Origin of the sequence: Halpernia humi, from assembly GCF_900108025.1 — a bacterium.
GTDB classification, from domain to species: Bacteria; Bacteroidota; Bacteroidia; order Flavobacteriales; family Weeksellaceae; genus Halpernia; species Halpernia humi.
On sequence record NZ_FNUS01000001.1, the window covers coordinates 115,071 to 576,443 of the forward strand.

The following is a 461,373-nucleotide window of genomic DNA, read 5'->3' on the forward strand; positions in this document are numbered from 1 at the left end:
ATCACAATACCGTGAAGCTTGTAGCCAAGTTACGCCTACTACCGGATAATAATCATATTCTGGAGATCTAAAATAGGTTTCAGCGAAATCATTTCGCGAAAGTTTATTATTCCAAACCAAAGTATCTGGCAAAGCACCAGTATAAATGTCTTTATAATTGGGATCTGATGGTGGAAAAACAAATTTCAACCAAGTTACATATTCTCTGTATTCGTAATTTGTAATTTCAGTTTCACCCATAAAAAAGGAACTGACCTGCATTCTGTGCGGCGTATTATTCCAATCGTGCATTACGTCATCTTTTACCAATCCCATGGTAAAAGTTCCGCCTTCCACATAGACCATTCCTGGCCAGCCTTTTTGTTTTTGCTGTTTTCCGGTAAAAAACCAACCTTTTTGGTCGTTTGGTTTCCATCCTGTTTTACTGGTAAAACGCTTTGTTCCGCCTCCTTTTTTGGAATTGCCTCCGCCACAACTCGTGAGCATAAAGGCTGCGCTTAATGTTATTAGGAAAAACGACTTGAGTTTTTTCATACTGTCATAAATATTTTCAGGATACAAAGAAAAAATAAATAATCCGATTAATCAAATAATGATTTAGGTTTTTTGAAAAACGTCGCTAAATAAATTTTATTGTATGATAAGATTATTTTAAATTTTTCGTTTAATTTGCAGTTCATTTACAATCTATGAAACGCAATTTACTTTTAATTATTTTTCTATCACTTTATTCCTTGGCATTTTCGCAGAATATTGCAATAAAATGGGATGGTGCTAAAACTATGGATTTTGGTGCAGAAAGCAAAAATTTGCCTTTTTTTTCAAATGCGGGGTATAATTTTGAGCAAGGAAATGTTTATATTCGAGTAGAAACAAAAACTTCAGACAATTTAACTGCGGATAATTTAAAATGGGAACCAATTGCAGAGAAAGATCTTTTTGATATTACTAAATATGATTTATTACCATATAATGATATAAGTTCTGGTTCATACGTAAAGGAGGGAGAAAGTTACTCTTCAGTTCGCATTGCTACTTTTAAAATAGAAAATAACCAAATCTTTAGGCTTTCGAGTTTTAATTTGGTTAAAGAAAAAGTTTCGCAAAGAAGTAATTCTTCGAAAAACCTTGGCACCACAGATAATCCTTTAAAAACAGGAACTTTTTATAAAATAAAAGTTGATAAATCGGGTATTTTTAAAATTACAACTCAATTTTTGCGCGCTAATGGCATTAACCCTTCTGATATAAATCCAAAGAATTTTAGAATTTATGGAAATGGCGGTACAATGTTGCCAGAATATAACCAAGATAACTACTACAAATCTTTGCAAGAAGATGCAATAGAAGTTAAAGGTGAAGATGATGGTGTGTGGAATGATGAGGACTATGCACTTTTTTATGCGCAAGGTCCTAACGGTTTCAATTTATATAAAGGTGCGCTTGGCTCTGCAACAAATAGATTGACGGAAACGCGAACTGATCGCAGCCTTAATGTAAAAAACATCTATGAAGATTTTTCTTATTATTTCATCAATTTTGACACAGGACCAGGAAAAAGAGTTCAAAACCAAGATGCTAATTTACCTTCACAATTACTAACGAATTATGATGATTACCAAGTCTTAAATGAAGATAAAACCAACTTATTGAATATAGGCCGTGTATTCTTAGGCGATTTTTTTAATACCAATAAAACCGTTTCGTTTACAACACGTTTGCCATTAAAGGCAACAGATAGGGTGACTTATAAGGCGCAACTGGCACCTTACCAATTTCAAGGGAATTCTATTAAAATTGATATCAATGGATTGGCTGAAACTAATTATAGTTTTAGTTCAACTACACAAGATTATGTCTTAACCGATTATCTTGGTACTGTAAGCAATATTACAGGAAACCAAATAAACTTTAATTTTAACCCCACTTTTGGAACAAATCCAAATGGTATCGTTTACCTTAATTACGCTGAAGTAAGTTATAAGCAAGATTTAATTTTTAATGGTACACAAATGAATTTTCGGAGTTATGATATTTCCGAGAATAGCAATACACTTTACGGTTTTAGCCTTTCTGATACTTCTTCTTTGGAGGAGGTTTGGGATGTTTCTGATGTTACAAATGCAAGCAGAAAAGTAAATAAATCCACAGCTGGTAATTTTGATTTTGGCTATTTAGCAAATACAAACTTTAATAATGAATTTGTCGCTTTTAATAATTCGGCTGCTTATGACCCAATTTTTGTGGGTAAAATAGATAATCAAGATTTGTCTTCACTTTCAAACATCGATTACCTTGTAATCACCGTGCCAGAAATGATGGGGCAAGCGCAACGCTTGGCTGATTATCATAAAATTAATGATAATTTTAATGTTGCAGTAGTTGATATTAATAAAATTTATAATGAATTCTCTAGCGGTAGTCAAGATATTACAGCCATCAGAAATTTCGTAACAAGATTGAATACTACAAATGGCAATTTGAAATATTTAATGATTTTGGGTGATACATCTTTTGATTACAAAGGAATTGAATACCCAAATTCACAAGTCGTACCAAGTTATGAAAGTGAGTATAGCCAAAGTTTTGTATCATCTTTTGTAACTGATGATTATTATGTGATGACTTCTCCCCAAACTTATACTAATGTGCAAAGTCTTTTGCCCGATCTACCAGTAGGAAGATTGCCAGCAGCTAATGTGGCCGAAGCAAAATTATTGGTAGATAAAACACTGGCTTATTATAATGCTTTGCCTGGCCAATCTACACCATTTGGCGAATGGCGTATGAAATTAGATTTCGCTGCAGATGATGATAATGATGGCGGAACACCTTTCCATACCGTGATGAACAATGCTATTGTAGCAAATTTTGAAACCGCAGCCACGGATAAACCAGAATATAATATTCGTAAATTATACCTAGACTCTTTTCCTGCAGTAAATACAGCAGGTGGGCAAAGATATCCACAAGTAAATCAAGCCATTAGTAGTGATATTAGCAATAGTTTATTTTTGTTTTATTTCGGGCATGGCGGCATAAACGGTTGGGCACAAGAGCGCGTACTCACAAGCGCAGAAGTAGATAATTTTAATAATTATAATAATGTTTATAGCAGGTTTCCATTGGTTTCTACCATCACCTGCGAATTTACACTTTGGGATGATCCGGCTACATTTTCCACAGGAGAGCAAACAATAAAATCTAAAACTGGCGGTGCAACTACGATGATTACTTCTAGCAGAGCCATCGGTGTAGGTTATGGTGTAGAACTTACGCGCTTATTTATCGACCAAATATTTAAACTTGATAATGATGATTTTAGAAGTTTAGGAGACGCCTTCTTGCAAACTAAATTATTAAAAGGTCCAAATTCTAACCATTTTAAAGTTAATTTTTTAGGAGATCCTGCCATGAAACTAAGCAGACCACAAAAATTAATTACAATTGATAATATAGAATCGCCAGTTCCAGGGCAATTGCGGGCACTAGATTTCGTTACTATTACTGGAGAAGTGAAGAAAAAAGACGGCACCTTGGATACTAATTTTACAGGGAGAGTGTCAATTAATATTTTTGATAAAAGAATAGATAAAAAAACGCTAAATAATGACGGTAATCTCACACCAATTTTAAATTACACAGAAGAAGGAAGCCCAATAGTAAAGACATCTGGCGTAGTAACTAATGGTAAATTTGCCGTTAAATTTTACGTTCCAAAGGATATTAATTATACCATCGGAACGGGCAGAATCTTGGCTTATGCAGATAATAAGCAACGTGATGTATTTGTAAATCAGCCTTACCAAATCGGAGATATTAATCCAGATGGCCTTAATGATAATACGCCGCCTGTCGTTCATCTTTTTATGAACAATACCAATTTTGCAGATGGTGGAATTACCGATCAAAACCCCACACTTCTGGCTTGTGTGAGTGATAATACGGGCATTAATTCTACAGGTTCAGGTATCGGGCACGACATTACTGTAATTCTTGATGGGCAAGTTATCAACACAACTGTTTTAAATGATTTTTATTTTTCAGGAGAGGGAAATGGCTGCGTGAATCCTACTTTAGAAGATTATCAAAAAGGAAATGTGTCTTATCCGTTCAGAAATTTAGCAGTAGGTCCACATCAATTGGTATTTAAAATTTGGGATATCAACAATAATTCTACCACCGCAACGTTAAACTTTATAGTAAAGGATGAAAGCAATCAGCAATTAATTGTTAAAAAATTACTAAATTGGCCAAATCCTTTTACAGATAAAACTTATATTCAATTTGAGCATAACTGCGCAGATATTTTAGATGTAAATGCACAAATTTTCACCATCACCGGAAAACTAGTGAGAACAATTTCCACACAAGTTACGGCAGAACCTTTTTTCCAAGGATTTAGAACGCCAAGAACTGCAATAGAATGGGATGGAAAAGATGATTTTGGCGATACTGTTGCAAAAGGCGTCTATATTTTTAAAATATTTGCTCGCAGCCAAAACCAAGATAAATGCAAAGGAAGCGCTACTGCAGTTGAAAAAATGGTGCTGTTAAAATAAAACAAAACGAAAAAAAATATTTATGATGTTAAATAAAAAACTATTATTAACTCTTGGTCTTGGCTTAAGCGTCACCGCTTTTGCCCAAAATTTAGAAGACATTAGGCCAGTTCTTACGGGTGCTCCATTTTTAAGAATTTCTCCAGATGCACGTGCCGGAGGGATGGGCGACCAAGGTGTGGCCACTTCTTCAGACGCATTTTCGCAATTTTGGAATGCGGCTAAATATCCGTTTAGCAAAACAACTTCCGCAGTTGGGATTAATTATACACCGTATCTTGGTAAATTAACCAACGATGTATTTTTACTTTACGGCGCTTATCACCAGTTTTTGGGAGATGAAGAGCGTTCCACCATTTCTGCCAGTTTATATTATTTTAATTTAGGCTCTGTAGATTTAACGAAATTAGTAGGTAGCGAAGTCGTTTCAGAAGGTACCGCAAAACCAAACGAATTTTCAATAGATGTTGCGTATGGTTTAAAATTAACCGATAATTATTCCATGGCGGTTACAGGTCGTTTTATTAGATCAGATTTATCTGGCGGCTTTAATTCTGATAATACTTTAAAACCCGCAAACTCTTTTGCTGTAGATGTTTCTGGTTATTTTTTAAGCAATAGAGGACAAAGTTTTGGCGATTATGAAGGACAAGCGAGAGCAGGTTTCGCCATTCAAAATTTAGGGCCGCGTTTAGATTATACCGGTAATGATGAATCTAAATCTTATCTGCCTACCACTGCAAGAATTGGTGCAGGTTATGATCTTTATATTGATGATTTAAACAAAGTAGGCATTAGTGTAGAAGCCTCAAAACTTTTGGTTCCTGGCCCAGAAATTACTGGTACAGACTTAAACGGAAGCCCAATCTATAACGTGCCAAATGTAGGCGTAATCGAAGGAATTAGTAAATCTTTCAATAATCCAAAAAGTACCATGATAAGTGGAGCGTTAGAATATTCTTACGACAATGCTTTTTCTTTAAGAACAGGCTATTTCCACGAGAGTGCAGAGCAAGGCGGCAGACAATATGCCACAGTTGGTCTAGGCTTAAAATACCAATCTTTCGGTTTAGATCTGTCTTATTTAATTAATACTTCAAAAATAAACTCAGCATTAGACAATACTTTACGATTCGGCCTTACTTGGACGATTGGTGAAGAATCCTCAAACGCACAAGATTATTAAAAATTATTTTTTTTAAACTAAATTTTAAAGGAGTCTCCATGGTGAGGCTCTTTTTGTTTAAAGAAGTTTAATTTTGCTAAAAGTTTTCAAACTAATGTCTTATACTTCAGATTTAAAACGTTTCATTACCAGCCAGTATATTTATGCTGCCGTGCGCGTTACTTTGGCCGTTGTAGTTCCTAGTATTATTTTGGCTTATTTTGGCTTGCTAAAAGAGTTTTTTTTATTTCCACTTGCTACTACTTTTATTGGGCTTACCGATCAACCTGGCCCTGTAATTAGACGTAGAAATGCAATGTTACTCGCCGTTTTTTGCTTTATTATTACGGCTACAATTGCAAGTTTAGCCAAAGAAATACCTCTTCTAATTTTTTTAGAACTTTTAGTTTTTGGCTTTTTTTATAGTATGATTGGCGTTTATGGGCAGCGCTTATCGTCAGTTGGATCTATAACATTAATCGTGCTCGCTATTTTTATAGACGGCCATCTTACTGGTAATAATACTTTAAAAAGTTTGATTACTTTTCTGGCTGGAAGCCTATGGTTTGTCTTAGTTTTTTTAATTTTAACACGGCTTCAACCTTACAAATTAGCCAGTCAGCAAATAGGTGAAAACTATATTTTATTGGGCGAGTATCTTAAAATTAGAGCGCAACTATATCTTCCAAACCCCAATTATGAATCTATTTCCCATGAAATTATTTCGCATCAAATTAAAATAAAAAACCTGCAAGAAGACACACGCGAAACCGTTTTCCGAACACGCGAAATAGTGCGAGAATCTACAACCACAAGCCGTTTGCTGATGTTGATGTTTCTCAATTCTATAGATTTACACGAAAAATTAATGACTTCCGAAAGCGACTACAAAGCGCTGCATCAAGATGCAAGGAACCAAGATGTTCTTTCTGCAATGAATGTTTTTCTCTTAAATTTGGCCACAGAAATCACGAATATTGGGATAGATTTGCAATCTGGCACCAAAGCAAAGCCTTTAGCCAATTTAGATAGTGAACTCGAAAAACTTTATACCGTTTACTACAACTACAGAAACACTAAAATGGGTAGCGAAAATTTGGAGAACTTTATGATTTTGCGCCAGATTCTGATGCGAATCACCGACCTTAATTCGGAAATAAAAAAAATCTACACCATTTTTTCACAAGATGTAAAATTAGCAAAAAGTCTCTCTTCTGGTTTAGATGTACGAAAATTTTTGAGTACAGAAGAAAAATTAAACTTTAAAGTTTTTCGAAATAATTTAAGCCTAGATTCAAAACAATTTCGCCACGCCATTCGCGTCACTTCCGCCTTAATAATAGGTTATGGCATCACAAGGTTTTCATTTTTTCCTGTTGGCCATGCTTATTGGGTTTTAATTACAATTGTAGCCATTATTCGCCCCAATTATAGCATCACAAAACATCGAAATTATGTTCGATTATTCGGCACTATTTCGGGCGCCATCATCGCTTATTTGTTATTATGGCAAATTTCTAACAATACAATTCTGCTGTTTTTCTTGTTGGCGAGTATGATTTTAGCATTCACTTTTTTAAAAAGCAAATATTTTTGGTCGGTTTTGTTTATTACGCTTTACGTTTTTTTAGCCTTTAATTTTTTGAAACCAGGCAACATCAATGTTATATTTAGAGATAGAATTTTTGACACTTTTGTGGGCGGTTTTGTGGTTTTTTTAGTTTCCTATTTCATTTTGCCAGTTTGGGAGCATACCCAAAATATAGATTTAATGAAGGTTGCAACGCAAGATAATATCAATTATTTTAAAGTTGTGATGCAAAATTTTGAGGTTGAAAAGTCTGAACAAAACGTTCAAGATTATAAAATGAAAAGAAAGGCCGCTTTGGTTTCTCTGGCCAATTTATCAGATAATTTCCAACGGATGCTTTCCGATCCCAAAAATCAACAAAAAAAATTAGAAAAAGTGCACCAATTTGTAACCACTGCGCATCTTTTTACCGCTTATTGTGCATCTCTTTCCCAATATTTTAATGGCAAAAATTTCAAAAAATATCCTGAAATAGATGCCAAAAATTGGACTGCAATTATAACTGCAGAACTTCAAAAATCTTTAGCTATTTTAAATAATGTGAAGCAAGATTTTCCCACAGAAGATTTAAAAATTCCTGAAAATGAATTAGAATTTTTATTAAATAAAAGAAAAGCCGAATTGGATGAAAATGAACCGACCGACCGCCGAGATCCTACAAAAATTTCACATTTAGCAGAATTGAAAAACATGACTGAACTTTTAGAATTAATGTCTGACGTAGCCCGCGAACAAAGAAAAGCACTGAAAGATTTTCAAAATTTTGTTGAAGTTTAACCATTGAAAATAAGAGTTTTCTACAAAGAATAAATAGATTTGCAAGCATTTCAAAGAAGTCAAAAAAAATTTATCTGCTCTAAATAAAGACCAATATTTAAAATCTCTAATGTGACTTACGTGTTAAAAAAAACTTCGAGGTTATAACCTCAATCCACAATCGTAAAACAAAAATCCTCAAAAAACTTCACCCGCGCTGAAAAATGGTCGCAATTGTTGTCATCATAAACAGAGCAATTTATTTTGTTTAAATTTTTCAAATCAAACGGCTCCACTTTATAATTTCGTTTTAAAGACCAATAATTAGAATGGTGAATTTTGTATAAACTTTCCTTCACAGACCAAATTACCGTTAAATATTCCATTTTATCTTGTTCAGAAAAAAAAGTGGCTTCATCTGGATAGATAAATTTATGCTCGATTCTTAAAATTTTTGGGTTGAATTTTTCCATATCAATTCCTATTTTTTCTTTAGAAACTGCAACAGCGGCGAAGGGAAACGAATGCGTAATAGAAATACAATAATCTTTCGGCACGAGGAAAGGCTCTCTCTCTTTGTATAAAATTTTATGAGAAGGTAAAATACTTTTCAAGGCTTTTCTTACCAAAAGTGCTTCTGTTATTTTAGTAGGATGGTAATTTTTTATTTTTTCTAGATTTTCTGTTTCAATTAAATTTTCAAAATCTAACTCTTCGTCTTCATCAAACTTCCAGAGCAAAATAGTGGCTTTTTCATCGGAAAAATCTTTATAAAGTGGCATAGTATAAAATAGTTTCGAGCAAAAATAAGCATTCTTACAAAAGAGAAAGAATTATATGTGTTTTTTTTAAAATGCTGAAATATAGTGATTTGCGAGTTTTAAGATTAATTATTATATTTGGTTTTAACTATAAAAACAGCGATTATGAACAGGAAAAAATTTTTGAAACGAGCGTCTTCTGGCGTTTTTGCAGCGGCTTTGCTCCCTATTTTATCATTCAAGAAAAGTAAAGGTGTAACTCTTGATAAATTTATTAGCGAACATTCTTACAGAGTTAAAAATATTAAAATCTATCTCACTTTTACAATTACAAAGTATTTTTTCGAAAATTATGAAAACGCGCGGAAATATATAGTTTTATCTGCTAAAGATAACAATGAGATAAGCGGAGAGTACGATTTTGTCTCTAAAATCACAAAAAAAAGAGATGGTAAAGATGTCTTTATTATTGATTGTAAATTTTCTTCTTACAAAAAAACTTTTAAAAATGAAGATATAATTTATGGATTTTTTGGTAATAGAATCACGCTAGAAATTCAAGACAAAAAATATGCAATTATTACAGATTCAAATGGGAAAAAGAATTATTTCAAATTTTTATCAACTATAGTTGATAATACTGATGATGGATATTATGACGATTGTTTTTTAACTTCTGCATGTGTTGCTCACAAGGGTTTTGCAGACGATTGCAAGGAATTAACAACTTTAAGAAATTTGCGCGAAAATATTATGAAGCCCGATATTAATTACAAAAATTTAATTTCAGAATATGAAGAAATCGCCCCGAAAATGCTTTTAAATATTAATCGCGCGTCGAACAAAGGGGAAATTCTAGATAGCATTTATGAAAATTTAGTTTTGCCCTCAGTGTCAATGGTAGAAGCGGGTGATAATATCAAAGCCATCGAACATTACAGAGATTTTGTGGAAGAAATGAAAACGCTTTATTTATAATTATAAGCAAATTAAAGGGTTCCACTTTATCTTATTAGGATAGATGAATATTAAGATTATTTTTTAAATTTGAAATAACCAAAAATTACATCTATGAACAGAAAAAAATTTTTAAAACAAGCCTCTTCTGGTGTTTTGGCAGCGGCTTTGCTCCCGATGTTATCATTCAAGAAAAGTAAAGGCACCTCACTTGATAAGTTTAGTACGGATGATTTTTACAAGGTTGGTGAATTTACCCAAGCAAAATTTATTTTTGAAGTGGATTCGGAATTATTTAATCCTAATATTTCATCCCGAGATTGGGTTTTCGTATCATTAACACTTACCAATCCGCCAGATTCTACCTATGAATTCATTTCGAAAACTTCAAAAAACAAAGGTGGAAAAAAAATGCTTGTGATTGATTGTAAATTTTCAACAGACCAAGCAAGTCACGATCCTGATGATATAATTATCAATCGGTTTGGGAGAAATTTCACATTAGAAATTTTAGAAAAAAAATATGCTACTATTAAAACAATATATGGAAAAAAATATCGATTCAGTTACACAGAAACCGTAGAAGATAATCCTATGGGTTGTTTTTTAACTTCTGCATGTGTTTCGCACAAAGGTCTTCCAGATGATTGTGATGAATTGACGAAACTAAGAAATCTAAGAGAAACCGTGATGAATCCAAATCCGGAATATTCAAAATTAATTAATGAATACAAAATCATTGCACCAAAAATGCTTTTAAACATCAATAAATCTTCAAATAAAGATGAAATTTTTAATGTTATTTATGATCAATTAGTTACGCCGTCAATTGCACTTATCGATTCGGGCAAAAACAAAGAAGCCATCGAACATTACAGAGATTTTGTGGAAGAAATGAAAACGCTTTACTTGTAATTTTTCAAATCAAAACTTTTATGATTTGCATAAGATAAGTTTAATTTTTAAATGTTAAAAAGTATTACTAATTAAAAATAAATAGTAAGATTTTGTAATAATGTACGACTAATTTTGGCTGTGAAATTATTAGTTCGTAAATTTGCACTTAATTATAAATAAAATATTTTAATGAATACACAAACCACTTATTTGCCTTATAAAGTTAAGGACATTAGTTTAGCAGATTGGGGACGAAAAGAAATTACTTTAGCAGAAGCAGAAATGCCAGGTTTAATGGCAATTCGAAAAGAATATGGTCCATCTCAACCTTTGAAAGGGGCGAGAATAGCAGGTTGTCTTCACATGACGATTCAAACCGCAGTTTTAATTGAAACCTTGGTTGCTTTGGGAGCAGAAGTTACTTGGAGTTCTTGTAATATTTTTTCTACGCAAGACCATGCTGCTGCTGCAATTGCCGCTGCTGGAATCCCAGTTTACGCTTGGAAAGGTCTTTCAGAAGAGGAATTTAATTGGTGTATAGAGCAAACTGTATTTTTTGGTGAAGACAGAAAACCATTAAATATGATTCTTGATGATGGTGGTGATTTAACCAATTTGGTTTTTGATCATTATCCAGAGTTAACAGCAGGAATAAAAGGACTTTCTGAAGAAACCACAACTGGAGTTCACAGATTGTACGAAAGAATGGCAAACGGAACTTTGGTTATGCCTGCGATTAATGTAAATGATTCCGTTACTAAATCTAAATTTGATAACAAATATGGTTGTAGAGAATCTGCAGTAGATGCAATCAGAAGAGCAACAGATTTAATGTTGGCTGGGAAAAGAGTAGTAGTTTGCGGATATGGCGACGTTGGTAAAGGAACTGCCGCTTCTTTCAAAGGTGCAGGTTCAATTGTGACGGTTACAGAAATCGACCCAATTTGCGCGCTGCAAGCAGCAATGGACGGTTTTGAAGTAAAAAAATTAGACAGCGTTGTTGGTAATGCTGATATTGTAATTACTACTACAGGAAATTACAACATCGTGCAAGGCAAACATTTCGAAAAAATGAAAGATAAAACGGTTGTTTGTAACATCGGGCATTTTGATAATGAATTGGATATGGCATGGTTAAACGGAAATTTCGGTGACACAAAAACTGAAATCAAACCACAAGTTGATCTTTATAATGTGAACGGAAACGATATTATTATTCTTGCAGAAGGCAGATTGGTGAATTTAGGTTGCGCAACAGGTCACCCAAGTTTTGTGATGAGTAACTCATTCGCTAACCAAACTTTAGCACAAATAGAACTTTGGACTAATTCTGAAGCCTACGGAAATGAAGTGTATATGTTACCAAAACATTTAGATGAAAAAGTGGCTCAACTTCACCTTGAGAAATTAGGTATCGAGTTAGAAACTTTAACAGAAGAACAAGCAAAATATATTGGTGTTGAAGTTTCGGGACCATTCAAACCAGATTATTACAGATATTAATTTTGTTAGAAATTCAGCTTATGGCTCATTAAAATTCGCGTGAGCGTGATTTTAATAGTTCAAGTAAAGCCGTCTCCTTTAAGAGACGGTTTTTTTTTACTAATTCTTAATTTTTTCTTTAAAATTTTATTATTACCTTATAATCTGAATTCGATTACTAAATTTTTTTAAAATTAATAAAAAGCGTCTCAAATTAGAATTAATAAAATTTTGAAGATTTGATTCTTTTTAAAATAAAAAATAGACGGACTTTAAATAAATTAATATTAAAACATGAGCATCAATGAAAGACATTGCGCATTTCTACGCGGTGTAAACGTTAACGGAAATCGAATGAAAATGCAAGAAGTCTGCAATGTTTTTAAAAGTTGTGGTGCTTCAGATGTAACTTCAGTTCTGGCGACGGGAAATATTATTTTTAAATCTCAAGAAGAAACCGAAATTTTGAAGATAAAACTTGAAAGTGCTTTATCGAAATATTTTAATTATAAAGCCCATATTTTTATTAAAACTATATCAGAAATCGAAAATATTTACGCCAATAATCCGTTTATAAAAGAGGAAAATCACCATATTTATTGTTTTATAACGTTGCCATTTTTAGAAGTAGAATTATTAGAAAAATTTAAAAAATCTAAAAAATTACGGTTTGAAAAAGCAGAAATTGTGAAGCAGAATTTTTATTGGAAAGTGCCGAAAGGCGAAACTTTAAATTCAGATTTTGGTAAAATATTGGGAAACCAATCTTTGAAAACTTCCTTAACTTCTAGAAATATTAACACGATTGAGAAAATTATAGCAAAAATAAACTGAAATTTTTGCGAACTTTCACTAAAGTTATGTCGTTAGTTATGCGCTGTTTTTTGCATTTTCTTTCATCAGTTTTATAAAGACGCTAGGTTTCATTTCAAATTTCCGCTGAAAATTTTTACTAAAACTCTCCGTGCTATTGAAACCCGAAAGTACGGCTAATTGGTTTACGTCTTTATTCAAATATTTTCTTTTAGTTTTGAGTTGTGTTAAGAGATAATCCATCCGCAAATCATTGATGTAATGGTTGAAATTTTTGTTTTTATAAACATTGATGATTTTAGAAAGGTAGGTAGAATTCGTTCCGATAGACTCGCTCAAAGACTTTTGTGAAAGTTGTGGATCTAAATATAATTTTTCTTTCTCTAAATTTTCTAATTGCATCACGATATGCTCTACAATCTGCGGATTGATGCCGGGGACATTATCATAATAAATTTCTTCTGCATCAGCAGGTGGCAAAGGAGAATAAAACTTTAAATTTTCACTTTTATTAGTTTGATGTAGCTCGGGATGTATAATGTTTTCAAATTTCTCGCGGTACTGTTTTTTTAATTTTAAATAGCGGTAAACAAAAAATAACCCGCCAAAAAGCGCGATTAAGAAAAAAGCAGCATAAAAAATCCGTTGTTTTTGCAAAGAATTTTCAAGTTGGCTTTTCTCTTGTTGAAGTTTCTTTGTATCGTATTCTTTATTAATTGTGGTATAAAGGTATTTGTAATTTTTTTCGTAATTACGATCTAATTCCATCAATTTATTTACATAAACCAATTGTAAATCTTTGGAGCCGGCCGCTTTATAATATTTTATAAGATACTCATAAGTAGGTCGAAAATGGGGATCTAACTTGCCATTTTTAGTGTATTGCGCGTCTATTAATTTAAAATAGCGAACTGCTTTTTCTTTATTACCCAATTGCCAATTAGACATTCCTAAATAGAATGTTTCTGTGTAATGAAAACGCTTATCATTATAAAGAGCAAGGGCTTTGTTTAATTTTTCAATTGCAATTTTATAGTTTTTTGCATAGAAAGAATTTATTCCGTCAGACGCTACAAAATAGGGTAGATACTGCGGAAGATTATTTTTTTTAATATAATCAAACGCTTCGGCAAGCAAAGGTTTATTTTCTTTTTGATGGTAAATTTTTGAATTCGTATCAATATAACTCATCAAAGAATACATATAAAACATCTCATAATCTTTTCCTAAACTATTATTATTGATGTTATTCTTAAAAAATATTATGCAAGGTTTTAGTTCTTCTATCGCTTCATCGTACAAACCCAAATATATTTTGTTTTGTGCTATAAAGTATCTTGTTTTGTAGGTCGTATAATTATCTCCTATTTTATTTGAATATTTAATGGCTTGCAACATATCATCTAAAGATTTTTGATACCTTTTTTCATCCATCCAAGTTTTCCCTCTGTTTATGTAAGCACTACTGAGAAGGTCATCTTTGCCACTTTTTTTTGCTACTTCTAAAGCACTATCTGCAAAAGCGATATTTCTGGGATATTTGGAGTAAGTGGTAGAATACCGATACGCATATATTTGTGCTTCATAGTTGCGATCTTTCTTTGATTTTTTAATATAAAAATCTATCATCTTCCACATTTTTATGGAATCTGAATGTAATTGATCTATTTTTTCTTCGATTTTCTTATAAGAAAGACTTTCCGGCCTGCGGTTTTGCGCCGCAACATTACTAAAAAGGCAGAAAAATAATAATGAAAAATATAAAAATATAAATTTTTTCATAAAATGTTGCTAATCAATCCTTTGAGATTTAAGCCAAATAGAAATGTTAATTATTTTTTGCAATATTAGTGCTTTTTTTTGAAAAATTTACGTGATTTTTTTTGATTTTCGTGTAATTTTTTAAGATTTCCGTGTTACAAACGGGTAGGCAAGTTGTAGAGGATTATTAAAGTTTATACATTTGACTTGTCATTAAAACAAAATTTACACACACAATTAAAAATCTTTATTATGAAAAACTTTTTTTACTTCAGCATCGCACTAGTTACTTTATCTTTAACTGTTAGTATTTCTCAATCTGAAAATACTGCGCACAACAATTTAAAATCCAATACTTCAACAGCATTTAATCATACACCAAATTATGTATCATTTAATTCATCTGCAGTTGATGGAGATCCAACAAAACCACCAAGAGACTAAATTTACAAATTAAAAGTGTTATTTTACAATTAATCACTTTTAAATCCAAATATTTATTTTCATCAATTGTGTTGATCTCTTCCGTTCTTATAACGGTTCGGAAGAGGTTTTTTACCAAAAAAAATCTTTATTATGAAAAACTTTTTTTACTTCAGCATCGCACTAGTTACTTTATCTTTAACTGTTAGTATTTCTCAATCTGATAATACTGCACACAACAATTTAAAATCCAATACTTCAACAGCATTTAATCATACACCAAATTATGTATCATTTAATTCATCTGCAGTTGATGGAGATCCAACAAAACCACCAAGAGACTAAATTTAGAAATTAAAAGTGTTATTTTAAAATTAATCACTTTTAAGTCAAAATATTTTTTTTCATCAATTGTGTTGATCTCTTCCGTTCTTTTAACGGTTCGGAAGAGGTTTTTTAAAAGATGGGAAAGTTTAGGTTTATCCTAAAATCAAGTTATTTTTTTTCATCAATTGTGTTGATCTCTTCCGTTCTTTTAACGGTTCGGAAGAGGTTTTTTTAAAGGATGGAAATATTTAGGTTTATCCTAAATCAAGTTATTTTTTTTCATCAATTGTGTTGATCTCTTCCGTTCTTTTAACGGTTCGGAAGAGGTTTTTTAAAAGATGGAAAAGTTTAGGTTCATCCTAAATCAAGTTATTTTTTTTCATCAATTGTGTTGACCTCTTCCGTTCTTTTAACGGTTCGGAAGAGGTTTTTTAAAAGATGGAAAAGTTTAGGTTCATCCTAAATCAAGTTATTTTTTTTCATCAATTGTGTTGACCTCTTCCGTTCTTTTAACGGTTCGGAAGAGGTTTTTTAAAAGATGAAAAAGTTTAGGTTCATCCTAAATCAAGTTATTTTTTTTCATCAATTGTGTTGACCTCTTCCGTTCTTTTAACGGTTCGGAAGAGGTTTTTTAAAAGATGGAAAAGTTTAGGTTCATCCTAAATCAAGTTATTTTTTTTTCATCAATTGTGTTTGATCTCTTGTGCATTTCGCACAAGAGATTTTTTTATTATTTAGGAATCGTGTTTGGAAATAATTTTAGAAATAACATACTTACTGCCAAAAAAATACATATTAATGCACCGAAAAAAAGAAAATCGGCAATTGTTTCATATATAATCTTAAATCTACTATTCTTGGTTCTAATCGACATAAAAGAAAAAATACAACTCAACGTAAAACATAATGCAGCAACGCCTGCAAATTCATCTAAATAAGTTGTATTATCAGTTTTTGTAATTTTTAGGGAAGTAATAATCAATAAGCAGAATCCCAATAGATTAGAAGATGCATTAAGAATATGTGGTGATTTTTCTCTCATCGTTAAAAAATATTTACAAATTAAATACTATCTATGCGCAGATAAAAATTTGCAAATATAAATTTCTGTTAAATGTTAAATTTTAATATTGTTTGGCAATTAATTATCTTTGTAAAAATCGCCCATCAAAATGCAAAATACCTATATTGAAACACAGCAAATTTCTTTTGAAGATTTTAAAAATAATATTCTAGAAGATTATAAACTGGGAAGAATTTCCCGAGAAATGTCATTATTAGGCAGAAGAGAAGTCTTAACTGGAAAAGCAAAATTTGGCATTTTTGGCGATGGCAAAGAATTGCCGCAACTTGCAATGGCGAAAGTGTTTAAAAATGGAGACTTTCGATCTGGGTATTACAGAGATCAAACATTTGCATTAGCAATTAATTCGGTTTCTGTAGAAAGTTTCTTTGCGCAACTTTACGCAGATACTAATTTTGAGAGAGAACCTGCTTCCGCTGGACGGCAGATGAATGGCCATTATGCAACAAGAAGTTTGAACGAAGATGGAAGTTGGAAAAATTTAACAGAAATGAAAAATATTTCCGCTGATATATCTCCTACAGCAGGGCAAATGCCACGATTATTAGGCCTGGCTCTTGCTTCTAAAATTTATAATAATATAAAATTTGAAGGTTCGGATAAATTTTCTAAAAATGGGCAAGAAGTCGCCTTCGGGACAATTGGCGATGCTTCTACTGCGGAAGGACATTTTTTTGAAACCTTAAATGCCGCCTGTGCTTTGCAAGTGCCGATGGTAATTTCTATTTGGGACGATGGTTATGGCATTTCTGTTCCCACAGAATACCAAAGGGCAAAAGCGGATATTTCTGAAATGCTTGCTGGTTTCCAAAGAAAAGAAGGGGAAAAACAAGGGTGCGAAATTATTCAGGTAAAAGCGTGGGATTATCCCGCACTTCTAGATGCTTATGCAAAGGCAGAACATTTTGCTCGCACAGAATCTGTTCCGGTTTTGGTTCATGTGATTGAAGTAACGCAGCCGCAAGGTCATTCAACTTCTGGTTCGCACGAGCGTTACAAAAATGAAACGCGCTTGAAATGGGAAACAGATTACGACTGTTTATTAAAATTTAAAGAATGGATTCTTAATTATTCCATAGAAATTGAAAACGAAGATGTGCTTTTAGTAACGAGTGAAGAATTAGATTTAATTGACAAAGAATGTAAAAAAATAGTAAAAGATGGCCAAAAAAAGGCTTGGGAAAATTATCAGAAAACGCTTTCAGATATTGAAAATAAAATCATTCCTTTAATAAAAAATTTGAGTCTGGAAAATTCTGAAATCGCGATATTACTCCAGAATTATGATAAAAAAATTGGTAAAGCCAAAAAAGATATTTTCCATTTGGTTCGTCAGGTTTTGTTGGTAACTAGAAATTCTAATAGTGAAATTCGAAATAATTTATTAGCAAAATATTCTGAAATTAGGGAAATAGAGCAAGATAATTACTCCTCACATTTATATTCACAATCAAAATGGAAAGCCGCCAACGTGAAAGAAATTTCACCTATATATTCAGATTCTTCTGAAACTGTAGATGGCAGAGTAGTGGTAAGAAATAATTTTGATAAAATTTTTGAAAAATACCCAGAAACAATAGTTTTTGGTGAAGATGCCGGAAATATTGGCGATGTAAACCAAGGATTAGAAGGTTTACAAGAAAAATATGGCGAGATAAGAATTGCCGATACCGGAATTCGTGAAGCCACAATTCTTGGACAAGGAATTGGTTTGGCAATGCGCGGTTTACGGCCAATTGCAGAAATACAATATTTAGATTATGTTTTGTACTGTTTGCAAGGCATGAGCGATGATTTAGCAACCGTTCAATATAGAACAAGAGGCGGACAAAAAGCACCGGTTATTATCAGAACGCGCGGTCACAGATTAGAAGGAATTTGGCATTCTGGTTCGCCAATGGCCGGAATTTTAAATCTTTGCAAAGGAATTTTAGTTTTAACGCCAAGAAATTTAACAAAAGCAGCCGGTTTTTACAACACGATGTTGCAAAGTGATGAACCTTGTATCATAATAGAACCTTTAAACGGTTACAGATTAAAAGAAAAACAACCAGACAATATTGGTGAATTTACTTTGCCTGTCGGGAAAGTAGAAATTACAAAAGAAGGAAAAGACGTTACTTTAGTCACTTACGGTTCCACTTGGCGATTGGTGATGGAAGCCGCAGAACAATTAGAAAAATTAGGAATTTCTGCCGAAGTAATTGATGCTCAGTCTCTAATTCCTTTTGATTTAAGCCAAGACATTAAAAAAAGTCTACAAAAAACAAATCGTTTGGTAATTATTGATGAAGATGTTGAAGGTGGCGCTTCGGCGTTTATTTTGCAACAAATTTTAGAAGTTCAAAAAGCCTTTAAATATTTAGATTCTGAACCTGTTACTTTAACGGCAAAAAATCACCGTCCGGCTTATGGAACCGATGGCGACTATTTCAGTAAACCTTCTGTTGATGACATGATAGAAACCGTTTACAATGTTTTTAATGAAGTAAATCCTGAAAAATTTCCAAAAATTTATTAAAAGTTTTATTTGGGCAGCTTAATCCGCCTTCCACTCCCAATCCCGCCGCGGCGGGGATTTCCGTTCAAGTCGGGCTGCGAAAGCGTGTATGTAATTCCGTTGTCATTAAAACAGGAAAAATTTAATATTTTCCAAACCTTAATAAACTTAATTCCTTCATAATTCTTAATGGTGAAATTTCAACGTTTCAATTTCGCCATTAATTTTTTTATTACCTTTAAAAGACTTAATTCATTTTAAGTCTTTTTTTATTTTTCCAACCTTTTTTAAACCTTTTGCATCTATATTATTAAAGAGCAAATTCTTATGGATGAACAATTATTATTAGAATGCAAACGTAAAAGCCGAAATGCGCAACGGCAGGTTTACGAAGAAATGGCGCATCAACTGAATTCGGTTTGCAAGCGCTATTTGAAGAATTCCGAAGATATAGAAGAAGTTTTGGCCGATACTTTTTATATTATTTTCACGAAAATGGACCAGGTAAAAGATCTGAAAACCTTTGAAGCCTGGGCAAGAAAAATCACTGTTAATGAATGTTTGCAGAAATTACGCAAAAAAGAACAATTCCATTATTCTTTAGATGAAGGAAATGCCGTAAAAATTTCTTCTGAAGAAAACCTGATTTTTTCTTTAGAAAAAGACATTCTAAAATTGCTGAATTTTCTACCAGAAGGTTGCAAAACAATTTTTAATCTTTTCGCTATTGAAGGTTATCCGCACAAAGAAATTGCATCAATGCTTTCTATAAGTGAAGGAACTTCAAAATCTCAACTCAATTTTGCCCGTAAGAAATTACAAGAAATGCTTCATCAACAAAATTTTTAAAAAAGGAAAAAAATGGAAAATAATTTCGAAAATATAGATAAAAAATTCAGTGAAGCAAGCGACGCTTCAGATGAAAAATTAAACACGCCAGAATTTGAAAATATCTGGAATAAAATAGAAGAAAAATTAGATCAAAAAGAAACTAAAAGAAGAATTTTGCCGATTTGGCTGCCTTATGGAATTGCGGCGAGTTTATTAATTGGTTCAGGAATTTTTTACTTTAATTCTAAAAATTCTGTGGAAACAGAAAAATTACAAATCGCCGTCAACAAAGATTTTCCAGTTGAAAAACCAATTGAAAATCCAGAAAATCGGAAAATTGACGAAACTATAAAATCAAATATTGCAAAAGAAAAAGCAGTGGAAAAAACCAATGTTATTGCTATGCAAGTTCCAACGGCGACGAAAAATCCTGAAATAATTCAACCTTCTGTTCCTCAAGAAAATGAAAATCTTGCTTACGAAGCAAAAAATAAAGAAATAGAAATAGCCGAAAAGTCTAAAATTGCCTATTCTGAAAGTAGAATAAAAGCAGAGAAAAATGCAAGTCGGAATAATATTGACGGAGTGATTGTTACTGCAATGGGAATAAAAAGAGAACAAAAATCTTTGGGTTACGCAACAACAAATCCGTCTTCGCAACTACAAAATGCGCCAAATTACAACGTCAAAAGTGCACTTCAAGGGAAAGTGGCAGGTTTAGAAATTAATCCTTCGGTTGGAAATCCTGGTTCTAATCCTAATTTAATTATTAGGGGCGTCAAGTCATTAAATGATTCCAGTAAACCTCTAATTGTTGTTGATGGTAATCTAATGTCTGAAAACGATCTAAATAATATAAATCCGAATAAAATAAAATACATTTCGGTTTTAAAAGATGCTTCGGCAACTGCTTTATACGGAAGTCGAGGTTTGAACGGCGTCATTTTAATTAAAACAAAAAATCTAACAAAAGAAGAAAAGCAAAAAATTAAAGAATTAAAAATTAATAAAAACATTCCTGTCCAAAACAACGAAGAATACGACGCGTTTATAGAAAATCCTTTCGAATCCGCGAAAAACGAACCGCTATCTACGTTTTCAATTGATGTTGATAATGCCGCTTATTCCAACATTAGAAGAATGATTAATAACGGACAAAAAGTAGATAAAAATGCCGTAAGAATTGAGGAAATGCTAAATTATTTTAAATATTATTATCCGCAACCGACCGATAATAAGCCATTTAGCGTCAATACAGAATACAGCGATGCCGCTTGGAATCCGCAACATAAATTATTGAAAATTGGTTTGCAAGGAAAAAATATTCCTTTAGAAAAATTGCCAAATTCTAATATTGTTTTTTTAATTGATGTTTCTGGTTCTATGAGTTCTGCCAATAAATTACCACTTTTAAAATCTTCTTTTAAAGTGTTATTAGATAAAATGAAACCTGAAGATAAAGTAGGAATCGTCGTTTACGCAGGAAATGCCGGAATGGTTTTAGAGCCAACTTCGGTAAAAAATAAAGAAAAAATTATTGCCGCTCTAGATAATTTGCAAGCGGGTGGAAGCACTGCAGGTGGCGCTGGAATAGAATTAGCCTACAAATTAGCCCAGGAAAATTTCATTAAAAATGGAAATAATCGTGTAATTATTGCAACAGATGGCGATTTTAATGTGGGAACTTCTTCCACCAAAGATCTAGGAACTTTAATTGAGGAAAAAAGAAAATCCGGCGTTTTCTTAACCTGTCTTGGTTTTGGAATGGGAAATTATAAAGACAATACTTTGGAAACACTTGCTGACAAAGGAAACGGAAGTTACGCCTACATTGATAATATGCAAGAAGCCAATAAATTTTTAGGAAAAGAATTTGCCGGAAGTATGTATGCGATTGCAAAAGATGTGAAAATCCAAATTGAATTTAACCCAAAGTACGTGAAATCTTACCGATTGATAGGCTACGAAAATAGAAAATTAAATAACGAAGATTTTATTGATGATAAAAAAGATGCGGGAGAATTGGGAAGCGGACACACCGTAACTGCTTTATATGAAATAATTCCAGTTGGTGTAAATTCTGAATTTGATGTAAAAGAAATTCCTTTAAAATATACAAACACAAAAGAAAATTCTCAAAATTTCGGTGATGAATTGGCAACCATAAAATTGCGCTACAAAAAACCAGATGAAGATAAAAGTGTTGAAATGCAACAAATTGTAAAGAATTCTGCAACAAATTTTGCAAAAACTTCAGAAGACTTCAAATTTGCAAGTGCAGTAAGTTGGTTTGGTTTGGTGCTTCGAGATTCAAAATACATTAAAGATAAAAACTTAGATGAAATTATAAATCTCGCAAAACAAGGCTTAAACAAAGATGAAGACGGCTATCGTGCGGAATTTGTCAGATTGGTTGAAAGTTATAACACAATAAAATAGCGCATTTAAAAGCAGACTTTTTTAGGTCTGCTTTTTTATTAAAATTTACAATTAAATTAAAATACTATTTTACATATTTTTCTAAAATATATTTTGTGACTTCTTTCAAAGATTTTCCGTTTTCGGGATTTTTTCCGTAATGTGTGAAAAATTCTACCTTATTACTTGTTTTGTCATACCAAACTTTTCCTAATGCATTTTTAGCGGTTAAAGTATCTGTTTGTGTGATTTTGATTAATTTTAATTTGTCTTGATCTAACTGTTCGATGTGAAATCCTGCTTTATTTTCATCGCAAAAAACAGGAATATATTTTTCGCCGTTCCAATACATACATTCTTTTTCTTTTTTTGTAATAAGTATTTTTTCTTTAGAAGTTTTATTATTAGAACTAGGCATATAGACGATAGTTTGCGGAATTGAAATCGTTGATTTATTTGCTTCATTTGTAGCATTTTTAATTTTGCTGCTATCTATAATTTTTTTCTGTTCAATGGCTTCATTGTCTTGAAAAAAATCGTATTTCTTTGCAAAAAAGCCCAAAATAAAAAGAATCCCAACAAGGCCAAAACTGTTTTTATGACGTGAAACAAATTCTGGAAATGTAAAAATCGGACTGTTTGTAATATTAATAATGATATCGGAAAAATTTTTAGATGTAGAACTTTCTTGCTTTCCGTCAATTGTTACTTTTACACTAGAAGATTGATTTGGAATCGGATTTTTTTCACAAAAATTTTTAAAATTTTCAAAGCCAAGAAATTCGCTTAAATCGTTTAAAATAAGTGGTTTTATATTATAATCTTCATCTTTTTCAATTAAAAATTTATAATAGGTTTCAAAACTTTTATAACTCAATTGGATATTAAAATCTTCCCGCAAAGTTAGTTCTAAATCCTTTAAAATGCCACTGAACGAAGTTTCAGCAGTGTTATTTTTGGCTTTTTCATAGACTTCAGAAATTAATTTTCTTTTTAGTTGTAGTAATTGTGACATCGGCTTGGGAATTTACCTTAAAAGTAGAAATTTTTTAGAAACTATTTTTAAAGTTTTACATATTTCTGGTTGTTTCAAATTTCCAAAAACTTTCCAAATTATTTCTAACACTCACTCTGGTTCTTGCTCTACATTTGTTCCAGAAATCAGTGATAAACAAACTATTACAAAAACAAAGTAAAAAAACTGATTTCAAAAATAACCCGATAAAGCGGAGGCAAAATCTCTGGTTTGGGAAGCAGATTTCTCGCTTCCGTTTTTGAAGGTTATTTCTTCCCAAAATTTTAAGAAGCGCTTCTTATTTCTTTTAACCGTAGCCCTACCTAAAGACCTGTGTTTTTGGGCAACTACAGAAATATTTAAACTTAAAATTTTACAAAAATGTTACAAATTATTTTAATATTATTAGGATTAGCAACACCTAATTCTGATGCAAATACACAAAACACAAACTCAGATCAAACGGTGATTACGCAAACAAATGATTCTCAAAACAGTGATGCACCAACTGACACCGGCGGAGAAACGGAGCAGCTACCTAAAAAATAGGAAAAAGAGGCTTATTTAAGCCTCTTTTTTTATCTTTGATAAAAAAAAGTGAATTACAATATTCGTTTTCTTCCTATAATTTGCATTATTTTATTTTCATGTGAAGAAAAAAATGTAACTTCTATTGTTTCATCTAATTTGAATTATGAAAAAGCATGGGACTTATTATCCTTTAAAAAAAATAATGATTCTGCTTTTTATTATTTCAATTTAGCAAAACTAGAATTTGATAAAATTAATGATAAAGTTGGAGCTGGAAAATCTTTAATGAATGCTGCAATTATTCAATCAAATGAAGGCGATTATTTTGGTAGTGATGAATCTTCTACTCAAGCATTAAAATATTTCAATGAAACAAAAGATAAAGATTATATTGTTTCGGTATATAATGCAATTGCGATTTCTAGAAATAATCTTGAAGATTATAAAACCGCATTAATTTGGTATGAAAAAGCCTTAAAAGTTTCAAAAGATTCTTTAGAAAAAATTAAAATTCAGAATAATATTGCTGTAGCCTATTCAAAATTAAAGGATTACAAAAAATCTATTGAAATTTTTGAAAGTCTTTTAAATTTGAAACTTACAAATCAAGATAAAAAAATTAAATCTAAAATAATAGACAATCTTGCTTTCACGAAATTTCTTCAAAATAAAAACTATAACGCCGAACCAGAACTTAACAAAGCATTAAAAATCCGTGAAAAAGAAAATGACTTATGGGGACAAAATGCAAGCCACGCCCATTTGGCGGATTATTTTAAAGAAAAAAATCCAGAAAAATCGCTTTTTCACGCGCATAAAATGTATGAGATTGCAGGCCAACTGAAAAGCCCGGATGATGAAATTGAAGCCTTGCAAAAATTGGTAAATTTAGAAAGTACAGCAAATTCTAAAAAATATTTCAGGATTTATCTAAAACTAAATGACAGTATGCAAACCGCCAGAAATAAAGCCAAGAATCAGTTTGCTTTGGTGCGTTATGAATCAGAAAAAAATCGTGCAGATTTATTGAAATCTCAGGCAGAAAACACAAAAAAAAATTATCAATTACTCGTAAGAAATGTTGCTTTAGGATTGGCTTTTCTAGCGATAATCATCAGTTTTATCTGGTTTGAAAAAAGACGAAAAAGGGTAAAACAAGAAAAAGAACTTCTTCTTCAAGAAAAAGAATTAGAAGTAAAAAATACTGAACTTAGATATTCTAAAAAAGTGCATGATGTAGTTTCTAACGGCGTTTATCAAGTAATGTCTGAAATAGAAAACACCAGAGAATTCAACAAGGAAAAAATCTTAAATAAATTAGAAAAACTCTACGAAAAATCTAGAGATATTTCCTACGAAAATGCAAGTGAAAACTTTAAACCTAAATATAAATCTAAAATTTCAAATTTAGTGGAAAGTTTTACTTCAAATGTTTTAAAATCTGTCATAATAGGAAATGAAGAAGAAATGTGGAAGCAAATTTCATCAAAAGTGAAATCGGAACTATTAGTGATTTTGCAAGAACTTTTGGTAAATATGAAAAAACACAGCCAAGCAAAAAAAATAAGATTAGAGTTTGAAAAAAATGAAAATCAGTTAGTTATAATTTATTCTGATGATGGAATTGGTTTCGGAGAAAGCATTCAGAAAAAAAATGGTTTAAAAAATATGGAAAACCGTATTGTTTCTTGCGATGGAAGTCTTACTTTTGACGAAACAATAGAAAAGGGAACAAAAATTATGATTTCTTTTCCTCAAAAATTTATATAAAATGTTTAAAAAAATATTAGTCGTAGAAGATTTTGAAAGTGCAAGTATTTCTGTGCAAAAAGCCTTAAAAGACCTAAAAATCAGCGAAGAAGACGCAGATTTTGTTTATTATTGTGATGCTGCTTTTGAACTTTTTAAAAAAAGCATGGCAGAAAATGATCCTTATGATTTGCTCATCACTGATCTTTCTTTCGTGCCAGATTACAAAATTCAAAACTTGAAATCGGGAAAACAATTAATTTCAGAAATTAGAAGTATTTCTCCAGATTTAAAAATTCTTGTCTTTTCGGGCGAGAAAAGAGCACAAAAAATTAGATTTCTATTTGACGATTTAAAAATTAATGGATTTGTGAGCAAAGGCCGAATGGATGTGAAAGATTTGAAAAAAGCAATCAACACAATTTATAAAGATCAAAAATATTTATCTCAAGAAAACCTTGTCCATATTAGGAAAAATCATGCTATAGAATTGACAACAGTTCAATATAATTTGCTAAAATTGCTTTCTGAAGGTGTTTTTCAAAAAGACGTTCCCCAATATCTAAAGCAAAAAAACATAAAACCCAATAGTTTGAGTTCAATAGAAAAAATAATTAGCCAGTTAAAAGTAACTTTTCAAGCAAAAAATAACGAGCAGCTCATTGCAATTTGCAAAGATTTGGGCGTGCTTTAAATCTCTTTTCAACTTTTTATCATCAACCCTTTCAGTGTTTCAAATACTGAAAGGGTTTTTGTTGTACGAAAAAAAAATATTTTGGCTTTACGGTTTATCGTAAGGTAGTAAAATTTTTGGGTTTTATATTTGGGGAATATTAACCAATTAAAAATTTATTTATGGCAGTAGAACATACACCAACAGGAATTGTTCATAAAGGACAAAAAGGCGGAACTACAGGATGTGGAACCGACACAAATGAGCACAAAGATCATTGGGAAGATACTTCTAAAAGTATTACTTGTGATAAAAAGGGTTGCAAAAATTAAGAATTATGGGAGTTATAAATAGGTCAGATCTTTATTACAAAGATTATTCATGGACAATTCTAAAAAATGATGATCCAAAAATTTCAGGTGAACCAGATCGTTCTTTATTGAGTAGAAAGGAAGGATATGAGATTCTATATTTTGTAAATAAACTTTCAGAAATATCGAATTTTAAAAATAAAAGTTCAGCAATAAAAATAGAAAAAATGATTAGAGAGGAAGTCCCTCACAATATTCATAGTCAAGAAAACATTAAAACTTGGATTAATGATAATTGGAACAAAAGCAAATTTTAAATAAATAACCATGGGAAAATTTGTAATCACAAAAAGAGTAAATGATGAATATCAGTTTAATCTAAAAGCAGGAAACGGGGAAATTATTTTGACCAGTCAAGGATATAAATCAAAATCAGGATGTACAAACGGAATTAGTTCAGTGAGGGTTAATTCACAAATTGATTCTCAATTTGAAAGAAAAATTGCAGTAAATAATTCTTATTACTTTTTATTAAAGGCAGGAAACGGAGAACCAATTGGGAAAAGCCAAATGTACTCTACAAAACAAAGCATGGAAAAAGGAATAGATTCCGTAAAAGAAAATGCGCCAAATGCTGAAACTATAGACGAAACCATTTAACTAAAAAACATGGAACTCAAAATAAAACTGGAACAACTTCACCAAAGAGTAAACGGACTGAAAGACCAAATACAAACGGAAGAAGCCACAAAAAACGCTTTCGTTTTGCCTTTTATTCAGATTTTGGGATATGATATTTTTAATCCTACAGAAGTAATTCCGGAATACATTGCAGATATTGGAACGAAAAAAGGCGAGAAAGTAGATTATCTAATTAAAAAAGATAATGAGCCGATTTTAATTATCGAATGTAAATCTTGGAAAGAAAATGCAACGGCTCACAATTCTCAACTTCATAGGTATTATCATGTTTCCAAGGCAAGGTTTGGAGTTCTTACTAATGGTATTGTCTATAATTTTTTCACCGATTTGGAGAAGCCCAATATTATGGATGATAAACCATTTCTTACCATAAATCTGGAAGATTTAAAAGACAGCGGCATAAAAATTCTGGAAAATTTCACCAAATCTGAATTTAATTTAGAAAGTATTTTAGATTCTGCGGAAGCCATGAAATATATAAAAGCCATTCGCAATGAATTTGAAAAAGAAATAGAAAATCCTTCGGATGAAATGGTAAAATTACTGGTAAATAAATTTTTCGACAAACCTTTAACCGCAAACCGAATGATTGCTTTTAAAGAATATGCAAAAAGAGCATTAAGTGTTTCTATTAATGAATCTATAAATTCTCGACTCAAATCTGCTTTAAGCATTAATGAAAATATAGCATCTGAAAAACAAGAGCTATCCATTGATGAAAAAACAGAACACAAAAACGTCACCACAGAAGAAGAAACCGAAGCATATTATGTTATAAAAGCAATTTTGAGGGAGAAAATTTCATTAGAAAGAATTGCAGATAGAGATACGCAATCTTATTTCGGGGTTCTTTTGGACAACAATAACCGAAAGCCAATTTGCAGATTTCACTTTAACACGTCCAATAAATACTTGGAAATATTTCACAACGGAAAAGATGCCGGAGAAAAATTCCTGCTCAACAGACTGGAAGAAATCTACAATTATAGAGAAGAACTACATAAAACTTTAGAAAATTATAAACCAGAATAATGGCAGTTTTTGCAATACCAAATCCAAAAAAATCACTTCAAGTTGATTTTCCAATTGAAAAAGTTAGAGAGAGTGTCAAAAATATTTCACTTCTTTATCCAAAATACAAATTGTTTTCTTCAAATGAAATCTTCAATCAATATACTTATGAATCATATGAGTTTTTAAGTTTAGGTGTTTACATAGATATTCATTTGAATTCCATCAATGAGAATAAAACTGAAATTTCTACAGAAATAAGAAGAAAAATGGGTTCTTTTAACGAATCTCACGAAGTTACAAACGCGAATAATCACTTAGTGAAAACTTATGATTGTATTGCAAAACTCATTTCTTTAACCTCTGAAGAAATTGATAATTTGAAAAATAGAAATAAAACTCAAGTTGTCATTAATTCTACAAAAAAAAATAAAATTACGGCGACTCTATTAGCATTATTCTTTGGTGGGTTTGGCTTTCATAAATTTTATTTAGGACTAACAAAATTGGGAGTTATTTATCTTTTATTTTGCTGGACATTCATCCCTGCAATTATTGCTTTTTTTGAATTTTTAATTTTGGCTTTTATGTCTGAAAGTAAATTTAATATGAAATATAATAATATGTAAGTATGAAAAACGTAATCTACTACCTCACACTCACATTAGGAATTATTTTCCTTAATTCCTGCGTAAAAGCAGAAACAACCTCGAACGATCATAACGGAAGATGCACGGGTTCAGCATATTGTTCGGCGTGTTCCAATTGTTCCAGATGCGCACATTGTTCTGCAGGTGGAACTTGTGGCGTTTGTGCAGGAAGTTCCAGAGGAAGGAGTTTTTACTCTGCACCAAAAAAAAGTAAAAAAACAAAACAAAAAAAATCTACCAATTCTTACGGCTTTTATTCGTCGGGGAATGTTGCAAAATCTAAGAAAAGCAACCCTGTCAAAACCTACTACACAAATGGTGAAAAAATGGCGGTGGTTGCAACAATTTCAGAAATTGCAAACATTAGAAATGCCCCTTCAATAAAAGCCAGAATTGTAGAGAAAGTGCACAAAAATGAGCGCCTGATTGTCATTCAAAACTTGGGAACTTGGTTGAAAATTAAAGTAGAAAAAACCGGAACAGTTGGTTTTGTGTTTCATAAAAACGTGAGATGAAATGAAAAACCTCTCCCTTATTTGTGCATTATCTTGCTTTATTGCGGTATTCAATCTACCGATCGAGTATTACACTTTTCTGCGGATTTTGGTTTCATTGGGAGCAGGAATTATGTTGTTGAAAAACTACGAAGAAAAAAACCTGTTTTTCTATCTTTTTTTATTCGTGCTTATTTTGTTCAATCCTATTATTCCCGTGTATTTATATGTAAAATCCTTCTGGATTCCCACAGATATTGCGGTCGGAATTTTATTTCTAGTGGTTTTTAATGAGAACAAAAATCCTGAAAGAGAAGATAAATTAAATACAAAAAATAAAAATTTAGAAAATATAAAACCCCACGATAAAATAATACCACCAAAACAATAAACTATGGAAAACACAATTTCAATTGAATTGAAAAGTCATTTTCTACGACTTTACCAAATTGCCTGTGCAGATGAAAATTTCGATGTCTTAGAAATGAAATTATTATACAAATTCGCCGAAGAGCGGGGCATAGATACAGCACAATTAAATGAAATTTTAACAAACCCGGTCCATCAAATGGGAATTCCAGATTCCGCAGAAAAGCGCATTGAATATCTTTATGATTTTGCGGTAATGATCTGGATTGATAAAGAAATAACTGAAGACGAATACAATACCTTGAAAAAATACTGCAAGAAATTTGAATTTTTAGACGAGAATATTACAGAAATCTGCGATTTCCTAATTGATTGTGCAAAAAAGGAATTACCAAAAGAAGAAGTCTTAAAACTAATAAACAATTAAAATGATGGGAAAACTCAACCAACTTTTTGCCGTTAAAAAAACACCTGAATTAAAAGTTTCTGAAGAAACAAATTCAGAAGAAAATGAAGTTCAATTGCGGGTAACTTATTATAAATCAGGATTTAATTCTTGTGTTAATTCTATGGGCAGTCCTATGAATTTCCTCGCGTCTCTTCAAAATGTATATCAAAGTTTTGAAGAGCAATGCAGGAAACAAAAGGAAGAGCAGGAAAATTTAAAAAAACCTTACGAAGAAGAGAAAATCCGCAGCCAAAATGAATTAAAAAATACTGAAACTGCAATTTTACTTGCACAAGAAAAACAAGAAAATATTGACGGAAAGATCAACGATGCAAAAAAAGAAATTGCTGATGTTAAAAATAATCCCGGAAATTATGGCATTGATATTTCCCGCCGCCCAAAAGCGCAGTTTTTTATAGGTTTAATTTTGTTACTTCCTATTACAATTTACTTATTCGTTTTTTACATTTCCGCATCTTACTCTGCGATGTTCAAAGTGTTTGATAATGACAGTCTTAGTGCCGCAATATTTGATGCCCAATCATTAAATAATGCAATGAAAGCAAGTTGGTTGGAAGGCGTTTTAGTCATCACAATTCCATTTGTATTTTTAGGATTGGGCTATATCATTCATATGATTACCAAAGGAAAAGGTTTTAAAAATTCTGCAAGATTGGTGGCGCTGTTTTTAGTTACTTTTTTGTTTGATGCCTTACTGGCTTATCAAATTGAGAAGAAAATTTATGATTTTAATAAAACAATTGATTCCGCGCCGTATAATTTAAAAATTGCATTGGGCGAAGCAGAATTTTGGATGATTATTTTTGCCGGATTTGTAGTTTATCTTATCTGGGGATTGGTTTTCGATTTGACGATGAAGGAATATGAAAACATCGATAAAATTAAAGGATTCATCAATGCAAAGCAGGATGAACTAAAACGTTTGATAGAAGATAAAACCAAAATCTCTGAAAAAATAGATGAACTCATACAAAAATCGTCAGAGATCAAAGGGAAAATTATAGAATTACAAAGTAAAATTGATGGATTTATTTTACCTATAAAAAAATATCTTCATTATCATACACAATATAAAGAAGGCTGGTTTCAAGCCATCTCAAGAGAAATCGCTTTGCCACATGACCAAAAACAAGAACTGCTTGAGAAATGTGAACAAGTCGCCAATAATCATTTGCAAAGACTTGGACTTCTAGATGGTGACTTTCAACAACTTGTTTATTCTAAAATCTCTTAAAAATGAAAAATATAGTAAAAAATATTTTGTTTTTGTCATTGATTTTTTCTCTGCTAAATTGCGGTAAAGATGAACCGCCAAAAACTAATGGTAAAACAGATTCCGAAATACAAAAGACTGAAATAGATTCTGAACAAATTTCTAAAAACTTAAACATCAGTATTTTAATTGACTTATCCGATAGAATAAGTCCGGAAAAATATCCAAATCCATCAATGGAATATTATCAAAGAGATTTAGGCTACATTGAAACAATTAGTAAAAGTTTTGAAACAGCGTTAAGCAAAAAACCAATTCGACAAACGAATGACCAAATGCAGGTGTTTTTCGAACCTGAACCCGAAGATACGGAAATTAATTCTTTAGCAAAAAGCCTAAAAGTTTCCTTTACTAAAGACAATACAACTAAGAAAACACTTGAAGAAATTGAACCCATTTTCAAGAAAAATTCTGAAAAAATCTATAATATTGCTGTGCAAAATAAACAGTTTGTAGGTTCTGATATTTGGAAATTTTTCAAAAATAAGGTAAAAGATTATTGTATTAAAGATAATCATAGAAATATTTTGGTAATTCTCACAGATGGCTATATTTATCACAAAGATTCTAAATTTATGGAAGGCAACAAAAGTTCGTATCTTACACCTGCACTTATTAAAAGTTTTGGTTTGGGAAGTGATTTTGAAAAAACTTTTGAAGAAAAGAAATTAGGACTAATTCCCGCAAACTCAAATTTGGAAAATCTGGAAGTGATTGTTTTAGGTATAAACCCGTCAAAAAACAACCCATTTGAAGGTGATATCATTAAATTATATTGGAAAGATTGGTTAAAAAGTATGGGTGTAAAAAAGTTTTATTTAAAAGAAGCAGACTTACCAAGCAATTTAGATCCGGTGATTCAAAAGATAATATCTGGCTGATAAATATTAAAGAAATAGCAAGATCTAAAAAATCTTGTTTTTCTTTAAAATAAACTTTCAAAAATTATTGAAAGTTTAGAAAATTTAATTATCTTTGTACAAGAAATTAAAAATTTACATAGATGAAACTTACAGAAGCCAAAGAAAAATACATCCAAACTTGGGGCACTTTTGCTACCAATTGGGGAATTAATCGAACCATGGCGCAAGTTCATGCTTTGCTTTTGTCAAGCCCAAATCCCTTGTCAACCGATGAAGTGGTGGAACATCTACAAATTTCCCGCGGAAACGCGAATATGAATTTGCGTGCGTTGATGGATTGGGGAATCGTGAAAAAAGAAATCATAAAAGGGGAGCGTAAGGAATTTTTTTCTGCGGACAAAGATGTTTGGTTTCTCTTCAAGCAAATCACAAAAGAACGCAGAAAAAGAGAAATAGAACCCATTATAAAATTTTTGGAAGATTTAAAGGAAATAGAAGAAAATGATTCTGACGAAGCCAAAGAGTTTATAAAACTAATGGAAGATTTTTCTAATGTGACCAATAAAATAAATAACATCATGGATTTAGCCATAAAAAGCGACGACCATTGGTTGGTGGGAAAAATCACCAATTTGCTGAAATAGTAAGAAAGGAAGAAATTCCTTTTTTATTTCAATTATACTTTCAAAAATTACTGAAACTTCAATATTTAAAATAATAAAAATGTTTCAAATTTCATCTTTAATCATTTATCTCACAATCAGTTTTTATATTACTGTTTTCGTCGGTTACAAATGCTACAAAATTGGAAGTATATTTCTTATAAATTTTGTTGAAAATGAACAGATTTGCCATTCTATTAATCAATTGCTTTTAGTTGGCTATTATTTGCTAAATCTCGGTTATATCGCTATTTCCGTTAATTCTTGGCCTCAAATTGAAAATTGGTCTCATTTATTTTACACCGTTTCAATTAAACTTTCAAACATCTTATTTATTCTCTGTTTTCTTCATTTTGTCAATATTTTAACCATTTATATTTCACGAAAAAAGCAAAAAATTAACCTTTAAAAATTATTATTATGAATGCAACTTACAATCTTTCAGCGTATTTTATTTATTTGCCAACTGTTATAATTTTAACGATTGTGATTTCTAATCTTTTATTCAAAAATGGAAAAATCTTTATGTTAGATATTTTTCATCAAAAACAAGACATCGCATTTGCTACAAATTCACTTTTTAAAATTGGTTTTTATCTCCTAAACATTGGTTTTGCATTAAAAATTGTAGAGTTTTATCCAATTGAAACGAGTGAAGATTTAATTGTCAGTTTAAGCGAAAAACTCGGTGGCTTCTCAATATATTTGGGAATTATGATGCTTTTAAATTTACTACTATTTATGAAAGGCAGAAAGCACGCTTTAAAACCAAATCTTAAAATTGAAACAAATGAAAACTCTAATATTTAATATAGTTATGTTCTTTATTTTCAAAAATAAAAAGCGAGACAAATCGCAATTTTTAAATCTTTAGTTATGAAACTTAAAATTCTGAAAGTGGAAATAGTCATTCAAATATTGATTCTAATTGCTTGTAGCATTTGGTACGCAATAAATTTTAATCATAATCCATTTTTTATATTACTTTATATTTTATTAATTCTTGCTTTTTCTAATTTTATAGGTTTTCTCGTTAGAGTATTTACTGTTAAAAGTAATTGGATGAAATACTATTTTTTTATTATCATTTTTTACTTGGCAAGTTTATATATTTTAGGAGCAATCTTCGATGTTGAAAATTATTTTTTCAAATTTTATCTTATTGTTTTTAGTTTGCTTATTAGTTTATATTATACTTTTTCTGGTTTCTACATTATTAAAGAATTAAAGTTAAGTTCCAATTCTAAAAAATGATAAAATTTCACTAAATTTGCCTAAAATTTTTACAAAACATGAATTACGATATTATTGTTATTGGAAGCGGTCCTGGAGGTTATGTTGCAGCAATTAGAGCGGCACAATTGGGTTTTAAAACTGCAATTATTGAACGCGAAAATTTAGGTGGAATTTGCCTTAATTGGGGCTGTATTCCTACAAAAGCACTATTAAAATCGGGGCAAGTTTTTCACTATATCAACCACGCCGAAGAATTTGGTTTAAATAAAGTGGAAGCCAGTTTTGAGTTTCCAAACATCATCAAAAGAAGTAGAGGCGTTGCCAATAAAATGAGCAAAGGCATCGAGTTTTTAATGAAAAAAAATAAAATCGACGTTATTTTTGGAACTGCAAAAATCGCAAAAGGCAAAAAAGTAAACGTAACAGATAAAGACGGAAAATCCACCGAATATTCTGCAAATAATATCATTTTAGCAACTGGCGCAAGATCCAGAGAATTACCGAATATTCCACAAGATGGCGTAAAAGTAATTGGCTATAGACAAGCAATGACACTTCCAGAGCAACCCAAATCTATGATTGTTGTGGGTTCTGGCGCAATTGGTGTCGAGTTTGCAGATTTTTATAATTCAATCGGAACTAAAGTGACTATTGTAGAATTTATGCCAAATGTAGTGCCTGTAGAAGATGAAGAGGTTTCAAAACAATTAGAAAAATCTTTAAAAAAATCTGGCATCGACATAATGCTAAACTCTTCCGTAGAATCAATCGATACTTCTGGAAATGGCGTTAAAGCTAATGTAAAAACTGAAAAAGGCAATATCACTTTAGAAGCAGATATTTTACTTTCTGCCGTCGGAATTGCTTCCAATCTTGAAGGCCAAGGTTTTGAAGAAGTTGGTATTAAAACTGAAAGAGGTAAAGTTTTGGTTAATGAATGGTATGAAACCTCAGTTCCTGGCTATTACGCGATCGGCGATTTGCTTCCAACGCAGGCTTTGGCGCACGTTGCAAGTGCAGAGGGAATTACTTGTGTAGAAAAAATTAAAGGTTTGCACGTTGAAGCGATTGATTATGGAAATATCCCAGGTTGTACGTACTGTCATCCAGAAGTGGCAAGTGTTGGTATGACTGAAAAACAAGCCAAAGAGAAAGGTTACGAATTAAAAGTAGGAAAATTTCCTTTTTCTGCTAATGGAAAAGCCACTGCAAACGGTGATACAGAAGGTTTTATAAAAGTAATTTTTGATGCCAAATATGGCGAATTTTTAGGTTGCCACATGATTGGAACTGGTGTTACAGAAATGATTGCAGAAGCGGTTGTTGCCAGAAAATTAGAAACAACTGGCCATGCATTATTAAAAGCCATTCATCCGCACCCAACTTTATCCGAGGCAATGACAGAAGCAGTTGCCGCCGCTTACGGTGAAGTTATACACATTTAAAATATTAAATAAACAAGTGGTTTTTCAACTGCTTTTTATAAAATTTTAATCTGCGTCAGTTATTAAATCTGCGAGTAAATTTTTCCCGCAAATTTAGTAAAGAGCGCAGATTTTTTTTCTTTATTGAAAGTAATCAGCACAATCTGTTTACAAAATTTAGGCAAAAATTATTAAGCCAAACTCTACAATTGCAAATCCCTTTTTATAAATTTACATCTTGAAAAACGTCATTAACAATTTTGAAAAAAATGAAGTTTTAGGCGATTGCATTTGCCATTAAAAAAATAAAAAACTAAAAATGAAATCGCCATTATTGAAAAACTCAAACACATACGAAGATTAAGCGATTGCATTTGACATTAAAATAAATAAAAAACTAAAAATGAAAGAAGAAATACAATTCGAAGATCATTTCATCAACCGAAGTAACTGGATTCGTGCGGCTGTATTGGGTGCAAATGATGGGATTTTATCTGTTGCAAGTATTGCAGTTGGCGTTGCAGCAGCAGGTTCATCTAGGGAAATTTTAGTTTTGGCCTCATTGGCTGGTTTGGTTGCTGGCGTTTTTGCAATGGCAGCGGGAGAATTCGTTTCAGTAAGTTCTCAAGCAGATATTGAAAACGCGGATTTAAAAAGAGAAGCCAAAGAGTTAGAAGAAATGCCAGAATTGGAAATGCGAGAATTGGCAAAAATTTACCAAAAAAGAGGGTTAACAGAAGATCTTTCTCTTCAAGTTGCACAACAATTACACGATCACGATGCTTTGGGTGCACACGCGCGAGATGAATTGGGCATTAATGAAATTATGAAAGCGCAGCCTTTTCAAGCAGCCTTTGCCAGTGGTGCCGCTTTTACCGCTGGTGGAATTTTACCACTTTTAGTAAGTATTTTTATTCCTTTAAATCACATGATGTATTACCAGTATGGTTTTGCTCTGTTATTTTTAGCAGTTTTGGGGTATTTGTCCGCTCGTGGCGGTGGTTCACATATATTAAATGCGGTATTAAGAATAGTTATTTGGGGTACTTTAGCCATGCTTGCTTCTGCATTTGCAGGTTATATTTTTGGAGTAAACGTTGGTTAATTAGATGGAAAATTTAGGCTTGGTTTTATCTGGAGGCGGCACAAAAGGTGTTGCGCATGCGGGAGTTCTAAAATTTTTTGAAGAGCAAAATATTAAGCCAGACATTATAGCGTGCTGCAGCGCTGGTGCAATTGTAGGAAGTATGTACGCGGCGGGTAAAAGTTCTGAAGAAATTTTAAATTTTTTTGAATCTGTTTATTTTTTTAATTGGCGACATTTTGCAATTAATAAACCTGGTTTGGTGTCTTCTTCCATTTTCAGAACCTATTTAGAGCCTATTTTTGAAAATCGAACTTTAGGAGATTTAGAAAAAGACGTCAGAATTGTGGCTACAGAACTGGTATCCGGAAATCAAAAAATTTTCGGAAAAGAGTATAAAATTGTCGATGCAGTGATTGCATCTTGCTCAATCCCAGGCATTACAACGCCGTATATTGTTGGCAATGAAATGTTTAGCGATGGTGGTGTTTTAAATAATTTTCCTGCCGATATTATTAAGGATGATTGCGATAAAATGATTGGTGTTTACGTTTCCATGCCAGAAGAAGTCACTATGGAAAATCTTTCCACCATAAAATCTGTAACGACAAGAGCCTACGAATTACTTTCGCACAGAACCGAGATTTACAAATTTGCATATTGTGATTGGTTTATATCTTCAAAAAAATTGGCGACTTACGGCACTTTTGAACGCAAATCAAATCGATTAGAAGAGATTTACGAAATAGGCTACAACGCAGCAAAAGACAGCTATAATGAAAGCAAATTTTCTAAGTAAGGCCAATAAATAAGAATGCCAATAATTACAGCAAATAGAGTTGCCAAAAGAACCGCGCTTGCAGAAATATCTTTGATAATACCAATTTTCGAATGAAAATTTGGTTCTGCAAAATCACATAATTTTTCTATGGCTGTGTTTAAAATTTCAGCAACCAAAACCAATCCGCAAGCTAAAATTATAAAACTAGCTTCAATGTAGTTAATTCTAAAAAATCCGATTAATCCGATGTTTACTAAAAAGGCAATTAATTCTATCTGAAAATTTCGCTCATTTTTTAGCATTAAAAATAAACCTTTGAAGGCAAAAGCGAGACTTTTATAAAATGGTGGTTTTTTCATTACCAGTTTTTATCAATCATGTAAATCAATTGTGTCATCGCGGAAGCACCAGAAAGTAATTCTCTACGGTTTACTTTTTCAAAAGTATCTTCATTCGTGTGATGAATATCAAAATAACGCGCAGAATCGGGTGCTAATTCACCAGTTGGTGTTCCCAAATCGCCTAAAGGTTCTACATCAGTTCCTGCATATTTTTTCGAGAAATCGTAAATGCCGTAAGGGAAAAATAAAGCCGACCAAGATTTCACTTCGTTTCTTTTTTCGTCATTCATTACCAAGCCAAAACCGCGCGGCGCAAAACCGCCAGAATCACTTTCTAAACCGAAAATATGTTTTTCGTTTTTTTCTTTTGCTACTTCTGCATATTTTGCGGCACCTCTCGCACCGTTTTCTTCATTGGCAAAACAAATAACGCGAATCGTGTGATTATTTGGAATATTTAATTTTTTAAAAGTTCTCAGCACTTCAATACTTTGCACAACGCCCGCTCCGTCGTCACTTGCGCCTTCACCCACATCCCAAGAATCCAAATGCCCGCCAACTGCGATTACAGATTGGTCTTTTTTGCCCGTCAATTCGCCGATTACAGAATGCGTAAGTTTTTCACCTTTCATGCCACAATTTGAATTTAATTTAGCAAAAACTTTTTGGGTTTTTAAAGTATTTTCTAGTTCATCGGCGCTTTTCACACCGATACAAACTGCCGGAATTTTTGCATATTTTGTGTCATAAGTTTGCGTTCCCGTGTGTGGAACATCATCAAAAGCGGAAGAAAGGGAACGAATAATCATTGCTTTTCCACCTTTTGCAGCAACGTGAGAAGCGGCAGAAAATCTATATTTTCCTGCATCGCCGTACGCTTGTCCGGTAGAAATAAATGTTTGGTTAAAAGGATAATTAAAAAAAACAATTTTTCCTTTTACATCTGCTTCATTCATTTTATCTAAATCTTCGAGGCTTTTTACATAAATAATTTCACCTTCTAAATCTTTTCCGCCCGTTCCTTCTGTATTCCCAATCGAAAGCATATTGAGAGATTTCCAAGAATTTTTCCCTGATTTTATTTGCAAAGATTCTTTGCCTCTTTCCCAAACTGGAACCATCACATCTTGGTACCAAACTTTGTCTGCGCCGGCTTCTTTTAATTTTTCATAGGCCCATTTTGTGGCTTTTTCGTAGGCTTCAGAACCGCTTAATCTGTGGCCGATGTCTTTGGTTAATTGGTGCAAATTGTTGTATGCTTGTCCGTTCGTTAAAATTTCGTCTGAGATTTTTTTAAATTCTAAAGAATCTGCTTTGGTTTGGGCAAAAAATAATCCGCCCAAAAAGAGCGGAAGAAGTATGGTGAATTTTTTCATAATTAATTTAATGTGTTTCAAAATTAATTATTATTTTTTGAAAATGGGGAATTTTAACTGACGTTATTTTTCTTTGTTGTTATTTTTAAAAAAATTAATTTCTACTTTATTTAAATGACGGATTAATCTTTTTTATATAAAATTTAAAAATATTATCATTTGTATTTAAAATTTTGTTCCACAATTTGGACAAATGTGTTCTTTGTTTTGCTCTTTTTCTTGTTGCATTTTTTTTATAAATGCAGAACTTATAATTCCGGTTGGTAATGCTACAAAACCAATTCCGATTAATGCAATTATTGAACTTAAGAATTTTCCTAAACCTGTAATTGGATAAATATCTCCATAACCAACCGTTGTTAATGTTGCAACCGACCACCAAAGTGATTGCCCAATATTTTCAAATTTATCTGGTTGTGCTTCGTTTTCTACAAAGAACATTAAGGTAGAGGATAAAATCATTAATATAAATGCAACAAAAAGTGTTATTGATAATTCCGATTTTGTTTCTTTTAATACACTTGTAATCGTTTGAAGTGATTTTGATAATCTTCCAAGTTTGAAAATTCTTAACAATCTAAAAAGCCGAAGAATTCTTAAAATTCTTAAATCGAAAGGAAAAATTAAAGGTAAATAAAATGGTAAAATCGCAAATAAATCAATTAATCCAAACGATGAAGTGCTAAATTTTAGTCGTTTTGAAAAAGATGTTCCATTTTCATAATCTAAATCTGCTGTCCAAAACCTTAAGATATATTCAATTGTAAAAACTGATACTGAAAATATTTCAAAGTAATCAAAGAATAATTCATATTTGATATAAATTTCTTTATATGATGCGAGAATTAAAGAAATTACATTTAAAATTATTAAAGTGTAAATGAGTTTTTGGAATGATGAATTTATGTTTATAAACTGGTAAATTTTCTTTTTTAACATATTGATAATTTTAATGATTGAAAATTATTTTTAAAAACAAATTTTAGATTCATTTTTCCTAAATCACAAATATAATTAAGTTTTTTTCAACAAAATGTTATTCCTTTGAGTATTAATATAAAAAAAGTACTCTCAATATTGAAAGTACCTTTCTTAAAAATGTTAATTGATTGTTTTTTTAAATTTTAGAAGCTCATAATCACTAGATTATTTCATATCATACATCACCAAAGCCGTTACTAATTTCGGTTCTACATAAGTGCATTTTGGAGGCATAATCTTTTTTTCGTCTGATGTTTTTATCATATCAGAAAAACTAACTGGATAAATACCAAAACCTACTTTAAACTCACCAGAATCTACTTTTTCTTTAATTTTAAGAATGCCATCAATGCTAGAATTTCCTTTTAAGTAAGTGATTTCATCGGAAATTTTTGGATCAGAAATACCAAAAATATCATTAAATATATATTTGCGCATTAACATGTGATCTAAATCGCTAGTTTCAACAGATTTTCTAATGTCGTGCTTTACGTGTAAACTATAGAATTTTCCCTCTAAGTACATACTAAAATGGAACTTTTGAGAAGGATAGTAAGGCTTTTCACCTTTTTCGTGTATTAAAAAACTGGTCTCTAATTTCTTTAATAATTCTTCAGCGGAAAGGCCGTTTAGATTTTTTAACAATCGGTTATAATCGTGAATTTTTATAGATTGGCTAGAAACTATATAGCTGAAAACATAATTGTAATGTTCTGTGCCATTGTGTTTTTTGTTTTTTTCTTTTTGTTTTTTGGCGTTTAAAGCAGCAGAACCAATTCTATGATGGCCATCTGCAATGTAGAAAGAATCTATTTGTTCAATAACATCTTTTAGTTCTTTCATTTTCAATCTGTTGTCTATTTTCCAGATTTTGTGTCTTGTGCCGAAGTCGTCTACATAATTTAAAATTGGAATATTTTTTTCCTCATAATTCATCAATAATTCTACTTTAGAATTTGATGGATAAGTAAGTAAAACGGGCTCTGCTTGGATGTTTACTTTCTCTAAATAATGCGCTAATTTTTCTTTTCTTGCTGTGATAGTAGATTCGTGCTTTTTGATTTTTCCTTCCCAAAATTCTTCTACACTTACTAAACCAAGCAGGCCTCGAAAAACGCTTTTATCTGCATATGTTTGTGAATAGAGATAATAAGCAGAAGAATCTTGCACCAACTTATGATCAGCTAAAAGTTCTTCGTAATTGCTGCGTATTTTCCGAAGATTTCGGTCGATATCTTTAGATTTACTTACTACGTAAGGTTTAATCATTTGAATATAGGAATAATCTATTGCAGATTTTTCATTAATTTCTTCCTGCGAAAAATTATCCAACGGATGCGTAGGGAAAATATCAACAAATTCTTTTGTTGGTCTTACGCCACGGAAAGGTTTAAAATTTGGCATTTATAAATCTTTTTTTAAAGCAATTAATTTTTTGGCAAGTTCAATTCCTATCTTGGTTTGCGCATCTACCGTGCTACCTGCAATGTGTGGCGATAATGAGAGTGCAGGATTCATCAATAAAGCGAGTTCTGGTTTCGGTTCACTTTCAAAAACATCTAGTGCAACGCCTGCAATTTTTTTATTTTCTATGAATTTGAGCATCGCTACTTCATCTAAAACGCCTCCTCTCGCAGTATTTACAATAAATACGCCAGTTTTCATTTGTTCAAATTCTGGTGTTGAAAGAATATATTCTGTGGTTTTCGGTGTATTTATACTTATAAAATCAGAATCTTTTAAAAATTCTTCCATGTTATTGGTGGAGGTAATTTCAAAATTCACTGTTTGACCATCAAAAAAATCTAATTGTAAATTTTCAGTTTTTGGCTTTCTGGTGCAAACTTTCACTTTCATACCTAGAGCAATGCCCATTTTTATCACTTCTTGCCCAATAGAGCCAAAACCAATAACACCTAAAGTTTTACCAGAAAGTTCAAAGGCGTTTTTAAAATCTTTCTTTAAATCTTTAAATCTCGTGTCGCCTTCTAGTGGCATCAGCCGATTAGATTCATGTAGAAATCTTGCCATTGTGAAAAAGTGGCCGAAAACCAATTCTGCCACAGATTTTGATGAAGCAGTGGGCGTGTTGATTACTTTTAAGCCTTTTTCTCTGGCGTAATCTACGGCAATATTGTCCATCCCAATTCCGCCGCGACCAATAATTTTTAATGAAGAACAGGCATCTACTAATTCTTTAGAAACTTTTGTGGCGCTTCTTACCAAAAGAACATCTACCTTATTTTCATTTATGAAATTTTCTAAATGTTCTGGTGAAACGCGTTGGTTTAAAAATTCAATTCCGTTTTCCTCTAACAGTCTTATTCCGGCTTCAGAAATGCCATCATTGGCTAAAACTTTCATTTAAATTATTTTAAATTTTTCATTACATCTACCAATAGTTGAACGCTTTCTAAAGGCAAAGCATTGTACATGCTTGCTCTGTAACCGCCTAAACTTCGGTGTCCGTTTAATCCATTAATTCCCGCCGCTTTACAGGCTGCATCAAATTCCTCTTTTTTAGATTCATCAATTAATTTAAAAGAGGCGTTCATAACAGAACGGTCTTCTTTTTTACAAAATGTTTCGAATAATGGATTTCTATCGATTTCATCGTAAAGTAAAGTTGCTTTTTGATTATTTATTTTTTCTACAGCTTCAATTCCGCCATTTTTTTCTAAATTTTGCAAGGTTAAAAGTGAAGTGTAAACTGCAAAAACGGGCGGCGTGTTAAACATAGATTCTTTTTTGATATGCAAATCATAATCCAAATAAGATGGAATATCTCGCCCAGTTTTCCCCAGAATATCTTTTTTTACAACCACCAAAGTAGTCCCTGCAGGCCCCATATTTTTTTGTGCTCCAGCATAGATAATATCAAAATAATTAAAATCTATCACACGGCTAAAAATATCAGAACTCATATCGCAAACTTTCAACGTATCAACATCTGGAAAGTGGTGAACTTGCGTTCCAAAAATGGTATTATTTGAAGTAAAATGAAAATAATCGTACTCCGGACCAACTTTAAAATCTTTTGGGATAAAAGAATAATTTTCTTCTTTTGAAGAACCTACAACATCTACTTTTCCCAGTTTTTTTGCTTCTTTTATTGCAGCAGCAGCCCAAGAACCAGTATCGAGATAAGCGGCTTTTCCACTTTCTAATTTCATCAGATTAAATGGCGCCATCAAAAACTGCAAACTTGCGCCGCCTTGCAAATAAAGCACTTCGTAATCGTCGCCTATTTTCATTAATCTTTTTACGATTGCTCTCGCCTCATCCATTACCGCAACAAAATCTTTACTTCTGTGCGAAATTTCTAAAATAGAAAGACCTGAATCATTAAATTCTAGAATTGCATCTGAAGCTTTTTGAAAAACTTCTTGTGGTAAAATACTTGGTCCTGCGCTGAAATTATGTTTTTTATTCATTTTATTTTTATTAAAGCAAGATTGAAATAAAATTTCAATCTTTTATAGTTTTCTAAGTTCGCAAAGTTGTGGTTGATCGCTTTATATTTTCTATGATTATTTAACAATAATCATTTATTCAGCATGTAAAAATGCCTTTTTTGCCAAAAGACTTTCAGCCGATTCTACATGATCTTCATCTGGAATACAGCAATCTACAGGGCAAACTGCAGCACATTGCGGCTCTTCATGAAAGCCCATACATTCTGTGCATTTATCTGCAACTATGAAATAAATATCGTCGCTCACTGGCTCTTGAGGTGCATCTGCATCTGCTGTAAGGCCAGATTTCAAAGTAACACGACCCTTCAAAGCCGTTCCATCAGACGCTTTCCAATCTACTGCGCCTTCATATATTGCATTATTTGGGCATTCTGGTTCGCAGGCGCCACAATTAATACATTCATCAGTTATTCTGATTGCCATTTCTAATTGTTTTAAATTTGCACAAAATTAGCAATTTTTTAGCACAACAAAAAGTATATGGCAACAAGATATATCATATTTGGACTTTCTAAATTAGGAACGTTCTTAACCGAATTTCTTTCTAAAAATCCTGAAAATTTCAATGATTTTGACAATGAATTAACCAATATCATCAGAATTTCAGAAAATGAAAATCCTTGGTTTACAGAATATTACCAAAGATTGGCTTTAAATGATTGGGCAAATTTATTAACTGAAGAAAACTTAGTAAACTGGCTTTCTAATTATCAATTTTCAGAAACTTGTAAAAAAGTGGGGCTAATTTTGGCAGGAAATATTCCTTTGGTTGGTTTTCATGATGTTATTTGCGTCATTTTAAGTGGCAACGTGCCTTTAATTAAATTATCTTCAAAAGATAAAAGAATGATTCCGTTTTTATTAAAATTATGGAATGATTTTTCCGAAATTGAAATTGAATATGAGTTTGTAGAAAAGCTAGAAAACTTTGATGCCGTGATTGCAACTGGAAGCAACAATACGGCGAGATATTTAGAATATTATTTTAAAGATTATGACAGAATTATTCGTAAAAATAGAACCTCAGTTGCTGTTTTAAAAGGAGATGAGACTGATGAAGAACTTCAACTTTTAGCGCAAGACATTTTCACTTATTTTGGTTTAGGTTGCAGAAATGTAACGCGACTTTTTATACCAAAAGATTTTAATTTAGAAAAGTTATTTAAAAATTTCTTGGAATATAGAAATATCATTAATCATCATAAATACGCAAATAATTATGATTATAATAAAGCGATTTATTTGCTAAATCAAGATTTATTTTGGGATAATAATTTTGTGATGTTAAAAGAAGATGATGCACTTTTTTCGCCGCTTTCTGTGGTTAATTTTTCTCGCTACGAAAATATTGATGAAGTGGAAGTTTTTATAAAAAATAAGGAATCAGAAATTCAATGTGTAGTTGGGAAAAGTGATTTTAATTTTAAAACTATTCCCTTTGGTGAAGCGCAACATCCAGATTTGAATACTTTTGCTGACAATGTAAATACTTTAAAATTTTTGAGTTTAATTTAAAAATTTTCTTAAATTCGTTCTTTTAAAAATAAAAAATAATGAATCAATCCGTTCAATTATCACACGCGCAAGAAGCCGAAAGAGCAGAATTTTACAAAAAAACTTATATGCATGTTGCACTCGCAATTTTAGCATTTATGATTGTAGAAGGGCTTTTATTAAAATACGTTCCAGATGAACTCATTATGAAAATGCTCAGTGGTAGATTCGTTTGGCTCGGAATTTTGGGTTTATTTTGGCTTGGTTCCTACGTTTCAGAAAAGTGGACTTTATCTCAAGATAAAAATGTGCAATATGCCGGTTTGGGTTTCTATGTTATTTTAGAATCCATCATATTTTTGCCTTTAATTTTCATAGCAACACGTTATGCAGGAATTGAAATTATTCAACAAGCAGGTTTAATTACTGTTGCACTTTTTGCAGGATTAACAGCGGTAGTTTTTATGACCAACACCGATTTTTCTTTTTTGCGAACTGCAATTACAGTGGGTGGTTTTGTGGCTTTAGGATTAATAGTTGCAGGCGCAATTTTCGGTTTTAACCTTGGACTTTGGTTTTCCGTTGGAATGGTAATTTTAGCGAGTGGTGCCATTTTATACCAAACAAGTAAATTAAAAGACACTTATGCAACCGACCAATATGTGGGTGCAGCTTTGCTTTTATTTTCTTCAATAATGTTGTTATTTTGGTATGTTTTAAGAATTTTGATGTCGAGAAGGAGTTAATAGAATTTATCATTTAAATAAAATCGAATTTTTTGAGCCGCATTAGGAGAATTGGTTATAAATTTCAAATCTATCTTATGACGATATTTTTGATATTTTGTCTTTTCTATTTTTTCCTACCTAATTTTAACGCGGATTTAAAAGATTTAAATCAAGAGAATAAAATTTTATCTTCAACTAAAATATTAACTGAAGAAAATCATAGTTTATCACTACCTCAAAAATATATTACCACACTTCATTTGATAATGATTGATGGTACTGATTTAAAAATTAATGATGAATATGAAAAATTTTGGGCGGAACTTCAAGATAAAAATTTAATTGGAAAAAATGTCAAATATTATACTGGAATCCACCAAACGATAGATAGTAATCCTACGCAACTTGAAGTAAATAATAAGATTATTTGGACTGAGAAAGACTCTTTAAAATGGGTTTATATTTTCTTTCTACTGACTTTATGTGGAACAGTTTATTCAGGAATAGATTTGTTCAAATATCTAAAGACTAAATACAAACAAACTTATCAATAAAGAATATAATCCAAATTCTACATCCTACTTTTCCTTTCGTTCAAATATGTTTTAAAAACCATCACATCTTCGCCAAATTCTTTTTCAATGTGATGTTGAAGATTTAGAAGTTCGCTATCCACAAATTCTTCTCGCAAATTTTCATCTTCAAAAATGAGAAGCAAATTGGTATTTTTTCCCTCGTGCAGCATTTCACTTTCAACATCAGATAGAATATAATTTTCCACTTGAATTAGGTTTTCAATTAAATTTTCTAAAGAATTTTCTTGGAATTTTTCCCAATCCGAAAGCAGATGTTCTGGTGTGTGAAAAGTGATGCTTAAAATACTCATTTTTATGATTTTTTTATGATTTTTGCTAAATTTATGTCTGCAAAAATCGTTAATTTTTCGTAAATTAGCGCGTTATTAAAATTAGAAATTTAGAAGAATCAAATTTAATTCATAAACGCTTGATTCTCATTTTATTAAAAAATATTTATGCACACAGAAGGAGAAAGGTTAATCCCGATCAACATTGTTGATGAAATGAAGTCGTCTTACATAGATTATTCTATGTCAGTTATTGTTTCCCGCGCACTTCCAGACGTAAGAGATGGCTTGAAACCCGTTCACAGAAGAGTTTTATACGGAATGTATGGTTTGAATGTTTTTTCTAATAGAAAACATTTAAAATCGGCCAGAATTGTAGGAGATGTTCTAGGTAAATACCATCCACACGGCGATACTTCGGTTTATGACGCGATGGTAAGAATGGCGCAACCGTGGAGTTTGCGTTATCCACAAGTGGACGGACAAGGGAATTTTGGTTCAATGGATGGTGATCCACCTGCAGCAATGCGTTACACCGAAGCGAGATTACAAAAAATTTCTGATGAAATATTATCAGATTTAGATAAAGATACCGTAGATTTTCAATTTAATTTTGATGATAGTTTAACGGAACCAAAGGTTTTACCAAGTAGAATTCCCAATCTTTTAGTGAATGGAACTTCCGGAATTGCGGTTGGTATGGCCACCAATATGGCACCACATAATTTAACGGAAAGTATTAATGCAATCGTTGCTTACATCGAAAATAATGAAATTACGATCGATGAATTAATGCAACACATCATCGCGCCAGATTTTCCAACAGGTGGAATTATTTACGGCTATGACGGTGTTCGCGATGCTTTTCATACAGGAAGAGGAAGAATAGTCTTACGTGCGAAAGTGGGTTTTGAAGAAATTGGCAACAGAAATGCAATTATCGTAACCGAAGTTCCTTACCAGGTGAACAAAGCGGATATGATTGCCCGAACCGCAGATTTAGTAAAAGAAGAAAAAATCCCAGGAATTTATGAAATTCGTGACGAATCCGACAGAAGCGGTTTGCGCGTGGTTTATGAACTTAAAAATGATGCGATTCCAAACGTAGTTTTAAATTTACTCTATAAATATACAGCGCTACAAACTTCATTTAGCTGTAATAATATTGCATTGGTTGCAGGACGTCCTGTTCAATTAAATGTAAAAGATATTATTCACCATTTTGTAGATCACCGTCATGAAATTGTAGTTAGAAGAACAGAGTACGAAATTAAAAAAGCCAAAGAAAGAGCACATATTCTCGAAGGTTTTATGAAAGTCATCGGTACGCAAGATGATTTAGATAAAGCCATAAAAATTATCAGAAACAGTTCTAATCCTGCCGATGCAAAACAAGGATTAATAACTGAATTTGAACTTTCCGACATCCAAGCACAAGCGATTTTAGATATGCGCTTGGCACGTTTGACGGGCATGGAATTGGATAAAATCCGTGCAGAATACGAGGAAATTATGCGATTAATTAATGATTTGCAAGATATTTTGGATAATGAACCAAGACGATACGAAATCATTAAAGAAGAACTTTTAGAAATAAAAGAAAAATATGGCGACGAACGCCGAACTGAAATAGATTACAGCGGTGGCGAAATGTCTATCGAAGATATTATTCCAAATGAGAAAGTTGTTTTAACTATTTCTCACGCAGGTTATGTAAAAAGAACTTTGCTTTCAGAGTATAAAGTGCAGAGTAGAGGTGGCGTTGGAAACCGCGCTGCAACCACTAGAGATGAAGATTTCTTAGAATATATCGTAACAGCAACCAACCATCAATATTTAATGTTCTTCACAGAGAAAGGAAAGTGCTATTGGTTGCGCGTTTTCGAAATACCTGAAGGTTCAAAAACATCAAAAGGAAGAGCTGTTCAAAATTTAATTAATATTGAGCCAGACGATAAAATAAAAGCCTATATCCGAACCAATGATTTGAAGGACAAAGAATACGTTCAACAAATGAATATCGTGATGATTACCAAAAACGGAACGGTGAAAAAAACGTCGTTGGAAGCCTATTCTCGACCAAGAGTAAATGGAATTAATGCCATCGAAATCCGTGAAGACGATATGCTTTTGGGCGCAAGATTAACAGACGGAAACTCTGAAATAATGATTGCCACGAAAAATGGAAAATGCATCCGTTTCCCTGAATCTAAAGCTAGAGCAGTTGGAAGAGGTTCAATTGGTGTGCGCGGAATTTCGCTTTCTGAAGGAGATGAGGTAATTGGTATGATTGTGGTAAATGATGTAGAAAATGATACTGTTTTGGTGGTTTCTGAAAAAGGTTACGGCAAACGAACCGCAGTTTTAGATTATCGCGAAACCAATCGTGGTGGAAAAGGTGTAATTACCCTAAATATTACCGAAAAAACTGGCAATTTAATTGCAATTCAAAGTGTTACAGATGATGATGGTTTGATGATTATCAATAAATCTGGCGTTGCAATCCGTATGAATATGGATAATATGCGCGTGATGGGTAGAAATACACAAGGTGTGAAAATGATAAATCTTCGTAAAGATGACGAAATTGCCGCCATTGCAAAAGTTGAGATGGATAAAGAAGTAGAAATTGATGAAGATCAGCCTGATGCTGTTTTGGGAGAAAACAATCTTCCAGAAACCTCAATTGCACAGCAAACAGATGATAATGTTTTAAATACTGAAGATCCAGAAGTTTTGAAAAATAATGAGGACGCAGAAAAGGAAAATGAATCGGATGATGAAAATTTAGATTAATTAAAATTAAATAAAAATTATAAAATTAAATAAAATGCGAAAAATAATTTTAAGTTTAGCTTTGGTCTCGATTACTTTTGCGACGGCACAGAAAAAAGAAATCGGAAGTGCCTACAAAGCCATAGAAAGTGGTGATAATGCAACTGCAGTTGCGCAACTTTCTGCAGCGGAAAGTATGATGGGCGATAAAACTTATCTTTTAGATCCTGAAGTTTTAGAACAATATTATTATACCAAAGGCTTAACCCTTCTTAATGCTGGTAAAACACAAGAAGGTGCCGCTTTTTTAGCCAAAATTAATGACCTTGGTAAAATGAAAATCTACACAGGTAAAAATGCCGATAGAGATCGTGTTTATTATGTAGGGGAAGAGGCTTATAAAAAATCTGGTTTAACTAATTTAAAACCAGAAACTTATGTCCCTACAACTTCTGCAAAATTAGGACAAAAAATTAATCCAATTCTGCAAAAAACCAATCAAGAAGCTGTGGATGCGTACAATTCCAAAAAATATGCTGAAGCGGGCGATAAGTTTAAAGAAACCTATTATTTGCTAAAGGCAGCCGGTACAGATGATAAATCAATTCTAATGAACGCCGCAATTTCCTATTCTACAGCCGGTAAATTAGACGAATCTGTTGATATTTATAATGATTTGATCGATAGTGGCTATACAGGTGTTGAAACCACTTACACGGCAAAAAATAAAAAAACAGGTGAAGTAGATAAATTAGATAAAACCACTTGGGATCTTTACAAAAAAATGGGCGCTTCAGGAGATTATACAGATTTTAAAACTGAAACTTCAAAAAGTGTAGAAAAAGATTTATATACCATTAATAGTAAAAATCTTTACAATGCAAAACGCTACGATGAAGCTATAAAAGTAGCAGACAAAGGTTTGGCTAAGTTTCCGGGCGATTCAGATTTGATGAATGTGAAAGGTCTATCTTTTTACGGAAGTGGAAAATCAGCCGAATTTATCGATATTCTTAAGAAACAAGTCGCAGCAAATCCTAATGATGCAGACAGTTGGTTTAATCTTGGTGTGATGGAAAGCAAAAACCCTGCAACAGTAAAAGAAGCAGAAGATGCTTTCAATAAAGCTTTACAAATAAAGCCAAATTATGTTGCAGCACTTCAAAATCTTACCCAAATGAAAATTGGTGATGATGATGATAAAGTGAGAGCAGACTATGAAGCGGCTAGAAAAGCAGGCAAAACTGAAGAAGCCAACAAAATTTTAGAGAATAGAAGAAATAGACTTCTCACCGCCTTGCCTTATGCTGAAAAGTGGTATGCAATTGCACCAGACGATTTAAGTGTCGTAAGTTTGTTAAAAAATCTTTATATGATGAATAAAAACGATGCAAAAGCAGCAGAAATGAAAGCCAAAGAAGCCGCTTTAAAAGCAAAACAAGGAAAATAAAATAGATTTATAGTATTAAAAACAGAGTTTCGGCTCTGTTTTTTTATGCTTTTACGAGAAGTTTATCGCAGATTATTTTGCTAAAAATTTCAGTTCTATTAAGAAATTCCACCGTCATAGAAGCGTCTATTTTCTCTATTTTAATAATTTGCATTTCTGTTTCTAAAGTCAAATTACGCTCATTAAGAAAACTCAAAAAATCTTCTGTATCTAAAGTAACTGCTTTTAAAATTATTTTTTCGCCCACTTTAGAATCGCTCAATTTTTTTAAATCTTGTGTAATAATATTGCCATCTTTATCAGGAATCGGTTCGCCGTGCGGATCTATTTTCGGAAAATTCAGCATTTCATCCATTTTTTCAAAAAATTCGTCGGAATGGATGTGTTCCAATTGTTCTGCAATATCATGCACGTTTTCCCAGCCAATATTCATTTTTTTTACCAAAAACATTTCTGTTAATCTGTGTTTTCTAACAATTAATGCGGCTTCTTTTTTACCAAATTCCGTCACTTCTAAAGGTTTATAACTTTCGTAGCGCACCCAATCTTTTTCCACAAACTTTTTCATCATACTATTTACACTCGGCATTTTTATATTTAAAAATTTGCTAAGATCTGTTACAGTTACAGTATTATCGGGCTTTATGAGATGAAATATTGCTTTTAAATAATTTTCTTCGGTTAAAGTTTTCATACTAAATGTTAGAATTAATATTTTACAAATCTAACATTTTTAGAATTATAAACGACGAGTTATTTATTTTCTAAAAAGTCAATATTTAAAATATAAATCTTTAATTTGAAATTTATTTCTTTAAATTAGTGCAATGAAATATTCCTTTAAAAACGACTATTCAGAAGGTTGTCATCCAAAAATTTTGGAAGCACTTTTAAATACAAATTTAGTTCAGCAAAACGGTTATGGTTTAGATGATTATTGCCAAAGCGCGACAGAAAAAATTTTAAAATTAACAAACTCGCCAAATTCCGCAGTTCATTTCGTTTCTGGCGGAACGCAAGCCAATTTAATTTTAATTTCAGCCTTTCTTCGTCCTCACGAAAGTGCAATTTCTGCCGCAACTGGTCATATTTTAACTAATGAAACTGGCGCAATAGAAGCAACAGGTCATAAAGTTCATAGTGTAGAAACTTCCGACGGAAAACTAAAACCGAAACATATTCAAGGTGTTATAGATTTACACCAAAATAAACCGCATCAACTCAAACAAAAACTGGTTTACATTTCAAATTCTACGGAAATTGGTACCAATTATTTTAAAGAAGAATTAATAAATTTATCTAAATTTTGCAAAGAGAATAATCTTTATTTAATGATGGACGGCGCAAGAATGGGCCACGCTTTAATGGCGGAAAATAATGATTTAACCTTAGCAGATATTGCAAAATATACGGATGCATTTTATTTGGGCGGCACAAAAAATGGCGCTTTATTGGGAGAAGCAATTGTGATAAATAATCCAGCATTGCAAGAAGAATTTGGCTTTCATATTAAGCAAAAAGGCGGAATGCTCGCAAAAGGAAGATTATTGGGAATTCAGTTTGATGTTTTAATGACGGATAATTTGTATTTTGATTTGGCAAAACACGCCAACTCTGAAGCCATGAAAATCAAAAAAACCTTTGTTGATAAAGGTTTTAAATTTCTTTCAGACACATTTAGCAACCAAATTTTTCCTATTTTAAATCAAAATAAAATTAATCAATTGTCAGAAAATTTTGATTTCTACACTTGGAGAAAAATCGATTCAGAAAATTCCGCAATTCGATTAATTACTTCTTGGGCGACACCAGAATCTGTTACAAATGAATTTTGTGACGCTATAAAAAATTTAAAAAATTAAAATGAATAAAGCGCTATTATTTTTATTTTTTGCAGGTACTTTATCCGCACAAACAATCATTAACAGAGACCCAGAAATTTCTAATTATGTTTCGCAAGTCAATTCAGATTCTCTAAAATCTAACGTTGAAAAATTAGTGAGTTTCGGCACGCGACATACAATGAGTTCAACTTCAGATAAAAAAAGAGGAATTGGTGCTGCAAGAAACTGGGTTTTAAGTCAATTTAAAAATGATGCAAAAAACGCTGGTGGAAGAATGTCTGTAGAATTACAAACGGAAGATTTGCAACCTGATGGAAAGAGAATTACGCAAGCAACAAATTTGGGCGATGCAATTGCGATTTTAAAAGGAACAAATCCTGCTGATAATCGTGTTTTCATTATCTCTGGTCACTTGGATTCTAGAGTGACAGATATTTTAAATTTTAAAGACGATGCGCCCGGCGCAAATGACGATGCAAGTGGAGTAGCCGCAGTTTTAGAATGTGCAAGAATTTTATCTAAATCTAATTTTCCCGCGACAGTGGTTTTTGTTGCAGTTTCTGGTGAAGAACAAGGTTTGTTTTGCTCAAAAATGCTTGCAGACCGCGCTGTGAAAGAAAAATGGAATGTCGTGGCAATGCTCAATAATGATATGATTGGGAATAATGAAGCAATCGACACACACAATATTTCAAATATGCAATTGCGTGTTTTTAGTGAAGGTTTGCCTTATTTTGATTTAGATAAAAAAGCGAAATATATTCGTGCTTTTGGTTTAGAAAATGATGGCGAAGCAAGACAATTAGCCAGATATTCTAAAGAAATTGGTGAAAGATATGTTGATAATTTAGAAGTAAAATTAATTTATAGAAACGATAGATTTTTACGCGGAGGCGATCATACACCTTTTGTAGAAGCAGGTTTTCCAGCGGTTCGTTTTACAGATATGGGCGAAAATTTTGACCACCAACACCAAGATTTGCGCACAGAAAATAAAACGGAATATGGCGATTTGGTAAAATTTATGGATTTTGTTTATTTGAGAAAAAATACATCGGTTAATTTGGCTGTGTTATCAAATTTAGCAAAAGCACCTTCAAAACCAGAAAATGTAAAAATGGAAGTAAAAGATTTAACCAATTTTACTTCTTTAAAATGGGAAAAACCTTTAACAGGAAACGTTTTTGGCTATTATATTTTAATAAGAGAAACGGATCAATCGATGTGGCAAAAAAAGATTTTCACTAAAGATTTATCGATTAAAATTCCTTATTCTAAAGATAATTATTTCTTCGCCGTGCAAAGTGTTTCGCCAGAAGGAAATGAAAGTTTGCCGGTTGTTCCAGGATTGGCGCGGTAAAAAGCGACTGTCGATTATTGAAAATTTTTTTTATTGTTTTAAAATTAATTAATAATCGAACTTAGGTTACAAGTTGAAAAATATTTTTTTTCGATTGAATTTATTTATAGGTATTATTTGCTGTTTTTAATCATTCTAAATTCAAATAAATATTCCGTAAATTTGTATTGCAAAATATTTACAAGTTTATGTTATCTAAAGACAAAGTTCAGGCATTTTTAAAAGAGATTGAAGTTGAAGATTTGGTTCATAATTTTCAAATTATGGGCGATCAAGTTTATATTGATATGACGGCGCATTCGCCTGCAATGCACGAAAAAAAGAAATTAGAAGTCGCAATGAAACAGGCTTTCGCTAGTGAGTTTGGCGAAAATATCGAAGTCAAATTAAAAATTGCCTCTCCTGAACCTTCAGAAGTTCAGAAAAACCAAATTAAAGGAAAAGAAATTCCGGGTATTCAAAATATAATTGCCGTCGCTTCCGGAAAGGGTGGCGTCGGAAAATCTACTGTTACTGCAAATTTGGCGGTTACTTTAGCGCAAATGGGTTTTAAAGTGGGTGTTTTAGATGCCGACATTTATGGCCCTTCAATCCCAACAATGCTTAATACAGAAGGTTCAAGACCACTTTCTGTTACCATTGATGGCAAAGAATTAATGAAACCTGTAGAAAATTATGGCGTAAAAATGCTTTCCATCGGTTATTTTTCAGGTGCAAACCAAGCCGTAGTTTGGCGTGGACCAATGGCGAGTAAAGCTTTGAACCAAATGATTCGCGATGCAGCATGGGGCGAATTAGATTTTCTTCTAATAGATTTACCACCAGGAACGGGCGATATTCATCTTTCCATTATTCAAGAAGTTCCTGTAACTGGCGCAGTAATCGTGAGTACGCCGCAGCATGTCGCTTTAGCAGATGTGAAAAAAGGAATTGGAATGTTTACTATGGAAAGCATCAATATTCCGGTTTTAGGTTTGATAGAAAATATGGCGTATTTTACACCAGAAGAACTTCCAGAAAATAAATATTATATTTTTGGCCGTCAAGGCGCACAATATTTAGCGGAAGACTTGGGTATTCCGGTACTTGGCGAAATTCCGTTGGTGCAAAGTTTAAGAGAATCTGGTGATATTGGCCGACCTGCTGCTTTGCAAGAAAATTCTATTTTATCTAATATTTTTCAAAAAACAGCCCAAAATATGGTGGAAAGTTTAGTTGAAAGAAACACCAATTTACCGCCGACAGAAGCGGTTAAAATTACTACAATGGCTGGTTGTTCCCCAAAAAAATAAAAAATGCCTCAAGATAAAATTTATACAGATTTAGTAACCAAAGTTTTGAATGCCCTCGAAAGCATTCGGCCATTTTTAAATAAAGATGGCGGTGATATTGAGTTGGTAGATGTGAAAAATAATGTAGTGACAGTCAAACTTTTAGGAAATTGTGTGCAATGTTCTATGAGTCTTTCTACGATGAAGTTTGGGGTAGAACAAAAAATAAAAGAGTTCGCGCCCGAAATTACGGAAGTCATTAGCGTTTCTTAAAATCCAAGTCCTTTTATTAATTTAAAAGGATTTTTTTTGGTATTTTTTAAATGAATTTCTGAAGTAAAAAAGATTAAATTTACGCTAAAAGTTCAAGCAATTCAGTGGAATTTATGCGCCAAATGTAGAAAATTAAATTTGTGGTTCTACAAAATCTTCGCTTTTTCAAAAATAAACCTCGAAACAATTTCTGCCCAAAGTTGGTAAGAAATTTTTGAAGGATGAATGCCATCGCTGAAAAGTTCTTCGAGTTCTAAATCGAGATTTAATTTGTCTTTCCAACTGCTAAATGTGATTATTTCAGGATCAAAATAAACATGGTTTTCTCTGGAAGCCACTTCTATCATTCGTTCTTGTAAACTTTTAACCCAAGTGATCATTAATTTTTTTAATTTCGGTGTCAAAGCAGGGAAATCTTCCACAGCAGGAAAATTAATAAAAACCAAGGGCGTTTTTGGAAATTTTTCTTTTAAATTTTTAATTAAATTTTTTAGGTTTTCCTGAAAAGTTTCGGGATGTGTCAATTCAAAAGCATCATTTCCACCGATGCCGATAAAAATGAAATCTGCTTTTTGCTTTGGAATTTTGGGAACGATTTCTGTTGCAATTTTTTTAACATTAAAACCACTTTTTGCAAAAACTTTCCACTTGATGCTTTTCTGCAATTTTTCCGCTAATATTTTTGAAAGTGCGCCGCTAAAACCTTCGGAATTTGTTCTCACGCCAACGCCAGAAATAGTGCTTTCACCAATAAATAAAACATTCAAAAAATCTTTATTTCCTATAAAAATTTCACCTTCTAAATCGGGTGCGTTTTTCATTTCTGGCAAAATTTTGCGAATATTTTTGCTTTCCAAATATAAACCAGGAAGTGATGGGATTATTGGGAAATAGTATTTTATTTTTTGAAAATTGAACATTTTAATTTAGAAGTAATGGCAGTATAGAATGTTTGATAGAAATTATAAAATAGAATTTTTGCTCGAAACTTCTGCATAAATATTTTTAATCAAACCATCTGCCACAGAAATTTTAGGCACATAAATTTTGTTAATTTTTGCCCAATGCATCACATTATTAAAAATTTTCAAAGCGGGGACAATCACATCGGCGCGGTCTTCTCGGAAATTAAATTTTCTCATTCTGGCTTGTACGCTTAAGTCAGAAAGTTCGGTATAATATTTTTTTAAATAAGAAGTGGCCATCGGTTTTCCCTCTTTAGTTTTGCTCATAGAGAAGATTTTATTGATGTTTCCGCCAGAGCCAATTGCGCTGATGTTTTTTTCACTTTTGATATTTTCACAAATTTCATCTTTCATTTCCTTCCACATTTCTTTGCTTACCAAACCGTTCAAAAGGCGAATAGTTCCGATATTAAAAGATTTTTCAAACACCATTTTTCCATCTTCAAAAAAGGTGATTTCCGTGGAACCGCCGCCAACATCGATATAAAGATAGGACGATTTTTCATCTAAATTTTCTGCAATATGATTTTCAAAAACCAAAGCCGCTTCTTCGTCACCAGAAATTATTTCTATATCAATGCCGCTTTGTTTTTTTACTTTTACCAAAATTTCTTTGCCGTTTTTCGCATCTCGCATCGCACTTGTAGCGCACGCACGATAATGTTCTACACCATACATTTTCATTAAATCGCTGAAAATTTTCATGGTTTTTAAAGTCATTTCTTCTCGTGCTTCCCCAATTTCCCCTGTCGAAAAAACATCCATTCCTAAGCGTAATGGGATGCGCAAGAGATTCATTTTTATGAATTCTGCGGGTTTCTTTTCGTCTTCAATCACATTGTTGATGAGCAATCTTGCGGCATTACTTCCAATATCTATTGCGGCAATTTTCATAATTTCTTATTTATTTTTTATTTGTCTTATAGCGTTTCGAAACTTAGAAATAAGTTTTTATTAAAGTTTGAAAAGAGCTATTTTATATATTTTTATTTTTTAAATAATGGTAAGTTTCAATTTGTGAACGGAAATTAGGTAAATCATTTTGCACATATTTGTTTTTTAATTTATTGTCTAAAATTCGCGCTTTTACATTGTCTTTCAATTGAATTTCCAAAATATCTTTCAGTTCTTTTTTAAGATTTTTTTGCTTAATTTTTACAGCTGCTTCAATTCTGTAATCCAAATTTCGGGTCATAAAATCTGCTGAAGAAATGTAAATATCTTCTGCGCCTTTGTTGTAAAAATAAATGACGCGAGCATGCTCCAAATACTCGTCAACAATAGAGATGCTGTTCATTTTTTCTTTGAAATTTTCTTGGTTGATGGCGCAATAAATCCCACGAACAATCATTTTTATAACTACACCCGCTGCTGCCGCATCATAGAGTTTTGTAATTAAATCGCGGTCGCTCAAAGAATTAACTTTAACGATGATTTCTGCTTTTCGGCCACTTTTGGCTTCATTAATTTCAAAATCTATTTTTTCTAAAAATTTCTTGCGCATAAAAGTCGGGCAAACCAATAATTCTTGGCAACTTTTCAAAGCAATTTCTGGGTTTAGTTTTGGTTTCTTCAATAGATTAAATACTTTATTGATATCGGCCATTATTTTTCTATCTGAAGTCATTAATAGATGGTCGCTGTAAATTTTTGCCGTTTTTTCGTTAAAATTTCCAGTTGACACGAAGCCAAATTGAATGGTTTTGTTTTGTACTCTTTTTTTAATAACGCATAATTTGGCGTGTACTTTTTTATCAGGAATTCCCAGTAGAACTTTTACACCTTCTAGTTCTAGTCTTTCTTTCCACATCAAATTGGCTTCTTCATCAAAGCGCGCGCGCAACTCAATCATCACGGTTACTTCTTTGCCATTGCGAACGGCATTAATTAATGCATTGATGATTTTTGAATTGCTGGCCAATCTGTAAGCCGTAATTGCGATAGATTTCACTTCCGGATCCATTGCTGCTTCTCGCAATAAATCGATCACCGGCACAAAACTGTGGTAGGGAAACGTGAGCAAAACATCTTCTTTCAAAAGCACATCCATCACACGATTTTTCTTAAATTTTGAGTGTAAAAAAGAAGTTCTTTCAATTGGTTTTTTTTCATTTTTAAAAACATCAGGAAAATCCATAAAATGCTTGAAATTGTGAATTTTATCGCCTGGAATAATACTGTCTTTTTTTGTCAGATTTAATTTTTTTATTAAAAATTCTAAAAAATCTTTGTCTATTTCACGGTCGAATACCAAGCGTGTTGGTTTGCCTTTTCTTCGGCTTTTGATGCCTTGTTCAATTTTTGCAGCAAGGGTAGTTTTGATGTCATTATCCAAATCAAATTCTGCATCTTTGGTAATTTTGAAGGCGTGCGCAGAAAAATCGTCGTAGCCAAAATAAGAAAATATATGCGGTAGATTATATATGATGACATCTTCCACAAGCATTACATTTTTTTCTTCACCTTCTGATGGCAAAATCACAAAGCGACCAAGCGCACGAGAAGGAACTTCAATTATGGCAAAATTTTTATGATTTTCAGTGGATTTTTTTTTCATGGTAACGCCCAAATACAAACTTTTATCTCGCAGATAGGGCATTTGTGTGTTTTCGTGAAGCAAAATTGGGATCACATTAGATTCTACATCTTCATCAAAATAACGCAAGATAAATTGTTCTTGAAGGGGGCTTAAATTTTTTGCGACTTTTATGAAAATTTTTTGTGCCGCCATTTCTTCTTGTATTTTTTCCCAAGTTTTACTGAAGTTTTGCTGCTGATCTAAAACAATTGTATTGATTTTAGATAAAATTTTTGAAGGTTCTTGGAAAAAGGATTCGGATATTATTTTTTGTTTAAAATCCATTGCCCGCTTTAATCCTGCTACTCGAACACGGAAAAACTCATCTAAATTATTAGAAAAAATACCTAAAAAGCGAATGCGAAGTTGTAATGGGACAGATTCATCCATCGCTTCTTGCAGAACGCGCTCGTTAAATGCAAGCCAAGTAACATCACGTGGATTAAAATGCTGAGACATAAATATTTTAATTTTATCTCAAAAATAGTGAATTTTAAAGGAATTATGGCTTTATGCCATGTTACAAATGCGTAATAATAGTATAAAATTTTAGAAAATTATTTTGCGCCGTCTATTTGCCTTAAATATTCTAGAATAGCGCGCACTTGTGTGGGATTTAGATTTTGGTTGGGCATTTTTATACCATAAGTTTCAACTTGTTGTTTTAATTCTGGGTCTAAATTTAGCATCTCGTTTGGATTGCTAATAAAATTCATAATCCAAGCGGCAGAATGTCTGGTTGTAATTCCTTTTAAACCTGGGCCTACTAATTTTTTATCACTTACATTGTGGCAAGAAATGCAGTTCATTTGGAATATTTTTTGTCCATTTTCAGCCATTTGTGCATCAAATTTAGAAACATCAATATTATCATATTGTCCCAAACCTTTGTTGATGTCATAATTTTTGTGCTCTACATTTTTGGTAGAATTGCTTACTGTTTCTGTATGCTTCGTTTCGCTTTTTTTATCACCACTGCAAGATAAAGTACTAATTAGCAGAAGCAGAGGGTATAGATTTTTATTTAAATGCATGAAATAAACTTATTTTAATTTTCAATATTTTTCCTTTTTCAAAGATAATTTTTTTCTTGAAGAGATTCATACTTTAGGCAGGTAAAAAATCCTCTAAATACCCATTTTTAAATTCAACAATTTTTAATTAAAATTCCTTTGTTTTTGGGATTTAATTTCATATTTATCAAAGAAACATGATTTAAAATAATGTCAAAATGTCATAAAAAAACGCTGTGGTACAAATATTGAGAAATCTGTTTTGTAAAAATAAAATATAACAAATAAAATATAAAATAATGAGTAAAATAATCGGAATTGATTTAGGTACTACGAATTCTTGCGTTGCAGTAATGGAAGGTAAAGATCCTGTAGTAATCCCTAACGCAGAAGGAAAACGAACAACACCATCTATTGTAGGTTTTGTAGAAGATGGAGAAAGAAAAGTGGGCGATCCGGCAAAAAGACAAGCTGTAACAAACCCTACCAATACAGTTTTTTCTATTAAAAGATTTATGGGTACGCATTTTTCAGATGATGCGACAGAAGTTTCAAGAGTGCCTTATGATGTGATGAAAGGGACAAATGATACGGTAAAAGTAAAAATAGGTGATAGAGAATATACACCGCAAGAAATCTCTGCAATGATTTTGCAAAAGATGAAAAAAACAGCGGAAGATTATTTAGGAACAGAAGTAACTAGAGCGGTAATTACGGTTCCTGCTTATTTCAATGACGCCCAAAGACAAGCTACAAAAGAAGCCGGTGAAATTGCAGGTTTAAAAGTAGAAAGAATTATCAATGAGCCGACTGCAGCAGCTTTGGCTTATGGTTTAGATAAATCTCATAAAGATCAAAAAATTGCTGTTTACGATTTGGGTGGAGGTACGTTTGATATTTCTATCCTAGATTTAGGTGATGGCGTTTTTGAAGTGTTATCTACAAATGGAGATACGCATTTAGGTGGTGATGATTTTGATGATGTAATTATCAACTGGATGGCAGACGAATTTAATAAAGAAGAAGGTGTAGATTTGAAAAAAGATCCAATCGCACTTCAAAGATTAAAAGAAGCGGCAGAAAAAGCGAAAATTGAATTGTCTTCTTCACCACAAACTGAAATTAATTTGCCATATATAACGGCAACTGCTTCTGGCCCAAAACACATGGTAAAAACTTTGACACGCGCGAAATTTGAGCAATTGTCTGCAGATTTAGTAAAACGTTCAATGGATCCTGTTGCAAAAGCATTAAAAGATGCAGGTTTATCTACTTCAGATATAGACGAAGTAATTTTAGTAGGTGGTTCTACAAGAATCCCAGTAATTCAAGAAGAAGTTGAGAAATTCTTCGGAAAAAAACCATCAAAAGGTGTAAACCCAGATGAAGTTGTAGCAATTGGTGCAGCTATCCAAGGTGGAGTTTTAACAGGAGATGTGAAAGACGTTCTTTTATTAGATGTAACGCCACTTTCATTAGGAATCGAAACCATGGGTTCAGTTTTTACTAAATTAATTGAAGCCAACACAACTATTCCAACTAAAAAATCTGAAATTTTCTCTACTGCAAGTGATAATCAACCAGCGGTTTCAATTAGAGTGGGGCAAGGTGAAAGACCAATGTTTAATGACAATAAAGAAATCGGAAGATTTGATTTATCAGATATTCCACCAGCACCAAGAGGCGTTCCACAAATTGAAGTTACATTTGATATTGATGCGAATGGTATCTTGAATGTTTCTGCCAAAGACAAAGGAACAGGTAAAGAACAAGCAATCAAAATCCAAGCTTCTTCAGGTTTATCCGAAGCAGAAATCGAAAGAATGAAAAAAGAAGCGCAAGAAAATTCTGCTGCTGATGCTAAGAAAAAAGAAGAAGTAGAAGTTTTAAACAAAGCCGATGGATTGATTTTCCAAACAGAAAAACAACTCAAAGAATTTGGCGAAAAACTTTCTGCAGACAAAAAAGCAGCCATAGAAAGCGCACACGCAGAACTAAAAACTGCTTACGAAGCCAAAGATGTGGAAACCATCAAAACCAAAACCGAAGCGTTAGACGCAGCGTGGATGGCGGCTTCAGAAGAAATGTATGCACAATCTGCACAGCAAGGTGCACCAGAAAATGGTGGCCAAGAATCTGCAAACGCAGGCACCGAAGATGTGCAAGATGCTGATTTTGAAGAAGTGAAATAAGACTTCAATTAAATATATTTAGAAATTCCCCGAGTGAAAACTTGGGGAATTTTTTGTTTAAAATATTTTCACTACGCCACGTTTCGGCGTAGTCATTTTTCATCTTTGTATCCTAAAACAGAAGAATATGGAAACAAAAGTGAATTTTAATGTGATGGAAGCAATTGAAAGTATTTATCAATAATTTAAAAAAAATCATTAAAAGTTTCTCAAAAAAGTCAGAAGATTCTATTTTAGAAATTGCAGAAGACTTGATTGAAGATATTTTGAAACCTCATTATGTAGCGCAACAGGAAGATGAGTGGTGGAAAAAAAAGAGGAAATTTAGGAGGTGAATTATCAAAAAAAATGATTAGTATTCTATATAATGTTTGTTATTTCAAACAAAAACAATATATTTGTATGAAATAACAGACGTTATGAATAAAAAAGAACAATTTATCCTTCCTAAATTTACTCAATTATTGGAAGAAATGGGAGAGAATATCAAACTTGCTAGAAAGCGGCGAAAATTAACAGCAGTTCAAGTAGCAGAAAGGGCAGGAATTGCTCGTTCAACCTTGTATTTAATAGAAAAAGGCGATTCCAGCGTTTCTTTTGGTGCGTATTTTAATGTTTTGCGAGTTTTGAGATTACAAGATGATGTTTTGAAATTGGCAGCAGATGATGAATTTGGCAGAAAACTTCAAGATTTGGAATTACTTAAATAGTAAGAAACATGAAAAAAGGAAAATTTAACATTTACGTATTTGCAGATTGGAAAGGAATATCTGTTCATAAACATATAGGTATTTTTTCAGCACATTATGGCAAAGGAAAAAAAGCATTGAGTTTTGAGTATGATAAAAATTGGTTGAAGACGGAAAATCAGTGGCTTATCGATCCAGATATTCAGTTTTTTTCCGGTGCACAATTTCCTGATAATAAAGAAAATTTTGGACTTTTTTTAGACAGTATGCCCGATACTTGGGGAAGAACTTTAATGAAAAGAAAAGCGGCACAGCAAGCAGGAGAAAATAATGAAAAACCACAAATTCTTTATGAAATTGATTACCTTCTTGGCGTATTTGACAAAACCAGAATGGGTGCTCTAAGGTTTAAAACTTCTCTTGATGGATCATTTCTAGATGATGATCAAAATAACTCAACTCCACCTTGGTCGTCCATTCGAGAACTTCAAGCAGCAGCAAAAAATCTTGAAGATGATGAAAATGCAGACGTCAAAAAATGGTTAGCAATTCTTTTGGCTCCCGGATCTTCTTTAGGTGGAGCAAGACCAAAAGCAAATATTGAGGATGAAAATGGAGATTTGTGGATTGCTAAATTTCCTTCTAAAAATGATACAATTGATAAAGCAGCATGGGAATTTTTAGCATACCAATTGGCATTGGATAGTGGAATTGAAATGTCTGAATGCAAAATTGAAAAAATTGCTGGTAAACATTATACTTTTTTCACGAAAAGATTCGATAGAGAAAGCAATCAGAGAATTCACTTTGCATCGGCAATGACTATGACTGGTAATAATGAAGAAGCACTGCGATTTTCAACAGCCAGTTATCTTGATATTGTAGAATTTATTTTAAATTTTGGCGCAAATATAAATGACAATCTTCATCAGTTGTGGCGAAGAATAGTTTTCAATATTTGTATTTCAAATACGGATGATCATTTAAGAAATCATGGTTTTATTCTAACACATAAAGGTTGGATTTTATCTCCTGCTTATGACTTAAATCCTTCTGTTGAAAAAAACGGATTGGCTTTAAATATAGATATGGACGATAATTCCTTGAATATAGAATTAGCAAAAAGTGTCGGTATTTATTTTAGATTAAATGAAACCGAAATGAATTCCATAATTTCTGAAGTAAAAAAAGCAGTCAGCAACTGGAAAAATATTGCCTCAGAAATCGGAATTTCACGAGGTGAACAGGAACTGATGAAAAGTGCTTTTCTATATTGAATCTGTAACGAATTCGATAATATTTTCCACAATTGAGTTTTTATTTTCACTACGCCACGTTTCGGCGTAGTCATTTTTCATCTTTGTATTCTAAAACAAAAGAGCATAGAAACAAAAGTGAATTTTAATGTGATGGAAGCAATTGAAACTATTTATCAATAATTTTAAAAAAATCATTAAAAGTTTCTCAAAAAAACCAGAAGATTCTATCTTAAAACTTACAGAATAATTAATTGATGATGTTTTGAAACCTCATTATGTAGCGCAACATGAGTACGAATGGTGGAAAATGAAGAGGAAATTTAGGACATAAATTTTCAAAATGAATGATTAACATTTTTTAGGAAAAATAAAATAGCAATTATTCTAATTTGCGGTAAATAACATTTCTATTCGTCGCAAATTTGCGGTAATTAATTCGTATATTTACCGCATTAAAAATAATGATAATGGCAAAGTACATCTATCAAAATAAAAATTGGACAAACTTTACTTGGCAAGATAAAGCCATCAATACCGTTTTTGGCGATGTGCGTCATCTGCAAGGAAAAATTGCTGGACAAATGATTTCTCTTGGTTTTTCTGCAAAAGAAGAAGCCAATCTTACTACACTAACTTTAGATGTGGTAAAATCTTCTGAAATAGAAGGCGAACAATTGAATTATGATCAAGTGCGATCTTCCATAGCAAGACGTTTAGGTTTAGATGTAGCAGGTCTAGTTCCAACCGATAGAAATGTTGAAGGAGTTGTAGAAATGATGTTAGATGCCACTCAAAATTATTTACAGCCTATAACCGATGACCGTTTATTTGGATGGCATTCAGCGTTATTTCCTACTGGACACAGCGGGATGTATAAAATTGAAGTAGGAAAATACCGAACTGGAGAAATGCAAATTGTTTCCGGAGCAATGGGTAAAGAAAAAATACAGTACAAAGCCATTGAACCAAAAATGGTACAGCAAGAAATGAATGAATTTATTAATTGGCTGAATAGTGAATCAAAGATAGATTTGGTGCTAAAATCTGCCATTGCTCATTTTTGGTTTATCATTATACATCCATTTGATGATGGAAACGGAAGAATTGCGAGAGCGATTTCAGATTTATTATTGGCGCGTGCAGATGGAAGTTCGGAACGATTTTATAGCATGTCAAGCCAAATTTTGGTGGAACGAAAACGCTATTACGAAATATTACAAAAAGTACAACACAGCAACGGCGATATTACTGAATGGCTTGAATGGTTTTTGCATTGTTTAAAAAACGCTCTGCAAGAAACTGAAATCAGTCTAAAAAAAGTAGTTTACAAAACTGAATTCTGGAAATTGCACGAACATACCTCTTTGAACGAAAGACAACGTTTGGTTTTGAATAAGGTATTAGATGGATTTGATGGAAAACTAAAATCATCAAAATGGGCAAAAATAGCGAAATGTTCTACCGATACAGCATTGCGAGACATTAAAGACTTATTGGAAAAGGGAATTTTAAAACAAGAAGAACAAGGCGGCCGCAGTACAAATTATGAATTAATGAAAATGGAATGAACTTAAAAACCTCTGAAATAAAAAACTATTAACAACTAATTAAATCGCAGGAGATCACATTCCTGCTTTTTCGTTTGCAGAAGACTTTGATAAATAAAATTTAAAAGAAGAAATCATCGATTTTTTTCTGTAACAAATGTCCAGTTTTTTGCATAATAAACTGGACATTTTTTTCTATTTTGTATAAAAAAAACGACGAAAATTACTTATTTTAGAGTAATTAATACAAATCGTCTCTAAAAAATTAAAGGTTTCACTACTATTATTTTTACTTTAATGTCATAATGAATTAAGCAAATTGCTTTTCTATATTGAATCTGTAACGAATTCGATAATATTTTCCACAATTAAGTTTTTATTTTCACTACGCCACGTTTCGGCGTAGTCATTTTTCATCTTTGTATTCTAAAACAAAAGGATATGGAAACAAAAGTGAATTTTAATGTGATGGAAGCAATTGAAACTATTTATCAATTTTCCAAAGATAGTCAACTGCGACAACCACTTTTTGAAGTGGTAGAAAATGAAATCAAACTGCTTTCGAATTATTTGCAACTCAATGACATTGAAACGGTTTTATTCGCAAACACCTTCGTTTTATGGTTTGAAAATAGCAGTTTTAATGCTGTTTTTGATCATTTTGGACTTTCCAATTTTCAGGTTTTGAAATATAGAGAATCTATCGAAATGTTGTACAATCGAAATCTTTTGATGAATAAAAACGCACACAAACAGCAAATTTCATCTTACGAACTTTCCCAAAATATCATCAATTCTATTTCTAGAAACCAACTCATTAAATATTCTAAAATTGAAGAATCTTCGTGCAAAAAAAACTTGGTAGATTTTCTAGAAGAATTTGATAAAATGAGCGACCAATTTGATAGAGAATTAATCAGTCACTATGATTTCACAGAATATATTGCAACCCTTTGCTTCGACAATTTAGAAATGCCCATTTTCCGGGAAATCAAAAATTATCAACTCGATCCGTTCGAAACTTATTTCTTTTTAGATACCATTTGGGATTGTATCACTTGCGGCGATAATGATTTTAACACTTTTGTTCAATCTACAGTCAATGATTATTTTCCAAAAAAAAGTCAAGCGATGAGATTTCATAAATTAATAATTAACAAAGAAACCAAACTTTCAAAACTCAATTTAATTGAAATTTCAAAAGAAAATTTTCAAAATAGAAATAAGGCGAAACTTTCCAAAAAAGTAACCGATTTTCTGCGAGATAATGAAGATTTAATGATTGATGAAACTTCAAATAACCATTCAAAACTTATTAAAGCAAAAGATATTTCGGCGAAAAAACTATTCTACAATTTTGAAGAAAACAACCAATTGCAGCAAATTTTAAATATTTTGGATGATGGTAAATTTAAAGAAATGCAACAAAGATTGAAAGAAAAATCATTGCCAATTGGACTTACAACAATTCTTCACGGCGTTCCCGGAACTGGGAAAACGGAAAGTGTTTATCAGTTGGCAAAAGAATCTGGCAGAAATATTTTTAAAGTAGATATTTCCGAAACCAAAAGCATGTGGTTTGGCGAAAGTCAGAAACTAGTAAAGAAAATTTTCACGGAATATCAAGAAATGAAAAAGACAGAAGAACTTTGCCCAATTCTTTTATTTAATGAAGCCGATGCCATTATTGGCAAACGCAAATCTGCAGGAATTTCCAATGTTGCGGACACCGAAAATTCAATTCAAAATGTTATTTTAGAAGAGATGGAAAAATTTGACGGAATCCTTTTCGCTACCACAAATTTGGTTGAAAATATGGATGCTGCTTTTGAACGCCGATTTTTATTTAAAGTAAAATTTGAGCAACCTTCCTTTGAAAATTCAGCAAAAATATGGCAAGAAAAACTTCCCCTTCTTTCGGAAAAAGAAAGCCAAATTCTTGCCGAGAAATTCAAATTTTCTGGTGGAGAAATGGAAAATATTGCCCGAAAATGGGCGATGCAGGAAATTCTGGAAAACAAAAAACTAAAATTTTCTGATATTGAAAATCTTTGCAAAAATGAAAAATGGAGTGAGAAATGTGAAAATAGGAAAATTGGGTTTTGAAAAACGTTCTTCACTTTGTCAAAATTTTGCACAGCATGAAAATAACTTTGACAAAGTTTTTTTTACCGCCTCATTTTGTCCGAATCCAAATCTAATTTTGTGCTACTAACTTTTTAAAAACAAAAATTATGTCACAAATTATTACACGCGGAAAAGAATTAATCCGCATTTCGCCAAAAGACAACAAAAAATTAGAAAAATCAACAAACGGAGGTGTAAGTTGGATCACTAGATTTAATGGTTCATCTTCAGTTGGTGAATTTCAAGATCTTACAGATATTGGAAAAGAAATTTTGGGAACGACTTCCAAAGGTCTTTTTAAGTCAACTAATGACGGTATTTCTTGGATAAGAAAATCTTAAATTTTCCATCTCAACTTTGCCAAAGTTCAAAATCTTTGGCAAAGGTTTTTTTAACCGCCATATTTTGTCGTTCTACTTTTCTATCTTTGAAATAAATTAAAACAAAATGGCAAAAAACGAACAAATGCTTCGCTTAAAATTCATAGAAGAATTGCTAAGAAGAAGAAAAGAAAAAGGAGCGTCTTACAAAGAAATTGAAGATTTTTTACAAGAAAAATTTAACGAAAAAGGTCTGACTCTCAAATTTACAGAACGCACTTTTTTGCGTGATAAAGTTGCAATTTCAGATGTTTTTGGGATCAGCATTTCTTACTCCCGACAAAGAAATATTTATTTCATTGAAGATGAAGAACTAGAACTTTTTCAAGAAAGTGTTTTTGATCAATTACTTCTCGTAGAAGCCTATAGACAAACAAAGGGCAATACCGATGTGATGTTTTTTGAACATAGAAGAGCCAGAGGTTTAGAACACCTTCATGGGATTATTCATGCCATTACCAATAAAAAAGTCATCAAATTTAATTACCAAAAATTTTGGGAAAACGAAAAATTCGAGAAGTTAGTAGAGCCTTATGCTTTGAAAGAATTTAAAAACCGATGGTACCTTTTAGCAGCCGATTTTAAACCTAAAAATGGAGAATTTTTTCTAAAAACTTTTGGTTTAGATCGAATTTCAGACCTGGAAATCACTAGTTCTACATTCAAAAGAAAAACGATAAATATAGAAGAAACTTACAAGTATTTTTTTGGAATCATCAACGCAACTGGCGACGAGCCACAAGAAATTTTACTTAAATTCGATAGCGAACAAGCCAATTATGTGAAAGCATTAAAGTTGCATAATTCCCAAACAATTGTTTCGGAAAACGCAGAAGAAACCGTTTTCAGAGTATTTTTAGTGCCAACTTACGATTTTCAGAGAGAAATTCTGTCTTACGGAAATCGCGTGAAAATCATCTCGCCCGAAAGTTTCAAAAACCAAATGAAAGCAGAAGTAGAAGATATGTTGAAAAATTTTGTTTAAGTATAAAATAATGAAAAACCTTTCCAAATCTAAATTTGTTTCCGGAATTCAATGTGAAAAAAAACTGTGGTTTGATTTCTACAGAAAAGATTTAAAACCAGAAACTGACGCCCAAACACAAGCGGTTTTTGATCTCGGGCATCGCATCGGAATATTGGCGCAAGAAATGTTCCCCAACGGAAAAGATGCGACACCAGAAGATTATTCCAACTTAAAACCTTCTATAGAAAATACAAAAAAATGGATTTCCGAAAAAGTAGAAACCATTTATGAAGCCACTTTTAGCGTGAAAAATGCTTTTTGCATGCTCGATATATTGCACAGAAATGATGATGAAGTTTGGGCAATTGAAGTGAAAAGCAGTACTTCTGTGAAAGAGTATCATTTAACAGATGCTTCGCTACAATATTTTGTGATGAAAAATGCGGGTTTTGTACCAGATCGATTTTTCATGATGTTCGTCAATAATCAATACATAAAACATGGTGAAATTACCTCTGAAATCTTCATATTAGAAGACATTACGGAAGAAGTTATCGCAAATCAAGATTGGGTTGCAGAAAATTTGGATCGATTATTGAAAATGTTGGAAATTGAACAAGAACCAGTGGTGGAAATTGGCGCACATTGTTCCAATCCTTTTGGTTGCGATTACGCCCATCATTGCTGGAAACATGTTCCACAATATTCTGTTTTTAATTTATATCGAGGTGGAAAAAAAGGTTGGAATCTTTACGAGCAAAATATTTTAAAAATTGACGAAATTCCAGATGATTTTACTTTGACGCATTTTCAAAATCTTCAACGAAACGGGTTGAAAAATGATGAAACTTATATGAATAAATTAGCCATTAAAAATCTGATTTCTAATTGGGAATTTCCGCTTTATTTCTTTGATTTTGAAACTATTTTTCCTGCAATTCCAGTTTTTGATGGAACACGACCTTACCAGCAAGTTCCGTTTCAATATTCGCTGCATATTTTGGATAAAGACGGAAATCTTTCGCATAAAGAGTTTCTCGCTAATCCCGAAGATTTCAGTAATGGTGAAAATCCTTTAAAACAAATGGTGGGACAATTGAAAAAAGATTTTGGCAGCAAAGGAAATATTGTGACATACAACCAAAGTTTTGAAAAAGGAAGATTAAACGAATTAGCACAATTTTTCCCTGAAGACGCGCATTTTCTACATCAATTAGTAGATCGAATTGTAGATTTACTTCCTGTTTTTCAAGGTGGATATTGCTATTTTCCTGCCATGAAAAATTCGGCTTCTATCAAATCTGTTTTACCTGCAATTGCACCGGATTTTACTTATGCAAATTTAGAAATTCAAGACGGCGGATCTGCAAGTTCTTTGTTTGAGAAATCCATAGAAAATGGAAATTTTATAGATGATAATCTTCGCGAAAACCTTTTGAAATATTGCGAAAGAGATACGCTTGCAATGGTGATTATCTACCAATTTTTAGTTGATTTATTTTAATTTTAAAATAAATAAAACGACATTTTAAACGCCATGTTTTGTCTGAATCCCTTGGTAATTTTACAGTATTAAAAAATCAATACTATTAAAAATTTTAATTATGAAATCGCCATGATCTGCTAATGCAAACACCTATGAAGATTCAGCGAGTGCAGATGACCTAAAAAAAACAATAAACATCTATATATGAAAGGCGAAAGAGACACCGTATTCCAAATGACAAATGAAAATAATCTCATCCAAATTATTTGTTTAAAAAAAGAAGAACAACAAGGATTCGACTATTTTGTGGAAGAACTCAATCATCAGAATTTAGATTTTGTAAAACCAAAAATTCACGAAAGTTTTTATAGCGCTTTTGATGAATTAAACGAGAGATTTCCGTGGCATACTTATCATTTGGAATATTCGGATGAAGATTTCAGAGATTACGTCGCAGATTGCTTGGTAGAAAAAGTAAATGACAGCAAGCGCATGTTTTTTGCGCCAAGAAAACGCCACTTCGAAGACATTTTAAAAATTCACTTAAAAACGAAAGACGTTAAAGTAAAAACTGGCGTATTTAGTATTGAAGTCTGCAACCTCAATAAGGAAACGCAATATTTTTACCAAGAATTTGTAGATTCTTACGCCCAAGAAATCGGTCAGAAATTTAAACTCGAGAGCACCACAGAAACTTGGGAAACTTACAGTTCAGATTCGTTTGATTTTATAGGTAATATAGAGGTCTTAGGAAATTCTGTTTTAAAAGACAGCGATGGCGATATTTGTTACGTTTTGGCAGCGGATAAATATAAGTTTACAGCAACGCCGCTCACTTATACCGCCCAGAAATGGGAGTGGAATTTTGTAAAAAGAAATTAAATGTAACAATCTAAAAATCAGTTTTTTAAAAAAGAAAACAAAAAATTTCACCATTATACGGTTTGCCTTTTTTTTACTTTAAATTCTTTGCTTAAATTACACTCTTTTTAAAAATTAAAACTTACAATGAATCAAAATTGCTTTTATAAGATCATTTTTTTCTTTTATTAGCGATTGAAATTTGTTGTTTTTCTTTCATTTATTTAATTAAAATCTGCTTTTATTTATTTATTTTAGTGCACCAAACAAAAAACTAAATGGCTTTCAACGAAGATTCTCGCGTAAAAATTCCTGCAATACTGCATTTGATGCGTTTGGGATATCAATATATTTCGAAAGGAGAGCAAAAGAGAATTGAAGAAAGCAACATATTTCCTGATATTTTTAAAGAAAGTCTGCAGAGAATAAATCCTGAAGTTAGCGATGCAGAACTGGATTTGTTATTGGATGAAATCAATTTGAAGTTGGATTTTGAAGATTTGGGAGAAGATTTCTACAAAAATTTGGTTTCTGGTTCGGGAATTAAATTAATAGATTTTGAAAATTTTAATAACAATTCTTTTCACGTTACTACAGAACTGACTTGTAAAAATGAAGACGAGGAGTTTCGTCCAGATATTACGATTTTAATTAATGGATTGCCTTTAGCGTTTATCGAAGTGAAAAAACCCAACAATAAAGAAGGTGTTTTGGATGAACGCAAAAGAATGAATGCGAGATTTAAAAATAAAAAATTCCGGAAGTTCGCCAATATTACGCAGTTGATGATCTTTTCCAATAATATGGAATATGAAGATGGCGTGATAGAGCCAATTCAAGGTGCGTATTATACCACTTCGGCTTATGCAGATTTAAGGTTTAATTATTTTCGTGAAGATGCAGATTTCCCAGTAATCACCAAATTTATTCCTGATTCTGAAGCACTGGAAAATTTTGTTTTGAAAGATAATAATTTGAGTGCGATAAAACATTCACCAGAATTTATCACCAATAAACATTACGATTCTCCAACCAATAGAATTCTCACTTCACTTTTAAGCAAACAAAGATTTGCATTCGTTTTAAAATATGCTTTGGCTTATGTGGAAGAAGAATCTGGTTTAGAAAAACACATAATGCGTTATCCGCAGATGTTTGCAACCATGGCCATTGCGAAAACGCTGGACGATGGCATCAAAAAGGGAATTATTTGGCATACACAAGGTTCCGGTAAAACGGCTTTAGCATATTACAACGTAAAATTTCTGACAGATTATTTTCAAAAGAAAAATATAATTCCAAAATTCTTTTTCATTGTTGATAGAATAGATTTATTGATACAATCTTCCACTGAATTTTCGAATCGTGGTTTGAAGGTCAATAAAGTCAATTCTCGTGCAGAATTTTTAAAAGAAATAAAGAAAGTAAGCGCGCTTCAAAATGATTCTGGTGAAATGGAAATCACCGTTGTCAATATTCAAAAATTTACGGAAGATTCTACCGTTACGGAAGAAATTGATTACGACATCAACACTCAAAATATTTATTTTTTAGACGAAGCGCACCGAAGTTACAACCCGAAAGGAAGTTATCTCGCCAATCTTTTAAATTCAGATAAAAATGCGGTAAAAATCGCTTTAACAGGAACGCCACTTTTAAAAGAAGTTACCCGGCTTTATGATTCTAAAGATTTGTTTGGCAATTACATTCACAAATATTATTACAACCGATCTATTGCTGATGGTTATACTTTACGCCTGATTCGGGAAGGAATTGATACCAAATTCAGAATGAAGATGAAGGAAATTTTGGATCAAATCGAAATTTTAAAAGGAGAAATTGGCAAAGAAAAAGTTTATGCGCACGATAAATATGTAGAACCTTTGCTGGAATACATTGTTGATGATTTAATAGAATTTAGAAAACAAGAAGACGACAGTTCTTTAGGTGGAATGGTCGTTTGTGATTCTTCTGCTCAAGCGCAAAATCTGTTTCGATATTTTGAGGAAACTTACGGCGAACAGGAGGTTTATGCAGCAAATTTAGTTGCAGAACCTTATAATCCTTACAAAACACCAAATCCAAAACTGAAAGCCGCGCTCATTCTTCACGATGAAAATGATAAGGAAATTCGCAAAGATTTAATAAAAGCCTACAAACACAGCAAAGTAGATTTACTTTTTGTTTACAATATGTTGCTCACAGGTTTTGATTCCAAAAGATTGAAAAAACTGTATTTGGCAAGAGTCATAAAAGATCACAATCTTTTGCAGACTTTAACGCGTGTCAACAGACCTTATAAGAGTTTTAGATACGGTTACGTTGTAGATTTTGCAGATATTTCTAAAGCATTTGATAAAACCAATGAATTGTATTTGGATGAACTAAATGCAGAATTGGGCGATGAAATGAAAAACTACAGCAATCTCTTTAAATCCAGAGAAGAGATTGAAAATGACCTGAAAGAACTGAAAGAAATTCTCTTTCAATTTGATACCAATAACAAAGAAAGATTTTCGCAACAAATCAGTGAATTAAGAGATAAACCGGATTTGCTAAAAATCATCAAAGCCTTGCGAAATGCGAAAGAATTGAAAAACATCATTCGTCTTGGTGAAGAAGATCTACAGGATCTTTTGCAGAAAATAGATTTTAATAAACTCAATATTTTTCTTGCCGAAGCGCAAAGACAATTAGATAAACTCAATCTTATAGATTCCATCAACAATGAGCAGAAAACGCAAAATCTGTTGAATGTGGCTTTAGAAGATATTTGGTTTTCTTTTGTGAAAGTTTCAGAGAACGAATTGATTTTAGCAGACGAGCAAAAAGGTCAGATGCGGAAAACCAGAGAAGCCTTGCAAAGAAATATCGACCAAACGGATCCGCAATTTATCACGCTTCGGGAAGAACTGGAAAACATTTTTAAGAAAAAAAATCTGGAAGAAATCACGCAGGAAGGAATGCGTGAAAATATTCAACTGCTGAAAACCATTTACGAAAGGGTTTTAAAACTGAACCAAGCCAATGAAAATTTGCAACACAAATATTTGGAAGATGAAAAATATGTTCGCATTCACAAAAGATTGATGGAAAAAGGAAATCTTAACTTGAAACAAACCCAACTTTACGATGCACTTCTGAAAGTAAAAGAACAAACCGACGAACAAATTCTACATAACAGCAATATCATAGATAACGACGCTTATTTTAAAAAATATTTGATGACTTTGGTGATCAATGAATTTAAAAACAACAGCGATGTGAAAGTAGATTTTGAAACCACAAAACAAATAAACCAACTCATTGTTGCAGAATACCAACAACAATACAACGGATACAGAATATGAGCGACCTGCAATTTATAACGCAAACCAAACATTTAATTGATGAATTAAAAAGCGTTTGCGCCAATTACGGACTGGGAAATGACGGCAACGAATTTAAAATTATTACTCAGGTTTTCCTCTACAAATTCATTAATGACAAATACATTGATGAAGCCAAAAAAGAAAATAAATCTTTAAAAAATGCCGAAAAGTTTCAAGAGGCGCTGGAAGAATTATCGGAAGAAGAACTTAATTTTTTGAATTATGGAATGAACCCAGATATTCCGAAACTGCAACCCAATCACACGATTTCTTATCTTTTTAACCGCCAAAACGAAGCGGATTTTGGAAAGTTGTTTGATGATACTCTGCGTGCAATCAGCATTGATAATTCTGATATATTTTCTGTAAAATCTGCGACTGGTGCGAAAGATAAACTCTTTGATGAATTGTCTAATTATATTTCTGATGCTTCACAACGAGATGCTTTTTGCCGTGCTTTAATCAATAAAGTAGCGACTTTCAGTTTTGGCAAAATGTTCAGCGAAAAATATGATTTCTTTGCCACAATTTTTGAATATTTAATTAAAGATTACAACTCGGATAGTGGAGGGAAATACGCCGAATATTACACGCCACACGCAGTTGCGAGAATTATGGCGCAAATTCTGGTGCAAGAACCGCAGCAAGGCGTGAAAGTCTATGATCCAAGTGCAGGTTCTGGAACATTGCTGATGAGTTTGGCGCATAAAATTGGCGAGAAAAATTGCAGCATTTATTCGGAAGATATTTCCCAGAAATCTTCTACGATGTTGAGGTTGAATTTAATTCTCAACCATTTATCCCAAAGTATTCCCAATATTATCCGAAGCAATACCATTGCAAATCCGTCTTATTTAGAAACTAAATTTGATTACATCGTTTCTAATCCGCCGTTTAAATTAGATTTTTCAGATTTTCGGGAAGATTTAGAAAAAGACAAATTCAAAGAGCGGTTTTTTGCCGGAATTCCAAATGTCCCGAAAGCCAAAAAAGAATCCATGGCCATTTATTTAATGTTCATTCAGCATATTATGTACAGTTTGAACGATACGGGAAAAGCGGCAATTGTAGTTCCCACAGGTTTCATCACCGCGCAATCTGGAATTGAAAAAAAGATAAGGGAAAAGTTGATCAATAATGGTTGGTTGAAAGGTGTGGTAAGTATGCCGAGTAATATTTTTGCGAGTACCGGAACCAATGTTTCTGTGTTGATTTTAGACAAATTAGCAGACAACGAACATATTGTATTAATGGATGCTTCTAAACTTGGCGAAACCGTGAAAGAAGGCAAAAACCAGCGAACCGTTCTCACAGCCGAAGAAGAAAATAAAATAATTGAAACTTTTAACAAGAAAGAAGCAGTAGAAGATTTATCTGTGGTAGTTTCTAAAGATGAAATTGCTGCCAAGAATTATTCTTTTTCAGCCGGACAATATTTTGAAGTAAAGATTGAATACATCGACATTACCGCAGAAGAATTTGCAGAAAAAATGATGGGGTTTGAAAATAATCTGACAGATATGTTTGCCGAAGGTGCAGAGTTGGAAAAGAAGATTCAGGAGAATTTGAAAAAATTGAGGTATGAATAAATTTTTAGAAAAATCTGCTAATGAAAATTTAGTTAATGAGCTTTCCACTTTAATTGAACATAGTAAAAAACAAGTACAAACTGTTGCTAATAGTGCGCTTACCTTGTTGTTTTGGCAAGTTGGCAAGCGGATTAATGAAGAAATCCTGAATAATGAGCGTGCTGAATATGCAAAAGCAATTGTTTCTACCGTCGCTACTCAATTAGAAAGTAAATATGGACGAAGTTTTACCGAAAGAAATGTAAGACGAATGATGCAATTCTCAAATGATTTTTCTGATTTATCAATTGTGTCGCCACTGGCTACACAATTGAGTTGGTCTCATTTTATAGAATTATTTCCCCTGAAATCAAAAGAATCTAAACTTTTTTATGCTCAAAAATCAATTGAGGAACAATGGGGGAAACGTGAACTACGCAATCAAATAAGCAGAAAAGCTTTTGAACGAAAAGAAATAGCGGATACGCATTTGTCAAAATTTCCATCAGATTTGCAAAACACCTTCAAAGATCCTTATTTATTAGATTTTTTAAACTTGAAAAATACTTATTTAGAAAATGATTTAGAACGTGCAATTTTACAAGAGCTAGAAAATTTTATATTAGAATTGGGCAAAGGTTTTGCCTTTATGGAGCGTCAAAAACGAATGATTATTGATGGCGAAGATTTTTATTTGGACCTTTTATTTTTTAACCGAAAATTAAAGAGGCTGGTTGCAATAGAATTAAAACTGGGGAAATTTGAAGCCTCGCACAAAGGTCAAATGGAATTGTACCTAAAATGGCTAAACAAATATGAAAAACAAGAAGGCGAAAACGAACCCATTGGTTTGATTTTATGTGCCGAAAGCAACAAGGAGCAAGTGGAATTATTAGAAATGCACAAAGACGGAATTATGGTAGCCGAATATTGGACAACTTTACCACCAAAAGCTGAACTAGAAGCGAAAATACACCAACTATTAATTGAGGCTAAAGAACGAATTGAGCGAAATAGAATTTATTAAATAATGAAAAATCTAGCATTTTTATCGAGAAATTATACGCAAAATACGCTTTCATTGGTGGTTGAGCTTGCCGAAACCACCATTCAAAAACAATTAAAAGGGTTGAAGTATGGATAATGTAATTTTAAATGATGTAATAAATGTTATTAGCGGTGGAACGCCAAAAACTAATAATTCTGAATATTGGGAAAATGGTACAATTGGCTGGTTATCAATTAATGACTTCAATAATGACTTAAGAAAAGTATATATTTCTGAAAAAAAAATTACAGAAAAAGGATTAAAAAATAGCAGTACCAAATTATTAAAAGTAGATGATTTGATAATTTCAGCAAGAGGAACTGTCGGTGTCCTTGCGCAAATTGGTTTTCCAATGGCTTTTAACCAGTCATGTTTTGGTTTAAGAGGTAAAGAAGATATAGTGGATAATACCTATTTATATTATTGTCTTAAAAACTATGTTTCCAATATTCAGAAACGAGGTCAAGGATCTGTATTTAATACTATCAATTTAGATAGTTTTAAATTAATGGAAATTAATATAGAAAATTTTATTAATCAGAAAAAAATCGCCGCTGTTCTTTCCGCATTAGATGATAAAATTGAGTTGAACAATCAACTCAATGCAGAATTAGAACAGATGGCAAAAACCATTTATGATTATTGGTTTGTGCAGTTTGATTTTCCAGATGAAAACGGTAATCCTTACAAATCTTCTGGCGGAAAAATGATTTATGATGAGGTTTTGAAAAGGGAAATTCCGGTTGGTTGGGAAGTGAAAATATTGAGTGAAGTCGCAAATATTACAATGGGACAATCGCCTTCTGGAGAATCATACAATGAACAAAATAAAGGAATGATATTTTTTCAAGGTTCTACGGATTTTGGGTGGCGTTTTCCTGAAAATAGGATTTACACAACTTCCCCAACAAGATTTGCAAAAGAAAATGACATTTTATTAAGCGTTCGTGCACCAATTGGAACTATGAATATTGCAATGTATGATTGTTGTATTGGTCGTGGACTTTCTGCTTTAAATAGTAAAGAAAATTTTAATTCATTTTTAATTTATCAAATGAATTATTTTAAGAAGAAATTCGATTATTTAAATTCAGTCGGAACTACTTTTGGCTCATTGACAAAAGATGATTTATACAATTTAGAATTTTGTTATCCAAGCGAAAATATCCTCAGAAAATTTGAAAAGACAGTTTCAACCTTCGATAGTAAAATAAAAATCAACTCGAAACAAAACCAAGAACTCGCACAATTGCGGGATTGGTTGTTGCCGATGTTGATGAATGGGCAGGTTAGGGTTGGTTCTGGCGAATATGAAAGGGAAGAAGGTGGTTTGGTAATGGTGGCGGAAGGGAAAGGGAAATATTAAAAAGACTAATTATGATTGAATCAAAAAAAGAAGATAATAGATTATGGGAACCCTTTGTAATTGTTATACTTGTTATTGCAGGTATTTTACTTTTATTTAGTTTATTTAGTCCATACATTTTTACGCGGATAACAAAAGATGTTAATTACCAATTTGATGCAAATAGTGGTGTAATTGGAGATACCTTTGGCATTATGAATCCGTTTATTGGATTGATTGGCATTTTACTAACTTTTCTCGCTTTCTATATGCAGATAAAAGCAAATGAAGAACAAATAAAACAATTTAATTTAACTAGGGACGACGATAAAAAAATGTTACTACAAACGCAGAAAATTGAAGCGTTTGACAATCTAGATCTTCTATCTGTGAATTTAGATTCTATAATTAAAGATTTAAATCATAAAGGCGAAAGGATTAAAGAATATGAAAATTCTTTAAGAAATGAACCTCTCAATTCTCATCTATTATTGCACACTTCTTCCAAAAATTATGGTACTATTTTAGATATTAATAGAGGTGCAATATACAAGGCTTATCGTTTTTTCAAAGTCTCTAATACCGAAGACTATATTAAATTATATAACATTTTAGATTTTCTACCAGAATTTTTTGACGATTTTTATCCTAAAATTTCTGCTTACATAAGTGATTCATTTAATACAAAAATGTCAATCAGAAATAAAATTATTGAGTTTTTAAACCAGAATGCTGAATTTCTAATCCATTTAAAATCAGAGTTAGGTGAAAATTATTTGCTTAATGAAAATGCATTTGCAGCAAACGATGCAATTAGAATAAATTATGAAATTATTAAAGAAAATTATGACGAAGATGGTAATCCTTTATCAGAAACAGATTGGATGGAAATAGATTCAAAACTATTAAAAACATTCATTGAAAGAACTTCTTCAATAAATAATCAAGGTAATTTGGATACTAGATTATTGCCAATAATAACAATGTCAAGTGATATTAGAAAAGATATTAAATTGATAACTCAAAGAGCAAAAGAATTTTCTGAACAAATTACTTTACAATGTAATGATTTATTTAATGATGAAATTGGTGAATTGAGCGTTGAAACTACGTTAATAAAAATTAATGAGAAAATTAAAAATTCTCTGGAAGTGGCGCAAATTGAGATTGATTTATTTTATATAACTAATTAAAAAAATTATGAATTATTTATTATTTGGCGGTCAACCAGACACTGGAAAAACTTCTACAATAACTAGATTGACAATTACTTTAATTTCTATTCCATTTGCATTTAGCATAGTTGATGGTGTTTTTTCGCCAATTAGTGGAAATGATTTTTTAATTTTAATTGAAAGGATAAATTTGGGTCAAAGCCAGTTTATCATTATTAATTCAGCCACTGATGATAAAGTATGTATTGACAATTTAGTAGAATTTATTAAAAAGCATAACGACAAAAATATTGATTTGGTCATTAGTAGTGTTCGAGATATTGGTTGGGAAAGAACTTATTTCTTTAGTTCATTAAAATTCAATGAGACTGATGCAAACGTTTTTGAAATTCCTTTGGCAAGAGTAACAAGAAGAAGTACATCGGGGCTATTTGCACCGGCAATAAATTGGTACGAAACAACTTTGGATAGACATATAAATTTTATCATAACAAATCCACCTTTTAATTTATAATATGTCAAGAAATTCTAAAAAAATTAGTTTGATTCAATTCATTGATTTCGAATTAATGTTGTTAAGAGATTATGTAAATTATGTAGAGGAATATTTTACTTCAAAAGCAAAAGAATTAGATGTCAAATTTAAAGAACTTCAGACGATCGCAGGAGATGATCCTAGTCGAGATCAGATGGAAAATTATGATCAAAGTTATTATGAAGTGATGTTGGATAACTTAATTGATGATAATTTCTACATTGAAGAATTTACTCAAAGATTTAGGTATTCTTTAATCATTCAAACCTATTCGTTTGCGGAGAAATATCTTTCAAAAATTGTAGATTATTTCACTAAAAAAAACAATACACAACCAGTAAATTCGAAATATTTAGAAAATCTTGAAAAATTGATAAGTCCCAATAGCATCAAAAAATGTGAACACTATAATTTTATCGTGTATTTCACAGATTTGCGAAATTGCATAGTTCATAGTGAAGGTGTGTTTTACTCAGATATGAAAAATACCAAAAGGCTTGGAGGATTAAATACATTGAAACAACTTAAATTAATTAACTTTAAAGAAACTAAAGGACTTAAAAGAATGAGGTATAAAATAATTATTGATGAAAAATTATTTATTGACAAGTCTATTGATAAAATTGAGAATTTTTTAAGAGAGATTGATGAACTTCTTCAAACACAATATTAAAAGCAATTATCGAATCTAAAAACGTAAAATATTAATACGAAATTAAAAATTGTTAAAACAATTTAAAGATGAATATTTTGTAAATTTGTTAAAGTAGTGTTATATATAACAAAACACTTGTATTTAATTAACCTATAGATTAACTTTGCACTTTGAAAAGAAAATGTAAAAAAATTATTTCAACTAAAGACGGCACTAGAGCAATCTATATAGATGATGAAAATTCTGCGGAAATTCTTGAATATATTAATCGAGACGATCGACACAAAAAGAAGTTTAAGTTTATCACAGATTTAATTTTGGGAAAATTTAAAAATACAGATTTATATGATAAAGAGGATATCGATGATTCTTGTAAAGATGTGACAGTAATGAAATTTTTTAAAGGGCAAGAAAATGATAGGATTTATTGCAAAGAAGTTAAAAGTGATAAAGGTGTATTTGTAGTTGTGGCGGGAATATTACACACTAGAAAAAAATCACAAAAGAACAGTAGTAAAGAAAAGAGTTTAATAACAAAATTAGGAAAATACGATTATGAAGTTTAACGAGAAATATAATATTGATAATGAATTCGAAGATTTATTCAACTTTAAAAGTGAAGAAGAAGAACTAGAACACGATGCAAAAATGATTATGTTCCGTTTCTTTAATGAACTGGCAAAATTAGAAGTTGATACACCAATTCGCAATAAAGATATTGCAGAAATTTTTGGTACTTCAAAGAGTTATGTTACCCAGTTAATGAGAGGAGATAAGTTAATCAATTTGTTGAAGATTGCAAAATTGCAAAATTCGTATGATGTTACTTTTGAAATAAAGGCAAAAAGGAATTCTGAAAATTATCGTTCAGAAATTGAGCATAATTTTCCACTTTCTGATAAGAAAAAATTACATAACGATTCTAATGGTTTCTGGGCATATCACAACACAAATCAAAAATATGGTAATTGTGAACCTTTCAAATATGATTCAAGTAAGAACACAACATTAAAGGTTGCATAATGAAACCATTACTTTCTCCACTAATATTATTGGATTTCTCTATTTTAAATTGTAATTTTCAATTTATCCCTCCAACTGAAAATCAAGAAATTAATCAAGATTTTTTTTCTGATTATGATATTGATTTAGATTTTGCTTTTTTTACGGAGGACGACACAAAAGTATTTGTAAAATTAAGTATTAACCAAGTTGAAGATCCGAAACCTGGTTATTCTATTTTTGCAGAAGGTGTAGCATTTTTTAAACTAAATGAAGGTGAAAAACTATCCGAGGATGATAAAAACTCTTTATTGCAATTTTCTGCATTTTCAATTACTTTAAATAGTTTAAGAGGTTTTATAACGGCTTTAACATCTGTTGCTCCCTTGGGAAAATATATCGTGCCTTCAATAGATGTTAATGATGTATTTCGACAAAAATCAGAAAAATCGAATAAAAAAGTTACAAAAATCAAATCTAAACCATAATTCGTTTTTCAATTGTTGAAATTTATTTTATCAAAAATTAAGGTTTAATTTATTTTTTAAATAGATTAGCATATTAGTTTAAGTCAAATTACAAAAAATGTCAAAGCAAGAAAGCAATACAAACGGATATATTGTAATTGTAGCAATTGTAATAATTGTTATTTACGTATTATATAAATTATTTTAACAAAATAAGGTTATAGTTGGTACAAATATTAAGCAAAATATTTTCAAAAATAGACTGACGAAAACATTTTGCGAATATGAAGTTTTTGGTGTTAATAGCAACGAAAATAAATTCTTAAAAAAAGTGTTTCAGTTTTGCATAAGTTACTTTCAAAACAACCAAATTTTTACAGTTGAAACAAAAGCTGGAATCAATAATATTATCAATTATTGCAGACCTGCTTTTGAATTAATAAAGGATGATTTAAAGCAAACTCAACTTCATCATTTAAAATATAATCCATTTTTTAAAGAATACAAAGAAGCCATAAAAATCGGCAATTATATTTTGAAGCAATTTGCTTATAATATTTCCGCAACTTCTGCAAACAAAATAGAAACACCACCTTTTTGGATTGATATGCCGCGATTATTTGAACTTTTTTTTTATCAAAAATTATTAAAAGCCAATAACTTTGATAGGAAAAAAATACAATATCAGTTCAGTACTTTCGGTAATTCACTGGATTTTCTAATAAATGATGGAGAGAATTCTATGGTGATTGACACCAAATATAAACTGCACTATAAACAAAGTCACATTCATTCCGACATTCGGCAAGTTGCAGGTTATGCGAGATTAAGAAAAGTAAGAAATGATTTGGGGTTAAATGTAGAAAGCGATGAAATTATTAAATGTTTAATTATTTATCCCGAAATTGCACTAGAAAAAGACTTTAATTATTCTTTAGAATTCTTGAGTAAAATTTGCGGAAATCCTGAAAACGAAATTAAAGCCTACCACAAAGTTTATAAATTAGGAATTAAATTACCGCTTATTTAAAATTGTTTTAAAAGAAAACCACAACATTTTAGTAAGGAATAGATTTGCACCATAATTGTTCCAACCTTTTGTACAGAATTCTATATTCTTCTGATTATAACTTTTTAATTCCTAAAAATATTGCCGAACTTTACAAATTCACAGTGCAATTACAACCGATGAAAACCGAAAACCAAATAGAAATCTACCAAGCCAATGATGGCTCAACTCAAATTAATGTACAACTAGAGCAGGATACAGTTTGGCTTACTCAAGCGCAAATGGCGGAACTATTCGAGACCACACCTCAGAATATAACTATGCACTTAAAAAGTATATTTAAAGAAGTGGAGCTTTTGGAAAGTGCAACTTGTAAGGATTTCTTACAAGTTCGACAAGAAGGTACTAGAACAGTGAAACGTAAGCAATTACACTATAATTTAGACGCAATTATTTCAGTAGGTTACCGTGTAAAATCAGCAAGAGCAACCCAATTCCGTATTTGGGCAAACAAAATCCTAAAAGAATATCTAGTAAATGGTTATGCTGTAAACGAAAAAAGATTAGCACAAAAAGAGCAGGAAGTTCAACTCCTGAAAAATGGAATTCAGATTTTAAGCAGAGCGATTGAAGAAAAAGCCAATGAAAATGAATGGCTATCTGTTTTTTCTAAAGGCTTGAAATTATTAGATGACTACGACCATGAAGAATTGGATTCCAAAGGTTTAACCAAAAAGCAGGCAATTTATCCGACCAGAGAAGATTATCAGGAACTCATTAATGAAATGGTGGTCGATTTTGATTCGCAAGTGTTTGGAAAAGAAAAAGATCAAAATTTTCAAAGTTCAATTGCGCAAATAGAAAAAGGTTTTGGAGAAAACGATTTTTATCCAACTTTGGAAGAAAAAGCCACCATGCTTTTGTATCTCGTGGTGAAAAATCATTCTTTCGTAGATGGCAATAAAAGAATTGCTGCAGCATGTTTTCTGAAGTTTTTACAATCAAATCAAATGCTTTTTAACGAGCAAAATAAGCTGATAATAGGTAATGACACTTTAGCAAGTTTAACTTTGCTGATTGCATCGAGTAAACCCGAAGAAATGCAGACTGTGAAAAGATTGGTGGTAAGTGTATTGAATAGAAATAAATAGACAACTATATTGCTCCATCTAAGATTAGCACATAGTAACATATTCTGTCGCATATATATCCTAAATTTGCGACAGAATTAATAGAAAATAGCGAAGTAAAGTTTTGATAATAAAATAGTTGAAAAATTTAAAAAAGCGAGCAGGGGTTCGCTATTTTACATTGAATATTTTATTAAAACTTGCTTAATTAATTTGAAGTGTTTTAAATCAAATGATAAGTATAAGTATGATTTAATCATAAAAAAAATGATAATTTTAATCTTAAATTCTTTTTTATCAACTGAAAACCTAGAAAAATATAAAGTAATGGTTATCAGTCGATTAGATATTTTTAGTTAAAAAATCATGTATAATCAATACCTTATTTGTACCATAAAATTATAAATAATTGATTATCAGTACCCGTTATTTTTGAAGAAGTCAAATAAATTTTCAAAAATATATTTAGAAATTCCCCGAGTGAAAACTTGGGGAATTTTTTTAGATAAACATTCATTGAGTTTCGAAATTAATTAAAAAAAACTAAATTTACATGATATAAAATTTATTAAAACATGAAATTCACAAAAATCCTTATTCTCGCTCTATTATTTGTTACTTTCCAAACGGCTTTCTCACAAGAAAAAGCAGAAATCGTTATTGCAAATGCTCAGAAAAAAGCCAAAGCAGAACACAAAAATGTGATGGTATTTTTCCATGCGTCTTGGTGCGGTTGGTGTAAGTTGATGGACAAAAAAATGAACTTGCCTTCTACCAAAAATCTGTTTGATGAGAATTATGTATTGGCATCTTTAGACGTTTTAGAAAATGGAGAAAAAGTGAAATTAGAAAACCCAAATGGAAGAGAATGGATGGCAAAATATGGCGGCAAAGACGCTGGTTTACCTTATTTCGTATTTATAAATAACAAAGGCGAAGTTTTAGAAAATTCTTTTAACGACAACAAAGAAAATCTCGGTTGCCCTTCTACGACAGAGGAAGTTGCAAGTTTTACGGCTAAATTGGCAAAAACTTCAAAGTTGAATAAAGAACAGTTAGAAACCATCAAATCTGTTTTCTTGCAAAAATAGTTGGGCTCAAAATACTTTGCTTTCCAAAAATTCCTCTTTCGAAAGTTTGAGGATTTTTTAGTTTAAAAAGTAGGGAAATAAAACTTTAAAATCATTATTTTCGCAAAATGATTTACCATGATGAAACGCAGTTGCAAAGAATCTGCATCAATTTTGTAGGAAACCAAACGCAGCAAGAAAGCCTCGTTACTTCTGAAACGGAAACTTTTTTAGATGATGAGATGAAAAATCTGCTGAAAGACTATTTTCTAAAATCCTTTAAACCAGAAATTTTATTTGAATTTTTTCACCAAAATAGTTTAGATCAAAATGAAGTTTTCACTTTGGTTTCTGAAATATTTGAGCAACCAGAATTGCTAGAAAATCAGTCGAAAAAATTAGCGAAATTGCTGTTTGATGTCTCCATAAATCCGCGCACAAAAGGCGGTGAATTTTATGTTTGCTATTTCACAGATTGCGTTTTAAAAGGAGAAAGATATGATGCGGTTGGCTTATTCAAATCTGAAAATAAAGATACTTTTATGCAAGTTTCGCCGTCAGATGCAAGTTTCAAATTAGAAACAGCAAAAGGTATAAATTTGAATAAAGTAGATAAAGGTTGTATCATTTTTAATTCGAAAAAAGAAGAAGGCTACATTATTTCTGTGATAGACGGAACGAGTAGAGCAGAAACCAGTTATTGGATGGACGATTTTCTTCAACTTAAACAAAAGCAAGACGATTATTTTGATACGCAAGAAACATTGACGGTTTATAAAGATTTCATCACCAAGCAATTGCCACAAGAATTTGAAATTAGCAAAGCCGACCAAGCAGAATTTCTAAACAATTCTATCAATTTTTTTAAAGAAAAAAAACAGTTTGATTTTGAAGAATTTAGCAAAGAAGTGTTGAAAGATAATGAAGTGATAGAAAGTTTTAGTAATTATAAAACCGATTATGAGCAAGAAATGCAAGTGTCTATTTCAGAAGATTTTGCCATCAATAATGCCGCGGTAAAAAAGCAAAATAGCAGTTATAAAAGTGTGATAAAATTAGATAAAAATTTTCATATTTATGTGCACGGCGATAGAAAACTCATCCAACAAGGGCAAGACGAAAACGGAAAATTTTATATGCTTTATTTCGAAGAAGAGAAATAATTAAGAATAAATACTTTAAACTAATAAATTCTTAGAAATGCCGGAAGGGCCAACTATAAAGTTTTTCGCTCAAAAATTACAGAAATTTGTGGGCAAAAAAGTCACCGAAGCGTCTGGCTATGGTGAAATGGACAAATCGAAAATAGAAGTTCTTAAATTAGAAAACATCGAGACTTTTGGTAAAAATCTAATTTTTGTGTTTAAAGATTTCTTTGTAACGGCACATTTTGGTCTTTTTGGAAGTATGCTCATTAATGAAAGAAAACAAGTAAACGCCAGTTTTGCGCTACATTTTGCAGACGAAGAAATAAATTTTTATGTAACCCGAACCAAATTGTATGAGGGAAAACCACGAGATATTTTCAATTTTAAAACCGATATTTTAAAACCAGAATTCGATCAGGAGTTGGTTTTAAAAACTTTGCAAAATACATTTTCAAACAAAGAAATTGGCGATGTTTTGATGGATCAAAGTATTTTTACCGGTGTCGGAAATATCATTAGAGTTGAGGTTTTGTATCGTTCAAAAATTCATCCTGAAAGTATAGTTGAAAAAATTCCTGTTAAAAAACTAAAAGAATTAATAGAAATTTGCGCCCTTTATGGCGAAGAATTTTTAAACCAAATGGCGACAAATACTGTAAAAAGTGATGCTTTAATTTATGGCAAAAAAATATGCCCAATTCATAAAACCGACTTGGAAATATACATTTTGGGAAAAGTGAAACGCAAAACGTATTGCTGCGAAATCTGCCAAAAATTATATAAATAAAAAATCCTGTCGCAAAACAGGATTTTTTTTGGTTTAATATTTAAAAACATTTTCTTCAAAAAGACCGTCAACCGACCAATATCGTTCGCCAGTGTCATAATTAAAAGTCAATATTTTGGAGCCTTTCGGTATTTCGCTTAGTTTTTTATTAATTGCAGCTAGTGAAGATCCTGTAGAAATTCCAGCCAAAATGCCTTCTTCGCTCGCTAATCTTCTCGTAAATTGAAATGCTTCATCTTTTTCAACTGAAATGGTGCCATCTAAAATATTTGTATGTAAATTTTTTGGAACAAAACCCGCCCCAATTCCTTGCAAAGGATGTGGCCCAGGATTACCACCAGAAATTACTGGCGAGTCTTTTGGTTCTACCGCAAAACTTTTAATATTTGGAAATTTTTCTTTCAAAACTTCGGTTACACCTGTTATATGGCCGCCAGTTCCTACACCTGTAATGTAATAATCAAAGCCTTCTGGGAAATCGTTTAGAATTTCTTGGGCTGTTGTTTTTGCGTGAATTTCGGGGTTTGCACTATTTTCAAACTGTTGCGGGATCCAAGAATTATCGATTTCTTTAGCCATTTCTAGTGCTTTTGCAATTGCGCCAGAAGTTCCTTTTTCTTTTGGAGTTAGTTCAAAAGCGGCGCCATAAGAACTCATTAGTTTTCGTCTTTCTACACTCATACTTTCTGGCATTACGAGGACTAATTTGTAGCCTTTCACGGCGCAAACCATTGCTAAACCAACGCCTGTATTTCCAGAAGTGGGCTCAATAATGAGTGTTTCTTTATTAATTTTTCCTTCTTTTTCGGCTTTTTCAATCATTGCCAAAGCAATTCTATCTTTAATGCTACCGCCAGGGTTTTGCTTTTCTAATTTCATCCAAACTTCGTGCTCGGGAAAGATTTTACTGAGTTTCACCATGGGCGTATTGCCAATGGCTTCTAATATATTATTCAGTTTCATGTGCTAAAATTTTTGTAGTTCTGCGCAGGTTTTCTACGTTTTTTATTTTTGAGACAAACTGTTTTTCAAAAATCGCGCCGTAAAATACTTTTTTTAAATACTGAAAATAATGGGTTCATTTTCAGGGAATTTATTTTTTACAGTCACTTGGCCTTTGTGGTAAACGATGGAATTTGCGGCGACACTATCGGTAATCCAAACATTTCCACCAATGATAGAATTTTCGCCTATGGTGGTTTCTCCACCAAGAATTGTGGCGTTTGCATAAATTACCACATTATCTTCGATTGTTGGATGTCGTTTAATATTTTGCAAATTTTTAGCAACATAAAGCGCTCCCAAAGTTACACCTTGATAAATTTTGACATTATTACCGATTTCAGCGGTTTCGCCAATAACAATTCCGGTGCCGTGATCTATGAAAAAATTTGCGGCAATTTTTGCTCCAGGATGAATATCAATGCCAGTTTTGCTGTGTGCAAATTCCGTCCAAATTCTTGGGATAAGAGGAATTTTATTTTTATAAAGTTCATGCGCAAATCTGTAAACAGCGATGGCAAAAAATCCTGGATAAGAAAACATAACCTCTTCTTCGCTTTGTGCGGCGGGATCATTTTTTGCGATTATTTTTGCATCATTTTCTAATGTTTCATAAATTTTTGGAAAGCTTTCAAAAAATTGTTCGGTTTTGAGGCTTTCGCTCTCTTCAGTTACAGAAAATAATATGGTTTGAAACTCATTTTTAAAATCATCTAAACGTGCTTTTATATTTTCATAATTAGAACATCTTTGGTATTCTAGAAAAAATATAAACCGGAATAATCGATCTATAAAACTTTCAATTTTTTGTTTGTCTATATCAAATTTCCTGTTAGAATAGCCTTTGTGCAAACGATCAGCAAAACTCATAGTGCTTTTTATTTAATACAAATTTAGTGAAGATTACGGAGGTTTTATCTTGATGTAAGTTAATAAATTGGTAAAAAAATTATAAATTTAAAAAAGCAGCCTTTTTTTTGAATATTTAATAAAACTTTAAGAATTACAAAATTGCTCAAAACTATTACATTTCGTAAATTTGAACATTGTTAAACAAAGTATTTTATTACATAAAATAATTAAAATCAGAAGTTAAAACAACAAAGAAACTTAGTTTTGAAAATATCCTTTTCATAGAATCAATAAATTATTAAAAATATAAATATGAAAGTTACCGTAGTTGGCGCAGGAGCAGTGGGCGCAAGTTGTGCAGAATATATTGCAATGAAAAACTTTTCTTCAGAAGTTGTTCTTGTGGATATCAAAGAAGGTTTTGCGGAAGGCAAAGCGATGGATTTGATGCAGACCGCATCTTTGAATGGCTTTGATACCAAAATTACTGGTACAACGGGCGATTATTCTAAAACGGCAGGTTCTAAAGTAGCAGTAATCACTTCTGGAATTCCGAGAAAACCAGGAATGACGCGCGAAGAACTAATCGGAATAAATGCAGGAATTGTAAAAGATGTGACTGAAAATTTGGTGAAACACTCGCCTGATGTTATCATTATAGTGGTTTCTAACCCGATGGATACGATGGCTTATTTGGTTCACAAAACTTCTGGTTTGCCAAAAGAACGCATAATCGGAATGGGAGGTGCGCTTGATTCTGCTCGTTTTAAATACAGATTAGCCGAAGCATTAGATTGCCCAATTTCTGACGTAGATGGAATGGTAATCGCGGCTCACAGTGATACGGGAATGTTGCCTTTGCTAAGTAAAGCAACGAGAAATGGTGTTTCTGTTTCTGAATTTTTAGATGAAGAAAAACAAAATACTTTAGCCGAAGCTACGAAAGTTGGTGGGGCTACTTTAACAAAATTATTAGGCACTTCTGCTTGGTATGCTCCTGGCGCAGCGGTTTCAATGTTGGTGCAATCCATCGTTTGCGACCAGAAAAAAATGGTGCCGTGTTCTGTAATGTTGGATGGCGAATATGGTGAAAGCGATATTTGTCTTGGCGTTCCATGTATCATCGGGAAAAATGGCGTTGAAAAAATTGTAAATATATCATTAACTGACGCAGAAAAGGAAAAATTTGCAACGGCTGCAAAAGCAGTGAGAGATGTGAATGGTGATCTAAAATTCTAGTTAGAATTCTTTTTTGACACAATAAAAAAAACGCATCTTTTTGAGATGCGTTTTTTTGTTTAAATCAATATTTTAAGTTTAGTATTAAATTTTTTTTACAATTTAAAGAATTTTTAAAATTATTTTAAGGCTGCTGCTTTTAAATAATTTGCCAGTTTTGTGATGGCTTTTGCATCCGCATAAATTTGATCTTGTGCTTCTTGCCATTTTCTTTGCTCTATTGCCTCGCGAATGCCGGGTAATGTTTTTACACCATAACCAGTGTAAAATCCTGGCGCATAAATGCTGTGTTTATACCAAGGACGACGCGGTAAACCTGTTTCTGTAAGCAATTGCTGTTCTGCTTGGTAAAGCAATTGGTTAAAAGCAATACTGTTGCCACCGTTTTTATTTATTTTGTCTTGAAAAATAACTTTTAAATGATCTGCGCTATTTTTTAAATCTTCCAAAGCATTTTGTAAAGGCGAAAAATCCAAATATGGCACTTCCGATTTTGCAGTTGGGCTTATTAAATTCTTTTTAGGATCTTCACCTACAGCAAAATAATTTAATTTTATCATTTTGTTTTTAATGTTTGTGCTTTCTCTTTCATTTTTTATTAGGCTTTGTAATTCTTCATTATAACCATTAATTGTACTGTATAAATGCGTGAAATCAAATGGTAAAATATCGGCTTGCGACATTCTTAAAACGGCTCTTCCTGCAGTTTTTGATAGTGCAACACCATAATGAAAACCGGGATCTTTAAAAGTGGAAAAATCATAAAAAGAATCATAAATAGAGTGGTACTCGCCACCACTTCCTTCACCGCCAAAGCCTAAATTTAGAGATGGAATTCCGGCGTGTTGTATAAACGAAGAATAATCAGATCCCGAACCCATTGCATCTAATTTAAAATTATTTTCATTGATAATTTTTTCTCGTCCGTCTGTGCTGTTTTCAGAAAGAGCATCTTTTGCTTTTCTTCTTTCAAAAATGCTGACATTGGTTTGCGGATCTATTACATTTTTTACGATTCCATCCATTAATGGTTCCAAAGCGTGTGAGCCTTCAGCATAAATAAATCCTCGTTCGTTGCCATCTGTATTAATATAAATGACTGCTTTTTCTTGCAATTCTTTCTGATGCGTTTCTACCCATTCCGTGGAACCTAGCAAACCTGGTTCTTCGCCATCCCACGAACAATAAACCAAAGTTCTGTCTGGTTTCCAACCTGTTTTCATTAGTTCTGTGATAGATTTTGCTTCTTCCAACATTGCTGCTTGACCGCTAATTGGGTCGGATGCGCCGTTTACCCAAGCATCTTGGTGATTTCCTCTTATGACCCATTCGTCTGGATATTTTGCACCTTTTATTTTTGCAATAACATCATAGCAAGGAACAATATCCCAGTTGAAAGCCAATTTTAAATGCACTTTTGTTTTTCCTGGTCCGATGTGATATGCAAATGGAAGTCCGCCTTGCCAATTGGCAGGAACATTTGGTCCGTCAAGTGCTTCTAGCAATGGTTTTGCATCGTGGTAACTTATTGGTAAAACTGGAATTTTTAAAATATTTAAGGCTTCCGATTTCTCTATTCTTTTTGCATCTTTAGTTGCGCCAATTCCTGGCGTTAACGGATCTCCCGGATTTATAACCATATCCATTATAGAACCTCTTTGCACGCCATATTCATTTTTAAAAGGGCCTTTTGGATAAACATCACCTGCAAAATATCCATCATCCATCGGGTCGCTGTAAATGATACAGCCAATTGCGCCGTGTTCTTGTGCCACTTTTGGTTTTGTGCCGCGCCAACTATGGCCATATTTTGCAATCACGATTTTTCCTTTGACAGAAATCCCCATTTGGTCTAAAATTTTGTAATCATCTGGTAAACCGTAATTTACGAAAACCAAATCGGCGGTTACATCTCCGTCTGCGCTATAAGCATTGTAAGTTGGTAATTGGCCAGATTGACCGCTTGTGGGATCTTCTTTCAGCGCGGGTTCTTTTAGAATTGCTTTGTAAGAAGTGGGCGAAACCATTTCTAAAACCCTGGTTTTTGGTGTTGGGAATAGCACATAAAAAGTTTCAATTTGGGCGTCCCAACCCCATTTTTTATAAAGTGAAAGAATGTATTCGGCGTTTTCTTTACTTCCGGGCGAACCGATGTGATGCGGTTTTGCGGAAAGTAATTTTACAGTAGCACCAACATTTTCGGCGCTTAAATTTTTATCAAAGGATGATTCTAAAGATAATTGGGTCGCAGCATCTTTTTCATTAAAACCAAATATATTCTTGGTTTGCGAATATGAAAAATTAAAGACAGAAAGCAGTAGGATTGGAAATAGTTTTTTTAGCATTTTTTAGTTTTTTTGCAGTTAAAAAAATAATTTAGAAATGTTTCTTTTTAATTATTAATAAATGTATAAAGAATTTATCAAAAAGTGATTAAGCAATAAGTATTTTAAACGAATATTTATTTCTAATGGCTTTATTATCAAAGTAATTCGCGCGCATTTTTAATAATTTCATCAGAATAATTATACATTTCTAAAATTTTGATGGCATTTGTTTTTTGGCTAATACCTTTATTTAAAATATAGGGAAATGAGATTTTATTTAAAGTAATATCTTCATCAAAATAATACAATTCAAAATTATTTGCCTCTAAAAATTGTGCAATTTCTAAATCGTGTGTGGTGATAACGACGAGGTTTTTTTCGTCTTTATTTAATGCAGAAAGCACGGCTTTGCTGATGGCGATTCTCTCTTTTGTGTTTGTTCCGCTGAAAATTTCATCAATTAAAATTAGAGCAAAAGTGTCTCTTTTTTCTAGAAAAGTTTTTATTCGCATTACTTCTTCTAAATAATAACTTTTATTTTCTTCAATATTATCTTGAATAGAAATAGACGTTAATATTTGCATTTTTGGGCACTCAAAAGAGTCGGCAAAACACAAGTTAAAATTTTGTGCAAAAAGAGAATTAATCGTCATACAACGCATAAATGTTGTTTTCCCCGACATATTAGAACCCGTTAAAACCAAACTTTTATCAGAAATCATCAAGTTATTTTTCACACAATTATCTATAAAAGGGTGGTAAATATTTTCGGTTTTTATTTCTTTTTTATTGATGAAAATGGGCTCGCAAGTTTTGTAATTTAATTTTATTTCAGAAATGGTTATTGCCGTGTCTATTTTGCCAATAAATTTTACCAATTTTAAAAGATCTTCTTTTGAATCTTTCAGGATTTTTACTTTTTTTCTGAAACCAAAGATTTCAGTATTAAATGAAATGCGGTAAAATTCTATAGCCGACCAAATTACAAGTAAATACTCATTTTTTACCAAGGCTTGTTCGACTTCGCTGAAACCGATAATTTTGCTTAGTTTATTAATATTAATAAAATTAAATTCTTCTGTAAATTGCGAAAATTTAGAAATATTATTAGCGGTTTTAATGCTTGCACTTAATCGCGAAATCACCAATTTATAATATTGTACGTAAGCTTTGTTGTTGTAGTGGTAATAAAAATTAATGAAAAATAAGGGTATTAAAAACACCAAAACTTTTGGAACAAAAAAACTAGAAATCACAATCATAGTCAAAGCAAGTGTTGCTAATCTTGCATAATTGTAATAGCGTTCATTCACAGAAATGTCTTCCGAAATAAGGTCTATTAAATGGTAATCTTTATCTTGGTTTAGTTTTGATAATTGCTTGGCAACCTGGTTTTTTTCAATGTCATTTTTTGCAAAATAATCTACATATTTAGTAAAATACTGATCGCTTTTATTTTCTAATAGTCTAAATTTTGAATAGAAATATTGCTGGCCAATTTTAGAAAAAGTTTGGTCTAGTTTAAAGAAAAGTAAATCCAGATTTAAGTCGTAAGCCGTTTTTTCGGAAAGAATTTGCAGATGATTTTCATCTTTTATGTAATTAAAATATTTTTCTACCGGACTTGTATCGTTTATCATTTTGGCGAAAATTATACTATTGAGAATTTAATTAAAAAAAAATAAAATTTATCCTTTTTTTACTCAAAATCTTTGTCGCTTATAAATTGGTTTACAATAAGTTCTTTCAAAATCGCAACTTGCTTAGAATCTCCTGAAATATAAGTTTGTTTGGTCTCATTGAGTAAATTTCCAAATTTTTTATAATCTTCATTTACAACTGTTTCAAAGGTGTTTTTGTTGGCATTCGCAACGGTTTCTTTTTTCGTTAAGAGATTGGTGCTTTTATCGTAGTACAAATAGGATATTTTACCATTGACGTAAGTGGCTTTTATTTTATTGTTTTTATCATCGGCACTTGTTTCTATATATTCTAGTTTATATAATTCTGGATCAATATATTCTAAATCGTTCATAATATATTTTCGGTATTTTTTGTCTTTATATTCATCTTGATCGGCCAATTTTTTTTCGCCTCTCACCATTTCGTAGCCTTTTTTACCGTCATAAAAAGATTTGTAAACTGTTCTTCCTTGGTATTCTATTTCGAAACTGCCTTTGTTGGGCGCCATCTCTTTTGTAATCCAAAATACATCTCTACCGTCCATCGTTGTTGCCATTTTGGTATAAAGCGTTTTTACATTCATTAGCGCTTCTTTGCCTCCTTTTGCGGCAATAGATTTTTCAATAATAGCGATTGCTTTCGGGTCGGTTTTTTGAGAAAAAATTTGCACAGAAGTTAATAAGAAAAGGCTGAAAAGTGTCATTTTTAATTTCATTTTGTGGGATATTTTAATTTTTAGTTAAACAAATATAAACAACTATTAATAATGCTTTTCTCAAATTTTGAATATTTTCTCTTAAATTTGAAGTTGAATTTTAATTAAATAAAAAAAATGTTTAAAAAATCCCTTATGGTGGCGCTTGCCATCTTTTCAACAGGTCTATTTGCCCAAAAAAATAATACATCCAATGTGCAAAGGCCGAAATTGGTCGTTGGTTTAGTTGTCGATCAGATGCGTTGGGATTATTTGTATCGTTATTATGATAAATTTCAAAATGATGGTTTTAAACGTTTATTAAACCAAGGTTTTGCTGTTAACAATGTGCATATTCCTTATATTCCAACTTATACAGCGGTTGGACATAGTTCTATTTATACAGGTTCAGTACCTGCAATAGACGGAATTCCGGGAAATGATTGGTATGAAAAATCGCTAGGGAAAAGCGTGTATTGCACCGAAGATGAAAGCGTGCAGCCAGTTGGTACGGCTAACGTAAAAGTGGGAAGCCAATCGCCAAAAAATTTATGGTCTACCACAATGACGGATCAATTGAGGCTTGCTACAAATTTTCAATCAAAAGTTGTGGGTGTTTCTTTGAAGGATCGCGCTTCTATTTTGCCTGCGGGTCACAATCCTACAGGTGCATACTGGTTTGATGATTCTTCTGGGAATTTTGTAACGAGTTCTTATTATATGAAACAGTTGCCGAAATGGGTCAATGATTTTAATGCAAAAAAAGTACCCGATGAATTGGTGAAAAATGGTTGGAATACTTTGCTCCCGATTTCAGAATATACAGAAAGTTCTCCCGATAATTCGCCTTGGGAAGGACTCCTTGGAAGTGCTAAAACGCCAACATTTCCGTACAATAATTTTGCAGCAGATTATCAAAAAGAAAAAGACAACATCAGAACGACGCCTTTTGGTAATACTTTAACTTTAAAAATGGCAGAAGCAGCCATTAATGGAGAAAGTTTAGGCGCAGATTCTGTTACGGATTTTCTAGCCATCAATTTGGCCTCAACTGATTATGCGGGGCATAAATTCGGGCCTAATTCTGTAGAAGTAGAAGATGTTTATTTGCGTTTAGACCGCGATTTGGGAGATTTTTTTAAATATTTAGATAAAACGGTGGGCGCTGGAAATTATACTGTTTTTCTTACAGCCGATCATGGTGGTGCGCATTCTGAAGGATTTATGGAAGCACATAAAATGCCAACAGGTTTCTATGGGGAAGGTGCAAAGAAAATGTATAATCAACTTTTGAAAGATAAATTTGGTGTAGATAAATTGGTGCTTTCTTATACAAATAGCCAAATTTATTTAGACAATAAATTAATGGCAGAAAATAAATTGAATGAAGATGAAGTTAAAGATTTTCTAATAAATCAATTAAACCAAGATAAGAGCATTCTGTTTGCCGTTGATATGAAAAAAGTAGCGCAATCTTCTATTCCAGAGCCTATTAAAACAAGAATTATGAATGGTTATAATTGGCAAAGAAGTGGTGATATTCAAATTATTTATCACGATTCTTGGTTGCCAAGTTATTCAAAACTTGGAACAACTCACGGCGCTTGGAATTCTTACGATTCTCATATTCCCTTAATTTTTATGGGATGGGGAATCACAAAAGGGGAAACGAATAAAGATTATAAAATGACGGATATTGCGCCAACGATTTCTGCACTTTTAAAAATTCAATTCCCAAGTGGAAATATAGGAAATCCGATTACTGAAGTTTTGGGAAAATAGTTTTTAACACAAATATTTTTGTAATATCTGTGAATTCTGTGCGCCAATAACACACACTGATTTCACAAATTTCTACAGATTTATTTAAAAAAAACAGAAGAAAAATTAAAAAAAAGACCGATTTTGTAATCGGTCTTTTTATTTTTTCAGGGAAAATTATTTCTTCATATTGGGCGGATAGTTGGCCATAATTTCACCTACGATTTCTGGGATTTGTTTTTGTTTTGCTCTAGGTGAATCTACAGAAATACCACTTCCAATGCCTTGCCATACTAATTTTTGCGAATTGGCATCTATTAAATCAATAACTAAAGCGCCTCTGTTATAATTGCTGGTAAAAGTTCTGTTAATACCAAAACCAAAACCACCATATCCGAAACCACCAAACATTCCAAAAGGACTCGTAGATTGGATGTCGCGTATTTGTTTGTGATTGGCTTTCAAATTCACAATTAAGTCTGGATTATTTGAAACTTTCAAACCTTTCATTTGAAGTTGTTTAGAAACCTCGTTCAGCACGCGATCTTTGTCGATATCATTAAGGTTCAAATCATCAATTCTTAATTTGTAAGTTTTGTAGTTGCTAAAATTAGCCGTTGCCGCATAATCTGATTTTACTTGAAATGGGCTGCATGAAGAAAGTCCTAAAGTGGCCGCCAATAAAATGACTAAATATTTTTTTTTCATGATGAAGTTACTTTTAAATTGAAAATTTATTTTAAAATTTTATCTGTTAAATTTATTTTTTTGAAAGAATCTGTTTTCTTATCATACCCAAAAGGGCAATGCTTACACCCGCTTTTGCAACAATAACCACGTTTTAAATGGTAATTTTCCGTAAAAACCCGATAGCCTTGCTCGTTGTAATAATAGTCTTCATTCTCTTTGATTTCTTTTTGCGTCATAAGTTAAATCCTAAAAATGATTTTTATATTTGTGATATGATAATAGTGTGCCATTTTTTACTCAAAAATACAAAAATAAACGGCATTGCGCTTTTTCCTTTTATATTACTTAAAAATGCGGCCGATAAAAATAATAAGTTTTTGATTAACCACGAAAAAATCCACTTGCGACAACAGATTGAATTATTAATTATTTTTTTTTACGCTTGGTATTTGCTCGAATATTATTTTTGGCTCATCAAGTTCAGAGATCCATTTCTCGCGTATCGCCGCATCAGTTTTGAGCGAGAAGCGTACGCAAATGAACAAGATATTAATTATTTGAAATCAAAGAAATTGTGGAGTTTTTTTAAATATTTAAAATAAAAAAAGAGACTTAAAAAAGTCTCTTAAATTTTAATTAAATAAATCTCTCACTTTATCAAAAAAAGTTTTTTCTTTTCCTGATGGTTCTGCCATCATTTCTCCATTTTCAATTTGAAGTTCAAAAAATTCTTTTTGTGATGGTGTTAAATTTTGTGGCGTCCAAACATTGATATGGATGAACATATCGCCTTTGCCATAAGATTCTAAACTCGGTAAACCTTTTCCTGCCAAACGCAAAATTTTGCCAGATTGTGTACCGCTATCTATTTTAATTTTTACTTTTCCACCAACGGTATTCACTTCTTTTGATGTTCCTAGAGCAGCTTCTGCAAAAGAAATGTATAATTCTTGGTGCAGATTATCGCCTTCGCGTTTTATATTTTTATCTGCTTCTTCTTCTACAACGACTAATAAATCGCCGGCAACACCACCAAATGGCGCATCATTTCCTTTGCCGCGAACACTCAACTGAACGCCTTCTCTGGCACCTGCTGGAATATTGATCGTTACTTCTTCGTCTTCTTTTATTAAACCTTGCGCATTTGCACCAGGCGGAATTTTATCTGCAACTTTACCAATTCCTTGGCAAGTGCTACATGTTTGTTGCGTTTGCATTTGCCCAAACATAGTGTTCATCACTTTTATTTGTGCGCCTTGTCCGTGGCAAGTAGGGCAGGTTTTAGAAGTTGCACCTTTCGCAAACTTCATTTTTTTTACCTTAATGGTTTTTTGAGTTCCGTTTAGAATTTCTTCTAAATTTAATTTTATTCTTACTCGAAGGTTAGAGCCACGCGCTTGCTGTGGTCTTCCGCCGCCACCTCCGCCGCCAAAATGACCGCCGAAAATATCTCCAAATTGGCTAAAAATATCTTCCATATTCATACCACCGCCAAAACCGCCGCCTCCGAAGCCGCCATTTCCGCTCATTCCAGCGTGACCGTATTGGTCGTAGCGTGCTTTTTTGTTGGGATCACTTAATACTTCATAAGCCTCGGCTGCTTCTTTAAATTTCTCTTCAGAAGTGGCATCTCCAGGGTTTTTATCCGGATGGTACTTTATAGCCATCTTTCGATAGGCTTTTTTTATTTCTTCTCCGGAAGCCGATTTTGTAATTTCTAAAACTTCGTAATAATCTCTTTTGGTCATAATTTTTAATAATAAATTATTGATTAATAATAATTGATAACTTTCTGTTCATAAAATTTCATCAATTATCACTTATCTTTTATCATTGATATTTAGCTTCCGGTTACTACTTTTGCGAATCGAATTACTTTGTCGTGCAATAAATAACCAGTTTCTACTACATCAACTATTTTTCCTTTTAAATCTTCTGAAGGTGCAGGAATACTTGTGATGGCTTCATGCAAGTCTACATTGAAAACGTCGCCTGCATTTACTTCTATTGGTTTTAAACCTTTTTCGGTTAATTTACTTTTGAATTTTTGGTAAATTAATTCTACACCTTTCAAATCTGCTTCGTTTCCATTTTTAGAAATTTCTTTTAAGGCGCGTTCAAAATCATCCAAAACACCGAGCATAGAAATCATCATTTCTTGATGCGCGTATTGAAAGAATTCATTGCGTTCTTTTACGGTTCTTTTTTTGTAATTTTCAAATTCTGCAAAAAGACGAATGTATCTGTCTTTTTCTTCTGCCAATAGTTCTTCTGTAGATTTTTCTTGTGTCAGATTTTCAGTTTCTTGCGCTTTGTTTTCTTCTGCAGCATCTTGCATGTTTTCTTCTGCAACAGAAAAATCTTCGTTTGTATCTTTATTGTCTTCCATTTTCATAATTTTATAAAACCTCTTTCGCAAAATTTTTGCCAAAGAACAGAGTAGGACATTTAGGCAGATTTATGGTTTGAGTTATCATATAATTTTCACTTACAAATATGATTTTATATTCATTGATTCGCTTTTAAATAGTACTTTTTTAGTAGTGTAAAATCAATAAAGCAAAATAATTTACCTTTTCACTTTTTATTGATTTACATTTAAACTTAGATTCAAATTAAAGTTTCATTAAATTAATTTGGAAAAAAAGTGGTGTACAATAGATAGAGGTTTAAAACGAGTATAATTCCCGTAATAATCCAAACGAAAAATTTTAAAATAGGTTTGTTAGCAAATTCACCCATTTTTGCTTTAGAATTGGTAAACATTACTAATGGAATGACAGCAAAACTCAATTGCATAGAAAGTATGACTTGGCTTAAAACCAATAATTGTGTAGTTCCTTTTTCCCCATAAAGAATGGCGACAATTAATGCCGGAACGATTGCGATTAATCTGGTAATCATCCTTCTAACCCAAGGTTTTAATTTAATATTTAAAAACCCTTCCATCACGATTTGTCCAGCTAAAGTTCCGGTTAATGTTGAGTTTTGACCAGATGCTAAAAGTGCGATTGCAAAGAAAATACTGGCCACGCTGGTTCCTAAAAGTGGATCTAATAGTTTGTGTGCATCAAAAATATCTGCCACATCTTGGTAACCTGTGTTGTGAAACGTTGCAGCGGCGACAATTAAAATTGCGGCATTTACAAAAAAGGCTAAAAACAAAGAGACACTGCTGTCTATTGTGGCGTATTTAATGGCCATTTTTTTTCCTTCCTTATCTCGTTTGTAGTTTCTCGTTTGTACGATTGAACTGTGAAGATAGAGATTATGCGGCATTACAGTTGCGCCTAGAATTCCAATTGCAATGTAGAGCATTTCAGGATTATAGACGATTTGCGTAGTTGGTAACAGGCCTTTTAGCAATGGAAATAGATCCGGTTTACTCGCAATAATTTCGTATCCGAAGCAGGCAAAAATGACGAAAATTAAACCCGCAACGAAGGCCTCTATCCAGCGGAAACCGCGAGATTGGAGGAGTAAAATTATAAAGACGTCGATACCTGTAATGGCGATTCCCCAAGTGAGTGGAATACCGAATAGTAAATTTAAGGCAATTGCGGAGCCTATAACTTCTGCTAAATCGCAGGCTGCAATTGCAATTTCACAAAGAACCCACAATATAAAATTGGTTGTCGGTTTGTAGTGATCTCTACAAGCTTGCGCTAAATCGCGTTCTGCAACAACACCTAATTTAAGTGCCAAATGTTGCAATACAATTGCGAAAATATTTGAAATTAATATTACAGAAAGTAGGGTATAGCCAAATTTTGCGCCACCAGCAATGTCTGTGGCCCAATTTCCTGGATCCATGTAACCGACCGCAACCATCAAACCAGGACCTGTAAATGCTAATAATTTTTTCCAAAATCCTGCATTTTTTGGAATATTTATGGATGAGAATACTTCTGATAAGGAATTTTGATGTTTTTCTTTTCTCCAAGCTCTACTCATATCATTATTGTTAGTATAGTCTAACAAAAGTAGTTTAAATATTCTTACTATTAAAATAAATTAAAAAAAACAATGTATTTACCTGAGTTCGTTTATTATTCAATTTTCAAAATATTAATTATCAATAACTTAAAAATATCAATTGCGTCGGGCTTTAGCCCGATGAAAGATGTAATGCGACATTTGGCTAAAGCCAATTTTTATTTAAAACCTTATAAAACGGGCTAAAGCCCGTTCCTATTGACGTTTTTCAAAAATATTATTATTCTAACTCAAGTTATTTAGAATTTTTGAGTTTATATTTAAACAAAAAAAATCCCAGAATTTTCTGGGATTTAAAAATTATGAGGCTGAAAATTATTTTGTAAATCTTACTGCCATTTTTCTATCTACTGCTCTGTCTGCAACAGATGCAGTTGCAGGAAGTTTTGCCTGCTCACTTCCATAGCCTTTTGCTACTATTACCTGTGAACCAACGCCTGCTTTCGTTAAAAGCGATTTTATTTCGTCGGCTCTTGCTTGGGAAAGTGCTAGGTTTTTGGCTTCGTCTCCAGATTTATCGGTATAGCCGCCCACATTTATTTTTGCGTCTGGGTATGCTTTTAAAATAGCAACTAAATTATCGATTTGTCTTTGTGAACCTTCTTCTAATTCGGTTGCGCTTCCTATTTTGAAGTTGACATGATCGAAATTAAACCAAGTCGTTTTCAATGCATCATCATTGGCTGCATTTTTATAATTTCCGCTTTTTAAGAAGGCAATCATTGATTCTTCCATTCCGTTGGCGTAACCTTTTAATTTTACCCCGTTCAAATCTATATCTGTTTCAATTTTTGCTGAAGTGTTCATATCAGTAGAATCTTTCATCATGGAAGTATTTGCACTGTCCGATTTCATCATGGTAGAATCTGTATCAGATTTTGTTGGGTTCATTTTGTTATGTTGGTATTGGTTCCAAATCCACCAACCTGCTGCTAATAATAAAATTAAAGGTAAAAGCCATTTCCAGATTGAACCAGCATCATCATTATTTTCGGGTGCTACATTTACATGCGCATCGCCACTTTTTGTAACATCTACTTTTGGCCCATCATGAGTAGTGACTGTTATATTTTCAGGCTCGGGAACTACTACTTTTTCTGAACTTCCCAAGTGGCCAAGTCCTAAAGAAGCCAAAGATAAACCTGCCGGTAATAATGAAGATAAACCATCTTTTTGATGTGAAAGTAAACTTGATAAACCTGATGTGCCCAAATTATTCTCAGTGGCATATTTTCCTATAGAACCGACGGCGGCAGCAGTTACCATATTTAATAAAGAACTAGAAGATGCATTGCTTACACCAGAAAAACTTGAAATTGAATTTGTAATTGCATCAATTTTATCGCCAAAAAGCGACGTTAGTAAATTTGTAATCATTGATGTGTGCGAATCTCCCATTAGGTTTCCCAATATGTTGCTAGATGATGCACTCATAATAGTATCTAAAACCCCAGATTTGTCTGCATTATTTGCTAAACCACCCACAATTGTTGGTAAAAGCGCCGTAATTGCTTTGCTTACAGAAGATTCACTTTCTCCCAAATGAGTTGATGCTTGTGAAATTACTGCTGGACCAATTTGTCCCTTAATAAGATCAATAATGTCTAATGCCATAATAGTTTTTTTAAATTAATTAGTAAATATAATTAAATCTATTTATAATTTTATGAATAATGCAAGTTTTATAATAAGATTAACATAAATTATTTAATTGATTAATTAATAAGCCTTTGCAAATAACACACGCTGTTTTGATGGCTTTTTTGAAATCATTGAAATACCTTCTTCTAACGTATTATTTAAAGGAATACATCTAATAGTTGCTTTCGTCTCCTCTTGGATTTGGGCTTCTTCTTCTTTTGTACCGTCCCAATGTGCATAAATAAAACCGCCTTTTTCTTCTAAAACTTTTTTAAATTCTTCATAAGAATCCACCGAAGTTGTATTTTCAGTTCTGTGCTTTTCTGCTTTTAAATAAATATCTTTTTGAATAGTTGCAAGTAAATTTTCAATATAAGTATCTAAGCCTTCAAGCGCTTTTGTTTCTTTTGTTAAATTATCCCTTCTGGCTAATTCTACAGATTTATTTTCTAAATCTTTCGGGCCAATTGCGATTCTTATCGGAACGCCTTTTAATTCGTATTCGGCAAATTTCCAACCGGGTTTATTTTCTGTTCGGTTATCATACTTTACAGAAATTCCTTTTAATTTTAATTTATTTTGAATGTATTCTGCTACTTTATTTATTTCTGCCAATTGCTCATCACTTCTAAAAATTGGTACAATCACAACCTGAATAGGGGCTAAAGTTGGTGGTAAAACCAAGCCAAAATCGTCTGAATGCGTCATAATTAACGCGCCCATTAATCGGGTAGAAGTTCCCCAAGATGTGGCCCAAGCGTATTCTATTTTTCCTTCTTTATTGGTAAATTTTACATCAAAAGCTTTCGCGAAATTTTGTCCTAAAAAGTGGGAAGTTCCTGCTTGTAATGCTTTCCCGTCTTGCATTAAAGCCTCAATGCAATAGGTTTCATCGGCGCCGGCAAATCTTTCAGATTCGGTTTTTATTCCTCTAATGACTGGCATTGCCATAAATTGCTCTGCGAAATCTGCATATACGTGAAGCATTTTTTCTGTTTCTTCTATGGCTTCAGTTTTTGTAGCGTGTGCGGTGTGGCCTTCTTGCCAAAGAAATTCGGCAGTTCTCAAAAATAATCGCGTGCGCATTTCCCAGCGTACTACATTTGCCCATTGGTTAATTAGAATAGGTAAATCTCGGTAAGACTGTATCCAGCCGCGGTAAGTATTCCAGATTATGGCTTCAGAAGTTGGCCTCACAATGAGTTCTTCTTCTAATTTTGCTTCCGGATCAACAATTAATTTTTTGGGATTATTTGGGTCGGTTTTTAATCGATAATGCGTTACAACTGCACATTCTTTTGCAAAACCTTCTGCGTTTTTTTCTTCTGCTTCAAAATAACTTTTCGGTATAAAAAGTGGGAAATAAGCATTTTGATGCCCTGTTTCTTTGAATTTTCTGTCCATTTCATCGCGCATTTTTTCCCAGATAGCGTAGCCATAGGGTTTTATAACCATACATCCTCGTACGCCAGAATTTTCTGCTAAATCTGCTTTTACCACAAGTTCATTGTACCATTTGCTGTAATCTTCACTTCTTGTTGTAAGTTTTGCCATATTTTTAAAAATTTGTTTTAACCTTTTTTAACTTTTAATATCTAATAATAAATGCTTATTTTTAACCAAAATTCTAACTTTTTAATTGGTACAATTTTGGTAGAAAGTGCAAATATAATTTTTAATTAAAATCTATACATCATCATGAGAAAAAATATATATAAAAATTGGGGTTTTAAACTCGCATTAAAAAGTCTTTTGGTTTTGCCATTAAGTTTAATGCTGACTTCTTGCGTTATGCAAACTGGTGCTTACACGGAAACAGACGGCGTTTATTATGACCCTAGTACAGACACACTTCCCGAAGGTTACGTTACAAATGATGGCAACCAAGTAGGAGATTATTACGATTACCAAGATCAATCTGTGATAGAAAAAAGTAATCAAAATCAAAATATGAAGGAAAATCGTTATGATTCTTGGAATAATGGTAGTTCAGATTCTGATTGGGGAAATTTTGCCGGCACCGAGGTTAATTATGATATTTATCCTGATTATGGATTTGGAAATTATTTTAATATAGGTTTTGGCGGATTTTATAATCCTTATGGTTTCGGCTATGGCTTTGGCTTCAACCCTTATTGGTCTTTTGGTTTTAATCCGTATTTTTCATATTATGGTTTTAGCCCTTTTGGTGGCTTTTATAATCCATATTTTGGTGGTTTTTACGGTAATTATTATGGTGGATTTTATAATAATTATTACGGCAACTTTTATCGTAATAATTATAATCGATTCCCATACAAAAGAAGTGGCGCCAATGGTGGTGGCTTAAATAACAGACAAATTAACCGACAAACTCTTAACAACCGACTTTATAACAATACAAATTATAATAGAAATAATGGTTTTAGAGAAGGAGCCAATAGTAGAAACAACATGCAAAACCCCGTAAGAACTAGAAATGACGGGTTTAGAAATGGCAGTCAAAATTCTCAACCTAGATATAGAAATAATGATAATTCTGGCACGAGAAATCAACAATATCAACCTCGAAGAGTGCAACCAAACCAAGCACCAAGAAATAGAAGCCAAGAATATCAACCACAAAGAACTCAGCCAACATACCAACCAAGACAAAATTCAAATGATGGCGGTGGTTTTAGAAGCGGATCTTCTGGTGGTTTTAGAAGTGGATCATCATCTTCAGGAAGATCAAGTGGTGGTTTTAGAAGATAATTAATAATAAATAATTTTAGAAATATAAAAAAATGATAAAAAATTCATTAGCAATTTTAACAATTGCAGGTAGTTTTTCTCTGATGAGTGCCCAAGATATTTCAACAATAAGAAATACGGTAGATGTATATTCAAATAATAATCCCACTGGTTCTGCAAAATATCAAGCAATGGCTGGTTCTATGGGTGCTTTGGGCGGAGATATTTCTACTTTGAATAATAATCCGGCAGGTTTAGGCGTGTTTATTGCAAGCGATTTACAACTTTCTTTAAATATAAATAGCAGTAAAAATACCACTCAATTTAATGGTACTTCTAAAGATTTTAAAATTAATAAAACGAATCTTTCCCAAACTGGTGGTGTAATGACCTTTCAATTGCCCGAAAATTCTGCATGGAAATTTGTAAATGTAGGTGCAAATTATTCCGAACAATCGCTTGAAGATTATTCTGAAACTGGCGGAAATAATAATATAAGTTTTGCGATTCCTGCCGCAACCACTTCTTTAAATTTTGATGGTCACGCTTACAACCGATACGGTACACTCTCAAATAGTAGCATTGGTTTAGGTGCGAATTATAACAATAATCTATATTTTGGGGCTGCGCTACATTTCAAAACCGCAGATATTGAACAGTACGATACCGCCGCTTTTATAGATACCGCTTTAAATTCTACCGAAATTTTTAATAAACAATATACCCCATTTTCAGAGAGGTCTAATGGTTTTGCTGCAAGTTTGGGTGTAATTGGTAAAGTAAATAAGCAGTTTAGATTAGGCGCAAGTTTAGAATCTCCAACATGGTGGCAAGTTACACGTATTTATGATTCTTACGACAACCCGACAGACGGTACTTATACTGAAGACCGTAAAATCGCATCACCTTTAAAAGCAACTTTAAGTGCGGCTTTTGTTGCCAATAAAGATTTTGCCATCAATGTAGATTATACTTTGGGAATTACAAAGCCAAAATATACAGTTTATGGTGCAGCAGAAACTGAACTTAATAATTATTTTGAAAATAATTATAAAAATTTATCAGAAGTAAAAGTTGGTGCTGAATATAGAATTATGGGTTTAAGATTGCGCGCAGGTTACGGCTTTACGAGTAGCCCGTTTGATTCGCAAAGCGTTTCTGCTTACAGAAGCGATGGTACTGCGGCAAACGCCAGTTTCAACAATTTTATTTTAGGTAAAAGAACCACTGTTGCCGGCGGAATTGGATACGATTTTGGCTCAATTTATTTAGACGCAGCGTACCAAAATGTGCAATCGACTTACAATAATCCATTTTTACAAGGTGATAATTCTGTAAATTCTAATTATTTCTCAAATAATTTTGTTTTACCAAGTAGTAATTATGCGGTTAGCAAAGTAGAAAATAATCAAAATAATATTTCCTTAACATTAGGATATAGATTTTAAGATTAAAGTAAAATTTAATTTAAAAAAAGACTTTCAATTTTGAAAGTCTTTTTTTGTCAAATTTTAATAGTGTTTAAAGAATTTAATGCGTTAATTTAAACCTTTCAAAAGTCGCTTTTTCCAACATTTCTCGATCGTCAGGATGCGAAATTTCTATTAAAGCCTTCGCGCGTTGCAATAGATTTTTGCCATAAAGATAGGCTACACCAAACTCTGTTACCACATAATGCACATGTCCTCGTGTTGTTACAACACCTGCGCCTGGTTTTAGAAAAGGCACAATTCTCGGCACACCTTTTTTTGTTCTTGAAGAAATGGCAATAATAGGTTTTCCACCTGGGCTTAATGCAGCACCACGCATAAAATCCATTTGCCCACCAATACCACTAAACTGAAAAGTACCAATAGAATCTGCACAAACTTGTCCGGTTAAATCGATTTCTATAGCAGAATTGATGGCAACCATTTTCTTATTTTTCATAATATTGATGGGATAGTTCACGTGCTCTACGTCCATAAATTCAAACGAAGGATTATCATCAATATAATCGTATAATTTTTTTGTTCCAAATGCAAAACTGGTGATTGTTCGGTTGAGATGTGTGCCTTTAAATTTATTATTAATAATGTCTTTTGCAACTAAATCTACAATTCCATCGCTGATCATTTCTGTATGAACGCCCAAATCTTTATGATTGTGAAGACAGCTTAAAACCGCATCAGGAATAGTTCCGATGCCCATTTGCAAAGTGCTTTTGTCATCTATTAATTCTGCAATATTTTTACCGATTATAAGTTCACAATCGGTTACTTTTGCACCATAATCTACGGTGAGTAGTTCTTCTTCGTGCCACACCATTTTGTAAATTCTAGATACGTGAATCATTCCTTCGCCGTGTGTTCTTGGCATTTTTGGGTTCACTTGCGCGATGATTAATTTTGCTGTGTCAATTGCGCCACGCGCCACATCTACAGAAGTTCCAAGCGTGCAATAGCCATGTCTATCAGGCGGCGAAACGGTAATCATGGCCACATCTATCGGCAAAATTCCACTTTTAAATAGAGTTGGTATTTCACTTAAAAAGACGGGTACAAAATCGCCACGCTCCGAGTTTACAGCATCACGAACCGGTGTTGAAACAAATAATGAATTTATAAAAAATGAATCTTTATATTGTGGTTTTGCAACTTCCACATTGCCTTGTTGCGTTATAGAAACGAATTCTACGTTTCTCAACCGAGAAGATTGTTTGGCTAATTCATTTATTAAAAAATTGGGTGTGCACGCGCTTCCGTGGGAAAAAACTCTGTCGCCGCTTTTAATAACTGATACTGCCTCTTCGACACTTACATAATTTTGCATCTTGATTAGTTTTGTTTCGTAAAGTTACAATTTTAATGAAAATTATTAAAAATTCTGAAGCGTGATATAAATCAATTCGAGCGTGAAGTCTTCATTTAATAGTTTAAAGTTTTGAATTATTTCTGTTTTAGGCTAAAGAATTTTGTTTTAGAAATACTGTCTTTATTTAAAATAATATAATTAAGAATAATGCATTAATTTTAAATAACACATTTATAATCATTTACGAAAAATATATCCGTATGTTAACCAAATGTTAACTAAAGATGAACGTAGTATTAAAAGTTTTTACTATCTTTGATTATCAATTACTTAGTATAATAATTAAATAAAATTCAAATGAAAAATTCTAATACACCTTTAAACTTTTTATCTTTTCCGAAATCTTGTGTTTTTATTGCTTTTTTCGCTTTGTTTAGTTTTAATACAATCTGCGCCCAATCTAATTCAATAGAAGAAGTAAGAATTAATAATGATGGATTTAATGAATTGCGCAGTTTGGTGATTAATAATTTTGATTTTACTACTCCAAATTTAGCGGTAGGCACAAATAATGCAAAAATTGAATTCGATGTTGCCGAAAATGGTAAAATTTCTAATATTAAAGTAAAAGGCGATTGCAAATATGTAGATTTAGAATTAGAAAATGTAATGAAAAACCTAGTTTACAAAATTGATAAAGACAACGTTACTACAAGAAATATGTTAGCGAATCATTACGTAATGCCAGTTACGGTATATATTGCTGAAAATTAAACTAAAAAAAGTATCCAAAAAAACCCCGAAATTATTTTATTTCGGGGTTTTATTTTATTAGTGATTAGCATCAAACCTAGAATAAATTGGTCAAAAAATTTATTATTGGCCTAACCAAGACGTTTTGTACGATGGATCTTCTACTTTTATTGCTTCTTCGGTGATTTTAAATGGTCTGAAAGGATCAACCATTACGGCAAATTCTTCCGTAAATTTTTTGCCAATACTGCGTTCCATTGCACCCGGATGCGGGCCGTGAACAATTCCGCCGGGATGCAAAGTAAAATCCATTAAATCAACGTGATTTCTGCTCATAAAATCGCCTTCAGTGTAAAATAAAACTTCGTCTGAATCAATATTTGAATGGTTATACGGCGCCGGAATACTTTCTGGATGATAATCATACATTCGCGCCACAAAAGAGCAAACCACAAAATTGTACGCTTCAAAAGTCTGATGAACAGGGGGCGGTTGATGAATTCTTCCCGTAATTGGCTCGAAATTTTTGATATTAAATTTATACGGATAAAAATAACCGTCCCAACCAACTACATCAAAAGGATGCGTTGCATAAATAAAATCTGTAATCTGATTTTCTTTTTTTACTTTAATTAAAAAATCACCTTTTTCATTGATTGGCTCTTGCAAAACTGGCGTTTCCAAATCTCTTTCACAAAATGGCGAATGTTCTAAAAGTTGCCCAAACTCATTTCTATACCGTTTCGGCGTGGTAATTGGCGAATGACTTTCTAAGAAAAATAAGACGTTTTCTTTGGTGTCAAAATGAATTTTATAAATCGTTCCGCGCGGAATAATTAAATAATCGCCTTTAGAAAAAGTAAGATTTCCTAAAAAAGTTTTTAAAATTCCCGTTCCTTCATGCACGAAAACAAGTTCGTCACATTCTGCATTTTTATAGAAATAATCGGTAGAATTTTGCGGTTTTGCTAAACCCATTTTTAGGTCATTATTTACCAAAAGCACTTTTCGACTGTCAAGAAAATCTGCTTCAGGCGAAACATTCATGCCTTTAAACATTCTTGGCGTTACGTTTTTTTCTACTGCAATTTTTGGTGAGACGTCTTTTGGTTCGCCGATGGATTTTATCTGCGTCGGTCTTTCTAAATGATATAGCAAAGACGAAATCCCGTGAAAACCTTCCGTTCCAAAGAGTTGTTCGTAGTAGAAATTACCTTCGTCGGATTTGAAAATGGTATGTCTTTTTGGTGGAATTTTGCCTTGATGAACGTAACTCATAACTTCGCTTTTTGATTTAGGTAAAGTTACGAAAAAAAAGAATTTTGATGGTTTAAAATATTTTAGCGATAATTTAAGAAATGCGTTATTTCTTCTTTTTAAGATGAATTTCTACCACACCATTTTTACCTTTTTCACCATATTTATCCGTGGCATTTTTATCTTTAAGTACTACTATTGATTCAACATCTTCAGGTTTGAGATTGTTTAATGCATCTTCTTCAACTTCTTTTCCTTCCAAAATTATTAAAGGTTTTATTTTCTTGGAATTTGTTTCGTAATAAGAATAACAATCTGAAATAATATCAATTCCTTCCACAAGTTGCTCATTGTAATATTTTTCATCAATAGGATATTGTGGTTGTTTTTCTTTATTAATTTTTACATAAAAATAAAGTTGTTTTTTATAATTTATTCCCCAATAATCGGAACATCCTCTTGAAGTCCACATTTTTAAACTGTCATATTTTTTTCGAATATCTTGCGCTGTTAATGTTTTTAAATCAACATAATTTCCGTCTGGCAAATAACCTTTGAAATCTTTTGTTAAATGTATTTTTCCAATTGTATTTAAGTCAGATTGATATTTTTGAAAAATTACGCCTGGATATAATTTGCTTTCATATCCAATTCTATTTTCAAATCTTCCATCTTGCACAAATCCATCAGAACATAAATTCATTTCTTCAACTTTTAGCTGTTTTAAATCTGGATCTTTTTGTTTTAGTTGATCAATTGTTAATTCACATAATTTGAATTCTGAAAGTTTAATAGTATCAGATTTTTGTGAAAATGCTTTAAAAGAGTAAATAAAAAGAAAAAATGTAAAGATGAATTTCATGTAGTAAAATATTTTAATTTTAAAAAGTTTTTTAAATACTTTCAGAAAACTTTTAATTCCGTATTTTTAAAACCTTGTCAAGGTTTTAAACCTTGACAAGGATAATTTAATTATTTTGATTTACTATATTCAGAATAAACGCCATTCCACATTGTTGCGATTTCTTTGGAAAGTTTTGAAAAAGATTCTTTTTCAGATTCAATTCTTAAATTATCAACCTCCTGATTTTCTTTCCAAATATTTGATTTTTTTGATTTTTCAGCCGTTGCTTCTGCAAGTCCGTAAAGATATTCTGTTTGAACGTCAAAAAGTGCAGCAGAAGAAGTGGTTCTAACTTTTAATTCTTTGTTTTTTAAATAACCGAGTGCAAAAACATTTTGAGGGCCATAATTTTTTGCATCAATTGAAAATTCAGTATCAAAAGTATAAATCAATAACATCTGGGCTTTCATTTTTGCTGCGGCAAGTCTTAAATCTTTGATAGTTTGATAATTATATGGTAACAAAAGTCTATTAAAAGGTGAAATTTGTTTTATTCCTTTTAATTTTGCCAAATTGCCAATCACTTCTTCTTCATTTGGCTCTCTCGTTAAAATCATTGTAAATCTTCCATTTGGATTTCCTTGCCTTTTACTATATAAGTAATTCGAGTAATTTGGCGCTTGAATTCTTGCTACTGCTATATTTACGGGGAATTCTGCACTTGGCTTGTTTTCTAATATTTTTGAAATATCTTCATCTGCTAGTGCAGAAATTTTAACGTCACTTCCAGGTGTAACGTATTTTGTAGCGCAAGAATTTAAAATAGTTACCAACGCAATAAAAATTAAAATTTTAGTTTTCATTATGTTTATTTAATTTAATTCCGAAAATCTCCCATATCCAATTTCAAAGAAAAGAAATTAGAATAGAAATTACTACCGCTAATTCCAGAGTTTGTGATGGCATAATCTAAAGTAAGACCGCGGTATTTGATGCCAATTCCGCCACTTGGTTGGAAGGAAACTTTGCGTTTTAAACTCTCAATATCGGTAATATTTTGAAACTGATTCACACCAAGTCGCACAAAAATCATATCCTGAAATTTTAATTCTGCTCCTGCATAAGGCGTGATACTCGCAAAATCTGTAGAAATTAATGCGGCAGTTTTTGCAAAATCTACATTTATACCTACTTCGGGCAGTAAGGATAAATCTCGGTTGAGGTCGAAGTTTTTGCTTGCACCGATGTTTAATTTCGGCATTGTAATTTCTAATTTATCTGTTGGCGCAGGATTAAATTCTTGCCCATTCACTATTGTTGAAAGTTCTTTTTGATTGACGGTCCAGAAATTAACAGTTGTAGTTGCATCGCGCAACATTCCGCCGAAATTTACGCCATTTTCTGCGTGGTAAATCGCACCCAAATCGAAGCCAAAACCATATCCAGACGCAAATTTACCAATATTTCGGTAAACAATCTTTGCATTTACGCCCAAATCTAAACGCTGATTTCCACCAGGATGAAAAGCGAAAGAAACCAATGCAGCGTAATCTGACGCCGAAAAACTGGTGATTTTATCATAATCTATATTACCTTCACTATCAATAAGTTGTGTTGTGTTTAAAATATTATCAACACCCAAACGAACAATTGAAACCGCGAAAACGGCATTTTTACTGTCTAAAGGTTTTGCAAAAGCGATATAATCGTATTTGGCGATACTTTCAAAATATTCTGCGTGCATTGCCGCTACTTGGTAATCTCTATCAATTCCCATCAAACCTGCGGGATTCCACATAGGCGAATACACATCATTTTGATTGGAAATTACCGCACCGCCCATTCCTAAACCTCTTGCGCCTGCACCGATATTTAGAAATTCATTAGAATATTTACGGATAATTTGCGCCTGCAAAATGCATCCATAAAAAATGAGTATAAAAAGTAAATTTTTCTTCATCAAAAATATTAAACCGTAATTTCTAATTTTTTCTTTTTGGCTTTAATAATACCATTTGCTATAATTGCTAAAATCATTATTAACGAAGCAATATAAAAAATAGGACTCATGTGCTCCGATTCTCCAAAGATAAAATAAGCAAAAATAATCCCATAAACTGGTTCTAAATTTACCGTTAAAATTAAGGTAAATGGCGAAATATACTTCATTAAATTTACAGATTCAAACATCGGAAATGCTGTAAATAAACTCGCTAATATTGTTAATAACGCTAAATCTCTATAACTTATTTCATTGAAAGAGAAAATACTTCCGGTGGCTAAAAATACTAAAGAAATTAGAAACCAACCGCCAAAAATTTCATAAAAAATAATGTTCCCGGATCTTGTTTTACCAAACATTTTGCCATTTAAAACTGAAAATAAAGTTCCGAAAAAAGCGCATAAAATGCCTGCAATTATTCCAATTTTATAATGCAATTCTGCCTGAAAAATTACAGAAATACAGATCACGATAATCACACCAATGATCACTTCTGTTAAGTCTATTTTCCGCTTAAAAATAATTGGTTCTAAAATAGACGCAAATAAGGTGGAAAGCGCAAGGCAAGAAAGCGCGATAGATACATTAGAAACTTTTATAGAGTAAAAGAAGCAAAGCCAGTGAAACGCCATCAAACCGCCAATTCCTATAAGTTGAAAGAAAATTTTCCGAGAAACGTGAATGCTTCTTTTTTTGATAATTCGGATATAAATAAATAAGAAAATTGCCGCAAAAAGCATTCTATAAAAAACCAAAGCCATCGCTTCGGCATGGATTAGTTTGCCTAAAATAGCCGTAAAACCCCACAAAAATACGATGAGATGCAGCCTAAAAAGCGAAGATTGGTAAAGTTGATTTTTCACCTTGCAAAACTATCTAAAATTTCTTTAGAATGAAAGATTTTTTAAACACAAGCAATCCCGATTTCAAAACGGGATAACAAATACTGTTACAAGTTTTGATTTTAAACAATATTAGTACACAATATTTTTCTGAAAATTAAAGATATTTTATTTTGTCTTCTAAAGTATGACAATATTTAACTAAATCTCATAACTTGAGTTCGATTATTATTCAATTTTCAAAGTATTAATTATCAATAACTTTAAAATATCAATTGCGTCGGGCTTTAGCCCGATGAAAGATGTAATCCGTCATTTGGCTTTAGCCAAAACCTAATATATGTTTTGGCTAAAGCCAATTCTTATTTAAAACTTTATAAAACGGGCTAAAGCCCGTTCCTATTTATGTTTTTCGAAAAATTAATATTCGAACTCAGGTTTATATGACTTATCTAGTGAATTAAACGCAAAAAAAAACATTTCAACTCGCATTGAAATGTTTAAATTTTTACTTCTAATTCCTACTAAGAAACGATTTCCGCATCGATTACTTTATTGCTCATTTTTTCAGTTTCCCAGGCTAAAAATCGTTCTGTTTCCTTAATCAAAAGTGGAATTGCGAGGGCAAGCATCGCCAAATCGTCCATTTGTCCTAAAACCGGAATAAAATCTGGAATAAAATCTAAAGGCGAAATGATATATAAAAGTATCGCGCCTGGTATTAAAAGATTTTTTATTTCTGGTTTATAAAATCCGTTTTTTATTGATTTCAACATTCGCCACATTGTAGGTAATTTTTTCACAAAACCTTTATGTTTGAACGCTTCGATTGCTAAGTTTATTTTTGAGGCCATATTTTATTAAATTTTCTTCATCTTTTGCAAAATCTATTCCAAATATTTTTGGCAATTATTTTGTGACATTATCTATGAAATCAAGCACGTTTTTAGAGTTCCAATCTTTAGAACCATCTTCTTTTTGCAATATTCTTCCGCCTTTTGCTAAAATATAAGTAGTGGGAAAAACGCTTGGCAACAATTTTTCGGTTAGCGGACTTTGCGCCACATATACTGGTACATTATAATTATTTTCTTTTAAAAATTTTCTAATATCTTCCTCTTTATCTTGCATCGCAATGAGAACGAATTTCATTTTCCCATTTTTTGCATCGTATAATTTCTGAATTGTTGGCCATTCTGCACGACATGGCGGGCACCAAGTTCCCCAAAAATTTAGAAAAACAGTTTCATTTTTAAAATCTTTTAAATTGGCATCAGGAACATTTATTCCTTTTAAAGCAATATTATAATCGCTATCTGAAAAAGTAATTTCACTTTCCACTTTGCTAATTGAGGGACTCATTAAAATCTGCCCACGTACAAAATCTCCAAATTTTGGAATGGCAAAAACCGCTATCATAAATGCGGTTAATATTAAATAAAAAATATTTTTCTTTAAAAAATTCATCTGAAATTATTTATTGTTTTCAAAATGTATATGCAATCGCCTAAATTATATTTGTTTTTTTAATTTTTTCAGTGCGATTTCATGTTAAAGCAAATTCACAATCTCCTCAATAATATCTTTCCCTCGGTTTTTTGCGTAGTAAACTTGCAAATCATTATGAAAGTCATCAATTGAATAAATTTCTGGATTTTGTTTAAATTTCTTCAATAACTCTGTGCCGTGTTTTGGTCTCGGTCCCCAAACGTTCTTAACGGTAAAATCTTCATTAAGCAAAAGTACAATCGGGATGGCTTGTCCACCATTTGTTAAATATTGATCAATTAATGAAGTATCAGAATCTCTCAAAAAAATTTTAACTTCATTTCCGGCAGTTTCGAAAAACTTTGCAACTGCGGGAACGGTTGCACTGGCATCGCCACACCACGGTTCTGAAATCATTAAAATTTTGCCATTGAAATTTCTATTCTTTAGTTCAGAAAGTAGGGTTTCATCCACTTTAAATGTTTTTAAAGTACGATTCATCCGTTGAAGCCCCAATTCATAATATTCTTGATGTTCATCATTTTTATTGGGATTTTGGTGAATTCTTTCCGCTGTAATACTCAAATATTCCTCAAAATTTACGGCGTTTTGCCAGTAATCTTTAATTGTTTTTTCGGACTTTAAAGTTTCGTTTTCTTGGATTGTTGATTTCATTTTTTAAATTTTGTACAAATTTCGGAAACGTTATGCTGAAACTTGGTGATGATAATTACATTGAATTTTCACATTGTATAAAACTTTTAAAAATAATTGGGAATTTGGAGTTATTTTTTCATTTTCTCTAATTCTTAATTAGTTTCTCAATTATAACTGTCTCAATTTATTTATCAAAAATAAATCTGCCAAAATATACGCCGCCAAATTTTCTACAATTGGCACTGCTCTTGGCAAAACGCAAGGATCGTGCCTTCCTTTTCCTTCCACAATTACTTTGTTTCCCTCTTTGTCTATGCTGTCTTGTGGTCGCAAAAGTGTTGCGATTGGTTTAAAAGCAACTCGGAAATAAATATCCATTCCGTTTGAGATTCCGCCTTGTATGCCACCTGAAAGATTGGTTTTTGTGCTACCATCTTCGTTAAAAATATCGTTGTGTTCTGCTCCCGTCATTTTTGCGCCACAAAATCCGCTTCCGTATTCAAATCCTTTTGCAGCATTGATGTTCATCATGCCTTTGGCTAATTCTGCTTGCAATTTGCCAAAAACCGGTTCGCCAATTCCGATTGGTACATTTTGCAAAACGCAAGTAATTGTGCCGCCAATTGTGTTGCCTTCTTTTTTAATTTCTTTAATTCTGGAAATCATTTTTTCAGCTGTTTCCATGTCCGGACATCGAACGTCATTAGATTCTATTTTAGAAAAATCTAAATCCTGATATGGTTTTTCGCAAAAAATATCGCCAACTGAAGAAACGTAAGCGTTTATTTTAATACCTTTTGGCAACAATTGCTTGGCAAGACTTCCTGCAATGACCCAATTTAAAGTTTCGCGAGCAGAAGATTTGCCGCCACCGCGATAATCTCTGATTCCGAATTTTTTATCGTAAGTAAAATCGGCGTGCGATGGTCTGTAATATTGCGAAATATGATCGTAATCTTTAGATTTTTGATTTTCATTCGGAACTATAAAACCAATTGGCGTTCCAGTCGATTTACCATCAAAAATACCAGATAAAAATTTTACAGTGTCGCTTTCTTTTCGTTGTGTGACAATCGAAGATTGCCCAGGTTTTCTGCGGTCCAATTGTTTCTGAATTTCTTCAAAATTAATTTCTAATCCTGCTGGAAAATTATTGATTATACCGCCATAAGCCTCGCCGTGACTTTCACCAAAGGTTGAAAGTGTGAGAAAATTTCCTAATGTGAACATTGTACAAATTTAAGATAATTTTAATGAAGGAAAATAATTTTTTGGTAATCACAAAGGCGCTATTTTTTTAATTATCGGAATATTTTATTTGTTTTAAAATTTCAGCGAGTTTTTGATGCTCCTCAACGTTTAATTTTTTCCAAACAAAACCATCTTTTAAATCATCTGAAATCATTTGTGGAAAAATACCAGCGTCATAATCTTCTTTTAAATATTCTGGTGAAATGGCAGGAATCGGCGTATCAAAACTAAAAGGATAATTTTTCACAACATTAAATTTTAAATTCCCAATTTGATAGGTTTTAAATTTATGGAGTTCAAAGCGAGCCGGTTTTAGCCACTGATTTTTAGTAATGCCCGACATAAAATGCCCTAATTTAAAACTAGGAATATAGTTCTGAAGGAGATTTGGAAAACTTAAACCTATAAAGGCAAAACTTGTTAAAATGGAAGTGACCATAAAAATTAAATTTTTACTAAAAGTTTCAAAAAACAAAATAAAAAAGATCACGAAAAATACATCAATAAAAAATCGGTATTGTGCTGAAAATAAGAGAATTAAAATAATTTTAATTAAAATAGAAATATATAGAAAAAAAAATATTCTTGATTTTTTATTAAATGCGAATACTGTAAAAATAAAAATTGAAATGATAAAAACCCAGTGAATCACCGATTTTATGCCCTTTAAAAACAACCAATTTTTAATGTATTCAATACTTGAAAAACTTTTGATTTGTGCTACCGAATATTGCATATCATAGGTTTTCTGAATGGCAATTTCAGATGATATTTTTAATAATTCTATATTCGGTTTCCAACTTAAATTAAAATCTAAAAGTGCAACAGGAAAGACTGGAAAACCAAATGCATAAAGGTTTTTAACAATAAAAAGTAGAAAAATAATTGAACCAAAAATGATGAATTTTAATTTAGATTTTAAAATAAAAATAGAGTAGAGCAGCGTGAAAATGGGCATCCAAATCATCGTTGGTTTTATAGCAAAAACAAATATTGAAAGGGCAAATAGTAGTTTTGTATTTTTATTGCCACTTAAAATTTCATTTAAAATAATTAAAGAAAAAACGATTGCCGGCAAATCTGGACTAGGAGATTGTGTGAAAAGCAGCAAAATCGGGAAAAATACTAAATGAAGCCAGGATTTTTTTTCTAAAATATAGATTAAATAAAACACCATTAAAACGGCATTTAAACGCAAATAAACATCCGAAAAATTTGAAAATCCGGCTTGTAGAAAATGCCAAAAAGACATTTGGCCGAGAAGCAAATCTAAATTAGAAATTCCTTTTACCAAACCGATTTCTGAAAGCCATTTTATCGTGGGAACATAATAGCCAAAATGGTCTAAAATAAAGGGATAAAAACTTCCGAATAGTAATATTATGACTGTAAATATTGAAAAAACTCTGTAATTAAATTTTAAAAAATGCAAAAATTCTTGGTATAATTTAAAATAGAAAAATAGACTAAAACCAATGAAAATCGTTGAAAGTTCTAGGTATAAATTTAAGGGAAAAATGAAAGTAAAGCCAACAAAAAAAGTTGATATAGAAAGAATTCCTGAAAATATTTTCCCAGAAAAGCCCTCAAAAAATTTGCCTAGAAATAGTTCTGATAAACGACCAAAACCCGCAAAAACAGGAAAAAGAATCAAAAGAGAAAATAAAATATAAAGCATTTTTTATTTTAAAACTTTAACAAAGTAACAAAAATCTTGCTTTGAAATATTTCAAATTAATTAAAAAAAAACAAGCTATTGAAAATCAATAACTTGTTTTGGAGGTTTCGAGCGGATTCGAACCGCTGTAGATGGTGTTGCAGACCACTGCCTAGCCACTCGGCCACGAAACCGTTTTTTAAAGGAGTGCAAATATAAGATAATATTGTTTTGAAAAAAAATTTTAAAATTTAAAAACTAAAAAATTTAATTTCTTTTCCCCAAATTATCTAAATCTGCTTGCTGTGCTTGCGCTTCTTCGTAGGCTTTTTTCTTCACGACTCTTGTGTCAGTAAAAGAATCATGCCATCCGTTATTGCCAAGAAAACTAAACGCATCAAAAGGAATTCCACGGCTAATATTTCTTAAAAAATAATCTTTAATTGTTAAATTTCTTCCGTCTGTTCTAACAACCATAGTACCTGTAATGAATTTTCCTAAACTTCTGCCTTTTGTAAAATATTCTAATAAAAACATTGAAAGCAGATAAGCAACGAAAGTAATAAAACGGTCTAAATATTCATTCACATTTGACAGTATGGAACCTATTTCTCTTAAATCTCTACCAGATAAAAATGAATATAAAAATGCAGAAATGCCTAAAATAATAATCAAAATTATATAACAAAATGCATAATCTATAATTAAATTTAAAAATCGCAGACCTTTTTCTGCCTTATTGTCGTGAACAATTTTTAAAAGTTTAGCCATAATTTTTTTTGCTAAAATATAAAAAAATTACATGCCTTGAACTTTTAATTGCAATGTGGCTTCTGTTAAAATGACGGCAGTAATTCCGTTTTGTGTGAGAAGTATTTGTGTTGGTTTTAGTTTATAAACTTGCCCACTAATTTTTAAACCTTTGTAATATTCTTTGTTAAAAGCATCTTCAATACTACTTTTAGAACTCAATTCTAAATGGGAAGTTGGAATACCGTATTCATCTTCAATCATTTTTGTGATTTTTTTCTGAAATAATAATGTCAAAGTTTTCTGAAAAATATTGCTGGTTTTGAGTTTAAATTTGGTGTCGCTTAAAACTATTTTATGCTTTACTTCATCATAAACTGGAATGCCAGAAATGTATGAAGTTCCATTAATAGTGCCCGAAGTTTCCGCTTCAATCATTAAGCGATCATCGTCGCCGTAAACTCTAATTCCGGTGATTGTAATTGATGATTTCCCTTCTCTAAAATCATATTTTTTATCTAAAAAAGTTTGTTCTGCAATTTTTGTGGCCGCTTCATACGGAATATTTGCTGTGGTATTTAAAGTGAAAGAATTTTGAAGTTGCGGCACAAAATTAAAATTAGCAATTGCGCCTACGTATGGCGAATTTTCAGGTTTTAAACCCGTAAAAGTTTCAGAATAAACATCTAAACCAATGTTGGTGTCAATTTCATTTCCGTAAAATTTTAAAGGTGTGAGATTTACATTTAATGGCGTTATTTTTAGCCAAGTTTGATAATCTTGAGACACTTCAAAAGGTTCCGAAAACAAGTTCCACGCGGTGATGGCGAGTTGCTGAAAGTTGAGTTGCGTCGCCATTTGAGAATCAATAATTGCACAAAATTTTGTTTGTTGTTCTTTCAAACTATTTTCTACCAAAGGCGTGATTGGGATTTTTATTCTACCATAATCTAAAACAGGTTTTGTTATCCATTGAAATCCATTTGCCGATGTCTTTGTAGAAATTGTCCAGTTATTATTAACCGTCAATTGCGTGTTAAAATACATCACAGTTTCAAAAGTGGTATTTTGATACGTGTAAACGCCCAAGGTTCCAATGCCTTTTTCTGCCCAAACTTTAAGCGGAACTGCAATCAATAAATTATCATGTGTTCCACCGACAATTCTGATGGGTTTTGTTTTCCAAACTTTTACTTTAAACTGGTCATTATCATTGTCTTCGTAAGAATTATCTTCATAAATTAAATCTTTTACAGAAGAATTTACCAGCGCACTTATTTCCCTTAATGGAATTTTTACCGGTAATGTAATGCTAGATTGTATTTTTGGAAAAGTATAAATTGGCGAAATTACCGGTGTTTCTTGCGCACAAATAGAGAAAAATACAAATAAAAAAAGGAATTTCAAGAATTTCAAAATAATCTATTTTTAAAATTAATAATAGTTTTTATTTTCAATAATACTTTCATAATTTACCTGTCCGAGTTTTCCTGCATCAACATATTTTTTTAAAACCAAAGTGTCTTTTAATCTATTGTCGCTGGTTTGTTCAAAATTATAATTAATGCTGTTTCCATTTAATAAATTTATAATTAATTCATTTTTAGTACCTTGCGATACAAAACCTTGAAAATCTCCTTTAATATCATTCCCTTTAATTCTAATTTTAGAAATACTTTCTAATGGATAGATTTTGTCTAAAACTTCTATCTCATTGTCTTTGAATATAAGATCACCAATAAATTTGCCTTTTTTTTGTTGAAAAAAAATATAATGTATCACTTTAACCAACACAAAAAATAGATAAAAACCACCAATCCATTGCGTAACAAAATCTTTTTGGTATTGATGAAATCGATGAAAAACCGAAGCAAGAGAAAATAATAAGATAAAAACGTTAAGAATAATAATTACAAATTTTAGTATTTTACCAATTGTAAATTTATTTTCGGGGGATTTTTCTAAAACTCTAAACATAAATAAGTTCAAATTAACTAAAATTACTTTCCATTTCCACACTTACACCGTCCATTTCACCTCTCATTGGCGGACTGGTTTTGGTTAATTTCACTTTTATAAACGCAATCTGTGGAAAATTATTTTTTATATTTTTAATAATCCTGCCACAAACATGTTCTAAAAGTTTTGAAGAAATTGCCATTTCTGCATGCAAAATATCATTTATTTCTGCGTAATTAATCGTGTCTTTTAAATCATCAGATTCTGCGGGTTTTTGTAAATCTGCATGAATTTCTACATTTAAAATATAGTAAGTCCCCAGAATTTTTTCTTCCGGCAATACGCCATGATAAGCGTAGATTTTTAGGTTTTCGAAGATTATTTTTGAAGTCATCTTTTTTGAAATTCAAAATTTTCTGAAATAAAATAATTATTTCCAATAAAAATTATTTTTAAATTTTTATTAATTTCTGAGTTTTTATAGTTGTTTGCAGTTTCTAAATAGTATGGGTTTTTATTTCCATTTTTCAGTAATTGAAAATATTCTTCCAAAATGGATATCGGACCCCTCGCAAAAAGAGCATTATTCGAGTTTAATAACTTAGTCAAATTTCTATTACAAATAAATTTGTCCATTGCAATAAAATCATCAAATGTGTATTTATGCAAATTATAAAACTCTACAAATAATTGGTTTACATTTTTATTTTCTCCATTAAAATAAAGTTCTTTCCACTTTTCTTTAAAATTAGACAATAAAATATGTTCAGAATAAACATAAATAAAAGATTCAAAGTCGCGAGAATCTTCTATTCTATATTCTCTACAATTATTTATTAATAAATTCCATGAATGATTTTCATTAAATCCAATTTCTGAATAATCTCCTTCAATATTAACAGTAAAATTAAAATGTATGTTGTCTTGATTATTAATTTCTATAGAATCAATTAATAACTTTCCAAAATCTTCATATTCGACACTTTCAAAAATATTTTTAAGTTCTAATGGAAGAAATTCGTCTGTAATTTCACTCACTATTTTAAAATTTTATTTAATACTTTTACTCATTTCCAACATCGCTTCAATTGGTTTCAAGGCTTTCAAACGTAATTCTTCATCCATCGTAATTTCCGGTAATTCATATTTCATGCAGAGGTAGAGTTTTTCTAAAGTGTTTCTTTTCATATAAAAACACTCGCTGCAATTACAACTTTCGTCAAAAACCAAAGCGGGAATTAATTCTTTTTGCGGCGCACGTTTTCTCATTTCGTGCAAAATTCCTTCTTCTGTTGCCACAATAAATTTCTGTGAGTCGTCTTTTTCCACATAATTTAAAAGGGCAGAAGTGGAACCGATAAAATGCGCCAAATCTAAAACCGCAGTTTCAGATTCTGGATGCGCAATTAGTTTTGCATCGGGATTTTCTGCCAATTGTTTTGCGATTCTTTCCATGGAAAATGCTTCGTGAACGATGCAACTTCCGTCCCACAAAATCATATTGCGGCCGGTTTTTTTCATTAAATATTTGCCTAAATTTTTATCCGGTGCAAAAATAATTGGTCGGTCTTTTGGCAAAGATTCTATGATGGTTTCCGCGTTTGAACTCGTTACAATTATGTCAGATTCTGCCTTTGTTTCTGCGTTACAATTGATGTAAGTTGCGATTAATGCGTTTGGATGTTTCGCGCGCATTTCGCGCAAACCTTCGCCGCTACAACCGTCTGCGAGTGAACAACCCGCTTGCAAATCGGGTAAAACAACTTTTTTTGTTGGATTTAAAATTTTTGCCGCTTCTGCCATAAAATGAACGCCACAAAAAACGATCATATCGGCGTCGGTTTTTTTTGCTTCTCGCGCCAATTGTAAGGAATCACCAAGAAAATCTGCAATATCTTGAATGTCTGCAGTTTGGTAATAGTGCGCCAAAATAATGGCATTTTTTTCCTTTTTTAAATCTAAAATCGCTTGTACCAATGCTTCACCTTGCGGAATTGCAAGATCTTTAAATTTTAAAAATCCATGAACGGGAAGCGTTGCTTTTGCTTTTTCTAAAGTCTTTTCCATTATCTGATTTTTAATTAAATCCTTCAATAATTTTTGAAAAATCTTCTATTTTTAAAGCGGCGCCACCAATTAAGCCACCGTCAACATCAGGCATTGAGAAAATTTCTTTGGCATTTTCTGGTTTTACAGAGCCGCCGTATAAAATTGAAATTTCATCGGCCACTTCTTTTCCGTATTGGTTTGCGATTAAATCTCTTATAAAAGCGTGAACTTCTTGCGCTTGTTCTGCCGTTGCCGTTTCTCCCGTTCCAATTGCCCAAACTGGTTCGTACGCAATTACTACTTTTTTAATTTCTTCTGCAGAAAGTGTAAATAAAGCCGTTTTTGTTTGGTTGCCAACAACTTCTAAGTAGTCACCGTTTTTTCTTTGGTCTAGATTTTCGCCGTTGCAATAAATGGGCGTCAAGTTTTTATCTAGTAAATTTTTTATTTTTCGATTCGCATGAGAATCGGTTTCACCGTGGTATAATCTGCGTTCTGAATGGGAAACCAAACTTCCGTTTATATTAATTGAACTCAACATATCAACAGAAAGTTCGCCGGTATAAGCGCCAGATTGGTATTCTGAAACGTCTTGCGCAAAAATACCAATTTCGCCATTTTCAAAAATGTCTTTCGCTTTTGTAAGATACAAACTTGGTGGCGCAATGTAAACTTCGCAGTTAGTTTGGTTATTTTTTTTGTATTCTAAAAGTTGATACATCAGACTTTGTGCGTCTGCATAATTCAAATTCATTTTCCAGTTTCCTGCTACAATATTTTTTCTCATAGTTTTAATTTAATTTCCAGATTTTTTTCATTAACATATAAAATTGGTGCTCTCTTTCGGTTACTTCATCATCAATTTTAATTAAATTTTTGACAAATTTCGCAAACGCTTTTCGTTCTTGTTCGGTAGAATCTTCATAAAAACAGCGCGCATGAAATTCGAAATGGTCTTTCCATTCTTCGGGTTGAAGCGTTGCAATGACGTCTAATTCATTGTCTAAATTCATTTTAAAGGGAAATTCTTCCGCCAAATATTCTTGAATTAAAAGTCCTTCTTCAGGAGAAAATTCGAAATCGACAGACGATAAAATCATCAATAAATGATAGCCTGCGATGGATTTATTAGATTTTTGCATAGTATAATTTTAATTTTTTAAATAATCTTCCGCTGAAGATTTCGCGGTAATTTTTCCGTTTTGTAAAGTTAAGATAAATGGATTACTTCTGGCAATTGTTTTAATGGCAGTTCCATCCATCAATCCGTTTTTGATGTTTTTAAAAGTATTTGGTGAAGTAGAAACGCCCAAAATAAATGCATTTTTATTGCTTTTCATTTTTGCTATTGCTGCTTCTAAATATTTGGTTTTCATTTCAGCAGGTTTGTAAGAAAAAATGAGAATGGCTTTTGGTGCATTTAAAATTTCATCTGTTACATTATTTCCAATTTCGTCTTCTATTTTAAATTTTGAAATTTCTGAAACGTAACCTTGTTTTACGATTTCAGATTTTGTTTTATCCGATTCAATTTCCAAATCTGGGTTTTGCCAATAATTTTTTGAAATATAATCGTCTTGATTGACTTTTAATTCTTCACCTGTTTTTTTATTTTTTAAAGTGTAAAAAGTTTTAAATTCTGAAGGATCTGCGGCAATTTTTGCTTGTTCTACTTTTAAATCTGTACCAATTTTATAATCGCGGAAATCGATTAATGGTTCATGTTTTATGCCATAGAAAATAAAAAAAGCAAAAAGTAAAAAAAGAAGACTGAAAATTGACCATTTTAAAGTTTCAAAAGATGACTTCTCATCATTTTTTCTAAACAAAAAATAGAGAACAAATAACGCAATTAGTAAAACAATATCTTTCCCGAAACTTTGCCAAGGTGTAAATTTTATCGCATCGCCAAAGCAACCACAATCTGTAACGACTTTAAAATAAGCAGAATAGAAAGTTAAAAAAGCGAAGAAAATGCAAAGCAAAATCAACAAATTAAGTGTCCATTTTAATTTAATTTTTAAGACCAACATCAAACCTAAAATTAGTTCTAAAAGCACCATAAAAATGGAAAGTGGCAAAGCCAATTTTTCTAAAAAAGGCATATTAAAAACATCTGCGGCGAAATATTCTTCCATTTTAAAGGAAAAACCAACAACATCAACCGCTTTTACAAAACCTGATGCAATAAAGACTAAACCGACAAAAATTCGTAAAATATTTTTCATTTTATTATAGATGGAAGTTGAAAGATGGAAGTTTAGAAAATTGCCCATATTTTAGTCTTTTAATTGATTTCTAAAACCGATTATTTGATTCATTAAGTGAAAGGATTCATTATACAATTCATTAAATTTTTCGTCTGAAATATAATTTCTATTTTTTGCTTTATACATACAAGTTACAACTTCAGCAAGAGAACGAATAGAATAACCTAAAAATTTTTTAAACTCCAATTTTGATTGTAAAATAGAGCCTTCTGAAATATTTAGTGCAATAGAATCTACCGCTCTTCTGATTTGAGAAACCAAATTAAACATTTCATCTTTTGGAAAATTTTTAGAAATTTCAAATATTTTTTCTCCAAAATCCATTGATTTTTGCCAAATAATCAGTTTTTCAAATTTAAAACTCATTCAATATTATATGAAAATTAATTTATTTTTTTTTAAATCTTCCAACTTCCAACTTCCAACTTCCAACTTCCATCTTCCAACTTCCATCTTCCATCTTCAATCTTCAATCTTCCATCTTCCATCTTCCATCTTCCATCAATTTTATTAAACAAAAAACGGCATAATTTAAAATATCAAAATAATTAGCATCTAAACCTTCAGAAACAAGCGTTTTACCGTTATTGTCTTCAATTTGTTTTGTTCTTAAAACTTTTTGATAAATTAAATCTGTAATTGAAGAAATCCGCATTTCTCGCCATGCTTCGCCGTAATCGTGGTTTTTTTTCTGCATGAGTTCTGTGGCTTCTTTCGCGTAGAAATCATATAATTTTAAAATTTCTGTAGGATTTTCATCCAAAACTTCGCTAAAACCTTTTTCCAATTGAATTAAACCAATTATCGAATAATTCACAATAGCAATAAATTCGCTTTCTTCACTTTCTTCAATCATTTGCACTTCGCTCATCTGCAAAGTTCTGATTCTGTTTACTTTAATGTAAATTTGATCGGTGATTGAACTTGGTCGCAAAACGCGCCACGCTGCGCCGTAATCGGAAAGTTTTTTTTCAAACAATGCTTTGCATTGCAGCAATATCTCCGAAAATTGAAATTTTGTATTGTGCATATTAAATCTTAACGCCTCAAATATAGTGAAAATTGGGATTTGATTATGAATTGAAACGGTCTTAATTGATTTCAAAAAGTATTAATTTTAAGTTAAAATACTTACTATGGAATTAATTTTGCATCGGTTTTTTTCGTAAGATTTTCTTCAATCCTTCTTAAATCTTATAATTTAATTTTTACTCAAAAAATTAAAAACTCCTTTAAAGAAGAAACTTAAGAAAATTTTACACTATGAAAACTAATAATCTAATTCAAAAAGGAATTGATACTGTCAGAATTTTAGCCGCAGATGCCGTTCAAAAAGCAAATTCCGGACATCCTGGAACCCCGATGGGTTTAGCGCCAATTGGCCACGTTTTGTGGGCGGAAGTAATGAATTATAATCCACAAAATCCGGAATGGGCGAACCGGGATCGTTTTATTTTATCTTGCGGCCACGCTTGCATGTTGCAATACAGTTTTTTGCACCTTACAGGCTACAATGTCTCGATGGGTGATTTAAAATATTTTCGACAACTGCACGGTATTGCAGCAGGTCATCCCGAATATGGATTAATGCCAGGAATTGAAGTTACAACAGGACCCCTTGGTCAAGGTTTTGCCAATGGAGTAGGCGTTGCAATTGCAGAAAAATATATGGCGGCACGTTATAATCAGCCAGATTTTGAAATTTTTAATTCTTACGTCTATGCTATTTGCAGTGATGGCGATTTAATGGAAGGCGTTTCCGCAGAAGCCGCGTCATTTGCAGGTCATTTAAAATTGGGAAATCTGATTTATTTATATGATGACAACCACATTACAATTGAAGGAAATACCGATATAAGCTTTAATGAAGATGTGGGCAAACGTTTCGAATCTTATGGATGGCAAGTTCAAACCGTGTCTGATGGTACTGATTTAGAAGCCATTTCGGAAGCCATTAAAAATGCAAAAAATGAAACAAATCGTCCTTCCTTAATTAAAGTAAGAACACAAATTGGCTACGGAAGCCCAAACAAACAAAATACTTCTGCTGCACATGGCTCGCCTTTGGGCGAAGAAGAAGTTCGATTGGTAAAAGAAAATTTTGGATTTGATCCGGATAAAAGTTTCGTAGTTCCAGATGAAGTTTTAGATTTTTATAGAAATGTAGGGAAAATTGGCGCAAAAAAAGAAGCCGAGTGGAACGAACTTTACAAAAAATACAAAGAAAGACATCCCAAACTTGCCGAAGAATATGAAACGATTCGCGATGGAAAAATGCCGAAAGATTGGGAGAAAAAGTTACCCGTTTTTCAAGCAGGTGAAAAAATGGCGACGCGCAAAGCTTCGGGCAAAACCTTAAATACTATTGCAGAATTTTTGCCTCAATTAATTGGCGGTTCAGCAGATTTGGCACCTTCCACAGATACTAATCTTAATGATTATGAATCTTTTTCACCAAAAAATTGGGACGGCAGAAATTTTCATTTCGGAATTCGCGAACACGCAATGGGCGCAGTTTTGAATGGAATGGCTTTAAGCAAATTTTTAATTCCTTATGGTGCTACTTTTTTAATTTTTTCAGATTATATGCGGCCACCATTGCGATTGGCAGCGATTATGAAAATTCGTCCAATTATGGTTTTCACGCACGATAGTATTGCTTTGGGCGAAGATGGAACAACACATCAGCCTGTGGAACAATTAATTGGGCTGCGTTCTGTGCCGAATATGACGGTCATTCGTCCTGCCGATGCGAATGAAACAACTCAAGCCTGGAAAGTTGCAATTGAAAAAAAAGATGGTCCCGTTTGCATTATTTTAACCCGACAAGGAATTCCAGTTTTAGATCAAAATAAATATACAAAAGCCAAAGAATTAGAAAAAGGTGCATACATTTTATCAGACTGTGAGGGAACTCCAGAAATTATTTTAATAGCAACAGGCTCTGAAGTTCAATTGATTTTAGCAGCCCAAGAAAAATTACAATTAGAAGGAATCAAAGCGCGAGTCGTTAGTTTTCCATCTTGGGAATTATTCGAAAAACAAAGTTCAGATTACAAAGAAAAAATATTTCCAAAAAACATAAGAAAAAGATTATCCGTTGAAGCGGGCTCCACAATTGGTTGGTTGAAATATGTAAGCGATGAAGGTTTTAGCATTGGAATAAGCCAATTCGGAGAATCTGCACCAGGCGATGAAGTGATGAAAGAATATGGCTTTACGGTAGAAAATGTCATTGAAAAAGCCAAAGCATTACATCAAAAAAAATAATTTTTATGCAGATAAAATCAAAGAAAAAAATAGGGATCTGCTCAGATCATGGTGGATTTGAATTAAAGGAAAAAATCGTTTCTTTTTTAATTAGAAACAATTATGATATCATTGATTTTGGTGCATTTTCTTTAGATAACACAGACGATTTCCCAGATTTCGTTATTCCTTTAGCAAAAGCCGTTTCTAATGCGGAAGTTTTTCGTGGAATTGCAATTTGTGGCAGCGGAGTAGGTGCTTGTATTGCAGCAAATAAAATTCCTGGCGTTCGCGCCGCTCTTATTAATGATTATTTTTCTGCGCATCAAGGTGTGGAAGATGATGATATGAATTTGATTTGCCTCGGTGGAAGAATTACCGGTTTTGCAAGTGCGGAAGAATATATTTTGGCATTTTTAAAAGCAGAATTCATCGGCGCAGAAAGGCATTTGCGACGTTTGAAAAAAATTCAGGATATCGAAAAATAGTAACGCCTTCATCATTTATCATATAATATTATCATTAATTAAAATTAAAAAAAATGAACCCATTAAATAAAATACGAGAACACGGCCAAAGCATTTGGCTAGACCTTCTAGACAGAGAAATAATGAATTCTGGCAAATTGAAAAAACTTATCGAGGAAGACGATTTACGTGGTCTAACTTCAAACCCTTCTATTTTTGAAAAAGCCATCACAGGAAGTTCGGATTACGATAAAGACATCGCCGAAAATTCAAAAAACGAGAACGATAATGCTGAAATTTTCTTCAATTTAGCCATTGCAGATATTCAACGAGCGGCTGATATTTTTAAGCCCGTTTTCGATAAAACCAATGGTGGCGATGGTTTTGTGAGTTTAGAAGTGTCGCCACTTTTAGCGCGCGATACGGAAGGAACAATTCAGCAAGCGCGCAATTTATGGAAAAGAGTGAATCGCGAAAATGTGATGATAAAAATCCCAGGAACCAAGGAAGGTTTGCCCGCCATTCGAAAATGTTTGAGCGAAGGAATAAATATAAATGTCACTTTACTTTTTGGTTTGCCACGTTATCGTGAAATTACCGAAGCCTTTATGAGTGGTTTGGAAGACCGTTTAGAAGCAGGAAAATCAATTGAAAATGTGGCTTCAGTAGCCAGTTTTTTCTTAAGCCGAATTGATGTCTTGGTCGATCCGATTTTAAAAGAAAAAAATGCAAATCAATTGGTGGGAAAAGTCGCCATTTCCTCTGCTAAAAAGGCCTATCAAATTTATTTGGAAATGATTGCAAGTGATCGTTTTAAAAAATTAATAGAAAATGGCGCGCAAAAGCAAAGAGTGCTTTGGGCAAGTACGAGCGCGAAAAATCCCGATTTTAGTGACGTGATTTATGTAGAAAATTTAATCGGTAAAGATACTGTGAATACGCTTCCGATGGAAACAATAGATGCTTTTCGCGATCACGGGAAAGTTGCTGATACTTTAACGCAAGGAATTTCTGAAGCCAATAAAGTGATGGAAGATCTAAAAAAGTTGGGAATAAATATAGATGAAATCACGCAAAAATTAGAAGACGAAGGAATTGGAAAATTTAATGATGCTTATGAAAAATTATTGAAAAGCATTGAAAATCAAATTAAAAAATAATGACAGATTTAGACGTTTCAAAAATAAAAGTTGTTTTTATGGATGTTGGTGGCATTTTGCTTTCCAATGGATGGGATCATGTGAGGCGACAAAAAGCCGCAAAATATTTTGATTTTGATTATGAAGAAATGAATAATTTGCACAACTTCATATACAATGTTTTTGAAATCGGAAGCATTTCTTTGGATGAATATTTAGAAACAGTGGTCTTTTATTGCCCAAGAAATTTCACTAAATTTGATTTCAAAGAATTTATGTTCGCACAATCTGAAGAGCAAGCAGAAATGTTAACTTGGCTAAAATCGTTTAAAAAGCAAATTAATTTGCCAGTTTTTGCCATCAATAATGAAAGTAAAGAACTAAATAATTACCGAATAAAAACCTTTGGTTTACATGAAATTTTTGATGGATTTTTCTCTTCCTGCAACTTGGGAATGAGAAAACCTGATCCCAGAATATTTCAAAAAGCCTTGGAAATTGCACAAGTAAAACCAGAAGAAAGCATTTATTTTGATGATCGCCCAATGCTCGTAAATGCAGCAAAAAAATTAGGAATGAATGCGATTTTACACGAAAAATTTCAAACCACGAAAAATATTTTAGAAAAACTAACATTAAAAGAATAAAATGGAAAATATACAATACGATTTCGGAATGATTGGCCTCGGAACAATGGGTTCCAACCTTTTACAAAATATCTCCGATCACGGCTATCGTTCCGCGGGTTACGATTTAGACAAAGCAAAAGTGGAAAATTTGAACCAATTAAACCAAGAAAATATCCACGGATTTTCAGATTTAAAAGAGTTTACAAGTAGCCTAAAATCGCCAAAAACTGTAATGCTCCTAGTTCCTGCAGGGAAAATTGTAGATTCTGTAATTAATGAATTACTTGAAGTTTTAGACAAAGGCGATATTATTATAGACGGTGGAAATTCACATTTTACAGACACGGAACGTCGCTTCGTAGATTTAGAAAAAAAAGGATATCATTTTATTGGAATGGGCGTTTCTGGCGGCGAAGAAGGCGCAAGAAGAGGGCCGAGTATGATGCCCGGAGGAGATAAACAAGCCTACGAAGTTGTTGCGCCAATTCTTAAAAAAATTGCCGCGCACGTAGATGGAGAACCGACTGTTGCTTACATGGGAGAACGTTCTGCTGGCCATTTTGTGAAAATGGTTCACAACGGTATTGAGTATGCAATTATGCAATTAATATCAGAAACTTATGAAATTTTGAAAAGAGGATTGCAACTTTCTGACGCCGAAATCTACGACGTTTTTAAGAAATGGAATGACGGTAGATTGCAATCTTATTTAATGGAAATTACGCGCGATATTTTTGCTTTTAAAAAACCGGGCGAAAATCATCTTTTGCTAAATGACATTAAAGACGAAGCAAAAGCCAAAGGAACAGGGAAATGGACGTCGCAAGCAGCAATGGATTTGGCGCTACCAATCCCAATTATTGATGTTGCCGTTTCCATGCGCGACCTTTCAAAATACAAAGATTTACGAACCAAAGCCGCAGAAATTTATCCTAATTCTCTAGATGAAAATAATTCAAGAAAACTTGAAATAAACACCGATCAATTAGAAAATGCCTTTTATTTTGCGATGGTTTCAGCGTATGCGCAAGGAATGCATTTGCTTTTTGCGGCAAATTTAGAGTATAAATATGGATTAAGTTTAGATACAATCGCAAAAATCTGGCGAGGCGGATGCATTATTCGTTCAGCATTTTTAGAAGATATTTTTGCGGCTTATGAGAAAAATCCAGAATTAAAGCATTTATTTTTAGATAAAAATATTCAAGAAAATATTTCAAAAAGTGTATCTAGCATTAGAAAAGTAATTTCAGAAGCAGCCTTAAAAGGAATTGCAATTCCGGCATTTTACGCTTCCATGGGCTATTTCGATAATTTTAGAAATGAAACTATGCCTGCAAATCTCATTCAGGCGCAACGTGATTTTTTCGGTTCGCATACTTATGAATTGATAGGGAAAGAGGGTGTTTTTCATACAGAATGGGAAGATTAAAACTAGAAATAGTTCAAAATTTCTTAAATATTTAATTTTAAATCAATTCAAATGCTAAAAATAAATGACAAAAATTCTAAGCCAACCATTTTTATTATTTTCGGTGGAACTGGCGATTTATGCAAAAGAAAAATTTTACCAGCGCTGTATAATTTATACATAGACAATCAGTTACCGAAAGATTTTGCGATTATTGGCACGGGAAGAACTGAGTTTACAGATAAGCAATATCAAAATATTTTGCACGATGCTGCCAATGCATTTTCTCGCCGCGGAAAAGTAAAAGACATAGTTTGGAAACAATTTGTTTCTAACATTTCTTATCAAATTGCAAATATTAAAGATGCCGCAGAATATGAAGAATTTCAGATAAAAATTGCAAAATTGCAAAATGCTTGGGGAAAAGAAGCCAACATTATTTATTACTGCGCAGTTGCACCACAATTTTTTTGCACCATTGCAGAAAATATCAATAAAAGCAGCTTAGGAAATAGTAAGAAAAATGCGCGGATTGTGATTGAAAAGCCTTTTGGTCGTGATTTAAAATCTGCAATGGACTTGAATGAAAAATTGCTTACTATTTTTGATGAGAATCAAATTTATAGAATTGATCATTATCTCGGCAAGGAAGTTGTGCAAAATGTAATGGCATTTCGTTTTGCAAATGCGATAATGGAACCGCTTTGGAATAGAAATCATATTGAACATGTTCAGATTTCTGTAACCGAAGATTTAGGTGTAGGAACGCGCGGCGATTATTTTGATAACGCAGGGATTTTAAGGGATATGATTCAAAATCATTTAACACAGTTGCTTTGCATTATTGCTATGGAACCGCCTACAAATCTAAATGCAGATGAGGTTCGCGATCGGCGAGTGGATGTTTTAAAAGCAATGCGAAAAATTAATCCTGAAAAAATTAATGAAATTGCTGTTCGTGGGCAATATGCCGCAGGAAAAATAGATAATGAAAATGTTCTTGCTTATCGAGAAGAAAAAAATGTAAATCCCAAATCAAACACCGAAACTTTTGCTGCTATGAAACTTTTTGTGGATAATTGGCGATGGCAAGGCGTTCCATTTTATTTAAGAACAGGCAAAAGACTGGCGAAATCTTCATCTATAATTACTATTCAGTTCAAAGAAGTGCCGCACAATATATTTGTGAGCGAAGAATCTGGCGTTCCAAAACAAAATCGTTTGGTAATTAGCATTCAGCCAGATATGGCCATTCGCTTTCAGTTAGAAAGCAAAGTTCCAGGTTTGGAAATGACTTTAAACACTGTAGATGTGGTTTTTGATTATATGGGAAGTAAAAAATCTGATTCGCCAGAAGCCTATGAAACTTTACTTTTAGATGCAATTATAGGAGACCAAACACTTTTTATGCGCGCCGATCAAGTGGAGGCCGCTTGGGAAATGATTATGCCGGTTTTAGATGATTGGGAGAAAGATAAAACAGCCGATTTTCCGAATTATGAGGCCGGTTCTTGGGGACCAGAATGCGCAAAAAAATTAATAGAAAATGATGGTTTTCATTGGTTTAATTTACCAGATAAAACTAAAGAAAATTAAAGATGAAAATAGAAATTTTTAATGAAATTGAGGCTTTAATTAATGCGCTTGCAAAACTAATTGTCATAATTTCAAAAGAAGCAATCGCAAAAAACGGACAATTTAATTTTGTGCTTTCGGGTGGAAGTTCGCCAAGAAAATTGTACGAATTATTGGCTTCGGATAAATTTAAAGATAAAATAGAATGGCAAAAAACCTATTTTTTCTTTGGCGATGAGCGTTTTGTACCCGCCGAAAATTCGCAAAGAAATTCTTTGATGGCAAACGAAAGTTTATTTGAGCCTTTAAAAATTCCAAACTCAAATATTTTTGCCCTCGATACTACAAAATCACCTGAAGAATCCGCGGAAATTTATGCAAAAAACATTGAAAATCATTTTAATGGAAATGAAATAAAATTTGATTTTGTGCTCTTGGGTTTAGGCGATAATTCCCACACAGCCTCACTTTTTCCATTTACTTCTGTCTTAAATGCAAGGGAATCTACGGTAAAATCGGTTTATGTGGAAGAAGTAAACGCTTACAGAATTACGATGACTGCGCCGCTTATAAACCAAGCCGAAAATATTGCGTTTTTGGTTTTTGGTGATAATAAATCAGAAGCGGTGCATCATATTTTAGCGGAAAAAAATAACGAAGTAGAAAAATATCCCGCGAAATTAATTGCTCCAAAAGATGGAAAATTGTTTTGGTTTTTAGATGAAAATGCAGCAGCATTATTGAAACCTAAATCCTAAATTAGCAATATGATTTCAGAAATGCAAAATACCTTTCATTCCATCAATTACAACGGAAAATTGATAAATTTAGATGAACCAAAATTAATGGGAATTTTAAATCTTACACCAGATTCTTTTTCTGATGGCGGCCAATTTTTTAATGAAAAATCTGCTTTGTTGCAAGTTGAAAAAATGATTTCCGAAGGCGCAAATTTTATTGATATTGGAGCGCAATCTACAAGGCCAAATGCAGAATTTTTAACTGCTGAAATTGAAATTGAAAGGCTCGGAAACATCATTTCATTAATTAAAAAAGAATTTCCGAACACTTTAATTTCGCTCGATACTTTTTACGCAGAAGTTGTAGAATTTGGTTTTAATGAAGGGATTGATTTGGTTAATGATATTTCTGCCGGACAATTTGATGCCCAACTTTTAGAAACGGTTGGGAAATTAAAATTGCCTTATGTTTTAATGCACAATCATGCAGAATATTCTAAAATGCATCAAAAAATCGAGCATCAAGATTTGGTTTTGACTTTAAATTATTTCTTTTCAGAGAAAATTTTAGAACTTCAATCTCACGGCATTTTCGATTATATATTGGATCCCGGTTTTGGTTTTGGAAAAACAATCGAGCAGCAATTTCAATTAATTGAAGAATTAAACTATTTGAATTTTGGTAAAAATCCTTTATTAATTGGTATTTCTAGGAAATCTTTTATTTATAAATCTTTAAATAAATCGCCTTTAGAAATTAATGAAGAAACGCAAAAATTGCATTTAAAATGCTTGCAAAATGGTGCGAAAATTTTGCGTGTTCATGATGTGGGAGAAGCGAGAAAAACGATTCAGGATTTTTTTAATTGATTAAAATCTCTCGCAGATTTAGCAAATGACGTAGATTTTTAATGCTCAAGAATCTGCAAAATCTGCTCAATCAGAGAGATTAAATATTTTTACAAAATCATACAAATCCAGCGATTTTTTCCGCATATTCTTTGGTAAATTCTTTTTGGATTTCTTTTAATGCTTCCAAAGTTTTAGGTAAAATAAAATGAAAAAGCACATTATTTTCTTCATCTAAGAAGAGCAATTCTTTTTCTTCTCCATCAATCATTTGTGCGAAAATTTCCCACATAGATTGCCCTTTTAGTTTAATTAATTCAAAAAACGGCTTGGCTTTTATTTCGATTTTTTTCATTAAGTAAGATTTCTGCGAAATTAATTTAAAATAGATTTTAAAGCAAATGAAACTTCTTCGGCTTTATTGAAAACCATCAAATGACTTCCATTTTCAATTTTAAAATGAGGTGTCGAAACTTTAATTGGCAAAAGATGATCGTTGTTTCCGTGGATTCTGTGTAAGTTTTCAGGAATAAATGTGTTGTTCCAGTTCACAATTTCGTTAATTGCCCAAACTGTAAAATCTAAATCAGCAGCTTTTAGAACCTCTTTTAGCAAAAGTTTATCTTCAATTGTTTTTGCACCAAAAAGCCAATAAAAGAAAGGATTTGGTTTTTTGAAAAATTGGCGCGGCACTAATTTATTTAATTTTAAAAATCCGGCAATTCTATATAAAATGGGCAATTCTTCTTTAGTTTTAATGGAAGAAATAAGAACTAATTTTTCAGTTTTTATCTGCTTTGAAATTTCTATAGCCATCATTCCACCGAGTGATAAACCAATAATTATAGGCTTTTCTTCTGTAATTTGAGATTTTAAACGAGATGCGTAATTGGAAATGCTTTCATTTTTTTTAGGCGAAATCCATTGCAAATAAACAGGTTCAAAATTATAAAAATTAAGCCGCTGAAACATTCTTTCATCTGCACCAAGCCCGCTGATTAAGTAGATTTTTTTTTGCAAAGTTTATATTAATTTTTTTTGAAGTATTAAACATTAATTTGTTAAAATATATTTTTTCTAAAAGCCCAGCGCTTTTAATTTTAACTGAATAGCAAAATTTTCATTAAAAACAGAAGTTTGATAATAGCCAATCCGGTAAAAAAGCCCCAAATTAAACTGTGTGGCGAAGAAATTATTCCATTCTAAACCAACTTCTTGGTAGAGATGATCTAATGGTTTAAAATTGAATTGATGGTATTCCGGATTGTTCATATTGCCAATCGTGCCTCTGTAAACAACATCAAAACTAGAAATATTTTTGCCAAAACTTTTAAAATACCAAGGAATTCTATGTGTAAAATAGTAGCCTAGAAATTTATTGCTATAATATTTGCCACCTTCCATCGTAGCAAAACCGAGATAAGAGGTTAAATTAAAATGAGAAAAAAGACCGGTAATTTCTTTTGGGCCAAGGCCGTTCATTTGAAATTGATGCCAAATTGGTGCGTCGCTAGAAGACATGCCACCGAATAATCGCACGCCAGTCACGCCTAAATTTGATTTAAAAGTATCAATAAAAAGTGCATCAAAGCGGCTATATTGCAGATCGCCACCAAAAGTTTTGAAACTTTGCTCATAATTTAGATAGAGTTCTGGGTAATTTTGCTCATAAGTATATTTTCCAGAAGGCGTCATTATATTTTTAGAGTTGGTTGAAAATTTTAGCGTAATCATAGTGCTGAAATTATCGAATTTATTACCTAAATTTCTAAAACTATAAGGAAATTTTGCTTCTTCTTTGTCTTTTTTTGCAGAGACATTTAAGGTGATTCCGTTGCTAATATCGTTTTCATAAGCAACTTTGAAGCCTTCGAAATGGTAGTAATTGTCGTTATGAAGGTTCACACCAGCATTCATGAGTTTCATTTTAAAATTCCATTGGTTTTCGTTAAATTTTCCTGCATTTTGCACATCATTGTGATATTCTGCGCGGAAAAAGGAATTTTTTTTAAGTGTGGTTTTGATATCAACGCCGAGACCGTACTTCCAAGTTTGGTCTTTAAAACCAAATGCTGCGTAGCCATCGGGCGAAATATAAGGGTTAAATTTTTCATTTAATTTCACGCCTAAACCTAGTCGTAAACCTTCATATTGGTTGTAGCCAATCACTTTTGCCGCGTCTATATCAATTTTTCCAAGGCGCAATTTGCCTTTCAACAAATTTGTGAAAACTCCTACTTTTTGGTCGATATTATATTTTTTACCAACGCTATCAATTTTTACATAAGTTTCTTTTTCTCTTTTTGTGAGGGGTTCCGTTCGGTATTTTGAAAGAGAAGTTCCATCTGCTTTTTCAACCGCCATGGTGTAACCGGTAAATTCTTTTGCTTTTACTTCTATGGGCGTTTTAAAATCGAAATAATCTGAATTCACATAGATGTAATTTCCAAATTTTTTCTCTTTTTTATCACTTTCATTTTTCTCGCTATTTTCTTTAAACGCAATATTTCCGGCTTTTAATTTTAGACTTTCTTTTTTTAAAAACCATTTGTTATCAAAGGGAATCCAAGTAGATGTTATGCTGCCATCGCTTTTTATTTTGCTGTTGCTCTCTATTTTTTTTAGTGCATAAGAAGCTTTGTCCACGTAGAGATAGCCGTTGTATTTTCGCTTCATTTTGGCTTCTTTAAAATTGATTTGCCGAAAGCGGATTACGTAGTTTTCACGTCCGTCAATTTCTATAGAATCTGTAAGAAAAAAACGGTATAAATCTCTGTTTTCTTTTCTAATTTCTTTGGGAATTTTTAGTCTATTCGATCGCAAAGTCATCAATTCGTAAATGGGATCGTTTAGTCCTGAAACCCGATTATCCAAAACATTGATTTTTTCGCCATATTTTTGGGAGTAAAGATGTTCTTGCACGCGCTCCCACAGGAAAAATTTACTATCTTTTATTAAATTTACAAACTGACTATTATCCAAAGAATCTTTCTTTTTCTTTTTTGATAAATTATTTTCAGGCAAATTTTTTAAAGAGTCGGATCTTTTAGTGACGAAATTTCTATATGTGGAAAGGCTGTCTTTGTCTATATCTAAAGAGATTTTGTCGTAAGAACGGTAACTGTAAGAATCTAAACTTTCCGGCGAATTTTGCTTGTATCTTGCATTCACTTCATCTAAAATTTTCAAAGCCCGCGGGTCACTTTTATCTGTTAAAACCACAGCTTCGATATCCTTTACATTGGCATCTACTTTCGTTAAAAGCAAGTCCATTTTTTTATCTACAAGCACTTCATTGTCATAAAATCCAACGGCTGAAACATTTACTTTTTTACATTTTGAATTAAAATTAATAATTCCATTTGTATTTGTAAACCCTAAAATTTTATTATTACAAGAGACTTTTGCATTTGATATAGGCGCTCTATCGCTTGCGCTTAAAACTTCTAATTGAGATTGTGAGAAACCGAGGCTAAATAAAAATAGGAAAAGAACTATAGAGAAATTTTTCATAAAATATTTTAAACAAATTTATACTAATAATTGATATTTCGTTAGTATTTCAACAAAAGAAAAAAGGGTAACAATTATTGCACCCTTCTTTATTTTTATTTTATTTCAATTTTTAAATATTTAATGCTTTTTGATAAGCATTTTCTAAACCTGCCAGATTTTTCCCGCCAGCTGTCGCAAAACCCGGATTTCCGCCGCCGCCACCTTGTATTTCTTTGGCTAAGTCTTTAATGATATTTCCCGCTTGAAATTTTCCCTCTAAATCTGCAGAAACGCCAACGGTAATCATCGGCTTTTCGTTTGCATCAGATAAAATTATGGTGATAGAATTTGGAATTTCTTTCTTCAATTGAAACACTAAATCTTTTACAGAACCTGCATCCAGCGAAGTTTTTTTCACTAAAAGCATTTTTCCGTCTTTTTCAACAAAACTATTTTTCCAGTCAGAAACTTCGTTATTTGCTTTTTCTTTATTTAGAGAATCAATTTCTGATTTCAAATGTGAGTTTTCTTCCAGTAATTTTTCAACCGATTTTTTTAAATCCTTCGATTTTAAAAGTTCCGATAATTCTTTAATTTCCTGTTCTAAATTTTTGAAATATTCCGCACTTTTATCACCAGAAATCGCTTCAATTCTTCTGATTCCCGCCGCTGCAGAAGTTTCCTGCTGAATTTTAAAATGACCGATTTCGCCGGTAAAATCTACGTGCGTTCCGCCACAAAGTTCTTTAGACGAACCGAACTGAATCATTCTCACATTATCGCCATATTTTTCGCCGAAAAGCGCCATCGCGCCTTTTTCCATCGCTTCAGAAATAGGAATATTTCTAAATTCTTGCAAAGCGATATTTTCTTTAATTTTTTGGTTGACTTTATTTTCTACCAAAGCCAGATCTTCTTCGCTGATTTTCCCAAAATGTGAGAAGTCAAAACGTAAATAATTTGGACCTACAAATGAACCTTTTTGTTCCACGTGTGTTCCTAAAACATCGCGCAAGGCTTCATGCAAAAGATGTGTCGCAGAATGATTGGCTTCAGAATTTTGTCTGTCCTCATTATTTATTTTGGCTAAAAATTTTCCATTTGGATTTTTTGGTAAATTTTTAATTAAAGAAATATTAAGATTGCTTTCTTTTTTTGTTTCGAGAATTTCAATGTTTTCATCGTCATTTGATAGAAAACCTTTATCGCCAATTTGTCCGCCACCTTCTGCGTAAAAAGGCGTTTTTTGTAAAACTATTTGATAAAATTCACCGTCTTTATTTTCAATTTTTCTAAATCTATTGATGGAAGTTTCCGTTTCATTTTCATCATAACCAACAAATTCTTGTGGCGTTTCATTTAAAATTTCCCAGTCGTAAACTTTTTGTGCGGAAGATTTTTTAGAACGTGTTTTTTGTTTTAGCATTTCTTCGTCAAATGCTTTTTCATCGATGCTTAAACCTTTTTCTTCGGCGATAATTCTGGACAAATCTGCGGGAAAACCGAAAGTATCATACAATTCAAAAACCTGATTTCCTGGTAGAATTTTTTCGTTTTTATTTAAAGTTTCCGTGATAATAAAATCCAAACGAACTAAACCTGTTTCAATGGTTTTTAAGAAAGAATTTTCTTCTTCTTTAATCACTTCTGTGATTAATTTTTCCTGTTTAATTAATTCAGGAAAAAAGTCGCCCATTTCATTTTTTAAAACGGCAACCAATTCAAAAAGAAAGGCTTCTTTCATATTTAAAAAACGGTAAGAATAGGAAATCGCACGTCTTAAAATTCGACGAATTACGTAACCTGCACCTGTATTTGAAGGCAATTGTCCATCTGCAATGGCAAAAGAAACCGCACGAATATGATCTACCAAAACGCGGATCGCGATGTCTTTTTCATTTTCTAAAATTCCTGTGTATTTTACTCCCGAAATTGCTTCCACTTTTGCAATTAAAGGCGTGAAAACATCGGTGTCATAATTGGAAGATTTTCCCTGTAAAGCCATACAAAGACGCTCAAAACCCATTCCTGTATCAACATGTTTGTTGGGTAATTTTTCTAAACTTCCGTCGGCTTTTCGGTTAAATTCCATGAAAACCAAGTTCCAGACTTCTACCACTTGCGGATGATCGTTATTAACCAGATCCAAGCCTGAAATTTTTGCTTTTTCTTCGGCTGTTCTTAAATCAATGTGTATTTCCGAACAAGGTCCGCAAGGTCCGGATTCTCCCATTTCCCAGAAATTATCTTTTTTATTTCCGTTGATAATTCGGTCTTCGGAAATGTGTTTTTTCCAGTAATCAAAGGCTTCGTTGTCTCTTTCTAAATTTTCTTTTTTATCGCCTTTAAAAATCGTTACATAAAGATTTTCTTTTGGAATTTTATAAACTTCGGTTAATAATTCCCAAGCAAAATCAATGGCTTCTTTTTTAAAATAGTCGCCGAAAGACCAGTTTCCAAGCATTTCGAACATCGTGTGGTGATACGTGTCGCGACCAACATCATCCAAATCATTGTGTTTCCCGGAAACACGCAAACATTTTTGAGTATCTGCAATTCTGGGCGAACTTGGCGTTTTGTAGCCTAAAAAATAATCTTTAAACTGCGTCATTCCAGAATTGGAAAACATCAAAGTAGGATCATCTTTTAAAACAATCGGCGCGGAAGGCACAATTTGGTGCTGTTTGCTTTTAAAATAATCTAAAAATTGCTGGCGAATTTCTTGTGAAGTCATTTGGTTGTCTGTTGTTGGTTGACAGTTGTTAGTTTTTGGCTATCATTTTTCGTTTGCAAATTTAAGAAAATTTTGAGTGTAAAAAGTCGGGAATTTTAGCAATTTGAGGGAATAATCCTTGTCAAGGTTTTAAACCTTGACAAGGTTAAATTTGTCTTTTTATCAAACTTAAAATGGAAATATTTAGTAAAATTAAATAGCCGAAAATGATATAGAAATATTGTTTTAATAAGTAAGATAAATTTAACTAATTTTTGTCATTCCGTAGGAATCTAGGCGTTTAGATTCCTACGGAATGACAAACACTATTTTGACCACATTCCCGAAAATTAAAGTTAATGAAATGTTTTTTATTTTTATTAAATCTCTGTGAAAATTGCGAAACTTTGCAGCCCGACTTGAGTGGAAATCCTTTTTGCTAGCGCAAAATTTTTTTTATAAAACCTATTTCGAAGCAAAAAGATTGATTCTATTTATATTGTTTTATTTGAATCATCGAAACTCGTTCCTCGTTTTGGGAACGGAAGGCGGAAATGCTGCCCGAAAAAAAATCCGCAAAATAACTTTACGGATTTATGAAATATAAATTTAAAATAAATTACCAATCTCTCTTTTTTAAAATAAAATAAGAACCTCCAATAAAAATTACACACCAAACCAAACAAGCCACCAAACTTTCTGTTGGGTATTGAAAATGATATTGCAAACCAATTTGTTGCGCCAATTTTGTTCTGGTAAAAGGCGCTTCTATTAATTTTGACATACTATTTAAGGGCAAGAAATCTGAAATAAAGGTGTGATTTGTCACCTCCAGCATTGCTTCTTTTCCTTTTAAACCACGCATCACGAAAAAACTTTCTGCGCCTTTTGCAATACCTTCTAAAAACCAAACTACAAAAAATGAGAGGAAAACAAAGATGGATTTTCTAAGTAAAATTGAGAGAAACATTAAGAATGAAAAGAAGGTAAAAAGTTTTAGAAAATAATTCCCGATAAAAAATACTTCTTTAAAAACGGCGGCTGCATCTTGGTTTTCAGAATAAGTTTTGCCTAAATAAAGCGTAATTAAAAAAACCAAAAACGTTGAAATAAGTGAAAAAAGAATAATGGTAGAAAGTTTCGAAATGATGAATTCTTTTCTGCTAAAACCATCGATTAGGTTTTGTTTAAACATTCTGTTTGAAAATTCCTGACAAATGGAAAATATAATGATGCAACCCAAAAATATTTTAAGTAAACCTACAATCCAAGTTGTGAAATTCCAGATTTCTGGGAAATTGTAAATGCCTTGTTCTTTTAAATTAATTTCTTTTCCAAATAAATTAAAATCTACCAAACCAATGAAAAGCAATACGCCTAAAATTAAAAAATATAATACTGTAAATACTTTGAAAGGGGCGTAATTATAATTTTTCAGCCATTCTATCTTTAATAATCTGTTCATATTATTTTTTTACAAGTTCTAAAAATTGGGTTTCAAGGCTTTCTTTTTTCTTAATCAAATGCGAAAGGTAAATGTCTTTTTTGACTAATAATTGGTTCAATTCTTTCGCGGAAATCTCTTCTGAAATCTGCGCAATTATTAAATGATCTTTTACTTTTATGGAAGAAAATAAATTTAATTCTGATAAATTTTTAATTAAATTTTCTGGGTTTTCTGCGTTTAGTTCGAAGAAACCTTTGCTGTTTGTCATGGCTTCTACGCTTCCAGAATATAATGCAGCACCATCTTTTAAGACAATTACGTGACTACAAATTTTTTCAATTTCGTCTAAAAGATGACTGGCGATAATGATGGTTGTGCCGGTTTTTGCAATTTCTGCAATAATTTCTCGAATTTGGATAATTCCTTCAGGATCGAGACCATTCGTGGGTTCATCAAGAATTAAAACTTGTGGCGAATTTAGCATTGCTGAAGCGATTGCAAGGCGTTGTTTCATTCCTAAAGAATAAGTTTTGAACGCATCTTTTTTTCTTTCTAATAAACCAACAACCTCTAAAACTTCATCAATTCTGGAAGTGGGAACATTTTTAATTTCAGCAACAATTTCTAAATTTTTTTCTGCACTTAAATAAGGATAAAAATTTGGTTGCTCGATAATTGCGCCTATTTTTTTCAGCGTTTGCGTAGAAGTTCCTTTTTCGCCAAACCAAAACCAATCGCCGCTCGTTGCATTTATTGTGGAAAGCAACATACCAAAAGTGGTAGATTTTCCGCTGCCATTTGGACCGAGAAGTCCATAAACATTGCCTTTTTCTACGTCAAAAGAAATGTTATTTACGACAACACGTTTGAATTTTTTAGTGAGATTTTTTACCGAAAGTATTTTCTCCATAAATATTGCTTTATTATTTAGTTGAAATTTATTCTATTTTGTTACAAAGTCATGATGTGCAGAAATTATTCATTTTTTAATTAAAAATTCTTAAATTTAGAACAATAAATTCAATAAAATTATTAAAATGAATAGTTTTTGGGAACTTGAAACTTTTTATCGAAAAAGAGACTTCATTATTATTGGCGCAGGTTTCAGCGGACTTTGGACAGCGATTTCTTTAAAAGAAAAATTTCCAGAAAAGTCGATTTTAGTTATTGAAAGAAATTCTGTCCCAATCGGCGCTTCCACAAGAAATGCAGGTTTTGCTTGCTTCGGTAGTTTAACTGAAATTCTTTCAGATGCCGATAAAATGGGTTGGCAAAAAACTTTGGATTTGGTAAAAATGCGCTTTGAAGGATTACAAAAAATTCAAAAATATTTTAAACCAGAAGATATTGATTTTGAAAGGGTTGGAGGCTACGAAATTTTGAATAACGCTGAACCTTTAGAAAGATTAGTTGAAGTAAATGAGAAATTAAAATCCATCACTGGTTTAGAAAAAACCTTCTTTTTATGCCAAGAAAAAACGGTAGAATTTGGTTTAAAAAATACAACGTTTTTAGTTGAAAATCCTTGTGAAGGTTCTTTGCATCCCGGAAAATTAGTGCATAAACTTTTGCATAAATGTCAAAATTTAGGAATAGAATTTCTTTTTGGAACATCAGTTTTAGAAATTTTTGAAAATGAAAAAGAAGTAAAAATCAATACTAAAAATTTTCAAATAAAAGCAGAAAAATTAGTAATTGCTACCAATGCTTTTGCAAAAGATTTAATTAAAAATTTAGATTTAACGCCAGTTCGCGGTCAAATTTTACTTACTAAACCTATTAAAGATTTGAAACTTAAAGGCACTTATCATTATGATGAAGGGTATATTTATTTTCGAAATGTGGGAAATATAGTTCTTTTGGGTGGCGCAAGAAATTTAGATTTTAAAACGGAAGAAACTACAGAATTTGAAATCACAGAATTTTTACAAAATTATTTAGAAAAATTTTTAGCAGAAGTGATTTTGCACAAGCAAAGTTTTGAAATTTCAAGCCGATGGACTGGAATTATGGCGGTTGGAAAAGAAAAATCACCGATTGTAAAACAAATATCAAATCGGCAATTTTGCGCTGTAAGACTTTCGGGAATGGGCGTTGCATTGGCACCAAAACTGGGCGAACAAATTGCGGAAATGATTTAAACAGAAATTATCGGCTTTTTTACTCTTTAAAAATTTTTAATTTTAGCTTTACAAGGCATAAAATTTTTATGACTTTTGTGGTTTTATTATGCCTTTAAAAAAGTATTTTTGCAATTGCTATGATAAACAACGACCAAATAAAAGACCTGCAAACCCGCATTGAAGACCTTTATAAATTCCTTCAAATAGAAAAAAAGAAAATCGAAATTGCCAATGATGACGAAAAAACTGTGGCGCCAGATTTTTGGGACAATCCGAAGGAAGCGGAAGTTTTTTTAAGAATTCTACGATCCAAAAAAAAATGGGTAGAAGATTATGAAAGCATTTTCACTGATTTTGAAGACCTTCAAGTTTTAGTAGAATTTGCCAAAGAAGACGCCGATTCTGAAAAAGAATTAGATAAAAATTACCCTAAATTATTAGAAAAAATTGAAAATTTAGAGTTTAAAAATATGCTTTCCAACGAAGGCGATGAATTGTCTGCTGTTTTGCAAATTACAGCCGGAGCGGGCGGAACAGAATCTTGCGATTGGGCGCAAATGCTCATGCGGATGTACACGATGTGGGCCGAAAAACAAGGGTATAAATTGCGCGAACTCAATTTTCAGGAAGGCGATGTCGCAGGCGTAAAAACCGTAACCATCGAGATTGACGGCGAATTTGCCTTCGGATATTTGAAAGGTGAAAACGGCGTGCACAGATTGGTGAGAATTTCGCCGTTCGATAGCAACGCAAAACGCCACACAAGTTTTGTATCTGTTTACGTTTATCCGCTCGTGGACGATTCCATAGAAATCAACATCAATTCCGCAGATATTTCCTTTGAAACCATGCGAAGTTCCGGCGCCGGTGGGCAAAATGTGAACAAAGTAGAAACCGCCGTTCGACTTCGCCACGCGCCGACGGGAATTATTATTGAAAACTCTGAAAGCCGCTCCCAACTTCAAAATAAAGAAAAGGCGATGCAATTGCTAAAATCGCGTTTGTACGAAATGGAACTTGCAGAAAAACTAAAAGCACGCAACGAAATTGAAGCCAATAAAATGAAAATAGAGTGGGGCAGCCAAATTAGAAATTATGTGATGCAGCCCTACAAATTGGTAAAAGACGTTCGGTCTGGCTACGAAACATCCGACGTAGATGGCGTTATGAACGGCGAAATAACCCCTTTTTTAAAAGCCTATCTTATGGCAGACGGAACCGCAGTTTCGGATGAAGAAGATGTTTTTTAGGAGCAAGAAAGTAATTTTTATTTTCGAAAATTGGTCCCGCTTTCCACTATATCCCGCCAAGGCGGGGATGCCGTTCCAATCGGGGCTAAAAAGACGGGTAGTTCTTCTTTTCAAAGTCTCATTTTTCTCACACTTCTTTTTTCGCTATTAAGAACTCGATTTAGGCGAATTCATTTTTTTTAATTTGTCAAACATTAGTTTTTGAAATAATACCATTGTTAAAAAATTCATAATAATTTTTCAATCGTTTTTAAAAAAGCTATTTTTGTTGCATAACAAACTTTAATGATACACTTTGATAGCTGGAAGGATTTAATGAATCCTGAAATTTATATACAATACGGCGGTTTTTGGCTCGTTTTATTTATTATTTTCGCTGAAACAGGTTTGTTTGTTGGCTTTTTTCTTCCTGGCGATAGTCTGCTTTTTGTCTCTGGAATTTTCGCAAAAGATATAATTGCAGAAACATTTGGTAGTACAAATTCAGATTTTTTAGACACTACTATTTTGGCAACTTGCGTTTCTTTGGCCGCTATTATTGGTAATGAAGTCGGCTATTATTTTGGTTACAAAACTGGGCCGATTTTGTATGAAAAGAAAGACACTTTTCTGTTTAAGAAAAAATACCTTTTCAAAGCCCACGATTTTTTTGAAGAACACGGCAGATTGGCTGTTATTATGGCGAGATTTCTACCAATCGTAAGAACTTTTACACCCATAGTTGCAGGCATTGTGAAAATGGATAAAAAGAAATTTTTCTTTGATAATGTAATTGGTGCGTTTTTGTGGTCTTTTATGCTCATTTTTGCAGGTCATTATTTGAATGAACTTTTTCGCCAACAATTTGGTATTGAACTAAAAACGCATTTAGAAATTATCATTCTAATTATTGTGCTCATTACTACTTTACCGATTATCATTAAGTTTTTTATCACCAAAAAGGAGATTTAAATAGTCTTTAAATTCAAATAAAAAAACTTTGTTAAAGTTTTATAGCGCTATAAAACTTTAACAAAGTTAAAAATGAGAGAATTTCAAACGATTATAAACGAAATCTTATCGCACCGAAACCTTTCCGCTACTACTTTCTTTAATACTTTGTACTTGTAAATTTCCCGATTTTGTAACGTAAATGTCTCCGCTAGAACTTGTAGAAGCGTTTAATTTATCAGAAACTTTAATGTAAATATCGCCCGAACTAGAAGTGGCCAAATCTGCCGTTTTAGTAGAAAAATCTTTGCCATAAAAATTGCCTGAAGATGAAACTTCTATAGTAGAATTGGTTGCAGAGCCCGTTACTGTAGCATCTCCCGAAGATGAAACATCGCCATTAAAATTAACGGCCCATATTTTCCCAGAAAAGTTGCCGCTACTAGAAACTTGAAGTGTGAAATCATTGGCTTCTAAATCACCTTTTATATTTCCCGAACTCGATGCCGCAACTTCTACTTTGTCTTGTGTAAATTTGTCTTTTACAATAATATTTCCGCTAGAACTGGCAATTAATTTACTGAAATCCTTTGCATAAATAGTCGCTTTTACGGAAGAAGCATTTCGAATATTAAGATTTGGCTTAAAATGAATATTGATTTGATTGCCATTTTTTTCAACCAAAACTTCATTAAGTAAATCAGAAGGCGCAGAAACAACAACTTTTTCTACATCAGATTTCAAAACTTCAGCGTGAATACCGCTCGAAACTTTTATACCATCAAAATCCAAATTAAAGGTTTTATTTTGAATTTCTCCCGTCCCAGATATCGTTTTAGACTTAGAAAATAAGTCGCTTATGTCGGCATCTTTGTCATTTATTTTAATACTACACGAGCAAGTGAGCAGTAACGAAGTGGAAAGTAAAATTAAAGTAGTTTTCATAATAATTTTTTTTAGTGAATAAATTTAAGGAAAAATAGTATATTTAGACCTCTTAAATTATAACAACTTAACAATGAAAAATATTACATCAGTAGTTTTACTTTCATCTTTAGGACTTGGCATTTCCTGTTCTACAATGAAACCGACTGCTTCTACACCTATGAAAGATTCCACAATAATAGCGGATGCAACAATGATGAGCAACCCATTCTACAAAAAAAGTACGCTGCAATACCAAGCGCCAGAATTTGATAAAATAAAAGATTCAGATTTTAAACCTGCTTTTGATTATGGTTTGAAAGTGAACGAAGCAGAAATAGATGCCATTGCCAACAACAAAGCTGCACCCACTTTCGAAAATACAGTGATAGCCTTAGAGAATAGCGGAAAAGTTTTAGGTCGTGCTACTATTGTTTTTTATAATCTCACAAGTTCCAATACCAACCCAACATTGCAAAAAATAGAAGCCGAATATGCGCCTATTTTCGCAGCACATAGCGATAAAATTTATTTGAATTCTGCCATTTTTAACAGACTGAAAGCCATTAAAACTGATGGTTTAAGCCCAGAAGATAAACGTTTATTAGAAGTGTATAAAGAGCGTTTTGAACTCGCTGGCGCCAATCTTACAGATGCCCAAAAAGTAGAAATGAAAAAAATAAATGCCGAATTGGCTACACTTTCTACCATATTTTCTAGTAAATTATTAAAAGCCCGAGAAAAAGGAGCAGTTCTCATTTCTGATGTTAAAGAATTAGACGGGCTTTCTGCCGATCAATTGGCTGCAGCAAAAAAAGACGCAACTGATGCCGGACACGATGGGCTATACCAATTAACCCTGCTAAATACCACTCAGCAACCTTTGCTTCAAGATTTAAAAGTAAGAGCCACACGCGAAAAATTATTTAACGCCTCCGTAACCAGAGCGCAAAAAGGTGATGAAAATGATACGCGCGCCACTCTAGAAAGAATTGCTTTATTACGAATGAAAAAAGCACATTTGATGGGCAAAAAATCTTACGCAGAACTGAATCTTTTAGATCAAATGGCTAAAAAACCAGAAAATGCTTTAAATCTTTTATCTCAATTAGCAACGCCCGCTGTGGCACAAGCAAAAGTAGAAGCAGCAGATATTCAAGCACTTATTGATTCTCAAAATGGTGGTTTTAAACTACAACCTTGGGATTGGAATTTTTATGCAGAACAAGTACGAAAAGCAAAATATGATTTAGATGAAAGTGAAATAAAACCCTATTTTGAAGTTAATACCGTTTTAGAAAAAGGTGTTTTCTTTGCAGCAAAACAGTTTTATGGCATTACTTTTAAAGAAAGACCAGATTTACCAGTTTACCAACCATACGTAAAAGCCTACGAAGTTTTCGACAAAGACGGCAAATCTATCGCTATTTACTATTTAGATTTCTTCACCAGAAGCAACAAAAGTGGTGGCGCATGGATGCTCAATTTTGTAAACCAATCTTATATGGAAGGTACAAAACCTGTGATTGTGAACGTTTTTAATTTCCAAAAACCTGCGCCTGGGAAACCATCTCTAATTTCTTTTGATGATGTTACCACGATGTTCCACGAGTTTGGCCACAGTTTGCACGGTATGTTTGCCAGTCAAAAATATGCCACACTTTCTGGAACTGCTGTTCCGCGCGATTTTGTAGAATTCCCTTCGCAAATCAATGAGTTTTTTGCTTTAGAACCCTCAGTTTTAAAAAATTATGCCTTGCAATATCAAACCAAAGAGCCGATTCCGCAGGCTTTAGTAGATAAAATTAAAAAAGCCTCGAAATTCAACGAAGGCTATTCTACTACAGAATTGGTTTCCGCGGCTACTTTGGATATGGCGTGGCATTCCGTAACCGATGAATCGCAGTTTAAACCTGCATTAGAATTTGAAAAAGAGGTTCTAAATAAATACGGTTTCACATTAGCAGCCGTGCCGCCAAGGTACCACACGCCTTACTTTGCACACATTTGGGGCGGAGGTTACGCTGCAGGCTATTACGCTTATATGTGGAGTGATTTGCTGAAATCCGACGCTTGGGATTACATCACCAAACATGGCGGAATGACGCGCGAAAATGGCGATAGATTTAGAAAATATATCCTTTCTGTTGGTAATTCTAAAGATTTGAATGATGCTTACAAAGAATTCGCCGGAAGAAATCCGAGCATTGCGCCTTTGCTTAAAGACAAAGGATTTACGAAATAAAAAAATTGAAAATAATTTTAAAACCATCCATTTTTATGGGTGGTTTTTTTCATTAATTATGGCGGACAATTCTGGCTGTTCGCTACAATCTTTTTCTGCTTTCCAGAAAAAATAGCTGCAAAAAAGGAGTTCCACTGCGTTCCCACTCTTTTTTGCAGTATTTTTTATCTGGCCTTCAGAAAAAGGATTTCCGCTTCCACCCAGGCCGCAACTTCCGCTTGAAAATTTAATTTCAGAATCTGAAAGAGGAAGATTTTTAAATGAAAAATAAAAAAAAATCTCTAAAAATCTGTGAAATTCGTGAGCAAATAAGCAGAATTATTATTTGTGCAATAGTAAATTAAATTTATTTTAAAACATTATTCAGTACTTTTGGAAATGAGCAAATTCCAATTTCACCTTTATCTTTTAGCAAAAATTCCCATTTCTTTTTTGGCAGGCGTAAGATTAAAAACTTTATCAGACGCAGAATGTGCAACGCATGTGAAATTAGGATGGTTCAATCAAAATCCTTTCAAATCAATGTTTTGGGCAGTGCAAGGCATGGCGGCAGAATTTTCTACAGGAATTATGTGCGCAGATAAAATTAGAAAATCTGGACTAAAAATCTCAATGTTAGTCACCGAGCAATCCGCAGAATTTACTAAAAAAGCAAAAGGAAAAATTATATTTACCTGCAAGCAAGGGCAAGAAATAGATGCCGCGATAAAATCTGCCATTGAAACTAGCGAAGGTGTTGAAATTAAATTATACTCAGAAGGCAAAAACCAATCTGGCGAAACCGTTTCAAAATTTCAATTTAAATGGAGTTTTAAAGTCAAAAATTGAAACAAATTTCATTTTTTTCTTTTCTCGAATTTTTAAGCAAAAAGACAAATTTATTTATGCAGCAATAAAGAAACCCATTCTTCGCGCTGTATCTTTTTGTCTAAAATTAAATTTTGCTCTTTGCAAACTTCCAAAATATCATCTACATCAAAAAAGCACAAACCAGAAAGCAATAATTGACCATTTTCATTCAAATTTTCAACATAAACAGGAATGTCAGAAATCAAAATATTGCGGTTAATATTGGCTAAAATTATATCAAATTTTTTCTTACCTAAATTTTCGGCCGTTCCTAATTCTACGGTAAATTCTACATTATTTCTCGCCGCATTTTCACTAGAATTTTCTACCGACCATTCGTCAATATCAATCGCTAAAGTGTCGCCAGCGCCTTTCATTTTTGCGAAAATTGCTAAAACTGATGTTCCACAACCCATATCCAAAACCGATTTTCCGACAAAATCCATTTCAAGCATTTGCTGAATCATCAAGTAAGTTGTAGCGTGATGTCCCGTTCCAAAAGACATTTTTGGCTGGATGATAATTTCGGTCGGCAAATTTTGCGGCTCATGAAATTCCGCTCTGATGGAAACTTTATCTTCAATATTTATGGGTGAAAAGTTTTTTTCCCATTCTTCGTTCCAGTTGATATTGGGCATTTCTTGCGAAGTGTAAGAGATTTCTATGTCGGGATTATTTAATAAATCTAAATTTTTTAATTCTTTTTCGTTAAATAAATCTTTCTGAACGTAAGCCAAAATGCCATCATGTTCTTCAGTAAAACTATCGAAACCAATTTCAATGAGTTCTGCCATCAAAATATCGCTCCAAGGTTGAAGAGGTTTAATTTTAAAAGAAAATTCGAGATAGTTTTGCATTGTAAATATTTTTGCAAAAATAAGGTTTTTGAGTGTAGGTTTAGAAATATTAAAAATTTTACCATTAAGGACTATTAAAGCATTATTAGAATCAAGTTTTATGTCTTGAAAATTAGACGAAAATGAATTGTTAGGAAAATAGAATTTGAACAAAATTTTAGAAATACAATTATCAAAAATTGCAATTGATTTCCGTATTTTCGCAAAACTGAATTTTATTTAAAATTCTACCAAAATAAATTTTTCTACTCAATGATTTCTACTCAATTCTCCGAAATTTCTACAACAGATAAAAACGGCTTTACATATAAAACTTTCGAAAACGACCCCAATAAAGTTAGAGTTTTCACGCTGAAAAATGGCTTACAAGTTTTTTTAGCCCAAAATTTTGATGCCCCAAAAATCCAAACTTACATTGCTGTAAAAACAGGAAGCAATAACGACCCAAAAGACAACACAGGTTTGTCGCATTATTTAGAACACATGCTTTTTAAAGGCACTTCAAAATTGGGTACGTTAAATTGGACTGAAGAAAAAAAATATTTAGAAGAAATTTCAGAGTTATATGAAGCGCATAAAGCTGAAAAAGATCCGCTAAAAAAGAAGGGAATCTATAAAAAAATTGATGAAGTTTCGCAAAAAGCCAGCGAATTTGCAATTGCAAATGAATATGACAAAGCCATTTCTTCACTTGGCGCAACGGGAACAAATGCCCACACTTGGCTAGATGAAACGGTTTATAAAAATAATATCCCAAATAACGAACTCGAAAAATGGCTACAAATTGAAAAAGAACGTTTTTCTGAACTTACGTTAAGGCTTTTTCATACAGAATTAGAATCTGTTTACGAAGAATTTAATCGCGCCCAAGATAACGACGGCAGAATTACTAATTATGCTTTAATGGAATTGCTTTTTCCCACGCATCCAAACGGTCAACAAACCACTTTGGGGAAAGCAGAACATTTGAAAAACCCTTCTATGAAAAGGATTCATCAATATTTCGATGATTTTTATGTACCGAATAATTATGCAATGGTTTTGGTTGGTGATCTTCAATTCGAGAAAACAATCCAATTGGTTGATCAATATTTTGGAACTTTAAAAGGAAAAGATTTACCGCAAAAAGAAATTATTACCGAAAAACCTTTAACCAAAATCTCTAAAAAAATTGTAAAAACACCAACTGTTGCGCGTGTGCAAATTGCTTGGCGAACAGAAAGTTACGGTTCTCGAGAATCTCAACTTGCTGATATTTGCGCCAATATTTTGAGTAACAGCGGAGAAGCAGGATTGTTAGATCTAAACATCAACCAAGCGCAAAAGGCGATGTATTCGCAGGCTTATTCCACAGCTTTTAAAAATTACGGCTATTTTTCTGCAATAATCGTCCCAAAAGAAGAGCAAACTTTGGATGATGGAATTGCATTGATTTTAGAACAAATAGATTTAATTAAAAAAGGAAAATTTGCCGATTGGCTTTTAGAAGCGATTTTTAATGATTTTAAATTACAACGCCTCAAAGCTCTCGAAACCGCCGATGGTTTGGCAAGTAATCTTTATGACACTTACATCAAAGGTAGAACTTGGCAACAAGAATTAGAAGAAATGCAGGAATATGAAACAATTACAAAAGATGAAATTGTAACATTTGCGAACCATTTTTTTAAAGATAATTATGTAGTTGTTTATAAAGAAAAAGGTGAAAATGAAGATTTGCTTCGGGTTGAAAATCCGGGAATTACGCCAATAAAAATAAATCGTGATGCGAAATCTGATTTTTTAATTCAAATTTTAGAACAAAAATCTCTACCAATAAAACCCGTTTTTGTTGATTTTAAAAAAGAAATTGAAACTACAGTTCTTCGTGAAAAGAAAATTAGTTTTGTGAAAAATAATGAAAATGATTTAGCAGAATTGCATTATATTTTTCCTTTTGGTAGCGACCACGACAAAGAATTAGGCTTGGCGACGCAAGTTTTGCAGTATTTAGGAACCGAAAGATTTTCTGCAGATGAACTCAATCAAGAGTTTTATAAATTGGGGATTTCTAATAATTTTAAAACAACGCAAAATGAATTGCGGATTTCCCTGAAAGGTTTAGAAGAAAATATATCTAAAGGAATGGCACTTTTACACCATTGGATGAGCGCCGTGAAACCCGACCAAAACTTCTATCTAAACTTTGTAAATACAATTTTAGAAAGCAGAGAAGTCGCGAAAAAAGATAAAAATAGAATCATGTCTTCGCTAGTAAATTATGCGAAATTTGGAAAAAATTCTCGAAGTAGAGATGTAATTTCGGAAACGCGATTGAAAAATATTGAAGTAATAGAATTAACCAAAAAGATTAAAAAATTATTTAGTTTTCCTTATCAAATTTTTTTTTACGGGCAAGATTTTTATCAATTTAAAAGTTATGCAGAAGCTTTCATAAAGCCAGAACTTTTTGAAATTCCTGAGCCAAAATTGTTTCCGGAGCCAGAAACTTCGGGGAAAGTTTTTTTCACTTCTTACGATATGGTGCAATTAGAAATGAGCAAAATAGCAAAAGGAAATCCCGTAAATATTAAGAATTTTGGCAAAATAAATGTGTTTAATGAATATTTTGGCAGCGGCTTATCGTCTATAATTTTTCAAGAATTAAGGGAAAGTAAAAGTTTGGCGTATTCTGCGTATGTTTCTTATGCTGCAAATGCAGAACTTCAGCATCCAGATTATATTTCTGCGTACATCGGAACGCAACCCGATAAACTTGAAACCGCCGTAAATGCGATGGATGAATTGATGGCAGATTTACCGCAAGTAGATTTTCAATTTATTAACTCTAAAAATTCTGCGCTGAAAAAAATTGAAGCAGGCAGAATTACACGATCAAATATTTTTTTTAATGCTTTAAAATTAGAAAAATTGGGTGAAGATTACGATTTGCGAAGAGATGTTTACACCGAAATTGAAAAATTAACTTTAGAAGAGTTAAGCAAATTTTACAATGAAAATATAAAGTCAATGCCTTTTAATACTGCAATTATAGGCCAAAAAGAAAACCTAGATATGAAGGCTGTGCAGAAACTTGGAGAATTTCAAGAACTTTCTTTGGAAGAGATTTTTGGGTATTAGTTTTTTTTTGCTTTAATGTTTTTTTAGGTTATTGATAAATTGATGTTTTGTTATTTTCTAAATAAAATATTAATATAAGTATCAATTATTGATTATATTTGTCTCAAAAAATGATACTTAAAAATATAATATAATGATAGCAGAAATAGAAAATTACATAGAAATTCAAAATAACATTGATCAAATTTTGAAAAATTCCCCCCTTAAATTGTCTTTTATTATTGAAAAATCGGGTATAAAGAAACCAACTTTTTTTAAAAAATTAAAGGAAAAAAGATTTACGCCAGAAGAGCTTTTAATTATTGCAAAATTTGTAGAACCAAAAATTTGGCAAAACGAAACCAAAGAAGAAATTTTGGAATCTTTGAAACGATCTGAAGATGATATAAAAAATGGGCGAATAATTTCTTATGAGGATTTTAAAAAAGAACGAGAAATGAGGATGAAAAAATATAAAAATGAAGCATAATTCTTTAATTTATGAAGACACCCCAAAAATTGTATTTGTTTTAAAAATCCTCCAAAACTTTCAAGATCCAGAAGAAAATTACAAATTATTAACGGAGAATAAGTAGAAAGTAAAAAGTCTTTCTGTTAAAAATATTTTATTACAATTAGTTACTAAAATACAACTGCGTTAAAAACATTTAGATTATTTTTGCCCAAAAAGTATTTCAAATGAAAGTTAAGTTTTCTTTTTTATTTTTTCTTGTTTCTTATTTTGCACTTTCACAAGTTGGAAGCCTAAACATCAATGTTTTTGATCAGTTTTCTAAAAAGGAATTAGCCGCCACAGCAAAAATTTCTAAAATTGATAGTGTTTATTCTGGCAATGGCACAATTTCAATTCAGAATTTACCTTCCGGAAACTACACTTTGGAAATAAATGCGCAAGGTTATGAAACTGGAATTTTATCGGAAATAAATGTGGTTCCCAACCAAAATTTAACGTTTAGTATTGGTTTAAATGCGATTGCGGCAAAAAATATTGACGAGGTCATAATCAGCAAAAAAGTCTATAAAACTACGGCAGAAAGTCCACTTTCATTAAGAAATATTACCAGCGAAGAAATACAAAAAAATGCGGGATCTAATCGTGATGTTTCAAAAGCGATTCTCAGTTTTCCCGGTGTTGGGAGCACGGCGAGTTTCCGGAATGATTTGTTTATTCGCGGTGGTGCATCGTCTGAAAACCGCTTTTACATAGACGATATTGAAGTTCCTGTTATCAATCATTTTCAAACGCAAGGCGCTTCTGGCGGACCTCGTGGTATAATTACGGTCGATTTTCTTAAAGATGTCGATTTTTATAGTGGCGCTTTTCCGTCTGATGTAAGTAACGCTTTGTCTTCAGTTTTTGAATTTCATCTAAAGCAAGCCAGAAAAGATAAAATCGGTTACAAAGCCGTTTTGGGTTTAGATGATATGCAACTTATGGCGGATGGACCACTATCAAAAGACCAAAGTTGGAGCGGATTATTTAGCGTAAGAAAATCGAATCTACAGATTTTATTTAAAGCGATTGGTTTGCCTTTTTTACCTTCTTATTACGATTCTCAATTTAAAATTTCAAAAAAATACAAGAGTGGAGACGAACTTTATTTCATTGGTTTAGGCGCAATTGATCAGTTTAAATTTAATGATAAACCAAAAGAAACTTTATCAAACCTCACTATTTTAGACCGTATTCCAAAAGCGCCACAATGGAATTATACCGTTGGCGCAGGTTACAGACATTTGGTTGAAAATGGAACGTGGCTCTTCACTTTAAGCCGAAATATGCTGAATAATGAAGCGACAAAATATTACAGAAATATAGAAATTCCTGAAAATAAATTAATTGATTATACCTCGCAAGAAATAGAAAATAGAGTGAAAATCGATCGCAATTTTAGAATCGGAAACGCGAAAATCAGTGCGGGAATTAATGGGAATTTTGCCAAATATTACAACAAATCTTTTATAAAATCAGTCACGCAAATTCAGGCGGCAACGGATGATTATTTAAGTGAATTTAACGTAGCACAATTTGGCTTTTACCTGCAAGGTTCTGAAAAGTTTTTTAATGAAAATCTTACCGTTTCAGCGGGCGTTAGATTAGACGGAAGTTCGTATTCTTCGCTAACGGACAATCCTTTTAAACAAATTTCGCCGAGAATTTCCTTACATTATCAATTAAGTCCAAAATTTGCCTTAAATTTTAACAGCGGTATTTATTACCAATTGCCCACTTACACGGCTTTGGGTTACAAGCAAAACGGCGAATTTATCAATAAACCGTTTTTAAAATATATTTCAAATGCCCATTTGGTGGGCGGAGTAGAGTATAATGCTGAAAATAACTTAAGATTTACAGCCGAAGCATATTACAAAAAATATAAAAATTATCCGTTTTCTTTGCGAAATCAGATTAGTCTCGCAAATGTGGGTGGAGATTTTGGCGTTGTAGGGCCAGAACCTTTAGATTCCAGAGGAAAAGGTGAAACTTATGGGTTTGAATTATTGGCTCAAAAACGCACATTAAATAACTATTACGGTATCGCAGCCTACACTTTTGGCTACTCAAAATTTAGTAACGCCAATGGCGATTTACTACCTTCTAGTTGGGATGCGCGGCATATTTTGAGCATCACAGGCGGAAAATATTTTGGTAGAAATTGGAATTTAAGTGCGCGTTTTCGTCTGCAATCTGGATTGCCAGAAACGCCGTATAATTTGCAAGAAAGCCAATTGGTTTCGGTGTGGAATATTTCTAATGCGCCGGTGCAAAACTTTTACGAAATTAATTCTTTACGTGGAAATTTGGTTCATCAATTAGATGTTCGAGCAGAAAAGAAATGGATTTTCAAAAAATGGCAAATAACGGCTTATTTGGATGTTGTGAATATTTATGGTTCACAAAATCCGAGCGATTTGCCAGTGGTAAATTTAGCGCGAGATAGCAATGGAAATGGGATAATTCTAAATCCTAATGCGCCACAAGATCAGCAGATTTATGAACTTCAAACCGGTCAACAAGACCGATTGACGCCGCTTCCTTATTTTGGGTTAATCTTTGAATTTTAAAATTTTAATGATTTGGGCGCCAATTTCCGCCTTCCACTCCCGCTTTTTTGTTCCGCTTTGCTCCACAAAAAGAGCTCCGTTCAAGTCGGGGCGCAATGCTGCCACTTTTAGAACTTTCTATTTTTCACCTCGAATTTCATCCATCACCCAATCTAAAGCCAAATCTTTTTTCGCTAAAACTTGCTGTGTTGTGAGTGAAATTTCATGATCTGGAACCACGCCTTTTTTGGTATTTGTGAATTTAATATGGGGCTGAATTAGCATTAAACCAATGGGCAATTTTAATTTAGAATTGGGTAAAGTTTCGGTTGAATATCTTCCCGCAACTGTGCCATCATTTGCACCGCCTGTTTCTTCGCCAACAATGATTGCTCTTTTGTCCCCTTTTAATTTTGAAGGTAAAATGGAGGCCGCAGAAAAACTACTTCCATTTATTAAAACATAAATTTTTCCTTTAAAAGCGTCTTTTTTAGGTTTTTTAATAGAAAAAATACCGTTGTTTCTTAAATAAAATTTCCCGTCTTTTTTCTTTGTAGAAAGCGCAGTTCCCACAAAATACAATGGATAAACAAGCGCGGCGATTGGTTTTGCTAGATTAGGAATAGGTTTAAAATAATCGGCGTGAAACATCGCATTTCTAGAAGTGACTTCAATATCATTTACAAACTGAAATTTCTCTGAAACCAAATAAGAATACAAATTATTAATTTCATACAGAGAACCGCCAAGATTATCTCGAATGTCTAAAATTAAATATTTAGACTTTGCGTTTTTAATTTCTTTAAAACTTTCTTTGTAAAATTTTCTAGAAAAAGTGCCCGAAAATGTTTTGATTTTCATGTAAGCAATTGCGCTGTCTTTGGTAGGAAATTGCAAATCCCGATTATAACTTTTTGTGATAATATTGTAATCTTTAACCTTTCCAGTTTCGCTTTTTGTTAATTTTTTGTTTTTGGCTTTGCTTGCTTTTTCTTCTTTTTTAGTGATTTTTTCTCGGTGAATGTAAAAATCTTTAAGCTCATTATTATATTTAGTTTCAATTTTCACACTATCCAAAATGCCGTTTTCTATGGTAAAAAAAAGTGGCCAATTTCTGGCTAAAGAATATTTTTGGAAAGTCTTGTTATAGCCGTCACTATTGATAAATGTCTTGTATTTTTCTAAATAATTTTTAACTGCGGTATCTTTTATTTTTAAAATTTCTGTGCCTACTTTTATATTTTCAAACTGGTCGGCGTTGTCTTTTACAAAAATTCGATCACCGTCTATAACATAATTCATTCGGCCTAAAAGTCCTTTTTGGCGCTCTAATTCTTTTATTTCTTTTTTAGTAAATTTTTCTGCCGGCGGAATTACACGAAGATGTCCTTCTTTAATTTTTGCAATAATCGGTTCTAATTTTTCATAAAACGCAAGCGGCTTCAGAGGTTTTGTAATTGTTGATTTTAAAGAATCAAATTTAAAATCTAAAGAATCTTTAGAAATATACCAATACAAATTTGGATGAAGTTTTTGGAGTTTCAAATATGCAAAATCGATGTCTTTTTTTAGTTTTTCGGGCGCAATTGTTTTCTCTAAATTTTCGTTGTATTTTTTAATGCTTGCACAAGAAGATATTAAAAAAAGTAAAAGAAATAGTGTCGTTTTTTTCATAATTAATAGAAGTCAAAATTAAATAAATTATGCTAACTTTAAGCAATTCTTTAAGTAATGTTATTGATTTTGTTGATGATTTTCGCTAGAATTATCGCTAAAAACTATAAAAGTAATTTATTTATTAAATTAATTTTATAACTTTTAGGGATTAAAAAAATATAGATTTGTTTAAAATAAATATTAATTATGAATACACCAGGAGAAAACAAATGCCCACATTCTCAGTTTGATGAGAGCCAACAAGGCGGAAGTTCTAGTCATGCTTCCACTCAAGGGAAATGCCCAGTCATGCACGGCGCCAATACGGAAGCCAAAGATTCTGCGATGAATTGGTGGCCGAAAGCACTAAATTTGGATATTTTGAGCCAACACGACACCAAAACAAATCCTCTGAATGAAGAATTTAATTACGCTGAAGAATTTTTAAAATTAGATTTAGAAGCGGTAAAAAATGATTTAAAAAATTTGATGACAGATAGCCAAGATTGGTGGCCTGCAGATTGGGGACATTACGGCGGGTTTATGATTAGAATGGCATGGCATTCTGCTGGAACTTACAGAATTGCAGATGGAAGAGGAGGTAGCAATACGGGAAATCAGCGCTTCGCGCCACTTAATTCTTGGCCAGATAATGTGAATTTAGATAAAGCAAGACGTTTACTTTGGCCTATAAAAAAGAAATATGGAAACAAATTGTCTTGGGCAGATCTTATTATTCTGGCAGGAAATATAGCGTACGAATCTATGGGTTTAAAAACTTTTGGTTTTGCAGGTGGAAGAGAAGATATTTGGCATCCAGAAAAAGATATTTACTGGGGTTCTGAAAAAGAATGGCTCGCGCCGTCAGGAAGTGAAGGAAGCCGATATTCAGGGGAAAGAGATTTAGAAAATCCTTTGGCAGCGGTTATGATGGGCTTAATTTATGTAAATCCAGAAGGTGTAGATGGCGTACAAGACCCAATTAAAACTGCGCATGATGTTCGTGAAACTTTTAAAAGAATGGCGATGAATGACGAAGAAACTGCGGCACTCACCATTGGCGGTCACACTGTCGGAAAAACCCACGGAAATGGAAGCGCGGAAGTTTTAGGAGAAAGTCCAGAAGGTGCAAATATAGAAGACCAAGGTTTTGGTTGGATGAATCCACAGGGAAAAGGCAACGCAGAAAATACGGTAAGTTCTGGTTTAGAAGGCGCTTGGACGACAAATCCTACAAGATGGGATAATGAATATTTAGATTTACTATTAAATTATGAATGGGAGAAAACCAAAAGTCCGGCAGGAGCAAGCCAGTGGGAACCGATTAATTTACCCGAAGAGAAAAAACCAATAGATGCTTTTAATCCAAATGTGCGCAGAAATCCAATGATGACAGATGCCGATATGGCAATGAAAATGGATCCAGAATACCGAAAAATTGCTGAAAAATTCTACAACGATTTCGATTATTTGTCGGATACTTTTGCACGGGCTTGGTTTAAATTAACGCACAGAGATTTAGGACCGAAAAGCAGATATTTGGGCGCAGATGTGCCACAAGAAGATTTAATTTGGCAAGATCCAATTCCAAAAAATGAAACGGTTTTATCTGATGATGAAATTGAAGATTTAAAAAATCAAATTTTAAATTCTGGCTTATCTAGAACAGAATTAATAAATACTGCTTGGGACAGCGCAAGAACTTACAGAGGTTCAGATTACAGAGGAGGTGCAAATGGAGCGAGAATAAGACTAGAACCACAAAAAAATTGGGAAGGAAACGAACCAGAAAGATTAGAAAAGGTTTTAAAAACCTTAGAATACATTAAAAATAATTTTTCTAAATACGTAAGTATTGCAGATTTAATCGTTCTTGGCGGTACTGCAGCCGTAGAAAAAGCCGCGCACGATGCAGGATTTTCTGTAAAAGTGCCATTTTTAGCCGGAAGAGGTGATGCAACGCAAGAAATGACCGATGTAGAATCTTTTGCAGATCTAGAACCAGTTCACGACGGTTATAGAAATTGGTTGAAAAAAGATTATGCCGTTTCTGCGGAAGAATTATTATTAGATAGAACCCAATTAATGGGACTTACGGCACCAGAAATGACGGTTTTAATTGGTGGAATGCGCGTTTTAGGAACCAATTATGGCGGCGCAAAAGAGGGCGTTTTCACCGATAAAGTTGGCGTTTTAACCAATGATTTTTTCGTGAATTTAACGGATATGAATTACAAATGGAATCCGGTATCAGACAATCTTTACAACATTGTAGATAGAAAAACAGGCGAAACAAAATGGACGGCAACCCGAGTAGATTTGGTTTTCGGCTCAAATTCTATCCTTCGTTCTTACGCGGAAGTTTATGCGCAAGACGACAATAAAGAGAAATTTGTGAAAGATTTTGTGAAAGCCTGGACGAAGGTGATGAATGCTGATCGCTATGATGTGAAATAATTTTCATTAAAAACAGTATATTTAAAACGGGCTTTTTAGTCCGTTTTTTTGTTTAAAATAAGTTTTAAAATAATCATCCAAAATAAAATTTGTAACAATGTTTCTAATTTTCTACTAACGAATTATGGCTGTGAAAAACACATCTTCTGAGCAAGAATTTTTAGCACAAATAGAAAAGCACAAAGGAATTTTATTTAAAATTTCTAAAATGTATATGGATGATGCAGAAAACCAGCAAGATTTGTTTCAAGAAATGACGTATCAGGCGTGGAAATCCTTTCCTAAATTTCGTGGCGAAAGTCTTTTTTCAACCTGGCTTTATAGAATTGCATTAAATACAGCGATTGTATTTTTAAAATCAGAAAAAAAGAGAAAATCAATTTCCGCAGATTTTAATGAAAATATTTCTGTTGTCGCAGAGCATTATGATTTTGAAACGGAAGAAAATTTAAAACAAATGTATCAAGCAATTAACCAACTAAATAACATCGACAAAGCCTTGATTTTCTATTATTTAGAAAACTTTAGCGGGAAAGAAATTGCAGAAGAAATGGGAATTACAGAAGTAAATGTGCGCGTAAAACTAAACCGCGCCAAAACAAAATTAAAAGAACTTTTAAACCAAAATTAAAATGGATTTAGATAATATAAAAGATATTTGGAGCCAAGAAAATCCAGATACGACGCCGGAAATTTCTTTAGAAAATCAAAAAGAATTGCATTTGCCTTTAGAGAAATTGCGCAAAAATATGCGTAAGGAATTTTGGTCAACCATAGTTTTGTTTGTGTTTATCATTTTATTCTTAACATTTGTAGATTTTCATTTTTTTAAATTTAAAATTTACGTCATCACTTTAGTTGCTTCTATGATGCTGATTACAGCGTTTTATTATTATAAATTTTTTCTTTTGTATAAAAATCTAACCTCTGTCGATTTCAATTTATTAGAAAACTTAAAAGATTTAAAATTCCAGTTTAAACTCAATGAGCAGTATTATTTGGGATATTATATTGCTTTTGTTCCATTTACAGTTGCAGAGGTTATTTTAATTTTTGAGTTTATTCCCGGTTGGAAAAATCTCACTGGATTTTCATTTATCTTGTACTTATCGATTTTCTGTTTATTAATGTTGGGTGCTTTGTATGTTGTGGGAAAATGGTGGTTTCAGAAATTTTATGGCAAATATTTTAGCCAAATTTTAAACTTAATTGATGATTTGAAGTAAAAAACAAACATTTTTAAGATTGTTTTTATCAATGTTTTATTTCGGAAATATTGAACCAGTTTATTCGTAAAATAATTGGATTTTTGCATCTTGTTTTATTCAAATAAACTTGGTCTAAAAATGAGTGTCTTAAAAGAAAAAAATAAATTTATTGCGACCATTTTGGCGTTTGCAGTCATCCCAATGTCGGGTTTGTCCACTGATATTTATTTGCCTTCTATGCCGAGTATGGCTACAGAATTGGGTTTGCCAGAAAGTAGTATTCAACTTACTTTGTCTATATTTTTAATCAGTTATGGATTGACACAGTTTTTCGCTGGAAGCGTAGTAGATGCTTTTGGGAGATACCGCGTTTCTTTAATTTCTTTAGCATTATTTGTTTTTAGTTTTTTAATTACTGCGACTACAAAAGATATTGTGGTAATTTATGCCATGCGCGTTGTCCAAGGTGCTTTGGCAGGAATTGTGGTGGTTTCTAAACGGGCATTTTTTGTAGATGTCTATAAAGGTGAAAAAAGAAAACATTATTTGAGTATTATGACCATCGTTTGGTCTGTTGGGCCTATTATTGCGCCATTTATCGGTGGTTATCTGCAAAAACATTTTGGTTGGCAATCTAATTTTTATGTTTTGGCTGGTTACAGTTTTCTTCTTTTATTATTTGAGTTTTTATTTTCTGGTGAAACTTTAAAAGTAAAAAGACCTTTTAAAATTGATTTTCTTGTTAAAGAATACAACATGATGTTTCGGGCAAAAGATTTTTTTTACGGAATCTTAATGTGTGGCTTGAGTTATGCGATGGTTATTTTCTTTAATCTTTGCGGCGCATTTATCATTGAGCACAAAATGGGTTATTCTGAAGTAGTAGCCGGTTATGTCTCTTTAGTTCTTGGTTTGGCTTGGATGTGTGGTGGCTTTTTGGGTAGATTTTTAATTAAAAAAGCATTTTTACCAAAAATTAGAATCGCTAATTATATTCAGTTGGCTTTAATTGTGGCTATGTTTTTTGCTTCATTTTACACAAATACCATTTATAGTTTAGTCGCTTTTGCATTTTTAATTCACATCACGGCAGGATTTATTTTCAACAATTATTTCGCGTATTGCATCGGAAGATTTCCCGATTCTGCGGGAATTGCGGGCGGGTTAACGGGCGGTGTGGCTTTTATTTTAACTTCAGCCGTAAGTTATAGCATCGTTGCAGTCTTAAAACCTGCAATTCAAATAGAAGTGGCAGAAGGTTATTTTATTTTGGGAATTTTTGGCTTGCTGGTTCTGACGCTTACAAAATGGCGAAAAGCACATGCTTAAAATCATTCAAATTTTACTTTAAAACTTCATCAAAAAACAAAGGTGCGCCAAGTTCATTAAAACTTATAATGGTTACTTTAAAACTTTTAGCAGAATCATTATTAAAAAATTTCACAGTAGTATGTAGTTTTGGATTTTGCAATAATGATGGGTTCCAGTATAAAACGTTTCGCGTGTCTGAATTGATTTTTTTATAAGAATCGCTATTAAAATTAGGTTCAACAAATTCTACAGGTTTGTCGTAAGTTTTTAATGTTACAGTATTATTTTTTTTAGGTTCTTTCGTGTCGTTCACAGATTTCATTCCGCCTTTTCGAAAATAAATGGCAATTGCGTTTCCTAAAGTTACACTTCCTTTAAAAATTTTTACCATTGCAATGTCGCTTACTGAGATACTGCTGATAAAATTTATATCAATCGGAGATTCATCTAAATAGATTTTCGCTGGTGCATTTCTGATATAAGGTACTAAATCTCCATTTTGATTGGTCTGAAAAGTGAGCCCCGCAACTCTACCTTGCAGAAATTGCATGATAGACTGTCCTGCAACATTTTGGTTTTCATTTATAAAATCAAAAACAGTAGAATTCATACTATTAAACATACCTCTTGATAAATCATCATTAAGTTTGTCCGTTGCCGACATTTTATTGCCTTTTATTTTAACTTCTTGTATAAGCGTTTCATCATTTTTTATTTGCAAATTATTTTTTTTATTGGCCACGGCATTTGCAATCTTTGGTGGTAAAACATCGGTTGATTCTCTATCCACTAAAATATATTTAGAACTTGGTAAATCTCCATTTAAAGGCACAAAATTCACAGTTGGCTGAAAATGTAAAGTCAAATTATCGGGAACGGAAAGTTTATTTTTTTCATTTTTGTTCAAAAAATAAGATATTTTAAGAGGTTCATCGTAAGTGATATTATCAAGGTAAATGAAGCCTTCTGAATCTGTCTGCGCGGGAGAAATTGTCGTATTCTTATCTCCTATCTGCACTAAAAGGTTAACGGATGTATTTTGCAAAGGCGCGCTATTTTTGGCTAATCTTCCCCGAAAAGAAAGATGTTCTTCTGGCTTGTATTTTATAAATGGTTTTGTTCCCGATAGTAGCGTTTTCCAATCAAATCGTTGCCATTTCTCTGAAATTAGCAAAGCGTCTAAAGCATTAGCATTATTTTTAATTGAAAAATATTGAGCCGGATATTCTATTTTATCTGTAAAATCTCCTGTGAGCCAAAGTGTGCTTAAAACATTATTTTCATCTGAAGTTTCCGCTTCCGCTTCTTTCACCAAAACAGTAAATTCGTTAAAATCTTTAGCATCAGAAATTTCAAATTCATTACTAGAACGTGGAGAATTGCTAAAGGGTAAACCAACAATCGTCGGTTTTTTAATATTTAAATCATTAGGTAAAATAAAACAAAGTCTTTGTGCGACCACAATATTATTTTCATTAAAAACTGTGAGTTGTAAAACAGCATTATATGACCCGTAAATATTAGTTGGAATGGTTTTTTTAAATTCTTTTAAAGGCTCTTTAGATTCCGCTTTGTAAGCTAATCGGTTATTAATTGTGCCAATTATTTTATAGTTTTTTAAATTTTCTGGCAGATTGATGCCTCCAATTTCATAGTCAATTCCATTTTTACTAGAATTTACATGAAAACTAACGCCACTTGTAGCCACTTCTGGTAAATCTACAGTTTGCTTTTTTCCTTTTGCATCTTCAATTATAGTTTGATAATGTTTTCCATTTTCTGGCGTGATGCTGAAAATCGCCACATTTTCATCTAAACCTTTGTAAGTCGTTATTTTTTCATTTGGGTGGTCTTTGTCGATTACATAACCGCTCCAATTGGCATTTCCAACGCTTGTGTTATTAATTCTTACAGCAAATTTTGTCGACACATTTTCTATAAAAGTGCCACTTTCTGGGTAAACTTTTGCACTCCAATTATTTTCTTTTAATTCTAATTTTTTTGCAGAATCTGGATTATAAACTAAAATTGGCTGAAACGTTTGAAACGCTTCGGTGAAATTGGCCATCCAAGGCGTGTAAGCGCGAATAAAATAGACATCTTCTGGCAATTTTTCATCTAATGTAAAACTTCCCGTGCCTTCTCCATTTTTTATTAGAATTGTTTTTTTGTCTAATAATTTTTTGTTTTGGTCATACAATTCCACAAAAAGTGTCGTAGAAATCGTAGAAAGTTGGTAGCCTTCAAAAACGAAAGATTTAAATAAAATATTGTCGCCGTTTAAATATTGATTTTTATCTAAAAGCAAATAGACTTTCTCTTGTGAATAATTGTTTTCTAGATTTTTTATTGCGTCGTCAATTTTACTTTGCGCGTTGAGAACATTTAGGAAAGCAAAAAACGCAAATAAAAAATTTTTTTTTCTCATAGATAAAATTCTAATAATTTAATTAATTTTAAATCCTAACAAAAATAAATTATTACTTGATTTATATTGATTAAAATCAATTCAAATTTTATTAATTTTAGAGAAAAGTTTTAGTGTTTAATTGAGTTAAAATATTAAAAGTAAATGGTTTTTAAAATTAAATATCATATTATCTCCGTTGTTATTTTATGTGCATTTTTCTCAAATGTCTATTCCCAAAAAATTGAACCTTGGAGAAATGGCGAAACCGTTTTAAATGATAAAATTAAGAAATATAAATCAATAGATAGTCTTGATTATAATGATCCTATAAATGCACTTTACAAAAGTAAAAATTTATATTTTGAAGTTAGTTTAACTGAAGGTGTGATTAATTTAAAAAATATCGAAAAGAAAATCTTTGGTAGTGGTGGCTTTTCAACATATAAATTTATAGATAAAAATAGTAAAAAAACCTTAAAAACTGAATATAATATTACAGAACATTTCTATGAAGATGAGAAAAAAAACATTATAAAAACTCTGAAATTAAGAAGATAACTGTTTTTTTTGATGAAAATAATAATCCTGATTTAGTTAAATATTATCAAAATCAATATGATAATGAAAATGTTATTTCAAGTGCGGTGTATTATTTAAATTTTCCAAAAAATCTTGATGACATTGAAAATTCAAGCACAAAATCTATATTTAAAGAAATTTTAGAAATAATCAAAAATTTTGGATAAAATAAAACCATTTCATTTTTTGAAATGGTTTTATTTAAATTATTTTTCTAATTTCTAAATCCCAGAAATAATTTTATTTAAAGTTTCACTTGGTCTCATCGCTTTATCCGTTTTCTTGAAATCTGGTAAATAATAACCGCCAATATCTTGTGGTTTTCCTTGTGCGCCAATTAACTCAGAATTTATTTTTTCTTCATTATTTTTTAATTCTTCCGCCACTTTTTTGAAGCAAGAAGAAAGTTCAGAATCTTGGGTTTGTTCCGCTAATTTTTGCGCCCAATACATCGCTAAATAGAAGTGAGAACCGCGGTTATCGATACTTCCAAGTTTTCTTGCCGGTGATTTATCATTGGCCAAAAACAAATCATTTGCAGCATCTAAAGCATCGGCTAAAACCTGCGCTTTTTGGTTGTGTTTGGTTTGAGAAATAAATTCTAAACTCGCTTGCAACGCTAAAAATTCACCTAAAGAATCCCATCTCAAATAGCCTTCTTCTATAAATTGCTCAATGTGTTTTGGCGCAGAACCGCCTGCTCCGGTTTCAAAAAGTCCGCCGCCATTCATTAATGGAACAATGGAAAGCATTTTTGCGGAAGTTCCCAGTTCTAAAATCGGGAATAAATCAGTTAAATAATCTCTTAAAACATTTCCAGAAACAGAAATGGTATCTTTTCCTTCTCTGATTCTTTCAAGCGTTACTTTCATCGCTTCTTTGATATCCAAAATACGAATATCTAAACCAGATGTGTCGTAATTTTTCAGATATTTTTCGACTTTTTTAGTGATTTCTCTGTCGTGCGCTCTTTCATGATCCAACCAAAAAATGGCAGGCGTATCAGATAATCTCGAGCGGTTCACAGCCAATTTCACCCAATCTTGAATCGGTGCATCTTTGGTTTGACACATTCTGAAAATATCATTTTTCTCTACTTTTTGTTCCAATAAAGTGTCGCCATTTTCGTTTTCAACTTTTACAATTCCATCACCAGAAACTTGGAACGTTTTATCATGTGAACCATATTCTTCGGCTTTTTGCGCCATTAAACCCACATTTGGAACTGAACCCATTGTTCTTGGGTCAAGTGCGCCATTTCTCTGCATATCTTTTACAACCGCTTCATAAAAACCTGCGTAACTTCTATCTGGAATAATCGTAATTGTATCTTCTTCTTTTCCTTCTTTATTCCACATTTTTCCGCCACCACGAACCAAAGCCGCCATTGAAGCATCAACGATTACATCCGACGGAACGTGAAAATTGGTAATGCCTTTGTCAGAATTTACCATCGCCACTTTCGCACTGTTTTCTAAAGTTTGTGCGATGGCATTTTTAATTTCTTGCTCTTCAGGATTTCCAGCAATTTTATCAAATAAATCTTGCAAACCGTTATTAGGATTGATGTCTAAAGTTTTAAATAAATCTGCATATTTCGTAAAAACATCTTTAAAATAAGTTTCTACAATCGCTCCAAAAATAATTGGATCAGACACTTTCATCATTGTTGCTTTCAAATGCGCAGAAATCATCACGCCTTTTTCTTTCGCTTCCTGAATGGTTTTTGCCACAAAAGATTTTAAAGAATTAAGATGCATTACGGAAGAATCAATGATTTCGCCTGCTTTTAAAGGTGCAAAATCTTTTAATATTTTTGATGAACCATCATTTCCGTAAAAAACAATTTTATATTTTCCGTCATTTTCAATAGTTGTAGAAGTTTCAGTCCCGAAGAAATCGCCAGAAGTCATGTAAGCCACTTCGGTTTTAGAATCAGATTTCCATTCTCCCATTCTGTGGGGATTATTTTTAGCATAATTTTTCACGGCTTTTGGCGCGCGTCTGTCAGAATTTCCTTCTCTTAAAACAGGATTTACTGCAGAACCTAAAACTTTAGAATATTTTGCTTTAATTTTTTGTTCTTCCTCGTTTTTGGGTTCAGAAGGGTAGTTGGGAATATTATATCCATCTTTTTGAAGTTCCGCAATGGCTTCGTCTAATTGCGGTGTAGAAGCAGAAATATTTGGTAATTTAATGATATTTGCGTCTGGCGTTTTTGCTAAATCGCCTAACTTTTTCAAGGCATCTTCTATCTTTTGATCGTCTTTTAAAAATTCTGGAAAATTGGCTAAAATTCTTCCTGCTAAAGAGATATCCGAAGGTATTATTTCTATATTGGCAGTTTTTGTAAATGCTTTTACAATTGGCAGAAAAGAGTGGGTTGCCAACATTGGCGCTTCATCAGTAAGAGTGTAATAAATTTTAGACATTATAATTTTTTAATTTTTATTTTGAAAGTCCACAAAATTAATGAATTTAGCGCAATTTTTAATTCAATATCAAAACTTTAGTAAAACTGAATTTTATTTGGTTTTTTGGACGAGTTTAATATTTCGGCTTTGATTGGTAAAAAATGGAGTAATTTTGAAAATTAAGGACTAGAAAATTAAATCAAAAAATAGGATAAAATTTAATTTTTAAATAAATTTTAAGAATTATTTAACCTTTGCTAAACCTGCTTTACGTCTATTTTTCACTAATTTTGAATTAATTAAAAAAAATAAATAGTTATGGCAAATATTACATTGGGTGGAAACCCAATTCATTCAATCGGCGAACTTCCAGAAGTGGGTTCAGAAATGAAAGATTTCAAACTTACAGGTGCAGATTTGAATGAAAAAACGCTTTCAGATTTTGCAGGGAAACGCAAGATTTTAAACATTTTTCCAAGTATCGATACTGGCGTTTGCGCGGCTTCTGCAAGAGCATTCAACGTGAAAGCGGGCGATTTGGAAAACACGGTTGTTATTAATATTTCTAAAGATTTGCCTTTTGCACTGAGCAGATTTTGCGCGGCAGAAGGTTTAGATCATGTAGAAAGTCTTTCAGATTTTAGAGGAAATTTTGGCGAAGATTACGGTGTAGAATTGGTAGATTCTCCCATGAAAGGTCTTTTGAGCCGTGCAGTAATTATAGCAGACGAAAATAATAATGTCCTTTACACTGAGCAAGTGCCAGAAATTGCGCAAGAACCAAATTATGAAGCCGCTTTGACTGCGTTGAAGTAAGCGGTATTTTTCTAAAATAAATAAAGGAGAATTGCAAATTTTAAAATTTTTGTGATTCTTTTTTTTATTTAATGTCGTTCCTTCTTCTTATTTAAAAGTCAGATTCAAATAAATTTTTATATTTTTTTAGGTTGAAATTTGAGTTATAGAAATATATTACTTTAATAATCAACATTAATCTTAAACTCTAAAAATCTTTAAATAGAAAAAATTTTCTTTATATAGATTTGTATTTTCAAGCGCTAGACAATTCTATATTTTGCAAAAAATAGTTTCTACTTTTTACGTTTCTTGTTTTTTTTCTTTTTTTCGGTGAGTTCATCCACAAAATTTCGCATCGCGGATTTCTTCTTTATCTTCTTTTTAATTTTTGGAACAACTGTCGTTTTAATTTCAAAATATTGATGCAAATCTTCGGCTGACAGTAGATTTAAGTCGAATAATTTGCTAACTAGTGCTGTTGGTTTATTATCAAAATAATCATTTAAGAAATGCTCAAGTTTATAATTTTGATAATTTACAAACGGAATGGCCACTGAATATTTAAAAATCCGGCCAATTTTTTCGATCGTTAAAAATTCTTTTTCTACTAAAATTTTCAGATAAGTTGAAACCGTGTTTGGATGCGGTTTTGGTTCTGGTAAGGCATCCATAACTTCGCGCATCAATGCAGAATCTAATTTCCATAGACATTGCATTATTTCTTCTTCAACAATTGTAAGATTGGTGATTTTCATTAAAAAAATTAATTAAAATATAGATAAAAAGCGGAAACAATTACTGCGATTATCCCGCCACTAAGAACTTCTTGCAAGGTATGTCTTTTTAATAAAATTCTCGTAATGCCGACCAAAATACTTATTAAAAACCAAACAATTCCCCAAACGAAATTTTCAGAAAAAAACAAGGCTGCCACGAATATATTTAAGGCTGTGTGCATCGAACTTTTAATCAATAAATTACTAATTTGCATCAATAAAATTAATATTAAAAGATAAAGTAGCACCAAATCCCAAGATTTATTTATAATATAATTAAACAATATATAGAAGGACAATGCAGCACTAATAAACAAATAAAGGGATTTTCTTTGCTTCCGGTCAGAAACATCACTGTCTGTATATTTTCCGCTTTTTACACGGCTAAAAATCCAAATGCAAACCGGTAAAATAAGAAAGATAAAAAGCCGTAAAAATTTTATAGCACTTTGCGAAAAATTCTCATATTTATTTTCTTTGTAGACAAAAAATACAAGGAGTGAGAATAATGGATTGAAAATTTGGGAGAGAAATTTAGACCATTTTAATATGCGATTATTAACTGTCATAAAATTTTCAAAATGATTTTTTCAAAAATATGATAAAAATCTGAATAGAAAAAAATTAATTAGTTGGCTTTGCTGCTAAAAAGAGAAAGTTTTTTATTATTTTTGCTGAATATTCCAAGTTTATATGAAAGAATTTTCGAAAGAAGTTTACCTTAAATGGTACGAAGAAATGACGATGTGGAGAAGGTTTGAAGACAAATGCCGCTCTCTTTATTTGAAACAAAAAATCCGTGGATTTTTACATTTATATAACGGTCAGGAAGCGATTCCGGCGGGTTTTACACACGCAATGGATTTGTCTAAAGATAGTATGATTACGGCTTACAGATGCCACATCCATCCAATGGCAATGGGCGTGGATCCAAAAAGAATAATGGCGGAATTGTGCGGAAAAGCAACCGGAACTTCTGGTGGAATGGGCGGTTCTATGCATATTTTTAGCAGAGAACACCGCTTTTATGGCGGCCACGGTATTGTAGGCGGCCAAATTCCTTTGGGAGCGGGGATTGCTTTTGCAGATAAATATTTTGAAACTGGCGGTGTAAATATCTGCTTTTTTGGTGATGGCGCGTCCCGACAAGGTTCTTTGCACGAAACTTTTAATATGGCAATGAACTGGAAATTACCAGTTGTTTTTGTGGTTGAAAATAACCAATATGCAATGGGAACTTCTGTAAATAGAACAGCGAATCATGAAGATATTTACAAATTAGGTTTGGGCTACGAAATGCCTTGTCTTCCTGTGGATGCAATGGATCCGGAAAAAGTAGCAGAAGCCGCGTACGAAGCCATTGAAAGAGCAAGAAGAGGCGACGGTCCTACTTTTATTGAAGCCAGAACTTACCGCTACCGTGGACATTCAATGTCTGATGCTGAGCCATATCGAACCAAAGAAGAAGTGGCAATGCATAAAAATGATGATCCAATAGAATTGGTTAAACAAAGAATTTTGGAGAATAATTGGGCGAGCCAAGAAGAATTAGACGGAATTGAAAATAAATCTCGAGATTTTGTAGATGAATGTGTAGAATTTATGGAAAATTCTCCTTATCCAACTCCAGATAAAGTTTACGAGTACGTTTATTCGCAAGAAAATTATCCTTTTGTAGATCAATTAGAAAATTAAAATAAATTTGAAATTGTGGTTAATGGTTTTTTCTAAATCAATCATCAATAATCACTTATCATTCATTAAAAAATATTATGGCTGAAGTAATTACAATGCCTCGACTGTCAGATACAATGTCTGAAGGGAAAGTGGCGAAATGGCATAAAAATGTAGGAGATTCTGTAAAAGAAGGCGATATTTTAGCCGAAATAGAAACCGATAAAGCCGTTCAGGATTTTGAATCTGAATATGATGGAACGCTTTTATACATTGGCGTTGAAGAAAATTCTGCAGCACCAGTAGATTCTGTTTTAGCAATTATTGGTAAAGAAGGCGAAGATATTTCCGCTTTAATTGGCGGTGCAACTTCTGAAAAATCTAACGAAAAAGAAAATACAGAAACTTCTAGTGAAGTTTCAGAAGAAAAATCGGTGCAAACTACTGAAGTACCAGCAGGCGTGGAAGTAATTAATATGCCTCGACTTTCTGATACCATGACTGAAGGAAAAGTTGCAAAATGGCACAAAAATGTTGGTGATAAAGTAAAAGAAGGCGACATTATCGCAGAAATTGAAACCGATAAAGCGGTGCAAGATTTTGAATCTGAATTTGACGGAACGCTTTTATATAGAAGCGTTGAAGAAAATGAAGGCGCACCAGTTGATACGGTTTTAGCGATTATTGGACCAGAAGGAACTGATGTTTCTGGAATAATTTCGGGCGGTTCTGCGCCAAAAATGAATGCTGAAAAACCAAAAGAAACTTCTGAAAATAAATCTGTAGAATCAAAAGTTGTTGCTGCTGAACAAACATCGCATCAAAATTCTACAGATCGAATTGCAATCTCTCCTTTAGCCAAAAAAATGGCGGAAGACAAAGGGATTGATATTCATTCTATAAAAGGAAGCGGCGACAACGGAAGAATCGTAAAAGCAGACATTGAAAATTACAAACCAACGGCTGTAATGGCGAGCGAAACGAAGCAAGTTGCCAGCGAAACGAAGCAATCTGTAGTTGCAATGCCAACAAATTTTGTAGCGGGAGAAACCACAGAAACGCCAAATTCTCAAGTGCGAAATATTATTGCAAAACGCTTGTCTGAAAGTAAATTTACGGCGCCGCATTATTATTTAATGGTGGAAATAAATATGGATAAAGCCATTGAAGCGCGAAAAGAGATTAATGCTTTGCCAGATACAAAAGTTTCCTTTAATGATATGGTTATTAAAGCAACGGCAATGGCACTTAGGAAACATCCACAAGTAAATTCTACTTGGAAAGCAGATAAAATTATCCATCACGGCGATATCAATGTTGGTGTTGCAGTGGCAATTCCCGACGGTTTGGTGGTTCCTGTGTTGAAAAATACAGATTTTATGAATTACACGCAGATTTCTGCGGCAGTAAAAGATATGGCGGGAAGAGCAAAATCTAAAGGTTTGAAAGCCAATGAAATGGAGGGTTCTACTTTTTCAGTTTCAAATCTTGGAATGTTTGGTATTGAAACATTTACTTCGATTATAAACCAACCAAATTCAGCGATTTTATCCGTTGGTGCAATTGTAGAAAAACCAATTGTGAAAAACGGACAAATTGTGGTAGGAAATACCATGAAATTATCGCTTGCCTGCGACCATAGAGTAGTAGATGGTGCAACTGGCGCACAATTTCTACAAACTTTAAGAACTTATTTAGAAAGCCCTTTGAGTTTGTTGTTGTAAGATAATTTATATTTAAAATAATAAAAGTCCTCTCAAATTTATATTTGAGAGGACTTTTATTTTTAATTTAAAGCTGAAGATGTATTTTCAGAAAATTGAATTAAACACAAAAATATTTCATAAAATCCATTTTTTTAAATTACAATTTTAGTTAAAAAAATCTGTTTTCATTAGAAAATGTGTAAGGTTTTAATTTAAAATTGATAAAAAAATATAAAAAACCAACTTTGTAACATTAGTTACCAAATATTCATATTAGTAGTAATAGGTTTGCAGAACAAATATTTGTTTAACCTTAATTAATTTAATATGAAAAACTTTGTAATACTTATGATCGTCGGAGTATCATTCCTTACGTCTTGTAAAACCGATGATGAGGTCGTACTTTTAAGCGACCAAGAAAAATCAGATCTACTTTTTTTAAGAGAAGAAGAAAAATTGGCTAGAGATGTTTATATTTTTTCTTACAATAAATATAACCAAAGCATATTTTCTAATATTGCTGACAGCGAGCAATCACATACGAACAGTGTTTTAAATTTGATAAACAAGTATAACCTTAGCGATCCTGTTGCTGATAATGCTATTGGTGTATTTTCTAATAGTGAATTACAAACACTTTATAATCAATTAATTGCTATATCTGATTCTTCGCTTAATAAAGCATTAGAAGTAGGTGCTAATATTGAAGATTTAGATATAAACGATATAAATAGATTAATAAGTCATACTTCAAATAGTGATCTGCAAAGTGTTTACAGTAATTTAACTTGCGGATCAAAAAATCACATGAGGAGTTTTGTAGGGCAATTGGGTTTATACACGCCTATTTACATAAGCCAATCGGAGTATGATTCTATTATCAATTCTCCAAATGAGCAATGCGGTAAATAAGAAACAAAAGTTATTTAAAAACATTTAAAATCCTCCCAAATTTATTTTTGGGAGGATTTTTACTTTAAATTATCACTTAATTTAAAATCAAATCCCTATTTTTGACCTTATGATAAAAGCAAAAAATATCCACAAATCTTATGGCAATTTAGAAGTCTTAAAAGGCGTAGAAGTTCACATAAAAGAAGGTGAAGTTATTTCCATTGTAGGCGAATCTGGCGCAGGAAAATCGACGCTTTTGCAGATTTTAGGTACCTTAGATTCACCTTCAAATGCTAAAAAATATGGCACAGAAATTACCATCGCAGGAGAATCTTTTATTAATATGAACGATAGGCAATTATCAAAATTCAGAAATGAAAAAATTGGATTTGTCTTTCAGTTTCACCAATTATTGCCAGAATTCACGGCTTTAGAAAATGTTTTGCTACCGACCAGAATTTCGGGTAAAAACGAAAAAGAATCTTTAGATAAAGCATTTGCATTATTTGATGATTTACGATTAACAGACCGTTTGCACCACAAACCAAACGAACTTTCTGGTGGTGAAGCCCAAAGAGTTGCCGTTGCAAGAGCCTTGATAAATTCCCCAAAAATAATTTTTGCCGATGAACCTTCTGGAAATTTAGATTCAAAAAATGCAGATGATTTGCACCAGTTATTTTTTGATTTGCGAGACAAATACAACCAAACTTTCGTGATTGTTACCCACAACCAAAAACTAGCCGAAATTACAGACAGAAAGTTGATTATGAAAGATGGTTTGATTGTGAATTAAATTTAATAGACAAAAGACGGATAGATAATAGATTAAAATCTTAAATATGATAATATAAATATGAAAATTTTCCTAATTTCTTTTTTGATTTTATTAAATTTTTGTGATCAGAAATCACAAAATAATTTTTCTTTTAGGGAAAAGAAAGAAGTTGCAATTCAGGAAATTAATAAAATTCCAAAAGAGAAAATTTCAGAAATGAAAAATTTTTTAAAAAATAAAAAGTACAATAAAGATTTGGTGATTTTTATAAATTTTAAAATTAATTCGGGTAAAAATAGATTTTTTTTATATGATTTAAAAGGCGATAAAATTTTAGAAGCTGGATTGGTCGCCCATGGAAGTGGTTCAGAAGTTGCGGGAAAAAGTGAATTGCAGTTTAGCAATATTGAAAATTCTTACCAATCTTCTTTGGGAAAATATGCTATTCAAAATAGTTACAATGGCACTTTTGGAAAAGCTTATAGATTGAAGGGTTTAGAAAAAAGTAATTCTAATGCCATGAAACGCAGTATAGTTTTGCACTCATATTCTTCTGTTCCAGATGCTGAATTGGAAACGCCGATTGTTAGAAGTTTAGGTTGTCCAATGTTGTCGCCTAATTTTTTTAAGACGATTTCAAAATATTTAGACCAATCTAAAAAGCCGATTATTATCGATGCATATTATTAAAGTAAAAAGTGACTATCTTTTTTACTTTTATATAATCATTAATAAATTATCAGTTATCATTTAAACTAAAAATATGTCCATTAAATTTCTTGCTGAAGACGATAGGCCAAGAGAAAAATTTCTCCTGAAAGGCAAAAGTGCGCTTTCAGATTCAGAATTATTGGCCATCATTATGAGCAGCGGAAGTCGCGAGGAATCTGCCGTGGAATTGGCGCGGAGAATTTTAGAAACAGTAGGGAATAATTGGCATAATTTGAGTTTATTAAATATTCAAGGTTTAATGAAATTTAAAGGAATTGGCGAGGCAAAAGCCATTTCAATTTGCGCCGCATTAGAAATCGGGCGTAGAAAAGCAGCGCAAGACGTACCAGAAAAACTAGAAATTTCTAATAGCAATGATGCTTTTAAAGTTTTTCATCCGCATTTAGCAGATCTTTTAAAGGAAGAATTTTGGATTATTTTTCTTAATCAAAGAAATAAAATTTTAGGAAAATCGCAATTATCAACAGGCGGAATTAATTTTTCTTTGGTAGATTTACGCATTCTTTTTAAGCAAGCGTTAGAATATTCTTGCTCTTCCATTATGATTGCGCACAACCATCCTTCCGGAAATTTAAAACCGTCTGACGCAGACATGAAAATAACGAAGCAAATTTCGGAGGCCGGAAAAATTCTAAATATTCAATTATTAGATCATTTAATTATTACACAAAGCAACTATTTTAGTTTTGCAGATGAAAATTTATTATGATTAAGGTACTGAAATACAGTGATATAGATTTTGTAAAATATACAGGAACTTTGCGAAATTCTGCTCAATATAAATATTCTGCAGAAAAAGATTTTTTAGATATCACTTCAGATAAAAATTGGGATTTATTGGTTTTTGGTAATTATGAAGCGGTTATGCCGTTGCCTTTTATAAAAAAAATGGGTTTGAAATTTATCGCAAACCCTAAACTTTGCCAGCAAATTGGTATTTTTTCTGAAGAAGATATTGTTGCTAGAAATGATGCTATTTTAGACTATTTTATTGCAAAATTCAACATTGCTTACTACGCTTTTAATGATACTAATTCTTTCACAAAACCCCTTTTAGAAAGGCGAAATTATCTTATTTTTCCTAATGATTATGAGAAAGTAAAGCAAAAATATTCTCCGAAAAGAAAAAGAAAATTGCGAATTGATGAAGAAGTGATGCGGCGCGCTCGATTTTCAGATTACGTAGAATTTGCAGAGGCGAAAAATTTTATAAGCAAATATTTTGTGGGTGCGGCAAAAGTAAAGGATGAAAAGGCATTTATTGATATTTTTGAACGTTTGGCTTTAACAAAAAATTTGGCGTTTTATGGTTTTTATCTTGATGATGAATTGATCAATTTAATTGCAATTTATATAGGCTCTCAAAGCGTTGCTCTTCTCGGTACTTTTAATAATAGAGAATTTATAAAAATAAGTGGTTCTTCTTATATTATAGATAAAGCAATTGAAGCCAACATTCAATCAAAAATATTTGATTTTGAAGGTAGTGAAGTTCCTTCAATAGAAGAGTTCTTCCGCGGTTTTCGCCCAGAATTGAGATCGTACAAAGTGATTAGAAATAGCAAAATAGATATTGTGAAAAATTTAATTTTAAGATGAAAAATTTATATTTTTTTATATTTTAGGTTTATTTTTATTCATATTTTCTTGCGTTTTTTTTGTAAATCGCCTGCGACTAGTATATTGTATGAAAGTCATTTTAGCACGAATTCATATTTTAAATTCAAACAAAGATTTATTAGTAAAACCTTCTGCTAAAAGATAAAATATCATTATTTTTGCACCTATGTTTTTCTCGATAGATTTTTCTAAATATTTTAGTTATGCTTTTGCGTTGATCTTGGCAATTCCATTTTTGATATTGCTTCGTCAATTTGTGTTTAATTATATTAATTTAAAAAATAAGGAAATTCAACTTTTAAGGTTAAAATCAAATTCAGAGCATAAATTGCAGGCTTACGAGAGAATGACTTTGTTTTTAGAGCGCTTGAAACCTGCCAATTTGGTTATGAAATTTGATAAAGATCTAAAACCAAATGAATTTATCTTTCTTACAGAAAAAAATATAAACGAAGAATTTGAATATAATGCGTCGCAGCAACTTTTTTTAAAACAAACCACCTGGAGTAATGTAGTTTCGGCAAAAACAAGTGTTATTCAGTTGCTTCATAAAACTTATGAAGAAATGGCAAATGTGAAAGATTTACAAGATTTTAAAACAGTTTTTCTAATGAAATATGTAGAAGACTCTGATTTTATTTCTGATATTATAAACGATATGCGCAGAGATATTGCGCTTTTAAATTAAACAAATAAAAAAAATGATTCCAAATTTTAAAGCCCATCCGTGGCACGGAATTTCAGCGGGCCAAAATGCACCAGAAGTGGTTCAAGTTTATGTAGAAATTGTGCCTTCAGATACCATAAAATACGAAGTTGACAAAGAAAGTGGTTACTTAAAAATCGATAGACCACAAAAATTTTCAAATATAATACCCGCATTATACGGTTTTATACCAAGAACATATTGTGATGAAGGTGTAAAGAAATTAGCCGTTGAAAGCGGTTCTGAAGATGTTTCTTCTGGCGATCATGATCCTTTAGATATTTTGGTATTGAGTTCGCACAACATTCATGCGGGGAATTTTTTAATGGATGCCATTCCGATTGGTGGCTTTAAAATGATTGATAAAGGTGAGGCAGATGATAAAATTGTGGCAGTGATGGTAGGCGATCAATCTTACGGGCATTTCCGCGATATTTCAGAATTACCAGCGGCGGAAATCAACCGATTGCAGCATTATTTTTTGACTTACAAAAATTTACCAACCGAAACTTCAAAATGTAGAATTGATTTGGTTTATGGTGCAGATCATGCTAGAGAAGTGGTTGTTGCTTCCCAGAAAGATTATGCAGCGAGATTTGGAGGGTAATTTTTTTAAAATTAAAATAGAGAAGCCAACTTTTTTTTGAAGTTGGCTTCTTTGTTATAAATATCTTTCCTGTTTTTGCGGTTAATAAATCAATCAAAATTCATCATCAAAAAGATCGTAAATAATTCAATAATTTCTTGCTTTTATTTTTTGAAGCCAATTGGTCGTTGTTCTTTTGGTAAAATAATGATGGCTAATTTTATATTTGAATAAAAAGAATCAATTGTTTTAATAATTTTTAAATTGCTTTTTTGCTTAAGTTTAAAGAATAGATTTAAAGATTTACTCAAAATATTTATCTTTTTTTATATAATAGATTTTGTTTGCTCGAAATTTTCTATATTTAGCACCAATTTAACAAAAACTTATTTAAACTATGAACTATTTATTTTACTTAGTACCAGTGTTTGGTATTATAGCTTTAATTTACACTTTTATCCAAAGCAATTGGGTTACAAAACAGGACGCTGGAGACGGAAAAATGAAGGAAATTAGCGGCTATATTGCAGACGGAGCAATGGCTTTTCTAAAATCTGAATACAAAGTATTAAGTTATTTCGTTGTAATTGTTGCTATTCTTTTGGGGATTATGGGGTATTCTAATGAAAACTCTAGTTGGACTATCGCTATTTCTTTTATTGTAGGCGGTGTGTTTTCTGCAACAGCAGGATTTATTGGGATGAAAATCGCTACAAAATCTAATGTTAGAACGGCGCAAGCTGCAAAAACATCTTTATCAAAAGCTTTAAAAGTTTCATTTACAGGAGGTAGTGTGATGGGACTTGGCGTAGCAGGTTTAGCAGTTTTGGGTTTAGGTTCGCTTTTTATAATTATTAAACAAATATTTGCGCCAGATGCTTTGGTAAGTTCTCACGAAATGGAAAAAACCATTGAGATTCTTACAGGGTTTTCTTTAGGTGCAGAATCTATCGCACTATTCGCGAGAGTTGGTGGCGGAATTTATACAAAAGCCGCCGATGTTGGCGCAGATTTAGTCGGAAAAGTTGAAGCGGGAATTCCTGAAGATGACCCAAGAAATCCTGCAACAATCGCAGATAACGTGGGAGATAATGTAGGAGATGTTGCCGGAATGGGCGCCGATTTATTCGGTTCTTATGTGGCGACAGTTTTAGCCACAATGGTTTTGGGACGTGAGACCGTTTCTGCTGATAATTTTGGTGGTTTTGCACCAATTTTATTACCAATGTTAATAGCCGGAACAGGTATTATTTTCTCAATTATTGGAACATTTTTCGTAAAGATATCCGAAAGTGTAGGTTTAAGTACACAAAAAGTTCAAAATGCATTAAATCTTGGAAACTGGGGAAGTATTGTTATTACTGCGTTTGCTTCTTTCTTTCTGGTAAATTATTTATTGCCAGATCATATGGAATTGCGTGGTCATGAGTTTTCTAAAATGGGTGTATTTGGCGCTATCATAGTTGGTTTAATCGTAGGAACTTTAATGAGTGTAATTACAGAATTTTATACCGCGATGGGCAAAAGACCTGTTCAAAGTATTGTTAATCAATCTTCAACTGGCCATGCTACAAATATTATTGGTGGTTTGGCAGTTGGTATGGAATCTACTTTTCTTCCAATCTTGGTTTTAGCAGGAGGAATTTTAGGTTCTTATTTTTTTGCAGGACTTTACGGCGTTGCAATTGCAGCAGCTGGAATGATGGCAACTACAGCAATGCAATTGGCCATTGATGCTTTTGGCCCTATTGCAGATAACGCTGGTGGAATTGCAGAAATGTGCGAACTTCCTGCAGAAGTGCGAGAAAGAACAGATATTTTAGATGCCGTTGGAAACACAACTGCAGCAACCGGAAAAGGTTTTGCTATTGCTTCCGCAGCATTAACTGCTTTGGCTTTATTCGCAGCTTTCGTCGGTATTGCAGGAATTGACAGTATTGATATTTATAGAGCGGATGTTTTAGCCGGATTATTTGTAGGTGCAATGATTCCATTTATATTTTCATCTTTGGCGATTAGAGCAGTTGGCGAAGCGGCGATGGCAATGGTAGAAGAAGTTCGTCGTCAGTTTAGAGATATTCCTGGTATTTTAGAAGGAACAGGAAAACCAGAATATGAAAAATGTGTAGCCATTTCTACAAACGCATCCATTAAAAAAATGCTTTTGCCTGGTGCAATTACGATTATTTCTCCAATTATTGTTGGTTTTGTTTTCGGCCCTGAAGTTTTAGGGGGATTTTTGGCAGGTGCAACTGTTAGTGGTGTTTTAATGGGAATTTTTCAAAATAATGCAGGTGGCGCTTGGGATAATGCGAAAAAATCTTTTGAGAAAGGAGCGGATATCAAAGGTGAAATCCATTACAAAGGTTCCGAGCCGCACAAGGCTTCTGTAACTGGTGATACTGTGGGAGATCCATTTAAAGATACTTCTGGTCCATCTATGAATATTTTAATTAAATTAATGTCTATCGTTTCTTTAGTAATCGCACCAACACTTCTAAAGGTTCACGGTGATTCTATCAAAAAAGAAAGACACGAAAAGATAGATAATTTACAGAAAATGGAAGCATCATACGCTTCGCCAGTTGCTTCAACCGAAAGCAACAACGATGAAAAATTAGGAAAACTAAACGCAGACGGAGATTTCGTTTACAATCTTGGTTCTATGATGGATTATAAACTTCCAAATAATGAAACCATAAATGTTGGCGAAAATAGTGAATTGGCAATGCTTGCAAAAGACATCGAGCAAAAAGATGAAAGCCTTTTAGATAAAACGCACTGGTTTACGATCCAAAATTTGTATTTTAAAACTGGTGAAAATACTTTGAAAGAAGGTTCCCAAGTTCAGTTGGAAAATCTTGCAAAAATAATGAAGGCCTACCCAACATTAAAATTAAAATTAGGCGGATATACAGATAATACAGGTTCTGATGACACCAATAAAACTTTATCAAATCTTCGTGCTTCTACCGCGAAATCAGAACTTATAAAATTGGGGATTTCTGAAGATAGAATTGAATCTGAAGGCTTTGGCTCACAGCACCCAGTTTGTGAAGCAAATGATACAGAAGAATGCCGAGCGCAAAACAGAAGAATTGATGTTCGTGTTTTGAGTTTATAAAATGGTATAGAAATATTTAAAAAAAGCCTTCTGATTTTTCAGAAGGCTTTTTTTTCTCACAATATTTAGCCTAATTTTTCCCAAATTTAGACTTAACGCTCCGTGCGTTTGCAGAAAAGTAAATACCAAATAAAAATGCTATTTAAGAACACTATATTTTAAATTAGATTTAAAATTAAAATAATCTACGCAATTCCTTTTTGAAAGATAAATTTAAAATCTTTGGTTTTGCTTTTTTTTATAAATGTAAGAAAATCCAAACGTTTATTGAAAAGTCTTCGTCACACTTGTTTTGTAATTTCTTAAAATAAAATCTAAAAGCGTTTCAATAATCTCGCCCATAGATTCGCATTTTTTCAATTTGTTATCTTGCAAAACAGCATAAATTTGATCTCTTAATTGAACCATTTTTTCATAAGGCGCAATCTTATCTTTTTTCATTATTTCAATTAATTTATTCAATCTTCTAGAGCCTACTAACATCCGTTTCGCCATCAAAGCGCGCTCTTCATGTTGGTATTGTTTGATAGAAGACTCGTTCAAATGTTCTGTCACAAACTTTACATACTCTAGATTTTCACGAAAAAATTGGGGTTTATACAGATTTATTTTCCCCTCATAACTTTGTTGGTCAAAATCTATACTGCGAATTCTATATTGCATTTGGTCAAAATCTGGTGTTAAAACAATGACAAAATTATAGGCTCGTTGGTCGCCTAATAATCGTAGGAAGCAGCGTTCATTAAACTTTACGAATTCTTTCGCCAGCCTTATTTTATTTGTGTTTTCATCTAAATAGCGTTCTAAAAAAACATCACCCGGAATGCCAGAAATATGTTCTTCTACCAAAGTATCTTCATAAACCAAAAAATTAATTCGGTTTGGAGATAGGATATATTCAATCTCCAAACCATAAATACGCGAGGCATCGGCTTTTTTGATGTAAAAATAATCGTGGTTATCGTTGTATTGGTTTTTTATTTTAATCCTAAACGGATGAGAATTTCCGAAAGTGCAATAATCCACACTATCAACAAATAAATGATCGGTGCCTTCATAATCTCCATCAGAACTCAAACGCGAATATATTTTCTTTAAATTAAGGTGAATTTCGCTCATTTCTTGCGGGCCATAAATCACACCTTGCCACAAAGTATCATTTTCGTCCTTATCCAAAATGGGATAATTATCGACATAGCGCAACAAATCATCATATACAACAGGCGATTTAAAGGCGCGTTCAAAACATTTTAGATACTCTAAAAGATCTTCATTTATCGGATAACTTGGTTTTCTTTTAGAAATTTTTATATCATTTTGAGATTCAATTTTCATATGTGATTATTTATCGTATTCAAAGGGCATGTTCAGACGCCTAAATTCATAATTTTTATTTGAAATTTGCAAATGACAATTTATTTAAAATAACAATTAAGTTTAAAAGTACAATTTAAAAAATAAAATTTTGAGAAACCACTTTTAAGTATTGAAATCCGTTTTCTTTCATTTATTATCTTGCTTTAAATATATTTGTTTTTATAAAAATGATTGGCTCTTTAACTTCAAAGATTCTGAAAAAAAACCAAAAAGAAATATTTAATTTTCGGCGTAAAGTACATTTTATTGTTCTGTTTAAAAATAATTAGCATTTTTGCAACATGACTTTCAAGCAAGAAACCTACAATTATTTAAAACAATTTCTCACAGATTCTCGATTCGCAAAGATTGAAAAATTTGCTTTAGAAAGTACAGATTTTGTTTTGCCCGTGATGGAAGATATTTTTCAATTTCGCAATGCCGCAGCAATAGTTCGTTCTGCCGAAGCCTGTGGTTTTCATAAAATTGTGGCTTTAGAAAACGATCATATTTTTAACCCAAATTTAAAAGTCACGAAAGGCGCAGAAAATTGGGTAGAAGTAAAAAAAATGGCTTGTAATTTAGAAACTTTGCAGAAAATAAAAGAAGAGAATTATAAAATTGTAGCAGTTTCACCTGAAAAAAACGCAAAAAGTTTAGCAGATTTTAAAATTCAAGAACCAATTTCTTTGATTTTCGGGACAGAAAAAGAAGGCGTAACGGAAGAGATTTTAAATTTCGCTGACGAAACTTTAGCCATTCCGATGTATGGTTTTACTGAAAGTTTTAATGTTTCTGTGGCGGCAGCAATTTGCTTTTATGATTTGCGCCAAAAGTAAGAAAATTCAAAACTAGATTTTAAATTGCCCGAAGAAAAATTATTAGATTTAAAAATTCGTTGGGCGGTAAATTCTTTGCAAAGTGGTGAGGCTATTTTGAATAAATTTTTAAAAGAAAACGCTTAGTTTAAGTTATTTAAAAAAATTAGGCGTCAAACTTTCTAACGGGAAAACCGCTCCAATTCTAATTTGATTGTACGGGAAATACCGAATTCCATTTTGATATTGAATGAAATACCTATTTTTTTTACCTTTGAAATTTAATTTTGAAGCAAAAACAATCGGTTTATCACCATAATCTGGGACGCGTGTAATCCATCCATTGTAGCCAGAAATTGTATTTTCCCAAGATATATTTTTCTTTTTCAAAATTAATTTTAAACCATACATCAAAGCATCATCTTGCACGTTTAGATTGGGTGTTTGCACGTCCCAAGAGTAAAAGCCGGCATCTGCAACCAATCTTATTTCATTTAAAAAAGCATTTTTTAAAATAAAACTTTTTCCCAGTTCTGCATCAAAATAATAACCTGCAGTATTGAAAAAACGTCTGTTTTTGTAATCGCTTCCCGAAGCCGTTTTTAAAGTAGCATTTAAAATTAAATTGAGTGCTTTTTCTTTATTATTTAAAAGAGAAATTCTAGTTTGGATGTAAACGTCGCCCGCTGCAAAACCAGAATTTTTCTGCATGCCTCGTCGGTCTTTTATAGCGTATGTCACTTCATAATATTCCGCTGGAACTGCCCAAAATTTTAAGGAAACTTTTTCAGAAATTAGTGGTATTTCTACTTTTACATAAGAATTAACGGTTTTATCACCAAAGCCAAAATAATAGTCGCCGTAAACCGAAAGTTCAGTAAATTTTGGAATTGTGGCATCCGTGAAATCTGGAACCGGATTTGAGTTTGGCCCAAAGTAATTGGTGGTTAAATTCAATAATTTTTGGCAAGAAAAAAGACTGCAAAAAAGGAAATTGATTAAGAAAAATAATTTAAGAAATGAGGAATGTTTTGACATTAATTTTTTTTCAAATTTAAAAGATTTAATGTGAATTATTCGGTTATTATGAATTAATTTATATTGAATATAACTCGCCGCTTGCTTTTTTGAGATGTTTTTTTACGAATTAAGAAATAAATTCAAAAACCACCCCGACTTTTTTCTTCGAAAAAACCCACCCCTCCAAAGGAGGGGAATTTTGCAGGCTAATCACGACTCAAAAATTATAAACTTTCAATTATTTTCATATAATTCCAAGCCGCTACAAAAACACCAGCTGTTTCTGTGCGAAGTCTTTGCTTACCGAGCGAAACGGCTTTAATATTTTTGTTGGCTAAAAGTTCAATTTCTTTGGTAGAAAAATCGCCTTCGGGCCCTATTAAAAAAGTTATTTCATTGTTTTTGTTATTCTGAGTTTGTCGAAGAACCATTAAACTAATTCTTTCTAAACTTTCGTCACAATGCGCGACGAAAGTGTTTTCAGAAGTGATGTTAACTAAAAAATCTGATAATTTAATTAACTCATTTATTTTAGGAAAATGAAATCTTAAGCTTTGCTTACATGCGGCAATCGCTTTTTTCTGAATCTTGTCTAGATTTAAAAACTTGCGTTCTGTTTTTTCGGTTTGCAGAAATGTAATCTCTGAAATGCCCATTTCTGTGGCTTTTTCAACAAAAAATTCTAATCGATCTAAGTTTTTTGTGGGCGCAATTGCGATATGCAGTTTTGGTGAAAATTCAGGTAAATTTTCTTTAATAATTGAAACATCTAAATTTGCTTTCTTTCCTTCTAATATTAAATTTCCCTGCGCTAAATTTCCTTTTCCATCTGTTACGAACAGTTCTTCGCCAGATTTCATGCGCAAGACTTTTACGATGTGCTGTTGCTCATCGTCATTAATTTTTATTTCTGGAAAGATGTCGCCAAAAAATAATTTCATAATTTAAATTTCATATCGTGAAGTTGCAACCGCTTTAATATCAGAAAATTCGCCACGCTCAAATTTTAATTTTGCGACCATTGCGATCATCGCCGCATTATCTGTGGTGTATTCAAATTTTGGAATATAAGTTTTCCAGCCTAATTTTTCTTCATTTCGTTTCATCGCTTCACGTAAACCAGAGTTTGCAGAAACACCTCCAGCAATTGCAATTTCATTAATATTTAAATCTTTCGCTGCTTTTTCTAATTTGTCCATCAAAATTTCCACGATTGCTTTTTGGATAGATGCGCACAAATCATTCAAATGTTCTTTCACAAAATCGGGGTTTTCTTTTTCTTTTTTTTGCACAAAATAAAGCACGGAAGTTTTTATGCCGCTAAAAGAATAATCGTAATTTTCAATTTTCGGTTTATTAAATTTGAATTTATTTTCATCTCCAAGTTTTGCTAATTTATCGACGATTGGTCCTGCTGGATAATCTAAATCGAAAATCTTACCAATTTTGTCAAAGGCTTCTCCGGCAGCATCATCAGAAGTTTTGCCGATAATTTCCATTTCAAAATAATCTTTAACCAAGACAATCATTGTATGGCCGCCACTTACCGTTAAACATAAAAAAGGAAATTTAGGTGGTTTTGGATTCGCATCATCAATAAAATGTGCTAAAATGTGCGCTTGCAAATGGTTGATTTCAATTAAGGGAACATCTAAACTCATTGCTAAAGATTTTGCAAAAGAAGTCCCAACTAAAAGAGAACCCAAAAGTCCCGGACCGCGCGTAAAACCAATCGCAGAAATATCTTTTTGTTGTATATTTGCTACGCTTAGACTTTTTTGCACCACAGGGATTATATTTTGTTGGTGTGCTCTGGAAGCCAATTCTGGAACAACGCCGCCATATTCTAAATGTATTTTTTGTGATGCAGCAATATTTGATAAAATAGTATGATTTTTGATTACCGCAGCGGAAGTATCATCACAGGAAGATTCTATACCCAAAATTATTATGTCGCTCATATATGGCAAAGATAGAAAATATTGAAAATACAGATGAAAATATTACACCCAAAAAGAAAGTTTCTTGGTGGAGAAAAATTTTTATAATTCTTTGCTCTTTTTTTGTGCTTTTGTTTATAGCAATTTTTATTGTTTTAAATCTAAATTATACTAAAAACCTAATTGCAGATAAAGCTTTATCGTTTTTAAATAAAGATTTGGGTATCAATATTTCAAAAAAAAATGTAGAAATTAATTTTTTTGGAGATGTTATCATCAATGATTTAGTGATAAAAGATTTTAAAAATAATGATTTTATTAAAGCCAAAAAATTACGTGCAAGTTCAGATTGGTTTTCAATAATCACAAATTCACGAGATCTTAAATTCAATACTTTAACGCTTTCTGATGCCGATGTAAAGGTGGTTACTTACAAAAACGATTCTATTTCTAATTTCATTCGTTTTGTAGATAAATTTGAAAATGGAAAGGCCCCAGATCCCAAAAAAAAGCCTTTTCAACTCAATGCTAGAATTGTGATTGAAAACACAAAAATTTCAATCGTTAATCAAAATAGTGAAGGCGAAGCGGGGCATTGGTTGCAGGCAGAAAATGTAAATGGCATTGTTCCGAATTTGAAAGTTGTGGGGCCAGATGTAAGAGCAAGAATTAATAATTTCAGTTTTGTAACCCAACGTTGGGGAAAGAAACATTTTTTAAAAACATTTTCTACAGATTTCCACATCAATAGAGATTTTTTAAAACTTAAAGATCTTACTTTAGAGACCGATCATTCCTTATTGCAGGGCGATTTGGTGTTTAATCTTGATAAAAAAACACATTGGCAAAATTTCGATCAAAAAGTAGCGTGGGACGTTAATTTGAAATTAGGCAGCCGAATTTCTGGCTATGATATTTCATATTTTGTAAACGATTGGGATAATTACAAACCCATCAATATTTTTGGGAAAATTAAAGGGCCGCTAGATAATTTTCAATTAGAAAATTTCGAAATGGGCAACAAAAATGTGACGATAAGTTCTAATAAATTGAAGGTTCAACATTTTCTTAAAAGTAATTTTTTAGTGAAAACCGATCGACTTTCTACCAATTTCACTTATGTTCAATTAAAAGAGATGTTACCTACTTTTATTGCTAAAAGTTTAAAAAACATTGCAGATGATTTTGGTAAAATGGCTTATAATGGTGATTTGAATGCGACACAAAAACAAATTTATATCTCCAGCGCAAATTTAGATACTGGAATTGGAGACGCGAAAATTTCCCAGTTTTACCTTAATGATTATTTAGAAAAAATCCCGAAATTTCGTGGCAACGCCATATTGAAAGATTTTAATACTTCTGTGGTTTCCAAAAACAAAGAAGTGGGATTAATTTCGGGGAATTTTAATTTTAAAGGTGAAAGTTTTGATGTGAATACGATGAAACTCGAAACAAAATCTAAAATAACTAGCCTAGAAATTAACAAAAAAATAATTAATAATATTTATTTAAATGGAGTTTTAGACCATAAAACCTACAAAGGAATTGCAAATATTGATGATGAGCAAGCCAAAGCAAACGTAAATGGTTTTATTGATTTTAGCACCAGCAAAATTAAAGGAGATTTTTTTGCAGATATTACTAATTTGAATATCAATTATTTTACAGACGGCAAAGAGCCCCAAAAATTAAGCGGACAAATTGATGCCAAGGTTTCAATGAGCAAATTGAATGATTTAATTTTAGATGCCAATCTAAAAAATGTCGATTATGCAACTTCAAGCCAGAAATTTAATATTCCAGATGGAAGTTTGAAAACATTTTTTGAAAACGGAAATAGAGTAGTGCAAGTGAACGCGCCTGCAGCGATTGACGGCGAACTTTCTGGGCAATTTAATCTAGCCGATATTGGCGGAATGTTGCAAAATGCAGTGGATAAAGTTTTAGCAGGAAATACCATCAGAAAAACGTACAAAGGTCAAAATTTTAAATATGATTTTAATATAAAACAGGCTTTGGTAAGTTATTTTGAGCCAAATTTAAAAATCCCAACTGGTGGAAAACTAACAGGAAATTTTGATGGAAATACAAATGATTTTATCTTAAATGCCGAAGCACAAAGTTTAAAATATCTAATGACTTCAAAAGTAGAAATTTCTGCGGCGGATAAAGCTTTGGCATTGGCAAACCCTTCTTACAAGTTGCCAGAAAAGGATTTAATTAAAAAAGATTCTGCGATGGTTGAAGACTTTTCTGTGAAAATAAATACTTCAAATCTTGCCGAGCAAATCACTGCAAATATTGGTAGAATTGCTTACAAAAATAATATTTTAAAGGACATCGCCTTACACGGAAAAAATGAAAATGGTGATATTTTGCGTATCGCTACAGATTTTAAACTCGGAAGCCCAGAAGAAGAAAAAGATGGAACCCTAAATTCTTATGCCATTAATTTTAACCAAAGTACCAATGCCGCTGGCGATTTTGTATTAAAATTTGAACCAACAACCTTTACAATAAATAAAGTGGCGTGGACTGTGGATGCGCGTCCAGAGCAGAATGAATCCATCACCTACCGGAAAAAAACCAAAGATTTTTTAATAGAAAATTTAAGAATATTTTCTGATAACAGTGAACTTTTGGTGAAAAATGCCGTTTTTAAATCTGCTAAAGATTTCTCTGTGCTTGGCGAGGTAAAAAACTTTGAAATTTCTAAAGTTTTGGCTTTAACTAAATCTGAAAATAGTATAGATCTCACAGGTTTGGCAAATGGTACCTTTCAGTTAGAAATGGATAAAAGTAATCTGAAACCAATTATAGATTTTAATGTAGGGAATATTATTTTGAATGGTCAAAAAATGGGCAACATTGTTATGAATGCCAAAGCGAGTGATACGCCAAATGTATTTGACATTAGTGGGAATGTACTTTCTTCGGATGCTTTTGGCAATAATACATTAACCTTAACAGGAACTGTTGATAATAATACAACCTCACCTTCGCTAAATTTAGTTGCCAAAATGGATGGTTTTGATTTGGGCTTTACGCAAGAATTTGTAAAATCGGTTTTTGGAAATATCCGAGGAAAAGCAACCGGAAATCTAAATATTAGCGGCCCATTGTCTGACGTAGATTATAGCGGAGATATCGCCTTGAAAAATTTTGGTTTAAAATTACTTTTTACTGGTGTAGATTATTCTTTTGATGATACGGTGATTCCGCTTTCTAAAGGTTTGGCAGTTTTAAATGATGTAGGTGTACATGATGGAAGAACAAATTCTAGCGGAAATATTTCTGGTGCCATTCAGTTCCAGACTTTGGCTTCATTGGGGGTCAATCTAATAATGCATTCCGATAATCTTTTGCTTTTAGATACGCAGCAGAAAGATTTTGATTTATTCTGGGGGCGCGTCTATGGCAAAGGAGATTTGTATGTAGATGGCCCAGTTTCAGCACTTAATATTGCAACACCTAATATGAAAGCGTTGAATAACAGTACATTTACCTTTAATAGTAATTCTACTTCTAGCGTAGAAGAATTTAAAATGCTTCGCTTTTTGCAACAAGACAAAACGGGCAATTTAAAAGTAGAAGAACAGAAAAAATATGGTGCAAATATAAATGTAGATTTCACGATGGATGTAGATAAAGGAACTACTGTGAATGTTTTGGTGGGCGATAATGTAGGCGATATAAGCGTGAGAGGCGTTGCCAATAATCTAAAATTTAACCTTACACGCAGCGGAAATGTATCTATTGTCGGGAAATATTTGGTAGATAGTGGCACTTTTGTTTCGAAGGCTATTTTGAACAGAACTTTCCAAATAGAAAAAAATAGCAGCATAGATTGGGACGGCAATGCACTGGCGCCTACATTAGACATTAAAGCAGATTATCTTCGAACCGTTACGAATGCTGGTGATTATTTGGGCATACAATTGCAACCTATAAATGTTTTATTATCTACAAAAATCACACAAACTTTAAATAACCCAAAAATAGAATTGGGCGTTTCTGCACCCGATGTTTCCTCGCAAGTGAAAGAAACTTTGGCCGCCAAAATGAGCCAAGAAGATGAGAAGGTTTTGCAGTTTGGGTCTATTTTGGTTCTCAATAGTTTTAATGTTGAAAATGCGGGTGGATTTAATATTAATGTAGGGAAAATTGGTGAAAATACGGGATATAATATTTTGTTCAAACAATTGGGTTCAGTTTTAAATTCTATAAGCAATGAATTTCAGGTGGATCTGAACTTCATCCAAGGCGACCAAGCATCCAATAGTGGCAATAGAGCAAATGCAGGGATAAATTTTATACTTTCGCCGCGTGTAACATTAAAAACAGGTTTAGGAATTCCGCTTTCTAAAACCAATGAAACTAATACCAATTATCTGTCCGGCGAAGGTACTGTAGAATACGATTTTTCTAAAAAAAATGATGGCACCAGAATTTTGCGGTTTTACTCAAAACCAAGCAATATAGGGCTTTTGAATGGTGCAAGTACCGGAAGTCCAGGTTCAAACCAAAGTTATGGCGCAGGTATTGTGTATAGTAAAAGTTTCAATACAATCTTTAAAAGAAAGAAAAAAGATAAAAATAAGGCGGCTGTAACTCCTAAAATAAAAAAAGATTCCGTTAAAATAGATACTTTAAAATAGGGATTAAGAAGATATTTTTGTTAATAAGTTAAAAATTGTTAATATTTACCTAAACTTTTTAGTTATAATTATTTTTTATAAATTTGCAACAAAATAGAGCAAAAATTATAAATTCAACAAAATACATATAATTATGAATTACAGTTTAGATGAAATAGATAAGAAAATTCTAGACTTCTTGGTAGAAAATACAAGAATGCCTTTTACGGAAATCGCAAAACAAATGGACGTTTCTGCCGGAACTATACACGTACGAGTGAAAAAAATGGAAGATGCCGGGATTATTTTGGGATCGTCATTAAATATTGATTATACTAAATTAGACTACCATTTCACAGCATTTATAGGTATTTTACTTACAAAATCAAATAGAACACAAGATGTTTTGAAGAAATTGGCAGACATTCCAAATGTGATAGAAACCAGTGTAATCTCTGGAAAATACAATATTTTCTGTAAAGTAAAAGCCAAAAATACGGAAGATGCTAAAAAAATTATTTATCAGATAGATGATATAGAAGACGTGATGCGCACAGAAAGTATGATTTCTATGGAAGAATACATCAGTGATAAAAACCGTTTGATGAAAGCAATTAGCATATAATTTTATATTAAAATGTTATAAATCATAAAAACTTTTGGAAACTATTCCAAAAGTTTTTTTTAGTTTTACCTTATGGAAGAAAGTTATTTTGAAAATGAACCAAAAAAAACAGCAGCGTTTTACATTGCGCTAGGCGGTTTGGCACTTTTTACATTAATGGGATTGGGGATGGATGGTGACGAATTTCTACAACGCAAAATTATCCATATTCCAGATTGGTATTTTTACATTGTGTTTGGGATAGATTTTTTGGCCTTATTATCACTTGTAGGAATAGCCTTTTTCAAAAAATTAGCCATATTTGCATTTCCGGTTTTTATTTTATTGCATTTTTATCTGCATCAGTTCTATCTTTCCACCTTTCTATATACGGATGTTACAAATATTTTTCTGTTCATAGGTGCTGGTTTGTTTACCATAATCCCAAAATGGAAGTATTTTAAATAAAATTGCTATGACCGTTACGATGGCTCATAATAAACGTTTCTTAAACTACAAATACAACGGCAAAGAACTCCAAGAAACTGGAATGTACGACTATGGTGCAAGAATGTACATGCCGGATATTGGACGGTGGGGAGTTCAAGATGTCTTAGGAGAAATGTATTATAGTTATAGCCCTTATAGTTATGCCGCCAACAATCCTCTTAAATTTATAGATCCCACGGGAATGTGGATTACGATTAATGATGGCAATAATAATTATAGATACGACGATGGCAAATTATATACACAAAACGACAAAACCAAAAAATGGGATGTTGAAGCAAGTGTAAAAAGTGATAGTTATGCAGGACAAATTTTATCTTCTTTGACTTCTATAACAGGAGGAGATAAAGATTCCTTCGGCAGTAAATTTTTAGGACTTTTTTCAAATGACAATATTAATGCATCTATACAAGACAGTAAAGACTATACGGGCAGTAGAAGTGATGAAATGCTTGGAAAAAACTTTACTCTCGATACAAGTGTATATACTGGATTTAAACAAGACGTTAACCCATATACATCAATGAATGGCGAAAAGTCCAAACAACGACAAAGCGAATTCTATATAAATTTATTTCATGAAATAGGACATAGTTTTTTAAATCAAACTAGTTCTTACTCGGAACTAAAAAAAGTTTGGGTTGATGGGAGTGCGAATTCTCTTAGTTCTGATATTTCACAAGGTGAAATTGTCGCATCTTACATTGAAAATCTTCTGCGGTCCGAACAAGGACGCCCTATAAGAATGAGTTATAGTCCAGATGCGAATACAGCGTCTACGCTTGTTGAAAGCGTTAAATGGCAACCCACAATAATTCAAGGAAGTAATCCAGGAAATGGCAGAACTAACTTTAATACCAGAGTTTTCACTATGCCAAATAGTGTTCAATTAATTTATAACAAAATAATGAATAGTAAAAAATAATATTATGAAGCAATTTTTTTTATTATTGATAATGTTACTTTTATTTAGTTGTAATCCATTTTATTATCAATACCAACGATTAAATGAAAATTTACCGAAAAGTAAGTTTTATTTAGAGCAACAATCATTATTAAAGCCTCTTCTCAAAAAAGAAAATGAGCCGTTTATTTTAATAATTTCTTGGGATAAAAGTATTTTATCCCAAGAAAACATGACATACAAAGCACTGGTATATTATCCAAAAAATGGAAGTAAAAAATTATTAGAAACGAGAAAAAAAACCCCTAAAAATATTATTAGTTCTGATTTAACAGATAAGAATTTTTACGATTTTAAATTTATATTAGACAATTATCTGGAGGGTAAAGAAGAATATTTACTTTCTTTACATGACTCTTTTAGTAGTTCTGAAGTGAACAGTCCATATTATATTTATGATTTTGTTATAAATAAGAAGATTAAATTAAAATCTTTCACTTTTGATAAGGACGGAAAAATAATTCAATAGGCTTCGTCTGATAGCAACAAATTTTAGGATTCTTTTTAACCCGATGACGCGGATATCGATGGCGCGGATTTGCAACCCGATGGCGCGGATATCGATGGCGCGGATTTGCAATCCGTGCTCGAAAAACTTACCACAAATAAACTATTTTTTCTTATTTTTATTTTAAAAATTAAATGTCAACAAAATATAAGGCAGTAGAAATTGATAAAGCCTATTTCATAACCATTACAACAGTTGGCTGGGTTGACGTATTTTCAAGATTATCACAAAAAATGGTAATGATAGAATCGCTGAAATATTGCCAGTCACAAAAAGGCTTAACTATTTTTGCGTATTGTTTAATGTCTAGCCACATGCATTTGTTTTGTAGGGCAGATGGAAAACTCAGCATTTCAGAGATTATGAGGGATCTTAAAAAATTTACTTCAAAAAAAATTATTGAAACAGTACAATCAGAACCAGAAAGCAGGCGTGAGTGGATGTTGGATTATTTTAAAAAATCTTGCGAGCATTTGATTCGGGACCAAAATTTCAAAGTATGGCAAGATGGTTATCACGCAGAAGAAGTATTTTCTAACCGATGGATTAAGGAAAAAATAAATTACATCCATCAAAATCCAGTGAAAGAAAAAATAGTAACCGAGCCAGAAAATTACTATTTTAGCAGTGCCCGAAATTACGCTGATTTAGATAGCGCTCTTGATGTTGAAGTTGTTTTTATGGGATGGGACAATCACGGTGTATGATTGGTCACGGATTGCAAATCCGCGCCATCGGGGTATGGCTGGAGATAATTTTGAATGGAATTTACAAGGCGATACATTTTTGCAATATTTAGAAAATGGTTTTACAAAGGCAAATAGTAATGAAAAACAGTTTGGTAAAACTCTTTTAGCATGGAGAGGAAATGTAGATGTGATAGGTTTATTTGGTTCTAAAAATGGAACTGAAAATGGGCCAACGCATGCCGCTACATATATAGGAACATCAAAAAATGGAACCGAATATACCTTTTCTAAAAATGGATTATTAGTAGCGCCAAAAGTGCAAACTACAACATCATTAAAAGGCACTTATGGTAATAAATTAAGTTATTGGAATCCCAGATAATAATAGAATATGTATACCTTAAATAAAGTTTTAAAAATATTTTTTGTTTTAGTTTTTACATTAAATATTATTGTACATGCAAATACTTTACTGGATGTAAATAAAAATATATTTGATATAGAGATTATAACCAGCGTTATATTGATTATTAGTTTAATTATGTCTAATAAAATAACTTCACTAATCTTATTTTTATTTATATTAATTTTATTTTATCATATATTAATAGTAGACGGTATTTATTCAGGAGGTGGCATTTTTATCGGGAATAATCTGTCCTCATATATCCGTTTAAATATAACTCACAATCTTATTGTCAATCAATTTATATCTCATTTTTCTTTAGTAGTTTGTTTTTTTATTATTTTTTTGGAACTACCATTTCGCTGGAAAACTCAAAATTTTGATAGGCAATGAAAATATCGGAATTTATGAAATAGTTATAAACAAGTTCACCGCTACCGCACGATTGTATCGTGTGGTCATAAAGAAAATAAGGGCTCCGTCTAATAGCCAATAATTTTAAAATTCTTTTCTAATTTTTCATTAAACGCAATATTAATAGGCATTACAAATACCTATAATTTCTTAAATAAGCGGTTCGAAAATTCGAACTGCTTGTTTTTAAGTAAAATTTAGAATTTTTAGCAAAAAATCTTTTTATTATTTCAAAAAAATTATTTAATCACTAAAAAAAATTATTAGATTTGAACAAACTTTTAGGTTTTAAGTGCCATTTTTACTTTTAAACACAGACCTTTCCACAAGAATATTCCTTTTTATCCTGTATTCTCTTCTGGTTTAGTTTATCGAAGAAAAGTTGGGTGTCTTTTAATCCAGGATTTTCAAATACTTCATCTGGTGTGTAAATTTTGTGCACATAATGTGGCTTTTCAGAATTGTATTCTTTTATAGATTCCGCAATGTAATCGTGTAATTCTTCTTTTGTTAGTTCTTTGTCTTTCAGATAAGTTTGCTTTAAAATCCGGTTGTTGCCTTCTATCAAACTATTAGAAAACAATACATCTTTCAACGCAATTTTTTTATCAATCCCAACCTTGCAATTTTTTATAAATTCGTGTATCACCACATTATTATTTTCGCTTCCTCCATCTACAATCAAATCTAACTTTAGATTTTCATTATCAAAAATTTGCTTTTCTAAAAACTGCTCTTTTATTGCATTTTTCAAACTCTTCAATCTTATTTTTCCAGACAATTTTTCATTGACGTCCCAAGCCAAGACTTTCCGGGAAAAATTGTCCATCAGAGTATAAATGTACATTTTTTTATAATCTGAAGTTTTGTATTTCGTAACATCCATATTCCCGATAGCGCGGATTTGTAAACCCGATTTCGCAAATATCGATAGCGCAGATTTACAATCCCTGCTCGTAAACATAATATTCAGACAATTTCTTTAATTCGTAAATTAATTTTGTCGTTAATACAGATTTTTTTATTCAGCACAAAAAGAAACAGATTTTTAAATCTTGGAATAAATTTAATTTTTTCTAACGATTTGCTAGAAAATAAAAAAGTTGGCTTATAATTTCGCCAAAAAATCCTCCGCGTTTTTGTGGTGTAATTTTCGTTTTTCCACGTCCATTTTTTGATAAGAATAGTACATCATGGAAACTCTCGGGTTTCCTTTAAAAAACTCTTGTTGCTCACCAACAAAACGCCAAAAAAGTCCGTCCCAAAAGGCTTCCCAATCACCTTTTTCATAATTGCTCATTTTTTTAATATAATTTGAGCCGCTTAAATAAGGTTTTGTGGCGAAAGTTCCACCGTCTGCAAATTGGCTCATGCCATAAATATTTGGAACCATTACCCAATCGTAAGCGTCAATAAAAAGTTCCATAAACCATTTGTAAACTTCGTCCGGATCAATCTCGCAGAGCAACATAAAATTCCCCAAAACCATCAGTCTTTCGATGTGATGGCAATAACCGGTTTTCAAAACTTTTTTGATGGTTTCGTCTATCGGCGGAATTCCCGTCGATCCGTCGTAAAAACTTTTTGGCATTTTTCTGGTAAAACCGAAGTGATTTTTGTTGCGGGAATAAACGCCTTTAAATAAATACATGCCGTGCATAAATTCTCGCCAACCAATTATTTGGCGGATAAAAACTTCCAAAGAATTAAGTGGAATTTTATTTTTTCTAGCAAAATCTAAAGTTTTTTCAAGCACTTTTATGGGTTCTAATAAACCTGAATTGATCAATGGTGAAAGCAAACTGTGGTTTAAAATATTTTGATTTTTTACAATAGCATCTTCATAAATTCCAAAATCCTGAAACCGGTAATTTAAAAATTGATCCAACCAATCTTCCGCTTCTTTGTGTGAAGTCGGGTAGAAGGGATTTTGTGAAATTTCGCCTGGATTTTTTGCAAAATTTTCTTCGGTATATTTTACGGCTTCTTCCCAAATTTTAGATTTTTCAGGAAATAAAATAGATGGCGGCGTTTTTCCTTTCGGATATTTTTTTCGGTTGTCGCTATCAAAAGTCCATTTTTCACCTTCTGGATTTTGATTTTCGTCTACCAAAATATTGAGGCGAATTCTTTCCTGTTTGTAAAATGCCGTTTGGAAATAAAATTTTTTATCTGGATTGAAAAATGCCTTTAAATCTTCTTTATTGTTAATGAATTGCGGCGAATCAAGAATATTTAATTTAACATTTTTCGCAATTTCTTTTAATCTTTTTTCGAGATAAAAATCTGCGGGATAAACAACATTAATTTCTGTGATCTCTTTTGAAGCAATTTCTTTTCCAAAATTCCGAATATCTGATAATTCGTCTGCGCTTTCAATGTAAATAATGCTTAAACCTTTTTCTTCTAAATAATTTTGATAGCATTTCATCGAAGCCCGATGAAACGCCAGTTTTTGCTTATGAAATTTGTATTGTTTAAAAAAAAGATATTCTTCTATTAAATAAAAATCGCCTTCTAAATCAAGTAAAGAATGGTTTTTAAACAATTGATGCGGGAAAATTAAATTTACTTTTTTAGACATTTTCTTTATTTCTTCGGCATTTTTCACTACAATATTTTACGTCGCCCCAGTTCTTTTCCCATTTTTTTCGCCAGGAAAAAGGCCGTTTGCAAACCGGACAAATTTTTGTGGGAAGATTTTCTTTTTTCATATGAATATTTATATTTTTAACGGTCATATGCAATCTTCTATCTTAGTTGTGATTTTTTATAAAATTTGTACCTGACGATTTCACTAAAATTCTGGTATTTCATTTTCGCGAACGTAAGGAAATGTATCTAATTTTGTCAAAGAATAATAGGTATTTAAACCAGATATTCCCGCACTTTTAGTGGTTTCTAAATCAATTTGTCCTAAATCATTAATTAAAATATCATTTAAAATTAGAGTTTCCACATTTCCGATCACAAATTTACAACCGTTCGGAAGTTCAATGATTGAGAGTAATATCATGCCTATTTTCACCGGACTTTCTTTCACGAATGGTGCAAAAAAATCATTCAGATATTCTTTCTGAATATTCATTTTTTCAAATTCAGAAATCTCTGTAGAAACCTTTGCAGAAGTATAATGCGCGTTTTTTATCAATTTTTCAGGAATGTGATTGATAGTATAAACTTCGGTTTCTTTGATGTTTTTAAAAGTATCCGTTTCACGCGATTCTTGCGGACGTAAAATGAAACCCAATTGCGCCGGATTTGAGCCTAAATGAACGACAGAAGAAAATACCGCGACATTTTCTTGCCCGTTTTTATTTTTCGTTCCAATTAAGTTGGCTGGTTTTACGCCTGTGATAGAATTAATTAAATTTAAACGAAATTTTCGCTCTAAATTTTCTATTTCGGATTTATTCAAATTCATAATTTTCTAATTTGTTTCTCACTTTTTTTTGTTCACGGATTACACAGATTTACACGGATGATGAAAAATATTAACACAAAAAATCCGTGAAAATCCGTGAAATTTGTGCGCTACATTTTGACAAAATTATCCCTGTTCAAAATCCTTTTGTAAGCCTTTTTTTATCTTTTTCCAATAAGAAAAGAAGGATTGAAATTCGCCTTCTATTTCAAATAATGTCGTTCTTTTTTCTTCAGTTCCTTTAAAATACAAATGGCTTGGATGTTCTTTATAAAATAGATTTTCGGATGAAATTTGTTTATTTAATTCAGAAAATTCACCTACAAAAATTTTAATTTCTGGAATATTTTCAGACAACTTTAAAGCGAAATCTAGACACTTTTCTGAAACTGGAAATTTCTCAAAATGAGAAGGTTCTAGCAATAAAATTCTTTGAAAATCTTCCGTAAAATGCCATTTGAAATCTAAATTATAATAAGTAAAAACCAAAGTTTTTTTATTTTCTAAAACTGGATTTTCGTTTTCAGGAAGAATTGTTTTTAAACTTAAAATTCTATTTTCCTTTAAAACTTCCGGAACTTTCAAAGTTTCAAATTCTGAATAATCAACATCCAAGAAGGTGTTTTTTTGATTTCCACCAAAATATTTATTCAGATTATCCTGATTAGCAAAATATTTTTTAGATGAAAATGTGCCTGCAACCCATTGCCAACTTAAAAAATTACTGGCAAGATCGCCATCCAACAAATTAAAATACAACCATTTTGCAGGTTCTTTCCAATCACAATGCGCGATATTACAACAAACAGAAGCCAAATACATTCTCAAATGATTGTGAATGTAGCCGGTTTCGTAGAGTTCTTTTATGGCTTCATCAAGAATTTCAATGCCTGTTTCTGCGTTTAAAACTGCCTTTTGAATTCCTGAATTTTCAGAATTTAATTGAGAATTTCGCAGATCTGAAAATATGTTTTCATTTTTATGTTGATAAACATTTTGAAAAAAATCGCGCCACGCTAATTCCTGCACCAATCGTTCGACTTCAAACCATTTTAAATTTAAAGCTTTAAGATGTTCAAAAACGTCACGTGTGGAAATTACGCCGCGAGAAATGTACGGACTCAAATGCGTTACTGCGCCATTTTTAAAATTTCTGGTCGCGGAATATTTCACGGGATTTATCGCTGAAATTCGGGCTTCAATTGCTGATATGGAAGTTGGAAAGTCTATCGTTTTGAAATTTTATTGTGTGAAATTGCCTTTTGACGCGAACATTTGAAACGGGTAATTTCTGCGCTTCTTTTCTTTAAATGCTTTTTACTAACGCCCGAATTCACGCGTTTTCGCCACAATTTAAAGGAACTTTGCTTTAATTGTGAGCGCATTAACTGGATCACGTCGGCTTCTGACAAGCCAAATTGAAATTTGATCGCCTCAAACGGCGTTCGGTCTTCCCAAGCCATTTCTATGATTCTGTCGGTTTCTCTTAATGTTAATTCTTTCATTAGTAATATTATCTTTTCTATATCTATCCTAAACCTAAACCTAAATCTTTTCCGTTAAATATTTCCAGTAGCGTTTTGGTACATGTTGGTAATGCAGTTTTAAATTTTTTCTTTCCGGAATATTGGTTTTAAAAAAGTAGCGTTGCCACAATTTCTGATATCTAATTTCTTCTTCGTGCAGTAATTCTTCTGTTTTTTTAAATTGATAAATCTGGTCTTTTTCAGGATAAAAAACTTCTACATTCTCTAAATTATAGAAAACCCCATAATGTCTTTTTAAATCAAATATCATCCATTTTTGATCTTGATAACGGTCTTTAAAATGTTTTATAATTAAAGGCAAAACATTAAAATCAGGTTCAATTTTAGCAAAATAAACGTCGTCTTTTAGTTTTTCAAACCTTACAAAAGCGTGCATTCTGTGAATTTCGCGGTTGATGGATTTGTTAATTTTTGATATTTCTAAAATCTGTCCATCCGCGTAATTCTGTAAAACATCAACTAATGGATTTTTAATTGATTTCTGAATTGCGCTTAAAATTAGAAATTCCAGATCATCTCTTTCTGAAAGGTAAACTTTTAGCAACTGCGAAATTCCTGACTTGCCTATATTCTTTTCTAATTTATTTAAAACCCGCTCAGATTTTTCATTTGATGTAAAAACCTCGTGAACTTCCGCAAACATATTTTCACTGCTATAATTTTCCTTTGAAATAATTTTTGGCAGCAACAATTTATATTCAAAAACCTCGAAAACTGCCGTTAATAAACCTTCAAAACTGCCATCATAAATTATAGTCGTCATTTAAAATAAACTTAACTGTTCTGAAAATGGATTCTGAAATTTCGATTTCATTCCTGTTAAAATCACCTTGCGGAAATTTTGCTCGTCAATATATTTCGTGAAAATATTATGAGAATCAAATTCTACAAAATATTTGGCGCGGTTCAATGCAACGCCCATTTTCTTTAAATTATCTAAATTTAATTTTTGAAAACGCCTTGCGCTCAAGATTTTATTAACCGATTTCCCACCAATTCCGGGAATTCTCAACAGCATTTGTTTCGTAGCCGTATTTACATTTACCGGAAACTGTTCGCGGTTTCGCAACGCCCACGCCAATTTTGGATCAACTTCCAGATCAAGAAAAGGATTTTCTTTTTCTAAAATTTCATCTGCTTTAAAACCATAAAAACGCATCAACCAATCGGCTTGATACAATCTGTTTTCCCTCAACATTGGGACTTGCGAATGAATGGAAGGCAATCTTGCATCTTCCAACATCGGGACGTAACCGGAATAATAAACCCGTTTTAGATTAAAATTCTGGTAAAAATGATCCGCGACTTTTATAATTTTTAGATCTGTTTCATCTGTCGCGCCGACGATCATTTGCGTAGATTGTCCGGCAGGTGCAAACTTCGGGACTTTTCTAAATATTTTTTTTTCTTCCTTATATAAAATCAATTCGTTTTTCACAAAACCCATTGGTTTTATCATTTCGGAATGTGATTTGTCGGGCGCCAATAATTTTAAACCTTTCTCGGTGGGAATTTCAATATTTATGGAAAGTCTGTCGGCGTAAAGTCCGGCTTCTTTCATAATTTCATCGCTCGCACCGGGAATTGATTTTAAATGAATATAACCGTTAAATTTATGTTCATTGCGCAGTTTTTTTGCCACGCGAACGAGTCTTTCCATGGTTGTATCAGAATCTGTAAAAATCCCAGAACTTAAAAATAATCCTTCAATATAATTTCTGCGGTAGAAATTCATAGTCAGATCCACGACTTCTTCCACGGTAAAAGCGGCGCGTTTGATATCGTTGGTTTTTCGGGAAACGCAATAGGCGCAATCGTAAATGCAATGGTTTGTAAGCAGAATTTTTAAAAGCGAAACGCATCGGCCGTCTTCAGTGTAAGTGTGGCAAATTCCCATGCCGTGACTGTCGCCCAAACCGCCGTTTTTATTTTTGCGGTTTCCGCCGCTTGAAGAGCAGGAAACATCGTACTTTGCAGCATCTGCAAGGATTTCCAGTTTCTCTTTTATGCGCTCTAAACTCATTACTTAATTTTGTTTAACAAAGCAGTAAAAATACAAAAAATTAGTAAATAGTTTTACTAATTTTTTATAAATTGTGGTATTTTGCTATAAATTTTAGCAAGAATTATTGATGAATAAATGTAGTTTAAGAGAAAACTTTTTTTAAGCAGTCGCTGGATTTATGTTAATTTGTCCACCAATTGCTTTTAAGACTTTCATAATTGTGGCAAATTGTGGTTTTGCCCCTTCAGATAGTGCTTTGTACAAACTTGGTCTACTAAGACCAGTTTCTTCGGCAATTTTACTCATACCAATTGCTTTGGCAATATTTCCGATAGCAGCAATTATTTCGGAATCATTTCCTTCTTCCAAAACAGAATTAAGATATTCAGCAATCATTTCGTTACTGTCTAAGTAATCGGCAATATCAAATTTTGATGTGTTCATTTCTTTTATTTTTTTAATTCATTCCAAATTTCACACGCTTTTTCAATGTCTTTTTGTTGGGTTGATTTATCACCACCAATTAGAAGAATAATGATTTTTCCATCCATTTCTTTCAAGTAAATTCTATAACCTTTTGCGTAATTAATTTTCAATTCTAGAATTCCATTTCCAACTGGTTTAAAATCTCCAAAATGTTCTTCGTTTTCCAATTTTTGAATTCTGAACAAAATTTTTGCTTTAGCCCTTAAATCTTTTAATTTTCTAAACCATTTATCGAATTCTGTCGTTTTTTCAATAAAGTACATATTAAAACTGTATTCATTTGGATACAAATTTAATGATAAATTTTTGAATTTTGGAAATCATTCTTGGTGAAATTTCAAAAGATAAGTTTGCCCTAAATCTCCACCAAAACCGGACAATGATCAGAATGAACGACCTGCGTTAAAATTTCTACGGTTTTTAATCTCTCAATTAAAGGTGCGGTTAGAAAATGATAATCCAAACGAAATTGCATTTTTTAATAACAACCAAAATATTTAAATTTCTACATATAAAAAACCGCGGATATAAAATTATCCACGATTTTAAATTTTAAAAAATTTAGTTCAAAAAAATTTAAACAAAACTTTCTTTGAATCTTTCGAAATGACAGGTATAACCATTTGGGTTTTTCAATAAATAATCTTGATGTTCTGGTTCTGCCGCCCAAAAAGTAGAGTAGGGCTCTAAAGTTGTTACGATTTCGCCGTCCCATTTTTTGGAAGCGTTTACAATTTTAATCACTTCTTCCGCTTCTAATTTTTCTTCTTCATTTTGAAAAAATATCGCCGAACGGTAGCTTGAACCTTTATCGTTTCCTTGTCTATCGATGGTAGTTGGGTTATGGATTCTATAAAAATAATCGAGAATTTTTTTGAAAGAGGTTAAGTTTGGGTCATAAGTCAGTTCAATCCCTTCGGCGTGGCCGGGATGATTTCTGTAAGTTGGATGGTCGTTTTCACCGCCAATATAGCCTACTTCAGTATCAATTATGCCAGGTTGAGTTCTGAAAAGTTCTTCCATTCCCCAAAAACATCCGCCTGCGATGTAGGCTTTTTTATATGTGCTCATAAATAGTAAGTGTTTAATTTTTTATAAAATCTTTCAAAATTGCAAAACAATTTAGAAAAATATTTCTTTTTATTATTGTTTTTTTTACTTAAAAATATAGATTAATAAAATGATTGCCAACCGAAGCTAAGCGTTTTTTACTGGTATCTTTTGTGTTCTTTACTTTTTGTAAATAAAGTGGTTATAGGTTTGAAAAAGGTCTTGTATTTTTCAACATCAAAGACTTGTGAATCTGTTAATGCCTTGTATGTGAGCCAAATACCAAATGGGAAAAGCAAAATATTGGGTAACCAAGCAGCAACGTAAGGATTCATTTTTCCTGCCCACGATAGATTTTCCATCGTTAAATTTAAGACATAGAAAATGATGAAAATAACAATCGCAATTACCACCGGAAGACCCATTCCACCTTTTCGTATGATGGAACCGAGGCTAGATCCTATTAAAAAGAAAATAATACAAGTGACGGAGTACGCAAAAATCCGTTGTTGGTACATCACAATTTTGCTGTAATATTTTACAGAAGTTAGAATTTGTTCTTGTTTTGCGGTGTTGGCGTTATTTAGATTTTTAATTTTATTGTAGGCAGAATACAGCATTTCTAATTTCTTTTTCTCATTTACTGTATCCAATTTTATTTGCGGTGCAACTGCTTGTCTTGGCTTCGTTATATCTACATAATTGATGTAATTATTGGTTTGGCTAATAAATTCATCGCTTATATTTTTGAAACTGATTTTATTGTCTTTTCGATTATCGGCAATACTTTTGTTTAGTTCTGTATAATTTTGAAATCGATAATCATCTGAAATTTTTTGATCTTCAATTGCTTGGGCTATGAGATCACTAATGTCGAAATGCGAAACCAAAGTATCGAATTTTATAGACTGATCGGGTTGTTTCTGCCGGTCCCTGTAATCTTTATTTGCGATATCATCTTCAAAAATATAACCATCATATAGCGTAAGTTTCAAAAAATAACCGTCTTTTGTGGGTGAAAATTTTCCCCGTTTCGCAACTATTGATTGCTGATTTTCATAAGAATTGGCTTTTTTATGCACAAAAACACCTTCGATATTTTCGCCATTTTTGCCTAATATTTTATCAAATTTCACTTGATATCCCGGAATTTGATCTATAAATTGCCCTGGCGTAAAGTTTAAAGCGGGTTTTGTAGTCGCAATATTATAAAACATATTTTTCGCTTTACGCTGAAAATCTGGAATAATATTATTAGAGAAAAAGAAGAGTAAAACGGCTAAAAAACTAACGGTAAAAAAAAGCGGCATCATAATTCTAGTGAGCGAAATTCCCGCTGCTTTCATGGCTGCCAACTCATATCTTTCGCCAAATTCCCCAAAAGTCATGATGGAAGAAAGCAAAATGGTTAAAGGTAAAACTAGCGTTACAACGCTTACGCCCATATAAAAAAGGAGTTTCAGGATCTCCCAATAACTTAATCCCTTTCCCAAAAACTGCCCCAATTGGATCCAAATAATATTAACAATGAAGATGAAAAACAACACACTGAAAATGAAAATAAAGGGACCAAAAAATGTTTTGATGATGTATTTATCCAGTTTTTTAAACATGGGCCAAATTTAAACAAAAAGCCCCAAAGTTTTACTTCGAGGCGTTATATTTAACAGAAATTAATAGATTTCTAAAGTTCTGTGATAATGTAATTTTTATACTGGTTTTTCTCAAAACTAAACATGTCTGCGCTCAAATTTTGATTTTCCTTAAAATCTTTAATAGCAATTACTGAAATGCTTTTATCTTTTGCAAACTGCTCCAATTTTACCAATTCATTTTTTGCAGAATTTACGTAAAGGTAAACATATTTTAAGCCATTATCTTTAATCGGTGTAAGTTGAATTCTGTCTGCATTTACGCCATTCACTCTTATTTTGCCTAAATATTTTACGTTGTAATCTTTGTTGTAAGATTCTAAATAACTAAGTGGCGAAAACATAGATTCGTTACCATTTGGCTTTGCAATCGTCACTTCTTTGTCTTCATCACTGATGTTATAAACTTTATTTCCGTCGAAAATTTGCTCCGTTCCCATTATTTTCAACTTGTATTTATCCTTTGCGCTATAAAAAATCCCAGGTTCTGTTTTGGTGATTTTCCCTATGCCAGAGCCATACACAAATTTAAAATAGGTGTTTGCATTTTCTTTATAATTTTTAGTCACCGCATCTAAAATTGCTTTAGATTTTGCATCAATTTTTTGCGCTTGAAAAAAACCAAAGATGCTAAAAGTTAAAATTGCGAAAGTTATTTTTTTAAAAAATGTCATATTATTTAGTTTCAAAGGTTAGATGATAGAAAAGCATTTAGGTTAAACTTGTGTTTAAAATTATTAAATTCACTTGTGCCATTTCAAAAAGTACGCCAAGAAAATTATTAATATTTTAAAACAAAAAAAACAAAAAATCTATTTCTTCAATTCCTCCAAGAAGTTTTCCAAAGAATTCAAATCAGAAATCTGTACTTCTCGTGCTTTAGCACCATTGAAACCTCCCACAATTCCACAAGCTTCTAGTTGATCCATAATTCTTCCGGCTCTGTTATATCCAAGTTTCAATTGGCGTTGCAACATCGATGTAGAACCTTGCTGCGTAGAAACTACAATTCTTGCAGCATCTTCAAAAAGAACGTCTTTTTCATTCGGATCAAATGCGCCAACTGTGGAACTTGAGTCTTCTGAAGAATATTCTGGCAACATAAATGCGCTTGCATAACCTTTTTGTTCGCCGATAAAATCAGCCAATTTTTCAACTTCTGGCGTGTCAACAAACGCACATTGCAAACGCAAAATTTCATTGCCATTAAAGTAAAGCATATCACCTTTTCCAATCAATTGATCGGCGCCGGGTGAATCTAAAATTGTTCGGGAATCTACGCTTGAAATTACTCGAAACGCCACTCTCGCGGGGAAATTGGCTTTTATCATTCCGGTAATTACGTTTACTGAAGGTCTTTGTGTAGCAACAATTAAATGAATTCCCACGGCTCTTGCGAGTTGCGCTAAACGGGCAATTGGTTGTTCTACTTCTTTGCCTGCAGTCATAATTAAATCTGCAAATTCATCGACTACCAAAACGATATAAGGCAAATAACGATGTCCATTTTCGGGATTTAATTTGCGCTGGGAAAACTTCTGATTGTATTCTTTTAAATTTTTGCAAAAAGCATTTTTTAATAAATCATACCGCTGATCCATTTCAATACACAAAGAATTTAAAGTATTGATAACCTTGTGTGTATCTGTAATAATCGCATCTTCGCCGTCTGGAAGTTTGGCTAAATAGTGCCGTTCTATTTTTGAGTAAAGTGACAATTCTACTTTTTTCGGATCCACCATTACAAATTTTAATTCGCTCGGATGTTTTTTGAATAAAAGCGAGGTTAAAATGGCGTTAATTCCCACAGATTTTCCTTGCCCGGTTGCGCCCGCCATCAATAAATGCGGCATTTTAGATAAATCTGCCATAAAAACTTCATTGGAAATTGTTTTCCCAAAAACTACGGGCAAATCCATATCTGTATTTTGGAATTTTGCTGAAGAAATGACACTTCGCATAGAAACCATTGTTGGATTTTTACGTGGAACTTCAATTCCAATTGTTCCTTTTCCGGGCATTGGCGCGATAATTCTGATACCTAAAGCAGAAAGATTTAAAGCGATATCATCTTGTAATTTTTTAATTGCAGAAACTCTGATACCTGCTTCAGGGACGATTTCGTATAAAGTTACAGTCGGCCCGATTGTGGCTTTAATTTCAGAAATTCCTACGTTGAAATTCTTTAATAATCCTACAATTTTATTTTTATTTTCTTCTAATTCTTCTTGATTGACTAGGATTTCTTCTGGCCCGTAATCCTTTAGTAAATTAATGGTTGGCATTTGAAACTTTGCCAATTCTAAACGGTGATCATATTCGCCGTGTTTTTCTACCAATTCATTAGCTTTCTTGTCATATTCATCCAACTCTTCTTTAGCAACTTCAACTTCAAATTTAAAATCATCAGTTTCTGAATTGCTTTTCGGCGCTGAGACTGGCGTGGATGTGAATGAAGTTTGGTTGGGTATTTTTATAGGATTAATATCGCTGGAAACTTTTAGGTTTATTGGCGCGGTTTCTAGATCTTTTACAATTACATTTTCTTTACTTAATGGTACATTTTCTGTCGTTTGTGCTTCATCTAGCAACTCTTCATCAGCCGAAAAATTTTCGCCAGAGTTTGGCATCATATCTTTTACGCGGCCAATTGTATTTTCATTCAAATCGTTTAATTTGGATTTTACGTTGGAAGGGTTTAGGTTAAATTCTAACATAAAATAAAGGCCTATACTTACCAAAAGCACCATCCATAAGCCAAATGTTCCGATAATAGCGTTTAAAAAATCCATTATTTGAAAACCGTAAACACCGCTTAAAACACCAGTTCCGCCAGTTATTGCACCCATAAAAATCGGCAGCCAACAAATGAAAAATAGGGAATGCCCAAAAGTTTTCCAGGGTTTAAAATAATTTTTTTTCAAAATTAAAAGTCCTGTTACCAAGCATAAAAAAGCAATTATAAATGCTGCAATTCCTATACTATCAAACACAAAAAAGTTACCCAGCCAATCGCCAATTTTCCCAAAAATATTGTCGGATTTTATGCTTTTATCTAGCAAAGTTCCGGCTTGGCTTTGGTCTGCCTTCCATTTCATTAAATAAGAAATAAAAGAAAGCGTTAGAACAATTGATGAAAATATGAGTAAAACGCCGAAAAATATTCTTGGTTTTGAAAGTATTTTTGCTGCTTCTACTTTATTTTGAGTGGTATTTTTTGATTTTTTTTCCATAATATAAGTGTGGCAAATTTAATATTTTTTAATGAAAATCTTTAAAATATCTGACTAATATCAATCTTAAAATCCCCAATTTATTAGTCTATCTTAAATATCATCCTTATTTTTGCTGCTTATTACTATGATTATGAATAAAATTCAAAGTATTCTGATTTCCACTAGAACGATGTCTGTTCTTTTACTTTGTTACGCTTTTTCTATGGCTTATGCCACATTTCTTGAAAACGACTACGGAACGCCTACTGCAAAGGCCCTGATTTATGAAGCATGGTGGTTTGAGTTAATTATGGTTTTACTAATTTTAAATTTTTTAGGCAATATTACGAGGTATAAACTTTGGCGTAAGGCAAAATGGCCGGTTTTGGCATTTCATTTGGCCTTCGTTTTTATTTTTATTGGCGGTGCCATCACCAGATACATTAGCTTTGAAGGACAAATGCACATTCGCGAGGGTGCAACCAGTAAAGAAATAGTTTCGGATAAAAATTTTTTTAAAATACAAATCGGGCAGTTGGGAGATGATTTAAGTTATCCCGATATTCCATTTATGATGATACCCGATATTGCAAGAAAAACCTCATTAATTGCAAAAGTTTTTCCACATAAATTTAAGGCCGCTTATGATTATCAAGGAAAAAAAGTGACCATAACGCAAGTGGCTTACATCCAAAGAAAAAAAGACAGTTTGGTGGTGTCGCCAAATGGTGAAAACTATCTTCATATTGTAACTGCAGGCGATACTGGCCGCCAAAATTTGTACATAAAACCGGGTGAAGCAAAAAGTTTAAATGGTACTTTGGTCACTTATAATAGGCCAATTGATGGTGCGATTGAATTTAATGACACCAGCGGAACAATGATGATTAAAACGCCTGAAGATGCCCAATTCATGACAATGGCTACTCAAAAAACAGGTACAACCAAAAAAGAAGAATTTCAGCCTTTAGTTTTACGAAGTTTATATAGCATTAAAGATTTAAAATTGGTAATCCCAGAACCAGTAAAGAAAGGAAAACTTATTTTTCTAGAAGGCGACAAAAAGAAGGACAAAAACTTGGCAGATATGCTAAGCGTGGAAGTTCAAGGGCCTAAAACCAAACAAATGGTAAATCTTTCGGTAGAAAAGGGAAATCCTGATGCATATAAGCAAATTACGATAGACGGTTTAAATATTATTTTGGGTTTTGGCCCAAAAATTTACAACACACCTTTTTCTTTGAAATTAGACAAATTTGTGATGCAAACTTATCCTGGCAGTTCGTCTCCATCGGCTTACGAGTCTCATGTTCAGATTTTGGATAAAGGGAAAGAAACCCCATTTAAAATATTTATGAATCATGTTTTAAATTATGATGGCTACAGATTTTACCAATCCAGTTTTGATCCGGATAGAAAAGGAACAATCTTATCCGTCAACCACGATTTTTGGGGAACAGCATTTACTTATTTTGGCTACAACTTATTGTTTATCAGTTTGATGATTACCTTGTTTTGGAAAGGTACACACTTCTGGAAATTAAATGATAATTTGAAAGCCGTGAAATTGAAAAAAATGGCGATGGTCGTTTTACTTTTGCTGTCTTTTGGTTTAAATGCACAAAAAATTGAAACGCACGGCACATCAGATGGAAGTTCAGAACACGTACATTCTGCCGATGACGGGCATCAGCATGAAGATGCAAATTTGCTCACTTCACAAAATCCAGATGCTCAGAAACCAGTAGTTGGGCCATTAAAATCGCCTTCTTTGATTTCTCCCGATGCCATTATTGCTAAAAATAAAATTGATAAAGCACACGCAGATAAATTTGGCTATTTATTAGTTCAAAATTATGAAGGTAGAATAGTACCGATGAATACGCAGGCTCTGCAAGTTTTAAGAAAATTATACAAACACGACGAGTTTAAAGGGAGCGATGGCAAATCTTTAGATGCCAACCAATGGTTTCTTTCCATCAATACAGATACGCCGAGTTGGACGATGGTGCCAATTATAAAAGTGGGCGATAAAGGTGGCGAAGAATTAAAGAAAAAAACCAAAGCCAATGATGAAGGTTATACCTCTCTGATGTCTTTATTTCCGTCTGATGGCAAAGGGAATTTGGTATATGTTTTAGAAGAAGATTACCAAACTGCATTTCGAAAAAAAGCAAGCGACCAAACCAATTATGATAAAGAAGTAATTGCTGTAAACGACCGAGTTCAGGTATTTAATGAATTTTTTAGTGGTCAATTTATGCGCATTGTTCCTGTGCAAAATGATCCCAATAACACCTGGCATTCTTGGCTAGATAAAAATATGGAACCAGATGAAGCTTCGCAAAAAGTAATGGGTCCTTATTTTTCTTCAGTTCTTGACGCAGAACAAACTGGCGATTGGAGCAAAGCAGATGTAGAATTAAAAAAACTTGAAGATTACCAACAATTATGGGGAAAGAATGTAGTACCTCCGAAAAATAAAGTGAATTTGGAGGTTTTTATGAATAAAGTAAATCTTAATTTTAGACTTCTTATTTTTTATTCCATAATCGGAGGATTACTTATTTTATTAGGTTTTATAGAACTTTTTAAACCCAATAAAATATTAAATAAAGTAATAAAAGTTTTGATAGGAATTGGCGCAATTGGCTATTTTCTTCACTTTTTAGGATTGGTCGCCAGATGGTATATTTCTGGCCACGCCCCTTGGAGCAATGGTTATGAAGCCATTATTTTTATTTCTTGGATTGGGATTACGGCAGGTTTGGCTTTATACAGAAACTCCAACGCTCTGATTCCCGCTGCAGGTTTTATGGTTGCTGTCATTATGATGGGATTTGCGCATGGCGGCTCTGCTTTAGACCCGCAAATTACGCCTCTCGTGCCAGTTTTGAAATCGTATTGGCTCATTATTCACGTCGCGATTATTACTTCTAGTTATGGGTTTTTCGCTCTTTCGATGATTATTGCAGTCATTACTTTGATATTTTACATTATTTCCAACAAAAAATTGTACGATTTTCACCACGATACTACTTTAAAAGAACTTACGATAGTTTCAGAAATGTCTCTAACAGTTGGGCTTTTCGCATTAACAGTCGGTACTTTTTTGGGCGGAATTTGGGCTAATGAATCTTGGGGAAGATATTGGAGCTGGGATCCAAAAGAAACTTGGGCATTTATTTCTGTAATAGTTTACGCATTTGTAATGCACATGCGTTTGGTGCCTGGTTTGCGTGGTAGATGGGCTTTTCATGTTGCAACGATGTTCGCATTTTGCTCTATGGTGATGACGTATTTTGGCGTAAATTATTACCTCTCAGGTTTGCATTCTTATGCGGCAGGAGATCCAATTCCAGTGCCACTTTGGGTGTATATTGGCTTGGCTTTTATGCTCACTTTGTCGGTGGCTTCTTATATAAAATTTAAAAAACTAAAGAACAATTAAAATCATTTAGTAATTGTAAGAATTAGCGTTTCGCGTTCGAATAATAGAGAATCCTGAAATTTTTTCAGGATTTTTTTTTGCCTATATAGAGAAATTAGCAATTTGGCATTAAAGTCAGGAGTATTTGGATTTTTAGCAATGAAAGTAAGATCATAAAAGGGCAATATGAATAACCTGAGTTCGATTGTAAAATAATTCTAAAACATCAATAGGAACGGGCTTTAGCCCGTTTTTAAAATTTAAAATTCAAAATTGGCTTTAGCCAAAGTGTAGATGAAATTTCTTAAGTCTTTTAATTTTCACATCGGGCTAAATACTGACTTATAATCGATTGACAATTAAAATATTAAAGACAAAATAGCAATCCAGAACAGGTTTATAATAGTTTTGAATTAATTAGGAATTTTATTGTGTGAGAAGTTAATTAAGAAATATTCTCAGTTTCGCACACCAGCAAGATTTTCAAAATACGTTCCAAACTCAGCAATATGACTTCCAAACCAAGAAAATGCTTCGCCATCTACAAGTAAAATCTTTATTTTTGGGAAACGTATTTGCAATTCTAAAACGTGCTTTTCATTAAAAGGAAACGGCTCTGTAGAAAGAAAAAGATAATCTGCTTTTTCTAAATCTTCGAGATTAATTTCAGGATATCTTTTTTGATTTTTAAAAATATTTTCGAAGCCGATTTTTTCTAGAATTTCATTGATGAAAGTGTCGCCGCCAATTGTCATTAAGGGATTTTGCCAAATTAAATATGCGACTTTTTTGGGTTTATTTTCTTTAAAATTATCGAAAATTGCTGTAATTTTTTGGTTAAATTTTTCTGCTTCATTTCTATTTTTTAAAACCATTCCGAGTTCCCAAAGAAAATTTTCATTGTCTTTTAGATTTTTAATATCAGAAACCCAAACGCGGAAATATTTCTGCAATTCTTCAACCTGTTCTTTTACGTTTTCTTCTTTATTGGCTAAAATTAAATCTGGTTTTAAAGCTTTAATTTTCTCTATATTCAGATTTTTTGTGCCGCCAATTATTGGAATATTTTTAACCAAATTTTCAGGATGAATGCAGAATTTTGTTCTTCCAACCAGTTCATGATTGTCTAAACCTAAATCAAATAAAGTCTTAGTAATTGACGGAACAAGCGAGATAATTTTCATTAAAGAAAGTTACAAAAGTTTCCCCGAAAGAAATAAACCAGCAACGGTGAAGTAAATAATTAAACCAGTCACATCCACCAAAGTTGCTACAAATGGCGCAGAAGAAGTAGCGGGATCTAGTTTTAATTTTTTTAAAATAAATGGAATCATAGAGCCAGAAAGTGTGCCCCACAAAACTATTAAAAGCAAAGAAAAAGAAACGCTAAATCCGATGGCAACCCAATGATCGCCGTAATTATAAAAGCCCGTTTTTTGCCAAGTCCAAATTCTGATAAAACCGATTACTCCTAAAAGTGCACCCAGAAAAATACCGGAAACGATTTCCTTTTTCATGACGTACCACCAATCTTTTAAGGTGATTTCTTGCAAAGCCATCGCACGAATTATCAAAGTGGCGGCTTGTGAACCAGAATTTCCACCACTAGAAATAATTAGCGGAACAAATAAGGCCAAAACCACTGCTTTTTGAATTTCATGTTCGAAATAACCCATTGCAGAAGCGGTCAACATTTCAGAAACGAATAAAATAATCAGCCAAGTTCCGCGTTTTTTTATCATTTCTATCCAAGAAGTTTGCGTGTAAGGCAAATCTAAGGCTTCCAAACCACCAAATTTTTGGATGTCTTCGGTATTTTGAGATTCAATTTGATCTAAGATATCATCAATCGTTACAATCCCGACCAAAACGCCAGAATCTGTAATAATCGGAAGCGCACTTCTATCATATTTTTCGAAATAGGGAACAGCGTCTTCTTTTGTGGTTGTGGTTTTTATCGCCACAAATTCGTTATCGGTTAATTCTGAAATCAGTTGATCTTCTTCCGCTAAAAGCAAAGTTCCAATCGTGATATCATCAATTAATTTATTTTTTTCATCAACCACGTAAAGAAAGTTCATGGTTTCTACCCGTTCACCAACTCGTTTTATCTGCTGAAAACATCTTTTTACAGTCCATTCTTTTCGAATTTGAATGTAATAAGGCGTCATCAAACGCGCGATGGAATTGGAATCGTAACCCAAAAGTTTCAGTGCGACGCGTCTTTCTTGCGGATTTAATAGATTGATGGAAGATTTGATGAGTTCATCTGGGAAATCTTCAAAAAGTTGCGTTCTATCATCCGGCGACATTTCATTCAAAATGTCTGCAACTTCGTGGGAAGCGATACTTCGAATGGTTTCTTCTTGAAAATCTGGATTTAGATGGGAAAATACGTCGGCTTTATATTCTTTTGGAACCTTTAAAAATGCAATCAACCGTTCGTCTGGATGCAATGCACTCAGATTTTCAGCGATATCGGCAGGATTTAAAACGAGTTCTTCAATCATAAAACAAACAGCATTTTTAGATGCCGCAAAAATAAAGGAAAAAATTTAAAAAATATCATAAGCGATTGATTAATATAGAATTTATTGGAAAGAAAATTTTAATTGGTTAAAATAATTTGGAAAGTTTGATATGAACTATTTATTCAATACATGAAAAAGAAATATTGCAAAAGAGACAAAACTGAATATTTATATTTTAAGAAATTCAAAAGGTTGCAAAATGTTCACTTTTTGCTCTTTTGTGGTTAAGAATTTTTCTAAAATATTTGTTATTTACAAAACAAACATTTAGCAAAAAAAATCCCCGCAAAATAAATTGCAGGGACTTTTCGAATTTTTTTTGTATTTGTTACGCGCCACAAGATGCGCCCTCGTCGGTATAGCCCATTTTTGCTAAAATTCTATCGAGCAAACACCAATTTGTTATAGAAGATTGAAGCAAATTTAGCCCTACAAATCCAGTTAAATAAAGCCAATTTTGGCTCACGTAAATGGATAAAAGTACACTTACCAAAATCATGGTTCCTGCAAATGCGTGTATAATTCTAGTTTTCATATGTAGATTTCTATTTTTTTTAAGGTCATATTTAAAATTGTTCTTCTAATGCAACAAGCGCAATATGAATATTGGAAAGCGATTCTTGTTTGGCATTAAATTCTTTTACTTTTTCTAGAATTTGCACCGAATTTTCTGCTGATACAAAAACCGTGAAAAGCAAAGATTCGGTTTCAGAATAAGAAGAGGCAAACCAATTTTCTAAAACATTGCTGTCTTTTTCATTCTTAAAACCTCGAACTTCGTGATAGGTAAATGATTTTGCGCCAGATTTCACGAGAATATTTTTCACGTCTTTTTCAAATTCGGTGATGGCTGTTATGAGTAAGAGTTTCATATTTTGCTGTTTTAAAATCTCTGCCGAAAAATCTTTCGGCAGAGATTTAGGTTAATTAATCTTGAGTTTTTTCTTCAATTTCAGTTGATTCTTCAATTTCGTTTTGAAGCCAATTTTTCTTTTCAGACATGTAATATATTAATGGAATAACTATCAATGTCAATAGAGTAGAAACGATTGCTCCAAATACTAATGAGATGGCCAAACCTTGGAAAATTGGATCAAATAAAATAATAATTGCTCCGATTACCACTGCGCCAGTTGTTAATAAAATCGGCGTTGTTCTTACGGCTCCGGCTTCAATAATGGCTTGTTTTATGGGTTCTCCTTCTCGCAATCGAATTTCAATAAAATCTATTAAAAGGATGGAATTCCTCACCATAATTCCGGCCAAAGCAATCATCCCGATAAATGAAGTTGCTGTGAAAAATGCACCTAAAAGCCAGTGTCCAAAGACAATCCCAATCAACGAAAGTGGAATGGCAATCATCATCATAATCGGCGTTTTAAAGTTTTGGAACCAACCGACAATCAGCATATAAATTATAATAATTACTACTAAAAACGCCACGCCTAAATCTCGGAAAACTTCTAATGTAATTTGCCATTCTCCATCCCATTTCACGGTGTAGTTAGACTCATCTTTTGGCGCATTCATATATAATTCGTTTAAAGAATAGCCTTCTGGAAGTTTAATATTTTTTAGTTTTTTATCCATTCCAAGAATAGCGTAAGCCGGACTTTCTAATCCACCTGCCATATCTGCAAGCACATATACCACGCGTTTTTGATCTTTTCGGTAAATAGATTTTTGCAAAGTTTCGCGTTTTACTTTTACCAAATCTTTCACAGGAACCATTCCATTGCTACCTTTTATTTTTAAATCGGTAATGTCTGAAATGCTTGTTTTCTCATTATTATTTAATTTCATAATGATATTTACTGCGTCGTTAGATTTTGGATCCATCAAAGTTCCGATAGGATGTTCGCCGATTAAATAGGTAAGATTTCCTACAATTTGTTGTGGCGCAACACCATTTAACATTGCTTTTTCTTTATCGGCTGCGATTTTAAACTCCGTTTGTGGTGCTTCAACCATCCAATCTACATCTACAACATCATCGGTTTTTCTTAAAATAGTTTCAAGTTGACTCGCAATTTTTATTTGTTCATCGTAGTTTGGCCCATAAACTTCTGCAACAATGGTTGATAAAACTGGCGGACCTGGCGGAACTTCTACAATTTTCACATTTGCACCATATTTTTTTGCAATTTTTTGAATTTCAACACGAATGGTTTTTGCCACCTCATGGCTTTGTTTTTTTCTATCTTCTTTACCTAAAAGATTAACTTGAATATCTGCAGTATTGCTACTTCCACGCAAATCATAATGGCGCACCAAACCATTGAAAGTAATTGGCGAAGAAGCACCAATGTAACTTTGATAATTCACCACTTCGGGAACAGTTTTAACGTATTGCGCAATATCTTGCGTTACCGCAGCAGTTCTTTCTAAAGTGGTTCCTTCTGGCATATCGATAATCACTTGCACTTCGTTTTTATTATCAAAAGGAAGCATTTTTACAGCGACAGATTTAGTGAAAAACGCTAGTACAGAAATCATCAACAGAAATACTGTAATGCCGAGCATTATCCATCTTTTCTTTTTACTATCGAGAAGTGGCTTCTCGATTTTTCTATAGATTTTATAGATAAAACCGGTTTCTAAACCTTGCTCTTCTTTATGTGCTTCGGAATCTTTTACTTTTAATAAATGAAATCCCAAATAAGGCGTAATTGTTAACGCGACAAAAAGGGAAAGTATCATCGCTATCGATGCACCAATAGGCATCGGCGACATGTAAGGTCCCATCATTCCGGAAACAAATGCCATCGGTAAAATAGCGGCAATTACCGTAAATGTTGCCAAAATTGTCGGGTTTCCCACTTCATTAATTGCGAAAAGTGCTGCTTGTTTAAATGGTAGTTTCTTCATGTGGAAATGCCTGTGCATATTTTCCGCAATAATAATACTATCATCGACGACGATTCCTACCACGAAAACCAAGGCGAAAAGTGTAATTCTATTCAGCGTGTAACCCAACATATAATAGGCAAAAAGCGTTAATGCAAAGGTTAATGGCACCGAAAAGAAAACGACGAGTCCGCCGCGCCATCCCATTGCAAGCATCACCAAAATGGTAACAGCGATAATGGCAATTCCCAAGTGACCCATTAACTCTGATACTTTGTGAGAAGCCGTTTCACCGTAATTTCGGGTTACTTCTACATGAACATCGTTTGGAATTAAATTTTTCTTTAATGATTCTACTTTTGTTAAAATTTCCTCGGAAATTTTCATGGCATCTGCACCTTTTACTTTTGATACAGAAAGCGTTACCGCGGGATATTCAGATAAAAAACTTTTGCCTTTTTCAGTGGCATTTCCATAGCCAAAATTCACATAATTTGTAGAAGAGGCTGGGCCATCTTCAATTTTTGCAACTTGCTTTAAATAAACAGGCATGTTTTGCGAAGTTCCGATTACCAAATTTCCAACATCTTCTGCTGAACTTAGAAACTCACCAGTTGTTACTAAATATTCTGTATCATTACTCTCAAAACTTCCCGATTGCGAACTGCCATTATTAGCTTGAATCATTTGCATAATGCCCAAAGCATCTACATTTAATTCTGCCATTTTATCTTTATCAACTATCACTTTCAGTTGACGGCTTCTTCCGCCAATCACGTCTGTTTGCGAAACGTCTTTTATCTTTTTTACTTGAGAAGCAAGTTCTTCTGTAATTTGTCTTAATTGAAAATCATTGTATTTATTGCTCCAAAGCGTTAAACCCAGCATCGGAACATCGTCTATAGAGCGCGTTTTTACCAAAGGATCTGTCACACCTTTGGGGAAAATGTTTTTGTTTTTCATCAACTCATCGTATAGTTTTACGTAAGAGCGTTCAGTATCTTCGCCAACGTAAAATTGTACAATAATCATCGCTTTGCCGTCCATAGACATACTGTGAACGTGCTCTACACCTTTGATGTTTGAGATTACTTTTTCTAAAGGTTTTACCACACGATTTTCAACTTCCGTAGGATTCGCACCGGGATAACCGACCATTAGATCTGCCATTGGTACAATTATCTGCGGCTCTTCTTCTCGCGGTATTAATGTGGAACTGTATGCACCAATAATCATCAACGCAACCATCAAAAGAATGGTGAGTTTTGAATTGATAAAGACTTTGGCTATTTTTCCTGCTATTCCTTCTTGCATAATTTTTTAATTTAATGAAAATCAATTTACCAATTTACCAATGTATCAATGTAAAAATTTGGTAAACTGTTACATTGATATATTGTTACATTATTTAGTTATTTTTGCGCCGTTATACAATCTTCCTTGTGCAGAAACAATGTAGGGTTCATCTGCGTTTAGACCAGATAAAATTTCAACTTGATCACCGAATGTTTTACCAGTTTTCACCCAACGAAGAATGGCCGTATTGCTAGAACTTATGGTATAAATTCCCGTTAATTGCCCTTGTTCTACCAATGCAGATTTCGGAATCATCACACTTTCTTGGAAATCTTGGTTTGTTTTTCCGCTATTTTTAAATGGAAATTGCACATTCACAAACATTCCAGATAAAAGGTTTTTGCTGTTGGCAACATTTATTTTCACCAAGTATTGTCCACCAGTATTTGCAGAAGATTTGCTAATTTCTGCCACTGTGCCGCCAACTTCTTCGTTGGTAGATTTCAAAGTAATTTTCACCGGCATTCCTTGTTTTACTAGCGTTATGTTTTGCTCGGAAACCAAAACTTGCGCTTGCAAATTAGAGGGAGATTCTATGGTCAAAATTGGCATTCCTGGGCTCGCCATATCGCCTTGCTCGGCATATTTCGCAGTTATGACGCCTGAAATTGGCGCAGTAATATTGGTGTATTTGTATTGCGCGTTTACCTCGCTTTTCATGGCTTGCGCTGCTTCTAATCCTGCTTTTGCCATTTCGTAGCGGGATCTCATGTCATCTAATTCTTTTTGAGAAGCACTTTGGCTTTTAAATAAATTCGAAAATCTTTCATAATCTTTTTTAGCACTATTAAAGTTGGCTTGCGCTTGCGATATTTGCGCATTTGCTTGCCCACCTTTCGCTTGTATGTCGGTGCTGTTTATACTTACCAACAGTTGGCCTGCACTTACATTTTGGCCAACTTCAGCACGCAGTCCTGTGATGTAGCCCATCATTCTGGTGCTTACATTTACAGAATTTTTGGCTACTAATTTTCCACTTGCGTTTGCAAAAGCGCCTTGAGAATTAGAGTTAGATTGATTAACTGTTACTTGGATTGGCTTTTCTGAATTGGTAACATTTTTATCATCTGATGAGCAACTTGTTGTTATTACACTTAATAATAAGAGTGAATAAAGTATTATTTTCATAGGTTTTATTTTAAAAATTTATAATATTCTAATGCCGTGTTGTATTCGAAAATCGCTTGTTGGTATTCCAATTCTTTTTGCGACATTTGGGTTTCTGCGGAGAGTAAATCCGATGATTTTTCTAAACCTTGGTCGTATCTGTTTTTTCTAATTCTGTACGCTTCTGTACTTTGCTCCCAAGATAATTTGGTAAGCGAGACTTTATTATCTGCATCTAAAACTTGGCGATAAGCCTTGTTGAGTTCCAACTGATTTTGTTTTTGATATTGCTGAATTTCGGTCTGTGCTTTAGATAAATCTGCTTTGTATTTGGCTTGTTCACTTTTTGCTTTTAAGCCATCAAAAACATTCCAAGATAGTTGTAAGCCGACCAAATAGCCATTTGCATCAAATTGATATGGTTTATTATCATACACTTCAAAACTACCGAACGCATTTAATTTTGGTAAAAACTTGGCTTTTGAACTTTTGATAAGGTAATCGTAGGCTTCTAATGATTTTTCATAGGCTTGTAAATCTTTTCTATTTACGTTGAGTTGTGGATTTTTTTCTAATATATTTTCATGATAAGAAAACTCGTCTAAAGGTTTGAATACTTTATTTTCAGAATCCTCATTCAATAAAAAATAGATATAATCCGAGGCATTTCTCACATTAGATTTCGCATATTGAATCTGGCTTTCGATTTCTGAAACACGCACATTCATATACAAAACTTCAGATTTTTGTACCAAGCCGTTTTTAAAATAATTGTCGATCACTTTTTTATTTGCTAGTGTCGTTTGTTTCGCTTCTTCTAAAACTTTCACCACTTTGTATGCCATTTGAAGTTGCAAATAGGCTTTGCTTAAATTAAACTGGAGATATTCTTTGCTTCGTTCTGCTTTTATTTTTAAAACATCTACCTGCACTTCACCTGCTTTTTTCTTATAAACCGCATCTTTATTAAAAATAGGTTGTTGAACTTCTAATTTCGTAGCAAAATTGAAAATATTGTCGGGATTGTTTAATCGAGTAGGATCAAAATCCATCATCGTAATTCTTTCTTGATTGAGTTTTGAACCAAACGCCATCAAAGGATTATTAGTAGAAATACCTGTGTAAGATGCAGTTACATTTGGCAAATACATCGCTCTGGTTTCTAGCAAACTCGCTTTTGCAGAATTTACTTCATCATTGGCTAATTTCACGGATAGATTTTGCCCCTCGATTCTTGCTTCCAAATCTTTTTTAGAAATCTGAATAGTATCCTGGCCAAAAATTTGGGTAGAAATAAAGAGTAAAAAGAATATTTTTTTCATTTTTAAATATTTATTTTTTTTAAATTGTTGTTAATAAATCGCTTTTTTAGGTGTTTTTAAAAACAAATAATTTAATGGCGATTGCATAGAACTTAATTCGATGACAAAAGTAGGTTAGCGAAAAATCTTGTACAGTGATGTTTATCACATAGCCGATAAATAAAGTGTTTTTTTAAATTAATTTAAAAAATCCAGAGGTTACAATTCATCTATTTAAAAAATAATTAGAAGTCATTTTTATACGAATAGTTTTATAATATTAAAAAAACAAAAACCCCGAATTAACGAGGTTCTAAAAATTTTTATTGATGATTTTTAAACAGTAACTACATTTGTATTCATCGTAATTTTTGATTTTATTGAATTTGAAATCAAACAATGTTGTTCTGATTTTTGTAAAACGCGTTCCGCTTTTTCGCGATCGTTTTCATTTACAATCTTTACAGTGGGTTCTAAAATAATTTCCGTCATCAAGAATTTGCCTTCCACTTGTTCTAATTTTCCGTTGGCATTGCAAGAAAAACTAGTGAATTCTAATTTAGAATTTTCTGCGATAGAAAGAAAAGTCGTCATCAAACAACCTGCAACTGCCGAAGTAAAAAGATGTTCTGGCGACCAAATACCTTCCACACCTTTTGGGAATTGCGGTGGAGTAGCGATTTCTACCTTTGTAGAAAGTTCTGGCGAAGACATTTCACCTTGTCGCTCTTTTGTCCACGCGATATCTACATTATAAAAGTGTGCTTCCATTTTATTTAAATTTTTTCATTCAAACTCATCCAGCCGCCGCCGTTGTGAACATCGGTATAGCCATTTTTCAAAAGCAAGGATTTTGCAGAGCCGCTTCTCATGCCAGAAGTGCAACAAGTGATGATGGATTTGTTTTTATCTTTTAATCTTGTGAGATTATTTGGAAGTTGATCCAGAGGGATATTGATGGCATTTTTCACATGGCCACTTGCGAATTCTCCTTTGCTTCGAACATCGAGGATGATGGCTCCTTTTTTTACAAGGTCGGCATAATCTGTTTTAGTGAATCCAAAAAATTCATTTATAGTGTCTAACATAAATTTGTGATTTTAATTGATTTAATGCAGCAAATTTATGTCTACAAAATTTATTTCACAGTAACTTATATCACAGAACGCAATAAACAGGGAGAAAATGGAACTTTTTTACTGCAAAAGCGGAAAATTTTAATTTAAAACATCAATGAAAAGACATGAGTATTTAAAAAGTTTTTCAATCCATTTTTTAGAATAGTTAATTTTTGCGGTAAATTATTTATCGGGTAAAACTCAGAGAAGTTCAATTTTATTTCGGTAAAGAATAATAAGATTTTCCTTTTCCATATTTTTCAAGACTCGGCTTGTTGCTTCGCGTGTAATGCCCAATTCATCGGCTAATTGCTGATGTGTCACAGAAATTTCCTTAGTTTGATAGAGTTGTGCTTTTTGTTTGATGAGGTGCAAAAGTCGCATATCTATCTTTTGAAACGCTACAGAATTCACCACATCTAGAAGTTCTTCAAAACGTTTTTGGTAAAGATTAAAAATAAAATCCGTCCAATCTGGATAATTTTTCACCCAAATTTTGGCTTTATCTGCCGGAATCAGCATAATTTCTGCATCTTCTTCCACAATGGCTTTTATTTTTGAAGTTTCATTTTTCATACCAGAAAGAATGGAAACAATGCAACTTTCTCCTGGCGTAATGTAATAAAGTAAGATTTCTCGTCCATCTTCTTCGGTTCTAATCACTTTTATACTACCAGAAATAACTACAGGAATATTTTTAATGTAAGCATCCATGTTTACAATCACTTCACCTGCTGCGAAATGTTTCAAGTTGCCAGAATCTTCGATTTCTTTTACTAAATCGGATTGGAATAGGTCTTTTAAAATCATAAAGTCAAAGTTAATTAAATATAATATAAATCACTAACAGAAAAGATTTATAAAAGTAAGGAAAAATTTATAGAAAAAAGAGTGTTAATTACTTTGAGTAAGCAATTTCCGCTGCATCAAATTATTTCTACGGATTTCTTGCGACATTTTTTTCAAAGCACCTTCAGTGCCTATTTTAATTGAATTTTCTGCCGAACCGAGCATTCTGCCATTGGTTTTGAAAGTATCATAAGAAGTTTCGATAATAAAATTTCCTGCTGCATCATAAAGTTTTAAACTTACGATAACTTGGTTAGAAAAAACGTATTTTCCAATTCCCACTTTAAAATATTTCACTTTTGGGATTAAAATGGCATCTGCACGGTTGTTTTTGCACATTTCAATTAGAGTTTTAGGGTCAGAAAAGCCGTAGTCTGCTGCAGTATTTACTCTCAATAATTTATAATCGCCTAAGGCATTTAATTCATTACTTAAAGCACTAAAATAGGCCGTATTTGTGGGTTCCTTTATTTCATCAATATCAGGAAAAACTTCTGGTTCGTAGGCCACAATCCGCTGAATTTTCGGGATTTTTATTTCGCGATTGATGTATTCTACACGGTTTCCGGCAACGGCACAACTCACTATGATGCACGCACTAGCCGTTACAATAATTCCAAAAAATAAAACTTTTTTCATCGGTTTTTTCTAATGCAAAAATACAACCATAAATTCATTAAATTTCAAATAGTTTAAGGATTAATAAATAAATTTAGTCAATATTTCAATTAAGTTTTAATATATGGATTTTAAGTCGTACTTTTGCCGCCGTTACATAATAATCATTTAAAACAATATTGGAATGTACTTAACTCCAGAAAAAAAAGCAGAAATTTTCGCTGAATACGGCGTATCAGCAAAAGACACAGGAAGCGCAGAAGGGCAAATTGCACTTTTCACTTACCGCATCAACCATCTTTCAGGCCACCTGAAAAAAAACCACAAAGATTACGCAACAGAGAGATCTCTTGTACTTTTGGTAGGTAAAAGAAAAGCACTTTTGGATTATCTTACCAAAAAAGATATTACCAGATATAGAGCTATTATCGCAAAATTAGGACTAAGAAAATAATTCTTATTTCAGATTTAAAAATTAAGCAACTCATTTTTGGGTTGCTTTTTTTGTGAAGTAGAAATCTTTAACAAAAAATTTATTAGTAATTTTACCTAACAAAATTTTAGAAATGGACATTCAAGCAGAAAAATTAGAATTGATGGAATTGCTTTTGCAAACGGATAGCAAAAGCATTCTAGAAAAATTGAGAAATGTTTTTAAATCTGAAAAAATAGAGATTGAGTCACTATTGACTGATGAGCAATGGGCAATAGTTGCAGAAGAAAGGATGCAATATCTTCTAGGAGAAGGAGAAAATTATTCGTGGGATGAAGCGAAAAAAATAATTAGAAGTAAATAATTATTTCATTCAATGATTTATAAATTAAAACTCAGAAAAAGAGCAGTAAATCAAATGCAGAAATCTTACGATTTTTATGAAAGTAAATCAATCGCTTTAGGTGAAAAATTTATATCAACAGTTGAAAAATATTTTGAAAGAATATCGAATAATCCCAAACATTTTCAAATTAAAAGAGAAGAAATTCGAGAGGCTTATATAAAAGTTTTTCCTTTTGTAATAGTTTACCAAATTATAAAGGACACAATTATAATTTATTCCATTTTTCACACCAGCAGAAATCCTTCGAAAAAAAAATAAAGCAAATTTTGAAAGTTTGCTTTTTTTTAACACAGATTTTTATTTTAACTCGCAGACACGGTAAAATTTTTGCTTAAAGCAAAGCGGATACAACGGTTAAAATTGAAAATAAAGTGGTTTTTTTTTATAGTATTTAGTTTAAAAATTAATGCACTTAATTCTTTCATAAATTGTAACTGTAAATTTTGTCTAAACTAATTTTTCAAAAGTCTCAAGTCTCATATCTCCTACAATCTTATCTAAATTTTCAGTATCTTTGCACTCGTAAAAATAATTTTATAAAATAACCGCAATCAATACGGATTGCACAGAAGAAACAAACAATTTATGAATGCTCCACAAGCAATTATTGAAAAATTTCAATTAAAAGATGGGCGTGAAATCACGCTCGAAACAGGAAAATTAGCCAAACAAGCCGATGGTTCTGTAGTCGTAAGATGTGGCGGAACAATGCTTTTAGCAACCGTTGTAGCCAGTAAAGAAGCCAAAGAAGGTGTAGATTTTCTACCTTTAACAGTAGATTATAGAGAAAAATTCTACGCAGGTGGAAAAATCCCGGGAAACTTTTTTAGAAGAGAAGCAAGACCTTCGGATGAAGAAATTTTAACGATGAGATTAGTTGACCGCGTTTTGCGTCCACTTTTCCCATCAGATTTTCATGCAGAAGTTCAGGTGATGATTTCATTAATTTCTTATGATGAAGAAGTAATGCCAGAGACTTTAGCTGGTTTGGCAGCATCGGCAGCGATTGCTATTTCCGATATTCCTTTCAACGGGCCAATGTCAGAAGTTAGAGTCGTAAGAATTGACGGACAACTTTCTATCAACCCAAGTATGGAAAATGCCGCAAAAGCAGATCTAGATATGATGGTTGGCGGCACAAAAGATTCTATCGTAATGGTAGAAGGTGAAATGAAAGAAATTTCTGAAGCAGAAATGATCGAAGCCATCAAATATGCACACGAAGAAATTAAAGTTCAAATTCAAGCGCAAGAAAATTTAGCAGCAAGAATTGAATCTTCAAAAATAAAAAGAGAATACTCTCACGAAAATCACAACGAAGAAATTCGCGCGAAAGTTTGGAGAGAAACTTACGATAAAGTATATGCAGTAGCAACATCACCTTCCGCAAAAGAGGAAAGAGCAGAAAACTTTAAGGCGGTTCTAGAAGAATTTTTAGCACAATATTCTGAAGAAGAATTAGAAGAGGTGAAACCTTTCGCAAAAGTATATTACCACGATGTAGAAAAAGAAGCCATGCGCCAAATGATCTTAAATGAAGGTGTAAGATTAGATGGAAGAACTCCTTCAACCATTCGCCCGATTTGGTCTGAAGTAGATTATTTACCAGGAGCTCACGGTTCTGCAGTGTTCACAAGAGGTGAAACACAATCTTTAACAGCCGTAACTTTAGGTTCTGTGAAAGATGCAAACATGGTCGATACAGTGGCAATTAATTACGATCAAAAATTCTTTTTACACTACAATTTCCCGCCATTTTCTACAGGAGAAGCAAGACCTTTAAGAGGAACTTCAAGACGTGAAGTTGGTCATGGAAATTTAGCGCAAAGAGCCTTGGCGAACATGATTCCAACCGAAAATCCTTACACAATTCGAGTGGTTTCTGATATTTTAGAATCAAACGGTTCGTCTTCTATGGCAACAGTTTGCGCAGGAACTTTGGCATTAATGGATGCAGGTGTTCAAATTACGAGACCAGTTTCTGGGATTGCAATGGGATTAATTACCGATCCAAAATCTGGAAAATTCACCGTTCTTTCTGATATTTTAGGAGATGAAGATCATTTAGGTGATATGGATTTCAAAGTGACAGGAACAGAAAGAGGAATCACCGCTTGCCAAATGGATATTAAAGTTGAAGGTTTAACCATGGAAATCATGGAAACGGCTTTAAACCAATCCAAAGAAGGAAGAATGCACATTTTAGGTGAAATGTTGAAAACATTAGACGCGCCAAGAGAAGATGTGAAACCACACGCTCCGAAAATGGAAGTAATGGAAATTTCCAAAGACTTCATAGGTGCAATAATCGGACCTGGAGGAAAAATCATCCAACAAATGCAGAAAGATTTCGAAACTGTGATTGCAATTGAGGAAATTGGCAACATCGGTAGAATCGAGATTTCTGGTGTGAACAGAGCGAATATTGATGCAACAATCGCCACCATTAAAGAAATTTGTTTCGTACCAACTGTGGGCGAAGTTTACAACGGAAAAGTGGTGAAAGTAATGGATTTTGGTGCGTTTATCGCCATCGGAAAAGGGGTAGAAGGTTTACTTCACATCTCTGAAATTGAATGGAGACGTTTAGACAAAGTGCCTTACAACGAAGGCGATATGGTAGAAGTGAAATTTATGGGTTATGACGACCGCAAAAAAATGAAACTTTCCCGCAAAGTGCTTTTAGAAAGACCTCCGAGAGAAGAGCGTCCAAATAACGACAGACCGAGAGAAAATCGTCCTGAGAATAATAACCAAGGATAAGATTTAATTCTTTTTATAAATGAAACTCCCGATTTTTTCGGGAGTTTTTTTGTTGCCAGATTTGTCGCCGATGCCGAAGCCATTTATTCCTACGAAGGCACGAAGGAAATTAATTCTTTGATTGTGGGGCGGAGTATTACGGGGTTTAGTGCGTTTGTGTGAAATATTGTTTAAATGTTGCCAATAAAAAAAATAAAACATATTATTCAAATTGCATTATCATTTCTGCACCTTTACGAATGAATTCTACAGTCGCGCAATGATTTTTAACTATTTTTTTTAGACAAAATTGTATTTTTTTTCGAAGATACAGGCGAGACCGTCTTGCCAAGAGGTTTTTTTCAATAGCATAATTAATAATTTCATAATAATCAATAAATTGGTTAAATTGGCAAATATTTTTAAAATATGGCAAAAACACAAAATGATAATATTAGTGCAAAAGAAGTTTGGGAGAAACACCCAATCTCATTTTACTTAGGAAGTATGGTAACTGTTGCGGGTATTGTTTCCTTAATTTTTATATTTTATTTTAATAATAGAATAGAAGACATTAAGTTGACATACGAGAAACAAGTTGAAAACTTGAAGTCAAATCAGGCTACCGAAATTGAAGTGGTGAAAATGAAAGTTCGTCAAGAAGTTCAACAAGGACAAGTTCAAGAAATATCTAATAACTCAAACGAGGGAAAGGCTTTTCAAGAGTTTCTTAATAATTATAAAAATAAAAAATGAGAAAAAAAAATATAATATTTGTTTTAATATTTTTGATATTACTAATGTCTTTATTTTTTTCTGGGTATTACTATCGTAAATTTGAGGAAAATGAAAACGGTGTTTTTAATCAAATAAAAAAAGTAAAAAAAATTAATGATTCTATACCATTAAAAACTGATGACGCTCTAAAGAAAATCGTTCAAGATCAAAAATTAGAAATTGATAGTTTGAAAAATGTTAAATGCCCTGAAACAAAGCAAGTTTATACCACAGGATTTAAAATGGATGGCAAATCTATTACAACAGAAGAACTTTTAAAATACGTAAACGAGGTAAGTGCCCAAAAGGACTACTATAAAAGATTATTTGAGGTTCTGCAAAAAAAATATAATGTTAAGATTTCTAATGTAAATGAAAATAAGCAAGAAATTACTTATGATAATTCAAATTTACAAGAAGCATCAAATAAGTATAATGCGTTAGTAAAGGAATATAATGACTTAGTTGCAATAAAAAATGAATTATCTAAAGAAAAAAATAAACTTGCTGTAAAGTTAGGCGATAGCGAGACCTCTAATAATAATTTAAAAACAGCCTTAGAGTTGATAAAGAAAAATTATAATATAATCTATGAGGTTAAAGCGAAAAATGATTCTACAAATATAATTTCTGTAGATAAAATATCGCGTAGAAAAAACAAGTAAAACTAAATATTTATTAAAAGGATGAAAATAAATATTTTATTTTAAAATGAGCCGTAATTTCGCTACAAATACAAAACAAAACTGTGTACAATTACCCACCAAAAGTCAGCGAGAAAAATATCTGGAAAACCTTGTTGAAGTTGAACAGTGATCCGATCGCTATTATTTCTAAAAATTTTCAGGAACTGGGAAATACTTACACTTTACAGTCATTTTTGGTGAAAAAACGTTTTGTCTTTAGCCGCGATCCCGAACTGTTTGATTATGTGTTGCGGAAAAATCAAAAAAATTATGAGAAATCCGCCATTCAAACGCATGTTTTAGGGAAATATCTGGGCAAAGGTTTACTGACGAATACCGGCAAAAACTGGCTGAAACAACGCCGCCTCGTGCAGCCCAATTTCAGCAGTAAAAATATAGAACTGCTGCATCAAACGATGATCGATGAGATCAACGCCACGATTGAAAGTCAGATCAAAAATGAAACGATCGATATTTATAAGATGACCAACAGTCTCACTTTTAACATCATCGCGAAAACCTTATTTGGTAACTCGATCGACTATACACAGATCCTGAGAATTTCAGATTCTATTACAGAAATTCAAAAAATGTTTATCAAAGAGGTGCGAAAACCTTTTTTGATGTCCTGGTATAAAGTCTCGGGACAACTGAAAAAACACCTTCAACTGTCGGATGAAATGCGTGCTGTTTTCAGGGAAATTATTCTGAAACGGCAAAGTGAAACGGGAGAATTTAATGACATTCTGCAAAATCTTTTGAACAGCAGATACGAAGACAGCGGCGAACCAATGGCGATGGAACAGTTGATCGACGAAATCATCATCTTGTTCGTAGCCGGACACGAAACATCAGCGAATGCGTTGGCTTTTACCTTGTTTTTAATTGAAAATAATGTCCCTGAAAAGCAATTGTTATTAAAGGAAATCAACGATTTAGGCGATGATTTTTTATCACTAAAAACGCTTTTTGGAAATTCTAAAACAATGACGATCATCAAAGAATCTTTGCGTCTTTATCCGCCCGCGTGGATTATTGACCGCGTGGCTTTGGAGGATGATTCATTTAAAGAATTTTCTTGGGAAAAAGGGACGATCGTAGAATTTTTGCTTTACGATATGCACAGAAATTCGGCTTACTGGGAAAACCCAAATTCTTTTCTGCCCGAAAGATTCGAAGATGAAGACGTTAAAAGCAAACCTTATTTCCCTTTTGGAAATGGCGCGAGATACTGCATTGGCGAACATTTTGCCTACATGGAAATGATTCTTTTTTTGAGATTATTTTATAAAAAATACCAGTTGGAACTGGAAACCAAAGAAATGAAAACCATCGCGTTGATTACATTACGACCCGTAGAATTAAGAGGGAAGATCGTTTCAAATTTTGTGGGTATTTGATTTAAAAAATTTCATCAAAAACATTTCCCCAACCCTAAAGGGAGTATTTTTGATGAAATTTTGCGAGAAATTTTCCACCCTTTAGGGCTGGGGGAAAGAAAATTTCAGATAATTAAATTTTTTTAGAACAGATTAAAACGTAATCAAATAATTAAGAAAAATGATATTAAACCAATTAAAAAATTCACCGGAGAAAATAGATTTTAAAGAAGTCATCGCTTTTATTGAGGAGAATTTCGATTTTTCACCGACAAGATTCATCAATGGAAATACGGTAAATGAAGCCAATGAAAACAACGGTTCCTGCAAAGTTTTCAGTTTTGCGAAGTTGCAGAATTTATCCAAAGAAGAGACTTTACATTTATTTGGTGCTTTTCATAGGGAAGATGTTTTAAAAAATCCGGACGGAAACGACCATCAAAATATCCGCAATTTTATGGAATTTGGATGGGATGGAATTTCATTTGAAGGTGAAGCATTTAGCAAAAACTAGATCAAATTATCTTCATAATTTGAGTGTTTTAAATATTTGGCAACGTACTTTCAAAATTATTTTTATTTAATTTAAAACTATGAAAAAAGCGCTGTATAGAAGAGTATTAATTTAGCCCGCACCAATCGTTTCAGCTTATGTGATGAAAAAAATAAATGCACCAAAAATGTATGAAATCAGTTAATGGATTTACCAAAATTAGTATTTACAAAATTTTTTAATATACCTCAAATCAAAAAAACTCCCAAAAATTGGGAGTTAAAAACTATTTCCTAAACTTTTTCTTCCTTTTCCAAGGTGCATTTTTTTGTACATCGCCTGCCATGATGCAACCATAAGGCATCACTTCGTCCAGCACTTCTGCCAATTCGTATTCTGCCATCTGGCTACGAACAGTTTCGGCGCTTTTATAAGCACTTGGCAATTCGGAAATATCAATATCGTTGGTGAAAAATCTTACATCTAAACCTCGCGTTTCTTCGGCAAAAATTTCTTCTATAGTTTTGTGTGCCAAAGATTTTTTGTGCTGTGTTCTGCTAAAATTTCTTCCTGCGCCGTGAGGAGCAAAACCTAAATTTCTACCGTTTGTGGCTCCACGCACAATCAATACAGGCTCTGCCATATTCAGAGGGATCAATCTTGGGCCTGTAATATCCGGTAAAAATTTGTCGTCCAGCGGAGTTGCTCCTTTCGCGTGGTAAAATAAATCACCATCTCTGAATACAAAATTATGTTCATTCCAATATCTGTCTAATTTTTCTATATTTAATTCGTTCAAAATCGCTTCGTGAATCACGTTGTGATTTTGTTTCGTCCATTTTCTAATGATTTGTAATGCTTCCCAATAAGATTTTCCTTCTTCGGTTTCAAAGGGAATCCAAGCGTTTTCCTTTAAAGTTTCCGGCGACAATTCTTTTCGGAATCTTTCGGCTACTTTCATGCCTTTGTCATACAATTTTGCACCTGGAGCGCGGGAACCGTGATGAGTAATCAACATTGTATTTCCTGTTTTTTTAGAAATTCCCACAAACAAAAAGTGATTTCCATCGCCTTGAGTTCCCATGTGAGAGCGTGCAATACTGATGTTATTATCCTCTTTCAAAAACATATTTCCCCTAAAATCTTCCATCAATTCTACTGGCATTTCCAATTGCTCGCCTCTTGGTCTTCCGCCGTAACCGAAATGCGTTTTTTTGTGCGCCGTTTCCAAAACCAATTTTGGGTCAGTTTTCCCAAAATCTGTCAACATAACGGAACAGCAAATATCTGCACTGTGAAATCCGGGATGAATGGCGTTTTTTGCAATTACAACGCCGCCTACAGGAATTGTTCCTATACTTCCGGTCGGACAAGCATCGGGCATTAATGCGCCACCAACAAGCGTTGGCGTTTTCATTAATTCTTTCATGGTGGCGATTACTTTTTCCACATTATCTATTTCCGCTTCGGTTTCTGCTTTGATGTTGATGACGAATTCTTTCGGTTCTTCGAGCAAAGGAATTGGGTCCGGACTTTTAAATTGCTCTAAATATTCTATCATTTCTATTTCGTTTAAATCTTTTTCGTTAATGAATTGTAAAGCTTCATTAAACCATTTTGCAGGTCTAAAACCTAAATTGATTAAATCGTTTCCTGTTGTTTTCATTTTGTTTCTTTAAATTGATAGTGCAAAGTAAATAGGCAATTGCGCAATCTTTTTGCGTAGTTAAAATTATTTTAATTATTTTTGAGTAAATAATTAAAAATGATGCTAGAACAACTAAGAAATTCTCCCGAAACAATCGATTTTAAAGATGTTATAGCGTTTATCGAAGAAAATTATGATTTCACGCCAACGAAGTTCACGAACGGAAAAACAGTAAATGAAGCCAATGAAAATAATGGGTCTTGCAAAGTTTTCAGTTTTGGGAAATTAAATAATCTTTCAAAAGAAGAAACTTTGGCGCTGTTTGGCACATTTTATAGAGTAGATGTTTTGCAAAATCTGGACGGAAGCGATCATCAAAATATCAGAAATTTCATAGAATTTGGTTGGGAAGGAATTTCTTTTGAAAGTGATGCTTTGAAATTGAAAGAATTTTAACCTTGTCAAGGGTTTCAGCGAATCTCTTGCAACCCGACTTGAACGGAGCTCTTTTTTATATAATTTTTTATGCGGTGTGATAGTTTAAAAATTTTATAAAAAAAGCGGGAGTGGAAGGCGGATTAGTTGCCCAAATAAAATATTTAATAAATTTTTTCAAAATATGTCATCCAACAAAAACGCTCTTATTCGCTATAAAACCATTGATAATTGCCTCAGAAACAGATCGAAAGAATATACTTTGGAAGATTTGATTGATGTTTGTTCTGATGCTTTGTTTGAATTTGAAGGCAAAGAGTCTTTTTTAAGTAAAAGAACAATTCAGTTGGATATTCAGAATATGAGAAGTGAAAAATTGGGTTACAATGCGCCAATTGAGGTTTACAACAAAAAATTTTACCGGTATTCTGATGAGAGTTTTAGTATAAAAAATATTCCTGTTACCGAGAATGATGTACAAATCATAAATGAATCTATACAATTATTAAAACAATTTAAAGATTTTTCGCTTTTTAAACAAATGAGTGGCGTAATACAAAGATTGGAAGATTCTGTTTATTCTGGCCACAACCAGAAGTCTATAATTCATTTGGATAAAAATGAAAATCTGAAAGGCTTGGAGTTTATTGATGTTTTGTATGAAGCGATTTTGAAGAAAAAAGTGCTGAATGTAGCTTACAAATCTTTCAAAGCGAGGGAAATAAACCAAATGCGGATTCATCCGCAATTATTGAAGGAATTCAATAATAGATGGTTTGTAATTTGTTGGCACAAAACGAGAATTTATAATCTTGCTTTGGATAGAATTGAGGTGATTTCTGACGATTTGGAAGAAAAATATATCGATAAAAACATAGATGCAGATGAGTATTTCAGCGAAGTAATTGGCGCAACTGTTTCTGAAAGAAACCGCCCAACGAACGTTATTTTTTTTGTTGAAAAAAATAATGCACCTTATGTAAAAACCAAACCGTTTCATCATTCTCAAGAAATTTTAGAGGAACATGAAAATGGCACATTGTTTAAAATAAAAGTTCAACTCAACTTTGAATTAGAACGCATGATTTTAGGTTTTGGAGATTTAATAACCGTTATGCAACCTCGAAAATTGAAATTGAGAATAGAACAGACCTTAAAAAATGCAGTCAAAAATTATCAAGTTTAATTTAAAACTAAATTGAAAAAAAAGGTTTAGAATCATTTTTAAAAATTGAAATTTTTTCGAAAGCAACTCACCGATATGGCGAAACCAGCCATTTCAAAATATTATATTCTGAATTTCGCCAATAATATGATCCTTTTAAAACCCAAGAAATTCCAAACGGAATAAGCGTGGTGCTTTCAAAAAGCAAAGTAGAATAAGGGAAATCTAAATTTTTGAAAATGGAGAGAAATGCAATTGCTAAAATACTGATAATCATAATGTAACTGCAAATTTTGTAGGTTTTATTTCTGCGAATTTTTTTCTTATCGATTGGTTTATTTTTATCTGGTTTTTGAAAAATAACAAGACAAAAAACTGCAAAACATATAAAAAGTACGGTTGCAAAAGTAAAATGAAGAATATTGAAAACCTTTGACGTTTCTGCCCAAGTTGGGATATTTATAAATTGATAGCCGATATAACCTTTCGCATTAGTCGGGAATATGGCAACGCCTGCCGCGCAAAATCCAGCAAGGTTTGCGAGCCAATTTTCTAATCGGTAAGTGCCTTTATAAGTTATTAAAAAAGTAGATAGTGCCGCCAAAGTGCCCACAAAAATAGTATGAGAAAAACTGTAATAATAATGGCTAAGAGAAGGTTGCAGAATTCCGCCAAAAATGATGAGTGCAAAAGGCAACAAGATTCCTAAAATTCCAATTAATTGTCTTAATTTAAAATAAGAAATGGTGGTAGAATCGGTTTTTTCGGTTGCTAGTTCTTTTATTGTAGGAATTTCCATCGTTTGAAATTTTATTGAATTAATAACAAATATCCAGCAATATTCGTAAATTTTTTGGGGTGTTTTTCCTATTTTTTAAACAAAATCATAAACGCCGTTTTTCCAACCCAAAATTTTCGTAGAATCTGCGCCGAGCCAATTTTTCAGAACTGTGGCGTAAACTTTCCGGAAATCTTCGGTGTAAATTAAATCGCCATCGTTGAGGTTTTGTAAATCTGGAAGTGCGTTTAGAATGCCTTTTTTCCTTAATCCACCGGAAATAAAAAACATTTGGTTTGCCGTTCCGTGGTCGGTGCCATTGCTTGCATTTTGAGAAACGCGACGTCCGAATTCTGAAAATGTCATCAGCAAAACATCTTCAAACAATCCATTTGCTTTTAAATCCGCCACAAAAGATTTTATGGATTCATTAATATCATCAAATAATTTTTCTTGTCTTTGGTTTTGGTTAATGTGCGTGTCAAAACTACCCACTTGCAGGTAATAAACTTTCGTATTAATATCCGATTTTATAAGTGAAGCGATGGTTTTAAAATCTTTTCCCAGAGCAGATTTTGGATAAATTTGGTTGGTAGATTTGGTTTTGCTTTCCTCAAAAATATAAGAGGCATTATTAATGGTTTCGCCCAAAGTTTGGTATAAATATTCTACAGTTTCATCTTCATGATGGTGATTTGCATATAAAGATTTGAAATAATTTTCCTTTGAAGTTTCGTATAATCTTTGCGGATCTTTAAAGGCAAACGCTTTTTTTTCTTTCCCTTTCATAGCCAAACTTAGCATATCATCCACTTCTAAAGCTTGCGTTGGATGTGTGCACTTGTGGCATTCTTCATCCAAATATCTTCCGATCCAGCCAGTTTCTAAAAATTCTTTACTGCCACTTGCAGATTGCCAAATATCCATACTTCGGAAATGCGATTTATTGGGTTCTGGATAACCTACATTATTTAAAACCGCAATTTCTCCACCGTCATAAAGTTCTTTAAAATAACTCAAAGCAGGATTTATCCCCACTTCATCTGTTAAATTTAGGGCATTTTTTATAGAAATTCTTGGTCGTTCTTTGAAATAAATATCATTTCTTGTTGGGATTATGGTGTTTAAACCATCATTGCCGCCGCTGAGTTGCAAAACCACCAAAACTTTATTGTCTTTATCCAAAGAATCGGGCAATGTAAGTGCTTTTAAAAAATTTGGCAACATGATAGATGCTGCAGCCAAAGAACCTGTTTTTAAGAAATCCCTTCTTTTAAGTATCATAATTTTTAAGTAAAAAGTAAAAAGTAAAATTTAGTGACATCAAACAAGTTTAAACCAAATTAAACCTTGTGAAACCAATTAGCACAACTGATATTCCGGAACACTCATGATATTAATAATATCCATCTTCACGCTGCCGTCGGAAAATTGTTTCATGTATTTTCCGTCGCCACTTATCTTTTTTTGAAGCAGTATTTCAGCAATATTTTTATCTTTAAAAACGCTTTCAATCTCTTGCCAATCAATAATAAAATTGCTTTTTCTAAATTTTCTATTTCCATTATTTTGTGCGCCCATTCCCATTTGTATATCATCATCTGCTTTTGGCTGAAGGGCTAAAGGCCGAATGCCACTAAATAATTGTGGCATTTGCATACGTAAAAGTAGAGTAGAGCTATCGATCCAAGATTTACCGGTTGGCCATCCCGAAACATTGGGTGGATAAAAAATCATTTGCCCTAATAAATTTTGGTAAATGATCAGTTGTCTTTTTTGGATGATATTATCGACGGGTAAAATTCTAAAAATACCCGCCATTAATTCTATCGGAGATTTTATTTTTGCGCCGATATTTTTTTCATCAAAAAACCAATCAGAAGTAAAAATTTCGGTCATAAGTTTTTTTATATCGTATTTAGAATTATAAAAATTATTAGCGAGTTTTGCCACAATTTTATGATCTAAAGTATCATTTACAAAAAATTTATAAATTTTAATGGTAATAAATATAGCCGTTGATTTTTGGGCTAAAATAATATCCAAAATATCATCACCGCTAAAATTTCCTGTTTTTCCTAAAAATGTTTTTTCGCCAAAATCGTGAATTCTAGCACGTTCTATAAAATTGCCTTCTTTAGAAAAACTCCACCCAGTGAAAGCACGTGCTGCTTCTTTCACATCTTTTTCGGTGTAGTTACCGCGTCCCAAGGTGAAGAGTTCCATCACTTCTCGCGCAAAATTTTCATTGGGATGGTCTTTTTTATTTTGTTGATTATTAAGAAATTGCAACATCGATGGAGATTTTGAAACAGCCTTCAATAAATCTCCAAAATTCCCCAGCGCATTTTCTCGAACGATTTGCAATAATTGCGCGTTATAGCGCGAATTTATAACACGAGTCGCAAAATGACCGTTCCAGAAAAATGCCATTTTTTCTCTCAATTGATCTTTTGAATTTACCATTTCATTAAAAAATTTTAAATTCAGGCTGATATTTTCTTGGCGGTTTATTTTTGTTTTCTCTTTTTTTTCTTCTGGACTTAATTTCGCAATTACTGCATAATCTTGCAGAGCATCTTCTGAACCAACAGAAAGACTTTTCAATTGATTTTCTTTGCTCAATTGCTTCCAAATTTTTGAAGGACTCGTTTGCGATAAACTATCAATTTGCGAAAGATTGATGCCGAAACCGGCGCGAGAAAGCAAATGTTTGTTTTTAGAAAAATTAGAAATTTCCATTGGTAGGCATTTGTTTTTATGATAAACGATTTTATAAAAAGTTAAAACAATAGAATGCTTTTCTTAAAAAATGAAGATTTTCTTGTTTTATTATTTTAAATGTTTTAAAAACATTAATAAATTTATATCTTTGAGAAAAGTAACATTATGAGCGACACTGCAAAATTTGAACTCTACCTCCCAGGATTGCAAAATCCGCAAAATAGTAATCTTAATATTCTTTCTGCGGATATTCGGGCAGATCAAACCACTTTCAATTATTACCATATAAAAGAGGGCAATTTGGTTTTATTAAAAGAGGAAACCTACAATACTTTTGATTTTCCTTCATTTTCTGCAATGGCATTGCAGTTTTTGGGCGATCACAATTTAGATAAACCCGAAAGATTTTCGCTTGGCGTTCCAGGCCCTGTTATTAATAATAATTGTGTGGCAGAAAGATTACCATGGTCTTTAGTAGCAGAAGATATCAAAGCAGAAAGCGGCGTCGAAGATGTTTTTTTAATTAATGATATGGAAGCCACAGCCTATTTTATGGGAAATTTAACGCCGCACTGCCTGATGCCAATTTATGAGCACGGAAATATTTCTTCTGGAAATGTGGCAATTTTAGCACCCGGAAATGGTTTAGGTGAAGCAGGAATGTTCTGGGACGGAAAACATCTAAGACCATTTGCAACAGAAGGCGGCCATTCAGAATTTTCACCAAGAACAGATATTGAAGTTGAATTTTACCAATATTTAAAATCTATCTACGGTATTGTAAGTTGGGAATCTGTGCTTTCTAAGGATGGATTATTTAATATTTATAGATTTTTGAGAGATGTGCAACGGCATAAAGAACCAGAATGGTTAACTCTAAAAATCCAAGAAGGCGAAGATTTCACACAAGTTATTTGTGCTGCCGCAACTGAAGAAAGAGAAATGATTTGTAAACTAACGATGGATACTTTTATTGATTTTCTTGCCCGTGAAGCAAATAGTTTGGTTTTAAAATTAAAAGCAACTGGTGGACTCATTATCGGTGGAGAAATCCCAATTACCATTAAAAATTATATCAATAAAGAAAAATTTTATAAAAAATTTATCATCAGTGATAAAATGGAAAGATTGCTGAAAGATGTCAATATTTACTTCTTGCTAAATGAAAAGACTATTGCTTCTGGAGCCGCTTATTATGGTGCATTTCACGTGAATTAATTATCTTATGATAACTTTGGAATTCTAGATTAAATCTATATTTGCAGCATAAATTTAATAAATATGAAAAAGTTTTTTTTAACCTTCGTTTTTATCGGAAGTTTAATCTCTGCACAAACGAAAAACGTTACAACTTCAGACGTACATTGGTGGGGCTATAAAGTGGCAAAAACAGAGGCCTCTTCACACGACGGAAGTGTAAAAATGAAATCTGGAAATATAGTGATGAAAGGCAATAAAATTGTTGGGGGCACTTTTGTTTTGGATATGACGAGCATAAATGCTGAAGATTTAACAGGAGAGTATCAGCAAAAATTGAATGGACACCTTAAAACTGGCGATTTCTTCGAAGTTGAAAAATTTCCTTTGGCTACTTATACTATTACTTCTGTTGTGAAAAATAACGATAAAATGTATCCTTATTTAGTAAAAGGCAACCTAACCGCAAAAGGCGTTACAAAAGCTGTAAATTTCCCTGCCGTAATTGGTATTAATAAAGGTTTATTAACATTAAAATCTAGTAAATTTTCCTTTAATCGTCAAGATTTTGGTATTGCTTATCAATCAACTATGAAAGACGTTTTTGTAAAAGATGATATAGATTTGCAAGTAAGTTTTCAAGCCAAATAAAAGTTTAAAATTTTATTCTAAAAGCAGTTTTTTTAAACTGCTTTTTTTATTTTTGTTCATATGAAAGTTTATGTTATTAGCGGTTTAGGCGCAGATTTTACCGTTTTAGAAAAGTTGAAATTCAATCCTAATTTAGATATTATTTTTATCGAGTGGCTCATTCCCACACAAAATGAAAGTTTTGAAAATTATGTTAAAAGAATGGCTGAAAGCATTTCTGCGACTGAAGAATTCTACCTTTTGGGCTATTCATTTGGTGGTATTTTGGTTCAGGAAATCCATAAATTAAAACCCGCAAAAAAAGTGGTCATTTTAGGTAGTATAAAATCAGATTCCGAAAAATCTTTTGCTATGAAAGCAGGGAAAATTACAAAAATCACTAAGATTTTACCTTTAAAATTTTACGGTGCAATTTCGACTGAATATTATGGATTTATTCGCAAACTTTTTGATTCTAAAAACGCAAATGTGATGACGTATTTTCGGGTTCGAGATCCTTACTATTTGCAATGGTCTATCCAGAATATTCTTGATTGGAAAATGGAAAAAATGCCGGAAGTTATCCAAATTTTAGCCGAAAAAGACTTGGTTTTCCCTTTAAAAAATAGCCAGCCAGATTATGTTATAAAAGATGCAACACATCTTTTTCCATTAACAAAACATAAGGAAGTTTCAAAAATTTTGGCGGAAATTTTAGTTTAAGAAATTTTTATCATTAATTTTTATTTTATTTGTATAAATATTTAAAAAAAGAATATGAATAAAAATTTTATCAATTTAAAAGAAGAATTACTCCGAAAAGGCTTTTCCGAAAGAAATTTTGATTATCTCTACAATGCAGTAAAAAGCGGTAAAAATAGAGAAGTTATATTCAAAAACTTAACATCTGATGTTAGAAAAGTAGAGCCAAGTATGGCAACCGAAGCACTTGATAAAATATTTGAAATTAATGGTGGAGAATTCAAGTATGAAAACCGAAATGGTTATATGTATTCCATTGCCTATGCAATAGTTGCTGTGCTGTCGTTGCTAATGATTATTGCCTATCTTAATGGAAGTTTTATAAAATTGAAATTATTTATTGCAGCAATTGCAGGTTTTTTTATTTTTTCTTACAAATTTGTGACAACACTTTACAAATCTAGTCGCGGCAAATACCGAGGTGAATAATAAATTAAATTTTCTCTATTTCCCATCCAACTTCCAATCTACAACTGGTTTTTTCTTTTTTACAAATAAATAAAGTTCGGCAGAAAGTAGCATTCCAACCGTTGGGCACAGCATGTAAATCCAGAAATCGGTATAAATTCTTGCGGGAATTGCGCTTGCTAATGTTCTCGCAGGGTTCATTCCAAATCCAGAAATTGGTCCGGTAATATAAACGTAAACGCCTACTAGTATTGCGGCCAAATAAGGAACGGTATTTTTTAGTTTTTTAATATCGGAAAAAAACAAAACCATCGTAATCATAAAAAAGGCGCTTAAAGTTTCAGATAAAACGGCTTCCCAAATCGCAATATTTTTACCAGGAACTGTTACTACAAAATTTACAGGCGCGCTGCTTAATATGTTTCCCATTAAAAATCCCATTAAATAAACCGCCGATAAACCACCAATAGTTTGAAATATAGAATACCAAATGCTATTTTCTAAACTAATTTGCCCCAATCGCCACCTCATAATTGTAACAGACGGATTGATGAACGCACCTGAAGGCGCCGTTAAAGGGGATAAAAAAATAAAAAGTGCGGTCAAACACATCGCTATTGCCATTATTGCTAATCTCAAATGCGGATTCGGAATTTCTAGATGAATGAAAGTACTTTTATGTTCTAAAAATCCATCGAAAAAACATGCGGAAATCATAAAAATAAATAGGCCCAACGCTTCCTGCAAAAATAAAACGTAGTTCTTTCGGAGTGTTTCTAGCATTGCTTTTATGTCATGTTTTTTGAATGTGCAATTTAAAAATAAAATATTTGGTTTTTATCTAGATTTAAAAAACTAATAATCAATTAATTAATATTTTTTATTAATTTTATTTAAAATATAAAGATGAAATCTAATTTGGCATATCTTCATTCTTATAAACAAAGGCTTGCTTTTATAAGCGTTTCCGTGGCAATTATCGCCCTTTCAATCTACTTTAATTTTTTTCAAAAAACTGAAAATCCAGAATTCTCAAAGCTTACATTTTCAGAAACTAAAACTGAAATTCTTCCTTTAAATATAGCCAAATTTAATCCAAATACACTTTCAACGGAAGAATGGAAGGCTTTGGGTTTTTCGGAAAAGCAAGTTGCCACGATTTTGAAATACAAAGAAATTGTGGGCGGTGCTTTTACTTCTAAAAACCAACTGAAAAAATGCTATGCGATTTCTGAAGAAAAATTTTCGCAATTAGAAGCCTATATTTTATTGACTGATGAAGCGGGTAAAAAGCAAAATTTTAAGCAAAATAAATGGGTGAAAAAAGAATTAATAATTTCCGGAAAATTTAATCCCGATTTATATTCTGAAGCAGATTGGGTGAAAATGGGTTTTTCTGAGCGCCAAGCAGCAGGCATTTTAAAATATAAAAACTATTTGGGTGGCAGTTTTGTAAGCAAAGAAAAATTTAAAGAATGCTATATGATTAATGAAGAAAATTACGCTAAAATGTCGCCTTTTCTACTGTTACCAAGCAAAACGCCAGCAGATTTTAATCCATACAAAAAAAATTATGCAAAAGAAAAACGAATAATAAAATATCAAAATTTTGATCCCAATTTATTAGATTTCGAAGCTTGGAAAAAACTTGGCTTTTCTGATAAACAAGTGCAAAATATCTTGAATTATAAAGAAAGATTTTTAAAAGGTAGTTTTAAAACATTAGACGATGTTTCGCGCTGCTACATGATTTCTCCGGAAAAATTTGAAGAAATGAAGCCATTTATAAAATTGAATCCAGATAATTTTGCAGTTAATAATGTGGTAAATTCTAATGTAGAAATGCCAAAACAAAAAACCGATTTCGCGAAAATTGATTTGAATAAAATTACTTTTCAGCAGCTAAAAGAATTTGGTTTTAGTGATAGAGCAGCGGCAAGTTACCTCGCATTTCGGAAAAAATTAGGTGGTTTTTCAACCAAAGATCAGATTCTTAAAACCTATAATATTGATAAGGAATTAACCCAAAAATTAATTCAAATGTCAACATTATCTCCTTTAATTGCCGAAAAGTAAGATTTTTAAAAACTATAAAAAATTGTAAAATCAATTAATTAATATTTTAAAGTTTTGCTTGTCTGCTTTTAAGAAATAAATTCCTTTCGATAAGCGCGAAACATCAATAAAATTCTTTCTTCGGAATGGCATATTTTCTTTTAAAATTTCTCTTCCTGATGCATCTATAATTTGTACGATTTTTATTTGATTCAATGTTGCACTTTGAAAATATATTTTACCACCACTTACCGGATTTGGATAGATTTTAATACGTATCTCTGGAGAATTTGCCAAATTTTTCACTGCTAAAGTCCCTAAATCTGTGCAAAAATTTACAGGATGTTTTTCCCATTCGTTAATGTTAAATAAATCTGAAGGTTGTTTCACAGAATTTAAACGGTATAGAGAAACGTTTCCTAAATCATTATAATTATTAATGTCTTTAGAACCGAGCGCATCTACAGTATTGCTTTTGTAGCGTAATTCTACGTAATTACTCCCATTAAAAGTCATTTGAGGTGCAGCAGACTGAAATTTTGCGTCATCATTTTTGAAACAACTAAAAGCGGCTCTGGGGTTTAAAACTACAAAGGTCTCATTATTCGCGGCAACACCTTCCAGTTCTAAAGAAGCGGGGAAATAGTAACTCGTGCTGCCCTCAAACTGAATACTTAAATTATAATCTTCCAAGTTGACAGCATGACCTGTTAAATTAGTGATTTCTATGGCTTTATTATCATAAGTGCCTTCTAAATATTTAGTAATCATTAAATCTTTTGCGTAAATATCTGTATCGTATGTTTGAACTGGTAAAATATTAGTTTCAGCCGATTCTTCGTACGCATTGTTATAAGCTTTTACGGTAAAATTGTAATTTGTGGAAGGATTCAAGTGGTCAACTGTAAAAGAATTCGTTGATGAAGAACCCACTAAAACGCCGTCTTTAAAAATTTTATAACCAATAATAGAAGGGTCGGAAGGGGCTACCCAGTTTAAGTTTACGAAATAAGCACTCACTTTAGACGCGGTTAACGTGGTGGGAACTTGTGGCGTAGTGGTACTTAAAGTTTGATCCCAAATAAGATTTACCCATTCTGGATGATCTATAAAAGGATTTCTATTTTTTTGGATTTTATAAATGGCGTTGTTACGATCTATTTCGCGTTGAGATACTGGATCTAACTGATTCCAAACTTTCATCAAATTGATAAAAGAACTATCATAAGCGCGTTCTTCAGTACCATCTAAAGGGCTTTGGTCTTTTTTCGGATCTGCATTTGTTACAATTTTAAAACCGCTTAATTTACTTTCATATCTTACGGCGAAATATAAAATACTTCTTGCAACATCTCCTTTAAATTCGTCTATTGGCTCATAAACTCTGCCTGTGTAAATGGCGTCTGGTGTTGCATTGCTTGCAACTTCAGAGCCATTCGTAAAACTGTGATAAACCGTTTTTCCGCCTACACCGTAAGGGTAATTACTTCTAAGTTGGTTAATTCTTGCATCTGCAGGCACTATAAAATTCAAATCAGAAACCATAGGATATTCGCTGTAGAAAGTACTTTGCGGCATCATGTGTTCTTTGTTCCAACCTTGTCCTTCTGCACTTGCAGAACTTATATTTTGCGTAAAATCATATTCGTAAGCATCTGGTCCGGTGGGATTTTCAGAATAAATATCTAATACAGAATTGTCGTTTTCATAATATTTATCGGCATCAGTTTGGGGATAAAAACTGCCCAGTTCACCATAATTCCAACTGATGATTTTATTAGAAATAATATGGTGAAGTTCAGATTTTAATTTGTATCCTGTTAAGCCATTTGTGCTGTCGTAGTATCCAGCGGGAATTTGTGCAACTAAAGAAATTGAAAATAGTAGAAAAAATAGAAGTTTTTTCATGAAATTTAATATTTTAAATAATTTTTGTCTTAAAAATTTTGCCGTAAATTTAGTTCTTTCTTTTTTTATTTCAGTTCATTTTCGTTTATTTTTAGTTCGAATCAATTTTATTTTTTCCTTTTATGTTAAATAATAAAATCGAAAGTAGAAAGGTTCATTACTAAAATTCTCGTAATCTTTAGATTTGTAGATTAAAAAAAAAGCCCTAATTTTAAGCAAAGAAAAATTTAAAATGATAGACAAAAGAGTCGCAAACGTAGAAGACGCTTTAGCAGATATAAAAGATGGACAAACCATTATGCTCGGCGGTTTCGGACTTTGCGGAATTCCCGAAAACAGTATAGCAGAACTCGTTAAGAAAAACGTCACTAATCTTACATGCATTTCTAACAATGCCGGAGTTGACGATTTTGGTTTGGGTTTATTACTTCAGAAAAAGCAAATCAAAAAGATGATTTCTTCTTACGTCGGTGAAAACGCAGAATTTGAGCGTCAAATGCTTTCTGGGGAATTAGAAGTAGAACTCACACCACAAGGCACTTTAGCCGAAAAATGCCGCGCTGCACAAGCCGGAATTCCCGCTTTTTATACGCCTGCAGGTTATGGAACAGAAGTCGCAAAAGGCAAAGAAACCAAAGAATTTCACGGTAAAATGCACATTTTAGAACACGCTTTTGAAGCCGATTTCTCCATCGTGAAAGCCTGGAAAGGCGATCACGCCGGAAATTTAATTTTTAAAGGAACTGCCAGAAATTTTAATGCACCAATGTCTGGCGCGGGAAAAATTACCATTGCAGAAGTAGAAGAGTTGGTAGAACCGGGCGTTTTAGATCCCAATGAAATCCACATTCCTGGGATTATGGTGCAACGCATTTTTCAAGGTGAGAGGTTTGAGAAAAGGATAGAGCAGCGGACGGTGAGGAAGAAATAATATTTGTGATGAAAATAAAAAATATACTATTACTTTTCACCTTATTTTCTTTTACAAGTTGTCGTGAAATAAAAACTAATGATCCAAATGAAGTTTATAAATTTTGAACTGGAACTAATCCAAATTCTGATTTAAAATTAATTAATGGACATTATTGGCAATCTGTTCATTGGACAAAAGAATATGTTATGTTTTTAGAATTTTCACCAAAAAGATTTTGGTCAAGTGAATTTATTAAGCAAAATAACTTAATTCTTGATTCTACGAAAAATAACGAGTTTACAGAGTCAAAGCCAAGTTGGTTTAAACCATCAAAGGATTCAAAAAAATACAAAATAGATGGTGATTTTGATCAAGGTTCAAGATATTTTATCGATGAAAAAACTGGGATTTGCTTTTTTTATGAAATTCAATTGTAAATTATTTGCTCTAAAAAATTAAATCGCCTAATTAAAGTCAACTTTTCAAACCTTCCGTTCCCCAATTTGTTGTCGCCACATCGCATAATACAAACCTTTTTCGGCTAAAAGATTTTCGTGTGAAGCCATTTCTATCACTTGTCCTTTTTCTAGCACGTAGATTCGGTCAGCGTGCATAATGGTGCTTAATCTGTGAGCAATAAGAACGGTGATTTGTTCTTTTTCTTTAGAAATTTCTCTTATCGTAGAAGTAATTTCTTCTTCTGTAATGCTGTCTAAAGCGGAAGTGGCTTCATCAAAAATAAGCAAATGTGGTTTTCTCAATAAGGCTCTTGCGATGGCAATTCTTTGTTTTTCGCCACCGCTTAATTTTAAACCGCCTTCACCAATTACGGTTTCAATTCCGTTGTCGGCTCTTGCAATTAATCCTGTACAACTAGATTTTTGTAAAGCCATTTGCAAATCGTCGTCTGTTGCATTTGGGTTTACAAACAAAAGATTTTCTTTTATCGTGCCCGCAAAAAGTTGCGTGTCTTGCGTTACAAAGCCAATTTGATTTCTAAGTTCATCAAAATCAAATTCTTTTCCGTTGATATTATTATAAAAAATTTCACCTTCTTTTGGTCTGTAAAGTCCTACTAATAATTTAACAAGAGTACTTTTTCCAGCGCCACTTGGCCCAACAAATGCTATTGTTTCACCATTTTTTACTTCAAAAGAAATATCGTTTAACGCTTTGAAAGAAGCCGATTGGTGTTTAAATGACACATTTTTAAATTCTAGTTTTTCAATCGCACCAATTTGTTTTGGGGTTTGAGGTTTTTGCTCTACCGGTTTTTTCATCAATTGATCGAAATTATGCAGAGAAGCCTGCGCTTCACGATAAGAAATAATGATGTTGCCAATTTCTTGCATAGGTCCGAAAATAAAGAAACCATAAAAAACTAAAGATAAATATTGACCTGGTGTTACAATGTTTTTAAATATTAAAAATAATAATGTAAAAGTGATGGTTTGCTGCAAAAAATTCACCATCGTTCCTTGTATAAAACTTAAAGATCGTATGTTTTTAACTTTCTTCAGTTCTAATCCTAATATTTTGTAAGTATTGTTATTCAGACGTTTAACTTCCTGTTTCGTTAATCCTAAACTTTTAACAATCTCAATATTACGCAAACTTTCTGTGGTGCTTCCAGCCAAACTATTGGTTTCGGTAACGATTGTTTTTTGTATGTGTTTTATTTTTTTACTTAATAAATTGGTGATAAAAGAAATGATTAAAATCCCAACGACATAAACTGGCATTATCGACCAATGCAAACGAATGGCGTAGATGGAAACGAAGATGATACTTACCAAAATCCCAAAAAACACATTGATGAAATTGGTGATAAATTTCACAGAATCTTCCCGAACTTTGGTTAAAATCGACAAAGTTTCGCCACTTCTTTGGTCTTCAAATTCTTGATAAGGCAACGCCATAGAATGCTGCAAACCGTCCGTAAAAATATTTGCGCCAAATTTTTGCGTAATCACATTCACTACATAATCCTGAAATGCTTTTGCAATTCTACTTACCATCGCAGTTCCAATTAATAAACCAAGAAAATAAAAAACGCCGTGGTACAAATCCGTCCCATAAAAAAATTCGTTTAAAGTTCTGGGTATTTTTTTTGCGGTGTCAAAAAAATTAGGATGTGTAACCAACTGATCTAGAATATTTCCAGTAATTGCAGGGCCAAATAGAGAGAAAACCTGGTTCACAGTCGCTAAAAATAAGGAAAGGAAAAGCAACCATTTGTGAGGTTTTAAATATCTTAATAATGTTTTCATTCTTTTAAAATAGTAAGTTGCAAAAATACTGATAAATTACTTGCTTTTTGTTGAATTTTCTTCGGTTGTGGTTTATTATTAATTGAATTTTTTTTAAATTGCAATACAACATTTTATTATGCTCACAAAAGAACAAATCGCCCAAAGAATTTCGAAAGAAGTGAAAGACCGCTATTATGTTAATCTTGGAATTGGTATTCCGACTTTGGTTGCGAATTATGTTCCAGACAACATTAACGTTGAATTTCAAAGTGAAAATGGCGTGCTTGGAATGGGTCCTTTTCCTTTTGAAGGTGAAGAAGATGCCGATTTAATTAATGCTGGAAAGCAAACAATTACGGCACTTCCGGGCGCCTCTTTTTTTGATTCTGCTTTTAGTTTTGGTATGATTAGAAGTCAAAAAGTAGATCTTACTATTCTTGGCGCAATGGAAGTTTCCGAAAAAGGTGATATCGCCAATTGGAAAATCCCCGGGAAAATGGTGAAAGGAATGGGCGGCGCGATGGATTTGGTAGCTTCTGCGGAAAATATTATTGTTGCGATGATGCACGTTAATAAAAAAGGTGAATCTAAAATTTTGAAAAATTGTACTTTACCTTTAACTGGCGTAAATTGTGTGAAAAAAATAGTTACAGAATTAGCGGTTTTAGAAGTTACGCCAAATGGTTTTAAACTTTTAGAGCGAGCGCCCGGCGTTTCTGTGGATGATATTATAAATGCAACCGAAGCGGATTTAATTATTGATGGTGAAATCCCTGAAATGCAATTTTAAATAAAAAAGAAAATTAAGAATTTAAATTTTCAAATTTAATTTTAAGGCTCAAAACTTTCAAATTTTCCATTGGAATAAAACATCACGATTTTTTTTAATATAACTTTTTCATTATCAGTTGATTGCAAATTATTTTTATCAAAATTTTGCTCTAATCGTTGAGAATCGCTTATTTTCATTTTATCTTCATCTTTATTCGGAATAGAGAATTCTCGTGGCGTTTCTTTTTTAATTTTATCTTCAGATTCAGTGATACCAAATTGGTCGTCATCAATTAGACTAAATAAGTCGGGTAGTGCAACTGGTTTTTTAGGGTTCTCATTTTTCGCACTTTCCTCTAACTCGGATTTTTTTGAAACCAAAATCATCTCACCTTCGCCATTAATGAGCCAATCCCAACTGATTTCTGGAAATCTTGCTTTTATTTTGGTTACAAATTCTAAAGACGGTTTATTTCTACCAGAAGTGACGTGTGAAATACTAGAGCGTTGCACTTCAATTTCATCTGCAAATTCAGAAGATGTAAAACCACTGTATTCCAAAATTTTTCCAATTCGATCATTCAAATTCATTTCTAAATTTATTTTAATGAATTACAAATGTAAAACATTAAATTTTTTAATAAAAATACATTTGTAACAAATGTTAATTACAAATGTAAATAGAATTATAAAATATTCATTAGTAATAAGTTAAAGATAAAAATATTTAAAAATAAATAATTAACTAATGTAATTTAATAAATTGAAACAAAGTTTTGTGAGAAAATATTTATAAAATAAAATCTGTTAGAATAAAAAAACCTCAATTTACTGAGGTTTAATTGTAAAAGATATCAAGATTTTAGTATCGTCTATCTTCGTCGCCTGGATCATATTTTAATTTTCTATCTTTTATTTTCACAGGATTTAGAAGCGAGGCTACAATACTGCTGCCTAAAATAACAATAATAATTAGCAACGAATGGGTTGTTTTGAAGCCTAATGCGTCCATTTGGCTATGTAAAATCATTTTCAAACCGATGAACGTTAGCAAAGCAGCAAGGCCTATTTTTAGGTACCTTAATTTATCTATAACACCGGCCAATAAAAAGAACATGGAGCGCAAACCGATGATGGCAAAAATATTAGAAAAAAATACGATATAAGGATCTTTTGTGACCGAAAATATGGCTGGAATGCTATCTACTGCAAAGATTAAATCTGTAAATTCTACGATTACTAAAACCAAAAGGAGTGGTGTGATTTTACGAACTCCGTTTATGACTACCCAAAATTTATCGCCCACAAAATGATTGTGCACTTTAAAATATTTGTTTGCAAATTTTACAACAGGATGATGGTGCGTGTCGATAGTTTCTTCTTTATTGCGATCGATAAACATTTTGACACCGGTGAATATTAAAAAAGCGCCAAACACGTATAAAATCCATTCAAATTTGGTGATTAAAGCGGCACCTAAAAAAATAAACGCAAAGCGCATTGCAATTGCACCTAAAATACCCCAAAATAAAACCCGATGGTAGTTTTTCTGAACCACATTAAACGACGTGAAAATAAGCATAATTACAAAAATATTATCCACAGAAAGTGCATATTCAACTACATAACCGGTCAAGAATTCTAAACCTAAATTTTGATTATATAAGTCTAAACTAGATTGAAAGTCTGAATCAATAACCTTAACGGGTTGATGGTGCTTAAGAATGACACTTTTTAATTCTGCAATATTACCAATGCCATGAATAAGATGCCCATAGGTAAGTAGAAAAAAGTAAAAAACCATTGCCAACGCAACCACTGCAAAGCTCATCACGCCGGCCTGTTTAAGCGAAATATTTTCGGTTTTTTTACTTAATAATCCCAAGTCAAATGCCAAGAGCAATCCTATAAAAAGAAGAAAGCCAAGCAAAAATATTAATTCACTACTCATTTAAAAACTTTAATCACAAAGATAACTTAAATCCAATTTAAACTAAAATATTACAAATGTAAAATCGTTAGAAGTTTAATTTTATTTGTGCATAACTTGTTTATGTGTCTTTTCTACAAATGGCTAAAACTTGCAACTTTTCCACTTAAACTTATTTTAATATTAAACTTTAAATAAATTTTATAAAGAATTGATTTAAAGTAATATATGATTTTTAATTATAAATAATGCAATTAACAATAATATCAACAGACAAACTGTCATTTTGCTTTGTTTAATAAATTTACAAATGTATTATTTTGACTGTTTTATAAAATAGATTAAATTTGAAAAATGTAAATTGATAAAAATGAATGAAGATTTTACTTATCGGAAAAATGCCCTTTTCCCACAGCGTTATATTTCCCCAAAAAAATTATTTATTTTCTTACAAGAGAATTATGGCGATTATATTTCGGAAGTTGGAAGTTCCACGCTGCACCAGCCTATCTTCAAATTTTCTTTCGGAACAGGAAAATTGAGAATTGCCGCTTGGTCGCAAATGCACGGCAATGAATCTACAGCGACTCTTGCAATGTTAGATTTGCTTTATTCCATTGAACAGGATAGAAAATTGAAATTAGAATTAGAAAATCAAATCTCTTTAGATTTTATTTTTATGCTAAACCCAGATGGTAGCGAAAAATGGACGCGCAGAAATGCTTTAGATATTGATTTGAATAGAGATTTTAATCAGGAATCTAGTTTAGAAATTAAGATTTTAAAGCAATTAATAGAAACCGGGAATTATGATTATGCTCTAAATCTGCACGATCAACGAACGATTTTTACAACAGATGGCATTCATCCTGCAACGCTTTCTTTTCTCTCTCCGTCAGAAAATATTGAACGCGAAATTACTCAGACTAGAAAGAAAAGTATGGCCATTATTGCATTCATTTATAATCGATTAGATATTAAATTAAAAAATCAGATTGGGCGCTATTCTGATGAATTTTATCCCAATTCAGTAGGAGATAATTTGATGAAAATGGGTATTCCAACAATTTTGTTTGAAGGTGGTCATTTTCAAAATGATTATATCCGAAATGAAACTAGAAAATTTTATACAATTGCTCTATATTACGCCATTTCTGGAATGATTGAGTTAAAAGATTCCACAGAAAATTTTGAAACTTATTTCGAAATTCCTGAAAATAGGGAGACGCATTTCGATGTTATTTATAGAAATGTAAAACTAAATACAGATTTTCATTGCATATTAGATGTGGCAATTCAGTTTCGGGAAGAGTATAAAGGTGGAGACGAAATTGAATTCACGCCAATTGTAGTAGAAGTGGGTGATTTGGGCAAAAAGAAAGGCTGGAAAGAAATAGATTGTACGGGAAAATTCTTTAAATCTGAAAAAAAATTTCCAAAACTAAATGAAATTCAGAATTTTGAAATAATTTAAAAACAATTTTGAGATAAAAAAATACCTTCAAAAAATTTGAAGGTATTTTTAATATTTTTAGTAATCTTTATTCGAATCTTTCAACTACTTTTTGCGTAACACCAGCGGAACTGAAGCCGCCGTCATTAAATAAATTTTGCATCGTTACCATTCTTGTTAAATCAGAAAACATGGCCACACAATAATTAGCGCAATCTAAGGCATTTGCGTTTCCAAGTGGAGACATGGCTTCTGCATAACCTAAAAAGCCACCAAAACCTTTTACACCACTACCAGCAGTTGTTACAGTCGGAGATTGCGAAATCGTATTTACCCGAACTTTTCTCTCGCCCCAATAATAGCCAAAACTACGTGCAATTCCTTCTAAATATGCTTTGTTATCTGCCATATCATTATAATCTGGGAATGTTCTTTGCGCTGCAATATAAGTTAATGCTAAAATAGAACCCCATTCATTCATACAATCTTTTTCCCACGCTACGCGCATTACTTTATGAAAAGACACTGCAGAAACATCCCAGCCTTTTTGTAACCAATCGTAGTTTAGATCTGTGTAATGTTTGCCTTTTCGCACGTTTACAGACATTCCGATGGAATGCAAAATAAAATCTAACTTACCAAATTTTGCAATTGCAGCATCAAATAATTTATTCAAATCTTCTAAAGAAGTAGCATCCGCGCCAATTACATCAGAGCCTGTTTTTGCGGCCAATTCATCCATTTCACCCATTCTCATTGCGATGGGAGCGTTGGATAGTATAAATTCTGCACCTTCTTCGTGGCATCTTTCGGCCACTTTCCACGCAATGGATTGGTTATTCAATGCGCCAAAAATAATTCCTTTTTTTCCTTTTAATAATCCGTTGGACATAAACTATAGTTTTTTACAAATTTAAAATATTTTATGACTTAATCATAAAAAAAAGGAACTGAATTTTTCCAGTTCCTTTTTTAATATTAATTAGAGGCTTAATTTGTGGCCTTTTTAATTTCGGCTTCAGCATCTACAGACGCGTCTTTGGCATTCTCCCAAGCATCATTTGCAGCATCCTTGGTGTTTTCCCAAGCATCAGAAATATTACTTTTTGCACGGTCTAGCCAACCTTCTTTTGTGGCTTCTTGGTCTTTATTTCTTTGCTCGTTTATGTAGGCTTTTGCTTTATCTGCCATTTCGTTTACTTTCCATTTTACATCGTTTGCGGCATCTTTTAGTGAATTTTTCGCTTCATTTACTGCATTTTCCGCATTGTTGTAATCTTGATTTTCCATAAAATAAATTATTTTTTTAGTTAATATATAAAGATCTTATTGGTCTTTTAAATTCAAATACTATTCCATTAATTTTTATTCATTAATTAAAGGGAAAATTGAATGTTTTATTTTAATTAATTTTAGCCTTAAAATAATTAATGAAAAAAATAAGATGCAATTGGTCTGAAAAAGATGATCTCTACCGAAAATACCACGATGAAGAATGGGGAAAACCAGTTTATGATGACGCTACGATTTTTGAATTTTTACTGTTAGAAAGTTTTCAGGCAGGATTAAGTTGGTACACGATTTTAAAAAAACGAGAAAATTTTAAATCGGCATTCGATAATTACGATTATAAAAAAATCGCAAAATATCAGCAAGAAAAAATTGATGATTTAATGACTGATAGCGGAATTATCCGTAATAAATTAAAAATTTTAGCAACTATAAATAATGCGCAAAAATTTCAGGAAGTTCAAAAAGAATTCGGAACTTTTTCTAAATATATTTGGAAATTCGTGGGTGGAAAACCGATTATTAATCATCCAAAAACACTACAAGAAGTTCCTGCAACCACCGAAATTTCTGATTTAATTTCTAAAGATTTAAAAAAACGTGGTTTCAAATTCCTTGGTTCTACTGTTGTTTATGCACACATGCAAGCAACTGGTTTGGTGAATGACCATTTAGAATCATGTTTTGCGAAATAAAAAAACCGTCTCAAATTCTATTTTGAGACGGTTTAAAATTATTTTTTTATTTTTTCAAGGAAATATCTTACAATGAAGACGATTCCTACGGCTAGAAGAAATCCGCGCAGAAAACTTAAAATTTCTCCTTCGCCATAAACGAACAATAAGATACTTATTAAAAAAGCAATTAATCCGATATAGAGTTTAAATATTTGGGGCATTTTTCTATTTTATAATTCTTTCTAAAACCCATTCTATCATCATTTTTTCGGATTTTTTGTGATCGGCAGAAAATTCGCCGCGGCGTCTGTTTGCAATCACACACGCAATTGTAGTGGCATCATGGCCTAATAATTTAGACAAACCGTAAATGGCGGAAGTTTCCATTTCAAAGTTAGAAATACCGAGTTCATTTAATTGTTCTAAAAATCGATCGTCTAATGCTCTTAAACGCAATTGTCTTCCTTGCGGCGCATAAAAACCAGGAAAAGTAGCGGTGTTCCCGATGTATTTTGCATCTTTAAACAATTCAGAATTTTTCTTAGACCAATCTGAAAAATAAAGCATTCCTTTTATTTTTTCATAAGGAAAACCAGCCATGAAATTTTTAGAAAATTCATTTTCAAAATGGTAATCTTGGTAAAAATGGAGCAGTCCGTCTAAACCAACCACGTTTTCTGTTACCAATAAATTATCAACTTCAATATCTGGATTTACACTGCCGCAAGTTCCCAATCGGAAGAGATTTAAACTTTTATGCTCGGTTTTTATTTCTTTTTTCTGAAGATCAATATTTACCAAAGCATCCAACTCGTTCATTACAATGTCAATATTTTCCGTACCAATTCCGGTTGACATTACGGTAATTCTTTCGCCGCGCAAAGTTCCTGTTTCGGTGTAAAACTCACGTTTATTTTTTTTAACTTCAACAGTATCAAAGTATTTTGAAACCTTCGGCACACGATCAGGATCGCCAACTAATATAATTTTATCTGCCAAATCTTCTGGCAAAATATTTAAGTGATACACGCTTCCGTCTGGATTTAAAACCAATTCGGATGCCGCTAATTTATTTATCATAATTTTTTATTTAATTTTTTATTAAGAGATCATAGACGAATAGATAATAGATTTTAAGACTTTACAATCGAAAGTGAAACACAATTTCTAAAATCATTCATCAATCATCTTTCATCAATCATCATTTAACCTCCAACTCTTTTTGTTTTATAACCCATTTCTTTCAACATTACCATTATTTTATCTCGGTTATCGCCTTGTATAATGATGGTTCCATCTTTTTCTGAACCGCCAATTCCTAATTTAATTTTTATTTTTTTAGAAATAATTTTTAAATCTGCTTCACTTCCCTCAAAACCTTCTATTAAGGTAACGGGTTTTCCATGCCTTCCTTTTTTTTCAAATTTACAAATAAGGGGTTCTTTTTGCACAAATTTTTCTTCGGGCATTTCAAAATCTTGCTCTTCATGCTCCGGGAAAAGATTTTTTAGTTGATCTCTTAAATCCATTTTAATTTTTTGGCTTAAAAATGTAAATTTACTAATAAAAAATATCGTAGCGAAATCCTTACCTTTGCAAAAATATCAAGACAATGCCCAGAGACAGCAAACCTTCCTCAAATAATAGAAAATCTTCAAAACCATCTGGTTCTAGAGGTTCTGAAAGATCAGAAAAACCATCAAAACCAAAGTTTGAGAAAAAAATAGAAAAAAGAGAACCGAGAATTTTAAATAATTCTGAAGTGAACGCTTTTGAAAAATCTTTTACAAAATCTCCAAGCAGAAGTTCTGGTAAAAGGGTAGGCAAATCTTTTGATAGCAGTTCGAAATTTGAAAAAGGCGATTACAAAGCCGGTCCGAAAAAAGTTTTTAAAAACTACGATAAAAATTTTGGAAAAGATATGTCTGCCGAAAAAACCAAATCTTTTGTTTTAAAAAGAAGGTTTGAAAAATTGGCAAATGAAGTTCCAAAAGATACCATCAGATTAAATAAATATATCGCCAATTCTGGTATATGCAGTAGGAGAGAAGCAGACGAACTCATCACGCAAGGTTTGGTAGAAGTAAACGGAAAGGTTGTGGTAGAAATGGGTTATCAAGTTGAAAAAACCGATAGAGTTGTTTTTGACGGCAACAGCATCACGCCAGAAAAACCTGTTTATGTTTTATTAAATAAACCAAAAGGCTATATTTCTACAACCAAAGATGAAAAAGCCAGAAAAACTGTAATGGATTTGGTTGCAAATGCCTCGCCGTACAGAACTTTCCCGGTCGGAAGATTAGATCGGCAAACAACTGGCGTTATTTTATTGACGAATGATGGGCATATTACAAAGAAATTAACACATCCATCATTTCACTTAAAGAAAATTTACCACGTTACTCTAGATAGAAAATTAACGAATGCAGATTTACAACAAATAAAAGACGGCGTTCGTTTAGAAGAAGGTATTGCTGAAGTAGACAGCGTTTCCTTCATCGAAGGAAAACCCAAAAACGAAGTGGGAATCGAACTTCACATCGGTTGGAATAGAGTTGTGAGAAGAATTTTTAGAAAATTGGGCTATGAAGTTGAACTTTTAGATCGTGTAATGTTTGCGGGTCTTACCAAAAAAAATATCAAACGCGGCCATTGGAGAATTTTAACAGAACAGGAAGTAAACAATTTAAAAATGTTGTAATAAAATGAATAGAGTATTTGTTTTTGGTTTATTATTATTTGCTTTTTTAGTTTCCGCCCAGCAGAGAAAGAAGTCTACTAATCTTAAAAGTAAAGTTACCAAAAATATAACTTCTAAAAACGGCTACACAATTTCAATTAATACCGAAAATAGTGACATTAAGGCACTTTCTTTAAAAGTATGTACTGGAAATATTAAGACAACTTTTGCTTTAGACAGTGCAAAAACTACCGGCCAAAAGCAAAAAATACTATTAAGAAAATCAAATAGAATCATCAGTTTCCCCGTTTTATTATCTACGCAAACTGCGGGTAATAATATCATGCTTTTTCTGAAAAATGGAATTGAAATTAATGGAAAACTAGATAGCAACCAATTGCAAAATATCACTGTAGATGATGATTTAAACAAGGATTTTATAAATTATCAAAAGGAAAATGATAAGCATAAAAAGATATTTTTAGCACAACAAATATTGGCAAAATATCCTGATGAAGGCGTTCAAACTTTTTTTCATTTTGAGATGGTAAGACTGCAAGCAAACGATAAAGTAAATTTAGAAAATGCAATAAAAAATACCGAAAACGCTATAAAATTTTCTAATAAAAATATTGCAATTATGCCAAATTCGTATATATTTTTAAATGAATATTTTAATAATTCTGATAATTATTTAGATGCGATTTTCAAAGATTTGAATTGCACTGATGCCAATTTTAAGTTTTATCTCAACTGGATTCTTAAAAATTTACAATATAGAAACTCTTCTGCAGAAGACACCCAAGATAAATACCAATACATTCTTAAAAATTACCTCAATACAACAGAATGTAAAAAAATGTTCGCTAGCGATATTGAAAAAATTAAGTTTCAATTAAAGGAAAATGAAGTTTTACCTTTAGATAAGCCGCTCCCAGATTTTAAAGTGAAAGATACGGCTGGAAAAATTTTCGATTTTAATTCATATTTAGCAACCCATAAAAATATTACTATTTTAATATTTTATGATCCAAATTGTGAACATTGCATAGAAAATGTACCGAAAGAAGTAAAAATAATCGACGAGTTAGAAAGCACATATAAAGTAAAATTAAATAAAATTGCAATTCTATATGTTGGCGCTTTAAGCCAATGGCAGCAGTTTATCACCAATAGTCATCTAGAAAATTGGGTAAATCTTACTTCTGGTAGCGATAAAGATTCAATTCCCAATATAATACCAATCAGTGGCACGCCTACATTTTTTATATTAGACAAAAACGGTAATGTTATCGTAAAAAATCTTAACCAAAAATTGCTGGTTAATGAAATTTTAAAAATGAAAAAAAAGTAGTTTTTTAGTTTAAAGATTAATACTATTTTTTTAATGTCGCGCTAAAGATAAATTTCTATTTTTGCGCCATGCTAAAACTTCTTTTCAAAACGCTTCTTGGGGGCCTATTTATTTTTCTACTTAATTCTTGCGCGACTAAAAAAACAGCCGTTCAATCCCGCAAAAAAATAGAAAAAAAAGAAATAAAACCTGCCGTTGAGAAAGAAGTAGAACCTAAAGTTGTAAAATTAAATTTACCAGAAGTTCCGCGAGAATTTCGCGCAGCATGGGTGGCTACAGTGGCGAATATCAATTGGCCTTCCCGAAACGATTTAACGACTGTGCAGCAAAAAGCAGAAGCCATTCAACTTTTAGATTTATTAAAAGACAATAATTTTAATGCGGTCATTTTCCAAGCAAGACCTTCTGCAGATGCTTTGTATGAAAGCAAACTAGAGCCTTGGTCTTATTTTTTAACGGGTCAAACAGGAAAAGCGCCCAATCCATATTACGATCCTTTGCAATTTTGGATTTCTGAAGCGCATAAAAGAGGCCTAGAATTGCATGTTTGGCTTAATCCGTTTCGCGCTTATCACACAACTGGTGGCAAAATTAACTCTGAATCTTTGGTTAAAAAAATGTCCGATGATGTAGTTAAATTGAGAAATGGAACTTACTGGATGGATCCAGCTAGCGAAAATGTACAAAATCATGTTTCAGAAATCGTAAAAGATTTAGTTGCAAGATATGATTTAGACGGCGTTCATTTTGATGATTATTTTTATCCTTACAAAGAATACAACGGTGGACGAGATTTCCCAGATACAAAATCTTGGAAGAATTATTTGAAAACCGGCGGCACTTTAAGCCGCGCAGATTGGCGAAGAGCAAATGTGAATAAATTTGTAAAACGCATTTACGAAGAAATTAAACTTCAAAAAAATGACGTGAAATTTGGCATCAGTCCGTTTGGAATTTGGAAATCTGGTTTCCCTGCTGATGTGGTGGGTTCTTCCCAGTATGACGAATTATTTGCAGATGCTAAACTTTGGCTAAACCAAGGTTGGATGGATTATTTTTCACCTCAATTATATTGGCCAATTTCTTCGCCAGGCCAAAATTTTAATTCTCTTTTAAATTGGTGGAAATCTGAAAATACAAAAAACCGACACCTTTGGCCGGGTTTAAATACAGTAGAACCAAAAGTAAGCGACGGTCCAACTGAAATCGTAAATGAAATAAATTCTGTTCGAAAGATTTTGCCAGCAAGCAAAGGTGAAATTCATTACAGCATCGCAGGATTATCTAAAAGTTCTGCCATGACTTCTGCTCTAAAAAATGGCCCTTACAAAGAGAAGGCTTTAGTTCCGGAAACGCCTTGGCTGAAAACAGGAACTCTAAAAAAACCAGAAATTTCTTTAGTAAAAAATCAAAATAATATTATAGTTAATTGGACTTCCCAAGATTTACAGAATGTTCGCGAATGGCTTCTTTACACAAAATATGGTGAAACTTGGGCGGTAGAAATCTTAACTCCGGATATTTTATCAAAAAATTTAGAACAAAATAAATTGGGAAAAAACCTTAGCGCAGTTGCCATAAAATCTGTCGGAAAACTAGGAAATGAAAGCCCCTATGTTGCAGAAATTGTAAACTAGAATCGTATTTATAATACATTAAAATCATTATCTTTGCACCCAATAATTTTAGAGTAAAAAGTCTCACGTCTCAAATCTCTAAATCTCAAATCTGAAAATATGAAATGTGGCATCGTCGGCTTACCAAACGTAGGCAAATCAACTTTATTTAATTGCCTAAGCAATGCAAAAGCGCAATCTGCAAACTATCCTTTTTGCACCATTGAGCCGAATGTAGGAACCGTTTCCGTTCCCGATCCAAGACTTTTTGAATTGGAAAAATTGGTAAATCCAGAACGCGTTTTACCTGCAGTTGTTGAAATTGTAGATATCGCAGGTTTGGTTAAAGGCGCAAGTAAAGGCGAAGGTTTGGGCAACCAATTTTTAGCAAATATACGCGAATGTGAAGCGATTATTCACGTTTTAAGATGCTTTGAAAACGACAATATTATTCACGTAGAAGGTTCTGTAGATCCTTTGCGCGACAAAGATATTATTGATATCGAGTTACAACTGAAAGATGCAGAAGTCCTAAACAAAGCCGTTGAAAAAGCCAAAAAACACATAAAATCTGGTAAAAAAGAAGACGTTTTAACTTATGAAACTTTGGTTAAACTTACTGAATTTGTAGAAGAAGGCAACAATGCCAGAGAATTTCAAACCGATGATTTTGGTTTAAAAGTGATGAGCGAAGTTCAGTTATTAACCAATAAACCAATTCTTTACGTTTGCAACGTAGATGAAAATTCCATAAAAAACGGAAATCCATGGTTGGCGAAAATTGATGAAATGGCAGCAAAAGAAAATGCAGAAACCATCGTTTTAGCCGCACAAATTGAAGCCGATATTAATGAATTAGACACTTTCGAAGAACGCCAAATGTTTTTAGAAGAACTCGGTTTAGAAGAACCAGGCGTAAACAGATTAATTCGCCAAGCCTATCATTTATTGAAATTACAAACCTATTTCACCGCAGGCGTAAAAGAAGTTCGCGCATGGACGATTGAAAAAGGCTTCACCGCGCCACAAGCAGCCGGCGTTATTCACACCGATTTCGAAAAAGGATTCATCCGTGCAGAAGTCATTAAATATGAAGATTTCATAAAATACGGCTCTGAAGCCAAAGTAAAAGAAGCAGGAAAATTAGCCGTCGAAGGCAAAGAATACATCGTTCAAGACGGCGATATGATGAATTTTAGATTTAATGTTTAGAATTTTTTGGGCGCCTTTATCCGTCTTCCGTTCCCACTTTTTTTTAAAAAATTTACAATCACAATGCTTTAAAATTTTTTAAAAAAAGAGTTCCACTCAAGCCGGGGCGCAACTTTTAGCGGAAAAGAAAGTTTATTTCCTAAAAATTACCATCTATATTATATTAACCCTTTCCGCGTTTCAAACGCTGAAAGGGTTTTTTAAATGACAGAACTTTCACTTTGTCAAAATCTTTGAAGCGTTATTGTATCTTGACAAAGTTTAGATTTTAAATCTATAGATCTGTGGAAATCTGTGAAATCAGTGAGCCATTCTTTTCACACAGATTTTCGTAGATTTTTTTTTAAAACGTGTACATTAAACCTTTAATGCAAAAAATATTGGTGTCTTTGTGGTCAAAAGAAACTCGCTACAATTTATATCAAAATTATATTTCAGAATTTAAAATGGATTTCCTATTTTTGTGAGAATCCGAAGTTTTGGATTTTTTAATAAAATTTTCTAAAAAAATTAATGAGCGAAAATATACAGACGCAATATACCGAAGACAACATACGATCACTGGATTGGCAGGAGCACATCCGCATTCGTCCCGGAATGTACATTGGGAAACTCGGCGACGGATCTTCAGCAGACGATGGTATTTACATTTTAATCAAGGAAATCATCGATAATTCCATTGACGAATTTGTGATGAAAGCCGGTAAAAAAGTCGAAATAAAATTGGATGAAGGTAAAATCAGCATCCGAGATTATGGCCGTGGAATTCCTTTGGGGAAAGTGGTTGACGCCGTTTCAAAAATGAATACGGGTGGTAAATACGATTCTAAAGCCTTTAAAAAATCAGTTGGTTTAAATGGTGTCGGAACAAAAGCCGTAAATGCACTTTCGGATTATTTTCGCGTGAAATCAGTTCGCGAAGGCGAAGTAAAAATTGCCGAATTTTCTAAAGGTTTAATAACTGAAGACTCTAAAATTGAGAAATCCACAGAAAAAAATGGAACTGAAATAACTTTTGTACCAGACGCTACGATTTTCACACATTTCAAATTCCGCAAGGAATATATTGAGAAAATGCTTAAAAATTACGCCTATCTCAATCCGGGTTTAAAATTAACTTTTAATGGTGAAACTTTTTTTAGCGAAAATGGTTTAAAAGATTTATTGACGGAGGAAATTGAAGAAGAAACGCTTTATCCAATTATTCATTTAAAAGATGAAGATATTGAAGTTGCCATTACACATTCAGATAAGTCGCAATCTGAGACCTATTTTTCTTTCGTAAACGGACAAAATACAACTCAGGGTGGAACCCATCTCAACGCTTTTCGTGAAGCGTATGTGAAAACGATTCGTGAATTTTTTAATAAAAACTTTGAAGCGGCAGATATTCGGAAATCAATTATAGCCGCAGTTGCTATCAAAGTGGTTGAACCTGTTTTCGAATCTCAAACGAAAACCAAACTCGGTTCAAACGAAATGGAACCTGGCAAACAAACCGTCCGGACTTTTGTGATTGATTTTATGAAATCTAAACTGGATAATTTTTTACATAAAAATCCAGAAGTTGCAGAAGCCATCAATAGAAAAATTATCATTTCTGAAAGAGAAAGAAAAGAACTTTCGGGCATTCAAAAATTAGCAAGAGAACGCGCTAAAAAAGTATCGCTTCACAATAAAAAATTGCGTGATTGCAGACAACATTACAGCGATCAAAAAGCCGTAAGAAAATCGGAATCTACCATTTTCATTACCGAAGGAGATTCTGCTTCTGGTTCGATTACAAAATCGCGTGATGTAGAAACACAGGCCGTTTTTAGTCTTAAAGGAAAACCTTTAAATTGCTACGGCATGACAAAGAAAGTGGTTTATGAAAATGAGGAATTTAATTTATTGCAAGCGGCATTAAATATTGAAAATTCTTTAGAAGATTTACGCTACAACCACGTTGTAATCGCAACTGATGCAGATGTTGATGGAATGCATATTCGTTTGCTTCTAATTACATTTTTCCTTCAATTTTTTCCAGATTTAATTAAAAACGGACATCTTTATATTTTACAAACGCCACTTTTCCGGGTTAGAAATAAAAAGGAAACTAGATATTGTTATTCGGAAGAAGAAAGAGTTAAAGCGTTAGATGAACTCGGTAAAAACCCTGAAATTACCCGTTTTAAAGGTTTGGGAGAAATTTCACCAGATGAATTTAAACATTTCATTGGCAAAGACATTCGTTTAGAACCTGTCGTTTTAGGAAAAGACACAACCATAGAAAATCTTTTAGAATTTTATATGGGAAAAAATACGCCTGATCGTCAATTATTTATTTTAGATAATTTGGTGATAGAAGAAAGCATTTTAGATAAGAAGGAAGTTGCAATTCTCGAAAAATAAAAAATAATTTATGAGATTAAGCAACAGAAACAAAGCACCGCTTTACAATTTTTTTCTTACATTTTTGAACTTAATCGTAGGATTGGGAGTTATTCTTTTTTTATTAGAAATATTTAGATTTAATATTTTAGGAAATGAGCAATATTTGTTGTTAATTATACCAATTTCGTTATTAGTTGTTTTCTTGCTTATGGGTAAGCAGATTTTTGAGTATGACAGTGATGGCGAAGCATTAAACCTTAAGAATAGAAGTATAATTCCTTTTTTAAGAAAAGTAGTAAATGATGAATTCCCAAAATATAAAGTATTAAAATTTGAAATCGTTAATTTTGGCCTAATCAAAAGACTTTACCTCACTATTTCAAGCAAAAAATCACATTCAATTATTTTAAAATATGAAATTTCATACCTTACAAAAAAAGAAATTAATGATTTAAAATTTTCATTAAATAAAGTAATTAAGCAAAATCGCCTAATAGAAAAATCCGAACAAACGCAATGACAGAAGATATTTCTCACGAAGAAGATAGTTTAAAAAAAGTTTCTGGGCTCTACCAAGATTGGTTTTTAGATTATGCTTCCTATGTAATTTTAGACCGCGCTATTCCATCTATTTTTGATGGTTTCAAACCTGTGCAACGTAGAATAATGCATTCTATGCGCGAGTTAGAAGATGGTCGCTACAATAAAGTGGCCAATATAGTCGGAAATACCATGAAATACCATCCGCACGGTGATGCTTCTATTACCGATGCAATGGTGCAAATTGGGCAAAAAGATATTTTAATAGATACGCAAGGAAACTGGGGAAATATTTATACCGGCGATTCTGCCGCAGCAGCGAGATATATCGAAGCACGATTGACGCCTTTTGCGTTAGAAGTTGTTTTTAACCCTAAAACTACAGAATGGTCGAAATCTTATGATGGAAGAAATAATGAGCCCGTAGATTTGCCCGTGAAATTTCCATTGTTACTTGCACAAGGTGTAGAAGGAATAGGCGTTGGACTTTCTACGAAGATTATGCCACATAATTTTAACGAATTAATTAATGCTTCCATTGCACATTTAAAAGGTAAAAAATTTGAATTGTTTCCTGATTTTTTAACTGGTGGTTTGCTCGATGTTTCTAATTATAATGACGGTGAAAGAGGTGGAAGACTGCGCACCAGAGCCAGAATTATCCAAAAAGATAAACATACCCTTTGCATTACTGAATTACCTTTTGGCAAAAATACAGGAGATTTAATAGACAGCATCATAAAAGCCAATGAAAAAGGCAAAATAAAAATAAAAAAAATCGAAGACAACACGTCGGATGTTGTTGAAATTAATATTTATTTGAATAATGATGTTTCGCCAGACAAAACGATAGATGCACTCTATGCATTTACAGATTGCGAAATTTCAATCTCGCCAAATGCATGTGTGATTGTCGGAAATAAACCAATGTTTCTTTCTGTTTCAGAAATTTTACGCAGAAATACGGAATTTACGCGTGAATTATTGCAACGCGAATTAGAAATTGAACTAAATGAATTGCAAGAAAAATGGCATTTTGCAAGTTTAGAAAAGATTTTTATTGAAAACGAAATTTATCAGGAAATAAAAAATAGAGCATCAAAAGAAGAAGTTTACACTGCAGTTGGAAATGCCTTAAAACCTTTTACTAAAAACCTTTTACGAGAAGTAAAAATAGAAGATATTATAAAATTAACGGAATTGCCGTTCATGCGAATTTCCCGTTATGACCAAGATAAAGCAATAGAAAATATCCTTGCTTTGGAAGCGAAAATGGAACAAGTAAAACACCATTTGGCAAATTTAACGGCTTACGCCATTTCCTATTTTGAAAATATTCAGAAAAAATATGGCAAAAATCGGGAACGAAAAACAGAATTGCGATTATTTGAAACCATTGATGCTTCAAAAGTAGCAGTTGCAAACGAAAAATTCTACGCAAATTTTGAAGAAGGATTTATCGGAACTTCGCTCAAAAAAGACCAATATTTATTTGATTGCTCCGATATTGATGATATTATTATCTTCCGAAAAGACGGCGTAATGCAAGTGGTAAAAGTAGATGCGAAAACTTTCGTAGGTAAAGATTTACTTCACGTTGGCATTTTTAAAAAAGGGGACAAAAGAACCATTTATAATATGATCTACCGCGAAGGAAAAACTGGGCCATATTATATGAAGCGCTTTGCAGTGACTTCTATCACAAGAAATACAGAATATTTCCTTGCTTCAGAAACAAAAGGTTCAGAAATCCTTTATTTTTCTGCCAATCCAAACGGTGAAGCAGAATTGGTAAGTGTTTTATTAAAACCAAACGCCAGAGTTCGGAAAAATAAAATTGAAATAGATTTTTCGGAATTAGCCATAAAAGGCCGAAACTCCAAAGGAAATTTGGTAACGAAATACGCCGTAAAGAAAATAGATCTAAAAGAAAAAGGCCATTCTACTTTAGCGCCGCGCAAAATTTGGTTTGATGATACTGTAAGACGCTTAAATGCAGACGCGCGAGGCAATTTGCTCGGCACTTTTAAAGGAGATGATAAAATTTTAATTATTAATTCCCAAGGAGAAGCCAAACTAATTTCCTTTGATTTACAAAACCGTTTTGATGATGATTATCTAATTTTAGAAAAATGGAAACCCGAGCAACCGCTTTCCTGCATTTATTATGACGGCGAAAAAAACATTTATTTCCTTAAAAGATTTTTGTTAGAAAATTCACCAAACGTTCAAAGTTTCTTTCCATCAGAACATCCAAAATCTTTTGTTGAAATGGTTATAACAGAACCAAATGCAACAGCAGAATTGGTTTTTGTAAAAGAAAAAGGAAAAGAAAAGGAAAACGAAATTATTAATATCGATGAATTTATTTCTGTAAAAGGTATAAAAGCACTCGGCAATCAACTTACAAAAGATAAAATAAAATTAATTAATCTAGAAATTCCTGAACCAGTTGAAGATTTTTCTGCAGATATAGACGAAGAAGAAAATCCCGAAGATCAGGAGCAAGATTCAAAAGATGAAGAATTTCCAGAAGATGGCACCATCGGTTCACTTTTTGAGGAAGAATAAAAAAAATTATGAATAGCATTTTATTACTTATTATCGCCGCAACCGCAATTTTCAGTTATTACGGCTGGCAAAATCTACATATTTTTGAAAAATATAAATTCAATGTAGGCGCCATTTTAAGAAACAAAGAATATGTGCGTTTGGTTTCTGCAGGTTTTTTGCACGCAGATCCTATGCATCTGATTTTTAATATGTTGACTTTGTATTTTTTTGGTCCTATAGTTTTGCAATACTTTGGCGTTTTAGGCTTTTTGCTCATTTATTTTGGCTCCATTATTTTAGGAAATGTGTTTTCACTTTATCTCTATAAAAGTCAATCTTGGTATTCCGCAATCGGCGCGAGTGGCGGCGTTTCTGGGATTTTATTTGCAGCAATTGGTATGTTTCCGTTTTTAGGCATACAATTTTTCTTCATTCCAATCGACATTCCTGGCTATCTTTTCGGCCTCGGATATTTTGGATATTCCGTTTATTCCATGCTCAATCCGCGCGCAAATGACAATATTGGGCACGCCGCGCATTTAGGCGGTGCAGGTTTTGGTTTGCTTTACGTAATCGCCATCGAACCCGCCGCTGCCATTCAAAACAGCGTATATTTATTCATAATGGCAATTCCATTACTTTATATGCTTTATGTAGTTTTTATACAGAAAAAAATTAATTAAAATTTTTAGGAGCAACACGTTTTTCATTTCTTCGAAGTTGAGTCCCGTTTTCCACTATATCCCGCTGAAGCGGGTATGCCGTTGCAACCGGGGCTAAAATTATAATGCATAGTTTTGTTCGAAGGGAAGTAGATATTTCAAAATAATACGAACTAAAATTTTCTTTCAATTTTAAAATTTCAAAAAAATTTCTGTATGTCCGTCATTCATCATAAATATTTTTTATTTTTTAACGACTTTGTTAAGCGAAATCAAAGATTCGACGAAGTCAAACGCCTTTATCAATGTTTTTATAATAGTTTTAGAGGAATTGATGATTCTTCGATTTGCGACCTTAAAAACATGATTTAGACAGAGAATCAATAAAAATCTTTGCGTTTTTCACGTTAAAAATTAGCATTATGGTTGAAAGCGGACATCCAAAAAAAAATAATACCATTTTATCTTTGAATTTTCCGAAAATAAAAATGCTCCGTAGGAGCAATATCTTTGTAGAAAAAATGAACAATATTGAAAAAGAACTCCGTAGGAGCTCAATCTTTTAAAGTAATTTTAATGACAAAATTATATAACTAATAATTTAATTTTTGAAAATAGTTATAAAAATATCCAAAATATTTTCAAATTATAAAACCAGCGTATTTTAAAATTATTTTTGTACCCAAATAAAACGGTCATTCCCAGAAATATCTTTCACTAGTTCTGAATGCGAGAAATTTCGAAATAAATCCAAGGTTTCTGCTCCTAATTTCTGATTAATTTCTAGAAAAATTTGACCGTTTTCTGTTAAATATTTTTCTGCATCCTTCGCAATTTTCCTGTAAAAGACCAACGAATCTGTGCTAGGAGAGAATAGCGCCATTTTTGGCTCAGTATTTTTCACAGAATTTTCAATTTCTGATTCTTCGTCAATCCCGATGTAAGGCGGATTAGAAATAATAACATCGTATTTTTCAGTTAATTCTGAATGCAAATAATCCTGAAAAATAAAATGGATTTCGGCTTGATGTTTTTCGGCATTTTCCTTAGCAATTTTTAATGCTTTATCTGAAAAATCTATGGCAGAAATTTCTGCTTGCGGAAAATTTTTTTTTAAAATTATTGGGATAATCCCACTTCCCGTGCCAATATCTAAAATTTTGAAATTTTCAGAATTTAAACTTTGAATTTTTTGAATCGCAAACTCTACTAATTCTTCAGTTTCTGGCCGAGGAATTAAAACTTCTTTTGATACATTAAATTTTAGACCGAAAAATTCTGCTTCGCCCAAAATATATTGGTACGGAATTTCGTTTTTGAGTTGATTTAAAGCATTTAAAAATTTTATTTCTTCAGATTCTGAAATAGTTTCGGATAATTTTTGCCGACTTTCAATTTTTGTTAAACCTAAAATTTCCGCTGAAAAAATATCAAATAATGTACTTATTTCTGAAATTGAGTAAATTTTAGAAAGATTTTCAAAAAAAAGCAATTTTAATTTTTCTAGTTTCATCGGGTGAAAACCAAGTTCGTTTTAGTAGAAAGTTTTTCATCAAATAAATAATGATCTGCATTAAAAGCTTTCACATCATTCAATTTTTTGGCATTTGTTTCAGCGCAAAATCTAGCCAATAATCCTCTCGCGTGTTTCGTGTAAACCACGATTGTTTTTGGTTTTCCGTTTCTTATTTCCTTAAATTCTACATTCACAATGTGGTTTTTCAATTCTGCTTGGTCCACTGCTTTGAAATATTCATGACTTGCCAAATTAAGCAAGATTTCATCTTTTTTTAATTCAGATTTTAATTCGTTTGTAATTTTTTCTTGCCAAAAAGAGTAGAGGTTTTTATTTTTTTCGAATTTAAAATTTCGGCCCATTTCCAATCTGTAAGGCATAATTCGGTCTGAAGGACGAAGCAAACCATATAAACCAGAAATTATTCGGAAATTTTTTTGTAGATATTTTGTAGCGTTTTCATCCAAAGTTTCTGCATCCAAACCTTTGTAAACTTCGCCATTAAAGGCATAGAGCGCTTGCGAACTTTTATTTGCAGATGGTTTTGGTGTCCAAACCTGATTTCTTTGCCAGTTTTCGTCTGCTAATTTTTGCGATATTTCCATTAATTCCGATAAATATTTGGGCGTTTTTGGTTTTAGATATTTTTGAATTAATTCTGCCTCGGTTATAAATTTCGCAGTTGTGCTTCTTAAAGGCGAATTTATAGAATATATCTTCATTAATTTTGCCGGCGAACTGATGATTTTCATTTTTAAAATTTAGTATTTTGACTTTATGGCAAGTTACTCAATTTACTGAAATTAATTGTTAAAACTAGTCTAAAATTTCAAAATATTTGAAGGGTTTTATTTAAAAATTAAACGTTTGTTCAATTATGACATACATAATAAAATCTATGATTTTTATCAATAATTTGTTAAATAAATAAATATTAACAAAATATTCATTTTTTTGGCTGTAAATTTGCACACTGAAAAATGATAAAAAAATAAAAATATGACAACAATAATAATAGGGTTATTTCCTACACAAAAAGAAGCGAAAAATTTAGCAACAGATTTAGAAAATTTTGGTTTTGCTAATGAAGATTACATCGTATATATTAACAAAGAAACGAAACACGAAGAAAATCTTTGGGAAAGATTATTTGGTGGTAGAACACCGAAATTTATCCCAACTGATAATGATAAATTGATCACAAGTGTGGCGATAAAAAATGAAGACCAATTAAAAATAGCAAAACAAATTTTTGCGAATCACAATGCCGTTCATGTTTATGAATTAAACGATATCGACATTAACGAAGCTAAATCTTTAGATTATTTGAAAAAAATTGTGAACACACGCGCAAAAGCGGAAGTTTATACAATGCCTTCAGTTGCTTCTGCTAAATTGGTAAAACTAAACCAAGGAATTCTATTAAATTAAATTGTTTGAAAATCTTGACAAAGTATTTTCAATGTTTTTCATTAGCCGAGTTTTTTACTCGGCTTTTTTTTATTTTAAAATAAAGTATCAGAAAGAATTTATATCTTTAAAAATTAATTTTAAAAAAAAATTATGTTTCAAAAAGTGGTGGTTTATTGCTTAATGTTTTTTAGCATTTTACTTTTTTCCCAACAAAAAACCTATTGCAATCCCATTAATATTGATTACGGCTATACACCTTTTGAAGTTTTTTCAACGCAAGGAAAACACCGCACAACGGCAGATCCTGTAATTGTAAATTTTAAAAATAATTATTTTTTATTTTCTACAAACCAAGAAGGATATTGGTGGAGTAGTGATATGCTAAATTGGAAATTTATTCACAGAAAATTTTTGCGAGACAAAAAATATATCCACGATCTAAACGCGCCTGCAGTTTGGAAAATGAAAGACACACTTTATGTTTATGGTTCTACGTGGAAATCAGATTTCCCCATTTGTAGTTCTACAAATCCCACAAAAGACGATTGGAAAATAGCAGTAGATACTTTAAAAGTCGGCGCTTGGGATCCTGCATTTCATTATGACGAAGCGAAAAATAAACTCTATTTATATTGGGGATCGAGCAATGAATGGCCACTTTTGGGAACGAAAATAAATATGAAAACCATGCAATCTGAAGGTTATGTGAAACCTGTTGTAAAATTGCATCCAGAAGAACACGGTTGGGAAAGATTTGGCGAATATAATGACAATACCTTCATGCAACCGTTCATAGAAGGCGCTTGGATGACGGAGCATAATGGAAAATATTATTTGCAATATGGCGCACCAGCAACCGAATTTAGCGGCTATGCAGATGGTGTTTATGTGAGCAAAGATCCGCTGGAAGGTTTTGAATATCAAAAAAATAATCCGTTTTCTTATAAACCTGGTGGTTTTGCAAGAGGTGCAGGTCATGGTTCAACTTTCGAGGATAATTTTGGCGAATTTTGGCATGTTTCTACAATAGTAATTAATGTAAAAAATAATTTTGAAAGACGTATCGGCATTTGGCCTGCTGGTTTTGATAAAGACGATGTCATGTATTGCAATACGTCGTTTGGCGATTATCCCACCTTTTTGCCAGAATATGCAAAAGGAAAAGATTTTACAAAAGGATTATTTGCCGGTTGGATGTTATTAAATTATGACAAACCCGTACAAGTTTCTAGCACTTTGGAAAGTTACCAGCCAAATTTAGCCGTTGATGAAGATATTAAAACCTATTGGTCTGCAAAAACAGGAAACACTGGAGAATGGTTTCAAACCGATTTGGGAGAAATTTCTACAATTAACGCTATACAAATAAATTACGCCGATCAAGATGCAGAATTTATGGGCAAAACTTTAGGAAAAATGCACCAGTATAAAATTTACAGTTCTAATGATGGCAAACATTGGAAAATTTTAATTGATAAAAGTAAAAACCAAACCGATGTTCCGCACGATTATATCGAATTAGAAAAACCTGCGAAAGCCAGATTTCTTAAAATGGAAAATTTAAAAATGCCTACAGGAAAATTTGCGTTAAGTGGTTTCCGTGTTTTTGGGAAAGGTTCTGGAGAAAAACCTGAGCCAGTTCAGAATTTTTTTCCGCTCAGAACACCGCCAGGCAAAGTAGGAGAGCGAAGAAGTGTTTGGCTAAAATGGCAGCAAAATCCCGATGCAGATGGCTATAATATTTATTTTGGAAAATCGCCAGACAAATTATATGGAAGCATTATGGTTTACCAAAAAAACGATTATTTTTTCACTGGCGCAGACGCTTCAGATGCTTATTATTTTCAAATCGAAGCCTTTAATAATAACGGAATTTCTGCGAGAAGTGAAATAAAAGAAACCAAATAATTAAAAATTTTAGCAATGAATTTTTCAATCCAGCAGGAATTATCCAACGAAAATATTATTATAAAACCATTGTTTAAAAATGATTTTGAAGACCTATTTTCACAAGCCGCAGACGAAGAAGTTTGGAGCCAACATCCCAACAAAAACCGCTACAAAAGAGATGTTTTTGAAAATTTTTTTGATGGAGCAATGCAAAGCCAAGGCGCGTTTGTTATCATTGATAAAGCAACAAATGAAATAATTGGAAGCACGCGTTATTACGATTATAATGCAGAAGAAAATAGCATTTTCATTGGCTATACTTTTTATGGCAAAAAATATTGGGGCAAAAATTATAATTCTCAAGTGAAAAAATTAATGCTCGATTATATTTTTCAGTATGTAGATTTTGTAAATTTCCATGTTGGAAATGAAAATTTTCGGTCTCAAAGAGCGATGGAAAAATTGGGCGCAAAAAAGTTAGATGAAATTGAAGTGGCTTATTTTGGGGAAGAACCACGAACGAATTTTTTGTATCGGATTTATAAAAAAGATTTTTTGAATAGATAAATTATTTCCCTTTATCTGGAAGTATTTTTTTGCTTAAAACAAAAGAAAATTAATTCTTTTTGGTGGCGCGAGCATTTATTTTATTGATAAATAAATTGATAAAATTAAAATCTTTATATTTAATTAATAATCTATTTCCTTGAATTATAAAGTAATAATCTTTTTCTATTATCAATATCATTTACCCTAAAACTTTTTAAGTCTTCTATTTTGTAAATTGAATTACCTTCATCTTGTCCTAAAGAACCTACTAAGTTTATCACAAAGTTTTCTTCATCTACATCTTTAATAAAGCCTGTGAAATAATCATTTTCAATTTCAATACTTGTTATTATTTCTGTTTTAAACTTTAATTGATTTAATAGAATGAATTTCCAATTTTCATTATCATAAAAATCAAATTTAAATTCATCTTCTGTAGCAAGTTTTTCAGAATTTTCAATAACTAATTTCATCGCATTCGTGTATTCGTCATCAAAATCTATGGCTTTAATATCACAAATTTGTAATATTAGCAAACCATCTTTTTTTCCATATTTTGTGAAATGTTGAAGAACAACAATTTCTTCTGTAAAATTTAGAATTTTACCAAACCAAAATTTTTCATCATCATTATAATTCCAAATACTAAGATATTTTCCCTTTTCTTTCGACTCTTGTAATATTTTTAGTGCTAAATTCATGAGATAATTTTTATAGAATTTTGATTAAACTTTTAAACATTTTTACTTTTTTTATTAAAAGTAGTGAGATAAATTGTAATGTTATTTCCCACACCCATTCAAAAAATCCGCACCAAAATAAATCACAGCCAGCCAAAGCAAAACTTTTAAAAAAAATTATTTAAAAAATTCTTTAAATTCGTCTTTAAATGAAAATTTTTCATATCCTAAATTTTTGAAATTTTGTTGAATTTGATTTTTTAATTTAGAATAATTTGCATGATAAAACTGACTGATTTTAATTATTTTCTTGCCATTTTTATAGATGTATAAATATTCATAAATTCTATCTTTTGATGCCAGATGGGAATATTTCCAGCCTTGGATTTCATTTACTTTATAAGATTTGGTGAAAAGTCCTAAAAATTTTTTAACCTTTATTTCGTATTTGTTAATTTCAACAATGATAAATTTTGTTCTAATCTCACCGTAAAATAGAATTACAACAATAAATATTAAAAATATTGGAAATAAAATTACAAATATTTTATCGTCATAACCTGTGTTTTCTTTTAAAACAATCGGTAAAAGTAAAAATATTAAATAAACAAAAGGAAATAATAAAATTATTGGTAAAAATGCTTTAATTGTAAATTTTGACTTCATTATTTTTAATTTTTTGCATTTTTAATATTTATTTATCCTTTACATCCATTCAAAAAATCCGCACCAAAATAAATCACAGCCAGCCAAAGCAAACCTTTTAAAGTAAAAAAATTACGCCAGCAATTCCTGCTTTTTTAAACCAAGATTTCAGTCTTTCATTTTTGCCTTTTTTTGGATTTTTTCCATTAGATTTAATTTCTGGTCTCAAATTTAAACAAATTTAAGATTTGAAATTGACTTTAATATAAAAACATTGCTTTTAAATTTAACACTTTTTTAACATTTTAAAACTTATTTGTTTTTGATTTTTATAAACTTTATTTTAAAAAAGTGCCACTAAAACTTTTAATCAATACTTTTATAAAAACCATATTTTCAGTGTAAATTTTTTACGAATAATTTTACTTAATATTTGTGAAAATAGCCTTGTAAGTTGCTTAGTTGTCATATAATATTTAACTTAGCAAGAAACCAAAACAAAAAAAATGGCCCAAACTTCGCATTATTCAGATATGGAAATTGTATTAAAAAATTTAGGTATTCATTCAGAAAATAAAGGTTCTTCAACCGGTTCTGAATTTTTCGCAAACGGTGAAACCATAGAAAGTTTCTCACCAACAAACGGAAAATTAATTGCAAAAGTGCAAAGTTCTAGTTTGGAAGATTATGACCAAGTTTTAGAAAAAGCAAAAGCTGCTTTTTTAGAATTTAGAAAAGTTCCAGCACCGAAAAGAGGTGAATTAGTGCGCCAATTTGGAAATAAATTAAGAGAGAAAAAAGAAGATTTAGGCAAATTGGTTTCCTACGAAATGGGAAAATCTTTGCAGGAAGGTCTCGGCGAAGTTCAGGAAATGATAGATATTTGTGATTTCGCAGTTGGATTGTCGCGACAGTTGCAAGGTTCTACAATGCATTCCGAACGTCCTGGACATAGAATGTACGAACAATATCATCCATTAGGAATTGTCGGAATTATTTCCGCCTTTAATTTTCCGGTTGCAGTTTGGTCTTGGAATACTGCGCTTGCCTGGATTTGCGGAAATGTAACCATTTGGAAACCCTCAGAAAAAGCGGCGCTTTGCGGTGTTGCTTGTCAAAATATTATCGCTGAAGTTTTAAAAGAAAATAATTATCCGGAAGGAATTTCTAATTTATTGGTTGGAAGCCACGAAATTGGTAAAAAAATGACGTCTGATAAAAATATAAACCTAGTTTCGTTCACAGGTTCTACGAAAGTTGGAAGGGAAGTTTCTGCAACCGTTGCCAACAGATTCGGAAAATCGATTTTAGAATTGGGTGGAAACAATGCAATAATTATTTCAAAAGATGCAGATTTAGATATGTCGATTATCGGCGCAGTTTTCGGCGCAGTCGGCACTTGCGGACAAAGATGTACTTCCACAAGACGATTAATTATTCACGAAGAAGTTTATGAAGAAGTGAAAAACCGTTTGGTAAAAGCATACGGACAATTAAAAATTGGTGATCCTTTAAATGAAAACAACCACGTTGGACCTTTAATCGACAAAGATTCTGTGAATCAATATTTAGCATCAATAGAAAAATGTAAAAATGAAGGCGGAAATTTCATCGTTGAAGGTGGCGTCTTGGAAGGTGAAAATTATGAATCCGGCTGTTATGTCAAACCATGCATCGCGGAAGTTGAAAATTCTTATGAAGTGGTGCAACACGAAACTTTTGCGCCAATTCTTTATTTAATTAAATACAAAACTTTAGAGGAAGCAATTGCTTTACAGAACGACGTTCCTCAAGGTTTGTCTTCTGCAATTATGACCAATAATTTAAAAGAAGCCGAAGCATTTTTATCCGCTTCCGGTTCCGATTGTGGGATTGCAAATGTAAATATAGGAACTTCTGGCGCAGAAATTGGCGGCGCTTTTGGTGGAGAAAAAGAAACCGGTGGTGGACGTGAAAGCGGTTCTGATGCGTGGAAATATTACATGAGACGCCAAACAAATACCATTAATTACACAGATAATTTGCCGCTTGCACAGGGAATTAAATTTGATATTTAATTTTTAAAGTTTAAAAATTTTCAAAACAAACAAAAATCTAAAAATATGAACGACGCAATAGCCTCAAAACCAGAAATAACCAATAACGTAAAAAAAACACTCTCTCGCCACATGCTTGCCGATGGTTTTGATTTTATAATGGATTTTGAAAAATCTCATGGTTCCTACATTTTCGACAGTGTTACGCAAAGCGAGTATTTAGATATGTTTTCCATGTTTGCGTCCACAGCAATCGGATACAACCATCCTTATGTGATGGAAAAATCAGATTGGTTGGGAAAATTATCCGTAAATAAGCCAACTTTAGCAGATGTTTATTCTCAGGAATTTGCAGATTTTATGGAAGTTTTTGAACGCGTGGCTATTCCAAAAGAATTGCAATATTGTTTCTTCGTTTCTGGTGGTGCTCTGGCTGTTGAAAATGCGATGAAAGCGGCGTTTGACTGGAAAACAAGAAAAAATTTCGAAAAAGATATTAACAAAGAAGCGGGCGTTTGTATTCATTTTAAGCAAGCGTTCCACGGAAGAAGCGGTTACACTTTATCATTAACAAACACAGCCGATCCGCGTAAATATGAATATTTTCCGAAATTTCCATGGCCAAGAATTATCAATCCGAAACTGCATTTTCCTTTAACAGATGAAAATTTAGAACATACCGTAAAAGAAGAAAGATTGGCTCTGTTGCATATTGAAGAAGCCATTTTAACGCATCAAAATGAAGTCGCTTGTTTAATTATTGAACCAATTCAAGCAGAAGGCGGCGATAATCATTTCAGAGATGAATTTTTTGTAGAATTGCGCAAAATATGCGATGATAATGAAATTCTTTTGATATTTGATGAAGTGCAAACTGGCGTTGGTTTAACAGGAAAAATGTGGGCTTATGAACATTTTAGCGTTGCACCAGATCTAATTTCTTTTGGTAAAAAAACGCAAGTTTGTGGAGTTTTGGCCAATAAAGAAAAATTAGATGAAATCCCAAATAATGTTTTTCGAGAAAGTTCTAGGATCAATTCCACTTTTGGGGGAAACTGGGCAGATATGTTGCGTTTACAATTGATTTTAGAAGTGATAGAAAAAGAAAATTTAGTAGAAAATGCTAGAAATATGGGCGTTTTTCTTTTAGATGGTTTAATTAAAATTGAACAAAATTTCCCTTATTTAATTTCAAATGCCCGCGGAAGAGGTTTAATGTGTGCTTTTGATTTACCAACGCCAGAATTGAGAAATGCATTGCAAAAAGAATTATATAAAAATCAGCTTATCGTTTTAACATGTGGAACGCAAAGTATTCGCTTTCGCCCACACCTTAATGTTTCGAAAGAGGATTTGCAAAAGGCACTAGATATAATTGCAAAAGTGTTGCAAAAAATGTAAAGAACTTCCAATTATTTATTTTTTTTTGTAAATTTGTATCTAATTTAATAAAATGATAATGGAAAAGATGACGAGAGTTTCGGTTTTTGAAAGTACGAAACAGCAAGAATTACAATTAATAAAATCTAAATTAGAAGAGCAAAATATAACGGCAACTATAGAAAATTCATATCTTACTTTTTTAACAACGCCTACTGCAACCAATATGAGAGTTATGGTAAGTTTAAAAGACGAACAAGAGGCTTTTAAAATTATTGATGATTATATTAAAGAAACCGATTTGGAGATTACCAAGTAACTTCTAAATTATAAAATCTAAAGGAAACTATAAAAAGTTTCCTTTTTTTGTGAATTAAATTTTGCTTAGCAAAAAGTTCAGGATTTTAAAATATTAGTAATACCATTTTATCTTTGATTTTTCCGAAAAATAAAAATGCTCCGTAGGAGCAATATCTTTGTGGAAAAAATGAACAATATTGAAAAAGAACTCCGTAAGGAGTTCAATTTTTTAAAGTAATTTTAATGACAAAATTATATAAAATATTGATCGCGATCTGTTTGTATTTGTAGGTTTTATGGAAAGAATAGATAATTTCGATATAATGCTTTTATTCTGCTAAAACTAAAAATTTGCTACATTTTCAATAGTTAAAATAAATTATTAAAAATTTGGTTCGGTTTGTTACAAACCAAAAATATATATTTGCATTTCGAAATATTTAGAATGAATAAACCATTAAATATAGACGACGCACTTTTTCATAAATTGGTTAATTTTTATACTGAAAATTACCATTTGCCGCCTTTGGCTGCAAAAATTTATGCTTACTTAATTTTTGATTTTGATATGCAGGGTTTTTCCTTTGAAGAACTTGTAGATGTTTTAAAAGCCAGTAAAAGTTCAGTTTCTTGTAGTTTGCAGTTACTTTTACAAAATGAGCACATAACGGTTTTAAACAAAATAGATGAAAGAAAAAGATACTTTATTTTAAACCCCGACTACGTAAAAATTCGCTTCAGTAGTTTGATTGAAAAATTATATAAAGAATTAGATATTTTGGAAGATTTGAAAGCATTAAAAAAAAATGAATCAAATGATGAAAAAAATAATATTTACATTAACAAATTAGATATTTACATCGACCTATTAAACAGCAATATTAACAGTTTTAGCGAAACAATAAAAAAATTATATCAATAATATGCAATCGCCATCGAAACTCTCATTTAAGAAAAATAGTAAAATAGGCGATAACATATATCCATAAAAAAAATAAATAACTCTATATGCAATCGCCATCGAAACTCTCATTTAAGAAAAATAGTAAAATAGGCGATAACATATATCCATAAAAAAAAATAAATAACTCTATATGAAATTTTACTCAATATTATTTCTTGCTTTCTTAAGCATCACATCTTGTAAGAAAAAAGATGCGCCGAAGGATATGGGACCGAAAACCTTTCCTGTAGTGCAAGTTGAAACTAAAAATTTGACGGCTTACCAAAGTTTTCCCGCTAGCATTCAGGGGAAAACGAATAATGATGTAAGAGCAAAAATTCAGGGTTATATTACTCAAGTTTTAGTTGCAGAAGGGCAAAGAGTGACAAAAGGGCAACCATTGTTCAGATTAGAAACTAATGTTTTATCTGAAAATGCGGCCGCAGCAAAATCTGGAATTTCTGCCGCGCAAGCAAACATTTCGGCATCACAAGCCAATGTTTCTGCGGCGCAAGCCTCCGTAAATGCTGCCCAAGTTGAAGTGAACAAACTGAAACCTTTGGTAGAAAAAAATATTATCAGCAATGTACAGTTGCAAACTGCGATGGCAGATTTAGCAAAAGCAAATGCCCAATTGCAACAAGCCAAAGCAGGAAAGTTACAAGCCGAAGCATCAAAATCGCAAGCGCAAGCCAATTATAAAGGCGTGGTTGCAAATGTAGATTATTCTATAATTCGTGCGCCAATAAGCGGAACGGTTGGCAAATTACCTTTAAAAGTTGGAAGTTTAGTTGGTCCTTCAGATGCCACACCACTTACAACCGTTTCAGATACGTCCGAAATTTATGCTTATTTCACAATGAATGAGAAAGAATATTTTGATTTTTTAGAAAATTCAGAAGGTGCAACAATTTCAGAAAAACTGAAAAATTTGCCGATGGTGGATTTAGAATTAGCCAACGGAAGCGCGTATGGTGAAAAAGGAAGAATTGAAACTGTAACAGGGCAAGTAGATCCACAAACTGGAACTATTCAGTTTAAAGTAAAATTTCCAAATGCCAATAAATTGTTGAGCAACGGAAACAGCGGCGTTATAAAATTGCCAAAAAATTATGATAATGTACTGGTAATTCCTGAAGCATCAACTTACGAAGAGCAAGGTTTGGTTTACGTTTATAAAGTTCAAAAAGATTCTGCAGTCAATTCTGTAATTAAATTGCAAGATAGAGTAAACAATTATGCAATCATAAAATCTGGTTTAAAGAAAGGTGATAAAATTATTGCATCTGGATTTACAGGTTTAAAATCTGGAACAAAAATAAAAGAGCAACCCATGAAAATGGACGAAATGGTAGAATCTATAAAACCAATTTTTTAATGATTAAAAATTTTATAAACAGACCGGTTCTTTCTACCGTAATTTCTATTATGATTGTCATTTTAGGTGTTTTAGGCTTGCTTAAATTGCCTGTAACACAGTATCCGGATATTGCTCCCGCGACGGTTCGGGTTTCTGCAAACTATTCTGGTGCGAATGCAGAAACGGTAATGAAAAGCGTTATCATACCGCTTGAAGAGCAAATAAATGGCGTGGAAGGAATGGATTATATCGAATCTTCTGCAGGAAATGATGGTTCTGCAGGAATTACCGTTTATTTTAAACAAGGTGTAAATCCAGATATTGCGGCAGTAAATGTTCAAAATAAAGTAGCGCGTGCAACACCTCTTTTGCCTAGTGAAGTTACACGGTCTGGTGTGATTACCCAAAAGCAAAACAGCAGCGCATTAATGTACCTCACGTTTTTTACAAAAAATAAAAACCTTGATGATACTTGGCTGCAAAATTATTTGAATATTAACGTGATCCCCGATTTAAAGAGGATAAATGGAGTAGGAGACGCTAATGTTTTTGGAGGGAAAAATTATGCCATGAGAATTTGGCTAGATCCTGCGAAAATGTCGGCTTATGGTTTAATGCCAAGCGATGTTATTGCTGCAATCAATTCTCAAAGTAGGGAAGCAGCGGCCGGACAAATTGGTTCTAATAGCGGAAGTTCTTTTGAATACACCATCACATATCAAGGAAAATTTAGTGATCAGGGACAATACGATGATATTATTTTAAAAGCGTTAGGAAACGGACAATTTCTTCGTTTAAAAGATGTCGCTTCTGTAAAGTTAGATGCGCTTTCTTACTCAGGAATTGGCCGAAGTAGTGGCTATCCTTCTGTGAGTATGGGGATTTTTCAAACACCCGGTTCTAATGCGCAGGAGATCATTAACAATATTAAAATAAATTTAGCAGAAGCCAAAAAATCTTTTCCGCAAGGTGTAGATTTTGTAGTAAATTTTGACACTAATGAATTTTTAGATGCTTCTATTTCAAAAGTTTTAACAACTTTATTTGAAGCCTTTATTTTGGTTTTCATCGTGGTATTTATCTTTTTGCAAGATTTTCGTTCTACTTTAATTCCAGCAATTGCGGTTCCGGTTTCTATTGTGGGTACATTTTTCTTTTTAAATTTATTCGGCTACTCTTTAAATTTATTGACGCTTTTTGCCTTGGTGTTAGCAATTGGGATTGTGGTAGATGATGCTATTGTCGTCGTAGAGGCGGTTCACGCAAAATTAGAAAGCGGCATAACCAATGTGAAAACAGCAACCGTTAGCGCAATGGATGAAATTACAGGTGCGATTATTTCGATTACTTTAGTGATGGCGGCAGTTTTTATACCTGTTACTTTTATTACGGGTCCTACGGGTGTTTTTTATCAGCAGTTTGGGGTTACTTTAATAATTGCCATCTTAATTTCTGCTGTGAATGCGTTAACTTTAAGTCCGGTATTATGTTCATTATTTTTGAAAGCAAATGAACACGATAAAGAATATCAAAAGAAAACTTTTGTTCAGAAATTCTTTTATAAGTTTAATGTTGGCTTCAACACTGCAACCCGAAAATATGGGCAAGGATTTATTTTTCTTTTGCGTCACAAATGGGTAACTTTGATAATTTTCGGTGCAGCTGGACTTTTATTTTGGTGGGCAAATTCTACTATGCCTTCTGGTTTTGTACCCAAAGAAGACCGTGGTATTATCTTCGCAAATGTTGAACTTCCTGCAGGTTCATCAATGGAAAGAACTTATGCCGTAATTGCAAATTTGCAAAAAAAGGCAGTGAAAGTTCCAGGCGTGAAAGGAATGACAATTGCAACAGGACGTAGTTTTCTCTCCGGAAATGGTAGTAATTCTGCTTTGGCATTTTTAAAATTAAATGATTTTAATGAAAGGGCAAAACATCCAGACCAATCGGTTGAAAATATTACTAAAAAATTATTTGGCGTTGCAGCAGGAATTCCTGGGGGTGCAAAAGTGGTGTTTTTTCAGCCAGGTTCTGTCCCGGGATATGGTTCTAGTTCCGGTTTTGAGTTGCAACTATTAGATAAATCTGGCGGTGATTTGACTGCTTTGGATAAAAACACACAAAAGTTTGTAAACGCCTTATTAAAAAGACCAGAAATTGAATTTGCGCAAACTTCTTTTAATACTAAATTTCCGCAATATACTTTAGTTATTAATGTTGCAAGAGCTAAAGAAAGTGGTGTTTCTGTGGATGATATTTTAGCAACAATGCAAGGTTATGTAGGCGGTGTTTATGCGGCAGATTTCACAAAATATGGTAAACAATTTAGAGTAATTGTGCAAGGTTTGCCAGATATTAGAAAAAGCATCGAAAGTTTAAGCAGTATTTCAGTAAAAACAGCCTCTGGTGCAATGGCGCCTTTGTCTCAGTTTGTAAGTTTTGATAAATCTTTTGGGCCACAGTCTATCAGTAGATATAATTTATTTACATCTGTGAAAGTGACGGGAAGCAATGCCGCAGGTTTTAGTTCTGGAGACGCTATTAAAGCGGTACAGGAAGTCGCTGCAGAAACTTTACCTCCTAATTTCACAATCCAATTTACAGGGCTTTCGCGAGAAGAAATTAATTCTACTTCGCAAACAGCATTAATATTTGCTTTAAGTTTAATCTTTGTATATTTTATTTTGGCGGCGCAATATGAAAGTTATATACTTCCACTTACCGTTGTGATTTCTCTTCCATTAGGCGTATTTGGTGCATATATGGGGCAAAGTTTGGCAGGTTTAGAGAATAATATTTATTTCCAAATTGCTTTAATTATGCTTGTCGGACTTTTGGCTAAAAATGCCATACTAATTGTAGAATTTGCCGTTCAGCGCAGACACCACGGCGAAAGTATTTCTTTGGCTGCCATTAATGCTGCAAAAGCGAGATTAAGACCAATTTTAATGACCTCATTCGCATTTATATTTGGGATGATGCCTTTGGTTTTTGCAGATGGTATTGGTTCTGTGGGTAATCGCTCTATCGGTACAGGTGCGGCGGCTGGTTTGTTTGTAGGAACTGTTCTTGGTTTGTTTGCAATTCCGGTTTTGTTCGTTATTTTTCAGAGCATTCAAGAAAAAATTAAACCAATTAAAAGAGAAAAATTAAACCTCGCCGAATAATTTTAAAAAAGATAAAATGAAATTCAGTTTTAATATAAAATCACTTTTCGTCTTTGCACTTGTAGCATTATCGCTTACTTCGTGTATTTCACGAGAAAAATATGTGCGATCGCCAGAATTTAAAGACAATATCTTCCGTACAGATTTGCTGCCAAAAGACAGTTCTACAATTGCACAAATTTCTTGGAAAGACTTTTTCACTGATCCAATTTTGCAAAAACATATTGAGAATGCTTTGGCAAATAATTTAGACGTGAGAACGGCGGTACAAAATATTTTAATATCTCAAGCCTATCTGAAACAATCTAAAGCAGCCTATTTACCGACGTTAACGGTTGGGCCGTCTTATACATTTCAAACACAATCTGAAAATTCTAATTTCGGACAAATTATTGGCAATAGACAATATAATCATATTAGTGATTTATCTACGAATATGAATTGGGATATAGATGTTTGGGGAAAATTAAGCGCGCAAAAGCGGGCACAATTGGCTACTTATCTCGGCACAGTGGAAGCGCATAAAAGTATTAAAAGTGATTTAGTTGCCAATATCGCCGCCAATTACTATCAACTTTTAACTTTAGATGAACAAAAACGCATCATCAATCAAACCATAGATTTGAGAATTAAAAATCTTGAAACTACGAAAGCTTTAAAAAATGCCGGAACTTTAACCGAAGTCGCCGTTCAACAAAGTGAAGCCTTGGTTTATAATGCCAAAGCAATGCTAGTAGATTTAGATACTCAAATTGAAATTTTAGAGAATGCAACAAGCCTACTTTTAGGTGTTCCTTCGCAAAAAATTGAAAGAGCCAACTCCATAATGACTAAATTTCCTAAAGATATTTCTATAGGATATTCGTCTGAATTATTGGCCAACCGTCCAGATGTTGCACAAGCAGAATTTCAATTTGTATCGGCGTTTGAATTGAAGAATGCTGCCAAAAAATCGTTTTATCCCAATTTTAGTTTAAGTGCAAATGGAGGATTTCAAAGTGTGGATTTTGATAAATTTTTTAGCGCGAATTCACTTTTTGCCACTATTGTTGGTAATTTGGTGCAGCCGATTTTAAATAAAAGACAAATCCGCACACAATATGAAGTGAGTTTGGCGAACAAGCAGATTGCTTATCTTAATTTCAGAAAAACCTTTCTCAATGCAGGACAAGAAGTGTCGAATGCTTTGAAACGTTATAAATCACAGGATGATTACATTGCATTAAAATTAAAAGAAGAAGAAGCCTACAGAAAATCAGTAGATTATAGTCAACAATTGGTAAATTATGGTTTAGCCAATTATTTGGAAGTCATCAATGCAAGTGTTAATTTATTAAATACAAAACTCAGCATTTCTAACGCTCAATACACCAAAATGAAAGCCAATATCGATTTATATCGGGCTTTGGGCGGCGGTTGGAAGTAATTGCAATTGATGTTTGACAAATGATAAATTTTAATTAAAAATACCACCAAAGCCATGTGTCCTCTGTGGTATTTATGAAGTAATTTTTGCAGCACATCAAGAAAACTTTGTGGTATTTGTGTTTAAAAGCACTTCTTGAGCGATAACTTTGTCTTCTTTGTATCTAAAAATCTGGCATTTTTTGAGTTTAAATAAATTTTGCATCAAAAGCATTTTTTCTCTATTATTGCAAAACCAATTTTTGGGGGATTAGCTCATCTGGCTAGAGCGTTAGACTGGCAGTCTAAAGGTGGTCGGTTCGATCCCGATATCCTCCACAAAAAGCGTTTCAATTTATTTGGAACGCTTTTTTTCTTAAAAAATATTTATTTAATAGTCTGAATTTTTTTATCTCAAATCTAAAAAAGTTAGTTTTAGTAAAAATAAGATTTGAAAATCAAAGCTTTACACTTTATTTTCTTAGTTTTCAAATTATTTTTCTAAATCTATTGTGATGGATGTATTTAAAATTTTTTATTTTTATTTTCTTCTAACTTTTATCACCTTTAAAACCACAAGATATTTCGTAATTTTGTGAGATGAAAACTTCATTAGTAAATAAATACAATATTCCAGGGCCAAGATATACGTCATACCCAACCGTTCCATATTGGGATGAAGCGGCTTTTAGCAGTGAAGACTGGCAAAAATCGGTCGTGAAATCTTTTAATGAAAGCAATAGCGAAGAAGGCATTTCCATATATATCCATTTGCCATTTTGTGAAGCACTTTGCACTTTTTGTGCCTGTCATAAAAGGATTACAAAACAACATTCTGTAGAAACGCCTTATTTGGAAAGTGTGCTACAAGAAATGGATTTGTATTTAAAATTATTTAATGAAAAACCGAAATTAAAAGAATTGCATCTTGGCGGTGGAACGCCTACTTTTTTCTCTCCGGCAAATCTAAAAAAATTATTAGAAGGCTTATTTGAAAAAGTGGATATTGCTGAAAACCAAGAATTTAGTTTTGAAGGCCATCCAAATAATACAACAAAAGAGCATTTGCAAACGCTTTTCGATTTAGGTTTTACACGTTGCAGTTTTGGCGTGCAAGATTATGATCCTATTGTGCAAAAAGCCATTAATAGAATTCAACCGTTTGAAAATGTGAAAAATGTAACCGAATGGGCGAGGGAAATTGGCTACAAGAGTATTTCTCACGATTTGGTTTTTGGATTGCCACACCAAACTTGGGAAAAAATGAAACACAGCATTCACCGGACTTTAGAATTAAAACCAGATCGTTTGGCGTTTTATTCTTACGCGCATGTGCCGTGGATAAAAGGCGTGGGACAAAGAGGTTTCGATGAAAATGATTTGCCAAGCGGGGAAGAAAAAAGAAAACTCTACGAAAATGGTAAACAGTTGCTAGAAGATTTGGGCTATATAGAAGTCGGGATGGATCATTTTTCTTTGGAACACGATGATTTGTATCAATCTTTAAAATCTGGCGATATTCACCGTAATTTTATGGGTTATTCTTCAAGCAAAACCCAACTGATGATTGGGCTCGGGATGTCTGCAATTTCAGATTCTTGGTATGCTTTTGCGCAGAATGAAAAATCAGTTGATGAGTATCAGAAACGGGTTGCAGAAGGAAAAATCCCGGTTTTTAGAGGTCATATTTTAAATGAAGAAGATTTAAAAATCCGCCAACATATTTTAAATTTAATGTGCCGCTTAGAAACGTCTTGGGATGTACAAACAGAATTTCCAGAATTGGAAAATGCCATCGCAAATTTAAAGGAAATGGAAGCAGATGGTTTAATTGAAATAGAAAAAAACCACATAAAAATCACCGAAAAAGGCCGCGCTTTTACTAGAAATGTAGCCATGACTTTTGATTTAAGAATGCTGAGAAACAAACCCGAAACCCGCATTTTTTCTATGACGGTTTAGTTGTTTTTAAGAATGTATTTCAGGAAAAGTTGAAATTCTAGATTTTTAATACGGTCTTTTATAAACCGCAGCATCATTTAGAAAATATTTTTCATCTGCCGTCATATCGCTTTCGTACTTTAAATTTCTTTTTACTCGGATAATTTGCACAATCAAATCTTTATCGCCGTAATTGCGGTGGGCTTTTGCAATAATAGTGTAACCATTTTCTTTCACAACGTTGTAAGAACTTTGCCAACCTATTGGTTTTACGTCTGAAGTAATAATATAAAAGCCACCTTCATTTTTTGCCTTTAAATATGTTTGGGTTGGGAAAAGTTTGTTAATCGCAATCATCATCACGACCATAGATTTATTTTCTGGCAAGGAACTGAGTAGGTGATAGGCTGTAATATTTGGATTAAACCGAACACTTGCGTAAGTTGTAGAACCAGATCTCACGTATTTATAATCTAAACCTGTCACAAAACCCGTGTCCACTTCAAACGATTTATATTTCATTCTTGGCGCATAAATGGGTGAAAAGCTATAATTTACGGTACCACGCGGAAAATTTATAGTGTAGTTTGATTTATTAAATTGTTGCGGAAACGCGCCTTTTCCGTTGTATAATTTATCTGTTTCGCTTATCGCATTATTTTGGTTGTTTACAATTGGTTTATAATTATTTATTTTTGCACGTGCCGTTTCTTTCAAATATAATTTTTGCTCTGCTGTGAGAAAGGGCGCCATTCCACTATAAGCCTTTAAATCTTCCGTTGTCATTATAAATCTAAAAGAAGAAAACTGATCTATTTTATAAATTTCTTTAAAAACATCCGCCATTTTCGTATCAATAGCTATTGAAACATTCGGTGGAGAAATGGATTTAAAATATTTTAAAAGATTAGAATTAAATGCTTTTGCAGCACTATTATCACTGCCTTTTTTAGTATTATTTACAAATAATTGGGCAATTTCGGCTTCAGTTTTCCCAGTAAAATCTTGAGCATTTAAAAATGATATTTGCGACAAGAAAAGAAAGCTGAAGATTAATTTTAAATAAAATATATTTTTCATATGTAGATTTTTATTGTCTTTTAAGGTCATATGCAATCGCTCAATCTTCATAGGTGTTAGCGTTTGCAAATCGTGGCGATTTCATAATTGTTTTTTTAAAGTTTTTTATAAACTATCATGCCACTCGAAAATGCTTTTAATAATTAAAAAAGGAAGCGCAGAAATTATATAAAAGTAAATGCTTTTAGTAAACCTTACATCCAAAAAATGCTGGCTTCCGAAATGTATAACGGCGCCTAAAATAATGGAAACGTGCAGAATAAGCATTCTATTAGAAAAAACACCAAAGTTTTGATTGGCATAGAAAATATTTTTTTCTGAATTAAAATAAAGCACGGCAAAAATGAGCATTAATAAAATATTCAAATTAAATGTTGTATTTCTAAAGAAGAAAACTTGAAAATTTAACATTATTAAATCCTCATTTCTAAAAGCAAACACAAAACCGAATAGCACTATAATAAATATAAAATAAATGAACATCAAAAAAAATGAAGAGGAAACCAATTTTGCAGAATTAATGAAATTTTTCGTCTTTTTAAAGTTAATGATTATAACGGTAAATATCTCGATAAGCGCTTGCCACCAAAAGAGATAAAGCATATAAAAGACTGAAATTTCTTTGTTATAAAGCGCATAAATACTAAGAACCAAAGTTCCTAGAAAACTAAAATACCGAAGATTTAATTGCTCAATTATTTTCATCAAAAAATATAATAAACAAAATAAATAAAAATTAGCAAGACCTAAAATACGGCAAATGACCTATTGAAAGGAAACTTGTTTATGTATAAATTTGGAATTATAAAAAACGATTAAAATGTTAAAAAAAATCTTACTTACCGCCGTATTTCTGTTTAGTTTCCAAATTTTGTTTGGGATAGATACCGAAACCAGATATTTTAACGCCGACCAAACGAAGGCTCAAGTGCAAAATGTTTTGAAGGAATTTCAAACTGCTTATGCCAATAGTAAGTACAAAGCAACCTTTACAAATAAAATTTCTGATGATGATTATACCATAAATTACTCACTTTTTTCTGGTAACGCAGAAACCAAAATTTTAATGAATTATCAATTCTTTACCGATCACATTGTTCTCAGTATTTTGGATGCCACATTTATTTCTGCAAGTGGGAAAATTATAAAACTCTCCGCAAACCATGAAAATGAAAAAGTGGTATCGCTTTATAATCTTTCGAAAAAACAATTTATAGATGATGTTTTTACATATTTAAAAATATCAGAAAACAAAACACCTTCTTCTCTTACAGAAAATTCTGTAACCAAAAATTATCTTTCAGCAGATAATAGAGAATCGGCGAAAAATTTTGCCAAAACTTACAGAGAAACTGTTCTTGCAAAAAAATATAGCATTAAATACATCGGAAATCCAGAATCTAACAATTATGATGTAGAATATAAAGTGGAAGATAGTTTAGGGTATGCCATAATGGTTGTAAATTATGATTTTCGCATTAAAGATTTTACAATTACCTTGAAATCTGCCAACTATGTAAATAAAAAAACGGGCGCTTCAACGGTGCTATCAAAAAACAGTACAGTAGAAGCGGTGGCAAAATATTATGAAACTACAAAAAAACTATTGGTGACGCTACATTCAGAATACATTGCACCGAATTTGAATAAATAGGAAAATATTTTAAAAATGAAAAAATATGCGTTTCTGTTTCTAATTTTTAGTTTAAATATTTTTTGCCTTGCTCAAAGTTTACCAAAGCTAAGCCCAATAGATTTTGGTTATAGCAACGGCGTAAAAAGTATAAATTCTGTAAAATATTTTGTTGATGGTGATTCATTGCAAAAGTTAGAAGAAAATTACTATTATTTTGGCCCGAATAAAAAAATAATGGTTTTTACTGAAAAAGATTTGCGTAATAAAGGTGCTAAAAAATCAACTATTTACAAATATGAAAATGATGAAGTAAAATCTGAAAAATATAATGCGGGAAATGAATACCAAGATTATGAAGTAAGTTACCAATATGATGCAGACAAATCTTTGCTAAGTTCGCAATATATTTCAAAGTATATTAATCTAAATAAGAAATATAATTTCACCGGCAATAAACTTTCTTCGGTAATCACAACCAATGAAATGGGAAAATCTGAAGAGTCTTATTTTTATAATAATTTTGGCGATTTATACGCCATTCACAATACAGAAACGGTTGGAAAGGGTAGTGAAACCATCGTAACATTATTTAAAAATAATAGAGAAATTGCAAGATACAGCACATCTAAAAGCAGAAGAATTGGGTTAAATTATATCACAAATTCTAAAGAATTTTCTTACGCAACTTCTGATGAATCAATCAAAAAGGAATTAGAAACTTTAGAATTATTCTTAAAACAAAACAAGTCTAAAGATTTGATTGTGGCCCAGAAAATCGAAATGATTTTGAAAAAAGCAAAAAATTCTGAATTGATTTCGGCAAAATTTTTCATAAGAAATGCGAAAGGAGATCCAGAAGCGTCTGCAGAATTAGAAGTACCTTTTGAAGATTTAAAAATAGTTGCATTTTACAGAATAGATTACTCAAATGGCTCAATAGAAGGAAGTACAGACTTTCAAAAACATCATTTCCAAGATTTTCAAAATAGGATTGAGACCGAAAAACAAGTAGGTTTGCTAAGCAAAAATTTAAATTAAAGATTAATATTATAGCCTACAATTATTATTTAAATTAAATTTCGCCGACTGTATTGAAAAGTTTGAGTTTTATGCTTAAACTTTTTTAGCTTTAAAATGACTTTAAAATTGCAAACTCAATAAAAAATTTTCTTCAATTTTAGAAATTAATTCATATTTAACGAGATTTTAAGTATATTTGCCGCCTATAATTTTTAATGTAGTAAATACAAAACAATGCAAGGAAAAGGACTTATTGTTACGATAGCAGTTATTTTAGGACTGATTTGTTTAAGCGCTCTAGCGCCGACATTTTATGCATATAGAATAGAAAATCGTGCCGAAGCAATTGCAGGGAACGATCCTGTGAAATATAAACAGGAAATAGCCAGACTTTCTAAAGAAACGCTGAATTTAGGATTTAAAAAACTAGATTACAAAACGGCTCACGACAATGAAATGAAATTGGGTCTAGATTTAAAAGGCGGTATTAACGTTTTGCTAGAAATTAATCAGAAAGATTTAATTAATGATCTTACCAATTATTCTACTAATCCGGTTTTACTTGAAGCATTAAATAGAACGGATGAACTTCAAAAACATTCTACAAAAAATTATATTGATGATTTCTTTACAGAGTTTGCTGCGGTAAACAAAGAAAAAGGAACGAATTTAAAATTAGCCGATCCAGAAATTTTCGGAAACCAAGGTTTAAGTGAAATTAAATTTAATACAAGCGATGAGCAGGTAAAAGCTATCGTGAAAAAGAAAATAGAAGCCTCCATCGGAACGGCTTATGAAGTTATTAAAACCAGAATCGATAAAATTGGTGCAGTTCAGCCAAACGTGCAGCGTGTTCCTGGAACGGCGCGTATTTTTGTGGAAATGCCTGGTATAAAAGATATTGATCGGGTTAAAAAATTACTTCAATCTTCGGCAAAACTACAATTTTGGGAAGTTCAAACCATCCAAGAGGTTGGGCCATATTTTCAGGAATTAGCGCAATTAATTGCTACCAAAGGCGATTCTATGGGTGTGAGTAAAAAAACAAATCTTATAAATTTACTTCAACTTGGTACTTCTCCTTCCCAAGGAGCTGCTAACGTAAAATTATCAGATACTGCGGCTGTAAACAAAATTTTGAATAGTAAAATTGCAATCAACGCAAGACCTTCAAATATAAAATACACCCAATTTCTTTGGGGTTACAAACCAGAACAAAGCAATCCTACAAATTTAGTGTTATACGCTATCCGTGGCAATATTACAGGTAAAGCACCAGTAGATGGAGCAGTAGAAAGTGCAAACGTAAATTATGACGAACTCGGTAGAGTAGTTGTAGATATGCAAATGGATTCTAAAGGTTCTAAAGAATGGAAATCTTTAACAGAAAAAAATATCCACAAACAAGTGGCCGTAACTTTAGATGGAAGAGTTTACACTGCGCCAAATGTGCAAAGTGTAATTCCGAACGGAAGAACGCAAATTTCAGGAAATTTCACTCCAGAAGAAGCCAAAGATTTAGTGGATGTTTTAAGCGCAGGTAAATTGCCAGCAGGAGCAAAAATCGTACAATCGGCTGTTGTAGGACCATCTTTGGGTGCAGAATCTATCCACGCAGGAATGCTTTCTTTTGTGATCGCATTTTGTATCATTATTGTTTATATTATTTTCTATTACGGTGGTGCAGGAGTTTATGCAGTAATCGCGATGATCATCAATCTATTTTTCATTTTTGGAATTATGGATTCTATAGATGCAACTTTAACCCTTCCGGGGATTGCAGGTATCGTTCTTACAATGGCGCTCGCGGTAGATACAAACGTTATTATTTATGAAAGGACAAAAGAAGAACTCTTTGCCGGCAAAAATATTTTAGAAGCCTACAAAGACGGTTTCAAACACGCACTTTCCGCAATTATTGATGGTCACGCCACTACATTACTAACCGCTGCAGTTCTATTTTTCTTCGGAACTGGTCCTATTAAAGGTTTTGCGGTTACTTTAGGTATTGGTTTGATGATGACTTTCTTTACTTCGGTTTTACTTTCTAGAGTTATGATTTTTACTCGTTTAAATAAAGGTAAAAAATTATCTGTTTGGACGGCAGCATCCAAAAACATCTTTAGAAATGTATGGATCGATTTTATTGGGAAAAGAAAATACACTTACATTTTTTCAATTCTACTTACGGTAGGAAGTTTGGTTTCCATTTTTACCAATAGTTTTAAATTTGGTATTGATTTTACCGGAGGAAGAAACTATGTTGTAAAATTTGAAAAACCTGTAAATGCTGCACAAGTTCAGAAAAATTTAGCAGTTCTTTTCAAAACAGCCAATGGAAAAAATAGTTCTGTAGAAGCAAAAACTTTCGGGACGGATAATCAATTGAAAATTTCAACAGATTATTTAATAGATGAGGCTTCTTTAAAAGCAGATCAAACCATTGAAGCAAAATTATTTCAAGGTTTAAAACCAGATCTACCTGCAAATATCACATTGCAAGAATTCAAATCTGCAGATGTTGATAAAGCGGGGATTGTATCTTCCACCAAAGTAGGACCAACCGTTGCAGACGACATTAAAACAGGAGGGACAAAAGCTTTCTTAATTGCCATCTTTGGGATATTTATTTACATTTTATTAAGATTTAAAAAATGGCAATTCTCCTTAGGTGCTATTGTTGCTCTGGTTCACGATTCAGTCATTATTTTGGGTGCTTACTCTTTATTTTATAAATATGCGCCGTTTAATATGGAAATTAATCAGGATTTTATTGCCGCAATTCTTACCGTCATTGGGTATTCCATTAATGATACGGTAATTGTATTTGATAGAATTCGAGAATATTTACGCGAGAAAAAATCCATTTCTTTGGCAGGATTGTTTGATGATTCAATTTCCAGTACTTTGGGTAGAACTTTTAATACTTCATTTACCACATTATTGGTAATTTTAGCCATCTTTATCTTCGGTGGAGAAAACCTACGTGGCTTTATGTTTGCCTTGCTTTTGGGTATTGGTTTCGGTACTTATTCCTCCATATTTGTGGCTTCAGCAATCGCATACGATTTATTAAAAGGGAAAGGAAAAGCGTCAGATGAAAAACTACACGGTTTCACAAGTTCTAGCAAAGAACTACCGCTTAAAAAGTAGAATCAAACGTTTACATAAAAAAAATGCCGTTTTGACAATCTTGTCGGAACGGTTTTTTTGTATAAAAATTTTCGATATTATATTTAAAATTAATTATTTTTAAAAAAAAATTGTAAGAACGAGGCTTTTGGCGCGTTCAATTGCATGAATGTGTTCAAAAAATAACAAAAATGTGTTACAGAGTCAATACCAATTTTTCCATAAAACAGGCAGAAAAATACTACGATGCCAAAGAAACTGATCTCGATTATCAGCCAGAAGATGAAATAAATGGTTTTAGCCATCCAAAAACTGCCGTCATTCTAGATATTGCGCCTACTGAAATTCTCACAGCACAATGGGGTTTGATGCCAATTTGGGCTAAAGAAGATTTCCTAAAAAAAACCAATACTTTAAACGCAAAAATTGAAACTGCAGAAACACTTAATTCTTACAAAAATTCCACTAAAAACCGCTGTTTAATTCCTGTGAAATCTTTTTACGAATGGCAATGGCAAGATGCAAAAGGAAAAAATAAAAGAAAATTTGAAATCGCAATCAAAGATTCAACGCTTTTTTCTTTAGCAGGAATTTACAGCCTTTGGGAAAACCCAGAAACTGGCAAAGAGCTTTACACTTATAGCATTGTAACCACAAAAGCGAACGAATTGATGAGTAAAATCCACAACATAAAGAAAAGAATGCCCATTTGTTTAGCGCAAAATAATCACAAAAAATGGCTTGAAGGAAATCCACTCGAAGATTTTTCATTTCCAAACCTAAACCCAAATCTCGCGGCTGTAGAAAAAAGTGAAAATTTGTTTGCTGAACTTTTCCCGCTTTAATAAAGTGCTTTTGATATTTTTAACGAATGAAATTTCCCGCTATTTTCACTTTGCCAAAGTTTTAAAGCGCAAAGAAAATACTTTGGCAAAGTTTTTTAAGAGATTTTCATCTTATAAAATAGTAGGGTTTAATAATTTTTTTGAAAGAAACCTACAATATTCTACAAAATTAAACGACCTTGGAGTTTGTATAAAAAATCGCGAAATGCTACTAAAACGCATTTTTTTAACTTGACCAATAAACGATAAAAGTAGCACAGCAAAATTTTTACATTTTGCCCTCTTTAGAATGTCTTATTTAAAGTTAGTTTTTTCCCTCTTTTACGGCTAAAAAAGAACAGAAATTAAATTAATTTCTTTCTCATCATCCCCTCGATATTTCGCAATTTACTCATAATCAATTGCGTATCTAGTGCATCTTTCTCAAATTCTTTCGTATTAATACTACACGCATAACTCCAGATTTCTAAGATTTCAGAATACTTAATATCGTAAGGTTCGTAGAAATTATTATCAGATCCCACAGTCAGACTTTTTTCAGATTTTTCTAATAATCTTTTATAAACAATCCCTTCGTTTCTCGTGATGAAAATGTAGGTTTTTTTCTTTTTTAAATCATTTAAAGATTCCAAATATTTTCCCACAATATAAGTACCTTCACCATAAGGCGGCATAGAATCACCACTACTCGGGAAAGCACGAAATTTTCCGTTCCGCAAAAACGGTAGCGAAATATTTTGTAAACTTTCAATATATTCCGGATCGTTGTAGCCGCTCAAGTAACCCATCTGCGCTTTGTGCGGAATAATTTCTATCATATTTTCCCCTTTTAAATCTACGTTTACGGGTAAAACAATTCGGTTATCGGGCAACTTCATTATTTTGTCTAAAGGATATTTGCGCACATCCACAGACACCAATAAATCAATACTGATGTGGAAATATTTTGAAATTCTAAGTAAAATTTCTAAAGGTGGTTCAGAGGCGCCATCTTCGTATTTCGCATACCTTCCGCGCGTGATGAGAAGCTGATCCGCTATCTTTTGTTGAGAATATTTGAGTTGCGCTCTGAGATAGCGCATGTTATCAGATAAAATTGACATTGCTATAATTTATACCAACAAATATACAAAAAAATGCTACAAAACGTAATAATTTTGTACCCATGGAAAGAGCAATTGTACACATGGATTTAGACACCTTTTTCGTTTCTTGCGAAAGACTTTTAAATTCTGAACTTCAGGGAAGGCCCATCATCATTGGCGGCGGCGATAGAGGCGTAGTAGCATCTTGTTCATACGAAGCCCGTTTTTTCGGCGTTCATTCTGCAATGCCAATTAAAATGGCTTTAAGATTATGTCCCGAAGCCAGAGTGATAAAAGGTGATATGGATCTGTATTCTAAAATGTCGCACACCGTCACAGAAATTATCCAAGAGCAAGTTCCCGTCGTAGAAAAAGCGAGTATTGATGAATTTTACCTCGATCTTTCTGGAATGGATCGTTTTTTTGGCTGTTATAAATGGACGGGCGAAATTGCCAAATCTATCTTAAAAAATACCGGTTTACCCATCAGTTTTGCTTTATCGGATAACAAAACCGTTTCAAAAATCGGGACAGGTGAAGCCAAACCTTTAGGCAAAATGGAAATTAAAAAAAATTTGATAAAACCTTTTTTAAATCCATTATCAATTCGCAAAATTCCCATGGTTGGGAACGTTACTTTTCAATTATTATCACGAATTGGCATCCGAACCATCCAAACTTTATCCGAAATGCCACGCGAAGTTTTGCAACAATTAATCGGTAAAAATGGCGGCGAACTTTGGCAAAAAGCGAACGGAATAGATCCAAACCCAGTCGTGCCTTATTCCGAAAGAAAATCCATCTCCTCCGAACACACATTTTCTGCAGATACCATAGATGTTGAAAACGTAAAAGCCCTAATCACAGGGATGGTAGAAGAACTCGCCTTTAAATTAAGAGAAGAAAAATGGCTCACTTCCGTCGTAGTCGTCAAAATCCGCTATTCTAATTTTGATACAGAAACCAAGCAGCACAAAATCGCCTACACTTCCGCCGATCACACACTAACAAAAGTGGCATTAGAATTATTTAAAAAACTCTACACACGCCGGATGAGATTAAGATTAATCGGCCTAAAATTCACCGGATTGGTCCATGGCAATCATCAAATGAATTTGTTTGAAGACACCGAAGAACTCATGGCGCTCTACCAAACGATGGATAAAATCAAAAACCGATTTGGCGAAAATTCCGTCGGCAGAGCCTTGAGTTTTAAATATAATAGTTCAGTTTAAATTTTTTTTGGGCGCCTTTTCCGCCTTCCGTTCCCAATCCCGCCACGGCGGGGATTTCCACTCAAGTCGGGGCGCGGTGAACGCCAAGAATTAAAGTTTAAAATGATTTAGAAGATTTTAATTTTTTTATCAATAGAATCGGGCTTTAGCCCGATAAAAAATAACGAATATCAATTGGCTTTAGCCCGTTCCAATTGAATAAAAAACTTTCTTATTATAAAAAAATAAAAATTCCATATTAAAACGAATTTTTTCAAGATAACCCCAAAAAATGTACCTCAATTGCCACACCTACCACAGCTTGCGTTACGGCACCATTTCCATCGAAAATTTGGTGCAACAAGCCGTGGAAAATAATATCAAAACTTTAGCATTAACCGATATTAATACCATTACTGGGATTTATGATTTCACCAAACTTTGTCATCAAAACAATATAAAACCCGTCGTTGGCGTAGAAATTCGGTCAGAAAATGAATTGTATTACATCACTTTAGCCAAAAATTCAGAAGGTATTTCTGAAATTAATAAAATGCTCACAGCACATAATTGCGAGGGAGAAATTTTGCCCAAAACCAATCCCGATTTTAAAAATGTGTTCGTTATTTATCCTTTAGAAAATGTGCCCGAAACACTTTTGGAGCATGAATTCATCGGCGTAAAAGCAGAACAGTTAAACCTTATTTTTAATTCACTTTGGAAACGTTTGGTGCATAAAATGGTGATTTTGCAGCCCGTTACTTTTAAAACCAAACAAGAATTTAATCTGCATAAAATCTTGCGCGCCATAGATTTGAATACTTTAATTTCTAAACTTTCCCCAGAAAATTTTTGCAAAAACACAGAAATTTTAAAACCAGAAACCGAAATTTTAAACACTTTTAAAAACCATCCGCAAATTATAAAAACCACCGAATTTATTCTCAATAATTGCAGTTTTGAATTTGAATTCGGTACGCCAAAAAACAAAAAATATTTTACCAATTCCAAAGAAGAAGACGAAAAACTATTGCGAAAACTGGCTTATGAAGGTTTTAAAATAAAATATCCAGCGCAGGAAGAAAACGCTTTAAAAAGAATTGAAAAAGAACTAAAAGTAATTGCCCAATTGAATTTTGCAGGCTATTTTCTCATCACTTGGGACATCGTTAGATATAGCAACAGCCAAGGTTTTATGCATGTGGGGCGGGGAAGTGGCGCAAACAGTATCGTCAGTTTTTGTTTGGGAATTACAGATATTTGCCCCATCGAACTGGATTTGTATTTCGAGCGTTTTTTAAATTTGAATAGAAAAAGTCCGCCCGATTTCGATATCGATTGGGGTTGGCAAAACCGAGATACCATTTTAGACTATATTTTTAAAAAATACGGTAAAGAACACGTCGCTTTTTGCGGCACAAATGTCGAGTTTAAATACCGTTCCATCTTCCGCGAACTGGGGAAAGTATTCGGTTTGCCGAAAGAAGAATTAGATGCTTTGGCTACAAAACCTTTAAGTGAACACGAGGAAAATTCTGTGGTAAAACTCGTTCACAAATACGGTAAATTATTAGAAAAATTTCCCAACCAAAGAAGTATGCATTCTTGCGGAATTCTAATTTCTGAAGAACCAATTACCAATTTCACGGCATTAGAAATGCCACCAAAAGGTTTCCCCATCGTGCAGTTTGATATGCATGTGGCGGAAGATATCGGTTTCGAAAAATTTGATATTCTCTCGCAGCGCGGCTTGGGAACCATAAAAGATACACAAGATTTAATTAAAAAAAACAGAAATATTTTTGTAGATATTAAAGATACTTCCATTTCAAAAGATGAAAAAATCTGTAATGAGTTTCTTGCAAAAGGAAAAACAATTGGCTGTTTTTACATAGAAAGTCCCGCAATGAGAGGACTTTTGCGCCGTTTGAAATGCGATAATTATAAAGTTTTAGTTGCTGCGTCTTCCATTATTCGGCCAGGTGTAGCGAAAAGTGGCATGATGCGCGAATACATTTTTAGGCATAATAATCCCGATAAATTTGAATATTTTCATGATGTTTTTAAAGAACAGTTGGGCGAAACTTACGGCATTATGGTTTACCAAGAAGATGTGATAAAAATTGCACTTCATTTTGGCGGACTTTCTGCCGCCGATGGCGATATTCTTCGCCGGGCGATGAGCGGAAAAGGGCGGTCTTTGGAAGCTTTACAAAAAGTAAAAGACCATTTTTTTGAATCTTGTAAAAAATTGGGGCATTCCGAACAATTGTCGCGGGAAGTTTACAGGCAAATAGAATCTTTCGCCGGTTATTCTTTTTGCAAAGCGCATTCTGCGTCTTACGCGGTAGAAAGTTACCAAAGTTTGTACTTAAAAGTGTATTACCCGATTGAGTTTATGGTTTCCGTTATCAACAACCAAGGCGGATTTTATAGAACTGAAGTTTACGTGCATGAAGCCAGAATGTCGGGCGCGAAAATTAATAATCCCTGCGTGAATAAAAGCAATTTCACTACCACAGTTTACGGCGACGAAGTTTTTTTGGGCTTTATGCACATTGAAAAAATTGAAGCCAGAATTGCCCAATTTATTCCTGAAGAACGTAGAAATAATGGTGATTTTAAAAATTTAGAAAACTTTATAAAACGTGTTCCGCTAGGGATAGAAAGTTTGCAGATTTTAATTTTTATCGGCGCGTTTAGATTTACAGGAAAACAAAAAAACGAACTTTTAATTGAAGCCAGATTCATCCTTTCCACTTATAAACCCGATTGCAAAATGCTTTCGTTTTTAGAAGAACCTGCGAAAGAATACCATTTACCAGAACTTAAAAGAAATTTTTTTGAAGATGCGTTTGATGAGATTGAAATTTTGGGTTTCACCGTTTCTTGTAGTCCGTTTGATTTGTTACAGACTAAATTTAGAGGACATGTGATGGCAAAAGATTTAATAAAATACCATAAAAAACAGGTGAAAATGATGGCGTATTTAATTTCCCGAAAACACGTTCCGACTAAAAAGGGAACGATGTTTTTCGGCACTTGGATAGATGCAGAAGGCCAGTTTTTTGATACGGCGCATTTTCCAGATAATTTGCAAAAATATCCTTTTCAAGGTGGCGGTTGCTATTTGCTTTTGGGTTTGGTGGAAGTGGATTTTCATTTCCCGACAATTACGGTTCTTAAAATGGCAAAAATGCCTTTTATTCCCGATCCAAGATATTCAAATGGTGATAAAAAGTCTTTTGAAACCCAAAATAAATTAAAAGAAGATGTGAGTATGACGTCGCGAAAACCCTATCCGCAGGAGCATGAGATTGGTTTGCCACGGCAAAAAATGAGTTAGATTTAACCACAAAGGTTTTTGGAAAAAAAATTAGCCGCGAATAAATTTTACTACAAAGGCAAAAAGGTCTCACGAAGCGCGCAAATATTTTTTATAACTTACCAAGGTGTTCTTTCTGATTAAAAAGAAAAAAAATCTTTGTGGTTAAAGGAAATTGGGATTAAATCAACCAAGAATTGTCACACCGTTTTCCAGCATTTCATAAATGGCATTTTTTCCACTGTCAGGTTTTACGTTTACGGCTTTTGTGCCATTGAAATGAAGACAAGTGATAAAACCTTCTTTAGCCGCGTCTAAACACGTAAATTTCACACAATAATCTAAAGCTAAACCTACAATTTCCACCAATTGAATGTCGTGGTATTTTAAAAAATCTGCCAAACCAGTTTTCATAAAATGGTTGTTATCTTGAAATCCGCTATAACTGTCGAATTCCGTATTTTTTCCTTTTTGGATGATGTGCGTTACTTTTTCACGGTTCAAATCTTTATGAAATTCTGCGCCAAAAGTACCTTGAACGCAGTGATCTGGCCACATAAACTGCGGAATTCCATTTAAAATAATAGTGTCGCCTACTTTTTGAGAATTATTGCTGGCGAAACTTTTATGATTTTGCGGATGCCAATCTTGCGTCAAAACAATTTGCTCGTATTCATTTTCTTCCATTAATAAATTAATATAGGGAATGATAGAATTGGCTTCTGGAACAGCTAAAGCGCCATTTTCACAAAAATCATTTTGAACATCTACTATAATTAGGGCTTTTTTCATACGTTTCTATTTTTTTTAAAGATATAAGATTTAAAGTAAATTTCTCTAAATTTACACTAGAGAATTCTCAAAATATTTGCCATAAAAACGAATCTGCCAAATGGACAAAAACATTAAATAATATGGACAATTTAGAACAACAAAAATATCCAATCGGAAAATTTCAACTTCCAGAAAACATTTCTGATCAAGACATCACTATTCATATTAAAACGATAAAAAATTTTCCTAAAAAATTAAAAAAATTAGTGGAAAACCTTTCCGATGAACAATTAGATACGCCGTATAGAAAAAATGGTTGGAAAATCAGACAATTAATCCATCATATTGCAGATAGCCACATGAATGCTTTTGTGCGTTTTAAACTTGCTTTAACAGAAGAAAATCCTATAATAAAAGGCTATGACGAAGCAAAATGGGCGGAGTTGCAAGATAGTTTTAGTATGGATATTGATGCGTCTTTGAAAATCTTGGAAGGTTTGCACAAAAGATGGGCTTATGAACTGAAATCTCTTACAAATAGAGAGTTTGAGGATACTTTTTTTCATCCAGAACAAAATAAAAAAATTACGCTAAAAGAGCAATTAGTTCATTATTCTTGGCATTGTAAGCATCATTTTGCACATATTGAAACCGTTATTAAAGAGAAAAACTGGTAAGAAAATAATTAAGTTTAATAAATCTAATGTTAAACATGGCTTCTAAAAAATAAATTCTAAAGATTTAATTCAAATTTTCTTATTTTAGAGCATTAAAATTAAAAATAAAAACTATGGGCTTTTTTGATCAGTTATTTGGTGGAAATGATGAAAATGAATACGAACAAACTTCTTGGCAAGAATTAGAAAGCGTAGAAGAATACAGGGAAGCGGTGAATCATTCTTTTGAAAAACCTGTTTTATTTTTTAAACATTCTACCACTTGCTTCATCAGCAAAACGATTAAAAAAAATTTAGAAAAGCAAATTAGTCAATCTGATGATAAAGATAAAGTAGATTTATATTATTTAGATTTGCTCCATTTTCGCCCGATTTCAAATTTAATGGCGAATGATTTAGATGTGACGCATCAAAGCCCACAAGCGATTTTAATAAAAAATGGCGAAGTGAAATATAGCGCTTCACACAACAGTATAGATTTTCACGATGTTTTAAAATCTATGTTTTAACTTGGAAAATTTTCAGTCATATTTGGAAAATGTTTTGGCCGTTCCGGCACAAAATACAAATGTTTGTAAGCAATTTTATAGTGAAAAGAAAATTGAAAAAGGCGAGTTTTTGCTTCAAGAAGGCGAAACTTGCAATGATACTTTTTTTGTAGAAAAAGGGCTTCTCCGGATGTTTTCAATAGATAAAAACGGCAAAGAGCACATTATCCAATTTGCACCAGAATCTTGGATTATTGCGGATAGAACCAGCCAGATTTTTAAAGAAGGTTCCCATTATTATATCGATGCTGTTGAAAATAGCGAAGTTGCAGTTTTGCCGCAAGATTTTTTCTTTAATATTTTTAAAAATAATCCCGAAGTTTCTGGGAATAATTTTAAACTTATGAGCAATCACATTCGTGCGTTGCAAAAAAGAATTAATCAATTACTTGGCGCAACTGCGGAAGAGCGTTATTTAGATTTTCTTAAAACTTATCCAAATGTTTTTCAGCGCGTGCCACAATGGATGGTCGCGAGTTATTTGGGAATTACGCCAGAAAGTTTAAGCCGAGTACGAAAGAATTTAGGAACGAAATAATTTAAAAAAAAATTAATTATGACAATTGAAAAATTTATAAAAGAAATACCAAAAGCCGAATTGCATCTTCATATCGAAGGAAGTTTTCAGCCAGAATTAATGTTTGAAATTGCCAAAAGAAACAACATCAAAATTCCCTATTCTTCGGTAGAAGAATTAAAAAAAGCCTATAAATTTTCTTGTCTTCAAGATTTTCTTGATATTTATTATACCGGAGCAGGCGTGCTCATCACAGAATTAGATTTTTATGATTTGACGATGGCTTATTTTAAAGCGTGTAAAGAAGATCATGTGATTTTCACAGAAATAATGTTTGACCCGCAAACACACACAAAAAGAGGCATTTCTTTTGAAACTGTGATCAACGGAATTCAAAAAGCGAGAGAAGATGCAAAAGAAAAATATGGTATAGATTCACTTTTGATTATGAGTTATTTGCGTCATCTGTCGGAAGAAGATGCGTTTGAAACTTTACAAGAATCGTTGCCTTTTAAACATCTTATAAAATCGGTTGGTTTAGATTCTTCAGAAAAAGGAAATCCACCTTCGAAATTTAAAAATGTGTACGAAGCGTCGGTAAAAGAAGGTTATGTTCCAGTTGCACACGCAGGCGAAGAAGGAAATGCAGATTATATTTGGGAAGCGATTGATATTCTGAAAGTTAAAAGAATTGATCACGGAAATAATTGCCTTCAAGATGAAGATTTAGTAAAAGAAATTAATGCTAGAAATTTAGCTTTAACGGTTTGCCCATTATCGAATTTAGAATTGAGAAATGTGGATATTTTATCCAATCATCCTTTGAAAAAATTAATGAATAAAGGTGTAAAAGTAACCGTGAATTCTGATGATCCGGCTTATTTTGGAGGTTATATTAATGAAAATTTCTTGCAAATTCAGAAAGCGCTGAACCTGACAAAAGAAGATATTGTAGAATTGGTGAAAAACTCTTTCCAGTATTCTTTTGCTGAAGACGATAAAAAAGCCGAATATCTAAAAAAAGTGGATGATTTTGTGTTGAGTTTTGAATAGTAAATCGCAAAAATGCAAAAATTTTACAGTTAAAAAGAACCTCAATTTTTTTTAAATTTGTATTAAAGAATTTTGGCGATTGGTTTTTAAATCTAAATTTTAATTCAAATTTCTATGTTTTTAAAACTCCTATTTTTTCGCCCATTTTTACCGTTGTTTCAAAGCCTTTTTTGGTATCAAATAAAAAATCTTTATCAATTTCAATTTTATTTTTCTCAAATAAAAGCACAACCGTAGAACCACCAAATTTAAAATAACCTTTTTCCTCGCCTTTATTTACGGATGTCCCTGTAAAAGTCTGAATCATACTGCCAACCATTGTTGCACCAACTTCAACCATTGTAACCTGGCCAAATTTCGGATTAGAAATAACGGTATATTCTCTTTTATTTAGGCAAAAAATTTCAGCATTTTTCCGTAAAGCTAGCGGATTTACAGAGTAATAATCACCCGCAATTTTTTTTGTGGAAGATGAAATTCCACTGATTGGGAAATGAAACCGGTGATAATCTGGCGGTGCAAGCCGAACAATTAGCATAGAAGCATGCTCATATTTTTTCGCAAGATTTGGATTCTCTAAAAATGAAGAAACATTAAAGCGGTAACCTTTTATATAAAAATCTGATCGGCTAATATCTGCATAAGCCAAAATTTTTCCGTCTGCAGGTGAAACTACAACATTTTTTGCTGTATCAATTGGGCGTGCTTCAGGTTTTAATTTTCTGGTAAAAAAATCGTTGAAACTTTTAAAATTTTGTTTTTGGGCAATAGAGAAATCAATGTTAAATTCATTCACAAAAGGCTTTATTTTTTTTACAGAATTGGGAGAATCCATCATATTGCCATAAATTGATGAAGTGATTTTTCTTTTTGCTAAAGACCATAAAGTGGCTTCACCAATTGGGTTATAATACAACCAAACCAGCCATTTTTCGCCCGCAATTTTTTCAGTTTTTATTTCACCACTTTTTCTGTCGATATAATTAATTGGTTTTTGAGGTGGAATAGGATAGAGCGCAAAAGCAAGAAGTAGGATTAGGAAAAATGAAATTATAGCCCATTTTTTATTTCTTTTTGTGAATTTCATTGTAAAATATTAAAAAATTTCGCTGGAATATTGGAGCAATGTAATCAAAAAAAGATTAAAAAATCAAAGTAATTTAAACCCTGATTTTTTAATCTTTTAATAATTTAATCTTTAAATAAAGATCTATTTACCCAAATAAGATTTTAAAATCTTGCTTCTGGTATTGTGTTTCAAACGTTTTATGGCTTTTTCTTTAATCTGGCGAACGCGTTCTCTTGTTAGATCAAAAGTTTCACCGATTTCTTCTAAAGTCATCGGATGTTTCCCATTTAAACCAAAATAAAGACGAACCAAATCTGCCTCACGCGGCGTTAAAGTTTGCAATGCTCTTTCTATTTCAATTTGGAGAGATTCAAGCATTAAATCTTTATCCGGACTTGGCGATTCTCCAGAACGCAAAACATCATACAAATTAGAATCTTCACCTTCCACCAACGGCGCATCCATCGATAAATGGCGGCCAGAATTTTTCATAGATTCTTTGATGTCTTCTTCGCTCATATCCAAAACTTCCGCTAATTCTTCTGGTGAAGGTGGTCTTTCGTTTTGTTGCTCCAAATGAGCATAAGCTTTGTTGATTTTATTGATTGAGCCAATTTTATTTAAAGGCAAACGCACAATTCTAGATTGCTCTGCTAAAGCCTGCAAAATGGATTGACGAATCCACCAAACAGCGTAAGAAATAAATTTAAAACCTCTTGTTTCATCATATCTTTTGGCAGCTTTCATTAAGCCCAAATTTCCTTCATTAATTAAATCGGGAAGAGAAAGACCTTGGTTTTGGTATTGTTTAGAAACCGAAACCACGAAACGAAGATTGGCTTTAATTAATTTATTTAAGGCGATGGTATCACCTGCACGAATTTTCTGCGCTAAATTTACTTCTTCATCGGCTGTGATTAAATCTACTTTGCCGATTTCTTGTAAATATTTATCCAATGATGCGGTTTCCCTGTTGGTAACCTGTTTCGTAATTTTTAATTGTCTCATATTATATTGCTCATTTTTTGAGTCCTATTATATTATACGTTTAAAAAAGTAATAAGGTTACAAATTTTTAGTATTAATAAAAAATGTAAACCAAAATAAATTTTTCAAAAATTTAAAACCTTATCTAAAAATTAAATTATATTTGTAGTTATGGATTACAAAAGATTAATCATCAGAGGAATTTCTTACAGCCAAACCCAATCTGGCGCTTATGCCTTGCTATTAGAACATGAAGAAACAGCCGTGAAATTACCTGTCGTAATTGGGAATTTTGAGGCTCAAGCGATATCATTAGGTTTAGAAAAAGACATCCATCCACCACGACCTTTAACGCACGACTTATTTGCAAAATTTGCAAAATTATCTGGTTATGCATTAAATTCAGTCGTGATCTACCAGATTATTGATGGCGTATTTTTCTCAAACTTAAATTTTAAGCATACAAAAAGTGAAGAAGAATTGATTTTAGATGCCCGAACTTCTGATGCTGTAGCAATGGCTGTGCGTTTCGAAGCACCAATTTATACCACCGAGCAAGTTTTGAGTGAAGCGGGGATTTTATTAGATTTAGACCTTCCACCAGCAGCAGAACAACAATTCACAGAAACGGAAAGTGAAACTAGCTCATTGAAAGATTTAAGCAATGAGGATCTTGCAAATCTTTTAGAATCTGCGGTGAAAGATGAAGATTTCGATGCCGCTTTAGAAATTCAACAAGAGATTAAAAGACGCAACAAAAAAATAGATTAATTATAAGATGAATATAAAATTAAAACTCACGGTTCTAAGTTTTCTGCAATTTTTTGTTTGGGGCGCTTGGTTGATTACAATTGGTGTTTATTGGTTTGGAAGCAAACATTGGAGTGGTGAAGATTTCGGAAAAGTCTTTGCAACCTTAGGCATTGCATCTATTATAATGCCCGCACTTACAGGAATCATAGCAGATAGATGGATTAATGCAGAAAAGTTATATGGTATTTTGCATATTTGCTATGGCATTACACTACTTTTTTTACCAAACATTGTTACACCAGAAAATTTCTTTTACGTAATGCTTGTTGCAATGTTATTTTATATGCCTACAATTTCGCTATCAAACTCTATTGCCTATTATATTTTAAAAAATAACAATTATGATGTAGTGAAAGTCTTTCCACCAATTAGAGTTTGGGGCACAATTGGCTTCATCGTTGCTATGTGGATTACAAATCTGACGGGCAATAAAGCTTCAGGAAATCAGTTTTATATCGCTGCTGCAATTGCCTTTGCACTTGGGATTTTCGCTTTTACTTTACCAAAATGTCCGCCTCAAAATAATATACCGAAGAATGCTTCTTTATCAGAAAAATTAGGATTAAACGCTTTTTCTTTATTTAAAGACTATAAAATGGCATTGTTCTTTTTATTCTCAATGTTTCTTGGTGCTGCTTTGCAATTAACCAATATGTATGGCGATACTTTTTTATCAGATTTTGGTAAAATTCCGGCTTATGCGGAAAGTTTCATAGTGACGCGATCCACTATCATCATGTCTATTTCACAAATTTCTGAAACCTTATTTATATTGGCTATCCCATTTTTTCTCCACAAATTTGGAATAAAAAAAGTAATGCTTATTTCTATGTTTGCTTGGGTTTTACGCTTCGGCTTTTTCTCATTTGGCGCACCCGCAGGCTTTGGTTTGGTCCTTATACTTTTGTCAAATGTTGTTTATGGCATGGCTTTCGATTTTTTTAATATTTCTGGTTCACTTTTCGTTGAAACAACGACAGATTATAAAATTCGGTCTTCAGTGCAAGGTTTATTTATGATGATGACTAACGGTTTTGGTGCAATCATGGGAAGTTTGCTAAGTGGATACCTCATTACGGAATATTTTACACTAGCAAATGGCGACAAAATGTGGCACGAAATCTGGCTCACTTTTTCAGGTTACGCATTAGTTATTGCCATTCTTTTTGCAATAATGTTTAAACATAAGCATAATCCAGAATTAATTGAAAAGGTGACTCATTAAATTAACTAACAAGAAATCAATTATTTATAGAAAATTACACTTTTTTAGTGTAATTTTTTTTATTTTGAGGCAACCTTTTTTAATTTTTCAAGTCTTATAATTAGAAGACAATGACAAAAGATTTACTACATAGTTTCCAACTCGCAAAAAAACAAGATTCTAAAGCGCAAAAATCGCTTTATGAAGCATTTTCGGGCAAAATGTTGGCAATTGCAAATTCTTACGTAGGAAATATTTACGATGCAGAAGATGTATTGATGAACTCTTTTTTTATTGCTTTCACTAAAATTAATGATTGCAAAACGGCGGAAAGTTTCCCTTTTTGGTTAAGAAAAATTGTCATCAACAATTCGATTGATTTTATTAGAAAAAATAAAAATTTACTTTATTTTAATGATGATTTTGAAAATTTGGAAAATGAAAAAGAGGAAGAATTAAATGAAAACCAATTTATTGACATTAATATAGAAGAAATTTTTGCAGAAATGCCGATTGGCTATAAACTGGTTTTTAATCTTTTCATTTTTGAAAATAAAAAACATTCAGAAATTTCAAAGATTTTAAATATCAACGAAGGAACGAGCAAAAGCCAACTGAATAAGGCGAAAAAATGGCTTATAGAATATTTTAAAAAAGAAAAAGATGCAAAATAATAATTGGAAAACTTTAAAAAAAGATTACGAAAATCTTTCGGTAAAACCTTCGGATGACGTTTGGAAGCGATTGAATAAAGAATTAAATGAAGAAAGTACGAAAGCGGCTTCTCAATTTAATCTAATTAAAATTGCTGCGGCTTTACTTCTATTTTTAACAATTAGTGCGGTTTTTTACTTGAATCAAAAGCAAGAAAATTTCAATAACGATGTAGCGAAGAACACCAAAATTGTCGAAAAAACTACCGCAAAAGAAACCATTGATTTAAAAAAAATTAAAGAAAGAAATCAATTTAAAAGTGAAACAGCAACAATTATTTCGGAAAAAAAATTAGCAAAAGTTACTTTTAAAAACGATGAAAAACCAAAACTAAGTTCCAAATTATCTCCTAATAATTTTAAAAATATAAAAATTGATTCTGGAAATTCAATTAAAAATTTAGCATTGAAACAAAATTTAATATTAAATCCGGAAATTCCAAATGCACAGAAAATAGCAGATGTAAAATACATCAAAGCAGATGAATTGCTTTTCGCACGCGAACTGAATAGAAATAATAACAAAGAAACGATTCAGAAAAAAGAAAAATTAGGTGTTATAAATGTCGATGGAATTAAAAAACCCAAATCTGTTACAATTTTAGGTTTTACCGTTTATTCGGATTCGGTAGATTCAAATTAAAAATAATCAAAATACATATAAAACAATGAAAACCAAACTATTACTAATTTTGGGCTTATCAATCTCGCTCAATTTTTACGCTCAAAACACGCAAACTTTAGAAATGCAAGTTAAAAATTACACTCAAAAAGTTGATAGCATTGTCACTTCTGAAAAAGTGAAAATGAACAAAGAATTAGATATTGTTGACCAAAATTTCGCCAATGGAACTTTAACGGAAGATCAAAAAATAATGCAGAGTAACGCCATTGCAGAAAAATACGAGAAAAGCATTAACGAAAAAGTAAATGCTGAACGAAATTCTTTAGATGAAATTACTAAAAATGCTGTGAAAAAAGCAGTGATAAAAGACGATTATATAATTACAGAAAATAATAAACTGTTTGCAAGTTCTGAAAAAAATTCTGTAATTTCTATTAATTCAAATACTCAAAAAACACCCAAAAATCTTTTAAAAAATAATGATTTATCAGTTTCCTATGCGTTTTTAAATCTAACAAAGAATTCAGGAAGTTTTAATCCATTTGAGACAGATTCTGAAATGAGAATCGGTAATTCCCACAGTTTTGAAATCCAAGCAAGACACGAAAGACAAGTTGGAGGCTTTGAAAGTCCAGTTTTTATAAGATACGGTTTGGCTTACAGAAGCGATACTTATATGCCAAAAAGACCACAAGTTTTTGTTCAAAATAATGATAGACTTTTTCTTCAAGATTATGCAGATGGCAATTTGAAACGTTCAAAATTGCGCAATGTTTATATCACTTTACCTGTAGAATTTCAGTTTGTTTTGAACCCAAAATACACCAATTTTGAAGATGTGAAATATTTAGATGCTACAAAAAAACAATTCAGAATTGGTGTCGGAGTTTATGCAGGTGTAAATACTAGAAGCATTGTAAAAGTAAAATACCACGACGTAAACGGCAAATTCCAAAAATATGATTATACTCTAGATTATGGCGTAAATCCTTTTCTTTTTGGCGGCAAATTAAGCATAAGTTATGGCGGATTTAATATTTTCATTAAAAAAGATTTTACATCAATTTTCAATAGTCATGCTGATTTACCGAATAAAAACGCAATCCAAATAGGAATTGATTTATCAAGTATCAATTTTTAGATTTTTCATAAATAGTTGATTAAAGCGCATTTTTTTAAAATGCGTTTTTTTTGTACTTTGGCGAAAGAGATTTTAACATGAAAATTAGTCAGTTTGTCGCCTTGTTTCTGGTTGTAGCAGGAAGTTTCCTGCCATTGGTTCACATCCCAATTATTGGCAATTGGAATTATTTTAAAATAGATTCTAATCTCGCCTATTCAGTTTGGGGATTTTCTGCCATCGCTTTTTTAGGAATAGTTTTTGACAAAATAAATTTAGTGAGAGTTGCCGCCATAATTCTGCTTATTTTGTTTGCTTTTACAATAGTCGCTGTGAAATTCAAATCTTTGGATTATTTCAGTTTTTTGCCCTTTAAATCTTGGCAAGAATCTTTTGCGGGCATCGTAAAATTAAGTTGGGGTTGGTTTTTAGAATTTTCTGGGGCAATTTTACTTTTAATTTTAAAAAATAAAAAAGAGACCAAATAAATAATATTTTTTTGGAGTAAATTCCGAAAAAAGGAAAGAAGTAGTTAATAAAGAAAAAATAGTAAAACAGATGGATTTAAAATCATCCATCAGCAATCAATAATCAATTTTAAGATATGAAAGAAGTATTTATCGTTTCCGCAGTGCGAACACCAATCGGAAGTTTTCTGGGGAGTTTAGCAGGAATTCCAGCTACAAAATTAGGTTCTATCGCAATAAAAGGTGCTTTAGGTAAAATAAATTTAAGTCCTGAAGAAGTTCAGGAAGTGTATATGGGAAATGTATTGCAAGCCAATGTTGGGCAAGCGCCTGCTCGCCAAGCCGCAATGGGAGCGGGTTTAAATGATTCTACGCCTGCAACAACTATTAATAAAGTTTGTGCTTCTGGGATGAAAGCCGTAATGTTTGCAGCACAATCCATAAAATGTGGCGATGCAGAAGTCATAGTGGCTGGCGGAATGGAAAATATGTCAAAAACCCCACATTATTTAGATGGCAGAAATGGCATAAAATTAGGCGATATAAAAGTATTGGACGGAATTCTTCGAGATGGATTAACCGACGTTTACAGCAAACAACACATGGGAAATTGCGCAGAATTGTGTGCAAAAGATTATCATTTCACCCGAGAAGATCAAGATAATTTCGCAATCGAATCTTATAAACGTGTGGCAAAAGCATCGGAAGATGGAAAATTTAAAGATGAAATTGTTTCCGTAGAAATTCCACAAAGAAAAGGTGAACCAATTATTTTTAGCGAGGATGAAGAATTTAAAAAGGTAAATTTTGAAAAAATTCCTTCTTTGTCGCCAGTTTTCCAAAAAGAAAATGGAACCGTAACTGCTGCAAATGCTTCGCCCATTAATGATGGTGCCTCGGCTTTGGTTTTAATGTCTAGAGAAAAAATGGATGCTCTAAATTTAAAACCTTTGGCAAAAATTATTTCTTATGCAGATGCAGCGCACGAGCCAGAATTTTTTACCACAGCACCCTCAAAAGCACTTCCAAAAGCGTTAGCAAAAGCAAATTTGAAAATTTCTGATGTCGATTTTTTTGAACTAAACGAAGCTTTTTCAGTTGTTGGTTTGGCCAATATTAAAATTTTAGGATTAGATCCGGCAAAAGTAAATGTGAATGGTGGCGCAGTTGCACTCGGGCATCCGCTGGGAAATTCTGGTTCAAGAATTTTGGTTTCTTTGATTAATGTTTTAAAACAAAACAATGGCAAAATCGGTGCTGCAGCAATTTGCAATGGCGGCGGAGGCGCTTCTGCAATGGTCATCGAGTTGATGTAAATATTTTTTTAACGCAAAGCCGCAAAATTTTTTCTTTGAGAATATTTAAGGCGCAAAGTAAATATTGCTTTTCAAAAGTTTATATGACGTCATATTATTTTTTTCGTAATTAACTTTGCGCCTTGTTATAAAGCATTTTTGTTCAAATTTCGCGCCTTTGCGTCTAACCAAAACCGATAAATTTAACCAATCATTAATAAAAAATTAAATCAGAATTCAAACAAATCTTCTATATTTGTCTGAATTCTGATTTATTGATTTAAAAATAAACTAAACCATTGGAAAAACAAATAAAAAATAACCCGAAAATAATGAACGCGTGGGCGCTTTATGATTGGGCAAATTCCGTTTATTCGCTTGTAATTACATCCACTATTTTCCCGATTTATTACAGCACACTTACAACGGCTTATAAGAAAAAAGAATTTATTGCGAGTTCTGGTTTGTGGAAAGAAGTCCCAGTTCCGCACATGATAAAAATTATGGGAACCGCCTATGAACCCGCGGCTTTATTCAGTTTTTCTTTAACTTTATCGTTTTTAATCGTTGTAATTATTTCGCCAATTTTATCCTCTCTAGCAGACACGATTGGAAATAAAAAATCTTTTTTACAATTTTTCTGTTATCTCGGCGCGACTTCTTGCATGGGTCTGGCGATGTTTACGAGCATTAATAATGTGTTTTTAGGATTATTATTTAGCGTTACAGCAAGTGTTGGTTTTTGGGGAAGTTTGGTGTTTTATAATTCCTTTTTGCCCGATATCGCAACGCCAGATAAGCAAGATGCTTTGTCTGCAAAAGGTTATGTTTACGGCTATATTGGTTCCGTGATTTTATTAGTTATTTGCTTATTATTGATTCAAGTGGTTGCTAAAACACCTCACGAAACCGCCATATATACTAGAATTACCTTCTTATTAACTGGCGCTTGGTGGTTTGGTTTTTCACAATATACGTTCAAACATTTGCCGCAATTTGGTTTAATTAAAGATAATTTGCCAAAAGATTTAGTGCTTTTGAATTATAAAAATATCTTTAAAAAGCATGAAGAACACGGCGGTTTTTTTGAAGTTTTTAAAGACAATATTGCATTTTATACTGACATCGCAAAAGAAAGTTTCCGTGAATTATTTAAAGTTGGAAATGATTTATTTAAAAATAGAAATTTAAAGTTTTTTCTGTCTTCTTTTTTCTTTTACAGTGTAGGAATGCAAACCATTTTTTTAATGGCAACTTTATTTGGAACATCAGAGATTTTCACTCGAGAAGAAGACCAGTACAAATTAATCATCACCATTTTAGTGATACAAATTGTTGCGATTTTCGGTGCTTTGGCATTTTCTAAATTATCTAAAATGATTGGCAATAAAAACGTGATTAGTATTGCGGTTTTCATCTGGATTGTTTGCTGTCTTTCTGCTTATTTTTTAAACAAAGAAAACCCAAGAGTAGAATTGCAGTTTTACGTTTTGGCTGGTTTTATTGGTTTGGTAATGGGTGGTTTGCAAGCGATGTCGCGTTCAACATATTCTAAATTATTGCCAGAAGATTCTATGGATAACACGACTTATTTTAGTTTTTATGATGTTTTAGAAAAAATAGCCATTATTTTGGGTTCTTTAATTTTTGGCGTTGTTATTCAGAAATTTCACAATATGCATTATGCATTTATTGGGATGTCGGGTTTCTTTGCGATTGGTTTGGTTTTGATTCGATTTTTGAAGACGAAAAGAGAGGTTTTGGAGTAGTTTGTATTTTTAATTAAACATAATTAAAATTTAAACAGACATTATTTAATGAAACATCATTTTGGAGATTTTTTATTTCGTGAAGATAATTATTGGTCAATAATTCCAAATAGAGATAGATACAAATATTATCTTATTGATGAAATTAGAGATAAGAATTCCGTAAAAATTATCACAATTGGAAAGGATTCAATTAGTTGGAAACAAATTTCTGATTTTCCAAACCTCGAAGAATTAACTTTACACGAACCTACAAAAGAGCAAATTGAATATATTCGTAATTTACAATGTTTAAAAAGATTAAGAATTACGCACGCAAGACCAAAGAATATTGATTTTATTTCAAATCTTTTGAATTTGGAAGAAATTGTATTTGAATATGTTTCGGGTTTTTCAGACCTTTCACCACTTAAGAATCTTAAAAAATTAAAATCTTTACATTTTGAAAACTTAAGAAAAGTATCAGATTTTAGTGGATTAAACGATATTGAAAGTTTAAAATATATTAGAATTGATGGAACTCTTGATTGGAATCAACCAATTGATGATTTTGAATTTATTAAACATTTACCAAACCTTGAAATTCTTTCTTTAGGAGGAATAAATAATAAAACAGAATATCCAGTATTTTTACCATTATTGAAATCAGAAAAACTAAAAAAAATATTGGTAATGAATAATTCATTCCAAACAAAGGAATATGCTTTTTTAGAAATTTTACTTCCAAATGTGGAAGGTTCAAAAAATGAATTATTTCATCATTATAATGGATGGATTGAATTTTTAGGTAAAAAAGCAGGAATGTTTAAAGAAACAAATCCAAATATTATTGATAAGTGTGCTGAATTTAAAAAACTTTATGACTCATTTAAAATTGAAGCAAAAGACTTCTTGAAAAATTATTTTAAATAGAAGGAAAATTTTATTAGAAAATTCATATTTTAGATGAATGATATGAAAAAATCATTAATTCCCCACATATTTCGTATCTTTGCAACGGAAACAACATTATATGACGAATCCTTTATTTTACGCTAAAATTCTTCTCTTCGGAGAATACGGAATTATAGAAGACTCACAAGGTCTTACGGTTCCTTATAGTTTTTATAAAGGTACTTTGAAGTTTTCCGACCTCGATTCTGAGTTTGAAAAAAAATCTAATTCTTCTTTAAAAAAATATTTAGAATATTTAGAAAAAACAGAATTACCAGAAGATTTTAAATTAAACCTAAATTCTTTCAAAAAAGATATTTCTAAGGGTTTGTTTTTTGATTCTAACATACCGCAAGGTTACGGCGTAGGAAGTTCTGGCGCTTTGGTTGCCGCTATTTTTGAAAAATATTCCATCATCAAAAGAACGCTGGAAAGCATTAGCAAAGACGGTTTAAAGAATCTAAAAGTCGTTTTCGGACAATTAGAAAGTTATTTCCACGGAAAAAGTTCTGGGATTGATCCTTTGATTTGTTACATGAATTTGCCCATTCTGATTGAGAATCGTGACAATGTAGATAAAGTTTTGTTTCCTAAAGAAGAAGCCGGCAAAGGCGCTATTTTCTTGATAGATTCTGGTTCCGTGGGCGAAACTGGCCCGATGATTCAGATTTTCTTTGAAAAATTAAAAAACGAAGGTTTCCGCAAGACATTAAAAGAAGAATTTATCCGCTACAACAACGCTTGTATCGATACTTTTTTGAAAAAAGAGATGAATCCTTTCTTTAGAAATTTAAAAAAATTATCTTTTTGGGCATTCGAACATTTCAAACCAATGATTCCTGAAAATATTTGGATGGCCTGGAAAAAAGGTTTAGAATCGAACGCTTATTACTTAAAACTCTGTGGCAGCGGCGGCGGCGGTTATATTTTAGGGTTTGCGAAAGATTACCCAAAAGCAGAAAAAATGCTTCAAGGTTTTGATAAAGAAGTGATTTATAGGTTTTAATTCTAAAATCCTATATTTTGAATAAAAGTCTTTTCTACAGAATTTCCCAGTTTTTTGGCTTTCTTTTGGGCGCAAAAGTATTCGTAACGGCACTTTTGGCATTTGCACTTTACGTTTCCGCTTTTTTTCTTTTTAATCGAGACGAATCTTTTAGAAATTTTGTTTTTGATTATAAAGTTCACGGTTTAATTTTTAGTTCACTTTTTAGCATTCTAGCCGGCGGAATTATCAATCAATTTTATGATAAGGAAAAAGATACCCTTACAAAACCCTTTCGCAGCCGTATTCAAAACTTTTTGAAACAGAAATATTTTCTTTACGCCTACCTTTTTTTAAATTTATTATCACTAGGGATTGCGTCACTTTTATCTTTTAGAATATTTATTTTTCTCTTGGTTTATCAATTTTTGATGTGGTTTTACAGCCATAAATTGAGCAAAATTTTATTTTTAAATAATATCACTTTCGTTGCTTTAACGCTCTATCCATTCTTTGGAATTTTGGTTTATTACCGCACATTTTCCGTAGAAATCGTTTTTTCTGCGCTATTTCTCTTTTTTACGCTACTTATTTTAGATATTTTAAAAGATACTTTAACAAAGAACGCCGATAAAGTTTTTGGCTATTCTACCATTCCAAATATTTTCGGTACTAAAGTGGCTGTTACAAATGTGATATTTCTCATTATTGTTAATATTTTAGTTTCAATGAAAATTATTATTCACAATGGATTAGACAATATTTGGTCTTATTATTTCGCTGCCGGACTTTTTGTTTTTATTTTTTGTATTTATCTATTACTTCGAAATTTTAAAAATTCAAAATTTCTGACTTTAAATCTTCTCAGATTATGGCTTTTTGTCGGTATTTGCGCGATGCTTTTGAATGGAATTTTTCATTAAATTTAAAAAAATATGTTTGTTGATTAAGCAGACTTATTTCTGATTTTTTTTAATTGCACATATATCTTCGTCATTTGAAAAACCTACGAGAGAATAAAATCAAAAATCATTTAGATTTCTTGTTATTAGTTACTAAATTTCTCACTAAATCTTATTATTACCGTTTTCAATTTTGTAAATTTGTTTAAATAAAATATATTTAAAATGTCAAAAAGAGCCATACTTGCCATTCTTGATGGATGGGGTTTGGGATTAAATCCTGAAGTTTCAGCAATTGCAAAAGCAAATACACCATTTATAGATTCTTGTTTAAAGAATTTTCCGAATACCACACTTGAAGCGAGCGGAACAGCCGTTGGTTTGCCAGAGGGCCAAATGGGTAATTCTGAAGTCGGCCACATGAATTTGGGTGCTGGAAGAGTCGTTTATCAAAATTTGGTAAAACTCAATATGGCGGTAGAAAATAATACTTTAGGAAAAGAAAAAGTAATTGTTGATGCCTTTAAATATGCCCAAGAAAATTCTAAAAAAATTCATTTTATCGGTTTAGTTTCAGATGGCGGTGTTCATTCGCACATCAATCACCTAAAAGGTTTGCTTACTGCTGCATCAGAATTTGGTTTAGATAAAAATGTTTTCGTTCACGCATTCACAGATGGTCGCGATTGTGATCCGCATTCGGGGAAAGATTTTATTTCAGAACTTTTAAATCACATGAAAACGACGACTGGGAAATTGGCTTCAGTTGTAGGTAGATATTATGCGATGGATCGTGATAAACGTTGGGAACGCGTAAAATTAGCCTACGATGCGATGGTAAACGGAGTAGGGCTTCAAACTAATAATGTATTAGAAAGTATTCAAAAATCTTATGATGAAGCTATTACAGATGAATTTATAAAACCAATCATAATTGATGGCGAGAACAATTTACCTGTCACAAAAATTGAAAATGGTGACGTTGTTTTTTGTTTTAATTTTCGAACCGATCGTGGCCGTGAAATTACAGAAGTACTTTCGCAAAAGAATTTCCCAGATTTTGGAATGCATAAATTGGATTTGTATTACGTAACGATGACCAATTATGAAAAAGATTTTAAAAATGTAAACGTTGTTTTTGATGAAAATGTTTTGACGGAAACTATGGGCGAAATTTTAGAAAAAAATAACAAAACCCAAATTCGAGTTGCTGAAACTGAAAAATATCCGCATGTTACTTTTTTCTTTTCAGGTGGGCGAGAAGCACAGTTTAAAGGCGAAAGTAGAATCCTTTGTCCAAGCCCAAAAGATGTCCCAACTTATGATTTTAAACCCGAAATGTCGGCGTATGATATTACAGAAAAAATACTTCCCGAAATAGAAAATCAAAGTGCCGATTTTATTTGTTTAAATTTTGCAAACACAGATATGGTGGGACACACAGGCGTTTTTTCAGCCGCTGTAAAAGCCGCGGAAGTTGTGGATTCTTGTATTCAGAAAGTAGCAACAGCCGCTTATGAGCATGGGTATGCTGTTTTTATTTTAGCAGATCACGGCAACAGCGATTTTATGATAAATGAAGATGGAAGCCCGAATACACAACACTCAACCAATTTGGTTCCATTTATCGTGATGGATAAAGACCATACTTGGAATTTAAAACCAGGAAAATTGGGCGATGTTGCACCCACAATTTTGAAAGTGATGAATATTGACATTCCTGAAATAATGACAGGTGATGTTTTGGTATCATAATATTAAAAAGCCAATTTTCGTCAGTTTTAGTAAGAAATAATAAATACTATGCTTTAAATAACATTTAAAGTCTTAATTTTGCAAATCCTTAAAAAATAGAAATGTATAATAAATTAGTGAGGTTAGAAGTAATGAAAGGTTTAGGCAAGGAAGTGGAAAACTTTAAAGCGTCTTACCTTACGCCGACAGAAAAAATATGGCAACCATCAGATTATTTGCCAGATCCAACCTCTGATAGTTTTAGATATGATTTGGAAGAATTACAAAGTTTAGCACAGGAAATGCCTTACGACTTATTTGTAACCTTAATTGGAGACACAATTACCGAAGAAGCATTACCAACTTATGAATCTTGGTTAATGGGTATAGATGGCGTTAATCAGGAAGAAGCAGGATCAGGTTGGGCGAGTTGGATAAGACATTGGACGGCTGAAGAAAACAGACATGGAGATTTACTCAATAAATATCTATACCTCTGTGGGCGAGTTAATATGCGTGAAGTGGAGATTACCACTCAATATTTAATTCAAGATGGTTTAGATATTGGTACTACGATGGATCCTTACAGAAATTTTATTTATACAAGTTTTCAGGAAACTGCTACAAATGTTTCCCACCGAAGAGTAGGGACTTTTGCGAAACAATCTGGCAATAAAAAATTAGCCCAAATGTGCGGTATGATTGCAGCAGATGAAGCAAGACACGCAAAAGCCTATAAAAATTTTGTAACGAGAATTTTAGAACTTGATCCTTCTGAAATGCTTCTGGCTTTTGAAGATATGATGCGAAAAAAAATAGTGATGCCTGCACATTTAATGCGCGAATCTGGGCAACAAGCGGGTGAACTTTGGGGTCATTTTTCTGATGCAGCGCAACGTTGTATGGTTTACACAGGCCAAGATTACATCGATATTTTAGCCGATTTACTAACTGAATGGAAAATTGAACATTTAACTAATTTAACGGAAAAAGCACAAAAAGCACAAGAATATTTAATGAAGCTGCCTTCTAGATTGCAAAAGATAACCGAACGAATTTCGACGCCAGATTTAGAATATCAGTTTAAATGGATCCGATCTTAAATTGTTTTAAATTAAATAAAAGTGTTGATATTTCAGCACTTTTTTTTGTTTAAATTATCCTAATATAAGACTTTTATTTGTTTTGTATTTTAATATTTAATATTCCACTTTTTTAAAATAAAACTTAAAAGCCAAATCGGACCAATTAATAAAAATTGTAAATCCTTCAAAAAACTTGGTTTTTTACCTTCTATTTTGTGACCATAAAATTGACCAATCCAAGAAAGAATAAAAATTATTACAAAAACGAGCCAAGAAGAGGGCAAAGAAATATTGATGTAGTAAATAAAATGTTCAAAAAGCAACATTATGAAAATCATAATTGCAGCAATCTTCCAAGACAATCTGAAATAAAAAATACTTACCAAAGCGATTGCTAATAAACTCACAACACTTATAAAACCGTAATATTTTATCAAAATATGCGGCGATGGAATCAATGAAATAAAACCTAAAATACTAAAGAAAATTAACGGCACGCAAATCCAGTGGATGGTTTTGTTTTTTGGATTTTGGTGGCTTTCTGCATATTCTGCGAAAAGTGAATCTATTTTTTTCATAACTAATTATTATTTGAAAATTTAGTGCAAAGAATTTTTCCTGCTATACAATCTTCTATAAAATTGGAGCGATTTCCGTTTACAATATACATTTCAATGTGGTTTTCAAAGCAAATTTCGGCTGCTTTTATTTTAGAAGTCATGCCGCCTGTTCCTAAGTCTGATGGTTTTTCTTCTATATAATTTTCTATTTCAGATAAGTTTTTAATGGTTCGTATTAATTTTGCGTCCGTATGCAAATGCGGGTTTTTATCGAAAACACCATCAATATCTGATGCTAAGATTAAAGTTTTTGCGCCTAAAATTTCTGCAACTAGCGCAGAAAGTTTATCATTATCACCTAAAATAATTTCTTCTGCCGAGACCGTATCATTTTCATTAATAATCGGGATTACACCAAAATCTAAAAGCGCATTTATGGTATTTTTTGTGTTTTCTTTGGTAATTTCCTTTTTAAAATCGTGATAAGTTAGCAAACATTGTGCTACTTGCAGACCAAAACTGCTAAAAACTTCATCATAAATTTTCATTAATTTTGGCTGCCCGATTGCAGATAAGGCCTGTTTACTAATGGTAGATTTATAACCTTTAATATCAATAATTTGCCTTGCGGTTGCTATGGCACCAGATGATACTATGATGATATCATATTCCTTTTGCAACTTGGTAATTTGTCTTGCTAAATCTTCAATTTTGCCAAAAGATATTCGGTTTGTTCCCGCTGTTAAAGTGGAAGAACCAATTTTCACAACAATTTTTTTTTTCATGTTACCTGATTTGTCCGTCACCGGAAATAAACCATTTATTAGTGGTAAGTTGATGGATTCCCAATGGTCCTCTAAAATGTAATTTTTGCGTACTAATTGCAATTTCTCCACTTAAACCAAATTCTCCGCCATCCGTAAATCTTGTGGAAGCATTGTGGTAAACGGCGCCACAATCTACCTCATTTTGAAATTTTAGCGCGGTTTCTTTATTTTTTGTGACAATAACTGCAGAATGACCGCCCGAATTTTCATTAATAATTTCTATGGAATTTTCTAGTGAATCACTCAATAAAATTACAATTTTGTGAGATAAAAATTCTTCTTTTAAAATAGAAACATCTTCAATGATTTCTAAATCTAAATTAAAATTTTTAAAACTTCCAAAACCAAAAACTTTCAACTTATTTTCTTGTAAAAATGCAATTAATTCTATTAATTTTTCTTTCAGATTAGGCAATTTTTCATCTACAATTATCTTGTCTAAAGCGTTGCAAACGCTTATTCTAGATTTTCCGTTGAGAATGATGGATTTTGCCATTTCAAAATCTGCTTCTTGATCTATTAACAAAAAATTGTTTCCTCTACCGCTTACTAAAACAGGAATATTTGAATTTTTCTTTACAAAATCAATCAAAACATCGCCGCCTCTTGGTATTATTAAATCTGCTTTATAAGTGTTTTCAGAAATAATTTCTTGAATTTTTTCTCGGCTTACATCCAAATAAATCACAAAATCTTCTGAAATATTATTTGAAATTAATGCTTTATGCCAAAGTTTTACTAAAAATAAATTACTGTGTAAAGCTTCTTTTCCACCTTTCAGAATAATCTTATTTCCAGATTTAAAAGCCATTACAGACGCTTCAATCGTTACATCTGGGCGAGATTCATAAATGATGAAAATTTTGCCAAAAGGGACAATCCTGTTTTCAATTTGCAAACCATTTTCATGCTGAAATTTGTAGAGTGTTTTGCCAACATTATCTTCTTCATTCATGGCATTTTCTACGCAAGCAATCATGCTTTTTACTTTACTTTCATCTATTTTTAGCCTGTCAAAAAGTGCTAAATCTCTTCTGTCACAAAGTTCTAGATCTTTCTTATTTTCAGAAATAATATTTGCAGAATTTTCTCGCAATAATTTTGCAAGAGATTTTAAAACAGAATTTTTTTTGGATGAATTCATTATTTTATCCTATTTCTATTCCGTTTTCTACCTTAACTTCTGGCGATACAAATGCTAATTTTCCGTCTTCTTTTGTAGTTAAAAGCAACATGCCTTGAGATTCTATCCCACGGATTTTTCTCGGTGCAAGATTGGCCAAAATCATCACCTGTTTCCCAACGCATTCTTCGGGTGTGAAACTTTCCGCAACACCCGAAACCACGGTTCTTACATCAATTCCAGTATCGACAGAAAATTTTAATAATTTGTCTGCTTTTTCTACTTTTTCTGCAGTTAAAATCGTCGCTGTTCTTAGGTCTATTTTAGTAAAATCATCAAATTGAATTTCCTCTTTCATCGGTTTTGCGTTAATGTTTGTTTTCTTGTTATTTTGTTTGGTCGCTTCTAATTTCTGAATTTGAAATTCAATGGTTTCATCTTCTATTTTAGAAAATAAAAGCGAGGCTTCATTTATTTTATGTCCTGTTTTTAAAAGCACTTTTTCGCTTTCAATTTCTTGCCAAGTTAGTTTTTCAGAATTAAACATTTTCATTAATTTTTCTGAACTAAACGGTAAAAATGGTTCACAAATTTGGGCTAATCCTGCGGCGATTTGTGCAGCAACGAATAAAGAATTTGCTGCTTTTTCTGGATCGGTTTTAATGCTTTTCCAAGGCTCTTCAATCTGTAAATATTGGTTTCCGAAACGTGCTAAATTCATCATTGCAGACAAAGCATTTCTAAATTCAAATTTGGTTAAAAAAGTATTTACTTCTTTTGCAGATTTAGAAATTTCATTTAATTCCGTGGCATTTTCGTTTCCTGAAGGAATTATGCCGTCGTAATATTTATTAATTAAAACCACTACACGGTTGATAAAATTCCCAAAAATTCCCACTAATTCAGAATTATTTTTGGTTTGAAAATCTTTCCAAGTGAAGTTATTATCTTTTGTTTCTGGCGCCGAAGAAAGCAATGCGTAACGCAAAACATCTTGTTGCCCAGGAAATTCTTCTACATATTCATTTGCCCAAACAGCCCAATTTCTAGAGGTGGAAATTTTATCGTTTTCAAGATTTAAAAATTCAAAAGCGGGTACATTTTTAGGCATTTTATAATCGCCATAGGCTTTCATCATTGATGGAAAAATAATGCAATGAAAAACAATATTGTCTTTCCCAATAAAATGTATGATTTCAGAATCATCACTTTGCCAATAATCTTTCCAGTTTTTTCCATTTTTTTCTGCCCATTCTTGAGTGAAAGAAATGTAGCCAATTGGCGCATCAAACCAAACGTAAAGTACTTTTCCTTCGGCATTTGGCAGTGGAACAGGAACGCCCCAATTTAAATCTCGCGTCATTGCACGAGGTTTTAAACCTTCATTTAACCAAGATTTTACTTGCCCATAAACATTGGATTTCCAATCGTCTTTATGGCCTTCTATAATCCATTTATTTAAAAAATCTTCGTAGTCATTTAAAGGTAAATACCAGTTTTTTGTTTCTTTTAAAATAGGGCTATTTCCGCTCAACATAGAGCGCGGATTTATTAATTCTGATGGTGAAAGGGTAGAGCCACAATTTTCACATTGGTCACCGTATGCGTTTTCATTGCCACAATTTGGGCAAGTTCCAACAATATATCGATCTGCTAAGAATTCTCCGGCTTCTTCATCAAAATATTGTTCAGAAATTTCTTCGGTAAATTTTCCTTTATCATATAAAATTGTAAAGAAATCTTGTGAAACTTCACGGTGTTTTGGTGAGGTTGTTCTGGAATATTCATCGAAAGAAATACCTAAATCTGCAAATGATTTTTTTATAATTCCGTGGTATTGATCTACAATATCTTGGGGCGACACGCCTTCTTTTTTTGCTCGGATGGTAATTGGAATACCGTGCTCATCGGAGCCGCATATAAAAGCGACCTCTTTGCCCATTCTGCGCTCGAATCTTGCATAAACATCGGCGGGAATATATACACCTGCGAGATGGCCAATATGAACAGGTCCGTTAGCGTATGGAAGTGCGGCGGTAATTAATCTTTTTTCTGACATTTTTTTTGTAATTTACGGTGCAAATATAGGGAATGTGGCAAAATTTCACACTATAATTTCAATGTCCTGTCTTAATGTGGGACAATAATCATTTTTTGTTAAACAAATGTTTAATTGAATGTTAAAATTAATTCAATTTAAGTTTTTTAATATAATTTTTAATATAAGTTAAGTATTTGAATTATAATAGGTTAATAGTATTTGATACGATAATTTCTAAAATAAATTAACATAATTAAAATAATTTTATAATAATTATATATTAATTAAATTTGAACTGTACGGAAGCGTATGATAACATTAATATTAATCCTTAAATTTATTTTTTGTGAGAAACTATAATACAGTTTTGAAAGTTGCACCAGCGTTTTTGTTGTTGGGTGCAATGTTTAGTGCACAAACCACAGACTCAATCGGAAAAGAAAAAAAGATTGAAGAGGTAGTGCTAATTGGTTACGGTAAACAGAAAAAGTCTGATCTCACGGGATCGATCACTTCAATTACTTCGAAAGATTTTAACGGTGGTGCTTCTACGGCTGCGCAATTAATCCAAGGGAAAACACCGGGTGTACAAATTACAACTAATAGTGGTGCGCCAGGTTCTGGTTCACAGATTAGAGTGAGAGGAACTTCTTCATTAAGTGCTAACAATTCACCATTGATAGTGATTGATGGTGTGCCGCAAGATTTTGCAGGTATCAATGGAGGTGCAGATCCTTTGTCACTTATTAATCCAAATGATATTGCCACTTTTAATATTTTAAAAGATGCGTCGGCAACAGCGATTTATGGTAACCGTGCTACAAATGGTGTAATTTTAATTACTACTAAGAGAGGAACATCTGGAAGACTAAAAGTTGATTTTTCTACTGTGGCATCTGTTTCGGAAAAAATGGGTAATGTGGATGTTTTAAGTGCAGATGATTTTAGAAGTTTTGTTAACGCAAATGCAAGCGCATCTTATAAGGCACGACTTGGAACTGCTGACACGAATTGGCAAGATCAAATTTACCAACAAGCTTGGGGTACTGATAACAACTTAGCATTGTCTGGAGGTCTAAAATGGTTGCCTTACAGATTATCTTTGGGCTACAACGATCAAAATGGTATTGTGAAAACTAATACTTTTAGAAGAACATCAGCTGGTTTAAATTTGAACCCTACATTCTTTGATAAACATTTAAGAGTAGATGTTGCTTTAAAGGGAACTTATACGGATAATAGATTTGCTGACGGTGGTGTTATAAATGCTGCTACTTATTTTGATCCTACACAACCTGTTTATTCAGGAAATTCAAACTACGGTGGTTTTTACGAACATCTATTAAATGGAGGTTTAAATGTGAATGGAACTGCAAATCCACTTTCTACATTGCAAGCAATTCGTGATATTTCTTCTGTTTATAGAGGTTTAGGTAATATTCAATTGGATTACAAAGTTCATTTCTTGCCAGATTTACACATCAATGTTAATGCAGGATATGATTATACTAAAGGCGAAGGTCATAAAACTGTAGATGGTAATTTGCGTGCTGGTTATTTTAATGGAGGAAGTTCTTCTACTTATTCGCAAGAAAAAAAGAACAAATTGCTAGAAACTTTCTTTAATTACACAAAAGATATTGCAGCAATTAGTACCAAAGTAGATTTAACAGGAGGATACTCTTACCAAGATTTTGAAACTAGCACACCAAGTACTTATACAACTTTAGGAAATCCACCAGCAGATTATAATCCTTATTCACTTGCAAGCAAAACGGGTTACACATTAGTATCTTTCTATGGTAGAGGTATTTTTACTATTGCTGATAAATATGTACTTTCTGCATCGTTAAGAAGAGACGGTTCTTCTAGATTCTATAATGGTACTACCAATAATCTTTATGGAACATTTTACGGTTTTTCTGGAGCATGGAAAATTAGCGACGAAAAATTCTTGAAGGATAGCAAAGTAGTAAGTAATTTAAAACTGCGCGGTGGATATGGTCTTACAGGTAACCAAGAGATTAATTCGGGAGATTTTCCAGCCTTTGCTAGTTACAACTTAAGTGGACCTGGCGCACAATATCAATTTGGCGGAAGTTTCTACAATTTCTACAGACCAAATATTTACAATCCAAATCTTAAGTGGGAAACAGCCACTACTAAAAATTTAGGTTTAGATTTTGGCTTTTTGAACGATAGAATTACTGGTTCAGTTGATATTTACGAAAAAGATACAAAAGATTTGATTGGTCAAGTTATCGTTGCTGCAGGGGATTTAAGTAACCAAAATATCTTAAATATAGGAAATATGAATAATAAAGGAATCGAAGGTTCCATAAATTTCGTACCTATTAAAAACGAAACTGTGAGATGGGATCTTGGTTTTAACGCGACACACTACAATCCAATTGTAACGAAATTACAAGAAAGAGCAGACGACACTTATAATATTCCTGTTGGAGGCATTTCTGGGGGTGTTGGTAACACTATTCAAGCACATGCTGTTGGATACAACCCCTATTCATTTTATGTATACCAGCAGGTATATGATGCAAACGGAAAACCACTAGATGGCGTATATGTAGATAGAAATGGTGATGGTAACATCACAGCGGCTGATAAATATTTCTATAAATCTACAACTCCAGATGCAATTTTAGGTTTTAATACAAAAGTATCATACAAAAATTGGGATTTATCTATGAGTGGACGTGCTGTTTTAGGAAACTATGTTTACAATAACGCAGCTTCAAACAGTTCTATCCAATCTGCTACTACAAACGACTTTTTGCAAAATGTTTACAGTAGTGCTGTTAATTACAGATTCCAGAGCCCACAATATTTCTCTGATATTTTTATAGAAAATGCATCATTTTTTAGATTAGATAATATTAATATAGGATATAATTTTAAAGATATTTTATCTACTAAAGGAAACATGAGAGTTTATGCAATGGCTCAAAATGTTTTCGTAATCACAAAATACTCAGGCGTAGATCCTGAAGTATTTAATGGTATTGATAATGGGTATTATCAATTACCACATGTATATTCACTCGGATTTAACTTTCAATTTTAAATAATAAAAAATGAAATCAAATAAAATAAAATTTAGTCGCATTGTTGTTGCTCTTTCAGCAGTAGCTTTGTTAAGCCTAGGTTCATGTGTGAAAGATCTTGAAAGAGAGCCAATTACAGATGTAACCTCCGCAAGTGTATTTGCAGATTTTGCAAATTATCCTAATGCTTTAGCCAAACTTTATGGAGGTTTAGCTGTGGGCGGCCAAACCGCTGCAGATGGCTCGCCAGATGTAGCCGGTATCGACGGTGGTTTTTCCAATTACATGAGACAAATGTACACAATGAATGTATTGACTACTGACGAAGCCGTAATCGCATGGAATGATGGAACTTTGCAAACTATGCACAGAATGACATGGGATTCATCAAATGAATTCATTGGAGCAATGTATTACCGTATCTTTACAGAAATTGCATTTTGTAATGAATTTTTAAGAAATACTACAGATGAAAAATTGGCATCCAATAATATTACTGGTGATAACCTTGCAAAAGCAAAAGTAATGCGAGGAGAAGCGAGATTTATCAGAGCGCAATCTTACGAGCACGCTTTAGATTTGTTTGGTAATGTTCCATTTGTAACAGAAGATAATTTACCAGGTTCTACAACGCCACCGGCAAGAATTACAAGAGCAGATCTTTTTAAATTTGTAGAATCAGAACTAATCGCTTCAGCTGATGAAATGGCTCCTGCGCGTACAAACGTATATGGGCATGCAGATCAAGCAGCCGCATGGTCTCTTTTAGCAAGATTATATTTGAATGCTAAAGTATATACTGGAACTGATAGAAGCACAGATTGTATTACATATTGTAAAAAAGTTATCGCAGCCGGATATAAGTTGAATCCTGTATATCAAAATTTATTTTTAGCGGATAATAATTTAAATAATAATGAGCAAATTTTCTCCATCAATTATGACGGTGTACATACACAAACTTACGGTGGAACTACTTATATGGTTCATGCCGCAATAGGTGGTAGCATGCCTGCATCGCAATTTGGTGTAAATGGAGGTTGGGGTGGCCTTAGAACTACTCAAGCTTTCGTAGATAAATTCCCAGCAAATGGAGCAGATAAAAGAGGAAATTTTTATACAGATGGACAAAGTAAAGAAATTAACGATTTAGGATCATTTACTGACGGTTACGCATTTATTAAATATAAAAATGTAACAAGTACAGGCGCTGCAGGTTCTGATAATTCTGGCAACTTTGTAGATGCAGATATGCCAATTTATAGACTTGCAGATATCTACTTAATGTATGCTGAAGCCGTTTTACGTGGTGGCACAGGTGGAGATATGGCAACTGCAGTAGGCTATGTAAATGCTTTAAGAGAAAGAGCCTATGGAAATACTTCTGGCGACGTTTCTTCAATTAATCTAGATTTTATTTTAGATGAAAGATCAAGAGAACTAAGCTGGGAACTTACTAGAAGAACAGATCTTATACGTTTTGGAAAATTTACTACAGGCGCTTATTTATGGCCTTGGAAAGGAGGAGTAAAAGAAGGAAAAGCTGTAGAAGATTTTAGAAATCTAATGCCAATTCCTGCTAAAGATATTATTGCAAATCCAAACTTGGTACAAAACCCAGGTTACTAATCATTAATCTAATATTTATAATGAAAAATTTTTTAAAATTAAGTTTTGCTGCATTGATTAGTTTTTTACTATTCTCCTGCACAAAAAATGAAGATATGGCGGTGTTAACTTCTACCACGCCAAGTTCTTTAACGAGCAGTAAATCTGCAATAGTTTTATCGAAAGACAATGCTGCAAATGAAGCTGTAGCATTTAGTTGGACTAATCCAAGTGCAAACACAAAAATTGCATACAACAACCAACTGCAATTGGCTGTAAAAGGGACTAATTTTGCAAATCCTAAAAACGTAGATCTTGGAAAAGATGTAAATAAAATTTCCTACAACGTTCAAGATTTTAATGCAATTATGCTTGGTTTAGGCCTTCCTTTGGATGGTTCAGCTACAGATGTAGAAGCGAGAGTAAAATCAACAGTATATTCTTTAGACGGCTCTGCAACAGAGTTACCTGCGCCTGTTTACTCATCAGTGTTGAAACTAACAGTTACGCCTTATGCATTAGTATCTTACCTTTATGCGCCAGGTGCATATCAAGGTTGGAATCCACCAACAGCAAACACTTTAACGTCTGCTACAAGTAATGGTATTTATATTGGATATATTAATTTCACAGATCCAAACTCTGAATTTAAAATCACTCCACTAAGAAACTGGGATAATAGTTATGGCTCTACTGGCGGTAATAATATTACTTACAATGGTGGCGATAATTTGAAAGCACCAAATGCTGGTACGCAGAAATTAACGGTAGATTTAAACGCTATGACATACACTTTAGCGCCTTATTCTTGGGGTATTATAGGTTCAGCTACACCAAATGGCTGGAACGATCCAGATACAAATATGGTTTGGAATGATACAACAGGAATGTGGGAAATTACAATAGCACTAGTGGCTGGCGATATTAAATTCCGTTTAAACGATGGTTGGGACACCAACTTTGGTGATGATGGAAATAATGGCAGTTTAGAGCCTGGAGGTGCAAATATTCCAATCACAGATCCAGGTACTTATAAAATTTCTTGTGATTTTGTAAACCAAACATGGACGAAAACTAAATTGTAGTTTTTGGATCAAATTAAATTTCAAAACTGTTGCTTTATAGCAGCAGTTTTTTTAATTTTAAATATTATTAAATTTATTATGAAAAAATTCTGGCTTTTTGCACTTATTTTTTTAATTGCAACTTCTTTATTTAATGCCCAAACTTTAAAATCTCCTGATGGAAAATTTCAGATGGATTTTAGTTTAAAAAATGGCGTTCCCTATTACAATTTATCTTACCTAGGAAAAACCGTTGTTGAAGACTCAAAATTAGGCTTGAGACTGTTAAAAGATGGAGATATTAAATTTGCCTCCGAGATTGACAGCAAGGAAAACCAAGGTAAAAACTTAAATGATGGCTTCGTAAAAACCGCCGAAAAAACAGATTCTAAAAATGAAACTTGGCAACCCGTTTTAGGTGAGAAAAAAAATTATATTAATAATTATAATGAACTAGCAGTAACACTTACTCAACCATCAAATGATCGATATATTATTATAAAATTTCGCCTATTTAATGATGGTTTAGGCTTTAGATATGAATTTCCGCAACAAAAAAACTTAAATTATTTCGTCATAAAAGAAGAAGATTCAGAAATTAATTTTCCGACCGACATGAAAGCTTGGTGGCTCGCAGGAGATTACGATTCTGAGGAATACCAAACTCAGACTTCAAATATATCAGAAATACCAAAACTTTGGCCTACAAGTTATGATGGAAATGCCTCCCAAACTTTAATAAAAAATGCTGTTCAAATGCCTTTAATGCTGAAAAAAGAAGGAAAAGAACCACTTTATATTAACCTTTCGGAAGCGGCATTAATTAATTATTCAGCGGCAAATTTAGATGTAGATGCAAAAAATTTCAGTTTTAAAACACATCTTACACCAGATGCGCAAGGTGCGAAAGGCTATATTCAGACGCCCGCAGTTTCACCATGGCGTACAATTATAGTTTCTCCAAAAGCCGAAAATATTTTAGCCTCAAAAATGATTTTTAATCTAAACGAACCCACAAAATACAAAGACACTTCTTGGATTCACCCTACAAAATTTATGGGCGTTTGGTGGGAAATGATTATCGGAAAATCACAATGGGCTTATTCTACCGCAGATAATGTTCATATTGGCATTACAGATTTTTCAAAATTAACACCAAACGGAAAACATGCTGCCAACAACGAAAAAGTAAAAAAATATATAGATTTTGCCGCTGCAAATGGCTTTGATGCTTTGCTAATTGAAGGTTGGAATATTGGTTGGGAAGATTGGTTTGGCCATAGCAAAGAATTTGTTTTCGATTTTATCACGCCATATCCAGATTTCGATTTGCCAATGTTGAACGATTACGCCCATTCAAAAGGCATCAAATTAATCATGCACCACGAAACTTCTGGCTCTGCAACCAATTACGAAAGATGGGCACCAAAAGCGTTCGATTTAATGAATAAATACGGTTACGATGCCGTAAAAACCGGGTATGTAGGAAATATTATTCCACGTGGCGAACACCATTTTTCACAATGGATGATTAATCATTACCAAAGAATTGTAGATTTAGCAGCAGAACACCACATTATGGTAGATTCTCATGAATCCATTCGCCCAACAGGTTTAAACCGAACTTATCCCAATTGGATTGCCGCAGAAGCCGCTCGAGGAACAGAATTTGAAGCATTTGGCGGAAATAATCCAGATCACCAAACCATTTTACCTTTCACAAGATACATGGGCGGACCAATGGATTACACACCCGGAATTTTCCAAACACAATTAAACTATTATTTTCCTGGCGACAAAAGATTTGTTAAAACCACTTTAGCAAAACAATTGGCTTTGTACGTTGTAATGTACTCTCCGCTTCAAATGGCAGCAGATTTACCAGAAAATTATGAAAAACACATGGATGCTTTTCAGTTCATAAAAGACGTCGCTTTAGATTGGGATGACACCAAAATTTTGGCCGCAGAACCAGGCGATTATATCCACACTGCAAGAAAAGCAAAAGGAACAGACAATTGGTTCGTAGGTGGAATTACCGATGAAAACGCAAGAGATTATACTGTAGATTTTTCATTTTTAGATCCTAACAGAAAATACGAAGCAACAGTTTACGAAGATGGAAAAGATGCAGATTATATCAACAATCCTCAATCTTATCACATTTATAAAAAAATAATTACCAGCAAAACAAAATTGCCAATGCACCTTGTAAGAAGCGGTGGTTACGCCATTTCTGTGAAACCAGTAAAATAATTTATCAAACCTCATAGGTTTTAAAAACCTATGAGGTTTCTAAAAGAAAAATTATGAAAAAATTACCCCTATTCTTTATTTTTTTCGTCTATATTTTAAACGCTCAAAAAACTTTAGATAGAGTAGAACCACCTTTTTGGTGGCACAATATGCACAATCCAGAATTGCAGATTTTACTTTATGGTAAAGACATTGCTACAAAAAACATAGAACTTTCAGACGGCGTAAAAATTGAAAAATTAACCAAAGTTGAAAATCCAAACTATGTATTTTTAACTTTAAATACAGCCGAAATAAAATCAGCAGATTTTAATATCAATGTTCTGGATGGCAAGAAAAATATCGCCACCTATAACTATGAATTAAAAAACAGAAAACCCAATTCCGCCGAAAGAAAATCTTACACTTCTTCCGATGTTATTTATTTAATAATGCCCGATAGATTTGCAAACGGCAATCCAAGCAATGATTCTCAACCAGATCTTATAGAAAAAGCCAACAGAAATTTACCAAGCGGCAGGCACGGCGGCGATTTGCAAGGCGTAATCGATCATTTAGATTATTTAAAAAATTTAGGTGTTACCGCAGTTTGGCTTACACCAGTAAATCAGGATAATGAAAAACAAACCACTTACCATGGTTATGCGCAAACAGATTTATATAAAATTGATGGCAGATACGGCACCAATGAAGATTATAAAAAATTATCTGCCGATTTGAAATCAAAAAACATGAAATTAATTCAGGATGTTGTTACCAATCATTGGGGAATTTCCGATTGGTTGATTCAGGATTTACCTTCAAAAGATTGGATTCATCACTTTGCAGATGGCGAAGGAAAAGACGGTTTCAAACGTTCAAATTATAGAACAAGCACACAAACCGACACAAATGCTTCAGAAATTGATAAAAAATTAGCCCTCGATGGTTGGTTTGATAATTCAATGCCAGATTTGAATCAATCTAATCCTTTAGTTTTAAATTATCTCACTCAAAATGCCATTTGGTGGATAGAATATGCAGATTTAGACGGCTTGCGCGTTGATACTTATCCCTATAACGACAAAGAAGCAATGGCAAAATGGGCAAAATCTATCACAGACGAATATCCTAATTTCAATATTGTGGGAGAAACTTGGGTTTACACGCCCGCAACAATTTCATTTTGGCAGAAAGATTCAAAAGTAGCAGCAATTGAAAATTATAATTCTAATTTACCTTCAGTGATGGATTTTACCTTGTTTTCAGCAATGCCTGCGGCGTTTAAAGAAAAAGAAAGTTGGGACCAAGGAATGATAAAATTATACAATTCTTTTGCAAATGATTTTCTTTTCCCTGATGTAAATAATATGCTTGTTTTTTTCGAAAACCATGATACAATGCGTTGGAATGAAATTTTTGATGGTGATATTCGGTACTATAAAATGGGTTTATCTTTAATAATGACAGTCCGCGGAATTCCTGAAATTTACTATGGTTCAGAAATAGGAATGCGTGGAAATAAAGACAAATTGGGCGATGCAGACATTCGGCGAGATTTTCCGGGCGGTTGGAAATCGGATTCTCAAAATGCATTTAACCTAAAAACACAAACCCCAACTCAAAAAGAATACTACGATTATACTTCAAAATTATTGAACTGGCGCAAAAATAAAAACGTCATTCATACCGGCAAAACCAAACATTACGTCCCCGAAAACAATGTTTACGTCTATTTCAGATACAATGAAAAGGAAAGTGTAATGGTCGTTATAAATAATGATGAAAAAGACCAAACTTTAAAATTAAACCGTTTTGCTGAATCCCTTCAAAACTATTCCCACGCTAAAGATGTGATTTCAGAACAGCATTTTGACTTAAATAAAGACTTAAAAATTCCCGCAAAATCTTCATTAATATTAGAACTAAAATAGAAAGCAAGTAACTTATTTCTTAACACTTTGCAAAAGTATTTAGAAGCGTGATTATACTTTGCCAAAGTTTGTAGAAGAGATAACTTACTTTGGCAAAGTTTTTAGAAGCGTGGTTATACTTTGCCAAAGTTTTTAGAAGAGAGAACTTACTTTGGCAAAGTTCAAAAAGTGAAAACATCAAAGTACTTTTATAACCTTAATGTTTCAAATATTTAATGTTTTCTCATAAATTTCAAATAAATTCATTATTTTTAATAAATTTTTTTAATGAAAAAAACTACTTTAATTTTTAGTCTATTTATTATTTTACTTTCACTTCAGAAAATGGCTGCGCAACAGCAAAAATTTAATTCTGAAAATGAAACCATTAAGATTAGTAAAACATTAGATGATTTGAACTTGTTTGCTGCAAAGGCTGATTTTAACGGTTATTTTAATCTTTTTGCGGAAAATTCAACTTTTATTGGGACAGACGCAACCGAAGTTTGGAATAAAAAAGAATTTATGACCTGGGCTGAACCTTTTTTTAAATCAAAAAAAACTTGGGATTTCACATCTTTAAAAAGAAACATCACTTTTAGCAGCGACGGAAAATTGGCTTGGTTTGATGAACTTTTAAACACCCAAATGAAAATTTGCCGTGGTTCAGGCGTTTTAGAAAAAATAAATGGCACTTGGAAAATCAGGCAATATGTACTTTCAATGACCATTCCAAATGATATTTCGAACGAAGTTACTAAACTGAAATCACCAATAGAAGACCAATTAATTCAAAAATTAAAATCACAAAAATGATATCAAATCAAACTAATACAGGTTTTACTAAAAAAATAAAACCAAATCTCACCATACCTCAAATCATTAATATGAGTATGGGTTTTATGGGTATTCAGATGGCATTCGGACTTCAAAACGGAAATGCAAGTAGAATTCTTGCAAATTTAGGTGCAAATGTCGATCAATTATCTTGGTTTTGGTTAGTTGCGCCAGTTACAGGTTTAATTGTTCAACCGATTATTGGCCACATGGGAGACAACACTTGGAGTCCACTTGGGCGAAGAAAACCTTATTTTTTAATTGGTGCCATTCTTTGTGCAATTGGCTTGGTTTTTCTTCCAAATGCGGCTTCTGTAAATGCCATGATTGGTGCAAGTGTTTTACTTTTGGCGGTTATTTTTCTAGCGATGATGGATTTTTCCGTTAATATTGCGATGGAACCTTTTCGCGCTTTAGTTGGTGATATGTTACCAAAACATCAGGGAACAATTGGTTTTTCCGTGCAAACTATTTTAATAGGAATTGGTGCCGTAATCGGTTCAGAAATGCCGAATTGGTTGGCGAATTTTAATAATTCTATGATTTTGTTAAATAATTTTTGTAGTGAAAGTAGACTTCATTTTAATATTCCCAATTGGTTGTTAAATATAAAAATTTCTAATGTTGCACCAGATGGTTTTGTAGCCGAAAATGTTATTTACGCTTTCTATATTGGCGCCGGAGTTTTAATGATTTCAATTCTTTATACGATTTTTACAACCAGAGAATATTCACCTAAAGAATTTGCAGAATTTGCTGGTGATGAAAGCGTTGCAGAGCCTTCAAAATTTTCTGAAATGTTTGCAGATTTTGCTAAAATTCCTTCTTTAATGAAAAAATTAGGTCTCGTGCAATTCTTCTCTTGGTTTGCACTTTTTACGATGTGGGTTTTCACCACAACTGCTTTAGCAACTCATACTTTCGGACTTTCACCAGAAGATACGCATTCTTCTGCTTTTAACGACGCCGGAAATTTAACCGGACATTTATTCGGGCTTTATAATTTATTTGCAATTCCTTTTGCATTTTTATTAACACCAATTGCGAAACTAATTGGTAAAAAACAAACCCATGCTTTAGCTTTATTTTGCGGTGGTTTAGGTTTAATTTCAATGTTTTTTATTAAAGATTCTGGGATGCTCTGGATCTCAATGGTCGGTCTTGGTTTTGCTTGGGCAAGTATTTTAGCAATGCCGTATGCAATGCTGATTGACGCAATCCCAACGGGCAAAATGGGCGTTTACATGGGGATTTTTAATTTCTTTATTGTAATTCCTCAAATTGTAAATGGCATTTTTGGTGGCCCGATTGTCAAAAATTTCTTTGGAAATATGGCTATGGATTACGTTGTTGTTGGAGGCGTTTGTATGCTAATTGCTGCGGCAATTACAATGTTTTTAATTAAAAATGACGAAAGTGAAACAGGTCAAGAATTAGAACAAGAAATTGAGCAAATTCATTTTTAAAAATTCATTTTAACTTAAAATCCGTCTCGAAGTTAACCGAGACGGATTTTTTTTGATAAATTTCTAACCTTTTCTAATTCGTTGATAGTTAAAAGTTCGTAGTACTTTTTTGCTATAAAATTAAAATATATGATTTAATTTTTTAGCAAATTTGACTTTTTTTAATAAATTCTCATTGCTTCAATTCTTTATTTTGAAAGATTTCTTACCTTATGTTAATGGAAAGTATATTTATTTATTATATTTTTGTATTCTAAAAATAATTTAATTTTATACAACAATATTATACTATGAAATCTATTTATCATAGAGCAGAAAGCAGAGGTGGACAAAATCACGGTTGGCTAAAAACAAAACACAGTTTTTCATTTGCTAATTTTCACGATCCAAAAAAAATGAATTTTGGAGCACTTCGTGTTTTAAATGATGATTTTGTTGCACCGGGAATGGGCTTCGGAATGCACTCGCACGCTAATATGGAAATTATCACAATTCCGATGGCTGGTGAACTTCATCATAAAGATTCTATGGGGAATTCTGGCTCGATTAAAAGCGGAGAAATCCAAATAATGAGTGCAGGAACAGGAATTCAACATTCAGAATTTAATGGAAGCAAAGAACATCCGGTGTCTTTTTTTCAGATTTGGATAAATCCAAATAAATTAAATGTAGAGCCAAGATACGACCAGTTTAAAATTTCGGATTTTTCTAAATCAAATGAGTTTCAGCAAATTATTTCACCCAGTAAAACCGACGAAGGAGTTTGGATTCAGCAAAATTCTTGGTTTAATATTTTAAAAACGACGCAAAAAACAACTCGCAAATATAACCTACATAAAGAAGAAAATGGCGTTTATATTTTCGTAATTTCGGGCAGTGCAAATATTAATGGCCAAACTTTAAATAGCAGAGATGCTTTAGGGATTTGGGAGGTTCAGGATTTCGAAATTGAAGCCGAAGAAAATGCTGAAATTCTCTTAATAGAAGTACCAATGGCAATTTAAAACTTTAGTTTAACAACATTTAAAAAAAATATTTTTATGAAAATACTCGCATTTGCCGGAAGTAATTCCGAAGAATCCATCAACAAAAAATTAGTAACAAGTGTTGCTAAGTCTTTTAATAACGACAATGTGGAAATTCTCGATCTTAACGATTTTGAAATGCCAATCTACAAAAACGAAAGAGAAAAAACCACCGGAATCCCAAAATTAGCCTATGATTTTGCAGAAAAAATTGACGAATCAGATCTGCTATTAATTTCCCTCGCAGAACACAATGGCGCATATTCTACAGCCTTCAAAAATATTTTTGATTGGGTTTCAAGAATTCCAGGAAGACATCATTTTGGAGATAAACCTACATTTTTAATGGCTACTTCTCCTGGAAAAATGGGAGGATCTACTGTTTTAAATATTGCTGCAAATAGACTTCCTTTTAATGGTGCAAAAGTGATTGATATATTTTCTTTGCCCTTTTTCTTTGAGTTTTTCAATTCAGAAACCGGTGAAATCATTAACGAGGATAAAGCGGTGGAACTGAAAGCAAAGGTTGAAAAAATTAAAAATGAATTAGCAGTTTAAAAAAATATTTTTTGGTTGTGTAAAATATTCTTACTTTTGTTCAAAATAAAAAACAAAGTTTTGTTATTAAATTTTTTAAATAAGCAGCACCGAAATTCTTTAAAAAAAGAAGAAATTTCCACCGAAAAAATATAAAATAAAAAGCCGACGCCTAAAAGTGTCGGCTTTTTTAATTAAAATAAGTGCAGAAATTTGCCTTTGGCGAATTCAAAATATATAAAACATGAGCAACACATACAAGTCCGCCGGAGTAGATAAGGAAGAAGGTTATAAAACCGTCGATAAAATAAAATCTGCCGTAGCTGAAACGCACAATAAAAATGTACTTAATAATTTAGGCAGTTTTGGTGCTTTTTATGAAATCGGAAATTACAAAAATCCTGTTCTGGTAAGCGGAACGGATGGAGTAGGAACAAAACTCAAAATTGCATTAGATACCAAAAATTACGATTCTATCGGGATTGACTGTTTCGCAATGTGCGCCAATGACATCGTTTGTCACGGCGCAAAACCCTTGTTTTTTTTAGATTATTTGGCTTGCGGCAAATTAGATTCTAACGTTGCTGCGGAAATTGTTTTAGGAATGGTAAAAGCCTGCAAAGACAATGAATGTGCATTAATTGGTGGAGAAACTGCAGAAATGCCCGGAATGTATAAAGATGGCGACTATGATGTGGCTGGATTTTGTGTTGGTATTGTAGAAAAAGAAAACATCATTGATGGTTCTAAAATCAAATCTGGCGATGTCATTATTTGCTTACCAAGTTCTGGTTTTCATTCAAATGGATTTTCATTAGTAAGAAAAATTTTCCCTGATTTTAATGAAAATTTCGCGGGAAAACCCTTATATGAAACACTTTTAGTTCCAACCAAATTATATTATCAAGACATTAAAAAATTAACTGAAAAAGTTGAAATTAATGGAATTGCCCACATCACAGGTGGCGGAATTATCGAAAATATCCCAAGAATTATTCCTGAAGGTTTATGTGCAAAAATTGAAATCAATAAAATTAAAATTCCAGAAATTATGCTGGAATGCAAAAAGAGAGGAAATATTGAACGTCTCGAAATGTTTGGAACCTTCAATATGGGCGTCGGAATGGTCGTAGTTGTTGACGAAAGTTTAGCAAAACAAGTATTAGAAATTTTACCTGAAACTTACATCATTGGTGAAATTGTTAAAAATAATGAGAAAATTATTTTAAACTAATAATTTTTAATGAAAAATATTTGCATTTTACTATCTGGTTCTGGTACTAATCTTCAAAATATTGCAGAATGTATTTCGCGAGGTGAAATTCAAAATGCAAAAATAAATTTAGTGATTGCAGACCGTGACTGTTATGGTTTACTACGCGCTGAAAATTTGGGTTTAAATTCAATTTTGATAAAACGAGGAAAAACTTTCACAGAAGATTTGGTTAATGCCATTCCAGAAAATACAGATTTAATCATTTTGGCGGGATTTCTTTCTATTTTAAATGAAAGTTTTTTCAAGGAAATTTCCATACCAATTATTAATATTCATCCATCGCTTTTACCAAAATTTGGCGGAAAAGGAATGTGGGGAAATCACGTTCACGAAGCAGTATTAAAAAATAAAGAAACTGAAAGTGGCGCTTCAGTTCATTTCGTAACGGAAGAAATTGACGCAGGGAATATTATTTTGCAAAAATCAGTACAAATTTCAGAAAACGAAACCGCGGAAACTTTAGCCGAAAAAGTTCATAAAATTGAGTATGAAATTTTTCCAGAAGCAATTAAAAAAATTATAAATTTTATAGATTAATTATGAAAAAAAGAGTTTTAATTTCCGTTTCAGACAAAAGCAATCTTGTAGAATTTGCAAAATTTTTAGAAAGCAAAAACTATGAAATCGTTTCAACTGGCGGAACTTTTAAACATTTAAAAGACGCGGGTTTAAATCCGATTCAAATTGATGAAATCACCAATTTCCCAGAAATGTTAGACGGTCGCGTAAAAACTTTGCATCCAAAAATTCACGGCGGTTTATTGGCTTTAAGAGAAAATCCTGAACATATGAAAACTGTTCAAAACCACGAAATCGGATTAATCGATATGGTAATTGTTAATCTTTACCCTTTCTTTGAAAATGCCGGAAGTGAAAAATCATTAGCGGAAAAAATAGAATTTATAGATATTGGCGGACCATCCATGTTACGTTCCGCGGCGAAAAATTTCAAAGATGTTGCAGTTTTAACGGATGTGAAAGATTACGAATTAGTTCAAAAAGAAATGGAAGCCGGCGAAATTTCCTTTGAAACAAGAAAAAAATTAGCTGGAAAAGTATTTAATTTGACATCTGCTTATGACGCTGCAATTTCAAAAATGCTTTTAGATTCAGAATTTCCAGATTATTTAGAAGCGTCTTTCAAGAAAGTATCTGATTTAAGATATGGCGAAAACCCACACCAAAACGCTGCATATTACGTTTCAACAGTTGAAGGTGGTGCGATGAAAGATTTCGAAATTTTAGGCGGTAAAGAATTGTCATTCAATAATTTACGTGATTTAGATTTGTGCTGGAAAGTAGTAAATGAATTTAAAAATGAAATGGTTTGTTGCGCCGTAAAACATTCCACACCTTGCGGCGTTGCCGTTGGAAACTCGGAATTAGAAACTTACAAAAAAGCCTTTGAATGCGATCCAATGTCTATTTTCGGTGGAATTGTTGGTATGAATTTTAAAGTCAATGCAGAAACCGCTGAAGAATTAAATAAAACATTTTTAGAAATTGTTGCCGCAACAGACTTCGAAGAAGAAGCGTTAGAAATTTTAAAAAAGAAAAAAAATCTTCGGATTATTAAAATTAAAAATCCTGTATCAGACAAGCAAACTTGGGTGAAAATCGATGGAGGAATGCTTGTGCAATCTGCGGATAATCAATTTTCGGAAAATATTGAATGCGTCACAGAAATACAGCCAAGTGAAACGCAAAAACAGGCACTTCTTTTTAGCCAGAGAATCGTGAAATATGTAAAATCAAATGCCATCGTTGTGTCAAACGGAACTCAAGCCTTGGGAATTGGCGGTGGACAAGTCAACCGAATTTGGGCAACAGAACAAGCAATTTCCAGAGCGAAAGAAAAATTTTCTGGCGAGTTGGTTTTGGCTTCAGATGCATTTTTTCCGTTTCGTGATGTAGTAGATTTTTGCGCAAAAGAAGGAATTACTGCCATTATTCAGCCAGGAGGTTCCATGAAAGATTCAGAATCTATCGCCGCTGCAAACGAACAGCATATTCCAATGTTATTTACAGGAATGCGCCATTTTTTCCATTGATGAAAATTTATTTTCCACAAAACTTAATAATCTTTATCCCCCAACAAATCTTAATGGTAAAATTTATTGAAATTATTATTTTAAAATCTAAATTTTTCCTTTTTTAATTTGAAAAAAACCCATCAAAAGCCTAAATTTGTAACCATAAAAAGAATATAATTATATGAAAATATTAATCGTTGGAAACGGCGCTCGAGAATCTGCTTTAGGCGTAAAATTAAAGCAAGACAAAAGAATTTCTAAAATATTTTTTGCCCAAGGAAATGCAACTACAGATAATCTTGGTCAAAATTATTACGAAAGCGACATTGTTTCTCTTCGAAATTTGGCCATTAAAGAAAATATTGATTTAACAATTGTTGGCCCAGAAGCACCTTTAGTAAACGGAATTGTAGATGAATTTCGGAAAAATGATTTGCAAATTTTCGGGGCAACCGCTCGCGCTGCAAAACTAGAAGGAAGCAAAGCCTATTCTAAAAAGTTCATGCAAGATTATAATATTAAAACCGCAAAAGCAAGGGTTTTTGATGCTTATCACGATGCGATGGATTACGTGAAAGACCATTCATATCCTTTGGTAATAAAAGCAAGTGGTTTGGCAGGCGGTAAAGGCGTTGTGATTTGTGAAGATGTTTTAGAAGCAAATTCTACAATTCACAAATTTATGATAGACAGAATTTATGGAGATGCCGGTATTCAGTTGATTATTGAAGAATATTTAGAAGGCTATGAAGTTTCGATCATCGCTTTTTCAAATGGTAAAAAATTATTTCCATGCATTCCTGCAAAAGATTACAAAAAAGCTGGCAATGGTGAAAAAGGTGCAAATACTGGCGGAATGGGTTCTGCAGCGCCAACACCAGAATGGACGGCCGAAAACCAAATAGATTTTGAAAAAAATATTTTAGAACCAACCATCGTTGGATTGCAAAATAAACATTTGAACTTTAGAGGATTTATCTTTTTCGGCCTAATGGTTACCAAAGACGGTTGCTACTTACTAGAATATAATATGCGACTTGGTGATCCAGAAACGCAAGTTTTAATGGCACTTTTAGAAAATAATTTAGTAGATACAATCGAATCTTGCTTAAAAGGCGAAGACATTGAACTAAAATTTTCCGACAAAAAAGCCCTGTGTTTAGTAATGTGTTCTGGCGGTTATCCACAAAATTACGAAACAGGTTTTGAAATAAAAGGTATTGAAAAAGTAGAGCATTCCACACTTTTATTTGCCGGCGCTGCGCAGGAGGCCAAGAAAATTGTAACAACAGGCGGCCGTGTTTTAAGTTTGGTGGCCACCGCAGATTCCTTTGAAGAGGCTCGAAAAAAAGTCTACGCAGATGCATTGCCAATTCATTTTGATTATGCCTATTACCGCCAAGACATCGGCGAATTTTAAAATATAAGACGTGATTTTTCACGTCTTTTTTTTATTTTTTAGTAGCTATTTCCCGCTGTCCGCTATATCCCGCCGCGGCGGGGATGCCGCTTCCATCGGGGCTAGTTACAAGTTGTTTTTCTTTTGAAATTTTAGATTTTAACAAGAAAAAAAATATTAAAAAGCACTTCCAATAAAACCTACTACCAAATAACAAAAAATGCAAAACGGCATATTAATCCTCGATTTCGGCTCACAATACAACCAACTCATTGGAAGAAGAATCCGTGAGATGGAAGTCTATTCAGAAATAATTCCCTTCAACACGCCACTTTCAGAAATTTTAGAAAAAAAACCTGCAGGAATTATACTTTCCGGCGGACCAAGTTCAGTAAATTCTGAAACTGCTAATTTAGTTTCAAAAGAATTATTAGAATCTGGTATTCCAATTTTAGGAATTTGCTACGGAATGCAGTTGATCACGCATTTGTTTGGCGGAAAAGTCTCTCGTGGTACAAAAGGCGAATACGGAAAAGCAGAATTAGAAATTACAAAAAACTGCCCTTTATTTGCAGGCGTTTCTAACAATTCTGTTGTCTGGATGAGCCACTTTGACGAAGTAGAATCCGTTCCAGAAAACTTTGACATTAATGCAAAATCTGGTGTTATTGCGGCCATCAGTAATTTAGAAAAAAATATTTACGGCATACAATTTCATCCTGAAGTAACACACACCGAAGAAGGTGGCAAAATGCTTTCAAATTTTGTTTTCAATATTTGCAAAGCCGAAAAAAACTGGTTTCTTACTAATTATATTGAGAAAACAATTGCCGAAATTAAAGAAAAAGTGGGTTCTCAAAAAGTAATTTTAGGTTTATCTGGCGGCGTAGATTCTTCCGTGGCAGCCGTTTTAATTCACCGCGCAATTGGAAAGCAATTGACTTGTATTTTCGTTGATACAGGCTTATTGCGCAAGGATGAAGACAAAAAAGTAATGAAAAATTACGGTGAGCATTTTGATTTGAATATCAAATTAATAGATGCTTCAGAACGTTTTATGAAAAAACTTGAAAACGTGTCCGAGCCAGAAGCCAAAAGAAAAGCAATCGGAAATGAATTTGTTGCCGTTTTTGACGAAGAATCACATAAAATAGAAGGCGCAAAATTTTTAGCGCAAGGTACAATTTATCCGGATGTCATTGAAAGTCAGTCGGTAAAAGGACCTTCTGCAGTAATAAAATCTCATCACAACGTTGGTGGTTTACCCGAAGAAATGGGCTTTGAGTTACTAGAACCTTTAAGGGAATTATTTAAAGATGAAGTAAGAAAAGTAGGAGAGGAACTGGGCATTCCGCATCATTTGGTTTACCGCCATCCATTTCCTGGTCCAGGTTTGGGTATTAGAATTTTGGGCGCTGTTGACGCTGAAAAAGTAAAAATTCTGCAAGAAGCCGATGATATTTTTATTGAAGAATTATACAAAAATGATTTATACGAAAAAGTGTCGCAGGCATTTGTCGTTTTACTTCCCGTAAAATCTGTAGGTGTGATGGGCGATGAGCGCACTTATGAATACACGGCAGTTGTTCGTTCTGCAAATACAATCGATTTTATGACCGCAACTTGGAGCCGATTACCTTATGATTTTTTAGACTTAATTTCCAGTAGAATCATCAATGAAGTTCGTGGTATAAACCGCGTTGCTTACGATATTTCAAGCAAACCACCGGCTACGATTGAGTGGGAATAATCATTAATTAAATAAAATAAATATAATTTTAAAGCAGAGATTGACGCCGTTTAATCTCTGCTTTTTTTTAATTTATTTCGCGCCGCCGCTTTCTTTTTCAACATCTGTTTTAGAAACATCTTTTACTTTTTGGTTACCAAAACGCTTTACTAAAGTGAAAGAGAAACCGTGATAGTCAACTACTACTTTATTTCTAAAAGTTCCAATCGGTGCGAAAGTGGTATTATCAAATTTCAGTTTTGAAAACGGATTTACTAATCTTAATGTTGCTTCAAGTCCTAAATCTTTAAATATTTTGGTTGCAGAAATATTGTGAAATATACTTGGTTTATTAGAAAATGAATTTCCATTATTTGGAGTGAAAAGGGTAAAAAATGCATTCACATTAATGTTTTCATTAAATAAATTGGTATAAGAAAGATTTGAAGATGCATTGATATTCGTGATATAACTTTTGCGATCCAAATTATTTTTCTTGTTAAAATCACTGTCGTCAATATAATTTAAACCAAGATTAAAATTTACATTTAATTTATTTTTAAAAAATGTTTGATTGGTGTTAAGATTTAAGGAATATCTTAAAGATTTTCCATTAAAATTAACGGGCTGCGAAATAGTGTTTCCGTTTTCTACCAAATAAGTATCCCAATAATCTTGATTGGTAAAAGAATAATTGGCTGAAATAAAATATTTTTTAAATAAACCTAATTTCAGCCCAATTCTATCGCTCGGATTGGGTTGAAGATTAATATTGCCGCGGTAAAATGTTCCATCATCAGTTGGTAATAAAAACGGATTAAATTCCGAATACCAAGGGCGCCATAAATTATGATTATAAGTTGCGCTTAAATTGTAATCATCAGAAAATGAATATTTTAACAATAAATTTGGAAGGAATGTTCCATAAGAATCTTTTCGCTCAATATTCCCAACAATTTGTCTAATTTTAAAATTAATGTACTCATAACGCAAACCAACTCTTGTTTCCAATTTTTTAAAATAGGTTTTAGAAAAATTAATGTAAAGTGAATTTAAGTTTTCTTGATAGTGAAAATCATTGCTTCTCGTTTCATCAAAAACGTAAGCATTGTTAGTTAGATTTAAAAAATCATAGGGAATTGCATTGTTTCTAAAATCGATTTTTCCTCCAAATTCTAAATGATCTTCAGATTTCCCTATATTCTGGGAATAATCGGCTTTAAGATAATATTCTCGGTTTTCATTATTGGCTAAAATTCTATTGCCAGTAGGGATTTGGCTATTGCTTTTCATCAAAATACGATCATTTGTATCAACCGTAGAATCGTAATTAAAACCCAAGTTTAGGTCTAATATTTTATTTTTTTCTTTGTCGTAATATTTATAATATAAGTTATTCCCAAGATTTTGATTGTAACCATTTAGGTTTTGATTTTGAACATAAGAATTTTGAAAAATATTATTTATATAATTATTTCCCAAAGCATTAGAAAAAGAATTCCGATTATTTTGATAAAATTCTAAAATTAAGCCTAAAGTATTTTTATCATTAAGTTCAAATTCAGAAGCAGAAGAAAATGAAGGCGATTTTCCAATTTCAGTACCTTCTGTAGAAATCTTAGTCAGCGAATTATTAGCATAAAAAAAATTCTCATTTTCGTTTTTAGAAATCCTTGTATTATCGCTATAACTTCCCGTGAAATTTTGTGTGAAACTTCCTTTGTGATAATTTATATTTAGATTTGAGTATTGAGAATTTTTTGCATTCTGAGAATTATTAGCAGTTACACTTCCTTTTATACCTTCATTGGTCAATTTTTTTAAAACAATATTTATCACTTCGCCAGACGTCTCGTATCTTGACGACGGACTTGTGATTACTTCAATTTTCATTAGATTTTCCGCTGGAATAGTCTTTAAATATTCCTTTAATTCTTTTCCGGTGAAGATTGATTTTCTGTCATTTATGTAAACCGTCACATTTTCGCCTTCTGCTTTGATCACGTCATTATTGTCAATGCTTACCAAAGGCGTCATTTGCAGAATTTCCCAACTCGTATTTCCTGCTAAAATTGAACTGTTCGCCACATTAAAAACAGTTCTGTCGGCTTTACTTTCTACGGTTGCTTTTTTTGCAATTAAAGTAATTTCGTTAATTTTATTTTCCTTTATAGAGTCAGAAATTTTAGTTTGTGCAGAGAATAATGTCAGCGATAAAACTGAAATAGTTGATAAAATTAACTTCATAAAGGTTTTGCTAATTGTTTAATATTGCAGGCGAAAGTAGTTAAATATTTCAATTTCTATTATTAAAATTTTCATAAAATTTTCAATTTATGGTTTGTTTATTATCTTATTTATAAAATTAAAAATCTAATAAAATCTATTTGTTAAAATTTAAATTCTGTATTTTTATAGTTTAATTATTTCTAAATTTAAAATCCTAATTCCAATAAATTGCTACAAAAACAACATTTAAAGTTAAAGCGAAGTGCAAAATTAATTTCTGTGCTTTCAAAGTACGGTTTTAAAGACGTTTTGGCGCGTATGAATCTTCAAAATAAGGAACAAATTGTAGCGGATGAAGTTTTCAATAAATCGGTTTCTGTGCGAATTAGAATGGCTTTGGAAGAAATGGGACCAACTTTTGTGAAATTTGGTCAAGCTTTCGCCGGAAGAGAAGATTTGTTGCCGAAAGAATTAATCTTTGAACTTCAAAAATTGCAAGACAATGTCGTTCTGGAAAATCTGGATTTAGAAACTGTTTTAGCCGAAAATCTTGGTGAAAATTACAGCGAAAATTTTTTAGAAATTTCGAATATTCCTTTGGCATCGGCTTCTATTGCGCAAGTTTATACCGCAACTTTAATTTCTGGTGAGAAAGTAATTTTAAAAGTTAAGCGGCCAAAAATCGATAAAATGATCAAAGGCGATCTGCTTTTGATGAAAGATTTGGTTTCAGTTTTAAACAATTATTTTGAATTTGCTGAGAATTTAAACCTCGAGCAAGGCATCAATACATTTGAAAAATCGCTTCTTCAGGAATTGTCTTTTGTGAACGAGCGTGAAAATATAGAACGTTTTGCAAAAAATTTTAAAAATGATTCGCGTACAATTGTTCCTAAAGTTTTCGCCAATTTATCAAACAACGATGTTCTTTGTTTAGAATTTATAGATGGTTTTAAAATAACAGATTTTGATTCTATTGAAAAATATAATTTAAGTGCTTCAAAATTGGCTGACCAATGTTTAGAACTTTTTTTAGCCCAGATTTTGGAACATGGCTTTTTTCACGCAGATCCGCACGCTGGAAATATTTTGGTGACGGAAGAGGGAAAAATTGTTTACATTGATTTTGGCGCGACAGGAATGATATTTCCGTCAGATCGTGAATTTTTAGAAGATTTAATTATCAATTTAGTCTTAAAAAATGTTGATCAATTGATTGTTAATTTGAAAAAAGTAGCGTTAAAATTTGAGATTAAAGATGAGAAAAAATTAAAAAATCAAATCTTAGAAATCTTAAATTTGGTGGATTCCAATTCTTTAAAAGACATAAAATTAGAAATATTAATAGAAAAATTTCAGGCGATTTTGTTTGAAAATAAAATCATTATGCCCGATTATTTTATTTTACTTTTTAAAGGCGTTACTTTGATAGAAGGCGTTGGAAGACTTTTAAATCCAGAAATGGACGTGATCAAAAGTGCACAACCTTATATTTCAAAAATAATGCTTCAGCGTTTGAATCCAAGTTATTTAATTGAAAAAGGTCTTCAAAAATTAACAGAATTTCAAAATAATCTTCAGAATATTCCCTTAGAATTTCGAAGTGTTTTATCTAATTTAAATGAGGGAAATCTCACTTTTAAAACAAAAAATGAAGAATTAAAAAACACCAATATTTTAATAAAACAAAGTGTTACAAATCTTATTTTAGCATTTATTTTATCTGCAAATATTATCGCAACAGCAATTCTTTGGAATAGCGAAGGTGCGTTCATTAGAGGGAAGATTCCTTTTATTGTTTTTTGGTGTTTTGGAATTTCCATGCTAATTAGTTTTATTCTTTTGTTAAGATTATTGAAAAAATCTTGAATATTTAGATTTTCTTCATCTTTTTAATTAAAAAGAGATAAAATAAATCAATATTTTATCTCCAATTAAATTATATTAAATAAAATTTTTATGTCTTATGGCTTCCAAAACGTCCATTTAGCTCCGTTGAAAACTGCTAGCCTTTTAGCTCCTGTTTTATTGATATAAACCATCATTCCTGGTGCAGGATCTGTGATATCATCGGTATTTTGTACCATCGGCAAAACCATAGCTTTATCTGTAGATTCTAATATTAAAACGCCATTTACAGGTGATGTATCTGACCCAATAATTGCACCTTTTGTGGTTTGTTCTATAGCAGAAGCGGGTTGAGATGATAGATACGAACTAACGTTTGCACCATTGCCGCTACTCAAGTCTTGCCAAGAACCGTTGTAGTATTTTACTTTTGCATCTAGTGGATTGGTCGCGTCTAAAAGAATAGTGCCTTCTGCCAAACCAGAACCGGCAGGTAAAATTCTGTCGTAGGGAAGTATAATGCCTTTGTTTTGCTTGGAAAATTCTAATAAAACAGATGTTTTGTCGTTTGCTGTTCCTATGTCGTCACCTACGATTACTTGAGAAAGGTAAAAAGATACTATGAACAAACAAATTGTTGAAGATATTTTTTTCATTTATTTTTATTTTTTGGATTTATAATAAAATAGTTTTATTGGCATGTAGCCTTACTGAAACATGCCCAAGTACCATCAGAATAAATTTTTAAGCATTTATCTGTTGTGTCATAAACCATCATTCCTTCTTGCGGAGTATTAATATTACCTAAATTTGCTTTTGCAATTCTTGTAATTACAAAACCTTGCTTATTAGATTCTAAGGCAATATGTCCTGATTTTCTTGACAAAGGCCAATTATCCTGATTATCAGTACCGGCTCTTTTTAATAAAGTAATTCCCATTTTGGTTTCGGTTCCTGTTCCATTATTTACTGGGTCTTTATAACATACGTACGAAAGTGGGTTTGCAGGAAAAGCGCAACTTGCCAAATCTCCCGCACCATTGGTAGGTGATAAGTTTCCAATTAAAGAAATGGAAAAATCGTTATTCATTTTATATAAATTAGAACTGTTGGTGATTAATAATTCTCCTGCAGAATTAAATGCAATTCCACTAGGTCCATTTCCTATATTCTGCTGTGTAATTTGTTCTAATACCATAGGAACTGCTCCAAGATCTGTCTTCGGTAATGGGCCTTTTGCTCGGAAAAGAATTGTGGTAGGTGAAAAATTAGTGCCTGCCAAAATCCATAAATCACCATTGCCGTCTATTGCAAGATCTCCACCACTGTAAGTATTTAGAATCGTAATTAGATCGTTTCCGTTTTGATCTACGAAATAATTTGTGATACTTGTCCAAGTATTGTTACTTATGTTATAATATTTCAATTCGTTTGAAGAAGTGAGGGCATAGTACCCTAATCCATCGTTAGTTACGGTACCTCTATAAATGTAACCAGATGTACTTGCTAAGGTCTGATAAATATTAGTATTAGGATCATAGCTTACAAAAGTATTTCCGCTTCCATTGTTTTGATTTAAAACATAATAAAACTTGCCTGTAGCAGGACTATAACCTAAAGCATTTGGGCCATTAGGAGCACCTGAAAGTGCAGTTGGATGGGGCGTTGTATTGATTACTGTTCCCAATGCACCTGAAGTATTTGAATTATTAAACGCTCTTATTTCTCCAGTAACCGAACTTAAACTATAAATTTTATCTGTACAATCGAACGGCGGAACCACGTTAATTGTTACAGTATTACTTAAGGTTGTGCAACCACCCAAACTTGTAACAAGTGCTTTGTAATATCTCGTCGCTATCAATGTCCCCGGAGTATATGTAGAATTTGTTGCTCCGGAAATATTACTGAAAGTTATATTGTCTGTAGAAACTTGCCATTGAATCGTTCCAGTAGCTCCTGTTAGTGACAATGCTGCTGGTGTACTTCCGGAAGTTATGGTTTGGTTTGCACTTGCAGTTCCTGCAACTAATACTGGATTTGCCGTTTGTGAAGTTCCAATCGTCTGTCCTGAACCGGCAACAGTAGGCACGCCATAACTTGCAGAAGTCGATGATGTATTTACTGAATTTCCAAGATTTTGAGTGATAGGCTGGTTGTAACTTCCACTTGTAGCTCCAACATTACCGCCAGACATTGAAGAGTTTACCAAATCGGAAGAGGTGAAACTTGCGCCACCTTCTATAGCATCCGGACAACCATCGTTATCTGAATCTAAGTCTAAATAATCTGGGATTCCATCGCCGTCTGTATCTCTATGATTGCAATATGTAATTGTATTTCGTAATATTTGAATAAGACCTCTTGTTCCTTGGCTCATTGCATTTGTACCTCCAGGAGCATCAAATGCTGTGTAAATCCAGTTGTGCGTTGCTCCATAATTAGTAGTTAATGGTGCTATATTAGGATCTTGAGTACTTAAAGTGTTCTGATCTAAGGGTCTAGCGTAATACCCACTAAACCATTGAGTTGGTAAACTTGCATTATATTCCAAATTATGAGTTGACCACAATCTTAAATTAGTCTGACTACTATAAGAAGACAAAGAGGTGCTCAAAACTGGCAAGTTACCAAAAGTGGTAGTAAAACTACCCAATTGATCGATTCTTGAAGTTTGAAGAAGATATCTAAATCTACCGTCGCTAAATGTATTTGAAGATCCGGAAACATCTTCGCTTGTATTGGTGTTATTTGGTGGAAGTCCTGCATATAAAGAGTTTGAGTCAGGCACTATAGCAATTGATCCAAAAAAATCATAAGCAACTTGCCATACATGATTTACCCCTGTGGCACTATTATTTAAGTCAGAATAGGTAAAGGGAACATTAAAACTGTTGCCTAGTCCTGGTACAGCAGATCCTGAAGTTAATGTATATACTATATTAAAAGTACCACCATTAATCCCAAAACTAATATTTGCATTAGCAACAGATGCTGCTATATTCATAGTATAGACACTTTGACTTTCGCAAAAACCTTCTACTGTATCTAAAATCCCATCATTATCATCATCTAAATCGCAGGCGTCTGCAATTCCGTCTCCATCTGAATCTGGATTGGCTGCTGAAGGGGCACAAGAATTTATTACTGAAGATGAACATAAACCTATTACCGAACCAGCTAGACCTCCGTTGCCACTGATAACTAACTGAGTATAATTACTTGGCGCTGTTATTTTAAATATTCCGCCACCGCCATTACTTGGTGACCCTGGCGCGTTTGCTCCTGATAAAATTAGATTTCCGCTAATCGTTGAGAAACAGTTAGCTCCTGCAGAAATAGAAACCGATCCTCCATCTGAATTAAAAATAAAGTTTTCATTATTTGGAAGATTTCCTGCACCTGTTCCTACAATTACGAATACCAGATCATTTACTGGCCTATCAAAATTTAGTGTAATGCTCCATGGGCTTGCGACTAAAGGGGTTGCTGGGTTGCCACGTCCTACGTACAGAGAGTTGTTAGATGTAGTTACATTCCCACTACAAGTTGTAACACTATTCGTAAAATTGGTAACATCACCTGTATATGAACTTGTGATTGTTACGCCATTCAAAATGGTGGTGCCAGATCTTGGTATTGCAGCTGTACCAGTTTCGCATGTAACTTGAGCATTGACGTTAAAGCTCAGAAATAGAATGAGCAAAAATAAGTTTTGCTGTAATTTTTTTTTAAAAATCATTTGTTTAATTTTTTTTTAAGTGTTTGTGTTTTATAATTAACTGAGATTTTTTTTATTTTTAAGACATAAAAATCATGTTCAATATTTCTAAATATTGAAAAAAATTAAAATGAAATGTGAAAAATTATAGAATTAGAGGAGGAGGAGGTCTGGTAAAATAATTTTCATAAACTGTAATTGTATGAAAATAAACGCTATCTTGAACATTAGTCTTTAGAGTAGTATCAATAATATTTTGATACTTATATTCAGTAGATACTCGAGTAAATTTCTTAACCTTTGAGAAAGTTTGGCTAAAAACTCCAATATTTTTTAAAGTATTACAGCCATTAAAACTAGATGATTCCGAATCGGATTTGTAAACAACTAAAAGATTGCGATCTGGTATTCCTCGTTTTATTTTATTTTTTAAATCCTGCAGGTCATCCTTTGTGCTTTTCTCTATAATTGTTTTTCTTGCTAATGAGTTTCTTTTTGCTTCTGGATGTATTATAACAACCTTAGCAAATAATTCATTTTGCGGCGCATAGACTATAGAAATATCTTTAACATAAATAATCCCTTTTGAGTCAGATTTTTTCGAAGAAACATCCAAATTATTTGTTATAGAAGATTTTTCTTCTTCCTCTTTTTCCTTTATACCGTTATAAACAGTAACTCCCGGTAAAACAAATATTCCTAATTTCGTGACGTTAGAAGAGTTATTATTCTTCTTATCAATAATAGAATCTTTCGCTAAATGTTGACAAAATAAATTGGTAGAAAACAATATTGAAAAGCAGAAAATCATCTGCAAAGTACAGATGTAATCTTTTCTGATTACTTTGTTTTTTATTTCCTTAACCATTTTGTGTTTGTGGGTGCAAAGGGAAAGAATATTAATAATTTAACAAAAAAAATAGATACTCTAAATCTACCCTTTAATTTAATATACTATCAACCAATACGTTACAAAATTCAGGCTGTAAATTATTAATGATTAAAATTATTGATAAAAGGTTTTTAGCCAAATGTATATATCTTCTTTTGACTTAATATTTAACTTTTTTCTAATATTATACTTCTTATTTTGTATTGTTTTTGGAGAAAGAAATAGAATTTCTGCAATCTCTTTTGTTTCAAAATTCAGATAAATAAATGCCAAAATATGTAATTCATTTTTTTGTAAGTCTGCATTAAGTTTTGTGAGATTTTTAAAAAAGTTGGGATAGAAATTTTGAAATTTATTATAAAAATTAGGATCTCTTGATTTTGCAGATGTATAAAGAATATCAATATCTTCCATTTTCATACTTTCCTCTATGAATTCTTTATCAATATGATCTAAAAATTTTTTTTTCATTTGTGTTTGTCTGTTTGTAATAATAATCAAACATCAAGAAGCATCTCTTGTGATTCTTGATGTTTATAGATTATTAAGTTTTCATTTTATTGAACAGTTTGCGCAGTTATTGTTAAGAAATCTAAAGGTGTTTCACCAAATCGTACAGTGAAAGGGGCTATTATAGAACTATAAACCCCACCTGTTAATTTTATAGTGTAATTTCCTGGAATTAGCTTAAGTGTTTGCGAACCATTAAAGTAATATTGACCGGCCACACTACTATCTACTGAACTAAAAGCTAATGGAATTCCTGTGGCTGCAAAAAAAGTATTGATAGGAATTGTAGAACCAGAAGGAACGGCAGTAAATTGTAACTCAGAATCAATTCTTCTTGTTTTGCCATCGTTAAGATTAGCCATATCTCGAATAGTGTATGATAACTGATAATCAAAAGTTACCAAAGAAGGATAATCTACAGTAAAAGTCACTTCTTTTATAGTATTTCTTACAGCAACACCAGAAGAAGTGATTTCTACAAAATTAGGTGAAATATCTGCAAAATCTCCCCCAAATATTACTGCATTTTGTTTCGGTATAGTTTTCAAAACACCATTAGAATCTGCAACTACAATATTGTCAGTTGTTGCTGTTCCTATATTTGTATTTATGGTTCTTACCCGCACGTTTCCTGTGCTAACATCTAACTTTTCAGTAGGATTATTGGTTCCTATACCCACGTTTCCTGCACCAGAAAAAGAAGTATTAAATCCAGCGGTTGTAATTTCTGTATTTTTAAGTAATGTACCTCCTAATTGAATATTATTTCCGGTTTTAGTAAGCCCATTATCACCGGTTACGGCTGCAGGTATCATTTTTACCCAAACCGCTCCATCAAAATAATAATATCCCGCAGAAGTCACATTTGTAGTTTTTGTAGTTGGTGAAGTTACGGGCGCAGTTGCATATACAATAGCACCCGTTTGCGCAGATGTATAAAGCGCATCTTTGTTTGCCAAATCATTTCCTGAAATTCTTGGCGCTATAAATCCATCAATTTTGGTTGCGTCTAAAGGAGTAGCAACAACATCTAAAGTTGCTTTTGGAGTTTCAGTATTGATTCCTACTTGGCCAAAAGCAGTTGTAGAAATTAAGATTAATAGTAGTAATGTATTTTTTTTCATTTTTTTTTTTAAGTGTTTGTGTTTTATCAGTAAATGAGATTTTTTAATTTTTAAGACATAAAAACCCTGTTCAATATTTTTAAATATTGAAAAATTAAAAAAATTGAATAGGAATCTTAGAGAATTAGAGGAGGAGGTCTAATAAAATAGTGCTTTAAAAACATCCAAGATTTTAAAGCATTTAATCTTTGATTATAGAGATTAGATAAAGAAAATTTAAAAATCCTTTTAGTCGTTAATCCATTTACGGTAGAAATAGATTTTTTGGAACTGTAATTAGAACTAGATATTGATATAGCAATAATTTCTGATTGCTTACTGTTGTAAAAATTAGAAGCGCTTTTTGTAGAATTAAGAAATAAATCGGATTTTTTGGCTTTTTGTATCGTATTTTTAGTAGCAATTTTTTCATGTTTTTTCTTTTGCTTAGTAAAAACCTTTGCAGTTTTAACATGATTATTTAAAGGCTTTATTTTTACTATTTTAGCATCTAAAGAATTTTTAGCAACATATATAAAAGAGCCTTCTGCAAAATAAATTGTTGCTTGTTCAAATGATTTTTTGTGCTCATCATTCGTTTTATTCTCAGCTATTGGGTCTTTTTTTATAAAAGTTCCAAGTTCAATATAATTTTCACTTACAGATAAAGTTGAGTTGTTCTTATCATAAAATGTTGAATTGCTAGGCGTTGCCTGCTGCTGAGCAATTATTAAATCAAAACAAAATATCATAAAACAAACAAGCATCCTAGCAAAGCGGCTGCTTATTTTCCTACCTATCTTGTTCTTTTTAATCTTCATTATTTTTGCATTTCTCCTAAAATGAACAAAAAGAGTTTTGAAATCAGTACTCATTTATACTAATTTACAAGATGAGGGAACAGAACAGTAGATTTTCTTTTCGTTTGAAAAAACTATTCCTTATCACCTTGCAATTCATCCATCGTTTGTGTTCGATGCTACAAAAAAAGTAAAATTAAAGTTTAAAAGTAAAAATGATAATACTCTAAATCTACCCTAATTTATAATAGTTTGATTTACAGAGTTATCTACAGCTGTTTTTAAAGGTTTTTAAAAGAAAATTTAGTTGATGTATGTACGCAGCCAAATATAAAAATCTTCTTTTGAAGGAATTTTTAACTTTTTCCTGATACTATGCTTTTTATTTTGTACTGTTTTCGGAGAAAGAAATAAAATATCTGCAATTTCCTTTGTCTCAAAATTTAAATAGATGTATGCCAAAATCAACAATTCTTTATTTTGTAAATTAGAGTTGATTGCCAATAAGTCATTGTTAAAATTAGGATATAATTTTTGAAATTTATTGTAGAAATTAGAATCTCTAGATTTCGCCGACTCATATAGGTCGTCTACTCCGTCTATCAGTTTCTTTTCAAGTCTTTTAGAATTAAATTCTTGCTCCTGTATAATTTTATCTTTCTGATCTAAAACTTCATCTTTCTTTTTATTAAAAACAAAATAAAATAGTAAACCCATTATAAAAACAGAAATAATAGAATAAAGAATAATTTTATACTTATATTTTTGTTCTTCTTTATTTAGATTATTTTCAAGGTTTTGTATGGTAAAATTCACACTTCTTGCCTGTGCATCTTTATAAGAATCATTAAAATTTTTATATGCATCGAGCATTTTTCTTTCTTTCTTAAAATCACCAATCTTATTGTATGTTTCTGCTAGGAGTTTGTAGACATTTAAAAGATGTTGTCTGTTTTTACCATTTGAGGCTAGTTCTAAAGATTTTTCTAAGTATTTTATTGCTTCTCTATTTTTATTCTCCTTTACATACAAATTAGCGTAACGATAATATAATACTGAAAAATCATAGCGTTTAACATTTTTTATTTTTTTAAATGAAACCTCGGCCTTACCTAAATATATTTTAGCAGAATCTAAATTGCGACCTATGTAAAAACTTCCAAGATCAGAATATATACTTGGGCCTGGTAAATTAGTTAAAGCTTTTTGTAGATAAAATAAAGCAGAATCATTTTTATTATTATCTAGAGTTAATGCCCGAACACGATAGGCGTATTCTAAAAAAATTTTAGAAGTAGTTAAATTTTCTACTTTTTTACAATAATAGATCCCTTTAGAATTATATTTCAGACTAACATCATATAGCCCCAAAGTAAAATAAACCTGTGAAAACTCTTGAAATATCTTAGCATATGTTTCGTTGTCTGCCGATATTTTATCTGCCAAAACTTTAGCTTTATTCAAATATTTAAGACTTACGTCTGGTTTAGACAGATTATAATACTGTATCCCTAAATTAATATTTGCCCAAATTTCTCCTTTTTTATAATTTTCTTTTTTAGCCTTTTCAAGCATTTCTAAGTTCCACTTAATAATGTCTTTCCGAGGAATGTTTTTAGACAACATTTCCTCAGATTTTTTCTTAATTAGTGAGTCAAATTCCAGATTTTTAGATTGAGATCGTAATCCCAAAATAAAAAATAAAGAAATAAGTAATATTATTTTGTTTTTTAGTTTCATCATTAAAAGTCTTAATTTACCGTTTGGCAAAATCAAATGTGTGTGTTTGGACTGCAAAGATAAACGTAATTTTAAATAAACCTTAGATTCATTTTTATAATAATTTAAACTGATTTTATACCAATGTAGATACGAAAAACAATGAATATTAAAATCTAATTCGATAGAAATTTTGAAATTATTATCAGCAAGAAGGAGGTTGAAAAATAGAAATTTTACACTCTAAAATAATAAAACCAATTATATATCTTTGCAAAATGGAAATAAAGACGTTTGCAGATTTTGATTTGCCTGTAAAAGTGTTGGATGTTTTAGCAGATGACAACTTGTTTGAACCAACGCCAATTCAGAAAAAAAGTTTCAGCCACATTCTTTCTGGCAGAGATGTGATGGGAATTGCACAAACCGGAACCGGAAAAACTTTGGCGTATGTACTTCCAATTTTAAAACAATGGAAATACAATAAAACCGGAAATCCAACGGTATTGGTTTTAGTTCCAACCCGTGAATTAGTCGTTCAAGTGGCTGGAATTTTAGAAAATTTAGCGCAAAATCTTACAGCAAGAATTATTGGCGTTTATGGCGGAAAAAATATTAATACACAGAAATTATTATTTAAAGATGGTTGCGACATTTTAGTTGGAACACCTGGAAGAATAATGGATTTAGCCATCGATAATGCGATTTCTTTAAAAGAAGTGAAGCAGTTGGTCATCGATGAATTTGATGAAATGCTGAATTTAGGTTTCCGTCCGCAACTCACGCATATTTTCGAAATGATGAAGGAAAAAAGACAAAATATTCTTTTTTCTGCGACGATGACGGAAAACGTAGATGCGATGTTGGAAGAATATTTCGCCGGACCAATCGAGATTTCTTTAGCAAAATCCGGAACACCTTTAGAAAAAATAGAGCAAATTGCCTATAAAGTTCAGAATTTTAATACTAAAATTAACTTGCTCGCAAATTTATTAGAAAGCAACGAAGATTTATCTAAAGTTCTGATATTCTGCAACAATAAAAAACACGCCGATTATCTTTTTACCAAAATTGATGAATTATTTCCTGGCGAATTTGATGTCATCCATTCAAATAAATCTCAAAATTATCGTTTGCGCGCCATGCGGAATTTTGAAAATGAAGATTTACGCGGGATTATTACGACGGACATTATGGCGCGTGGACTGGACATTTCAAATATTACACACGTTATTAACTTCGAAATTTCCGAAATTCCTGAGCAATATATTCACAGAATCGGGCGAACTGGTCGCGCCGATAAAAATGGAATTTCAATTTCTTTCGTAACTGAAAATGAAGAAAAATCACTTCTAGAAATTGAAGTTTTGATGAATAAGGAAATTACACTTCAAGATTTTCCTGAAAATGTCGCGATAAATCCTCTAAAAATTGCTTCTGAAAAGGATGAAGTAATTATGAAAGATATCGCGCCCGTGAAAATGTATGAAGGCGGCGGCGCTTTTCACGAGAAGAAAGAGAAAAATAGAAAAATAAATTTGGGAGGACCAACAAAAAGAAATCCACCAAAAACAAAACCTTCAAATAGAGGGCAAGCAAAGACTAAAGCAAAACGTAAAAAATAACTTTAATAAATCAAAAAATCGCGATAAAATTTTACCGCGATTTTTTGATTTAAAAATGAATTAATAACTCATTTCTACGATTTCTTTCACATTTTCTGGCGTCAGGTTTTTGTTTTCACCAATTCCAGTCATGTTTCTTTCCGTAAAAGTGTTTTTAATCTTTTCAGAAATTCCTTCATAATCATTCGTGTATTCAGAAAGTTTAGTGTCAATCCCTAAACTGTGGAAAAATTCTTCCATTTTTTTAATGGATTTTTCCGCTCTGTCATCAACTGAACCTTCAGTAATTCCCCAAACTCTTTCGCCATATTGTGCTAATTTTTCTTTTTTATCTTCAAAAGCAAAACGATAGCGTGAAGGCGCTATTACGGCCAAAGTTCTGGCATGATCGATTCCAAAATTTGCCGTTAATTCATGTCCAATCGCGTGAACTGCCCAATCTGTCGGAACACCTTTTTGGATCAAACCATTTAAAGCCATCGTGCAGCACCACATGAAATTTCCTGCCGTATCGTAATTATAATCATCATTTAATAAAGGCTGAGAAACTTCTTGCAAAGTCTGTAAAATACTTTCAGAAATTCTGTCTTGCAAAGTTGCCGAAGTCGGGTAGGTCATGTATTGTTCCAAAACGTGCGTGTAAGCGTCCATCACGCCATTTGCCAATTGTTTTTTCGGAATACTTTTGATAACTTCCGGATCAAGAATTGAAAATGTTGGGAATAATCCAGGTCCGCCACTTGCTAATTTTTCTTTCGTTTCTCGTCTGGAAACCACAAAACCGGAATTCATTTCTGAACCGGTTGCCGGCAAAGTAAGCACGGTTCCAAATTCGAGTGCTTTTCCTTCTAAAATTCTTACAGGTTTGCTTAAAATATCCCAGGATTCACCATCGTATTTTGCGGCTGCGGCTAAAAATTTTGTACCGTCAATTACTGAACCGCCGCCAACTGCCAAAAGAAAATCAATATTTTTTTCATTAATAATTTTTAAAGCGTCCATCAAAGTTTCATATTCTGGATTTGCCGGAATGCCACCAAATTCCTCTACATCAAAATCTTTTAACGTCGCTTTCACTTGATCATAAATTCCATTTTTTTTGATACTTCCGCCGCCATAAAGCATTAAAATTTTAGCATCTTTTGGAAGTTCTTCCGCTAATTTTGGGATTGTGTTTTTACCGAAAATAATTTTAGTCGGATTTTTATATTCAAAGTTTAACATAATAATTTTTTATTTGTTCAAATTTACGAAAATCGCTTTTAAAAGGTGAATAAGTGAATGATAGATAAAAGTAATAATGCTTCTTAATTTGTTGATTCTAATGTTTTTACTAAACTATTTTTAAATTCATATTTATAGATTCTTAACATCACAAAACTATTATTAAACTTAAAAATTCCGTACTTTTGCAAGATTGCAGATTTTAGAATGTTTGCAATAAAAATTCTAAAGAATAAATGAGCGATAGCAAAGAATATATAGAAGTTTACGGTGCGCGTGAACACAATTTAAAAAATATTGACGTTAAAATTCCGAGAAATGAACTGGTTGTCATTACCGGACTTTCCGGCAGTGGAAAATCTTCCTTGGCTTTTGACACTATTTTCGCAGAAGGACAAAGACGTTATATCGAAACTTTTTCGGCTTATGCGCGTCAGTTTTTAGGTGGATTAGAACGTCCGGATGTTGATAAAATTGATGGATTATCGCCTGTAATTGCCATTGAGCAAAAAACCACCAATAAAAATCCGCGTTCCACAGTTGGAACAGTGACAGAACTTTACGATTATTTGCGTTTGCTTTTTGCGCGTGTTTCCGACGCTTATTCCCAAACTTCTGGTAGAAAACTTGTGAGTTATACGGAAGAGCAAATTTTGGAAACCATTAAAGAAAATTATAAAGACCAAAAAGTGCTTTTACTTGCGCCAGTTGTGCGTTCCAGAAAAGGACATTATCACGAACTTTTCGTGCAATATGCAAAAAAAGGTTACGGACAAGCTAGAATTGATGGGGAATTGCAAGATATTGAATACGATTTAAAACTTGACCGTTATAAAACCCACGACATCGATATTGTAATCGACCGCTGGATTATCGGTGAAAACGCTTCAGAATTAAGAATGGAAAAATCTCTGAAAACCGCTATGCAAATGGGCGACGGTTTGGTAGGAATCCAGAATTTTGAAACTGGGGAATTACAGTATTTTTCCCGTAATTTAATGGACGACGATACCGGAAATTCTTTGGCTTTGCCAGAACCAAATACGTTCTCGTTTAATTCGCCAAAAGGAAGTTGCCCAAATTGTAAAGGTTTGGGAATGGTGAAAAGAATTAACACCGATTATTTTGTAGAAAATCCAAAATTATCCATTAATCAAGGTGCATTATTGCCTCTTGAAGATATTAAATCTAATAAATGGATTCTTGCACAAATTAAAAATATTCTTGAAATTTTTGGTTTTGATCTTTCAACGCCTTTTAATAAAATCCCTGCGGAAGCCTTAGATTACATCTATAATGGCTGTCACAAAGAAATCAGCAAAGATTTAAAACTCGCCGGAATTACAAAAAAAATAAAAGTCAATTTTGATGGTTTAATCCCCATTTTGGAAGAAATGGTGGAAGATAAAGAAAGTTATGACGCGGTTTTAATTGAGCGCCATTTCACCACGGAAGAAGTTTGCCCAGTTTGTCACGGCACGCGTTTGATGGCTTCCAGTTTAAGTTTTAAAATTGACGGACAAAATATCGCCGAAATTAATGCGCTTCCTTTATCAGAATTAATGGAATGGTTGCTTCAGATCGAAGGAAAATTTAGCAAGAATAAGAAAATTATTGCCCACGAAATTTTAAAGGAAATCCGAACAAGATTACAGTTTCTTTTAGATGTTGGTTTAGAATATTTAAGTTTAAGCAGAAGTTCACGAACGCTTTCTGGTGGGGAATCTCAAAGAATTCGTTTGGCAACACAAATCGGTTCGCAACTCGTAAATGTGCTCTATATTTTAGATGAACCTTCCATTGGTTTGCACCAAAGAGATAACGAAAGATTGATTGCTTCACTGAAAAATTTGCGTGATATCGGGAATTCGGTGATTGTTGTAGAACACGATAAAGACATGATTCTGGAAGCGGATGAAGTTTTAGACATCGGTCCGCGCGCCGGAAAATTTGGTGGCGAAATTTTTTGGCAAGGAAAACCAGAAGATTTATTAAAAGCCGACACAATCACCGCAGATTACATTAACGGAAAAAGAAAAATCCCAATTCCTGAAAATAGGAGAGAAGGCAACGGAAAATCTATTGTTTTAAAAGGCGCCACAGGAAATAATTTAAAAAATGTAACCCTAGAAATTCCTTTGGGAAAATTGGTTGTGGTAACTGGAATTTCCGGAAGTGGAAAATCTTCTTTAATTAATGGAACACTTTATCCAATTTTAAATCAGCATATTTACCGCGCTGTAAAAGAACCATTGCCGTATAAAAAAATTGAAGGCATTGAAAATATCGACAAAATTGTTGATGTTGATCAAAGTCCGATTGGTAGAACGCCACGCTCAAATCCTGCGACTTACACGGGAATGTTTACCGATATTCGAAATCTTTTTGCCGAATTACCAGAAAGTAAAATCCGCGGTTACAAACCGGGAAGATTTTCCTTTAACGTAAAAGGTGGAAGATGCGAAACTTGTCAAGGAGGCGGTTTAAAGGTTATTGAAATGAATTTTTTACCCGATGTTTATGTGCATTGCGAAACTTGTCATGGTAAAAGATTCAACCGAGAAACTTTGGAAGTGCGCTACAAAGGAAAATCCATTTCAGATGTATTGGAAATGACAATTGATGAAGCCGTAGAATTTTTTCAGCCAATACCCAAAATTTTCATTAAAGTAAAGACTTTGCAGGACGTCGGTTTGGGTTACATCACGCTTGGTCAACAATCCACAACGCTTTCCGGTGGGGAAGCGCAACGTATAAAACTCGCGACAGAATTATCCAAAAGAAATACAGGAAATACGCTTTATATCTTAGATGAACCAACGACTGGACTGCATTTTGAGGACGTTCGTGTTTTAATGGAAGCCATCAATCAATTGGTAGAATTGGGAAATTCTTTCGTGATTATTGAGCATAATTTAGATGTTATAAAACTTGCCGATCACATTATTGACGTTGGTCCAGAAGGTGGAAAAAATGGTGGTGAAATTATCGCCAAAGGAACGCCGGAACAAGTTGCAAAGTCTAAGAAATCTTTGACAGCGAGGTTTTTAAAGAAGGAGTTGGAAGGCTAAGAATGTGTTTTTTAGGGCAATCTCTTATTTTTTTTAACAAGCACACTTCGTAAAAAAAAAATAAGAGCCGGGCTGTCCGCTATATCTTTTCTAATTTTTTTTGCAAAAAAATTTAGAAAAGGATGCCGCTTCCATCACTATTGCGAAAATTGTGGTAATTTTTTCACTTTTTTAAGAGTTTAAAACTATGAATCAAATTAATTTTAGTCAATCCTTTTGAATATACGAGCCTTAGATTCCTACGGAATGACAAATTTGCTTCTTAAATCTGTTCCTTTTTCAATAAAAAATATCATAAAAAAATCCACAAAACTTTCGTTACTTTTGTGATTTAAAAAACATTCTAAATGAACTACGAAATCCGTGAAATGCAACCCGAAGATGGGGAAGTGGTTTTAAAAATTTTTCAGGAAGGCATCGATTCTGAAAACGCGACTTTTGACAATGAACCACCAACTTGGGAAGTTTGGGACACCAAACATTTCAATCTTTGCCGCTGGATTTTGGAAGATGAAAATAATGAAATTGTTGGTTGGGCAGCCATTCAGCCTGTTAGTAACCGTGATTGTTTTCGTGGCGTTGCGGAAGTTAGTATTTATTTAACGGAAAAAGCACAAGGAAAAGGTCTCGGACAAATGTTGCTGCAAAAATTAATTTTAGACAGCGAAGAAAAAGAATTCTGGACTTTGCAATCCGGGATTTTTCCAGAAAATGAAGCAAGCGTTTCAGTTCATCATAAATTGGGATTTGTAACTGTAGGCCGACGTGAAAAAATTGCACAAATGAACGGGAAATGGCGTGATATTGTACTTTTAGAACGACGCTCTAAAATCGTGGGAATTTAAAATTTAATTTTATCTAGCAGATTTATCAAATAAAATCAATAAAATCTTTTGAAAAAAATAGCCAAATTTCTACTAAATAAAATCCCGCGACCTTGGTTAATTTCCTTGAGCGTAATTTTTCGACCTTTTATAGTACTTTTTTTTAAAGGAAATAAATTTACAGATCCAATCGACGGTAATTCTTACCGAAAATTTTTGCCTTATGGTTACGGAAAACAAAGGGAAAATGCACTGTCACCGGGAACTTTAAGTTTAGAAAGACACCGCCAAATGTGGCTTTATTTAAAAAATGAAACCGATTTTTTTACAAAAAATTATAAAGTTTTACACATGGCACCGGAACAATCTTTTTTCAAACGGTTTCGAAAGATGAAAAATCTGGAGTATTTAACAGCCGATTTATTTTCGCCGATAGTAGATGTGAAAGCCGATATTTTAAATTTACCTTTTGAAAATGAAAGTTTTGATGTCGTTTTTTGCAATCATGTTTTAGAGCATATTGAAGACGACAAAAAAGCAATGTCGGAACTTTATCGTGTGATGAAACCTGGCGGTTGGGGAATTTTTCAAGTTCCCATGAAAAATTCTTTAGAAAAAACTTATGAAGATTTTAGCATTAAAGATCCCAAAGAAAGACAAAAACATTTCGGGCAATATGACCATGTTCGTTGGTACGGAATGGATTATTTTCAGCGATTAGAAAGCGTTGGTTTCAAAGTTGACATTAATTATTATTCTAAAAAATTCTCTGCAGAAGAGAGAAAAAGATTTGGTTTAAATGAAAATGAAATTTTGCCTTTGGTTTTTAAATAATAATTTTAAAAATAGTTTTTAAAGTAAAAAAGCAATTAATTCAAATATTTTTTTTCAATATGAAAGTGGGATAGTGGTGTAAAACTTTTCATTAGTATATTCCTGAAAATTAATCCTTAAAAATCACTAAATTTGCCTATTAAAAATTTCACAAATAATCTTAGAAGAAAATTTTAGAAATGACAAAATCTAAAATCTAAAATCTAAAATCTAAAATCTAAAATCTTTTAAATGCACAAAGCAGGATTTGTAAATATAGTAGGAAAACCAAACGCGGGAAAATCGACTTTGCTCAATCAATTAATGGGCGAAAAATTAGCGATTGTGACGCAAAAAGCCCAAACAACAAGACACAGAATTTTTGGGATTTATAATGAAGAAGACCTTCAAATTGTTTTTTCAGATACGCCCGGCGTTTTAGAACCGAAGTACGAATTGCAAGAAAAAATGATGGATTTTGTGAAAGATTCTTTGCAAGATGCAGACGTTTTTTTATTCATCACGGATATAAAAGATCAAGACAAACCATCGGAATATTTGATTGAAAAATTAAACAAAATTCCCGTTCCAGTGCTGCTTTTATTGAATAAAGTAGATGAAACGACTCAGGAAAAAATGGAAGAGGCGGTTGCCTTTTGGCACGAGAAAATCCCTAAAGCTGAAATTTTACCGATTTCTGCTTTAAAAGCTTATAATATTGATTACATTTTACCAAAATTAAAGGAACTTTTACCAGAAAATCCGCCTTATTATGATAAAGACCAAATAACGGATAAGCCGGAGCGTTTTTTTGTAAATGAAGCCATTCGGGAGAAAATTTTATTGAATTACGAAAAAGAAATTCCGTATTCTGTAGAAGTGGTGACCGAACAATTTCAAGAAAAAGAAACGGCAATCGTCATTGATGCAGTGATTTATGTGGAACGCGACAGCCAAAAGGGAATTATTATTGGGCACAAAGGCGAGATGATAAAAAAAGTTGGAACACAGGCAAGATTAGATTTAGAGAAATTTTTCGGTAAGAAAATTCACTTAAGCCTATTTGTGAAAGTTCGAAAAGATTGGCGAAAAAATGAGCGCGATTTAAAAGGATTTGGTTATAGATAAATACCTATAAAAGTAATTAAATAGATGGTTTTCGACAATATTTTTGGTAAGCGATTTTATTTTTATTAGTTTTGGTAAAATATTTTACTTTATGAAGTTCAATAGTATTTCGCATAATACCAATGCGTTATCAATAGTTCTGCTGATAGCCAGAATTTTTATCGGATTCGCAATGTTGACGCACGGCTACCCGAAATTGCAAAAATTATTTTCTGGGGAAAATATAGAATTTTTTTCTCTTTTTGGATTAAGCGCAAAACTATCATTGGCTTTAGCAGTTTTTGCTGAATTTGTCGGCTCTTTTTTTATAATTTTAGGCCTATTTACCAGAACTTTTTCGGTACCTTTAATTATTACAATGTTACTCGCGGCGTTCTATGTGCATGGCAATGATGCTTTTAGTGAGAGAGAATTAGCACTTTTATATTTATGTGTTTACATTATGCTCTTCGTTTTGGGCGGTGGCAAATATAGTATAGATGCGATGATGCAAAAGAAAACCAGGGTATATTAAGTTTGTAAAAGCCTTTTGCTTTTTGTCGTCGTCGTAGAATTCCATAGTAATTGTACATATTTTGTTAGAGTAAATTTTTCGTTTTAACATAATATTCTATTTAACATAATATAAATTATAGGCAGTTTTTTAATTATAGTAATTCAAAATTTTTGGAACTTTTTAACTTTGTAAATCTAATTTTTAGTGTTATTTATTGCAATATTAAAAATTAATTGATTAAAAACAAAATTTAAAGTTAAAATAAAAAATATTACTTTGGCTTGTGAGGTATAAAACCACCCTTTCTATATTGTCCTATAAACCGACCACTTCGCCTAACATAAACGTTTATTCTTTGCCACGAAGAAAAATTTTTATCCAAATATTGAGATAACAAGTAAGGAGAATGTACATAAGTGTATTTTATCAACATCTTTTTTTCGTCAAAAACAATGACACTATAATCATTTTTATTTTTAAACTCAATCACTACGAAAATTTTTTAAAGTTCCAATAAAAACAGATTTAGGCATCTGTACTTTCAATATCTATTTTATTATCTTTTTGCTTTATAGAAGTTTTTCTTTTTTGGTTCATAAATTTATAACGTGCCAAATCTGAAAAGAAAGCAATTATTTGAACAACCAAAATTAATACAATTTGAGAAATTATAGGGTAAAAAAACTCTAACGAAAAAACACCAGTTAAGCCAAGAGTAGAAATTAACGAAAAAGGATGTTTCTGAAAAACATCCTGTAAAGAACTTAATTTAATAAATTGATGAAACATATTTTTATATCTAAGGTTTTGGGTTTGAATTATCTACGCCAGTGGGCTGAACATCATTAGAACCAGTGCCAGTACCTGTTTTAACATCTGAACCAATACAACTACAATATACATTAATAGTCTCATTTCTATTTATTCCTGTTTGATAAGGATTAGGCGGCGGACAATTGCAAGGAACATCGTCCAAAGGCAAACCCAAATCACCACCATGTTGGGGAGGTGGTAAAATATCAATAGGATTTTTTACTACTGGATAATCTGTTTTAGTTTTATCATCAACAGAAGAAACACCACCAGAACTTACGGGAGTTATTTTATTTGCGGATGAATTAGCACCGAAATATTTCCACAATGCAAGAAGACTTAAAACGATTGCAATTAAATCAATTGTTTTATTTGAATTTGATTTTTTATACATTTTATTTATTTTTTAAGGATTATTTGTTATTTCAACAGTTGTATATGATGTTAGATAAAAACAAGCAACTACGATTACAAAGTATTTTAAATATTGGGTTTTAAACATTTTTTTTAATTTTGAAAGAATTACAGATTAACAGTAATTTTAAAGTTATTATTTGTTAATGGTATGAACTCGCTTAACTGAATTTGATTTGAATCTATTAACGACTGAACAGTATTTTTAAACTTAACAACATCTTTATTTTGAGGGGTTAAATCAACGGCTAGACATTGATTGTAATCATTCAAATTTTCATTAGTAGGCTTTTCATATCCACGACTAATTAAAACAGGCGACCCAAAAGCAATTCTTATTTTATCCATAATTCGAGAGAGACCGTACCAATTTTTTAGATATGCTGCAGCAATATCGAAATTTTTAAAATACTCCTGTTTGGTAAAATATTTAGGCTGATAATCTGTAAAATCAGCAGAACCAATGCCTAAACTTAAAACAGATTTTTTATTAAAACTTTGAAAAATGAAATAACCTATAACGCCTAAAAAAGACTGTAAGAAAATGCTTTTATAATTTACTTTATTGTTTGGCATAATTTTTTATATTTTTGTTTTTATTAACACTAAATTTTTACAAATGAAAACTTTATTTTTTCTATTAATCCCTACTCTATTTTTTGCGCAATCTAAAAAAGAAATAAAAAAAATAGAACAGAAAATAAAAAACTCTTATTATTACTCATTTTTATCGGACAACATTAACTTAAAAAAAACCGCTAAATTTTACGCATGTTTAGATAAATATTATAAAGACGTAAATATTTACGAAGACAAACCATTTTTAAACAAAAAAGAATTTTTAAAAAAATACCCAGAATATTTTTCAAAAGACGGAAAAGAAGAAAGAAATCTCAACCAATATCATTATGATAAATATTATGAATTTGCTTCAATGATGCAACTAGCATACATGCACGAACAATTCGACGAAAACGGAAAAAGCATCACATTTCCAAAATGCATAAAAAGCGAATTTTAATAAAAATTTTTAACATTAACTTAATTATTAAGAAGTTTACCAACAATAAAAAATAAAAAAAAAAGAGTTTACTAAATCCTATAAATAAGCAGGTATCTTAATTTTTCCCTGATTATATAATTTAGCACTTGCTACTTGGTCGTAAAATCTACCATTCTTTGGAAATTGATTTGTAACAATAGACAAATTTTTATCTATTTCAAAGCCCATTAAATAGTTGGCTAATCTAAATCTAGAAATAAATATACCGACAAAAAAACGACAATCTGAACCAGTTAAGAAATTTGCACCAATACCATTTCTAGTTAACAACCAATTAGCAAAAGAGACATCAGTACTTAAATTTTTCTTTAAATTATCCTGACGGGTTTTAGTAAATCCATTAAAAAACAAATAGTAAATAACATCTAATTGCTTTTGAGACAAAGGAACTAAACAAGCCGAAGCAAACGCTTTAGTTCTATCAACATAAACCTTACTTACAATTATAGCCTGACTATTTAAATAATCTGTAGAGTAATATTTACCTTTAACAGGTTTAGAACCATCAGAAAAATAAGTTAAACCAGTTCCAACAGTAACAGGGTCGCCAACACGTTGATAAGCAACATTTGAAAAACCCTCAATCTTGCCCTTGACTTGTAGAATAGCATCGGAAGGCCTCCAATTATTAATAAAAAAACTATTATTATTATTATTATTATTCACAGTACTATTTTTTAACAGATCATCAAACCATTTACCAAAAAAGCCACCAAAAAGTAGAAAAGGAAAAGGAAACATTTATTTATTTTTTTTTTAAAAAAGGCGTTTAATATCAAAGTATTAAACGCCTTTTAAATTAACACTAAAACTATTTTTTTGTAGGTTTTTGAACGGGAGCGTTTTCTTTATGCCAAATGTTTAAAGAATCAACTTTCTCAATAACTTGTATTACTAAATTCGCATAATAACGAATTTTCGGAGCGTTTTCAAAAATGAATGTCAAAACGTTTTTTAATTTCATACCAATATATTTTTTTTTTGATTAATAAACTTTTCCAAAAAATCCAGTAACACGCTTTCCACTTCTCGTTACACCACTACCATTTGGGGAGATAACCAAGCCTAATTCTTTAATGAAAATTTTCTTTGTGTCTTTTGACATTAAACACCAGTAGGTTTGCGTAGTTCCCATATCCCTATTGACAACCTCAACAACATAACGCATACTAATTTTACCGTCTTGGCTTGCATGTTCTACACCATCAACAGGAAAAGCATTAGCCGTCATTAAACCGTTTTTTGTCTTTCGCCAAGCATTTACAGAAGTCCCGCCCTCATTCTTTCCCTTTTTTATTCGGGAATAAACAGCACCACTTTTTTTCTCGTTTTGAACAAAATTATAAGAATTATTCTGTTCATAATTATTACCGCCAAAGCGTTGATTTCGGCTTCTATTACGATTTTGATAGTTTGAATTTCTCATAATTTATTATTTAAAAATTCTACTTCTATTTTTCTCGGGAATCCAAAAATACAAACCAAGAACACCAATAGCGATAAAAACTATATAGCCAAGATTTATAAGTGTCGCTCCTGTACTATCTTTTACAAGAGGAGTATTTAAAAATTCCTCTATTTTATTGACAGTTTGTGTTTGAGTTACTTCCATTTTTTCATTATTTTTTTTTGATTGATTAATAAAATTTATTTTTTACTTTTTCTTTGATATAATAAGATAAGCGACAATGGCTAAAATTATATATAAAAAAGTATTCGTTTGAGGTTGATTGGTTGCACTTGCAGACCAAATGATATTTCCATTTTCATCTACTCCAATTTGAACAGCACCTGCAAAAGGTGGTACATTTCCAGTACTTGAACCAGTTCCAGAGCCCAAATTTTCGTTAGGGAATAAAGAATTTTTTGCCAAATCTATATACGACTTCGGGTCAACACCATCAGTCAAAGCCTTTTGAGTTAAAGCAGGAACTACGGATGAAGTGAAAATTTCAGGGGTTATTTTGCTTAAATCTAAAGTGGAATACATTCCACCTTGCTTTGCTTTGTAATCTGTGCCTTGATAAGAGCCCCCATCCCAATTGTGTTTTGTTACTTCGGTCGCATTAAACTTTGTTAAATCCAAACTATCTAAAACACTTTGAGCGGCATCAGCATATTTCTGACGTAAGGATTTTGAACATCCGCTTCTATACCTTGAAATTTCAATAGCACTTTCACGCACTACGCCATCACAAAATGTGGCTAACTCGGCTAATTTATTATAATCTTGGGAATTTTGGGCAACGGTGGCTCTATTCTGCAAGTCTTTCAAACAATCATTCAAATTATTTTTATCAAAGGCTTGACTACCTAAACAAGAAAAATCAAAACCACTTTTTAAGAAACCATCAAGTCCCGGAACTAAATTTGCGAAAATTCCAATACCTTGACCAATTGGTCCGAGTAAACTTGTAACACTTGTAATTGAAGAACTGGAAGACCCGAGAAAATCAGATACATTGAATTTTGAAGTTGAAGCGTTACCGCTTAAATTTCCACTTAATTGTTTTGAATTTATAATTTCTGACATAATACAAATATTTTTATTATGATAAAACTAAATAACAAACACAGTTACCTTTAAGCGTTACGATTTGATTAACAGATACAGAAATAGCCATATAATCTTCTCCATTTGGAATATTTGAGGAAATTAAATCCATTCCATAAAAGACTTTTTTATTTGTGGCTGGCTTACCTACTTCTCTTTGCATAACAATTGTTTCAAAACTTTCGGCATCGGTTGGGATTAAAAGAGTTGGATAAAATTCAGTATCTAAATCTATTTGCTCATCAACAACAACTTTTTTAACAACTAAAGGGGAATTTGTATCAACTAACAATTTGTTTAATTCATACTCAAAAGAAGTGGGAACAGTAGCAGAAATTACACCGTTAACATCGGTTTGTGGGGTGTAGTCAATTGTAACTAAAATCTTATCATCTTCACTTAATACCAAATTCTTACCTATTGAAAAAGGTAAAACACTCGGGTAATTAGGGAAAAAACTTCTAAACAAATCTTTTAAATCTTCAAAAACACCGCTATATAAATCTTGATTTGGTGCATTTCTAGAAATTTTTGTTAACCTAATTTTGACATTGTCAACATAAGGAGCAAATTCGGGATTAAATTTCAAATTTAAACTTTGGCAACTTTCGCTAACTTCAAATTGAATTTGATTGTTTGCCGTGTCTATTGTTTTTCTAATGAATGACATACTTTATATTTATTTGTTAATATTTATTTCACAAATGTAGTATGCAAACGCCATAGGGTGGCGGCAAATGGCAGATATTTGTTTTTAAATGGTTTTTACTCAATCTATTAAAAAATATGCATTATAATGCTTCAAAAGAACTCGTTTTATTTTAAATTCTAATTTTATTTGCTTCTTAATCCTTTCAGCAGTTCTAATACTGCATTCACTTAATTGAGCAATTTCCTTCGTGGTTAATTTTTTTGTGATAGATTTTGCCATTTTAAAACAATTCTGGAATGAAGGATTTATCTTTAATTAAATTGGTAGAACGAGAATCTGAAATAACAGGAAAGGCATCTTTCAAACTTCCAAAATTTAGACGACTTAAAAATATTAATTCATTCAATTTTTCAACCTCTTCATTTGATTTTTCATAAATGAAATGATAAAGCAATTTGAAACGATTTTTTACAATAGATTTTAATTTAACAGAACATTCATTTAACAAATCGTAAATTTTACCTTTATAAATTTTCACATAATCTTTTAAATCGTCTGATAACTCAACTTTTGTGCATTTATCTTTAAGTTCATCAAATTGATAAATTTCGTTACCAGAGAAAGTGGGACTATTCAAAGTTTTCAAGGGTTTAGAACAACCCCAAGAGGTATATAATATAGGGCGTCTATAAACTAAATTAGGAGGATAATTTTGTAAATCTTCTATTTTAAGAGTTTTATTTTTTATGAGTTCGGCAAATTCTGACTTTAATGGGTCTTTAGTAAGATATTTACCAACATAACCACCAACATCACTTATATTAGAAAGATTGTGAATGTTAGCGGCATTTTCACCATTTTCATAACCTAGATTTGTTAAGTAATTATTCCAAACCCTTTTTAATGTTTTATGATTCACATAAGTATCAAAAAGTAAATGAAAATGAATATTGCCTAATTCTGTGCTTTCAGCACGCCAAACATAATTTTTAAGTCTTAAAAGTTCTTGATTAGTTTCTACATTTTTTTCAATAGCATAATTTTTAACTTTTTTTAAATGGTCTATGAAATCAATCAAAGTTTTAACTAAAATTTTGTCGGTATGCTTTTGGTTTTCTGGAATTGTTAATGTAACAAACGTTATCATTCTTTGTCTCAAACCGTTTGATTTTTTGTAATTGTGCTTAACAATATCTACAAATGTATTGGTACTGTCTAAAATTTTTTTGGTTTGGGTGGAAGAAAAACAGCGTTTATATTCTTTTTTCATAATTTCCGAATAACTTAAAAGATAACTAGAAGTAAATTTATTAATATCATCTACTTTCTCAACGTCCAAAGATTTTAGAAGTTTCTTTTTTGCCGTTTTATCAATTTCATTCTGAAATTGTACGAGGTTTTCTTTACTTTTTTCATTATATCGCTTTTGATCTGCGAGGGAGTAATAAATTAAATTTCGTTTTTTTAATTTTAAAAATTTTGTGGAACTCATAAATTTGGAAAATTTTTTTTTTATTTTCGGTTAGTCCGATAGTTTAGGCAAGTCCATAAGAGGGAAAGAACTTTTAAGCGCAAGTTGAGGGGCTAACTGTCTAATTATTTCTTTAGCCATTATTTTAGACATAACAGAACGTTGTTTTTTTGTCTTTTTATCAACCCAAGTATAATTTCTGTTTGTTCCTGGGAAAACTTCAACCAACGGACTTAAAAGAGTAGAATCAGAAAACAAATTTTGAACTTTAGAATATTCAATGTTTTTAAAACCTTTTAACCAAACACAAGTATCTTTTCTATATATATCACCAAAATAGTGAGGCGATATTATTTGATTTGGTTTTAAAATATTTGCTGAAATATGACCTATTGGGTTTTCAATAAATATGAATGGAACATCCAGGAACCAAAATTTTAAAAAAAAATCAACGGCATCATTTCTTTTTTTAATTCTGTCCCAGGCTTTCAAACCGTGTCGCTTTATATCACAAAAGTGCAAACCTGCCTTTGAAAGAAAATCACACGGAGGAAAAGCAAAAACAGCAAACCAATCTTCAGAATATAACAGATCATCAACATCACCTTTATAATGAGATTTTGAACCTTCGGAATCTAACAGATCACAAGAAACAACATCAAAGCCATAGGAAAGCAATTCGTTTGTAAATGCTCCTGTATATTCACAAGCAACAAGTATTTTTTTATTATAGTTATTATGCATAAATTTTAAATTATAGAACTACAAAAAAAATTGCAATTGCCCACCATTACTCAAAACACCAAAAGAGCGATAAGTTCTTATAAAAGAAGCCTCAAACTCTATTAAAAAATCCCAAAGGGAAGATGCTAATTTGAAATACTTACTATCAACGATAAAACAAACTCTTTTTAAGGCTTTTATATATTCGTTAAATTTCTCTATGAAATACCACGCATAATTAGGAGACTTGGAAGAACTAATTAAAGCAATTCGAGATAATTCCATTTGAGCCAAGATATTTTTATTAAATATCAACGTTTCAACTTCTATAAATTCTAGTTGTTTAATTTTAGTATAAATCAAATCGAGAAAAATAAAAGAATTGTCTAAATATTTCTCAATCTGTAAAGCACAGGATTTTGCTTTTTTTCTACTGGAAAAATTAGTTTGATACCAAAGCGTTTTGCCATTAACAGACTCAAGCAGAGGAACTCTTTCAACAAGAATAAAATAAGGCTCTTTAGACTTAATTTTATTATTTTCTCTTTCACACTCAATTAAAATTTTGTACATCTTTTATAATTTTTATTGTTAATTTAGAATATCAACACATAAAAAAAAAAGTGCAAAATCAAAAAGAAGTTTAAATTTGTAAATGAATTAACATTTGTATAATTGGTTGAAACTGTTTATTATTGTTTTTAACAATTTATAAATTATAGGCAGTTTTTTAAGATGTTATTTTTTATGTCTAATTTGCCATGTACACAATGATTTTGTATCTTTAAATGTTTTTAAAATCTACAATATAATGAAACCTATTTTTTATATAGTTTTACTAATTACAGTGTTAAGTTGTAACAAAAATGATTCTACAAAAAATAAGAAATTAACTGTTCCAGATTCACTGATTTCTGATGATAAACCCAATTTTAAAATAGATAAAATCCCTGAAGATTGCTATTTACAAATCGTTGGTAAAGATTCTACCGCAATACATTTAGTTGATAATTTAGGTACTTTTTCGGGTAAAATGGCTGTTAAAAATTCAGAAAAAGATTCATCTTCGGGCGATTTATCAGGCTTTAAAAATGAAGATACTTTAAAATTAACTTATAGTTTTGATAGCGAAGGTGTAAATTCTGAACGTTCTATTTATTTTTTGCAAAAAGACGGCGAATTAATCGAAGGAATTGGAGATTATAAACAACCAAAAAGTCTTAAATTTGAAGATAAAAATCCTTATAAAAAAATAGATTGTAGCAAAATTGAAAAATTGTTAAAATAAAACTTGAAAAATGATGAAAGTTGATGATTCTAAAAACAAACTCAGTTTAGCAGAACTTCTAAATACAAAAGGTTTTGTAGAGCATGTTTCCGTGGATTGCGTGATTTTTGGTTTTAATAAAGATGAACTGAAAGTTTTACTTTTAAAATACCACGAAGTTGATCGATGGTCGGTTCCAGGTGGTTTCGTGTTCAAAGATGAAAGTTTGGATGACGCTGCGGCTAGAACTTTATATGAACGCACACATTTAGAAAATTTATTTTTACAGCAATTTTACACTTTTGGTAGTGTCAATCGAACAGATGAAAATAATCCACACCGGCAGTTATTGAAAAGTCTAAATTTAACTGTAGATCCTGATCATTGGATATATCAACGCTTTATTTCAACTGCATATTTTGCATTAATTGATTTTACAATTTCGCATACCTTTCCGGATACAAATAATGAAGTTTGTGCTTGGTTTTCTGTAGATGATTTGCCAGAAATGGCTTTCGATCATGAAAAAATAGTTAAAAAAGGTTTAGATTTTTTGCGTTTAAATCTAGATTACAATGTCGTTGGAAGCAATCTTTTGCCTGAAAAATTTACAATGAAAGAACTCCAAACTTTATACGAAACCATTTTAGGTGAAAAATTTCGTAGAAATAATTTTCAGCGTAAAGTGTTAAGTCTTAATATGTTACAGCGTTTAGAAAAATTATATACAGGTTCTGCAAACAAAGCGCCTTATCTTTATAAATTCTTGAAAAAGTAAATTTTATTTATCTCGCTAATTTTTTTTAAATATTACATTAGTCAAAATTTAAAATATGTCCCATTATCCACTCTCCTCTATCCCAGATTATTATGGTATTAACTCTCTTTTAACGGAAGAACACAAACTTATTCGGCAGTCTGTTCGGCATTGGGTGGAAAATTTTGTAATGCCAAACATTGATGATGCTGCGCAAAACCATAAAGATTTACCAAATTTAATGAAAGAATTAGGCGCAATTGGCGCGCTTGGCCCTTACATTCCAGAAGAATATGGCGGTTCTGGATTAGACCAAATTTCTTACGGCATAATTATGCAAGAGTTGGAACGTGGCGATTCTGCAATTCGTTCTGCCGCGTCAGTACAATCTTCTTTAGTGATGTTCCCAATTAATGAATTTGGAAGTGATGATCAAAAAAAGAAATTTTTGCCAAAATTAGCGGCTGGCGAAATGATTGGCGCATTTGGTTTAACAGAGCCAAACCACGGTTCAGATCCAAGTTCTATGGAAACTTATTTCGTAGAAAAAGACGAACACTACTTATTAAACGGCGCAAAAATGTGGATTACAAATGCACCACTTTGCGATATTGCTGTTGTGTGGGCAAAAGGCGAAGATGGAAAAGTCCGTGGATTGATTGTTGAACGTAGTTTTGAAGGATTTTCAACACCCGAAACACACAACAAATGGAGTCTTCGCGCATCTAAAACAGGCGAACTTGTTTTTTCTAATGTAAGAGTTCCGAAAGAAAATATGTTACCAAATGTGATTGGTTTAAAAGGACCCTTATCTTGTTTAAATTCAGCGAGATATGGTATTTCTTGGGGCGTGATTGGCGCGGCAATCGATTGCTATTGCACCGCTTTGCAATACGCAAAAGAAAGAAAACAATTCGGAAAAGCGATTGCTGGATTTCAATTACAGCAAAAAAAATTAGCAGAATTTTTAACGGAAATTACAAAATCGCAATTGCTGTGCTGGCAACTGGGAAATCTAAAAAATGAACATAAAGCAACTCCGGCACAAATCTCTATGGCGAAAAGAAATAATGTGAAAATGGCGATTGATATTGCTCGAGAATCCCGTCAAATTCTTGGCGGAATGGGTATTATGGGTGAGTTTCCGATGATGCGCCACGCTGCGAATTTAGAATCCGTCATCACTTATGAAGGCACGCATGATATTCATTTGCTCATCACAGGCCTTGATATTACGGGAATAAATGCTTTTAATTAGAATAATTTTGTGTTGTATTTTCGGCGAAAGGAATTTCTGGATTTAGAATTTCTAAAATTAAATTTCTAATACTTTCCAAAGGCATTTCTAAAATATTAAGGTCTAAAATCGTTTCCTCAAACAATTGCAAATTTTGCACGCCTTTTCCGGTTTCTGCAAAACTCCAAATGCCGCATTGCAAATGATTTTCTGGGAATTTTTTCGATTTTAAAATGGCGTACGCGTAAATACTTAATTGTAAAGCTTGCGCCATTTTTTTGTTCATTAAAAGACTTTCAATTTTATCTTCTTTTGGTTTCAAAAATAAATTTGTGGCTTTTTTAGTTTTATAATCAATAATTCGCAATTCGCCATTCAACCGGTCTACTCTATCAATGAAACCGTAAAAATAAATATTTTCTGACTCTGAAATTGGGAATTCTACATTTTCAACACGCATTTCCAAATCGATAATTTCCAGTTGATTTCCTTTTTTAATTAAATTCAAATCATAATTTAAAATATCCGTCACTACCCTTTTCGCAATTGATTTGTGAATGTAATTCATCCCAGAATTATAAAATTCTTTCTCGTGATTTAACGTTTTAATAGCGTCATCTAAAGATGCATCTACTTGTTTAAGTAAATCTTCTAAATTACTTTCTTTCAACGTTTTACCAATAACATTTTTATATAAAAAATGCAAAGCAAAATGCACTAAATTTCCATAATTTCTTTGTGAAAGTTCTTCTTCTACAGAATCTTCAGAACGTGTTTTTAAAATTTGTGACAAATAAAAATCTACCGGATTCCAAAGATAATTTACCAAATGCGAGGCGGAAACCCGCGTTTTCCAAACTTCTAATTTATCTAAAACTTCATCGGTTTTTTCTAAAATAATTCCATCTTGATTAACAGGTTCAATACTGTTTTCAACCACTAAATGTTCAATATTTAAACCGCTTTCAATCTCTAATTGTGTGATAAATCTGCTTTTTTCGCCCGTATTTAAGCCTGAACTTAAAGCGTTGTAAAGTAAGTACACATTTTTAGAATCTTGCAGTAATCGGTAAAAATGATACGCATAAATACTGTCATTTTCTAAAAAAGTATGTAAATTAAATTCTCGACGAACATCAAACGGCAAATACGTGTTTTGCGAATTTCCAAGGGGTAATTTTCCTTCGTTTACTGAAACTAAAATAATATTTTCAAAGTTTAATAAACGCGTTTCTAAAAGTCCCATTACTTGCAAACCTTGCAGCGGTTCACCTTGAAAATCAATACTTTCTGAATTTACCAATTGATTAATTAAAACCTCCAAACTTTCGACATCCATTTCAAAATGATAATCATTCAGTTGGTTTTGCAGTGTTTTAAAAACCTTTTCAAAATGAGAAATATTTTCATAAACAATATCATCCAAAGGTTGAAATTTTAATTGAAAGCAGTAATTTATTAAATTAAGCAACAATTCTTTAGCAGATTTTTTTTGAAATAAATTAAAATAACTTAAACCCGAAAGCTCGCTTTCTAATCTATTTTTTGCAATATAGATGATATTTCTTTCCAGTAATAATTTTTTAAAATTTTGAATTAAAATTTCATCTTCTGGTGATTTTGGAAGTTCTTCTAAAATCGGTAAAACATCTTTATAATAGTAAGAATTTTGGTTTTTTTGAAGTTGTTTTTGAAGATGAAAAATTTTCTTCATCGCATTCGAAAAGCCTAGATTTTTTAGCGGAAAACCCATTGTAATATTAATGCGTTCAATACTGCTTAAAGCATCTAAAGTCGGCGGTAAAAGGTTTTCATCTAAAAGTACGACCGCGGTTTTAGTAAAATCAAAATTAGAACTATTATTATTTGAAAGTTCAGAAAAAATTTCAGGAAGCAATTTTGTTTGCGAAACATTACCCGAAACTTCAAATATTTTTATATTTTTTTCTGATTTAAAGTCATTTTCTATCCAAGTAAATTCTCGACTATCATTAAATTCTGGCCACTTTTTATGCTCACGTAAGAATTTTCCAGATTCTTGGCGCGCGTCGTTCATATAATAATTATCGGCTTGAAAATAGCAAATGGCTTTGTCCCATTTCAGTAATTCTTTCACTAATTTTTGCTCGACTGGCGTAAAAGCGTTAAAACCGCAAAATACAAAGTTTTCATTTGTATTTTGAGCAAAATCTTGAACTTTATTTTTTACGATTTCGTGCAACATTCCCGCAGTTGCGTAATTTTTTTCTTGTAATTTTAACTTTAAAAGAGGCAAAAAATTTCTTTGTTTTCGCCAAAAGTTTAGAAATTTATTTCTCGGGTTTTCTTCTTCCGCGTTTAAGTTTTCTGCCCAATTTTTTATGCGCTCTTCATCAAACATAAAATCTAAAACCGCAAGATCCGACTCGGAAAACTTGAGTATATCGTCCCAATCTTTTAAAACCGTAGGAAACCATTTTAGAAAATTTCCAAAATCTTCATCGTATTGCGTTTTATAAATTTCATACGCGAAAAGCCACATCGCAATTCCATTAATTTGTTGCTTACCGGAAATATTTTTTAATAATTCTTCTATGGTGTAAAACTCTGGTAAAAAGCCAGAATAGGCTTTTTCTTGCAGAATTTTTTTGATAAAAACGACTGGTCTTTTTCCGGGTAAAACTAATGTGAACTTCGATAAATCAACGTTTTTTTGAAGTAAATCGTCGATAATTTTGTTTAGAAATTTCATTAAAGAATTTGGGTATTAGTTAAAAGGGAATTTTTAAATTTAAGAAAAATACATCAAAAATCTTTATTTTGGCGCAAGTTTTTATCCAAAAAATAAGCAATAGTTCTTTTTTCTTTGAAAATTAAAATAAATACTTTTAAAGTTAAAATGCTAAGTAAAACTTGAAGAATTATTCACGAATTAAAATGCCCTTTTGAAAGATAAACCACTTTTTTAGTTTCAAAAAATTCTTCGTCGAAATAATTTTTTAATTGAAAAATTTCTGCTTTTAAACCTTGTAATTCTTCTCCTAAATCGCCACCTTTTAAGTATAAAACGCCATTGTGTTTTGTATTGATCTGTTCTTTTTCAAATTTTCCTTTTAACCAGCGCAAAAAAACAGGCATTTGTGTAACGGCTCTACTTACTACAAAGTGAAATTTTTCTTTAATATTTTCTGCTCGTTCATGCTTTGCCACAACATTTTCTAACCCTAAACTTTCGGCAACTTCTTTCACAACCGTAATTTTTTTACCGATTGAATCTACTAGAGTAAAAGAACTTTCGGGAAATAAAATAGCGAGTGGAATGCCTGGAAAACCGCCGCCAGTACCAATGTCTAGTATTTTTGTATTTGGTGAAAACGCCATAACTTTTGCAATTCCCAACGAATGTAAAACGTGTTTTTCGTAAAGCGAATCTAAATCTTTGCGAGAAATTACATTTATTTTTTCATTCCAATCTTTATATAAGTCTTCTAAAAGTGTGAATTGCTGAATCTGTTTTTCAGAAAGATCCGGGAAATATTTTAAAATTAAATCTACTGACATTAATATTTTTTATTGAACAAAAATAATGGTTTTTCTTTGAAATGAAGCGCCTTAACTGAAATCTAATTTTTATATTTGTTAAAAATAAATTTCTATGAATCAATTTTCAGAACGGTTAAATCGTTTGAGTTTTTCCCAAACTTTTGTAATGAGTAACAAGGCGCGCGAAATGAAAGCCAAAGGATTGGATGTTATCAGTTTAACTTTAGGTGAGCCAGATTTTGACGTGCCACAGAATATAAAAGAAGCAGCACACAGAGCGATTGATGAAAATTACAGCCATTATTCGCCGGTTCCGGGTTTTATGGAACTTCGGCAAGCAGTGAGCAACAAACTAAAAAGAGATAATGAATTAGACTACAAACCTTCACAAATTTGTGTTTCTAATGGAGCAAAACAGGCAATTATAAACGTTTTTGCGGCAATTTTAAATCCAGGCGACGAAGTTATTGTTCCTGCGCCATACTGGGTAAGTTATGATGAAATGGTGAAAATGATGGATGGAACTTCGGTTTTCATTAAAACAGATTATACCACAGATTTTAAAATGACGGCCGAGCAATTAGAAAATGCAATTACGCCAAAAACCAAAGCAATTTTGTATAGTTCGCCCTGCAATCCATCTGGAAGTTATTACACTTATGAGGAATTGAAATCTTTAGCCAAAGTAATTGCGAAATATCCAAATATTACAGTAATTTCTGATGAAATTTATGAATTCATCAATTATGAAACAAAACATGTTTCAATCGCACAATTTCCAGAAATAAAAGAACAGGTTGCCATCATCAACGGAATGTCTAAAGCATACGCGATGACTGGCTGGCGAATTGGTTATTCTGCCTGTTCAGAATCATTATCTAAAGCCTGCGAAAAAATACAAGGACAAATGACAAGCGGCGCAAATACAGTTGCGCAAAGAGCTGCAATTACTGCTTTAGAAACAGATCCCGCAGAATATCATTTCATGATTGAAGCCTTCCAGAAAAGACGTGATTTGGTTTTTGATTTGTTAAAAGACATTAAAGGTTTTAAAATCCTTTTACCAAAATCGGCTTTTTACTGCTTTCCAGATATTTCTTTCTACATCGGTAAAAAATTAGATGGCGTGGAAATAAATAATTCTGACGACTTTGCTATGTTTTTACTTGAAAAAGCAAATGTAGCAACTGTTGGAGGTGTATCTTTTGGTAGCCCAGAATGTTTTAGAATTTCTTACGCGGCTTCAGAAGAAACTCTGAAAGAAGCGATGAAAAGAATTAAAGATTGTTTGGAAACTGCAGAATTAGCAAATATTTAATTTAATTTTAATTATTTCACAAATCACAATAATAGATTTTATATATTAAAAATCATTTTTTAATAGATACAGATAGTGTAATTTTGCGCTAGAAATAACTTAAAAATAAATTATAAATGTCATTAGTAGGTAGAAAATTCCCAAATGTAACGATAGATGCAATGTCTGAAATGGGAGATGATTTAAGAATCAATGTGTTGCAAGAGGCAATAAATAATCAACAAAAAGTTTTGCTTTTCTGGTATCCAAAAGATTTCACTTTTGTTTGTCCGACAGAATTGCACGCTTTTCAAGAGGCGCAAGAGGAATTTAAAAAGAGAAATACGATGATAATTGGTGCATCTTGTGACACCAATGAAGTGCATTTTGCATGGTTGAATACTGCAAAAGAAAACGGTGGAATCGAGGGTGTAACCTATCCTATTTTATCTGATACACATCGTCAATTAGCTAATTTACTAGGTATTGTAGATCAAGATTTTGATTATGATGAAGATGGTCAGGAGTTGTTTTCTGGTTCTAATGTAACTTATAGAGCGACTTACTTGATCGATGAAACTGGTAAAATTTTCCATGAAAGTGTAAATGATATGCCACTTGGAAGAAATGTAAAAGAGTTTATCAGAATGATTGATGCTTATACTCACGTTCAAAAACACGGTGAAGTTTGCCCAGCAAATTGGGAAGAAGGCAAAGAAGCGATGCATGCAGATAGAAAATCTACGGCGGCGTATTTAGCAAAGAATTAAAATTAAATCTAATTTTAAAGAGAGACCCGAAAAGTTTCGGGTCTTTTTTTATTTAAAATATTTTAAAATGTACACAGAATTAGCAGAAGATAATTTACATGAAATTGTAAAAAATAACGAAAAAGTAGTGGTTCAATATGGTGCAACTTGGTGTGGAAACTGCAGAATTATGAAGCCAAAATTTAAAAAATTAGCGGCTGAAAACGATGCAATTCCCTTCTATTATGTGGATGCCGAAAAATTGCCAGAAAGTAGAAAATTGGCGCAAGTTGATAATTTACCAACATTTGCTATTTTTAAAAATGGTGAAAGAGTAAATCAAGTTCAAAGCAATAAAGCGGAAAGTTTAACCGAGTTATTTAATGAATTAAATTAAAAATTTAATTATGAAATCGCCATTTACAAGTTTGCAAACCAACACTAATGAAGATAAAGGCGATAACATATGACCTTTAAAAAAATAAAATCTACCTATGAAATTACCTATAATCAGACAGTTTTACCAAAATCAATCCGTAGAAAATTTAGAAAAAACATTGGAAGTTTTAGAAAGTTTCACTGAATTTAGAGGAACAACTGATGAAGATTTGAATGTGGCTGGAGAATTAATTACCAATATTTGCGGCGCGCTAGAAGTGCACGCAAATGTAAAAAATGGCATGGCAGAAAGAGATGCGTTGAATGGTTTTGCTCAAAAAGTTTTAGGATCGATTGATAAGAATTAGAAAAATAATTTCTAAAATTAATTAAAAAAGGCTTCAAAATATTGAAGCCTTTTTTTATTTTAAAAATCCCTAGTAAAAGGTTTTTCTTCGTCAGAAACAATTCCGAGGGCTTCGTAAATATATTTGTAGGTGGAAAGCAAAACTGGTTTTCCTTCAATTACACAAACATCGTGTTCAAAATGTGCAGAAGGCGACATGTCTAAACTTGTCACCGTCCAACCATCTTTATGAAATTTCACTTTTTCAGTTCCAAGATTTATCATTGGTTCTATGGCGAGCGCAATTCCATCTTTAATGACTTTACCACTTCCCTTTCGCCCGTAATTCGGCACTTGCGGATCTTCGTGCATTTTTCTTCCCAGGCCGTGACCAACCAATTCACGAACAACGCCGTAACCTTCTTTTTCGCAGTAATTTTGAATGGCAAAAGAAATATCACCAATTCTTTTCCCACGAACGCATTGTTCGATTCCTTTGTATAAAGATTCTTTTGTGATTTGTAGTAATTTTTTAGTTTCAGGAGCAACTTCGCCAACTTGAAAAGAATAGGCATGATCGCCATAAAATCCGTTCATATAAACGCCACAATCCACTGATAAAATATCGCCTTCTTCTAAAGGCTTATCATTCGGAATACCGTGAACCACTTCTGCATTTGGAGAAATACATAAATTATTGGGGAAGCCGTACATTCCTAAAAAAGCAGGTTCGCCACCGTTATCGCGAATAAATTCGCCTCCTAATTTATCTAAATGTGCCGTCGTTACACCAGGTTTTATTTCTTTGGCTAAAAGACCTAAAGTTTTAGAAACCAATTGCGCACTTTCGCGCATTAATCGGAGTTCTTCTATTGTTTTTAACTGAATCACAAATTAAATTTTAAATTATTTTTTTGAAGAATTTCTAACATTTTCTACCAAAAAAGACCTTTTTTCTTATCTTTCTTCATTTTAGAATAAGCCAAAACTTCGCCTCCTTCCACACGAAATTCTATTCTTTCAGTTACAATTTTATAGATTTCTCCCCAACCAGGGAACCCCCCAAGATTACGGTCATCTATAAAAAAATCGGCGTCTATTTTCCTTGATTGTGTTTTTATATCAAATTCTTCACCCTCAAAACTTGAATTAATAGCATAAAATTCTACACCATTTTTTTTACAAAATTCTATCGCTTCTTCTAAAGGTTTCCCATGTCGATAAGTCCATAAAATTAATCGATAACCTTCACTTTGAAATTTTTTTAAGGTTTCAAAAGCAAAAGTTTTAGTTTTTCCAATTCTAGGATAGGCATCTTCCACAATTGTTCCATCAAAATCGATAGCCAATTTTTTATTACTCTTCATTCGGTTTTTTTCTTTGCAAATATAAGAAATCATTTTTTGCACCTAAAATTTTTGCCGAATTAAAACTCTTATAAATTCCTATTGAGATTGGATTTTTGAGAAAGACAGTAAAAAATTCTAAACTAATTATTTCCCAATTAAAAAAACTGTGGGAATTTTGTGAAGATTTGGTTTTTCTTTTTTCCAGTTTTTCACCATTAAAGTTTTGATGTATTCATTAGTCGGATGGTTAATATTCGCCGCAATACAAAGTTTGGTTTGTGGCGAAAGGTATTTGCACAAATCATCAAACAAAGATAAATTTCGATAGGGCGTTTCCATAAAAATTTGAGTAAACCCAGATTTTTGTACCAAATTTTCTAATAGATTTATTTTGGCTTTGCGCTCCCCTTTTTCGATGGGCAAATAGCCATTAAATGTAAATTCTTGCCCGTTTAAACCGCTTGCAATTAATGCTAAAACAAAAGAACTTGGACCATTTATAGGTATTACTTTTATATTATTTTGATGGCAAAATTCTACCATTATATTCCCAGGATCACCGATGCAAGGCAAGCCGGCATCTGATAGTAAACCGAAATCTACTCCACTTTTTAATAATTTTTGGGCTTCTTCTAAATCAGATTTTTCAGAATATTTATCCACGATAAATAACTTCAACTCTGCTTGAATTTTTTCTGGACAAAAATATTTAATGATTTTGCGCGCTGCTTTTTCGTTTTCCACAAAGAAATAATCTGTTTTCAAAATATATTCTGAAATTATAGGTGCAAAATAATTTTTTGGTGTTTCTGGCGATAAATAAGCAGGAATGAGGAAAAGCATTTGTTTTAATGTAAAATTGTGAAGATTTGAAGTCCTTTGATTCTATAAATTGTGAAGTAGTTTGATTAAAAATATTCTAATTAAAATTAAAGCAAAATTACAACTTTACAACTTCACGGCTTATTCTTTCACAGGCCTTATCTAAAAGTTGAAAAACGTTTTCAAAATCTTCATTCGTTCCATAATATGGATCCGGAACTTCGGCATTTTCTAAAATCAATGAAATTTTTTTAACTTGATTTTCATTGCTGGCCAAATCTTTTACGTCTTGCAAATTATGCTTATCCATACAGAAAATTAAATCAAAATTCTCCAAATCTTCGGCTTTTAAATGTTTAGATTTTTGGTGAGAAATATCTAAACCATGTTTTTTGGCAACTTTTATAGAGCGCGAATCTGGTGCATTGCCTTGGTGCATGGCAATTGTGCCGGCAGACTCTACAGCGAAATTTTTTGGAAGTTTTGCTTTTAAAATGCCTTCTGCTAAAGGGCTTCTGCAAATATTTCCCAAACAAACCATTAAAATTTTCATATTTATTTTCATTAAAAAACCTTTCAAATTATAAGATCTGAAAGGTTTAATTAGTAATTTTTAAAAGTAAATTAAGGTTAAATTATTTTTTAATTTTTTCAGTTAATTCCTTTACATATTTCTTTATTTCTTTATCCATTTTTCCCACGTCACGAATTGTATCACACGCATACATCACCGTAGAATGGTCTTTTCCGCCCATTTCTTCTCCAATTTTAGAAAAGGTTGCGTTGGTAAATTCTTTTGAAAAGTACATGGCTAATTGTCGAGGCAAGGCAATTTCTCTTTTTCTGGTTTTAGATAAAAGTTGTTCTCTTTTGATGCCAAAATATTCACAAACCACTTCTTGAATGTAAGGAATATTAATGACTTTTTTCTGATTTTTAGATATTTTGCTAATGGTATCTTTTAGCAATTCTAAACTCAAATCTGATTTATAAATGGTAGAATATGCAATCACAGCATTGATAATACCGATTAATTCTCGAACATTTGTTTTTGCTTCTGCGGCTAGAAAATCAAGCATATCGTCTGTTAAAACAATTCCGTCGCGGCACAATCGATCCACAATAATTTTTCGACGTGTATCAAAATCAGGCGATTTTATTTCGGCAGAAAGTCCCCATTTAAAACGAGATACAATTCTCTCTTGAATATCCATAATATCAACAGCCGCCTTATCTGAAGTTAAAATGATTTGCTTTCCATTTTGATGCAAAAAATCAAAAATATGGAAGAAACTATCTTGTGTGGCAGATTTACCAGACAAAAACTGAATATCATCAATAATCAGTACATCTACCATTTGGTAGAAATTAGAAAATTCTGTTTGTTTACGGGCTTTTGCAGCAGAAATAAATTGCTGAATAAATTTTTCTGAAGATAAATATAAAACTACTTTTTCGGGAAACGAGGCTTTCACTTCTAAACCAATGGCGTGTCCCAAGTGGGTTTTTCCTACACCATAACCGCCGTGTAAAAATAAAGGATTAAAAGCAGTGGAACCAGGTCTTTTAGCAATTGATTTTGCTACTGTTGCAGCAAATTTGTTACTTTCACCTTCCACATAATTTTCAAAAGAAAATTCGGCTTTTAGATTAGAATTAATCTGCACTTTCTTCATTCCAGGTATCGCAAATGGATTTACCAAATTCTCTGAAACCGATGGCGGACGCGTTTGTTGTATTTTTGGAGCCTCTGTTGTTTTCCCTTTTACGTTACTAATTATTGGTTTTTCCTTTCCTTTTGGTTTATTTTCCATTACAGAATACCAAAGCTTTACGCCTTTCCCAATATTTTTTTTGAGTGCGGCCGAAAGAAGTGCTAAATAATTGTCTTCTATATATTCTTTATAAAAATCGCTAGGAACTAAAAGTGTTAAATTAAAATTTTCTAAAGACAAAGGTTGAACTTTATCAAACAATAAATCGAATGAATTCTCTAATTTTTTCAGGTCATCGTGGTCTTCGGCAGCATTGAGGTTATCCCTCATAAATTGAAGGCATTTTTCCCAAATTAAGTCTAAATTTTCATTCATATTAGTGTTAAGAAGAAGAAGTTTTTTGATTAATGTTGTAGAAGGACAAATATGGTAAAAATTATTAATAAAAAAAATTGTTGCCCTATTGATTATTAAAAAATATATTTGTATAACTTATTTAAAACTTTAAAATGATACACACAACACACACATTACGAGTTCGTTATGCAGAAACAGACCCTATGAAGTACGTCTATTATGGCAATTATGCAACTTACTTTGAAATTGCTAGAGTTGAACTTTTTCGCTCCCTTGGCCGGTCTTATGAAGAGATCGAAAGGCTCGGATTTTGGTTGCCCGTATCAGAATATCAGATAAAATATTTGAAGCCAGCATTTTATGACGAAGTTTTAGAAATCCATACTTTTATTAAAAAAATTCCGGGTGTGAGAATTGAATTTGAGTACGAAATTTATAATGAAAAAAAACAAAAAATAACAACAGCCAAAACCACACTTTATTTCTTAAATTCTAAAACAAATAAGATCTGCACTTGCCCCGATTTTTTGATGGAACTAATTTTGCCACATTTTAAAGAATAGACTTTAAATTTTAGAACTGTTAAGGATTAAAGTTTAAAAAAAATCTAAATGCAACCTAATTAATTATAGTTCTACTCCACTTTCTATTTCATAAGGCTCTTTTCCAAATTCGAAAATTCTGGTATTTTGCGAACCTTCAACTGTAATTGTATTATTCTTTCGCCTTATCCAATTGCCTTCTCGCAAACCAATCACTTTTGTTTCGTTTTGGGTGAGAAATTCTTTAATTCTGGTTTCCCTTGTTTCTCCATTGTGTTTTAAATCTGGATTTGCATCTAAATAATGTGGATTCAAATTAAAAGGAACCAATTCCATACAATTAAAACTTGAAGGATAAACAATCGGCATATCGTTTGTGGTTTTCATATTTATGCCGGCTATATTGCTTCCTGCACTTGTTCCGAGATAAGGTTTTCCGCCTTCGATGTTATATTTTAAAATCGTCATTAAACCTAGTTCGTGCAATGTTTTTACCAAAAGAAAAGTATTTCCACCGCCTGTGAAATAGGCTTTTGCTTTATTTACGGCTTCGGTTTTATCTTCAAACTCATGCAATCCTTTTACTTTGATGTTTATTTTTGAAAAATAATCTGCTGCTTTTGAAGTGTAATCTTCATGTGAAATGCCACCTGGCCGAGCAAATGGAATAAAGAGTATTTCATCAATATTTTGAAATAATTCTTTAATTTCTGCATCCAAATATTCTAAATAATTTCCACCGTGTAATGTGGAAGTTGAAGCGAGGATTATATTCATGTTTTTTAATTTAATAAAAACAAATTTAGTTTTTTTGTTTAATTTTTTAAGCACAAAAAGAACAAAAGTTTTTGGTTTTATTAGTTTAAATTTTTACGTTTTGGAGTGAAAATTATTTCAAAAAAAGCAATTTAGTAATGTGAGTTCGATTATTAAACAATTTTAAAATATCAATAGGAATGGGCTTTAGCCCATTTTCTAAAATTAAAGTAAAATTGGCTTTAGCCAAAACATATTTTAAGTTTAGGCTAAAGCCGTTTATTTCGCTAATTTTCACATCGGGCTAAAGCCCGACGCAATTGATAAACATTTTATGAATTGAATGTTAGTGAAAACTGTTGTGCATATAGAAAAATATTAAATGCAAAGGCGCAAATAACTTATTTTCCGATATTTACGTTTGTATGGCGCAATGTTTTAACTTCGTTAAAAGATGAAAATCTTTAATTTTCTTGCGCCTTATAACCATTTTTATAATAACTAAGTTCTTGCGCCTTTTCGTTTAACTTGATTTACAGTTAATTATGCAACTTGTCTAAATGCACAACAGGTTTAGTGAATTATATTTTAAATAACAATCGACCTTAGGTTATTTCCATTTTTAAATACTAAAATGTTGTTTTATTATGGTTTGGCGAAAAATTGTCTGTTGGAAGAAAAAAAGTATCTTCGAAATAGCCCCGATGGAAACGGAAATCCTTTTTCTTTTTTTTCTTGAAAAAAAGAAAAAGATTGTAGTGAACAGCGGGACAAATTTTGAAACAATAAAACAAACTTGTTGCTCCTAAAAAATTGAATTATCTTTGCTAAAATCAAAATTATATATGAAATTTTTTATTGACACAGCAAATTTAGACCAAATAAGAGAAGCGCAAGATTTGGGCATTTTGGATGGCGTAACGACCAATCCTTCGCTTATGGCAAAAGAAGGAATCAGCGGAAAAGACGCGATAAACGCACATTACAAAACAATTTGCGACATTGTAGATGGCGATATTTCTGCCGAAGTTCTTTCTACAACTTATGAAGAAATGATTGCTGAAGGTGAAGAATTGGCGAAAATTCATGAAAATATTGTGGTAAAAATCCCAATGATAAAAGATGGCGTGAAGGCCTTGAAATATTTTTCTGATAAGGGTATAAAAACCAATTGCACCTTGATTTTTTCTGCCGGACAAGCGCTTTTGGCCGCAAAAGCAGGCGCAAATTACGTGTCGCCGTTTTTGGGAAGATTGGATGATATTTCTGTGGATGGACTAAATTTAATTGAAGAAATCCGTATGATTTTTGATAATTACGATTATGATTGCGAAATTCTTGCAGCGTCTATTCGTTCGCCAATGCACATTATCAATTGTGCGAAAATTGGTGCAGATGTGATTACTTCTCCTCTAGCCTCGATTTTAAATTTATTAAATCACCCTTTGACGGATAAAGGTTTGGCGCAGTTTGTGGCAGATGCGGAGAAAATGAAGTAGTTTTTTAGACGAATCGATAGAAGACGGATAGAAAATAGACTAAAAAAAATCCTGAAAATTGAGTTTTCAGGATTTTTTTTAAATTTCGAATAAGATTATTTTGTAAAAATATGTACTTTTTTATATTGATAGCCATTGTTGGTAGCGTTCGAAATTTCAATTTTTTTAATGTCTTTTAATTTAATTGATTTTGCAGTTTTCTCATCCGAAAGATTTCCGTTGATGTAAATTTTTGCGTCTTTTAAATTCTGATCCGAAACTGCTTGTTTATTTCCATCAACTTCAGATTCTGGCGTGAAAGTGCTTTTTGCTGTGAATTTATTTTGTGGTGGTGTGATATCATGCGCGTCAATATTAATTATCCAAGGGTCGTCATCAACCTTTTTACCATTGGTTTCAATTCGTACTTCATCCTTTCCTCCTGTTTTACTTTTAATGATGTTTATTGATTTAATATTAAATTTATTTAAATCTTTCATTGCGATTTTATCATTTTCTACGCCATCAATGAAAATTATAGGTTTGGTTTTAGTATTAATACTTTGAAAAGAGAAGTTTTGTGCGTTTCTAATTTCGTCTTTCGCGGTCTTATCTTGGTCAATTCGGGAAATTTTTGCATTTTTCTGCGCTTGAATTTGATCAATTCTTGCTTTTTCTTGCGCTATTTTGGCTTTTTTTGCTTCTTTTCGCGCTTGAGTTTCAATAAATTTTGCCTGTTTAGCATCTAAAACTGCTTGTTCGGCATCTTTTCTAGCCTGCTCTGCATCTAATTTTGCCTGATGTGCTGCTTGAGAATCATAAAATCTTTCTGGATGTTCTGAATATTCTTTAGTCGCATCTTTTCCGCGGGCAACTGTATCTTTTTTAATTGTATCTTTTTTTATTGAAGAAACAATTAATGAGATTTTTTGGTTATTTTTCTTAATCTCTCTATTTTCCGCTTTCACCATATAGGCAAAAACAAGACTGAAAAGCAATGGTAAAGCCAAAACTTTACGGAAATAACTGAATTTTGTATTTGATTTTTTTAACATTGTAATTCTTTTTTTAAGGTTTGAATTTAGAAACGGGCTTGTTCCCGCTAAAGTAATTCCGGAAAAATGCGTCTCCAAAAGCATCTGCGCAAATGCTTTGGTGTCAGAGTTTTTCAAGGCTTTTTTATCTGCCAAATATTCGTGGATGAGATTAATCTCTTTTTTAATTAAATAAAAAATGGGATTAAACCAGAAAATAGCAGTTAAAATTTCAACAAATATTTTATCGTAAGTGTGTTTTTGCTCGATATGAACCATTTCGTGCTTTAAGATTTGTTTTCCTAATTCTGATTGTATCAAAATGCTTTTTTTCCAAAATAAATTCCGAAAAAATGAAAATGGCGCGTGCTCTAAATTGGTATTATAAAAGGAAATTCCTTCAAATTGTTCCTCTGGATATTGCTTTTTGATTTTTTTAATTTTAATTAAACCCAAAATAAATTTCAGGATAAAAAAGATAGAAACCAAGACAAAAATTGTAAAAATAATTCTATAAATAGTGAAATCATCGCTTGAAGTTTTAGAAGAGTTTTCAGATTGAAGTAGTTGCAATAAATCGTAAATGTTTTGGTTTACATTTACCGTAAATGTGCTGACTTTCAAAAAAGGCAGTAGCAAACTCACGGCTAAAGTTGCAAGCAAATAAAAGCGGTTGTAATGGTGAAAAGTTTTGTCTTTCAAGAATAAACGGTAATACAAAAACATCACGCCAGAGCATAAAATAAGCTTTAAAAGGTAATTTAGTAGATTTTCCATTAGTCTTTGTTTTTAAGTTCGTTTAAAAGAAATTCTAAATCCTCAATGCTCATTTCATTTCTATCGACCAAAAACGACACGGCATTTTTGTAAGATCCATCAAAATAATTTGTAATAAGTTGATTGATAGATTTTCCGCTGTACTGCGCTTTTGAAATTTTTGGAAAATATTCGTGCTGTCTTCCGAACACTTTATAATCTACAAAATCTTTTTCTTGCAAGACTTTTAAAATTGTAGAAACTGTGTTGGTGTGAGGTTTTGGTTCTGGGAACTGTTCTAAAATATCTTTTAGAAAGGCTTTTTTTAAGTCCCACAGAAATTGCATGACCTGCTCTTCTGCTTTTGTTAAACTTTGAATTTTCATAAGTAGATTTTTATTTTTTTAAAGTCATATTTTATCGCCTTAATTTTCATTTGTGTTGTAATGGCGATTTTATATCACTATTTATTTAGTGATACAAATATAGAACTAAAATTTTAACTTACAACTATTTTTATAGTTATAATTAAATTTGTTTTTAACTTGTTGATTATTAATATAAAAATTTGTATTTAAATAAAGATTAACTAAAGAATTATACGTTTAATCTTAAAATGCTGTATTTTAAAATTTAAAAAAATAATCAAAAGGAAAAATTGTTTGAGATTTTGAAAGAACGTTGTTTAGAATTAAAGTTGGGAAGTGAAAATAAAACTAGGCTTTTTTTTAATTCTATTTCAACATATCGAATTCGAGAAAATTATTGTCTTTTTCTATCTTATCTTTTGCCGCATCTTCAGTTTTTTTTAGCATTTCAGCATTAGAATATACTTTGCCGCTTCCGTCTTTCATGGTAATTTTAGTATCTGGATTGGCGAGTAGCAATCTAAAATTTTTCGCAGGATCTTGTCTATATGCTAAAATTGCTTTTTTATATTGTTTTTCATTGATACTAATTAATGGATTAAAATGGACTTTTTCAGCATAACTTTTCCAAATATCATCAGAATTTAAGTTTTTCACACCTTTTAATTCCATACTATGAGAATTGGTTTCATCAGATATTTTTACAATTAAACCTGGTAAACCATGAAATTTATAAGGTCCATCTGGAAATGGAATTTCGGTACTAAACCAAGCTATCCATTTTCTGCCATACATTTCTAAACTTGCCTTTTGCGCTTCCCAATTACCAATTTTTTGTTTATCTGGAAGAATTTTCCAATTCATTTCTCGGTCGTCACTCACTTTATAATCATTACTTTCAATACTATGAAAAGACGAAATTTTATATTCCGGATAAGATTTTTCTACCACATATTTCACTTTTCCAGAAATGCCAGTTTCAGGAATTATAAAATTATTAGAATGTTTCGCCTGCTGTTCTTCAAAAGCCGCCTGAGCAATAGAATCTGAGACGAATACATTTCTACTGTAATATTTAGAACCTTTTTCAGCAATATCGAGATACATTTGTTCGGGCGTCACTTTGTCTTTTTGGGTAGAATCTGAGACGAATTTGTAATCGTAAATAAAGCGTTTATTTTGGCTAAAAAATAAAGAAGAAACAAGAACGAAAGTAAAAAGCAGGTATTTCATAGATTAAATTTAAGGTTTTAAAAGATCAATTTCAATAATATTATTGTCTTTTGCATTTCGTTCTTTTGCCGTATTTTCGATATTTTTTATAAAAGTTGCGCCAGAAATTTCCGAACCGCTTCCATCTTTCATATTTTTAATGATACCGCTTGCAAGCATTTGCTTCATTTGCTTTGCGGGATCATTTCTATTTTCTATAAAAAGTTTTCTAAATTGGTTTTCAGTAATCGTAATTGTCTTTTGCGGCTCATCGTATTGCGAAATTTTTGGAGTATTTTCCACATATTTTGAAACGCCTTTTAACTCGAATTGGTGGGTTTTTGAGGCATCTTCCATTTTTACAATTAAACCAGGAAGTCCGTGAAATTTATAAGGTCCATCTTGAAAAGGTAAATCTGTAGAAAACCACGCCGTCCATTTTCTACCAGCAAATTCTGTTGTTGCTTTTTGGGTTTCAAACTCGCCGATTTTTTCTTTTTCGGGCAAAATTTTCCAAGAAATTGGTCGATTATCGGAAACTTTAAAAACATCACGCCCTATTCTAGTTTCCATTGAAACGTCGTATTTTGGATATGTTTTAAATATTTTATTTCGGAAAGTTGCTTTATTTACTTGCGGTGACGAAATCACATTCATCCCGCCTGTTGTTTTAATTTGCTTTTCATAAAAAGCCATTCTTGTAGAATCTTGCACAAGAACATCTCGACTGTAGAATTTTGAACCCTCTTTGTTAATATCGAGGTACATCAATTCTTTGCTGATGTTGGATTTATTTAAAGTGTCTTTCACAAAGGTGTAGTCGTAAATAAAACGCTGGTTTTGCGCTGAAATTAGAATGGTTCCAAAAAGGAAGAAGGCGAAGAATTTTTTCATTACTATAATTTTTATATCACTAATTATTTAGTGAAACAAATATAGAAATAAAATTGAACTTTAAAACAGATATTTATTACTAAAAACCCTGTCAGCATTTGAAACGCTAACAGGGTTGATTCACAGTTTTTTGTAGTTTAAAAAATAACCGCGATTGCTTAAAATTTTTATTTAATAAAATCTGCCTTTAAAATCTTATCTTTTCCCGCAAATACCAAAGTGTTTTTGTTCACCCAATCGCAAACATATAGGTTTTTTTCAGTTGAAATTTTGGTCCATGTTTTACCAAAATCGTTAGAATAGGAAATATGCTGATCACCAACGGCAATTATTTCTTTACCTTTTGAACCAGGACGAATTTTCACACAAGTCATATAACCAGCATTTTTCCCAGAAGCCTCAATTTGCCAAGTTTCGCCGCCATCATTTGTGGTGGCGATATTGTTGATATTTTCTGCTTGTTTTGTGTAATCGCCACCGACGGCAATTCCGAATTTATCATTAAAAAAATCGATGGAATAAATGCCTGTGGAAGACGTTCCTTGGATGAATGGTGTTTCGAAAACTTGCCAATCTAGACCATGTAAGTTCATTCTAAAAATTCTCGAAGACATTCCGCTAGTTGCAATCCAAAGATAGTTTTTAGCAGAAGCAATATTGGTATTACTTGCGGCGAATGCTGCTGCGCCTTTATTTACTTTCATGCCTTCGTGATTGTTTTTTGAGGCGACAAAATTTGTAAAAAGATTTTTAGAAGGATTCAAAAATGCCAATTTTAAATTCAATTCTAAATCCGGATCACTAAATGCTAATAAAAAACTACCATAATTACGTTCTACTGTATGCAAAGCATCATAAAAAGCCATTTTTGTTGAATCTTGAAATACTTTATCAAATTTTAATGTTTTCTTATTAATTCTAAAAAAATACGCTGGACTTTCGATATTTACGGCGTAAAAATCAGTTTCATTCTGTGCTAAAGTTCTGAATTGAAGATTTTTATCTGATAATCTTATCTGTTTTTGATCTTTGGGATTTTTTAAATCTACATATCCAAACTTAGAATCGGTGCCAGAATACCACACTTTTCCGTCATAAATCTGCAAAGCTCTGATGCTGATTTTGTCTTTTAATAAAGTTTCGAATTTTAAGGTTTGGGCAGTAAAAATTTGAAAAAAAACAATTAAAATAAAACCGATTATAAATTTTTTCATTTTTTAAATTTAAATTAAAAACAAAAATCCCGCAAAATAATTTTTGCGGGACTTACTTTTAAAATTATTTTGATTTTTTAACTAGATAATAAATATAGATTGCCAAATGAATGATAACCATTGCGCCAGAAAATGCAATTAGATTTGCCGTTGAACCACCAGAAACAACATCTAAATGATGGAAATAACCCAAAATTCCGAGGAGAACAGTTAGGGCTAAACCAGAATAAGCTGTAATTCTGTAAGTTTTATTATCATTTCCGTTTCCATCTGCATTTCCTAAAATACTATTTTTAATACCTCTATAAAGATAAAGATCAAGACCAATCATCATCCAAGCGACTAAACGAATCCAAGTATCTAAAGGTAAAAATACCATCATTCCTAAACAAGTTAAAACGCCTAAAACTGGGACTAGCGGAACTAAAGGTGTTCTGAAAGCACGTGGAGCATTCGGTTGAGTTTTTCTTAAAACCAAAACGCCGATACAAACTAAAATAAAGGCAAATAAAGTTCCAATGGATGTCATTTCTCCTACTACTCTGCCTGGTACAAATGCTGCGAAAAGGCTAACAAATACTAGGAAAAATAAGTTAGATTTATAAGGAGTTCTAAATTTTGAATGTATTTCTGAAAAAACTTTTGGTAATAAACCATCTTTACTCATAGAGTAAAATACACGGCTTTGTCCCATTAGCATAACTAAAATTACTGAGGAATAGCCCAAAAGAATGGCAAAAATAATAGTTGTGTTTAACCATGGGTATTCAGGTACAATTTTCCCATTTACCATATTCCCCATATGCTCTATGGCAGTTGCTACAGGCGCTAAATGATCTGCTCCAGAACCTGCAGTAAACATTTTATAATTTACCACACCTACCATTACGTAAGCAAAAATAATGTATAGAATGGTGCATATAATCAGCGAGCCCATAATACCAATAGGCATGGCTGTTTTAGGGTTTTTAGTTTCCTGTGCAGCGGTAGAAACTGCATCAAAACCAATGTAAGCAAAGAACACGACAGCTGCAGCCCGAATAATCCCAGACCAGCCATAACTACCAAATTTTCCAGTATTTTCTGGAATTAGTGGTGTTAAATTTTCTGCTTTCACGTATTTAAAGCCAACGAATATAAATAAAAACACAATGGCAACTTTTAAAAATACAATAAAATTGTTGACCATCGCCGATTCACTCGTTCCTTTTATTAAAACCAAAGACATCATAGATACGATGAAAACTGCTGGCAAATTAATGAAACCTGAATGCACAGTTCCATCTAGTAAAGTGTAAGTATCAAAAGGCGTCATCATCAGCTGTTGGGGTAGTGAGACTCCGAAAGCTTCAAATAATTTCCCTAGATAACCCGACCAACTTGAGGCGACCGTGGCAGAACCAACAGCATACTCTAAAACCAAATCCCAACCAATAATCCAAGCGATAAATTCGCCCATTGTGGCATAAGAATAAGTGTAAGCACTTCCCGCAACTGGAATCATGGATGCGAATTCTGCGTAGCAAAGTCCTGCAAAAGCACAACCAACAGCGGCTATCACAAAAGAAATCATAATTCCCGGGCCTGCATAATCTGCAGCGGCTAAACCTGTAATTGAAAATAATCCAGCACCAATAATGGCACCAATTCCAAGTGCTACGAGTGCACCTGCGGAGAGTGTTTTTTTTAGTCCATCTTCCGATTCTGCGGATTCATCAAGTAATTGAGATAATGGTTTTGTCTTCCAAATGTTCGACATAATTGTTTTTGTTTTAAATTTTAGAAGTTACGAAAATAGGAAAAAATTAGAACTATTAACAATATTTAACTATTTTCTTTCATTTTCAGTTAAATTTTGGGCGAAATTTAAACTTTAATTGTGCCATTTGCTGCAAGTCGAAAATAATTATCTTTGCCTTTATGAATTTTTATGACTTATTTCTAAAACCATACGAAACGTACACCCATTTTCAAATATTTTTAGAATCTACAGGTGCTACTTTTGGGATTTTGAGCGTTTATTTCTCTGTTAAGAAAAACATTTGGGTTTATCCTACAGGAATAATCTCTACCGCTATTTATATCTACATTATGTTTCAGGCTGGCTATTTGGGAGATATGATGATCAATTTTTATTATACCGTAATGAGTATTTATGGATGGGTTTTATGGTCAGAAAATTCGAAAGACCACATCCATATAGAAGTCGAAAAAGCAGATAAAAAAACTTGGCAGTATTCCTTTCTTTTGTTTGTAATAAGTATGGGTTTGGTGATTTTAATTTATTATTTTAAACCTTACATCGATAATCGTTTTTCTATGGATCTCATTTCTTTAAACCTAAACCACATGGACAAAGGCAATTGGATGGATGTTTTCACCACATCTATTTTCCTGGTTGGGATGTGGCTTATGGCAAAACGAAAAGTAGAAAACTGGATTTTTTGGATTGTTGGGGACTTAATTTGTATCCCGATGCTTATTTATAGAGGTTTAGGAATTACTTCCGTTCAGTACTTAATTTTTACAATAATGGCTGTTTTAGGATATATAACTTGGAAAAAAGATTTAGAAACTAAAGCGTTGTAGTTTTATTTTAGAAGGTTTTTTTTATTTCTAGTGAATTTCTATTCGTAATATTTAGTTTAAAATAATTTTTTTAGCAATTAATTAACATTTTCTAAATTTTTTCTCTCTTCTTATTTCAGTAATTTTGTATAAAATTAATAGGACAGTGAATTTCTGTCCTTTTTTATTAAAATATATTATGGATTTTTATAAATATCAAGCAACAGGAAACGATTTTGTAATCATAGACAACCGCGATCAGCAATTTCTAAAAGATGAAAAAATAATAGAAAAACTCTGCGACCGTCGTTTTGGGATTGGTGGCGACGGCTTAATCTTACTAGAAAATCATGAAACTTTAGATTTTAAAATGGTTTATTACAATAGTGATGGTAAAGGTGAAAGTATGTGCGGAAATGGTGGCAGATGCATTGTTGCATTTGCGCATTTTTTAGATCTATTCGAAGATAAAACTACGTTTGAAGCAATAGATGGCATTCATGAAGCAGAAATTATCAACGGCACTATAAAATTAAAAATGATAGATGTGCAAGAAATCTATACAGATAATGACGATTTTGTAATTAATACTGGTTCGCCACATTACATAAAATTTGTAGAAGATTTACAACACTATAAAGTTTATGCAGAGGGTAACAAAATCAGAAATTCTGCTACATATATAAAGGAAGGAATTAATGTGAATTTTGTTGAAATTTTGGCTTCAGATTCTATTTATGTTCGTACTTATGAGCGAGGCGTTGAAAATGAAACATACAGTTGTGGAACCGGCGTCACAGCAGCAGCGCTGCCCCTGATTAATGAAAATAAAAAAATAAAAGTGAAAACCATAGGAGGTAATTTGAATGTTTATGCGGAAAAAAATGGCAAATCTTTTACTAATATTTGGCTAGAAGGACCTGCGAAGCAAGTTTTTAAGGGTAAAATTAGCATTTAAATGAAAAAAGCAGGCTTAATAGTAGCATTTTTAGTTTTTGCGGCAGTTGTGTATTTCGGATTTCGATATTACGAAAAAAGTTATGGCAACAATGTGGCAAAAGAAGGCTATATCTTAATTCCGCACGATGCAAATTTGCAACAAATTACCGATTCTATTAGTCCATATATTAAAAATAAAGCAACGTTTTTAGAAGTTGCAAGAAGTAAACATTTAGATAGAATTTTTCGCGCAGGTCGGTATAAAATTAAAATGGGTACTGGAAATAATGATTTGGTAAATATGATAAAAGCAGGAAACCAAATTGAAAATACCTTTAGAATTGGTGATTTTGATGATGTCTATCAAATGGTCGGGAAAGTGACTAAAAAAACTGAATTAGATTCTTTGAATTTTGCAAATGGCTTAGATAAAATTGCGATCAAAAAAAATCTAAATTCCGCAGAAGATCTAAAACAATATTTTTTTATAGATACTTATAATTTCTATTGGACGGTGACACCTGAAGATTTTTTTAAAAAATTCGAAAAAGAGTATTCTAAATTTTGGAATAATGACAGAATTCAAAAGGAAAAAAAATCTGGTTTAAGTAGAAACCAAATTTATGCTTTGGCATCAATCGTTTACAAAGAAAGCGGCGGAAAGCCAGACGAAATGAAAACCATTGCAGGGCTTTATCTTAACCGGTATAAAAAGGGAATGAAGTTGCAAAGTGATCCAACTGTAATTTATGCTGTGAACAAGGCCAGTAATTATTCAAAAAAAATAAAACGCGTTTATTTCAAAGATTTAAAGCAAGATTCGCCTTATAATACTTATGCAACGGCAGGAATTCCGCCAGGACCTATTTGCATGGTAGATAAAAATTCTGTTGATGCTGTTTTAAATGCTGAAAAAAACGATTACATCTATATGTGCGCAGATCCAAAGCATCTTGGATTTCACAAGTTTACATCAAACGCAGCCGAACATGCTGTAAACGCAAAAGCCTACCAAGATTGGCTCAATTCTAACAATATAAAATAATTTTTAAATAATTTAATAAAAACGTTAAAATTTTAATAAAAACACAAATCAATCAAATGATTGATTTAACTTTGTCGAGAATTTATAATCTATAAAAAAATAAAAAAAAATATGACCTCTAACATTGAAATCTCATCCCTATTTGCTAAGAAATCTCTAGCCTTTACATTTTTGCTAGCCGCTGCTAGTTTGGCTTTTGCACAGCAAAAAACCGTCATAACTGGTGAAGTTTCTGGTGCACAAGGCGCAAAAGTTCCCTATGCTTCTATCACTTTTACAAATAAAGAAAACAAAATAAATACCGATGCAGCACTAACCGATGAGCAAGGAAAATACACCATCAACTTGGCACCTGGGAATTATTCTGTAAGCGTAGAAGCGATTGATTTCAAAAAATTAAATACAAGTTTTGTTGTGACTTCTAATTCAGCAGTAAAGAATTTCACAATTTTACCAGAAGAGTCTACAACCAATACCAAAACGCAAGATATCGCTGGTGTAGTGATTGTTGCAGCAGCGCCGAAACCTTATCGTGTAGAATTAGATAAAAAAATATACGATCCTTCATCTGATTTAATTAGCAAAGGGGGAAATTTACAAGATGTTTTGAGTAACGTACCGTCAATTTCTGTGGATACCGATGGAACGGTTTCAATGCGTGGAAATACAAATATAAAATTTTTAATAAATGGCAAACCTTCTGCCCTTCTAGGAATTGATGATGGTGCGGATGCTTTAAAAACAATTCCTGCAGATCAAATAGATCATATAGAAGTAATTACAAATCCATCTTCTAAATATGAAGCCTCTGGAACTGCCGGAATTTTGAATATTATTTTAAAAAAATCTAAAAAATTAGGTTTTAATGGAAGTGTTACTGGTACTTTGGGTTATCTGCCGCAAACCAATTTAAATACAAATTTAAGTTGGAAAAAAGGTGCTTGGACTTATTTCATCAATGGCGGCGGTGGTTACAATAAAAATAAATCACAGAGCACTCAAACATATCAAACTTTATTAAATGATAGCAATTTAGCAAATGATGATTTAATTAAAAGAAATCGGGATCAAAACAACAGTGGTGATAGCAATAGTTATAACGTAAATACAGGTTTTGTAGTAGATTTATCGCCGCAAGCAAGTTTAAATGCTTCCGTAATGTTTAGAACATATAAATATAATTCCGACGATACCACTAATATTTTAGAGAACTATTTTACAAAAGATGGTTTCGGAAATACAGGCTCATACGACCTTACAACGGTGCAAAATGATAGTGGAGAAAGAAAAAATAATTCATTTCAAGCCGATTTGGGATATGACCAAAAGATTGGTGATAATGGTCAAAACATTTCGATTTCCGGAAGTTTGCAAAATAATAAAGGTTATAATAATACGATTTCAAGTTTAAGAAGCGTTTCTACATCAAATACAGTTGCAAATCAAACAATTGATAACCAAATTTACAGCAATTCTGATAGCAGAACATATTTAGGAAAAGCAGATTATGAATTGCCTATAGGCGAAAAATCTAAAATTGAAGCAGGTACAAGATATGATTATACAAAAAATGTTTATGATAACTCTGTCTTTCAAAGCGTAGATAATGCGCCGAGTACAACTATTACCGATTTCACAGGAAATACAACTTATATTGAAAAAATTGCCGCTGCATACGCACAATTTAAAAGTAAAATCGGACCTGTAGGATATCAATTGGGTACTCGTGTAGAAAACACCAATATTAACCTTGGATATAAAGATCCTGAAATGAATAATGAACGCGTAGAAAAAAATAAAAATTATACAGGCTTCTTTCCAAGTGTTTTCTTAAGTTACGATTTGGGAGAAAAAAGCCAATTCTTATTAAATTATTCCCGTAGAATTCAGCGTCCACGATCTTTCTTTTTAGTGCCCTTCTTTTCGTATGATACCAGAAGTTCTTTTCAAGGAAATCCAGATTTGAATCCCACTTATGAAAATTCTTTTGAATTAGGATATAGTTTGTCTTCTAAAAAATTAACTTTTAATCCAACACTTTATTACAAAAAATCACAAGATGAAGTTAATTTTGTGCAAGTACCTAAAAATGAAAATGGCATCACATCCATCAGAACTCAACCTGTGAATGCAGGTTCCGATGCCAATTATGGTTTAGATTTGAATGGTTCTTACGACCCTTTTAAATGGTTTCGCCTAATGGGAAGTGTAAATCTTTATGGATATAATAATACTGGATCTTATCAAAATTTTAATTTTTCTGGAAATGGCTTTTCTAGCAGAATACGCTTAACAACAACATTCAAAACAGATAAAAATACTTCCTTCCAAATTCAGACTTTTTTCCGAGGCGCAGAAAAAAGCGTAAGTAATAATAGACAATCAATGTATGTCATCAATTTTGGCGCATCAAAAACTATTTTGAAAGGTGATGGAACTTTAGCATTTAATATTCAAGATATTTTCAATACCAGAGCGAGAGCTTTTACCACAACTGGTGAAAATTTCACACAATATAATTATAACCAATACCGTCCACGCCAATTTTCTTTGTCATTCACATATAGATTTAAACAAGGTATAAAAGTGGATCAACCGAAAAAGAAAACAGATGTAAATAATAATTATAGTGGTGACGAAGACCAAGGGCCAATGTAATAAACCAAGTAAAAAACAAAATTTTAAAAGTTTTTAAACTCTAATAAAAAAATCCTGAAAATTAATTTTTTCAGGATTTTTTATTTTTAAAATCGATTAAATAGTAGAAAACTTAATTCAATTTTCTCGCGTTTCCAAATATTTCTGCCATTCCCAAGTCGTTCGCAAGGCTTCTTCCAACGAGGTTTCTGCTTTCCAATTTAATTCTTTCTCGGCTTTTGAAGCGTCTGCATAGGCAATCGTAATATCGCCTGCTCTTCTTTCACAGATTTTGTAAGGCACTTTTACCTTATTTGCGCGTTCAAAGGCATTCACAACTTCTAAAACGGATGAGCCCTTTCCTGTGCCCAAATTATAAATATCAATTAGTGTTTCAGATTTTTCCTCAATTAATTTTTGCAACGCTTTCACATGCGCTTTCGCCAAATCTACCACATAGATGTAATCGCGAATTGCAGTGCCATCTTCTGTAGGGTAATCGTTTCCCCAAATGCTCAATTCTTTACGAATCCCAGCAGCTGTTTGCGTAACGAAAGGAACTAAATTGTTTGGAATTCCCAAAGGCAATTCGCCCAATTTTGCAGATGGATGCGCACCAATTGGATTAAAATAGCGCAACAAAGACACTTTTTTCTTATAAGCCAAAGCAAAATCTTTCAGAATTTCTTCTCCCATTTGCTTCGTTTTTCCGTAACTGGATTCAGGTGTTTTCAAAGGCGTATTTTCGTCAATTGGTTGTTTATCTGCTTGTCCGTAAACTGTGCAAGAAGAACTGAAAATAAAATTGGAAATATTTCTAGTTTTAAATTCCTGAAGAATATTAATTAAACAAAAAAGATTATTTTCATAATAATCCAAAGGTTTTTCCTGGCTCTCGCCTACTGCTTTAAAAGCCGCAAAATTAATACATGCCGAAATGTCGTGCGCTTCAAAAACTTGGTATAACAATTCTTTTCGTCTTAAATCAAACGGATAAAAAAACGGTTTTTTACCCGAAATTTCTTCAATATTTTTTAAAATGAATTTTTCCGTATTAGATAAATCATCTACAATAACAACGTCAAAATTATTGTTTAAAAGTTCAACAACGGTGTGAGAGCCAATATAGCCCAACCCGCCGGTTACAAGTATGGTCATTTTAATTTTTTATTTTTTTCTACTTTGTCTAAGTTTTAAAGCGTTACAATATTAACTTTGACAAAGTACAATCACTGCTCGGAAAACTTTGTCAAAGTAGATCTTCTTTAAAGATTGATTTATACTAAAACTTCCTTTCTATCACATAATCCAACATCAAATTCAGAGAATGTTTTGCTTCATTTTCCGGAAATTCATTTAAAATTAATTTTGCTTTCTGCTGATAATCTTTCATTACCGAAAGCGCGTAATCTAAACCGCCAGATTTTTTCACGAAAGCAATTAATTCTTTCACTCTTTTTTTATCGTCTTTGTATCTTTTTATGGTTTGGAAATGGTATTTTCGGTCTTTTTCAGTAGCATTTTTTAAACTATAAATCAATGGTAAAGTCATTTTCTGCTCCTGAATATCAATCCCGACTGGTTTACCAATAAAATTTTCACTTAAATAATCAAATAAATCATCTTTTATCTGAAAAGCCATTCCAGTTAAAGTACCGAAATTTTGCATTTTTTTAGCCAAAACTTCGTCGGCATTATTAGATAGCACACCGATTTCGCAACAAGCGGCGATTAAAGTAGCTGTTTTTTTTCTGATAATTTCATAATAAACCTCTTCTGTAATATCTAATTTTCTGGCTTTTTCTAGTTGTAAAAGTTCACCTTCAGACATTTCGCGAATGGTTCGTGCAATAACGGCCAATAAATCAAAATCTTTATTATCGGTAGAAAGTAAAACCGATTTTGATAATAAAAAATCACCAACTAAAACGGCAATTTTATTTTTCCATAGGGCATTAATAGAGAAAAAATTTCTGCGTTTGAAACTTTCATCCACCACATCATCGTGCACCAAAGTTGCAGTGTGTATTAACTCAATCATAGAAGCGCCTCTGAAAGTTTTTTCATTTACTTCCCCAATTAATTTTGCACAAAGAAAAACAAACATTGGGCGCATTTGTTTGCCTTTTGTGGTTACTATAAAACGCGTCACTTTATCCAAAAGCGGCACGTTGGTGCTCATAGACTCATAAAACTTTTGCTCAAAAAGTTTCATTTCGCTATCAATTGGGTTTTTTATTTCTTTTACAATATTCGCCACAGAAAACAGAATTTCTTTCTAAAAGCAAATATAAGTTAATTTTTCCTTTAAATTGTGGCAGAATACAAGTACAAAACCTAGTTTAAATCATCTTTTGGAATAAAATAAAATTTTCCATTTCTGTCGCCAAGTGGTGTTTTGAATTCTTCACCAGAAATGTAAATACCGTTTTTATTCACCGCAATTCCTTCTATTTGGCTCAGTGAAAACGCATTTCCTAATTTATATTTTTTGGCAGGTTTTTTAAAAAAATAATCGCCTTCTGATCGTTGAAATATTTCTAAAAAGACAGAAGTTGTTTTGGTATAACCTATGAGATAGAGTTTATCTTCAAAATATGCAGCGTCTGTTACTACAAAATTTGTTTTAAAAGTTTCCTTTTTTTCGGCTTTTTGCAATTCAAAATTAGTTGGATCTAAAATGTAATGCGTTGTTTTTTTTGATTTCCATTCTTTTGTAAAAAGATGAATTTTTCCATCCAAAAAAACAAGTGCTTCTGCATCGAAATCATTGTTTAAATTTTTTGGTGTAAAATCTGATTGTTCGGGATAATAAAATGAAATAGTTTGAACGTTTTGTGCGCTATCTATTGGGAATTTATAAATTTTTAAATCTTTTCTTGTTCCTTGGTTGTTTCCAATATCGCCGATGTAGAAATTTTTGCCATTATTGCAAAGTGCTTCCCAATCTTCGTTTCGGAGATTGGTTTCAATTTTTTTTTGAATTTTTCCGCTATCTAAACTTATTTGAAAGAGTTCTGCCGTATTTCCACTATCGTTAAAAGTATAGAGATTTCCGTTAAAAAAATCTAGGCCTGAACTTTCTTTAAGACTATCATCTAAAGTTGCGATTTGGTATTTTTTTATATTAAATCTTTCGGTTTTTTGCGAGAAAAAACTGTGGAAATATAAAAGTGAAAAAAGTAATAGTAAATTTTTCATTTAAAATAAAATTTTCTAATTAGTGAAAGTTTTGTTTATCGCGAAAGTTCGCAGCCCGGCCTGAGTGGAGCTCTCCGCCGCGGCGGAAGCGGGAACGGAGGACGGATAAAGCTGCCCAAAAAATTGAAAATTTATTCTGCCGCTTTGTTGGCTAATTGTCCGCAAGCTGCGTCAATATCGCCGCCTCTACTCCGCCGAATCATTACTTTTATACCATTATTTTCTAATTGACGCACATAATTTTCTTCTGCTGCTTTGTTGCATTGATCGTATTTTCCGTCGCCAATTGGATTGTACTGAATTAAATTAACCTTACTCGGGATTTGTTTGCAGAATTTTATTAAAGCTTTTATATCTTCCTCACCATCGTTAATATTTTTCCAGACGCAATATTCAAAAGTGACGATATTGCCAGTTTTTTCGTACCAATATTTTAATGCTTCCAGAATATCAGTTAGAGGAAATTTATCAGAAAAAGGCATGATTTCATTTCTTTTTTCCTCAATTGCTGAATGAAGTGAAAGTGCCAATTTTACTTTTATGTTTTCATCAGCCAACATTTTTATCATTTTGGGAATGCCTGAAGTTGAAACTGTAATTCTTCGTGGTGACATTCCCAAACCTTCGGGTTCGGTAATTTTTCTAATGGCTTCAACTACGTTTTTATAGTTCATCATTGGTTCACCCATTCCCATGAATACGATGTTTGTGAGTGGCCGATCAAAATACATTCTACTCTGTTGATCTATTAATGCCACTTGATCTACAATTTCTGCCACTTCTAAATTCCGCATTCTTTTTAAGCGTGCCGTTGCGCAAAATTCACAATTTAAAGAACAACCGACTTGGGAAGAAACACAGGCTGTTGTTCTCGTTTCTGTCGGAATTAAAACGGATTCTACTAAAAGTCCATCGTGCAATTTCACGCCATTTTTTATGGTGCCGTCCGAACTTTTCTGTAACTGATCTACCGAAATGGGTTTAATTTGAAAGTCTTTAGCTAATTTATCTCTTAAATTTTTTGAAAGATTCGTCATTTCTTCAATAGAGTGAAGGTTTTTCGACCACAACCAATCATAAACCTGTTTCGCCCGAAAAGGTTTTTCGCCCAAAGAAATAAATAATTCTTGGAGTTCTGAGAGTGATAAGGTTCTTAAATCTTTCATTTAACAAGTAAAAAGGTAAAAGTAAAAAGTAAAAAGTAAATTTGAAAAATTATAAGTTTGTATTTTTTACTATAGCTCCAAATATCTTTTTAATTTCAAGGCTTTCTTTTAATAGTCTATCTAATTCTAAATTTTTATCATCTAATAATTCCTTCAAAACGCGTAGCCAATAATTAGATTCTCTTGCTTCTTTTAGGCAAATCTTGCATTTATTTTTAAAATCTGCTTTTGATGATCCTGCTTGAGCTTCTTCATAATTTGTGCCAACAGAGGTTGATGATTTACTCAATTGAAAAATTAGCATTTTAAATTCGGGCTCTCAAGGAAGTGTTCTCAAAAGTTTTAAACAATGAATCCCAAAGAAAAAGGTTCGGTCTAGTAAATTATATTCTTTCATTTTTTTAAATTAAAGTCCAGTTTTTTTACAAAAACTGGACTTGCATATATTTTCAATATTTCAAGACTTTTTACTTTTGCCTTTTACCTTTTTTCTTAAAGAATTAGCATCGCATCGCCATAAGAGTAAAATTTATACTCATTTTTTACGGCTTCTTCATACGCCTCCATCAAGAAATCTTTACCTGCAAATGCGGCAATCATCATCATTAAGGTAGATTTTGGCATGTGAAAGTTGGTAATCATTGATGTCGCTACACCAAAATCATGGGGTGGAAAAATGAATTTATTTGTCCAACCATGAAAAGGTCCAATTTTTTTATTTGATGAAACGGAAGTTTCAATTGCGCGCATTGTAGTAGTTCCAACGGCACAAATTTGTCTTCCTTCTTCTACTGCTAAATTAATTTTATCAGCGTTCAGTTGGTCAATAATGGCTTCTTCAGATTCCATTTTATGTTTAGAAAGATCTTCAACTTCAATTGGGTTAAAAGTTCCCAGGCCAATATGCAAAGTCACTTCTGCAAAATCCACACCTTTAATTTCTAATCTTTTCATTAAATGTTTTGAAAAATGCATACCCGCAGTTGGCGCTGCAACAGCACCTTCATTTTTTGCATAAATGGTTTGGTAACGTTCTGCATCTTCGGGTTCTACATCTCTTTTGATGTATTTTGGAAGTGGTGTTTCACCTAATTCTTTTAATTTAGCACGGAATTCTTCGTAAGAACCATCGTATAGAAATCTTAAAGTTCTACCACGAGAAGTGGTATTATCAATCACCTCGGCCACTAAACTTTCGTCTTCGTTGAAAAATAGTTTGTTTCCGATTCTAATTTTTCTAGCAGGATCTACCAAAACATCCCAAACTCGGGTTTCTTTGTCTAATTCTCGTAGTAAAAAAACTTCAATTTTAGCACCCGTTTTTTCCTTATTTCCATATAATCTAGCTGGGAAAACTTTGGTATTATTAAAAATAAAAAGATCTTTTTCTTCAAAATAATCTATCACATCTTTAAAAAGTTTGTGCTCGATTTTACCAGTTTTTCGGTGAAGCACCATTAGTTTGGATTCATCACGGTTATTTGCAGGATGTTCTGCCAAAAGATGTTCTGGCAAATGAAAATTGAAGTCTGAAGTTTTTAATTTCGACATAGTTTTATTTAAAATAATTAAGCGTCACAGTTTTTCTGTTTCGGGGTGCAAATATACGATATTGAAAAGGCCTTTGTCAAGTAAATCAGTAAATTAATTGAAACTCATTTTAAAAAAGATAATTAAATTGAAGTCTAAAACTTTTTTTAGATTTATTCATCTACACCAAGTGTAAAATCAATAGGTTTTATTTCTAATAATTTTTCTACGCTAACTGTAGTATTAGTATAATAAATTTCGGCTTTTGAAATGGAATAATTACTTGTATTATCTAATTTTTCCTTTAATGCAAAAAATAATTTTTCTTTTAAATCTGAATTAAAATCTAGAGGAAGTGCAGTCAGTAAATCATCTTTACTTTTTTGTAAAGTCACTATTAAGTAGAAATTTGGATTGGTGTCGCCTTTTTTCGCAAAACTTTTGATGCCAAAATTTAAGGGAGAAAGTTCTTTGACTTCTATATAGTTGAAAATAAATTTAGGTTTAAAATTAATATTTCTAGATTCTACATATACTAATTTCCCTCCATTTTTATTTTTAAAAAACTGAATTTTCGAATTCTGGTAATCGAAAATTCGTGATTCATTTTTTTCCAAAATCATCATAATTGCAGGATTATTAGAATCAATTAAGAGCCTGTTTAAATTTCATTCAATAAATTTTTTATAGCCTTTTCTTAATTTTCTAAATTAAAATAAACTCTGTTTATTCTTAAATTTAACATTAAGAATTTCAGTGAGTTAAGTTTATTCTGATTAAGCAATCAATAAATTGATTTTTATTAAGTTTTTTAAGCGAAAATGGCTTAATTCCTTAATGGTAAAAATAAATTATAAATTTAAACAGGCTCTAAGTTTTTGTAAATATTTGAGGTTTTTCGTTTGTTATTTTGATTTGTCGCAGAGTGGTAACTTACAGAATAATCAAAATGATAAGTTTGCGCGCTGCAAATTGCAGAGAAAAATAAGAGCGTAGGAAATAAGACTTTAAACATAAAGTTTTTTAAATTTGAGATTAAAGAGATTGATTTTAATTAAGAATTTTTAAATTATAACTTGAATCTGCGTCAATATTAGCCTTAATTTTAAAATCTTTATTCGCTACATTTAATAGTAAATTATAGTTGGTAATATTTTTTTGCGTTATTGTGTTTAAGATATTGTACTCTACTTTCCCTGTTCCATTTCCGGTAGATGTCACAGTAAATTGGGGAATATCTGATCCTAAAGTGAAGTTAATAATCGTATCAAAATAGGCGATATTATTTTTAATTTCCATTAATTTATAATTTGTATCTAAAATGAGTGAAATATTTCCAATGCCCTCGATTGGAATTTTCATTGGAATTTTCTGCTTGAAAGTATCACCAACTTTTAATGCATAATCTGGAAATTTTATGTTATTTGTGATATTTTGAACAGTTTTTATTAAATATTCTTTTGTTTTTTTATCCATAATTTTGCTTTTTATGGAATCAATTTTCATATGAAGTCCGTTTTCATAATAACCAAAAAGTCGACTTCCTTCTATTGGATTAGTGGGGTTCATTTCTTTTCCACCAATATTTTTTAAGGTATGGACTTTTTTATAATCTATAACGAATGGAATTTTATTTTCTATTTCTTTACCCGTATTTATATCGGCTACAATCTCCATGTTTGTTTTAGAAATCATGGGTAAGGTAATTTGTTTTTTTATGGCATCAAGAACTTCTTTTTTTGCTTCAAAATTCATTGTGAAATTTGAGTTTGAAATAGTGCGCAATTCATACTTTTTTCCTGCTAAAAATTGCATTTTAAATATAACAGATTCTTGCGCTTTTAAGGCAAATGCAAGAATAAAAAAAAGTAAAAATGTGTATTTTTTTTTCATTTAGATTTATTTATAATTATTTACTTGGTTCCCAAAGTTCAATTTTATTTTCTTCACAATCTAAAATATGGATGAATTTTCCGTAATCATAAGTTTCTATATCATCAAGAATGATGACGTTTTCCTTTCGTAATTCTTTAACTAATTTTTCTAAATCTTCTACAATATAATTGATCATAAATTCTTTGTTGGAAGGCTCAAAATATCTTGTAGATTCTTCAAAAGGCGACCATTGTGTAGCGCCATTTTTTGAAGATTCTGCGCATTCTTTCCAGTCGAAAGTTGCTCCATAATCGTTGGTATCAAATCCAAGATGTTTTTTATACCAATCTCTTAAAATTTCTGGATTTTTTGTTTTGAAAAAAATCCCGCCAATGCCAATTACTTTTTTCATGATTTTTAGTTTTTATTTAAGATAAAACTAAGAAAATATTTTAAGAAAACCACTTAAATAATGAGGTTGAATTTTGACCTTTCAAACAAAAAAATAAAATTTCTTTTTTAGCCGCGGCTGAAACGGCATCCTTTTTTACAGAAAATGCGCCACAAGGCGCATTTTCTGTAAAAAAAGATATAGTGGAAGACGGGACTCCATTTCGGAAAAAGCGAAACCGTCTTGCTCCTATTTATTTTATAAAGTTTCTTTCAGCCAACTGAAAAATTCTCGCTGCCAAACTAAACCATTTTGTGGATGCAAAACCCAGTGATTTTCATTCGGGAAATAAAGAAATTTTGTTTTCAAACCACGCAATTTCGCAGATTGAAAGGCTTCTTGACCTTGCTCGTAAGGTACTCGGAAATCTATTCCGCCCTGCACAATCATGATTGGCTTGTTCCAATTCTGAACGTAATTACTTGGGTTGAATTCTGTATAAGATTTTGGCGTCGGTTTGTCCCACGGCGCACCGCCCAAATCCCATTTCGCAAACCAAAGTTCTTCGGTGGTTCCGTACCAAGATTTCATATCATAAAGTCCGTCGTGCGCAATGAAAGTTTTGAATCTATTTTGATGAATTCCTGCGAGCATATAAACGGAATAACCGCCGTAACTTGCACCAACACAACCCATTCTGTCGCCATCAACGTAAGGTAAAGTTTTTGCAAAATCTGTCGCGGAAAGATAATCTTTCATTGGTTGTCCGCCCCAGTCTTTTGAAATTGAAGCATTCCAATCTACGCCCCAACCAGGCATTCCGCGGCGGTTTGGTGCAACAATTATGTAACCGTTTGCAGCCATTAAAGCGAAATTCCAACGAACACTAAAAAATTGTGTGAGTGCAGATTGTGGACCGCCTTGACAATACAAAAGTGTTGGATATTTTTTGGAAGGATCAAAGTTTGGCGGATAAATAAACCAAACGCCCATTTCTTTGCCATCGGTGGTTTTCACCATTTTTAGTTCAGATTTTGAAGGCGTAATTTTAGCGTAATTTTCTTTGTTAACCTCCGTCACTTGCGTCATATTTCCAGATTTTTGATCGACTGAAAATAAATCTGCATTATGGTTGAAATCTGTTCTTGTAACGAATAATTTGTTATTGTTTTGGGCAATTAAATCGTCCACGTCAAAATTACCAGTCGTAATTTGCGACACTTTCAAACTTTTAAGACTTACCGAAAATAGTTGCTGAGTGCCTCTAAATGCCGCACTAAAATATAAAGAACTGGAATCTTGTTTCCAATCAAAACTCCCACTTACGCTTTCGTCCCAGTTTTCAGTAAGATTTTTTGTAACGTTTGAGGCTAAATCAAGAACTTTTAAATCCTGTTTATCAGATTCATAACCGTCGGTTTTCATACTTTGCCATGCTAAATATTTTCCGTCTGGCGAGAATTTTGGATTAACATCGTAACCTTTATTTGCTTCGGTTAAATTAGTCGTTTTATTGAATTTCAAATCATAAGAATATAAATCTGTATTGGTTGAAAGTGCATATTCTGCGCCAGTTTTTTTCTTACAAACATACACTATATACCGAGAATCTGGGCTCCAAACGAAATCTTCCACACCACCAAAAGGCATTTGGGGCGAATAAAATTTTTCGTCTTTAAGCAAGTCTTGCGCTTCGGAAGAATTTACTGCAACATTTACGACAAAAACATGGTTGTAACTGCCTTCATTCCACTTGTCCCAATGGCGTATATCTAAATCTGTGTAAATTTGCGCCGTAGATTTTGGCGTGTCTTTGTATTTGTCTTTTCCTAAAATATCGACAAGTTTTACACTTTTGCTAAAGGCGATTTTCTTACCATCAGGTGAAATTCTTATGTTATCTGCTTCGCCAATTTTATAAAAATCTGTCCAAGTTTTGCCTTGGTCTTTTGAGAGATAAATCATCTCACCTTCTTGCGCATAAATTCCGTTTTTGTCCCATTGAATAATTGATTTTTTTCCTAAATCTAAATTTTCTGTGGCAGAAGTTTTTAAATTTAAAAAGAAAGAATTAGAGTTGGTTTTTTCGGTTTTTAAATCAACTTTTCCCACTTTATAAATCAATGAAGATTGATCGGGCGAAACGGCAGAAACCGACATTTTATTGAGTTTCCAAAGTGTTTCTGGTGTCATTACGTTTTGTGCGTTCATAAGAAAAGGCGCAGCGGTTGCGAGCAGAATATGTTTTAGTTTCATTAGGTAATAAATATTTTTTAAAGATTTACAGAGTTGTCGTTAGGTTTATAATCCATATAAATTCCGTTATCTATTGTTACAGATTTTACTTTTTTAGAAGCAGAAATATTGGTTTTAAAATCTTTTTCATTGGCTTTCCAAACTTCTGGTGTGAAATGTTTGGTAGATTTTGTGCCGTCAGAATATTCTGTAATCACATCAAAAGGAATGGCGAAACCGCCCAAATTTTCAATATTTAAACTTAAATTTTTACCGTTCATTTTCGCTGAACTTAATTTTAAATCTATATAATTATTGCTAAAAAACCAGTTGTTGAAAAACCAAGTTAAGTCTTTGCCACTTCCCGCTTCCATTGAATAAAAATAATCCCACGGAATTGGATGTTTTCCGTGCCAAGTTTCCATATAATGATGCAATGCTTTTTTAAATAAATCATCGCCCAAATAATCTTTTAATGCTAAATAAGATAAACTTGCTTTCACATAAGAATTGTTCCCATAACCTGCGCCAGAAACTTGCGTACTTTCAGAAATAACGGGTTGATCTTCGTCCGAAGAAGGATCAAAAATCCAGCGTTTTACCCGAAAATTTTTGTAAAAATTATCGGCGTATTCTTTTCCATGTTCTGCAGTTCCGATTAAATATTCAAAAGTGGTTGCCCAACCTTCGTCCATGTAAGCATAACGTTTTTCATTAATTCCCATATAAAAAGGAAAATAAGTGTGTGCAATTTCGTGGTCAACAACTAATCTCGATACTTCTAAATTATCTGGCATTGTAGAATCATTCACCATCATCGGATATTCCATATCTGCAAAACCTTGAAACGACGTCATTGTTGGAAACGGATATTCCACACCGGGCCAATTTTTAGAAAACCATGCAATATTATATTGTTCCCATTCTACATAATGTTCAAAATCTTTCGCGCCACTTTGGTAAGCCGACTGAACGCTTACTTTTTTTGAATCTAATTGCACACTTGAAGCATCCCAAACATAACTAGAACTTGCTGCCCAACAAAAATCTGTAATGTCATCAGCTTTAAACTTGAAAGTATTTTGGTCATTTTGAGCAGTAATTTTTCCAGCGGCAATTTCGCCTTCTTTTGCGATGTGAATAATATCGGTGCTTACGAGGGATTTTTTAAAATTATTTAAAGCATTTGTCTGTAAAACTTCTTGCGGATTTTGCATCACGCCGGTTGCGTAAACCACATAATTTTTTGGAACTGAAATCGCAACGTTATAATTATTAAAATCATTATAAAATTCGTTTCTTCCGGTGTGTGGAATTCTGTCCCAACCATTGTAATCGTCATAAACGGAAATTCTTGGGTAAGAATAAGCGGCGTAAAATGTAGTTTGGTTTATTTGTCCTTCTCTGTCACTTTCTTTTGATAATGGGTATTCCCAAACGATTTCGAACGTAGTTTTAGATTTTGGAAGCATTGCGTTTTTTAACTTTACGTTTCCAACAGTTCCCCAATTTTCACTTTTAACATCGTAGGATTCTCCATTTACTTTAAAAGATTTAATGGTCAATCCATTATCTAAAAAATCTTTAGAAGAGTCACTTGCCCGTGCAGAAGTTGGTTTGTGAACGTTATTTACAAATCTGATAACAGCAGTTTTCAGGCTGTCTGGTGAATTATTAAAATATTCGATGGTTTCCGCGCCAGAAATAATTTTTGTTTCTGGGTTTAAACTTAGTTTCATATCATAATTACCAGAATTTTGCCAATAATTTTTACCTGGATTTCCATTTTCCGTCCTCGTTCCTTTTTCTATGGCATTTTTAATGTTTCTTGGCGTGTATAATTTTTGGGAATACGCTTGAAATGAGACTAAAATTGCGGCTGCAAAAAGGAAGTTTTTCATAATTTTTTAGAAATTAGATATTAGAAGTTAGAAATTAGATATTAGAAGTTAAATCAAGTTTTTTATTTAATCAAAGGACTTTCAAATTTAAAAATTTTAAGTTAGAATTAATGATAAATCTTGCACGAATTAAAAAAAGGCTCTCTTTCGAAAGCCTTTAATTAATTTATTTTTTAAAAATTTAATCTTTTGAAGTGAAAGCACTATCTAACAAAGAAGTGACCACTGACAAACAGATACTAAAAATTAGCGCCCACCAAAAGCCATCAACGGTCATGCCGGTTACAAAATGGCCTGCTAAAAGAATGATTAAAGCATTAATGACAAATGAAAAAAGCCCGAAAGTGATTATTGTGAGCGGTAAACCTAAGATAGATAATATTGGCCGCACAAAAAAATTAAGCAACGCCAAAACGATGGCGAAAATTATTGCTGTTCCAAAACTTGCGATGTGAACGCCGGATAAAAAATATTTTGAAAGTACGAAAGCAACCGCAGCAGTTACCAAGAGACGAATAATGAATTTCATAATTTAATTTTTATTTGAATTAAATTTATAAAAAATATTTGGATTTAGAAAAATGCTATAAAAAAAACCTGAAAAATTAATTTCAGGTTTTATATAAATATCATATTTTTTTTAAGCGCCTTTTAAAGCCTTAATTTTTTCCGTTAAAGCCGGAATAATTTGAAAAGCATCGCCTACAACTCCATAATCAGCAGATTTGAAGAAAGGTGCTTCTGGATCATTATTGATTACAACAATTGTTTTGGAAGAATTCACGCCCGCTAAATGTTGAATAGCGCCAGAAATCCCAATCGCCACATATAAATTGGGCGAAATTGCTTTACCAGTTTGTCCTACGTGTTCTGAGTGAGGTCTCCAACCAATATCTGAAACTGGTTTTGAACAAGCCGTTGCCGCGCCTAAAGTTTCGGCTAAATTTTCTACCATTCCCCAATTTTCTGCACCTTTCAAACCTCGCCCCGCAGAAACTACGATTTCGGCTTCTTTTAAATCTAATTTACCAGAAGATTGCTCTTGAGATAATACTTTTGTATCCTCGTTTGAAATTGACAAATTTTTAATTTCTTCTGTTCCAGATACGGGATTTTCTTTTGCGCCAAAAGAATTTTGAGAGACGGTTACAATTACGCCTTCAGTTTCGGCTTTTGCATGCATAAAACCTTTACCGGAAAACGCTTTTCTTTTAACCTGAAAAGGTGATAAACTTTCAGGCGTTTCTATAACATTAGTTATTAAAGAATAATTCTTTAAAATCGATAACATTGGCGCAACTGAAGAAGCGTCTGTAGTGTGTGGAAAAACAATTATTTTTCCATCTACAACTTGGTTTAGTGCTTCAGCAAATGCTTTTGCACTAAAGTTTTTTAGACCTTCATCTTCAATATTAAGTACTTTTTCTGCACCATATTTGTAAAGTAACTCTGAAGAATCTGTTGGATTCACGGAAATTGCGGTTACAGAATCTCCTGCTTTATCAGCGATTGATTTTGCATAAGCCACCGCCTCAAAAGCTGCTTTTTTGTAAATTCCGTTTATATTTTCTGCATATACGAATATTGCCATTTTTTTAAATTTTTTAGGTTGAGTTTTAAGTTGAGTTTGAGACAAAAAGTTTTAGTTAATATAAAAGTTTTAAAATTGATAATTCTAAACCTTTGCTTTAGCCTCAAACTTATATTACTTTTGCTTCCTCGTGAAGAAGTCTTACCAATTCATCCAAATTATCAGCATTTACCAATTTTACTGCGGCTCTTGGTGGAACGCTATCAAAAGATACAGAATCTACTTTCACTTCTGAATTTGTGGGTTCTACAACGTTTAAAACTTTGGTTCTGGCAGACATAATGCCGCGCATATTTGGAATAATTAATTCTTTTTCTTCTACTAAGCCTTTTTGCCCAGCAATCACTAAAGGTAATTTTACAGAAACGGTTTCTTTTCCGCCTTCAATTTCTCGGATAGCGCTTATTTCTTCGCCATCTACATTTAAACCAACGCAGGCATTAATAAAAGGTTGATTTAAAAGTTGTGCTAGCATCGCCGGAACTGCGGCGCCATTATAATCTAGAGATTCTTTACCACAAAGAATTAAATCATAATTGCCATTTGTTGCAACCGCTGCTAGTTCTTTTGCCACAGAAAAACTATCTTTTGCTTCTGTGTTGACTCTTATAGCGTCATTTGCGCCAATTGCTAAAGCCTTTCTTATAACCGGTTCTGTGCTTGCATCGCCAACATTTACTACTGTTACTGTCGCGCCTTGGGATTCTTGCAATTTTATTGCTTTGCTTAGCGCAAATTCATCCAAAGGATTAATAACCCATTGAATTCCCGTTTTATCAAAAGCGGTTTTGTCTGCTGTGAAATTAATTTTTGATGTAGTGTCTGGAACACTGTTTATACAAACTAATATTTTCATATTTAGATATTTATTATTTTTAAAGGTGATCTGTTATCGCCAAAATATTGATTTGCTTTTGTTTGCAATCTTGCTAATGGCGATTTCATTTATAAATAAATTTTAATTTTTGCTAAGATAATACTAATTTACTATGCATGCATAACATATTTAGGGAAAATATATTTTTTGCATAACATTAACTATTTGGTTTTGATGGTCTAACTTCAATTTTACTTGGTAAAGTTCTAGCATTCATATTTAATAAATCTAAAACCAGTTGGCCGATATCTTCTGGCTGAATTTTCCAGGCATCTTTTTCAGTCACTTTATGGTCATTGAAATTGGTCGCAACAGAGCCTGGCATAATTGTAGAAACTTTTATATTGTATTTTCTTAGATCTATCATTGCAGCTTGCGTAAAGCCAACAACGCCAAATTTGGATGCGTTATAACCAGCGCCATTTGCGAAGAAATTTGTTCCAGCTAAACTAGAAATTGTGATGTAGTAGCCTTCCGATTTTTTTAATTCCTCAACACTCGCTTTTAAAGTATGGAAAGCGCCGGTGAGATTGGTTTCAATCATATCATTCCAATGTTCTAAACTCATTTCATCAACCGCTGAAAAGTGGCCTAAACCTGCGTTTGCAATTACAATATCTAATTTCCCGAAATGTTTTACAATTTTAGAAACTGTTTTTTCTTCGTTTTCATAATCTCTTACATTAGAAACAATACCTGCAACTGAATCTTTATAATCAGAAAGTTGAAGAAGTGCCTCTTCTAAATCTTTTTCTTTTCTGCCACTAATAGCGACATTGTAACCGTTTTCTAATAATATTTTTGCCACGCCGAAACCGATTCCTTTCGAACCTCCCGTAACGTATGCTGTTTTTTTATCTGACATTTTTTTAAATTTTTATTTGCTCTAATTTAACAAAAAACGCTTCAAAATGAAGCGTTAAATTTAGTTTTAGTAAAACTTTAACTTTTTGTATAATATTCAAAAAAGAGCGGAATACTTTCAATTCCTTTATAGAAATTAAATAGTCCATAATGCTCGTTTGGTGAATGGATTGCATCAGAATCTAAACCAAATCCCATTAAAACTGATTTTGCATTCAGTACTTTTTCAAACATTGATGTAATTGGAATACTACCGCCGCTTCTGTAAGGTAAAACTTCTTTACCAAATGCTTTTTCCATAGCCTTTTTTGCTGCTAAAAATTCTTTAGTATCACTTGGTAAAACGTATGGCATTCCGCCGTGGTGCGGTGTAATTTTCACTTTTACATTTTCTGGCGCAATTTTCTTAAAATAAGTTGTGAATTTTTCTGTAATTTCTTCTGGTGTTTGGTACGGCACTAAACGCATAGAAATTTTAGCATAAGCCTTTGATGGAATTACAGTTTTTGCACCTTCGCCAATGTAACCGCCCCAAATTCCGTTTGCGTCTAAAGTGGGACGAATAGATGTTCTTTCCAAAGTTGTGAAGCCGTGCTCACCTTCTACTCCATTTAAACCAATAGATTTTTTAAAATGTTCGGGATCATCCTTTAATTCATTCATTTTCCCTCGTTCTTCTAGCGAAACTTCTTCTACATTATCATAAAATCCATCAATTGTAATTCTGCCATTTTCGTCAACTAACTTTGCTATCATTCGAGATAAAACATGAATTGGGTTTGGAACTGCGCCGCCATAAAGACCAGAATGTAAATCTCTGTTTGGTCCTTCTACTTCTACTTCCACGTAGCTTAATCCACGTAAACCAGTTGTAACAGTCGGTTGCTCATTAGAATAAATATGCGTGTCTGATATTAAAATTACATCACAACTCAATTTTTCTTTATTTTCATTAACGAAAACACCTAAATTTTCTGAGCCAACTTCTTCTTCACCTTCAATAATAAATTTCACATTACAAGGCAAAGAATCAGTTTTCATCATGGCTTCAAAAGCCTTTAAATGCATAAAAAACTGCCCTTTATCATCGGCAGAACCGCGCGCAAAAATAGCACCCTCCGGATGTAATTCTGTTTTTTTAATAACTGGCTCAAATGGTGGTGAAGTCCAAAGTTCTATTGGATCTGCAGGTTGCACATCATAATGACCATAAATTAAAATGGTTGGAAGATTTTCACCTAAAAATTTTTCACCATAAACAATTGGATTCCCTGCAGTTTTACAAACTTCAACTTTATCTGCACCGGCATCTTTTAAAAATTTCGCCACCTCATCGGCACATTTTAAAACTTCATTTTTGTATGCAGGATCTGCACTCACGGAAGCGATTTTTAAAAGTGAAATCAATTCTTCCACGAAACGTGGTTTGTTTTCTTCGATGTATTTTAAGGTTTTTTCCATTTTAAATTTTTGAAATTAATTATTGTAAAAATAAAAAAAATGCCCTGCAAAAGCAAGACATTTGTACTATTTATTTGTCAATATTGATCTTTATTTTGCCCTCGCAACCTATTGTGCGCTTGTAGATTTGGCTTTCATTTCCAAATTTGGTTCTACAAGTTTCGGTTTCACATTCTTTAAAGAATCTGGTTTTGCAACATAAGTTGGTTTTGCGGCATCTTGATCACTGTATCTTACAACGCCTGGTTCAATTTTTATGACACTAAGATTTCCTCCTGCTTGGATTTTTTGGCAAGAAGTGACTGCCGCTGCAACTGCTAATAATAAAATATATTTTTTCATTTAATTATTTAAAGCACAAAAGTAGGAAATATTAGGATTTTAACAAAATTTTTAAATTTAATTTTTTAGAAAGAACGCAAAATAATTTTTGATGTTAAAGTTTGGGTAAAAATGAGGTAATTTTCTCCGCCATCTTGTATTTTATATTTTTTCTTTATTTCATCGGGTTTTAAAGGATAATTTTTGCTGATAATATTATTAAAACTTCCTTTTTCAATTTCTTTGGCTTCTACTTTTTCTACTTTTAAAACACGCCCCGGAAAATTTAAAACTTTCTTTTCAGAGGTATAAAAATGCGTGTTGGGGTGAAGTTTTTTTAAAGTAAATTGCTTTGAAATTAAATTGAAAGCGCCCGATTTCAGCACAGCGTTATTGGGAATATATAAAAATTGTAAAGCGTCTGAAAATTCAGAACTTGCTGATTTTTCATCATGAAAGTAAAACTCAAAATCTGCATCTTCGCTTTCTAAATTCGTGCAAATACATTTTACTTTTTCTTCAGTTTTATTTTTATCTAAAAGAATAAGGACTTCTTTTACGTCATTTTTTACAGCAATGATATAAATTTTAGTTGCATTTTTTAAAACAGAAATTAAATAGGATAAATCTATCAAAGGCGAAAGTTTTATTAAAACCTTTCCAGAAATATTTAATAATTCATCCTGAATTTCTAAGATATTTGGCGACAAATCTTCTAATAAAAAGACCTTCTTTTTTTGTGAATCTCTTCTTGCCGGATCCAGGTAAATTAAATCAAACTGATTCACATCGTCATGTTGAGCCTGGCGAAATATCTCTAAAAAATGTTCTAAATCATGGTTTATAAAATTGGCTTCTTTGTTTAAAATTTTCCAGTTATGCTTTACGATTTCTAAAAGTTCTGTGTTTTTTTCAACCAAAGTAATTTCTTTAAAATTTTCAGATAAAAAATACGCATCAATACCAAAACCTGCGGTTAAATCGAGAAATTTTTCACCGCTAAAAAGTTGTGATTTATATTTTGAAGTTTGTTCAGAAGAACTTTGCTCTAAATTGAGATTTGGCGGGAAAATAATATCCTCTTCCAATAAAAATGGAAACTTTTTTGCCGCGACATTTTTGCCTTTGATTTGATTGACGATTTCCACCATAGAGACCTTTAGAAACGGCGACTTTTTCAATAGTAAAGAATGCAAATCGGTTTTTAGATTTGCATTGATATAATCTTGGATTTCTTTATTGAGTATTTTTTTTATAATTGTTGGTTTTAACGCAAAGGCGCAAAAATTATTTTATGTCTTTTGAATAAGGCGCAAGTCGGCATCGCCGATTGGAACAAGTGTAATATTATAAAATTATAATCCATTTACCACTCTATTTACGCCATTTTTAAATACATCTGTTCCGAAATAAATGAGTAATCCTAATTTGCAACCGGTCAATTTTAAATAAGTTAAAAGTTGTGCTTTATGAATATTATTTGACATTTCTAAGGCTTTTATTTCTAAAATTAAAATATCTTCAACAATGATATCAATCTTAAAAGCATTTTCAATTCGTAATTCATCATAAACAATTGGTAAAACTTTTTGTTTTTCTACTTTTAAGCCTGCCTTTTGCAATTCGTAAAAAAGACATTCTTCATAAACTTTTTCAAACAATCCAGCGCCTAATCTTTTATGAATTTTTAATCCAAGTTCAAAAACAATTTTTGACAATTCGTTTTCTCTCATAATACTTTAAAAAAAGTCAATCACAAAGTTATAAAATATTCCAATCGGCGAAGCCGACTTGCGCCTTATCTTGACTATTATTTTAAATGCAATTGCGCCTTTGCGAAAAAATTCATTACAATTCTTTGTGTTAAAATTTATACTGAACATTTCATTTCAAAGATATAAAATATTCCAATCGGCGAAGCCGACTTGCGCCTTATCTTGACTATTATTTTAAATGCAATTGCGCCTTTGCGAAAAATTTCGTCTTAATTCTTACTCAAACATTTCCGCCCAGCGAACGGGTTTTAAAACCGTTTCATCATATAAATCGGAAATTTCTTTGGTTTGCTCTAATTTTGGATAAAGATTAACACCGATGAGTTTTATTTTCCCTTCTTTTACCCAATTTTGCTCGGAAATGGCGTGATTATAAATTAAATTTTGTAATTCTCCCGATTTCATTGTTTCAATGTAGCCGCCTTTTTCTTCAAAATCTAAAAATAATTGCCAAGATTTTTCTGCGATTTGTTGCGTGAGATTTTCCACATAGTAACTTCCATTTGCAGCATCATCAAAAACATTGATGAGACTTTCATAAGCCAAAACAATTTGCTGTTTAAAGGAAATTTCTTCAGATAATTTTGTTGCATTTTCTAACAAATAATTATTAGAATAAACAGCATCAGCGCCGCCAATCATCGCAGCAGAAAGTTCTAGCGAAGATCTGATTAAATTATTTTCAGCATCATTTTTAGATTTATTTCTTAATGAAGTTTCCGCAAAAATATAGGGAATTTCATCTTTTCCGAATTCTTTTGACAATTGATTAAAAACCAATTTTAAAGCCCGGATTTTAGAAATTTCAAAAAAATAATTTCCGCCAATTGCAATTCTAAATATTAATTTATTAAAAATTTCTGAGCCAAAATTCTCTACTAAATCTTTAGTCTTTGCTAATGAAATAGCGATTTGTTGAAGAATTGAAGCACCACAATTTTGATGAAAACTCACATCAATGCAAATATTTCGCTTAAAATTTTTTTGCAATAATTCTTTGGTCAGTTGCTCGTTTATAGCGCCGCTGTTTTTTTTATCATCAAAAACGTCTATCAAAGAAAAATAAATATTTTCATCTTTTGTTTTAATGTATTCTGCTAAATCTGGATTATCAATAAACAAAACTTTTTCTGATAAATTTGGAACATTTTCTTTCAACAAAAATGCGAAAACATCTTCTTCCAAAGTTTCTTCATAATTCGCCACCAAATGGGTGCTTTCTTCTATTTTCGGTAAATTCTGCAATGGTTTAGAAACTTCAGAGTAATAAGGCTTCACCTCCAAATTTTCTAAATTTTCAACTTGAAGATTGCTGTAAATATCTTCTGTTTTTAATTGTTTTTTAACCAGATTTACCCAATCTGAAAGTGATGAATTTTGCAAAATGATAATTTTTAAATAAAATAATTATGGTTGAGAACTTTTGGCAATATTTGAACTATCTACAACGATGATGAAAATTTCTTCGTTTGGTTTTTTCATAAAGTAGTTTTCGCGCGCAAATCTTTCTTTTGCCGATTTGTTGTTCATTAATTTCACATAAAACGCATTATTTTTTTCATACTCACTTTTGTAATGAATTAATTCTTTTTGATTTTTCGCAATGTTAGAATCTAATTCATTAATAACTAAAAAAGAGCAATTATCGAAAAAAACCATCCAAACCAAAAATAAAAAAATGGTGATAACATATTTATTCAGCACATATTTTTTGAGAAAGCGCAGCGTTTTGTTCGGCTTTTTTATTTCTTTAATCAGATTTTCCATCAGTATGTTTTTTTAAGCGAATTATTTATAACGGTCGTAAGAAAATCTATAGCTACCGAATTTTGCTTCATATTTGGAACAATTAAATCTGCTTCGTTTTTTGAAGGTTCTATAAATTCTTGATGCATAGGTTTTAAAGTGGTTTGGTAACGGTGTAAAACTTCTTGCAAATCACGACCTCTTTCTTGCGTATCGCGGCGAATTCTGCGGATTAATCGTTCATCAGAATCTGCATGTACAAATACTTTTAAATTATATTCTTTCAATAATTCTGGATTGGTTAAAACCAAAATTCCTTCCACAATCAACACATTTTTTGGTTCAATAGAAACAAAATCACCTGATCGTGAATGTGTTACAAAAGAATAAATCGGTTGCTCAATACTTTCATTATTTTTCAGCGCTCGAACGTGTTTTAGCAACAATTCAAAATCGATAGATTTTGGATGATCATAATTTAACATTTCTCGTTCCGCTAATGTAAGGTGTTGATTATCATAATAATAATTATCCTGCGACAGTACATTTACACCTTCTGCATTCAACTGCTGAAGAATTTTATTAACCACAGTTGTTTTTCCAGAACCAGTTCCTCCGGCGATACCTATAACGAGCATAAATTATTTTTTACAAAGATAAATATTATTGTCAATTTCTAAAGGTGAATAATTGTCAATTTTAAAAGTATTTAATTGCGAATCTGTCATATTTTCAAATTAGAAAACTTTCAGCCTTTCGGTGCAATTCCCAAAATAAAATAAACCACCGCCTGAACTCTGGCCAAAAATTCTCGCGACTGGTTTCTGTAAAAACTGCTATTTTCGTAAACATCTTGCGCATCAAAACCGAGCGCATTCATATTCTGATTCCTTGCAAAAAATAGCGCACGAAGATTGTGATAGCCTTGTGACACTATAATAACACTTGTTTGATGGTATTCATTTTTGCACCGCAAAATGCTTTTGTGCGTGTTAAAACCTTTCGGATCTTCGATTATAACATCTTCAGGAACGCCTTCTTGGTAAATCAAAAAATTTTTCATTGCGGCAGGCTCGTCGTAATGTTCGCTTTTTTCGCCGCTCACAATTATTTTTTTAATTTTCCCATAATGGTAAAGTGCCGAAACTGCATCCATTCTTTTAGTAAAATAAGGATTGGCATTTCCAGACATTGTTTTTGGCGAAGTTCCCAAAACCAAAGCCGTTTCCCGTGCAGGAATTTGTGAAACTTTGGTGTATGTTCTGCCGTTTGTGAGTGCGAAAACCCAAGCATTTGCTAAAAACATAACTATTAACCCAATTTCAATTAGGTTAAAAAATGCTTTTATTATGTTCCTTACTTTTCTCAAACTTCGTCAAAGTTAACTTTAATTTTTTTACTTAAAACTACCGTTTGGCAGGCTAAAATTCTCCCCGATTGTTCTTCTTTTTCCGTTAAATATTCATTTTCTAATAATTCTATTTCGCCTTCTTCTAATTTACATTCGCAAATGCCACAAATTCCAGATTTGCAGGAATATGGAACTTTGAAGCCTTGTTCTAAAAGTTGTTGCAATAGTTTATACTTATTATTTTGAAGTTTGGTTTGATAATTTTCGCCATATAATTGAAAAGAAACATCAATATTTTCTATTAAAGGGAATTCTATTTCTGATTCATAAATGTCTTCGTTAAAACTTTCGAACAACTCAAAATGTATATTTTTTTTCGGAATGCCGCGCTTGTGAGATTCGTTTGCCAAGGATTTTATCATTTCTCCGGGACCGCAAATTAAAATTTCGTCCACCGCATCCCAAATTGTAGATTCTTCATCTGTATCATCTAAATGCAAAAATTGATTGATGATTAAGTGCAGTTTTTCAGCATTTAATCTTCCACTAAATAATTGACTAACAGATTCTTTCGAAAAGAAATAATAAATTTGAAGTCGATTCTGAAACTGATGAAGCAAAGCATCTAATTCTTTTTTAAATGGTATTTCATTAGAATATGAATTTCCAAAAAATAAGAAAAACCGAGTTCGAGGCTCTTCGTGCATTATATTTTTTAAATGGCTTAAAATTGGTGTAATGCCAATTCCTGCAGCGAAACCAAGAATTGTGCGATGCTCATTTGGTTTAGAATTTAAAGTAAATCGTCCGCGTGGTTCGCTTAATTCAATCGAATATCCAACTTGTACATTTTTAATTAAAAAATCTGTAAAACTTCCATCTTCGCCGATTTTTATACCTAATGACAATTGCTTTTCAAAAGGTGCGCTTGTGATGGAATAATCTTTTAAAACCTCGCTGCCCGAAAATTGACTTTTAAAACTTACAAATTGCCCAGAATTAAAACGATAATTTTCCTTTAAATGTTCAGGAATTTCGAATTCTAATAAAAATGTAGTTTTGGTCAGTCTTTCTTTTTTCGTTAATTTTAACGAATGAAAAATAGGCTTTTTTGCCTTTGTTAAAAGTTGTTCCATAGTAATTACTCAAAAATAAACAAAAAAATAGTTATGCGAAAATTAATCTTGCCACTTCTAATTTTATCGGCGCTTTCTGCTTGCAAAAAAGAAAGCACAAAAACAGAAGATTCGGCGGTAAAAAACGATTCTGTTGCGGCAGTTTCAACAAGTTCAACTCCTACAACGCCAGTCAATTTAAAAGAATATTCTATAGCGCAAACGGCAGAGTATTTAAAAAACAAAGACAATGACACTTTGTATGTCACCAATTTTTTCGCCACTTGGTGCGGTCCTTGTATGGCAGAAATCCCTCATTTTAAAGAAAAAATTAAGGAATTAAAAGGCCAACCAGTTAAATTTACCTTCATCGATATAGATGAAAAAGAAGATTGGGAAACGAAAGTAAAAGATTTTGCGGCTACAAATAATTTACAAGATCACATTATTTTACTTGATAATAAAAAACTAGACCAAGATTTTTTTAAAAATAATTTTGAAAAATGGGATGGCAGCGGAATTCCCTACACCATCATGAAAAAAGGAAAAAGAACGGAAGAAACTTTAGGAAGTATGAGCGCAGAAATGCTCGATCAAAAGTTGGCTTCTTTTAAATAAATCTTAAAATATAAAAGCCGTTTAAATTTAATTTAAGCGGTTTTTTGAATAAAATTTTCTGAAAACTGGTGTCTAAAAATTTCAAAATTCTATCTCTAATTTTAACTATTGTGATATTAATTTCAATAGTTTTAAACCTAAATACAGGATTTATAAATTTGAATTTTTCAGATTTTTTTTCATCAAACTCATCAAATTTTGATATTGCACAACTTCGTGTAAACCGCGTTATAATAATGCTTTTAGCAGGAATTTCAATTCCTACTTCAGGTTTTCTTTTGCAAGAATATTTTCAAAATCCACTTGCTGGACCTTCAGTTTTAGGAATTACATCTGTGGCAAGTTTAAGTGTGGCTTTTTATATTTTTTTCTCGCAAAGTTGGGTGTTACCAGATTTTTTGCAGAACAGTTTTTTAAGTATTACCGCAATTGCGGGAAGTTTAATTTTAATGTTGGTTTTGCTTTTGTTTTCAAGGAAATTTCAGGATAAAAGTTTTATTATTATTTTCGGCTTTTTGGTTTCTGCTTTGGCGGGCGCAATTGTTTCAATTTTACAGTTTTACGCGGAAAATCAAAGTTTAAAAAATTATGTTTTATGGAGTTTTGGCGCGAATAACCAGGTGAGTTTTAGTCAAATTCTGGTTTTATTTGTTTTGATATTTTTAGGCTTGTTTTTAAGTTTAAAATCCATTAAACCACTGATTGGCAATAGTTTAGGAACGTCTTACGCACAGAGTTTTGGCGTTAATTTAAAACATTTGAAATATTTAATAATTCTCGCTTCTTCCCTACTTTCTGCATCTATAACAGCGTTTTTAGGTCCAGTTTTATTTATCGGAATTGTCGTTCCTCATTTTTCGAGATTGCTTTACAATCCTTCAAAACTTTGGCACCAATGGATCTTGAATATGATTTTAGGAATTTGCATTATGGAAGTTTTTTCGGTGATTTCAGAATTGTCTAAATTACCTTTAAATATCATCACCTCGCTTTTCGGAATTCCTGTGATTTTACTAATGCTGATTGGCAAAAATAAATTCTCAAACGGTTAGATTGTAAATTCTTAAACGCAAAGGCGCAATTAAATTTTTAATATGCTTTAGAAAGGCGCAGGTCATCTAAAATGACATTTATAAAATCATAAATAGAAGGAATAAAAAGGACAGGTTGCAAACTTGGGTTAGTTTTAAATTTCAGAACGCCAATTTTTTTAGACGGAATTAAAAGAGTTGTGAACGATTTGTAATATTAAATAGATAGCATGAAAAATATAACTGTTAAAACGAAAATCTTTGATTTTCCCGCGTCTTAGATAAGAAGTAAAATAATAAATTTGCGCCTTAGCGTTTAAAATTTTTTTAATAAAAATGACTTTAGAACTAAAAAATATCACAATCGGCTACTCTAAACCCCTAGTTTCAGAGGGAAATATGAGTTTGGAAAGCGGTGATGTTTGTTTAATCATCGGTGATAATGGTGTGGGAAAAACGACTTTAATTAAAACTATTTTAAATCAAATTCCATCAATTTCTGGTCATATTTTTCTTGATAAAATTACTTTAAACCAATTAAATTCTAGTGAAATTGCGCAAAAAATTGCCGTAGTTTTTTCAAAATCTGATGTTCCGAATCATTTTACGGTAAAAGATTTAATTACTTTCGGGAAATATATTCACTATCCGTATTATTTTAAATTAAAATTAACGGATTTACAGGAAGTTAGTGAAATTATCGAAAGTCTTGGTTTAAAAGAATATGAAAATTTTAAACTCAATCAATTATCTGATGGTAATTTACAAAAAGCCTTTATTGGAAGAGCTTTGGCGCAAAATACGCAAATGATCATCTTAGATGAACCAACCACGCATTTAGACGAAAAAAATAAGTTGATGATTCTAAATTTAATGCGAAACATTGCTAAAAATAAAGATAAAATAATTCTTTTTTCATCCCACGATTGGCGTTTGGCAAAAGAATTTTCAGATAAGATTTGTTTGCTAAAAAATGGGCGTTTATTTTCTGGAATTTCGGAAGATATCTTATTGCAACACTCAGATTTAACGAAACCAAGTGTTTACCAATTTAATCCAGAATTTGTTCCACCACAAATTTTTGCACCAGAATTAGAAAAAGAATTACTCTATTCTTTTCTGCAAAAAAACATACCAAAAGATTTAAAATCAGTAAAATTTATTTGGCGCAATAGTTTTTGGGAGATTATTTTAAAAAATAAGCAAGAAAAAGCCAATAATTTTCAAGATATACTTGTTTCGCTCGCAAACTATCATTAATACGATATTTTCGAGCTCTTTCGAATGTATTATGCATGCATAGTATTATGCAATTCATATTAATTAACTATCACATTGTAAAATACTTACAATTTTCCTTTTTAAAAAAGTACTATGCATGCATAATAATTTGTATATTTGAGAAACAGATAATACAAAAAGATGAAAGGAAAAAATAATGAGAAAGTAGAGAATGTTGACTTAATATTGAAATCAACTTGGTTAGCTGTGTCTAAAATGTATAGTGAACTGGCGCAAGAATATGATTCTACCGCTGTGCAAGCACTTACACTTTTAAAAATTGATCCAAAAGAAGGCACAAGAAGCACCAATCTTGGACCGAAAATGGCAATAGAACCAACGTCTTTGACACGCATCATTAAATTACTAGAAGACAATGGTTATATCTACAAAGAAAAAACTACAACCGATAAACGCGAAGTCATTATCAAATTAACAGAAAAAGGTTTGAATTCTAGAAATATGTCCAAAGAAGTCGTGGTAAACTTCAATAAAAAAGTAATGGATAAAATTTCGCCTGAAAAGTTGGAAACCTTTAAGCAAGTGATGTCGCAAATTTTAAAAATTGCAAACGAAATAAATAACAAAAAATAACAAATATGAACAGACATATCAAACATGTAACTGTTTTGGGTTCGGGAATTATGGGTTCCGGTATCGCAGCACATTTCGCCAACATCGGCGTTCAGGTGCTTTTGCTGGATATCGTTCCCTTTGAACTCACCGAAGCAGAGACCAAAAAAGGTCTTACGAAAGAAAGCAAAGTGGTAAGAAACAGAATTGCCACTGAGAATTTTGTAAAATTACAGAAATCGAGCCCTGCTCTACTTTATTCGCCAAAATTTGCAGACCGAATTTCGATCGGGAATTTTGATGATGATTTAGAGAAAATAAAAAATACTGACTGGATTATTGAAGTGGTGGTTGAAAGACTTGACATTAAAAAATCGGTTTATGAGAAAATTGAACAATTCAGAAAACAGGGAACTTTAGTTTCTTCAAACACATCCGGAATTCCGATTCATTTCCTAATTGAAGGTAGAAGCGACGATTTTAAAAAATATTTTGCAGGAACACACTTTTTTAATCCCGTAAGATATTTACCGCTTTTGGAAATAATTCCAACAAATGACACCGATCCGGAAATCATCGATTTTTATATGTCTTATGGCGCAAAATTTTTAGGAAAAACGACAGTTTTAGCCAAAGATACACCTGCTTTTATTGCAAATAGAATCGGTGTTTTTTCAATGATGAACTTACTGCATATCGTAAAAGATTTAGGTTTAAGCGTTTCAGATGTCGATAAATTAACCGGACCAATTATCGGTCGTCCGAAATCAGCGACTTTTAGAACTGCGGATGTTGTTGGTTTAGACACTTTGGTTCACGTTGCCAAAGGTGTTCAAGAAAGCGGAACGGAACAAGAAATGTTTCAAAAAGGTTTTGCGATGCCATCATATATTGATTTTATGATGGAAAAGAAAATGCTTGGTTCTAAAACCGATGGCGGATTCTACAAGAAAATAAAAAACGCAGAAGGAAAACCAGAAATTCAAGGATTAAACCTTGAAACTTTAGAATACGAACTTCAAGGGAAAAATTCTTTTCCAAGTTTAGAATTAACTAAAAATATCGACCGCCCTTTAGACAGATTTAAAGTTTTAATTAACGGAAAAGATAAAGCCGGTGAACTTTACAGAAAATCTTTAGGCGCTTTGTTCGCTTACGTGTCGCATAAAGTTCCGGAAATTTCTGACGATATTTATAAAATTGATGATGCTCTTCGCGCCGGTTTCGGTTGGGAAAATGGCCCTTTCGAAATTTGGGATGCGGTTGGAATTGAAAAAGGAATTGAATTGGCAAAAGCAGAAGGTTACGAAGTTTCTGACTGGGTTAAAAATCTAGCCTCAAAAAATCTAACTTTTTATAAAGTAAATGAAGAAGGACAAAGCACTTTCGTCAATAAAGATTCAGGTGAATATTCAAAAATTCCGGGGCAAGATTCTTTTATAATTTTAGATAATATCAGAAAAAATAAAACACTTTGGAGCAATTCCGAAGCGCAAATTCAGGATTTAGGTGATGGAATCATCAATTTTGAAATCAAATCTAAAATGAATTCTCTTGGTGGTGGCGTTTTAGACGGCTTAAACCGCGCAATTGATTTAGCAGAAAAAGATTATGACGGTTTGGTTATAGCAAATCAAGGAACTAATTTTTCTGTTGGAGCAAATCTTGCAATGATAATGATGATGGCAGTTGACCAAGATTGGGACGATTTGAATATGGCAATCGCTTATTTCCAAAAATCCATGATGCGCGTTCGTTATTCTTCAATTCCAGTTGTAGTTGCACCTTTCGGGATGACGTTAGGCGGCGGTTGCGAAATGACAATGCACGCAGACAGAGTTGTTGCAGCGGCAGAAACTTATATCGGTTTGGTGGAAGTTGGCGTCGGTGTAATTCCCGGCGGAGGCGGAACTAAGGAAATGACTTTACGAACTTCAAGAGATTTCCACAGTGATGATGTTAAAAATAACCGTATGCGTGATGCATTTATGAATATTGCAATGGGAAAAGTAGCCACTTCCGCTTACGAAGCCTACGATATGGGAATTTTAGAACACGGAAAAGACATTGTAGTTGTTAATAAACAAACACAAATCAAAACCTCAAAAATGCTCGCATTAAGTTTAGCAGAACTAGGTTATACGCAACCAATCGAGCAAAAAGTAAAAGTTTTAGGAAAAGATGCTTTAGGAATGTTTTATGTAGGAACCGACCAAATGTTGGCAGGAAATTATATTTCTGAACACGACAAAAAAATCGCTGATAAACTGGCTTACGTAATGGTCGGTGGAAACCTTTCCGAGCCAACAATTGTAACAGAGCAGTATTTATTGAATCTAGAAAGAGAAACTTTCCTTCAACTTTGTGGCGAAAGAAAAACTTTGGAAAGAATTCAGTTTATGTTGCAAAAAGGGAAACCGCTTCGTAATTAGATATTAGATATTAGAAGTTAGATGAAAACGCATAGATTAAAAGAGTTACTAATTTGGAAGAAATCAATGCTTTTAGTTAAAGATATTTATCTATTAACTGAGCATTTTCCTTCAAATGAAAAATTTGGACTCATTTCACAGATCAGAAGATGTGCGGTTTCAATTCCTTCTAATATTGCTGAAGGCGCTGGCAGAAATAATCCAAAAGAATTTTATCAATTTTTAGGAATTGTAAACGGTTCCAGTTATGAATTAGAAACACAATTAATTTTATTAGTTGATTTAAACTTCAAAAGTGAAGAAGAAATTCACCCTTTATTAAATATTATAACAGAAATTCAAAAGATGATTTATAAATTCAAAACAAATTTAATGACAGGTTAATGTCTAACTTCTAACCTCTCATTTCTAATCTCTAAACTAAAAAAAAATGTCAAAACAAGCATATATAATTAAAGGTTACAGAACCGCAGTCGGAAAAGCACCGAAAGGTTCGTTAAGATTTACAAGACCAGATACAATGGCAGCAACCGTAATTGAAAAATTAATGGCAGAAGTTCCACAACTAGATAAAAACAGAATCGACGATTTAATCGTCGGAAACGCAATGCCAGAAGCCGAACAAGGTTTAAATGTGGCGCGTTTAATTTCATTAATGGGGTTAAATACCGACAAAGTTCCGGGCGTTACTGTGAACAGATATTGCGCTTCAGGAAGTGAAGCGATTGCGATCGCATCCGCAAAAATTCAAGCCGGAATGGCAGACTGTATCATCGCAGGTGGAACAGAATCCATGAGTTATATTCCGATGGGTGGTTACAAACCCGTTCCACAAAGTGATTTCGCAAAATCAAACCCAGATTATTATTGGGGAATGGGTTATACGGCAGAAGAGGTTGCAAAACAATATAAGATTTCAAGAGAGAAGCAGGATGAATTTGCTTTCCACTCGCACGAAAAAGCCTTAAAAGCCAATGCAGAAGGCAGATTTAAAGACCAAATCGTTCCAATTCCAGTCGAATATACTTTCCTAAACGACCAACAAAAATCTGAGACCAAAAAATTTGATTTTTCCGTCGATGAAGGACCAAGAGCCGGAACTTCCATGGAAGCCTTGTCAAAATTGCGCCCAGTTTTCGCCAATGGCGGAAGCGTTACTGCAGGAAATTCCTCACAAATGAGCGACGGTGCAGCATTCGTAATTGTAATGTCTGAAGACATGGTGAAAGAATTAGGTTTGGAACCTCAAGCGAGATTGGTGGCTTATGCAGCCGCTGGTTTAGAACCAAGAATTATGGGCATGGGTCCACTTTACGCTGTTCCAAAAGCCTTAAAACAGGCGGGTTTAGAATTAAAAGATATTGATTTAATTGAATTAAATGAAGCATTCGCCTCACAATCTGTGGCTGTGATGAATGAATTAAATTTAAATCCAGAAATCGTAAACGTAAACGGTGGCGCAATTGCACTTGGACATCCGCTTGGTTGCACGGGAACAAAATTAACTGTCCAATTATTAGACGAAATGAAAAAACGCGGCAACATGAAATATGGAATGGTAACCATGTGCGTAGGAACCGGACAAGGTGCAGCGAGTATATTTGAGTTGCTATAAAATTTTAGATTTTAAATTATAAATTTTAAATGAGATGAGTTTCAAAGAAGATAATGTAATTCAGATAAAGACCTTTGATTTTGCTTTGCAGATTATAAAATTTTACACTGTTTTCAAATCTCAAAATGAATTTATTTTATCTAAACAAATTCTTCGATGTGGTACGTCGATAGGGGCAAATGTAGAAGAAGCAATCGCAGCGCAATCTAAAAAAGATTTTATTTCCAAATTATCAATTGCAAATAAAGAAGCGAGAGAAACCAAGTATTGGCTAAAACTTTACAAATCTTCTAACCTAATTAATGTAGAAGTTGATTGCTAATTAAAAGAAATTGAAAGTATAATCAATATTTTAACAAAAATAATTAAAACATCATCTCAAAATTTATAATTAAAATCTAACACAATTTAAAATTTAAAATCTATAATTTAAAATTAATACAATGAGTAATACTAATAAAGGCGGCGAGTTCTTAATCAAGCAAACGCCTGCACAAGAAATTTTCACCTTAGAAAATTTATCAGAAGAACAAAAAATGATGCGAGATTCTGCTAAAGAATTTATCGACAGAGAAGTCGTGCCAAAACACGACAGATTTGAGCATAAAGATTATGCTTTAACCGAAGAAACCATGCGAAAACTCGGTGAAATGGGCTTTCTTGGTGTTACCGTTCCAGAGCAATATGGCGGTTTAGGAATGGGTTTCATCACTACTCTATTAACTTGCGATTACATTTCTGGTGGAAACGGCTCTTTGGCAACCGCTTTTGGTGCACATACCGGAATCGGGACTTTACCAATTTTGCTTTACGGAACCGAAGAACAAAAAAATAAATATTTACCAGATTTAGCAACCGGAACAAAATTCGGCGCTTATTGCTTGACCGAACCAGACGCCGGTTCTGATGCAAATTCTGGAAAAACAAGAGCAAAACTGTCTGAAGACGGAAAACATTACATCATCAACGGACAAAAAATGTGGATTTCTAATGCAGGTTTTGCGGAAATTTTCATTGTTTTTGCCAAAATTGATGATGATAAAAACATCACTGGTTTCATCGTAGAAAAAGAAGGAGCTGAAGGTTTATCTTTCGGAGAGGAAGAACACAAATTGGGAATCCGCTCTTCTTCCACCCGCCAAGTTTTCTTTAACGATATGAAAGTGCCGGTAGAAAACCTTTTGGGAGAAAGAAACAACGGATTTAAAATCGCTTTAAACTCTTTAAATGTTGGTAGAATTAAATTGGCCGCAGCAAATATTGACGGACAACGACGTATTTTCGGTCATGCTGTAAAATACGCCAATGAAAGAAAACAATTTGGTGTTTCTATTTCCACTTTTGGAGCAATCAGAAAAAAAATAGCCGAAATGGCAACAGGTATTTTTGTGAGCGAAGCCGCAACTTACCGCGCTGGGAAAGACGTTCAAGATAAGATTGATGAATTAATAGCCGGTGGAATGGGCCATCAAGAAGCCGAACTAAAAGGTGTGGAAGAATTCGCAGTTGAATGTTCAATTTTAAAAGTTTTTGTTTCAGATCTTACGCAACATTCTGCAGATGAAGGCATTCAGATTTATGGTGGAATGGGCTTTTCCGAAGACACACCAATGGAATCTGCGTGGAGAGACGCCAGAATTGGCAGAATTTACGAAGGAACAAACGAAATAAATAGATTGCTTGCAGTTGGAATGTTAATCAAAAAAGCCATGAAAGGCCAACTAGATTTAATGGGACCTGCAATGGCGGTGAGCAAAGAATTAATGGGAATTCCATCTTTTGAAACACCAGACTATTCTGAATTTATGTCAGAAGAAAAAGCAATTATAGAAAACCTGAAGAAAGTTTTCTTGATGGTTTCTGGTGCTGCGCTTCAGAAATTTATGGCCGATATTGAAAAACAGCAACATTTATTATTAAATGCTTCAGAGATTTTGAACCAAATTTATATGGCAGAATCTACAGTTTTACGTGCAGAAAAAAGTTTTGATGCCGATTCAGTAGAAGCAGCCATGGCAAAATTAAACCTTTACAAAGCCACAGAAAAAATTATTGAAGCAGCAAAAGAAGGCATAATTTCTTTTGCAGAAGGTGATGAACAAAGAATGATGCTTTCCGGTTTACGAAGATTTACAAAATACACCAACACACCAAATGTGATCGCTTTAACTGAAAAAATTGCAGCGCATTATGTTGAAAAAGGTGCTTACTAAATTATTCACCCAAAATCCTGACAAAAATTTTACTTTACTTTTAAACAAAAAAATGAGGTCTTTTTGGACCTCATTTTTAATGCAAAGGAAAATTATTTAATTACGAAATTTCAATACTTCTTGGTGCTTTTTTCTTTGCCTCTTCTTTTTTCGGCAACGAAATGCTTAGAATTCCGTCCGTATAATTGGCATTTATAAATTCATCTTCTACAGTCTCTGGTAAATTAAAAGTTCGTTTAAAAGACGAAAAACCAAATTCTCTGAAAGTATAATTTTCATCGTGTTTTTCATGATTTTCTTTGCTTTCAGCGGAAATCGATAAAATACCATTGTCAACTTCAATTTGGAAATCTGTCTTTTTCAGTCCAGGAACAGCCATTTCCAGAGAAAAAGAATCCGCAGTTTCTTTGATGTTTACTTTCGGAAGAGACATCCCGGTATTAAAATTAGAGTTAAAAACTGACGGTAAATCTCTAGTAAAGATTTCATCTAGAAAATCACTTAAATTTCTAAAATTTACATTTGAATTTGTTTTTGTTAAAGTTCCGTTTTTAGGAACAGTCATTAAATTGCTCATAATTACAAAATTTTAAATTAAACATTCATTAAATTTTAAATTCAAATTATCTTTTGAACTCTGAACATAGTTTTACAAACAAAATACCAAATTAAAAGAAAGGCATTTTAAGGAAATTTTTTCAGTCAAAAACTATTAGAAATGTCATTTTTTCATTTTTAATGACATTTTTTCATTTTTTTTAAATACTTAAAACCATAATTTTCTTTAACGAATCACAAGTAAATTCATATCTTCCAAACGAAAAATACTAATTTTGCAATTACTATAATTTTATATGAAAAAAGAATCAAAAATCTGCATTATCGGCGCCGGAATCAGCGGTTTGATTGCTGCACAAACTTTAGAAAAAGAAGGCTTCTCACCCACTATTTTAGAAGCCACAAATTCTGTTGGCGGACGCGTTAAAACCGATATTGTAGAAGGTTATCAATTAGATCACGGTTTTCAGGTTTTATTGACTTCTTATCCGGCGGCTAAAAAATTTTTAGATTATAAAGCTTTAGAATTACAAAAATTTTTGCCAGGCGCAACAATTTTTAATGAGGGAAAAGCGCAAACAATTGGCGATCCGCTTCGAGATTTTTCGTTGCTTTTTCCAACTATTTTTGCAGGAAATATTCCGATTGTTGATAAAGTGAAGATTCTTCAATTAAATTTAAAATTAAAATCAAAAAGTTTAGATGAAATTTTCGCTGAAAAAGAAATCAGCACTTTAGAATATTTACGGAATTTTGGATTTTCACAGAAAGCAATTTCTCAATTTTTCAAACCATTTTTTACTGGTATTTTTCTGGAAAATAAACTAGAAACTTCCAGCAGAATGTTTGAATTTGTCTATAAAATGTTCGGCGAAGGAAATGCAGCCTTACCAAAGGCTGGAATTCAGGCGATTCCTGATCACTTATTTAAAAATTTAAAATCAACAAGAATTCTTTTTAATACCAAGGTTTCCTCTGTAAAAGACGGCGAAATTACTTTAGAAAATGGCGAAATTTTAGAAAGTGATTTTACGATTATTGCGACAGATTTAGGTAATTTACTTTCTGAGTCAAACAAAAAATCAACCACTTGGAAATCTTGCAAAACGCTTTATTTTGAAACAGAAAAAAGAGTTATTGAAAAACCTTTAATCGGACTTTTAGCGAATGAAAATTCACCAATTAATAATATTTTTTATCATAAAAGTTTGGCAACAGAAAGTCATTCTAAAAATGAATTACTTTCCGTAACGGTTATTGATTCAAAACATTTAAACGAAAATGAACTCATTAAAGTTGTAAAATTGGATTTAAAAAAACATTTCAATATTGATGTTTTAAGATTAATTAAAATGTATGAAATTCCGCAAGCACTACCCGATTTAAAAAATTTAAAATACAGTTTAAAACCTTCTGAAACGCGCTATTCTTCTCAAATTTTCTTGGCTGGAGACACTTTGCTAAATGGCTCTCTAAATGCGGCGATGCTTTCCGGTGAAAGTGCGGCCAATGCGGTTTTAGAAGCAGCAAAATAATTTATCTATTCATTGATTTTTTCTTTAGGTAAGGCATAAAATCGGACTGAAAAATAACATTAACACGCACAAAGCCAAGATATTTTCCCTAAAATTGAAAGAAAAACCTCAAAAATTTTCCCTTTTCCAACATTAGCAGCATCAGAAAGAAAACGAGAAAGATGTAATAATAAACTTGAAGAATCATTTTTCATTTTAATTTCTCAATTTTCGTTTTAAAACAGTAAAGATGGAAAGTCTTTTTAAATCTTGCTTTTTTTATGAATTTGAAAGGAATTTTGTTTATTCTCTTTTTAATATTTCAACAAATATCTTATGACATAATGAATTCTATCATTATCACAATTTAAAAATTTAGCAAAATTTTAATAAAAAAATAAATTGCAATAAGGAAAAACTAATATAAATTTGAAAAAAATTTGTTAGATGTCAGATAATGGAAATCAAGTATTTCAAACCTTAAATAATAAGCGCTACAGCCGCACTAAATGGACGTTTAGAATTATTTCGGCACTTATCCTTACAGTTGTAATTTTGGTAATATTCACAGTTATAAGAGGGAAAAATCCGTCTTTGCCGCAAATGAATTCTGTGAGCAATGCTTACAAAACGAAATTAGACCCAAACTCCACTTTTACCTTAGAAACGAAACTGAATAAAAAGTTTAAAGGTTTTAAAGATTTTTTAAATAAAAGAATTGCTTTAGAAAATAGCAGTAGCAAATTAAAAGATGCAAGATTAGTCAGAGGTGCTTTTTACGTGCCTTGGAGCCCGCTTTCTTTATCTGATTTACGCACTAATGGAAATAAATTGAACACCATTTATCCGGAATGGTTTTTCATCAACCCAAAAACTTATAGATTAGACAGCAGAATTGATAAGGATGCGCTTGGTGTGATGAAACATTTTGGTTTGAGCATTCAACCGATTTTAAATAATTTTATTTCAATTCCTGGCAAACAGGGCAATTTTAGTGGTGATTTAATTAAAACTGTTTTGCACAATCCAAAAATTCAAGATCAGTTGATTTCAGATTTAATTCAGACCATTAAAAAAAATCAATTACAGGGAATAAATATTGATTTTGAAGAAATGAATGAGAGTTCAGATGAATATTTGAATGCTTTTTCTAAAAAATTATATCTTGCTTTTAAACAAAATAATTTATTAGTTTCTATCGATGTAATGCCAGATAATTCTGATTATAATTTAAAATATTTAAAAGATTTTACAGATTATTTTATTGTTATGGCTTATGATCAATATAATGATTCCTCGCAAGCAGGCCCCATAAGTTCGCAAAAATGGATTGAAAAGCAAATGGATGATGTCGCAAAAATTGTCCCAAGCAATAAAATTATTTTAGGTGTTGCAGGCTACGGAAGACAGTGGATTACAGATAGTAACGGCACACACACTGAAGATATCACTTACAGCCAAGCGGTAGATCGCGCTAAAATAAGTAAATCTGAAATCGACTACGATGATGATACTTACAATTTGCATTACGATTATAATTTTGCCGGAAGTGAATCTGATGATGCTACGAAAAATTCAGTTTGGTTTACAGACGCTGCCACAACTTATAATATTTTGCGTTATTCTGATGATTATAGAAATGCCGGAACTGCACTTTGGCGTTTAGGGAGCGAAGATCCACGTATTTGGAATTTTTATATGCGAGATTTAAGTTCGGATGCCATTACAAAAAAACCGTTTAATTATACACTTTTAACAATGATGCCGGCTAATTTCAACGCCAAGCCAACTTCTGTGGGAAGCGGTGAAATTCTAAATATTCTCTATTCGCCCCAACAAGGCCGCACAAAAATTGAGATTGATAAAAATGAAAATCTAATTTCTGAAGAACATTACACCCAACTTCCATCTGGTTTTTTATATGAAAAATTTGCGGAAGACACTACCAAATTAGGACCTGGTCATAAAATAATTTTAACTTTTGATGACGGCCCAAGCGCAGAATGGACGCCCAAAATTTTAGATATTTTAGAAAGAGAAAAAATCCCTGCTACATTCTTTTTAATTGGTGAAAATGCTGAAGCAAATATACCATTGGTGCAAAGAATAAACAGAGATGGATTTGAATTTGGCAACCACACTTTTACGCACGGGAATTTGGCTAAAATGTCCCCAGAAAGAGCAGATTTAGAACTTAAAACCACGCGTTCTTTGCTAGAATGTATCACGGGGAAATCCACAATTCTATTTCGTGCGCCTTATAATGCCGATTCTGAGCCGCAAACTTATGAAGAACTAGAACCGATTGCCAGAAGTAAATCTAGCAATTATATTACTGTTGGCGAAAGCATCGATCCAAATGATTGGGATCCACGGATGAATGCAGACAGTATCGTAAACCGCACGATAAGATTTGCAAACCAAAATGATGCGAGTATTATTTTGCTTCACGATTCTGGCGGTGAAACGCGGCAGCCGACTGTAGATGCTCTACCAAGAATTATAAAATATTTCAAAAGCAGGGGCTGTAAATTTACAACCATTGCAGATTTAATGCACGTAAAAGACAGCGAACTAATGCCACCTGTGGCGAGAAGTTGGAAAAATAACGTCAACTTTATTTTTGTTTCAGCAAGTTATTGGCTCGGGCAATTCATCTACGTTTTGTTTCTTGTTGGCATCTTTCTGTCGATTGCGAGAATGGTTTTTATGGGAATTTTGGCTTATTTACAGTCTAAAAAAGAAAAAAAATCAAAGGTAAAATTTAAAGGTATTCCAGATGGCTTGAAGGTGAGCGTGATTGTGCCTGCTTTTAACGAAGAGATTAATGCGGTGCGAACCGTAAATTCTTTGCTAAAACAAGATTATAAATATCTCGACATCGTTTTTGTGGATGATGGCAGTAAAGATGCTACTTTTGAAAATGTGAAAAATGCTTTTGCCGGTAACGAAAAAGTTAAGGTTTTAACTAAAATTAATGGTGGAAAAGCCTCTGCTTTAAATTATGGAATTTCGCATACCAATTCAGAATTTGTAGTTTGCATTGATGCCGATACACAATTAAAAGAAGATGCAGTTTCACGTTTGATGGATGCTTTTTATATGGAAGAGAAACCTCAAGAAACTGGTGCTGTTGCAGGAAATGTGAAAGTTGGGAATGAAGTAAATATGATTACGAAATGGCAAAGTATAGAATATATCACATCGCAAAATTTTGATAGAAGAGCTTTTGGTTTATTAAATTGTATCACAGTTGTTCCGGGTGCAATTGGCGCTTTTAGAAGAAAAGCCGTTATTGAATCTGGCGGTTTTACTACCGATACTTTAGCCGAAGATTGTGATCTTACAATGCGTTTGCACAAAGCGGGTTACATTATTGCAAATTGTAATGACGCACTTTCTTTCACAGAAGCACCAGAAACAATCAATCAGTTTTTAAAACAAAGATTTCGCTGGAGTTTTGGGATTTTGCAGAGTTTTTGGAAACATAGAGACGCCATTTTTAGAAAAGAATTTAAAAATTTCGGAAGAATTGCATTGCCTAATATTTTATTGTATCAAATTCTCTTGCCATTTTTAGCCCCCTTGGCAGATTTACTTTTGGTAATAAGTTTAATTTTATCCGGATTTGGGTTGATTGTTGCAGATCCGGTTCACATTGTTTTATATTACATTATTTTTTCTTTGGTGGATATTTTGGGAGCAGCCATTGCTTTTGCCTTTGAAAGAGAAGATTTTAAAAAATTAATTTGGATGATTCCTCAACGCTTGGTTTATCGACAAATGATGTATTATATTTTATTCAAATCCATCAGAAAAGCATTAAAAGGCGAAATTCAAAATTGGGGTGTTTTGAAGAGAACAGGAAATAATAAGTTGGAAAGCGCCTAAAATTTTTAAATAATAATTTTATTTTAAATCACATTTTTATTACTTTTAATTGATGAAGAAAAAACTTTTAAACAAAGCCATTAAAATTGCGGAAAAAGCCCATAGAAAGCAAACCGACAAATTTGGTGCTCCGTATATGGGCCATGTAATGCGCGTGATGAATGCTGGGAGAACTTTAGATGAAAAAATTGTGGGAGTGCTGCATGATGTATTGGAAGATTGCCCCGAAATCACATCTGAAACATTATATTTTGAAGGATTTACCGAAGTTCAAATTTTCGCGATAGAATGCTTAACAAAAACTTCAGATTTGATGGATTATGATAAATTTATTAAAAAAGTAGAACAATCGCCACTCGCAATTGCCGTTAAAATAAATGATTTGAAAGACAATATGGATCTTACAAGGTTTACGGGTTTAATGACAGAGCGAGACTTTAAAAGAATAAATAAATATCTAAAGGCGTATCAGTATTTAACAGAAAAGTATTAATATGCGAAAACATTTACCCCCTATTTCCAATCAATACAAAAAAGCAGTTACCAGTTCTGTAATTTTAGTTTTATCATTTTTTTTAATTTATGGTCTTTTGATAATGCTTTCTTTAGCATTAATAGTACTTTTAGGCTATTTCGCCATTCAAATTATCGCTATTCAAGTTAGCTATTGGTCGCTACTTTTAGGCATTGGTGTCTTTAGTATGGGCGTTTTCATTTTTATATTTCTAGTAAAATTTATTTTTACTAAAGATAAAACCGATCACAGTTTACTGATTGAAATTAACAGAAAACATGAGCCAAAATTATTTGAACTCATTGATGAAGTGGTAGAAAATGTAGGTACACAAAAGCCAAAAAAAGTACTACTTTCCCCAGAAGTAAATGCTTCAGTTTCATACAATTCGGTTTTTTGGAGTATGATATTGCCAGTCAAAAAAAATCTGACAATTGGCTTAGGTTTAATTAATTCTACCACAGAAAGTGAACTAAAAGCCATTTTAGCGCATGAGTTCGGGCATTTTTCGCAGCGAAGTATGAAGGTTGGTAGCTATGTAAACCAAGCAAACAAAATGGTTTTCAACACTTTATATAAAAATGAAAATTTTGATAGTACTCTAAATTCATTTGCAAAAATGCATGCATTAATAACTTTATTTGCGCAGTTTTCTTATTTTATAATTTCTGGCATAAAATGGATTTTACAAAGAACACATAATTTCCTTTACAAAAAACACATGTCACTAAGCCGCCAAATGGAATTTAATGCAGACGCAATTGCAGCAACTGTAGTTGGTTCGGAAGTTAATTGCGAAGCCCTTTTACGTTTAGATTTATCGGAAATGGCGCTTAATAATTCCGTAAATTTTTATCTAAATTCTCCTGAAAAGTGCATAACAAAAAATATTTATGAAAACCAAAATTCATTGATGACTATTTATGCAAAAGAATTTAATTATAAAATTGAAAATGAACTGCCGAAAGTTACTTTATCAGATATTTATAAGTTTAATCATTCGAAATTACACATTGAAGATCAATGGGCATCGCATCCTACAATGCAGCAACGTGTGGAAAGTATAATGAAACTAAATATTCCGTCGGAAAATCTGCATAATAATTTGGCTAAAAAAACGCTTAATCATTTCGATAAATATTCGGAAGCCTTAACTCAAAAATATTTAGCGGCAAATGGAATAAATTACAACAACAAGTTCATATCTAATGATGAATTTTTAGAAAAATTTGAAACTACTGCCTCATCCTTTAAATTTCCCGAAATTTTCAACTCTTATTTTAATCTGAAAAACCCGCCGCTAATTTCCATTGAAGACATTAAATTAAATAATGATGAGCCATCTTCAACTGATTTTTTCAACGATGAAAATGTGAATAAAGTTTTTGAAATCAGCACTATTGCAAGCGAATTGCAAACTTTAGAGGTCATTAAAAATAAAGATTATAAAATAAAAACTTTTGATTATGATGGCCTAAAATATTTTGCCAAAGACGCCCATAAAGTCCAAAAAAATTGCGAGAAAAGATTAGAAATTCTAAAATTTGAAATTGAAAAAAACGATCAAGATTTTCTTCAATTTCTATCTAGAAACATAAAAAATGAACGTAGGAATGACTTTGAAAAATTTTTAGAAAAATATATAAAAGCCGATTCTCACTATGAAAACTATATGCAAGGATTTCAAAAATTCGTGCCATTTATTGATTTTATGAGAACCACTTTGCCTTTTGAGCAAATTAGAAAAAAACGTTTTGAACTAGCAAAGCCAGAAGAAGAATTTAAACAATTGGTGAAGAATCTCATTGCAGAAGATGATTTTAATAGTCAAATAAAAGAAGAAAATTTAAAACTACTACAAGAATATCTCGTTTCAAATAACAAATATTTTGAGTTTAATAAATACATCAATTCCGAAACAACAATGCTTTTTGAAGTTTTAGATGTTTTTTTTGAAATACTGAGCAATCAATTTTTAGAAGCGAAAAAGAATCTTTTAGAATTTGAAGCTGAAATCTACAAGGAAATTTTATCTGAGAAAATTTAATCAGATGTCTTGCCAGAATCCTTCAGCAATTGATTCAAATCTTGCAATTCTTCCTGCGTTAAATCTCGCCATTGTCCAGAAGGTAAATCAAGTTTGATATTCATGATTCGCAGCCGCTTTAGTTTTTTCACTTCATAGCCAAGATATTCGCACATTCTGCGGATTTGGCGGTTTAAACCTTGCGTTAAAACAATTCTAAACTGAAAAGTATCTAATTTTTCAACTTCGCATTTCTTAGTAATTGTATCTAAAATGGGAACGCCATTTTTCATTTTTTCAATAAAAGTATGCGTGATTGGTTTATCTACGCGAACTAAATACTCTTTTTCGTGGTTATTTCTAGCACGCAAAATTTTATTTACAATATCGCCATCGTTGGTCATTAAAATCAGACCTTCACTTGGTTTGTCTAATCTACCAATTGGGAAAATTCTTTTTGGATGATTCACGAAATCTACAATATTGTTTTTTTCTCGTTTTTGATCTGTGGTGCAGACAATTCCGATGGGTTTATTTACGGCAATATAGATTGGTTTTTCTGTATTTTCTTTAATTAATTTCCCTTCTACCCTTACTTCATCTTCATCAGAAACTTTAGTTCCCATTTCTGGTATTTTTCCATTAATGGTAATTTTTCCTTCTTCTAAAAGTTTGTCTGCGGCTCGTCTGGAACAAAATCCTGCTTCCGATAAATATTTGTTAATACGTGTTTTTTCCATTTATATTAAAGGTCTTTATTGCTGAAAAGTATGATTCCGTAAGAAATTCCGATGAAGATAGTTCCGTTTCCATCAATAATTTGATCATCTAAATTAACTTGAAATTGATGCCCAAATCTTTTACCAAATGGTTCTATCATCCCAAAACCAATTCCTACGAAGCCGGCCTCTTTTGCAGCGGTTTGATTTATTTTTCTTCCAAAATTTGCAAAAAAATAGGTATAATCTTCATCTTTTAAATCTCCAACAAAAACCTGTGGTTGAACTTTAAAATAAATCAAATGAAAATTGGGATCGATATAACTGTAACGCAAACCGCCACTTAATGAAAACCAATTTAGCGGGTGATAGCCAACCATTGCACTAAAACCATAATGATATTTTCCCGGTGGCAGTTGATCTTTTTCGTATTGTGATTGCGCCTGATTGGTTCTAATAATATCACCTAAATCGAAACCAATATTTGCATCTATTGAAGTAAAAATGCCTAATTTATTCGATTTTTCTTGGCTGAAAAACAAGCCTGAAGCAAGTATAGTAATTATTAAAATTATTTTCTTCATATTAAAATGGAAATGCGTTTTCGAGAAATTTAGAAGACACATATTTTAAATTAAAATTCCCGATTTACTACAGTTAAGTGCAAATAAGTACACGCCAAATTCCGAAAAATATTTAATGATAATGATTTTTCAAAAATTTAAATTTTGATGTTTTTTTTAATTTCAGCAAAAATACGGGATAATTTTAGATAAAAAAAGACATCTTATTTTTCAAACAAGATGTCTTAATTTAAAATAAAAAAAGGATTTTATTTCTTAATTACTTTTGCAGAAGACGTTCCTTTGTCCGTTTTCACTTTCATAATATAGAGACCTTTTTTCAAATCTGCTACATTCATGGCTTCAGAAGCATTTCTAAATGTTTTTACAAGTTTACCAGAAGCATCAAAAAGCTGTGCACTTTGGACTTTTCCGTCGGTATTTACTTTTACAAAATCTACCATAGGATTTGGAAACACTTTTAATGAATTTTTGCCAGCAGACACTTCATCAGTAGCCAAAGTTGCATCTTTCACTACAATATGATCAAAATAGACATCTGTGCCGAAATTATCTATATCAAAATCAATTTCAGATAATTCTGTTCCTGTCCCTGTGTATGAGAAAGTACCAATATTCACGTTATTTAATAAAACTTTAATTGTACTAGTAGAAAAATCTATTTGAAATTCTAAATGGTTCCATTGTGTGGCAGTATAACCAGTTAAAGTAGTTGCATTGCCAGTAGAATCATAAAAATCTACATTTCCTTCATATGTAAAATCAACAGAGCCAACGTAATCTCCATTATTATCATATAAATCCATAAAATTATCTGAGCCACCTAATGCCGGTACAAAAATATCGTAAGAAACTGAAGTGTTGCTATAAAAAGGAATACCACTAATGTAAAAACCACTGAAAACATTATCACTGTAGTCAATAATTTTTACTGAGTTATTACCATCGGAAAATTGTTCCGTAGAAACCTCCGCAGTGCCTGATTGCGAGGTGCTAACGCCGTTAAGGTCAGCGACAAAAGTGTCAATATAAGCATTTTGTCCTAAAACGTCTCCAACTGTAAAGCCTTCAGAAGTTTCAAAAGAAAACGTTGTTTGTGCTTTTGCATTGCTAAAAATTATTGCAGATACAAAAAGAGGGAATAGAAATTTTTTCATATAAACTTTATTTAAATTAGTTAATACAATATTACTAAAATTTATTTCATAAAAAAAAATCCTTTTTAACTTATTTTAAATAAATTTTTGCCCATAATCATTTCTAATAATTATTATCATAAAATATTTATTAGTAAAACAATATTTTGAAAGAAATTATTTTAGAACAGAAAGTCTTCAGAAAGAAAAGACGTACTTGCCTTTTCTATAGTATAATTTCCAATTTTTGTTCGCCTCAAATTTGTTAAATAAGCGCCAACTTTCAATTTCTGACCAATATCGTGCGCCAAACTTCTAATGTAAGTGCCTTTGCTACAGCCTACAGTGAAGCGAACAAAAGGCAAATCTATTTCTATTTCATTTATGTAAGAAATGGAAATTGTTCGCGTTTTCATTTTTACTTCTTCACCCGCTCTTGCTAAACTGTAGGCTCTTTTTCCATCAATTTTTACTGCTGAATGAATGGGCGGTTTTTGTTCTATTTCGCCGACAAATTTCTCTAAAGTTTCATAGATTTTTTCTTCTGTAATTTCAGAAATATCATTTGGTAGAATTTCAGGTTTTTCTGTGTCGTAACTTTCTGTTTGAGCGCCCAATTTTATTTCTGTGCGATATTCTTTCGGCGCATCTTGTATTTCCGAAATTTTTTTGGTGAATTTCCCAGTACAAACAATAAGCAAACCTGTCGCTTTTGGGTCTAAAGTTCCGGCGTGACCGATTTTAAATTTTTTAGGTAAATTAAACTGGTTTTTTAGTTTAAATTTAATTTTATTTACCGCCTGAAAACTCGTCCAATCCAAAGGTTTGTCGAGGAGAATGATTTGTCCGTCTAAAATATTTTGGGAAGTCATATCTAATTTTCTATTTCAATAAAATCTGCAATTCTTTTTACATTTTTATTTTTCGTAAAGGTTTCTTTACTAATAATTTTATAATTGCAATTTTCACTCTTCGGAATAATAAAACATTTCTTTCCATTTTTGAGGTAATAAACTTTATCAAAAGGAAAGATTTCAATACTATTATTAGGGTCTATATCTGTTAAAGAATTCGGTTCTAATTTAAAATTATAATCTAAATTAGACGTGAAAGTATATTTTTTATTTGAAATTTTATTTAGTGGAAAATAAAATCTAGTTGAATCTATATTAAATTTTTCTGCATTATCCACCTTCTTAAAAAAATACATTTCTCTTTTTTCAAATATAGTTCTATATTTTTGAGCAAATTTTTCGTTTTTTAGTTCAACGTAAATTTCAACCGATTCAGCTGAATTATTCTGAACAAAAAGCGTATAAAGTGGTGAACAAGAATTAAGTAAAATGAAAATTGCGAAAAAGAAAATTATCTTTAATTTCATTTACTGAAATTTATAAAAATAAACCAAAAGGACCAATCCCACAATAATTCTATACCAACCCCAAGGCTTGAAACCGTATTTATTAAGCAAACTGATGAAGGATTTTATGGCGATTAATGCTACTACAAAAGCAATAATATTTCCCAAGAAAAATAATAAAATATGTTGATGATCGGCCATTATCATTGCGTAACCTTTACTTGCCTCGGGCGTTCCTTTGCCCCAAGTTTTTACGAAAACAGAATAAATTGTAACCGCAGCCATTGTAGGAACAGCAAGAAAAAACGAAAATTCTGCGGCCGCTTTTCGGGTTAATTTTTGCGTCATTCCACCAATGATGGACGCTGCACTCCTACTCGTTCCAGGCATCATGGCGAGACATTGCCAGAAGCCAATAATAACTGCTTTTTTTATAGACAATTCTTTTTCGCTGTGAACGGTCGGATTTTTAAACCAATTATCTACAAACAATAAAACAATACCTCCCAAAACCAACATAGAAGAAATTGCAATTTGATTGCCCAAAACAGCCTCTATTTTATCATCAAATAAAAATCCCAAACCAAGCGCAGGCAAAACCGCAAAGGCCAGTTTGTAATAAAATTTGAGATTAGAAAAATCAAAAAACTTTTTCCAATACGCTACAACTACTGCTAAAATTGCCCCAAATTGTATTGAAACCTGAAACATTTTTAAGAATTCTGTTTCTTGCATTCCCATCAAATTGGCCGCAAATCCCATGTGCGCGGTAGATGAAATGGGTAAAAATTCGGTTAAACCTTCGATGATTGCCAGAACTATTGCTTGTAATGTATCCATAGTTTAATTAAAAATTTGCTTGCCGTAATTTGCGTTGGTTGAAAAATTTTATGAACTTGTTTTAAAAAAAAACTTTGTCAATCCCAAAAATTTCGGAATTGACAAATTGAGACTTTAAAATTAAAGATTTTTTAAACTTTATTTCTTTTGAGAATGGCAAAAATCTGAATCACAAATCCACCAATCACCATTAAAGGCGCAATTCTTACCCTTCGAATAGAAAAAATGGCTTCGTTCCACACGTTAGGATCGTATTTGCCATCAACTGTGTTTGCATCTGGACCCATCATTAATATAAACCCCAAAACAGTGATTACCAAACCGATAATCATCCATTTAAAATTTTGTTTTCCAAAATAAAATTCTTGATTTTTTTCTGGTTGATTTTCCTTTTTGCCATATTGATCGGCGGAAAATTTTTTGATTTTTTGTGCCATTATGAATAATATAAATCATCTGCATTTGACCGTAGAAAACGCCAAGTTGCGACTATTGTGCTTAAAACTGTGATAAAAATACCAAGGCCAAAAACGCCTATAACGAGATAAATATATTGATTGGTTTCTTGCACGAAAGGCGTTTTGATATTGGTTGTAAAATAATACCAAATCCCGAAAAGCGCCAAAAGACCTAAAACTGCACCAACTGCACCTAAAATAGCAGCTTCAATTATAAACGGCTTCAATATAAAGCGCCTTTTTGCACCAACCAACTGCATTGTTTTAATAATAAATCTCTTTGAAAATATTTTTAAACGAATAGAATTATTGATTAAAACTATGGCTAAAACCAAGAATAATAGGGATAAACCTAAAACCCATTTCAAAATAGTATCTAATTTGCCATAAACTTTCGCCGAATCTGAATCGTTTTTAACATCTACAATTCCGGGGATACTTTTTAATTGTTTGATTGCCGTTTTTACATTCAGAGAATCTGTATATTCTGGCTTTAAAGAAACTTCAACAGAGGACGGAAAAATATCTGCATCAAACAAGGCTTCACTATCAACTCCCAAACTTTTTTTGGCTTCTAAACTCGCTTGTTTTCTTGAGATGTAGGTGGCGCGGCGAACACTCGGCAAAACCTCAATTTTCTTTACAGCTTCTTGCTCTAGCGCAGCCACTTTTATGGAATCTTTTGCGTTAAAATTTTGATCAAAATAGGCATTCACAACCAGTTGCTCTTTTAAATAATCCGAGTATTTTTGAGCATTTAATAAAATCAGACCAAAAAGCCCCACCAAAAATAAAACCAGCGCAATACTTACTACCACTGTAATGTTGCTGGATCTGAGCCTACTTTTATTAAAATCTTCTACCGTCTTTGCCATTAAATCTTGAATTTTGCGCTAAATTAGAAAAAATCTTCCGAAATTTACGCCAGAAATCTAAAAATGAGTGTTAAGAAATCATAAATATTAATATTCAACTTTTCTAATTTTCTTAATTAATTTAAAACAAAGCACTTTGAACGTACGCGCTAAAAAACATTTAGGTCAACATTTTCTCACGAATGAAGCTATTGCTGAACAAATTGTAGAATCTATGGATTTTATAAGTGACGAAATAATTCTTGAAGTTGGCCCAGGAATGGGTGTTTTAACGAAATATTTAATCAAAAAAAATCAAAGTATTTTGCTTGCTGAAATTGATCATGAATCCATCGATTATCTAAAGCAAAATTATTTGAATTTAAACGAAAGCAATTTCATCGGCGATTTTCTGAAATTTGATTTTTCTGAAATCCAGCAACAAATCGCTGTTATAGGAAATTTCCCGTACAATATTTCTTCACAGATTTTATTTAAAATAATTGAAAATTACTCCCAAATTCCTCAAATGGTTGGTATGTTTCAAAAAGAAGTGGCAGAAAGAGTGGCAGCAGTTCCCCGCACGAAAGATTATGGAATTTTATCGGTTTTGGTGCAGGCTTATTATAATGTAGAATATCTTTTTACGGTGGACGAAACGGTTTTTAACCCTCCACCAAAAGTGAAATCTGGAGTTATAAAATTAACGAGAAATCCAAGTGAAGGTTTAAAAAACCATGAAATTTTATTCAAAAAAATTGTGAAAGCAGGCTTTGGACAAAGGCGAAAAAAATTAAGCAATTCTTTAAAAGTAATCGGAATTCCCGAAAAATTAGCAGACCACAGATTTATGACGCAACGCGCAGAAGAACTTTCTGTGAGCGACTTTTTGGAATTAACACACTTGTGGTAGGTTTAGAAAAAATACGCTTTACACCATTTCATATTTGGATTTTCCCAAAAATAAAAATGTTTAGCACAAATACGCAGGAATCTCTTTTAAATATATTTAAGGCGCAAACTTAATATTGAAAATAAAAGTTGATGATTGATCAGAAAATAGGATAAAACTTTCTGATTTTTGAGAAAAAAAAGGATAACAAATTTTGCATCCTTTTTTTAGTTGATATTTTTAATAAAAATTTAATGTAAAAAATCTTCTATTAGTTTAAAAAGTTTTTTTGGCTCTTCCACTTGCGGATTATGTCCAGATTTTTCGAACATTACAAACTTCGCTTGAGGGCAAAATTCTTTATATTTTACCATTTCTGACGGAACTGCAACACGATCAAATCTGCCACCGTAAATAAGAACGGGCATTTTTAAATTTTTCAAATCTTTGCGGTAATCGAAACTTCCAATATCATTTCCGACGATAAAATCGCCATCGCGACCAACCATTTGATAATATAATTTGGAGTTGAACGGATTTGGATAAGGTTTTCTATTTTTGGGTAAAAAATTATCGGGATTGTAGGCATATACAAATCCGTAAGGAACTTCAGCATAAATTTTTTGATGTTCAGGATCGCTGGAAACAGCACCTTTTGCGCGAATTGCCATCAATTTACTCCAAACTTCTGGATAATTGGTTTCAATTTCGTGGTTGTAATTATCATCGTTTTTTTGCCACATCAAATAACTGTGAAAAGTATCGGCAAGAATGAGATGACTCACATTTTGCGGGTATTTTAAAGCATAACCTTGCGCCACTAGTCCGCCATAAGAATGTCCTAGAACATTAATTTTATTTAGATGAAGCGCTTTTCGCAAGCCTTCAATATCTTCAATATCACGTGCCAAAGAATATTCTGTCACCACTTTTGCGGTATCACTTTTTCCACGGCCAAAAGCATCAAAATAAATCACTTCATTGTCTTTTGCTAAAGCATCAAAATCGCGATAAGCTAGATGCGTTCCGCCCGGTCCGCCAGGAATAATAATTAACGGATCGCCTTTTCCTGCAGTTACAACATACAATTTCGCACCATTTACGGATACCATTTTGCCGTCTGTATAACTATCTGGCAGCGTTTGTGCAAATCCTAAAGTGTACATAAATAGCAAAGCGAAAAGAGAAATCAATTTTTTCATTGTAAATTTTTGTTTGTAAAGTTCTAAAAAATATGGGGAATTTAGAGAAATTTCGCATTATTTTTCGACAGATATTCTCGTCTTAATTATATTTTAGAAATTGTTGCCAATTGGGTATGCCGAATTGTTCGCCTTTTTTAAAAATTGCAGTTTTTATGTTTTAATATAATTTTAATTAATCATTAAAATCACTTTAAAATCTCATAAATCCTAAACTTCAACCCACAAAAAAAGAGAACCAAAATTGATTCTCTTTATTTAGTAGTCCGCCTCTGGCGGAACTCGAACGTGCGTCCGCCTTTGGCGGATATGAGCCCACTATAATTTATTTTTTTAAAATTAATTTTAAATAATTCCTACCGTGTCCACTTTTTAAATATTTTTCGCGGTTTAAGGCTTCTATTTTACTTTCGAAAAATTCAACATAAACCACAATCCAAGGTCTGAATTTTTTTGTAAATCCTTTGTTAGAAAAATTATTATGAGAATAAAATCTTTCAATTAAACTTGATGTAAATCCAGTGTAATATTTATCATACTTCTCAGAATAAAGAACATAAACTACAAATTCGTTCATAATTTTAATGAAAAAAAGAGAACCAAAACTGATTCTCTTTATTTAGTAGTCCGCCTTTGGCGGAACTCGAACGTGCGTCCGCCTTTGGCGGATATGAGCCCACTATAATTAATTTTTTTAAAATTAATTTTAAATAATTCCTACCGTGTCCACTTTTTAAATATTTTTCGCGGTTTAAAGCTTCTATTTTACTTTCGAAAAATTCAACATAAACCACAATCCAAGGTCTGATTTTTTTTGTAAATCCTTTATTAGAAAATTGTTATGAGAATAAAATCTTTCAATTAAACTTGATGTAAATCCAGTGTAATATTTATCATACTTCTCAGAATAAAGAACATAAACTACAAATTCGTTCATAATTTTAATGAAAAAAAGAGAACCAAAACTGATTCTCTTTATTTAGTAGCGGGGACACGACTCGAACGTGCGACCTCCGGGTTATGAGCCCGACGAGCTACCTACTGCTCTACCCCGCGTTATTGTGGTGCAAATATACAACAATAAATTATCGTTCCAAATTTTATTTAAAAAAAGGCGTATTTATTTATAAATTACTAATTTTACATATGGCAAAAATTTTAAAAATATACCCCGAAAATCCCCAAGAAAATCTCTTGGATGAAGTGGTAAAAGTCTTAAAATCAGGTGGATTAATCATTTATCCATCTGACACTATTTACGCTTTAGGTTGCGATATTTACAACTTAAAAGCTATGGAAAAATTAGCACAATTAAAATCTGTGAAACTCGAAAAAGCCCAATTTTCGGTAATTTGCAATGATTTAAGCCATCTTTCTAATTACACGCGCGCCTTAGATACACCAGTTTTTCGCTTTTTAAAAAATCATTTACCCGGTCCTTTCACATTTATTTTAGAAGCCAATAAGAATTTACCTTTGGCTTATAAAGGCAAAAAAACAATCGGCATCCGAGTACCAAATCATTCTATTCCAAAATTAATTGTTGAAAAATTGGGTCATCCAATTGCTTCTACTTCAATCCACGATGATGACGAGGTTATTGAATATTCCACGGATCCAGAACTAATTGCCGAAAAATATGAGAATCTTGTTGATATCGTGATTGACAGCGGGTATGGCGATAACGTGGCTTCAACAATTGTAGATTTAACGAGTGGAGAACCAGAGATTTTGCGCCAAGGAAAAGGAATTATTTAAACTATCATTGCATAATCAATATTTAATTCTACCAAATTTTAGGAAAAAAATATTAGAAAGAAAAAATATTCATCTTACTGCGTAACATATTAAAGATGTCTCCGACTATTTTTATAAATAAAACCAACTCTATTATGAAACATTTATCGATTGGCGTGCTTGCTTTTGCAGGTATTCTATCTTTTAATTCTTGCATGTCGCAAAATTCTAAGGCTGCAGAAAAAACATTGCCAAAACCTGTAGAAAAGACGTCGCAAAGTAGCGATTACGGATTATCGCTTGCTGATATGGATAAATCTGTGCGTCCGCAAGATGATTTTTACGATTATGTGAACGGAACTTGGATGAAAACTGCTAAAATCCCTTCTGATAAAACCAGTTGGGGAAGTTTTAACAAACTTGCAGAAGATACAGACAATCATTCAATGACAATCTTAAATTCTCTATTAACCGAAAAATTTGCCCCAAACAGCGAAGGTCAGAAAATTCAGGATTTATACGCTACTTACATGGATACTGCGAAAAGAAATGCGGATGGATTGAATCCTATTAAAGCAGATTTAGCAAAAGTAGATGCGATTCAAAATCTTGGAGATTTGCAAAAATATTTAGACCAAGCAACGCCACAAGGAAATAATCCATTTTACGCTTGGGGTGTAGATGGTGATTTGAAAGATTCTAAAATGAATGCGGTTTATTTAGGAGATGGCACTTTAGGTTTAGGTAGAGATTATTACCAAAAAAGTAGTCCTAGAAATACAGAAGTTATTGCAGAATACACCAAATATGTTGCAACTATGCTTGGCAAATTAGGCTACACAAATCCTGCTGAAACAGCCGCTAAAATTGTCGCTTTCGAAAAAAGTATGGCAATGTCTCTTCTTACAAATGAGCAAATGCGCGATACCAATTTGCAATACAACCCAAAAACTTTACCAGAACTAAAAGTTTTAGTAAAAAATGTAGATCTTCCGGGATATTTAAAAAGTGTAGGTGTAAATTCTGATCGGGTAATTATTGGAGAGTTGAAATACTATCAAAATTTAGATAAATTTATCAACACTGAAGATTTACCTTTAATAAAAGACTATTTAAAATATAATTTACTTTCGGGCAGTGCTCAGTTTTTATCGGAAGATTTAGATAATGCAAAATTTGATTTTTATAGCAAATATTTAAGAGGCCAAAAAGAGCAAAGAGCCTTAAACAAAAGAGGTTACCAATTGATAAATGGCGTTTTAGGTGAAGCTTTTGGTAAATTATATGTTGAAAAATATTTTCCCGCAGAAGCCAAAACACAAATGGAAGAATTAATTGGCTACTTGAAAAAAAGTTTCGCCATGCACATCAATGATTTAAAATGGATGTCTTCTACCACGAAAGCAAAAGCGCTAGAAAAATTAAATAAATTCACTGTAAAAGTAGCTTATCCTGATAAATGGAAAGATTATTCTAAATTAGACATTAAATCTGAAGCAGAAGGCGGCTCACTTTACAGCAATTTAGAAAATGTGGCAGCATGGCAATACCAAAGAAATCTAGATAAAATCGGTAAACCAGTTGATAAATCTGAATGGGGAATGACGCCGCAAACTGTTAACGCATATTATAACCCTGTAAATAACGAAATCGTTTTCCCAGCAGCAATTTTACAACCACCTTTCTTTAATTTTAAAGCAGATCCTGCTATTAATTTTGGAGGAATTGGCGCCGTAATTGGGCACGAAATGACGCACGGTTTCGATGATCAAGGTGCGCAATTTGACGGTGATGGAAACTTAAAAGATTGGTGGACACCAGAAGACAAAGCCAACTTCACAAAAGTTACCAAAGCTTTAGCCGCGCAATATGACAAATACGAACCTGTAAAAGGTACTTTCGTAAACGGAACTTTCACAAATGGTGAAAATATTGCAGATTTAGGTGGTGTGAATATCGCTTTTGATGCACTACAAATGTATCTAAAAGACCACGGAACTCCAGGTAAAATAAGCGGTTATACTCAAAACCAAAGATTTTTCCTTTCTTGGGGAACGGTTTGGAGAACTCTAGCTACAGATCAAAGCAAAATGAATGCAGCGAAAACAGATCCACACTCGCCAGGTTATTTCAGATCTTTCGGACCATTAGTAAACACTGATGCATTCTACAAAGCATTTGATTTAAAACCAGGAGATAAACTTTATAAAGCACCAGACCAAAGGATAAAAATCTGGTAAAATTTATTTTAAAATTTATTTTAAAACCACGTTCAAATATTTGAACGTGGTTTTTTTTATAGTTATTTGGAACAGTTAACAGGTATTTCAGATATTTTTTTATTAATTATATTATGAAATGTTTTCCAGCAAACTAAATGTAAAATTATTTTTTATAAACTTAATGACTTTTTCATATTGTAAATTGCTCTGTGTCTTTGTCTTTAAAAACAGCACCAAGTACCCATAAACAGAACAATTTTAAATTTAAAAATGGTGAAAATTTATTTAAAAATTATTTAAATAAAATTATTAACTTTACTTTATTCACCATTAATCATTTTAATATAAAAAATATTTATGAAAAAACTCACAATCGCAGTTTTAGCACTTTCTAGTCTTGGCTTCGTCAATCTCAGTTATGCACAAGAAAAAACAACACCTACAGAAATGCAAAATAATTCTGAAATGAAAGACGTAGGTCTCAATCTCTCCTATCGTGATATTACAGTTCGCCCTCAAGATGATTTTTACAATTACGTAAACGGTGGCTGGATGAAGACGGCTAAAATTCCTTCAGATAAACCAAGTTGGGGCTCATTTAACGAGCTTAGAGATAAAACCGATGACGCTTCTCTACAAATTTTAAATAAAATTTTAAGTGAAAAATTTCCAGACAATTCTGAAGGCAAAAAAATTCAAGATTTATACGCTACTTTTACGGATGTTGCAACCCGCGATGCAGACGGAATTAATCCGATCAAATCAGATTTAGCCAAGATTGATGCTATAAAAAGTATTGCAGATCTACAATCTTATTTAATAGAAGCCACCAAAACTGGTGACAATCCTTTCTACAATTGGTATGCTTCTGCAAATATGAAAGATTCAAAAATGAACGCTGTTTATTTAGGCAGCCCAAGTTTGGGCTTGGGTAGAGATTATTATCAAAAAGAATCTGAAGCCAACACAAAAGTTTTAGAAGAATATAAAAAATATGTTGCTTCTAT

410 protein-coding genes, 3 tRNA genes and 5 pseudogenes (2 of these 418 running past the window's edge) are annotated in these 461,373 nt (G+C 32.3%); 225 read left to right on the forward strand and 193 right to left on the reverse strand.

Features of this window, described 5'->3' with window-relative positions; translation table 11 throughout:
• Positions 1-534, reverse strand: the 5' end (the start) of a protein-coding gene (gene gldJ / locus C4S29_RS00595; protein ID WP_103912187.1) for a gliding motility lipoprotein GldJ. The gene continues 1,077 nt to the left of window position 1, outside the view; the window shows 534 of its 1,611 coding nt (coding positions 1-534); the start codon lies at positions 532-534; the stop codon falls past the left edge of the window.
• A gap of 155 nt (positions 535-689) precedes the next feature.
• Here gldJ and porU point away from each other — a divergent pair, with 155 nt between their 5' ends.
• The 3 genes from porU to C4S29_RS00610 all read left to right on the forward strand — a co-directional run bounded on the left by porU (position 690) and on the right by C4S29_RS00610 (position 8,095).
• Complete coding sequence (porU, locus tag C4S29_RS00600; RefSeq protein ID WP_103912188.1) at positions 690-4,562, forward strand: type IX secretion system sortase PorU; 3,873 nt, start codon at positions 690-692, stop codon at positions 4,560-4,562.
• 22 nt (positions 4,563-4,584) lie between these two features.
• The gene (gene porV, locus C4S29_RS00605; RefSeq protein WP_103912189.1) at positions 4,585-5,748 is read left to right on the forward strand and encodes a type IX secretion system outer membrane channel protein PorV; all 1,164 of its coding nucleotides are present in this window, start codon (positions 4,585-4,587) and stop codon (positions 5,746-5,748) included.
• 94 nt (positions 5,749-5,842) lie between these two features.
• The gene (locus tag C4S29_RS00610) at positions 5,843-8,095 is read left to right on the forward strand and encodes an FUSC family protein (RefSeq protein WP_103912190.1); all 2,253 of its coding nucleotides are present in this window, start codon (positions 5,843-5,845) and stop codon (positions 8,093-8,095) included.
• A gap of 149 nt (positions 8,096-8,244) precedes the next feature.
• On the opposite strand, the gene C4S29_RS00615 is transcribed toward C4S29_RS00610, so the two are convergent.
• Entirely contained in the window at positions 8,245-8,856 is a 612-nt protein-coding gene (locus C4S29_RS00615) for a 4'-phosphopantetheinyl transferase family protein (protein ID WP_103912191.1), read from the reverse strand.
• A gap of 144 nt (positions 8,857-9,000) precedes the next feature.
• On the opposite strand from C4S29_RS00615, the gene C4S29_RS00620 reads away from it, so the two are divergent.
• The 4 genes from C4S29_RS00620 to C4S29_RS00635 all read left to right on the forward strand — a co-directional run bounded on the left by C4S29_RS00620 (position 9,001) and on the right by C4S29_RS00635 (position 13,005).
• Positions 9,001-9,813 carry a hypothetical protein gene (locus tag C4S29_RS00620; protein ID WP_146063237.1) on the forward strand — a complete coding sequence of 271 codons (813 nt, stop codon included), beginning with the start codon at positions 9,001-9,003 and terminating at the stop codon, positions 9,811-9,813.
• Positions 9,814-9,906: 93 nt separating this feature from the next.
• The gene (locus C4S29_RS00625; RefSeq protein WP_103912193.1) at positions 9,907-10,707 is read left to right on the forward strand and encodes a hypothetical protein; all 801 of its coding nucleotides are present in this window, start codon (positions 9,907-9,909) and stop codon (positions 10,705-10,707) included.
• 171 nt (positions 10,708-10,878) lie between these two features.
• Positions 10,879-12,192, forward strand: coding sequence for an adenosylhomocysteinase (ahcY, locus tag C4S29_RS00630; RefSeq protein ID WP_103912194.1), 1,314 nt, complete (start codon positions 10,879-10,881; stop codon positions 12,190-12,192).
• A gap of 273 nt (positions 12,193-12,465) precedes the next feature.
• The gene (locus tag C4S29_RS00635) at positions 12,466-13,005 is read left to right on the forward strand and encodes a DUF1697 domain-containing protein (RefSeq protein ID WP_103912195.1); all 540 of its coding nucleotides are present in this window, start codon (positions 12,466-12,468) and stop codon (positions 13,003-13,005) included.
• Between the two features lie 36 nt (positions 13,006-13,041).
• Here C4S29_RS00635 and C4S29_RS00640 read toward each other — a convergent pair whose 3' ends face one another.
• Positions 13,042-14,766, reverse strand: coding sequence for a helix-turn-helix domain-containing protein (locus C4S29_RS00640; RefSeq protein WP_103912196.1), 1,725 nt, complete (start codon positions 14,764-14,766; stop codon positions 13,042-13,044).
• 231 nt (positions 14,767-14,997) lie between these two features.
• On the opposite strand from C4S29_RS00640, the gene C4S29_RS00645 reads away from it, so the two are divergent.
• The 4 genes from C4S29_RS00645 to C4S29_RS00670 all read left to right on the forward strand — a co-directional run bounded on the left by C4S29_RS00645 (position 14,998) and on the right by C4S29_RS00670 (position 22,349).
• On the forward strand, positions 14,998-15,189 hold the full coding sequence (locus tag C4S29_RS00645) for a hypothetical protein (RefSeq protein ID WP_103912197.1): 192 nt from the start codon (positions 14,998-15,000) through the stop codon (positions 15,187-15,189).
• 1,478 nt (positions 15,190-16,667) lie between these two features.
• The gene (locus tag C4S29_RS00660) at positions 16,668-19,100 is read left to right on the forward strand and encodes an alpha-ketoacid dehydrogenase subunit alpha/beta (protein WP_103912200.1); all 2,433 of its coding nucleotides are present in this window, start codon (positions 16,668-16,670) and stop codon (positions 19,098-19,100) included.
• A 306-nt stretch (positions 19,101-19,406) separates the two neighbouring features.
• Positions 19,407-19,928 (forward strand): RNA polymerase sigma factor, encoded by a 522-nt coding sequence (locus tag C4S29_RS00665; protein ID WP_103912201.1) that lies wholly within the window; start codon positions 19,407-19,409, stop codon positions 19,926-19,928.
• A 12-nt stretch (positions 19,929-19,940) separates the two neighbouring features.
• The gene (locus C4S29_RS00670) at positions 19,941-22,349 is read left to right on the forward strand and encodes a vWA domain-containing protein (RefSeq protein WP_103912202.1); all 2,409 of its coding nucleotides are present in this window, start codon (positions 19,941-19,943) and stop codon (positions 22,347-22,349) included.
• Between the two features lie 64 nt (positions 22,350-22,413).
• On the opposite strand, the gene C4S29_RS00675 is transcribed toward C4S29_RS00670, so the two are convergent.
• Positions 22,414-23,343, reverse strand: coding sequence for a hypothetical protein (locus tag C4S29_RS00675; RefSeq protein ID WP_103912203.1), 930 nt, complete (start codon positions 23,341-23,343; stop codon positions 22,414-22,416).
• Positions 23,344-23,724: 381 nt separating this feature from the next.
• On the opposite strand from C4S29_RS00675, the gene C4S29_RS14705 reads away from it, so the two are divergent.
• From C4S29_RS14705 to C4S29_RS00765, 19 genes are all read left to right on the forward strand, one after another.
• Entirely contained in the window at positions 23,725-23,892 is a 168-nt protein-coding gene (locus C4S29_RS14705) for a hypothetical protein (RefSeq protein ID WP_159969814.1), read from the forward strand.
• A 48-nt stretch (positions 23,893-23,940) separates the two neighbouring features.
• Positions 23,941-25,644 carry a tetratricopeptide repeat-containing sensor histidine kinase gene (locus C4S29_RS00680; protein ID WP_103912204.1) on the forward strand — a complete coding sequence of 568 codons (1,704 nt, stop codon included), beginning with the start codon at positions 23,941-23,943 and terminating at the stop codon, positions 25,642-25,644.
• A gap of 1 nt (position 25,645) precedes the next feature.
• Positions 25,646-26,317 carry a response regulator gene (locus C4S29_RS00685; protein ID WP_103912205.1) on the forward strand — a complete coding sequence of 224 codons (672 nt, stop codon included), beginning with the start codon at positions 25,646-25,648 and terminating at the stop codon, positions 26,315-26,317.
• Positions 26,318-26,478: 161 nt separating this feature from the next.
• Positions 26,479-26,628, forward strand: a complete 150-nt coding sequence (locus C4S29_RS14820) for a hypothetical protein (protein ID WP_185116930.1) — start codon at positions 26,479-26,481, stop codon at positions 26,626-26,628.
• Between the two features lie 5 nt (positions 26,629-26,633).
• Complete coding sequence (locus C4S29_RS00690; protein ID WP_103912206.1) at positions 26,634-26,924, forward strand: hypothetical protein; 291 nt, start codon at positions 26,634-26,636, stop codon at positions 26,922-26,924.
• A gap of 10 nt (positions 26,925-26,934) precedes the next feature.
• Entirely contained in the window at positions 26,935-27,267 is a 333-nt protein-coding gene (locus tag C4S29_RS00695; RefSeq protein WP_103912207.1) for a YegP family protein, read from the forward strand.
• A gap of 9 nt (positions 27,268-27,276) precedes the next feature.
• Positions 27,277-28,341 carry a type I restriction endonuclease gene (locus C4S29_RS00700; protein WP_103912208.1) on the forward strand — a complete coding sequence of 355 codons (1,065 nt, stop codon included), beginning with the start codon at positions 27,277-27,279 and terminating at the stop codon, positions 28,339-28,341.
• Positions 28,341-28,949, forward strand: coding sequence for a TM2 domain-containing protein (locus tag C4S29_RS14870; RefSeq protein ID WP_233740452.1), 609 nt, complete (start codon positions 28,341-28,343; stop codon positions 28,947-28,949). The genes C4S29_RS00700 and C4S29_RS14870 overlap by 1 nt, the downstream gene beginning before the upstream one ends.
• A gap of 2 nt (positions 28,950-28,951) precedes the next feature.
• Complete coding sequence (locus C4S29_RS00710) at positions 28,952-29,485, forward strand: SH3 domain-containing protein (protein WP_103912209.1); 534 nt, start codon at positions 28,952-28,954, stop codon at positions 29,483-29,485.
• 1 nt (position 29,486) lies between these two features.
• A complete protein-coding gene (locus tag C4S29_RS00715; protein ID WP_103912210.1) occupies positions 29,487-29,855 on the forward strand; it encodes a DUF6804 family protein in 369 nt (122 codons plus the stop codon).
• Positions 29,856-29,858: 3 nt separating this feature from the next.
• Entirely contained in the window at positions 29,859-30,260 is a 402-nt protein-coding gene (locus C4S29_RS00720; RefSeq protein ID WP_103912211.1) for a hypothetical protein, read from the forward strand.
• Position 30,261: 1 nt separating this feature from the next.
• Positions 30,262-31,536: an ABC transporter permease gene (locus C4S29_RS00725; RefSeq protein ID WP_233740453.1), complete on the forward strand. Its 1,275-nt coding sequence runs from the start codon at positions 30,262-30,264 to the stop codon at positions 31,534-31,536.
• Positions 31,537-31,538: 2 nt separating this feature from the next.
• On the forward strand, positions 31,539-32,456 hold the full coding sequence (locus C4S29_RS00730) for a hypothetical protein (RefSeq protein WP_103912212.1): 918 nt from the start codon (positions 31,539-31,541) through the stop codon (positions 32,454-32,456).
• Between the two features lie 122 nt (positions 32,457-32,578).
• Positions 32,579-33,082, forward strand: coding sequence for a GbsR/MarR family transcriptional regulator (locus C4S29_RS00735; protein ID WP_103912213.1), 504 nt, complete (start codon positions 32,579-32,581; stop codon positions 33,080-33,082).
• A gap of 79 nt (positions 33,083-33,161) precedes the next feature.
• Positions 33,162-33,509 carry a hypothetical protein gene (locus C4S29_RS00740; protein WP_103912214.1) on the forward strand — a complete coding sequence of 116 codons (348 nt, stop codon included), beginning with the start codon at positions 33,162-33,164 and terminating at the stop codon, positions 33,507-33,509.
• Positions 33,510-33,520: 11 nt separating this feature from the next.
• Positions 33,521-33,910: a hypothetical protein gene (locus C4S29_RS00745; protein WP_103912215.1), complete on the forward strand. Its 390-nt coding sequence runs from the start codon at positions 33,521-33,523 to the stop codon at positions 33,908-33,910.
• Positions 33,911-34,392: 482 nt separating this feature from the next.
• The gene (gene lpdA / locus C4S29_RS00755; RefSeq protein ID WP_103912217.1) at positions 34,393-35,781 is read left to right on the forward strand and encodes a dihydrolipoyl dehydrogenase; all 1,389 of its coding nucleotides are present in this window, start codon (positions 34,393-34,395) and stop codon (positions 35,779-35,781) included.
• 382 nt (positions 35,782-36,163) lie between these two features.
• Positions 36,164-36,865 carry a VIT1/CCC1 transporter family protein gene (locus tag C4S29_RS00760; RefSeq protein WP_103912218.1) on the forward strand — a complete coding sequence of 234 codons (702 nt, stop codon included), beginning with the start codon at positions 36,164-36,166 and terminating at the stop codon, positions 36,863-36,865.
• A 4-nt stretch (positions 36,866-36,869) separates the two neighbouring features.
• Complete coding sequence (locus C4S29_RS00765) at positions 36,870-37,643, forward strand: patatin-like phospholipase family protein (protein ID WP_103912219.1); 774 nt, start codon at positions 36,870-36,872, stop codon at positions 37,641-37,643.
• Here the strand turns inward: C4S29_RS00765 and C4S29_RS00770 are convergent.
• The 7 genes from C4S29_RS00770 to C4S29_RS00800 all read right to left on the reverse strand — a co-directional run bounded on the left by C4S29_RS00770 (position 37,616) and on the right by C4S29_RS00800 (position 44,222).
• The gene (locus C4S29_RS00770; RefSeq protein ID WP_103912220.1) at positions 37,616-37,984 is read right to left on the reverse strand and encodes a diacylglycerol kinase family protein; all 369 of its coding nucleotides are present in this window, start codon (positions 37,982-37,984) and stop codon (positions 37,616-37,618) included. The two genes, C4S29_RS00765 and C4S29_RS00770, sit on opposite strands and share 28 nt — an antisense overlap.
• Complete coding sequence (locus tag C4S29_RS00775; protein ID WP_185116931.1) at positions 37,984-39,342, reverse strand: M20/M25/M40 family metallo-hydrolase; 1,359 nt, start codon at positions 39,340-39,342, stop codon at positions 37,984-37,986. The genes C4S29_RS00770 and C4S29_RS00775 overlap by 1 nt, the downstream gene beginning before the upstream one ends.
• 165 nt (positions 39,343-39,507) lie before the next feature.
• The gene (locus C4S29_RS00780; protein WP_103912221.1) at positions 39,508-40,281 is read right to left on the reverse strand and encodes an ion transporter; all 774 of its coding nucleotides are present in this window, start codon (positions 40,279-40,281) and stop codon (positions 39,508-39,510) included.
• 207 nt (positions 40,282-40,488) lie between these two features.
• On the reverse strand, positions 40,489-41,727 hold the full coding sequence (locus C4S29_RS00785) for a DUF1015 domain-containing protein (RefSeq protein ID WP_103912222.1): 1,239 nt from the start codon (positions 41,725-41,727) through the stop codon (positions 40,489-40,491).
• Positions 41,728-42,687: a D-2-hydroxyacid dehydrogenase gene (locus C4S29_RS00790; RefSeq protein ID WP_103912223.1), complete on the reverse strand. Its 960-nt coding sequence runs from the start codon at positions 42,685-42,687 to the stop codon at positions 41,728-41,730.
• A gap of 5 nt (positions 42,688-42,692) precedes the next feature.
• Positions 42,693-43,757: a 3-phosphoserine/phosphohydroxythreonine transaminase gene (gene serC, locus C4S29_RS00795; protein WP_103912224.1), complete on the reverse strand. Its 1,065-nt coding sequence runs from the start codon at positions 43,755-43,757 to the stop codon at positions 42,693-42,695.
• A 114-nt stretch (positions 43,758-43,871) separates the two neighbouring features.
• Positions 43,872-44,222, reverse strand: coding sequence for a 4Fe-4S dicluster domain-containing protein (locus tag C4S29_RS00800; protein ID WP_103912225.1), 351 nt, complete (start codon positions 44,220-44,222; stop codon positions 43,872-43,874).
• Positions 44,223-44,279: 57 nt separating this feature from the next.
• Here C4S29_RS00800 and C4S29_RS00805 point away from each other — a divergent pair, with 57 nt between their 5' ends.
• From C4S29_RS00805 to C4S29_RS00815, 3 genes are all read left to right on the forward strand, one after another.
• Positions 44,280-45,314 carry an acyl-CoA reductase gene (locus C4S29_RS00805; protein ID WP_103912226.1) on the forward strand — a complete coding sequence of 345 codons (1,035 nt, stop codon included), beginning with the start codon at positions 44,280-44,282 and terminating at the stop codon, positions 45,312-45,314.
• Positions 45,315-45,352: 38 nt separating this feature from the next.
• Positions 45,353-46,039 (forward strand): Bax inhibitor-1/YccA family protein, encoded by a 687-nt coding sequence (locus C4S29_RS00810; protein WP_103912227.1) that lies wholly within the window; start codon positions 45,353-45,355, stop codon positions 46,037-46,039.
• Between the two features lie 77 nt (positions 46,040-46,116).
• Positions 46,117-46,575 carry a hypothetical protein gene (locus C4S29_RS00815; RefSeq protein WP_103912228.1) on the forward strand — a complete coding sequence of 153 codons (459 nt, stop codon included), beginning with the start codon at positions 46,117-46,119 and terminating at the stop codon, positions 46,573-46,575.
• Between the two features lie 17 nt (positions 46,576-46,592).
• Here C4S29_RS00815 and C4S29_RS00820 read toward each other — a convergent pair whose 3' ends face one another.
• Positions 46,593-46,907, reverse strand: a complete 315-nt coding sequence (locus C4S29_RS00820) for a DUF4286 family protein (RefSeq protein ID WP_103912229.1) — start codon at positions 46,905-46,907, stop codon at positions 46,593-46,595.
• Between the two features lie 147 nt (positions 46,908-47,054).
• Here C4S29_RS00820 and gyrA point away from each other — a divergent pair, with 147 nt between their 5' ends.
• Complete coding sequence (gene gyrA, locus C4S29_RS00825; RefSeq protein ID WP_103912230.1) at positions 47,055-49,682, forward strand: DNA gyrase subunit A; 2,628 nt, start codon at positions 47,055-47,057, stop codon at positions 49,680-49,682.
• A gap of 34 nt (positions 49,683-49,716) precedes the next feature.
• Positions 49,717-51,111 carry a tetratricopeptide repeat protein gene (locus tag C4S29_RS00830; RefSeq protein ID WP_103912231.1) on the forward strand — a complete coding sequence of 465 codons (1,395 nt, stop codon included), beginning with the start codon at positions 49,717-49,719 and terminating at the stop codon, positions 51,109-51,111.
• 43 nt (positions 51,112-51,154) lie between these two features.
• On the opposite strand, the gene C4S29_RS00835 is transcribed toward C4S29_RS00830, so the two are convergent.
• Positions 51,155-51,805: a metal-dependent transcriptional regulator gene (locus C4S29_RS00835; RefSeq protein WP_103912232.1), complete on the reverse strand. Its 651-nt coding sequence runs from the start codon at positions 51,803-51,805 to the stop codon at positions 51,155-51,157.
• A 133-nt stretch (positions 51,806-51,938) separates the two neighbouring features.
• Between C4S29_RS00835 and C4S29_RS00840 the strand changes: the two genes are divergently transcribed.
• The 4 genes from C4S29_RS00840 (at position 51,939) to C4S29_RS00855 (ending at position 55,859) form a co-directional block, all read left to right on the forward strand.
• Positions 51,939-52,973, forward strand: a complete 1,035-nt coding sequence (locus tag C4S29_RS00840; RefSeq protein WP_103912233.1) for a threonine aldolase family protein — start codon at positions 51,939-51,941, stop codon at positions 52,971-52,973.
• A gap of 1 nt (position 52,974) precedes the next feature.
• Positions 52,975-54,315 (forward strand): M28 family metallopeptidase, encoded by a 1,341-nt coding sequence (locus C4S29_RS00845; protein ID WP_103912234.1) that lies wholly within the window; start codon positions 52,975-52,977, stop codon positions 54,313-54,315.
• A gap of 188 nt (positions 54,316-54,503) precedes the next feature.
• The gene (locus tag C4S29_RS00850) at positions 54,504-55,607 is read left to right on the forward strand and encodes an Mrp/NBP35 family ATP-binding protein (protein WP_103912235.1); all 1,104 of its coding nucleotides are present in this window, start codon (positions 54,504-54,506) and stop codon (positions 55,605-55,607) included.
• A gap of 3 nt (positions 55,608-55,610) precedes the next feature.
• Positions 55,611-55,859: a NifU family protein gene (locus tag C4S29_RS00855; protein ID WP_103912236.1), complete on the forward strand. Its 249-nt coding sequence runs from the start codon at positions 55,611-55,613 to the stop codon at positions 55,857-55,859.
• A 146-nt stretch (positions 55,860-56,005) separates the two neighbouring features.
• Here the strand turns inward: C4S29_RS00855 and C4S29_RS00860 are convergent, their stop codons facing one another.
• The 4 genes from C4S29_RS00860 to C4S29_RS00875 form a co-directional block, all read right to left on the reverse strand.
• Positions 56,006-56,779 (reverse strand): SGNH/GDSL hydrolase family protein, encoded by a 774-nt coding sequence (locus C4S29_RS00860; RefSeq protein ID WP_103912237.1) that lies wholly within the window; start codon positions 56,777-56,779, stop codon positions 56,006-56,008.
• Positions 56,780-56,821: 42 nt separating this feature from the next.
• Positions 56,822-57,718, reverse strand: coding sequence for a Ppx/GppA phosphatase family protein (locus tag C4S29_RS00865; protein WP_103912238.1), 897 nt, complete (start codon positions 57,716-57,718; stop codon positions 56,822-56,824).
• An 82-nt stretch (positions 57,719-57,800) separates the two neighbouring features.
• On the reverse strand, positions 57,801-59,861 hold the full coding sequence (gene ppk1 / locus C4S29_RS00870; RefSeq protein WP_103912239.1) for a polyphosphate kinase 1: 2,061 nt from the start codon (positions 59,859-59,861) through the stop codon (positions 57,801-57,803).
• 98 nt (positions 59,862-59,959) lie between these two features.
• Entirely contained in the window at positions 59,960-60,436 is a 477-nt protein-coding gene (locus C4S29_RS00875; RefSeq protein WP_103912240.1) for a c-type cytochrome, read from the reverse strand.
• 278 nt (positions 60,437-60,714) lie between these two features.
• Between C4S29_RS00875 and dnaK the strand changes: the two genes are divergently transcribed.
• The 24 genes from dnaK to C4S29_RS00995 all read left to right on the forward strand — a co-directional run bounded on the left by dnaK (position 60,715) and on the right by C4S29_RS00995 (position 88,233).
• On the forward strand, positions 60,715-62,607 hold the full coding sequence (gene dnaK / locus C4S29_RS00880) for a molecular chaperone DnaK (protein ID WP_103912241.1): 1,893 nt from the start codon (positions 60,715-60,717) through the stop codon (positions 62,605-62,607).
• A gap of 419 nt (positions 62,608-63,026) precedes the next feature.
• A complete protein-coding gene (locus C4S29_RS00885) occupies positions 63,027-63,317 on the forward strand; it encodes a helix-turn-helix domain-containing protein (RefSeq protein ID WP_103912242.1) in 291 nt (96 codons plus the stop codon).
• A gap of 8 nt (positions 63,318-63,325) precedes the next feature.
• Entirely contained in the window at positions 63,326-64,573 is a 1,248-nt protein-coding gene (locus C4S29_RS00890) for a type II toxin-antitoxin system HipA family toxin (protein WP_103912243.1), read from the forward strand.
• A 449-nt stretch (positions 64,574-65,022) separates the two neighbouring features.
• Positions 65,023-66,123 (forward strand): Fic family protein, encoded by a 1,101-nt coding sequence (locus C4S29_RS00895; RefSeq protein WP_103913004.1) that lies wholly within the window; start codon positions 65,023-65,025, stop codon positions 66,121-66,123.
• Positions 66,124-66,543: 420 nt separating this feature from the next.
• A complete protein-coding gene (locus C4S29_RS00900; protein ID WP_103912244.1) occupies positions 66,544-68,208 on the forward strand; it encodes an ATP-binding protein in 1,665 nt (554 codons plus the stop codon).
• Between the two features lie 128 nt (positions 68,209-68,336).
• Positions 68,337-68,570 (forward strand): beta propeller repeat protein, encoded by a 234-nt coding sequence (locus tag C4S29_RS00905; protein WP_103912245.1) that lies wholly within the window; start codon positions 68,337-68,339, stop codon positions 68,568-68,570.
• 106 nt (positions 68,571-68,676) lie between these two features.
• On the forward strand, positions 68,677-69,594 hold the full coding sequence (locus tag C4S29_RS00910) for a helix-turn-helix transcriptional regulator (RefSeq protein WP_103912246.1): 918 nt from the start codon (positions 68,677-68,679) through the stop codon (positions 69,592-69,594).
• A gap of 10 nt (positions 69,595-69,604) precedes the next feature.
• On the forward strand, positions 69,605-71,080 hold the full coding sequence (locus tag C4S29_RS00915) for a DUF2779 domain-containing protein (protein ID WP_103912247.1): 1,476 nt from the start codon (positions 69,605-69,607) through the stop codon (positions 71,078-71,080).
• A 186-nt stretch (positions 71,081-71,266) separates the two neighbouring features.
• Positions 71,267-71,944, forward strand: coding sequence for a hypothetical protein (locus C4S29_RS00920; RefSeq protein WP_103912248.1), 678 nt, complete (start codon positions 71,267-71,269; stop codon positions 71,942-71,944).
• A gap of 257 nt (positions 71,945-72,201) precedes the next feature.
• Positions 72,202-75,273 carry a type I restriction endonuclease subunit R gene (locus tag C4S29_RS00925; RefSeq protein WP_103912249.1) on the forward strand — a complete coding sequence of 1,024 codons (3,072 nt, stop codon included), beginning with the start codon at positions 72,202-72,204 and terminating at the stop codon, positions 75,271-75,273.
• Entirely contained in the window at positions 75,270-76,883 is a 1,614-nt protein-coding gene (locus C4S29_RS00930; RefSeq protein ID WP_103912250.1) for an HsdM family class I SAM-dependent methyltransferase, read from the forward strand. The genes C4S29_RS00925 and C4S29_RS00930 overlap by 4 nt, the downstream gene beginning before the upstream one ends.
• Complete coding sequence (locus C4S29_RS00935; RefSeq protein WP_103912251.1) at positions 76,876-77,889, forward strand: PDDEXK nuclease domain-containing protein; 1,014 nt, start codon at positions 76,876-76,878, stop codon at positions 77,887-77,889. Before C4S29_RS00930 ends, C4S29_RS00935 begins: the two co-directional genes overlap by 8 nt.
• Positions 77,890-77,998: 109 nt before the next feature.
• The gene (locus tag C4S29_RS00940; protein WP_103912252.1) at positions 77,999-79,276 is read left to right on the forward strand and encodes a restriction endonuclease subunit S; all 1,278 of its coding nucleotides are present in this window, start codon (positions 77,999-78,001) and stop codon (positions 79,274-79,276) included.
• 11 nt (positions 79,277-79,287) lie between these two features.
• Positions 79,288-80,448, forward strand: coding sequence for a hypothetical protein (locus tag C4S29_RS00945; RefSeq protein WP_103912253.1), 1,161 nt, complete (start codon positions 79,288-79,290; stop codon positions 80,446-80,448).
• A 7-nt stretch (positions 80,449-80,455) separates the two neighbouring features.
• Positions 80,456-80,944, forward strand: coding sequence for a hypothetical protein (locus C4S29_RS00950; protein ID WP_103912254.1), 489 nt, complete (start codon positions 80,456-80,458; stop codon positions 80,942-80,944).
• Positions 80,945-80,972: 28 nt separating this feature from the next.
• Positions 80,973-81,638, forward strand: coding sequence for a hypothetical protein (locus tag C4S29_RS00955; RefSeq protein ID WP_146063238.1), 666 nt, complete (start codon positions 80,973-80,975; stop codon positions 81,636-81,638).
• A 152-nt stretch (positions 81,639-81,790) separates the two neighbouring features.
• Positions 81,791-82,186: a hypothetical protein gene (locus C4S29_RS00960; RefSeq protein ID WP_103912256.1), complete on the forward strand. Its 396-nt coding sequence runs from the start codon at positions 81,791-81,793 to the stop codon at positions 82,184-82,186.
• On the forward strand, positions 82,176-82,643 hold the full coding sequence (locus C4S29_RS00965; RefSeq protein ID WP_103912257.1) for a helix-turn-helix domain-containing protein: 468 nt from the start codon (positions 82,176-82,178) through the stop codon (positions 82,641-82,643). The genes C4S29_RS00960 and C4S29_RS00965 overlap by 11 nt, the downstream gene beginning before the upstream one ends.
• Complete coding sequence (locus tag C4S29_RS00970; protein ID WP_103912258.1) at positions 82,643-83,110, forward strand: hypothetical protein; 468 nt, start codon at positions 82,643-82,645, stop codon at positions 83,108-83,110. The genes C4S29_RS00965 and C4S29_RS00970 overlap by 1 nt, the downstream gene beginning before the upstream one ends.
• Before the next feature lie 214 nt (positions 83,111-83,324).
• Positions 83,325-84,119 (forward strand): McrC family protein, encoded by a 795-nt coding sequence (locus C4S29_RS00975; protein WP_262496752.1) that lies wholly within the window; start codon positions 83,325-83,327, stop codon positions 84,117-84,119.
• Positions 84,120-84,187: 68 nt separating this feature from the next.
• Positions 84,188-85,249 carry a virulence protein RhuM/Fic/DOC family protein gene (rhuM, locus tag C4S29_RS00980; protein ID WP_233740454.1) on the forward strand — a complete coding sequence of 354 codons (1,062 nt, stop codon included), beginning with the start codon at positions 84,188-84,190 and terminating at the stop codon, positions 85,247-85,249.
• A gap of 554 nt (positions 85,250-85,803) precedes the next feature.
• Positions 85,804-86,319, forward strand: a complete 516-nt coding sequence (locus C4S29_RS00985) for a thioredoxin family protein (RefSeq protein WP_103912260.1) — start codon at positions 85,804-85,806, stop codon at positions 86,317-86,319.
• A 107-nt stretch (positions 86,320-86,426) separates the two neighbouring features.
• A complete protein-coding gene (locus C4S29_RS00990) occupies positions 86,427-87,461 on the forward strand; it encodes a nucleoid-associated protein (protein ID WP_103912261.1) in 1,035 nt (344 codons plus the stop codon).
• A 37-nt stretch (positions 87,462-87,498) separates the two neighbouring features.
• Positions 87,499-88,233, forward strand: a complete 735-nt coding sequence (locus C4S29_RS00995) for a DNA-formamidopyrimidine glycosylase family protein (protein WP_103912262.1) — start codon at positions 87,499-87,501, stop codon at positions 88,231-88,233.
• A 33-nt stretch (positions 88,234-88,266) separates the two neighbouring features.
• On the opposite strand, the gene cysK is transcribed toward C4S29_RS00995, so the two are convergent.
• Positions 88,267-89,196 (reverse strand): cysteine synthase A, encoded by a 930-nt coding sequence (gene cysK / locus C4S29_RS01000; protein WP_103912263.1) that lies wholly within the window; start codon positions 89,194-89,196, stop codon positions 88,267-88,269.
• Positions 89,197-89,289: 93 nt separating this feature from the next.
• A complete protein-coding gene (gene epsC / locus C4S29_RS01005; RefSeq protein WP_103912264.1) occupies positions 89,290-90,105 on the reverse strand; it encodes a serine O-acetyltransferase EpsC in 816 nt (271 codons plus the stop codon).
• Positions 90,106-90,399: 294 nt separating this feature from the next.
• Here epsC and C4S29_RS01010 point away from each other — a divergent pair, with 294 nt between their 5' ends.
• Positions 90,400-91,326, forward strand: a complete 927-nt coding sequence (locus C4S29_RS01010; RefSeq protein WP_103912265.1) for a malate dehydrogenase — start codon at positions 90,400-90,402, stop codon at positions 91,324-91,326.
• 119 nt (positions 91,327-91,445) lie between these two features.
• On the opposite strand, the gene C4S29_RS01015 is transcribed toward C4S29_RS01010, so the two are convergent.
• The 3 genes from C4S29_RS01015 to C4S29_RS01025 form a co-directional block, all read right to left on the reverse strand.
• Entirely contained in the window at positions 91,446-93,671 is a 2,226-nt protein-coding gene (locus C4S29_RS01015) for a transferrin receptor-like dimerization domain-containing protein (RefSeq protein ID WP_103912266.1), read from the reverse strand.
• 137 nt (positions 93,672-93,808) lie between these two features.
• On the reverse strand, positions 93,809-95,293 hold the full coding sequence (locus tag C4S29_RS01020; RefSeq protein ID WP_103912267.1) for a MutS-related protein: 1,485 nt from the start codon (positions 95,291-95,293) through the stop codon (positions 93,809-93,811).
• Between the two features lie 59 nt (positions 95,294-95,352).
• On the reverse strand, positions 95,353-96,051 hold the full coding sequence (locus tag C4S29_RS01025; protein WP_103912268.1) for a hypothetical protein: 699 nt from the start codon (positions 96,049-96,051) through the stop codon (positions 95,353-95,355).
• Between the two features lie 117 nt (positions 96,052-96,168).
• On the opposite strand from C4S29_RS01025, the gene pafA reads away from it, so the two are divergent.
• Positions 96,169-97,812: an alkaline phosphatase PafA gene (gene pafA, locus C4S29_RS01030; RefSeq protein ID WP_103912269.1), complete on the forward strand. Its 1,644-nt coding sequence runs from the start codon at positions 96,169-96,171 to the stop codon at positions 97,810-97,812.
• 156 nt (positions 97,813-97,968) lie between these two features.
• Here the strand turns inward: pafA and C4S29_RS01035 are convergent, their stop codons facing one another.
• Entirely contained in the window at positions 97,969-98,499 is a 531-nt protein-coding gene (locus tag C4S29_RS01035) for a DUF4136 domain-containing protein (RefSeq protein WP_103912270.1), read from the reverse strand.
• A gap of 26 nt (positions 98,500-98,525) precedes the next feature.
• On the reverse strand, positions 98,526-98,717 hold the full coding sequence (locus C4S29_RS01040) for a DUF5522 domain-containing protein (RefSeq protein WP_103912271.1): 192 nt from the start codon (positions 98,715-98,717) through the stop codon (positions 98,526-98,528).
• A gap of 36 nt (positions 98,718-98,753) precedes the next feature.
• Here C4S29_RS01040 and C4S29_RS14875 point away from each other — a divergent pair, with 36 nt between their 5' ends.
• On the forward strand, positions 98,754-99,083 hold the full coding sequence (locus C4S29_RS14875) for a hypothetical protein (protein WP_103912272.1): 330 nt from the start codon (positions 98,754-98,756) through the stop codon (positions 99,081-99,083).
• A gap of 30 nt (positions 99,084-99,113) precedes the next feature.
• Here the strand turns inward: C4S29_RS14875 and dnaJ are convergent, their stop codons facing one another.
• The 5 genes from dnaJ to proS form a co-directional block, all read right to left on the reverse strand.
• Complete coding sequence (dnaJ, locus tag C4S29_RS01050; protein ID WP_103912273.1) at positions 99,114-100,229, reverse strand: molecular chaperone DnaJ; 1,116 nt, start codon at positions 100,227-100,229, stop codon at positions 99,114-99,116.
• 92 nt (positions 100,230-100,321) lie between these two features.
• Entirely contained in the window at positions 100,322-100,819 is a 498-nt protein-coding gene (locus tag C4S29_RS01055) for a nucleotide exchange factor GrpE (protein WP_394338656.1), read from the reverse strand.
• A 293-nt stretch (positions 100,820-101,112) separates the two neighbouring features.
• A complete protein-coding gene (locus tag C4S29_RS01060) occupies positions 101,113-102,435 on the reverse strand; it encodes an Nramp family divalent metal transporter (protein WP_103912274.1) in 1,323 nt (440 codons plus the stop codon).
• A gap of 357 nt (positions 102,436-102,792) precedes the next feature.
• Positions 102,793-104,091 (reverse strand): OmpA family protein, encoded by a 1,299-nt coding sequence (locus C4S29_RS01065; protein ID WP_103912275.1) that lies wholly within the window; start codon positions 104,089-104,091, stop codon positions 102,793-102,795.
• 105 nt (positions 104,092-104,196) lie between these two features.
• Complete coding sequence (gene proS / locus C4S29_RS01070; RefSeq protein ID WP_103912276.1) at positions 104,197-105,672, reverse strand: proline--tRNA ligase; 1,476 nt, start codon at positions 105,670-105,672, stop codon at positions 104,197-104,199.
• Positions 105,673-105,816: 144 nt separating this feature from the next.
• Here proS and C4S29_RS01075 point away from each other — a divergent pair, with 144 nt between their 5' ends.
• Both C4S29_RS01075 and C4S29_RS01080 read left to right on the forward strand, forming a co-directional pair.
• Positions 105,817-106,851, forward strand: coding sequence for a prolyl-tRNA synthetase (locus tag C4S29_RS01075; RefSeq protein WP_103912277.1), 1,035 nt, complete (start codon positions 105,817-105,819; stop codon positions 106,849-106,851).
• A gap of 32 nt (positions 106,852-106,883) precedes the next feature.
• The gene (locus tag C4S29_RS01080; protein WP_103912278.1) at positions 106,884-108,278 is read left to right on the forward strand and encodes an OmpP1/FadL family transporter; all 1,395 of its coding nucleotides are present in this window, start codon (positions 106,884-106,886) and stop codon (positions 108,276-108,278) included.
• 82 nt (positions 108,279-108,360) lie between these two features.
• Here the strand turns inward: C4S29_RS01080 and C4S29_RS01085 are convergent.
• A pseudogene (locus C4S29_RS01085) lies at positions 108,361-109,650 on the reverse strand (acetyl-CoA hydrolase/transferase family protein); the annotation flags it as partial.
• A 330-nt stretch (positions 109,651-109,980) separates the two neighbouring features.
• Between C4S29_RS01085 and C4S29_RS01090 the strand changes: the two are divergent.
• Positions 109,981-110,397, forward strand: coding sequence for a hypothetical protein (locus C4S29_RS01090; RefSeq protein WP_103912280.1), 417 nt, complete (start codon positions 109,981-109,983; stop codon positions 110,395-110,397).
• Between the two features lie 102 nt (positions 110,398-110,499).
• On the opposite strand, the gene C4S29_RS01095 is transcribed toward C4S29_RS01090, so the two are convergent.
• The 22 genes from C4S29_RS01095 to C4S29_RS01200 all read right to left on the reverse strand — a co-directional run bounded on the left by C4S29_RS01095 (position 110,500) and on the right by C4S29_RS01200 (position 128,432).
• Positions 110,500-111,654 (reverse strand): homogentisate 1,2-dioxygenase, encoded by a 1,155-nt coding sequence (locus C4S29_RS01095; RefSeq protein WP_103912281.1) that lies wholly within the window; start codon positions 111,652-111,654, stop codon positions 110,500-110,502.
• A gap of 85 nt (positions 111,655-111,739) precedes the next feature.
• Positions 111,740-112,495 carry a hypothetical protein gene (locus C4S29_RS01100; RefSeq protein ID WP_103912282.1) on the reverse strand — a complete coding sequence of 252 codons (756 nt, stop codon included), beginning with the start codon at positions 112,493-112,495 and terminating at the stop codon, positions 111,740-111,742.
• A 110-nt stretch (positions 112,496-112,605) separates the two neighbouring features.
• A complete protein-coding gene (locus C4S29_RS01105) occupies positions 112,606-113,340 on the reverse strand; it encodes a hypothetical protein (protein ID WP_103912283.1) in 735 nt (244 codons plus the stop codon).
• 14 nt (positions 113,341-113,354) lie between these two features.
• Positions 113,355-114,437 (reverse strand): putative type IX sorting system protein PorV2, encoded by a 1,083-nt coding sequence (locus tag C4S29_RS01110; protein ID WP_103912284.1) that lies wholly within the window; start codon positions 114,435-114,437, stop codon positions 113,355-113,357.
• A gap of 8 nt (positions 114,438-114,445) precedes the next feature.
• Positions 114,446-115,342, reverse strand: coding sequence for a DMT family transporter (locus C4S29_RS01115; RefSeq protein WP_233740455.1), 897 nt, complete (start codon positions 115,340-115,342; stop codon positions 114,446-114,448).
• A gap of 503 nt (positions 115,343-115,845) precedes the next feature.
• The gene (locus C4S29_RS01120) at positions 115,846-116,175 is read right to left on the reverse strand and encodes a YkvA family protein (protein ID WP_103912285.1); all 330 of its coding nucleotides are present in this window, start codon (positions 116,173-116,175) and stop codon (positions 115,846-115,848) included.
• 55 nt (positions 116,176-116,230) lie between these two features.
• Entirely contained in the window at positions 116,231-116,788 is a 558-nt protein-coding gene (locus C4S29_RS01125) for a TlpA family protein disulfide reductase (protein ID WP_103912286.1), read from the reverse strand.
• Positions 116,789-116,872: 84 nt separating this feature from the next.
• Positions 116,873-117,436, reverse strand: coding sequence for a thioredoxin family protein (locus tag C4S29_RS01130; protein ID WP_103913007.1), 564 nt, complete (start codon positions 117,434-117,436; stop codon positions 116,873-116,875).
• Between the two features lie 198 nt (positions 117,437-117,634).
• Entirely contained in the window at positions 117,635-118,696 is a 1,062-nt protein-coding gene (gene aroC / locus C4S29_RS01135; protein ID WP_103912287.1) for a chorismate synthase, read from the reverse strand.
• A gap of 67 nt (positions 118,697-118,763) precedes the next feature.
• Positions 118,764-120,395 carry an LIC_10190 family membrane protein gene (locus C4S29_RS01140; protein WP_103912288.1) on the reverse strand — a complete coding sequence of 544 codons (1,632 nt, stop codon included), beginning with the start codon at positions 120,393-120,395 and terminating at the stop codon, positions 118,764-118,766.
• 99 nt (positions 120,396-120,494) lie between these two features.
• A tRNA-Cys gene (locus tag C4S29_RS01145) sits at positions 120,495-120,568 on the reverse strand.
• Between the two features lie 73 nt (positions 120,569-120,641).
• Positions 120,642-121,145, reverse strand: a complete 504-nt coding sequence (locus C4S29_RS01150; RefSeq protein ID WP_103912289.1) for an RDD family protein — start codon at positions 121,143-121,145, stop codon at positions 120,642-120,644.
• 27 nt (positions 121,146-121,172) lie between these two features.
• Positions 121,173-122,531 (reverse strand): DUF4403 family protein, encoded by a 1,359-nt coding sequence (locus C4S29_RS01155; protein WP_233740456.1) that lies wholly within the window; start codon positions 122,529-122,531, stop codon positions 121,173-121,175.
• 27 nt (positions 122,532-122,558) lie between these two features.
• Complete coding sequence (locus tag C4S29_RS01160; RefSeq protein ID WP_103912291.1) at positions 122,559-123,101, reverse strand: hypothetical protein; 543 nt, start codon at positions 123,099-123,101, stop codon at positions 122,559-122,561.
• A 13-nt stretch (positions 123,102-123,114) separates the two neighbouring features.
• Positions 123,115-123,477 carry a dihydroneopterin aldolase gene (gene folB, locus C4S29_RS01165; protein ID WP_103912292.1) on the reverse strand — a complete coding sequence of 121 codons (363 nt, stop codon included), beginning with the start codon at positions 123,475-123,477 and terminating at the stop codon, positions 123,115-123,117.
• Positions 123,474-124,121 carry a hypothetical protein gene (locus tag C4S29_RS01170; RefSeq protein ID WP_103912293.1) on the reverse strand — a complete coding sequence of 216 codons (648 nt, stop codon included), beginning with the start codon at positions 124,119-124,121 and terminating at the stop codon, positions 123,474-123,476. Before C4S29_RS01170 ends, folB begins: the two co-directional genes overlap by 4 nt.
• Before the next feature lie 12 nt (positions 124,122-124,133).
• Positions 124,134-125,150 (reverse strand): quinolinate synthase NadA, encoded by a 1,017-nt coding sequence (nadA, locus tag C4S29_RS01175; protein WP_185116932.1) that lies wholly within the window; start codon positions 125,148-125,150, stop codon positions 124,134-124,136.
• A 10-nt stretch (positions 125,151-125,160) separates the two neighbouring features.
• Entirely contained in the window at positions 125,161-125,919 is a 759-nt protein-coding gene (tpiA, locus tag C4S29_RS01180; protein WP_103912294.1) for a triose-phosphate isomerase, read from the reverse strand.
• A 4-nt stretch (positions 125,920-125,923) separates the two neighbouring features.
• On the reverse strand, positions 125,924-126,274 hold the full coding sequence (locus tag C4S29_RS01185; RefSeq protein WP_103912295.1) for a hypothetical protein: 351 nt from the start codon (positions 126,272-126,274) through the stop codon (positions 125,924-125,926).
• A 9-nt stretch (positions 126,275-126,283) separates the two neighbouring features.
• The gene (locus tag C4S29_RS01190) at positions 126,284-127,360 is read right to left on the reverse strand and encodes a BT_3928 family protein (RefSeq protein WP_103912296.1); all 1,077 of its coding nucleotides are present in this window, start codon (positions 127,358-127,360) and stop codon (positions 126,284-126,286) included.
• A gap of 51 nt (positions 127,361-127,411) precedes the next feature.
• Complete coding sequence (locus tag C4S29_RS01195; protein WP_103912297.1) at positions 127,412-127,768, reverse strand: four helix bundle protein; 357 nt, start codon at positions 127,766-127,768, stop codon at positions 127,412-127,414.
• Between the two features lie 103 nt (positions 127,769-127,871).
• Complete coding sequence (locus tag C4S29_RS01200; protein ID WP_103912298.1) at positions 127,872-128,432, reverse strand: DUF1599 domain-containing protein; 561 nt, start codon at positions 128,430-128,432, stop codon at positions 127,872-127,874.
• A 233-nt stretch (positions 128,433-128,665) separates the two neighbouring features.
• Between C4S29_RS01200 and tkt the strand changes: the two genes are divergently transcribed.
• From tkt to folP, 8 genes are read left to right on the forward strand one after another with little or no spacing between them, the layout of a single operon-like run.
• Positions 128,666-130,672 carry a transketolase gene (gene tkt / locus C4S29_RS01205; protein WP_103912299.1) on the forward strand — a complete coding sequence of 669 codons (2,007 nt, stop codon included), beginning with the start codon at positions 128,666-128,668 and terminating at the stop codon, positions 130,670-130,672.
• Between the two features lie 5 nt (positions 130,673-130,677).
• Positions 130,678-131,139 (forward strand): RpiB/LacA/LacB family sugar-phosphate isomerase, encoded by a 462-nt coding sequence (locus C4S29_RS01210; protein WP_103912300.1) that lies wholly within the window; start codon positions 130,678-130,680, stop codon positions 131,137-131,139.
• Between the two features lie 53 nt (positions 131,140-131,192).
• The gene (gene tal, locus C4S29_RS01215) at positions 131,193-132,278 is read left to right on the forward strand and encodes a transaldolase (RefSeq protein WP_103912301.1); all 1,086 of its coding nucleotides are present in this window, start codon (positions 131,193-131,195) and stop codon (positions 132,276-132,278) included.
• Positions 132,278-132,904, forward strand: coding sequence for an HAD family hydrolase (locus C4S29_RS01220; protein ID WP_103912302.1), 627 nt, complete (start codon positions 132,278-132,280; stop codon positions 132,902-132,904). Before tal ends, C4S29_RS01220 begins: the two co-directional genes overlap by 1 nt.
• Before the next feature lies 1 nt (position 132,905).
• Entirely contained in the window at positions 132,906-134,318 is a 1,413-nt protein-coding gene (gene gndA / locus C4S29_RS01225; RefSeq protein WP_103912303.1) for an NADP-dependent phosphogluconate dehydrogenase, read from the forward strand.
• A 51-nt stretch (positions 134,319-134,369) separates the two neighbouring features.
• Positions 134,370-135,893, forward strand: a complete 1,524-nt coding sequence (gene zwf, locus C4S29_RS01230; RefSeq protein WP_103912304.1) for a glucose-6-phosphate dehydrogenase — start codon at positions 134,370-134,372, stop codon at positions 135,891-135,893.
• A gap of 2 nt (positions 135,894-135,895) precedes the next feature.
• On the forward strand, positions 135,896-136,630 hold the full coding sequence (gene pgl / locus C4S29_RS01235; RefSeq protein WP_103912305.1) for a 6-phosphogluconolactonase: 735 nt from the start codon (positions 135,896-135,898) through the stop codon (positions 136,628-136,630).
• Between the two features lie 9 nt (positions 136,631-136,639).
• The gene (gene folP, locus C4S29_RS01240) at positions 136,640-137,482 is read left to right on the forward strand and encodes a dihydropteroate synthase (protein WP_233740457.1); all 843 of its coding nucleotides are present in this window, start codon (positions 136,640-136,642) and stop codon (positions 137,480-137,482) included.
• Between the two features lie 97 nt (positions 137,483-137,579).
• Here folP and C4S29_RS01245 read toward each other — a convergent pair whose 3' ends face one another.
• The 6 genes from C4S29_RS01245 to C4S29_RS01270 form a co-directional block, all read right to left on the reverse strand.
• On the reverse strand, positions 137,580-137,816 hold the full coding sequence (locus C4S29_RS01245; protein ID WP_103912306.1) for a hypothetical protein: 237 nt from the start codon (positions 137,814-137,816) through the stop codon (positions 137,580-137,582).
• Between the two features lie 20 nt (positions 137,817-137,836).
• Complete coding sequence (locus C4S29_RS01250) at positions 137,837-138,481, reverse strand: alpha/beta hydrolase (protein WP_103912307.1); 645 nt, start codon at positions 138,479-138,481, stop codon at positions 137,837-137,839.
• Between the two features lie 57 nt (positions 138,482-138,538).
• Complete coding sequence (locus tag C4S29_RS01255) at positions 138,539-140,974, reverse strand: DUF5686 family protein (protein WP_103912308.1); 2,436 nt, start codon at positions 140,972-140,974, stop codon at positions 138,539-138,541.
• A gap of 112 nt (positions 140,975-141,086) precedes the next feature.
• The gene (gene alaS / locus C4S29_RS01260) at positions 141,087-143,690 is read right to left on the reverse strand and encodes an alanine--tRNA ligase (RefSeq protein ID WP_103912309.1); all 2,604 of its coding nucleotides are present in this window, start codon (positions 143,688-143,690) and stop codon (positions 141,087-141,089) included.
• 598 nt (positions 143,691-144,288) lie between these two features.
• Positions 144,289-145,134 carry an ABC transporter permease subunit gene (locus C4S29_RS01265; protein ID WP_103912310.1) on the reverse strand — a complete coding sequence of 282 codons (846 nt, stop codon included), beginning with the start codon at positions 145,132-145,134 and terminating at the stop codon, positions 144,289-144,291.
• Between the two features lies 1 nt (position 145,135).
• Entirely contained in the window at positions 145,136-146,026 is an 891-nt protein-coding gene (locus C4S29_RS01270; RefSeq protein WP_103912311.1) for an ABC transporter ATP-binding protein, read from the reverse strand.
• A 127-nt stretch (positions 146,027-146,153) separates the two neighbouring features.
• Here C4S29_RS01270 and C4S29_RS01275 point away from each other — a divergent pair, with 127 nt between their 5' ends.
• The 3 genes from C4S29_RS01275 (at position 146,154) to C4S29_RS01285 (ending at position 149,440) form a co-directional block, all read left to right on the forward strand.
• A complete protein-coding gene (locus C4S29_RS01275; protein ID WP_103912312.1) occupies positions 146,154-147,257 on the forward strand; it encodes an NAD(P)/FAD-dependent oxidoreductase in 1,104 nt (367 codons plus the stop codon).
• Positions 147,258-147,376: 119 nt separating this feature from the next.
• Positions 147,377-148,489 (forward strand): peptide chain release factor 2, encoded by a 1,113-nt coding sequence (prfB, locus tag C4S29_RS01280; RefSeq protein WP_103912313.1) that lies wholly within the window; start codon positions 147,377-147,379, stop codon positions 148,487-148,489.
• A gap of 285 nt (positions 148,490-148,774) precedes the next feature.
• Positions 148,775-149,440, forward strand: a complete 666-nt coding sequence (locus C4S29_RS01285) for a DedA family protein (RefSeq protein ID WP_103912314.1) — start codon at positions 148,775-148,777, stop codon at positions 149,438-149,440.
• Positions 149,441-149,545: 105 nt separating this feature from the next.
• Here C4S29_RS01285 and C4S29_RS01290 read toward each other — a convergent pair whose 3' ends face one another.
• Positions 149,546-150,364 (reverse strand): head GIN domain-containing protein, encoded by an 819-nt coding sequence (locus C4S29_RS01290; protein WP_103912315.1) that lies wholly within the window; start codon positions 150,362-150,364, stop codon positions 149,546-149,548.
• 73 nt (positions 150,365-150,437) lie between these two features.
• On the opposite strand from C4S29_RS01290, the gene C4S29_RS01295 reads away from it, so the two are divergent.
• Positions 150,438-152,588: a M3 family metallopeptidase gene (locus tag C4S29_RS01295; RefSeq protein WP_103912316.1), complete on the forward strand. Its 2,151-nt coding sequence runs from the start codon at positions 150,438-150,440 to the stop codon at positions 152,586-152,588.
• A gap of 378 nt (positions 152,589-152,966) precedes the next feature.
• On the forward strand, positions 152,967-153,416 hold the full coding sequence (locus C4S29_RS01300; RefSeq protein WP_233740458.1) for a DUF4442 domain-containing protein: 450 nt from the start codon (positions 152,967-152,969) through the stop codon (positions 153,414-153,416).
• A gap of 50 nt (positions 153,417-153,466) precedes the next feature.
• Here C4S29_RS01300 and prmA read toward each other — a convergent pair whose 3' ends face one another.
• A complete protein-coding gene (gene prmA, locus C4S29_RS01305; RefSeq protein WP_103913010.1) occupies positions 153,467-154,294 on the reverse strand; it encodes a 50S ribosomal protein L11 methyltransferase in 828 nt (275 codons plus the stop codon).
• A 252-nt stretch (positions 154,295-154,546) separates the two neighbouring features.
• Between prmA and C4S29_RS01310 the strand changes: the two genes are divergently transcribed.
• The 3 genes from C4S29_RS01310 to C4S29_RS01320 all read left to right on the forward strand — a co-directional run bounded on the left by C4S29_RS01310 (position 154,547) and on the right by C4S29_RS01320 (position 160,480).
• Complete coding sequence (locus tag C4S29_RS01310) at positions 154,547-157,414, forward strand: M16 family metallopeptidase (RefSeq protein ID WP_103912318.1); 2,868 nt, start codon at positions 154,547-154,549, stop codon at positions 157,412-157,414.
• Between the two features lie 133 nt (positions 157,415-157,547).
• Complete coding sequence (locus C4S29_RS01315; RefSeq protein ID WP_103912319.1) at positions 157,548-157,883, forward strand: hypothetical protein; 336 nt, start codon at positions 157,548-157,550, stop codon at positions 157,881-157,883.
• Between the two features lie 209 nt (positions 157,884-158,092).
• A complete protein-coding gene (locus tag C4S29_RS01320) occupies positions 158,093-160,480 on the forward strand; it encodes a TonB-dependent receptor (RefSeq protein ID WP_103912320.1) in 2,388 nt (795 codons plus the stop codon).
• 117 nt (positions 160,481-160,597) lie between these two features.
• Here C4S29_RS01320 and C4S29_RS01325 read toward each other — a convergent pair whose 3' ends face one another.
• A complete protein-coding gene (locus C4S29_RS01325) occupies positions 160,598-162,133 on the reverse strand; it encodes a S41 family peptidase (protein WP_103912321.1) in 1,536 nt (511 codons plus the stop codon).
• Between the two features lie 189 nt (positions 162,134-162,322).
• On the opposite strand from C4S29_RS01325, the gene katG reads away from it, so the two are divergent.
• The 4 genes from katG to C4S29_RS01345 all read left to right on the forward strand — a co-directional run bounded on the left by katG (position 162,323) and on the right by C4S29_RS01345 (position 167,109).
• Positions 162,323-164,572 (forward strand): catalase/peroxidase HPI, encoded by a 2,250-nt coding sequence (gene katG, locus C4S29_RS01330; protein WP_103912322.1) that lies wholly within the window; start codon positions 162,323-162,325, stop codon positions 164,570-164,572.
• Positions 164,573-164,702: 130 nt separating this feature from the next.
• Positions 164,703-165,203, forward strand: a complete 501-nt coding sequence (locus tag C4S29_RS01335; protein WP_233740459.1) for an RNA polymerase sigma factor — start codon at positions 164,703-164,705, stop codon at positions 165,201-165,203.
• 1 nt (position 165,204) lies between these two features.
• Entirely contained in the window at positions 165,205-165,798 is a 594-nt protein-coding gene (locus C4S29_RS01340; RefSeq protein WP_103912324.1) for an LTA synthase family protein, read from the forward strand.
• Positions 165,799-165,918: 120 nt separating this feature from the next.
• A complete protein-coding gene (locus tag C4S29_RS01345; protein ID WP_103912325.1) occupies positions 165,919-167,109 on the forward strand; it encodes an MFS transporter in 1,191 nt (396 codons plus the stop codon).
• A gap of 13 nt (positions 167,110-167,122) precedes the next feature.
• On the opposite strand, the gene C4S29_RS01350 is transcribed toward C4S29_RS01345, so the two are convergent.
• Positions 167,123-169,519 carry a hypothetical protein gene (locus C4S29_RS01350; RefSeq protein WP_103912326.1) on the reverse strand — a complete coding sequence of 799 codons (2,397 nt, stop codon included), beginning with the start codon at positions 169,517-169,519 and terminating at the stop codon, positions 167,123-167,125.
• Between the two features lie 144 nt (positions 169,520-169,663).
• Between C4S29_RS01350 and C4S29_RS01355 the strand changes: the two genes are divergently transcribed.
• Entirely contained in the window at positions 169,664-170,059 is a 396-nt protein-coding gene (locus C4S29_RS01355; protein WP_103912327.1) for a hypothetical protein, read from the forward strand.
• 242 nt (positions 170,060-170,301) lie between these two features.
• Here C4S29_RS01355 and C4S29_RS01360 read toward each other — a convergent pair whose 3' ends face one another.
• Complete coding sequence (locus C4S29_RS01360) at positions 170,302-172,512, reverse strand: NADP-dependent isocitrate dehydrogenase (RefSeq protein WP_103912328.1); 2,211 nt, start codon at positions 172,510-172,512, stop codon at positions 170,302-170,304.
• A gap of 300 nt (positions 172,513-172,812) precedes the next feature.
• On the opposite strand from C4S29_RS01360, the gene tpx reads away from it, so the two are divergent.
• On the forward strand, positions 172,813-173,310 hold the full coding sequence (tpx, locus tag C4S29_RS01365) for a thiol peroxidase (protein WP_103912329.1): 498 nt from the start codon (positions 172,813-172,815) through the stop codon (positions 173,308-173,310).
• Between the two features lie 275 nt (positions 173,311-173,585).
• Here the strand turns inward: tpx and C4S29_RS01370 are convergent, their stop codons facing one another.
• Positions 173,586-174,047, reverse strand: coding sequence for a BlaI/MecI/CopY family transcriptional regulator (locus tag C4S29_RS01370; RefSeq protein ID WP_103912330.1), 462 nt, complete (start codon positions 174,045-174,047; stop codon positions 173,586-173,588).
• 8 nt (positions 174,048-174,055) lie between these two features.
• Complete coding sequence (locus C4S29_RS14880; RefSeq protein ID WP_233740460.1) at positions 174,056-174,250, reverse strand: hypothetical protein; 195 nt, start codon at positions 174,248-174,250, stop codon at positions 174,056-174,058.
• Positions 174,251-174,761: 511 nt separating this feature from the next.
• On the opposite strand from C4S29_RS14880, the gene pdhA reads away from it, so the two are divergent.
• From pdhA to C4S29_RS01425, 10 genes are all read left to right on the forward strand, one after another.
• Positions 174,762-175,763 carry a pyruvate dehydrogenase (acetyl-transferring) E1 component subunit alpha gene (gene pdhA / locus C4S29_RS01380; RefSeq protein ID WP_103912332.1) on the forward strand — a complete coding sequence of 334 codons (1,002 nt, stop codon included), beginning with the start codon at positions 174,762-174,764 and terminating at the stop codon, positions 175,761-175,763.
• 77 nt (positions 175,764-175,840) lie between these two features.
• Positions 175,841-177,466, forward strand: coding sequence for a 2-oxo acid dehydrogenase subunit E2 (locus C4S29_RS01385; protein WP_103912333.1), 1,626 nt, complete (start codon positions 175,841-175,843; stop codon positions 177,464-177,466).
• A 309-nt stretch (positions 177,467-177,775) separates the two neighbouring features.
• Entirely contained in the window at positions 177,776-178,360 is a 585-nt protein-coding gene (locus C4S29_RS01390; protein WP_221405501.1) for a DUF2202 domain-containing protein, read from the forward strand.
• Between the two features lie 109 nt (positions 178,361-178,469).
• Positions 178,470-179,138: an ABC transporter ATP-binding protein gene (locus C4S29_RS01395; protein ID WP_103912334.1), complete on the forward strand. Its 669-nt coding sequence runs from the start codon at positions 178,470-178,472 to the stop codon at positions 179,136-179,138.
• An 84-nt stretch (positions 179,139-179,222) separates the two neighbouring features.
• Positions 179,223-179,810 (forward strand): murein L,D-transpeptidase catalytic domain-containing protein, encoded by a 588-nt coding sequence (locus C4S29_RS01400; RefSeq protein ID WP_394338657.1) that lies wholly within the window; start codon positions 179,223-179,225, stop codon positions 179,808-179,810.
• A gap of 73 nt (positions 179,811-179,883) precedes the next feature.
• On the forward strand, positions 179,884-180,561 hold the full coding sequence (radC, locus tag C4S29_RS01405; RefSeq protein ID WP_103912336.1) for a RadC family protein: 678 nt from the start codon (positions 179,884-179,886) through the stop codon (positions 180,559-180,561).
• Positions 180,558-181,451 (forward strand): hypothetical protein, encoded by an 894-nt coding sequence (locus C4S29_RS01410; protein ID WP_103912337.1) that lies wholly within the window; start codon positions 180,558-180,560, stop codon positions 181,449-181,451. Before radC ends, C4S29_RS01410 begins: the two co-directional genes overlap by 4 nt.
• Before the next feature lie 187 nt (positions 181,452-181,638).
• Positions 181,639-182,160 (forward strand): DUF7935 family protein, encoded by a 522-nt coding sequence (locus C4S29_RS01415; RefSeq protein WP_103912338.1) that lies wholly within the window; start codon positions 181,639-181,641, stop codon positions 182,158-182,160.
• A 13-nt stretch (positions 182,161-182,173) separates the two neighbouring features.
• A complete protein-coding gene (locus C4S29_RS01420; RefSeq protein WP_103912339.1) occupies positions 182,174-182,785 on the forward strand; it encodes an inorganic pyrophosphatase in 612 nt (203 codons plus the stop codon).
• Positions 182,786-183,161: 376 nt separating this feature from the next.
• On the forward strand, positions 183,162-185,888 hold the full coding sequence (locus tag C4S29_RS01425; protein ID WP_103912340.1) for a sodium-translocating pyrophosphatase: 2,727 nt from the start codon (positions 183,162-183,164) through the stop codon (positions 185,886-185,888).
• Positions 185,889-186,152: 264 nt separating this feature from the next.
• On the opposite strand, the gene C4S29_RS01430 is transcribed toward C4S29_RS01425, so the two are convergent.
• Positions 186,153-187,223 (reverse strand): hypothetical protein, encoded by a 1,071-nt coding sequence (locus C4S29_RS01430; protein WP_103912341.1) that lies wholly within the window; start codon positions 187,221-187,223, stop codon positions 186,153-186,155.
• Positions 187,224-187,546: 323 nt separating this feature from the next.
• On the opposite strand from C4S29_RS01430, the pseudogene C4S29_RS01435 reads away from it, so the two are divergent.
• Positions 187,547-188,209: pseudogene (locus tag C4S29_RS01435) on the forward strand (TrmH family RNA methyltransferase).
• 6 nt (positions 188,210-188,215) lie between these two features.
• Here the strand turns inward: C4S29_RS01435 and C4S29_RS01440 are convergent.
• The 3 genes from C4S29_RS01440 to tsaD all read right to left on the reverse strand — a co-directional run bounded on the left by C4S29_RS01440 (position 188,216) and on the right by tsaD (position 191,043).
• Positions 188,216-189,100, reverse strand: coding sequence for a hypothetical protein (locus C4S29_RS01440; RefSeq protein WP_146063239.1), 885 nt, complete (start codon positions 189,098-189,100; stop codon positions 188,216-188,218).
• 206 nt (positions 189,101-189,306) lie between these two features.
• Positions 189,307-190,023 carry an RsmE family RNA methyltransferase gene (locus C4S29_RS01445; protein WP_103912343.1) on the reverse strand — a complete coding sequence of 239 codons (717 nt, stop codon included), beginning with the start codon at positions 190,021-190,023 and terminating at the stop codon, positions 189,307-189,309.
• Between the two features lie 3 nt (positions 190,024-190,026).
• Positions 190,027-191,043 (reverse strand): tRNA (adenosine(37)-N6)-threonylcarbamoyltransferase complex transferase subunit TsaD, encoded by a 1,017-nt coding sequence (gene tsaD, locus C4S29_RS01450; RefSeq protein ID WP_103912344.1) that lies wholly within the window; start codon positions 191,041-191,043, stop codon positions 190,027-190,029.
• Positions 191,044-191,045: 2 nt separating this feature from the next.
• On the opposite strand from tsaD, the gene C4S29_RS01455 reads away from it, so the two are divergent.
• The 7 genes and pseudogenes from C4S29_RS01455 (at position 191,046) to C4S29_RS01485 (ending at position 199,319) form a co-directional block, all read left to right on the forward strand.
• The gene (locus C4S29_RS01455) at positions 191,046-195,683 is read left to right on the forward strand and encodes a translocation/assembly module TamB domain-containing protein (protein WP_103912345.1); all 4,638 of its coding nucleotides are present in this window, start codon (positions 191,046-191,048) and stop codon (positions 195,681-195,683) included.
• Between the two features lie 133 nt (positions 195,684-195,816).
• Entirely contained in the window at positions 195,817-196,287 is a 471-nt protein-coding gene (locus C4S29_RS01460) for an Lrp/AsnC family transcriptional regulator (protein ID WP_103912346.1), read from the forward strand.
• Positions 196,288-196,359: 72 nt separating this feature from the next.
• Positions 196,360-196,734 (forward strand): hypothetical protein, encoded by a 375-nt coding sequence (locus tag C4S29_RS01465; protein ID WP_103912347.1) that lies wholly within the window; start codon positions 196,360-196,362, stop codon positions 196,732-196,734.
• A gap of 46 nt (positions 196,735-196,780) precedes the next feature.
• A pseudogene (locus C4S29_RS15035) lies at positions 196,781-196,960 on the forward strand (RHS repeat-associated core domain-containing protein); the annotation flags it as partial.
• 745 nt (positions 196,961-197,705) lie between these two features.
• Complete coding sequence (locus C4S29_RS01475) at positions 197,706-198,209, forward strand: hypothetical protein (protein ID WP_103912349.1); 504 nt, start codon at positions 197,706-197,708, stop codon at positions 198,207-198,209.
• Between the two features lie 173 nt (positions 198,210-198,382).
• Positions 198,383-198,955 carry an REP-associated tyrosine transposase gene (locus C4S29_RS01480; protein WP_103912350.1) on the forward strand — a complete coding sequence of 191 codons (573 nt, stop codon included), beginning with the start codon at positions 198,383-198,385 and terminating at the stop codon, positions 198,953-198,955.
• Positions 198,956-198,989: 34 nt separating this feature from the next.
• Positions 198,990-199,319, forward strand: coding sequence for a hypothetical protein (locus C4S29_RS01485; RefSeq protein ID WP_103912351.1), 330 nt, complete (start codon positions 198,990-198,992; stop codon positions 199,317-199,319).
• A 745-nt stretch (positions 199,320-200,064) separates the two neighbouring features.
• On the opposite strand, the gene C4S29_RS01495 is transcribed toward C4S29_RS01485, so the two are convergent.
• The 14 genes from C4S29_RS01495 to C4S29_RS01560 all read right to left on the reverse strand — a co-directional run bounded on the left by C4S29_RS01495 (position 200,065) and on the right by C4S29_RS01560 (position 213,154).
• A complete protein-coding gene (locus C4S29_RS01495) occupies positions 200,065-200,721 on the reverse strand; it encodes a DDE-type integrase/transposase/recombinase (RefSeq protein WP_103912353.1) in 657 nt (218 codons plus the stop codon).
• 144 nt (positions 200,722-200,865) lie between these two features.
• Complete coding sequence (locus tag C4S29_RS01500) at positions 200,866-202,368, reverse strand: cryptochrome/photolyase family protein (protein WP_317045059.1); 1,503 nt, start codon at positions 202,366-202,368, stop codon at positions 200,866-200,868.
• Positions 202,334-202,471, reverse strand: coding sequence for a DUF2256 domain-containing protein (locus C4S29_RS01505; RefSeq protein ID WP_185116933.1), 138 nt, complete (start codon positions 202,469-202,471; stop codon positions 202,334-202,336). Before C4S29_RS01505 ends, C4S29_RS01500 begins: the two co-directional genes overlap by 35 nt.
• A gap of 83 nt (positions 202,472-202,554) precedes the next feature.
• A complete protein-coding gene (locus C4S29_RS01510; RefSeq protein ID WP_103912355.1) occupies positions 202,555-203,181 on the reverse strand; it encodes a flavin reductase family protein in 627 nt (208 codons plus the stop codon).
• 126 nt (positions 203,182-203,307) lie between these two features.
• Positions 203,308-204,354 (reverse strand): FAD-binding domain-containing protein, encoded by a 1,047-nt coding sequence (locus tag C4S29_RS01515; RefSeq protein WP_233740462.1) that lies wholly within the window; start codon positions 204,352-204,354, stop codon positions 203,308-203,310.
• Positions 204,355-204,407: 53 nt separating this feature from the next.
• Positions 204,408-204,686, reverse strand: coding sequence for a TIGR03643 family protein (locus C4S29_RS01520; protein ID WP_103912357.1), 279 nt, complete (start codon positions 204,684-204,686; stop codon positions 204,408-204,410).
• 40 nt (positions 204,687-204,726) lie between these two features.
• On the reverse strand, positions 204,727-205,491 hold the full coding sequence (locus C4S29_RS01525; protein WP_103912358.1) for a TIGR03915 family putative DNA repair protein: 765 nt from the start codon (positions 205,489-205,491) through the stop codon (positions 204,727-204,729).
• Positions 205,492-206,751, reverse strand: coding sequence for a putative DNA modification/repair radical SAM protein (locus tag C4S29_RS01530; RefSeq protein WP_103912359.1), 1,260 nt, complete (start codon positions 206,749-206,751; stop codon positions 205,492-205,494).
• 141 nt (positions 206,752-206,892) lie between these two features.
• A complete protein-coding gene (locus C4S29_RS01535; protein ID WP_103912360.1) occupies positions 206,893-207,177 on the reverse strand; it encodes an addiction module antidote protein in 285 nt (94 codons plus the stop codon).
• A 5-nt stretch (positions 207,178-207,182) separates the two neighbouring features.
• Positions 207,183-207,482 (reverse strand): type II toxin-antitoxin system RelE/ParE family toxin, encoded by a 300-nt coding sequence (locus tag C4S29_RS01540; protein ID WP_103912361.1) that lies wholly within the window; start codon positions 207,480-207,482, stop codon positions 207,183-207,185.
• A 313-nt stretch (positions 207,483-207,795) separates the two neighbouring features.
• The gene (gene msrA / locus C4S29_RS01545) at positions 207,796-208,290 is read right to left on the reverse strand and encodes a peptide-methionine (S)-S-oxide reductase MsrA (RefSeq protein WP_103912362.1); all 495 of its coding nucleotides are present in this window, start codon (positions 208,288-208,290) and stop codon (positions 207,796-207,798) included.
• Between the two features lie 137 nt (positions 208,291-208,427).
• Positions 208,428-209,882 (reverse strand): LptF/LptG family permease, encoded by a 1,455-nt coding sequence (locus tag C4S29_RS01550; protein ID WP_103912363.1) that lies wholly within the window; start codon positions 209,880-209,882, stop codon positions 208,428-208,430.
• A 71-nt stretch (positions 209,883-209,953) separates the two neighbouring features.
• Positions 209,954-210,595 (reverse strand): LolA family protein, encoded by a 642-nt coding sequence (locus tag C4S29_RS01555; protein WP_103912364.1) that lies wholly within the window; start codon positions 210,593-210,595, stop codon positions 209,954-209,956.
• Positions 210,596-210,733: 138 nt separating this feature from the next.
• Positions 210,734-213,154 (reverse strand): FtsK/SpoIIIE family DNA translocase, encoded by a 2,421-nt coding sequence (locus tag C4S29_RS01560; protein WP_103912365.1) that lies wholly within the window; start codon positions 213,152-213,154, stop codon positions 210,734-210,736.
• Positions 213,155-213,287: 133 nt separating this feature from the next.
• Between C4S29_RS01560 and ccsA the strand changes: the two genes are divergently transcribed.
• On the forward strand, positions 213,288-216,587 hold the full coding sequence (gene ccsA / locus C4S29_RS01565; protein WP_103912366.1) for a cytochrome c biogenesis protein: 3,300 nt from the start codon (positions 213,288-213,290) through the stop codon (positions 216,585-216,587).
• Positions 216,588-217,024: 437 nt separating this feature from the next.
• Here the strand turns inward: ccsA and C4S29_RS01570 are convergent, their stop codons facing one another.
• From C4S29_RS01570 to C4S29_RS01620, 11 genes are all read right to left on the reverse strand, one after another.
• Positions 217,025-217,750, reverse strand: coding sequence for an ABC transporter substrate-binding protein (locus tag C4S29_RS01570; RefSeq protein WP_103912367.1), 726 nt, complete (start codon positions 217,748-217,750; stop codon positions 217,025-217,027).
• 9 nt (positions 217,751-217,759) lie between these two features.
• Positions 217,760-219,076: a magnesium transporter gene (gene mgtE / locus C4S29_RS01575; RefSeq protein ID WP_103912368.1), complete on the reverse strand. Its 1,317-nt coding sequence runs from the start codon at positions 219,074-219,076 to the stop codon at positions 217,760-217,762.
• Positions 219,077-219,425: 349 nt separating this feature from the next.
• Positions 219,426-219,632 (reverse strand): YgaP family membrane protein, encoded by a 207-nt coding sequence (locus tag C4S29_RS01580; protein ID WP_103912369.1) that lies wholly within the window; start codon positions 219,630-219,632, stop codon positions 219,426-219,428.
• Positions 219,633-219,663: 31 nt separating this feature from the next.
• Positions 219,664-219,969: a P-II family nitrogen regulator gene (locus C4S29_RS01585; RefSeq protein ID WP_103912370.1), complete on the reverse strand. Its 306-nt coding sequence runs from the start codon at positions 219,967-219,969 to the stop codon at positions 219,664-219,666.
• Between the two features lie 55 nt (positions 219,970-220,024).
• On the reverse strand, positions 220,025-223,258 hold the full coding sequence (locus C4S29_RS01590; RefSeq protein WP_103912371.1) for an efflux RND transporter permease subunit: 3,234 nt from the start codon (positions 223,256-223,258) through the stop codon (positions 220,025-220,027).
• Between the two features lie 90 nt (positions 223,259-223,348).
• On the reverse strand, positions 223,349-224,428 hold the full coding sequence (locus C4S29_RS01595; RefSeq protein WP_103912372.1) for an efflux RND transporter periplasmic adaptor subunit: 1,080 nt from the start codon (positions 224,426-224,428) through the stop codon (positions 223,349-223,351).
• 5 nt (positions 224,429-224,433) lie between these two features.
• Positions 224,434-225,729, reverse strand: coding sequence for a TolC family protein (locus C4S29_RS01600; protein WP_103912373.1), 1,296 nt, complete (start codon positions 225,727-225,729; stop codon positions 224,434-224,436).
• A 315-nt stretch (positions 225,730-226,044) separates the two neighbouring features.
• On the reverse strand, positions 226,045-226,479 hold the full coding sequence (locus C4S29_RS01605) for an OsmC family protein (protein ID WP_103912374.1): 435 nt from the start codon (positions 226,477-226,479) through the stop codon (positions 226,045-226,047).
• A 5-nt stretch (positions 226,480-226,484) separates the two neighbouring features.
• Positions 226,485-226,796 (reverse strand): rhodanese-like domain-containing protein, encoded by a 312-nt coding sequence (locus tag C4S29_RS01610; protein WP_103912375.1) that lies wholly within the window; start codon positions 226,794-226,796, stop codon positions 226,485-226,487.
• Between the two features lie 231 nt (positions 226,797-227,027).
• The gene (locus C4S29_RS01615; protein ID WP_103912376.1) at positions 227,028-227,636 is read right to left on the reverse strand and encodes a Crp/Fnr family transcriptional regulator; all 609 of its coding nucleotides are present in this window, start codon (positions 227,634-227,636) and stop codon (positions 227,028-227,030) included.
• Positions 227,637-227,720: 84 nt separating this feature from the next.
• The gene (locus tag C4S29_RS01620; protein WP_103912377.1) at positions 227,721-228,314 is read right to left on the reverse strand and encodes a pyruvate decarboxylase; all 594 of its coding nucleotides are present in this window, start codon (positions 228,312-228,314) and stop codon (positions 227,721-227,723) included.
• A gap of 163 nt (positions 228,315-228,477) precedes the next feature.
• Here C4S29_RS01620 and rpsO point away from each other — a divergent pair, with 163 nt between their 5' ends.
• The 8 genes from rpsO (at position 228,478) to C4S29_RS01665 (ending at position 235,230) form a co-directional block, all read left to right on the forward strand.
• Positions 228,478-228,747 carry a 30S ribosomal protein S15 gene (rpsO, locus tag C4S29_RS01625; protein ID WP_103912378.1) on the forward strand — a complete coding sequence of 90 codons (270 nt, stop codon included), beginning with the start codon at positions 228,478-228,480 and terminating at the stop codon, positions 228,745-228,747.
• Between the two features lie 112 nt (positions 228,748-228,859).
• The gene (locus C4S29_RS01630) at positions 228,860-229,090 is read left to right on the forward strand and encodes a hypothetical protein (protein WP_103912379.1); all 231 of its coding nucleotides are present in this window, start codon (positions 228,860-228,862) and stop codon (positions 229,088-229,090) included.
• Positions 229,091-229,102: 12 nt separating this feature from the next.
• Positions 229,103-229,390, forward strand: a complete 288-nt coding sequence (locus tag C4S29_RS01635; RefSeq protein WP_103912380.1) for a type II toxin-antitoxin system RelE/ParE family toxin — start codon at positions 229,103-229,105, stop codon at positions 229,388-229,390.
• A gap of 327 nt (positions 229,391-229,717) precedes the next feature.
• The gene (locus tag C4S29_RS01640; protein WP_103912381.1) at positions 229,718-231,895 is read left to right on the forward strand and encodes a polyribonucleotide nucleotidyltransferase; all 2,178 of its coding nucleotides are present in this window, start codon (positions 229,718-229,720) and stop codon (positions 231,893-231,895) included.
• Positions 231,896-232,303: 408 nt separating this feature from the next.
• Positions 232,304-232,630, forward strand: a complete 327-nt coding sequence (locus C4S29_RS01650; RefSeq protein WP_103912383.1) for a hypothetical protein — start codon at positions 232,304-232,306, stop codon at positions 232,628-232,630.
• Entirely contained in the window at positions 232,627-233,316 is a 690-nt protein-coding gene (locus tag C4S29_RS01655; protein WP_103912384.1) for a hypothetical protein, read from the forward strand. The genes C4S29_RS01650 and C4S29_RS01655 overlap by 4 nt, the downstream gene beginning before the upstream one ends.
• Before the next feature lie 83 nt (positions 233,317-233,399).
• Positions 233,400-234,737 carry a cytochrome P450 gene (locus C4S29_RS01660; protein ID WP_159969816.1) on the forward strand — a complete coding sequence of 446 codons (1,338 nt, stop codon included), beginning with the start codon at positions 233,400-233,402 and terminating at the stop codon, positions 234,735-234,737.
• A gap of 160 nt (positions 234,738-234,897) precedes the next feature.
• Positions 234,898-235,230, forward strand: a complete 333-nt coding sequence (locus tag C4S29_RS01665) for a HopJ type III effector protein (RefSeq protein ID WP_103912386.1) — start codon at positions 234,898-234,900, stop codon at positions 235,228-235,230.
• A 265-nt stretch (positions 235,231-235,495) separates the two neighbouring features.
• Here C4S29_RS01665 and C4S29_RS01670 read toward each other — a convergent pair whose 3' ends face one another.
• Positions 235,496-236,875, reverse strand: coding sequence for an RtcB family protein (locus tag C4S29_RS01670; RefSeq protein ID WP_103912387.1), 1,380 nt, complete (start codon positions 236,873-236,875; stop codon positions 235,496-235,498).
• Between the two features lie 99 nt (positions 236,876-236,974).
• Here C4S29_RS01670 and C4S29_RS01675 point away from each other — a divergent pair, with 99 nt between their 5' ends.
• Together C4S29_RS01675 and C4S29_RS01680 are read left to right on the forward strand one after the other, a co-directional pair.
• Entirely contained in the window at positions 236,975-237,313 is a 339-nt protein-coding gene (locus C4S29_RS01675; RefSeq protein WP_103912388.1) for a HopJ type III effector protein, read from the forward strand.
• Between the two features lie 163 nt (positions 237,314-237,476).
• Positions 237,477-238,478 (forward strand): helix-turn-helix transcriptional regulator, encoded by a 1,002-nt coding sequence (locus C4S29_RS01680; RefSeq protein WP_103912389.1) that lies wholly within the window; start codon positions 237,477-237,479, stop codon positions 238,476-238,478.
• A gap of 67 nt (positions 238,479-238,545) precedes the next feature.
• Here C4S29_RS01680 and C4S29_RS01685 read toward each other — a convergent pair whose 3' ends face one another.
• The 3 genes from C4S29_RS01685 to C4S29_RS01695 form a co-directional block, all read right to left on the reverse strand.
• A complete protein-coding gene (locus C4S29_RS01685; RefSeq protein ID WP_103912390.1) occupies positions 238,546-239,256 on the reverse strand; it encodes an ETRAMP family protein in 711 nt (236 codons plus the stop codon).
• Positions 239,257-239,331: 75 nt separating this feature from the next.
• Positions 239,332-240,519: a DUF1501 domain-containing protein gene (locus tag C4S29_RS01690; protein WP_103912391.1), complete on the reverse strand. Its 1,188-nt coding sequence runs from the start codon at positions 240,517-240,519 to the stop codon at positions 239,332-239,334.
• 78 nt (positions 240,520-240,597) lie between these two features.
• Positions 240,598-241,977, reverse strand: a complete 1,380-nt coding sequence (locus tag C4S29_RS01695) for a DUF1800 domain-containing protein (RefSeq protein ID WP_103912392.1) — start codon at positions 241,975-241,977, stop codon at positions 240,598-240,600.
• Between the two features lie 147 nt (positions 241,978-242,124).
• Between C4S29_RS01695 and C4S29_RS01700 the strand changes: the two genes are divergently transcribed.
• The 4 genes from C4S29_RS01700 to C4S29_RS01715 all read left to right on the forward strand — a co-directional run bounded on the left by C4S29_RS01700 (position 242,125) and on the right by C4S29_RS01715 (position 244,977).
• Positions 242,125-243,177 (forward strand): glucokinase, encoded by a 1,053-nt coding sequence (locus tag C4S29_RS01700; RefSeq protein WP_103912393.1) that lies wholly within the window; start codon positions 242,125-242,127, stop codon positions 243,175-243,177.
• A 63-nt stretch (positions 243,178-243,240) separates the two neighbouring features.
• Positions 243,241-243,807 carry a YceI family protein gene (locus C4S29_RS01705; protein WP_103912394.1) on the forward strand — a complete coding sequence of 189 codons (567 nt, stop codon included), beginning with the start codon at positions 243,241-243,243 and terminating at the stop codon, positions 243,805-243,807.
• A gap of 60 nt (positions 243,808-243,867) precedes the next feature.
• Positions 243,868-244,509: an alpha/beta hydrolase gene (locus tag C4S29_RS01710; protein ID WP_103912395.1), complete on the forward strand. Its 642-nt coding sequence runs from the start codon at positions 243,868-243,870 to the stop codon at positions 244,507-244,509.
• A gap of 54 nt (positions 244,510-244,563) precedes the next feature.
• A complete protein-coding gene (locus C4S29_RS01715) occupies positions 244,564-244,977 on the forward strand; it encodes a hypothetical protein (RefSeq protein WP_103912396.1) in 414 nt (137 codons plus the stop codon).
• A 15-nt stretch (positions 244,978-244,992) separates the two neighbouring features.
• On the opposite strand, the gene C4S29_RS01720 is transcribed toward C4S29_RS01715, so the two are convergent.
• Positions 244,993-245,739 carry an aquaporin gene (locus C4S29_RS01720; protein ID WP_103912397.1) on the reverse strand — a complete coding sequence of 249 codons (747 nt, stop codon included), beginning with the start codon at positions 245,737-245,739 and terminating at the stop codon, positions 244,993-244,995.
• Between the two features lie 123 nt (positions 245,740-245,862).
• Here C4S29_RS01720 and C4S29_RS01725 point away from each other — a divergent pair, with 123 nt between their 5' ends.
• Positions 245,863-247,032: a helix-hairpin-helix domain-containing protein gene (locus C4S29_RS01725; protein WP_103912398.1), complete on the forward strand. Its 1,170-nt coding sequence runs from the start codon at positions 245,863-245,865 to the stop codon at positions 247,030-247,032.
• A 30-nt stretch (positions 247,033-247,062) separates the two neighbouring features.
• Here the strand turns inward: C4S29_RS01725 and C4S29_RS01730 are convergent, their stop codons facing one another.
• Positions 247,063-248,919, reverse strand: a complete 1,857-nt coding sequence (locus tag C4S29_RS01730) for an endonuclease (RefSeq protein ID WP_103912399.1) — start codon at positions 248,917-248,919, stop codon at positions 247,063-247,065.
• A 232-nt stretch (positions 248,920-249,151) separates the two neighbouring features.
• On the opposite strand from C4S29_RS01730, the gene C4S29_RS01735 reads away from it, so the two are divergent.
• Entirely contained in the window at positions 249,152-249,850 is a 699-nt protein-coding gene (locus C4S29_RS01735) for a CoA transferase subunit A (RefSeq protein WP_103912400.1), read from the forward strand.
• Positions 249,851-250,038: 188 nt separating this feature from the next.
• Positions 250,039-250,269, forward strand: coding sequence for a hypothetical protein (locus C4S29_RS01740; RefSeq protein ID WP_103912401.1), 231 nt, complete (start codon positions 250,039-250,041; stop codon positions 250,267-250,269).
• A 45-nt stretch (positions 250,270-250,314) separates the two neighbouring features.
• Here C4S29_RS01740 and C4S29_RS01745 read toward each other — a convergent pair whose 3' ends face one another.
• Positions 250,315-252,102, reverse strand: a complete 1,788-nt coding sequence (locus C4S29_RS01745; protein ID WP_103912402.1) for an ABC transporter ATP-binding protein — start codon at positions 252,100-252,102, stop codon at positions 250,315-250,317.
• 118 nt (positions 252,103-252,220) lie between these two features.
• Between C4S29_RS01745 and C4S29_RS01750 the strand changes: the two genes are divergently transcribed.
• Positions 252,221-252,874, forward strand: coding sequence for a CoA transferase subunit B (locus C4S29_RS01750; RefSeq protein ID WP_103912403.1), 654 nt, complete (start codon positions 252,221-252,223; stop codon positions 252,872-252,874).
• Positions 252,875-252,915: 41 nt separating this feature from the next.
• On the opposite strand, the gene C4S29_RS01755 is transcribed toward C4S29_RS01750, so the two are convergent.
• Positions 252,916-253,446, reverse strand: coding sequence for a helix-turn-helix domain-containing protein (locus C4S29_RS01755; RefSeq protein ID WP_103912404.1), 531 nt, complete (start codon positions 253,444-253,446; stop codon positions 252,916-252,918).
• Positions 253,447-253,717: 271 nt separating this feature from the next.
• Positions 253,718-254,806, reverse strand: coding sequence for a TerC/Alx family metal homeostasis membrane protein (locus C4S29_RS01760; RefSeq protein ID WP_103912405.1), 1,089 nt, complete (start codon positions 254,804-254,806; stop codon positions 253,718-253,720).
• Between the two features lie 349 nt (positions 254,807-255,155).
• On the opposite strand from C4S29_RS01760, the gene C4S29_RS01765 reads away from it, so the two are divergent.
• The gene (locus C4S29_RS01765) at positions 255,156-256,259 is read left to right on the forward strand and encodes a M14 family metallopeptidase (protein ID WP_103912406.1); all 1,104 of its coding nucleotides are present in this window, start codon (positions 255,156-255,158) and stop codon (positions 256,257-256,259) included.
• A 67-nt stretch (positions 256,260-256,326) separates the two neighbouring features.
• Here C4S29_RS01765 and C4S29_RS01770 read toward each other — a convergent pair whose 3' ends face one another.
• Positions 256,327-257,130 carry an enoyl-ACP reductase FabI gene (locus C4S29_RS01770; RefSeq protein WP_103912407.1) on the reverse strand — a complete coding sequence of 268 codons (804 nt, stop codon included), beginning with the start codon at positions 257,128-257,130 and terminating at the stop codon, positions 256,327-256,329.
• 98 nt (positions 257,131-257,228) lie between these two features.
• Positions 257,229-257,528 carry a hypothetical protein gene (locus tag C4S29_RS01775; RefSeq protein WP_103912408.1) on the reverse strand — a complete coding sequence of 100 codons (300 nt, stop codon included), beginning with the start codon at positions 257,526-257,528 and terminating at the stop codon, positions 257,229-257,231.
• Between the two features lie 140 nt (positions 257,529-257,668).
• Between C4S29_RS01775 and C4S29_RS01780 the strand changes: the two genes are divergently transcribed.
• The gene (locus C4S29_RS01780) at positions 257,669-258,223 is read left to right on the forward strand and encodes a DNA-3-methyladenine glycosylase I (protein WP_103912409.1); all 555 of its coding nucleotides are present in this window, start codon (positions 257,669-257,671) and stop codon (positions 258,221-258,223) included.
• A 207-nt stretch (positions 258,224-258,430) separates the two neighbouring features.
• On the opposite strand, the gene C4S29_RS01785 is transcribed toward C4S29_RS01780, so the two are convergent.
• Both C4S29_RS01785 and C4S29_RS01790 read right to left on the reverse strand, forming a co-directional pair.
• Positions 258,431-259,285 carry a nucleoside phosphorylase gene (locus tag C4S29_RS01785; RefSeq protein WP_103912410.1) on the reverse strand — a complete coding sequence of 285 codons (855 nt, stop codon included), beginning with the start codon at positions 259,283-259,285 and terminating at the stop codon, positions 258,431-258,433.
• 125 nt (positions 259,286-259,410) lie between these two features.
• On the reverse strand, positions 259,411-259,734 hold the full coding sequence (locus C4S29_RS01790; RefSeq protein WP_103912411.1) for a translation initiation factor: 324 nt from the start codon (positions 259,732-259,734) through the stop codon (positions 259,411-259,413).
• 83 nt (positions 259,735-259,817) lie between these two features.
• On the opposite strand from C4S29_RS01790, the gene C4S29_RS01795 reads away from it, so the two are divergent.
• The 8 genes from C4S29_RS01795 to C4S29_RS01830 all read left to right on the forward strand — a co-directional run bounded on the left by C4S29_RS01795 (position 259,818) and on the right by C4S29_RS01830 (position 271,219).
• Complete coding sequence (locus tag C4S29_RS01795; protein ID WP_103912412.1) at positions 259,818-260,906, forward strand: pseudouridine synthase; 1,089 nt, start codon at positions 259,818-259,820, stop codon at positions 260,904-260,906.
• 4 nt (positions 260,907-260,910) lie between these two features.
• On the forward strand, positions 260,911-262,239 hold the full coding sequence (locus tag C4S29_RS01800; protein ID WP_103912413.1) for a TlpA family protein disulfide reductase: 1,329 nt from the start codon (positions 260,911-260,913) through the stop codon (positions 262,237-262,239).
• Between the two features lie 68 nt (positions 262,240-262,307).
• Positions 262,308-263,876 carry a glycoside hydrolase family 10 protein gene (locus C4S29_RS01805; protein WP_103912414.1) on the forward strand — a complete coding sequence of 523 codons (1,569 nt, stop codon included), beginning with the start codon at positions 262,308-262,310 and terminating at the stop codon, positions 263,874-263,876.
• 99 nt (positions 263,877-263,975) lie between these two features.
• The gene (gene ychF / locus C4S29_RS01810; protein WP_103912415.1) at positions 263,976-265,067 is read left to right on the forward strand and encodes a redox-regulated ATPase YchF; all 1,092 of its coding nucleotides are present in this window, start codon (positions 263,976-263,978) and stop codon (positions 265,065-265,067) included.
• A 513-nt stretch (positions 265,068-265,580) separates the two neighbouring features.
• A complete protein-coding gene (locus tag C4S29_RS01815) occupies positions 265,581-267,461 on the forward strand; it encodes a DNA topoisomerase IV subunit B (protein ID WP_103912416.1) in 1,881 nt (626 codons plus the stop codon).
• A gap of 10 nt (positions 267,462-267,471) precedes the next feature.
• On the forward strand, positions 267,472-267,963 hold the full coding sequence (locus C4S29_RS01820; protein ID WP_103912417.1) for a hypothetical protein: 492 nt from the start codon (positions 267,472-267,474) through the stop codon (positions 267,961-267,963).
• Positions 267,960-270,554 (forward strand): DNA gyrase/topoisomerase IV subunit A, encoded by a 2,595-nt coding sequence (locus C4S29_RS01825; RefSeq protein WP_103912418.1) that lies wholly within the window; start codon positions 267,960-267,962, stop codon positions 270,552-270,554. Before C4S29_RS01820 ends, C4S29_RS01825 begins: the two co-directional genes overlap by 4 nt.
• Before the next feature lie 8 nt (positions 270,555-270,562).
• A complete protein-coding gene (locus tag C4S29_RS01830) occupies positions 270,563-271,219 on the forward strand; it encodes a rhomboid family intramembrane serine protease (protein ID WP_103912419.1) in 657 nt (218 codons plus the stop codon).
• Between the two features lie 649 nt (positions 271,220-271,868).
• On the opposite strand, the gene prmC is transcribed toward C4S29_RS01830, so the two are convergent.
• Both prmC and yaaA read right to left on the reverse strand, forming a co-directional pair.
• Positions 271,869-272,711 (reverse strand): peptide chain release factor N(5)-glutamine methyltransferase, encoded by an 843-nt coding sequence (gene prmC / locus C4S29_RS01835; protein ID WP_103912420.1) that lies wholly within the window; start codon positions 272,709-272,711, stop codon positions 271,869-271,871.
• The gene (gene yaaA, locus C4S29_RS01840; protein WP_103912421.1) at positions 272,708-273,466 is read right to left on the reverse strand and encodes a peroxide stress protein YaaA; all 759 of its coding nucleotides are present in this window, start codon (positions 273,464-273,466) and stop codon (positions 272,708-272,710) included. The genes prmC and yaaA overlap by 4 nt, the downstream gene beginning before the upstream one ends.
• Before the next feature lie 247 nt (positions 273,467-273,713).
• On the opposite strand from yaaA, the gene C4S29_RS01845 reads away from it, so the two are divergent.
• The 3 genes from C4S29_RS01845 (at position 273,714) to C4S29_RS01855 (ending at position 276,584) form a co-directional block, all read left to right on the forward strand.
• Positions 273,714-274,145 (forward strand): hypothetical protein, encoded by a 432-nt coding sequence (locus C4S29_RS01845; protein ID WP_103912422.1) that lies wholly within the window; start codon positions 273,714-273,716, stop codon positions 274,143-274,145.
• Positions 274,146-274,277: 132 nt separating this feature from the next.
• Positions 274,278-276,035: a discoidin domain-containing protein gene (locus tag C4S29_RS01850; RefSeq protein ID WP_103912423.1), complete on the forward strand. Its 1,758-nt coding sequence runs from the start codon at positions 274,278-274,280 to the stop codon at positions 276,033-276,035.
• A 15-nt stretch (positions 276,036-276,050) separates the two neighbouring features.
• Positions 276,051-276,584 carry a GNAT family N-acetyltransferase gene (locus tag C4S29_RS01855; RefSeq protein WP_103912424.1) on the forward strand — a complete coding sequence of 178 codons (534 nt, stop codon included), beginning with the start codon at positions 276,051-276,053 and terminating at the stop codon, positions 276,582-276,584.
• Positions 276,585-276,715: 131 nt separating this feature from the next.
• Here C4S29_RS01855 and C4S29_RS01860 read toward each other — a convergent pair whose 3' ends face one another.
• Positions 276,716-277,267, reverse strand: coding sequence for a hypothetical protein (locus tag C4S29_RS01860; protein WP_103912425.1), 552 nt, complete (start codon positions 277,265-277,267; stop codon positions 276,716-276,718).
• A gap of 156 nt (positions 277,268-277,423) precedes the next feature.
• Positions 277,424-277,912 (reverse strand): hypothetical protein, encoded by a 489-nt coding sequence (locus C4S29_RS01865; RefSeq protein ID WP_103912426.1) that lies wholly within the window; start codon positions 277,910-277,912, stop codon positions 277,424-277,426.
• A gap of 485 nt (positions 277,913-278,397) precedes the next feature.
• Here C4S29_RS01865 and amaB point away from each other — a divergent pair, with 485 nt between their 5' ends.
• The 9 genes from amaB (at position 278,398) to hemN (ending at position 290,443) form a co-directional block, all read left to right on the forward strand.
• Positions 278,398-279,948 carry an L-piperidine-6-carboxylate dehydrogenase gene (gene amaB / locus C4S29_RS01870; RefSeq protein ID WP_103912427.1) on the forward strand — a complete coding sequence of 517 codons (1,551 nt, stop codon included), beginning with the start codon at positions 278,398-278,400 and terminating at the stop codon, positions 279,946-279,948.
• 45 nt (positions 279,949-279,993) lie between these two features.
• Positions 279,994-281,328, forward strand: a complete 1,335-nt coding sequence (gene lat, locus C4S29_RS01875) for an L-lysine 6-transaminase (protein ID WP_103912428.1) — start codon at positions 279,994-279,996, stop codon at positions 281,326-281,328.
• A gap of 52 nt (positions 281,329-281,380) precedes the next feature.
• A complete protein-coding gene (locus C4S29_RS01880) occupies positions 281,381-281,626 on the forward strand; it encodes a DUF2007 domain-containing protein (RefSeq protein WP_221405502.1) in 246 nt (81 codons plus the stop codon).
• 426 nt (positions 281,627-282,052) lie between these two features.
• Positions 282,053-282,529 carry a GbsR/MarR family transcriptional regulator gene (locus C4S29_RS01885; protein WP_103912430.1) on the forward strand — a complete coding sequence of 159 codons (477 nt, stop codon included), beginning with the start codon at positions 282,053-282,055 and terminating at the stop codon, positions 282,527-282,529.
• A gap of 172 nt (positions 282,530-282,701) precedes the next feature.
• Complete coding sequence (locus C4S29_RS01890) at positions 282,702-283,928, forward strand: efflux RND transporter periplasmic adaptor subunit (protein WP_103912431.1); 1,227 nt, start codon at positions 282,702-282,704, stop codon at positions 283,926-283,928.
• Positions 283,928-287,077, forward strand: coding sequence for an efflux RND transporter permease subunit (locus C4S29_RS01895; RefSeq protein WP_103912432.1), 3,150 nt, complete (start codon positions 283,928-283,930; stop codon positions 287,075-287,077). The genes C4S29_RS01890 and C4S29_RS01895 overlap by 1 nt, the downstream gene beginning before the upstream one ends.
• A gap of 16 nt (positions 287,078-287,093) precedes the next feature.
• Positions 287,094-288,503, forward strand: coding sequence for a TolC family protein (locus C4S29_RS01900; RefSeq protein ID WP_103912433.1), 1,410 nt, complete (start codon positions 287,094-287,096; stop codon positions 288,501-288,503).
• A 243-nt stretch (positions 288,504-288,746) separates the two neighbouring features.
• Positions 288,747-288,820, forward strand: a tRNA-Ala gene (locus tag C4S29_RS01905).
• Between the two features lie 261 nt (positions 288,821-289,081).
• Positions 289,082-290,443 carry an oxygen-independent coproporphyrinogen III oxidase gene (hemN, locus tag C4S29_RS01910; RefSeq protein WP_103912434.1) on the forward strand — a complete coding sequence of 454 codons (1,362 nt, stop codon included), beginning with the start codon at positions 289,082-289,084 and terminating at the stop codon, positions 290,441-290,443.
• Positions 290,444-290,488: 45 nt separating this feature from the next.
• Here the strand turns inward: hemN and C4S29_RS01915 are convergent, their stop codons facing one another.
• Both C4S29_RS01915 and C4S29_RS01920 read right to left on the reverse strand, forming a co-directional pair.
• On the reverse strand, positions 290,489-291,502 hold the full coding sequence (locus C4S29_RS01915) for a hypothetical protein (RefSeq protein WP_146063240.1): 1,014 nt from the start codon (positions 291,500-291,502) through the stop codon (positions 290,489-290,491).
• A 105-nt stretch (positions 291,503-291,607) separates the two neighbouring features.
• Positions 291,608-292,207, reverse strand: a complete 600-nt coding sequence (locus C4S29_RS01920) for a hypothetical protein (protein ID WP_103912436.1) — start codon at positions 292,205-292,207, stop codon at positions 291,608-291,610.
• 115 nt (positions 292,208-292,322) lie between these two features.
• Here C4S29_RS01920 and C4S29_RS01925 point away from each other — a divergent pair, with 115 nt between their 5' ends.
• The 4 genes from C4S29_RS01925 to C4S29_RS01940 all read left to right on the forward strand — a co-directional run bounded on the left by C4S29_RS01925 (position 292,323) and on the right by C4S29_RS01940 (position 298,135).
• The gene (locus C4S29_RS01925; RefSeq protein WP_103912437.1) at positions 292,323-293,156 is read left to right on the forward strand and encodes a hypothetical protein; all 834 of its coding nucleotides are present in this window, start codon (positions 292,323-292,325) and stop codon (positions 293,154-293,156) included.
• A gap of 15 nt (positions 293,157-293,171) precedes the next feature.
• Entirely contained in the window at positions 293,172-294,176 is a 1,005-nt protein-coding gene (locus C4S29_RS01930) for a hypothetical protein (protein ID WP_103912438.1), read from the forward strand.
• Between the two features lie 216 nt (positions 294,177-294,392).
• The gene (secD, locus tag C4S29_RS01935) at positions 294,393-297,311 is read left to right on the forward strand and encodes a protein translocase subunit SecD (protein ID WP_103912439.1); all 2,919 of its coding nucleotides are present in this window, start codon (positions 294,393-294,395) and stop codon (positions 297,309-297,311) included.
• Between the two features lie 170 nt (positions 297,312-297,481).
• A complete protein-coding gene (locus C4S29_RS01940) occupies positions 297,482-298,135 on the forward strand; it encodes an SOS response-associated peptidase (RefSeq protein WP_103912440.1) in 654 nt (217 codons plus the stop codon).
• A gap of 344 nt (positions 298,136-298,479) precedes the next feature.
• On the opposite strand, the gene C4S29_RS01950 is transcribed toward C4S29_RS01940, so the two are convergent.
• Complete coding sequence (locus C4S29_RS01950; protein ID WP_103912442.1) at positions 298,480-299,238, reverse strand: XRE family transcriptional regulator; 759 nt, start codon at positions 299,236-299,238, stop codon at positions 298,480-298,482.
• A 62-nt stretch (positions 299,239-299,300) separates the two neighbouring features.
• On the opposite strand from C4S29_RS01950, the gene dinB reads away from it, so the two are divergent.
• Positions 299,301-300,455: a DNA polymerase IV gene (gene dinB / locus C4S29_RS01955; protein ID WP_103912443.1), complete on the forward strand. Its 1,155-nt coding sequence runs from the start codon at positions 299,301-299,303 to the stop codon at positions 300,453-300,455.
• 271 nt (positions 300,456-300,726) lie between these two features.
• Positions 300,727-303,780, forward strand: a complete 3,054-nt coding sequence (locus C4S29_RS01960; RefSeq protein WP_103912444.1) for a DNA polymerase III subunit alpha — start codon at positions 300,727-300,729, stop codon at positions 303,778-303,780.
• A gap of 165 nt (positions 303,781-303,945) precedes the next feature.
• Here the strand turns inward: C4S29_RS01960 and pncA are convergent, their stop codons facing one another.
• Positions 303,946-304,551, reverse strand: a complete 606-nt coding sequence (gene pncA, locus C4S29_RS01965; RefSeq protein WP_103912445.1) for a bifunctional nicotinamidase/pyrazinamidase — start codon at positions 304,549-304,551, stop codon at positions 303,946-303,948.
• Positions 304,552-304,673: 122 nt separating this feature from the next.
• Here pncA and C4S29_RS01970 point away from each other — a divergent pair, with 122 nt between their 5' ends.
• From C4S29_RS01970 to C4S29_RS01985, 4 genes are all read left to right on the forward strand, one after another.
• The gene (locus tag C4S29_RS01970) at positions 304,674-305,210 is read left to right on the forward strand and encodes a YfiT family bacillithiol transferase (protein ID WP_103912446.1); all 537 of its coding nucleotides are present in this window, start codon (positions 304,674-304,676) and stop codon (positions 305,208-305,210) included.
• A gap of 113 nt (positions 305,211-305,323) precedes the next feature.
• Positions 305,324-305,719 carry a bacillithiol system redox-active protein YtxJ gene (ytxJ, locus tag C4S29_RS01975; protein WP_103912447.1) on the forward strand — a complete coding sequence of 132 codons (396 nt, stop codon included), beginning with the start codon at positions 305,324-305,326 and terminating at the stop codon, positions 305,717-305,719.
• Between the two features lies 1 nt (position 305,720).
• Entirely contained in the window at positions 305,721-306,296 is a 576-nt protein-coding gene (locus C4S29_RS01980; protein WP_103912448.1) for a Crp/Fnr family transcriptional regulator, read from the forward strand.
• Positions 306,297-306,314: 18 nt separating this feature from the next.
• Positions 306,315-307,328 (forward strand): adenosine deaminase, encoded by a 1,014-nt coding sequence (locus tag C4S29_RS01985; RefSeq protein WP_103912449.1) that lies wholly within the window; start codon positions 306,315-306,317, stop codon positions 307,326-307,328.
• A gap of 112 nt (positions 307,329-307,440) precedes the next feature.
• Here the strand turns inward: C4S29_RS01985 and C4S29_RS01990 are convergent, their stop codons facing one another.
• Together C4S29_RS01990 and C4S29_RS01995 are read right to left on the reverse strand one after the other, a co-directional pair.
• The gene (locus C4S29_RS01990) at positions 307,441-308,415 is read right to left on the reverse strand and encodes a phosphatidylserine decarboxylase (protein ID WP_103912450.1); all 975 of its coding nucleotides are present in this window, start codon (positions 308,413-308,415) and stop codon (positions 307,441-307,443) included.
• 123 nt (positions 308,416-308,538) lie between these two features.
• The gene (locus tag C4S29_RS01995) at positions 308,539-309,405 is read right to left on the reverse strand and encodes a sigma-70 family RNA polymerase sigma factor (RefSeq protein ID WP_090078757.1); all 867 of its coding nucleotides are present in this window, start codon (positions 309,403-309,405) and stop codon (positions 308,539-308,541) included.
• A 150-nt stretch (positions 309,406-309,555) separates the two neighbouring features.
• Here C4S29_RS01995 and C4S29_RS02000 point away from each other — a divergent pair, with 150 nt between their 5' ends.
• The 13 genes from C4S29_RS02000 (at position 309,556) to C4S29_RS02060 (ending at position 323,047) form a co-directional block, all read left to right on the forward strand.
• Positions 309,556-310,155 carry a bifunctional nuclease family protein gene (locus C4S29_RS02000; protein WP_103912451.1) on the forward strand — a complete coding sequence of 200 codons (600 nt, stop codon included), beginning with the start codon at positions 309,556-309,558 and terminating at the stop codon, positions 310,153-310,155.
• 7 nt (positions 310,156-310,162) lie between these two features.
• Positions 310,163-311,422 (forward strand): nucleoside permease, encoded by a 1,260-nt coding sequence (locus C4S29_RS02005; RefSeq protein WP_103912452.1) that lies wholly within the window; start codon positions 310,163-310,165, stop codon positions 311,420-311,422.
• Between the two features lie 110 nt (positions 311,423-311,532).
• Positions 311,533-312,075, forward strand: coding sequence for an RNA polymerase sigma factor (locus C4S29_RS02010; RefSeq protein WP_103912453.1), 543 nt, complete (start codon positions 311,533-311,535; stop codon positions 312,073-312,075).
• Complete coding sequence (locus C4S29_RS02015; RefSeq protein ID WP_103912454.1) at positions 312,065-312,757, forward strand: hypothetical protein; 693 nt, start codon at positions 312,065-312,067, stop codon at positions 312,755-312,757. The genes C4S29_RS02010 and C4S29_RS02015 overlap by 11 nt, the downstream gene beginning before the upstream one ends.
• A 25-nt stretch (positions 312,758-312,782) precedes the next feature.
• Positions 312,783-313,880: a porin family protein gene (locus C4S29_RS02020; protein ID WP_103912455.1), complete on the forward strand. Its 1,098-nt coding sequence runs from the start codon at positions 312,783-312,785 to the stop codon at positions 313,878-313,880.
• Between the two features lie 50 nt (positions 313,881-313,930).
• The gene (locus C4S29_RS02025; RefSeq protein WP_233740463.1) at positions 313,931-314,347 is read left to right on the forward strand and encodes a hypothetical protein; all 417 of its coding nucleotides are present in this window, start codon (positions 313,931-313,933) and stop codon (positions 314,345-314,347) included.
• 116 nt (positions 314,348-314,463) lie between these two features.
• Positions 314,464-315,642 (forward strand): acetyl-CoA C-acyltransferase, encoded by a 1,179-nt coding sequence (locus C4S29_RS02030; RefSeq protein ID WP_103912457.1) that lies wholly within the window; start codon positions 314,464-314,466, stop codon positions 315,640-315,642.
• Between the two features lie 311 nt (positions 315,643-315,953).
• Positions 315,954-317,390 carry an MFS transporter gene (locus C4S29_RS02035; protein ID WP_103913013.1) on the forward strand — a complete coding sequence of 479 codons (1,437 nt, stop codon included), beginning with the start codon at positions 315,954-315,956 and terminating at the stop codon, positions 317,388-317,390.
• Positions 317,391-317,438: 48 nt separating this feature from the next.
• The gene (locus tag C4S29_RS02040; RefSeq protein ID WP_103912458.1) at positions 317,439-318,302 is read left to right on the forward strand and encodes a hypothetical protein; all 864 of its coding nucleotides are present in this window, start codon (positions 317,439-317,441) and stop codon (positions 318,300-318,302) included.
• Between the two features lie 100 nt (positions 318,303-318,402).
• Positions 318,403-319,329 carry a mevalonate kinase family protein gene (locus tag C4S29_RS02045; protein WP_103912459.1) on the forward strand — a complete coding sequence of 309 codons (927 nt, stop codon included), beginning with the start codon at positions 318,403-318,405 and terminating at the stop codon, positions 319,327-319,329.
• Between the two features lie 17 nt (positions 319,330-319,346).
• Positions 319,347-320,231, forward strand: a complete 885-nt coding sequence (locus tag C4S29_RS02050) for a UbiA family prenyltransferase (RefSeq protein WP_103912460.1) — start codon at positions 319,347-319,349, stop codon at positions 320,229-320,231.
• A gap of 204 nt (positions 320,232-320,435) precedes the next feature.
• Entirely contained in the window at positions 320,436-321,965 is a 1,530-nt protein-coding gene (gpmI, locus tag C4S29_RS02055) for a 2,3-bisphosphoglycerate-independent phosphoglycerate mutase (protein ID WP_103912461.1), read from the forward strand.
• A gap of 101 nt (positions 321,966-322,066) precedes the next feature.
• Entirely contained in the window at positions 322,067-323,047 is a 981-nt protein-coding gene (locus C4S29_RS02060) for an acyl-ACP desaturase (RefSeq protein WP_103912462.1), read from the forward strand.
• A gap of 89 nt (positions 323,048-323,136) precedes the next feature.
• On the opposite strand, the gene C4S29_RS02065 is transcribed toward C4S29_RS02060, so the two are convergent.
• From C4S29_RS02065 to metG, 4 genes are read right to left on the reverse strand one after another with little or no spacing between them, the layout of a single operon-like run.
• Entirely contained in the window at positions 323,137-323,607 is a 471-nt protein-coding gene (locus tag C4S29_RS02065) for an Mpo1 family 2-hydroxy fatty acid dioxygenase (protein ID WP_103912463.1), read from the reverse strand.
• A gap of 2 nt (positions 323,608-323,609) precedes the next feature.
• The gene (gene proB, locus C4S29_RS02070) at positions 323,610-324,374 is read right to left on the reverse strand and encodes a glutamate 5-kinase (protein ID WP_103912464.1); all 765 of its coding nucleotides are present in this window, start codon (positions 324,372-324,374) and stop codon (positions 323,610-323,612) included.
• Between the two features lies 1 nt (position 324,375).
• Entirely contained in the window at positions 324,376-325,560 is a 1,185-nt protein-coding gene (locus tag C4S29_RS02075; RefSeq protein WP_103912465.1) for a glutamate-5-semialdehyde dehydrogenase, read from the reverse strand.
• A 4-nt stretch (positions 325,561-325,564) separates the two neighbouring features.
• Positions 325,565-327,598 carry a methionine--tRNA ligase gene (metG, locus tag C4S29_RS02080; protein WP_103912466.1) on the reverse strand — a complete coding sequence of 678 codons (2,034 nt, stop codon included), beginning with the start codon at positions 327,596-327,598 and terminating at the stop codon, positions 325,565-325,567.
• Between the two features lie 328 nt (positions 327,599-327,926).
• Here metG and C4S29_RS02085 point away from each other — a divergent pair, with 328 nt between their 5' ends.
• From C4S29_RS02085 to guaA, 14 genes are all read left to right on the forward strand, one after another.
• Positions 327,927-330,662 (forward strand): SusC/RagA family TonB-linked outer membrane protein, encoded by a 2,736-nt coding sequence (locus C4S29_RS02085; RefSeq protein WP_103912467.1) that lies wholly within the window; start codon positions 327,927-327,929, stop codon positions 330,660-330,662.
• Positions 330,663-330,672: 10 nt separating this feature from the next.
• Positions 330,673-332,271 (forward strand): RagB/SusD family nutrient uptake outer membrane protein, encoded by a 1,599-nt coding sequence (locus C4S29_RS02090; RefSeq protein ID WP_103912468.1) that lies wholly within the window; start codon positions 330,673-330,675, stop codon positions 332,269-332,271.
• A 20-nt stretch (positions 332,272-332,291) separates the two neighbouring features.
• Positions 332,292-333,335, forward strand: a complete 1,044-nt coding sequence (locus C4S29_RS02095; RefSeq protein WP_103912469.1) for a SusE domain-containing protein — start codon at positions 332,292-332,294, stop codon at positions 333,333-333,335.
• Positions 333,336-333,413: 78 nt separating this feature from the next.
• Complete coding sequence (locus C4S29_RS02100; RefSeq protein WP_103913014.1) at positions 333,414-335,570, forward strand: glycoside hydrolase family 97 protein; 2,157 nt, start codon at positions 333,414-333,416, stop codon at positions 335,568-335,570.
• A 53-nt stretch (positions 335,571-335,623) separates the two neighbouring features.
• The gene (locus tag C4S29_RS02105; RefSeq protein ID WP_103912470.1) at positions 335,624-337,483 is read left to right on the forward strand and encodes a glycoside hydrolase family 13 protein; all 1,860 of its coding nucleotides are present in this window, start codon (positions 335,624-335,626) and stop codon (positions 337,481-337,483) included.
• A gap of 267 nt (positions 337,484-337,750) precedes the next feature.
• A complete protein-coding gene (locus C4S29_RS02110; protein WP_103912471.1) occupies positions 337,751-338,278 on the forward strand; it encodes a nuclear transport factor 2 family protein in 528 nt (175 codons plus the stop codon).
• Positions 338,275-339,765: an MFS transporter gene (locus C4S29_RS02115; RefSeq protein WP_103912472.1), complete on the forward strand. Its 1,491-nt coding sequence runs from the start codon at positions 338,275-338,277 to the stop codon at positions 339,763-339,765. The genes C4S29_RS02110 and C4S29_RS02115 overlap by 4 nt, the downstream gene beginning before the upstream one ends.
• Before the next feature lie 290 nt (positions 339,766-340,055).
• The gene (locus C4S29_RS02120; protein ID WP_103912473.1) at positions 340,056-340,769 is read left to right on the forward strand and encodes a pirin family protein; all 714 of its coding nucleotides are present in this window, start codon (positions 340,056-340,058) and stop codon (positions 340,767-340,769) included.
• Between the two features lie 36 nt (positions 340,770-340,805).
• Positions 340,806-341,348 carry an NADPH-dependent FMN reductase gene (locus tag C4S29_RS02125; RefSeq protein ID WP_103912474.1) on the forward strand — a complete coding sequence of 181 codons (543 nt, stop codon included), beginning with the start codon at positions 340,806-340,808 and terminating at the stop codon, positions 341,346-341,348.
• A 223-nt stretch (positions 341,349-341,571) separates the two neighbouring features.
• Positions 341,572-342,561, forward strand: coding sequence for a phosphoribosylformylglycinamidine cyclo-ligase (purM, locus tag C4S29_RS02130; RefSeq protein ID WP_103912475.1), 990 nt, complete (start codon positions 341,572-341,574; stop codon positions 342,559-342,561).
• Between the two features lie 9 nt (positions 342,562-342,570).
• Complete coding sequence (gene purN / locus C4S29_RS02135) at positions 342,571-343,140, forward strand: phosphoribosylglycinamide formyltransferase (protein ID WP_103912476.1); 570 nt, start codon at positions 342,571-342,573, stop codon at positions 343,138-343,140.
• A 2-nt stretch (positions 343,141-343,142) separates the two neighbouring features.
• Positions 343,143-344,654, forward strand: coding sequence for a bifunctional phosphoribosylaminoimidazolecarboxamide formyltransferase/IMP cyclohydrolase (purH, locus tag C4S29_RS02140; protein ID WP_103912477.1), 1,512 nt, complete (start codon positions 343,143-343,145; stop codon positions 344,652-344,654).
• A 163-nt stretch (positions 344,655-344,817) separates the two neighbouring features.
• Positions 344,818-346,056, forward strand: a complete 1,239-nt coding sequence (gene purD / locus C4S29_RS02145) for a phosphoribosylamine--glycine ligase (RefSeq protein WP_103912478.1) — start codon at positions 344,818-344,820, stop codon at positions 346,054-346,056.
• Positions 346,057-346,255: 199 nt separating this feature from the next.
• Positions 346,256-347,785, forward strand: a complete 1,530-nt coding sequence (guaA, locus tag C4S29_RS02150) for a glutamine-hydrolyzing GMP synthase (RefSeq protein ID WP_103912479.1) — start codon at positions 346,256-346,258, stop codon at positions 347,783-347,785.
• A 72-nt stretch (positions 347,786-347,857) separates the two neighbouring features.
• Here guaA and C4S29_RS02155 read toward each other — a convergent pair whose 3' ends face one another.
• Complete coding sequence (locus C4S29_RS02155; protein WP_103912480.1) at positions 347,858-350,011, reverse strand: outer membrane beta-barrel family protein; 2,154 nt, start codon at positions 350,009-350,011, stop codon at positions 347,858-347,860.
• 261 nt (positions 350,012-350,272) lie between these two features.
• On the opposite strand from C4S29_RS02155, the gene C4S29_RS02160 reads away from it, so the two are divergent.
• Complete coding sequence (locus C4S29_RS02160; protein WP_233740464.1) at positions 350,273-351,862, forward strand: ABC1 kinase family protein; 1,590 nt, start codon at positions 350,273-350,275, stop codon at positions 351,860-351,862.
• Between the two features lie 95 nt (positions 351,863-351,957).
• On the opposite strand, the gene C4S29_RS02165 is transcribed toward C4S29_RS02160, so the two are convergent.
• The 7 genes from C4S29_RS02165 to C4S29_RS02195 all read right to left on the reverse strand — a co-directional run bounded on the left by C4S29_RS02165 (position 351,958) and on the right by C4S29_RS02195 (position 360,664).
• A complete protein-coding gene (locus C4S29_RS02165; RefSeq protein ID WP_103912482.1) occupies positions 351,958-352,497 on the reverse strand; it encodes a hypothetical protein in 540 nt (179 codons plus the stop codon).
• Positions 352,498-352,532: 35 nt separating this feature from the next.
• Positions 352,533-355,547 (reverse strand): thrombospondin type 3 repeat-containing protein, encoded by a 3,015-nt coding sequence (locus C4S29_RS02170; protein ID WP_146063241.1) that lies wholly within the window; start codon positions 355,545-355,547, stop codon positions 352,533-352,535.
• A 160-nt stretch (positions 355,548-355,707) separates the two neighbouring features.
• Positions 355,708-356,430 (reverse strand): hypothetical protein, encoded by a 723-nt coding sequence (locus C4S29_RS02175; protein ID WP_103912484.1) that lies wholly within the window; start codon positions 356,428-356,430, stop codon positions 355,708-355,710.
• Positions 356,431-356,568: 138 nt separating this feature from the next.
• Positions 356,569-356,925 (reverse strand): helix-turn-helix transcriptional regulator, encoded by a 357-nt coding sequence (locus C4S29_RS02180; RefSeq protein ID WP_103912485.1) that lies wholly within the window; start codon positions 356,923-356,925, stop codon positions 356,569-356,571.
• 86 nt (positions 356,926-357,011) lie between these two features.
• The gene (locus tag C4S29_RS02185; protein WP_103912486.1) at positions 357,012-358,088 is read right to left on the reverse strand and encodes a hypothetical protein; all 1,077 of its coding nucleotides are present in this window, start codon (positions 358,086-358,088) and stop codon (positions 357,012-357,014) included.
• 116 nt (positions 358,089-358,204) lie between these two features.
• The gene (locus tag C4S29_RS02190) at positions 358,205-358,942 is read right to left on the reverse strand and encodes a hypothetical protein (RefSeq protein ID WP_146063242.1); all 738 of its coding nucleotides are present in this window, start codon (positions 358,940-358,942) and stop codon (positions 358,205-358,207) included.
• 228 nt (positions 358,943-359,170) lie between these two features.
• A complete protein-coding gene (locus C4S29_RS02195; RefSeq protein WP_146063243.1) occupies positions 359,171-360,664 on the reverse strand; it encodes a tetratricopeptide repeat protein in 1,494 nt (497 codons plus the stop codon).
• Between the two features lie 200 nt (positions 360,665-360,864).
• Here C4S29_RS02195 and C4S29_RS02200 point away from each other — a divergent pair, with 200 nt between their 5' ends.
• Complete coding sequence (locus C4S29_RS02200; RefSeq protein ID WP_103912489.1) at positions 360,865-362,211, forward strand: DEAD/DEAH box helicase; 1,347 nt, start codon at positions 360,865-360,867, stop codon at positions 362,209-362,211.
• Between the two features lie 60 nt (positions 362,212-362,271).
• On the opposite strand, the gene C4S29_RS02205 is transcribed toward C4S29_RS02200, so the two are convergent.
• The gene (locus tag C4S29_RS02205) at positions 362,272-363,435 is read right to left on the reverse strand and encodes an iron-containing alcohol dehydrogenase (RefSeq protein ID WP_103912490.1); all 1,164 of its coding nucleotides are present in this window, start codon (positions 363,433-363,435) and stop codon (positions 362,272-362,274) included.
• A gap of 236 nt (positions 363,436-363,671) precedes the next feature.
• Here C4S29_RS02205 and uvrA point away from each other — a divergent pair, with 236 nt between their 5' ends.
• The 5 genes from uvrA to C4S29_RS02230 all read left to right on the forward strand — a co-directional run bounded on the left by uvrA (position 363,672) and on the right by C4S29_RS02230 (position 369,785).
• Positions 363,672-366,506 carry an excinuclease ABC subunit UvrA gene (gene uvrA, locus C4S29_RS02210; RefSeq protein ID WP_103912491.1) on the forward strand — a complete coding sequence of 945 codons (2,835 nt, stop codon included), beginning with the start codon at positions 363,672-363,674 and terminating at the stop codon, positions 366,504-366,506.
• A gap of 347 nt (positions 366,507-366,853) precedes the next feature.
• A complete protein-coding gene (locus C4S29_RS02215; protein ID WP_103912492.1) occupies positions 366,854-367,351 on the forward strand; it encodes a GNAT family N-acetyltransferase in 498 nt (165 codons plus the stop codon).
• A 48-nt stretch (positions 367,352-367,399) separates the two neighbouring features.
• Positions 367,400-368,164 carry a class I SAM-dependent methyltransferase gene (locus tag C4S29_RS02220; protein WP_103912493.1) on the forward strand — a complete coding sequence of 255 codons (765 nt, stop codon included), beginning with the start codon at positions 367,400-367,402 and terminating at the stop codon, positions 368,162-368,164.
• A 231-nt stretch (positions 368,165-368,395) separates the two neighbouring features.
• On the forward strand, positions 368,396-369,271 hold the full coding sequence (gene era / locus C4S29_RS02225) for a GTPase Era (RefSeq protein WP_103912494.1): 876 nt from the start codon (positions 368,396-368,398) through the stop codon (positions 369,269-369,271).
• Positions 369,272-369,362: 91 nt separating this feature from the next.
• Positions 369,363-369,785, forward strand: a complete 423-nt coding sequence (locus C4S29_RS02230) for a DoxX family protein (protein ID WP_103912495.1) — start codon at positions 369,363-369,365, stop codon at positions 369,783-369,785.
• 507 nt (positions 369,786-370,292) lie between these two features.
• Here the strand turns inward: C4S29_RS02230 and C4S29_RS02235 are convergent.
• The 3 genes from C4S29_RS02235 to C4S29_RS02245 all read right to left on the reverse strand — a co-directional run bounded on the left by C4S29_RS02235 (position 370,293) and on the right by C4S29_RS02245 (position 371,570).
• Positions 370,293-370,556, reverse strand: coding sequence for a hypothetical protein (locus C4S29_RS02235; protein ID WP_103912496.1), 264 nt, complete (start codon positions 370,554-370,556; stop codon positions 370,293-370,295).
• A gap of 10 nt (positions 370,557-370,566) precedes the next feature.
• Entirely contained in the window at positions 370,567-370,974 is a 408-nt protein-coding gene (locus C4S29_RS02240; RefSeq protein WP_103912497.1) for a hypothetical protein, read from the reverse strand.
• A 128-nt stretch (positions 370,975-371,102) separates the two neighbouring features.
• The gene (locus C4S29_RS02245; protein ID WP_103912498.1) at positions 371,103-371,570 is read right to left on the reverse strand and encodes a hypothetical protein; all 468 of its coding nucleotides are present in this window, start codon (positions 371,568-371,570) and stop codon (positions 371,103-371,105) included.
• A gap of 43 nt (positions 371,571-371,613) precedes the next feature.
• Between C4S29_RS02245 and C4S29_RS02250 the strand changes: the two genes are divergently transcribed.
• The gene (locus tag C4S29_RS02250; protein ID WP_146063244.1) at positions 371,614-372,015 is read left to right on the forward strand and encodes a hypothetical protein; all 402 of its coding nucleotides are present in this window, start codon (positions 371,614-371,616) and stop codon (positions 372,013-372,015) included.
• Between the two features lie 78 nt (positions 372,016-372,093).
• Here C4S29_RS02250 and C4S29_RS02255 read toward each other — a convergent pair whose 3' ends face one another.
• The 8 genes from C4S29_RS02255 to C4S29_RS02290 form a co-directional block, all read right to left on the reverse strand.
• The gene (locus tag C4S29_RS02255; RefSeq protein WP_103912500.1) at positions 372,094-372,798 is read right to left on the reverse strand and encodes a glycoside hydrolase family protein; all 705 of its coding nucleotides are present in this window, start codon (positions 372,796-372,798) and stop codon (positions 372,094-372,096) included.
• Positions 372,799-373,042: 244 nt separating this feature from the next.
• The gene (locus C4S29_RS02260; RefSeq protein ID WP_103912501.1) at positions 373,043-373,483 is read right to left on the reverse strand and encodes a hypothetical protein; all 441 of its coding nucleotides are present in this window, start codon (positions 373,481-373,483) and stop codon (positions 373,043-373,045) included.
• Positions 373,484-373,489: 6 nt separating this feature from the next.
• Positions 373,490-373,669 (reverse strand): hypothetical protein, encoded by a 180-nt coding sequence (locus C4S29_RS02265; protein WP_103912502.1) that lies wholly within the window; start codon positions 373,667-373,669, stop codon positions 373,490-373,492.
• 42 nt (positions 373,670-373,711) lie between these two features.
• Positions 373,712-374,590 (reverse strand): hypothetical protein, encoded by an 879-nt coding sequence (locus C4S29_RS02270; RefSeq protein ID WP_103912503.1) that lies wholly within the window; start codon positions 374,588-374,590, stop codon positions 373,712-373,714.
• Between the two features lie 16 nt (positions 374,591-374,606).
• On the reverse strand, positions 374,607-375,281 hold the full coding sequence (locus tag C4S29_RS02275) for a hypothetical protein (protein ID WP_103912504.1): 675 nt from the start codon (positions 375,279-375,281) through the stop codon (positions 374,607-374,609).
• 262 nt (positions 375,282-375,543) lie between these two features.
• Positions 375,544-376,755 (reverse strand): rolling circle replication-associated protein, encoded by a 1,212-nt coding sequence (locus C4S29_RS02280; protein ID WP_103912505.1) that lies wholly within the window; start codon positions 376,753-376,755, stop codon positions 375,544-375,546.
• A 30-nt stretch (positions 376,756-376,785) separates the two neighbouring features.
• Positions 376,786-377,478 (reverse strand): hypothetical protein, encoded by a 693-nt coding sequence (locus C4S29_RS02285; protein WP_103912506.1) that lies wholly within the window; start codon positions 377,476-377,478, stop codon positions 376,786-376,788.
• A gap of 18 nt (positions 377,479-377,496) precedes the next feature.
• A complete protein-coding gene (locus C4S29_RS02290; RefSeq protein WP_103912507.1) occupies positions 377,497-378,030 on the reverse strand; it encodes a hypothetical protein in 534 nt (177 codons plus the stop codon).
• A gap of 238 nt (positions 378,031-378,268) precedes the next feature.
• On the opposite strand from C4S29_RS02290, the gene C4S29_RS02295 reads away from it, so the two are divergent.
• From C4S29_RS02295 to C4S29_RS02305, 3 genes are read left to right on the forward strand one after another with little or no spacing between them, the layout of a single operon-like run.
• On the forward strand, positions 378,269-378,745 hold the full coding sequence (locus tag C4S29_RS02295) for a hypothetical protein (RefSeq protein ID WP_103912508.1): 477 nt from the start codon (positions 378,269-378,271) through the stop codon (positions 378,743-378,745).
• A gap of 10 nt (positions 378,746-378,755) precedes the next feature.
• Positions 378,756-379,502, forward strand: a complete 747-nt coding sequence (locus tag C4S29_RS02300; RefSeq protein ID WP_233740465.1) for an NUDIX hydrolase — start codon at positions 378,756-378,758, stop codon at positions 379,500-379,502.
• A 55-nt stretch (positions 379,503-379,557) separates the two neighbouring features.
• Positions 379,558-380,739 (forward strand): acyl-CoA dehydrogenase family protein, encoded by a 1,182-nt coding sequence (locus C4S29_RS02305; RefSeq protein WP_103912509.1) that lies wholly within the window; start codon positions 379,558-379,560, stop codon positions 380,737-380,739.
• Here C4S29_RS02305 and C4S29_RS02310 read toward each other — a convergent pair.
• Positions 380,732-383,449: a PD-(D/E)XK nuclease family protein gene (locus C4S29_RS02310; RefSeq protein ID WP_103912510.1), complete on the reverse strand. Its 2,718-nt coding sequence runs from the start codon at positions 383,447-383,449 to the stop codon at positions 380,732-380,734. The two genes, C4S29_RS02305 and C4S29_RS02310, sit on opposite strands and share 8 nt — an antisense overlap.
• Before the next feature lie 173 nt (positions 383,450-383,622).
• Complete coding sequence (rsmG, locus tag C4S29_RS02315; protein WP_103912511.1) at positions 383,623-384,258, reverse strand: 16S rRNA (guanine(527)-N(7))-methyltransferase RsmG; 636 nt, start codon at positions 384,256-384,258, stop codon at positions 383,623-383,625.
• Positions 384,259-384,352: 94 nt separating this feature from the next.
• Between rsmG and C4S29_RS02320 the strand changes: the two genes are divergently transcribed.
• The 4 genes from C4S29_RS02320 (at position 384,353) to C4S29_RS02335 (ending at position 387,032) form a co-directional block, all read left to right on the forward strand.
• Positions 384,353-385,558: a pyridoxal phosphate-dependent aminotransferase gene (locus tag C4S29_RS02320; protein ID WP_103912512.1), complete on the forward strand. Its 1,206-nt coding sequence runs from the start codon at positions 384,353-384,355 to the stop codon at positions 385,556-385,558.
• 116 nt (positions 385,559-385,674) lie between these two features.
• On the forward strand, positions 385,675-386,307 hold the full coding sequence (locus C4S29_RS02325; protein ID WP_103912513.1) for a peroxiredoxin: 633 nt from the start codon (positions 385,675-385,677) through the stop codon (positions 386,305-386,307).
• Positions 386,308-386,374: 67 nt separating this feature from the next.
• Complete coding sequence (locus tag C4S29_RS02330; protein WP_103912514.1) at positions 386,375-386,683, forward strand: thioredoxin family protein; 309 nt, start codon at positions 386,375-386,377, stop codon at positions 386,681-386,683.
• A gap of 97 nt (positions 386,684-386,780) precedes the next feature.
• Positions 386,781-387,032: a DUF6952 family protein gene (locus C4S29_RS02335; RefSeq protein WP_103912515.1), complete on the forward strand. Its 252-nt coding sequence runs from the start codon at positions 386,781-386,783 to the stop codon at positions 387,030-387,032.
• Between the two features lie 59 nt (positions 387,033-387,091).
• On the opposite strand, the gene map is transcribed toward C4S29_RS02335, so the two are convergent.
• From map to dnaA, 5 genes are all read right to left on the reverse strand, one after another.
• A complete protein-coding gene (map, locus tag C4S29_RS02340) occupies positions 387,092-387,901 on the reverse strand; it encodes a type I methionyl aminopeptidase (RefSeq protein WP_103912516.1) in 810 nt (269 codons plus the stop codon).
• Between the two features lie 44 nt (positions 387,902-387,945).
• A complete protein-coding gene (locus C4S29_RS02345; protein WP_103913016.1) occupies positions 387,946-388,377 on the reverse strand; it encodes a BT0820 family HAD-type phosphatase in 432 nt (143 codons plus the stop codon).
• A 126-nt stretch (positions 388,378-388,503) separates the two neighbouring features.
• On the reverse strand, positions 388,504-389,202 hold the full coding sequence (locus C4S29_RS02350; RefSeq protein ID WP_103912517.1) for an SAM-dependent methyltransferase: 699 nt from the start codon (positions 389,200-389,202) through the stop codon (positions 388,504-388,506).
• A gap of 97 nt (positions 389,203-389,299) precedes the next feature.
• Entirely contained in the window at positions 389,300-389,746 is a 447-nt protein-coding gene (locus C4S29_RS02355) for a low molecular weight protein-tyrosine-phosphatase (protein ID WP_233740466.1), read from the reverse strand.
• A gap of 70 nt (positions 389,747-389,816) precedes the next feature.
• Positions 389,817-391,271: a chromosomal replication initiator protein DnaA gene (dnaA, locus tag C4S29_RS02360; RefSeq protein ID WP_103912518.1), complete on the reverse strand. Its 1,455-nt coding sequence runs from the start codon at positions 391,269-391,271 to the stop codon at positions 389,817-389,819.
• 134 nt (positions 391,272-391,405) lie between these two features.
• Between dnaA and C4S29_RS02365 the strand changes: the two genes are divergently transcribed.
• Positions 391,406-391,816: an acyl-CoA thioesterase gene (locus C4S29_RS02365; protein ID WP_103912519.1), complete on the forward strand. Its 411-nt coding sequence runs from the start codon at positions 391,406-391,408 to the stop codon at positions 391,814-391,816.
• A 63-nt stretch (positions 391,817-391,879) separates the two neighbouring features.
• Here C4S29_RS02365 and pepE read toward each other — a convergent pair whose 3' ends face one another.
• Positions 391,880-392,572, reverse strand: coding sequence for a dipeptidase PepE (gene pepE, locus C4S29_RS02370; RefSeq protein ID WP_103912520.1), 693 nt, complete (start codon positions 392,570-392,572; stop codon positions 391,880-391,882).
• An 824-nt stretch (positions 392,573-393,396) separates the two neighbouring features.
• Here pepE and fsa point away from each other — a divergent pair.
• Positions 393,397-394,050, forward strand: coding sequence for a fructose-6-phosphate aldolase (fsa, locus tag C4S29_RS02375; RefSeq protein WP_103912521.1), 654 nt, complete (start codon positions 393,397-393,399; stop codon positions 394,048-394,050).
• Positions 394,051-394,145: 95 nt separating this feature from the next.
• On the opposite strand, the gene C4S29_RS02380 is transcribed toward fsa, so the two are convergent.
• The 6 genes from C4S29_RS02380 to C4S29_RS02405 form a co-directional block, all read right to left on the reverse strand.
• On the reverse strand, positions 394,146-395,840 hold the full coding sequence (locus tag C4S29_RS02380) for a M56 family metallopeptidase (protein WP_103912522.1): 1,695 nt from the start codon (positions 395,838-395,840) through the stop codon (positions 394,146-394,148).
• Positions 395,840-396,205 (reverse strand): BlaI/MecI/CopY family transcriptional regulator, encoded by a 366-nt coding sequence (locus C4S29_RS02385; protein ID WP_103912523.1) that lies wholly within the window; start codon positions 396,203-396,205, stop codon positions 395,840-395,842. Before C4S29_RS02385 ends, C4S29_RS02380 begins: the two co-directional genes overlap by 1 nt.
• A 348-nt stretch (positions 396,206-396,553) precedes the next feature.
• Positions 396,554-397,420 (reverse strand): GLPGLI family protein, encoded by an 867-nt coding sequence (locus C4S29_RS02390; RefSeq protein WP_103912524.1) that lies wholly within the window; start codon positions 397,418-397,420, stop codon positions 396,554-396,556.
• 9 nt (positions 397,421-397,429) lie between these two features.
• Entirely contained in the window at positions 397,430-398,293 is an 864-nt protein-coding gene (locus tag C4S29_RS02395; protein WP_103912525.1) for a GLPGLI family protein, read from the reverse strand.
• A 167-nt stretch (positions 398,294-398,460) separates the two neighbouring features.
• Positions 398,461-399,507, reverse strand: a complete 1,047-nt coding sequence (locus C4S29_RS02400) for a WD40/YVTN/BNR-like repeat-containing protein (RefSeq protein ID WP_103912526.1) — start codon at positions 399,505-399,507, stop codon at positions 398,461-398,463.
• Between the two features lie 64 nt (positions 399,508-399,571).
• Positions 399,572-401,266 carry an amino acid permease gene (locus C4S29_RS02405; RefSeq protein ID WP_103912527.1) on the reverse strand — a complete coding sequence of 565 codons (1,695 nt, stop codon included), beginning with the start codon at positions 401,264-401,266 and terminating at the stop codon, positions 399,572-399,574.
• Positions 401,267-401,427: 161 nt separating this feature from the next.
• Between C4S29_RS02405 and pnuC the strand changes: the two genes are divergently transcribed.
• The 4 genes from pnuC to C4S29_RS02425 all read left to right on the forward strand — a co-directional run bounded on the left by pnuC (position 401,428) and on the right by C4S29_RS02425 (position 406,717).
• Complete coding sequence (gene pnuC / locus C4S29_RS02410; protein ID WP_103912528.1) at positions 401,428-402,096, forward strand: nicotinamide riboside transporter PnuC; 669 nt, start codon at positions 401,428-401,430, stop codon at positions 402,094-402,096.
• Between the two features lie 178 nt (positions 402,097-402,274).
• The gene (dapF, locus tag C4S29_RS02415) at positions 402,275-403,033 is read left to right on the forward strand and encodes a diaminopimelate epimerase (protein WP_185116934.1); all 759 of its coding nucleotides are present in this window, start codon (positions 402,275-402,277) and stop codon (positions 403,031-403,033) included.
• Positions 403,034-404,059, forward strand: coding sequence for an endolytic transglycosylase MltG (mltG, locus tag C4S29_RS02420; RefSeq protein WP_103912529.1), 1,026 nt, complete (start codon positions 403,034-403,036; stop codon positions 404,057-404,059).
• 111 nt (positions 404,060-404,170) lie between these two features.
• Positions 404,171-406,717 (forward strand): TonB-dependent receptor, encoded by a 2,547-nt coding sequence (locus C4S29_RS02425; RefSeq protein WP_103912530.1) that lies wholly within the window; start codon positions 404,171-404,173, stop codon positions 406,715-406,717.
• Positions 406,718-406,834: 117 nt separating this feature from the next.
• Here C4S29_RS02425 and galE read toward each other — a convergent pair whose 3' ends face one another.
• The 24 genes from galE to C4S29_RS02545 form a co-directional block, all read right to left on the reverse strand.
• Positions 406,835-407,854, reverse strand: coding sequence for a UDP-glucose 4-epimerase GalE (galE, locus tag C4S29_RS02430; RefSeq protein WP_103912531.1), 1,020 nt, complete (start codon positions 407,852-407,854; stop codon positions 406,835-406,837).
• A gap of 124 nt (positions 407,855-407,978) precedes the next feature.
• Complete coding sequence (locus C4S29_RS02435; RefSeq protein WP_103912532.1) at positions 407,979-408,956, reverse strand: polyprenyl synthetase family protein; 978 nt, start codon at positions 408,954-408,956, stop codon at positions 407,979-407,981.
• 77 nt (positions 408,957-409,033) lie between these two features.
• Positions 409,034-409,897 (reverse strand): hypothetical protein, encoded by an 864-nt coding sequence (locus C4S29_RS02440; RefSeq protein WP_103912533.1) that lies wholly within the window; start codon positions 409,895-409,897, stop codon positions 409,034-409,036.
• A 131-nt stretch (positions 409,898-410,028) separates the two neighbouring features.
• Positions 410,029-411,063, reverse strand: coding sequence for a 23S rRNA (adenine(2503)-C(2))-methyltransferase RlmN (gene rlmN, locus C4S29_RS02445; protein ID WP_103912534.1), 1,035 nt, complete (start codon positions 411,061-411,063; stop codon positions 410,029-410,031).
• Between the two features lie 49 nt (positions 411,064-411,112).
• Entirely contained in the window at positions 411,113-411,352 is a 240-nt protein-coding gene (locus C4S29_RS02450) for a four helix bundle protein (protein ID WP_233740467.1), read from the reverse strand.
• A gap of 203 nt (positions 411,353-411,555) precedes the next feature.
• Entirely contained in the window at positions 411,556-412,614 is a 1,059-nt protein-coding gene (gene queA, locus C4S29_RS02455; protein ID WP_103912535.1) for a tRNA preQ1(34) S-adenosylmethionine ribosyltransferase-isomerase QueA, read from the reverse strand.
• A gap of 152 nt (positions 412,615-412,766) precedes the next feature.
• Positions 412,767-413,219, reverse strand: a complete 453-nt coding sequence (locus C4S29_RS02460) for a hypothetical protein (RefSeq protein WP_103912536.1) — start codon at positions 413,217-413,219, stop codon at positions 412,767-412,769.
• A gap of 424 nt (positions 413,220-413,643) precedes the next feature.
• Positions 413,644-414,486: a hypothetical protein gene (locus C4S29_RS02465; protein WP_103912537.1), complete on the reverse strand. Its 843-nt coding sequence runs from the start codon at positions 414,484-414,486 to the stop codon at positions 413,644-413,646.
• A 16-nt stretch (positions 414,487-414,502) separates the two neighbouring features.
• Complete coding sequence (locus C4S29_RS02470; RefSeq protein ID WP_103912538.1) at positions 414,503-414,880, reverse strand: VOC family protein; 378 nt, start codon at positions 414,878-414,880, stop codon at positions 414,503-414,505.
• Positions 414,881-415,117: 237 nt separating this feature from the next.
• The gene (locus C4S29_RS02475) at positions 415,118-417,115 is read right to left on the reverse strand and encodes an alpha/beta hydrolase family protein (RefSeq protein WP_103912539.1); all 1,998 of its coding nucleotides are present in this window, start codon (positions 417,113-417,115) and stop codon (positions 415,118-415,120) included.
• Positions 417,116-417,132: 17 nt separating this feature from the next.
• Positions 417,133-418,995: a M1 family metallopeptidase gene (locus C4S29_RS02480; RefSeq protein ID WP_103912540.1), complete on the reverse strand. Its 1,863-nt coding sequence runs from the start codon at positions 418,993-418,995 to the stop codon at positions 417,133-417,135.
• A gap of 181 nt (positions 418,996-419,176) precedes the next feature.
• Positions 419,177-419,524 carry a phage holin family protein gene (locus tag C4S29_RS02485; RefSeq protein ID WP_103912541.1) on the reverse strand — a complete coding sequence of 116 codons (348 nt, stop codon included), beginning with the start codon at positions 419,522-419,524 and terminating at the stop codon, positions 419,177-419,179.
• A 111-nt stretch (positions 419,525-419,635) separates the two neighbouring features.
• The gene (locus C4S29_RS02490) at positions 419,636-420,586 is read right to left on the reverse strand and encodes an electron transfer flavoprotein subunit alpha/FixB family protein (RefSeq protein ID WP_103913019.1); all 951 of its coding nucleotides are present in this window, start codon (positions 420,584-420,586) and stop codon (positions 419,636-419,638) included.
• Positions 420,587-420,695: 109 nt separating this feature from the next.
• Positions 420,696-421,442: an electron transfer flavoprotein subunit beta/FixA family protein gene (locus tag C4S29_RS02495; RefSeq protein ID WP_103912542.1), complete on the reverse strand. Its 747-nt coding sequence runs from the start codon at positions 421,440-421,442 to the stop codon at positions 420,696-420,698.
• A gap of 178 nt (positions 421,443-421,620) precedes the next feature.
• A complete protein-coding gene (locus tag C4S29_RS02500; RefSeq protein WP_103912543.1) occupies positions 421,621-422,328 on the reverse strand; it encodes an SDR family oxidoreductase in 708 nt (235 codons plus the stop codon).
• A gap of 77 nt (positions 422,329-422,405) precedes the next feature.
• The gene (locus tag C4S29_RS02505; RefSeq protein ID WP_103912544.1) at positions 422,406-423,788 is read right to left on the reverse strand and encodes a dipeptidase; all 1,383 of its coding nucleotides are present in this window, start codon (positions 423,786-423,788) and stop codon (positions 422,406-422,408) included.
• Between the two features lie 108 nt (positions 423,789-423,896).
• Positions 423,897-424,130 (reverse strand): hypothetical protein, encoded by a 234-nt coding sequence (locus C4S29_RS02510; protein WP_103912545.1) that lies wholly within the window; start codon positions 424,128-424,130, stop codon positions 423,897-423,899.
• A 65-nt stretch (positions 424,131-424,195) separates the two neighbouring features.
• The gene (locus tag C4S29_RS02515) at positions 424,196-425,260 is read right to left on the reverse strand and encodes a THUMP-like domain-containing protein (protein ID WP_394338649.1); all 1,065 of its coding nucleotides are present in this window, start codon (positions 425,258-425,260) and stop codon (positions 424,196-424,198) included.
• A 204-nt stretch (positions 425,261-425,464) separates the two neighbouring features.
• On the reverse strand, positions 425,465-425,842 hold the full coding sequence (locus C4S29_RS02520; protein WP_103912547.1) for a GxxExxY protein: 378 nt from the start codon (positions 425,840-425,842) through the stop codon (positions 425,465-425,467).
• A 258-nt stretch (positions 425,843-426,100) separates the two neighbouring features.
• Positions 426,101-427,267 (reverse strand): methylmalonyl-CoA mutase family protein, encoded by a 1,167-nt coding sequence (locus C4S29_RS02525; RefSeq protein WP_317045061.1) that lies wholly within the window; start codon positions 427,265-427,267, stop codon positions 426,101-426,103.
• A gap of 24 nt (positions 427,268-427,291) precedes the next feature.
• Complete coding sequence (locus C4S29_RS02530) at positions 427,292-427,651, reverse strand: FtsB family cell division protein (protein WP_103912549.1); 360 nt, start codon at positions 427,649-427,651, stop codon at positions 427,292-427,294.
• Complete coding sequence (gene udk / locus C4S29_RS02535) at positions 427,651-428,268, reverse strand: uridine kinase (RefSeq protein ID WP_103912550.1); 618 nt, start codon at positions 428,266-428,268, stop codon at positions 427,651-427,653. Before udk ends, C4S29_RS02530 begins: the two co-directional genes overlap by 1 nt.
• A 110-nt stretch (positions 428,269-428,378) precedes the next feature.
• Positions 428,379-428,936 carry a SanA/YdcF family protein gene (locus C4S29_RS02540; RefSeq protein WP_103912551.1) on the reverse strand — a complete coding sequence of 186 codons (558 nt, stop codon included), beginning with the start codon at positions 428,934-428,936 and terminating at the stop codon, positions 428,379-428,381.
• Between the two features lie 59 nt (positions 428,937-428,995).
• Positions 428,996-430,117 carry a ferredoxin--NADP reductase gene (locus C4S29_RS02545; RefSeq protein ID WP_103912552.1) on the reverse strand — a complete coding sequence of 374 codons (1,122 nt, stop codon included), beginning with the start codon at positions 430,115-430,117 and terminating at the stop codon, positions 428,996-428,998.
• A 33-nt stretch (positions 430,118-430,150) separates the two neighbouring features.
• Between C4S29_RS02545 and C4S29_RS02550 the strand changes: the two genes are divergently transcribed.
• The 9 genes and pseudogenes from C4S29_RS02550 (at position 430,151) to C4S29_RS02595 (ending at position 439,859) form a co-directional block, all read left to right on the forward strand.
• The gene (locus C4S29_RS02550; protein ID WP_103913020.1) at positions 430,151-430,714 is read left to right on the forward strand and encodes a TlpA family protein disulfide reductase; all 564 of its coding nucleotides are present in this window, start codon (positions 430,151-430,153) and stop codon (positions 430,712-430,714) included.
• A 65-nt stretch (positions 430,715-430,779) separates the two neighbouring features.
• Positions 430,780-431,766 (forward strand): iron chelate uptake ABC transporter family permease subunit, encoded by a 987-nt coding sequence (locus tag C4S29_RS02555; protein ID WP_103912553.1) that lies wholly within the window; start codon positions 430,780-430,782, stop codon positions 431,764-431,766.
• Between the two features lie 315 nt (positions 431,767-432,081).
• Positions 432,082-433,005: an ABC transporter ATP-binding protein gene (locus C4S29_RS02565; protein WP_103912554.1), complete on the forward strand. Its 924-nt coding sequence runs from the start codon at positions 432,082-432,084 to the stop codon at positions 433,003-433,005.
• A 162-nt stretch (positions 433,006-433,167) separates the two neighbouring features.
• Positions 433,168-433,620: a MarR family winged helix-turn-helix transcriptional regulator gene (locus tag C4S29_RS02570; RefSeq protein ID WP_103912555.1), complete on the forward strand. Its 453-nt coding sequence runs from the start codon at positions 433,168-433,170 to the stop codon at positions 433,618-433,620.
• 5 nt (positions 433,621-433,625) lie between these two features.
• Positions 433,626-436,031, forward strand: coding sequence for a 3-hydroxyacyl-CoA dehydrogenase/enoyl-CoA hydratase family protein (locus tag C4S29_RS02575; protein ID WP_103912556.1), 2,406 nt, complete (start codon positions 433,626-433,628; stop codon positions 436,029-436,031).
• Positions 436,032-436,052: 21 nt separating this feature from the next.
• Positions 436,053-436,415 carry a four helix bundle protein gene (locus C4S29_RS02580; protein ID WP_103912557.1) on the forward strand — a complete coding sequence of 121 codons (363 nt, stop codon included), beginning with the start codon at positions 436,053-436,055 and terminating at the stop codon, positions 436,413-436,415.
• Between the two features lie 46 nt (positions 436,416-436,461).
• Entirely contained in the window at positions 436,462-437,646 is a 1,185-nt protein-coding gene (locus tag C4S29_RS02585; protein WP_103912558.1) for an acetyl-CoA C-acyltransferase, read from the forward strand.
• Between the two features lie 34 nt (positions 437,647-437,680).
• Positions 437,681-438,037, forward strand: a pseudogene (locus tag C4S29_RS02590) (four helix bundle protein).
• Between the two features lie 52 nt (positions 438,038-438,089).
• Positions 438,090-439,859, forward strand: coding sequence for an acyl-CoA dehydrogenase family protein (locus C4S29_RS02595; protein WP_103912559.1), 1,770 nt, complete (start codon positions 438,090-438,092; stop codon positions 439,857-439,859).
• A 100-nt stretch (positions 439,860-439,959) separates the two neighbouring features.
• On the opposite strand, the gene C4S29_RS02600 is transcribed toward C4S29_RS02595, so the two are convergent.
• The gene (locus C4S29_RS02600) at positions 439,960-440,436 is read right to left on the reverse strand and encodes an Hsp20/alpha crystallin family protein (RefSeq protein WP_103912560.1); all 477 of its coding nucleotides are present in this window, start codon (positions 440,434-440,436) and stop codon (positions 439,960-439,962) included.
• Positions 440,437-440,713: 277 nt separating this feature from the next.
• Here C4S29_RS02600 and C4S29_RS02605 point away from each other — a divergent pair, with 277 nt between their 5' ends.
• Positions 440,714-441,952: an NAD(P)/FAD-dependent oxidoreductase gene (locus C4S29_RS02605; RefSeq protein WP_103912561.1), complete on the forward strand. Its 1,239-nt coding sequence runs from the start codon at positions 440,714-440,716 to the stop codon at positions 441,950-441,952.
• A 59-nt stretch (positions 441,953-442,011) separates the two neighbouring features.
• On the opposite strand, the gene C4S29_RS14965 is transcribed toward C4S29_RS02605, so the two are convergent.
• A complete protein-coding gene (locus tag C4S29_RS14965; RefSeq protein ID WP_262496751.1) occupies positions 442,012-442,146 on the reverse strand; it encodes a hypothetical protein in 135 nt (44 codons plus the stop codon).
• Between the two features lie 232 nt (positions 442,147-442,378).
• Here C4S29_RS14965 and C4S29_RS02610 point away from each other — a divergent pair, with 232 nt between their 5' ends.
• The 3 genes from C4S29_RS02610 to C4S29_RS02620 are packed head-to-tail and all read left to right on the forward strand — an operon-like array spanning position 442,379 to position 448,383.
• Positions 442,379-445,822, forward strand: a complete 3,444-nt coding sequence (locus C4S29_RS02610) for a polysaccharide deacetylase family protein (protein ID WP_103912562.1) — start codon at positions 442,379-442,381, stop codon at positions 445,820-445,822.
• 52 nt (positions 445,823-445,874) lie between these two features.
• On the forward strand, positions 445,875-446,315 hold the full coding sequence (locus C4S29_RS02615) for a phosphohydrolase (protein ID WP_103912563.1): 441 nt from the start codon (positions 445,875-445,877) through the stop codon (positions 446,313-446,315).
• A gap of 1 nt (position 446,316) precedes the next feature.
• Positions 446,317-448,383 (forward strand): M48 family metalloprotease, encoded by a 2,067-nt coding sequence (locus tag C4S29_RS02620; RefSeq protein WP_103912564.1) that lies wholly within the window; start codon positions 446,317-446,319, stop codon positions 448,381-448,383.
• On the opposite strand, the gene rluF is transcribed toward C4S29_RS02620, so the two are convergent.
• The 8 genes from rluF to C4S29_RS02660 form a co-directional block, all read right to left on the reverse strand.
• A complete protein-coding gene (rluF, locus tag C4S29_RS02625; RefSeq protein WP_103912565.1) occupies positions 448,380-449,102 on the reverse strand; it encodes a 23S rRNA pseudouridine(2604) synthase RluF in 723 nt (240 codons plus the stop codon). The two genes, C4S29_RS02620 and rluF, sit on opposite strands and share 4 nt — an antisense overlap.
• A 5-nt stretch (positions 449,103-449,107) precedes the next feature.
• On the reverse strand, positions 449,108-449,665 hold the full coding sequence (locus tag C4S29_RS02630) for a hypothetical protein (protein ID WP_103912566.1): 558 nt from the start codon (positions 449,663-449,665) through the stop codon (positions 449,108-449,110).
• Between the two features lie 248 nt (positions 449,666-449,913).
• Positions 449,914-450,822: a T9SS type A sorting domain-containing protein gene (locus tag C4S29_RS02635; protein ID WP_103912567.1), complete on the reverse strand. Its 909-nt coding sequence runs from the start codon at positions 450,820-450,822 to the stop codon at positions 449,914-449,916.
• 161 nt (positions 450,823-450,983) lie between these two features.
• A complete protein-coding gene (gene truB / locus C4S29_RS02640) occupies positions 450,984-451,673 on the reverse strand; it encodes a tRNA pseudouridine(55) synthase TruB (protein WP_103912568.1) in 690 nt (229 codons plus the stop codon).
• A gap of 2 nt (positions 451,674-451,675) precedes the next feature.
• On the reverse strand, positions 451,676-452,182 hold the full coding sequence (locus C4S29_RS02645; RefSeq protein ID WP_103912569.1) for a hypothetical protein: 507 nt from the start codon (positions 452,180-452,182) through the stop codon (positions 451,676-451,678).
• Complete coding sequence (locus C4S29_RS02650; RefSeq protein WP_103912570.1) at positions 452,183-453,001, reverse strand: undecaprenyl-diphosphate phosphatase; 819 nt, start codon at positions 452,999-453,001, stop codon at positions 452,183-452,185.
• 131 nt (positions 453,002-453,132) lie between these two features.
• Entirely contained in the window at positions 453,133-453,438 is a 306-nt protein-coding gene (locus C4S29_RS02655; RefSeq protein WP_103912571.1) for a DUF3098 domain-containing protein, read from the reverse strand.
• Positions 453,438-454,334 carry a cell division protein FtsX gene (locus C4S29_RS02660; protein WP_103912572.1) on the reverse strand — a complete coding sequence of 299 codons (897 nt, stop codon included), beginning with the start codon at positions 454,332-454,334 and terminating at the stop codon, positions 453,438-453,440. Before C4S29_RS02660 ends, C4S29_RS02655 begins: the two co-directional genes overlap by 1 nt.
• 136 nt (positions 454,335-454,470) lie before the next feature.
• Here C4S29_RS02660 and rsmA point away from each other — a divergent pair, with 136 nt between their 5' ends.
• On the forward strand, positions 454,471-455,226 hold the full coding sequence (gene rsmA, locus C4S29_RS02665) for a 16S rRNA (adenine(1518)-N(6)/adenine(1519)-N(6))-dimethyltransferase RsmA (RefSeq protein WP_103912573.1): 756 nt from the start codon (positions 454,471-454,473) through the stop codon (positions 455,224-455,226).
• A gap of 230 nt (positions 455,227-455,456) precedes the next feature.
• Here rsmA and C4S29_RS02670 read toward each other — a convergent pair whose 3' ends face one another.
• The 4 genes and pseudogenes from C4S29_RS02670 to C4S29_RS02685 form a co-directional block, all read right to left on the reverse strand.
• Positions 455,457-456,407, reverse strand: a complete 951-nt coding sequence (locus C4S29_RS02670) for an alpha/beta fold hydrolase (protein ID WP_103912574.1) — start codon at positions 456,405-456,407, stop codon at positions 455,457-455,459.
• Positions 456,408-456,732: 325 nt separating this feature from the next.
• The gene (locus C4S29_RS02675; protein WP_103912575.1) at positions 456,733-456,984 is read right to left on the reverse strand and encodes a GIY-YIG nuclease family protein; all 252 of its coding nucleotides are present in this window, start codon (positions 456,982-456,984) and stop codon (positions 456,733-456,735) included.
• Positions 456,985-456,988: 4 nt separating this feature from the next.
• Positions 456,989-457,344: pseudogene (locus tag C4S29_RS15010) on the reverse strand (GIY-YIG nuclease family protein).
• A 46-nt stretch (positions 457,345-457,390) separates the two neighbouring features.
• Positions 457,391-457,463, reverse strand: a tRNA-Met gene (locus C4S29_RS02685).
• A gap of 90 nt (positions 457,464-457,553) precedes the next feature.
• Here C4S29_RS02685 and C4S29_RS02690 point away from each other — a divergent pair.
• The 3 genes from C4S29_RS02690 to C4S29_RS02705 all read left to right on the forward strand — a co-directional run.
• A complete protein-coding gene (locus C4S29_RS02690; RefSeq protein WP_103912576.1) occupies positions 457,554-458,165 on the forward strand; it encodes an L-threonylcarbamoyladenylate synthase in 612 nt (203 codons plus the stop codon).
• A gap of 134 nt (positions 458,166-458,299) precedes the next feature.
• The gene (locus C4S29_RS02695; RefSeq protein ID WP_103912577.1) at positions 458,300-460,384 is read left to right on the forward strand and encodes a M13 family metallopeptidase; all 2,085 of its coding nucleotides are present in this window, start codon (positions 458,300-458,302) and stop codon (positions 460,382-460,384) included.
• A gap of 339 nt (positions 460,385-460,723) precedes the next feature.
• Positions 460,724-461,373 carry the 5' end (the start) of a M13 family metallopeptidase gene (locus C4S29_RS02705; RefSeq protein WP_103912579.1) on the forward strand. Its footprint extends 1,420 nt past the window's final position, so 650 of the gene's 2,070 nt are visible here — the first part of the coding sequence; the start codon lies at positions 460,724-460,726; the stop codon falls past the right edge of the window.

What these genes read in the sequence shown, in the direction of transcription:
- C4S29_RS01720 (WP_103912397.1), bottom strand. Translation starts at nt 245,739, where the DNA reads ATGCTAGAAACACTCCGAAAGAACTACGTTTTATTTTTGCAGGAAGCG.
- C4S29_RS02615 (WP_103912563.1), top strand. Translation starts at nt 445,875, where the DNA reads ATGAAGAAAAAACTTTTAAACAAAGCCATTAAAATTGCGGAAAAAGCC.
- C4S29_RS02335 (WP_103912515.1), top strand. Translation starts at nt 386,781, where the DNA reads ATGAAATTACCTATAATCAGACAGTTTTACCAAAATCAATCCGTAGAA.
- C4S29_RS01850 (WP_103912423.1), top strand. Translation starts at nt 274,278, where the DNA reads ATGTTTCAAAAAGTGGTGGTTTATTGCTTAATGTTTTTTAGCATTTTA.
- C4S29_RS01745 (WP_103912402.1), bottom strand. Translation starts at nt 252,102, where the DNA reads ATGAAAACATTATTAAGATATTTAAAACCTCACAAATGGTTGCTTTTC.
- C4S29_RS02075 (WP_103912465.1), bottom strand. Translation starts at nt 325,560, where the DNA reads ATGAATTCATCCAAAAAAAATTCTGTTTTAAAATCTCTTGCAAAATTA.
- C4S29_RS00725 (WP_233740453.1), top strand. Translation starts at nt 30,262, where the DNA reads ATGATGGGAAAACTCAACCAACTTTTTGCCGTTAAAAAAACACCTGAA.
- C4S29_RS01605 (WP_103912374.1), bottom strand. Translation starts at nt 226,479, where the DNA reads ATGGAAGCACACTTTTATAATGTAGATATCGCGTGGACAAAAGAGCGA.
- C4S29_RS01895 (WP_103912432.1), top strand. Translation starts at nt 283,928, where the DNA reads ATGATTAAAAATTTTATAAACAGACCGGTTCTTTCTACCGTAATTTCT.
- pgl (WP_103912305.1), top strand. Translation starts at nt 135,896, where the DNA reads ATGAAAATAGAAATTTTTAATGAAATTGAGGCTTTAATTAATGCGCTT.
- C4S29_RS02290 (WP_103912507.1), bottom strand. Translation starts at nt 378,030, where the DNA reads ATGTACAAAATTTTAATTGAGTGTGAAAGAGAAAATAATAAAATTAAG.
- C4S29_RS00800 (WP_103912225.1), bottom strand. Translation starts at nt 44,222, where the DNA reads ATGGCAATCAGAATAACTGATGAATGTATTAATTGTGGCGCCTGCGAA.
- C4S29_RS00620 (WP_146063237.1), top strand. Translation starts at nt 9,001, where the DNA reads ATGAACAGGAAAAAATTTTTGAAACGAGCGTCTTCTGGCGTTTTTGCA.
- C4S29_RS02635 (WP_103912567.1), bottom strand. Translation starts at nt 450,822, where the DNA reads ATGAAAAAATTTCTATTCCCTCTTTTTGTATCTGCAATAATTTTTAGC.
- C4S29_RS01775 (WP_103912408.1), bottom strand. Translation starts at nt 257,528, where the DNA reads ATGGAAAATCAAGATTACAACAATGCGGAAAATGCAGTAAATGAAGCG.
- udk (WP_103912550.1), bottom strand. Translation starts at nt 428,268, where the DNA reads ATGCTCGTTATAGGTATCGCCGGAGGAACTGGTTCTGGAAAAACAACT.
- C4S29_RS01110 (WP_103912284.1), bottom strand. Translation starts at nt 114,437, where the DNA reads ATGAAGAAAAATTTACTTTTTATACTCATTTTTTATGGATGCATTTTG.
- C4S29_RS00760 (WP_103912218.1), top strand. Translation starts at nt 36,164, where the DNA reads ATGAAAGAAGAAATACAATTCGAAGATCATTTCATCAACCGAAGTAAC.
- C4S29_RS01725 (WP_103912398.1), top strand. Translation starts at nt 245,863, where the DNA reads ATGAAATCTAATTTGGCATATCTTCATTCTTATAAACAAAGGCTTGCT.
- C4S29_RS01390 (WP_221405501.1), top strand. Translation starts at nt 177,776, where the DNA reads ATGAAAAACTTTGTAATACTTATGATCGTCGGAGTATCATTCCTTACG.
- tsaD (WP_103912344.1), bottom strand. Translation starts at nt 191,043, where the DNA reads ATGAGCGACATAATAATTTTGGGTATAGAATCTTCCTGTGATGATACT.
- rlmN (WP_103912534.1), bottom strand. Translation starts at nt 411,063, where the DNA reads ATGAAAGATTTAAGAACCTTATCACTCTCAGAACTCCAAGAATTATTT.
- tpiA (WP_103912294.1), bottom strand. Translation starts at nt 125,919, where the DNA reads ATGAGAAAAAATATTGTAGCAGGAAACTGGAAAATGAATTTGAATTAT.
- C4S29_RS00610 (WP_103912190.1), top strand. Translation starts at nt 5,843, where the DNA reads ATGTCTTATACTTCAGATTTAAAACGTTTCATTACCAGCCAGTATATT.
- C4S29_RS01140 (WP_103912288.1), bottom strand. Translation starts at nt 120,395, where the DNA reads ATGCTTTATATTTTATTTTCTCTTTTGATTCTTTTTCCTGTTTTTGCG.
- dnaA (WP_103912518.1), bottom strand. Translation starts at nt 391,271, where the DNA reads ATGAATGAAAATTTAGACTTAATTTGGGAAAAATGCCTTCAATTTATG.
- C4S29_RS02660 (WP_103912572.1), bottom strand. Translation starts at nt 454,334, where the DNA reads ATGGCAAAGACGGTAGAAGATTTTAATAAAAGTAGGCTCAGATCCAGC.
- C4S29_RS14965 (WP_262496751.1), bottom strand. Translation starts at nt 442,146, where the DNA reads ATGAAAAATGATTCTTCAAGTTTATTATTACATCTTTCTCGTTTTCTT.
- C4S29_RS01345 (WP_103912325.1), top strand. Translation starts at nt 165,919, where the DNA reads ATGAGTGTCTTAAAAGAAAAAAATAAATTTATTGCGACCATTTTGGCG.
- C4S29_RS00815 (WP_103912228.1), top strand. Translation starts at nt 46,117, where the DNA reads ATGACGATATTTTTGATATTTTGTCTTTTCTATTTTTTCCTACCTAAT.
- C4S29_RS01485 (WP_103912351.1), top strand. Translation starts at nt 198,990, where the DNA reads ATGGCTGGAGATAATTTTGAATGGAATTTACAAGGCGATACATTTTTG.
- C4S29_RS14705 (WP_159969814.1), top strand. Translation starts at nt 23,725, where the DNA reads ATGTTACAAATTATTTTAATATTATTAGGATTAGCAACACCTAATTCT.
- C4S29_RS01090 (WP_103912280.1), top strand. Translation starts at nt 109,981, where the DNA reads ATGAAAAATTCTAATACACCTTTAAACTTTTTATCTTTTCCGAAATCT.
- C4S29_RS02155 (WP_103912480.1), bottom strand. Translation starts at nt 350,011, where the DNA reads ATGAAGTTAATTTTATCAACTATTTCAGTTTTATCGCTGACATTATTC.
- C4S29_RS02205 (WP_103912490.1), bottom strand. Translation starts at nt 363,435, where the DNA reads ATGTTAAACTTTGAATATAAAAATCCGACTAAAATTATTTTCGGTAAA.
- C4S29_RS02655 (WP_103912571.1), bottom strand. Translation starts at nt 453,438, where the DNA reads ATGGCACAAAAAATCAAAAAATTTTCCGCCGATCAATATGGCAAAAAG.
- C4S29_RS02495 (WP_103912542.1), bottom strand. Translation starts at nt 421,442, where the DNA reads ATGAAAATATTAGTTTGTATAAACAGTGTTCCAGACACTACATCAAAA.
- mgtE (WP_103912368.1), bottom strand. Translation starts at nt 219,076, where the DNA reads ATGATTGAAGAACTCGTTTTAAATCCTGCCGATATCGCTGAAAATCTG.
- C4S29_RS02310 (WP_103912510.1), bottom strand. Translation starts at nt 383,449, where the DNA reads ATGAAATTTCTAAACAAAATTATCGACGATTTACTTCAAAAAAACGTT.
- C4S29_RS01195 (WP_103912297.1), bottom strand. Translation starts at nt 127,768, where the DNA reads ATGAGTTTTAAATTTGAAAAACTGATTATTTGGCAAAAATCAATGGAT.
- C4S29_RS00790 (WP_103912223.1), bottom strand. Translation starts at nt 42,687, where the DNA reads ATGAAAGTTTTAGCCAATGATGGCATTTCTGAAGCCGGAATAAGACTG.
- C4S29_RS01430 (WP_103912341.1), bottom strand. Translation starts at nt 187,223, where the DNA reads ATGAAAATTGAATCTCAAAATGATATAAAAATTTCTAAAAGAAAACCA.
- C4S29_RS01740 (WP_103912401.1), top strand. Translation starts at nt 250,039, where the DNA reads ATGTTTTTAGAATTTTCACCAAAAAGATTTTGGTCAAGTGAATTTATT.
- C4S29_RS01395 (WP_103912334.1), top strand. Translation starts at nt 178,470, where the DNA reads ATGATAAAAGCAAAAAATATCCACAAATCTTATGGCAATTTAGAAGTC.
- C4S29_RS01455 (WP_103912345.1), top strand. Translation starts at nt 191,046, where the DNA reads ATGGCAAAGATAGAAAATATTGAAAATACAGATGAAAATATTACACCC.
- C4S29_RS01080 (WP_103912278.1), top strand. Translation starts at nt 106,884, where the DNA reads ATGATAAAAAATTCATTAGCAATTTTAACAATTGCAGGTAGTTTTTCT.
- C4S29_RS00850 (WP_103912235.1), top strand. Translation starts at nt 54,504, where the DNA reads ATGTTATCTAAAGACAAAGTTCAGGCATTTTTAAAAGAGATTGAAGTT.
- proB (WP_103912464.1), bottom strand. Translation starts at nt 324,374, where the DNA reads ATGAAAAAAAAAATTGTTGTGAAAATTGGTTCTTCCACTTTAACAGCG.
- C4S29_RS00625 (WP_103912193.1), top strand. Translation starts at nt 9,907, where the DNA reads ATGAACAGAAAAAAATTTTTAAAACAAGCCTCTTCTGGTGTTTTGGCA.
- C4S29_RS02065 (WP_103912463.1), bottom strand. Translation starts at nt 323,607, where the DNA reads ATGAAAAAAATAGATTCACTTTTCGCAGAATATGCAGAAAGCCACCAA.
- C4S29_RS02630 (WP_103912566.1), bottom strand. Translation starts at nt 449,665, where the DNA reads ATGAAGAAAATAATTTTAATAATTACTATACTTGCTTCAGGCTTGTTT.
- C4S29_RS01670 (WP_103912387.1), bottom strand. Translation starts at nt 236,875, where the DNA reads ATGAAAACAACAGGAAACGATTTAATCAATTTAGGTTTTAGACCTGCA.
- C4S29_RS02565 (WP_103912554.1), top strand. Translation starts at nt 432,082, where the DNA reads ATGACTTTAGAACTAAAAAATATCACAATCGGCTACTCTAAACCCCTA.
- C4S29_RS02120 (WP_103912473.1), top strand. Translation starts at nt 340,056, where the DNA reads ATGAAATCTATTTATCATAGAGCAGAAAGCAGAGGTGGACAAAATCAC.
- C4S29_RS02005 (WP_103912452.1), top strand. Translation starts at nt 310,163, where the DNA reads ATGAATATAAAATTAAAACTCACGGTTCTAAGTTTTCTGCAATTTTTT.
- rluF (WP_103912565.1), bottom strand. Translation starts at nt 449,102, where the DNA reads ATGGAAAAAACACGTATTAACAAATATTTATCGGAAGCAGGATTTTGT.
- C4S29_RS02000 (WP_103912451.1), top strand. Translation starts at nt 309,556, where the DNA reads ATGGATTACAAAAGATTAATCATCAGAGGAATTTCTTACAGCCAAACC.
- C4S29_RS02580 (WP_103912557.1), top strand. Translation starts at nt 436,053, where the DNA reads ATGAAAACGCATAGATTAAAAGAGTTACTAATTTGGAAGAAATCAATG.
- C4S29_RS01100 (WP_103912282.1), bottom strand. Translation starts at nt 112,495, where the DNA reads ATGAAATTCATCTTTACATTTTTTCTTTTTATTTACTCTTTTAAAGCA.
- gpmI (WP_103912461.1), top strand. Translation starts at nt 320,436, where the DNA reads ATGTCAAAAAGAGCCATACTTGCCATTCTTGATGGATGGGGTTTGGGA.
- radC (WP_103912336.1), top strand. Translation starts at nt 179,884, where the DNA reads ATGTCCATTAAATTTCTTGCTGAAGACGATAGGCCAAGAGAAAAATTT.
- C4S29_RS02425 (WP_103912530.1), top strand. Translation starts at nt 404,171, where the DNA reads ATGACCTCTAACATTGAAATCTCATCCCTATTTGCTAAGAAATCTCTA.
- C4S29_RS01325 (WP_103912321.1), bottom strand. Translation starts at nt 162,133, where the DNA reads ATGAAAAAAACGACACTATTTCTTTTACTTTTTTTAATATCTTCTTGT.
- C4S29_RS01765 (WP_103912406.1), top strand. Translation starts at nt 255,156, where the DNA reads ATGAATGAAGATTTTACTTATCGGAAAAATGCCCTTTTCCCACAGCGT.
- C4S29_RS00690 (WP_103912206.1), top strand. Translation starts at nt 26,634, where the DNA reads ATGGGAGTTATAAATAGGTCAGATCTTTATTACAAAGATTATTCATGG.
- C4S29_RS01310 (WP_103912318.1), top strand. Translation starts at nt 154,547, where the DNA reads ATGATTTCTACTCAATTCTCCGAAATTTCTACAACAGATAAAAACGGC.
- C4S29_RS00770 (WP_103912220.1), bottom strand. Translation starts at nt 37,984, where the DNA reads ATGAAAAAACCACCATTTTATAAAAGTCTCGCTTTTGCCTTCAAAGGT.
- C4S29_RS01505 (WP_185116933.1), bottom strand. Translation starts at nt 202,471, where the DNA reads ATGAAAAAAGAAAATCTTCCCACAAAAATTTGTCCGGTTTGCAAACGG.
- C4S29_RS01640 (WP_103912381.1), top strand. Translation starts at nt 229,718, where the DNA reads ATGAATGCTCCACAAGCAATTATTGAAAAATTTCAATTAAAAGATGGG.
- C4S29_RS01960 (WP_103912444.1), top strand. Translation starts at nt 300,727, where the DNA reads ATGTACCTCAATTGCCACACCTACCACAGCTTGCGTTACGGCACCATT.
- C4S29_RS00695 (WP_103912207.1), top strand. Translation starts at nt 26,935, where the DNA reads ATGGGAAAATTTGTAATCACAAAAAGAGTAAATGATGAATATCAGTTT.
- C4S29_RS02265 (WP_103912502.1), bottom strand. Translation starts at nt 373,669, where the DNA reads ATGGAAGTAACTCAAACACAAACTGTCAATAAAATAGAGGAATTTTTA.
- dapF (WP_185116934.1), top strand. Translation starts at nt 402,275, where the DNA reads ATGGATTTTTATAAATATCAAGCAACAGGAAACGATTTTGTAATCATA.
- C4S29_RS02325 (WP_103912513.1), top strand. Translation starts at nt 385,675, where the DNA reads ATGTCATTAGTAGGTAGAAAATTCCCAAATGTAACGATAGATGCAATG.
- C4S29_RS01610 (WP_103912375.1), bottom strand. Translation starts at nt 226,796, where the DNA reads ATGTTAGACACTATAAATGAATTTTTTGGATTCACTAAAACAGATTAT.
- C4S29_RS01530 (WP_103912359.1), bottom strand. Translation starts at nt 206,751, where the DNA reads ATGAGTTTAGAGCGCATAAAAGAGAAACTGGAAATCCTTGCAGATGCT.
- C4S29_RS00700 (WP_103912208.1), top strand. Translation starts at nt 27,277, where the DNA reads ATGGAACTCAAAATAAAACTGGAACAACTTCACCAAAGAGTAAACGGA.
- C4S29_RS02365 (WP_103912519.1), top strand. Translation starts at nt 391,406, where the DNA reads ATGATACACACAACACACACATTACGAGTTCGTTATGCAGAAACAGAC.
- C4S29_RS02320 (WP_103912512.1), top strand. Translation starts at nt 384,353, where the DNA reads ATGAATCAATTTTCAGAACGGTTAAATCGTTTGAGTTTTTCCCAAACT.
- C4S29_RS02255 (WP_103912500.1), bottom strand. Translation starts at nt 372,798, where the DNA reads ATGTTTCCTTTTCCTTTTCTACTTTTTGGTGGCTTTTTTGGTAAATGG.
- C4S29_RS01760 (WP_103912405.1), bottom strand. Translation starts at nt 254,806, where the DNA reads ATGAGTAGTGAATTAATATTTTTGCTTGGCTTTCTTCTTTTTATAGGA.
- C4S29_RS01665 (WP_103912386.1), top strand. Translation starts at nt 234,898, where the DNA reads ATGATATTAAACCAATTAAAAAATTCACCGGAGAAAATAGATTTTAAA.
- C4S29_RS01995 (WP_090078757.1), bottom strand. Translation starts at nt 309,405, where the DNA reads ATGAGACAATTAAAAATTACGAAACAGGTTACCAACAGGGAAACCGCA.
- C4S29_RS01845 (WP_103912422.1), top strand. Translation starts at nt 273,714, where the DNA reads ATGACAACAATAATAATAGGGTTATTTCCTACACAAAAAGAAGCGAAA.
- dnaK (WP_103912241.1), top strand. Translation starts at nt 60,715, where the DNA reads ATGAGTAAAATAATCGGAATTGATTTAGGTACTACGAATTCTTGCGTT.
- C4S29_RS00665 (WP_103912201.1), top strand. Translation starts at nt 19,407, where the DNA reads ATGGATGAACAATTATTATTAGAATGCAAACGTAAAAGCCGAAATGCG.
- C4S29_RS00745 (WP_103912215.1), top strand. Translation starts at nt 33,521, where the DNA reads ATGAATGCAACTTACAATCTTTCAGCGTATTTTATTTATTTGCCAACT.
- C4S29_RS02440 (WP_103912533.1), bottom strand. Translation starts at nt 409,897, where the DNA reads ATGAAAAATTTACTATTACTTTTTTCACTTTTATATTTCCACAGTTTT.
- galE (WP_103912531.1), bottom strand. Translation starts at nt 407,854, where the DNA reads ATGACCATACTTGTAACCGGCGGGTTGGGCTATATTGGCTCTCACACC.
- uvrA (WP_103912491.1), top strand. Translation starts at nt 363,672, where the DNA reads ATGAGCGATAGCAAAGAATATATAGAAGTTTACGGTGCGCGTGAACAC.
- C4S29_RS01860 (WP_103912425.1), bottom strand. Translation starts at nt 277,267, where the DNA reads ATGAATTTAGCACTAAAAATATTACAAGAGTCGAAAGAAAAGGGAAAA.
- C4S29_RS01590 (WP_103912371.1), bottom strand. Translation starts at nt 223,258, where the DNA reads ATGCAAGAAGGAATAGCAGGAAAAATAGCCAAAGTCTTTATCAATTCA.
- C4S29_RS00860 (WP_103912237.1), bottom strand. Translation starts at nt 56,779, where the DNA reads ATGTTCAATTTTCAAAAAATAAAATACTATTTCCCAATAATCCCATCA.
- C4S29_RS02280 (WP_103912505.1), bottom strand. Translation starts at nt 376,755, where the DNA reads ATGAGTTCCACAAAATTTTTAAAATTAAAAAAACGAAATTTAATTTAT.
- C4S29_RS00715 (WP_103912210.1), top strand. Translation starts at nt 29,487, where the DNA reads ATGAAAAACCTCTCCCTTATTTGTGCATTATCTTGCTTTATTGCGGTA.
- C4S29_RS02530 (WP_103912549.1), bottom strand. Translation starts at nt 427,651, where the DNA reads ATGGAAAATCTGATTAAAGAAATAAAAAAGCCGAACAAAACGCTGCGC.
- C4S29_RS01865 (WP_103912426.1), bottom strand. Translation starts at nt 277,912, where the DNA reads ATGAAGTCAAAATTTACAATTAAAGCATTTTTACCAATAATTTTATTA.
- C4S29_RS00675 (WP_103912203.1), bottom strand. Translation starts at nt 23,343, where the DNA reads ATGTCACAATTACTACAACTAAAAAGAAAATTAATTTCTGAAGTCTAT.
- C4S29_RS00945 (WP_103912253.1), top strand. Translation starts at nt 79,288, where the DNA reads ATGATTGAATCAAAAAAAGAAGATAATAGATTATGGGAACCCTTTGTA.
- C4S29_RS00840 (WP_103912233.1), top strand. Translation starts at nt 51,939, where the DNA reads ATGAAATATTCCTTTAAAAACGACTATTCAGAAGGTTGTCATCCAAAA.
- C4S29_RS01275 (WP_103912312.1), top strand. Translation starts at nt 146,154, where the DNA reads ATGAATAGTTTTTGGGAACTTGAAACTTTTTATCGAAAAAGAGACTTC.
- era (WP_103912494.1), top strand. Translation starts at nt 368,396, where the DNA reads ATGCACAAAGCAGGATTTGTAAATATAGTAGGAAAACCAAACGCGGGA.
- tkt (WP_103912299.1), top strand. Translation starts at nt 128,666, where the DNA reads ATGAAAACTAATAATCTAATTCAAAAAGGAATTGATACTGTCAGAATT.
- C4S29_RS01635 (WP_103912380.1), top strand. Translation starts at nt 229,103, where the DNA reads ATGATTTATAAATTAAAACTCAGAAAAAGAGCAGTAAATCAAATGCAG.
- C4S29_RS01950 (WP_103912442.1), bottom strand. Translation starts at nt 299,238, where the DNA reads ATGTCAATTTTATCTGATAACATGCGCTATCTCAGAGCGCAACTCAAA.
- C4S29_RS00950 (WP_103912254.1), top strand. Translation starts at nt 80,456, where the DNA reads ATGAATTATTTATTATTTGGCGGTCAACCAGACACTGGAAAAACTTCT.
- C4S29_RS00810 (WP_103912227.1), top strand. Translation starts at nt 45,353, where the DNA reads ATGAATCAATCCGTTCAATTATCACACGCGCAAGAAGCCGAAAGAGCA.
- C4S29_RS02390 (WP_103912524.1), bottom strand. Translation starts at nt 397,420, where the DNA reads ATGAAATACCTGCTTTTTACTTTCGTTCTTGTTTCTTCTTTATTTTTT.
- secD (WP_103912439.1), top strand. Translation starts at nt 294,393, where the DNA reads ATGCAAGGAAAAGGACTTATTGTTACGATAGCAGTTATTTTAGGACTG.
- C4S29_RS01060 (WP_103912274.1), bottom strand. Translation starts at nt 102,435, where the DNA reads ATGAGTAGAGCTTGGAGAAAAGAAAAACATCAAAATTCCTTATCAGAA.
- C4S29_RS00890 (WP_103912243.1), top strand. Translation starts at nt 63,326, where the DNA reads ATGAAAAAAGGAAAATTTAACATTTACGTATTTGCAGATTGGAAAGGA.
- C4S29_RS01655 (WP_103912384.1), top strand. Translation starts at nt 232,627, where the DNA reads ATGAGAAAAAAAAATATAATATTTGTTTTAATATTTTTGATATTACTA.
- C4S29_RS00965 (WP_103912257.1), top strand. Translation starts at nt 82,176, where the DNA reads ATGAAGTTTAACGAGAAATATAATATTGATAATGAATTCGAAGATTTA.
- lat (WP_103912428.1), top strand. Translation starts at nt 279,994, where the DNA reads ATGAACGACGCAATAGCCTCAAAACCAGAAATAACCAATAACGTAAAA.
- C4S29_RS02595 (WP_103912559.1), top strand. Translation starts at nt 438,090, where the DNA reads ATGAGTAATACTAATAAAGGCGGCGAGTTCTTAATCAAGCAAACGCCT.
- C4S29_RS02115 (WP_103912472.1), top strand. Translation starts at nt 338,275, where the DNA reads ATGATATCAAATCAAACTAATACAGGTTTTACTAAAAAAATAAAACCA.
- C4S29_RS00940 (WP_103912252.1), top strand. Translation starts at nt 77,999, where the DNA reads ATGGATAATGTAATTTTAAATGATGTAATAAATGTTATTAGCGGTGGA.
- C4S29_RS01010 (WP_103912265.1), top strand. Translation starts at nt 90,400, where the DNA reads ATGAAAGTTACCGTAGTTGGCGCAGGAGCAGTGGGCGCAAGTTGTGCA.
- C4S29_RS02165 (WP_103912482.1), bottom strand. Translation starts at nt 352,497, where the DNA reads ATGAAAAAAATATCTTCAACAATTTGTTTGTTCATAGTATCTTTTTAC.
- alaS (WP_103912309.1), bottom strand. Translation starts at nt 143,690, where the DNA reads ATGACTTCACAAGAAATTCGCCAGCAATTTTTAGATTATTTTAAAAGC.
- queA (WP_103912535.1), bottom strand. Translation starts at nt 412,614, where the DNA reads ATGTCGAAATTAAAAACTTCAGACTTCAATTTTCATTTGCCAGAACAT.
- C4S29_RS01550 (WP_103912363.1), bottom strand. Translation starts at nt 209,882, where the DNA reads ATGTTTAAAAAACTGGATAAATACATCATCAAAACATTTTTTGGTCCC.
- C4S29_RS14875 (WP_103912272.1), top strand. Translation starts at nt 98,754, where the DNA reads ATGATAATAGTGTGCCATTTTTTACTCAAAAATACAAAAATAAACGGC.
- C4S29_RS00995 (WP_103912262.1), top strand. Translation starts at nt 87,499, where the DNA reads ATGCCGGAAGGGCCAACTATAAAGTTTTTCGCTCAAAAATTACAGAAA.
- purN (WP_103912476.1), top strand. Translation starts at nt 342,571, where the DNA reads ATGAAAAATATTTGCATTTTACTATCTGGTTCTGGTACTAATCTTCAA.
- C4S29_RS01160 (WP_103912291.1), bottom strand. Translation starts at nt 123,101, where the DNA reads ATGTTTAGAGTTTTAGAAAAATCCCCCGAAAATAAATTTACAATTGGT.
- gyrA (WP_103912230.1), top strand. Translation starts at nt 47,055, where the DNA reads ATGCACACAGAAGGAGAAAGGTTAATCCCGATCAACATTGTTGATGAA.
- C4S29_RS02215 (WP_103912492.1), top strand. Translation starts at nt 366,854, where the DNA reads ATGAACTACGAAATCCGTGAAATGCAACCCGAAGATGGGGAAGTGGTT.
- C4S29_RS01475 (WP_103912349.1), top strand. Translation starts at nt 197,706, where the DNA reads ATGAAGCAATTTTTTTTATTATTGATAATGTTACTTTTATTTAGTTGT.
- C4S29_RS02515 (WP_394338649.1), bottom strand. Translation starts at nt 425,260, where the DNA reads ATGGTGGAAATCGTCAATCAAATCAAAGGCAAAAATGTCGCGGCAAAA.
- C4S29_RS01190 (WP_103912296.1), bottom strand. Translation starts at nt 127,360, where the DNA reads ATGAAAAATATTTTACGAATTTTTGTCGGTTTAGTCTTTATTGCATCA.
- C4S29_RS14880 (WP_233740460.1), bottom strand. Translation starts at nt 174,250, where the DNA reads ATGCACACAGCCTTAAATATATTCGTGGCAGCCTTGTTTTTTTCTGAA.
- gndA (WP_103912303.1), top strand. Translation starts at nt 132,906, where the DNA reads ATGGAAAATATACAATACGATTTCGGAATGATTGGCCTCGGAACAATG.
- C4S29_RS01520 (WP_103912357.1), bottom strand. Translation starts at nt 204,686, where the DNA reads ATGAAAGAATTAACATTAAGAGAAACCGACAGAATCATAGAAATGGCT.
- C4S29_RS00915 (WP_103912247.1), top strand. Translation starts at nt 69,605, where the DNA reads ATGAAAAACCTTTCCAAATCTAAATTTGTTTCCGGAATTCAATGTGAA.
- C4S29_RS02330 (WP_103912514.1), top strand. Translation starts at nt 386,375, where the DNA reads ATGTACACAGAATTAGCAGAAGATAATTTACATGAAATTGTAAAAAAT.
- C4S29_RS01650 (WP_103912383.1), top strand. Translation starts at nt 232,304, where the DNA reads ATGGCAAAAACACAAAATGATAATATTAGTGCAAAAGAAGTTTGGGAG.
- C4S29_RS02240 (WP_103912497.1), bottom strand. Translation starts at nt 370,974, where the DNA reads ATGTATAAAAAATCAAATTCAAATAAAACAATTGATTTAATTGCAATC.
- C4S29_RS02110 (WP_103912471.1), top strand. Translation starts at nt 337,751, where the DNA reads ATGAAAAAAACTACTTTAATTTTTAGTCTATTTATTATTTTACTTTCA.
- nadA (WP_185116932.1), bottom strand. Translation starts at nt 125,150, where the DNA reads ATGGAAAAGACTTTAGAAAAAGCAAAAGCAACGCTTCCCGTTCATGGA.
- truB (WP_103912568.1), bottom strand. Translation starts at nt 451,673, where the DNA reads ATGACTTCCCAAAATATTTTAGACGGACAAATCATTCTCCTCGACAAA.
- C4S29_RS01815 (WP_103912416.1), top strand. Translation starts at nt 265,581, where the DNA reads ATGAGCGAAAATATACAGACGCAATATACCGAAGACAACATACGATCA.
- C4S29_RS02545 (WP_103912552.1), bottom strand. Translation starts at nt 430,117, where the DNA reads ATGGAACAACTTTTAACAAAGGCAAAAAAGCCTATTTTTCATTCGTTA.
- C4S29_RS00670 (WP_103912202.1), top strand. Translation starts at nt 19,941, where the DNA reads ATGGAAAATAATTTCGAAAATATAGATAAAAAATTCAGTGAAGCAAGC.
- C4S29_RS02180 (WP_103912485.1), bottom strand. Translation starts at nt 356,925, where the DNA reads ATGAAAAAAAAATTTTTAGATCATATTGATAAAGAATTCATAGAGGAA.
- C4S29_RS01025 (WP_103912268.1), bottom strand. Translation starts at nt 96,051, where the DNA reads ATGAAATTAAAAATGACACTTTTCAGCCTTTTCTTATTAACTTCTGTG.
- C4S29_RS01580 (WP_103912369.1), bottom strand. Translation starts at nt 219,632, where the DNA reads ATGAAAACTAGAATTATACACGCATTTGCAGGAACCATGATTTTGGTA.
- C4S29_RS02490 (WP_103913019.1), bottom strand. Translation starts at nt 420,586, where the DNA reads ATGGCAATATTCGTATATGCAGAAAATATAAACGGAATTTACAAAAAA.
- C4S29_RS00730 (WP_103912212.1), top strand. Translation starts at nt 31,539, where the DNA reads ATGAAAAATATAGTAAAAAATATTTTGTTTTTGTCATTGATTTTTTCT.
- C4S29_RS01600 (WP_103912373.1), bottom strand. Translation starts at nt 225,729, where the DNA reads ATGAAAAAAATATTCTTTTTACTCTTTATTTCTACCCAAATTTTTGGC.
- C4S29_RS02585 (WP_103912558.1), top strand. Translation starts at nt 436,462, where the DNA reads ATGTCAAAACAAGCATATATAATTAAAGGTTACAGAACCGCAGTCGGA.
- C4S29_RS00895 (WP_103913004.1), top strand. Translation starts at nt 65,023, where the DNA reads ATGGCAAAGTACATCTATCAAAATAAAAATTGGACAAACTTTACTTGG.
- C4S29_RS00615 (WP_103912191.1), bottom strand. Translation starts at nt 8,856, where the DNA reads ATGCCACTTTATAAAGATTTTTCCGATGAAAAAGCCACTATTTTGCTC.
- C4S29_RS02575 (WP_103912556.1), top strand. Translation starts at nt 433,626, where the DNA reads ATGAACAGACATATCAAACATGTAACTGTTTTGGGTTCGGGAATTATG.
- C4S29_RS02550 (WP_103913020.1), top strand. Translation starts at nt 430,151, where the DNA reads ATGCGAAAATTAATCTTGCCACTTCTAATTTTATCGGCGCTTTCTGCT.
- serC (WP_103912224.1), bottom strand. Translation starts at nt 43,757, where the DNA reads ATGAATAAAAAACATAATTTCAGCGCAGGACCAAGTATTTTACCACAA.
- mltG (WP_103912529.1), top strand. Translation starts at nt 403,034, where the DNA reads ATGAAAAAAGCAGGCTTAATAGTAGCATTTTTAGTTTTTGCGGCAGTT.
- C4S29_RS02695 (WP_103912577.1), top strand. Translation starts at nt 458,300, where the DNA reads ATGAAACATTTATCGATTGGCGTGCTTGCTTTTGCAGGTATTCTATCT.
- C4S29_RS01920 (WP_103912436.1), bottom strand. Translation starts at nt 292,207, where the DNA reads ATGAAAATAATTGAGCAATTAAATCTTCGGTATTTTAGTTTTCTAGGA.
- dinB (WP_103912443.1), top strand. Translation starts at nt 299,301, where the DNA reads ATGGAAAGAGCAATTGTACACATGGATTTAGACACCTTTTTCGTTTCT.
- C4S29_RS02400 (WP_103912526.1), bottom strand. Translation starts at nt 399,507, where the DNA reads ATGAAAAAATTTATAATCGGTTTTATTTTAATTGTTTTTTTTCAAATT.
- C4S29_RS00720 (WP_103912211.1), top strand. Translation starts at nt 29,859, where the DNA reads ATGGAAAACACAATTTCAATTGAATTGAAAAGTCATTTTCTACGACTT.
- C4S29_RS01420 (WP_103912339.1), top strand. Translation starts at nt 182,174, where the DNA reads ATGATTCCAAATTTTAAAGCCCATCCGTGGCACGGAATTTCAGCGGGC.
- ccsA (WP_103912366.1), top strand. Translation starts at nt 213,288, where the DNA reads ATGAATAAAATTCAAAGTATTCTGATTTCCACTAGAACGATGTCTGTT.
- C4S29_RS02500 (WP_103912543.1), bottom strand. Translation starts at nt 422,328, where the DNA reads ATGTCAGATAAAAAAACAGCATACGTTACGGGAGGTTCGAAAGGAATC.
- C4S29_RS01855 (WP_103912424.1), top strand. Translation starts at nt 276,051, where the DNA reads ATGAATTTTTCAATCCAGCAGGAATTATCCAACGAAAATATTATTATA.
- C4S29_RS02090 (WP_103912468.1), top strand. Translation starts at nt 330,673, where the DNA reads ATGAAATCAAATAAAATAAAATTTAGTCGCATTGTTGTTGCTCTTTCA.
- C4S29_RS02485 (WP_103912541.1), bottom strand. Translation starts at nt 419,524, where the DNA reads ATGAAATTCATTATTCGTCTCTTGGTAACTGCTGCGGTTGCTTTCGTA.
- C4S29_RS02355 (WP_233740466.1), bottom strand. Translation starts at nt 389,746, where the DNA reads ATGAAAATAAATATGAAAATTTTAATGGTTTGTTTGGGAAATATTTGC.
- C4S29_RS01055 (WP_394338656.1), bottom strand. Translation starts at nt 100,819, where the DNA reads ATGCAAGATGCTGCAGAAGAAAACAAAGCGCAAGAAACTGAAAATCTG.
- C4S29_RS02690 (WP_103912576.1), top strand. Translation starts at nt 457,554, where the DNA reads ATGGCAAAAATTTTAAAAATATACCCCGAAAATCCCCAAGAAAATCTC.
- C4S29_RS00805 (WP_103912226.1), top strand. Translation starts at nt 44,280, where the DNA reads ATGGCAACAAGATATATCATATTTGGACTTTCTAAATTAGGAACGTTC.
- pepE (WP_103912520.1), bottom strand. Translation starts at nt 392,572, where the DNA reads ATGAATATAATCCTCGCTTCAACTTCCACATTACACGGTGGAAATTAT.
- C4S29_RS02600 (WP_103912560.1), bottom strand. Translation starts at nt 440,436, where the DNA reads ATGAGCAATTTAATGACTGTTCCTAAAAACGGAACTTTAACAAAAACA.
- C4S29_RS02510 (WP_103912545.1), bottom strand. Translation starts at nt 424,130, where the DNA reads ATGAAAAAATATATTTTATTATTAGCAGTTGCAGCGGCAGTCACTTCT.
- C4S29_RS02125 (WP_103912474.1), top strand. Translation starts at nt 340,806, where the DNA reads ATGAAAATACTCGCATTTGCCGGAAGTAATTCCGAAGAATCCATCAAC.
- C4S29_RS01680 (WP_103912389.1), top strand. Translation starts at nt 237,477, where the DNA reads ATGTCATCCAACAAAAACGCTCTTATTCGCTATAAAACCATTGATAAT.
- C4S29_RS00735 (WP_103912213.1), top strand. Translation starts at nt 32,579, where the DNA reads ATGAAACTTACAGAAGCCAAAGAAAAATACATCCAAACTTGGGGCACT.
- C4S29_RS00830 (WP_103912231.1), top strand. Translation starts at nt 49,717, where the DNA reads ATGCGAAAAATAATTTTAAGTTTAGCTTTGGTCTCGATTACTTTTGCG.
- ahcY (WP_103912194.1), top strand. Translation starts at nt 10,879, where the DNA reads ATGAATACACAAACCACTTATTTGCCTTATAAAGTTAAGGACATTAGT.
- C4S29_RS00785 (WP_103912222.1), bottom strand. Translation starts at nt 41,727, where the DNA reads ATGCCAAATTTTAAACCTTTCCGTGGCGTAAGACCAACAAAAGAATTT.
- yaaA (WP_103912421.1), bottom strand. Translation starts at nt 273,466, where the DNA reads ATGAAAATCATCAGTTCGCCGGCAAAATTAATGAAGATATATTCTATA.
- C4S29_RS01770 (WP_103912407.1), bottom strand. Translation starts at nt 257,130, where the DNA reads ATGTCCAACGGATTATTAAAAGGAAAAAAAGGAATTATTTTTGGCGCA.
- C4S29_RS02285 (WP_103912506.1), bottom strand. Translation starts at nt 377,478, where the DNA reads ATGCATAATAACTATAATAAAAAAATACTTGTTGCTTGTGAATATACA.
- C4S29_RS00780 (WP_103912221.1), bottom strand. Translation starts at nt 40,281, where the DNA reads ATGTTAAAAAAGAAAATTTACCAGTTTATAAACATAAATTCATCATTC.
- pnuC (WP_103912528.1), top strand. Translation starts at nt 401,428, where the DNA reads ATGAATTTTTATGACTTATTTCTAAAACCATACGAAACGTACACCCAT.
- C4S29_RS00640 (WP_103912196.1), bottom strand. Translation starts at nt 14,766, where the DNA reads ATGAAAAAATTTATATTTTTATATTTTTCATTATTATTTTTCTGCCTT.
- C4S29_RS01125 (WP_103912286.1), bottom strand. Translation starts at nt 116,788, where the DNA reads ATGAATTTTTTAAAGAAAAATATTTTTTATTTAATATTAACCGCATTT.
- C4S29_RS01035 (WP_103912270.1), bottom strand. Translation starts at nt 98,499, where the DNA reads ATGAAAAAAAAATATTTAGTCATTTTATTGGCGGCCACTTTAGGACTT.
- C4S29_RS02030 (WP_103912457.1), top strand. Translation starts at nt 314,464, where the DNA reads ATGAAAGAAGTATTTATCGTTTCCGCAGTGCGAACACCAATCGGAAGT.
- C4S29_RS01985 (WP_103912449.1), top strand. Translation starts at nt 306,315, where the DNA reads ATGACAATTGAAAAATTTATAAAAGAAATACCAAAAGCCGAATTGCAT.
- C4S29_RS01200 (WP_103912298.1), bottom strand. Translation starts at nt 128,432, where the DNA reads ATGCACAATACAAAATTTCAATTTTCGGAGATATTGCTGCAATGCAAA.
- C4S29_RS02200 (WP_103912489.1), top strand. Translation starts at nt 360,865, where the DNA reads ATGGAAATAAAGACGTTTGCAGATTTTGATTTGCCTGTAAAAGTGTTG.
- aroC (WP_103912287.1), bottom strand. Translation starts at nt 118,696, where the DNA reads ATGTTCACATTAGGAAATTTTCTCACACTTTCAACCTTTGGTGAAAGT.
- C4S29_RS01825 (WP_103912418.1), top strand. Translation starts at nt 267,960, where the DNA reads ATGACAGAAGATATTTCTCACGAAGAAGATAGTTTAAAAAAAGTTTCT.
- C4S29_RS02460 (WP_103912536.1), bottom strand. Translation starts at nt 413,219, where the DNA reads ATGATGATTTTGGAAAAAAATGAATCACGAATTTTCGATTACCAGAAT.
- C4S29_RS00970 (WP_103912258.1), top strand. Translation starts at nt 82,643, where the DNA reads ATGAAACCATTACTTTCTCCACTAATATTATTGGATTTCTCTATTTTA.
- C4S29_RS02035 (WP_103913013.1), top strand. Translation starts at nt 315,954, where the DNA reads ATGAACGCGTGGGCGCTTTATGATTGGGCAAATTCCGTTTATTCGCTT.
- C4S29_RS02185 (WP_103912486.1), bottom strand. Translation starts at nt 358,088, where the DNA reads ATGAAAAAAAATACATTACTACTATTAATCTTAATTTCTACAACTGCT.
- C4S29_RS02610 (WP_103912562.1), top strand. Translation starts at nt 442,379, where the DNA reads ATGTCAGATAATGGAAATCAAGTATTTCAAACCTTAAATAATAAGCGC.
- C4S29_RS02270 (WP_103912503.1), bottom strand. Translation starts at nt 374,590, where the DNA reads ATGTCAGAAATTATAAATTCAAAACAATTAAGTGGAAATTTAAGCGGT.
- C4S29_RS00775 (WP_185116931.1), bottom strand. Translation starts at nt 39,342, where the DNA reads ATGAAAAAATTCACCATACTTCTTCCGCTCTTTTTGGGCGGATTATTT.
- C4S29_RS01570 (WP_103912367.1), bottom strand. Translation starts at nt 217,750, where the DNA reads ATGAAAATTATCTCGCTTGTTCCGTCAATTACTAAGACTTTATTTGAT.
- C4S29_RS01290 (WP_103912315.1), bottom strand. Translation starts at nt 150,364, where the DNA reads ATGAAAACTACTTTAATTTTACTTTCCACTTCGTTACTGCTCACTTGC.
- C4S29_RS00835 (WP_103912232.1), bottom strand. Translation starts at nt 51,805, where the DNA reads ATGAAAACTTTAACCGAAGAAAATTATTTAAAAGCAATATTTCATCTC.
- C4S29_RS02650 (WP_103912570.1), bottom strand. Translation starts at nt 453,001, where the DNA reads ATGGATACATTACAAGCAATAGTTCTGGCAATCATCGAAGGTTTAACC.
- folP (WP_233740457.1), top strand. Translation starts at nt 136,640, where the DNA reads ATGATTTCAGAAATGCAAAATACCTTTCATTCCATCAATTACAACGGA.
- C4S29_RS01585 (WP_103912370.1), bottom strand. Translation starts at nt 219,969, where the DNA reads ATGAAACTCTTACTCATAACAGCCATCACCGAATTTGAAAAAGACGTG.
- C4S29_RS02275 (WP_103912504.1), bottom strand. Translation starts at nt 375,281, where the DNA reads ATGTCATTCATTAGAAAAACAATAGACACGGCAAACAATCAAATTCAA.
- C4S29_RS01700 (WP_103912393.1), top strand. Translation starts at nt 242,125, where the DNA reads ATGAGCGACACTGCAAAATTTGAACTCTACCTCCCAGGATTGCAAAAT.
- C4S29_RS01440 (WP_146063239.1), bottom strand. Translation starts at nt 189,100, where the DNA reads ATGTCAAAACATTCCTCATTTCTTAAATTATTTTTCTTAATCAATTTC.
- C4S29_RS01925 (WP_103912437.1), top strand. Translation starts at nt 292,323, where the DNA reads ATGTTAAAAAAAATCTTACTTACCGCCGTATTTCTGTTTAGTTTCCAA.
- C4S29_RS01930 (WP_103912438.1), top strand. Translation starts at nt 293,172, where the DNA reads ATGAAAAAATATGCGTTTCTGTTTCTAATTTTTAGTTTAAATATTTTT.
- C4S29_RS01900 (WP_103912433.1), top strand. Translation starts at nt 287,094, where the DNA reads ATGAAATTCAGTTTTAATATAAAATCACTTTTCGTCTTTGCACTTGTA.
- porU (WP_103912188.1), top strand. Translation starts at nt 690, where the DNA reads ATGAAACGCAATTTACTTTTAATTATTTTTCTATCACTTTATTCCTTG.
- prmC (WP_103912420.1), bottom strand. Translation starts at nt 272,711, where the DNA reads ATGAAACTAGAAAAATTAAAATTGCTTTTTTTTGAAAATCTTTCTAAA.
- C4S29_RS00925 (WP_103912249.1), top strand. Translation starts at nt 72,202, where the DNA reads ATGGCTTTCAACGAAGATTCTCGCGTAAAAATTCCTGCAATACTGCAT.
- C4S29_RS01730 (WP_103912399.1), bottom strand. Translation starts at nt 248,919, where the DNA reads ATGAAAAAACTTCTATTTTTTCTACTATTTTCAATTTCTTTAGTTGCA.
- C4S29_RS01615 (WP_103912376.1), bottom strand. Translation starts at nt 227,636, where the DNA reads ATGATTTTAAAAGACCTATTCCAATCCGATTTAGTAAAAGAAATCGAA.
- C4S29_RS01340 (WP_103912324.1), top strand. Translation starts at nt 165,205, where the DNA reads ATGGATTTAGATAATATAAAAGATATTTGGAGCCAAGAAAATCCAGAT.
- hemN (WP_103912434.1), top strand. Translation starts at nt 289,082, where the DNA reads ATGAAAACTTCATTAGTAAATAAATACAATATTCCAGGGCCAAGATAT.
- lpdA (WP_103912217.1), top strand. Translation starts at nt 34,393, where the DNA reads ATGAATTACGATATTATTGTTATTGGAAGCGGTCCTGGAGGTTATGTT.
- C4S29_RS00635 (WP_103912195.1), top strand. Translation starts at nt 12,466, where the DNA reads ATGAGCATCAATGAAAGACATTGCGCATTTCTACGCGGTGTAAACGTT.
- C4S29_RS00935 (WP_103912251.1), top strand. Translation starts at nt 76,876, where the DNA reads ATGAATAAATTTTTAGAAAAATCTGCTAATGAAAATTTAGTTAATGAG.
- C4S29_RS01630 (WP_103912379.1), top strand. Translation starts at nt 228,860, where the DNA reads ATGGACATTCAAGCAGAAAAATTAGAATTGATGGAATTGCTTTTGCAA.
- cysK (WP_103912263.1), bottom strand. Translation starts at nt 89,196, where the DNA reads ATGAAACTGAATAATATATTAGAAGCCATTGGCAATACGCCCATGGTG.
- C4S29_RS02015 (WP_103912454.1), top strand. Translation starts at nt 312,065, where the DNA reads ATGCAAAATAATAATTGGAAAACTTTAAAAAAAGATTACGAAAATCTT.
- C4S29_RS02105 (WP_103912470.1), top strand. Translation starts at nt 335,624, where the DNA reads ATGAAAAAATTACCCCTATTCTTTATTTTTTTCGTCTATATTTTAAAC.
- C4S29_RS01510 (WP_103912355.1), bottom strand. Translation starts at nt 203,181, where the DNA reads ATGAATTTGAATAAATCCGAAATAGAAAATTTAGAGCGAAAATTTCGT.
- C4S29_RS01990 (WP_103912450.1), bottom strand. Translation starts at nt 308,415, where the DNA reads ATGAAATTCACAAAAAGAAATAAAAAATGGGCTATAATTTCATTTTTC.
- C4S29_RS01710 (WP_103912395.1), top strand. Translation starts at nt 243,868, where the DNA reads ATGAAAGTTTATGTTATTAGCGGTTTAGGCGCAGATTTTACCGTTTTA.
- pafA (WP_103912269.1), top strand. Translation starts at nt 96,169, where the DNA reads ATGTTTAAAAAATCCCTTATGGTGGCGCTTGCCATCTTTTCAACAGGT.
- C4S29_RS02230 (WP_103912495.1), top strand. Translation starts at nt 369,363, where the DNA reads ATGAAGTTCAATAGTATTTCGCATAATACCAATGCGTTATCAATAGTT.
- C4S29_RS01040 (WP_103912271.1), bottom strand. Translation starts at nt 98,717, where the DNA reads ATGACGCAAAAAGAAATCAAAGAGAATGAAGACTATTATTACAACGAG.
- C4S29_RS02480 (WP_103912540.1), bottom strand. Translation starts at nt 418,995, where the DNA reads ATGAAAAACTTCCTTTTTGCAGCCGCAATTTTAGTCTCATTTCAAGCG.
- C4S29_RS00685 (WP_103912205.1), top strand. Translation starts at nt 25,646, where the DNA reads ATGTTTAAAAAAATATTAGTCGTAGAAGATTTTGAAAGTGCAAGTATT.
- katG (WP_103912322.1), top strand. Translation starts at nt 162,323, where the DNA reads ATGAATACACCAGGAGAAAACAAATGCCCACATTCTCAGTTTGATGAG.
- C4S29_RS01095 (WP_103912281.1), bottom strand. Translation starts at nt 111,654, where the DNA reads ATGAGTTACGTTCATCAAGGCAAAATTCCACCAAAAAGACATACCATT.
- C4S29_RS01255 (WP_103912308.1), bottom strand. Translation starts at nt 140,974, where the DNA reads ATGAAAAATTTCTCTATAGTTCTTTTCCTATTTTTATTTAGCCTCGGT.
- C4S29_RS02380 (WP_103912522.1), bottom strand. Translation starts at nt 395,840, where the DNA reads ATGGAAAATCTACTAAATTACCTTTTAAAGCTTATTTTATGCTCTGGC.
- tpx (WP_103912329.1), top strand. Translation starts at nt 172,813, where the DNA reads ATGGCAAATATTACATTGGGTGGAAACCCAATTCATTCAATCGGCGAA.
- C4S29_RS01890 (WP_103912431.1), top strand. Translation starts at nt 282,702, where the DNA reads ATGAAATTTTACTCAATATTATTTCTTGCTTTCTTAAGCATCACATCT.
- C4S29_RS01350 (WP_103912326.1), bottom strand. Translation starts at nt 169,519, where the DNA reads ATGAGAAAAAAAAATTTTTTATTTGCGTTTTTTGCTTTCCTAAATGTT.
- C4S29_RS01820 (WP_103912417.1), top strand. Translation starts at nt 267,472, where the DNA reads ATGAGATTAAGCAACAGAAACAAAGCACCGCTTTACAATTTTTTTCTT.
- C4S29_RS01970 (WP_103912446.1), top strand. Translation starts at nt 304,674, where the DNA reads ATGGACAATTTAGAACAACAAAAATATCCAATCGGAAAATTTCAACTT.
- C4S29_RS01285 (WP_103912314.1), top strand. Translation starts at nt 148,775, where the DNA reads ATGATACACTTTGATAGCTGGAAGGATTTAATGAATCCTGAAATTTAT.
- C4S29_RS01675 (WP_103912388.1), top strand. Translation starts at nt 236,975, where the DNA reads ATGATGCTAGAACAACTAAGAAATTCTCCCGAAACAATCGATTTTAAA.
- C4S29_RS01315 (WP_103912319.1), top strand. Translation starts at nt 157,548, where the DNA reads ATGATAGCAGAAATAGAAAATTACATAGAAATTCAAAATAACATTGAT.
- C4S29_RS02645 (WP_103912569.1), bottom strand. Translation starts at nt 452,182, where the DNA reads ATGAAATTAAAGATAATTTTCTTTTTCGCAATTTTCATTTTACTTAAT.
- C4S29_RS01415 (WP_103912338.1), top strand. Translation starts at nt 181,639, where the DNA reads ATGTTTTTCTCGATAGATTTTTCTAAATATTTTAGTTATGCTTTTGCG.
- C4S29_RS02300 (WP_233740465.1), top strand. Translation starts at nt 378,756, where the DNA reads ATGATGAAAGTTGATGATTCTAAAAACAAACTCAGTTTAGCAGAACTT.
- C4S29_RS02670 (WP_103912574.1), bottom strand. Translation starts at nt 456,407, where the DNA reads ATGAAAAAATTGATTTCTCTTTTCGCTTTGCTATTTATGTACACTTTA.
- C4S29_RS01020 (WP_103912267.1), bottom strand. Translation starts at nt 95,293, where the DNA reads ATGATAAACGATACAAGTCCGGTAGAAAAATATTTTAATTACATAAAA.
- C4S29_RS00740 (WP_103912214.1), top strand. Translation starts at nt 33,162, where the DNA reads ATGTTTCAAATTTCATCTTTAATCATTTATCTCACAATCAGTTTTTAT.
- C4S29_RS01220 (WP_103912302.1), top strand. Translation starts at nt 132,278, where the DNA reads ATGACAGATTTAGACGTTTCAAAAATAAAAGTTGTTTTTATGGATGTT.
- C4S29_RS01360 (WP_103912328.1), bottom strand. Translation starts at nt 172,512, where the DNA reads ATGTCTAAAATTTATTACACTCTTACTGATGAAGCGCCAATGTTGGCA.
- C4S29_RS01015 (WP_103912266.1), bottom strand. Translation starts at nt 93,671, where the DNA reads ATGCTAAAAAAACTATTTCCAATCCTACTGCTTTCTGTCTTTAATTTT.
- C4S29_RS01560 (WP_103912365.1), bottom strand. Translation starts at nt 213,154, where the DNA reads ATGGAAAAAAAATCAAAAAATACCACTCAAAATAAAGTAGAAGCAGCA.
- C4S29_RS02045 (WP_103912459.1), top strand. Translation starts at nt 318,403, where the DNA reads ATGACGAATCCTTTATTTTACGCTAAAATTCTTCTCTTCGGAGAATAC.
- folB (WP_103912292.1), bottom strand. Translation starts at nt 123,477, where the DNA reads ATGACTTCAAAAATAATCTTCGAAAACCTAAAAATCTACGCTTATCAT.
- C4S29_RS02295 (WP_103912508.1), top strand. Translation starts at nt 378,269, where the DNA reads ATGAAACCTATTTTTTATATAGTTTTACTAATTACAGTGTTAAGTTGT.
- C4S29_RS02675 (WP_103912575.1), bottom strand. Translation starts at nt 456,984, where the DNA reads ATGAACGAATTTGTAGTTTATGTTCTTTATTCTGAGAAGTATGATAAA.
- C4S29_RS00985 (WP_103912260.1), top strand. Translation starts at nt 85,804, where the DNA reads ATGAAATTCACAAAAATCCTTATTCTCGCTCTATTATTTGTTACTTTC.
- C4S29_RS01445 (WP_103912343.1), bottom strand. Translation starts at nt 190,023, where the DNA reads ATGAAATTATTTTTTGGCGACATCTTTCCAGAAATAAAAATTAATGAC.
- C4S29_RS01105 (WP_103912283.1), bottom strand. Translation starts at nt 113,340, where the DNA reads ATGAAAACTAAAATTTTAATTTTTATTGCGTTGGTAACTATTTTAAAT.
- ychF (WP_103912415.1), top strand. Translation starts at nt 263,976, where the DNA reads ATGAAATGTGGCATCGTCGGCTTACCAAACGTAGGCAAATCAACTTTA.
- guaA (WP_103912479.1), top strand. Translation starts at nt 346,256, where the DNA reads ATGCAAAACGGCATATTAATCCTCGATTTCGGCTCACAATACAACCAA.
- C4S29_RS01830 (WP_103912419.1), top strand. Translation starts at nt 270,563, where the DNA reads ATGAATAGCATTTTATTACTTATTATCGCCGCAACCGCAATTTTCAGT.
- purH (WP_103912477.1), top strand. Translation starts at nt 343,143, where the DNA reads ATGAAAAAAAGAGTTTTAATTTCCGTTTCAGACAAAAGCAATCTTGTA.
- C4S29_RS01620 (WP_103912377.1), bottom strand. Translation starts at nt 228,314, where the DNA reads ATGAAAAAAGTTTTATTTTTTGGAATTATTGTAACGGCTAGTGCGTGC.
- C4S29_RS00765 (WP_103912219.1), top strand. Translation starts at nt 36,870, where the DNA reads ATGGAAAATTTAGGCTTGGTTTTATCTGGAGGCGGCACAAAAGGTGTT.
- msrA (WP_103912362.1), bottom strand. Translation starts at nt 208,290, where the DNA reads ATGAGCACATATAAAAAAGCCTACATCGCAGGCGGATGTTTTTGGGGA.
- epsC (WP_103912264.1), bottom strand. Translation starts at nt 90,105, where the DNA reads ATGAGTTTTGCTGATCGTTTGCACAAAGGCTATTCTAACAGGAAATTT.
- C4S29_RS02095 (WP_103912469.1), top strand. Translation starts at nt 332,292, where the DNA reads ATGAAAAATTTTTTAAAATTAAGTTTTGCTGCATTGATTAGTTTTTTA.
- C4S29_RS02020 (WP_103912455.1), top strand. Translation starts at nt 312,783, where the DNA reads ATGAAAACCAAACTATTACTAATTTTGGGCTTATCAATCTCGCTCAAT.
- fsa (WP_103912521.1), top strand. Translation starts at nt 393,397, where the DNA reads ATGAAATTTTTTATTGACACAGCAAATTTAGACCAAATAAGAGAAGCG.
- C4S29_RS00930 (WP_103912250.1), top strand. Translation starts at nt 75,270, where the DNA reads ATGAGCGACCTGCAATTTATAACGCAAACCAAACATTTAATTGATGAA.
- C4S29_RS01425 (WP_103912340.1), top strand. Translation starts at nt 183,162, where the DNA reads ATGAACTATTTATTTTACTTAGTACCAGTGTTTGGTATTATAGCTTTA.
- C4S29_RS02235 (WP_103912496.1), bottom strand. Translation starts at nt 370,556, where the DNA reads ATGTTTCATCAATTTATTAAATTAAGTTCTTTACAGGATGTTTTTCAG.
- C4S29_RS01880 (WP_221405502.1), top strand. Translation starts at nt 281,381, where the DNA reads ATGATAATGGAAAAGATGACGAGAGTTTCGGTTTTTGAAAGTACGAAA.
- proS (WP_103912276.1), bottom strand. Translation starts at nt 105,672, where the DNA reads ATGGCAAAACTTACAACAAGAAGTGAAGATTACAGCAAATGGTACAAT.
- C4S29_RS01185 (WP_103912295.1), bottom strand. Translation starts at nt 126,274, where the DNA reads ATGCAAAAATCTAATAAATCCATCGCAGGCTATCATTTATTGATGATT.
- C4S29_RS00920 (WP_103912248.1), top strand. Translation starts at nt 71,267, where the DNA reads ATGAAAGGCGAAAGAGACACCGTATTCCAAATGACAAATGAAAATAAT.
- ytxJ (WP_103912447.1), top strand. Translation starts at nt 305,324, where the DNA reads ATGGGCTTTTTTGATCAGTTATTTGGTGGAAATGATGAAAATGAATAC.
- prfB (WP_103912313.1), top strand. Translation starts at nt 147,377, where the DNA reads ATGATAAACAACGACCAAATAAAAGACCTGCAAACCCGCATTGAAGAC.
- C4S29_RS00710 (WP_103912209.1), top strand. Translation starts at nt 28,952, where the DNA reads ATGAAAAACGTAATCTACTACCTCACACTCACATTAGGAATTATTTTC.
- C4S29_RS00885 (WP_103912242.1), top strand. Translation starts at nt 63,027, where the DNA reads ATGAATAAAAAAGAACAATTTATCCTTCCTAAATTTACTCAATTATTG.
- C4S29_RS01755 (WP_103912404.1), bottom strand. Translation starts at nt 253,446, where the DNA reads ATGAATTTGAATGATCGAATTGGAAAAATTTTGGAATACAGTGGTTTT.
- C4S29_RS01750 (WP_103912403.1), top strand. Translation starts at nt 252,221, where the DNA reads ATGCTCACAAAAGAACAAATCGCCCAAAGAATTTCGAAAGAAGTGAAA.
- C4S29_RS01940 (WP_103912440.1), top strand. Translation starts at nt 297,482, where the DNA reads ATGTGTTACAGAGTCAATACCAATTTTTCCATAAAACAGGCAGAAAAA.
- ppk1 (WP_103912239.1), bottom strand. Translation starts at nt 59,861, where the DNA reads ATGTCTCAGCATTTTAATCCACGTGATGTTACTTGGCTTGCATTTAAC.
- C4S29_RS01525 (WP_103912358.1), bottom strand. Translation starts at nt 205,491, where the DNA reads ATGACGACTATAATTTATGATGGCAGTTTTGAAGGTTTATTAACGGCA.
- C4S29_RS02250 (WP_146063244.1), top strand. Translation starts at nt 371,614, where the DNA reads ATGAAAACTTTATTTTTTCTATTAATCCCTACTCTATTTTTTGCGCAA.
- C4S29_RS01075 (WP_103912277.1), top strand. Translation starts at nt 105,817, where the DNA reads ATGAGAAAAAATATATATAAAAATTGGGGTTTTAAACTCGCATTAAAA.
- tal (WP_103912301.1), top strand. Translation starts at nt 131,193, where the DNA reads ATGAACCCATTAAATAAAATACGAGAACACGGCCAAAGCATTTGGCTA.
- C4S29_RS00900 (WP_103912244.1), top strand. Translation starts at nt 66,544, where the DNA reads ATGGAAACAAAAGTGAATTTTAATGTGATGGAAGCAATTGAAACTATT.
- C4S29_RS00820 (WP_103912229.1), bottom strand. Translation starts at nt 46,907, where the DNA reads ATGAGTATTTTAAGCATCACTTTTCACACACCAGAACATCTGCTTTCG.
- C4S29_RS02100 (WP_103913014.1), top strand. Translation starts at nt 333,414, where the DNA reads ATGAAAAAATTCTGGCTTTTTGCACTTATTTTTTTAATTGCAACTTCT.
- C4S29_RS02190 (WP_146063242.1), bottom strand. Translation starts at nt 358,942, where the DNA reads ATGAGTACTGATTTCAAAACTCTTTTTGTTCATTTTAGGAGAAATGCA.
- C4S29_RS01465 (WP_103912347.1), top strand. Translation starts at nt 196,360, where the DNA reads ATGGAAGAAAGTTATTTTGAAAATGAACCAAAAAAAACAGCAGCGTTT.
- C4S29_RS01735 (WP_103912400.1), top strand. Translation starts at nt 249,152, where the DNA reads ATGATAGACAAAAGAGTCGCAAACGTAGAAGACGCTTTAGCAGATATA.
- C4S29_RS01885 (WP_103912430.1), top strand. Translation starts at nt 282,053, where the DNA reads ATGAATAAACCATTAAATATAGACGACGCACTTTTTCATAAATTGGTT.
- C4S29_RS02405 (WP_103912527.1), bottom strand. Translation starts at nt 401,266, where the DNA reads ATGTCGAACATTTGGAAGACAAAACCATTATCTCAATTACTTGATGAA.
- C4S29_RS01120 (WP_103912285.1), bottom strand. Translation starts at nt 116,175, where the DNA reads ATGGCCTCAAAAATAAACTTAGCAATCGAAGCGTTCAAACATAAAGGT.
- C4S29_RS01800 (WP_103912413.1), top strand. Translation starts at nt 260,911, where the DNA reads ATGAATAGAGTATTTGTTTTTGGTTTATTATTATTTGCTTTTTTAGTT.
- C4S29_RS00660 (WP_103912200.1), top strand. Translation starts at nt 16,668, where the DNA reads ATGCAAAATACCTATATTGAAACACAGCAAATTTCTTTTGAAGATTTT.
- rpsO (WP_103912378.1), top strand. Translation starts at nt 228,478, where the DNA reads ATGTACTTAACTCCAGAAAAAAAAGCAGAAATTTTCGCTGAATACGGC.
- C4S29_RS01785 (WP_103912410.1), bottom strand. Translation starts at nt 259,285, where the DNA reads ATGATAAATAAATTAGCGGCATCCGAATTGGTTTTAAATCCAGACGGA.
- C4S29_RS01265 (WP_103912310.1), bottom strand. Translation starts at nt 145,134, where the DNA reads ATGAACAGATTATTAAAGATAGAATGGCTGAAAAATTATAATTACGCC.
- C4S29_RS14870 (WP_233740452.1), top strand. Translation starts at nt 28,341, where the DNA reads ATGGCAGTTTTTGCAATACCAAATCCAAAAAAATCACTTCAAGTTGAT.
- pdhA (WP_103912332.1), top strand. Translation starts at nt 174,762, where the DNA reads ATGAAAGAATTTTCGAAAGAAGTTTACCTTAAATGGTACGAAGAAATG.
- C4S29_RS01065 (WP_103912275.1), bottom strand. Translation starts at nt 104,091, where the DNA reads ATGGCATTAGACATTATTGATCTTATTAAGGGACAAATTGGTCCAGCA.
- C4S29_RS01540 (WP_103912361.1), bottom strand. Translation starts at nt 207,482, where the DNA reads ATGTACTTTATTGAAAAAACGACAGAATTCGATAAATGGTTTAGAAAA.
- porV (WP_103912189.1), top strand. Translation starts at nt 4,585, where the DNA reads ATGATGTTAAATAAAAAACTATTATTAACTCTTGGTCTTGGCTTAAGC.
- C4S29_RS01790 (WP_103912411.1), bottom strand. Translation starts at nt 259,734, where the DNA reads ATGGATTTAAGAGATCAACTAAAAAATCTTTTCCCGGAGCATGAAGAG.
- C4S29_RS01715 (WP_103912396.1), top strand. Translation starts at nt 244,564, where the DNA reads ATGAATAAAAATTTTATCAATTTAAAAGAAGAATTACTCCGAAAAGGC.
- C4S29_RS02060 (WP_103912462.1), top strand. Translation starts at nt 322,067, where the DNA reads ATGTATAATAAATTAGTGAGGTTAGAAGTAATGAAAGGTTTAGGCAAG.
- C4S29_RS01805 (WP_103912414.1), top strand. Translation starts at nt 262,308, where the DNA reads ATGCTAAAACTTCTTTTCAAAACGCTTCTTGGGGGCCTATTTATTTTT.
- C4S29_RS01300 (WP_233740458.1), top strand. Translation starts at nt 152,967, where the DNA reads ATGAGCAAATTCCAATTTCACCTTTATCTTTTAGCAAAAATTCCCATT.
- C4S29_RS01370 (WP_103912330.1), bottom strand. Translation starts at nt 174,047, where the DNA reads ATGAAAATCACCAATCTTACAATTGTTGAAGAAGAAATAATGCAATGT.
- C4S29_RS14820 (WP_185116930.1), top strand. Translation starts at nt 26,479, where the DNA reads ATGGCAGTAGAACATACACCAACAGGAATTGTTCATAAAGGACAAAAA.
- rsmG (WP_103912511.1), bottom strand. Translation starts at nt 384,258, where the DNA reads ATGTCAGTAGATTTAATTTTAAAATATTTCCCGGATCTTTCTGAAAAA.
- C4S29_RS01595 (WP_103912372.1), bottom strand. Translation starts at nt 224,428, where the DNA reads ATGAAAATAATACTTTATTCACTCTTATTATTAAGTGTAATAACAACA.
- C4S29_RS00905 (WP_103912245.1), top strand. Translation starts at nt 68,337, where the DNA reads ATGTCACAAATTATTACACGCGGAAAAGAATTAATCCGCATTTCGCCA.
- C4S29_RS02470 (WP_103912538.1), bottom strand. Translation starts at nt 414,880, where the DNA reads ATGAAAAAAGTAATTGGCATTGGCGGGATTTTTTTCAAAACAAAAAAT.
- C4S29_RS02395 (WP_103912525.1), bottom strand. Translation starts at nt 398,293, where the DNA reads ATGAAAAAATTCTTCGCCTTCTTCCTTTTTGGAACCATTCTAATTTCA.
- prmA (WP_103913010.1), bottom strand. Translation starts at nt 154,294, where the DNA reads ATGCAAAACTATCTCGAATTTTCTTTTAAAATTAAACCTCTTCAACCT.
- C4S29_RS01150 (WP_103912289.1), bottom strand. Translation starts at nt 121,145, where the DNA reads ATGGCTAAACTTTTAAAAATTGTTCACGACAATAAGGCAGAAAAAGGT.
- C4S29_RS00990 (WP_103912261.1), top strand. Translation starts at nt 86,427, where the DNA reads ATGATTTACCATGATGAAACGCAGTTGCAAAGAATCTGCATCAATTTT.
- C4S29_RS01690 (WP_103912391.1), bottom strand. Translation starts at nt 240,519, where the DNA reads ATGATACTTAAAAGAAGGGATTTCTTAAAAACAGGTTCTTTGGCTGCA.
- C4S29_RS02540 (WP_103912551.1), bottom strand. Translation starts at nt 428,936, where the DNA reads ATGTTTTTAGCAAATGCTTGGGTTTTCGCACTCACAAACGGCAGAACA.
- pncA (WP_103912445.1), bottom strand. Translation starts at nt 304,551, where the DNA reads ATGAAAAAAGCCCTAATTATAGTAGATGTTCAAAATGATTTTTGTGAA.
- amaB (WP_103912427.1), top strand. Translation starts at nt 278,398, where the DNA reads ATGGCCCAAACTTCGCATTATTCAGATATGGAAATTGTATTAAAAAAT.
- metG (WP_103912466.1), bottom strand. Translation starts at nt 327,598, where the DNA reads ATGTCAGAAAAAAGATTAATTACCGCCGCACTTCCATACGCTAACGGA.
- C4S29_RS01555 (WP_103912364.1), bottom strand. Translation starts at nt 210,595, where the DNA reads ATGACATTTTTTAAAAAAATAACTTTCGCAATTTTAACTTTTAGCATC.
- C4S29_RS02520 (WP_103912547.1), bottom strand. Translation starts at nt 425,842, where the DNA reads ATGAGAGAAAACGAATTGTCAAAAATTGTTTTTGAACTTGGATTAAAA.
- C4S29_RS02350 (WP_103912517.1), bottom strand. Translation starts at nt 389,202, where the DNA reads ATGCTTTTCCTCATTCCTGCTTATTTATCGCCAGAAACACCAAAAAAT.
- C4S29_RS02175 (WP_103912484.1), bottom strand. Translation starts at nt 356,430, where the DNA reads ATGGTTAAGGAAATAAAAAACAAAGTAATCAGAAAAGATTACATCTGT.
- C4S29_RS01480 (WP_103912350.1), top strand. Translation starts at nt 198,383, where the DNA reads ATGTCAACAAAATATAAGGCAGTAGAAATTGATAAAGCCTATTTCATA.
- C4S29_RS01695 (WP_103912392.1), bottom strand. Translation starts at nt 241,977, where the DNA reads ATGGAAATTTCTAATTTTTCTAAAAACAAACATTTGCTTTCTCGCGCC.
- C4S29_RS00845 (WP_103912234.1), top strand. Translation starts at nt 52,975, where the DNA reads ATGAATAAAGCGCTATTATTTTTATTTTTTGCAGGTACTTTATCCGCA.
- C4S29_RS02505 (WP_103912544.1), bottom strand. Translation starts at nt 423,788, where the DNA reads ATGGAAAAAACCTTAAAATACATCGAAGAAAACAAACCACGTTTCGTG.
- purD (WP_103912478.1), top strand. Translation starts at nt 344,818, where the DNA reads ATGAAAATATTAATCGTTGGAAACGGCGCTCGAGAATCTGCTTTAGGC.
- C4S29_RS01410 (WP_103912337.1), top strand. Translation starts at nt 180,558, where the DNA reads ATGATTAAGGTACTGAAATACAGTGATATAGATTTTGTAAAATATACA.
- C4S29_RS02605 (WP_103912561.1), top strand. Translation starts at nt 440,714, where the DNA reads ATGAAAAAAGAATCAAAAATCTGCATTATCGGCGCCGGAATCAGCGGT.
- C4S29_RS02245 (WP_103912498.1), bottom strand. Translation starts at nt 371,570, where the DNA reads ATGCCAAACAATAAAGTAAATTATAAAAGCATTTTCTTACAGTCTTTT.
- C4S29_RS01460 (WP_103912346.1), top strand. Translation starts at nt 195,817, where the DNA reads ATGAATTACAGTTTAGATGAAATAGATAAGAAAATTCTAGACTTCTTG.
- C4S29_RS00865 (WP_103912238.1), bottom strand. Translation starts at nt 57,718, where the DNA reads ATGAAAATTGCCGCAATAGATATTGGAAGTAATGCCGCAAGATTGCTC.
- C4S29_RS02260 (WP_103912501.1), bottom strand. Translation starts at nt 373,483, where the DNA reads ATGAGAAATTCAAACTATCAAAATCGTAATAGAAGCCGAAATCAACGC.
- C4S29_RS02305 (WP_103912509.1), top strand. Translation starts at nt 379,558, where the DNA reads ATGTCCCATTATCCACTCTCCTCTATCCCAGATTATTATGGTATTAAC.
- C4S29_RS01685 (WP_103912390.1), bottom strand. Translation starts at nt 239,256, where the DNA reads ATGGAAATTCCTACAATAAAAGAACTAGCAACCGAAAAAACCGATTCT.
- C4S29_RS01270 (WP_103912311.1), bottom strand. Translation starts at nt 146,026, where the DNA reads ATGGAGAAAATACTTTCGGTAAAAAATCTCACTAAAAAATTCAAACGT.
- C4S29_RS01780 (WP_103912409.1), top strand. Translation starts at nt 257,669, where the DNA reads ATGAAAAAAATAAGATGCAATTGGTCTGAAAAAGATGATCTCTACCGA.
- C4S29_RS02345 (WP_103913016.1), bottom strand. Translation starts at nt 388,377, where the DNA reads ATGAAGAGTAATAAAAAATTGGCTATCGATTTTGATGGAACAATTGTG.
- C4S29_RS01320 (WP_103912320.1), top strand. Translation starts at nt 158,093, where the DNA reads ATGAAAGTTAAGTTTTCTTTTTTATTTTTTCTTGTTTCTTATTTTGCA.
- C4S29_RS02040 (WP_103912458.1), top strand. Translation starts at nt 317,439, where the DNA reads ATGAAACATCATTTTGGAGATTTTTTATTTCGTGAAGATAATTATTGG.
- C4S29_RS00910 (WP_103912246.1), top strand. Translation starts at nt 68,677, where the DNA reads ATGGCAAAAAACGAACAAATGCTTCGCTTAAAATTCATAGAAGAATTG.
- C4S29_RS02475 (WP_103912539.1), bottom strand. Translation starts at nt 417,115, where the DNA reads ATGAAACTAAAACATATTCTGCTCGCAACCGCTGCGCCTTTTCTTATG.
- C4S29_RS01535 (WP_103912360.1), bottom strand. Translation starts at nt 207,177, where the DNA reads ATGAACACATCAAAATTTGATATTGCCGATTACTTAGACAGTAACGAA.
- C4S29_RS01495 (WP_103912353.1), bottom strand. Translation starts at nt 200,721, where the DNA reads ATGTTTACGAGCAGGGATTGTAAATCTGCGCTATCGATATTTGCGAAA.
- C4S29_RS01705 (WP_103912394.1), top strand. Translation starts at nt 243,241, where the DNA reads ATGAAAAAGTTTTTTTTAACCTTCGTTTTTATCGGAAGTTTAATCTCT.
- dnaJ (WP_103912273.1), bottom strand. Translation starts at nt 100,229, where the DNA reads ATGACCAAAAGAGATTATTACGAAGTTTTAGAAATTACAAAATCGGCT.
- C4S29_RS00875 (WP_103912240.1), bottom strand. Translation starts at nt 60,436, where the DNA reads ATGCATTTAAATAAAAATCTATACCCTCTGCTTCTGCTAATTAGTACT.
- C4S29_RS01210 (WP_103912300.1), top strand. Translation starts at nt 130,678, where the DNA reads ATGCAGATAAAATCAAAGAAAAAAATAGGGATCTGCTCAGATCATGGT.
- C4S29_RS01795 (WP_103912412.1), top strand. Translation starts at nt 259,818, where the DNA reads ATGCCCAGAGACAGCAAACCTTCCTCAAATAATAGAAAATCTTCAAAA.
- zwf (WP_103912304.1), top strand. Translation starts at nt 134,370, where the DNA reads ATGCTAAAAATAAATGACAAAAATTCTAAGCCAACCATTTTTATTATT.
- C4S29_RS00645 (WP_103912197.1), top strand. Translation starts at nt 14,998, where the DNA reads ATGAAAAACTTTTTTTACTTCAGCATCGCACTAGTTACTTTATCTTTA.
- C4S29_RS01915 (WP_146063240.1), bottom strand. Translation starts at nt 291,502, where the DNA reads ATGAAAAATATATTTTATTTAAAATTAATCTTCAGCTTTCTTTTCTTG.
- C4S29_RS02570 (WP_103912555.1), top strand. Translation starts at nt 433,168, where the DNA reads ATGAAAGGAAAAAATAATGAGAAAGTAGAGAATGTTGACTTAATATTG.
- C4S29_RS00855 (WP_103912236.1), top strand. Translation starts at nt 55,611, where the DNA reads ATGCCTCAAGATAAAATTTATACAGATTTAGTAACCAAAGTTTTGAAT.
- C4S29_RS01245 (WP_103912306.1), bottom strand. Translation starts at nt 137,816, where the DNA reads ATGAAAAAAATCGAAATAAAAGCCAAGCCGTTTTTTGAATTAATTAAA.
- purM (WP_103912475.1), top strand. Translation starts at nt 341,572, where the DNA reads ATGAGCAACACATACAAGTCCGCCGGAGTAGATAAGGAAGAAGGTTAT.
- C4S29_RS02385 (WP_103912523.1), bottom strand. Translation starts at nt 396,205, where the DNA reads ATGAAAATTCAAAGTTTAACAAAAGCAGAAGAGCAGGTCATGCAATTT.
- C4S29_RS01355 (WP_103912327.1), top strand. Translation starts at nt 169,664, where the DNA reads ATGGTTTTTAAAATTAAATATCATATTATCTCCGTTGTTATTTTATGT.
- C4S29_RS02010 (WP_103912453.1), top strand. Translation starts at nt 311,533, where the DNA reads ATGACAAAAGATTTACTACATAGTTTCCAACTCGCAAAAAAACAAGAT.
- C4S29_RS01385 (WP_103912333.1), top strand. Translation starts at nt 175,841, where the DNA reads ATGGCTGAAGTAATTACAATGCCTCGACTGTCAGATACAATGTCTGAA.
- C4S29_RS02465 (WP_103912537.1), bottom strand. Translation starts at nt 414,486, where the DNA reads ATGAAAAAAAAATACACATTTTTACTTTTTTTTATTCTTGCATTTGCC.
- C4S29_RS02620 (WP_103912564.1), top strand. Translation starts at nt 446,317, where the DNA reads ATGCGAAAACATTTACCCCCTATTTCCAATCAATACAAAAAAGCAGTT.
- C4S29_RS01295 (WP_103912316.1), top strand. Translation starts at nt 150,438, where the DNA reads ATGAAAAATATTACATCAGTAGTTTTACTTTCATCTTTAGGACTTGGC.